The sequence below is a fragment of the Thalassorhabdomicrobium marinisediminis genome, from assembly GCF_003072065.1.
Classification (GTDB): domain Bacteria; phylum Pseudomonadota; class Alphaproteobacteria; order Rhodobacterales; family Rhodobacteraceae; genus Octadecabacter; species Octadecabacter marinisediminis.
On the sequence record NZ_QCYG01000002.1, the window covers coordinates 1 to 443,970 of the forward strand.

The window sequence follows — 443,970 nt, forward strand, 5'->3', positions numbered from 1 at the left end:
AGATCGTCGCATAGTTTATCTCCGACAATCGCATCTGTTGCTGCAACCGCCTCTGACAACCTTTCGAAAGCTGTCAAAGCTTGGAAGATTGCTGCCTGCAACGGGTCTTGAGGTGTAAGTTCACTCATACCTGACCCTCCTCAAAACGCATGCCACTTAAAGCGACCGACTGTGCCGCGTCGTCGAGCGCATCGCGAAGCAAATCTGTCAGCAGACAGATCTCCTCCACGTAGGGATCCTCAGGATCCAACATAGCGAAACAGGCCGCTTCGATGCTGTTCAACTTGTCGACATGATCGAGCTCGAGAAGCGAGAGCAATGCTTTGGCCTCTCGTGCGATGCGCCGCGTTAGGGGGTGCGGATTGCACAGGTCGGTGAGCAACCTTTGGGCTCGTGCGAGCCAATGGCGACCTCCGAGCAGCAAGGCTGCATTCTGAATGGCTTGATTGTGGGTTTCGGCAAAGTGGTGCAGCGCAGTGGCTGGCTGTGGAATATCGAACATAGTGTTCTCCATTCGGTGCCCTCGGCGGGATGCCTCGGGTGACAAAACGATCTATTCTCCTTTCTCCCAGACCGTGAATTGTGAAGTCATTGACTTCGGGGTTGAGTTCTTTGAGGCCGGCCGATCTTCCCGCTGCTCTCACCAAAAGGGCAGCGGGAAGATTGGTGGGCCTCGGGCCTCAACTTTGAGATTGCAGCCTTTACGTCTCACCCCTGCCTGCCTGATACCCATTGGCGGAACGCCTCGAAGGCGCCAGAGCCGTTTACAGGCCGATTGACTTGTCTTGCCTTGTCCAGTCGCGGGTCGCCTGTTCTGCTCGCTGCTTGGATTTCTCTCTGTCCGCGGTGTTTGGCGTTTGTGGGCGTTGGTGTAGCGTTGTTCTACCTCTGTCCTGCGCCGTGGTGCAGGGCTTCGCCCCAGTAGCGGACACGGAGTTGTTCGCGATGCATCGACGACAGTGTCAGGTAGCTTTCCCCCCTTCTTCAGTTCGTAATATTTCGTTCTGCCGATGCCCATGGCTTGCCAGGGCTTCGTTCGGGAAGCGGTGTTGGCCGCGAGGTATTCATCGCGGCTGACAGCGCCCTTTGCCGCACGCCGCTGCTTCTCGGCTTCAGCCTTTCGGCGCTTCTTTTCTGAAGCCGGCACAACTTGCTTGAGGTCGAGCGAGCGCGCCAACTCAGGGGTGATATCCAGCTGCTCTGCGATCGTCGCGCCCTTGTAATAATATCGCCCCTCACAGGGCGCTGATCCCATCGCCGGAAGCCGCGCCTTTTCCACAGCCTGCCTCACTATCGCGGTGACCTCACTCCTCGGCAGACCAGGCGTGGCCGTTGCAGCAATGGCGTCAATCTCTGCTTCTAAGTCAGGGACATCCCTCATGTGCGTCATGCACGTGGCATAGAGATGCAGCCACGTGTTCCGATAGCCTTCCGGAACGACACCCCCATGGGCGTCACTGATCGTTAGCAGATCTTCGAGGATGAGCTTGAAGCGCATTGATTGCGACAGACCGCGCGGCATTGCTCGACAGGGCGTTCTGGCTGGCTTCCCTTGTTTCTTTCGAGCCTCCAGCTCAGCGCGATCGGGACGGCCAGTCGCTTTGTAAATCTGATCCGCTAGGCCATCGAAGCCATAGCGCTTAGCCGTTCCACCGGACACACGAACGGCAGTCTTCGACTTCTCGTTGATGGTTTCAGGAATACGGAAAATGCGGGAGACGTCCCGACAACTCCTATCCACACCAAAGGGCCTTAGAAACTCGACCAGCGCGTTCATGGCGCCTTTCCACCGGGGTTGTGCCTTCTTGGGCATCGGCTTGATGAGCCAAATTGCCGCAAGGCCGCGACCGGTCTGAACAATCACCGACGGATGGGGCACGTTGTGAGCCGACAGCGTCGACGTAAGAGCCGCCTGAACGGTGCCGGCATCCTTGCCACGCCATTGTAGGGAATTGAAGTAGTCGAGATCGACATAAAGCGCGTTCAACGCCGCCAGCTTCTGCGCCTTTCTTCCGCCCCAGAACCGATTCAGTGTGAGATAGCTGGTGCGGTCGAGAAACGTCGGCATCTGCGTAAGAAGCGTCTCATCGTCAAGCGTGTAGTTCTCTACCCCTCCGCTATGCTTGCAGAGCACGACAGCTTTTCCACGAGCCGCTTGCGGGTGGAGAAGGCGGTAATAATCCTCGCCCCTCAGGTCGACAATCTGGTCGAGCGGGGCGAGTTTTTGATGAGATACATGCTGCATCTCGAGGAGATACGTCCGCGCTCGAGATCACGGAAAAATCAGGGCTGAAATTACGGGCGCACATAGTGTGTCATTGACGACTTGAGTTTCTTTAGCTCTACAGAGCGCTAATCTGGGCGGACCTATGCATGAAACGCCGTGCTTGTCGGAGTGTGGCATCTTCCTTTTTGTGCTTAGAGTGTCTTCATTTCCGCGGCTCCGAACAACAAGGGAGAGGATTGTAGCAACATGTTTAGATGAGCACTCGCGGCTCAGACTTGCCGTTCATGGACCTTAAAGCGAATGGCCACTGCCAGCCGAAGCTTCCGGTCGTGCTGGGCATGCGAACTCGCATTTTGTGCCTATACGATAAACAAACGGCGCATTCACTGAGGACTTTGGCTGCTCGCTTCTCTTCGTTTGAAATGTTTTTGTCACGGTCCAGACTTATCGTGCTGAAACTGTGGGTTGCACTTCCGCTCAGTGTTGGTTGATAGCTATTCTCACGATAGAATCGTTCTGGGGTGGACGTCGCCTCTCTTCGATTATGAGAACTTAAAGGCTGTTTCCAAAATGAGTGACTTTTCGAATTCCGGAGGCTGGCTGGTTGGATCGCAAACTGGCTTGGTAAACTGTGTCGACGAACTGAATTCCACTGCGTTTATCGGCATTGACTTTGGGACATCAACGACAGTTGCAAGCCTTGTTTTCAGAGACGAAACGGGTCGAGGGATCGAAGTTCGTCCCCTCACCCTTTCACAACCAAGCCAACATGGTGGCGTCGTTCGTGACGAGATCGTCAACACCGTGCTGGCGTTTCGTAACGAAACTCTTCTGTTCGGTAGAGATGCCTACAACCTCCGTTCGCGATTGACAGAAGGTCGGAACTCGTTTTCGTCTTTCAAAATGGGGCTCGGTCTGGACTTGGGCCCTGAATTTGCCGCAACAGTCCTTCCCGCCGGACGGGTGCCAAACATAACCATTGAACGTCCTGCTGATGCGGCACGCGAATTCTTCAAGATGCTCACGAAGGCCATAAATGAAGAGCTGGCTCGTCTTGGGTTCAAAGGAGACGCACGATTTGCTTTTTCCGTTCCCGCAGCATTTCAGGCCAATCAGCGACGCGACCTTATGGCCGCCATTCGCGGCTGTGGTATCGAAGTAAACGAAAATTGCTTGATCGACGAACCTAATGCTGCGTTCTTGAGTTACATACACGAGGTGGCCCGAGCACCTGACGGCGCAGAACTTCTCGCCCTTGCGCGCGAAAATAAGATCAGTGTTTTGGTCTATGATCTGGGTGCGGGCACCTGCGATGTCTCGCTACTGGATTTCTCAATCTCCGGCGAGCGGGTGACATCACGAAATCGGGCAATTTCCAAGTTCACCGCTCTTGGTGGCGACGACATCGACCGAGAGATCGCAAGAAGGGTCCTGGTCGGACAGCTCCGGCAGGACGATGGCTCCGAGGTTGAGTTGAATTCGCTCGATATCGAGGAAAAGATCCTGCCGAAACTCGCGCCCGCCGCCGAGAAGCTGAAAGTCACGATATCCAAGATGCTGGCTGACAAGGACGTGGGACATCTTGATAGGGCAAGAAAGCTGCCTGACATGGTCGTCGAAACGCAGACAGTAGCTCCCTTCAAGATGCGTGGCAACGTGATCAGTATCAGCGTGCCGTCGCTTTCGTTGCATCAGTTCCTGGACATTCTCGAACCGTTCTGCGGAGAGCGCAGCGGTGCGGATGACAAGCTGCACTTGGTTGGGCCTGTTCACGATGTGCTGGACAAAGTGTCCATGGACCCCGACGAAGTCGACGCAGTGCTCTTCATCGGCGGCAGTGCACAGAACCCGCTGATCCGGGCAGCCGTGATGGACGCCTTTCCGCCGGTAGTCCGGGAAGTCGTGCCTCGCAATCTGCGGGCCCTTGTTTCGCAGGGAGCGGCCATTCACAGCCTCGGGTTGAACGGTTTTGGCTTCGACTTCATTGCTCCTATCACCTCAGAAGCCATTTCTGTCCTGACTAAAGGCGGCGCCATCGAGACGCTGATACCTGCTTCGACGCCAGTGCCTTCGGAAGCCCCGTTTGTCATTCAGCTGTCCATTCCCGAAGGCGAGCAGAGACAATTGGATGTTCCGATTTGCTCGGGCGCGCGTGATCGGCTGGTTGGCATTGTTACAGTGAAACCCATTGGACACTCCGGATTCAAGGGGGGAGATGCTGTCACGGTCACGGGACATTTGAGCAAGGAGAAACTTCTCGAAGTGACCGTTGAGGTAGCAGGGCAGACGGCCCGTGCGGAGATTATGAACCCGCTTTCAAATGCGGCAGCGTCGCCCAGCGAGCTGGCAATGCTGAAGGAACGGCAGAAGTTCAACGAGTCAATGCTGCGCAATAACGGTCGACCTTCACCTGATGTCGTCAAGGCCTATAGCAAAGCTGCTGCGAATGCCGGTGAACACGAACTGGCGGCAGACCTCCTCGTTTCTTTGGAACGGATCACTCTCGGAAGTGATCATGCTACAAGCATCTGCTACCACTACTCGATGGCGGGGCGTGACAAGGCAAGCCATGAATGGGCAGGTATCGCTTACAGGCGTCGCCCCACTGCTGTGAATGCCCATAATCTGGCTTGTGGGGAGCGCGATAGAGGGATCCGGGAAAAATATCTGAGGCAAGCCCTTGAGCACGATCCTGAATTTACGAGTTCGGCAGCAATGCTTGCGAGTATGATCGAAGATCGCGATCCTGATGAAGCGCAGAAGCTGCGACAAATGATCATCACGGTATTGGAAGCGGGAACGCGCTCCTCGGACACCAGCATGCAAGAATTGCGTCGTCTGCGCGAGGCAGCTCGGCAGCTCGGCAAAAGCTCCGTCGCAGAAAGAGCCAAGTCGGAGATCAAGCGCCGGGAACACGCTTTGGCAGAGCGAGATACCGTGTTCCGCGAGGAAAACTTAGCAGAGGGGCGCGGAAAAATGATCGGTCGGGAGCGGCTATTTTGACTTGGTTTAGGAAAGCCGGAGAAATCAGCCCGCTACAAGTCCGAACAATCGAAATGGTTGTGGACAGGATAGGCGCAACTCCAGAGGGGAGCGCGTTCTGGGTGCAAGGCGCCGCCGGGACTGGAAAGACGATCGTGCTTTGTCACATAGCGCGACAGTTAGAGGCCCAGCAGCACAATCTGCGCATCATGTTCCTCACCTACACCCATGCCTTGAAGGGAATGATTGAGCAGGCCGTGAAGGAGGCGGGTTCCGATGCCGCGGTTTCCACATACAAGCGTTTCCTTTACTCAGACGAAAGCAAGTATGACATTCTTCTTCTGGACGAGGTCCAGGACGTCGACCGTCAAGAGCTTGTCGACCTCAGGAGCCGGTGCCGTCACCTCGTAATTGCGGGAGATTGCGAACAGCGCATCTACGAGCCAGACAATACTGAAGAAGCGATCATAGAAACAATACCTTGTGAAAAGAGACGCCTTCTGGAGCTCTTTAGGGTAACGAAATTCATTGTGAAGGCCGTCAAGTCCATCTTACCGAACACAATTCTGGCCGAAGGTGATGTGCAAAAGATCCGCGACGCAAGCGCGAGTGTAATACGCTTTACGACCCCCCGACGAGAAGCACGATGGGCTTTCGAAGAAGCCAAGGCTATGGCTCGGCCCAAGTATCCTGCGGTTATCTTACTTCCGCATCATGGCGCAATCCTGGAGTTCTGTCGAGAACTTGCAATCGACATGGATATTGCTGATAGCGGCCCGAAGATCTCGGTTAAGAATGGCAAAATCGAAGATTACAATTCCCTTAACAAGCATTTCGAATACCACAAAGTGGCTGTCAGGTTTTTTGGAAACGGGATCGGAAAGCTTTCTGACGCGGACGGTCGGCCACTTGTATTCATAATGACCTATCACAGCTCCAAGGGGTTAGACTTTGACGTGGTCCATATGCCGTTTCTCAACAACGACACGCAAATCGTTCGCTATAATCCAACACTTGATCGACAAGAGCTTGAGAGGAATCTGTTTTTCGTCGCCATGACCCGCTCGCGCGAGCGTCTGGTTATGAGTCACTCAGGGCAGAAGCCCCACCCTTTGGTAGATTTATTGCCGCGTGATGCCGTGGTATTCAAGGACTACCAAGAACCTGTGTCCGAAGAAGAGGAAGACCTGTTTTGACACGTCAAGAAGCTGTCGTGCTGAGCTATCTTGAATGGGTTCGGCTGATCAACACCGGAGGTATTCGCTTGGACGACCGTCGGATCACCCGCTGGTCGCCAGAGAAAACCGTAGAGCAAGATGCCGTCGCCGAACTGATGCTGGGCGCGCCCGATCTCGGAACCTCGGCCAACAGCTTCGTTTTGGCGATACTCGAACCGGATGTGCTGGACCGGATTGGTGCGAACGGCATGAAACTTGGAAAGCGACTTTCCATCGAGATGGTCCGGTCATTCCATTCCTTCACGGAAACGGCCTGTATCGTCCATGGCCACGATGCAAAGGCTACGGACTCGAGGATTACGCTCAGTTCCATGTCGAATGGCTGGCTTCGCTGGGTAGACGCCGTCGAGAAGGCCGAGAGGGAGGCCAAGGGTGAAACCCTGACGCAACTGTTCTCGCTCAAGCCGGATGACTGGTCGGCAGAATGGGTTCGGTCCCAGGAGAGCCGGATCGACCGCGAAAAAATCGCGAAATCGCGGGACACGATGTTTTACGGCTGGGCTTGCCTGCTAAATTCGGTCAACGCGCGTCCGCATGTCACCATCGAACTTCCCGCCGGTGTCAGTGAAGAAATCCGCTGCCTCCAGAAGGACTTCAATGTCGAGCAGTCATTCTTGGCGGCGGCGCCGTTGTTGTGCGAATTCGTCGGGGGCTTACATGATCCACAAGAGACACCGTCAGATCTTCTGGCCTTTGCGGCTCTGAAACAACATGAACGATACGTCATCAAGCGTGACGGCGCGGCCCTTGATGTCGACGCGCTTACTGCTGATGTGAAATTCTTAAAAGAGCGCGATTCCGGATCCGCGACTATGCTGGTCCAGATTCTGGGTGAACGCCTCCCCAGCGAGATCATACAGGCCCTCAAGAAAAGCCTGACGGGCCGGAGTGGTCCGGAACCATTTTCAGGAAACTCAGTGGATTACGGCTCGTTCCAGGGTCCTGATGAAGACGTGCAAACGAGGCGAACGCCCCCTCAAGCCGGCAACGAAGAGCTAACCGTTGCCGACGGCGGTGCGCAGGCAGCGTGCGGCGCAGCCGAGGTCTCAGAGCAGGCCACTGCTCAAGCCAGGAGAGAAACAGAAACTACCGATACCCCGCAGATCCCCGTCTGCTCGGCGGCAAGCACAGCCACGAACGACAGCGGCTTTTTGCCCACCACGGCCCCGATTACCGCCGGGCAACGTCAGGATAAGAACCAGGAAGGTCAGCAATCGCTATTTCCTCCTTCAGTAGCTGCCGATGCGCCGGATGCGGAGCCTAAAGATGAGGATCACGCTTCGGCAACCCACGAACAATCTGGGCAAAGATCACCAGGGCATGATGGTGTCGTCACAGGGATGTATGCGCCACTTTACGAACATCTTCTGTCTATCGAGCCATCGACGCGATCCAAGAAGCTCGAGTTTGTTGAAATCGATAACATGCTAATTGGAAATAAAAAATTGCCTGAGGCATCGCGCAAGCCCAGCTCGTTTTGGTCGAACGACGCGAAGGGGCAACAAGTGAAAGCTTGGACCAATGCGGGGTTTTCCGTATCCGAGGTCAGCCTTGAAGAGGCCTGGGTGCGATTTGAAAGGGCTACTGTTGGGTTGTAACATCTCGGAGAAGCACACTTTTGGTTTGAATGCGATCCAGGAACGAGCGGAGCACTGGCCGTTCTGGAACCGCGCTTCCCACCCATTGATCCTTCACGTAGCGAAAAAAGCAATACAGCGATTGGGCGCACCGACTGGATCACGGCCTGCAAAACCACAAGGCTTGCCGTCCGCCCGGCGCGGAACCCTCGCCAGTATCTCGCTTGTAGCTCCCAACCGAAAGCTAACATCCAACCAGAGAGATCTCTGAACCGCAGACCAGACGTCAGCTCGAAAGTGTGGGGACGGCGCACCGCATACGACAATTTCGAGGCCTTCATTGAACCGAAAGTGCGAATACTGACCGAAAGAGATGTTTTCACTCAGTTCCGGTAATCCCACGGCATCTGAAAATTGCTGCCCCAGATACCTATTTGACCTTCGCGGGCTTCGTTCTCAAGCGCAACATAGTCCAGTGAATATTCCCGGTAAGCGACCGCAAATCCCTGCGTTACCATCCAGGCGTTGATGTCGATGTTTCCGAGCTTGCAGACAGAGACAAGGCGCCGGTAGCGATCGACGTCCTGGGTCCAGCATTCCACAGAACTTCTGCCGATCAATGTGTCGAGTTCGTTGGCGGCAAGCTGCCCGCAGCGATACACATTACTTTCGGCGCCTCGACAGGGCTGGTTGGATTCAGGTGCATCGATACCATGAAGCCGGATACGCTGCCCATGAATTTCGATTGTGTCTCCATCAACCACGGATGCGGTGCCGATGACGTCCGCCTGCCCGCGGGTGCGATGATCGTCAATAGTGCTTGTCTCGAGCGCCTCCTCAGGGACGTCATCGAGCGGATTCCTAGCGCCGGCTTCACTCGACAATCTTTCTTGGATTGTGTCGGTGACTTCGGGAGACCCATTGGGTTCGATGTCCGCGCTGTTTGGCGATGGCGCCGTCTCCCTTTCGATCTCATCGAGAACCCTCTCCCGGTCGAGGGCGACTGAGAAGATCACGCGACGAGAATGCTCGGCATCTTCGAGCCCGTCCTCTGTGAGCACCGGCTTGCCGGAGGAATAGCCGATAGCAACCAGGTGCGCCTGTGCCCAACGTTGCGTGTCTTCGCTATCTACGAAATCGAGGCAAGAATTGAGCACGTTCTGCGAACGGCGCTGCGAGAGATCGAGATTGTTGCGGTAAGCCTCGTCCGGCGTGCTGGTGAGGCTCCATTCGCTCGAGGCATGGCCTTCGATCTGAACGGAGGCGATCTCGAGACCGGAACTCTTCAAGACTTCGAGCCAAGGTGCGCAGGCGGCCGACAGGAAGGTTCTGAGCTTTGGTGTGATCTGATCCTTGCCCCGCTCGAAAACGACGCCCTCAGGTAGCACGATCGAGCCATCGGGCTCGATATGGCCACCGATCTCGTCTACGAGATATCCCAGCTCATCGCGGATCGCTCTTGTCAGTGCCCGCTGCTCATGCTCTGCCCGAACCAGAACCTCGGAGATGTCCGCGAGACGTTGATCGGCACCTCCTTCCTCAAATTCGCTCTCGGCTGCAGCCAGGGCGCGTATGATCATGTCGTTTTCGCCAATCTCGACAAGCTTTGACAGTTCGACCAGTGTTTCCTCGTCGAGCTTGGCAGCGCCGGCCAGAATACGTTGAAGCTGCTCTTCTTGAATAAAGCGGGTGAACTCCTCTGGCTCGATGGTCTTCATTGCCTCGCGAATGTCGACCCCAGCCCCCTCGATGGTAACCAGAGCTTCCATGCGCCCATCGTTGAAGGCTGCCAACAGCTCTGCTTGTTGATCAGGCGACAGATTTCCGTAAGAGGCGATGATTTCCTCCTTTTCCTGACGCAGAATCTCTTTTTCTTCCTCCGCCCTGGCCTGCCAATAGGTAAATAGCAGCAATAGGCAGAAGGCGAGCAGGATAAATGCTTCTGCGATCGTGAGCCCCATGATGGCTCCACGGCGATAATTGCGATCTGCGGTTGCCATGCTTTCGCGGTCGGAAATGGCCATTTGGACGCCTACTCGTCAATTATCAATGTCGGGATCACCCGTCACCCGGTGTGCGACGGCCGGAAAACGACCGCTGGGTGGAAGAGCTGTCGGCTCGTAAAGTGGGGTGGGAAGAACTTTCGCCAGTCTCCGCTGCTCCAGGGGGACTCACGCTTAGGATTGGCCGCCCCCCTTGAGGTGCTTCGCCACCTGCTTTCGGATCTGCTGCGATGGCGTGAGATACCGATTGATCGGATTGGGTGGCTATCCGAGTGGCATTCTCATGCGGGCTGACGTTCTCATCGAGCCTGGCGGCGTCGTGACGATTGCGTTTGGCGGCTTTCCTAAGATCTGCTTCCACGTTTTCGGACACCTCGCTGATGCGTTCGGTCAAACGTGCGAGATCATTTGTGCTTCGTGTGAGCTTACCCTTGAATGATGCCATGCTCTTGGTGATCGGCACATCGCGCAGATCGTCATCGAGCGTGCGAAGGCTTTTAGAAAGAGAGGACAGGCTATCTTCAATCGCTGCAAGGCTTTCTTGGGTCTTAGCAGCGTTGTCGCGCTGTTCTTCGAGGGCTCCGATATGTGCCTCGCTCAGGCTTTTTGCGCTCTCACCGATCTTGGTGAGACCAACCTGCATTTCCTCGACGGCCGTCTTCGTGCTGTCGCCGACAGCTTTCGAAATATCTTCGAAGATCGTTTGCGACTGGCGCTCGACGGTATACTTAAGTGTGTCAGTTATTATGCCGCTGCTTTCTGCGATCCGCCCTTCGGCGCGCTTGACTGCGACATTGATGCTTTCAGCGATTTTGGCCTCCCTCTCGACGGCCATCTGAATAGATTCCGTCGAGAATGTCCGGATGTCTTGCACACTTTCCGATAGCGCCACACGGAAGTCGCGCACCTGGTCCTGTAGTTCCCGCCGAGTTTCGCGATCGCGCACCATGATATCGGGTCTGATTTGCATTAGGAGCACACGCAGGAAAACACCGACGATTGTTGACGAGAGCGCAACGCCGAAGCCAGAGATGACTTCCGGAAGGAGGTCGGTCTGCGCTGTTGCCTGTCCCGGCGCTGCAACCTGGTAGAGCGTATAGCCCAGCGAGGCGAGAGTGAAGAGAAAGCCCAGATAGTAGCAATTGTCGCCCAGAACCTCGGGCTCCAGCATCAATTTACCTGAGAACCAGGAGGTGAGCGCGTATCCGCACAGGATTATGGCGGCAAAGACAGCCACTCCAAAAGGATGGATATTCAGCATTTTCAGAGTGATCGAGCCCACTGTGCCAGCTGCAAAGGCCAAGATAAAGGCGACGCGATCGAGACTGTCGCGCGGGCTTACGGCATGCATGCGTGTTCTGCGCGATAAAGCCATCAGAGATCCCCGAGATTTCGGACATCGAACCGTGCCGACGTTCCTTGACTGTCGAAATACCGTGCCCAGAATGTATCGACCTTTAGAGGGTCACCAATATTGGCGGAGGTGCGCGGAATACGCAGAAGCGTCACCCCGACCTCGTCGAGATTGCCAGCGAGGCGCTCGTGCGCACGGGTTTCGGTAAAATGCTCCCACCCCTCTGAGCGATAGAATGACAGCACGCTGCTATTCTGAAGCATGTCGGAGACGATCACAAGGCGCCTTAGGCGCGTGGTCGTGAAGTTCGGGGTTCCAGAGACGAGCGCCTGCAGGCTTTCCATGATCGGAGAGGTGTTCTGGGTTTCGCTTTGCATCATCTTTTCGAGGGTTTCATGAAGCGGCAGCAAGAATTCATCATTGTAAGTCTCGCCCAAAATAGATGGATTCTGTATGAGGGGGTTTCCGTCCTCTGCTGTCTGAGGCTTGCACTTGGCAAAGCGCGCTCCCCAATCGGAAGGATCTTCAGAGACAACTCCCACCGAGAGTAACGTTCCCCGGGGTGAGGACGCAATTTCGTCACCAAGCCAAGTTTGAAGCTGGTTGGCTTGTGACCGCGTCAGCGGGTCGGTCAAGTCAAGAAGGACCACCATCGCACCAGTGGGCCCTTCTACGGGGCAGAGCGTCACCGCATCGGTTGCATTTGCCTTTCTTTGGCGGTCAGCCAACCAGAATCCGCCTATAACAAGGGCTACGACTACGACAATTACCACTCCCCAGCCAATTGTGCTCAAGACGCTGGCGGACGAGCTCCGGCGTCGCGATGACGATCTGCGGGCGGAGCGACGCTTGCGAGGCCGTGCCATCATTGGCCTCCCTTGCGTTGGGCAACAACGTCCGCATCACCTTCCAGAGTCTCGGAAGTGACTTGTTCTTCGGGGTTTTTCGCAGGCTGAACTTGACGGGGCCGAGGTATGTAATTGCCTTGGATGTCTTCGATAGAGCGGTATTCGTCAATCGAGTGATTGACCTCATCGAAAATCTTTTTGATCGTCTCATCGACGGACTCTGTGATCGCCGCACGCTCTTTTTCCGCATCCTGGCGACGAGGTCCTTCGGCGTCGGTCTTGTGGAAAGGCTCGAAGCGAAATTCCTCGTTAAAGGTTTTGGGCGCGGGTTCCGTGCGGGCCGCAAGATTGGCGTCATGATAAATCGCGAGCAATGTCTGGGCCTTTACATCGCATTGCTCTAGGAATGCATTCAGATGCGAACCCAGCGTGCTCTGGCCAAAGAGCGCATCAACACTCTCGTTGATTCCGCGGCGCACCAGCGTGTCAGCTTCACGCAATTCTTCGATCGCATCGTCACGCTTCTGCGTAAGATCCGCAATCGCCTCGTCGAGTTCTTCCGCGTATTCGTCGCGAGCCCGAGTAACGTCTCGCTCGACGGCTCCATATCCTGGATAGACGTCAAGCGTTGCCAGACCCTTCAGGAAGGCGAAGAGCGAGATCAGGCAACCCACTACGATCAGAAGCCAGCTTTCGACGCTTTCGATCCCAAGCGGATTGGAGGTCAGGTTCTCGAGACCCGCTCTGGTCGCCTCCCTCCAATCGCCGATCATCTCGACGGAGTCTCGGAAATGCGCGACTCCAAGATTGAAACCGAGAGCGTAGGCAAACCAAAAAAGGAAAACTGCAAGTCCGAAGATCTTGGCGGCGAAGTTGCGGTGGATAGCCCATCGGCTTCCGAGGCCAGATACAAAAGATGCGCCTACGTTGGCAATCGAAACGAGTGTCGCAGCCATTATGCCACCCAACATACCGAGCTCATTCCGCTGAGCGAATAGATATCCATTGAGGATGACCTCTATCACGAGCAGTAGCATCAGGACCGCGATAGTTTTCATCCAGCCTGCAAAGTGCTTGGCCTCACGATCAGGGATACCGTGGATATCACGAAAGGTGTCGCGGTATTTATGGGCCCTGCTGACTCTTTCCTTGGGCGTAGTCAGGCGCGCGGTCCAAATGCGAACCTCTGCCCGGAAATCTGAGGTTGCCTTACCAGCGGCAATCTCAACCTCCTTACGAGCCTCGGATGCCCGGTTTAGGCGTTCTCGATAGACGCGCAGGTGTTCTTCGAAGTTCTGCAGCCCCTTTCGGCGCAGCTCCTCGACCCGCTCGATGATCTTCATCTCGACGTTGTCTCGGTTAAGTGTGTCCGCAGGCGGCTGATTCTGCTTGCCTCGTTTGCGGCCCTGCTCTTCCAGCCGTAGCGAGTTGGCGATGGCACTGGAATCAATCGTAGGGAAAACAGACGAACCGGGCGCAAAAGCATCTGTCGCGAATAAATTCTTCAAATTCTCAAGCAAACAAAAGACCTCTCAAAACACGAAACACAGCCTTTTCTTGGCTGCCCCCGACATAGTATCGTCAGTCAGCGCCTCGGAGTTTCGGGGAAGATGCCGGTAAGATCAATAGATTAACCTCCGGCCGACGCTTAATTTCCCAGTTTCTCGAGCTGATCAGTTGTTCAAGTAGCCCCTAGTGGTTGCACCATCGCCACGCTCGCTGGTTTGTCCATCCACCACAGTGTCATTATTTCCGAACCCACCATTCGCCCATCTCCATTTGGAAGCCGCACCTGTGCAAAAACGAGCTGCTACCAACTTAACTTCTTTATCGGGCCTTAATCTTCCACTGGAGCGCTGCACTGCAGTGTCGGGAATGCGGACATCAATCGGAAGTTGCACTTCTCAACGATTAGAAGCAAAGTCAGACTGACACAGTCTTCAGGACAAGCCAACGTCAAAGCCATCTTTGGAGAAATGCATCTCATCAATTCGCGCAAGCCCTCGGCGGATCGCACTCATCCACGAGGTCCTATTGCTGCCTTGGATTAAGTAAGTGGCGCCTTCTAACCGCCAACTGAGAAAGCGCCCCCGAGCAGATGAGCCATCCGGAACAGTTCGTAGTGCACGGCGGTCGGGCTGGCTCCGGTTCAGTTGGTTGTGTCTCGAATCTGGTGGAAATTCTCCGGCGGCGTTCTCCGAGCATGTGGATTTGGGCCTGATCAGGCCGCGAGGTCAAGGCTGATCGGAGCGATGGGCTGAGCCAGGGTTTCCCAACCATCCACTTTGCGCATCTGGATCTGGCCCGATGCCATCAGCGCCCAGAGAAGCATCGGCACGGTTTCAGCGCAGGGCAGGACGGTCTGGGTCTTGATGCGGCGGCGGAACTCCTCGTTCAGGCGCTCGATGGCGTTTGTCGTCCGCGCCGACTTCCACTGTGATGGGTCCAGCCGCGTAAAGGCAAACAGACGGTCCCCGGCCTCTTCGAGGCTGTCCGCAACCGCGCGGCATTTCAACCGCCATTTGCGTAGGAAGGCCTTGCGACGGCTTTCGACTTCGGCTGCAGTGTTGGCATAGATCATGTCGCGGTAATCCTCGGTGAGTTCGTCCTGCATCCGTTTCGGGGCGTGGCCGAGAAGATTACGGTGCTTGTGAACCGTGCAGCGCTGGATCGGTAGCTCCTCGCCCCAGAGCGCGACGAGTGCCGCCTCCAACCCGGGGGCGCCATCAACAATGACAAATTCCGGTCGCTTCAAGCCTCTCGCATCAAGATCGCCGAGAAACTGACCCCAGGCTGCTTTGCTCTCGCCGCCCATATTCTTGATGGAAAGCAGCACTTTCTGTCCGTCCCGGCGCACGCCTATGGCAGCCAGCACCGATATGTTCGTGGCGCGTCTGTCGATGCGTGTTTTGATCACCGTGCCGTCGAGGATCAGCCGCACGATGTCTTCATCGGCCAGGTTGCGCGTGACCCAAGCGTCCCAGTCGACTTTCACCTTGCGCCAAGCGCGGCTGACCACATCCTTGCTCACCGCCCCTTCAAACAGCCCATACAGCGCCCGTTTCACACGCCGCGTGTTGGTCCCGGCCAGATAGACCGAAGCAATCAGGGCCGCAGCCTTTTTGGTGAGCCGCTGATAGCGCGGCAGCGCCTTCGAGCGCCATTCGGTAATTTTGCCGGTCTCATCGATGGCGCGGGCGCGTGGCACGCTCACCGTTTCCGCGCCGAAGGTGCCGACAAGCTGACGCTCGCGATGACCGTGTCGGTAGCCCGTAGGTTTATTGGAGCCCCGATCATAACGGCAGCGCCCCAGAAACGCGTCCAGCTCCTCTTCGAAGACCGCTTCGATCGTGGCACGGATATTCTCTCGTAGCCGATCCTCGATCGGATCGTAACCCGCTTCATTGGCCAGTAGCGAAAGCGCGGCAATATCGGTATTGTTCTTCATGATGTGATCTCCCTGGCGGTTGCTGCCGCCGGTTGGGTGCGTTCAAGTTCACCCGGAGATTACGCCCCCTTCAAATTTCCACCACCTTCGCGACACGACCGTTCAGTTAGCATTGAAGCTCACGGCATCAGTGTCGCGTCGCCCTTCCAACAGTCTAAACGACTTACAAACCTACTGACTTTCCAACTTACCGACCTACAAACTTACCAACATACAGACTTAAAAACCTTGCGACTGCGACGTGCGGAGAAAGTTTAGAAAGTTTGTTTCCGTGATCCCACGAGCAGACCCACATCACTCCTGAGATGAAAAACACAGGAGAAGAACGATGCGAAAACCAATATACACCGATGCCGAAATCATCGAAGCCGGGGAGAACCTGCTGGTGCGCCGTGGCGGCGAGGTCTCAGCGACTGACATACACAAGGAGCTTGGCGGCAAAGGCAAGTATGCGAGGGTGCGGGATCTTTGGGAAACCCACTGCATCACTCGGGACGAAGAACAGTCCAATGATGACCCACTACCAGATGAGGTTCAGGAACAGATCGACCGAGCTATCGCCGGCCTAGAACAATCAATGCAAAATCTCGTCCAGGCACAGATCGCTCGGATGACCGAGCAGAGTATCCGGCAATTCGCTATTCGCGATCGTGATTTCGTAGTGCTTGAGAGGTCACATGCCAAGAAAGTGCAGACCTTGGAGGCTGAGATCGCATATTTGACTGAACGCCTCGACGGATTTTCTGCCGCAGAAGAGGAAGAACACGTTAGCGAGAACGCGGACCGCGCACACGAACGATCTGCATCTGCAAAACCGGCTCCGGCGCCGGTGGCCCCGGAGGCGGCTCGAAAGACTCCAGATCGACCTCTTCCGAAAACTCATCGTCCTGCTCAGAAGGCGGCGCGTCAGTCTTCCGTGAGGCCCAGGAAATCGCCTCAGCAAGAACGGACCCGGTCTTAATGCTGTCAAACTGGCTTGCTTGTGCAAGAACCGCTTCTGCCTCCTCGCCCGTTTGAACATCTTGAAGCCGGCGCCGTTGCGCGTCGGCTTCTTTTTTGCGCGCGACTTCCCGCTCGCGTGCCACGACCTTTGCGGCGTCACGAGACTTCTCCCGCTCCAAGGCCCGCAGTTGAAGCCAAGACTCCCAGATCATCCCATTCCGCATCTTGTTGGCCTTTCTGCACAGCCCAGCGGCACTGTCATCGCCCCCCTGCTCTTCGAGCCGCCGAGATCGAGCAGCGCGGCGGGGCCCAAGATGATCCTGGGCGATCAGCCCCTCTGGCGCATCCCCTGCGGCAGCCATGTCCTTATAGGATCGCAGATCGACCCGAGCAGCTGATCCTATGCGCTCTAATGATGCATTGGTTCGTTTCTCCCACTCTTGTCGCATCCGAAGGAATTCATTCGGACCTGTCTTCACGTCATCAAGCACTCGTGTCTTAACGCCGAACGAACCAGTGTCCGAGCATACCTTTCGGGTCGTCATCAGGATGTGAGCGTGGAAATTGCGATTGCTCTGCTCGGCATCGAAAAGGCATTCGATGTAGGCTTCAGAAGACATCTCAAGCTTTCCCGCCTGATGAAGCTGCTCACGTTTCAGATCGTGAAACCTTGGCGCATGAAGGTCGGCTTGCACAACAACGCCATACGTATCTCGGAGCCAAAGGCTAAACCCACGAACGAGCCTCACCTGTTCGTCGAGCGGTAGCTCGGCAGGCAGGCTGGGGCGAAGCTCTCTGATGACCCGCGCGTTGCTGCGGGTTTCAGCCTTCTCGGCACGGTTCCAAAGCGTGGCCGCGTCGCCGTCCCAATTGATCAATTCATGGGATAGGAGCCCGCCTCTCTTGCCCGCTCGAAATCGCTTGCCCAGCCGCTCGTCCCGGTAGGACGCGCGGGCGCAGTAAGCGGCGGATTTGACGGCGCTTCGACCATCGGCTCGGGAATGAACGACGACCTCAAGTCGACTTGCTGGATGTATCATACAAGGGATATCGGGCCCGAACCTCACATCCGCTCCTTCAGCCCCGCCGGCCAGGCGCGCAGGCAAACTTCAGTTTGCGTAACTGCGCGCTTGCCTACGGCAGACGAGGCTGGCAGCCGACGTGGTATTTTTTAGGAGCGGACCCCGATCGACGCACCCACTTCCTGTTCGAATCAACGAAAGGAATGCCCGATGAAAAATTTGGATACTCGTATTCAACAGACCCAAGCCAAGCTGAATGACCTGAGAGCGATGGCTCGCAAGCAGGAGCGACGCAATGAAACACGACGGAAGATAATTTACGGTGCAGCGGCCTTAAAAATCATATCGCAGTGGCGAAAAACCGCAGGTAAATCCGAGCAACAACAAGCCGAGGAATCTGGCAAAGCCGATCGCATGATGGCGGCGCTGCATCACCAAGTCAGTCGGGACAGCGATCGAGAATTTTTGGGCCTGGCCCTTGATGCGACTTCGTCAGAGGAAGGTGCATGAAATGCACACACTAACGTCTTGAACCGCTTCCGAGAAGGGAAACGCGACCACCGATGCCGCGAATTCGACTTCCTCCTCGGGGCTGTCAACACCAGATTGTCCTTTCAAACAGGAGACAGCCACGACGACAGCTGGGCTACCTTCAACCCTTGCCGCCGTGTGGCGCCAGCAACGGTCGCAACTGGGCGCGATGCCTTTGCCAAAATCCGCGCATTAACCACGTCATGCCGTTTACGTTTCAGTCGAGCGGCTCGCCGTCGAGTGAAAACCCCGAGTATACCGCCCATGGAGAAACCCCCTCCACAACATCTTCCACTGATTAAATCACAGGCTACCGAAGTGCCGCGACAGGTGGGGGAAAAACACCGGTTACAGTTTATTCCCCCTGAATGTTCTTTGTTCGTCGCCACTTTCGAATAGTCCGCATTACAAGGGGTCCAACTACTACCGCTCCTGTGAGCAAAATGAGAACGACGCTAGCAGTGTTTGTCCAGAGGATGGACCAATCTCCCCGTCCAATGCGCAGCGCAAGACGCAAGTTCTGCTCGGCGAAAGCGCCCAGAATCACGCCGAGAACGACTGGCGGAAGCGGGTAGTCGAGCTTATCCATAGCGAAGCCGACCAGACCAAAGCCCAACATCAGGTAAACGTCGAACATTCGTCCGTGGATCGAATAAACGCCGATCAGCATAAGCGCGATGATGATCGATCCGAGGAGTGGTCGGGGTAGCAACAAGACCCTTGCAAAGTTGTTAGTCGCCAACGAACCTCCGAGAAAAATCAGGAGCATTGCTCCGAATAGGAATTGCCACATGAAGCCGAAAACGATGTCCGGGTTCTCACGGAACAGCATTGGACCAGGTTGCAACCCATGGACCAATAACCCGCCCAACATAATAGCAGCTACAGCGGTGCCAGGGATTCCCAAAGTGAGCGCCGGAATTAATGCTGACGCAGTATCAGCATTATTTGCGGTCTCGGCTGCAGCGACACCCTCTGGCTCCCCCTTGCCCCAATCTTTAGGGTTCGTGGAGTCGCGCCGTGCCTCGTTATAGCTGAGGAACGCAGCCATAGAGCCGCCCGCCCCCGGTAGGATGCCAACAAGGATTCCAATAACAGAGCTTCGCGCCCAAGTTTTGGCGAACCTGCGCATCCCTGGTAGGTTAGCCCAAAAACTACCAGCGTTCAGTTCACTAGCTTTAGAAGCATCGGGGCTACTTGACTTCTGTAGCAAGTCAATCACTGGAGGCAACGCATAGAGACCGACAAGTAGCACTACAATATTAATACCATCTAGTAGCTCCAAGTGACCGAACGTGAACCTATCATAGCCTGTTATGATATCCGAGCCACACAATGATACGACGATGCCAAACGCTGCTGAAATTAAACCTTTAATCGGATTTCCACCTAGTAGAAACACGACGCTCGTCATCGCGAAGACGGCGATCCAAAAGATTTCGGACGGGCCGAAAAGAAGTGTGAGCCGTGCAAGCGGAGGGGCGAGTAGCATCAACGCTAAGGCGCTGGCTATCCCACCAATGGAGGACGAAACCACAGCTACTTGTAGGGCATATCCACCACGCCCCTGCTGTGCCATTGGATAGCCGTCAAAACTCGTTGCAACCGCAGCGGGCGTGCCTGGAATGCGAAGCAGAACTGCAGGAATAGCCCCTCCATACATAGCCCCGTTGTAAATCCCAGCCATGAGCCCCAGAGCGACCAGCGGCTCAAAGGCGAATGTGAACGGTATCAATACGGAAATTGCCATAGTTGCACTCAATCCTGGAAGTGCACCAACAATGATCCCTGAAAGCACACCAAAGACAACCGCTGCAAAATTACTAAAGGTCAGGACGTTCGGCAGAGCGTCTATAAGATTGCCATACATACGGTTTACCCCCAGCTCATTAAGAGTTCTTCGGGAAACCGCTGCCCCATGAATATCGAGAAGATTAAGTAAATCCCGCCTATAAAAATCGCGGTTGCGAGTGCCAAACCTCGCAAGCTTCGGTAGCCGAAGGACCAAGCGACGATAGGGATCATCATAATCGTTGACGTATAGAAACCGATATACTGCACTGCTAGAACGTAGAGCATAAGCGCAGCAAATGCGCCCAAGACTCTCCATGGTTGACCGATTTCCAGATCTTCTGGCAGGCTTTCACGACGCAGGTATTGAGTAGCGATAAGAGTCGCCGCTAAGATGATGAGACATACCAGCATTGTAACTGGCAGCAACGCCGACATGGTCGGTAAGCTTATTGCGTTCCCCAAGAGTGCAAGGCTGCCTGCAATGATAGACACTGCAAACCCGATTTCAAACCAGAGCCTGCTGCTCCATCCCTTGTTTCCCATGTTTCTTCCCTTGATGTAGCAGGTAACTCTTCAGTTACTGATGCGGTCGAGGCCGGCCCGCCACGACGTGGCAGCGGGCCAATCGTTTATTTCCAGGGAGACGTTTCCCAAACACGCTTCGCAAACTCGAGTTGTGCGTTATTCAGCATGCGGAAGTCCTCACCCAAGGACAGCCTAGTTGGGTTTGAAGTATCGCGCATCGCCTGTTGAAACTCCGGATCATCAAAAGTTTGACGGAATGCATCCATCAGCTTTTGCTCCACTTCCTCTGAAAGACCTTCTGGCGCCACAAAGCCGCGCAGAGAACCATTCACAACGTCAATGCCTTCGGATTTAAGGGTTGGCACGTCTGGTGCGTATTCAGAGCTTTCCTCCGAGGCGATCGCGAGCACGCGAATGGACTCCTCAAACCCAGCGATCTCGGACACGTTTAGAATTCCGGCCGCCACATGCCCACCCATGATAGCCGTGCGAGTTGGAGCAGAGCTACCAAACGGGACGAGCGTAAAGTCGGTGGCGGTAGCGTCTTCTAGCGCGATGAACATGAAATGATCATCGCCCCCCAAGCCTGAGATGCCCATAGTGATCGCGCCCGGATCGGCCTCAGCCTCTTCGATCAGCTGCGCCATGCTTGTGATCGAGCTCGATTGCGGAGTGACGATAACATTTGGGTCATTTACCACGTTGGCGAGGTAGGTGAAGCTATCCGCAGTATAGTCTGCTTCACGGTCGAGCGTGCGAGCCATCACGCCCGGCAGGTTGTAAGTGCCGATTGTGTATCCGTCTGGCTCCGCCTCCGCGACCTGAGTCACGGCGATCTGGCCGCTTGCGCCAGGGATGTTTTTAATTACTACGTTGGCTCCGTCACCAATATATTTCTCTAGAAACGGCTCCAACGTGCGCGCCATCACGTCAGTTCCACCACCGGCAGAGAACCCTACTAGCAACTCGATGTCGCGTTCTGGATACTCGGCCAGAGCAGCCGAAGCTACTAAAGCCGCCGCACTAGCGAACATAGCTGTTCTGAAAATATTCATAACTTCTCCTCCTATTTGCCCATCGACCATAACCGAAGCTGCGCTAATCAACAGAGCAAATTTGTAGATATTAAGAAAAGCAACCCTTAACCTAAACGGAGCACTTCCGTCTGTAGCCGCAATCCAGATCCGAACATGACAAGCGCCGCTACGGAGAACAGAACCTCCTGCGCCACAGCCCCTGCGAACACGCCAAAACTAACGGCACCAAGGGCGGGAGCGCCACGAAGTGTCATCGTATAAAATGCAAGAGCTCTGCCTTGAACCTCACGCGGTAAGTTGGTCTGAAGCATGATCTGAGTTGAGATACCATTGGTTAATATTGCGCCAGACAATACGGCTAGCGCCCCAATCGCGATGGTGACCGTGCCGAAAAGGAATGCAAATACGGCCAACGTAGCCGCAAGACCAGCCGTGCTAGAAACCTGACGACGGGGGGCTATTCTTATTAGAAACGATGTCATCAAGACCCCAAGCATTGCGCCAAATCCCTGGGCAGAGGTCAGAGAGGAGTAGACATGCGTCTCTGTTACAGCGTTTGATGCGAACCTGCTGGCAAAGGACGGTAAGAGCTCAAAGATGGGGCGAACACAAATCCCCAAGAAAAGGAAATAGGTAAATAACCACCGGTCGATTGGTGGTATACTCTGGAATACAGACGCCCAACCTCTCAACCCTTGATCGCTCGCTCTGGAGAATGACGCTTCATGGCTACCCGCAATTCGCAACTGCCCTAAAATAAGTGAGAACAAGAAAAATGATGCCGCGTTCAAGCTGAGAATAAGGACGAACCAACCCATTGAGATCATCAGACCTCCGATGGCAGGCCCAATCATCCGGCCTATGTTGAAAGCAAGTGAGTTGAGAGTGATTGCACTGGAAAGTTTGCTCCGGTCAGCAACGCTACCGACGAGTAGCAATCTCAGCGGGTGGTCGAATCCGCTTAGCAGTCCCGTGAAAGCGGTTACGGCCAGAAGAAGTGGAACGGTCACCTGATCGGCGAGTGTAAACCCCGCTAGAATGATAGGTGGCAAAGCTGAGAAGACTTGTATAATAATTATTAACGAGCCTAACGGGCGGCGATCAGCTAATACACCAGCGACAGGCGAAGCAATTAGCGCAGGAGCAAGATCAAGGGCGGCAAGAACCCCTAGAATAGTCGTCGAAGCTGTTAGATCCCACGCTATCCAGAAGACCGCAACTCGCTGCGCCCAAGTGCCCGTGATAGACAGCAGGTTTCCCGCCAGATAAAGACACAGGTTCTTGTCTCGCAGTGCCGTAAGCATAAATGTTAACTATCGGGAAACTCGCAGCCGCTTTCTCGCAGGGCGGCATCAACCCAGCTACGATCTATGGTTCCATTCAAGATCGCAGCCATCTGCTTTTCTTCGCGAGCCTTTTTCTCTCGTGCTGCCTCGAGCACGCTATCCATCTCGTTATATGGAACAGAAAGCACACCATCATTGTCCCCAAGGACCAGATCGCCTGGCGAAACTACCATACCGCCGACCGAGATAGTTACATTAATCTCGCCGGGTCCGTTTTTATAAGGCCCGCGGTGAGTCACTCCGGCTGCATAGACTGGTAGATTCTCGTTATAAATTTCATCTATATCTCGGATCGAGCCATTCAAAACAAAACCCGCTATGCCACGCCTTATCGCATGCGCGAGCATTAATTCCCCCATCAATGAATTGGTAAGATCTCCGCCAGCATCCACGACGATTACGTCTCCTGGTTCTGCCATATCGATGGCTTTGTGCAAGAAGAGGTTATCCCCCGGCCTGCTTCGCACGGTCAGCGCCGACCCCGCTAAGGTGCCACTTCTGTGCATCGGTCGGAGCTCTGGCCCAGCTGCAAAAACACGCGCCATGCAGTCGCTAACGTTTGCGACCGGCAAAGCTCTAAACGCTTCAATCATGTCCTGGCTGGCCCTGTGTTGGGCGAGCAGGATACGGTTTCCAATAGTCATGGCCTAAATTCCTTTTTCGACGCTTTTGTTAAACGTGTTGGTCGATTTTGTTCACAATTCGATCCGCTGCAATCGCACGTTCTTCAACGAGGTCGATAATCCCTTGCACAGCGTCTTTGCCTACGCGCTCCATGGCTTCAGCTGTCGAGGCACCGATATGGGGCGTCACGATCAGTTCACTAGCAGCGAATAATGGATGGTCGTTTTCAAGTGGTTCGGTTTCGAACACATCCAGCCCCGCCCCTGCGATCTGACCATCGTCGATTGCTTTCAGGAGCGCCAATTCATCGACAAGTCCGCCACGTGCAGTATTTATGATGTAACTCCCTCTCGGCAGCATTGCGATGGTTCGATCGTTCAAGAGATTTCTGGTATCAGGCGTCAACGGGCAATGAAGACTAATGATGTCCGACTTCTGCAACATAGACTCTAAATCAGCAAATTTGTCCATTTTTGATGCCTTAAATACGGACGCATCAGCGAAGGGATCATAGGCAGCAACTGAAAGCCCCAAACCGCGGAATAGCTGCGCCGCCGACTGCGCAATTGCACCAGCACCGACAAGGCCGACACGCATACCAGCGAGCTCGCGCCCGACAAAGCCCATCTTTTCCCACTTCCCCTGACGGAGCGTGATATCTAGCGACCGCAGGCGCTTAACAGCAACCATGGCCAACGTTACAGCGTGTTCAGCGACAGATACCGCATTGGACCCTGTTGCACGAATTACTTGCACTCCGCTTCTCGTCGCAGCCTGGACGTCAATGTTGTCTACTCCTGCGCCGTGCTTAGAGATAACCTGCAGTGAGCGCCCAGCCGCTATAGGCAATGCGCCCAGCGTGCCAGCGCGTGAAACGATTCCAACCGGATCATGCCTGCGCACCAACTCTACCAACGTAGCGGCATCCGCGTAAGCCGGCGTATAGATGAGCTCATAGCCAGCCTCTTCAGCAAGATGCACGGCGCTCGTTGCGATGTCGGGGCCGCTTACGAGAATCTTTCGCACATTGGACATCACACCACTCCCCTCTCATGTCATGGCAGCCACTATGGCCGCACCCCATGGATAATGTGTAGACTTGTTTCATAAAAGCGAATATAATTCGTCATCATGTTAAGCTATTCTGGAGTAAGGGATGGATAGTCGGCAACTTAAAACTTTGGTGGCTATTGCTGAGCATGGCACTTTCGCCCGTGCAGCAGAAGTTGTGCACATCACTCCCTCTGCTGTCAGCCAACAAATACTGGCATTAGAAACGGAAGTGGGTGTTCCGTTATTTAACCGCGACAAGCGTCCACCGACTTTAAACCTCCAAGGGCAGCAGCTGGTAACTTCTGCGAAAAAAATTCTGCGGCTCTTGCAGGACACGCAGAGCGCGATCGAGGGCAAACATCCTACCGGAACCCTGACGATTGGGTCGGTTCGAACCAGCGCAATTGGGATGCTGCCGGCTGCTATTGTATCACTACGCAATACTTATCCTGAGTTGCTGGTAAGGCTGCGAGTTGGCATGTCCAACACGTTGATTAGTGACGTCTTGGCTGGTAAGTTGGATATCGCAGTTGTGGCCGAGCATGTCGGAATTCCCAAGTCTCTGAGGTGGACGCCCTTTATCCGAGAGCCACTGGTTGTGATTGCCCCGCCTGGCACGCCAGCCATGCCCGCCCGTAAGTTGCTCGAGTCGATGCCCTTCATCCGGTTTCATGCGAACGTGCCACTCGCTATTATGATCGATACCGAACTGTCGCGCCTCGGAATTACCACTCAGGACACTGCTGAAATCGATACAGTCGCAACTATCGTCGAATGTGTCAGCGCGGGGCTGGGTGTCGGGATTGTGCCCCAAGTTGCCCTTCGGAGCACCCCGGCGATGCTGACAACTGCGCAATTCGGTGATCCTCAATTATTCCGGCATGTTGGTATAGTTCGCCCTGCATCTTCCCCCAAAGATCAGTTTTTTAATGAAGTGCATATGCGATTAGCGGGAATGGCAGATGAATATGGCGTTCTACCACCTGAACTAAAGTCATCATAGGGTTCATCATTAAATAAATTTTACTTTGACGAAGATGATAGATGCCCGTGGGCTGGCCGATGCCTCCAATAGAGGGCGGCTATGCCGTATGTCATACTTAGATCGTGCTGCATCGATCCCCGGATTTAACCCTATCATTACGTCCCTGCTCTGAGGGTATTCATTTAAGACTGCACACCATTTAATCTGCGAAAAATGACCTCATGGCTGACACCACAGATTGACTTACAGCGCCTAGCTTCTCGGCAGGAGTTCATTTAGCCAGATGATTTTCCCCCGATAGCGGCGGTCGAGCAGATCGCCGAGAGAACCATGTGGGTATAGTTTGCTCACCTTCACCGTGTCGCCTATTGATGCCATCGCCAGTGAGTTCCAATGGCATGCCCAATAGTGAACCTGTGACACACGCTGATAGATCAAACCAGTTTTGAAATTTCTATGGTTGCACTCATGTCCTTATATCCCTAAGTTATTGATATTATGACAAAGAATCCTACCATCCCAGCCAGCTCTTCCACACCCCGACACTTTACCTACCCGTCGCGCAGGTCCGTCAGGACGTCGGCGGCGATCTTGAATGAGCGGATGCGCGCGGCGCTGTCGTGGATCATACCTGTGACCATCAGCTCGTCCGGCCGATAGGTCTCGATCAGCTCCGCCAACCGGCCCCTGATCGTCTCGGCCGATCCGGTGGCCGAACAGGACAGGGCGTGCTGGATCGCGGCCTGAACCGGCGCGGGGATTTGCGCGGTAAGGTCACGGGTCGGATGCGGCAGCTTGCCCGGCTTCCCCGTGCGCAGGTTGGCAAAGGCCAGCATTTGCGACGTGCGCAGATACGCGGCTTCGGCATCCGTTTCGGCGGCACAGACACCGGCGGCCATCATGGCATAGGGCTGTGCCAGATGCTCGGACGGCTGGAAGGACGAGCGGTAAATCGACAGTGCCTCACCCAGCAGATCCGGCGCGAAATGCGACGCGAAGGCGTAGGGCAACCCGAGATAGGCCGCAAGCTGCGCGCCGTAAAGGCTCGACCCCAGTATCCAGACCGGCACATGGGTCCCGGCCCCCGGAATGGCACGGACCGCGGCCCCCTCGGGCGCGTCCCCGAGATAGCCGATCAGTTCCTGCACGTCCTGCGGAAAACTGTCCTCGGGGGCCATGTGACGGCGCAGCGCGCGGGCCGTGGCCATGTCGGTCCCCGGCGCACGGCCCAACCCAAGGTCGATCCGGTCGGGATAAAGCGTCGCCAGCGTGCCGAACTGTTCCGCGACGATCAGCGGCGCGTGGTTGGGCAGCATGATCCCGCCCGCCCCGATCCGCATCGTCCGAGTCGCCTGTGCCACATGGCCGATCACCACCGCCGTCGCCGCACTGGCGATGCCGGGCATGTTGTGATGTTCGGCGAGCCAGAACCGGTGATACCCGGTGGCCTCTGCCGCACGGGCCAGCGCCACCGTGTTGTCCAGCGCATCCGCTGCGGTCTTGCCCTCGGGCACGGGCGACAGGTCGAGAAGTGAGAATTTTTTCATGAAGACAGCTCCTTGACGCTTCACCTAGTCAGCCCGGGTGCCCAATCCAAGGCCCGGTGCCGTCGGGTGATGAAAGCCGTCCAGAAGCGCCCTGCCAATCCCGCCGCGTCAGCCGCGTTTGTCCAGCGCTTCGAGCAGCTTGTCCTTCTCGTCAGACCGCATCGACACCGTGTGACCAGAGGCGGGATAGGCGCCGCTGTCGACGGCCTGTTTGAAGCCCTGCACGGCGCGGCGCCGTTCCTGGTCGAGCTGGCGCAGGATCGCCGCCCCGTCACCCCAGGATTGCGCGTGGCGCGGCGGGTTCTCGGTCTCGCCGCAGATATCCTCAAGAAACAGGAAGATCACATCGCCCGCAGGGCCCGCCCCGATGGAGCTGGTGATCAGCGATGTGTGCTGGCTGATCGCGGCCAGCGCGTCCTCGGCCACGCATTCCACCTCGCACCCGAAAGCGCCTGCATCTTCCAGCCGGCGCATATCGTCCAACACCGCGAGCGCCTCATCGGCGGTCTTGCCCACGGTGCGCATCCCGCCCAGTTGGATCGACTTGGACGGCACCATGCCCACATGGCCCTGCACCGCGATCCCCTGATTGGCGATCATTTCCACCACGTCCAAGCTGCGCGGCGTGAGCACGCAATCGGCCCCCTGCATCGCCGCTTCGATGGCTCCGGCGAGTATCTCTTCGTTGGTGACGTAGCGCCCGGCGAACAGAGCGGCGGTGATAAACGTGGTCGGCGCGCCCTTGCGCACCTCGGGATACCAGTCGCTGCCGGTGATGATCATGTCGATGCCCTGATCGGCGATGATCCCGGCCTCGGCGGCGGTCTGCGCCGTCACTTGCGTCATCTTGCGACCGGCGGCCTTGTTGGCGCGCATGTCGGCAATGGTCAGCGCCCGCTCTTCCAGCGCATGGCCGTAGGTGTAAATCCGTTTCATGGCGGGCCTCAGGTTTGCGACGACGGGACGTTGATCACCAGACCATCCATCTCGGGCGTCACGGCGATCTGGCAGCTCAGGCGGCTGCTCGGGGTGGGGTCGATGACGAAATCCAGCATGTCGGTCTCGTCGTCCTCGGGCGGGGTCAACTTATCAACCCATTCGTCGGCGACGTAGCAATGGCAGGTGCCGCAGGCGCAGGCACCGCCGCATTCTGCCGCAATGGCGGCGATGCCGGCGTTCACCGCGACCTGCATGACGCTCATGCCCGGCTCGGCCTTGGCTTCGACGGTGGTGCCGTCGGCTTCGATAAAGGTGATCTTGGTCATGTCTCAGGGCCTCCGGACGGCAATTTCAAGGGCGATCGGGCCGCGCACGGACAGCCCCGGTTTGTAGGTCGGCTCCTGCACCAGCTCGATGCGGGGGAAGCGTTGGTTCAACGTGGTGAAAATCACATCCATGTCGAGGCGCGCCAGATGGTTGCCCAGACAGAAATGGGTGCCGCCACCGAAGGCCAGATGCCGGTTCGGGCTGCGGGTGACGTCGAACTGGTCGGCCTTCTCGAAGCGCGCAGGATCGCGGTTCGCCGCACCATAGAGCAACCCGAACCGTGTGCCGGCCTCGAACATGCGCCCGGCCACCTCGGTGTCCTCGGTGGCGAAGCGGTGGAAATAGGGCAAGGGCGATTCGAAGCGGAACATCTCCTGCACCGCCAGATTGATCAGCGTCGGATCGTCGCGCAGCTTCTGGTGCTGGTCGGGGAAGCGCAGCAACGCATGCATGCCCGAGCCCAGCACGTCGATGGTCGAGCCATGGCCCGCCATCAGGATCAGCATCGTTGTGGCGACCAGCTCATCCTCGGACATGCGTCCGGCGTCGCAGTGCTCGACCATGCGCGACATCAGATCCTCTCGCGGGGCCTTGCGGCGGGCGGCCACCAGCGTCAGCAGGTATTCATAGAATTCCTTCGTCGCCTGTTCGGCAAGCTGCTTGTCCGCCTCGCCCCGGCCGACATCGAAGAACCGCACGACCTGCTCGGACCAGACGCGCAGTTGCGGGCAATCGACGTCGGGCACGCCGATCACGCGGCCGATGATGTGGCCGGGCACGTGGGCCGCGAAATCCTCCACGAAATCAAAAGTGTCGCGGTCCGCCAAGCCGTCGAGCAGGTGATCGACAAAGGCCTGAATCGTGTCCCGTTGCCGCGCGATCATCGCGGCGGTGAATTCGCGGAACACCAGCTTGCGCAACCGGGCGTGGGTCTCGCCCTCGCTTTCCAGCAGGTTGGTCTGCACGAAGCGCTCATGATGGGGCATGTCGTGCCAGTTCAACTTGCGCTGCTCGGCCTTGCGCTCTGCCTCGGACAACAGGTGGTCGCGGTTGCGCACCATGGTCTTGTTCAGCGCGACCGCTTCGACCTCGGCCGCCTTGGTCAACATCCAGGTGTCAACGTCTTCGTAATAATAGGGCGCGTCCAGCGCGCGCAGCTCGGCATAGACCGCGTGGGGGTCTTGGGCGAAACGCGCGGACAAAGGGTCGAAATCGGGGCGGGTCATGGCAGGTCCAAATTCTGTGGCAGGTCGCCCCTTCCTAGAAAGCCCGCGGCGGGGATGGAATGGACAAATCCCTCAATTTGTATATTCCTATCGGACAAAATCACCGGTGCGCCGATCCCCCATGCCCAACACGATTGCCTACAACTCCCCCCTGTCGCGGGATATGCCCTTTCCCTACGGTGTGCTCGCCGCCGGGCAAAGCCGGTTCACGCCGCAAGATCCGGCGGTCACGGCGCGCTTCAAGGAACACACTGTCATCCTCACGCTCGATGGCGTTGGAGAGGTCACGGTGGGCGATCAGGTCAACCGGCCCGGACCGCTCACGCTGTCGTGGGTGAACACCTCGGCCGAGTATCGCCACGCCTGCGCCCCTGACAGCGACGCGTGGACATATCTCTGGTTTTCGTTCGCCGGTCACGCCTTGGGCCAGCTTTACGACAAGCTGGCGCGACGGGGTCAGCTTCACGCCGCGGTCGGGCCGGATACCATCGACACCTTCAAGGCGGTTCTGCGCGGCGTCTCGTCAAGCCATCCCGGGCGGCACAGCCAGCTCAGCGCCCTTGTCGCGCAGGTCATCGCCCGGTTTGAAAACAGCCCCAGCCAGCGGGCCAGCCAAAGCACCTTGCATCACCTCGCCATTGCCATCTCGGAAAATCTGGCCGAGCCCTGGGACACGCAAACGATGGCCGCGCAAGCGGGGCTCAGCCTGTCGCGATTTCATGCGGTCTTTCGTGAGGCCTTCGATCTGCCGCCGGCCACATGGCTGCGCGAACAGCGGATCAACGCCGCCAAACGGATGCTGACCGAAACCGCCCTGCCCGTGACGCGGATCGGAGAGCTTTGCGGCTATCCCGACCCGCACCATTTCAGCCGCGAGTTCGCCAAGAACGCCCTGCTGCCCCCCTCACGCTTTCGCGCGCAAATGCGCTCACGCGTGGCTCGCTAGGCGCGGCGGCGGCGGGCGTCAGAACCGCAGTGACAGGCAGGACATGCCGCCATCGAGTTTCGCGCAATCGGTGTTGTCGATCTCGACCACCTCGAACCCCTCCCGGTCCAGAAGCTCGGCGGTGCGCGGAAAGCCCGCCGCCATCAGCACCAGCCCGTTGAAGCGGATCGCATTGGCCGCCGCCTCTTCCCCCTCGGGCACGTGCAGCACGCGGTAACCCTCAAAACAGCCCGACGCATCCAGCCGCCGCGTCGCCAGAATGGTCTCGGCGTCCATCAGCGAGCAATCGGTCTTGAAGTGCAAGACCCCCTCGGGCGTGAACACCTCACGCAGGGTGTAGCCCCAGTCCGAGGTGATCTTTTCCAGCTCTTCCACGCCCGCCCCGTCGGTGCGGTCCGAGCGGCCCACGAGGATCTCGCGCCCCGTCACAAGGATGTCGCCCCCCTCGATATGGCCCGGTCCGGTGATCTCGTGCACCGTGTCGTAGCAGGCCCGCAGGGTCGGCGCCATTTCCGCCACCTCGCCCATGCGCGACGGCGCGCCGGGGCGCATCAGGATCGCGCCTTTCGGCAGGCACAGCGCCGTATCCTCAACGAATTGCGCGTCGGGAAAGGCGGGCAGCGGGGCCAGTTCGATGACCTCGGCCCCGGTGCTTTTCAACGCCGCGACATAGGCCTTATGGGCGGCCAGCATGGTGTCGAGGTTCGGATTGCCGGTGTCCTCGGCGCGCAACCCTTCGGCAATCGTCGCGGCGGGGCGGCGCGTGATGGCGCGGGTGAACTCATAGCTTGGCTCGGTCATGGGCTGTCTTTCCTGAAGTTGGCTTATGCGACGACGCGCGTCTTGGCATTGGCATGGGTCACGATCCGCGACACGGCGGTGGCGAAGGCGGCGTCGTCGACGGTCAGCGCCACCCGCACCCAATCCTTGAGCGCCGCGCCGAAGGCCGATCCCGGCATCACCGCGACCCCGGCCTGCAACAGGTCCCAGGCGTAGGCGTCTCCGTCGAGCCCGGTCGCGGCCACGTTGATCATTGCGAACATGCCCGCTTCGGGCCGGTGCACGGTCAGGTCCGTTTCCGCGTCCAGACGCTCCGCCAGCAGCGCCGCCCGCGCCGCGAACCGCGCCGCCATGCCGGGGGCCACGTCGGAGCCGTCGCGCACGGCCTGTTCGGTCATGTCGGCGATGAAGGGCTGGTTGCCGAACAGCATCGTCTCGGAATAGGGCAGAAGCGCCGCGCAGAAGGCCGCAGGCCCCGCGCACCAGCCGCTGCGGAACCCCGGCGCCGCGTGGGATTTCGAGATCGAGGAGACCGCGATCACCCGATCCGCCAGTTCCGGATCGGCCAGCGGTGAGGTAAAGACCCCGCCCTCGAACACCAGTTCTTCATAGACTTCATCGGAAATGATCCAGAGATCATGGGCCTTGGCCACCCGGCCGATCGCGGCCACATCCTCGGGCGTGAGCATGGCGCCGGTGGGGTTGTGTGGCGTGGTGAGCAGGATCGCCCGGCTGCGTGGCGTGACGCGGGCGGCGATGTCCTCGGCCTGCATGCGGAACCCGTGCTCGGCCCGCAGCGGAACCGGCACCATGTCGGCGCCCGTGGCCCGCACGACCCCCTCATAGGTGGCATACATCGGATCGCCCACCAGAACTTCGTCGCCCGCCTGCGCCACACCGGCCATCACCGCGAAAAGCGCCGTCTGGGTGCCGGGAAAGCACAGGAAATTCTCCGGGCCGAAGGGCCGCCCGCGCGACGCCGTATAGCGCGCGGCAAGCGCGTCGAGCAGGCCCGCTTCTCCGCGCCCGTTGGAATAGCCCGTGCGCCCCGCACGCATCGACGCCACGGCGGCTTCGACCAGCGCGTCCGGGGTGGGCACGTCCGGCTCACCGATGGTCATCTCAAGAATGTCCGCACCCGCCTCGATCAGCTCGCGCGCCTTGAGGTGCACCTGCCACTTGTCCCCGCCCAGACCGGCAAGATGCCCGGTTACATCCGTCATCCGCATGGCTGCTCTCCTTTATTGGTCAATTCCAGTCCGATAATGGCGCTGACCGAGGTCAGGCCGATCTGTGCAAGCTGCCCCTCGCCAAAGGCATCGGGCAGTGCGCCGCCCTCCAGCCAAAGCCCGTCGATCAGCGCGTTACAGGCAATGGCCAGCCTCTGCCCTTCGCCGTCATCGACGGGCTGGCCGACCTCGTGCAGGGCCGCGACGATCAGCGTTTCCAGATGATCGCGGAAATAGGCATAGGTCCGTCGGTGCACATGCTGCATCTTGGGATCGTGCTGCACCTTGTTGAGGAACCCGGCCCAGAGCGCGACCGCGCCCGGGTCCACGATTGGCGGCCGCAACGAGGCTTCGACAAAATTGCGCAGCCGCGACACCGCGCTGCCGTCCCCCGCAAACGCCGCCGTCTGGTCGGTCAGCCGGTTCATGTGATGTTCGTAGGCCGCCTGAATCAGCTCGTCCTTGGAGGAAAAGTAGTGCCGGATCAGGCCCTGCGTCACCCCCGCCCGTGCCGCGATCTCGCGCACGGTGGCGCCGCTGATGCCCAGCTCGGCGATCAACTCAAGCGTGCCCTGCACCAGCGCCTCGCGCCGGGATTGCGCGGACTCGCGTTTGAATTTCCGGCTTTGGTCCAGCACGTCGCGCGGCACCCCCAAGTGGCAAAAGAAGAAATTATACGGTTGCATAATTACGCGCGCCATTGCTTACTGCAAGCCGAAATCGGAAGAACACGGATCATGGAAACAGCACAAGCAGTTCCGCCGGCCCAGCCCCCGGCCCCGGGCGAGGTGGCGATCGAAGTCGAGGATTTGCACAAGTCCTTTGGCCCGCTCGAAGTCCTCAAGGGCGTCTCGCTGACTGCGCGCAAGGGCGATGTGGTCGCCATCATCGGTGGTTCCGGGTCCGGCAAATCCACCATGCTGCGCTGCATCAATTTTCTCGAAACGCCCAGCGCGGGCAAGATCGCCATCGGCGGCGAACAGGTCCGCATGCGCCCCGATGGCAGCCCCGCGGACCGGCGCCAGATCGAACGCATCCGCACGCGGCTGGCCATGGTGTTCCAACAATTCAACCTCTGGACACACCGCACGCTTCTGGACAACGTGACCGAGGTGCCGGTGCATGTGCTCAAGGTGCCGCGCGCGCAGGCCCGCGAACAGGCGCACGAACTGCTCAAACGGGTGGGTCTGGGTGATCGCGCCGACACCTATCCGGCCTATCTGTCGGGCGGCCAGCAACAACGCGCCGCCATCGCCCGCGCCCTTGCCGTGGACCCCGCCGCAATGCTCTTCGATGAGCCGACCTCGGCGCTCGACCCCGAGCTTGTGGGCGAGGTTCTGACCGTGATCCGCGATCTGGCCGCCGAGGGGCGCACCATGCTGCTTGTCACCCACGAAATGAAGTTCGCGCGCGAAGTCGCCGACCACGTGATCTACCTGCATCAGGGCCGGATCGAGGAACAGGGCCCACCGTCCGAGGTGTTCGGCAACACGCAGTCGCCACGCCTGCAGCAGTTCCTCAAATCCGTCGCATAACCACCGAAGAAGAAACCGAAACCAAAGGGAGAGACCACATGACGATCAAGAAACTGATGCTATCCGGCATTGCAGCCGCCATCCTGTCCGCCGGTGCCGCCAGCGCCGAAGAGGTCAAGATCGGCATTGCCGCAGAACCTTATCCGCCCTTTTCCGAGCTCGACAGCTCGGGCAACTGGTCGGGTTGGGAAATCGACATCATCAACGCCGTGTGCGATGCGGCCGAGCTGGACTGCGTGATCACGCCCGTCGCATGGGACGGCATCATCCCGTCGCTCACCGGTCAGCAGATCGACGCGATCATGAACTCCATGTCGATCACCGAAGAACGTCTGCAAACCATCGACTTCAGCGACGCCTATTACAACACGCCCGCGGTCATCGTCGCGGACAAGTCCATGGACATCGAAGCCACGCCCGAGTCCCTCGCGGGCAAGATCCTCGGGATTCAGGCCTCGACCATCCATCAGGCCTATGCGCAGGAATATTTCCCCGACACCGAGCTGCGCGTCTATCAGACGCAGGACGAAGCCAATCAGGACCTCTTCGCCGGACGCATCGACGCCACGCAGGCCGACAGCATCGCCATGGCCGAATTCGTGAACTCGGACGCCGGTGCCTGCTGCGAGATCAAGGGCGCGGTGGCTGATGATCCGACCATTCTGGGCCGCGGCGTCGGCGCGGGTGTGCGCAAGGGCGACGACGAACTGCGCGAGGCGCTGAACCGGGGCATTGCCGCCATCCTCGAAGACGGCACCCATGAGGAGATCACGTCGAAGTATTTCGACGCCAGCATCTACTGAGCCCGCCGCAGGTGACCGAACTTCTCGAAGCATTGGGATTGGCGAAGAGCGCCGAGCTTTTGTCGCTCTCGCCGCCCGGATGGGGCCGCAACCTTTTGCGCGGCCTCGCCCATTCGTTGCAGATCGCGCTGGGGGCCTATGCCCTTGGGCTGGTGATCGGGCTGTTCGGGGCCTATGGCAAACTCTACGGCGGGAAGGTCACGCGCGACCTTCTCGCCATCTATACGACGGTGATCCGCGCGGTGCCTGAACTGGTGCTGATCCTGATCCTTTATTACGTGGGCACCGACCTGATCAACAAGGCGTCTAGCGCCATGGGCGGTGGCCGGGTCGAGATCAGCGGCGTTGGCGCGGGCATCTGGGTGCTGGGCATCGTGCAGGGCGCCTATGCGACCGAGATCCTGCGCGGTGCCATTCAGGCCGTGCCGCCGGGCCAGATCGAAGCCGCGAAGGCTTATGGCATGCCTGCGGTGATGACCATGCGGCGGGTGACCATCCCCGCGATGATGAGCTTTGCCGTGCCCGGTCTGGCAAACCTGTGGCTGATCGCCACCAAGGACACCGCGCTTCTGGCCGTGGTGGGGTTCAACGAATTGACGCTGGAAACCCGGCAAGCCGCCAGCAGCACGCGCTCCTATTTCACCTTCTTCCTCGCTGCCGGGGCGCTTTATCTGATGGTGACGCTGCTCTCGGGCCGCATTTTCGGCTGGATTGAAACATGGGCCCGGCGCGGCCAACCCTCGCTCAAGGGGGGGCGGATGTGATCGACCTGAAAGCCCTGTTCCAACCCCATCGCATCGTGATGATGCTCGTGTTCGCAGGGGTCGCGCTGTGGTGCGCCCTGTCCCTGCGGTGGGACTGGATTCCCGAATACCTGCCGCTGGCGCTGCAAGGGATCTGGACCACCCTTTGGCTGATGGTGGCCTCACTTGTGCTGGGCTTCCTGCTTGCGGTGCCGCTGGGCTTGGCGCAGGCGGTCGGGCCGTGGTATCTGGCCGCCCCCGCGCGGGCCTTCTGCACCGTCATCCGCGGCACCCCGCTTCTGCTGCAACTCTGGCTGCTCTACTACGGACTGGGCTCGCTCTTTCCGCAGTTCCCGTGGATCCGCTCGTCCGAGCTCTGGCCCTATCTGCGGCAGGCCTGGCCCTATGCGCTGCTCGCGCTCACCCTGTCCTATGCGGGCTATGAGGGTGAGGTTATGCGCGGCGCGTTCAAGGGGGTCGCCAAGGGCCAGCTTGAGGCGGCGAAAGCCTACGGGATGCCGCGCCTGACCCTGTTCCGCCGGATCTGGCTGCCGCAGGCGATCCGCAACGTGCTGCCCACGCTGGGGGGCGAAACCGTGCTGCAACTCAAGGCGACGCCGCTGGTGGCCACGATCACCGTGGTCGACATCTACGCGGTCTCTTCGCGGGTGCGCTCGGACACGTTCATCGTATATGAGCCGCTGATCCTGCTGGCGGTGTTCTACATCCTTGTGGCCGGGATCATCGCGCTGGCGTTCCACTGGCTCGAGGTGCGGGTGCTGGGATCGGGCCAACCCGTTCGGATCACCGCCAACACCCGCTAGGACGCGATGCGCGGCGCGGTATCGCCCGTCGCGGGCGTCTCCATCGCTTGCCGCAGGGCCTGCGCCATCGGCGCGGGGCGGCCGAAGTAGAAGCCCTGCACCGTTTTCACCCCGAAAGACGTCAGAACCGCGACCTGATCGGCGGTCTCGACCCCTTCGACCACCACGTCGAGCTCCATCGTCCGGGCGATATCCAGCACCGAGGCAAAGAGCATCCGCGCCTGTCCCGGCGCGTCGATCTGCGTCACCAGAGAGCGGTCGATCTTCAACTCGTCGGCCATGATCGCGCGCAGGTAGGCGAGCGAGGAATAGCCCGTGCCGAAATCGTCGATCGAGATCCGCACGCCCAGCGCGCGCAACTGCGCAAGGATCTGTCCGGTCAGCTTCCAGTCGCGCAGCTGCACGGTCTCGGTGATCTCAAGCGTGAGGAGGTCAGCCCGCAGGCCCGAGACCTCAAGCGCCTCGCGCACCCAATCGACCAGCCGGCTGGAGGTGAAATGCAACCCCGAGAGGTTGACGCTCACCGCATAGGCGGTCTCGTGCAGCATGTTCCATTGCGCCACGGCGCGGGTCGCCTCGTCCAGAACGTAGCGGTCGATGCGCTGGATCATCCCGGTCTCTTCGGCCACCTGCACGAACTCGTCCGGCGGGGTCAGCCGCCCGGCGCGCTGCCAGCGGACCAGCGCCTCGAACCCGGTGGGGGTGGCGGTCGCAAGATCGACCTTGGGCTGCAGATAAACGCTCAGCTCGCGATTGCTCACCGCGTTGGGCAGATCCTCAACCATGGCGCGCCGCTCAAGGAAGCGGACCTCAAGCGCGCTGTCATAGACGGCGAAGCGGTTGCGCCCGGCGGACTTGGCTTCATACAGGGCGAAATCGGCGATCCGGCTGAGCAGATCTATCGTCGCGCCGTCCGTGTCGCGCGCAAGCTCGGTCGTGGCCAGCCCGATGCTGATCCCCACGCCGACCGCCTCACCGTCAATGTCCACGGGTTTCGCGGTTGAGCGCAGGATCCCCTCACACAAGTGAATCAACCCGGCCAGATCGGTCGTCGGCACCACAAGGGCAAACTCATCGCCACCCAACCGCGCCGCAAAGCCGGAGTGACGCCGGGCAAAGGCCGCCAGTTTCTGCGCCACGAACCGCAGCACCGCATCGCCGGTGCCATGGCCGAACGTGTCGTTGATGCTCTTGAACTCATCCAGATCGGCCAGCAGCAGCGCGACGTCCTGTCCCTCCGCCAGCGACCGCTCAAGCCGTTCCTTGTATTGCGTCCGGTTGGGCAGGCCGGTCAGCGCGTCGTTGTAGGCCAGAAAGGCCACCTTACGCTCGGCCACGTCGCGCGCCTGACGGCCCAGAACCTCACGCCGGAGCAGCATCAGCGTGAGCCAGCTCAGAAGCGTGAGCCCGGCCAGCGTGATCAGCACATTGCGCTGCTGCTGGCGCAGCGCGGTTGACTGCATCGCCAAAACGTCGTCGGACTGGCGGCGCATCTCGTCCAGAAACAGCACCAGCTTGCTGCGGGTGTCTTCGGCGGCGACCAGCAGGTCCGAGGCGAGGCCCGGCAGGTCCGCAAACCCGTCAGCCGTCGCCCTGTCGGCAATATCCAGCACCTCGCGCAGCGCCGCGACAGAAAGCGCGCCCAGCGTCTGGTTGCTGCCCTCTTGCACAAGGCCGCTGAAGTGATCCACCCGGACAAAGATGATATCCGCCGCGCCGATGAAGTCCTGTTGGTCCGCCTCGGTCATCTCACCCCGATTGCGGGCACTTTGGGCGATGGTCACCAGCCGCTGCACGTCGCTCATGGCGACATAGCCGTTGCGCAACTGCGCGTCGCGGAACACTGCATGGGTCTGTTCCAGCTTTTCGACCATCGAATGCCCATACATCGCGGCACCGGCGTATGTTATCAGCAGCACGCCCAACACCGAGGCCATCCCCCTGCGCGAGGCGATGACATCGAGAAACCGCTCAAGCCGGCCCCGCGTCGCCGGGGTGGAACACCAGGACAAGACCCGGCCCTAGCCTTCGGGCTCGATGCGGGCCACCATCCAGACGAAGTTCGCCTCATCGGTCAGGTCAGATGTCTCGAACACCTCTTGATCGATGACGAACTGGATCGGGCCGCGCGCGCGCCGCGTATGGGCGCGCCCGTCCACCCGGGTCGCCACCAGAATATCCACCGTCTCGATCAACTCGGCGCTCAGCACGGTGGTATAATCGTTCTCGGCAGTGACCGCGATGCTCTGCCCCTCCAACCCGTTGGCGGCCAGCACATCGCGCAGGCGGACACCCTCAAAGGTGGCGGGCACCTCGCGCCAAGGCGTGGCGGTGGTCAGGCTGTAGGTCGGCAGTCGTTCCAGATCGGCCTGGGCATAGACAGTCTCGCCCCCGTCAGGGCCGATCACCTGCAATTGCGCGTCCGGATGGGTCAGCGGCGCAAGCGCCACCGGCTCAAGCCCCCCGGCAAGGGCGGGGGCGGAAAAGACGGCCCCGACAAGGGCAAGGGCGGGCAGGATACGGGGCATGGCGACCTCGGGGCTGGTTTGCGTTGCCCCCACTTCTAGGACAGAGGACTTACCAAGGCGTTAACAAGCCCCCGCCCGGGGGCCGCGCCGCCCCGTTGCAGAATGCCGCCCATACCCCCTGCGCCCCTTGACGTTCCCACCGCATCGCACCAGCGTAGCGCCAGATTACGAAAGGCCGTCCCATGTCGAAACTGCACAAGAAAATCGTCCTCACCGGAGCCTGCGGCAACCTCGGGATGGAGATTCGCGCAACCCTCGCCGCGCTCGCCGATGAACTTGTCTCGGTGGACATCGCCGACGCCCCCGCCGACCTGCTCGAGAACGAGCGTTTCGTGCAGGCCGATTGCGCCAATTTCGATGAGGTTTTGCCCCTGATGGAGGGCGCGGACATGGCGGTGCATTTCGCCTCCATCGCCGATGAGCGCCCCTTCGAGGTGCTCTTGGGGCCGAACTACCTGTCCTCCTACAACGTCTGGGAAGCGGGCCACCGGCAGGGCGTCAAACGGGTGATCTATGCCTCTTCGGTCCATGCGGTCGGAATGCGTGAGAACGCCGAAGGCATCGACGTGGACGCCGAGCACGCCCCCGACACCTTCTACGGGCTCGCCAAATGTTTCACCGAGGATCTGGGCAAGCTTTACTGGGCGAAGCGCGGCATGGAATCCGTGCATTTGCGGATTTTCTCCTGCACGAAAGAGCCGCAGAACGTCCGCGCACTGCGCACATGGCTGTCATTCGACGACCTGCGCCATCTGGTGGAGCGCGCGGTCACGGCGACGACCACGGGCTTTGCGGTGATCTACGGCATTTCCAACAACGACCGCGCGCCGGTGAACAATACGAAGGCCGGATTTCTGGGCTACAAACCCAAGGACAACGCCGAGGACTGGGCTGACAAGCTGCTGGCCGAAGCGCCCCCCGCGGACCCGTCGGACCCTGCGCAAATGTGCTTGGGCGGCCCCTTCGCCACCGTGCCCTTGGGGGAAAGCGGCGTTGCGGGGATCAAAGCGATGTCGGGGGAGAATGAGTCGGGTGCGACCGCCCCTGAGACCGCCGCGAAAACTGCGACCGATGCGAAAAAGCTGCCGTCGTTCCTGACGAAAAAGGGCATGAACCCTTAGGTTTTTAGCCCCTCATCAAGGGCAACGCCGGCCCGCCGGGGTGGCGGTAACGCCACCCCGAGGGGGGCGGGACGGCGTTGCCCGGCGTGCCGCCGGGCATGGCAAAAGCGGCCGCCCCGTACCGAATTAAAGCGCCCCTTCGGCCGCGTCGCGAATGGCGCGGATGTTCTCGCCGTAGACCTCGGGCGCGTCCACCGACCCGCCCCGGAACACCGCAGAGCCCGCGACCAGCACGTCGGCCCCCGCCTTGGCCACCAGCGGCGCTGTCGTGGGATCAATCCCGCCGTCCACCTGAATGTGGATCGGCCGATCCCCCACCAAGGCCCGGCACCGCGCCACCTTGTCGACCATCGCCGAGGTGAACTTCTGCCCGCCGAAGCCCGGATTGATCGTCATGATCAGGATCATGTCGATGTCGTCCAGAATGTCGGCCACGTGATCCAGCGGCGTCGTCATGTTCAGCGCCACCCCCGCCTTGGCCCCGGCCCCGCGCACCGACTGGAGCGAGCGGTGCAGATGCGGCCCGGCCTCGGCGTGAACCGTGATCATGTCGCTGCCCGCCTTGGCAAAATCGCCGATATAGGGATCGGTGGGCGAGATCATCAGATGCACGTCCATGAAGGTCTTCACATGGGGGCGGATCGCCGCCACGACATTGGGCCCGATCGTCAGGTTTGGCACGAAATGCCCGTCCATCGGGTCAACGTGGATCCAGTCCGCGCCCTGCGCCTCGACCGCGCGGATCTCGGCGCCGAGGTTGGCGAAATCCGCCGACAGGATGGACGGAGCAATCTTGATGGAGCGGTCGAAGGACATGGGGCACCTTTTGCGTTTGCGTCGCCCGTTCCCTAGCGCGCGCGCCCGCCTTTGTCACGCGCCCGACGCGCAGGGCCGTGGCGAACTGCGACGGTGCATTCGCCGCAATCCTGTGGTAATTTGACGTCATGCTGACCACACCCGCCGTCACCCTAACCGCCGCCGACACCTTCGCCCCGGATGAGGCGTTCCTCCTTTCCCGGGGCGAACTCGACACCCGCCGCCCGCCAGCGCTGCACGGGCAGGATTTTCACGAACTGCTCTGGGTGCAGAACGGCAGCGTGCGGCTGCATACGCCCACGGGCAAACAGGACCTCACCGAAGGCGATCTGCTGTTCCTCTCCCCGCACCAGTTGCACGGGTTGCAAGGGCGGGGCACGACCCCCATCGTTGTTTCGCTGATGATCCGGCCCGGCGTGATCCGCGCCATCGGCAAGCGCCACGACGAACTGGGGGGCATCGCCTTCTGGACCGGCTGTGACCAGCCCCACGTCACCCACCGTGACATGCACCAGCTTGCCGCCCTCAATCAGGCGGCCTTGCGGCTGGAACGCGCGCCGCGCCGCAAGCTTTACCTCGAAGCCTTCCTGCTGCCGCTGCTTACGGCGCTTGACCGCAGGCCGGACGGAATGACACAGGACGCGCCCGACTGGCTTGTCGCCGCCTGCGCCGCCGCCCGCGCGCCCGAGGTGTTCCGCCACGGGGCCGCCGGGTTCGTCGCCGCCTGCGGCCGCGCGCACCCCCATGTGTCGCGCACCATGCGGCGGCACATGGGCATCACACCCTCGGACTATGTCAACGGGCTGCGCATGGACCACGCGGCCCGCCTGCTCACGGGCACCTCCGACCCGCTGGCCGAGATCGCCGCCGCCTGCGGGCTGCCGAACCTGTCACACTTCCACAAGCTGTTTCTGGCCCATCACGGCGAAACCCCGCAGCGCTACCGCCGGTTGCGGCAACGCCACCTGATCCAGCCGCGCCCCTGACGCCGGGGCCGTTTTCACCCACCGTCATCTGTCGCATAGCTTGCGCAGACCGGCCCCGCGTGTCAGGTTCGATGTTCACAACCCGGACGCAGAACATGCAGACCAAAGACAAGACCGAAACCCACCTGCCGCAGGTGCAGGAACAGCGCAACGACGGCCTCCCGCTCGACCTGTCCTGGGTCAAGGCGGTGCAGGCCAACACCTCCGCCATCGAACGCCGCGCGGCCACCCTACCGGGCCGCCGCTCGATCAAGAAGGACTATCAGGCCGCATGGCTGCTGAAAGCGATCAGCCTGATGGACCTCACGACCCTCGCCGGGGACGACACCGAAGGCCGCGTGCGCCGCCTGTGCACCAAGGCCCGCCAGCCCGTGCGCCCCGATCTTCTGGCCGCCCTCGATATGGAGGGGCTGACCACCGGCGCCGTCTGCGTCTATCACGACATGGTGCCCACCGCCGTCGACGCCCTGCGCGGATCGGGCATCCCCGTCGCTGCGGTCTCCACCGGCTTTCCCGCGGGCCTGTCGCCGTTCCACCTGCGCATCGCCGAGATCGGCGAAAGCGTTGCCGCCGGGGCCGAGGAGATCGACATCGTCATCACCCGTCGCCACGTCCTGCAAGGCAACTGGCAGGCCCTTTACGACGAGATGGCCGAGATGCGCGCCGCCTGCGGCACCGCCCATGTGAAAGCCATCCTCGCCACCGGAGAGCTCGGCTCGCTCAGGAATGTCGCCCGCGCCAGCCTTGTCTGCATGATGGCCGGCGCCGACTTCATCAAAACCTCAACCGGTAAAGAAGGCGTTAACGCCACGCTGCCGGTGACCCTGACCATGATCCGCGCAATCCGCGACTATCACCAACGCACCGGCCTGCGGGTGGGCTACAAGCCCGCCGGTGGCATCAGCAAGGCCAAGGACGCGCTGGTCTATCTGGCGATGATCAAGGACGAATTGGGCGACCGCTGGCTTCAGCCCGACCTGTTCCGCTTCGGCGCAAGCTCGCTTCTGGGCGACATCGAACGGCAACTCGAACACCACGTCACCGGCGGCTATTCGGCCGGCTGGCGCCACGCGATCGGATGACCGGCGCGCCTGACCATCCCTTCCGCCCGGCCGCAGGCCGGGCTGCCCCCGACCGCCCCCTCGGGCGGGGGCTTCACCCCCACCCGCGGCCGGGAGCCGCCCTTGGTAAACGGGCAGCAATGCTATGACAGTAAAAGAGATTTTTGACACCATGGATTATGGCCCCGCCCCCGAAAGCGCGCAAGAAGCGCTTGACTGGCTGAAGGATCGTGGCGGCCTCGCGGGCCACTATATCAACGGCCAGTGGGGCCCGCTGCGCGATGACTTCGCCTCCAATAACCCTGCCACCGGCGAAAAGCTGGCCGGTGTCACCAAAGGCACCGCGAAAGAGGTCGACAAGGCCGTCGCCGCCGCGCGCAAAGCCCAGCCGAAATGGGCAAAAGACGGCGCCGCCCGCGCCCGGGTGCTCTATGCCATTGCCCGCCTGATGCAGAAGAACGCGCGCCTGCTGGCGGTCATGGAATCCCTCGACAACGGCAAGCCGATCCGCGAAAGCCGCGACATCGACGTGCCGCTGGCAATCCGCCACTTCTACCACCACGCAGGCTTTGCCCAGCTGATGGAAGATGAGATGCCAAACGCCGAACCGCTGGGCGTCTGCGGCCAGATCATCCCGTGGAACTTCCCGCTGCTGATGCTGGCGTGGAAAATCGCGCCCGCGCTGGCCATGGGCAACACGGTGGTGCTGAAACCTGCCGAATACACCTCGCTTTCGGCCATGGTCTTCTGCGAGATCTGCACCGCCGCGGGCGTGCCCCCCGGTGTCGTCAACATCGTCACCGGCGATGGAGAGACCGGCGCCGCGCTGGTGAACTCCGACGTCGACAAGATCGCCTTCACCGGCTCCACCGCCGTGGGCCGGATCATCCGCGAACAGACCGCAGGCTCGGGCAAGGCGCTGTCGCTCGAACTGGGCGGCAAGTCCCCCTATATCGTGTTCGACGACGCCGACATCGATTCCGCCGTTGAAGGCCTCGTTGATGCGATCTGGTTCAATCAGGGTCAGGTCTGCTGTGCGGGCTCGCGCCTGCTGGTGCAGGAAGGCATCGCCGAGCGGTTCTACACCAAGCTGAAGGCCCGCATGGACGGTCTGCGCATCGGCGATCCGCTGGACAAGAGCATCGACATCGGCGCCATCGTCGACCCGATCCAACTGGCGCAGATCACCCAGATGGTTGAGGCGAACACCGCCGGTGAGACCTACCAGTGCGGCCAGCCCGAGGGCTGTTTCTACCCGCCCACTTTGATCACGGGCCTCGCCCCCGCCGACACGCTCATGCAGGAAGAAATCTTCGGGCCGGTGCTGGTCTCTTGCACCTTCCGCACCCCGGCCGAGGCGGTCGAGATCGCCAACAACACCCGTTACGGGCTGGCGGCGAGCGTGTGGACCGAGAACATCAACCTCGCCCTCGACATCGCGCCCAAACTTGTCAGCGGCATCGTCTGGGTGAACTCCACCAACCTGATGGACGCGGCCGCAGGCTTTGGTGGCGTCCGCGAAAGCGGCTTCGGGCGCGAAGGCGGCTGGGAAGGCCTGCTGGGCTACACCAAGCCGCGCGGCAAGTCCGAGAAGATCAAGGCGCCAGTGGCGTTCACCAGCGAAGACGGCACCCCCGCCGACCCGCTCGACCGGACGGCGAAACTCTACATCGGCGGCAAGCAGGCGCGGCCCGATGGCGGCTATTCCAAACCGGTTTTCAACAAGTCCGGCAAGCTGCTCGGCCATGCCTCGCTGGCCAACCGCAAGGACGTGCGCAACGCGGTCGAGGCCAACGCCGCCGCCAAAGGCTGGTCAAAATCCACCGGCCACCTGCGCGCGCAGATCCTCTACTACATGGGCGAAAACCTCTCCGCCCGCGCCGAAGAGTTCACCCGCCGCATCGACACGATGACCAACGGCAAGACCGGCACGGCGGAAGTCGAGGACGCAATCCAGTGGCTGTTCACCTGGGCCGCCTGGGCCGACAAACACGACGGCGCGGCCAAAGGCGTGCCAATCCGTGGTGTGGCGCTGGCAATGAACGAACCCGTCGGTAACATCGGCATCCTGACCGACGACACGCGCCCCCTGATGAGCCTGATCGAACCGCTGGCCCCCGCACTGGCCATGGGCAACCGCGTCACCGCAGTCGCCTCCGAGGTCTTCCCGCTGGCGGCGACGGATTTCTATCAGGTGCTGGAAACCTCCGACGTGCCTGCAGGGGTGGCCAATATCCTCACCGGGTCCCACGCCGAGCTTGCCCCGCACATGGCCGCGCACAACAACCTCGATGCGGTCTGGTCCTTCTCGACCACCGACCTCGCGCACGAGATCGAGGCAAAATCCACCGGCAACCTCAAGCGCACCTGGGTCAACAACGGCCAGTCCCGCGCCTGGCCCTCGGCGATCTGGCGCGCCCAGTCGACCGAGATCAAGACCATCTGGATTCCCTACGGCGAATAAATACCCACGCAGGGGGGCACCCTCCCCTGCCTTTTCTGGTTCCTAAATACCTAAGTCCGCCCGCGCCTCAGACGCATTCAGCCGCCGGTCTGGCGCAGTTAGCTCAGCGATACCCTTCTGAACGCTGAACCACGCCGCATAGGGTGTCCGCCACCTGCCCCGCGCGGCGGCACACAGGGCAACGCCAACCCGCCCCCTTCGGGGCGGAGTTGCCCTCAATCACCTACCCAAGCCCTCACTTCTTGCTGCGCCAGCTGTCCATCCAGCGTGACCAGCGGCTCCGCCGTTCGGCCAGATCCGCGCTCACGTGGTCCATCTGGTCCCCGGCGCGATCTGCCAGCGGATCGAGCGTGCGTTCGCGGAACTGCTGCCAGACCGCGCGCAGGAACAGAAAGGCCAGTATCAGAACGACAAAGAACCCGATGTTGAACCACGGGATGATCGTCACATCCGGCCCCGTCACCGGACGGATCGCAATCGCGTTGGGAAAGGCTGACAGGTATTCGTTGCGCCAGCCGTAGTGGGTCATCACCGCCCATTTGGGGGTTTCGCTGGTCGAGACGAGATCATCCGCCTCGGTCTGCAGGTTCGCCGTGTCGAACTTGAAATAGAACGGCCAGGACCAGCCGGTGTCCTCGTTGCGGTACACCATCACCTCGGTCGCATCGCGCGGGATGAAGCCCAGCAACCACGTCTTGCGCTTCACCGTCTGGATGAACTGCACGTCTCGGTTGATCAACTCCGCCGACTGGTCATCCGGCCGTGCCCAGAACACCCGCGTCCAGTCGTTGAGGTCCTGCCGCTCCTGATAGGTGTTCACCACCCGCACCACATCGTGCTGCGGCAAGGCATAGTGCAGCACCAGCCCGAACACGACGAACAGGACAATTCGGAAAACGCGGCGGATGTTACGCATGATGGCAGCTTTCAGTTGATGAGATAGATGATCGCGCCGGCCACAAGCGGTGGAATGACGAAGATCAACAGGATCAGTTTCTTGCGCAGCCCCTTGTCGTAGGCGGCCATGCCCTCTTCGATATAGGCCTCTCGCGTCTTGCCCTCAACCGGCTCTTCCTCCCACCAGTCTTCCAGCTTTTCGCGCCGGACCGACCGCGAATAGACCGAGACGACGGCATAAAGCACGATCAACCCCAGAAAGCCGAAAAACATCAACCGGATGAACATCGCCTCACCTCCTCACCGCGCCCCAGGGTCCAACGCGCGGCCCCACGCGCGTGGTCGGATCCTCCGCCCCCGGCTCCTCCATCGGGGCTTCGTGGCCGTACAGCGCCGCCCGGGCGCCGGCCTTGTCCACTTGATACTCGTTCGCCAGAAATTCCGCCACATAGTCCTTCTTGGCCTCGGGCCAGCCCGCATAGGCGCGGTAAAAGGCGGCCTTGTGGCAGATGAACAACTGCCGCACGTCGCGCGGCGTCAACTCGGCCAGCAGCATGTTCACCAGATCAGCGTCCTGGTGATCCTTCGCGCGCAGGGTATGGAAATAGGCCGGATGCTCACTGTCGATGCGCGGCCAGGGCCCGCCCTCCTCGGCCCAGCGCAGCAGCGCCGCCAGCCCGTGCCAGGCGTCGGGCAGCTTGTCGTGGTACTGCCGGGCCAGACGCCGCAGGTCGCGCCGGGTGGCTTGCGACAGATCGGCCCCAAGGCCCGCCGCCAGATCCGCCACGATGAAATCCATCTTCTGGCGCAGGATCGCGGCGCTGTCGATGCCCCGCGCCTCGACGATGGGCTCTACCAGATCGTTGGCGCTCAGAAACCGCGCGATGGCCGACCGATCCTGCGCGCCCAACACAGCCTCGACCGGCAGCTCGCCCAGCGCCGCCTTGTCGCCCATGGTGATCACCGCCGGATGCGGCACATCGCGGAACAGATACAGCCCCCCCAGATGGGCAGTCCAGAAATTGCGCTGCTCGAACCGCATCAGCTCCAGCGTCAGCGGATGCCGCGTGATGTCGCCGGTCTCCTTTGCCAGCGTGATCATGTCCGCGATCAGCACATCATCATGCCAGCCGTCACCCTCGTGCAGGAACCGGTCGATCTTCCCGGCCAGCTTGCCCGCCAGCGCCACCGCGCCGTCGGTCGTATCCGCCTCGACGGTGACCTGCCCCAGATCGAAGAGACGGGCGGGCGTGTCCAGCGCATAGACCGAGTTGACCAGCTCCCCGGCCACCGCATCCCGCGCGGTGAGCGCAAAAAGCTGCGGCTCGTTGGCTTCAATGAAACGCCGCAGAATGCTGCGACTGGTCGAGAACTGCGCCTCCAGCAGCGGCGCGGTCTTCTGCTCGGTCGTCAACAGGATGAACTTGCCGGTTCACCCCGTGATGGTTGAGATACAGCGGATCGCCCAGATCCTCCGCCACCTCGGGGGAAAAGCCCGAGATGTCGATGTGAAAATCCGTCAGTGCCGTGGATTGCCCGGTCAGCCGCAACAGCGCGCGGTTGTAGCGCTCCACCAACACCGGGCTGACCACGGGGATCAGGTTGCCGAACATCAATCCACGCGCGATCAGGCGTTTCATGCCAATCCCCCGATGCCGCGCGGCACAGCCACACCGGGGTCTGCGCAGAGCCCTTCAACGGAACGCCCCATCACCACACCTCCCGCACCCAGTTCTTCGGCACGCCCGCCAGACTGAGCACCATCAACGGCCCCCAAAGCAGCGCCGAAATCAGGCTAAGCCGCGCGAAGTGCAGCAGCACCGACAGCCCACCCGTGGCCCAAAGGTCGTCCAGCCGCACGCCGTTGAGCGCATAGATCACCGCGAAGAAGCCCGCCCCCGCCAATGCCATCACCAGCGTCGAGACCAGCGCCAGCCCCATCAGCCAGCGCACCCCTTCGGGCCACCACAGCGCCAGCACCCGTGGCACCGCCCAGCCCAGCGCGGCCAGACAGATCGCGGGCAACAGCAGGCCAGTGAAATTCGACGTGTCGCCCATCAGCTTTTGCTCTCCAGATAGCGCCGCTTGGCCGCCTCTTGCCGCTCATACTCGCGCACCATGGCCTCGATCGCCACCTCGTCCGACTTGTCGGCATAGCGGAATTCGCTGTCGGCGTAGCGGTTGATTTCCTGTATCACCATCTCCACCGTGATCGGCTGGCGCAGCTCCGCGATCATCGCCTTCTTGGTGTCGTAGTCCTTTTGCAAGAACAGCTCTGGCTGTTCCATCCAGTCGTCCGGCAGCTCAAAATCCATCGCCCGGACCTTCACCGCGTCGGTGATGTTCTTGATCGCGCGGCCCGTGAACCGCGGGTCTGCCTCCTGAATGCCTTTGAGGTAGGTGCCCAGCTTGGCAATCGTGTCCAACTCCCCGAGCCGGTCCGACACGCGGTCAAACACGTCTCGCAACCCCGCCTCATGCGGTCTGCCGTGGCTCTCGAAACTCGCCGCCACCGCGGCCTTGATCTCCTGCGCGGCGAAAACCTCGTGATCGCCCACCGGAATGTCGTGGTTCTTGCCCATCAACAGATAAAGGATGTCGACGTAGTCCTCGCGCGTTTGCGGCCCATCCACCAGAAACCGCGCCCCCGCCCGTTGGCGTAAAGCGTCGTCCACGTTCTCGGGGTAGTTCGAGAACATGCCAAACGTGCAATTGCCGCGCACCACAGTGTTGGCCCCCGCGAAACTCTCCATCAGCACGGCGGTGATTTCCAACTGCCCCGCGCTGGATTGCCGGTCCCCGCGTTTGCCCGCCAACTGGTCGATGTCGTCAATCGTGCCGAAGCCGATCACATTTGGGTCGATCACGTTGTTGATGAAGGCTTTCGCGTTCTGCCCCGACTTGCCCTGATAGCTGTCGATGTTGTCGGTGCTCAGGTTCTGATAGCGGAACGGATAGCCCGCGACCTTGCAATACTCCGAGATCAGCCCCGCCATCATCTGGATCAGCGTTGTCTTCCCCGTCCCCGGCGCGCCGTCGCCCATGAAGGTGAAGATGAACCCGCCAAGCTCCGCGAAGGGGTTCAGCTTGCGTTCGAAATCATAGGCCATGAGCATCTTGGCCAGCTTCATCGCCTGATATTTGGCGATGTGGTTGCCCACGACCTCATTGGGTTTCTTGAAGGTCATCGTCAGCGCGGTCGATTTGGCCGCCCGCGCCGGGGTAAAGCCGCGCAGGGTCAGCCCATCCGCCTTAACCCTCCAGCTTGCCCCCGTGAACGGCGCGAGCCGTCCGGCCGTGCTCGCCCGTGCCGCGACCTTCCCCATCAACTGCTCGGCGTAGGCCATGACCGTGGCGACCAGCTTTGCCTCACTGTCGGCGAAAAGCCCGAGGTCCTGATCCAGCTCCCACAGCGCCCCGTGCAGCGCCAACAGGCCGTTGTCAGTGAGGACCTCTTCGACCTCGCCCACTTCCACAACCTCCTCCCCCGCATGGGGTGCCAGCAGATACGCCGTGGCATTGCCGAAGACATGCAGCGAGACCAGCGCCTCCGCGGTGAGCCACTCGGAAAACTCCGCCCTTTTCCCCGCCGGTAGCGTGCCTTGCAGATTGGCGCGTTTCAGATCGTCCAGCCCGGTGCGCTCGGCGAATTGCTCGGCCACCGCCAGCGCAATCGCCAGCGCCCGGCGCAGGGCGTGGAACACCGTCGCCTGCGTGGGCGAGGTCAGGGCCTCACCGTCGTCCGCCCCTTCGATCCGCGCCCGCAACTGCACGCCCTCGGCGCGTACCGTGGACCGCGTGACCAGCCCCGGCGTTGTCGTGCGGAACCGCCGCCGGGTGCCGATCCCCGCCGACCGCTCGGGCACGGGCGCATCCTGCACCTTGGCGATCCGCGGCGTGTGATCGAAGCCGATCACCATGGCCGTCGCCGCGTCGTAATGCTTGGTGATATCCTCTTCGCGCAGCTCCATCGTGTCGCTGGATCGGCTCATGGGCGGCCCCCCTTCATCTGACCAGATAAACTCAAAATCCCGCCCTCACCGATAGCTCAACACCCGCCCGCGGGGTGAAACGACGAATTTGCGCACGTCGGAAAACCCCGCTGGACGCCGCTCTTCCAGCGCCTGATAGGGCCGCTGCGGCAGGATGATGCTGCGCTCGACCCGGCTGGCCCCGGTCTCGGCCCCGCGCCCGGCAAAGGGGTCCAGTGCGAAACGTTCGCGCTCGACCGTACCAAACCAGCCCGACCGTTCGCGCCGCGTGTCCTCCGACAGCAGTTCCTCCTCGGTCCACACCAGCGCCCAATCCTCGCCCACCGGCGCGCGGGCCAGATCCAGCACCTCGCGCAACGGCCCCGCCTGCCGGGTGAAGGCGTGGGAATACATCGGACCCACGTGAAAGCGGCGCAGGCGCTTGGGGTGCAGATCGTCGAAATCCTCGTCAAAGCCCTTGGCGATGGTCAGCAGCTTCAGTCCGGCCACGGATTGCGCCATCAGGTGCGCCTGCGCCTCGGGCCAGCGGCGGTCGTCTTTCGGCAGGCCGATGCGGCCCGTGTCCTCAAGCTCCAGCATGTAGATCGTGGGCAGGTTGATCTGGCTGTCATAGACCGCCCAATGCACCAGAAACCGCCGCCGTTTCTCGTCAACATTGCCCAGCCAGATCGCCTGCGGATCATTGCGCGCCCAGAACAGATCGCCCTTGGCCAACTCCTCGTAGTACAGCCGTTGCGACAGGGCGTATTGCAGCTTCGTTGGCACCTCATGCTCGTTCAGGATCACCCGCAGCATGTCCTGTTTGAGCGTCTCGGCGCTGCGCATCCCCGCCAGATGCCGCCCCGCCTGGGCTGCGTCATTGGCCATGGTCAACAGCTCGGAATAGACCGGAAAGCCGCTGTCCACCCGGTCGAAGGTCAGCTTGCCCGCATGGGCGAAGCGCCCGCTGAAATGATACTTATGGGCGAGCGCCCGGAAGGTGTAATTGAGCCCGACGATATAGCGGGTCATCACCTCGACATCGCGCTTGCTCAGCCGCCCCTCGACCTCAAGCGTGGCGGCAACCCGGCCCAGATGGCCGATGATGGTCTCGAACTTGCCGAAATAGCGCCGCGTGACGCGGGTGTCTTCAAGTTGGAAGTGGTCAAGCGCGGGGTCGGTCATGGTCTTCGCCCACCGAAATGCAGGCGCAACCTGTCCCTAGCTCCCGCCCGTGTCGCTTGCGGCGCGGGCAGCCCCCGACCGCCCCCTCGGGCGGGGGCTGCACCCCCACCCGCGGCCGGGGGGTGCCCTATGTTTCGTCTAGATTTCATAGCTTAGGGCTCCGCCCCTTTCGCGCTGAAACGCTCCACCGGAGCGTTTCCAAGACGCGCTCAAGCCCCATACTGGTTGCTGTCATGCTTCTCGACGATCTTGGCAAACCGGCGCATGAACCGCTCATCCGCCTTGGCCTTCTGCTCCAGCACCTCGCGGGCGAAGACCATGTGATCCTCATGCGCTTCCAGCATATCCGCCATCCGCGCATTGGTGGCCGAGCCGATCGCCGCCATGGCCGTCTGGGCTTCCTGATCCGTTTTCACGCCGATCTCGTTGATCCGGTGCGCCACGTCCTGCTGTTGCGCGGTCTTGAGCGATTTGGTCAAAGCGTCATACAAAACAACCCGCTGCTTGGTGTCCGTCTGCAGCTTGTTGATCAGCACCATCTGCGTCGCCGCCTGATTTTGCAGGCTGTCGATCCAGGTCTTGCCCTTCTCGATATACCGCTCAAGCGTCTGGCTCTTGGCCAGTTTCACTTGCTCTTGCTGCACCGCTTCATTGTAGCCCGCGTTCATCTGCGCCAGTTCGGTCTCGAGCTTGGTGCGCGCGGCGGCGTCCTGTTCTACGGCGATCTTGTTCTCCAGCGCGATGATCTTCGGGTCCATCGCCAGAATCTCCGCGCGGATCGCCTCAAGCTCGCCGACGACAGCCTCCCGCTCTTCCAGCGTCTCGGCGAGGTTGCTTTCGACCTTGCTTTTCTGCTCTTCAAGGATGGCGAACTGGTTGTCGAGGAGCGCGGTGATCGTGTCAGACTTGGAAATCAGGTCCTGCAGCTTGTCATCGACGCTTGCCGTGCGCATCCGCTCTTGCCGCATGGACTCCGACTTGCCCTTCGAGAAGAACCCGACAAAGGTTTCCCAGCCGGTCTTGTTGCGCATCTCGTCGAAGTCCTGCTGGAAGCCAGCGGTCACGTCGTCCAGCCCCATGATGAGTTCGGCGATATTGGCGTTCATCGCTTCGGTGTGGGCGTGGACATCTTCAAGCGTCGCGTTTTCGATATCGACCGAGATGTCGGTGCCCTCGGCCATTTTCTGGCGCGCGACCTCAATCCGGCTGGTCAGTTCGGAAATCTTCGATTGCGCCTCGGCAACTTCGGATTGGGATTTGCGGATCTGCGCGTCAAAATCGGCCATTCGGGTCCTCGCCTTAATCAATCTCTCGAAGGTATTAAGGCGAGGTTAGCGTCATTTTCGTGGCGCGAGTAGAAATTTTCGCACCCCGCAGCCGCAAGGGCGCGGTCAGCTGCCCGAGATCGTGCCCGACCCCAGCGGATCACGGGTCGCGACGACCTCTTCTTCTTCTTCGGCAGGCGCCGGTGCCGGTGCCGCATCCTCGCGCCCCGCCCGCTCTGCGCCATAGATCACGTCGGGATCAACGATATTGGGCGGCAGGACCACACCCCGGTTGGCCAGCTCCTCCCCCTCAAGCCGCACCGACTCCTCGTAAGAGCGGATGACGACGCGGGTGCCCATGGGAACCCGGGGATAAAGGTCGATGATGTCGTGGTTGAACAGCCGGATGCAGCCGGCCGAGCCGGAATTGCCGATCGAGGGCAGGTCATTGGTGCCATGGATGCGGAAGTGCGTGTCGCGTCCGTTCTGGAACAGATACAGCGCACGGGCCCCCAGCGGGCTGGCCAGCCCGCCTTCGACCCCGCGCCGGAACGGGCCGTAAACCTCGGGCTGGGTGCGCAGCATGTTCTGCGTCGGCGTCCAGCCGGGCCATTCGCGCTTCATCCGCACCACCGACGGCTGCCGCATCGACAGCCCCTGCCGCCCGACCGCGATGGGATAGCGCCGCGCCATGCCATCCTCTTCCACCAGATACAGCAGCTTGGCGTGAATATCGACGACGATGGTGCCCTCGGCCTCTGGCCCGTTGTAGGGCACAAAGGCGCGCCGGTTGACCCCTTGCAGGTATTCCGCCGGGATCGGCGGCAGAGTGTATTCGCCATCCTGAATCAGCCCATACCCCTCAACGATCTGGTCTGCGGGCACGCCGCCGATCAATTCGACCTCTTCCACCGGGGCCGCGCCACAGGCGACGAGCAGTCCAAGACCGAGCAGTGCCGCCCCGCCGCGCAGGAGTTTTGGGAATGAAACTGTCATGAAGGCCCTCTGAAATTCCGGATTCGCGCCGATTTAACAGCCTGAACGCCGACAAGACCAGCCCAGGGGACGTCTTTGCGCCCCGGCAATGGCATCGCGGTCACAATCCTCTGGCACTCGCGCGGCGTCGCGGCCATGCTGCGGCGCATGAGACTTGCAGGAAAAACCGCCATCGTCACCGGCGCGGGCTCCGGCTTCGGCGCGGGCATCGCCACGACATTCACCGCCGAAGGGGCCTCGGTTCTGGTGGCCGACATCAACGAAAGCGCCGCCCGCGACGTGGCGCAAAGGATCGGGGCCACGCCGTGGCAGGTCGATGTGGCCGATGCCGCCAGCATCCGGCGCATGGCCGACCAGATGCCCTACCCCGACATCATCGTGAACAACGCCGGCGTCACCCACCTGCCGCAACCGATGGAAGAGGTCGACGACGCCGACTTCGAGCGGATCTATCAGGTGAATATGAAATCGGTCTATCTGATCGCGCGGACCATTGTGCCGCAGATGAAGGCGCGCGGCTCGGGCGCGATCCTCAACATCGCCTCCACCGCCGGGGTCAGCCCGCGCCCGAATCTCAGCTGGTACAACGCTTCCAAGGGCTGGCTGATCACGGCGACCAAGGCGATGGCGGTGGAGCTCGCCCCCCACGGCATCCGCGTCAACGCACTCAACCCCGTTGCCGGGGAAACGCCGCTGCTAAAGTCGTTCATGGGGGAGGATACGCCGGAGGTGCGTGCCAAATTCCTCTCGACCATCCCCATCGGGCGCTTCTCCACCCCGGAAGACATGGGCCAGGCCGCGGCCTTCCTGTGCTCGGACGCGGCGAGCATGATCACCGGTGTCGCCATGGAAGTGGACGGCGGCCGCTGCATCTGACCCCCACGGTCAGGCCAGCAGCGTCTGCATCAAGGCGCTGTCGGGCCGCTCCAACCCTTCGATCACGTCGAAATGGTGGCGCGCCGGTTCCACCACATGCCCGCAGCCCCAAGCCTTGGCCAGCGCTTGTGCCTGCTGCAAGAACGCAGGCCGCTCCGCGCCGCCCACCCAGACCGTCACCGGCACCTCTTGCGGGACGTGATGCACCGGGCTTTCCGCCCGCGCCTCCTCCGCGTCGATCCCCAAGGTGTCGTTCATCGAGGTCGCGCGCAGCGGCTCAAGATCGGACAGGGGCGAGATCGGGACGATCCGCGCCAGCCGCACCGACCACTCCGCCATCATGTCCACACAGGCCATCCGCGCAGCCAGATGCCCGCCCGCCGAATGCCCCGCAAGGTAGATCGGCCCCGCCGTGCAGCGCACAATCGCCTCCAGCGCCATCGCAACCTCGTGCACGATGTCCCCGATCCGCGCCCCGGGCGCCAGCGTATAGCCGGGCATGGCGCAAGCATAGCCCGCCCCCAGCGCCCCCGTGGCAAGGTGCGAGAACATCCCCGGCGCGCCCGCCATCCAGTAGCCCCCATGCAGAAAGACCACCGTGCCCTTGGCCAGCCGCTCGGGGTGGAAGATGTCATAGGTCTGCCGCGCGTCGGGCCCGTAAGGCACGTTCAGCTCTTTCAGGCGGTGATGGTCGCGGAACACCTGCGCGGTCGCCTCCCACCGGGCAAGGTAAGTCTCACCGTTCGGGATGTGCTTGCTGTTGGCATAGGCGTCGTCGGCCTGCTCTCTGGTCATGCGTCCCCCATGGACAATTGCGTGCTTCGGAATAATTGTGGCGGGACCACACATTCCCTTTCGGAGGCCACAATGCTCGATTCCACGACCGACCTCAAATCCATGCTCACCCGTGCGGATCTGCTCTGCGAACAGGCCTTCCTTGGCGGCGCTTGGGTCGATGCCAAATCCGGCAAGACCTTCGACGTGGTCAACCCCGCCCGCGGCGACGTGATCGCCAAGGTCGCCGACCTGAGCCGCGAAGAAATCGCCGACGCCATCGACGCCGCCGAACAGGCCCGCCACGACTGGGCCTCCCGCACCGGCAAGGACCGCGCGGGCGTCCTGCGCAAGTGGTTCGACCTGATGATGGAGAATCAGGAAGACCTCGCCATGATCATGACCGCCGAACAGGGCAAGCCGATGACGGAATCGCGCGGCGAAGTGGCTTACGGCGCGTCCTTCGTGGAATGGTTCGCGGAAGAGGCCAAGCGCATCTACGGTGAGACGATCCCCGGCCACCAGCCGAACCTGCGCCTGACCGTGATCAAGCAGCCCATCGGCGTCGCCGCCGGCATCACGCCGTGGAATTTCCCCAACGCGATGATCGCCCGCAAGGTCGCCCCCGCGCTGGCGGCGGGCTGTTCTTTCGTGATCCGCCCCCCCTCGCTCACCCCGCTGTCGGCGCTTGCGATGGCGAAACTCGCCGAAGAAGCGGGCGTGCCGGCGGGGCTGTTCTCGGTCGTCACCACCACGTCCAGCTCGGAAGCGGGCAAGGAATTCTGCGAAAACCCCCTTGTGCGCAAACTGACCTTCACAGGCTCCACCGAAGTCGGCCGCATTCTGCTCAAGCAAGCCGCCGATCAGGTGATGAAATGCTCCATGGAGCTGGGCGGCAACGCGCCCTTCATCGTCTTCGACGACGCCGATCTGGACGAGGCCGTGAAAGGCGCCATCGCCTGCAAATTCCGCAACAACGGCCAGACCTGCGTCTGCGCCAACCGCATCTATGTGCAAGCCGGCGTCTATGACGCATTTGCCGAGAAGCTGAAAAAGGCGGTTGAGGATCTGCACGTCGGTGACGGCCTGAAAGACGGTACGGACCTTGGCCCGCTGATCGAGCCCAGCGCCATCGACAAGGTGAAAGAGCACCTGAAAGACGCGGTCGACAAGGGCGCCACCGTCCTCACCGGAGGGGAGGAGCACCCCCTCAAAGGCCAGTTCTTCAAACCCACCATTGTCACCGGCGCCACGCAAGAGATGCAGGTCGCCACGGATGAAACCTTCGGCCCCTTCGCGCCCCTGTTCAAGTTCGAGGATGAGGATGACGTGATCGCCATGGCCAACGACACGATCTTCGGCCTTGCCTCCTACTTCTACGCCAAGGACCTCTCGCGCGTGGTCAAGGTGCAAGAGGCACTGGAATACGGCATCGTCGGCGTCAACACGGGGATTATCTCCACCGAAGTGGCCCCCTTCGGCGGCGTTAAGCAGTCCGGTCTGGGCCGTGAGGGTAGCCGTCACGGGATCGAGGACTACATGGAGCTGAAATACATCTGCACCGCAGTCTAGAAACGGCGTTTCATGTTCACAGATTTCCTGCCCCTCGATCTTGTGTTGCGGGGGCTTCTTTTGTCCCTCGTGGCGCTCATCTGGGTGATCACCGTGGTCCGCATCGTCGGGCTGCGGGCCTTCTCCAAGATGACCCCGTTCGACTTCATCTCGACCGTGGCCTGCGGCTCGATGCTTGCCGCGGCGGTGCAATCCACCACATGGACCAGCTACGTGCAGGCGATCTTCGGCATCGCCGGTCTGCTCGCCGCGCAGGTCGCCTTTGCGGTGCTGCGCCAGCACTCCGATGCTGCCACCGACGTGATGCACAACACGCCGGTGATCCTGATGCGCAACGGTGTGATCAACGAAAAGGCGCTCCGCCTCACCCGCACCGCGCGCACCGACCTGATCGCCAAACTGCGAGAGGCGAACGCGCTGGAGATCGACCGCGTGCAGGCCGTGGTGCTGGAAACCACCGGCGACATTGCGGTGCTGCACGGCGACCATTTCGACGAACGCCTGCTTGAGGGCGTCAAGACCATCGACTAGCCGTTGCGCGCCCACCGCGCGGCCCGTTCAGCCCATAGCAACCGCTCCGCTTTAGTGTCGCACATGGTTAACCCGCGCGGGGCCTTTCCACCCCCGTGCGCCATGGACATCTGTGGCAACCGGCCTCTCAGACCACCCCCGCGCGCTCGCGCAGATCGGGTGCAGAGGCAGGTCGCAGCGCATCAGACCTTGGGGGCCCTGCGCCCCCACGGCCCGCCCTTCACCCAAGATACCTTGCACAAACCCCGACAAGACTGCCCGCCCGTCAGCGCCCACCGCTGCCTCGGGCCACAATCGCGTCGCTTGCATTGAACCAAAGCCCGCTTTCGCGCGTTGACCCGCCACATTCCCCGCAAAGAGGTCCCGATGTCACGCACCAGCCGCTCAGAAACCGTCCGCGTCCATGTCGAGGAACAGGACGGACTGATCCGCCTGCTCGCCTGGGCCAGCATCCTCGGCTGCGTGATCTTCGCCGCCGCCGTGATCCTTGCCGACATCCTCGTGCCGAACAATTCGATGATCGCCGACACGATCAGCGATCTGGGCGCGGGCAAATACGAATATATCGTGGACACCGGCCTTTACATGTTCTCCGCCGGCCTGCTGTCGATGGCCGTCCTTGCGGCCCATGTGCATCTGGGCGACTGGAAATGGAGCAGTGCCATCGTCGCGCTCATCGTCTTCGGCCTGCTGGTCTTCCTCATCGGCGCGCGCAACGAATACGGCGATGCGGACAGCGACGGCTGGGTGATCCACCGTTACCTCGTCTATGGGCTTGGCATCTGCATGCCCGTGGTCTGTTTCGGCATGGCCGAGGGCGCGGGGCGCGCCGGGGCGGGCTACAGGCTCAGCCTGCGGATCACCGGCACGCTGTGGCTCCTCGCCGCGCCGATCTTCTTCTTCCTGCCCACGGATGTGGACGGCCTTTACGAGCGTGGCTTGGGCCTGCTGTCCTTCGCGATGATCCTCACCCTCGCCCGGCTGTTCCTCAAACGCGTCCACCACCGCCGCACCTGACCGCACAGCGCCTTGCGCCCCCCAGCGGGATCGGCCACAAGACCCCATGGCATGGGTCAAGATCATACACCTTCTGTGCGTCATGGGCTGGATGACATCGATCTTCGCCGTCCCCCGCGCGCTGATCTACTGGAAGCGCGACCACGCGGCGACCGGCACCTTCGGCCCCATCGGCGATCTGACCTTCCGCCTCTACCGCTTCTCGGCAGGCCTCATGGTGATCGCCCTGCTCACCGGCCTCTGGCTCGCCGCAAGCTGGAGCTTTCCGCCTTGGGTCTGGGTGAAACTCGCCCTCGTCGCTCTGCTCGCCGGGCACTACATGCTCACCGGCGCCATGGTCCGGCGTGCCAAACGGGGCGAATTTCGCGAAAGCGACACCTACCTGCGCATTTTCAATGAAGTGAGCGTGATCGGCGTCATCGCCATCCTCTGGGTCGTCGTCGTCAAACCCTTCTAGTCAAGCGCCAACGCCCCCTGCTTCTCTGGTTCAAAAATACCTGAAACCCCAAAGCCCGCCGCAAGCGCCCCGCGCCCCGCATCGCCTCACCGGATCCAATCCAGCCCGTCCTCGGTCCGCACCGCGGGCCGGTATTCCCCGCTCACCCAGCCTCGATACCCCTCCGCATCCAGCCGCGCGAAAAACGCCGGATAATCGAAATCGCCGCCCGCAGGCTCGTGCCGGTCCGGCACCCCGCCCACCTGCACATGCGCCACCCGGTGCTTTACCCGCTCCCAGGTGCCTGTCACATCGCCGGTGATCTGCGCCGCGTGATAGGCGTCGAACTGCAACAACAGGTTCGGCGCATCCACCGCGTCGAGCACCTCCAGCGCCAGATCGAAATCGTTAAGAAAATACCCTGGCATATCGCCCGCGTTGATCGGCTCAATCGTCAGCTTTTGCTTCGGCGCCTGCGCGGCCGCCCAGCGCAGATTGTCGATGAAACACGCTTGCGCTGCCGCCCCTTCAGCCACGCCCGCCATGATGTGTACGAACTCCGCCCCCAGCGCGCCCGCGTAACGCAAGCTGCGCCGGAACGCCTGCTGGAACCGCGCCGCCTCCCCCGGCACGGCGGCAAACCCCCGCGGCCCGTCGGGGTCCGCGTAATTCGGCGGCGGGCAGTTGATCAGCGCCAAAGGCAGCTTCGCCCGCGCCAGTGCCGTGCCCAACGCCGCGGCATTCTCGTCATAGGGAAACAGGATCTCCACCGCGTCGAACCCGGCCTCTGCGGCGGCGCGGGGCCGCTCGAGCAACGGATATTCGGTGAACAGCATCGACAGGTTGGCGCAGAACCGTGGCACTAGGTCGGAAGCTCCGCCGCCGGAATGATCGGGAAGAACTCGCCCAGTGAGCGGAGCCCGAACCAGTCTTCGCCTGCGTGCTCCGCCGTCTCGCCGATCTCGACCAGCCGGTAGAACGACTTGCGGTCGATCAGCGCCTCGAGGTTGCGGCGGATCAGAACATAGGGCGACGGCTCTCCGGTGTCCGGATCCCGCTCCACGCGGATCGGATGATCGGGGCCCGCCACAGCCTCGTCCCCGACATTGGTGACAAACCGCAAACCGTCTCCGTCGCGCTCGAAATCCACAGCCACAAAGGGCGCGTCATCCACGGTGATCCCGACCTTTTCGACCGGCGTCACCAGAAAATAATCGTCCCCCTCCCGCTTGAGGATCGTCGAGAACAGCCGCACCAGCTCGGGCCGCCCAATGGGCGTGCCCAGATAGAACCACGTCCCGTCCCGCGCGATCCGCATGTCCAGATCACCGCAGAACTCGGGGTTCCATTTGTCCACCGGCGGCAATCCGCGCCCGCGGCTGGCCGCCTTGGCCGCCGATGCGAGGCTTTCCGCCGAGACGCCGCCGCCGTCCTCACTTTGGTTTGTTTTTGCCATTGGGCTTCCCCGGGATATCTGTTCTTCTGTTGCAGGTATATATGACCCTAAAGGATCGGATTTCCATGACCAGCCCTGATCAGACCCCGCGCCCCTCCGACGATCACCTCGTGGCCGAGATCGAAGCTCTGGGCGGCAAACTGGCACAGGCGCGCGCGTCGATTGCCCGTCGGTTCATCGGGCAGGACGACGTGGTGGACCTGACGCTGGCGGCGCTGCTCTGCGGCGGTCACGCGCTGCTGATCGGCCTGCCCGGTCTGGGCAAGACGCGGCTGGTCGACACGCTCTCCACGGTCATGGGGCTGGACGGCAACCGCATCCAGTTCACGCCCGACCTGATGCCCGCCGACATTCTCGGCTCCGAGGTGCTGGAAACCGCCGCCGACGGCACGCGCGATTTCCGCTTCATCGAAGGGCCGGTGTTCTGTCAGCTTCTGATGGCGGACGAGATCAACCGCGCCAGCCCGCGCACCCAGTCCGCCCTGCTGCAAGCCATGCAGGAAAAAGAGGTGACCATCGCCGGCGCGCACCGCCCCCTCGGCGTGCCGTTCCACGTGCTGGCCACCCAGAACCCCATCGAACAGGAAGGCACCTACCCCCTGCCCGAAGCCCAGCTTGACCGGTTCCTCGTGCAGATTGACGTGCCCTACCCTGACCGCGACACCGAGCGTGACATCCTCATCGCGACCACCGGCGTGGCCGAGGATGAGGCCGGGGCGATCTTCACCGCGCAAGAGCTTCTGGCCGCGCAGACGCTGCTGCGCCGCATGCCCGTGGGCGACGCCATCGTCGAGATGATCCTCGATCTTGTGCGCGCCTGCCGTCCGGACGATGACACAGCCCCCGAGGCGGTGCGCGATGCGGTCAGCTGGGGCCCCGGCCCGCGCGCGGCGCAGGCCCTGATGCTTACGGTGCGGGCCGAAGCGCTGCTGCGCGGCCGCCTCGTGCCCTCGGCCGAAGACGTGCGCCGCATGGCCGCGCCGGTGCTGTCGCACCGCATGGCGCTCAGCTTCGCCGCCCGCGCCCGGGGCGTCCGCCTCGCGGATGTCATCGATACGGTCGCCACCCGGATCACCTCGGTGACCGCCGCGGCATGACCGACACGCCCCTGTCCCTCAGGTCCGGCGCCGAAACCCTCGCGGCGCCCTTCCCGCCGCTTCTGGCCGAGGCGGAACACCTTGCCGCGACGGTGCTGGTGGGCGACCACGGGCGGCGCCGCGCCGGGGTTGGCGACACCTTCTGGCAATACCGCCCGGCGCAGAACCACGACGGCCTGCGCGCCATCGACTGGCGCCGCTCGGCGCGGTCGGATGCGCAGTTCATTCAGGAAAAGGAATGGCAGATCGCGCAAAGCGTGCAGCTTTGGGTCGATGGTGCGGCATCCATGTCCTTTGCGTCCACCAAAGATATTCCCACCAAGGCCGAGCGGGCGCGCAGGCTGGCGCTGGCCGCGGCGATCCTGCTGCTGCGCGGTGGCGAACGGGTCGGGCTGGCGGGCGATACGCTGCCGCCGCGCCGGGGCGAGGCTCAGCTCACACAGCTCGCCACGCTGCTTTCGCAAGACACCGACAGCGATTTCGGCACGCCCGAGGCCTCGGGACTGCTGCGCCACTCCCGCGCGCTGTTCATCTCCGACTTTCTGGGCGACATAGAGACCACCGAAGCCGCCTTGACCCGCGCCGCCGACCGCGACGTGCGCGGCGCGCTGGTGCAGGTGCTTGACCCCGCGGAAGAGGCGTTCCCCTACGACGGACGCACCATCTTCGAGAGCATGTCGGGCAGCGTCACCCATGAGACGTTGAAGGCCCGCGACCTGCGCGACCGCTATCTTGAGCGCCTCGCCGAGCGCAAGGACCGCCTTGCCACCCTAGCCCGCGCCACCGGATGGCAGGTCCACACCCATCACACCGATGCGCCGGCCTCCGCCGCCCTGCTCTGGATCTATGCGGCCCTGGAGCGCCGCCCATGACCCGCCCCCGCCCGCATCATCTTTGCTTTACAAATATCCCGGGGGAGTCGCGCCCGCGCGACGGGGGCTGGCCCCCCTTTGGCGGCATCGATGGTCAAAGCCTCGCTTTCAAGCCGGGCGATCAGGGCAGCGCCGGCACGCCGGGGGGGCGGCAACGCCGCCCCGGAGGGGCGGGACGGCGTTGCCCGGCGTGCCGCCGGGCAGACCGACATGACCGCATCCCCCACCCGAGGCGCCCATGCTGACGCTCGGCCCCCTGGGTTTCACCGCCCCCTGGCTGCTGCTCGGCCTTCTGGTGCTGCCGATCCTCTGGCTGCTGCTGCGCGCCGTGCCGCCCGCGCCCACCCGCCGCCGTTTCCCCGGCGTCGCGCTGCTGCTGGGGCTGACCGACAGCGACAGCCAGACTGACCGCACGCCGTGGTGGCTGCTGCTGTTGCGCCTGCTGGCCGTGGCCGCGATCATCACCGCCTTCGCCGGCCCCGTTCTGAACCCGCAAAAACAGACCGCCGGCACCGGTCCGCTGCTGATTCTGGCCGATGGCACCTGGGCCGACGCGGGCGACTGGGCGCGGCGCATCGACCGGATGGACGCGGCGCTGGCCGATGCGGCCCGCGACGGGCGCACGGCTGCGCTCGTCACGCTCACCGATCTGCCGCCCGAGCCGCCGGTGTTTCAGGATGCGCAGGCGGTGCGGCAACGCCTCGCCTCGCTCACGCCTGCGCCCTACGCGCCCGACGCCGAAGCCCTTGCCGCTTGGGCTGCGCAGCTGGACGGCGACTTCGACACCTTCTGGCTGTCCGACGGGCTGGCCCGCGACAGCCGGGCGGACCTACTCGCAGCTCTTGAAAGGCACGGCACCGTCACCGCCTTCGAAAGCCCGCAACCGGTGCGCGCCCTGCGGCCCGCCACCTTTGAGGACGGCGCAGTCTCTGTCACCGTGCTGCGCTCGGCCCCCGGCCGCGCCACGCAGACCGCCGTCACCGCCATCGGCCTTGACCCTGCGGGGGTGGAACGCCGCCTTGCCAGCGCCCCCGCCGCCTTCGACGCCGAGGCCACAAGCGCCACCGCGACTTTCGATCTGCCGCCCGAGTTGCGCAACCGCGTCACCCGGTTCGAGATCGCGGGCCTGCGGTCGGCGGGGGCGGTCAGCCTCACCGACGACGGGCTGAAACGGCGCGAGGTGGCGCTGCTGGCCGGTGCGACCCCGCGCGAAGCGCTCGATCTGCTCTCGCCGCTGCACTACCTGCGGCAAGCGCTGTCCCCCACGGCGGACCTGATCGACGGCCCGCTTGCGGACGTGCTGCTGGCCAACCCCGACGTAATCATTCTTTCCGATGTGGCAACGCTGACCGACATCGAGGCCGAGGCCATGCTCGACTGGGTCGAGGCGGGCGGCCTGCTGGTGCGCTTCGCCGGACCGCGGCTTGCGGCCTCGGACGTCAGCCGCAGCGACGAAGACCCGCTGATGCCCGTGCGTCTGCGCGTGGGTGGGCGCTCCATCGGCGGGGCCATGTCCTGGGGCGAACCCAAGGCGCTGGCCCCCTTCGCCGACACCTCGCCCTTTGCAGGCCTGCCAATCCCCGAGGACGTGACCGTCTCGGCGCAGGTCATGGCGCAGCCGGACCCGACGCTGGCGTCGCGGGTGATCGCGCAACTGGCCGACGGCACGCCGCTGGTGACGCGCAAAAGCGCGGGCGACGGGGCGGTCGTGCTGTTCCACGTCACCGCCAACGCCGAATGGTCCACCCTGCCGCTGTCGGGCCTGTTCGTGCAGATGCTCGAACGGCTCGCAGTCTCGACCCGGCCCAGCGCGCCCGACGCGGACGAGCTTACCGGCACCACATGGCAGATCGAAGAGGTGCTGGACGCCTTCGGCACGCTGGACCGCGCCGACACGCTGCCCGGTGTGGCGGGCGAGGACCTCGCCTCTGCCCGCCCCTCGGCCACTCTGCCGCCGGGGCTTTATGCTGGTGAGGATCGCCGAATTGCTCTGAACGTCACCGACCGCGACACCGAGCTTGCCGCCGCCGTCTGGCCCGCGCGGATCACCGTCGAAGGGCTCGATGTGCAGCGCGAGACGCTGTTGAAAGGCTGGCTGCTGGCGGCAGCGCTGGTGCTGCTGACGCTCGACATCCTCGCCTCGCTGGCGCTTTCGGGCCGGTTGCGCGGGCCGCGGGCGGGGTCCGGGGCGGCGGCGGGCGTCCTCCTCACCCTCGCGCTGGGGATGACGCCGGGGGATGCGCAGGCGCAGGACGACACCTTCGCCATCACCGCCACCTCGGACGTCGTGCTGGCCTATGTCATCACCGGCGACACCCGCGTGGACGAGATATCGGACGCGGGGCTTTACGGGCTGTCCAACATCCTGTTCCAACGTACCTCGATCGAGCCATCCTTCCCCGTGGGGATCGACATCGAAACCGACGATCTGGCGCTGTTTCCCTTCCTCTATTGGCCGATCACCGCCGACCAGCAGCTTCCCACGCGGGAAGCCTACGGCAAGCTGAACCGCTATCTGCGCACCGGCGGCATGATCCTGTTCGACACCCGCGACGCGGACCTTGCGCGCTTCGGCTCGGCCAGCCCCGAGGGGCGCAAGCTGCAGGCCATCGCCCGCGGGCTGGACATTCCACCGCTTGAGCCGATCCCGGAAGATCACGTGCTCACCCGCACCTTCTATCTGTTGCAGGATTTCCCCGGCCGTCACCCGGGCCGCGATGTCTGGGTCGAGGCTGCACCCGCCGGGGCCGAGCGGGCCGAGGGCATGCCGTTCCGCGACCTCAACGACGGGGTGACGCCAGTGGTGATCGGCGGCAACGATTGGGCGGCGGCCTGGGCCACGGACCAGTTGGGCAACCCGCTGGTGCCCGTGGGCCGCGGTCAGGCCGGACAGCGCCAGCGCGAGATCGCGTTGCGGTTCGGGGTGAACCTGATCATGCATGTGCTGACCGGAAATTATAAATCCGATCAAGTGCATGTGCCCGCATTGCTGGACCGTTTGGGGCAATGAATATGGGGGATCGACTTGACGCAATGTGCGCCTCCGGCGGGAGTTTTCCCGGTCAGATGAAACAGGGGCGGTGGCGATGATCGGACAGGTTATTCTTGATCCGCTGGTGCCGTGGATGGTGCTTTACGGACTGGCGGCGCTGGCCTTGGTCGGGCTGGTCGTGGCGGTCTGGCGGCGGTTGTCGGGCTGGGCGCTGCGGGCGCTGGCGGCGCTGGTGATCCTCGGCGCCATGGCCAACCCGTCGCTGCAGCGGGATGAGCGCGACCGGTTGTCGGATATCGTGATCGCCGTGGTCGATGAAAGCGCCAGCCAGCGTCTGTCGGATCGTGGCGCGCAATCGGCGGCGGCGCTGGAGCATCTGCGGGCCGAGGTCGCCGCGCGCCCGGATACGGAGCTGCGCGAGGTGATGTTGGGCGACGGTGCGGACAACGCCGGAACCGAACTGATGACCGCCCTGTCGGGGGCGCTGGCCGAAGAGCCGCAGGCGCGGATCGCGGGTATGGTGCTGATCACCGACGGGCGCGTCCATGACATGAGCGCCGCCCCCGCCCGCCTGCCCGCGCCGCTGCACGTCCTGCTCAGCGGCCGCGACGGCGATTGGGACCGCCGGCTGGTGGTCAAGAACGCCCCCGCTTTCGCCATTCTGGGTGAGCCGGTGTCCCTGACCCTGCGGATCGAGGATCAGGGCGCCGCCCCCGAGACGCGCTTCGTCGATCTGGGCATCGCCATCGACGGCGGCCCGCCGCTGGCGTTCCAGATGCCGGTGAACCGGGATGTGGAGCTGCCCATCGACCTGCCCCACGGCGGGCTGAACGTGTTGCAGTTCAGCACGCCTGCGCAAGTAGGCGAATTGACCGACCGCAACAACGACGCGGTGATCCAGATCAACGGGGTGCGCGACCGGCTGCGGGTGCTTCTGGTCAGCGGCGAACCCCACGCAGGTGAGCGCACATGGCGCAATCTGCTCAAGTCCGACCGGGCGGTGGACCTGGTCCACTTCACAATCCTGCGCCCGCCGGAAAAGCAGGACGGGGTGCCGGTGAACGAATTGTCGCTCATCGCTTTCCCCACGCGCGAGCTGTTTTTGGAGAAGGTGGACGAGTTCGATTTGATCATCTTCGACCGCTACAAACGGCGCGGCATTCTGCCGTCGCTCTATCTTGAAAGCGTGGCGGATTATGTGCGCGCGGGCGGGGCTGTGCTGGTCTCGGCCGGGCCGGATTATGCCAGCGCCGACAGTCTCTATCGCTCGCCCCTCGGGGCGGTCCTGCCCGGCGCGCCCACCGCGCGGGTCTATGAGGAAGGGTTCACGCCGCAGATCACCGAGCTGGGCCAGCGGCATCCGGTGACCGAAGGGTTGGACCAGGTCAGCGGACGCACTGTGGACGAGGACGGCGAAGGCCCCGGCTGGGGCCGCTGGTTGCGCCAGATCGACGTGGAGCCCTCGGCTGGCTCCGATGTCGTCATGTCCGGGATCGACGCCCAGCCACTGCTGATGCTCGAGAGGGTGGACGAGGGGCGCGTGGCGCTGCTGGCCTCGGACCATGCCTGGCTTTGGGATCGCGGGTTCGAGGGGGGCGGCCCGCAGCTCGAACTGCTGCGCCGGCTGGCCCACTGGATGATGAAAGAACCGGAGCTTGAGGAAGAGACGCTGACGGTCGAGCCCACTGGCCTGACCATGCGCATCCTGCGTCGCACCTTGCAAGACAGCGTCGGCGCGGTGACGATCACCCACCCGGACGGGACCGAAAGCAGCGTCACGCTGGACGAGGTGGCACCGGGGCGGCACGCCTTGACCTGGGAGGCACCGGAGGTCGGCCTCTACCGGTTGCGCGAAGGCGAGGTCGAGACGGTGATCGCCCTTGGCCCCGCCGCCCCGCGCGAGTTCGAGCAGACCATTGCCACCGGCGAGACTTTGGACGCTGTGGTGGCGCAAACCAATGGCGCCGTGGTGCGGATCGAAGAGGGTCTGCCAAGTCTGCGCGCGGTGCGGGCGGGCCGCCCCGCCGCCGGGCGCGGCTGGATCGGCCTCACCCCGCGCGACGCCTATCGCACGGTGGACGTGCGCGTTCTGCCACTGCTGCCCGAATGGCTCGCGCTGCTGCTGGCGGGTGCGCTGGTGATCGGGGCGTGGTTGTTCGAGGGCCGCCGCTCCCCCCGCTTGCGCGATGCGGGCGCGACCCGGGGTCGATAGACTTCGCGCGGCAGAGGTTCTATTGCTGTCGCAAGCTGAGGGAGGCGCAACATGGAGATGCCGGAACCGGATACCACGGTGCTGTCGCGCAAGGCGCAGATCGTGGCCCGTCTGCAGTCGGTGCTGCCCACGGGCGCGGTGATCCATACGCCCGCCGAGGTGCGCGCCTATGAGTGTGACGCGCTCACCGCTTACCGGTGCCCGCCGCTCTGTGCGGTGCTTCCGGCCTCCACCGATGAGGTCGCGGCGGTGCTGAAAATCTGTCACGAGTTGGGCGTGCCGGTGGTGCCGCGCGGAGCGGGCACCTCGCTTGCGGGCGGGTCGCTGCCCACGGCGGATTGCGTGATCTTGGGCACCGCGCGGCTGACGGCGGTGATCGAAACAAACTACGCCGACCGCTACATTCGCGTCGGCGCCGGGCGCACCAACCTGAGCGTCACCGGCGCGGTTGAGGCGGCGGGGTATTTCTACGCCCCCGATCCGTCGAGCCAGCTGGCCTGTGCCATCGCGGGCAACATCGCGATGAACTCCGGCGGGGCGCATTGCCTGAAATACGGGGTGACGACGAACAACCTTCTGGGCGTCACGATGGTGCTGATGGATGGCACCGTGACCGAGATCGGCGGCGCGCATCTGGACGCGGGCGGGCTGGACCTTCTGGGGGTGATCTGTGGCTCCGAAGGGCAGTTGGGCGTGGTGACCGAAGCCACCCTGCGCATCCTGCACAAGCCCGAAGGCGCGCGCCCGGTGCTCATGGGGTTCAACGACAACGCCGTGGCCGGGGCCTGCGTGGCTGACATCATCAAGGCGGGGGTTCTGCCCGTGGCGATCGAGTTCATGGACCGGCTGTGCATCGAGACGACGGACCGGTTTTCCGGCGCGGGCTATCCCGATTGCGAGGCTTTGCTCATCGTCGAGGTCGAAGGCTCACCAGCCGAGATCGACGCGCAGCTTGCGCTGATCCTCGATATTGCCCGGCGGCACGATCCGGTCGAGCTGCGCGAGGCCCGGACCGAGGCAGAGGCCGCGCGCATCTGGCTGGGGCGCAAGTCCGCCTTCGGGGCTTTGGGGCAAATTGCCGATTACATGTGTCTGGACGGCACGATCCCCGTATCGTCGCTGCCGATGGTGCTGCGCCGGATCGGCGAGCTGTCCGAGCACTACGGGTTGCAGGTGGGCAACGTCTTCCACGCGGGCGACGGCAACATGCACCCGCTGATCTGCTACGACGCGAACAAACCCGGCGATCTGGACCGGTGCGAGGCGATGGGCGCGGACATCCTCAAGCTCTGCGTCGATGCGGGGGGCTGCCTGACCGGAGAACATGGGGTCGGCGTCGAGAAGCGCGATCTGATGCTGCATCAATATGCGCCTGAAGATCTGGAGGCACAGATGGCGGTGAAGGACGTTTTCGACCCGGCCTGGCTGCTGAACCCGGCGAAAGTGTTTCCGCTGGCCTGCAGCGCCGGGCGCCGGATGGCGGCAGAGTGAGGCGGGCGGCGCATGGTCGCAAGCGCCGCAGGGGGCCAGCCCCCGTCGCGCAGGCGCGACTCCCCCGGGATATTTATGAAGCAAAGATGAGCGGATGAGACCCGAGAGCGAAACAGATCTGGCCGAGGTTATCCGGGCCGCGCCGGGGCCGTTGCGGATCACCGGCGGCGGCACCCGTCCGATCGGCGCGCCGGTCGAGGGGGCTGTGCTGGAGACGGGCGGCCTCAGCGGCATCACGCTTTATGAACCCGCCGCCCTGACGCTGGTGGTGCGCGCGGGCACGCCGCTGGCCGAGATCGAGGCCGCCTTGGCCGAGCAAAATCAACGACTGGCGTTCGAGCCGATGGATCATCGCAAGCTGTTGGGCACCCGCGGCGCGCCCACCATCGGCGGCGTTGTCGCGGGCAATGTCAGCGGGCCACGGCGCATCTGGGTCGGGGCCTGCCGGGATCACATGCTGGGGGTGCGTTTCGTGGACGGCAACGGCACGATCCTCAAGAACGGCGGGCGGGTGATGAAGAACGTTACCGGCTACGATCTGGTGAAACTGATGACCGGTGCCTACGGGACGTTGGGGGTGCTGACCGAGGTTTCGTTCAAGGTTTTGCCGCGCCCGGAGACCTGCGCGACGCTGGTGCTGCGCGGGCTGGACCCGACGCGTGCGGTGGCGGCAATGGCGGCAGCACTCGGCTCGCCCTACGAGGTGACGGGCGCGGCAACGCAGGTCAGCGGCGCGGTCTGCCTGCGCCTTGAAGGGTTCGCAGACTCGGTCGCCTACCGTGTGGATGCTTTGCAGCGCGTGCTGGCGGACTTCGGCGCTGCGGAGGTTTTGGATGCGGCGGCTTCGGCGGCGCTCTGGACCGAGCTGCAGGATGTGGTGGCGCTGGCGTCGCACGACACTGTCCTGCGGGTCTCGGTGAAACCTTCGGACGGACCGGGGGTGCAGGCGGTCGTGGAGGCCGCACGCACGGACGGTGCGGCGGTGCAGACCGACTGGGGCGGCGGCTTGCTCTGGATCGGCACGTCGGCCCCGGACAGGGATTGCGTTGGGCTGATTGATGATCTGCGCGCCCATTGCGCCAGCGTCGGTGGCCATGTGACGGTGATCAAAGCGTCCGCTCATCTGCGCCGCGCGGTGCCGGTGTTCCAGCCCGAACCGGCCACGCTGGCGACGCTTTCGTCGGGTCTGCGCGCACGCTTCGATCCGCGCGGTATCCTGAACCCCGGCCTGATGGGGGCCTGACATGCAGACAGATTTTACCGACGCCCAATTGCAAGATCCCGCCACCGCCCGCGCGAACGAAATCCTGCGCGCCTGCGTCCATTGTGGCTTTTGCACCGCCACCTGCCCGACCTATCAGGTGCTGGGCGACGAATTGGACAGCCCGCGGGGGCGGATTTACCTGATCAAGGACATGCTCGAGAACGAGCGCGTGCCCGACGCCAAGACCGTGCAGCACATCGACCGCTGCCTGTCCTGCCTTGCTTGCATGACGACCTGCCCTTCGGGCGTGCATTACATGCATCTGGTCGACCACGCCCGCGCCTATATTGAAGCGACCTACACACGCCCCGCAGGGGAGCGTGCGCTGCGGTGGATGTTGGCGAAGATTCTGCCCTATCCGATGCGGTTCCGTGTGGCGCTGCTGGCGGCAAAGATCGGGCGGCCCTTTGCGCCGCTGATCCCCGACGCACGACTGCGGGCAATGCTGCGGATGGCGCCAAAACGCATCCCGCCGGTGTCGCGCAACGATGATCCGCAGGTATTCACGGCGCGCAACAGAAAGCTGCGGGTGGCGCTGATGACCGGCTGCGCGCAGAAAGCGCTCAACACCGATATCAACGATGCGACGATCCGGCTGCTGACTCGGCTGGGGGCCGAGGTGGTGGTGGCCGACGGTGCGGGCTGCTGCGGGGCGCTGACCCATCACATGGGCAAGACCGAGGAAAGCCACGCCGCCGCTGCCCGAAACATCCGCGCCTGGACGCGCGAGATTGCGGGCGGCGGGCTGGACGCCATCGTCATCAACACCAGCGGCTGCGGCACGACGGTGAAGGACTATGGCCACATATTCCGCGACACCGATCTGGCCGAGGAGGCCGCGCAGGTCGCAGCGCGGGCCAAGGACGTGAGCGAAGTGCTCCTTGAGCTGCTGCCCGAGGGCGCTGCGGCCTTCACCGCCAACACGGCCCGCTCCGATCTGGCAGGCACCGATGCGGTGGCCATTCCGCCCACGGGCACCGGCCCGCTCACCGTGGCCTATCACGCGGCCTGTTCGCTGCAGCACGGTCAACAGATCAAGGCCGCCCCGAAAGAGCTGCTGACCCGCGCCGGGTTCCGGGTGGTGGAGCCCGCCGACAGCCACCTGTGCTGCGGCTCGGCCGGAACCTACAACCTGTTGCAGCCTGAGATTTCCGCGCAGTTGCAGGACCGCAAGGTGCAGACCCTTGAAGCGGTCCGGCCAGACGTGATCGCGGCAGGCAACATCGGCTGCATGATGCAGATCGGCCAGGCGACGCAGGTTCCCATTGTCCACACGGTCGAACTGCTGGACTGGGCCACCGGCGGCCCGCGCCCGCCTGCGTTGGACGCACCGCCGGGGGTGCCGAATTTACGCGCGCGTGCCACAATTGCGCCCGATGCCGCTGGTAGCCTGCGCGAAACAAGCCGGTAAACCATGCGCAAATTTCTTGCCTTTCTCATCGTCTGGGCCGCATCGACCCTCTCTGCCCAGACCACGGACCTGCAAACGCTGGCCACGGGCCATGACGCCCGCGGGTGGGAGGGCGTGGGCCGGCTCGACATCGACGGCAAAGGCTTTTGCACCGGCGCGCTGATCGCCCCCGATCTGGTGCTGACGGCGGCCCATTGCATGTATGACCGGATGGGCGGCGACGCGGTCGATCCCGCGCGCATCGCCTTTCTGGCGGGCCTGCGCGATGGCCGGGCCGAGGCGACGCGGCGCGTGCGCGCGGCGGTGGTGCATCCCTCCTATGGCAACACAGGCGCCGCGACCGCCGATCAGGTGCGCTTTGACGTGGCGCTGCTGCAACTGGACCATCCGATCCGCACCGGCCGCGTACGCCCTTTCGAGGTCTCGAGCGCTTTGCGGCGCGGTTCGGAAATCTCGGTCGTGTCCTACGCCAAGGACCGCGAAAGCGCGCCGTCCCTGCAAGAGGTCTGCAACGTGATCGGTGAGCAGCAGGGCGTGCTCATCATGGATTGCGACGTGGATTTCGGCGCCTCCGGCTCTCCGGTGTTCCGCGACGAGGCCGGCGTGCCACGACTTGTGTCCGTGATCTCGGCCATGGCCGATATCGACGGCGAACCGATGGCGCTGGGGATGAACCTTGCCGCGCCCATCGCGACCCTGCGGCTGGCGCTGGAACAGGGGCGCGGGTTTTTCGCCACCCCCCCCGCCACCGCGCGCATCATCCGTCAGGGCGAGCGCGCCGACACCGGAGCCCGCTTCGTCCGCCCCTGACCGACTCCCGTTCCTCTTTGCTTCACAAATATCCAGGGGGAGTCGCGCCAGCGACGGGGGCAGCGCCCCCATTCCCCCCTTGAAACCACAAAACCCGCACCCCAGATATCTGTCATCGGGATGCCTGACTGGGGCCCGATGACACCCGCCTTGCCCGTTCGGGAAGGCTTAACATACGTATGATCGCTCAATGGAGGATACCCATGCGAACCTTTGATCTTGCACCCTTGCATCGTGCAACCGTTGGCTTTGACCAGTTGACCGACCTGATGGACCGCATCATGGCGAACGACACCAACACGCAAAGCTACCCGCCTTACAACATCGAAAAGACCGATGACGACAGCTGGCGCATTTCCATCGCCGTTGCCGGATTCTCGCCCGAGGATCTTCAGGTCGAAGTGCGGGAACATGCGCTGTTCGTCAGCGCCAACAAAGCCGAAACCGATGATGGTGAGCGCACCTATCTGCACCGTGGCATCGCCACCCGCGCGTTCAATCGCCGGTTCCATCTGGCCGACCACGTGAAGGTGACGGGCGCGGCCCACGAAAACGGCATGTTGCACATTGACCTTGTCCGCGAGGTGCCCGAGGCGCTCAAGCCCCGCACCATCGAAATCGCGACCGCTCCGAAGATCGAGCAGGACGTGATCGAGGCCGAGAAGGTCAACTAACGGACCCCGGGTCCGAACGACGCATGGGCGCCCGGTTGGGCGCCCTTTTTTGTTTGCACGTAGGGTTGTAAGGGCGGCGCGCGCGTCAGGCGCTGCGCCACCATGCGTTCGCTAGAACGTGATCTTGCCCTGCCAGCCGACGTTGTCGGGCGTGTCGCCGGTAATCTTGGCCTTGGCGATCTTGTAGAAGAACTCCAACGCGTTGTCGTCGCTGATCGTGGCTTCGGCCTCGCTGGGGGTGAAGGACATCAGGCGCACGTCGTCGTCGCGCTTGCCATCCTCGAACCACGCGCCGGTCATCGCGCTCCAAACGTCGTCGACGACGTCCTGACTGGTGATCTGTGCCAGCGTGCCCTTGATGTCGGCCCACAGCCCTTCGCCTCGGTCCGAGACGACCAGCCGCGCGGCTTTCGGCCCGGCGGCGACGGCTTTTTGCAGGTCGGTGCCCTCGGCGGTGATGAACCAGATGGTGCCGTCCTTCACATCGTCGCGCACCTTCGGCGTCATCGGGATGAGGAATTCGCCCTCAAGCCCGAGCATCCCTTCCGAGATGTCTTCCATGGCGTCCCAGAATTCTGATTTAGCGTCTTTCACGGCTGTTTTCCTTTCCTCATTGGTCAGCAAGCCAACGTGTGAGGACAGGGGCAGGTTCCGTGCACAGCGCCGATCAGTGGGCCTCGGCCCAGGTGTCGCCGATGCCCGCGTCCACCACCAGCGGCACGTCAAAGCGCACCGCCGGATGGGCGGCCCCCTCCATCACCTCACGCGCGACGCCGATCAGGTCGTCGGCCGCGGCCTTGTCGACCTCGAACACCAGTTCATCGTGCACCTGCAACAGCATCCGCGCGGGAAGATCGCGGATCGCGTCGTCCATGCGGATCATCGCCCGGCGGATCACATCCGCCGCGGTGCCCTGGATCGGCGCGTTGATCGCCGCGCGCTTGGCAAATCCCGCACCCGGCCCCTTGGCGTTGATCTCGGGCGTGTTGATGCGCCGCCCGAACAGGGTTTCGACGCGGCCGTGTTCCTTGGCGAAGGCGATGGTCTCGTCCATGTATTTGCGAATGCCGGGGAAGCGCTCGAAATAGCGGTCGATGAAGCCTTGCGCCTCGTCCCGCGGGATCCGCAGGTTGCGGGCGAGCCCGAAGCCGGAAATGCCGTAGATCACCCCGAAGTTGATCGCCTTGGCCTGCCGGCGCACCTCGGGCGTCATCTCGTCCAGCGGCACGTTGAACATCTCGGACGCGGTCATCGCGTGAATGTCCAGCCCGTCGCGGAAGGCCTGTTTCAGCGCGTCGATCTGCGCGATATGCGCCAGAATGCGCAGCTCGATCTGGGAATAATCCAGCGCGACCAACACCTTGCCCTCTTCGGCGATGAACGCCTCGCGGATGCGGCGGCCCTCTTCGGTGCGGATCGGGATGTTTTGCAGGTTCGGCTCGGTCGAGGACAGGCGGCCCGTGTTCGCGCCGGTGATCGAATAGCAGGTGTGCACGCGGCCCGTCTCTGCGTTGATGTGGGTCTGTAGCGCGTCGGTATAGGTCGATTTCAGCTTGCTGAGCTGCCGCCAGTCCAGCACGCGACCGGGGAAGTCGTGCAGGGTGGCAAGGTCTTCGAGGATATCCGCGCCGGTGGAATACTTCCCCGTCTTGCCCTTCTTGCCGCCTTCAAGCCCCATCTTGTCGAACAGGATCTCACCCACCTGCGCGGGCGAGCCCACGTTGAATTTGCCGCCCGCAAGTTCGTAGAGTTCATCTTCCAACGCCGCCATCTTCTGGCTGAAGGCGTTCGACATGCGCGAGAGCGTATCCCGGTCGACCTTGATGCCCGACATTTCCATTTTCGCCAGCACCGGCACCAAGGGCCGTTCCAGCGTTTCATAGACCGTCGTCACCCGCTTGCGATGCAGTTGCGGCTTGAAGGTCTGCCAGAGCCGTAGGGTGATGTCCGCATCCTCAGAGGCATATTTCACCGCATCCTCAACGGGCACGCGGTCAAAGGTCTTGGCGCTTTTGCCCGTGCCCAAGAGGGATTTGATCTCGATCGGGTTGTGACCCAGATAGCGCTCGGACAGCTGGTCCATCCCGTGATTGTGCAGGCCCGCGTTCATCGCGTAGCTCATCAACATGGTGTCGTCGATCGGGGCCAGCGCGATGCCGTTGCGGGCGAATATCTTGGCGTCGTATTTCATGTTCTGCCCGATCTTGAGGATGCTGGGATCCTCGAGCATGGGCCTGAGCAGATCGAGCGCGGCGTTCAGCGGCATCTGCCCCTCGGCCAGACTGTCGTCGCCGAACAGATCATCCGCCGCGCCCCCCTTGTGGGTCAGTGGAATGTAGCAGGCTTGCCCCGGTTCGACACAAAGCGACACGCCCACCAGATCGGCGCGCATTTCGTTAAGGCCCGTGGTTTCCGTGTCCACGGCCACGTAGCCGCGCTCGTAGATCCGGTCGAGCCAGACCTGCAACGCGGCGGCGTCCTTGACCCATTCGTATCGCTCCGCATCGAAGGGCGGCATCTCGGGCGCAGGGTCGGCTGCGGCCGGCGCGGCCGCCTCGATCGCCGGCGGCTCGACGCCCAGCTTGTCGGAGATGCGCTTGACGATGGTGCGGAATTCCATCTCCGTCAGAAAGGCGAGCAATTCCTCCGGATCGGGGTCCTTCGCCTCAAGATCGTCCAGCGTGAAGGGCAGCTCCATGTTCTCGTCCAGCGTCACGAGCTTTTTGGACAGCTCGATCTGTTCGCGATGCTCGATCAACGTCTGGCGGCGCCTGGGCTGCTTGATCTCCTCGGCGCGGTCCAGAAGCTCTTCCAGCGTGCCGTATTCATTGATCAGCAACGCCGCTGTCTTGATCCCGATGCCGGGCGCGCCGGGCACGTTGTCCACCGAGTCGCCCGCCAGCGCCTGCACATCGACCACCTGTTTCGGGCCGACGCCGAATTTCTCTTCCACGCCCTCGCTGTCGATGACGCGGTTGCCCTTCATGGCGTCCATCATCACCACACCGTCGCCCACGAGCTGCATCAGGTCCTTGTCCGAAGAGATGATCGTGCAAGCGCCGCCCGCCTCCCGCGCCTGGCGCGCAAGGGTGGCGATGATGTCGTCGGCCTCGAAACCCTCGATCTCTTCACAAGCGATGTTGAAGGCGCGGGTCGCCTCCCGCGTGAGGGGGATCTGCGGGCGCAGATCCTCGGGCATGGCGTCGCGGTTGGCCTTGTATTGATCGTAAAGCTCGTTGCGGAAGGTGTGGCTGCCCTTGTCGAAGATCACCGCCACATGGGTCACGTCGCTGCCGACGTTGCCTTCGACATAGCGTTGCAGCATGTTGCAGAACCCCGAAACCGCGCCGATGGGCAAGCCATCCGACTTGCGCGTCAGCGGCGGCAGTGCGTGATAGGCGCGAAAGATGAACGCCGATCCGTCGATCAGGTGAAGGTGACAACCTTTGCCGAATGCCATGTGGATACCCCGCTTACAGACCCGTCAGATGTGCCACGATTGGCGGCGATAGAAAAGGTGCAGGCAGGTCAATTGGCCGTGCGGCGGCACAGCTACGTCACGGCAAGGCGCGCTAGACCTCGTCCTCGGCCACCGCTTCGGGCAGGCCGGTGTCGAGCACATAGCGCGCGTCGCAGTAGGAGCATTCGACCCAGCCCTGTTCCAGCGGGATCTGAAGCCAGACGCGGGGATGACCCAACGCGCCCTCGCCCCCGTCGCAGGCCACGCGAAGCTGGCGGACGGTCTTGGTTTCTGGCGCCGGAAGGGTCATAAATTTGCCTCTGCTCTGGGGACACGCTAGGTGCCTGTTACGGGGTCGCATTCTAGCGATTGCCGCCAGACGAACAAGACGGGAAACACAGCGCGTGACACAAACGGACCAAGCCAACGCCCTTGAGATCACGGGCCTGCGCAAAACCTATGCGGCCAGCAAACGCAGCCCCGCGAAAGAGGCGCTGAAAGGCGTCGATCTGGCGGTGCCCCGCGGATCGATCTTCGGGCTTCTGGGGCCGAACGGCGCGGGCAAATCGACTCTGATCAACATCCTTGCGGGTCTGGTGAACAAATCCGCCGGACAGGTGCGCATCTGGGGCTTCGATCAGGACGAGAACCCGCGCCAGTCCCGCGCGGCCATCGGCATCATGCCGCAAGAGCCCAACCTTGATCCCTTCTTCACGCCGCGCGGGTCGCTCGACGTGCAGGCGGGGCTGTACGGGGTGCCGAAATCCCAGCGCCGCACCGAAGAGCTGTTGGAGCTTACAGGGCTCAGCGACAAGGCCGAAGCCTATGCCCGCTCGCTCTCGGGCGGGATGCGGCGGCGGCTGCTGCTGGGCAAGGCGCTGGTCCACAGCCCGCAGATTCTGGTGCTGGACGAGCCCACCGCCGGCGTTGACATCGAGTTGCGCAACCAGCTTTGGGACAACGTGCGCCGCCTCAACGAAGAGGGGATGACCATTATCCTCACGACCCACTACCTCGAAGAGGCCGAGCAGATGTGCGACCAGATCGCCATCATCAACCACGGCACGGTGATCGCCAATGACACCACCGCCAACCTGCTGGGCCAGCTTGAGACCAAGACCATGGTGATCACCCCCGACGGAGGCGCCGCCCTGCCCGCCCTGCCCGCAGGCATCGACGGGGTGCAACGGCCCGACGGCACGCTGGCCTTCACCTACAAGACCTCGCAGACCCGCGCGGACGAAGTGCTCAACCTCGTCTCGGCGGCGGGGCTGACGATCAAGGACGTGCGCACGGAAGAACCCGATCTTGAGGACGTCTTCCTCGACCTCACCCGCGCCTGACGCAGCCCACGATCAAGCGCACCGCCCCCCTTATCTTTGCTTCAGAAATATCCCGGGGGGCGGCCGCAGGCCGGGGGGCAGCGCCCCCCTTCCTAAGGCCGGTTCACGCTCGCCCTTCGCCCTCAGGTCGCCGGTTCGAGCATCCGCCCCATGTTGCGCCCGCCCAGAATGTGCAGGTGGAAATGCGGCACCTCTTGCACGCCATCGGCGCGGGCGTTGGCGATGGCGCGGAAGCCGGTGTCGACCTGTTCGATCCGGCAGACTTCGGCCACCGCATCGAAGAACGCGATCTGCTCGGCGGCGGTGGCGTCGCGGGCGAAGTGGTCCAGGCTCACATAGGGGCCCTTGGGGATCACCAGCACATGCACGGGCGCCTGTTCGTTGATGTCGCGGAACGCCAGGGCGTGATCGTTCTCGAACACGGTCTGGTTGGGGATCTCCCCCCGCAGGATCTTGGCGAAGATATTCTGGTCGTCGTAGTCGAACTGCACGGGCGGCTCCTTAGTCTGCGAACAAATAGGGGGTCTGGGCGATGCTGCGGGCCACATCTTCGGTCACGCTGAGGAATTGCGCAATAGGCGGCGTGTTCTCATCGGGGCTGTTGCTTTCGTGCAGCCGCCCGTGATGGGCGAAGCCCGCGTCGCGGATGCGGTCGGATTCGTAGATCACGTCATAGCGGATCGTGGGCAAGAGCTGCTGCATCGTCTCGTCGCCCGTTTGTTCCCCGGCAAGACCCACCCGCTTGGCGTGGCCGATCAGGTAGTCGTCGGAAAATTCACACTCCAGCTCAAGCAGGCGCGTCGTGGATCGGTCCGAGAAGAAATCCTGCATCAGGTCGAAGTTCGCCGTGTCCAGACAGATGATCAGCCGGTCGGTGTCGTAGTAGTCGAACAGCATCCGCATCAGCGCGCGCCGGTGGCGGGTGCGTTTTTCAAGCGTGGTCTGGATGCCGCCCAGATCGGGCAGGTCGGTGTCCTCTTCGTTGAACAGATAGTCGATCGCCGGAATGTTCGTGTGGTGCTTGATCGAACCGACCAGCCGCTTGGCCACGTGCCATTTCTTGCAAGCGACGATCAGCAGCTCACGCTCGCGCCCCAGCGTGGCCTCGGATTCCCAGAAGCGGGGGGCGAAGCGGCGGCCGATCCGGCCCCGCCCGGTAAGAAAGGTGAACAACCGGCGGCCTTCGTTCGAGATCTTGAAATCCGAACGGCCCGAAGCCCAGAGCTGGCCCAGACGCTCTTTCAGGCTCGACGCCTCGGGGGAGATCTTGCGCGCGAAGAGGAAATCCTGACTGAGCAGCAGATCGTAGTGATCGTTGTAGAAGGTCACCGGCATGCCGTAGTCGGTGAACATCAGGAAGGTCAGCGTGCGGGTGCGGATTTCCTCCTCTGGCACAAGATGGCGCACCAGCGTCTGGAAGAACGTCTCGTCCGGGATCCAGGTGGTGCGGAAGAACCGCATCACGTCTTTGCGGCTGCGCGTCATGTCGAGGATCCATTCGATGGTGCGCCGCCGCAGACACCACCATTGCGACCCGATCATGATCTGCAGATCGGCCGGGATCTTGCGTTCGAGCTTGAGCTTCCGCTGCAGCCACCACGCATTGTAGAACAACGTCTTCTGCGTCCGTTCATTGAAGAAATGGCGGTAGATCAGCCGCTCTTCCTTCATGCCGGTCTTGATCCAGTCGGACTCGAAGAAATCGAAGCTTTCGATGTAGTCGCAATCGTCGCTGTCGAGCAGGGTCTTGGCATACTCCGCCGACTTGATCGCCATGCAATCGCCCGAGACCATGTAGAAATGCGTGGCGCGGGGGAAGGCGTCCACCGCAGCCTCAACCGCGTGCAACGTCGCCTGCACTAGCGACCATTCCCCCCAGCCGCATTTGATGCGCTTCTTGGCGAAGGTGACGTTGGGGTTGTCGTCCAGATGCTCACGAATATGGGCGAAGGCCGCTTGCGGGGCGCGGGCGTCGAAGTGGATGGCGATATAGTCGCCCATCGCCGTCAACTGCTGCGCTTGCTGGACGATCGCTTCGGGGTCTTTGTGACACAGCAGGATAAAGGCGATTTTTGCCATACCGGAAACAGTCTTCCCCCAGGGACGCGATTGTCATCATTTGGTTTTTCCTGTGTAAACGTGAAGACACATTGAATAAACACGAATTCTTTGCTTTTTTAGCGAAAAGCCGTGTCGCAACCTGTGGCCAGCGCACCAAGAGGACGAGCATATGGGGTTTCCCGGCACCTGGATGACCGAGAGTGAGAGCGTAGTCTATCGCGTGGTGCCGAAGTGCGCCTGCTCGACCATCGGTCAGATCATGTATTATTCCGATCACGGCGAATTTTTCGACGGTGACATCCATGACGCGCAAGGCGGGATGCACAAATGGGCGATGGAAGACAGCCAGCCGCTGATCAGCGCCAATGTGAAGGGCCATCAGAGCTTTGCCTTCACCTGTGTGCGCAACCCCTACACCCGCATCCTGAGTTCGTTCTTCGACAAGATCTGCGGCATCCAGCGCAACGGCAAACGCTACCGCGGCAACCTTGTGCCGCTGCTGATCCAGAAATACGGGATCGAGGTGGGCGACCCCGAGACGGGGTTCGAGTTCGACCAGATCAAATCCTTCCGCCGCTTCCTGCTGTTCGCCCGCGACACCATCAAGTTCCGTCGCCCCATGGACCCCGACATCCATTGGTCGGCCCAGTCCGGCCACATCAGCACCTTCATCGTCAACGGCGGGCGCTACGACAAGATTTTCTGGACCGAAGCGTTCAACGACGGGATGCAGCAGGTGCTTGACGGGATCGAGACGCCGCACAAGGTCGATCTGGCCAAAATCCCGCGCTTTAACGAAAGCGAGGGCCACGGCCCGAAACGCGCCCACCCGGTCGAGGATTACTTCGACGATCTGTCGAAACATCTGGTCTATGAAATCTACAAGAAGGATTTCGTGCTGTTCAAATACGACTTCGAGAATCCGGGCAACAAGATGCCCGTGGGCGAGATTGATCTGGATGAGGTTCATGCGAAACTGGGCGCATAGCTTAATTCTGACGCTGGGGCTGCTGGCTGCCCCTGCCGTTGCCACGCCGCCGCAGGTGGTCTGGATCACCGACGCGCTGTTTGCCCAAAATGACGAGGTGGTGCTGGTGCTGCGCACCATCGGCGACAACCACGGCTCTCACTTCACGACGCAGACGGACACATTCCTTCTGACCGTGGACCGCGCCGACGGAGGCCTGCGCGCGGTGGCGCCGGTTGAGCGCGTGGTCGATCACCATCTGGGCGAGCCGGAGATCGACAAGACGACCTTCACCCCGATCGACGGCGCGGTGAACCCCTATGCGGTGCGGGCCGAGCTGAACGCCGCGCCGCTCGCTGATCCGGTGGTGACCGACTGGCAATTAGCCCGCATCGCCCCAGACAGCCTGCAGGTGGTCGAGGGCGAAGAGGTGACCCATCGCATCGGGTTTGACGCCCTGCGCGCCCAGCTTGCTGCTTCGGTCCGGCAAACCCGCGACCTGTTGCCGGTGCTGCACGGCCCGATTCCGGGGGCGGAGCCGGACCCGGAAAGCATCGACTTCGCCCGCGAATGCGCGACCGACGCCGTTTATGCCCGCTTCGAAATGGACCAGACCCCGCCCGCCATGGCGCGCATGATCTGTGAGGATCGCGAGGCCGGCGGCGTCTCCACCTACTGGGTCACGGTGCCGGCGGTGGGCGGCTAGACCAGACCGGCTTCCTTGAAGGCGCGCAGCATGTTCGCTTCGGGGCGCGGGCCGATGTGGCCGATCACCTCGGCCGCGCACATCACGCCCATCTGCGCCGCCACGTCGAGCGCCGCGCCGGTCTGGATGCCGTACAGGAACCCCGCCGCGAACTGGTCGCCCGCGCCTGTGGCGTCCACGGGGGTCACGGTTTGCACCTCCGCCGTGAACCGCTGCGATCCGTTCTGGATCCAGACGGAGTCGCCCGAACGGGTGCAGGCGACAACCTCGCAGACTTCGGCGGCCTTGCGCACGGCGGCGTCGAGATCGTCGGTCTCGTACAGGGTGAGCCACTCTTCCGCGTTGCCGATGGCGATGTCCATGTCGTTGTCGATCAAGCGCTTGAAATCCGCGCGGTGCCGTTCGGCGCAAAACGGGTCCGAGATCGTGATGACCGAGCGCCCGCCCGCCGCCTTCATCTTGCTGGCGGCTTCGGAAAAGGCGGTTTTGCCCTCGTCCTTGTCGAACAGATACCCCTCAAGCAACAGCAAGCCGGGGCCGAAGACGTCGGGCACATCGGCCGAGGAAATATCGGCGCCCGCGCCCAGATAGGTGTTCATCGAGCGTTCGCCGTCGGGGCTGACGAAGATCATCGAGCGCGAGGTGGGCAGGTCCACGTCCTGCGGCGGAAAGGGAAAGGCGGTGCCGGCCTTTTCCAGTGCATCGGCATAGAACTGCCCCAGCGCGTCGTCCTTCACCTTGCCGATGAAGGCGGTCTGCAGGCCCAGCTCTCCGATGCCGGCGATGGTGTTGCCGACCGAGCCGCCCGGTGCCTCGGTCCGGTCGGACATGGCGGCATAGAGCAGCTCGGCGCGGTCGCGCTCGATCAGTTGCATGATGCCCTTGGTGATACCCATCTGGTCGAGAAACGTGTCACTCCCGTGCGAGATCACGTCCACCACCGCGTTGCCGATGCCGATTACGTCGTAGGTCATTCTGTCTTGTCCTCGTACAGACACAGGTCGCGGATCTGGCAGGCCTGACATTTGGGTTTGCGCGCGACGCAGATATACCGCCCGTGCAGGATCATCCAGTGGTGCGCGTGCAGTTGGAAATCGGCGGGGACGTTGTCTTCGATCGCGCGTTCGACGGCGTCCACGTCGCGGCCCGGCGCGATGCCGCTGCGGTTGCCCAGCCGGAAGATATGGGTGTCCACCGCCTGCGCGGGCTGACCCCACCACATGTTGAGCACGACATTCGCCGTCTTGCGCCCCACGCCGGGCAGGGACTGGAGCGCGGCGCGGGAATTGGGCACCTCACCGCCGTAGTCGTCCACAAGGATCTGCGCCATCTTGATGACGTTCTTGGCCTTGTTGCGATACAGCCCGATGGTCTTGATGTGCTCGATCAGACCCTCTTCCCCCAGCTCAAGCATCAGCTGCGGCGTATAGGCGATTTTGAACAGCTCGGCCGTGGCCTTGTTCACGCCCTTGTCCGTGGCCTGCGCCGAGAGCGCGACCGCCACGACCAGCGTATAGGCGTTGACGTGGTCCAACTCCCCCAAGGGTTCGGGATCGGTGGCGTGGAAGCGGGTGAACACTTCACGCATGGCGTGATAATCCAACTGTCGGGTGAGTTTGGCCATGGCGCCCTTTTGCCCCGCACGGGGCCGCCCGGCAAGGGGATGCGCAACATTCGGGTCGCGCCGTGGCTGACGCGCCGCTAGGTTTACCCCATGGAGCCGTCAGACCGATATCATTACCACGTCATCCGCCGCGCGCTGGACCACATCGACGCAGCACCTGCGCCGCTTTCGCTTGAGGCATTGGCCCGCGAGATGGAGATGTCGCCCGCGCATTTCCAGCGGGTGTTTTCGCGCTGGGTGGGCGTGTCGCCGAAGCGGTATCAGCAATATCTGCGCCTCGAACATGCGCGCGCCCTGTTGGCGGACCGGTTCACGACGCTGGCGACAGCGGATGCGGTGGGCCTGTCGGGATCGGGGCGGCTGCACGATCTGTTCCTCACGTGGGAGGCGATGTCGCCCGGCACCTATGCCAAGGGCGGCGCGGGGCTGGAGATCTTCTGGGGCTGGTTCGACAGCCCCTTTGGTGAGGCTTTGGTTATGGGGACCGCGCGCGGCATTTGCGGGCTGGCTTTCGCCGCTGAGACCGGACGGGCGGCGGCGATGGAGGATCTGGTGCGGCGCTGGCCCAAGGCCACGTTCAAGGAGGCGCCCGAGCGGCTGCGGAGCTGGGTCGAGACCGCCTTTGGCGCGCGCCAGACCGGAGAGAAAGCGCCGCTCTACCTCATCGGAGCGCCGCTACAGCTCAAGGTGTGGGAGGCCTTGCTGGCGATCCCGTCGGGCCATGTCACCACCTATAGCGAGATTGCGCAGGCCATCGGCAACCCCAAGGCGGTGCGGGCCGTGGGGACCGCCGTGGGCCGCAACCCTGTGTCGTGGCTGATTCCCTGCCATCGGGCATTGCGCAAATCCGGCGCGCTGGGGGGCTATCACTGGGGGCTTCCGGTGAAACGCGCCATGCTCGCTTGGGAAAGCGCGCGGGAAGATGCGGGCTAGCTTTCGAAAATTAAACCAATAAAATCAGCGCAGGTCGGCGGAACCAAGCCGAATGCGCCTGCGTTATTGGATAGCAGGGCGGTATGTTCGATATAAGCCGCACCAAGTGCACCTGTGACGGGTGCCCAACAATGGAATGAGAATTATGAACCTGTCCAAACTTTCCCTCGCTGGCGCAATGTCCGGTGTCCTCGTCCTTTCGGCCTGTGCCGACATGCAAGACCCCAACAACCCCAACCGTAACACGCAGACCGGCGCCGCCATCGGCGCTGCCGCCGGTGCCGTGCTGGGTGCGGCCACCAACAACGACAACGTGCGCGACCGCAACCGCGGTGCCGTCGTCGGTGCCCTGCTGGGTGCGACCGGTGGTGGCCTGATCGGTGCACAGCTTGACCGTCAGGAAGCGGAACTGCGCGCGCAGCTCGGCTCGAACGCACAGATCGTCAACACCGGCAGCCAGCTGATCGTGACGCTGCCGCAGGACATCCTGTTCGCCACCGACAGCGCGAACCTCACCGGTGCGCTGCGCAACGACCTGACCGCGCTGGCCCGCTCGATCAACAACTATCCGAACACCACAGTGAACGTGATCGGCCACGCCGACAGCACCGGTTCTGCCGCCTATAACCAGGACCTGTCCACACGCCGTGCGCAGGCCGTGTCTTCGGTGCTGATCCAGTCCGGCGTCTCCTCTGCCCGTGTTCGTGCCATCGGCCGTGGCGAATCCGCGCCGATCGCATCGAACCTGACCGCCGAGGGCCGCGCCCAGAACCGTCGGGTCGAGATCACGATCACGCCGAACGGCTAAGCCCGCAGCGGAATAGCATACAGCGGAAAGGCCGCGCTCACGGTGAGCGCGGCCTTTTTTGTGGGTAGGGGGAGAGCGCTTTGGGCCCCGCAATGAAAAAGACCCGACGCAGGTGCATCGGGCCTTTGGTCATTCGGTAATGGCGCGACGCGTCAGTGCAGCTTGGCACCGACTTCGGCGATCGACTCGTCGATCATCCGGTCCGCGTCTTCCGCCGTGGTCTGCTTGGCGATCACGTCGCGGGCAGCGGCCACAGCCACAGCCACGGCCTGATTGCGCACGTCACGGATCGCAGCGGCCTTGGCGCTTTCGATCTGGTCGGTGGCCGAGGCCAGACGACGCTCAACCGATGTGGCGATGTCTTCTTTTGCCTGCTCGGCCGAGCGGGCGGCTTCGGCCTTGGCGTCATCCACGATGCGCTTGGCCTGTTCCTGCACGTCGCGCTGCTTGCGCTCATAAGAGGCGAGCAGTGTCTGCGCCTCTTCGCGCAGCGCCTTGGCTTCGTCGAGGTCCGAGCGGATGCCCGTGGCGCGGTTGTCCAGCAGGCCCATCAACATGGACGGTACCTTGAAGTAGAGCAACACGCCGACGAAGATCAGGAACGAGACGAGCACGATCATGTCGGTGTTGTCGAGGTGCCAGAAATCGCCCGAGAACGGGTTCTTGCTGGCGGCCAGCGCGGGCGACGCCGCGAGGGTCAGAAGGGTGGCAACGGTATATTTCATGGCTTACCCTTTCATCCGCGCGTTGACGGCTGCGGTCACGGAGCGCGCATCGGCCTTGCCACCCAGAGCGGCGACGATTTCCTTGGCGGTGTCTTTGGCGACCGCTTTGATCGCTTCGGAGGCACCGGCCTCGATCTCGGCGATGGCGGCCTGACTCTCGGCGGTTTGCGCGGCGATTTCGGCTTCGGCCTTCTGCATCTGCGCATCAAGCTCGGCCTGCATTTCGGCCTTGGCCTCATCGACGATCTTGCCGGCTTCGGCGCGGGCGTCGACCAGCGCCTTGTCGTAGGCGGCCTCGGCCTCTTTCGCGCGGGCCTTGAGTTCTTCGGCGGCGGCGATGTCGTTGGTGATGGTCCCCTGACGTTCGGCCAGAACCGCGCCAATGCGGGGCAGCGCCACGCGGGACAGAATGAGATAGATCACGACCAGCGTGACCACGAGCCAGAAAATCTGGTTCGGGAAGGTCGAGAGATCCAGCTGCGGCATGCCCGCGCCGCTGGCCTCGGCTCCTGTTTCGACTGCTGTGTCAGCCATGGGTCGCATCCCTCTTAGATGTTCTGTGAGGACGGGCCGGAACGGGCCGCGTCGAAGGTTTGGGCTTGGCCCTACTCAGGTGGAACGCCGCGCGGGCGCCCCACCTTTCGTAAGGAATGTCCGTCGTGTCTTAGACTGCGAACATCAGCAGCAGAGCGACGAGGAACGAGAAGATCCCCAGTGCTTCTGCGAACGCGATGCCGATGAACAGGGTCGCGGTCTGACCGGCCGCAGCCGATGGGTTGCGCAGGGCCCCTGCGAGGAAGTTGCCAGCAACGTTGCCGACACCCAGTGCCGCGATGCCGGTGCCCAGGCCTGCAATGCCTGCGCCGATGTGTGCGAGTTCGCCTTCCATGATGTATCTCCTTACGATTGGAAGTTTGTGCTTTGGCGGAGAAGTCCGCGTTTGCCTGTGGGGGCGGACCGTGGCCCGCCGTGTGGGTTGGGCTGCGGCGTCAGTGCGACGGATGCAGCGCGTCCTTGAGGTAGACGCATGTGAGGATGGTGAAGACGTAGGCCTGAATGGCCGCGACCAGCACTTCGAGGGCGTAGATCGCGATGACGCCGAAGATCGCGAAAGGCGCGATCAGCAGACCGACCTGCGCGAAGCCCGCGAACACCTTGAGAACCGCGTGACCCGCCATGACGTTGCCGGCCAGACGAATGGAGTGGCTGACGGGGCGCACGAAATAGGAAATGCCTTCGATGACGGCGAGGATCGGGCGCAGCGCCAGTGGCGCGGAGGAAACCCAGAACAGGCCCAGGAAGGATACGCCATTCTTGACGAAGCCGATCACCGTCACGGCGATGAAAACCGCCAGCGCCAGAACCGCCGTCACCGCGATGTGCGACGTGGTGGTGAAGGCCATCGGCAGCAGGCCGAGGAAGTTGGACATCAGGATGAAGATGAACAGCGTGAAAATATAGGGGAAATACTTGACCCCGTCCTTGCCGGTCACATCCTCGACCATGGTGTAGATGAAGCCGTAGAGCGTCTCGGCGATCGACTGGGTGCGATTGGGCACCACGGCGCGCTTGCGGGTGCCCATGACCAGCAGCAGCACGATGCACAGCACGGCGATTGCCATCCACAGGGTCACGTTGGTGATCGTGTACCAGTGGACCGGACCCTCACCAAACAGACGGTAAACCTCGAACTGGTCGAGGGGGTGGAACGAAAGGCCGCCTTCTGCGCTTTGCGTCGTCTCTGCCACGTCAGTCTTCCTTTTGTTCGTCAGCCTCTTTGGCCAACCGTTCGTTTTGCATCTCAGCCGCGGACCGCATCATGGTTTTCACACCGGCCGCGAGCCCGAAGAATATAAACAGCACCATAAAGATGGGCACGGTGCCGAACAGAAGGTCCAACCCATACCCGATGCCGAAACCGATCCCCAGACCGGCCACAAGTTCGATCACCATCCGCCAGGCCATCTGCGCCTGTGAATAATGCTCCTCGGAGCGGGGCTTGCGATCTTCGCCCTTGGCCTTGGCGATCCGCTCTTCCAGCGCCTTGAGGCGGGCGGCGTGATCGTCTTGGGTTTCGGGATCGGACATGCAGGCGCCCCTTCCTTGGTTGCCGAGGGTCTAAGGTTGCGCGGGGCCGGAGTCAACTGCGACGAGGGCGCGGCCAGTCTGTTGTTATGATTGAGTTTATTTGGTCAGATGAAGGGGGAACGGGGGTGCCGGACCGGTGGCGGTGCGCATTTCGATATTCAACCGAACGGTTGACGTTTGACGCGGTGCAGGCTCAATAGCCGCTATGGTTGCGCGTGACACACCCTCTTTGGATACCGTCTTTGCGGCGCTCGGCGACCCGACCCGCCGAGCGATCCTGGCCATGTTGCTTGAGGATGACATGGCGGTGACCGATGTGGCCGAGCCGTTCGAGATGTCGCTGGCGGCGATTTCCAAACATCTGCAGGTGCTCACGGCGGCGGGGCTGATCTCGCAAGAGAAACGCGGGCGGGTGAAGTGGTGCAAGCTGGAGCCCGATGCCTTGCGCGAGGCCTCGGTCTGGATGCAGGGGTTCGGCCAGTTCGAGCCGGTGAACCTTGACGCTTTCGAGCGGTTTTTGGCGGCGGAGTTGCCGGAAACGCCGCCCGAGGGCGCGGGCTAGACGCGCAGGGTCAGGCGTTCCAGCCCTCGGCCTCTTTCTTGAGGAAGGTCAGGAAACTTTGCACCTTGGTCGAGCGGTGCAGGTCCACATGGGTCACCAGCCAGAGCGGCACCGACCATTCGGGCAGGCTTGGCATGACTTCGACCAGATCGGGGTTTTCCTGCAGGGCGTGGCGGGCGACGAAGCCGATGCCCGCGCCTGCGCGCACGGCGCCCAGCGTGGCGCGGTTGTCGGTGGTGCGGAAGTTGATGCGGTCGGCGGGCACATGATCGACCAGCCACAGATTGAACGGCGCGCGGTTGCTGCCGTCGTGACCCACGAACCAGTGGTTGCGGAAATCGTCCATGTCCTTCGGCAGCCCGTGTTTTTCCACATAGGCCGGCGCGGCGACAAGGTGCATGGTATATTGTACGAAGGATTGCACCACGTTGTCGGGCTGGTCCGGCGCCTCACCGGCGCGGATCGCAACGTGGGCTTCGCCGTATTCCAGCCGGAACAGACGCTCACCCGTCAGGAAGCGCACCGTCAGGTCGGGGTTCTCGGTCTGGAAACGGGTCAGCGTCGGGATCAGCAGGGGCGCGATCATGATCAGCGAGGTGACGACGAGCTCACCGCTGACACCATCGCCGCTGCCCCTGATCCGGCCTGCAAGCTGGGTGAACTGGTCTTCGGTGGCACCGGCCACCTGCATCAGGTCCTGCCCCGCCTCGGTCGGGGTGTAGCCGCGGGCGTGGCGCTGGAACAGTTTCGCGCCCAGCCGCTGTTCAAGCGCGTCGATGTGGCGGATGACCGTGGCGTGATGCACACCCAGCGCGGCCGCCGCACCACTGACCGTGCCGATCTTGGCCACCTGATAGGCGGTGCGCACCTCATCCCAGTTTTCCATGACGCCCCTGTGCAAAATCGAACATATCCGGCAACAGTTCGTCTATAACGCGCTTTTTTGTCGCGACAAACCGGAATATGCGCTTTAGAATATGGTGCATGGCCAGTGCGGCCCCCTGTTCTCGGGTGCATTCTTGAAAATCGTCAGCCAAACGCCGGACCTGCTTATCCTCGAAAACCAGCCCTGGCTGATCGCGGTGATCCTCGGGGGGATGAGCCTTGGCTTCGTGGCGCTCGGGGTTGGTTTGATGGCCTCCGGCGAGGTGGTGGCGGGGCTGGTCGTGATCCTTATCGTTGGGGCGTTCTTCGGGCTGTTCCTGTGGGCCTTTGTGCGCCGCAACCAGTTGATCCTGGACCGGACCGCCGGCACGCTGACCCATCGGCGGCGGACGCTGCGCGGTTATCGCGAGACGGTGCACGCGCTGGCCCATCTGCAAGAGGCTGTGATCCAGTCGTCTTCGGGGAGCGGCAGCAACACCCACCGCATGGCCTATGTGCTCAGCGGCGGGATGGACGTGGGCACCCACCCGTTCACCGAAGTCTATACCAGCGGACGTGGCGCGCAGACGGCGGTGCAAGCGGTAAACGGCTGGCTGGCGGCGGCCCCCTCGTCCAGCGGCGGTGCAAGATCGCTTGACTCAGACGCCATAGCCCCCTAAACGCAGCCGGAAATCCGGAGTGTCAAACCTCCGGTCCTTGCTGTCGCAAGGATCGCCCCCTGTCAGCGCGTTGCGCCCACAGGGGTCAAACTGCTTTAAATCGTTCCCGTTTTTTCGGGGGCTGCCTGTGACGACGTAAAGGAAGTGCTGCATGTTCGAATCCCTGTCAGATCGCCTTGGCGGTGTCTTTGACCGCCTGACCAAACAGGGCGCGCTGTCCGAGGATGACGTCAAGACCGCCCTGCGCGAGGTGCGGGTCGCCCTGCTTGAGGCGGACGTGTCGCTGCCCGTGGCGCGGGATTTCATCAAGGCGGTGCAGGACAAGGCAAGCGGTCAGTCGGTGACGAAATCGGTCACGCCGGGCCAACAGGTTGTGAAGATCGTCCATGACGAGCTGGTGCACGTGCTGGCCGGTGACGGCGGCGACGGCAAGCTCAAGATCGACAACCCGCCCGCGCCGATCCTGATGGTCGGCCTGCAGGGCTCGGGTAAGACGACGACGACCGCGAAGCTGGCCAAGCGGATGAAAGAGCGTGAGGGCAAGAAGGTCCTCATGGCGTCGCTTGACGTGAACCGCCCGGCGGCGATGGAGCAGTTGCAGATCCTCGGGGTGCAGATCGGCGTCGATACGCTCCCCATCGTCAAGGGCGAAGACCCCGTGCAGATCGCCAAGCGCGCGAAGACGCAGGCGAGCATGGGCGGCTACGACGTCTATATGCTCGACACCGCGGGCCGTCTGTCGATCGACGAAGAGTTGATGCAGCAGGTCGAAGCGGTGCGCGATGTCGCCAACCCGCGTGAGACGCTGTTGGTGGTCGACGGGCTCACCGGTCAGGACGCGGTGCACACGGCGGAGAACTTCGACGAGCGGATCGGCATTTCCGGCGTCGTGTTGACGCGGATGGACGGGGACGGGCGCGGCGGTGCGGCGCTGTCGATGCGGGCGGTGACGGGCAAGCCGATCCGCTTCGTCGGTCTGGGCGAGAAGATGGACGCCATCGAGGAGTTCCACGCCGAGCGCGTCGCCGGCCGCATCCTTGGCATGGGCGATATCGTATCGCTGGTCGAGAAGGCGCAGGAAACCATCGAGGCCGAGCAGGCCGAACGCATGATGAAACGGTTCCAGAAGGGCCGGTTCAACATGAACGACATGAAGATGCAGCTGGAGCAGATGCTCAAGATGGGTGGCATGGAAGGCATGATGGGCATGATGCCCGGCATGAAGAAGATGTCGAAGCAGGTCGAAGAGGCGGGTTTCGATGACAGCGTGCTGAAACGTCAGATCGCGCTGATCCAGTCGATGACCAAGAAGGAACGCGCCAATCCGCAGATCCTGCAAGCGAGCCGCAAGAAGCGCATCGCCGCCGGTGCGGGGCTTGAGGTGCGTGAGCTGAACCAGCTGATCAAAATGCACCGCCAGATGGCGGACATGATGAAGAAGATGGGCAAGATGGGCAAAGGCGGCGCGCTGAAACAGGCGATGAAGGGGATGTTCGGCAAGGGCGGGATGCCCGACATGAACGACCCCGCCGCGATGGAAGAAGCCGCGAAGAAACTGGGCGCCGGGATGCCCGGCGGCATGGGCGGCATGCCCGGTCTGGGCGGCGGCGCGGCCCTGCCCCCCGGCCTCAGCGGCTTCGGGAAGAAGAAGTGATGATGGCAACACCGCAACTTGTGCGCCTTGCTGCGCCCGGCCCGCACGGGAAGAGCGCGAAGCGGCCGCCCCGTGGGGGGGCGGGACGGGCGCTGCCTGATGCTGTGCATCAGGCGGGGGGACGCGCATGAGCGTGACCACCACGATCCCCGTGCTTGAAACCGAACGGTTGATCCTGCGCGCGCCAAAGGTGTCGGACGCCGATGTCTTCATGGCGTTCCTCACCTCCGAGCGGGCGCAATTCGTCGGCGGCCCGGTCAGCCGGTCGCACGCAGCGCGCAGCTTCAGCAGTTTCGCGGGCCAATGGGTGCTGCGCGGCTACGGCCTTTTCATCGGTGCGCTGAAGTCGGACCCCGATACCCCGCTGGGCGGGTTCGGCGTATTCCACCCGGTCATTCACGAAGAGCCCGAATTCGGCTGGACGCTGTATGACGCGTCGCACGAGGGCAAGGGCTACGTCACCGAAGCCATGCGCCGGATCATTCCGTGGGCCTGGGACGTCATGGGCGTCGATACCGCGCAAAGCCACATCGACGAGGGCAATGAGGCGTCGGTCGCCGTCGCCCGCGCGCTGGGGGCCACGTTCGACGCCAAACAGACCGAGATCGCCAACGCACCGGGCGGTGAATTCCACGACGACGCCGAGGGCGGCCCACGGGTCAACATCTGGCGCCACCACAAGGGAGCCCTGAGATGAGCGATCAACGCCGCGCGGCCGAGCTTTTGCAAGACCACCGGATGAGCATCGACCGGCTTGATGCGATCCTCGTCTATACCTTGGGCGAGCGGTTCAAACACACGCAGGCTGTGGGGAAACTCAAAGCCGAGCACGACCTTCCCCCGTCCGATCCGGCCCGCGAAGCGGAACAGATCGCACGGCTCGAAGATTTGGCGGACAAGGCCCAACTGGACCCCGAGTTCGCCAAGAAGTTCCTTAACTTCATCATCGCTGAAGTCATTCAGCATCATCAGCACCACAAAGACAAATCTTAAAGGATCACTATCATGGCTATGAAACTTCGCCTTGCCCGCGGTGGCTCGAAAAAGCGCCCCTTCTACCGGATCGTTGCAGCCGACAGCCGCATGCCCCGCGACGGCCGCTATGTCGAAAAGCTCGGCACCTACAACCCGCTGCTGGCGAAAGACGACGAAAACCGCGTCCGCATGGACATGGACCGCGTGAACTACTGGCTGGGCGAAGGCGCGCAGCCGTCTGACCGCGTGTCCCGTTTCCTCGAAGCCGCTGGCGTGCTCGAGAAGAAAGAGCGCAAGAACCTCAAGAAGGGTGAGCCGGGCAAGGCTGCCAAGGACCGCGCCGAGGAGAAAGAGGCCAAGAAGGCCGCTGCCGCCGAAGCTGCTGCAGAAGCGGATGCCGCCCCGGCAGACGAGTCCGCAGAATAATCAAGACCCGTGGCGGGGCGGTTTGCGGACCGCCCTGCCCGCCCCCCGAAAGGAATGCCCATGTCGGATGATACGATCGTTGTCGGTGTCTTGTCAGGGTCCTTCGGGGTCCAGGGCGACGTGCGGCTGAAATCCTTTTGCGCCGAGCCGGAGGCGATTGCCGACTACACCCCGCTGACCCGTGCCGATGGCCGCGAGATTGCGACGATCGTGATCAAGGGGCAGACCAAGGGCTCGCTGATTGCGCGGGTCGACGGGATCGCCACCAAGGAAGAGGCCGACGCCCTGCGCGGGATGGAGGTGTTCGCCCGCCGCGACCAGTTGCCGTCGCTTCCTGACGACGAATTCTATCATGCCGATCTGGTCGGCTGCATGACCTATGACACCGGCGGCGCCGAACTGGGCCGTGTTAAAGCCGTGCAAAGCAACGGGGCCGACGACCTTCTTGAGGTTGTCAGCCCACGCCACAGCGACACCGTGCTGGTGCCCTTTACCAAGGCCATCGTGCCGACGGTCGATCTGGCCTCGGGCCGGATCGTGATCGACCCGCCGCAGGGCCTGTTCGACGACTGATCTGCGCGGCGCCGCAACCTTTGAATTGGCGCGCGGACGACCTTGCGTTATGTGCGTGCCATGAGCAACACACCCAAGACGCCGCCCAAACCCGATCCGGAGACCCCGACGAAACCCGCCCCTAGCCGCTCGGCCGGGCGCAAGTCCGTTCAGGTCAGCGCCAAGCCGCAAGAGCTTATGACGGACGAGGTGTCGCTGGCGCGCGCGTGGACCGCGCAGGTGATTACCCTGTTCCCGGACGCGTTCCCCGGCTTGTTGGGCACCAGCCTGACCGGCAAGGCGCTGAAGGACGGGATCTGGCAGTTGCAGACGACGGACCTGCGCCGCTTCGGAGAGGGGCGCCACCGCAACGTGGACGACACGCCCGCAGGCGGCGGCGCGGGCATGGTGTTGCGCGCCGACGTGGTGGGCAACGCGATTGCGGCGACGCGGCGGCGGGCCAAGGGCCGGATGCCGCTGATCTACCTCAGCCCGCGGGGGCTGCCCTTCACGCAGGCCATGGCGCAGCAATTCGCGGCGCAGGACGGGGTGACGCTGCTGTGCGGCCGGTTCGAGGGCGTGGACGAACGGGTGCTGGAACACTTCGAGGTGATCGAGGTCTCGATGGGGGATTACGTGCTGACCGGAGGTGAGCTGCCCGCGATGACGCTGATCGACGCCTGCGTGCGGCTGCTGCCCGGGGTGCTGGGTAACGCCGACAGCGCGGTTGAGGAAAGCCATTCCAACGGTCTGCTGGAGCATCCGCAATACACCCGCCCTGCCGAATGGGAAGGGCGCAGCATTCCGGCGGTGCTGACCTCGGGCGATCACAAGAAGGTGGCAGAGTGGCGGCGCGAACAGTCCGAGAAGCTGACGCAGGACCGGCGGCCGGACCTGTGGCAGAAGCACGAAGACAGCTAGGCCCGGCCGGGCGCGCCGCCTGCCGAAGGGTCGAGACAGGACCGCCATAGATCCGGGACATTTCGGACAGGATCGCAATGGATTGTCGGGTCCGAAGCGACAATCTTTGCGCTTCGGGCAAAACTGTGTCCTTCATACCTCAGGTGTCATTAACACTTTCGCGGTGATATACCTGTCCCCGTTTCGCCCGTAGAAGAGAGTGTCGAATACTCCGCAACACCTGCCCGCCGGCACGGCAGGTTTCAGCGACGGGATAGAGTTGAAGTGATCTCAACCAGACGGGCGCAAATCATAGTTTTCCTGATCGGAGCGCTCGCTTCGATCGTGACCGTTTGGATGATCCATCGGGCCGAGCAGGCCCAGAGCCATGCGCGGTTCGAACAGCTGGCCGATGACAATCTTGAGGTGTTGCAGGACCGGCTTGAGGGGTTCGACCGTGTGTTGGACGCGGGCGCGGGCCTGTTCGTGGCCTCGGACTTCGTGACGGCGGCGGATTTCCGCAACTTCACGCAAACGCTGAACCTGCAGGCGGAGCTGCCGGGTATTTTGGGGTTCGGCCATGTGGGCGTCGTCCGTCTGGGCGAGCTTGACGTGCTGGAAGAGCGGACCCAGCGACGCGGGTTGCCGCTTCCGCCGATCCATCCGCCGAGCGGGCGGGCGGAACGTTTCGTCATTGAGATGATCGAACCGCGCGCGGGCAACGAAACCGCGCTGGGGCTGGACGTCGGGTTCGAGGCCGGACGCCGTGCGGCACTGTTCGAGAGCCGGCGGAGCAATACGACGCGGATGACACCGCCCATCGTGCTGGTGCAGGACGAGGACGAGCGGGTCAGCTATGTGCTGTTCCGTCCGATCTTTGCCGAAGGCACGGACCTGAGCACCCGCCGCGGCCGCACCGCGGGTTTTCGCGGCTGGGTCCACATGCCATTTGTCGGAGAGATGCTGTTCAACACGTTGTCGCGGACGGACACGGAATACGCCATGTTGACCGCGCTGGATGCGGACGCCACCGGCGAGGCGGTGACGGTCTATAGCGACGCAGCGGTAACGCAGCCCGAACGCTCGGCGTTTGCCACCAGCCGCGCGGCCGAGATCTTCGGGCGAAACTGGACGCTGAACTGGCACAGCACACCGGCCTTTGAAGCGGCCTATGGCAGCTGGACCAAATGGCTGATCGGGGCGCTGGGGCTGGCGCTGTCGGTGATGATCGCTCGCCTGCTGGGGATCGTCGCCCAGCGCGAGCGGCGCATCGAGAGCGAAGTGAAACGCAAAACGCGCGAGTTGCAGGCGAAGACGGATGAGACGCAGTCGGTGTTGCAAAACGCCGTGGTCGCCATTTTTGTGCTGGACCAGAACCAGCGCATCCTGTCGGCCAACCAGACCGCGCATGAACTGTTCCGGCTGGAGCATATCGCGGTGGGCACGCCGCTGCGGGATCTGCTGAACCTCGACCCCTGCGACGGCACCTCGGACGAAGAGGCCACGTCCGCACGCTCGCCCCTGCGGCCATCGCTGCGTCTGCTGGTGCAAAAGAACCTGTGGGAAACCGCCCGCGGTGAGCCGCGGGCCACGGTTCTGGTGCAGGATGTCGGCGAACGCGAGGCCGCCGCCCGCCGCATCAAGGCCAATGAAGCGCGCTGGAATCTGGCGCTTGAGGGGGCGCAGATCGGCGTGTTCGACGTGGATCTGATGACCAACACCTCGGTCGTTTCGGACACCTGGCGCGAGCTGATGCGGATTTCGCCCGATGAAGAGGACCCGCAAGCGGTCTTCTTCTCGCGCATCCACCCCGAAGATATCGAGATCGTGCGTCAGGCGGACAGAGCTTGTCGGGACGGGCTGACGCGGCGGTCGCGGGCGGAATATCGGGTGATCGACGAAGACGGGTCGGTGCGCTGGATGAAGGCGGACGCGGTGGTTGTGTCCCGCGACGCGGCGGGCACCGCGCTGCGGCTGATCGGGGCGCAGATGGACATCACCGACCTGCGCGCCACGCAGGACGCCTTGCAGGCCAGCCGCGAACGATTCGAACTGGTGCTCAAACATGCGCCGGTCGGCACCGCCTTGCTGTCCAGCGACGGGCGGCTGATCAACATGAACGAGGCTCTGTGCAGCCTGACCGGCTATTCGGAAGAGACGTTGCGCAAGCGGATGACCTTTGCTGACCTGATCACCGAGGAGGACCTGCAAACGATGCTGGAGGCGATTGCCGACCTGCGGGCGCAGGGGCAGTCGTCCTATGAGGGCGAACACCAGATCCTGCCGCGCGTCGGTGCGCCGATCTGGGGGCTGCTGTCGGTCGCCTGGGCGTTCGACCCGATCGAGCAGGGCGAGATCTATATCGTCCAGATCAACGACATCACCGAAAAGAAGATGGTCGATACGCTCAAGTCCGAGTTCGTCGCCACCGTGAGCCACGAACTGCGCACGCCGCTGACCTCGGTCAAGGGGGCGTTGGGGCTGCTGCGGGGGCCGATGCTGCCGGCGATGCCTGACGGCTCTGACCGGCTGCTGGAAATCGCGGCGAGCAATACCGACCGGCTGACGGCGCTGGTGAACGACATCCTCGATCTTGAGAAGATCAGCTCGGGCCAGAGCCAGTTCCAGATCGAGCCGACGGACATGGCCCCTGTGCTCTCGGCCAGTGTCGAGCAGATGCTGCCCTTTGCCGTGCAGCATCATGTCACCGTTGAGCTGGACGTGCCCAACGATCCCGTCTTTGCGCTGGTGGACGCGCCGCGCACGCAGCAATTGATCGCCAACCTTGTGTCGAATGCGTGCAAATATTCCGACAACGACACGGTCGTGCATGTGCGGCTTGAGGCGGTGGACGGCAAGGCGCTGGTCTGCGTCCTCAACACCGGGCCTGCGATCACCAACGAGTTCAAGACCCGCATTTTCGAACCCTTCTCGCAAGAGGATGCCTCGGACACGCGGGCGAAGGGGGGCACCGGGTTGGGTCTCAACATCTCGCGCCAGATTGTCGAACGGATGGGCGGCGAGATCGGCTTTTCCAGCGTCGAGGGGCAGCCGACCGCCTTCTGGTTCACCGTGCCGCTGACCGATGAGGACACGAGCCAACCGGTGCCTGCCAACACAGACAAGGCGGACGGGCCGCATTTCAAGGTGTTGCATCTTGAGGATGACCGCGACTTTGCCGAGATCGTCCGAAAGGGGCTGGGCGATCGGGCGCAGATGACCTCGGTCATGACGATTGCGGCCGCGCGGATCGCGATGCAGGCGGACACTTTCGATCTGGTGGTGATCGACTGGGACCTGCCCGACGGGCACGGGGGCGAACTTCTGGACGATGTGGGGCGGCTGCAACCGCAGGCGCGGATCATCTCTCTCTCGGCCACGGAATCGAGCGTGCGCGACCTGCGGGTGGATCAGGAGATCATCAAGTCCCGCGCCAATCTGGACGACATTGTTAGTCGCATGGTCAGATATGCCCGGACCGGTTAACCAAAATGGCCTATTCCTTCCCGAATAAGAACACATTTGGCTTCTAGCTTTCATAGCACGGCCCATATCGGGGCCGCTTGGACCGACAGGTTTTTTCCTGTTCCGAGTGAATTGTTTTTGAGGTGTTACATTGGCAAACGAGGCAGAAAACGCATTACCGCTGCCAATGCAGGAGGCCTGGACGATCCTGGATCGGCAGCCCGACCCTGTGTTGGTGTTCGATGGACAGACCCACGCCGTAAGGTTTCAGAATCGGGCCGCCGCGCGGCTGGCCGGACAGTCGGCCGCAGCAGGCGTGCCGCTCGCGGACTTGTGCGGCTGGTTGAGGATGTCCGCCGCGAAAGTGGCAACGTTGCTTGAGACGATGGACGCCGAGTCGGCGCCGAAACACCTTGAGGTCAGCCATTGTGACGCGCATTTCGACGTCACCGTGCAACTGCCCGGGCTTTCGGGCTTTCCCGACCAGATTGTTGCCGCCTTCCATGACATCACCGAACGGCGCAACGCCGAACGCCAGAAACAAGAGCTGGTCTCAACCGTGAGCCATGAGCTGCGCTCCCCTCTGACGGCGATCAAGGGGGCCATGGGGCTGGTGCTGGCGGGCTCTGCCGGGGCCCTGCCCGAACGGGCACGGGATATGGTGCAGATCGCCCATCGCAACGCCAACCGGCTGATCCTGATCATCAACGACATCCTGGATCTGGACAAGATCGCCGACGGCGCGATGGTTTTCGACAATGCCCACACCCCGCTGGTGGAGGTGATCGACGCCGCGGTTGAAGCCGTGGCGGGCTATCGCCAGCGCTTCGACGTGAAGGCAGATCTGGTGATCGAGGCCCGCGACGCCGTGGCCTTCATCGACCCCAACCGGCTGGTGCAGGTGCTTGTGAACCTGCTGTCCAACGCCATCAAATTCTCCCCCGCCGGGGCTGCCGTGACCGTGCGCCTGCAAGACAACGGCGCGTTCAACCGGATCAGTGTCACCGACCGGGGCGAAGGCATTCCCGCCTCCGAGCAGCGTTTCTTGTTCGACCGCTTCGTGCAGATCGGAACCCGCAACCGCGCGGCCACCGGCGGCACCGGTCTGGGTCTGAGCATCGTTCAAGCGATTCTTGACAAGCAGAACGGTCATATCACCTTCACCAGTCAGGTGGGGGTCGGCACGACATTCCACGTTGACCTTCCCAAACCAGACGCTGTCCCCGACAGCGATATTCCCAAAGCAGGATAGGCCCCATGAAGATTTTTCACGTCGAAGATGATGCAGACATCCGCGAAATTGCCCGCATGTCCCTTGAGATGGTCGGCGGGTTCCACGTCGATCAATACGAACACGCGGATGCCGCCCTTGCGGTGGCGGCAGAGGCCCGGCCGGATGTGCTTTTGCTTGACGTGATGATGCCCGGCATGACCGGGCCACAGCTTCTGGCCGAGCTGCGCAAGATGGATCACATGGCCCACGTGCCCGCGATCTATATGACCGCGCGGGTCCAGCCGCAAGAGATCGAGGCGTTCAAGAAGACCGGCGCCGTGGGCGTTATCCTCAAGCCGTTCGATCCGGTGACGCTGGGGCAGGAGATCACCGAGATGCTGCAAAGCAAGGCCGCCTGAGGCCGCCGCGCAGCGACAGACCGATTGGACAGGGGCCCCTTGCGGGGCCCTTTTGGTGTGTGGAGGGGGTGGGCGTGAGGGTTCGGTCCGCAACGATTTGCGTGGCGCGCCAAGGCTAGCGGTGCAGCAAAGGGGTGAGAGCCGTGCCGCCGAGGTCGCGGAAGGGCTGGAACACGTCCACGGGGCTGAAGGGAGGTTGTCCGGGGGACGGCAAACACGAAAACACCGCTGCCGGGGGGGCAGCGGTGCTGTCTGTCTGATGTGACCTGGCTCAGGTGGCGGGGTCGAGGATGTCCAGCGCGGCTTCCAGCACGTCGATGATCAGCATGTAAACCGGCGTAGCGGGGCCGCTGGGGGCGTCGAGCAAGTCGGCAATGGCGTATTCGGCGCGGCGCGCGCGGTCGCCAAGGTCGGCAAAGCCCAGCGTGCCCGAGGTGCCGGCGATCTTGTGCAGATCGGCCATGATCCGCTCGAGCGCGGGGCCGGCGCGTTCGGGGTGGGCAAAGACGAATTCCAGATCGGCGTGGATCGCGGTCTGGCGCGCGTCCAGCAAGTCGAGAAACCGGCTGCGGATCGGGGCGAGACCGTCAGAGATGGCGAGCGCGCTCATGCGACGCTGTGCGAGACGGTCCAGATGCTGCCCATGTCACGGGTCAGACGATCTGCGGCCTCTTCCGCGCTGATATGAGCCTGATGCAGGGCGTCGATGGCACTGTCGCCCTTGCGCCAGATCAGGCGCGCCGGACGACCGGCACAGACGCGGATGTTCAGCGCCGTGCCATCGCTGGCAGAAAGCTCCATCGCGTTGATGTAAAGGTTGATGTGGTCGACCAACCGCTCCATGTCGATCTGCGCCGCCCCTTCGACGACACAGACAAAGGTGCCGTTGCCCGCGTATGAGACGAGACGATGCGTCGGCAGCAGGCAGTCGGCGATGGCTTCGCTGACATCGGTGACGACGCAGGTGAAATCATAGGGCGACAGGCAGGCATGCAGGTCGGCGATGTGGCGGATGGTGAAGGCCATCACGACCGAGCCGCACAGCGACTTGCGCGACAGTTGGGTGACGTAGTTCTCCATCGCGGAGTTCTCGATCACGCCCTCGACGTCGTAGATCGGCAGCGGCTGGTGCAGGTCGATCGTCATCTCGTCAGCGAGATCGTCCGGCGACATGCCCAGAAGCGCCTGCGTGGCGTAGGTCTGGCTGGTTGGTTCGCGCTGCTCGCGGGCGATCTGTTCGACGAGGCTCAGACGGCCCTTGAGGCTGTTGAGCTCGAACGGCTTGGTGATGTAATCGCTGGCCCCGGCGGCGAAGGCGCTGTCGATGTGGCCCTTGTCGGCCATCGCCGTGAGCATCAGGATCGGCGTCGTGCGGTAGCGGTCGGTGCCGCGCAGGATCTTGCACAATTCGATGCCGTCGGTGCCGGGCATGACGATGTCGAGCAGGAAACAGTCGAAGGGCTGTTCGGGCTTGACCATCAGCCCCAGCGCATCGGTGACCGAGAGGGCCGTAGTCACGGTATGCTCGGGCATGTCCTCGATGAAATGGGTCAACAGATCCAGAATGATCGGGTCGTCGTCTACCGCCAGAATATGCATTTTCGCCGTCCTTGAAACGTTACGCTCACATCGCAATCCGCCCGCACCGTGGGGAACTACAGGTTGCAATCTCTAGGTGAATCAAGACGGAAATGAGGCGCGTTAACGCACTTTTAACGACGTTTCGCAGGTGCTTTCGGGGCCGCTGGCATGGAGCAAAGGCCAGAACAGGCGAAGGGGCCTTAAAAGGCAGGCTCTCGCGCAGGTTGTGCGGTGTAAGGAGCGGGGTCAGCCCCCCTGCCCGCCGGACACAAGGCTTCGGCTGACGATCAGGCGCATGATCTCGTTGGTGCCTTCAAGGATCTCGTGCACGCGCAGATCGCGCAGCCGTTTTTCGATGCCGTAGTCCGCCAGATAGCCATAGCCGCCATGCAGTTGCAGGCAATCGTTGACGATGGTCGAGCCCGCTTCGGTGACAAAGGCCTTGGCCATGGCGCAGAACGTCGTGGCATCGGGCGCGCCGGTGTCGAGCTTCCACGCCGCCTGCCGCAGCATCACCCGCGCGGCCTGCAACCGGATTTCCATATCCGCAAGGCGGAATTGCAGCGCCTGAAACCGGTCGAGCGATTGGCCGAAGGCCTGCCGCTCGGCCATGTAGGCCAGCGTCTGGGTCAAGGCGGCCTGTGCGGCCCCCAGCGAGCAGGCGGAGATGTTCAGCCGCCCGCCGTCCAGCCCGGCCATGGCGTAGGAAAAGCCCTGCCCCTCGTCCCCGATCAGGTTGTCCAATGGCACCTTGCACGCGTCCATCTGCACCTGCCGCGTCGGCTGCGAGCGCCAGCCCATCTTGTCTTCCAGCGCGCCGAAGGACAGCCCCTCGGCCCCCGCTTCCACAAGGATCGAACTGATGCCCTTCGGCCCGTCGCCGCCCGTGCGGCACATGACGATATAGGCATCGGCATAGCCCCCGCCCGAGATGAACGCCTTGGTGCCGGTGATCTCATACCCCCCACCCGTGCGCCGCGCGCGGGTTTTCAGCGCCGCCGCGTCCGAGCCGGAGCCCGGTTCGGTCAGGCAATAGGCCACGAACCGCTGCATCGTCACCATCTGCGGCAGCAGGCGGGCTTTCAGGGCGTCGCTGGCGAAACGGTCGACCAGCCCGCCGCACATGTTGTGGATCGACAGCAGCGCCGCAACCGAGGGGCAGGCCATGCTGAGCGCCTCGAACACCAGCGTGCCGTCAAGGCGGGACAATGCGGTGCCGCCGTGCGCTTCCGAGACGAACAGCCCGCCGAAGCCGAGCTCTGCCAGCTTCGGCCAAAGGCTTTTTGGGATCTCGCCTGCGGCGTCCCAGTCGCGCGCGTGGGGGGCGATGTGATCCTCGCCAAAGGCGCGGGCCATGTCGAAAATAGCCTGCTGTTCAACGGTGAGTGCGAAGTCCATGATCCCCCCTTCAGACAACCCTGCGGGGACAGTGTGGCGGATTTTGCGCGATTGCCAAGGTGGCAAAGGTCGGAACCGCACCGGATGGCGGGCGTTGAGGTCGGGCGAGCAACATCGCAAGGGACATTTGCCATGGCATTCACGATCGGCGGCGCGGTTCTTCTTGTAGTGGTCATGCTCGACATCCTTCTGACCATGGTCGGCGCGAACCAGAGCAGCCCGATTGCCATGCGCGTGGGCAAGGCGGCCTTTGATCTGTTCAAGTTGCTGCCGCTGGGCGCGTTCAAGCACCGGCTGATGGGGCCGGCGGTGATGACGGTCGTGGCGTCCTATTGGGTGGCGGCGCTCGCGCTGGCGTGGAGCCTGATCTTTTTCGGCTCGGACGCGGCGATCGACTTCCAGATGGAAGAGCGCGGGTCGGGGCCGCTGGATATTCTCGCCCATGTGGGCCACTTGCTTTCCACCGTGGGCGGCGGCGTTTCCCGCCCCGAATCCACCTCGGCCGCATTGATGGGCGTGTTGATCGGGGTCAACGGTATGGTGGTGCTGACCCTGTCGGTCAGTTTCGTTTTGGGCACGACGAACACGGTGGTGACGGGGCGGCAGTTGTTCGTCAGCCTTGATATCGCCGACGACGCGAACCGGATCGGGGATCGCGCCTTTCTCGATAAGCTCATCGGGTTTCTGGTGGCGCTCAATGCGTCGCCCATGGCGCTGTATTTCAGCCACGAGGATGAGGAGTTCCGCATTCCCAAGCGGTTGGCCACGCTGTTGCAGATGATCGCGGAGGACTCGCCGGAAACGGCCCGAACCCTTGCCGGATTGTTGCCCGGATTGAAAGCGGGACCCGCGGCGAGCCTTCGTGCGCGGCTGGACGATTGGGCGCGACGGTATGCCCCCGCCCCCGGCCTGTTGCGCGGGGCCGCGTCGCCTGAGCGTGACGGGGGGTGAGGTCGGCGTTCAGCCCCGCAACGCTTCCAGGGCCATCCGGGGCAATTTGCGCCAGCTCGGGCTGTGCTGGAACCGGGTCAGCAATCGACCCAGAACGTGCTGTCTCCGGTGCGTCACGAACCACGGCGGGCGGGCCAGCAGGGTCGGCTTGCCCGTGGTGAGGCTGCGGGGGAAGGGACGCCACGGCGCATGCACCACCACGCGCTGGGGGCGGTCGAACATGAAGGTGTTGTGCGTGACACCGATCCCGCTGCCCACATCGTCGAGGGTGTGCCCGGGAAAGGCACCCCAAGGGCAGGCCGCGGTGAGGAAGGCCACGCCGGTCCAGGCGTTGATCGCAATGGCGCCGTAGCGCAGGGTCGCGACAATCTCTTCAAAACGGGCGGCGCCGATCTGGTCGATGGTGCCGGGGTGGATCAGGATGTTCGCCCCGAGGGTGCCGTGAAGGGCGTCGTTCGCATAGCGGATCGCGGCGATCAGATAGGCCTCGGAGTCGGTGCCGCCGATCTCATGGGTGGAGAGCGCGGGCGCAAAGACTTCGGTCTGCGTGAAATAGGCCGGGTCGTCTTCGGCCGGGGCGACCACCAGCGCAGGGGCATTGCCGCGTGAGAGGCGGCGCGCGTCGGGGGTGTGGCGTTCGAAAGACGCCAACCGGTCCGACGCGCCGGGGTAGTAGGCGGGTCGCGGGTCGAGCTTCTGCACCACCTTTCCGACGCGGGCGAGCAGATCGGCTTTTTGCGGCCAGTCGGCGGGCAATATCAGCATCTGGCAGGCGATGCAGTTGAAGCCGGAATTGTGCAGCTTCTGCGTGGCGATATGTTCGGCCTGAAATTGCAGATCGGCTTGGGACCACGGGCCGGGGACGACAATTGTGGGGCAGACCGCGCCCAGCTCGGAGGTGATCGGCGTGTCCAGTTTGGGCGTGCCTGCGGCCTTGTTGCGCGCGCCTTCGTCCCCTGTGCCCCAGACGATGGCATCGTGCGACGCGGCGGCGCCGGTGATGTGGATGTCGTCAACCAGCGCGTGGCCGCACAGATAGCCGCCCACATCGGCGCCGCCCTTGACGATGCGCAAGGCGTCGCGGTCGATCAGCGGCTGCAACGCGGCCTGAAGATAAGGCGTGAGGTAGTCGTTCACCGGGTTCATTTTGAGCAGGACGACGCGGTGCTGCGAGAACAGCCGCTCGAACACGTCCAGCGGCGCAATCGAGGCGATGTTGCCCGCGCCCAGCACCAGCGAGACGCCGCCGCTCCGCGCCTGCGGCGGGATGTCGTAGGCGGTGGCTGTATGGTCGGCGAGGGTGTCGGCGGTGACGTCCGGCTCCATCCAGACCTCGGCCCTCACCCCCGAGAGCAGAATAGGGTCCCAGCGGGTATGGGGCAGCACCTGCACGGCAAGTTGGCCGTTGGCGGTGGTGCGGGCGGGAAGTCCGTCAAGAAAGGTCTTCCCCTCCATCCCGCGCAGGGTCTCGGTCAGGGCGTTGCAGGCTGACATGACGGCGTAGGGGCCGGAGAGCCATTCTTCGCCCACCAGCGGTGAGTCGGGCGGGATCTGCTTGTGGCGGGCGGCGGTGGTGGCCCAGTCTTCGGCCACCTCGAGCAGACGGTCCTTGATTTCGGCCAGCAGGGCGATGCGGTCGGCGGTGGGGGTGCGGGCCCATGCGGTCTTGGCGGCGGTGAGCGCCCCGAGGTCCGCATCAAGGGCGGTGCGGTCCATGGTTATTTCCCTGCTCACCTTGTTCATTGCGTCCCCCAACCTTGGCCCTTGCGTCTTGCGGACTGAACAGGGACCGCGCGAAGCTGTCCAGAGCAATCGCTGCGTGATCCTGCGGCACTTTCGCGATTATTTCGCCGCGCGGGGCTGACTTTTCGGGGGCCTGTCCGCCTATGGTGTGGGGATGCGCCACGCGATATGGCGCAAGAACGGGGCGCGCCCTGCCCCGCGCCGCCTGTCTGGAAAGGTCTGTGAGATGTCGTCAAACCCCACCTGCCCCACCGATGAAAGCGCCCGCGCGATCCGGACCTTCACCGCCTCGGCCCGGCCCGTCGATCTGGCGTTCTGGCTGGACCGGCTCGAGACTGAGAAGGCCGGCGCGGAGTTCGCGAAGCTGGACCGGGCGCGGCAGGCCGAGGTGTTCGGCTGCCTGCCCCTTGATCTGCAGGCGGAGCTGGCGCGGCGTGTGCCGCACCAAGATCTGGTGCGCATCGTTGCCGGGTTGAACGCGGATGACCGTGTGGATCTGTTCAACCGTCTGACCCCCGAGGCGCAGGTCCGGCTGGCGCAGGATCTGGAACCGAAGGCGCAGGCGGATATCCGACGTCTTGCGGGCTATGCCGAGGAAAGCGCCGGCGCGATCATGACATCGGACTACGCGGTGCTGGACGCGGATATGACCGCGCGGGCCGCGCTGGACGCCCTGCGGCAACAGGCGACCGGGTCCGAGACGATCTATCGTTCATACGTGGTGGATGCCGATCACCGGCTGATCGGGTCGGTGCGGCTGCATGCCTTGGTTCTGGCGGCCGAGGAGACACCGTTGACCGAGATCATGGAAACCGAGCCGGTGTCCGTCACCTCGGACACCGATCAGGAGATCGTGGGCCAGATGGTGGCGCGCTACGACCTGTTGGCGATTCCGGTGGTGGATGGCGGCGGGCGATTGGTCGGGATCGTGACCCATGACGACGCGACTGACGTGATGGAGGCCGAGGCCACGGAAGACTTCCAGAAGATGTCCCACGTGTTGCCCTTCAAGCAGACCATGCGCCGCGCGGCGATCGGCACGCTGTATTCCCGGCGGATCGTCTGGCTGGCGCTGCTGGTGTTCGGCAACCTCTTTTCCGGCGCGGGGATCGCCTATTTCGAGGACATGATCCTTGCCTATGTGTCGCTGGTCTTCTTCCTGCCCCTGTTGATCGACAGCAGTGGCAACGCGGGGGCGCAGTCGGCCACGTTGATGGTGCGGGCGTTGGCGACGGGCGATGTGGAAATGAAGGACTGGCGCGACCTGATCCTGCGCGAAGTGGCCGTCGCGGCGGCGTTGGGCGCGACGATGGCGGCGGTGGTCTTTCCGCTGGGCGCATGGCGGGGCGGGGTCGATGTGGCGATCACGGTAGGGCTGACGATGTTCGTCGTGGTGCTGATCGGCAGTCTGGTGGGCATGTCGCTGCCGTTCCTGCTCAGCCGGTTGCGGCTGGACCCGGCGACGGCCAGCGGGCCGCTGGTGACGACGATTTCCGACGCGATGGGCGTGCTGATCTATTTCTCCATCGCGACGCTGGTGCTGAGTTTGTGAGCGCCATCCCGCCCGATGAAACCGGTGGCGCACTCACGCAAAAGCCCCGGTCAAGACCGGGGCTGGCGCAAGAGGCTAGGTCCGCGTCAGGCTGCGAGGCCGCCTGTGGTCCCGTGCGGGGCTGTGCTGCGCTGTTCGTCCGCACGGGGCAGACCCAGATCGCGGTCGGTGAAACCGCTCACCGCCTGCCGGATCTGCGAGCGTTCGATGCCGATGTCGCGCAACTGGTCATCGTCCATCGCGCGAAGCTGGGCTATGGCGCGGCGACGCTGCACTTGCCGCACAACCATCCGCGCCAGTCGACGGGTGAGGGTCGCGACCGACTCGCCCCTTGCTGCGCTGGCGGCATCGCGGATCATTTCACGGGTGATATAGACAGACATTTCATCCTCCAGTTCAAAGCTGACAAATCCCGACGCAGCGAAGGCCCGAGACCCGGCCAAAGGCTGCGTCGTCCTGTTCGAGTGATCCTGACGGGATCGGCCACCCCGAGGCGTGGACAGGCAATGCGCCCGCCCGCCCGGGGGCTACCGGCGGTTCAGAAGACTTCCTGCGGCGTGCAGGAACCTCTTGTGAAAGCTGAACGTCATCATGCCTGTGATATGGCCATCACGACGGGGGCATTCAAGCCTGCGCGCCGGGGCTGCGACCTTTCGCGCATCGCCTTGGCAAAGCCCGGTCGTCGGTCGCGCAAATGAGCCGCGAAAGGGCGTGCGGGGCGGCGGTTCGATATTCTCAGGCCGTGCTTTTCTGCTATGTCGGAGCCCATGGACATCATTCTGATCACCACCATCATCGCGTCGCTGTTTTTGCTCATCGCCGCGGCGGAACCGCTGGCGAGCTATCTGCGGCTGCCCTTTGCGGTGATCATCGCCTGTCTGGGCATCCTGATCGGCCTCGGGGCCGCGTTTTTCCTGTACACCGACCTGACCGATGCGCTGAACCCGGTGGCGGCGGCGATCCTCGCGCTGCCGATCCGGTCGAACGTGTTTTTGTATGTGTTCCTGCCGACGCTGGTGTTTCAGGTCACGCTGGGGCTGAACCTGCGGCGCATGGCGGACGACTGGGTGCCGATCCTTGTGCTGGCGGTCGTGGCGGTCTTCGTGGCGACCTTCGTGGTGGGCTATTCGCTGGCGCTTGTCAGCTCACTGTCGCTGGCGGCGGCGCTGCTGGTGGGGGCCATCGTCTCGACCACCGACCCGTCGGCGGTGGTGAGCATCTTCCGCTCGATCTCGGCCCCGCGGCGGCTGGCACGGATCATCGAGGGCGAGAGCCTGCTGAACGACGCCGCCGCGATCGCGCTGGCGGCGCTGTTTCTCGATTACGTCAAGGCGGGCGTGCCGGACCCGTCCGTGCAAAGCGCGCTGGCGCGGCTACCGGTGCTGCTGCTGGGCGGGGCCGTCACCGGCTGGGTCGCGGCGCGGATCGCGATCTGGATCATGGCGCTGTTCGCGCGCTACGAATTGGCGGTGATCTCGGTCTCTATCGCCCTGCCCTATCTGGCCTATATCACCGCCGAGCAAAGCATCGGCGCTTCGGGCGTGATCGCGGTGGTGGTCGCGGCGATGACGCTGCAACTGACCGGCCCGCGCAGGCTGCCGCCCACCACATGGGCCAACCTGCGTGACGTCTGGGACCTGCTGGCCCATTGGGCCGGGGCGCTGATCTTCGTGCTGGCCGCGCTGCTGATCCCACGCATGCTGGAAACCGTGGGTCTGTCCGATCTGGCGCTGATTTTCGTGGTGGTGGCGGCGGCCATCGCGGCGCGGGCGGTGATCCTGTATTTGCTGTTGCCGCTGCTGACCCGGATGGGCCTGTCGCCGGTGGTCGAACGCCCCTACCGGGTGGCGATCCTGTGGGGGGGCCTGCGCGGCGCGGTCACGCTGTCGCTGGCGCTGGCGGTGACCGAAAGCGCGCTGGTGCCGGCCGAGATCAAGCGGCAGGTGGCGATCCTTGCGACCGGCTTCACGCTGTTCACGCTGCTGGTGCAGGGCACGACCCTGCGTTCGGTGATCGGCTGGCTGGGGCTCGACAGGCTCTCCCCGCTGGACAACGCGCTGTATCGGCAGGTGATCGCAGTGGCGCTGCAGACCGTGCGTGCGGACATCGCGCGGGTGACCGAGAACTACGACCTGTCGCAAGAGACGGTCCGCTCGGAGGCGAAGCGCTTCGGCGAGCGGTTGGACATCGTGGTGAAGGCGGCGGATGAGGCGACGGACATTCCCGACCGCGACCGGATCACGCTGGGTCTGATCGCGCTGGCCAGCGCCGAGCGCGACCTGATCGTGGACCGCTTCCGCGACCGGACGATTTCGTCGGCGCTGTCGGAACAGCTTTTGGCCAATGCGGACGCGCTGATCGAAGCGTCGCGCTTCAACGGGCGCAGCGGATACAAGGCCGCCGCGCGGCGCAGTCTGGGCTTCGACCGCTGGCTGCGCGGCGCGGTGTTCCTGCACAACCGGCTGCGGATTTCCAAGCCGCTGGCGCATCTGATGGCGACCCGCTTCGGCATCCTGCTGTCGCAACGGCTGATCCTGCGCGATCTGCACGGCTTCATCGACGGGCGCATCCGGCGGATCCACGGCCGGCGCGTGGCCGAACTGCTGCACACGATGCTGGACCGGCGGATCGAGATGGTGGAACAGGCGCTGGAGGGGCTGCAATTGCAGTTTCCGGGCTACGCCGAAGAAATGGAGCGCCGGATCATCCGTCGCACCGCCCTGCGGCTGGAGGAACGCGAATACGACACATTGCTTGAGGACGGGCTGATCGGGGAGGAGGTGCACAGCGCCCTGACCCAAGACATCGGCGCGCGACGCGACCGGGCGGAACGGGCCCCGCGGCTGGATCTGGCGTTGCAAAAGGTCGAACTGGTGCGCCGCTTCCCGCTGTTCACCGATATGGATGACGCCGTGCTGACGCGCCTGTCGCGCACGCTCAAGACGCGATACGTCAACCCCGGTGAGGTGATCCTGACCCGCGAGAGCGTGATCAAACGGGTCTATTTCGTGGCCTCGGGCGCGGTCGAACTGGCGGCGGCGGGTCAGACTTGGCGTTTGGGCCGCGGCGAGATGTTCGGGCAGGTGGGGCTTTTGATGCGCCGGCCGCAACGGATCGAGGTGCGGGCCATTGCGCCGACGACGCTGCTGGTGCTGGAGGAGGAGCGGTTCCTGCGGCTGATGAAGCGCAGCGAGGTGATCCAGAACGCCGTGCGCGCAGGCGCCGAGAAACGCGGGATCACGCTGCAGTAGGCCCAAGGCGCACAGGCGGGGCCGATGCAAGTGCACCGGCCCCTCCGGTCAGTTCGTCGTGTCGGAGACCGGTCTGCGTTTTGACACACGCCATAATTGCGGTTCTGATTCGAAAAAGTCGAAAAAGTGATTGGCGAAACTTTGTTAACGCAATTGGCGGCAATTAGGCGATGTCGGAGACATTGCTTCCGGAAGCGCAAACAAGGGGCGGGGAATGGGGCAAAGGTGGGGCGCTTGCGGTCAGGGTGCAGAGACCCCCTTGGCCTTCGCGGTCTGTGCGGCTTGACCGGCGGGGCGGTAGAACAGCAGCCGGAGGGCGTTCATCGTGACCAGCACCGTGGCGCCGGTGTCCGCAAGGATTGCGATCCAGAGGCCGGTGATCCCCAGCAGGGTCGTGACCAGAAAGACCGCCTTCAACCCCAGCGCGATGGCGATGTTCTGGCGGATGTTCGACATTGCGGCGCGGGCCAGCCGGATGGTGCCCGCAACGTCGACAACACGGTTGCGCAGGATCGCGGCGTCGGCGGTCTCGAGCGCCACATCGGTGCCCGAGCCCATGGCAACGCCCACATGGGCGGCGGCCAGCGCGGGCGCGTCGTTGATGCCGTCGCCGATCATCATCACCAGCGCGTCGCCGGTCAGGTCGCGGATCGCGGTGACCTTGTCTTCGGGCATGAGTTCGGCCCGTTGGTCGATCCCCAGCCCGGTGGCGATGGCGCGGGCGGTGCGGGCGTTGTCGCCGGTCAACATCAGCGGCGTAATGCCCAGCCCGCGCAGTTGCGCCACCGCAGCGGGCGCGTCGGCGCGCGGTTCATCACGCAGCGCGATCAGGCCTTGGGGGCGGTTGGCACGCAGGATTAGCACGACGGTCTTGCCTTGGGCCTCGAGCGTTTGCACCCGGGTCTGAAGATCGGGCGACAGTGCGCCACGCTCTGCTGCCAAGCGCGGCGAGCCGACGCAGATCATGGCCCCGCTGATCTGCGCCTCCGCCCCTTTTCCGGGCAGCGCGCGCCCCTCGGTGGCAACGGCGGCGTTGATGCCCTGCTGCTCGGCCAAAGCGCAGATCGCTTGCCCGAGGGGGTGGCTGGTGCCGCTTTCGACCCCGGCGGCAAGGGCCAGAAGCTCGGCTTCGGTGCCGGTCAACGGGGTCACATCGGTCACGCGGGGGCGCCCATGGGTGAGCGTGCCGGTCTTGTCGAAGGCCACGTGGGTGGTGCGGGCCGCGGCCTCGATCACCGCGCCGCCCTTCATCAGCAACCCGTTGCGGGCGCCCGTGGACAGGGCCGAGGTGATGGACGCCGGGACCGAGATGACAAGCGCGCAGGGACAGCCGATCAGCAGCAGGGCAAGCGCGCGGTAGATCCAGTCGCCCCACGCCAGACCGAAGGCCAGCGGCGGGACCAGTGCGACCAGCAGCGCCGCCCCGACCACGGCGGGCATATAGACCCGGCTGAAGCGGTCAATGAACCGCTCGGTGGGGGCGCGGGCGCTTTCGGCCTCTTCCACGAGGCGCACGATGCGGGCGATGGTGTTGTCTGCGGCGGCCTTGGTGACCCACACCCGCAGCACCGCTTCGGCGTTGATCGAGCCCGCGAAAACCTGCGCGCCCGGCTCCTTGAGGATCGGCACGCTTTCACCGGTCACCGGGCTTTCGTCCACGCCCGAGGTGCCGCTGAGCACCTCGCCGTCGCAGGGCACCCGGTCGCCGGGGCGCACCTGCACCACCTGCCCCACCTGCAACCGGTCGGCCGCAACCTCGCGCGGGCCGGCGTCCGTTTCCAGCCGCGCGGTCTTCGGCACGAGCTTCGACAGGGCGCGGATGCTGTCACGCGCCTTGCCCGCCGAGACTCCTTCAAGCAGCTCACCCACGGCAAAGAGGAAGACGACCAGCGCGGCCTCTTCCGCCTCACCGATCACCAGTGCGCCGGTGGCGGCAATGGTCATCAACATCTCGATCGTGAAGGGCATGCCCGCGCGCGTCATGGCAACGGCCCGCCGCGCCACAGGGAGCAGACCGATCAGGGTGGCCAGCGCAAAAACCCAATGGGAAAGGTCCGCCGGCACCACAAGGCGCGAAGCCCAGGCGAGGGCGAGCAAGGCACCGTTGCCGATCACCAACCGGCCCTTGGCGGTTGCGAACCACGACGGGCCGGGCGCTTCGGGGGGCGCGGCGGGACTGTCTTGAGCCTCTTCGACCGGGGACGCATCCGCAGCCGGAAACGCGCCGTCGGGCAGGATGAAACTGCCCTTGGGTTTCTCGGGCGCTGCCCCCTTGGGCGCGATGCCGAAGCCGACCCCGCGCACCGCCTTTTCGACCTTCGCCGCGGTGGTGCGGCTTTCGTCCAAGGTCAGGCGCAGCCGTTCGGCCATGAGCGCAACATCGACATCGGCGACGCCGGGCAGGCGCTGGACGGCCCCGCGCACCTTCGACGCGCAGGCCCCGCAGTCCATGCCTGTCACCCGCCATTCGCGCTGTGCTGCTTCGCCGTTTGCCATGCTGAGTCTCCGCCTGTGGGTCGTGTTCAGCACTGGATATAGGACCTCGAGCCGCTAGAGGTTCAAGGGCTTTGTTAAGAGTTTTCACCGCCCGTGGGGGCAGCGGCTTGTGCCGCGACGATGGTAAACCTATGAAGACTAGAGGTAAGGGGATGCCCTATGTTTTCCATCGGCACTTTGGCAAAGCGGACCGGCACCAAGGTGCCGACGATCCGCTATTACGAGCAGATCGGCCTGATGCCCGAACCGGGACGAACCGAAGGGGGGCAGCGCCGCTATGACGCGGCAGCGCTCGACCGGCTGGCGTTCATCCGGCATTCCCGACAGCTCGGCTTTTCGCTCGACGCGATCCGCGAACTTCTGGATCTCTCTGACAGCCCCGACCGGTCCTGCGCGCAGATTGACGCGGTGGCGCAGAGACAACTCTCAGACGTTGAGGCGCGCATCGCCCGGCTTGAGGCGCTGCGGGGTGAGCTGCGGCGGATGATCCGCGACTGCAACGCCGACCGCGTGAGCGAGTGCCGCGTTCTGGAAGTGCTGCGCGACCACGACGAATGCCTTGCCAGCCACGACGAACCGGGCGGCTGAGATCGGGCAATGGGCGCCACGCAGACGGTGGTCGGGTTGCGCAGTTTTTCGCGGCGCAAAATTTCCGCGCTGCGAAAGACTATGCGCGATCCTACACCCGTTCAGAAATCCAAATTTTCCACCGACAGGGCGTTTTGCTGGATGAATTCGCGGCGGGGTTCGACGACGTCGCCCATGAGTTTGGTGAAAATGTCGTCCGCCTCGGTCACGTCTTCGATCCGGACCTGCAACAGGGTGCGTGCGTCGGGGTCGAGGGTGGTTTCCCAGAGTTGCTCGGGGTTCATCTCGCCCAGGCCCTTGTAGCGCTGCAACGACAGGCCGCGCTCGCCCTCTTCCAGGATCGCCTGCAGCAGATCGAGGGGGCCATAAATCGTTTGCACCCGATCCTTGCGGACCAGCGTGGCGGGGGTGGCGTAAACCTCTTGCAGGTGCTCGGTGAAAGAGCCGGTCTTGCGCGCCTCACCGGAGCGGAGCATGGGGCCGTCCAGCGTGCGCACCTCTTCCACGCCGCGCAGGATGCGGGTCAGGCGCACGCCCTTGTCCTGCGTGATCCGGCCCTGCCAGCCGCGTTCCCATTCGTTGGCAATCAGGTCGAGCCGCTGGGCCACCTTGTCGGCCACGCCTTGCAAGTCGCTCTCCACCGCGCCGGGCACGAAAGCCCCGGCGATGGCGGCCTGTTCGAGGATGTGGCGGGGATAATGGGTCGGGAAAGCGTCGAGCAGCCGCTTCAGGCGCCCGGCTTCATCCACAACGCGGCGCAGGTCGGCGCCGGTGATCTCCTCACCGCTGCCCAGCCGCAGCATCGCGCCCTCGACCCCCTGTTCGGTGAGGTAGTTGTCCATCGCCGCCTGATCCTTGAGGTAAACCTCGGACTTGCCGCGCGACACTTTGTAAAGCGGCGGCTGCGCGATGTAGAGGTGCCCGCGTTCGATCAGTTCCGGCATCTGGCGGAAGAAGAACGTCAGCAGCAGGGTGCGGATGTGGGCCCCGTCCACGTCGGCGTCGGTCATGATGACGATCTTGTGGTAGCGCAGCTTGTCGATGTTGAATTCGTCGCGCCCGATTCCGGTGCCAAGCGCCATGACGAGGTTGCCAATTTCCTGACTGCCGAGCATCCGGTCGAACCGCGCGCGTTCCACGTTGAGGATTTTCCCCTTGAGCGGCAGGATCGCCTGCGTCTGACGGTCCCGGCCGGTCTGGGCGGAGCCACCGGCAGAGTCCCCCTCGACGATGAAGACTTCGGTCTTCGACGGGTCCTTTTCGGAACAGTCTTTCAGCTTCCCGGCAAGGAAGTTGACGTCCATCGCGGTCTTGCGGCGGGTCAGCTCACGCGCCTTGCGCGCGGCTTCGCGGGCCAGCGCGGCCTCAACGATCTTGCCGACGACGATCTTGGCGATGTTGGGATTTTCCTCGAACCATTCGGCCAGCTTTTCGTTCATCAGGCTTTCGACGGCGGGGCGCACTTCGGAGCTGACGAGCTTGTCCTTGGTCTGGGACGAGAACTTCGGGTCGGGCACCTTGACCGAGAGCACGCAGGTCAGGCCTTCGCGCGCGTCATCACCGGTGAAGCTGACCTTTTCCTTTTTCGCGATCCCCGAGGAGAGCGCATAGGCGTTGATCGTGCGGGTCAGCGCGGCGCGGAAACCGGCCATGTGGGTGCCGCCGTCGCGCTGGGGGATGTTGTTGGTGAAGGGCAGCACCATTTCATTGTAGCTGTCGTTCCACCACATCGCGACCTCGACCCCGATGTCGTCCTTCTCGCCGACGACATAGATCGGCTCTTCCATGACCGGGGTTTTCGACCGGTCGATGTATTTAACGAATTCCTTGACGCCGCCTTCGTAATAAAGCTCGGTCCGCAGGGGCTCGGCCGGACGCTCATCGGTGAGGATGATGCGCACGCCGGAGTTCAGGAAGGCCAGTTCACGCAGGCGCTTTTCCAGCGTCTCGAAGGAATAGTCGCGGTTGCTGAAGGTTTCGGTGCTGGCAAGGAAACGGACTTCGGTTCCGGTGTGGCCGTTTGAATCGCCCACGACCTCGAGGTGCTTGGTGGTAAAGCCGCCCTCGAACCGCGCGACATGCTCTTTCCCGTCGCGCCAGATGCGCAACTCAAGCCAGTCGGACAGCGCGTTGACGACCGAAACGCCGACCCCGTGCAGACCGCCGGAGACCTTGTAGGAGTTGCTGTCGAATTTGCCGCCCGCGTGCAGCTGGGTCATGATGACCTCGGCCGCGGAAACGCCTTCTTCCTCGTGGATGTCCACGGGAATGCCGCGGCCGTTGTCGCTCACCGAGACGGAGCCATCGGCGTGGATTTTGACGTTCACCGCGTCCGCATGACCGGCCAAAGCCTCATCAATGCCGTTGTCCACGACCTCATACACCATATGGTGCAGGCCCGAGCCGTCGTCCGTGTCCCCGATATACATGCCGGGGCGCTTGCGGACCGCCTCTAACCCTTTGAGAACCTTGATGGAACTGGCGCCGTATTCGTCCGGCTGCTGCTGCGCGTCGGTCATTGTGGACCCTTTGTTATTTACCTGCCGAAACATACCGATTTCGCGGGGGGATGTCACGCGATGCGGGCATATTTTATTGGGCTTTGAACGGGGCGGGGCGGGGGCTGCGCGGGGCTTGCGTCAGCCCACCGTCCGCACGTCCGACTGCTGGTCGGTTTCGGTGACTTCGACGTATTGCGCGCGGGCGCCCAGCGCGTCGAACAGATCGCGTTCGGTGCCCGTCATGAAGGCCTGCGCCCCCAGCGCCGAAATCTCGTCATAAAGCGCGGCGCGGCGGGCGGCGTCGAGATGGGCGGCCACCTCATCGAGCAGAAGCACCGGCGGCGCGCCGAAGTCGGCCGCAAGGGCGCGGGCGTTGGCGAGGATCAGCGAGATCAGCAGCGCCTTCTGCTCTCCGGTGGAGCAGTCTTTCGCCGCGACGTCTTTGGCCGCATAGATCGCCCCCAGATCGGCCCGGTGCGGCCCCACGAGCGTGCGCCCCGCCGCCATGTCGCGCGGTCGGCTGGCGGCGAGGGCTTCAGCCAGCGCGCCAGCCTCCTGCGGTGTCTCACAGGCAGGCTCGGCGTGGGTCAACGACAGGCTGGCCACGGGAAAGGCGGTCTCGGCCTCGGCCTGCGCCTGCTCCAGCAGCGACAGCGCCCGGGTGCGGTTGCGGTGGATCTGCGCGCCGGCGTCCGCCATCTGCTTCTCGAGCGCGCCGTACCAATGGGCATCGCGCACCATGTCTTTCAGCAGCCGGTTGCGTTCGCGCATGGCCTTTTCATAGGTCAGCACAGTGTCCCCGTGGCTTGGTTCGAATGACAGGGTAGCGCGGTCCAGAAACCGCCGCCGCCCTTCGGCCCCCTCGATCCACAGCCGGTCCATTGAGGGGATCAGCCAGAGCACGCGGGCGATCCGGCCCAGCGCGGCCTGCGCTGCAGCCTTGCCGTCGATCCGGGTCTGGCGCGCGGCACCGCCTTGGGACCAGGTCTCGATCTCGTGCGCCCGCCCCAGCGAGGTCACATCCGCGCGCACTTTCCAGCCCACCGCCTCGGGCCGCCGCGTCATCTCTTCCGAGCTGGCCCGCCGCAAGCCGCGCCCGGGCGACAGGATCGACACGGCCTCAAGCACGTTGGTCTTGCCCGCCCCATTGGGTCCGAAAATCGCCACCGGCCGCCCGTCCAGCTCAAGCGCCGCACGCCGGTGCGAGCGGAAATGCGACAGGGTCAGCGAAGATAGAAAAAGGGCCGACATTATGCGCGGCCCTCCTTCTTCATCTGACTGAATAAACTCAAATCCGACAGCGGATCACACCCGCATCGGCATGACGACGTAAACCGCGCTGGTGTCATTGCCTTCGCGCATCAACGTGGGATCGCCGGAAGAATTGAACATGAACACGGCATTCTCGCGGTCCACCTGACTTGCGATTTCCAGCAGGTATTTCGCGTTGAAGCCGATCTCGAGCCGCTCATCGCCATAGGCCACGGCGAGTTCTTCTTCCGCCGCACCGGTGTCTGGCGCGTTGACCGACAGGATCAGGCGATCTTCGTCCAACTGCAGCTTCACCGCGCGGGACCGGTCCGAGGCGACGGTGGCCACGCGGTCCACGGCCTTGGCGAATTCGGCGGCGTCCACTTCCATCTTGCGGGTGTTGCCTTGGGGAATCACGCGGGTGTAGTCAGGGAAGGTGCCGTCGATCACCTTGGACGTCAGGGTGATGTCGGGGGTGGCGAACCGGATCTTGGTCTCGGACACCGAAACCGCGATCTGCATCTCGTCATCATCGAGCAGCTTGCGCAGCTCGCCCACGGTCTTGCGCGGCACGATGACGCCCGCCATGGCTTCTGCCCCTTCGGGCAGATCGGCATCGACGCGGGCCAGCCGGTGCCCGTCAGTCGCCACGCAGCGCAGCACCTTGCCGCCATCGGCGTCGGCCACATGCATGTAAACGCCGTTGAGGTAATAGCGCGTCTCTTCGGTCGAGATGGCGAACTTGGATTTGTCGAACAGGCGGCGCAGCACCGGTGCGGGGGCCGAGAAGTTGGCCGCGTAATCAGACGTCGCCATCACCGGAAAATCTTCTTTCGGAAGGGTGGCGAGCGAAAAGTTCGAGCGCCCCGCCTCGATCGTCAGCCGGCCCGACGCGCCGTCCTCGGTCAGGGACACCAGCGCGCCGTCGGGCAGCTTGCGGACAATTTCGTTCAGGGTGACGGCGGAAACGGTGGTGGCTCCCGCCCGTTCCACCTGCGCCGGGGCGGTGTCGACCACTTCGATATCAAGGTCGGTGGCGCGGAAGGTGGCGGTCGACCCCTCGGCCTCGATCAACACGTTGGCGAGGATCGGGATGGTGTTGCGCCGCTCCACAACCGACTGGGCTTGCGCCACGGCCTTGAGCAGTGTTGCGCGTTCGATGCTGAGTTTCATGGCCGTGATCTCCGATTGTCTTGCCCGCAGTGTGTCGGGAAGGCGAAACTACCCGTTTCGCCCGCGTTCACAAGCATTTTGTGGAGGGTTGCGGCCCCCGTGGCAAGGGGCCGGGCATCCGGGCCGCCGCTTTAGTCTTCCAGCGCGCGGCGCAGCAGTTCCAGATCGTCGGCAATCTGGCTGTCGGACTGGCGCAATTCGTCGATCTTGCGCACCCCGTGCATGATGGTCGTGTGATCGCGCTTGCCAAATTTGCGGCCGATCTCGGGCAGGCTGCGGGTGGTCATCTGCTTGCACAGCCACATGGCCACTTGCCGCGGCCGGGCCAGCGTGCGCGTGCGCTTGGGGCCCAGCATATCGGACAGGCGGATGTCGTAGTGCTCGGACACCTTGCGCTGGATTTCTTCGATGGTGAGCTTGCGATCCGAGGCGCGCAGGATGTCGCTGAGGCAATCCTGCGCCATCTCGACCGTGACCGTGCGCCCGACGAGAGAGGCGAGCGCATAGAGGCGGTTCAACGCCCCTTCCAGCACGCGCACGTTGCTTGAGATGCGGTGCGCAAGGAATTCCAGCACGCCGGGGGCGATGTCCACGCCGGGATAGACGTTCAGATAGGTTTCCTGCTTGGCGTGCAACACGCCAAGGCGCAGTTCGTAATCGGTGGGGTGCAGATCGACGACAAGGCCGCACTGCAGGCGCGACTTGATCCGCTCGCTCAGATCGCGGATTTCACCGGGCGCACGGTCGGCCGAGATGATGAGCTGTTTGTTCTGGTCCACAAGCGCGTTGAACGTGTGGAAGAATTCCTCTTGCGTGGATTCCTTGCCTTCAAGGAACTGGATGTCATCGACCATCAGGATGTCGACCGACCGGAAGTGCTGCTTGAAGTCCATCATCTTGCGGTCGCGCAGGGCCGAAATGAAGCGATAGATGAACTGGTCAGCCGAGATGTAGAGCACGTTGAGGTCCGGGCGACGCTGGCCCAGCTCATGGGCGATGGCGTGCATCAGGTGCGTCTTGCCCAAGCCGACGCCGCCGTACAGGAACAGCGGGTTGAAGGTGACGGGGCCGCCTTCGGCCACGCGCTTGGCGGCGGCGTGGGCCAGCTCGTTCGGTTTGCCGACGACGAAATTGTCGAAGGTGAACCGCTGGTCGGGGCGGGCATCGGCGGCGGGGGTCACGGCCTTGGGGGCGGCGGGCTTCTCAGGGGTGTTCGCGGCGCTTTCAACCTTGAAAGCCAGCCGCTGCACCGACAGCCCGTGCCGGTTGAGGTGATAGATGATCTGGTCGCCATAGGTCTTGCTGACGTAATCACCGACAAAGGGGTTGGGCGCGGCCAGATGGGCGACGCCTTCATCGGTGGTGACAAGCGACAAAGGCTCGATCCAGCTTTTGAAATTGCCAGCGCCAATGGCGGACCGCATATCCGTTTTGACCTGTTCCCACTGCATCTTGCTCATCCTTGACCCCGATTGTCCCAGTCTGTGTTGTTCCAAACGGCGGAGTGATCCGCCCCTCGCACGAAACATCCGGTTCCACAGGACAGCAGGAGGCCACGCCGCAAAAGACATTGCGACCGCACCACACACACTACTGTTTGCGCCAGCCGATAATCGGGTGAGGCCAAGGCCCACTCGAGGATCGGATACCGCAGATCCGTAGGATCACTTACGATCGACAGGTCCCACCCCGTCGATGTGTCATAAGCCTGACGCAGCTTTGCAGCCCTTGCCCAACGGTCTGGATTTCCCCAAGAAATCCTGTGTCGGGCCCGTTCGTCAGGTTCCCACGTCCCCCCAGGAACGAAATGAATCGATGGCTGAAACTAGCCCTGTGTCGCGCCTCTTTTCAACATCATTGGCACCCTTGACAGGACGGAAGATGAAACGAATCTGACGCCGCATTGAATCTCAACGAAAAGTCTTTTGCGGGCCTCGGAAAATGAGACCGGCACGAAAAAAGGCGCCGCCGAAGCGCCGCCTTTTTACCACAGAGTCGCGGGAATCGGTGAAGTCCGGCTCAGCCGATCGCTTTGACGCGGGCCACCAGCCGCGACATTTTGCGCGCAGCGGTGTTCTTGTGGAAAACGCCTTTGGTCACGCCGCGCATCAGTTCGGGCTGGAGGGCGCGAACGGCTGCGGTTGCGGCGTCCTTGTCGCCGGATGCGATGGCTTCTTCGGCGCGACGGATGAAGGTCCGGATGCGCGAACGGCGGGCTTTGTTGACCTGGAAGCGGGCTTCGTTCTGGCGCGCGCGCTTTTTGGCCTGTCGTGTGTTTGCCATGATATCAGTCTCTTTCGGTTGTCGTGTTCAAATAGGGCAACGCACGCAAACCGCCGGGTTCACTGAACCGGTTTGATTCGAGCCTGAGCGGGCATCACGCGCATTTCAGCGCCGCGTATAGAGCCCGAGGGCCGCATTTGCAAACATCCTTTTGCATTCCGTGGGGCTGCGCGGCAGGGTGGCCGAAACGGAGGGTTTGCGATGACGTTGGAACGGCGGAGCTGGGTTGCGGCCCGGTGCGAGGATCGGGTGCAAGAGATCGCGCAGGACACGCGTGCGCAAGGGGCGGAGGCCATCGCCGCGCGGCTTGAGGCATTGGTCGAAGAGAATCGCGAGATTCATGAGCGCGCGTGCTTCAACCTCAACCCCGCGACCAATGTGATGAACCCGCGCGCCGAAGCGATGCTGGCCAGCGGTCTGGGATCGCGGCCCTCGCTCGGGTATCCGGGCGACAAGTACGAGATGGGGCTTGAGGCCATCGAAGAGATCGAGGTGATCGCGGCGGAGTTGTGCGCCGAAGTCTTCAGCGCGCGCTTTGCCGAAATCCGCGTGCCCTCGGGCGCCATTGCCAACCTTTACGGCTTCATGGCGACCTGCCAGCCGGGCGACACCATCATCGCCCCACCCGCCTCGGTCGGCGGGCACGTCACGCACCAACTTGCCGGCTGCGCGGGGCTTTACGGGTTGCGCACGATTGAGGCGCCGGTTCGGGCGGATGGCTATACGATTGACGCCGAGGCGTTGATGGCGGTGGCCAAGGCCGAGCGGCCCAAGCTGATCACCGTGGGGGCCAGCCTGAACCTGTTCGAGCATCCCGTCTCGGAAGTGCGCGCGGTGGCCGATGCGGTGGGGGCCAAGGTGATGTTCGACGCGGCGCACCAGTGCGGCATCATCGCAGGCAAGGCCTGGCGCGATCCGCTGGCCGAGGGCGCGCATTTCATGACCATGAGCACCTATAAAAGCCTTGGCGGGCCTGCGGGCGGCTTGATCGTGACCAACGAGGCCGATCTGGCAGAGCGCTTCGACGCCATCGCCTTCCCCGGCATGACCGCGAACTTCGACGCGGCAAAATCGGCCGCGCTTGCGGTGACGATGCTGGATTGGAAAGCGCACGGGCAGGCCTATGCGGCCAAGATGATCGAGGTGGCGCAGGCATTGGCGGATGCCCTGAAGGCCCGCGGCGTGCCCGTGTTCGAGACGGCCAAGGGCGCCACTGCCAGCCACCAGTTCGCCATCAGAGCGGCGCGCTACGGTGGCGGGCAGGCCGCGTCGAAACACCTGCGCCAAGCGGGGTTTCTGGCCTGTGGCATCGGGCTGCCGATTGATCCGGTCGAGGGTGACATGAACGGGCTGCGCATCGGCACGCCGGAGTTGGTGCGCTGGGGCGTGGATGTGGCGCACGTGGACCGCATGGCGCAGCTGATCACGCAGGCGCTGGACAGCACCGAGCCCGCGCAGATGGCCCCACAGGTGCGCGACTGGCGGCAGACGTTCGACCGGCTGCACTATCTGCGGTGATCACTTGTCGCGGAACTGCGGTTCGCGTTTGTCGATGTAAGAGGCCATGCCCTCGGCCTGATCCTCGGTCGCGAAGAGTGACTGGAACATGCGGCGTTCGTAATTGATGCCCTCGGCCAGCGTCGTCTCATAGGCGCGGTTGACGGTGTCCTTGACGGCCATGGTGGCCAGCAACGATTTCTCGGCAATCTTGCCCGCCGCGCTCATGGCTTCGTCGCGCAGCTTCTTGGCGGGGACGACGCGGCTGACCAGACCGCAGCTTTCGGCTTCTTCGGCGTTCATGAAGCGGCCGGTCAGGTGCATGTCCATGGATTTGGACTTGCCAACAAAGCGCGTCATGCGTTGAGTGCCACCGATGCCCGCGATGACGCCAAGGTTGATTTCCGGTTGGCCGAATTTGGCGGTGTCGGCGGCGATGATGAAATCGCACATCATCGCCAATTCGCACCCGCCGCCCAGCGCGTAGCCTGCGACGGCCGCGATGATCGGCTTGCGCACCCGCAGGAAGCGGTCGGATTCAGCCCCGAAAAAGTTGCTGCGATACATCTCGACGAAGGATTTGTCGGCCATCTCCTTGATATCGGCGCCCGCCGCAAAGGCCTTTTCGCTGCCGGTGAGGACGATGCAGCGGATCTTGTCGGAGCGGTCCGCCTCTTCCACCGCGTCGGCGAGTTCGCCCAGCAGTTGCGAGTTCAGGGCGTTGAGCGCATCGGGCCGGTTCAGCGTGATAAGGGCGATGCCGTCGCTGTTCTCGACGATGATGGTTTCATAGGCCATTTGGAGGTGCTCCTGCTGGTGTCCGAGAAGGAAGGGTTATCAAAGCTGCACCGGCAATCAAGCTATCTTTGGCACTTGGGGCAGTAGAAGGTCGACCGGCCCGACTGGGGGATGCGGGCGATGGTGCCGGTGCAGCCCTCGGTCCGGCAGGGCGCGCCTTCGCGGTCGTAGACCTGAAAGCCGTGCTGGAAATAGCCCAGCTCGCCATCGGCCTGCCGGTAGTCCCGCAAGGACGAGCCGCCCGCCGCGATGGCCTCGGACAGCACCTCGCGCACGATGGGCACGAGAGAGGCGACGCGCGCTTTGGAAAGGCTCCGCGCCTTGCGTTTGGGGTTGATGCGCGCGCGGTAGAGCGCTTCGCAAACGTAGATATTCCCCAGACCCGCGACGATGCGCTGATCCAGAAGCGCGGCCTTGATCGGCGTGTTGCGGGTGGCGAGAGCGCCGACGAGATAATCTTCGTTGAACGCATTGCCCAAGGGCTCCGGTCCGATGGGTTTGATCAGCCAATGGGCGTCAAGCTGGTCCGTGGGGGCCAGATCCATCGCGCCGAACCGCCGCGCATCGTTGAAGGTGACGCGGGCGCCGTTCTCCATGTGCAGGACAACGTGGTCGTGTTTGGCGGGTGCCGGATGGTCGTGGTGGAACTGTCCCAGAGGATCGCCCGAAACGGTCATCCGGCCGGACATGCCCAGATGGATGATCAACGTCTCACCGGTGGACAGATCCGCCAGCAGGTATTTCGACCGCCGCCGCAGGGCCAGGACCCGCGCGCAGGTCAGCCGGTCCGCCATCCGCTCGGGGAACGGCCAGCGCAGGTCGGGGCGGTTGACCTCGGCGCGGGCGATGACCTGCCCCTCCAGCGAGGGGGCAAGGCCACGGCGGACGGTTTCAACCTCGGGCAATTCGGGCATTGGCAGCCTCCGCGCGCTTTTGGCCATTTGTATCTGAGCATTGGACGCTATATCTGCCCCATAGGCGACGCAAGGTGCGGAATATGACGGACGACCAAACGACTCACTTCGGGTTTGAAACAGTGCCCGAGACGGAAAAGGCGGGCCGTGTGCGCGGCGTGTTTTCCAGCGTGGCCAGCAAGTATGACGTGATGAACGACGCCATGAGCCTTGGCATCCACCGGCTGTGGAAAGACGCGATGATGGATTGGCTGGCGCCGCGTCCGGGGCAGCGGTTGCTGGATGTGGCCGGCGGCACGGGCGACATTTCGTTCCGGTTCCTGAAACGGGCCGGCGCGGGGCAGGCGACGGTGCTGGACCTGACCGAGCCGATGCTGGTCGAGGGGCGCAAACGGGCCGAGGCCGCGCGACTTGAGGACCAGCTTGATTGGGTGATGGGGGACGCCATGGCGCTGCCCTTCGAGGACAACACCTTCGACGTCTATACAATCAGCTTCGGCATCCGCAACGTGACCCGCCCGCAAGCGGCATTGAACGAGGCGTATCGCGTCCTCAAACCCGGGGGGCGGCTGATGGTGCTGGAATTCAGCCAGATCCCCAACGACATGATGCAGCGGCTGTATGATTTCTATTCCTTCAACGCGATTCCGGTGATGGGCAAAGTGATCACCGGCGACCGCGACAGCTATCAATATCTCGTCGAATCGATCCGCAAGTTCCCCGATCAAGAGACGTTCCTCGAGATGGTGAAAACCGCCGGGTTCGAGAACGCGAAGTATCGCAACCTGAGCCTTGGCATCGCCTGTCTGCACTCCGGCTGGAAGGTCTAGGATGCGCGGACCACACAACATCTGGCGTCTGATCCGGACGGGCGCCACGCTGGAACGCACGGGTGCGATGCCGGTCCTGCTGGACGCGGTCGAGGCGCCACGCTTGACGCGTATGGCGATACGGGGGCTGGTCTGGCCGTTCCAATGGCTCGGGCTGAAAGGGGACGAAACGCTCCCCCCCGTGCCGCGCGCGCTGCAGGCGATGGGTCCGGCCTACATCAAGTTCGGGCAGGTGCTGTCCACCCGCCCCGATGTGGTGGGCTCCGGCCTTGCGGTTGAGTTGCGCGTTCTGCAGGACAAGCTGCCCCCTTTCCCGGTCGAGGTCGCCAAGGCCGAGGTCGAGAAAGAGCTGGGCCGCCCCGTCGATGCGCTGTTTTCCATGTTCTCCGAACCCGTGGCGGCGGCGTCGATCGCGCAGGTCCATCAGGCGCAACTGCGCGAGAGCGGTGATTTCGTCGCCGTGAAGGTCCTGCGTCCGGGGATCGAACGGGCGTTTCAGCGCGACATTGACACCTTCTACCTGATCGCTTCGTTCCTCGATGCGGTCTCGCCCTCGTCCCGGCGTCTGAAGCCGCTGGACGTGATCGAACATTTCGAAGGGGTCGTGCTGGGCGAGCTGGACCTTCGGCTGGAAAGCGCGTCGGCGTCGGAATTCGCGGCCAACACGGAGACGGATAAGGGCTTCACCCTGCCCCGCGTGCGCTGGGCGTTGTCGGCGCGCCGGGTGATGACGCTGGACTGGGCCGAGGGGATCAACGCCGCCGAGGTCGAGGCGATCGCCGCCGCCGGGCACGACATGACGCAACTGGCGCAACGGGTGCTGCAACTGTTCCTGAAGCACGCCCTGCGCGACGGGTTCTTTCATGCGGATATGCACCACGGGAACCTCAAGATCGCGCCGAACGGGGATATCATCGCCCTTGATTTCGGCATCATGGGGCATCTGGATGAATACACCCGTCGGGTCTATGCGGAGATCCTGTTCGGCTTCATCCAGCGCGACTACATGCGCGTGGCGGAAGTGCATTTCGAAGCAGGCTATGTGCCCGCTGACCGGGATGTGAACGCATTCGCCCGCGCCCTGCGCGCCGTGGGGGAGCCGATTTTCGGCATGAACGCGGAACAGATTTCCATGGCGCGGTTGCTGTCCTATCTGTTCGAGGTCACCGAACGTTTCGGGATGGAAACCCGCACCGAGCTGATCCTGTTGCAGCGGACTATGGTTGTGGTTGAGGGCGTGGCGCGGACCTTTGATCCGCGGATGAACATCTGGGACGCCGCCAAACCCGTGGTCGAGACCTATATCGCCGACAGCATCGGGCCACGTGCGATGATTGCGGACCTTCAGCGGACGGCGCGGGTGCTCGGGCGGTTCGGGCCACGTTTGCCGGCCTTGGCCGAATCGGCCCTGATCCGGCTGAGCGAAGAGCGTGACCCCGCCCCCCGCGCCCGCCCCTGGCCCGCAGTCGGCTGGATGGCGGTGGGGGCCGGATTGGCAACCGCCGTCGCTGCCGTGATCGCAGGGATCGCCTGATCAGCCTTCGCGCAGGGCGCTGACGTCCGAGGCCAGCACCGCGACGCCGCCTTCCAGCAACAGGACCGACGCGCCGTTCTCGCTGCGGACCTCCTGCACGCGGGCATAGACGTCCGCCACCTCATCCAGCACCACGTTGCCGCCGGAGTGGCTCTCGACGCGGAAGGTATAAACGCCGGTGGGCAGCGGATTGCCGGCGCTGTCCACGCCGGCCCAGTCCACAGGCTCGGCCGATTTGGCGATTTCCATGCGCTGCACCTCGATGCCGTCCGCGTCCAGCACCACCAGTTCGACCTTGTCGGCGATGGCGGCGGGATTGGGCGCGATGGTGATCGGGCTGCCGTCGAAATACGCGGGGGCGGCGGCGCGGGCCTCTTTCCCGACCCAATCGGCCATCTGCGCCATGCCGGTCGTGTTCATCTGCACCATGAGCGAGGACAGAAGGTCATTGGTCAGCACCTGCTGCTCGACGCCGGAAAACGTCGCCAGTTGCTGGGCATAGTCCGAGGCATCGGTCGGGTTCAGGGGGTCCTGATTCTCCATCTGCACGGTGAGCATTTTCAGGAAGGTCTCGAAGTCCGAACTGATCACCGCCTCCGACGTTTCGGTGGTCGGCACGAACGAGGCGGCGGATGGGGTGCTTGCGATTTCCATGGGAAAGCTCCGGTCAGAGTTTGAGGTCCAGACCGCCCGTCGGGGCCGTCCGTGAAGGTGTGTTCGCGGGCATGTCGTCTGCGGCGGCAAGAGCGGGCGTGTTGCGGGTGGGCCGCTCATCCCCGTTCGGGGTGTCGCCCCCGGCCGAGGTGTCGCCGAAGGAGAAGGTCAGGGACGCGTGCCCCATGTCGCGGAACTCCTGAATGAGCTGGTCAAGATTGCGGCGCATCAGATCGGCGGTCTCCGGGCGCTCGGCCATGATCGTCATGGTGAGCCCCTGTTCGCCGGTGGTGAGGGTCATCCGGACGCGGCCCAACTCTTCGGGGTTGAGCGCGATCTCGGTGGTGCCGCCCGCCGCCGGCGGCATCGCCGAGGCAAGCTGCGTCGCGACCTTCGGAACGATCGCGCGGTCCATCATCGGGGCGCTGGCATGGGCAGAGGTCGAGGCAGTCTGCGCGGTTGGCGTGAGCACAAGTCCGTCGGAGTCCAGTTGTCCGGGGGCGCTGTCGAAGGCGCCCAGTTCCAGGGGCGATAGGGACGGACCGAAACCGGTCGTCTCGAAACCCGTCGGCGTAGCAAGGTTCAGCGGCGCGGTTGAAGATACGGCTGTTGAAGACACGGTCGTGCGCACAGTGGGCGCGGTTTGCGGCAGGCCCAGCCGGGCCGGAACAGGTTGATCGACGCGCGGCTTCGGTATCAAATTCGACGTAGCTTGCGGGGTGATTGGCTGCTCGTTTGGCAAAAAACCATTCTGCGTGATGTCCGGAGAAGCGGCTGGCGTCGGAGCGTCCGACTGGGTGAGGTGCGGTGCCTGTGGTCGCTGCCGGGTCTCGGGCAACGGGGTGACGGAACGGCGAGTCGCGCCGTCGGCCATCGTCGCCGGAGCGGGAGTCGCGTCTCTGTTTCGGGACGTGGGCCCCTGCCCTTCAACGCGGAAAGCGGTCATGGCCCGCGCGCCCTGTGATTGCCCCAGCGACCGCCCGTCCGGAAGGGATGGAAGCCGGCTCACAGGGGGCTGCGATTCGGGCGTGGGCGTCGGGGCTTTCGGGGTGGGCGCGGGTGCAGCCGGGCTTGTGAGCTGCGACGTATCGGAGCGCGGCAGTGCGGCGCTAAAGGCCGCCGACCTGTGCGCATCGCGGGGCTGGGTGGGGCGATCGCGCAGACTGACACTGTCAGCGACTTTGCTGCCGATGGCCTGCTCGGCAAGACTGGGGCGGGGTCTGGCACTCTGCGGGTGCACGTCCGACGGCGACGCAGTCCGCCCGGCTGCGCGCGTCGATGCGGCAACGGGCGATTCGACCTGCGGACTGCTTAAAGGTGCGGTTGCGGGCGATGGTGGTGCAGGCACCGCCTTCGCTGTTTGCGATGGAATCGTCACGGAATTTGCCTCCTTCCGCGCGGGGAGGGTTGCGTTTGCCCCCGGCTGCGAGCGGACGGGGGTAGTCTCCTGAAACTGCCCCTGCGGCGGGGCCGGTTCGGCGGCGCGCGACAGGGTCTGCGGCCCCTGGTCCACCGGAATCGGTTGGATTTGCGCCCTCTGATCCACCGGAGTCGGTTGGATCTGCGGGGCTGCTGCGGTCTGGTGTTGCGTCAGCGGCGCAAGCTCAGCCTTGGCCGGTTGCGGGAGCACGGGGGCCGCTGGGTCGGTGGACATACGCGGCATAAAGGCTGGCCCGTGCGGGGGCCGCGCCGGGGCGTCAGTGTCCGGGGCTTCATGGGCGGAGGCGGGACGGCTGTCGAGGCGCGTCTCGGCCGTTGGAACCGGCGCGCGCGCGGCCTCGGGCAAAGGGTCGGTGGCGTCGCCTTCGGCCTTGGGGGTCGGCGTCGGCACCTCACCCTCGGGGAGGGTCGGCAGCGCGGGAGCGGCGGGTGTTTCGGCGGCGATCTGGTCGCTCAGCACCTGCAGAAAGGGGATCTGATCCCCGGTCTCGGACGGTGCCGCCCGCCCTTGGGATGTGCCGGATTTCAGGCCTCCGGACAACAGGGACAAACCCGGGTCGGTATTTTCAAAAGGGAACATCGTCGGCTTCTCCGAGTCGCAAGGTTGCCTTTCTCTAGCGCCCAGATGCTTACCCAATCTTTACCGACACCGGCTAAAGATCGTGAAAATTGTCACGATCGGAGCATACGCTATGAACATCGACTCGACACCATCGCTTAGCCCCTCCCCCCGGACGGGGGGAGACGACCCGGACCTTCGCGCCGCGCAGCTGATGAAGGTCGCACAGACCCTGGAAGCGCAATTCCTGTCGGAAATGTTGAAATCCGCAGGCGTCGGGCAGACGCCGGGCACCTTCGGCGGCGGCGCGGGAGAGGACCAGTTCGCGTCCTTCCTGCGCGATGAACAGGCCAAACAGATGACCGAGGCCGGCGGCATCGGTCTGGCGCAGGCGCTGTTCGAATCAATGATGGCGAAATCCGATGGGTAGCCGCCGGATTGACGGGTTCCTTGCCCTGCTCGAGGAAGAACGCAGCCTGTTGCTGCGCGGTGATCTGCAAGCGCTTGGGGATCTGGCATCGCAGAAAGAGGCGCTGACGGAAACGCTGGAACAGGTGTCGAGCGCGGACCTCGGGCGGCTGTCGCGCGCGCTGGATCGCAACAAGTCCTTGCTGGCGGCGGCGCAAAGCGGGGTGGCCACGGTGCTTGAGACGTTACGCGCCCAGAAACAGGCGCGCCGGTCGCTGTCCACCTACGACCGCGCTGGGCGGCCCGCGACCATCGCCCGCACCAGCGGCGGCACCGAACGGCGGTTCTAGAAAATTGGACTCAAAGGCCATGGATATCGGATGCAGGCATTAAACCCCTGTTAGGGCTGTCGGGTCATGTTGGCCGGGCACCCAGCAACGGGTGGCGCCGACCGCAAAACCGGATCGGCATTCGTCAGAAGGACGCCTCATCCAGCCTGTGCAGGGCTGGTTCATGAAATCCCGGCGCAAAAGCGCCCTTATCTATAGGACCCGAATTATGGCCACTTTCCATGCGCCACCGTGATGGCCGCCGCCTGCGACGACCTTCTTGCGTTTGATGATGACCGGCGCGTTTGATCGATCCGACATGAGCGTCCCCCGTTACTGACGTGGAACATCCCTAGGAGGCAGCGCAGCCGGCGCTGTGATGGAAATGTGGTGCGGCTAGGGCAAACGCTTAAAATACATCTCATCCGGGCCGCAGAACTCGACCAGATCGTAGCCCTTCTGGTCCATGAGTTGCTTGATCTCGGGCGTGCCCCTGTTGTTCTCGATCGCCCAGATTTTCACGTCATGACGCTCGAACGGGAAGCTTTGCAGGCAGGCCATCTCACCGCCTTCGATATCGAGAGAGATGAAATCCGGGTTCGGGATGTCCACGTGGTCCAACAGCGCCGACAGCGTCATCGTCTTGACCGTGATCAGGTTTTCCTTGTGGCGCTTGTCGCTGCGGACCCGTTGCAGCAAGGTCTTGTCGTAGCTGTCCACCAGACCGCTCATCTGGGTGTAGCCTTCGGTGATCTCGACGAACTCGGCTTCCCCCTCATCCAGGGCGATGGCGACCTCAAAACAGGGGCAGCGCCGGACGGTGCGGGCTTTCTCGATCTGCGTGCTGACCGGTTCGACCAGCGCGCCGGTCCAGCCGCGGTGGGTTTCCAGATAGAACGTGTTGGAGCCGGTGACCCCGTCATAGCCACCCACATCGACGAAGGTGCCCCCGCGCATAGCCTTTGTCATCGTGTCGACAACGCGATCCTGCCCCGCCTGCGAGGTATAGGCATACAGCGGCGAGAGCATCTGCTGGATCTCGTGCAGTTGCCGCACGATGGGCGCCCGCGCGCGTGAGCGGTTGTCCTCAAGCTGGCGGGCCAGTTTTTTGGCTTCCTTGCGCAACAGGCGCTGCGCTTCTTTGACGTTCTCGCTCATGTCTCTACCCCGTGGTCTTTGTAGGATTTTTCTTCGATCAGGGCGGACCCCAACAGCAGGTTGATTTTCTTCTTCACCTCGGCGCGGCGGTCGTTGGTGACATAGACCGCGCGGGCAAGACGGATGAAGGTTTCTCCGAAATCCTTGGCCCGTTCGCAATCCCGAATGTCATCCTCGATCACCCAAAGGGCGGCGTTGATCTGATAGAGCTCCTCCCACAGGCCCTGCAACTTCTCACTGTCGGGGATCTGCGCCTGCGCTGTTTGCATCAGCGCCGCTTTTTCCACCTGCACGTTGGCGCGTTTGTCGGGATCGGTGATCCGTTCTTCTTTGAGGCGCAGGATCGTCAGCTTGTCGATCAACTCCCCCGGGGAGGTGGGCACGAGAATGTGGTCAGCCATGGGCTTTCGCTTCCCTTTCCAAAGCGGCATGGGCGGCGTCGAACACCGAAGCCCAGTCCTGCGGCGCGGCCTGCCGGCACAGCCGCATGGAGGGATACCATTTCGTGCCCCGCCCCGCATGGCGATAGACCCAGAAGGCATCCCAGTGCAGCAGGACCCATGTCGGCAGGCCAAGCGATCCGGCGATATGCGCGGTCGCCGTGTCGGATGTGATGATCAGGTCCATTTCGCGCATGGTGGCCGCCGCATCGGCAAAGTCGCGGTCGGTGCTGGCGGTGTCGATGATCAAGGCCGCGCTGCCGTCCTTTTCGTAGGCCTCAAGGAACGGGCCCTTGTAGAGCGAGAAGAGCTGCACGTTGGGAATCCGCGCCATGGGCAGAAAGTCCCGATGGGTGAAAGAGCGGAAGGAGTTGCCCTTGTAGGTGGCCGAGCCGGACCACACGACGCCCACTTTGAACATATCCTGATGGTGCGCGGTGAAGCCTTGCGCCCGTGCGACGGAATCGGGCGGCACGGTAAGGGTCGTGGGGGGCGGGATTTCGCCCCGGTCTTTGGGGCCGATCACCAGTTTCGGCAGGTCCATCAAGGTGATCCAGAGGTCGATCGGGTCGTCGCGATGGGCGGCGGGGCCGATCCAGTCGAGCCCTTCGATCCCGGACAAAAGGCGCGTCAGTGGCGGTTTGGCCACCAGCCGCACCCGCGCGCCGCGGGCGGCCAGAAGGGGAATGAACCGCACCAGCAACACCATGTCGCCGAACCCCTGTTCGGGCAGGATCAGGATCGTCTTGCCGGCGACCTCGTCCCCATCGCGCCAGCGCGGGAAAGGCACGTTGAGCGGTTCAAGCTCGCCGGTCCTCCAGCGGGCGTCGTAGTTGCGAAACGCCGCGCCATACTGCCCGGCCCCCAGTTGCGCGAAGGCCAGTTGCAGCTGGATCTCGGGCTCTTGCGGGTAGGTTTCGACCAGCGGAGTAAGGTAATCGATGGCCTTCTGGTATTCTCCCATCCCGCGATAGCAGCGCCCGATCATCGCGTGATGCATCAGGTGGTTCGGGTTGAGCGCGAGGGATTTCTTGCGCAGCTTGATCGAGCGTTCATAGCCGCCCAGATCCGACAGGATATTCGCGTAATTGTTCAGCACGCCTTCCTGATCGGGGGCGAGGGCATAGGCCCGCTCTTGGGCGATGAGGGCCATATCGTGCTGTTCGCGGGTGCGGTAAAGCGCGCCTAGGTTGGTCCAAATGCCTGCATCGTCCGGATACCGCGCAAGGTAGCGGGCATAGGCCTGCAACGCGGCGTCAAGCTGGCCGGCCTTGTGCCTGTCGACCGCGATCCTGCGGGCGGTGGCCCGATCCGGCGTGGTCATGGGTCAGGACCTGTCGCGCTTGCGGGCGATGGGTTTCAGCAACGTCTCGGGGCGGCGTTCCTCGGCGGCCTCGAACAGGCTGAATGTCTGGTTGACGTAGTTCACGGCCCCGGAAATCAGGTCCATATAGTCCTGAAGCTCGGGCGTCAGCTCGGTCTCGGTGACGGTGATCGGGCGTTCGGGGGACTGTGTCTCGAACCCCATGTAGAACAGCGGATCGCCGCGTTTGATCTTGATCGGCTTGTCGGGCTCGTGCCACTCAAACGCCCACATCAGCGGGCGCGGCCAGACGTTGATCGGGAACCGGCCGCCAAAGATCGTACCGGGCAGCGGATCGCGATTGTAGTGCATGAAGGGGCTGACCTGACTGGCATAGACCGGCTCATCCGAGACGAAGACGTAAGGCAGCGAAAGCTGGATCGTCGGCACGCCCTTTGTGCGCCATTCGACTTCGTTGGTCAGGTGCAGCTTCTCGCCCAGTTTGTTGGCCCGGATCGCGGATTGGGTGCCCGCAAGGTTGCGCAGCATCGGCTTGCCCTGATCATCGCGGACAAAACCGATATGAATGTCGAACGGGCATTTCACCATGAAATAGCGACTTTCCATGTTGATCACCGCCGGACAGCGTGAAGCCGATTTCGCATGTTCGCGGTTCATCTCGACCGAGCGGACCCGTTCGGGCGCGTCGTAGATCACGCCGCCCTTGGATTCGTTCAGGAACCAGCCGACCTGTACGGGGCCACGCCCGGCGTCGGTGTCACGGGTGTTTTCAAATGCCACTGAAAGCCGCATGGCCTTCTCCATCAAATTGTTTGCGGCGATAGAACCGTAAGCCCGCCGGCAAGTCAAAGCCACCGTGAGCGTTTTGCGTGGCGGTCTCATTGCCGTAGCGGGGCAGGACGGGGGCAGCCCGCCGGGCGACGCCGGTGGTTGCGTGACCTAGGATGCTCCGGATGTGCTCTCAGGTTGGTGAGGTTGCTGTCATAAACTGGTAAAACACCGTTCCGGCCCCATATTGTGACCCGTAATAATGAATTGGGGGACTGACCTATGGCGAAGTATGAAAGATCACCGGATGTCATTGCGTCTTTGACGCCCGAACAATTCCACGTAACGCAGGAAAACGGCACTGAGCGGCCCTGGACGGGGCCCTACCTCGACACGAAAGAACCCGGCATCTATGTCGATATCGTATCTGGCGAGCCGCTTTTTGCCTCGTCCGACAAGTTTGACGCAGGTTGCGGCTGGCCGAGCTTCACCAAACCCATCGAACCGGCCCATGTCACGGAAGTGACGGACACGTCGCTGGGCATGGTCCGGACCGAGGTGCGCTCAAAACATGGCGACAGCCATCTAGGCCACGTCTTTCCTGACGGGCCGCAGGACAAGGGCGGCCTGCGTTATTGCATCAACGGCGCGTCCTTGCGGTTCATTCCGAAAGCCGACATGGAAGCCGAAGGATACGGCGATTATATCAATCAGGTGGAGGATATCTGATGACCGAACGTGCAGTGCTGGCCGGAGGGTGCTTCTGGGGCATGGAAGAACTGATCCGCAAGCTTCCCGGGGTTGAGCAGACCCGCGTTGGCTACTCCGGTGGCGACGTGCCCAATGCGACCTATCGCAACCACGGCACCCATGCGGAAGCGATCGAGATCCTGTTTGATCCGTCGCAGATCACCTATCGCCGTCTGCTTGAATTCTTCTTCCAGATCCACGACCCGACGACCGAAAACCGGCAGGGCAATGACCGCGGCATGTCCTATCGCTCGGCGATCTACTACGTGAACGACGAGCAGAAGGCGGTGGCCGAGGATACGATCAAGGACGTCGATGCGTCCGGCCTCTGGCCCGGCAAGGTTGTCACCGAAGTGGAGCCGGTCGGCGATTTCTGGGAGGCCGAGCCCGAGCATCAGGATTATCTGCAGCGCGTGCCCAACGGCTACACCTGTCATTTCATCCGGCCCGATTGGGTGCTGCCGCGGCGCGACGCGGCGGAATAGTCCCTTATTTTGTCAAACGCGGACGGCCCAGCGCGGTCACGCGCAGGCTGGCTTCGATGAAAATCGACTTCGTCTCGATCTGCGATTCCCGCAGATCGAGGCTTTCGCGAAACCGGATGACTTCGACGCCTGCCGCGCGGGCGCGGGCTCCGGCATCTTCGGTGAGCGCAGCGCGCAGGGCGTTCATGGCCTCATCGCGGCTTTCAAACTGTTGCGGGCCGCCGGGCAGATGGGCCGCGAATAGACCTTCGCCCGCGCTGGTGATGCTTCCGTCAGCATGCAGTGCGACCTGACCCACCACAGCCCCGATCGCGTTCGCCACGCCACCGGCGTCCGGCAGGATCGCATCACACCCGAGTGTCTCGCCCACCGCGCCGTAATAGCATTGCGCCGACGCCCCCAAGCCCACCACTGGCACCGCCAGCCCTGTGTTGAGGGTGATGAGGTTTCGGTGCCCGCGCAACCCCGCCACCGTCAGCGAATGCCGCGCCATGCGTGCGGCATCTTCCCAGCCTTCGTCGGCAAAAGCCGTCTCTAACACGGCGAAACTGGTCTGTTTGGTCAAGGCATCGACAATCTGATCCGCCAGCGCTTCGGCGGAGAGGGCGACGCGACCGCCGTTTGCGGTGCGTCTGCGGGCAAAGACGGTCAAAGCGTCCTTGGCAATTTCTGCGTTACCGGCATCGACGCGACCCTGCAGGCGGCTCGCGTCCGTCGGCGTGATGTCGGAAAGGGCCACGAGGCCGCGACGCACAAGACGGCGCAGGGCCGAAAGCTCCACTCTCCTTTGGATCGCGTCGGCCCAAGGCAGGGGGCCAGACGCCAAGCGCTGCGCGACCGCGTCCTCGCGACGGTCCAGACCGCTTGGCAGCTCCGACCATTGGGGCACCACGAACCGTGTGGCGTGTTCCGGTGGCGTTTCGAATTGCAGCGCATGATCGAGTGTGCGGCGCACCAGCGCGGGATACGTGTCCGCAAAGCGCGAAACCGGGATCACCCGTCGCGGGCCCAGCATGACGCCGCCTTCGAGACCGGATGAGAGGGAGACTTCGCTGTCCCCGCCCAACCCGAAGGTGCGCATGGCCACGGCTTCGACCATGGTGCGATAGGGGCCGACCTTTGCCCCTTGGGGGTCCAGCTTGGGGTGCCCACCTTGCAGCACGCAGATATCCGTCGTTGTTCCGCCGATGTCACTGACCAAAGCCTCACGCGCGCCGGTCAGCCATTGCGCGCCGGCAACGCTGGCGGCCGGGCCGCTCAGGATGGTTTCCACCGGGCGATCCCGCGCCAGTTGCGCCGACACAAGCGCGCCGTCCCCGCGCACGACCATCAACCGCGCGTCGATGCCGCGGGACGCCATATGCGCTTCGGTCGCGGCGATAAGCGCGTCGATCATCCCGACCAGCCGCGCGTTCAGAACGGCGGTGAGCGCGCGTTTCGGCCCGCCAAGCGCCTTGCTAAGGTCGTGGGAACAGGTCACCGGGCGCGCCAGCTTGCCCCGGATCAGATCGCGCGCAGCCTGTTCGTGTTCGGGGTTGCGGGTGGCGAAGCGAGAAGCGACGGCGAAGGCGGTGACGCCGTCAGAAACAGTCTCTAACCCGGCAAGAAGCGCTGCTTCATCGAACGGCGCGATGGGGTCGCCTTGATGGTCGTGTCCCCCTGTGACGTGGAGCACGGGATCCCCGGCCAGCGCGTCGAGAAGCTCGCTGTCGGCAAGGGTCTCTTCTTCGAATCCGATAAGCACCAATGCCACCGCGCCGCCCTGCCCTTCGATCAGCGCGTTGGTGGCCAACGTTGTGGACAGCGACACCATCGCCACCTCGGAGCCCTGCATCTGCGCCTGGGACAACACCCCGTCCATCGCGGCGCCGATGCCATGGGACAGGTCGGGCCGGGTGGTCAGGCTTTTGGCCGAGGCGATAACCTCGTTCCGCTGATCATCCAGCAGGACCGCGTCCGTATAGGTTCCGCCGGTGTCGATCCCCATGAGAACTGCCATGATCCGCCTCCTGTTCACTGCGACCTTATCGCCCGTCCCCCCTCGTGCCAGTCCGGGACCGACATGCCAAGGCGGCGGGGGCGACGTTCAACCGCCCGAAAGGCTGCGCAATTCGATGACGGGGCCTTTTGCGGCGGCGGCATCCTCCGCGTCATGGGTGACCATGAGCACCGGCAGGCCCCGGTCCTGCGCTGTCTGAAAGATGAGCGTTCGCACCTGTGCCCTCAGCGCCACGTCAAGGCGCGAAAAGGCTTCGTCGAGCAGCAACGCTTTCGGTTGCGACAGCATCATGCGGACCAGCGCAACCCGCGCCCTTTGCCCGCCGGACAGGGTCGCGGGGTCGCGGTTGGCATAGCCCTCAAGCCCGACATCGCGAAGCGCCTCCGCGATCAGCCGCTGCCGCACCGCCCGCCGCCCGCCGGGGGGCATGCCGAAAGCCAGATTTGCGCCGACGCTCATATGGGGGAACAGCAAGTCGTCCTGAAACAGGATGCCGATTTGCCGCAGATGCGGCGGGGTCGTGGTGATATCGCGACCGTCCAGCGCGATCTCGCCCATGCCGGTGAAGTCCGGCCCCAGCGTTCCGGTGATATAGGCCAGCAGCGTGGATTTACCGACGCCAGACGGCCCCATAACGGTGAGGATCTCACCAGGGGGGATGTGGTGATCGACCTCGATCAAAGGCTTTGCGTCCTTCAGAATGCAGATTTTACGCAGCGTTAGACCCTTATCCATGCAAACCTCTTCGATTGCGCCAGAGCAGCGTCGGGAGCAGCAGGGCCAGCGCGAACGGGATCAGCGCGGCGAGGGTCTGCATCAGCCCGTAGACCCCGATGGCCCGCCGGTCGCCCCCTGAAGCGAGTGCCACGGCCTCGGTCGTCAGGGTGGACACCCGCCCGCCCCCGATCAGCAGGGTCGGCAGATATTGCCCCACCGACACGGCCAGCCCCACCGCGGTTGCTGTCAGGATCGGGCGCAAAAGGGTCGGCAGACGCACCTGGCAGAACACCCGCCACGGGGTCGCGCCCAGCGCGTGGGCCACGGTGGCATAGCGCCTGTCCCAAGCCCGCCACGGATCGCCGAGGGACAGGAAGACATAGGGCAGCACAAAGACCAGATGTGCGAAAATCACCGGCGCCCGCCCGGTGTCGGCACCGATGGACAGAAGCAGCGTCTGCAAGCCGGGCAGAAAGGCCGTTTGCGGCACGAGGAGCGGCAGATAGAGCAGCCAGAGCCCGCGATGGGTCAACCGACGGCCGCTGCGGTGCTCGGATTCCAGACAGCCGAGAACCAGCAAAAGCGCCAGGGCCATCGCCGCGCCCGCGACGACGAATGTCTCACCCATGGTTTGCAACGCAGGGGGACCGTGGCGCGCCCAGGTGCGGGCGGACCAGCCCTGCGGAAAGATGTCGGGAAAGCTCCAGAACCCCGCCACCGACCAGACGGCGAGGCTTATGAGGCCAACGAGCACCGACAAAGCCGAGACCGCGCCAAGAACAAGGGCAGCCCCACGCAGCGCCCCCTCGCCCCGGCCACGGCTTCCGGCGGCAATCCATGCGCGACCCGCGCGGGCGACCAACCGCTCGCCCAGCCACCAGAGGCCGAGCGCCAGGAGCACCAGCGCGAATTGCCAAAGGGCCGCCGCTGCGCCGGTCAGACGCATGGCAAGGTCCGGATCGCCCATCCAGTTGACGATCTGCACCGACAACGTCGGCGGCGTGGTCGGCCCCAGGATCAACGCCACGTCGACGACGCTCATGGAATAGGCGAGCACCACGAAGACGGGCAAACGAATCTGCCGATAGATCCGCGGAAACACGGTCTTCAGCCAGCCGGTCGAACGGCGGTATCCAAGACTTTGCGCCACCAACAGAGACTGTTTCGGCTGCGCCTGACCAAGGGCAACCAGAGACATCAACAGCAGGAACGGAACCTCTTTCACGACCAGCCCGGCGATCAGGGCCAGGCCGCCCGGGTCCTGCAAAATTAACAGATCGGGCGGGCGGTCCCATCCGGTCAAGCCCGGCGAGGCAAGCCGCGCGATCCAGCCTGAGGGCGCGATCAGGAACGCAAGGCCGAAGGCGGCGGCGGCATGGGGCACCGACAGCACCGGAGAGAGCAGACGTTCGAACAGCCGGAATGTGCGTGTGCCGGACCAGCCGGCCATGAACACGGCAACGATGCCCAGCGACAGGATTGTCGCGCCGAGGCCGGTCACCACCGACAGGCGGGACGCCTCGGTGACACCGGGCCAGTGCAGCAAAGCGCGAAACGGATCGAGCGTTGGCCCCAACAAACCCGCCGCGGGCAGGTGGCCGAACGCGGGCAGCACCGTGCCCCAGAGCCCCGCGATCACCGGCCCCAGCATGGCCAGCACGGTAAGCAGGGGCAGCAGCTTCAACATCGGGCCCGCAAGGCGCGGTTACGGCCCGCTGCCGTAACGATCGACCCAATCGTTGGTGATCCGCGTCATCCAGCTTGGGTGCGGTTCGGCCTGAACCGCGCCGAGGTCTTCGGGCGACAAGGTGGCCACGCCGAGGTCAAGCGCATCGAAGGTGGCGCGGTCTTCCGCGGTGAGCGCGTCCATATCCAGCACGGTGCCGTAGCCCAGAACCTCGGGGTCTTGCGCCCGCGCCTGCGCTTCCGGCGACATCAGGAAGTTGGCAACGACCATCGCCCCCGCCTTGGAGCCGGAGTTGTAGGGGATCGCCACGAATGACGCATTGCCAATCGTCCCCTTCTCAAGCACGAACGTGCGCACCGTTTCGGGAAGCTGAAAATTCGCAATGGCCGCCGTGGCTTCTCCGGGGCTGAACGAAATCGCCAAATCGATCTCGTCATCGGCCATCAGTTGCAACTGCGCCGGGCCGGACGCCGGATAGGCGCGCCCTTCGCGCCACAAAAGCGGCGTCAATTCGTCGAGGAAGGCCCAGAGCGGGCCGGTCACGCCGGAATAGGTCTCTTCCGACACCGGGTCCTGCAAGACACTCGGGTCTTCCAGAAGGTCAACCAAAGCCTGTTTGAGGAACGTCGCCCCGAGGAAGTCCGGCGGTTGCGGATAGGTGAAGCGACCGGGGTTCGCGCGCGCCCAGTCCAGAAGGGCTGGCATGGAGGTGAGCGACTCGGGCACGTCGGCGGTGTCATACATAAAGACCACCTGCGCCATCGCCCACGGCGCTTCATAGCCTTCGACCGGAACGGTGAAGTCGGTCTGGACAGTCTTGCCGTCCGTGTCGACCAAGGCCCAATTCGGCAAGTGCTCGGCGAACGGGCCGAACAGCAGGTCCGCTTCTTTCATGGCAGCGAAATTCGCGCCGTTGATCCAGATCAGGTCAATCGCGCCGTCTTCGTTCTCGCCCGCCTGCCGTTCACTCAGCACACGGGTCACTGCGTCGGCGGTGTCCGTCAGCTTCACGTGCTCCAGCGTGACGCCATAGTCTTGGGCGACGCGCTCTCCGACCCATGCGATGAAGTCGTTCGTCGTGGTTGAGCCGCCCCAGGCGTTCCAGAACACCGTCTGCCCGTCGGCCTCAGTCAACACAGCGTCCCAGTCGGCGGGATCAGGGTTGGCGAGGGCGGGACCGGGCAGCGCGAGCGCCGCGAGCAGGGCGAGATATTTCATGGGGAGTCCTTTGAAGCAAAGATGGTTCGGGCCGCGAGGATCCGAAGCGTGGCCGTGGCAAAACAGAGCGTGCCGAAGATGAAGGCGAGAAGGGGGAACATCGCCGGCAACAAGCACAAAAGCACGAAAAACACAATGGTTTCCGTGCCTTCCAGCAGTCCGTTGGAATAGTAGAGGGACTTGGCGCCCTGTGCCGATGTCGCAATCCCGCGTTTCTCGGCCAGAATCGCGTAACCCAGAAAGCTGGTGCCGTTGAAATAGAAGCTGGTCAGCAGAAACGCTCCGGCAACCGCGTTTTGTGCAGGGTCCAGAAGGACAAAAGCGAACGGGACGGCGCCGTAGAACAGAAAATCGCTAGTGATATCGAGGTAGCCGCCGAAGTCTGAGGGCCGCGTCGCCCGCGCGATGGCGCCGTCCAGCCCGTCGGCGAGGCGAGAGGCCAGAAGCGGCAGCAAGGCCCACGCGGGAAACCCGAAAGCGATGAAGAGCGCGGACGTCAAGCCCAACACCAGCCCGATCAAGGTCACCGCATCCGCTGAAAGCCCGCGCGCTGCGAGCGCTACGCCCATGGCGTTCAGGGGTGGGTCGATCAACTTTCGGGCGGCAGCGTCGAGCATCGGACCTCTCGTTCTGGATGGATAATTACTGACCGATGATGTCCCTTCGCGCAATCTGGCTTACGCGAATGTGACAGCCGCGCGAGGCGTCGAACGAAAAAGGCCGCGCAAAAGCGCGGCCTTCCTATCGGTTTGCCATGGATCAATCGGTTTCGGTCTCCGACTCGGCCTCATCGCCGTCGTCCATGTCATCCATATCGTCGCCGTCTTCCATTTCGACCGGGTCGAAGGTCGCGAGGAAGGCATACAGGTCCAGCGCGTCTTCTTCGCTGCGGACGCGGTAGGCCATCTTGCCGCGCGCGCGGTTGTTGTCGAGCTCTTCACGAAGCCAGCCGGTGGGGTCCTGAACGTAGGCGACGAATGCCTCTTCGGTCCAGACTCGGTCTTCTTCGCCCAGCTCGATGAGCGCGTCACTGTAGCGGAAATCCTCGAGCGAGGCGATTTGGCGTCCGGCCAGACCATGAAGGTTCGGCCCGGTCCGCGCGTTGCGCCCGGCCAGCACTTCGCCGTCGTCATCGCGGACAACGTGGCAGGCGACGCACTGGCGACCGAACTGCTCTTCGCCGGCTTCGGCATCTCCGGTCGGCGCATGGCCGTCGGCAAGAACGGGGGCGGCCAATAACGCGGCCGCTGCGATTGTCATTGATCTGATCATGTAACTCTCCTGAACGTTTACGTTTCGGCACTGCTTTCTCGCCCTAGAGATAGCGTGTCCGGCTGCAACGTCCAGCACCAAAGCTGCGACGCCGTAAAAGTCGGCGCGGGGGCCGGTCGCCCGAGGTTCACTTGTGCGCGCCCGCACTTTATGAGGGCGGGGAACGAAGGAGCTTCAGGATCACGCCATGACGCAAATTCCCGCATGGGTGGACGGCACCTTGACCCCCGTCGATAAGCTTGAGGTCCACCAGCGGGGCCTGCGGCACAAGGCGGTGTCGATCTTTGTGATGGACGGAACGCGAGTGCTGATCCAGCAACGGGCTTTGAACAAGTACCACACGCCGGGCCTATGGGCGAACACCTGCTGCACCCATCCCCACTGGGGCGAGACGCCGCAGACCTGCGCGATCCGGCGGCTGTCTGACGAATTGGGGATCGCCGGGGTGCCGGTGACTTATCGCGATCAACTCGAATATCGCGCGGACGTAGGTGGCGGGCTGGTGGAACATGAGGTCGTCGACCTGTTCACGGCGCAGGTTGACGCGGAAACGCTGATGATGTCGCCAAACCCCGAGGAGGTTATGGCCACCCGTTGGGTTGATATACACGAACTGGCGGATGAGGTTGCGCGCACGTCTGATCTTTATACGCCATGGTTGCGCATCTATCTGGCGGACCACCTGGCGGCGGTGCTTGACGGCACCTGACGGCGCTGCGAGCGGATGGCAGAAAATGGTGCCGCTGGAGGGACTCGAACCCCCTACCCCATCATTACGAATGATGTGCTCTACCAGATGAGCTACAGCGGCCTCGGCGCGGGGTTTAGCACCGGATTTCGGCTTGGGAAAGCTTTAATTGCGGCGCTCGACCACGGTTTCTGCTTCACCGTCCTCGACGACTTCCGCGTCGGTGACGCCATCGGTCGCCGCAGGCGGTGCGGGTTCAACACCCGAGGAGGGTGAGGCAACCGGCGCAGGCGTGGGCGGTTCGATCTGTCCAACGATCAGGGGCAGCATTTCGGTGCCCGTCGGCATTGCCGCATCACTCTCGGGCGGCTCGCGCCAGGACAGGGTATCGAAGCTGTGGCAGTTGCTGCAGACCGGCTCCCACGTCGCATGGATGTGCTGGCAATTGTCGCAGATCCATTGCGGGCCGCGCGGTGCGGTCAGGGCCTTTGCCAGCCAGCCGCGCACCACCGCATCCGCGGAGCCTTCGCCCCGTTCGATGGCGGCCATGATCGTCATGTTGCGCGCATTCGGGTGGTTGGCCACAAGGTCGCTGATCGTGCGGCGGGCTTCGGGGAAATCCTCGGCCGCGATGTGGAGTTCGGCCAGCAGCATTTTGGTTTCTGCGTCATCCGGGTGCAGGCGCGTGAGGGTCGAGAACCGCTTCAACCGCGCCTGTGGTGTTTCGTCCGGCTCGATCGCGGCGAAGGCGGCGGCAAGATCGGGATGGGGCTGAACCTCCCACGCTTTTTTCACGACCCGCGTCGCCGCGCGCTTGTTGCCCTTTTCAACGTAGGCCTGCGCCGCCATGAGCGCCGCGGGGACGAGATCCGGCGACATGCGGTTGGCTTCGATGGCGGCTTCATGGGCTTGCAGGGTGTGCCCCGTCTCGAAAATGTCCTTGGCCTCGCACAGGGCAAGGATCGCATCGCGGCGGCGGTGGACGTTGCGGGGCAGTTGCCCGGTCTTGAGCTTGGTCGTCAGGGTCTCACGCGCGCCCTTCCAGTCCGCTTGCTCGGCTTGCAGTCGCAGCAGCGTGTCCTGCGTCTCAACGTGCTTGGGCTTGATCGCGAAAGCCTTCTTGGCAAGGATCATCGCAGTCTCGGTGTCGCCCTGTTCCAGCTTCTGCTTCATCAGCCCGCGCACGCCGACGAAGCGCGTCTTCTCGTCCTCAAGCAGCTTGCGATAGGTCTGCTCGGCGGTCTCACGGTCCCCGGCCAGTTCCGCCGCCTGCGCGGTCAGAAGGTTGGTCAACTCGGGCCGGTGCAGGTACTTCTCGGCGCGGTTCGCCTTGGCCATGGCCAGCCGCCCTTCGCCCGAGGCAAGCGCCATCATCCCCTCTGACAGCGCCTCATATCCTTTGCGCTCGCGGTTGCGCGACAGATAGCGCGAGATGGCGGTTTCATCGCCGTTCAGAAAGCGGAAGGTCGCGATCAGAAGCCCGATCAGTTTGAAGGCCAACCAGACGAGCGCCACCAGAACGATCAGGCCGATCACCATCTCGATGACCGAGAAGGACGCGGCGACGCCGCCGATGTCGATCGTCGCACTGCCCTGCATGTCCAAGAGCAGCGTCGCGCTGTATGTGGCGAGCATCACGAAGGCGACGAACGCCAAAATCTTAATCAGGGACCATAGCATCAGGGGACAGCCTTCGGGTTCAGTTGTAGGTTTCAGACAGGGCGGCGATGGCGTCGAGAACGTCGGCCCGTTCGGTGGCGCGGGCGGTCCAGTCGGTCATTTCGGCGCGTGCAACCTCGGGCAGGGCCTCAAGCTCGGCCAGTGCATCGTCGATCCGGCCTTCTTTTACAGCCGCTTCGGCGCGAGACAGCACTGCATCAGGACCGGTGCCGTCGCGGGGCGCGGTCGAGCGGACGTCGAACTGGCTGCGCAGGAAGCCACCAAGACCGGCGGCGTCGTCCGATTGCCCCTCGGCGCGGGCAGTGGCCAGCGCATCACGGGCGGCTTGCGGGAAGGCGGCAATCAATTCAGCCTGAGTGGCCACACCGCTTGGGGCCGCATCGGAAAGCACCGGCGCAACATCTGCCTCTTTCAGATCGTTCAAGGCATCCTCGAAGGGCGCGCCGGTCTCGACCGCGGCGGCGATCCGGTTCAGCGCCGCGCGTGCGGCTGCAGCCTCGGCCGCGGCGACCGCTTCCTGCTCCAGCGCTTCCGCCTCGGCGCGGGCGGCGGCAAGATCCGCTTCGGCCTGCGCGGCGGCGGTCAGAACGGTCTCCTGCTGGGCCTCCATCTCGGCGCGCAGATCTTCCAGCTCACGCTGATAGGCCTCGAGCGCTGCGTCGGACAGGGTGCCGTCGGCGTTGGGCTGTTTTTCCAAAGCGGTCAGACGGTCTTCAAAGGTCGTAGTCTGCTGCGACAGTTGCTCTTGCACCTCGGTTACCTGCGCGGCGGTCTGGTCGGCCAGTTCGGTCAACCGACCCTCAAGATCGGAAAGGTCCGGCGGAGGCAGATTGCCGATGCGATCGTCGAGCGCGGCAATCCGGTCGCTTTGGGCGGCAACTTCCTGCCGCAGGGCGTCTGCGTCGGTATTGCCAGTCAGGGGATAGTAACTGCCCACGGCATATCCGATCCCGCCGGCGATCACGCCGCCCAACAACATCGGAAAGAAGCCGGACGATTTTCGCGGCTGTGCAGGCGGTCTCACGGGCGCGGGAACGGCGGCGTCGGTTGAACGGGGGCGATCCGATGGTTGAGGGCGGTCGGATTCGGGCGTGTCAGTTTCGGCGCCAAGGTCTTCATCCTGCGCGTCATCCGTGCTGTCGGGACTGCTGCCAACGGGGGCGAAGGGCGATGTCGGAGCCGGTTCACTGTCCGAAACGGTCTCATCATCAAACTGTGAGGGCTCCGTTTCGTCCGCCGATTTCTCATCTTCGGAAGGTGTTTCACCCGCTTCGGCCAGCGTATCACCCGCGCTGTTCTGCGAGCTGTCGCGTGTCACCGGATTACGGTCGTCCTTGCCGGATGGCGCATCGGCCGGATCCTTCACCGGTTCTGGAGTATCGGCCCCGTCCACGTCGGGCGTCTGCGTCTCGGAAACCTCAACAGCGTCCGTAACGTCTGGATCGATCTTGGATTTCTTTGTCTTTGGTCTCGAAGACTTCGCCACGCGCCTCACCTACTCAAATTTTTTTCGGAGCCCTGTTAATGCCTGCATCCTATCGTGGCGCCTGTGGACCCTCAAGCAATCAAACGAGCGACGGCGCGGATGGTTCCCTCTTGCGTCATGCTGTCGGACACGGCGATCCCTGCCGGCGACAGCTGCGCGGCAGCGTCCGCCACTGTTTCACTGATCGCGACCGCGTGGCACCGCTGGAACGAGCAGGGCCATTCGGCGAGGATCGAGACTGTTTCAGCAGAGAACAGCGGCAGGATGAGGGCCTCTTCGTCTTGCAGGGCGACAAGCGCCGCGGCGTCTGGTGCACATGGTTCTTTGCGGTAGGCTATGACCTCGAATGCGGGCAATCCGGCCTCCGTCAGGATTCTTGCTGCTTCGGCGGCCGCAGTCTCACCCCGCACGTGCAACAGACGTCCGTTCGGAGCCTGATCCAGAATCAGCGGAATCAGGTCGACGGCGCTGCCCGATGCGCTGATGGCGCGATACCCCCGCGCCTCGGCGGCCTGCGCAGTGGCATCGCCGACGCAGAAGGCTTGCCGCCCCGCCCCCTCAGGCGCCATGGCGACGCCCGCGCGTGAGGTGAAAATGGCAACGTCGAACGGCGGGATCGGCGCACCGGTTGACGCGCATTCGAACGCGGGCGCGATGAGGCCACGGAACGCACCGGCTTCGCCCTGCAAAGCGATCAGAAACGCTTCGGAGAAGGCGCGCGGCCGGGTGGCCAGGACGATAGGGTTTTCAAAACGGGACACGGCGACCTGACCATTGAAGGAACTGCCCGCAAATGTTACCTGCGGGAACCTTAGACGCAAGCAGGTCCCGCCATGTCCGCCCCCCTCACCATTCTTGGTATCGAAAGCAGTTGCGACGACACGGCCGCCGCAGTCGTGCGCGGCGTGGCAGGGTCCGCCGAGGTGCTGACGAACATCGTTTACGACCAGACCACGGCCCATGCGGCGTTCGGTGGCGTCGTGCCGGAAATTGCCGCACGTGCCCACGCGGAAAAAGTCGATGTTGCAGTGCAACAGGCTCTGATTTCGTCCGATGTGGCTTTGCGGGACATCGATGCGATCGCCGTTACAGCGGGGCCGGGGCTGATCGGTGGCGTGCTGTCGGGTGTGATGTGTGCGAAGGGGCTGTCGGCTGCGACGGGCCTGCCCCTGATCGGGGTAAACCACCTTGCGGGGCACGCCCTTACCCCGCAGCTGACCGATGGCATCGCCTTTCCCTATCTCATGCTTCTTGTCTCCGGCGGGCATTGCCAGTTTCTGCTGGTCCACGACGCCGAGACCTATACCCGGCTTGGGGGCACCATCGACGACGCCCCGGGCGAGGCGTTCGACAAGACTGCGCGCATTCTCGGACTGCCGCAGCCCGGCGGCCCAGCGGTCGAGGCTGCCGCAGCGCAGGGTGATCCCACGGCCTTCCCCTTGCCGCGGCCGCTAATGAACCGCGACGATTGCAACATGTCTTTCTCCGGCCTGAAAACCGCGGTGCTGCGCGCACGGGATGCGGTGATGGCCGAGCATGGCGGTCTGCCGGAAGCGATCCGCTCCGATCTTTGCGCCAGCTTCCAAGGCGCGATTTGCGATGTGCTGACAGCGAAATCCCGGCGTGCGCTCAAGGCGGCGCGGGCGCTTGCCCCGGATCTTTCGACCTTCGCAGTGGCGGGCGGCGTTGCCGCGAACACGCAGATCCGGACGGCGCTTTCAGGTCTTTGCGCCGAGTTAGAGACGGATTTCCTCGCGCCGCCACTGAAATTGTGCACCGACAACGCTGCGATGATTGCCTATGCCGGCCTGCTCCGCTTTACTGCGGGCATGACCGACGATCTGACCCTGTCTGCCCGCCCGCGATGGCCGCTGGATCAATCCAGCCCCGCCATGCTTGGCAGCGGCAAGAAAGGGGCGAAAGCATGAAGGTCGCGGTTGCCGGCGCCGGGGCCTTCGGAACCGCCCTTGCAATCAGCCTTGCGGCGAAGGGGCCGGTGACGCTTTGGGCGCGGGATGCGGACGCGGCCAACGACATGCAAACGCGGCGAGAGAATACGCGCCGGCTTGCGGGGCACCGCTTCCCCGATACGATCACCGCCACGGGGGATCTGTCGCAACTGTTCGAGGCCGATACCCTTCTGCTCTCTATTCCGGCACAAAAGCTGGGACCATGGCTGGAGCACCACGCAACGAAGCTGCGCGGCAAGCACCTTGTGGCCTGTTGCAAGGGCATCGACCAGACCACCTTGCGCGGTCCCGTTGCGCTGATCGAGAGCGCCGTGCCCGACGCGGTGCCAGCCATGCTGACGGGGCCGAGTTTCGCAGCCGACATTGCCCAGAACCTGCCCACGGCGCTGACCCTTGCCTGCGCGTCGCCCGATGCCGGTGCCGTGTTGCAAGAGGCGCTGTCGACGCCGACATTGCGGCTCTATCTCAGCGGTGATGTCATCGGTGCGGAGCTGGGCGGCGCGTTGAAGAACGTCATTGCCATCGCCTGCGGGGTCAGCATTGGCGCGGGCTTCGGCGAAAGCGCCCGCGCGGCGGTCATGACCCGTGGCTTTGCCGAAATGCGACGGATCGGGGCCACGCTCGGCGCGGAGCCCGAGACGCTCACCGGCTTGTCGGGCTTCGGTGATCTGGCGCTGACTTGCACCTCGGACGGGTCGCGGAATTACCGCTTCGGGCTCTCCATCGGCGCAGGAGAGGCTTTCGACCCGAACACCACCGTCGAAGGGGCAGCGACCGCTGTTTCCTTGACGAAACTTGCGGAAAAGCACGATCTTGACCTGCCGATTTGTCGCGTCGTATCGGATCTTTCGGCGGGGCGCATGGATGCAGAAGCTGCGATGACCGCCCTGCTGTCCCGCCCCTTGCGAAAGGAATAGACATGGCACCCGCGCGATATTGGCTGTTCAAATCCGAACCCTCAACCTGGAGCTGGGACGACCAAGTTGCCAAGGGCGACGCCGGAGAGGAATGGGACGGCGTGCGCAACTATCAGGCCCGCAATTTCATGCGTGAGATGCAGGTGGGCGACCGGGGGTTCTTTTATCACTCGCAGAAAGAGAAAGCCGTAGTCGGCATCGTCGAAGTCTGCGCCGCGGCCCACCCGGATTCCACCACCGACGACGATCGGTGGGACTGTGTCGACGTGAAAGCCGTCCGACCGTTCACGACGCCGGTCACTCTGGACCAGATCAAGGCGGACGGGCGGTTGGACGAGATGGTTCTGGTGAAGAACTCACGCCTGTCGGTGCAACCGGTCTCGGACGAGGAATGGCGCATCGTCTGCGCGCTTGGCGACACAAAACCCTAGGTGTTTGCGCCCGTAGCGCGCATTCTGGTTCCGTCACAGCAAATAAGGGGACAGCACATGGGGTTTATAGCAGTGGTCGTTGCGGCAATCACCGGGTTCGCCTTCGGGGCGGTCTGGTATATGGCGCTGGCCAAGCCGTGGATGGCGGCGGCGAACATAAAGACAGACGCGAACGGACGGCCCGAGGGGGACACCGCGCTGCCCTACATCATGGCCGCCGTGGCGATGCTGATCGTGGCGGGCATGATGCGGCATTCCTTTGCCCTGTCGGGCATCGATACCGTGGGCAAGGGTCTGATTTCGGGACTGGGGATCGGTCTATTCTTCATCTCGCCGTGGATCATGATCAACAACGGCTACACCGGACGGCCCTTTAAACTCACGCTGATTGACGGGGGCTATGCGACCTTCGGATGTGCGGTGATCGGGGCGGTGTTGACGCTGTTCTAGAGACGACGCAGGGCAGAAAAAAATAAAAGGGTCCAGGCACCCCGCCCGGACCCTCTCTCACCCACGTGCACTCCGCAAAGCCACCACACGTGTATCTGAAACTGGAACCGGGCCATCCTGGCCGCCTGTGTGTCTTAAACCGGCGCGGGCCACGAAAGCAAAGGAATTGCCCGGACAATTCGCGTCAAATGCGAGACGCCCGCGGGGTGCGCGGGCGTCTGGTCGGGCAAATTATAAGGCAAATCAGCCGTAAACGGACTCTTTGCCGAAATGCTTGGTCAGCATGTAATAGACGACCGCGCGATACTTGTCGCGCTCTGAGCGGCCATAAGTCTCAACCACGGAGTCGATCGCTTCCATCAGCTCAGGACCATCAGACAAGCCAAGTTTCTTGATCAGAAAATTGTTCTTTACCGTCTCGAGCTCACCGGGCTGCGAACTTGCCACCGTCGCGGAATCCGCGTTGTAGATTGACGGACCGCAGCCGATCGTCACCTTGCGCAGAAGGTCCATGTCGGGCTCCATCCCGCATTTCTGGCGCAGGTCGTCCGCGTATTTCCCGATCAGTTCGTCACGCTTGCTCATTATCGTCTCCCGTATTCGAATGGGCCGTTTTCACGGCGCTGACGCAAGGTTAGCGACTGATCCCACGCAGGCAAGGAAAAAGGCCCGCTTGCGTCAGTAGCGGTAGTGCTCGGGTTTGAAGGGGCCGTCGGGCGACACGCCGATATAGGCCGCCTGCTCGGGGTTGAGCTTCGACAGCTTCACGCCGATGCGGTCCAGATGCAGACGCGCGACCTTCTCGTCCAGATGCTTGGGCAGGATATAGACGCCGGGCTGATAGTCCGCGTGTTTGGTGAACAGTTCGATCTGCGCCAGAACCTGATTGGTGAAAGAGGCCGACATCACAAAGGAGGGGTGCCCAGTCGCGTTGCCGAGGTTCAGCAAGCGCCCTTCGGACAGCAGGATCAACCGATTGCCGTTCGGCATCTCGATCATGTCCACCTGTTCCTTGATGTTCGTCCACTTGTGGTTCTTCAACGCGGCGACCTGAATTTCGTTGTCGAAGTGGCCAATGTTGCCGACGATGGCCATATCTTTCATCCGGCGCATATGCTCGATGCGGATCACGTCACGGTTGCCCGTGGTGGTGACGAAAATATCAGCCGTTTCGACGACCTCGTCGATTGTCGTCACCTGAAACCCGTCCATCGCGGCCTGCAGGGCGCAGATCGGGTCAACCTCAGTCACGATCACGCGGGCACCAGCGCCACGCAGCGAGGCGGCAGAGCCTTTGCCCACGTCGCCGTAGCCCATAACCACCGCGACCTTGCCCGCCATCATCGTGTCTGTTGCGCGGCGAATCCCGTCGACAAGGCTTTCCTTGCAGCCGTATTTGTTGTCGAACTTCGACTTGGTCACGCTGTCGTTGACGTTGATCGCCGGGAACGGAAGCTGGCCGTTCTTGTGCAGGTCATAAAGGCGGTGCACGCCGGTCGTCGTCTCTTCCGAGACGCCAAGGATGGCGGCCTTGGTCTTGGCGAACCAGCCGGGGCTTTCCTTCATGCGTTTCTGGATTTGCGCCTTGATCACCTCTTCCTCTTCCGAGGTGGGGACCGACAGCACGTCTTCGCCCGCTTCCATCCGCGCGCCCAGCAGGATGTAGAGCGTCGCATCGCCGCCGTCGTCAAGGATCATGTTCGCGCCCTCGGGGAACATGAAGGACCGGTCGAGATAGTCCCAATGCTCTTCCAGGCTTTGCCCCTTGATCGCAAAGACGGGCACGCCGGACTCGGCGATGGCCGCTGCCGCGTGGTCCTGCGTGGAGAAGATGTTGCACGAGGCCCAGCGCACGTCCGCCCCAAGCGCGGTGAGCGTCTCGATCAGCACCGCCGTTTGCACTGTCATGTGCAGCGATCCGACGATCCGCGCCCCGGTAAGCGGCTTGCTCTCGCCATACTCCGCGCGACAGGCCATCAGCCCGGGCATCTCGGTTTCCGCGATATCGAGCTCCTTGCGCCCGAACGGAGCAAGTGCGATGTCTTTGACGATGTAATCCTTGGCCATGGGGCGCCCCTTTCGGAATTTTGCTGCCTGCGCAATAGCAGGGCTGCGGGGCCTCGACAATCCAGCAGGAGGGGCCATAGCTGTCCGGGGTTTTGAGGGGTGCTTTTGATGAAACAACCACGCGCATGGCAACGGATGCTGTCCGGGCGCAGGCTTGATCTGCTCGACCCCACGCCGATGGATATCGAGATCGAGGACATCGCCCACGGGCTGGCCTTCGTCGCGCGCTGGAACGGCCAGACGAAGGGGGATTACCCTTATTCCGTGGCGGAACATTCGCTGTTGGTCGAGCAGATTTTCCGAGTGATCCAACCGAAAGCGCCGGTGAAATGGCATCTTGCAGCGCTTTTGCATGACGGGCCGGAATATGTGATCGGCGACATGATCTCTCCGGTCAAGAATGCGGTCGGGCCGGGCTATCGCACATTAGACGACCGGCTTCTTGCGGCGATTCACATCCGCTTCGGCCTGCCCACGCAGGTGCCTGTGGTGGTGAAAAAGCAGATCAAAAAGGCCGACAAGATCAGCGCATGGCTGGAGGCGGTGCAAATCGCGGGGTTCACCCGGACCGAGGCGAACAAGCTGTTCGGTGCGCCCAATCCGGCCGTGATCGACGGGATCACGTTGCGCCTGCGCCCGCCGGTCGAGGTGCGGCAGGACTTCACCAAGCGCCACGCCGAACTGATGGCCGAGCTTTAACGCGGGCTGCGCTTGGCAAGGATCCGCTGTAGGGTCCGACGGTGCATGTTCAGCCGGCGCGCGGTCTCGGACACGTTGCGGTCGCACAACTCATAGACCCGCTGGATATGCTCCCACCGCACCCGATCCGCCGACATCGGATTTTCCGGCGGCGGGGGCAGCTCGTCACTGTCGGTCAGCAGCGCATTCATCACGTCCTGCGCATCGGCGGGCTTTGACAGGTAGTCCGTGGCCCCGATCTTCACCGCCGCCACCGCCGTGGCAATCGCGCCATAACCGGTAAGCACGACGATCCGGCTTTCGGGCCGCCGCTCGCGCAGGGTTTCGACCACGTCCAAGCCCGTGCCGTCGGCCAGCCGCAGATCCACCACCGCATAGGCGGGGGGCCGCGCTGTCGCGATGGCTATGCCTGCGGCGACACTGTCGGCGGTCTCGACCGAGAAGCCGCGTTTTTCCATGGCCTTGGCCAACCGCCTCAGGAACGGCTCGTCGTCGTCCACAAGCAAAAGCGTGTTGTCTTCGCCAATCGGGTTCAATTGCATCTGCTGTTCCTCTCGCGTGCGCCTTCTATCGGTATCGCCCGCGGCGGGTCCGGTCAAACCTGATCCCTCAGCTGGCGTCCTCATAAGCCTCTACGAAGCAGGCCAGACTTTCGGCCATTTTCTCCGGCGTTACGTCCCGGCGGTAGAATTCCTGAAACCCGTGCTCGGGGAACATCAGATAGGACATGGTCGAATGATCCATGAGATAGAATTCGTCCTCGGCGTCCTGTTTCGCGTAATAGGTGCGATAGGCTTGCGAGGCGGCGCGGACCTGTTCGGGGGTGCCGGTCAGGCCGATCATCCGCTCGTGGAAGTTGTCGGTATAGTCGCGCACCGCCTCAACCGTGTCGCGCTCGGGGTCGATTGAGATGAACACCGGCGTGACGTCGATGCCCTCTTCCTCAAGGATCGACACGGCCTGCGCGTTGCGCATGACGTCGAGGGGGCAGACGTCGGGGCAGAAGGTATAGCCGAAATAAATGAGCGTCGGGCCGGTGATCACGTCCTTGTCCGTGACCGTGGCGCCGGTGTCGTCCACCAGTTCGAACGGCCCCCCGATGGCGCCGCCCCCGGTCTGGCTGGCGCGACAAACGGCGAAAGCGTCATCGCTGGCGCGCATCTGGGTCACGGCATAGGTGCCGCCCAGCATGACGAGAACGGCAACCCCGGCCGCGATTGCAAAAGGTTTCGACATGGGATCCCCCGGAATATGGTCGCAGTTGGCCCCTAATTATGCGCAAGATCGCAGGGGTAAAGTCGGAAAATTTGAACGGGTCACTATGGCGCAGGTCGAACTGGACGTATTTCAAAGCCGCGAACGCAGCAATTGGGTCAGGCTGCGCACGCTGGTCTGGCTGCGCTGGTTCGCCATCGCGGGGCAGATCGTCGCGGTTCTGGTGGCCCGCTACGTCTATCATCTGACCCTTGAGGTTGGCTTGATCACCGTCGTCATTGGCCTGCCGATCCTGGTCAACGTGGTGTCGATGTTTCTCTATCCCGAAACCCGGCGCTTGTCCGAGGGCGAAGCCGACCTGATGATCGGCTTCGATCTGCTGCAACTGGGGGCGCTGCTGTATCTCGCCGGGGGGCTGAGCAATCCTTTCGCGCTTTTGATCCTTGCGCCGGTCACGGTGGCCTCGACCATTCTGCCGTTGCGCAGCACGCTTGTTCTGGGCGGCGTCACGCTGGCCATCATCACCCTGTTGCGCTTTGACAGCCTGCCGATCCTGACCGCCGACGGGGCGCCGCTGACCCTGCCGGAGCTGTTCGTCTTCGGCTTCTGGGTCGCGCTGATCATCGGCGTGGTCTTCGTTGGCGTTTACGCGCGGCAGGTCACGCAGGAAACGCTTTCGATGGGGGAAGCACTGGCCGCAACGCAGATGGCGCTGGCCCGGGAACAGAAACTGACCGACCTTGGCGGCGTGGTGGCGGCGGCCGCGCACGAGCTTGGCACCCCGCTCGCCACGATCAAACTGGTCAGCCGCGAGTTGATGGACGAGTTGGACGGCAACGCCGACCTGCAAGAGGATGCCCGCTTGATCAACGAACAGGCCGACCGCTGCCGCGATATCCTGCGCTCCATGGGGCGGGCGGGCAAAGAGGATCAGTTGCTGCGGCAGGCCCCGCTTGAAACCGTCGTGCGTGAAGCCAGCGAACCCCATATGGATCGCGGCAAAACCGTCAGCATCACGCTCAGTCCGCCCGTGGGCACGGAGGCGCGTCAGCCCCATATCCTGCGTCGGTCCGAGATCATCCACGGCCTGCGCAATCTGGTGCAGAACGCCGTCGATTTCGCGGCCTCCGAGGTCCGGGTCGAGATCACCTGGACGGAAGAGACGATCACCGTGCGGATCAACGACGACGGGCCCGGGTTCCCCGCCTCAGTGATCGGCCGGATCGGTGACCCTTTCGTGCGGCGCAGGTGGTCCGACAGCGGCACCAAACGCCGCCCGGGCTATGAAGGCATGGGCCTTGGCCTGTTCATCGCCAAAACGCTTCTTGAGCGATCCGGGGCGGTGCTGACCTTCCTCAACGGGTCTGAAAAGCAGCAGTCCGGTCTGCGCAGCGGGGCGATTGTCACGGTCGAATGGCCCCGCGCAAGCATCGAAGGCTCACTGGATGCCACGGGTGCCTTGGGGGACAACACGCTGATTACGTGAAGAAAATGGATGCCTTAACGGCGAATTAACCAATTTGGCACACCCTGACGGCGGCTGAGTCGGAGGGCGAGATGCAACAATACGGTGTGATAGGCACGGTCGCGGCGCTGTTTCTGGGCATCGCCGTGGCCGTTGTTCTCCTGATCTACTGGATCCGCGCGAACAGCAGCTCGGCCATCATCTCGCGCACGTTGATGCACGAAGCCGAAGAGTCCATCGCCTTTCTGTTCGACGATCAGGAACTCGTGGATCTGACGCCTCGGGCAAAGGGCCTGATGACGCAAGCCGACAAGCAACGGACCGATTGGGAAAATCTCGTCACGCTCCTCTCCGCGCGCTTCCCGCATCTGCGGTCGCAATGCGCCGATCTGGCCAGCGTCGGGAAAAAGACCATCCTGCCCGAGGATGGCGGCACCGGCTGGATCGAGGCGGAGTTCTGGAACGGGCTGGCGCGGATCACACTCGTGCAGGACGACGACCCGCCCGACAAAACGCTCGATGCGCTTACCGCGTCGGCGATGGAACATGAGCTCAACACTCTGCGCTGCATCGGAGAGGATTCGCCGCAGCTGATCTGGAAACGCGACGCCGAAGGCGTGTTGATCTGGGCCAACCGCGCCTATATCGAGATGTCGGAAACGCTCAATCCCGTGGGCGCGGACGAAATCCGGCCCTGGCCCCCCCATGACGTCTTTCAAGAGGCGCCGCCCCCCCAAGGCACCGCGCCGCTGATCGATATGCACCGCGTCGACCTGCCCGGAGCGGAGGCTCCAATCTGGTATGAGGTGACAAGCCTGCGGCGCGGCACGGACACGATCTACTTCGCGATCGACGCCACCCCAGTGGTCGCCGCGCGCGATGCCCAGCGGACCTTCGTGCAGACCCTGACCAAGACCTTCGCGCACCTTTCGGTCGGACTGGCGATTTTCGATGAGGATCGAAGGCTTGTCCTGTTCAACCCCGCGCTGGTGGATCTGACCACCCTGCCCGCCGACTTCCTCATCGGCCGCCCCACGCTGTTCGCGGTTCTGGACCGCCTGCGCAATCTGCAGATGATTCCCGAACCGAAGAACTACAACACGTGGCGCGATGAGGTGGTCGCACTGGAAACCGCCGCCGCCGCCGGCAGCTATCATGAGACATGGACCCTGCCCAACGGGCAGACCTTCCGCGTGACCGGAAAGCCGCACCCCAACGGGGCCATTGCGATGTTGATCGAGGATATCAGCGACGATGTCTCGCTCACGCGGAAATTCCGCTCTCAGATCGACACGACGCGGGCGGTCATCGACAATGTGCCCGGCTCGATCGCCGTCTTTTCGGCCTCTGGCGCGCTGATCCTTGCCAACGAAGCCTATCGGCAGCTTTGGGGCGCCCAACACGACGGCTCTTTCGCCGATCAGGATTTTCTCGATGAGCTCGCCACTTGGCAGGCGCTTTCCGCGCCTTCGCCGGTCTGGATGAAGCTGAAGAAAACGCTGACGCAGGGCGGCAGCAACGGACGGTGGAGCGGGCAGATATGGCTCGATAATCAGGTTGAAGTCACTTGCCACTACGCGCCTTTGCCCGAGGGCAATCACCAGATCACTTTCCTTCCTGTCGCGGGCGAATCCCGCACGGGCGGGCGGGTCGAACCTCTGGCACCTGACATGCGCGAGATGGCCCAGGGCTGATTGCCCTTGCAGCGCCGCGCAGGCGGCATAGTGTTGCGCCATGACCCGCCGCACCCTAAAACTCGACCTTCCTTCGGAAGAGGAAACCGCTCAACTTGGCCGCACCCTCGCACGGCTGGCCATCAAGGGCGATGTCATCTTGTTGCGGGGCCAGATCGGCGCGGGGAAATCCGCGCTTGCCCGAGCATTCATCCGGGCGCGACTCGGGGCCGAGGTCGAGGTCCCCTCTCCGACGTTCACGCTGGTGCAGACCTACGACGCGGGGCCGGTGGAAATCTGGCATGCGGACCTCTACCGTCTTGGCGACCCACAAGAGGCTGTGGAGCTTGGCCTGCTCGATGCCTTCGAAACCGCGATCTGCCTTGTGGAATGGCCCGATCTGTTGGCGGACCTGATCCCGCAAGACGCCCTCGACATCCGGCTTGAGGTGGCCCGGGACAGCCACGTTGCCACCCTGACCTTTAACGACACTTGGCACGAAAAACTGGACACGCTGCATGTCGGCGCGTGAGGCTCTTGTGCAGGACTGGCTGGCCGGCAGCCCTTGGGCCGCGTGGCAGCACAGCCCGATCACCGGCGATGCCTCGGCCCGGCGATATCTGCGGCTGACCGATCCCACCGGCGGGACCGTGATCCTGATGGACGCGCCTCCTGATCTTTGCGGCAGCCAAAATCGTTTCGCGCAAATGGCGGACCACCTGCGCGGGCTGGGACTCGCGGCGCCAGAGGTTCTGGCCTTCGATGACACACTGGGCGTGATGGTTCTCGAAGACCTCGGCCCCACCGATTTCGCGCGCCATCTGCGCCACACACCGCAAGACGAACGGCCGCTTTATGAAGCCGGGGTGGATGTGCTCAAGGCAATTGGCGCGGCCCCGCCCCCTTCGGGTCTTGACGTGATGACACCGCAGGTCGGCGGCGCGATGATCGACCTCGCGTTCGACTGGGCCGCGCAAGACGACAGCGCAAGCCTGCGACAAGACATCACCGCGATCCTCACCCGGCTCTTGCAATCGGTCAGCCCCGCCCCGGCGACCCTGTCGCTTCGGGATTTCCACGCCGAAAACCTGATCTGGCGGCCAGAGCAAGCCGGAGGGCTGCGCATTGGCCTGCTGGATTTTCAGGACGCCTTCGTCACGCATCCCGCCTACGACCTCGCCTCGCTCCTGCGGGATGCCCGCCGCGACGTCGACCCCTCGCTCGTCGCGCCGTTACTGGCCCGGCTGGGCCCCGATCATACGGCGGCGTTCCACATCATGGCGGTGCAGCGCAACCTGCGAATCCTTGGCATCTTTAACCGACTGGCCCGGCGCGACGCTAAACCGGGCTATCTTGCGCTTGTGCCTCGTGTTCGCGCCCATCTGGCGACTGACCTGCGCACACCGTATCTTGCGCCATTGGCGCCGCTGGTTGACCACGCGTTTGGGTTGAATATAGGGGCGGCATGACCCACACACCGAACGCTGTCCTTCTCTTCGCCGCAGGGCTTGGCACCCGCATGGCGCCACTGACCGATACGCGGCCGAAACCGCTGGTCCAAGTCGCCGGCCGGCCGTTGCTGGATCATGCTTTGGCGCTCTGCGACGGGCTAAAGACAGTGGTCAACTGTCACTACCTTGCGGGCCAGATCAAGGCGCATTTGGCTGGAACAGAGACGCAAGTTTCCGACGAGAGCGACCTTTTGCGGGAGACCGGCGGCGGGCTGAAGCATGCGCTTCCGCTGCTGGGGCCCGCCCCGGTCTTCACCCTGAACACCGATGCCGTCTGGCACGGCCCGAACCCGGTGGAGGCTTTGCGCACCACTTGGCGGCCCGAGATGGAAGCGCTGCTTCTGATGATCCCGCGCGAGGCCGCTGTCGGTCACGGGGGCGGCGGCGATTTCGACATCAACGCAACCGGACGGCTGCACCGGGGCTCGGAGTATGTCTATTCGGGCCTGCAGATCATCCGCACCAACCGTCTCGCCGCTGTCCCTGAAGACGTGTTTTCCATGTGGAGGCTTTGGTCAGGCATGCTGGAACGTGGCACCATGTATGGCACCGCTTACGGGGGGCGCTGGTGCGATGTGGGGCGGCCGGACAGCATCCCACTCGCCGAAGCCATGTTGAACGGAACCGCCGATGTTTGAGAGATCCGCCACCCCCCGCGTCTTCGCCGTCCCGCTGGGCGCGGATTTTTCCACCAGCCTTTACGACGGGTTGCGTGCGCGGTTTCGCGCCATGCCCCCCGAGGCGGTCGCGCAGGTCGAGGTTTTCGTCAATACCCGCCGCATGCAGCGCCGCCTGACCGAGCTGTTCCATCGCGACGACGCGCTGCTTTTGCCACGCATCAGGCTGGTCACCGATCTGGGCACCGACGTAGCCTTGCAAGACATTCCGCCCGCCGTTGCGCCGCTGCGCCGCAGGCTTGAGGTGGCGCAGCTGGTGAAGGGGCTGCTGGAAGTCGATCCCACGCTCGCCGCGCAGACGGCCGCCTTTGATCTGGCGGATTCGCTGGTCGATCTGATGGGGGAGATGCAGGGCGAAGACGTTCCTCCCGATGCAATCGCCGGTCTCAACCTGACCGATCAATCAGGGCATTGGGAACGCGCACTGGCGTTCATCAATCTCGTGCAGCGCTATTTCGCCGAGGATGCGCAACCGGACGTCGAAGGGCGTCAGCGGCGCGTGGTCGAAGCGCAGATCGCCCGGTGGGCGGACAGCCCCCCGCAACATCCGATCATCGTCGCAGGGTCCACCGGATCACGGGGCACCACGTTGAAATTCATGCAAGCCGTGGCACAACTTCCGCAGGGGGCGGTGATTCTGCCCGGCGTGGACATGGATATGCCCGGCGCGGTTTGGGACCGACTTTCCCCCGCCGAGGACGGGGCCTACGGCGCTGAGGATCATCCGCAATACCGGTTCAAGATCATCTGCGACGGGCTGGGCCTTGATCCGACCGACCTGCCGCCCTGGCCCTCGGACGCGCCCCGTGGAACCGCACGCACGGCCCTGATTTCGTTGTCCATGCGCCCGGCACCGGTCACGGACCAATGGATCACGGATGGGCCCGCGCTGGGCAATCTTGAGGCCGCCACGGCGCGGCTTTCGATGATCGAGGCCCCGACACCGCGCGCCGAGGCCGATGCCATCGCCCTGCGCCTGCGCCTTGCCGTGGAAGAGGGCCAGACCGCCGCGCTGATTTCCCCCGACCGGATGCTGACCCGACAGGTGACGGCAGCGCTGGACCGGTGGCGTATTGTGCCCGACGACAGTGCCGGTCTGCCGCTGCAACTCACCGCGCCGGGGCGGTTCTTGCGTCATGTGGCCGACGCGCTGTGCGAGCCGGTGGACGCGGAACGTCTGCTGGTGATCCTGCGACATCCGCTGTGCAATTCCGATCAGTCAGACCGCGGGCCGCACACCCTGCTCACCAACGCGCTCGAGCTGCACCTGCGCCGCCACGGGCCGCCCTATCCCACCCGAGAGAGCATGATGGCCTGGGCTGAGGAGAGTACCGAAGGCCGCGCGGAGCGTGTTGCTTGGGCGGACTGGATCTCGCGCACCTTGCTGACTGCGCAGGATCCGTCTGAACGGGCCCTCGACACCTTCGTCAGGAACCATTTGCAGCTGGCGCAGTCCCTTGCCGCAGGCCCCGCAGGGACCGACACCGGTGAGCTTTGGCGCAAGGCCGCGGGACGCGAGGCGTTGCGCGTGATGGGCGACGTGCAGACCCACGCCGAGGCCGGAGGTGCGATGACCCCGCGAGAGTATCGCGACCTGATCGGCAGCATCCTTGCCACCGGTGAGGTGCGCGACCGCGACGCGGGGCACCCGCAGGTCCTGATCTGGGGCACGCTTGAGGCGCGGGTGCAATCCGCCGACCTTGTCATCCTTGGCGGCCTCAACGAAGGCACTTGGCCCGAAGCGCCGGCCCCCGATCCTTGGCTGAACCGCCCCTTGCGCAAACAGGCCGGACTGTTGTTGCCCGAGCGTCGCATCGGGCTGAGCGCGCACGATTACCAACAGGCTGTTTGCGCCGATGAGGTGGTGCTGAGCCGCGCCGTGAGGTCGGATGAGGCGGAAACCGTGCCAAGCCGCTGGATCAACCGGTTGACGAACCTGCTGGGCGGGTTGGGCGCGCAGAACGGACCGGCCTGTCTGACGGCGATGAAGGCGCGCGGGCAGGTCTGGTTGGACATGGCCGAACGCATCGCGACCCCTGATCATCAGATTGACCCAGCCCCGCGCCCCTCACCCGCTCCGCCCACGGACGCGCGGCCGACGCAATTGTCCGTCACGCAGATCGGCACGCTGATCCGCGATCCCTATGCGATTTACGGGCGGAAGGTGCTGAAGCTGAACGCGCTGGACCCGCTGGCGAAAACCGCTGATGCGCCCTTGCGGGGGGTGATCGTTCATGCGGTGCTCGAGCAGTTCATCACGCGCCGGATCGACCCGCATGATCCCGGCGCGCTGAGGCAGATGCTGCAAATCACTGACGAGGTTCTGGCCGACCGGTGCCCCTGGCCCGCCGTGCGCGTGCAATGGCGCGCCCGCATCGCCCGGTTCCTGCCCCACTTCCTGCGAGAGGAGCAGGAGCGACAGTTGGACACCACAAACATTGGTGTTGAACTCTGGGGCGAAATGAAGCTCAACCGCACGGACTTCAAGCTTGTCGCCAAGGCGGATCGCATCGACAAGACCGATGCGGGCGAGGCGCTGATCTACGACTACAAGACCGGCACCCCGCCCAGCGCCAAGCAGCAAAAACAGTTCGACCTGCAACTGTTGCTTGAGGCGGTGATGGTCGAGAAAGGCGGGTTTAAGGATGTCGGCGCGCTGCGCACACAGAACGCGGTTTACATCGGGCTGGGCAGCAAACTGGCCAACCAGCCCGCACCGCTTGACGAAGAGCCGACCCATGAGACAGAGCGCCGTTTCGAGGAGCTGATCCGCAAATGGATGGACCCCGCCAAGGGCTACACATCGCGTCGGGCCAATGAATCCATCAAGTTCGAAGGCGATTATGACCATCTGGCCCGCTATGGCGAATGGGGCGAGACCGACGATCCGGTGATAGAGGACCTGTCATGACCCACGACGACGCAACCCTTCGCCAGATCGAGGCCGCCGATCCGGTGCGCTCGACATGGCTTTCGGCGAACGCGGGATCGGGCAAGACGCGGGTGCTGACGGACCGTGTGGCGCGGCTGTTGCTCAATGGAACGCGGCCCGAGAACGTGTTGTGTCTGACCTATACCAAGGCCGCCGCCTCGGAGATGCAGAACCGCCTGTTCAAGCGGCTGGGCGAATGGGCGATGATGCCGGACAGCGCCCTGCGCCAGCAGTTGCGCGATCTGGGCGCGGAACAGGCGACGAGCGGCGAAGACCTGCGCCATGCCCGGACGCTTTTTGCGGCGGCACTGGAAACCCCCGGCGGGTTGAAGATCCAGACCATCCATTCCTTCTGCGCCGGCGTGCTGCGGCGCTTCCCGCTTGAGGCCGAAGTCAGCCCCCAGTTCCGTGAGATGGAGGACCGCACCGCACAGCTTCTGCGCGAAGAGGTTCTGGACGAGATGGCGCTGGGCGAACACGCCGGGGCGCTCGCCGGGTTGGCGCAGCACTACAGCGGCGGGGACCTCTACAAGATCCTGTCCGAGATTTCCGGCCGCAAAGAGGCTTTCGCAAATCCGCCGTCGCAGGCGGAACTCTCCGATTGGTTCGACCTGCCACCGGATGCCTCGCCCGAGGATGCGGTGAACATCGCCTTTTGCGGAGGAGAGGACGGGCTTGCGGATGATCTTGCTGACGCTTGCAAGGCGCTGTCGAAAACCTACGCGACCTTCGCGACCAACCTGCAGTCGCTGAACCTCAAGACGCCGGATATGGAGACGCTCACGGGCGTTTTTTCGCTGCTGCTTTATGCGGACAAGACCTCGAAATCGCGGAATTGGCCGCAATCGAACCACAAGGCGGCGGTCGCTGGGCTGGAACACCTGACCGACGACGTGCACGCCTGGATGGACCGCACGGCCGAGGCCTACGATTACCTGCGCCGCCTCAAGGCGCTCGACAAGACCCGCGCGCTCTTCGCCTTTGCTGCCCCCTTTATCCGGCGTTACGAAACCAAAAAGCTGCACCGCGCGGCGCTGGATTTCGACGATCTGATCAACAAGGCCCGGGCCCTGCTGCAAGACCCCGCAGTGGCGCAATGGGTCTTGTTCCGCCTTGATGGCGGGGTCGATCACGTGCTGGTGGATGAGGCGCAGGACACCTCGCCCGCGCAGTGGGAGGTCGTGCGCCTCCTCACGCAGGAGTTCTCGACCGGCGAGGGGGCGCACCCCGATCGCGAACGGACCGTCTTCGTAGTCGGCGACAAGAAACAGTCGATCTATTCTTTTCAGGGCGCGGACCCGGAAGGCTTCGACCGGATGCGCGACCATTTCAGCGGTGAGCTGGAGAAGGTGCAAAAGGAACTACAGGACAAGGAACTTCTGTATTCCTTCCGCTCGTCCGAGGCGATCCTTTCGCTGGTGGATCAGACCTTCGTGGGTGAGATGAAAGAGGGGTTGGGCGATCACATCCACCACAAGCCCTTCAAGTCCGACATGCCCGGTCGGGTCGACCTTTGGCCGGTGATCGAAAAGGACAAATCCTCTGAAGGCCGCGAATGGGACGATCCGGTCGATCTTGAGGGGCGCACAAACCACAATGTCATTCTGGCGCACAACATCGCGACCGAGATCAAGCGGATGCTGGCCGAGGAAACCCTGCCCGACACGCGGCAGGCCGATGGCGTCTGGTCACGCCGCCGGATCACGCCGGGGGATATTTTGATCCTTGTTCAGGGGCGGACGACTGGCGTGTTTCAGCATATCATTTCCGTCTGCAAAGCCGCCGGACTGGACGTCGCCGGGGCCGACCAGTTGAAGCTGGGCGGAGAATTAGCGGTCAAGGACATCTCGGCCGTGCTGCAATTTCTGGCCCTGCAGGACGACGATCTTTCACTCGCAGCTGCGTTGAAATCGCCGCTCTTCGGATGGACGGAAAAGCAGCTTTATGACCTTGCCCAGCCGCGCCGGGGCAAACAAACCCTGTGGGAGGCGTTACGCCGGTCCGGTCAGCATGAGGACACGCTGGCCATTCTCTATGACCTGCGCAACCAAGCGGATTTTCTGCGCCCCTACGACCTCATCAACCGGTTGTTGATCCGGCACGGCGGGCGGCACAACCTGCTCGCCCGGCTGGGGCACGAGGCCGAGGACGGGATCGATGCGTTGCTGTCGCAAGCGCTTGGTTACGAGCAATCCGCCGTGCCCAGCCTGACCGGGTTCCTGTCGTGGTTGCAGACCGAGGACGTGACTGTGAAGCGGCAGATGGACACCGCCGGGGATCGCATCCGGGTGATGACGGTGCATGGCTCGAAGGGTCTTGAAGCGCCCATCGTTATTCTGCCGGACACGGCGAAACGCAGCCGCGACCTGAAATCCGAGCTTATGACCTCGGGCGGGCAGGTGTTCTGGAAACCCGCCGCCGACGACCTGCCCAACCTGTTGGCCGAGGTGAAAGAGGAGATGCTCACCGCGCAGGATCGCGAACGGCGGCGGTTGCTCTATGTGGCGATGACGCGGGCCGAGAACTGGCTGATCGTCGCAGGCGCGGGCGATATGGGCAAGGATGACAGCCCGTGGCACCGAACCATCAGCAACGCGATGGATCACCTTGACGCCGTTGAGCACAGCAACAGCGTCGGCCAGATCAAACGGTTCAGCCGCCACGACTGGGACGCCGGGCCGCTAGTAGAGCGTTCGCAGGTGGACGCACCGCAGCCCCCGACGCCGACCTTCGGAGACACCTTGCCCGCGTTCGAGGCGCCGCGCCCCACCCGCGCACCGTCTGATCTCGGGGGGGCCAAGATCCTCCCCGATGAGACACACACCGAGGAGTCCGAGCCGGCCCTGGCCTGGGGGCGGATCATCCACCTTCTGCTTGAGGTTTTGCCGCCGCTGCCAGCGCATGATCGCGCCGACACGGGGCTGTCACTGACCCGCAATCATCCGGACGCGGGCCTGATCCCGGATCACGCCGAGCTCGTGCAAGAGGCGCTGGACCTGATCGAAGCGCCCGACCTCTCGTGGGTGTTCAGTCAAGGGCTGGCCGAAGTTCCCATCTCGGCCAACCTTGCGTCCCTCGGCGGCGACCGGCTTTACGGCTTGATCGACCGTCTGATCGTGTCGGAGGATGAGGTGATCGCCGTGGACTACAAATCCAACCGCTCCGTGCCCGACACGCCGGACAAAACGCCGGTCGGGCTGGTCCGGCAGATGGCCGCCTATCGTGATGCGCTGCGCGTGATCTATCCGGATCGCCGGGTACGTGTGGTGCTGCTCTGGACGCGCAACGGCACGGTGAGCGAGCTGGACGATGCGGCGCTGGATCACGCTCTCGCAGGTGTGAGCCTCCCTTGACGGCACGGGGCCCCAACCATACGTTCCGCCCTGAACGCATTTTCCCGTAAAGGAGCAGCCAGATGGCGACCGTAGCAGTAACTGATCAGACTTTTGACGCCGAGGTGCGCCAGTCCGACATCCCCGTTGTGGTGGATTTCTGGGCCGAATGGTGTGGCCCTTGCAAGCAGATCGGCCCCGCTCTGGAAGAACTTTCCGCAGAGCTGGACGGCAAGGTCAAGATCGTCAAGGTGAACGTGGACGAGAACCCCAACTCTCCGTCGCAGATGGGCGTGCGCGGCATTCCGGCGCTGTTCCTGTTCAAGAACGGCGAAGTCGTCTCGAACAAGACCGGCGCAGCTCCCAAGGCGGCACTTCAGGGCTGGATCGAAGAAAGCCTCTGATCGCACAGCACTTTACTCAAAGGGCGCCCCCGCGGGCGCCCTTTTTGTTGGCGACCTTGTGCCGGTGCAACGGCACCGCCATATAAACGCCGACACGGACAGGAGGACCAGACACATGGCAGACGACACATTCCCCGGCTGGCACGGCACGACGATCATCGGGGTCCGCAAGGGCGGCGAAGTGGTGATTGCGGGCGACGGGCAGGTCTCGGTCGGGCAGACCGTCATGAAAGGCACCGCGAAGAAGGTGCGTCGGTTGTCGCCTGGCGGCAACGATGTGATCGCGGGGTTTGCCGGTTCGACCGCCGATGCCTTCACGCTGCTGGAACGGCTGGAAAAGAAGCTTGAAGCCACGCCGGGGCAGCTGGCCCGCGCGAGTGTTGAGTTGGCCAAGGACTGGCGCACCGACAAATACCTGCAGAAGCTCGAAGCGATGCTGATCGTCAGCGACGGAAAGGATCTGTTCGTCATCACCGGGGCCGGCGACGTGCTTGAGCCTGAGTTCGACGTGACCGCCATCGGCTCGGGCGGGAACTACGCCCTCGCCGCAGGACGCGCGCTGATGGATCAGGACCTGAGCGCCGAAGAGATCGCCCGCCGCGCCATGGCCATCGCCTCGGACATCTGCGTGTACACCAACGGAAACCTGACCGTGGAGACCATTCAACAATGACCGACCTCACCCCCCGCGAAATCGTATCGGAACTGGACCGGTTCATCATCGGCCAGAAGGACGCCAAGCGCGCCGTCGCCGTGGCCCTGCGCAACCGCTGGCGGCGCAAGCAGCTGGGCGACGATCTGCGCGACGAAGTCTACCCCAAGAACATCCTGATGATCGGCCCCACCGGCGTCGGCAAGACCGAAATCTCGCGCCGTTTGGCGAAGCTTGCGCGCGCGCCCTTCATCAAGGTCGAGGCGACCAAGTTCACCGAAGTCGGCTACGTCGGACGCGACGTGGAGCAGATCATCCGCGATCTCGTCGAAGGGGCCATCGTCGAGACCCGCGCCTATATGCGCGAGGACGTCAAACAGCGGGCCCGCGAAGCGGCCGAGGAGCGGGTGATCACCGCCATCGCCGGGGACGATGCCCGCAGCGGCACACGCGACATGTTCCGCAAGAAGCTGAAATCCGGCGAGCTGGACGACACTGTGATCGAGCTTGAGCTGACCGACACGTCAAGCCCGCTGGGCGCGATGGAGATTCCCGGCCAGCCCGGCGCGATGCCCCCCGGCATGGATTTGGGCGCCATCTTCGGCAAGGCGTTCGGCGGCCGCACGGTGAAAAAGAAAGTCACCGTCGCCGACAGCTACGACCTGTTGATCGCGGATGAGGCGGACAAGCTGCTTGATGACGAAACAGTGACCAAAAAGGCGCTTGAGGCGGTAGAGCAGAACGGCATCGTTTTTCTGGACGAGATCGATAAGGTCTGCCGCAACGCCGATGCGCGTGGGGCGGATGTGTCCCGCGAAGGCGTGCAGCGGGATCTTCTGCCTTTGATCGAAGGCACCACCGTCAGCACCAAGCACGGGCCGGTGAAGACCGATCATATCCTGTTCATCGCCTCGGGTGCGTTCCACATCGCCAAGCCGTCGGACCTCTTGCCTGAATTGCAGGGGCGTCTGCCGATCCGCGTTGAGCTGCGCGCCCTCACCGAAGAGGATTTCGTCCGCATCCTGACCGAGACAGACAACGCCCTGACCCGCCAATACACCGCGCTTATGGGCACCGAAGAGGTTACGGTGTCGTTCACCGACGACGGCATCTCGGCGCTGGCGCGGATTGCGGCCGAGGTCAACGAAAGCGTCGAGAACATCGGCGCGCGCAGGCTCTACACCGTGGTGGAGCGGGTCTTCGAGGACCTGTCCTTCAATGCGCCGGAACGCGGCGGTGAGACGGTCGAGGTCAACGCCGCCTTCGTCGAGGATCACTTGGGTGAGCTCATGCGCTCGACCGACCTGAGCCGCTACGTGCTTTAGGGCTGGCCCCTTGCTGGCATTCGTCCAATAAGGACCCATGCAGAGCAAAACGGGCTATTTTTCATTCATCCGCGACAACGCGCCGTTTCTTGCAACCGGCGCGTTGTTGTCGTTTCTGTCCAGTTTCGGGCAGACTTTCTTCATCTCCGTTTTTGGCGGTGAGATCCGTGCGGACTACGGGCTGAGCAACGGCGATTGGGGCTTGATCTACATGATCGGTACCGGCGCATCAGCTGTGGTGATGGTCTTCGCGGGCGGTCTGGCAGACCGGCTCAGAGTCCGGCAGTTGGGGATCACCGTGGTACTGCTTCTGGGGCTGTCCTGCATCCTCATGGCGGTCAATCCATGGGCGGCGGCGCTTCCCGTCATCGTATTCCTTTTGCGGTTCTTCGGACAGGGCATGACCAGTCACGTGGCGACCGTCGCCATGGCACGGTGGTTCATCGCGGCACGCGGGCGGGCGCTCGCGGTGGCCGCGATGGGGTTCATGTTGGGTGAAGCTGCCTTGCCGTTGATCATGGTCTGGATCAAGACGCGGATCGACTGGCACCTGATCTGGGTGGGCTGTGCGCTGTTCTGTCTGGCCATGGCACCGGTGCTGCTTTGGCTGCTTCGGTTGGAGCGCACGCCGCAATCGGTCGCGGCAACCGAGCAATCGACCGGACTATGGGGCCGCCACTGGACCCGGTCCGAGGCGTTGCGCACACCGCTGTTCTGGGCCATGGCCCCGGCGGTGATGTCCTTTTCGGGCTTTGGCACGGCCTTCTGGTTCCATCAGGTTCACTTCGCTGAAATCAAAGGCTGGTCGCACCTGGCCCTCGTCTCGGTCTTTCCACTGGGCACCGCCACATTGCTGGCCTCAACGATCTTTTTTGGCTGGGCGGTGGACCGGTTGGGCGCGGTGCGGCTGTTGCCGGTTTACCTCTTGCCCCTCGTGCTTGCCTTCATCCTGCACTGGTATGCGCCCAGTCTGATCTGGACCGCAATCGCCGTGATCCTGATGGGGATGGCCGGGGGCGGACAGGCGACGTTGCTCAATGCCTGCTGGGCGGAATTCTTCGGGACGCGGCATCTGGGCGCGATCAAGGCATCGGCTGCGGCGCTCATGGTTCTGGGATCGGCCATCGGCCCGGGGTTGAGCGGTTTCCTCATTGATCAGGGGATCGGCTTCGAGGTGCAGATGCTGGGCTATGCGGCAAGTTTCGCGATTGCCGCGCTGCTCCTGCTCTACCCGGTTGCCGTCATGCGACGCTCAGCGGCTGCGGCGTAGATAGACGTAGTAAGCACCCTGCCCGCCGTGGCGGATATGGGATTCGGTTACCTGAAGCACGAGACTGTTCAACGGCGCCATCTTCAGCCATTGCGGCACCTGATGGCGCAGCACGCCGAATTTCGTCGGGATCGGCCCGCCGTCGTCGCGGTTCTTGCCCTTGCCGGTGATCACAAGAACCAGACGATGGCCCGCGCTGACCGAGCGCATGATAAACCCGATCAACGCCGGATGGGCCTGTGCCAAGGTCATGCCGTGCAGATCGATCCGCGCGTCCGGCTTCAGCTTGCCCCGCCGCATCCGGCCATAGGCTTTCTTGTCCATCTCGACCGGCGCCGCTTTCATCTGCTGCCCGAGCGACGGCAAGAGGTCATGGTCTTTGCGGTGGGTCGCCCCTTGCCCGACCTTGAACTGCGGAAGCGGCGCGGGGCGCGGGGCCTCAACCTTGGGCGGGGTCGGCTTGGGCGCGGCGTGGGCGCGTTTCGCCTTGGGCTTCTCGAGTGGTTCCGCACGTCGCGCGACGCTGTCCCACAGGGCCCGTTCCTCGGCCGAGATATGACGCGGGCGTTTCATTCGATGATATCGGGCAGCATCGCATAGGCGGCCTGAATCGGCATCAGCACGACCATGCGCCCGCCATCCTTGATCTTGCCCGCCTCGCGCCCCGCCAGATCACCGGTGCCAAAGAAGATATCCGCCCGTTGTGCGCCACGAATGGCCGACCCGGTGTCTTGCGCGATCATCAGACGATCCAGCGGGTCCGCGCCGTCCTTCTCGATCCAGACCGGCGCGCCATAGGGGACGTAAGCGGGGTCGATGGCGACGGTGCGCATGGGTGTCACCGAACGGTTCATCGCGCCAAGCGGGCCCTTATCCGGTGGCACCTCGTTCACCTCACGGAAGAAAACGTAGCTGTCGTTGATCCACAAAAGCTCGCGCCCTGCGTCCCCGTTGTCGCGGACCCAGTCGCGGATCACATCGGCAGAGACCTGATGGGCCTGAAACTCGCCCCGGTTGACCAGCTCAAGCCCAACGGACGAATACTCGCGCCCGTTGGCCCCCGCATAGCCCACGCGGATCATCCCGCCCGTGTTCAGCCGCACCCGACCGGAGCCCTGCACCTGCAAAAAGAAGACGTCGACCGGATCGTCGATCCAGACGATTTCCAACCCCTGCCCGCCCAGTGCGTCGGTCTCTTCGATCTCGCGCCGGGTAAGCCACGGCGCGGAGAGATCGCTGGGCATACGGTAAAGGGGATATTGATAACGCCCGCCCCGCGTGCGGGAGCCGCGCAGCTCAGGCTCGAAATAGCCGGTGAACAGCGCGTCTTTGCCATCGTCGATCAGAACCGGAGTAAAGAACCGTTCGAAGAACTCTTTGGGGTCGGGGCCGGATTTGGCAAATTGGCACAGCGACGCCCAGATCGGATCGTCCATATCACCACAGGTGGAGACATAGACATCCAGCGCAGCTTGGTGATCGTCCACGTCCCAGCCGCGCAACGTTTCGAATTGCAAGAGCTGATAGGTCGGATTGGCCATCGCTGCCTCGGTCCAGAAAAGGGATGCCAGGCCGATCGACAGTCGCGCGACCGCCGATGCCAGCGTCATCCGCCAGTGGCGACAAGGAACCAGTTCGGGTCGCCGGTGCCCATGGTCCGGCCAAAGGTCCAAACGTCGCGCTGCTTCTTGATCTCGGTGGGGGACCCTTCGATGAGGTCGCCGCCACGGTCATAAACGGCGGAGGTGCTCTCACTCAGGAAGCGCACCGAAATCTCGGCCTCTTTCGTGGCGGGATCATAGGTCGCGTCCATCAGCTTGGTCTCGGAGATGCCGACAAACTTGAAATCGACGCTCAGGCCGTTCTTTTCGCGTTCTTCGACGACGGTGGCGAACGCCTCATAGACATCTTCGGACAGGAAGGGCTTGATCCCGGACAGCTCACCGGTCTCGAACCCGGTCAGGATCATCTCATAGGCGCCGCGCGCGCCGCGGACAAATTCCTGCACGTTAAAGCTGCGGTCGTCGGCCTTCATCTTGGCCAAAGCCTCGGCCGAGGGGGTGTCGGCATCCACATAATCGGTGATGTCAGGATCGGGGCCACCTTCGATCACCTCGAACTCGGGCCCGGTGCGCTTTTGCGCGGGCTGTGCGGTCACCTGCGGCTTCTCGAAGCCTTCGCGCGTGCCAAGGACGCTGCGCAATCGCAGGATCAGAAAGATCGCGATACCGGCAAGAACCAGAAGCTGAAGAACAGGCGAATTCATGTGTGTTTCTTTCCGATCAGGGATGGACACGTGGTAAAAGTCACTCACCCGCCTTATGTAAGTCTGGCAGTGGGGCAAGTCCACCTTGCCGCAGATTTTTAACGACGCAACCGGGGGCATCATGCTGCTGTCTATACTCTTCATCGGCATTCCGCTGCTGGAAATCACCTTGTTCATCCAGATCGGCGGGGTGATCGGGCTGGGCTGGACGCTTGCCATTGTGATCCTGACAGCGCTGCTGGGCGCCTGGATGGTGCGCAGTCAGGGGGCGCAGGCGATGTTGAACCTGCGGCAGTCTTTCTCATCCTTGCAAGATCCGACGGAACATCTGGCTCACGGGGCGATGATCCTGTTTTCCGGCGCGCTGCTGCTTACCCCCGGATTTTTCACCGACTTTGTAGGCTTTGCCTTGCTCGTGCCTGCGGTGCGGTCCGCAGCCTATCGCGCGCTGCGGGACCGGGTCGAGGTGCAGAGCTTCCAGATGGGCCCGGGCGGCGACCCGCGACGCGGACCACCGCCACGCCGGCATCCCGACGACCGCGTGATCGACGGCGAGTTCGAAGAGGTTGATCCCCCCGACCGCACATCGCGCGGCCCGTCAGGCTGGACAAGAGATTGAGGCCCCGCCCCGGCCCTGTTACACAAACGTGAACGTATCAGAGCCGGAGAGCCACATGGCCGAAGAAGACACCCAACAGACAAACGGGGCCGCTGAGGCCCGACCCCAGATCAAACAGCGCATCCTTGCCCAGTTCGTGCGTGACCTGTCGTTCGAGAACGTCATGGCGCAAAAGGGCGTGGATGGTGAGGTGAAGCCGGAAATCAAGGTCGAAGTGAACCTTGACGCCCGCAAACGCGGCACGGCGAACCAGTTCGAGGTTGTCACCAAGCTGAAGGTAACCTCGCTCAATCAGGGCAGCGAGAAGACGCTTTTCCTGCTTGAGCTGGAATATTCCGGCGTGTTCGAGATCGAAGGCGTGCCAGAGCAGCAGATGCACCCCTATCTGATGATCGAATGCCCGCGCATGACCTTCCCGTTCATCCGGCGCATCGTGTCGGACGTCACCCGCGACGGGGGCTTCCCACCGCTGAACCTCGAACAGATCGACTTTGTTGCGATCTATCGCCAACAACTTGCGCTGCGGGCCCAGCAACAGGCCGAGCAAAAGCCCGCGGACGCCTAGACCCTGTTCCACAGGGCGTTGTCGCCCAATGTTTCGACGAAAGCGGCGTGGGCTTCGGCCTCCGCCGCTTTTATTTTTGGCGCCAGCGGTGTCGGGCGGGGATAGGGCCGCCAATCGGTATCCGCTGCCGACTTGGCCTTCGAGCGGTCCTGTCCCGCCAGAACCAGATCGGGCTGCCGCCCGCCGATCAGCTCAAGATAGACCTCCGCCAGGATTTCACTGTCAAGCAACGCGCCGTGCAACGTGCGATTGGAGTTGTCGATGCCAAAACGGCGACACAAAGCATCAAGCGACGCCGGAGAGCCGGGGAATTTCTTGCGCGCGATGGCCAGCGTATCAAGGGCCTGAGCCATGGGTAGAAGCGGACGATTGAGCCAGCCAAGTTCCGCATTGAGAAATTTCATGTCGAACGCGGCATTGTGGATCACCAGCCGCGCATCCCCGATGAAGTCGACAAACGCCTGTGCCACATCCGCGAACACGGGCTTGTCCCGCAGGGTCACCTGCCCCGGTTTGGGGTCTTGCGGCGGCGTCAGAAGGTCCGGTCCGATGCCGTGAATCTCGAACGCGCCCGACGGCATGTCCCGTTTGGGGTTGATGTACTGATGATAAGTCCGCCCGGTGGGCATGTGGTTCATCAGTTCGATCGCGCCGATTTCCACGATGCGGTCGCCTTCGCTGGGCTCGAAACCGGTGGTCTCTGTATCAAGGACAATCTCACGCATCGGCCTGTTCCTGTTCGATTTCGGCGATGATCTCTCTCACGGATTGGCGGGCGGCGTCCAGTGTCAGCGTCTCGATCACCCAGCGGGCTTTTGCGCGTTTCTCTGCGTCGGGCATCTGCCGCGCCTTGATCAGCTCGAAGTCCGCCTCTGACATTTCGCCCCGGGCCAGCACGCGTTGACGTTGCACGTCTTCGGGAACCGAGACGACAGCGACCCCGTCACACTGCGCGTCGCCGCCCCCCTCATACAAGAGCGGGATGTCCAGCAGCACGATGGGCGCAGGGGTCTGTTTGAGAAACGCCTGCCGGTCCTGCGCCACCAGCGGATGCACAAGGGTTTGAATGTGATCAAGGACTTCGGGGCTTGCGGCGATGAGGGTGCGGAGTTTCTGGCGCGAGACGGCCCCCTCTTCGATCACCTCAGGATAGGCCGCACCAATTGCAGCCGCCCCTTGCCCGCCCTTGGCGTAAAGACGACGCACGGCGGCATCGGCGTCCCAGACCGGGATGCCTTCGTCGGCAAACATCGCGGCAGTGGTGGATTTCCCCATGCCGATCGACCCCGTCAGGCCTAGAACGAAGGTCATGACAAGACCGCAGCCCGCGTGTCGGCGCCCACCTCGGGCCGCACGCCGAACCAGCGTTCAAAGCCGGGCACTGCCTGATGCAACAGCATGCCCAGACCGTCCACGGTGATGCAGCCGGCAGCCTCTGCTGTGGCGAGGAATGGGGTTTTCAACGGCGTATAGACAAGATCGGTCACCACCGTGCCGCGCCGCAGACCGTCCAACGGCACCCGCAAAGCGGGCTGCCCCTCCATACCGAGCGAGGTTGTGTTCACGACCGTTGCCGCGTCCTCAAGCATATTTCCGGCCTGCACCCAATCGACCACCTGCACTTTGGTCCCGAAGGCGGATTGCAGGGCTTCGGCTTTGGGGCGGGTACGATTGCTGAGATAGATCTGCGTGACGCCAACGTCGATCAGCGAGGCGATGACGGCCCGCGCGGCACCACCGGCCCCCAGCACCGCAGCGGGTCCAAGGGACGGCGCCCACCCGGGCGCGCCCTGCCGAAGATTGGCAATAAAGCCGTAACCGTCTGTGTTATCAGCGTGAATCTTGCCGTCTTTGCGGAAAATCAGCGTGTTCGCAGCGCCGATCAAGGTCGCGCGATCCGTGGCCAGATCTGCGATGGACAGCACATCGACCTTGTGGGGGATCGTCACATTGCACCCGACGAACCCCATTTTGGGCAGGGTACGGATCACCTGCTCAAGGTCGCTTTCGCCCACGTGGAGCGGCACATAATGTCCGACGCGGTTGTGCTTTTTCAACCAGTGGCGGAACAGGCGCGGTGAACGGGAATGCGCGACGGGCTGGCCGATCACGCCGGCAAGGGGAATGGGTTGATCGCTCATTTGGGCAATGTCCCGCGAAGTGTGAGATAAGACAAGAGTTCAAGCAGCGGCAGGCCTTGAATGGTAAAGGTATCGCCCTGCACCGTGCGGAACAGGCGGATCCCCTCCTCCTCGATCTTGTAGCCGCCGACAGACCATCGGATGCTCTCCCAGTTGCGTTCGAGATAGGCATCGAGATAGCTGTCCGAGAAGTCGCGCATGGTCAACCGCGCCACGCCCACATGGCGCCAGATGGGCGCGTGGTCCTCGTAGATCACGGCGGCGGACAATAGCTGATGGGACTCGCCACGCAGTCGGAGGAGTTGCGCACGCGCCGCGGCGGGGGTCTCGGGCTTCGACAGAACCTCACCCTTGAAAGACAGAACCTGATCGCATCCGAGCACCAGCCCCTCTGCCCCGCGCTCCGCGACCTTGCGTGCCTTCATCTCCGCCAGGGTATCGGCCATGTCCCGCGGCGACGCACCTTCGGCCTGAAGGGACAGTTTAACCGAATCTTCATCGATTCGCGCTGGAGTTACTGTCACCGATAGGCCGGCATTCTCGAGCAGTCGGGCCCGGATGGACGAGGAAGAGGCGAGAGTAAGCCGATCTTTCATGTGGATAATCCCGTGGACGAAACCATGCACACCTCATGGGACGGATTGAGGTCAATCGCAAGCCTGTCCCGCCCGGGGGAAAGTTATGCGAGTGGTCCCGTACCACGCCTGAGTTATCCCGTGAGGATATGAAAGAATCGACGCTGTGGATAAACTGCGGTCGGACTCATACAAGACGCGCGGGCAAGATGGGTCTGTATGATAATTTCGTTTCGTCACAGAAGGTTAGCAGTCATCGGGGTTGTTTGAAAGTCCTGCTCTTGGCAAACACCATGTGGATATATATGTGTGCAAGCGAGTTTTGGGAGGTTATCCCCAGCGCTAACACTACTTCCACCTAGAATCCTTTTTTCTTTGGAAAGAATACAGATCATCGCTCCGCCGATCCTGGTTCCCTCCGATTGACAGAACCCAGCTAAGCGCTTAGGCAGGGTTAACCTTCGTCCGAAGGCTGTTTTCCAGATCAGACAGAGAAATGACCGGTCATCCGGTTGGAGTTCCACCATGCCCGAAGATATCACGCAGAACGACGCGGTCACAGATCGTTTGAACCTCGCCGACCTGAAGGCGCAAAGCCCCAAGGATCTGCTCGCGCTGGCTGAAGAGCTCGAGATTGAGAATGCGTCGACCATGCGCAAAGGCGACATGATGTTCTCGATTCTCAAGGAGCGGGCAGAAGACGATTGGGTCATCGGTGGGGACGGTGTTCTGGAAGTGGTTCAGGACGGCTTCGGGTTCCTACGCTCGCCTGAGGCAAACTATCTTCCCGGTCCGGATGACATCTACGTCTCCCCCGATATGATCCGCCTGCACGCGTTGCGCACCGGCGATACCGTTGAAGGTGTGATCCAGGAACCGTCTGATACTGAACGGTATTTTGCGCTGACGAAGGTCGAGAAGATTAACTTCGAAGAGCCGTCGCGCGCGCGCCACAAGGTGGCGTTCGAGAACCTAACTCCGCTTTATCCCGATGAACGCCTGAAGATGGAGACGTCGGACCCCACGACGAAGGATCGCTCTGCCCGGATCATCGATCTGGTCGCTCCGATCGGGAAAGGGCAACGGTCTTTGATCGTGGCGCCTCCGCGGACCGGTAAGACGGTGCTGTTGCAGAACATCGCCCATTCCATCGCGGCCAATCACCCCGAGTGCTATCTGATCGTGCTGCTCATCGACGAGCGGCCGGAAGAGGTCACAGACATGCAGCGTTCGGTGAAGGGTGAAGTCGTATCCTCGACCTTTGACGAACCCGCGTCCCGTCACGTTGCCGTCTCTGAAATGGTGATTGAGAAGGCGAAACGTCTGGTCGAGCACAAACGGGACGTGGTGATTTTGCTTGATTCGATCACCCGATTGGGCCGCGCCTTCAACACAACGGTTCCGTCATCGGGTAAAGTTCTGACCGGGGGCGTCGATGCTAACGCGCTGCAACGGCCCAAGCGGTTCTTCGGTGCGGCGCGGAACATCGAAGAAGGCGGCTCTCTGACCATTATCGCCACGGCACTCATCGATACCGGAAGCCGGATGGACGAGGTGATCTTCGAAGAGTTCAAAGGCACCGGCAACTCCGAGATCGTGCTGGATCGCAAAATCGCGGACAAACGGGTGTTCCCGGCAATGGATATTCTCAAATCCGGGACCCGGAAAGAGGATCTTCTGGTCGATAAAGTCGATCTCCAGAAGACTTATGTGCTGCGTCGGATTCTTAATCCGATGGGAACCACTGATGCGATTGAATTCCTGATCTCGAAGTTGAAACAGACCAAGACGAATTCGGATTTCTTCGACTCCATGAATACGTAAATCCGTTTTAAACCAAAAGGTTAATAGTGATGGATACGATTTTCGCCCTGGCGTCTGCGCCGGGGAAAGCAGGTGTGTCGATCATTCGGATTTCCGGGCCGGACGCCAGATCTGTCGTAGCGAAGATGGGCGCCCGTCTTGAGCCGCATGATCGCAAACTGGTCACACTCCTCGACCGGGACGGTGTCTTGATCGATCAGGCCTTTGCGCTCAGTTTCTCGGAGGGACGCAGTTTCACCGGGGAGGAGGTGGTCGAGCTGCACACGCACGGCTCCCCTTCGATTGTTGCCGCCGTCCAAGACCATTTGAGTGAGCTTGGTCTTCGGCTGGCGGATCCTGGCGAGTTTACACGCCGCGCCATGGAGAACGGACGCCTCGACCTCGCCCAGGTCGAAGGACTGGCCGACCTGATTGATGCCGAAACCGAAAGCCAAAGGCGGCAGGCAGTTCGGGTCTTTTCCGGTGAACTGGGAACTCTCGCCGAAAAATGGCGCAAGGACCTGATCCGCGCGGTCGCGCTACTGGAGGCGACCATTGATTTTGCCGATGAAGAGGTGCCGGAGGATGTATACCCCGAGGTCAATGCGCTCATTACCTCCGTTTCTGCAGAGGTGGAGTCAGAGGCAAAAGGCGTTGCCGTACGCGAAAGGATCCGAGATGGGTTCGAGATTGCCTTGGTTGGTCCGCCCAACAGCGGAAAGTCGACGTTGCTCAATCGGTTGGCCGGGCGCGAAGCCGCAATTACTTCCGATATCGCCGGCACCACCCGGGATGTTATCGAAGTAAGGATGGATGTTGCCGGATTTCCTGTGACATTTCTCGATACGGCCGGAATTCGTGAATCGGACGATCAGCTAGAGGCTTTGGGGATCGAGCATGGTAGGCGACGTGCGAGCCGCGCTGATATGAGGATTCATTTGGTAGAACCGGATGAAATGCCGGATCAAATCTCCGATAGTGATCTAAACGTCATAAGCAAATCTGACCTTCGTCCTACCAAAGATCGGTTGTCCGTTTCTGGGATAGACGGGACCGGTATTGATGCACTGCTGAACCGGATTTCAAACTTCCTGGCTGACCAGGTTGCAGATGCCGGTGTTGCGACCCGACTTCGACATGAGAAAGCGCTGGTCGCTGCGCGGGTCCATCTCAGCGAAGTCCAAGCGATGTTGCAGAGTTCCGCCGACGAGGTTGATATCCTCGCGGAGGAGCTTCATACTGCGATCCGGTGTCTTGACAGCTTGATTGGCCGCGTCGATGTAGAGAATGTCTTGGATGAGATATTCTTAAGCTTCTGTATCGGTAAATAGGATTGTTTCACGTGAAACACGCGAATTTCGATGTCTTGGTTATTGGTGGCGGTCATGCTGGTGTAGAAGCTGCGCATGCAGCCGCGCGATGCGGTGCGCGTACAGGACTGGTCACACTCCGTCGGAGTGATATTGGAGTGATGTCATGCAATCCTGCAATTGGGGGTCTCGGGAAGGGGCATCTTGTTAGAGAGATCGACGCCCTGGATGGAGTTATGGGCGTCGCAGCTGACCGTGCTGGCATTCAGTTTAGGCTGTTGAACCGAAAGAAAGGGCCAGCGGTACAGGGGCCACGGACCCAGGCTGATAGACAGCTTTATCAAGCCGCAATGATCGAACTTACCCGACAGCGGTCAAATCTTGAACTTATCGAGGGAGAGGTCATCGACCTGATGGTCGAGAACCATAAGGTCATCGGGCTAGTGTTGAAAGACCGCTCGCAAATCTTAGCGAGGTCTGTAGTCTTGACGTCAGGCACTTTCCTCCGTGGTGTCATGCATATCGGTCAGGAACGTAGTGAAGGTGGTCGCATGGGTGCCGCACCGTCCATCGCACTGGCCGAACGGCTAGAGAGCTACGGACTACGTATGGGGCGTTTAAAAACGGGAACCCCACCTAGGTTGGATGGTCGGACCATACATTGGGACGAACTTGAGCTGCAAGAAGCTGATGCCGATCCCGAGCTGTTCTCATTCCTTCATAGGAAACCGTTTGCCAGCCAGATTTCATGCGGCATCTCGCATACCAATGAGCACACTCACGAGATCATTCGCAATAATTTGGACAAATCAGCGATGTATGGGGGTACAATCGACGGCGTGGGGCCGCGATACTGTCCCTCCATCGAGGATAAAGTTGTTCGGTTCGCTGACAAGACGTCTCATCAGATCTTTCTGGAACCCGAAGGGCTGAATGACGATACCGTATATCCCAATGGTATTTCCACTTCTCTGCCAGCCGATGTTCAGCTTGACTATGTGCGTTCGATTAACGGATTGCAGCGGGCGGTAATTACGCAACCAGGGTATGCCATCGAGTACGATTACGTCGATCCTCGTGAGTTAAATATTCAATTAGGCCTGAAAAAGATTCCTGGTCTGTATCTGGCTGGCCAGATTAATGGGACGACAGGATATGAAGAAGCTGCGGCTCAAGGATTGGTAGCGGGATTGAACGCAGCCGCATCATCTCGAGGAGGTGCTCCCGTCAACTTCGACCGGTCGACATCTTATATAGGGGTGATGGTCGACGACCTGACCGTACGCGGCGTGACTGAGCCGTATCGAATGTTCACGTCGAGAGCTGAATTCCGCCTTTCTTTGCGGGCTGACAACGCAGATCAGCGTCTGACCGCATTTGGTCGCGACGTAGGCTGCGTGAGCGATGAAAGGTGGCGCGTTTTCACCCAAAAGATAGAGAAAATTGATTTTTGGACCAGAACCCTTCGGGAAAAGAGGGCCTCCGCGCGTGCCCTTTCGGAAGCCGGGGTGAAAATCAATAGCAATGGCGCGAGCCGGACGCTTTACGATGCCCTAACGGTTGCTGGTACCAAGACAGAACAAATCGCCGATCTTGCTGAGGGAATGGAAGAAATCCCATCGGATATCGCCTCTCAAATCGAACGCGATGCGCTCTATTCCCATTATGTGCAACGCCAGAAGGCAGAAGTCGCCTTAATGGCCAGGGATCATGCACGGATAATTCCTTCACAACTTGATTACGATGCCATTTCTGGTCTCTCGAATGAAATTAGATCGAAGCTAAAGGCGGCCATGCCTGATACGCTAGCTCAAGCCGGACGGTTGGAGGGGATCACGCCAGCCGCACTTGTATTGCTCCTGGGTGAAATCAATCGTATCGGCGCTGGTGGTCGGGCGACAGGGTCATGACGTTTAAACACAATCTCAAACATGTTTCACGTGAAACAAACGAGAAGCTGGTTCATTTTTCTACCCTCCTGAGCCGTTGGACCAAAACCATAAATCTCGTCTCAAACTCCTCGGCTAGCGATATCTGGTCTCGGCATATTGAAGACAGCGCCCAATTGTTTCATCTCGCACCGCAGAATTGGCGACGTTGGACTGACATAGGCAGCGGCGGCGGCTTGCCTGGTGTTGTGATCGCGATCCTGGATGAACGAAGGCGACCGCTGACGCTTCTTGAAAGCGATAAGCGGAAATGCCAGTTCCTTCGCACTGCAAAACGGGAACTTGGATTGAACTATCAAGTGGTGAACGACCGGATCGAAATGTCAGAGATTGTCAAAGCTGACGTGGTTAGTGCACGCGCACTGGCTCCTCTTCCGAAGCTTTTAAATCTTGCGAAACCGCTTTTGGAAGAAGGTGGGATATCACTCTTTCCGAAGGGAAAAACCTTTCAAAGCGAGATCGACGCCGCTAAGAACGACTGGAGCTTCGACAATAAGCTTCATCCCAGCATAACGAGCAGCGAAGCTAAAATATTGGAAATAGCTAGGATCCACCGTCGTGAACCTTAGTCGGGCTACGCAACCGAAGATAATTGCGGTCGCCAACCAAAAGGGCGGTGTCGGGAAGACGACAACTGCTATCAATTTGGGCGCAGCACTGGCCAAGGCAGGTCGCCGGGTGCTGCTGATTGATCTCGATCCTCAAGGTAATGCCTCGACCGGTCTGGGCATCGAAGCGGATCAGCGCAGATTGACGACTTACGATTTTCTCATCGGGGAAGCTCTCCCGGCGGAATGTGCCAATCAAACGACGATTGACGGACTCAAAATTATTCCGGCTACAACAGATTTAAGTTCTGCAGATATCAGCTTGATGGCAAACGAAAAGCGGAGCTTTCTACTGCATGATGCCCTCCACCAGCCAGCGATAGATGAGCTCGGCTTAGACTATATCTTGATCGATTGTCCTCCGTCGCTCAACATATTGACGGTAAACGCTATGGTCGCGGCAAATACGGTCGTCGTGCCGCTTCAAAGCGAGTTCTTCGCCCTCGAAGGGCTGTCACAATTGATGCTAACCGTTCGCGAAGTCAGACAATCTGCCAATCCGGATCTCCGGATCGAAGGGATTGTCTTGACGATGTATGACCAGCGCAACAATCTTAGCCAACAGGTGGAGGCTGACGCGCGCGACAACCTGGGCGATCTCGTTTTCAACACAGTCATTCCCCGCAATGTGCGGCTGAGCGAAGCCCCTTCGTTCGCAATGTCGGTTTTCGACTATGATCCGACATCCAAAGGGGCAGCTGCGTATCTCGCATTGGCTTCTGAAATCATGGCGAAAGAGCCTCAATCCCTGCAGCGGAGTTCTTAGATGAGCAAAACACCCACAAGAGGGCTGGGCCGCGGCCTGTCGTCGTTGATGTCCGATGTAAGCGCTTCGGCGCCCGATCAGAACCGCCCTTCCACGGAACGCTTCATTCCGATCGACCAGATCTATCCTAATCCACACCAGCCCCGCCGGACCTTCGATGAAAGCGCACTGGCTGATCTCACGGCGTCTATCTCGGAGAAGGGGATCATTCAGCCACTTATTCTGCGCCGTAAACCTTCGGCGTCCGGTCAATACGAGATCGTTGCAGGCGAACGGCGCTGGCGTGCATCGCAGCGGGCCAAACTGCACGAAGTCCCTGCCATCATTCGGGAATTTACCGACGTTGAGGTTCTCGAGGTTGCGATTATCGAGAACATCCAGCGCAGTGATCTGAACCCCATCGACGAGGCGGCAGGCTATAAACAACTGATGGAGAAGTTCGGGCGCACCCAGGAGGAAATGGGGACCGCTCTTGGCAAAAGCAGAAGCCATATCGCGAACTCCGTGCGCTTGCTGACCCTACCCGAAACCGTGCAGGACCTGCTGTCGAAGGGCGATCTAACCCCTGGTCATGCACGCACGTTGGTAGGACATCCGAAAGCGGGCGCACTCGCGGCCGAAATCGTCAAAAAGGGGCTTTCCGTTCGGGCTGCCGAGAAACTTGCCAAAACTGCCAAGGAGCCCAAGCCCGCAGCACCGAGAAAGTCCAAGACCAAAGACGCGGACACACTCCAAATCGAAAATGATCTCGCAGCCCACCTCGGGATGAAGGTAAAAATCGACCACGCGGACGGGAAGGAGAACGGTCAGATCGTTCTGCATTACCGCAGTTTGGAACAGTTGGATGACGTTTTGCGCCTGCTGTCAGGGTCTTAATCCGTAAGAAGTTTTGCGATCACAGCGTTCAGCAGCGGTCGGCCGTTCGGGGTCACGGTGAGGCGGTCTTGCGCTACATCCAGCAGCCCGAGATTTGTTAACTCGTTGATTTGACTAAGTTTACTCTCGACCCAAGATGCCGGCATGCCGATTCCCTCGGAAAGCCGCAGTCCCATGAGGATACGCTCTTCCAACATAGCAGCCGGCGACATCTCCACGCTTGAAACGTCGCCCCCCTGCCCTTCAGCGACCTGCGCCAGCCAAGCGCCGGGCATACGTTCAGCTACGGTTTCAAAGCGCTGCCCGTCCAACGTCAAGCGTCCATGGGCCCCGGGCCCAATGCCTGCCCAATCGGCGGACGTCCAATACAGGATGTTGTGTCTGCTTTCTTGATCCGGTTTGGCGAAGTTGGACACCTCATAGGCTCGCAGCCCAGCGGCATGGGTTAGACTTTGCGTCACCTCCCATAAGTCAGCGCCAAGATCCTCGTCTGGGAGGCCCTTCAATCCACCCCGTTTCAAGCGCTCGCCGAACGCGGTGCCGTCTTCCACAGTCAGCTGATACAACGAAAGGTGGTCGGGATCGAGCGCTAGCGCCTGTTCCAGTTCCATCGCCCATGCGTCGACGGATTGATTCTGACGCGCATAGATTAGATCAAAGCTCACGCGGTCGAAGGTTGATCGGGCGATCTCGATTGCGCCAAGAGCCTCCTTCGCCGAATGGAGGCGTCCAAGTGCCTTGAGGTCGGGATCGTTCAGTGCTTGCACACCCACCGACACACGATTGACCCCGGCTGCATAATAACCCGCAAAACGATCCGCTTCGATCGAGGTGGGATTAGCTTCCAAGGTCACTTCCAGATCATTGGACAAGCGCCACCGCTTGCGGATCCGCTCCATGATTCTCTCGACGGTCTTGACTTCCATGAGGCTGGGCGTGCCGCCCCCGAAGAAAACCGACGACAGGATGCGATCTGGAGTCAGGGCAGCGACGCGGTCGATTTCGCGTTCGAACGCCTCAGCCCAGCGGGATTGGTCAACCCGTGCGACCACATGCGAGTTGAAGTCGCAATAGGGACACTTTGCCTGACAGAACGGCCAGTGGACGTAGAGCCCGAAACCGTGCGTCATGCCGGAAGCGTCACGCAAAACAACCCTCGATCAGCCTGCGAAATGCGTCGGCACGGTGGCTGATCCGGTTCTTTTCCCATCGATCCATCTCTCCGAAGGTCACGTCATAACCGTCCGGCTGGAAGATCGGATCGTAGCCGTGGCCCTGATCCCCCCGCATGGGCCAGACGATCTGTCCGGGCATGACGCCTTCGAACACCTCATCATGGCCGTCCGGCCAAGCGAGGACCAAACAACAGCGGAACTGCGCGCGGCGCGGCGTAGCTGCGTCCCTCGCTTCCAATTCCTCCCAAGTGCGGGTCATCGCCTTCACGAAGTCGCGCCCGTCGCCCGTTTCGGCCCAATCCGCCGTATAGACGCCGGGCGCACCATCAAGTCCGTCAACTGTGAGCCCGCTGTCATCGGCCAAAGCTGGCAAACCGGTCGCCTTCACCGCCGCATGAGCCTTGATCCGCGCGTTGCCGACGAAGGTGGTTTCGGTCTCGTCAGGTTCGGGCAATCCATGATCGGCGTTTGAGGTGACCTCGACACCATAGGGCGCCAATAAGGCCTCGATCTCTTCCAGTTTCCCGCGATTGTGCGTCGCGATTAGCAGTTTCTTTCCTTCAAACCGTCGCATCAGGACACGGCGTCCAACTGGGCAGCGGATAGGGTAGCAACCCCGCGTTCGGCCAGGTCCATCATGGCGTTCATCTGCTCCCGGCTAAAGGTCGAGCCTTCGGCGGACATCTGTACTTCGATCAACTTGCTGCCCGCCATGACAAAGTTTCCATCGACCCCGGCTTCGGAATCTTCCGGGTAATCCAGATCCAGCACCGACTGCCCCGCATAGACCCCGCATGACACGGCTGCCACAGGAACCGTAAGCGGGTCAGACGTGACAAACCCGGCTTTCATAAGCTTGTTGACTGCCAATTTCAGCGCGACCCAACCGCCGGTGATCGATGCACACCGTGTGCCACCGTCAGCTTGAATCACGTCGCAATCGACCACGATCTGCCGCTCGCCCAAAGCCACGCGATCGACGCCAGCTCGCAGGGACCGACCGATCAGACGCTGGATCTCCTGTGTGCGGCCGCTCTGCCCGTTCTTCGCCTCACGCCGCATGCGCGTGTTCGTCGCACGGGGCAACATGCCGTATTCCGCCGTGACCCAGCCCAATCCGGCGTTCTTCAAAAACGGAGGCACCCGTTCATCGATCGAAGCGGTGCAGAGCACGTGGGTGTCACCGCATTTGATCAGACACGACCCTTCCGCATGTCGGGTGACCCCGGTCTCGATCGTTATGGGCCGCATTTCGTCAGTTTTCCGTCCAGAGGGGCGCATGGCATGTCCTTTCCAAGGTTTGCCACCGGATACGCGCCCTGCCCTGCAATTCCAACCCCGATTGACCTTTCGGACTGCGTGCCCATATTGGCAAAGGGCCACCCGTCACAGGCCGGAGACCCTGAAACGATGACCGACCAGACCACCTCTTTGGACGAACTGAACGCCCGCTCGCGCGAGGTTTTTCGCCGCGTTGTGGAAGGATACCTCGAGTCCGGCCTGCCGGTGGGGTCGCGCACGCTGACCCGCACCCTGTCGGAGAAGGTCAGCGCGGCCACCATCCGCAACGTGATGCAGGATCTTGAGCATCTGGGTCTTTTGGACAGCCCTCATATCAGCGCCGGCCGAATCCCCACACAACAAGGTCTGCGCATGTTCGTGGATGGTCTGCTGGAAGTGGGCGATCTGGATGGTCAGGATCGCGCCCGCATCGACCAAACCCTTGGCAGCAACGACGACGATGTCGGCACCCTGCTCGACCGCGTGGGCTCGGCTCTCTCCGGTGTGACACACGGGGCGAGCCTGGTGTTGACTCCGAAACACGAAGCGCCGATCCGGCATGTGGAGTTTGTCAGCCTCGCCGCGGACCGCGCGCTTGTGGTGCTGGTCTTCGCCGACGGGCACGTGGAGAACCGCGTGTTCACGCCGCCGCCGGGGCAAACGCCGTCGTCAATGCGCGAGGCGACGAACTTCATCAATGCGGTGGCCGAGGGCCGCACCCTCTCCGAACTCGGCGCCGCCATCGCGCGTGAGGTGAAGGCCCGCCGCCAAGAGATCGACGCCCTCGCGCAAGAGCTCATCGACAGCGGCGCTGCCCTGTGGGAAAATAAGGGGGAATCGACCGAACGGCTGATCGTGCGCGGGCGCGGCAACCTGATCACGGATGAGGATGAAGCCGACCTCGACCGCATCCGCAGCCTGTTCGACGACCTTGAACGCAAGCGGGATATCGCCAACTTTCTCGAACTGACCGAGACCGGCGAAGGGGTGCGGATCTTTATCGGGTCCGAGAACAAACTTTTCTCACTTTCGGGTTCCTCTTTGGTGGTTTCTCCTTATATGAACGCTGATCGAAAGATCATCGGCGCGGTTGGTGTCATCGGACCCACGCGCCTTAACTACGGGCGCATTGTGCCCATCGTGGATTACACCGCGCAACTGGTCGGGAAACTGATCTCGGACCGCGGATAGGAAGGCTGGATAATGGCTGATACAGACAAGAACGATCAATTCCTCGATGACATCATGGCCGAGACCGACCTCGGCCCCGAGGATGAAATGACCCTTGAACAGATGGCGGATGAGGACGACTCGATCGTGGCCCTCAAGACTGAGATTCAAGAGTTGAAAGACGGCTACATGCGCGCGCTTGCCGATGCGGAGAACACCCGCAAACGGGCGGAGCGTGATCGACGTGAGGCCGAAAACTATGGCGGGTCACGTCTCGCGCGGGATCTCCTGCCCGTGTACGACAACCTGCACCGTGCGCTGCAGATGGCCAAGGAAGACGGCAAGGATGGCGACAAAGCGCTTCTGGAAGGCGTTGAGTTGACCATGCGCGCACTGATCGACGTATTCAAAAAGCACGGGATCGAGCCTGTTCAACCGGAAGTCGGTGACAAATTCGATCCGCAGTTCCACGAAGCGATGTTCGAAGCCCCCCTGCCCGGCACCAACGCGGGCGAGATTATTCAGGTCTCGGCCACCGGCTTCCTGTTGCACGACCGCCTTTTGCGGCCGGCGCAGGTCGGGGTCTCCTCTACTCCGAAGTCCTGACCAGACCCCGCAGCTCGTATATCAGATCGAGCGCCGCTTTCGGCGACAGCTCGTCGGGCAAAATCTCTTTCAACCGCGCCTCCACCTCGGACGGCGCGGTTTTTTGCGGCGCCGGGGCAGGTGTGGCACTGAACAGTGGCAAATCGTCGATAATCGCCTTCTGTTTGCCTTCCCGTTCCCCCTGCTCCAACGCCTCCAGAACCACCTTCGCACGGTCGACGACTGTCGCGGGCAGGCCAGCCAGCCGCGCAACCTGCACTCCGTAGGATCGATCCGCGGTGCCGCGCTTCACTTCGTGCAGGAAGATCACGTCGCCGTCCCATTCCTTCACGCTCACAGTGGCGTTTGCCACGGCTTCGAGCTTGTCGGACAGATGCGTCATCTCGTGATAATGGGTCGCGAAAAGCGCACGACAACGGTTTACTTCGTGCAGGTGTTCCAGCGTCGCCCAGGCGATGGACAGCCCGTCATAGGTCGCCGTGCCGCGGCCGATCTCGTCCAGAATGACCAGCGCGCGATCGTCGGCCTGGTTGAGGATCGCCGCCGTCTCGACCATTTCCACCATGAACGTGGATTGCCCCTTGCTCAGATCGTCCGACGCGCCGACGCGGCTGAAAATCTGGCTGACGATGCCGATGGTCGCCTCACGCGCGGGCACAAAGGCACCCATTTGCGCCAGAACCGCGATCAAGGCATTCTGCCGCAGATAGGTCGATTTACCGGCCATGTTCGGCCCGGTCAGAAGCCAGATCGACTCGTCACTTAGGTCGCAGTCATTGGCGACGAACGGCGTGCCCGACGGGGCGAGTGCCGCTTCGACCACCGGATGGCGGCCCTCGGTGATCACGAACTCGCGCCCTTTCGTCAACTTTGGCCGCACCCAATTTTCTTCCCGCGCCAATCGCGCCAGCCCTGCGGTCAGATCGATCTCGGCCAAGCCCCGCGCCAGATTGAACAGCGCCGCAGCTTGTTCGAGAATAGCGTCTTTCAGGCTGGAATAGAGACGCTTTTCGATTTCCAAACACCGCCCGCCCGCGTTCAATATGCGGGTTTCAAGGTCGGAAAGCTCAACAGTCGTGAAACGCACCTGATTGGCTGTGGTCTGTCGATGGATGAAGGTCTCGGATAGCGGCGCGGCGAGCATCTTCTCGGAATGGGTCGCCGTGACCTCGACGAAATAGCCAAGAACATTGTTGTGTTTGATCTTGAGCGCGGCAATGCCCGTCTGTTCCGCATATCGGCTTTGCAGCCCGGCAATCACTGTTCGCCCCTCATCCCGAAGTGAGCGGAACTCATCCAGTTCGGCGTCATACCCGGAGGCCACGAAGCCGCCGTCTCGCGCCAGCATGGGCGGATCAGCGACCAATGCGGCATCCAGAAGGTCCAACAGCGGCCCCTGTCCGGTCAAATCTTGCGCGGTTTCTGCTAGAACGTGTGGCAGCTCGTCCGGCAAGGTTTCGGAAATGGTTTCGGCCTGAGCGAGCGTGTTACGCACCGAAGCGAGGTCACGCGGGCCACCCCGGTCCAGCGACAGACGCGATAAGGCGCGATCCAGATCGGGCACTTCGCGCAGGCGGTCCTCAACCGTGGCGGCGATATCGCCATGCTCAAGACTCCAGGCCACGGCCTCCTGCCGGGCGGTGATCTGGTCCAGATCCCGGGATGGGGCCGACAGCCGACGTTCCAGTAGGCGCGCCCCCCCCGCCGTCAACGTGCGATCGATCACCGACAACAGGGACCCAGCCCGCCCCCCGTTCACGCCGCGCACCAATTCAAGCGATCTGCGCGTCGAGGCATCGATCTGCATCGCCGACGTGCGGGTTTCGCGCATGGGGGGCCGCAGCAGGGGCAACTTCCCCTTCTGCGTAATCTCAATGTATTCAACGATCGCTGCCATCGCCGCGATTTCTGCGCGCGAAAAGGTGCCGAACCCCTCAAGTGACCCCACAGAATAGACCCGAGACAGGCGCTTTTCGCCGTTCGTGCTGTCGAAGGCCGCGTTGCCCAGCACGGTGATCGCGGCTCCGGCGTCTTCCACGATATGGCGCAGTTCCGCCTCTCCGGCCTCGGTCAAAAGCACCTCTTTCGGGTCCAACCGCGCCAATTCGGGCCCGAGGCCCGCCGCATCGCAGCTCAGAACCGAAAACGCCCCGGTCGAGATGTCGACCCAGGCCAACGCGCCCTCGTCCCGGACCGTGGCATAGGCCGCGAGGAAGTTGTTCCGCCGCGCATCCAGCAAGGTATCCTCGGTCAGGGTGCCCGGCGTCACGACCCGTGTGACCCCCCGCTTCACCACTGCCTTGTAGCCACGTTTCTTTGCCTCGGCAGGGCTTTCGAGCTGCTCGCAAACAGCGACCCGATGCCCCTTGCGGATCAGCGTCAGGAAATAGCCTTCGGCGGAGTGATGGGGCACACCACACATGGCGATATCCTCGCCCAGGTGTTTGCCGCGCTTGGTCAGGGCGATGTCCAAAGCCTCAGCCGCCGCAATGGCGTCATCGAAGAACAGTTCATAGAAATCGCCCATCCGGTAGAACAGCAAAGCGTCCGGATGCTCGGCCTTGATTTCAAGATACTGCGCCATCATCGGCGTCACATTGCTGCTCATGTCATGTCCTGTGGGTGGGTTCATCGCAACCTAATCGCAGCTTTATCGCGGCGAAAGCGCAAATGCTTCAAAGCCGGACCCCATTGCAGGTGACCGAGCGGCCCCCTATCAAGGGCGCGTCAATTGGAGGATATCATGGTCAAAAATCGGGTCACCCGCGAAGATGCACTGGCGTTCCATCTGGAACCGGCCCCCGGCAAGTGGGAGATCAACGCAACCGTCCCGATGACCACACAGCGGGACCTGTCGCTGGCCTATTCCCCCGGCGTCGCGGTCCCGTGCGAGGAGATCGCGGCGAAGCCCGAACTGGCCTATGATTACACCAACAAGGGCAACCTTGTGGCCGTCATCTCGAACGGGACTGCGGTGCTCGGGTTGGGCAACCTTGGCGCGTTGGGGTCGAAACCGGTGATGGAAGGCAAGTCTGTTCTGTTCAAGCGGTTCGCCGACGTGAACTCCATCGACATCGAGCTCGACACCGAGGACCCGGACGCCTTCTGCGAAGCGGTGCGCCTTATGGGGCCGACCTTTGGCGGCATCAACCTTGAGGACATCAAGGCGCCGGAATGTTTCATCATCGAACAGCGGCTCAAGGAAGAGATGGACATTCCGGTCTTCCACGACGACCAGCACGGCACCGCCGTGATCTGCGCCGCGGGGCTGATCAACGCGCTATATATCTCGGACAAGAAGATCGAGGACGTGAAAATCGTCCTGAACGGCGCGGGGGCAGCCGGGATTGCCTGTATCGAACTGCTCAAAGCCATGGGCGCGAAACACGAAAACTGCATTGTGTGTGACACCAAGGGCGTCATTTATCAGGGCCGGACCGAGGGCATGAACCAGTGGAAGTCGGCCCACGCCATCACCACGGAGCTGCGCACGCTGGAAGAGGCGATGGAGGGTGCGGACGTGTTCCTTGGTGTGTCCGCCAAGGGGGCTGTGACGCCGGAGATGGTCAAGAACATGGCCGACAACCCGGTGATTTTCGCCATGGCGAACCCCGATCCGGAAATCACCCCCGAAGAGGCCCACGCCGTCCGCGTCGACGCCATCGTCGCCACCGGGCGTAGCGATTATCCCAATCAGGTCAACAACGTCTTGGGCTTCCCCTATCTGTTCCGTGGCGCGCTGGACATCCATGCCCGCGCCATCAATGACGAGATGAAGATCGCCTGCGCCCATGCCCTCGCCCATCTCGCGCGTCAGGACGTGCCTGACGAGGTGGCGGTCGCATATGGCACCAAGCTGACCTTCGGACGGGATTACATCATCCCCACGCCATTCGATCCGCGTCTGATCCATGTTGTCCCCCCTGCCGTTGCGCGGGCGGGCATGGACACCGGCGTGGCCCGGCGTCCTATCGTCGACATGGAAGGGTACGAGGAGGCGCTGAAGCTGCGGATGGACCCGACGGCGTCGATCCTGCGGGGCATCAACGCCCGCGCCCGCGCCAACCAGCACACGATTGTTTTCGCCGAAGGGGACGACCCCCGCGTGCTGCGTGCTGCGGTGCAATACCAGCGAGCAGGGTTCGGGCGCGCGCTGGTCGTCGGTCGCCCGGACGACGTGAAAGCCAAGCTCACCGCCGAAGGCCTTGCCGATGCGGTGCGCGAGCTGCGAGTGGTTAATGCGGCCAACACCGAGCACCTCGCCAGCTACAAGGAATTTCTCTACAACCGCTTGCAGCGCAAAGGTCACGACCGCAGCGATATCCACCGGATGGCCACCCGCGACCGCCACGTTTTCGCGTCCCTGATGTTGGCCCACGGGCACGCGGATGGCATGGTGACGGGGGCCACGCGCAAATCGGCCCATGTGCTCGAACTTATCAACCATGTGTTCGACGCGGGGCCGCACGACGGTGCAGTGGGTGTTACGGCGGTCCTCAACCGGGGGCGGATCGTACTGATCGCGGACACGTTGGTCCATGAATGGCCCGATGAGACCGATCTGGCGGATATTGCCGAACGCGGCGTGGATGTGGCCCGGGCGCTGGGACTTGAGCCGCGCGTCGCCTTCCTTTCGTTCTCCACCTTCGGCTATCCCGTCTCTGAGCGGGCCGAAAAGATGCACAAGGCGCCCGAGGTTCTGGACCAGCGCCGAGTTGATTTCGAATATGAAGGGGAAATGACGGTCGATGTGGCCCTGAACGCCCAAGCGCAAGAAGCTTATCCCTTCTCGCGCCTGACAGGCCCCGCCAACGTCCTTGTCATGCCGGCCCGGCATTCGGCCTCGATCTCGGTCAAGCTTATGCAGGAAATGGCCGGGGCGACGGTTATCGGGCCGATCCTTGCGGGAATAGATCGCCCGATTCAAATTTGTTCCACCGTGAGCACGGTGAACGACATCCTCAACATGGCAGTTCTCGCCTCAAGCACGGCACGCGACAAATGACCCTTTGGAACCTTGGCAGCATCAACGCGGACAATATCTATACTGTCCGCCACATTCCCGCCCCGGGCGAAACCTTGGACGCACTCGGTTTGCGTGTCTTTATCGGCGGAAAAGGCGCGAACATGTCCGTGGCCGCCGCCCGCGCCGGCGCAACTGTCCGGCACATCGGCGCGGTGGGCAGCGATGGCGGCTGGATGGTGGAGCGGCTGATGGAATGGGGTGTCGTGACGACGGACATCGCGACGCTTGAAACGCCCACCGGTCACGCGATCATTTATGTCGATGAAAGCGGCGAGAACAACATCGTGATCTTCCCCGGCGCCAATCGCGAAATTTCGGCGGATGCGGTGAAACAGTCTCTGACACAGGCGAAAACCGGCGATTGGTTTATCACCCAGAACGAAGTGAATGGCCAGCTTGAGGCGGCAAGGCTTGCGCGGGATATGGGCCTCAACGTGGCCTATGCCGCCGCACCCTTTGATGCCAACCAGACGCAAGAGATGCTTCCGTTTCTGGATTTCTTGATCCTCAACAAGGTCGAAGCGGACCAGCTGCGCGCGGCCACCGGTCAGGGACCCGGGGATTTTCCCGTGCGCGACGTGATCGTCACCCTGGGTGGCGACGGTGCGGTCTGGTTCGGACCGGACGATCCGGTTGAGGTTCCCGCCCTGCCCGTGACACCCGTCGACACCACCGGCGCGGGCGATACCTTTACCGGTTACGTTCTGGCCGGTCTGGACCGGGGACAGCCTGTGCTGCAGGCCATGGAGACCGCGGGCCGCGCCGGCGCGCTTATGGTGACGCGGAACGGTACGGCCGATGTGATCCCGGACCTTGCCGAGGTGCGCGCCTTCAGCGTTTGACGAAGGGCGCGTCGTTGCCCCAAAGGTCGGCCACCCGCGCATCACGACCGCAAGCCTCGCGGTAGAAATCATAGGCTTCGGCCATGGTCTTGAACCCGCGACGGGTGAAAACGCGCTCCTGCCCTTTGTAGTAATCTTGATGGTAGTCTTCCGCCTCGTAGAACGTTTGCGCGGGCAGGATCGGCGTCACGATCTCGCGGCCCAACTCCGCTTGCGCAACGGCTTTCGCGGCTTCTGCAGCCTGCCGTTCCGCTGGATCAGAGACAAAAATCGCCGTGCGGTAACTATCACCGCGATCGCAGAACTGACCCCCGGCATCCGTGGGGTCCACCGAGCGGAAGAACAGGTCGTAAATTTGGCGGGCTGAAATCTGCTCGGCGTCGTAGGCAATCTCGACCGCTTCGTAATGGCCGGTATCGCCGCCGGTTACCTGCCGGTAGGTCGGGTTCACCGTGGTGCCGCCGGTATAGCCCGAGGTCACCTCGGCTACGCCCTGCACCTTCTCGAAATCGGCCTCAACGCACCAGAAACACCCTCCGGCGACGGTGATTACCTGCATATCGGCCGCATCGGCCTTGGCCGCCTGCATCAGGCTTCCCAGCGCAATCGCGGCGGCTAGAGTCGCGGTCTTCAGGGTTCGGGTTGAACGGGTCATGAACATCCTCCTTTTCGAAGGACAATTCTGAAAGTCGGGGTCACAGGCAATTCACGGACGCGTGCATTGCAGGATTGTCACGTCCTGTTGATCGCCAGTCAGCGCCTCAATCGCCTTCCTGCCCGTTTTCGTTCAGCGCTTCAACAGATCGGACAACTTCATGGCCACAGCCGGATTGCCGGAGATCCGGATCTTGCCCATGGCCAGCGCGGTCATCGGGTTCAGCTTGCCCTTCAGCAGCTTCACCAGATTGTCCGGGGACATTTTCAGCGTGCAGTCGGTCGCCTGATCCGTCGCGGTCGCGGTGCCGTCGGCAAGAACGATGACACCGCTGTCGCCGCAATCGAACTTGAGCGAGCCGTCGAACGACTTGGTTTTCAGAGCATCCTGCAACCTAGGCAGAATGTCCGCCAGCACAGGTGACGTCGGGGCTGCGTCCATCATTTGAGCTTCCGGTTGCGCGCGGCCAGAAGCTTCAGGCGCAGCGCGTTCAACTGGATAAACCCGGCGGCGTCCTTCTGGTCGTAGGCGCCTGCATCGTCCTCAAAGGTCACATGCGCTTCGGAGTAGAGCGAGTGATCGGACCAGCGGCCCACGGTCTGCGCCGACCCCTTGTAAAGCTTCAGCCGCACGGTTCCGGTCACGTGCTCTTGCGATTTGTCGATCGCGGCCTGCAGCATTTCGCGCTCGGGGGAATACCAGAACCCGTTGTAGATCAGCTCCGCATAGCGCGGCATCAGCTCGTCCTTCAGGTGGGCTGCGCCACGATCAAGGGTGATCGACTCGATCCCGCGGTGGGCTTCCAGCAGCAGCGTGCCGCCCGGTGTTTCATAGATGCCCCGCGATTTCATGCCAACGAACCGCCCTTCGACGAGATCCAGACGTCCGCAGCCGTGCTTGCCGCCGAGCTCGTTGAGTTTGGTCAGTAATTCCGCAGGCGAGAGCGCCTCACCGTTGATCGAGACGGCATCGCCGCGCTCGAAACCGATTTCGACATATTCCGGCGTGTCCGGCGCGTCCTCGGGGTTCACGGTGCGCTGATAAACATAGTCCGGCGCCATCTCGGCGGGGTCTTCCAGCACCTTGCCCTCGGACGAGGTGTGCAGCAGGTTCGCATCGACCGAGAACGGCGCCTCACCGCGCTTGTCCTTCGCGACGGGAATCTGGTGCTGCTCGGCGAATTCGAGCAGTTTCGTCCGGCTGGTCAGGTCCCACTCACGCCATGGCGCGATCACCTTGATGTCGGGGTTCAGAGCATAGGCCGCCAGTTCGAACCGCACCTGATCGTTGCCCTTACCCGTCGCGCCGTGGGCGACCGCATCCGCGCCCGTGGCTTCGGCAATCTCGACCAGCCGCTTGGAAATCAGCGGCCGCGCGATGGAGGTGCCCAGCAGGTACAGCCCTTCATAGACCGCATTGGCGCGGAACATGGGAAAGACGAAATCGCGCACGAACTCTTCGCGCACGTCTTCGATGAAGATGTTTTCTTCCTTGATACCAAGCGTCACCGCCTTCGCGCGGGCGGGCTCAAGCTCTTCGCCCTGCCCCAGATCGGCGGTAAAGGTCACAACCTCACACCCGTATTCCGCCTGCAACCATTTCAGGATGATCGAGGTGTCCAGACCGCCGGAATAGGCGAGGACGACTTTTTTTGGTGCGGACATGGGAAACTCCTCAGGCTGAATTGAACGCCGATTACTCTGATTTGAGGGTTAGAGCAAGCTGGCGACGAAGGCCGCGTCGCCACTGTTCGTCAAAACCGAAGGGGCGTCGCGCAGGGGCACCCAGATAGCCGTATGCCCCGCTTCGGTCGGCGGGCCCAGACGCAGGGTCGGGCGGGCCATGTAGATCGTGCAGATTTTCTCGGCCCAAAGGTCATATTCGGTCATGAAAGCAAAGCGTTTATAGACGCCAAGGCGGCGGGGCCTGCTCATCCGCCAGCCGGTTTCCTCCATCACTTCTCGGTGCAGCGCGGGGATCGCATGCTCATCGGGGTCGATCCCGCCGCCGGGCAATTGCATCTCGGGGGTGTCGCCATCCTGCCTTGTGAGCAGAAGCTGCCCCCCGCGAAGCAGGATCACATAAGCCCCCGGCCGCAGCCGATATCGCCTGTATGGGTCGCTGCTCTTGCCGTAACGCCTCATCGCGCCCTTTTTCCCCGCCTTGCCGCACCTATATGGACGCGGTATGCCAAGCCCCGACCTGTTAGGAAAGCCCATGACCAACGCCACCACGACCGCATCGAACATCGCCTGGGACGACACCGTCCTTCCTTTTCAGCTTGATCGCTCAGACATTCGTGGCCGGGTGGCGCGTCTTGACGGGGTGCTCGATCAGGTGCTGTCACAGCACGACTATCCCCCGGCGGTTGAGGCCCTGGTGGCCGAGATGGCCCTGCTCACCGCGCTGATCGGCCAGACCGTCAAGCTGCGCTGGAAGCTGTCGTTGCAGGTGCGCGGCGATGGTCCGGCGCGTTTGATCGCCACCGATTATTACGGGCCCACCGACGACGGAGAGCCTGCGCGCATCCGGGCCTATGCCAGCTACGACAAAGAGCGGATCGATCCCACGGGGGATCCGTTCCAGCAGATCGGCAAGGGCTATTTCGCGATCCTGATCGACCAGGGTCAGGGCACGACCCCTTATCAGGGGATCACCCCCATCGCCGGCGGGTCGCTTGCGGCCTGTGCCGAAGCCTATTTTGCCCAGTCCGAGCAATTGCCCACCGCGTTCCAGCTCACCTTCGGCAAGGCCTCTGTGCCCGGGGGCGCCGAGACCTGGCGCGCCGGGGGCATCATGATGCAGGCGATGCCCAAAGCCTCGCCCTCGGTGTCCGGCAACGATGAGGCTGCCGACGACGGTTTGACCAACGCCGCCAACCTGCTGGACGATGACGAAAGCGAGAACTGGACCCGCGCAACCATGTTGATGCAAACCGCGGAAGAGATGGAGCTGATCGGCCCCTCGGTGCAGCCGACGGACCTGTTGGTGCGCCTGTTCCACGAGGAAGAGCCTCGGGTCTTCGATCCGCAGCCGGTCACCTTCGGCTGTTCCTGCTCACCCGAGAAGGTGCGCCAGTCGCTGTCGATCTATTCGGCCAAGGACATCGAACACATGACCACGGATGAAGGCATCGTCACGGCGGATTGCCAGTTCTGCGGCGCGCATTACGAGTTCCAGCCCAACACGCTGGGATTCGAGGCAACCGAAGGCCCCGATGTCAAAACTTGACGATCTTGAGCGCGTGCTGCGCCGGGCGATCACCCGCGCGCGGCATGCGACCTCGGACTTTGACTTGACGCCCGACGTGGCCCTGCCCCCGCAGCGCCGGTTGCGGCCCGCCGCCGTGCTGGTGGCGGTGTCGCAGGATGGGCGCGTAGTGCTGACCAAACGCGCGACGCACCTGAAGCATCATCCCGGCCAGATCGCTTTCGCCGGTGGCCGGAAAGAGGATTGGGACGCCGATCTTGTGGACACCGCCCTGCGCGAGGCGCAGGAAGAGATCGGGTTGGACCCCGCAGCCGCGCGGGTGTTGGGGACCTTGCCCACCCATGAAACCGTCACCAACTTCAGCGTCACCCCCGTCGTCGCACTTTTGCCGCCGGGCCTGACCTTCCGGCCCGAGCCGGGCGAAGTGGCGGAAATCTTCGAGGTGCCGCTATCCCATGTTCTGCAACCCGCGAACTTCCGGGTCGAAGGGCGCTATTGGAACGGCCATCGCCGGCAGTATTACACCTTGCCCTACGGGCCGTTCTACATCTGGGGGGCCACCGCGCGGATGCTGCGGAATCTGGCAGAGGGGGCGGCGTGAGCGGCGACCTGACATGGGCCCCGGACGGCAGTCTGGCACATATCGGCGCGCCTGATTGGCTTGTCGATCCAGACCTGCAAGCGCTCATGGCGGCGTTTGAGGATGCGGGCCAACAGATCCACGCCGTGGGCGGCTGCGTGCGCGACACCGCGCTTGGTCGACCGGTTCACGATGTCGATTTGAGCACCGACGCCTTGCCCCGGGTGTCCGAGCAGATCGTAGCGGGTTTGGGTCAAGGTTGGAAAGCCGTCCCCACCGGCATTGATCACGGGACCATCACTGCGGTGTCACCCACGGGTCGCCCGTACGAGATCACGACGTTCCGCACCGATGTCGAGACCGACGGGCGCCACGCGACCGTGGCCTTTTCCACGCAGCTTTCGGACGACGCCATGCGGCGCGATTTCACCATCAACGCCTTCTATGCCGACCGGACCGGTCGCGTGCAGGACCCGGTCGGCGGTTCTGCCGACCTCCAAGCCCGCCGCATCCGGTTTATCGGCACGCCCGAGGCCCGCATCAAAGAAGATTACCTGCGTATCTTGCGGTTTTTCCGGTTCACGGCCTCGCACGGGGCGCCGGGCGCGGGACCTGACGTCGAAGGACTGGCCGCCTGTGCCGCGTTGGCCGAAGGGCTTGAGCGGATTTCGCGGGAACGGATCGGGGCCGAGATGACGCGCCTGCTTGCCGTGACAGACCCCGCGCCGGTGGTCGGCACGATGGAGCAGTCCGGCGTGCTGTGGCGCATCCTGCCGGGGGCGGGGGTGCGCACGCTCTCGGTGCTGGTGCATCTTGAGGGGACGGTGCAGGCGCAGGTGCCCGTGGCGGATCTTGCCACGCGGCTGGCCTCTTTGGGCTGTGACGAGGTGGCAGAGCGGCTTCGCCTCTCCAAGGCGCTTGCCCGCAAGATCGAACGGGTGACCGACGCCGCCGGGTCTACCATGCCGCCGCACGAGTTGGGCTACCGCTACGGCGCGGCCGACGCGCTTCATTGCCTGCTGTTGCGCTGGGCGACGCTCACCGCGCCGGTTGACCAAGACGCCATTGACGACGCGACGCGGGGCGCGGGGCAGAACTTTCCGGTCGCTGCCGCGGACCTCATGCCGCAATATCAGGGCAGGGCGCTCGGGGACCGTTTACAGCGGCTTGAACAGCTCTGGATCGACTCCCGTTTCACGCTCACCAAGGTCGAATTGGTGTCGCATCCATGATGGCCCTTATAAGTTTCGTATTTCTCGGCCTGTTTTCCCCCGGTCCGAACGTCATCCTGCTGGCCACGTCCGGCGCACGGTTCGGGTTTCGGGCCACTCTGCCGCACCTGATCGGGGTGGCGCTGGGCTGCGGGGTGATCGCCTTTGTTACGGGGCTTGGGTTGGGCGTGTTGCTCACGGCTTATCCGTCGCTCCGGCTGGCGCTGACCGTGATCGCGGCCTTCTGGATTCTTTGGCTCGCCTGGAAACTCTGGAACGCGACCCCGACGGCTGCGCGCAAGGCGGATCGGCCCTTCACCTTTGTTGAGGCGGTCTTGTTCCAGTGGGTCAATCCCAAGGTCTGGGCCGTGGCGCTGGCGGCGTCGGCCTTTGTGGCTGAGCTGCCCCCGGTGACGCAGGGGGCGACGCTGGCGCTGACGTTCTCGTCGCTCAACCTCTTCGTGTGCCTGTTCTGGACCTACGCCGGAAGCCTGCTGAAATCATTGCTGAGCGACCCGCTGAAGCACCGGATTTTCATGCGCCTCATGGCGGTGGCGCTTGCGCTCTTCTCGGCGCTGGTTTTCCTCTGATCGGTTCCAGTCTATGTCTGTGCGGAAAGGAGCCCCCCGCACATGTTCCGGTTCTTTGAAAACCTTGTCGATCCCTATGCGCCCTACGCCCAAGCGGACATCCCGCCCAAGCGGCTCTGGCCGTTCCTGAAAGCCTATGCCCGCCCGTTCCGGCGGGTGTTCTGGGCGGCGGGGGTGATGTCGGTCATCGTCGCCACGGTCGAAATCGCGCTGATCGCCTATATGGGGCGGGTGGTGGACCTGATCGCACCGGGGAGTGAGGCGACGTTCTGGCAGGACTACGGGTGGGAGTTCATCGCCGTCGGCGTGTTTCTCTTACTGCTGCGGCCGCTGTTTCAGGTCATCGATGTGTCGCTGCTCAACCAGACGATCATTCCCAACTTCGGCACGCTGGTCCGCTGGCGCGCGCATCGTCACGTGTTGCGCCAGTCCATCGGCTGGTTCGAGAATGATTTCGCCGGACGCATTGCCAACCGTATCATGCAGACCCCGCCCGCCGCCGGAGAGGTCGCGTTTCAGGTGTTCGACGCGGTGACCTTCGCGCTGGCTTATATCGTCGGGGCGGGCGTGCTGTTGCTGGGGGCCGATCCGCGCTTGCTGTTGCCGATGGTGATCTGGTTCGTGCTCTACGTGCTGCTCATGCGCTGGACGATCCGGCGGGTGGGGCCGGCGGCCAAGGCCTCCTCCGATGCCCGCTCCGAGGTGACGGGCCGCGTCGTTGACAGTTACACCAACATCCATTCGGTCAAGATGTTCGCGCACCACGACCGCGAGATCGACTACGCCCGCGAGGCGATCGAGAAGACGCGGGTCGCGCTGCAACGGGAAATGCGGCTCTATACCATCATGGATGTGGCGTTGGTCCTATTGAACGGCTTGCTGATTGTCACCGTTGTCGGCTGGGCGCTGTGGCTTTGGTCTGGCGGTTTGGCGACGGCGGGGATCGTGGCGGCGGCGGCCGCGTTGACGCTGCGGCTCAATTCGATGACCGGTTGGATCATGTGGGCGGTGACGGACCTGTTCCAGAACCTCGGGATCATTTCCGAAGGGATGGAGACGATTGCGCAGCCGATCACGCTGGTCGATGATCCGAAAACGCCAGAGCTGGAGGTCACGCAGGGGGCCATCATGCTTGAAGGGCTGACGCACCATTACGGTCGCACCTCGGGCGGGCTTGAGGGGCTCACGCTGTCGATCCCTGCCGGGCAGAAGGTCGGCTTGATCGGGAAATCCGGTGCCGGAAAATCGACGCTCGTGAAGCTTCTGCTTCGTTTCTACGATGCGGAACAGGGGCACATTCTCATCGACGGTCAGGACATCGCCAAAGTGTCGCAAGACAGCTTGCGTCGCGCCATCGGCATGGTGCAGCAGGACAGCGCGCTGCTGCATCGCTCGGTCCGGGACAACATCCTTTACGGCAATCCCGAGGCGACCGAGGCGCAGATGATCGCCGCGGCCAAACAGGCCGAAGCACATGATTTCATTCTTGATCTGCAGGACGCCGAAGGCCGCACCGGATATGACGCGCAAGTGGGCGAGCGTGGCGTGAAACTGTCCGGCGGTCAGCGGCAACGGATCACGCTGGCGCGGGTCATGCTCAAGGACGCGCCGATCCTGCTGCTGGACGAGGCGACCAGCGCGCTCGACAGTGAGGTTGAGGCCGCGATCCAATCCACGCTTTACCGGATGATGGAGGGCAAGACTGTGATCGCGATTGCTCACAGGCTTTCGACCATCGCCCATATGGACCGGATTCTGGTGCTTGAGGACGGACGCATCGTCGAGGATGGCACCCACGACGCGCTTCTGGCGCAGGGCGGGGCTTATGCGGGCTTCTGGCAGCGCCAATCGGGCGGGTTTATCGGAACGGACGGGGCAGCGATATGATCACGCGGTTATACGAATCACTGGTGCGCCGTCTGGCCGGTTTGATTGACAGTCGGATGGAGGCCGACGGCCCGCCGCCCGTGACCCTTGCCCGCTTTTTCCGCTGGGCCCTGTCCGGCGCGTGGCGGGTGATCGCGCTGGCCGCGATAGTGTCGGCCCTGGCGGGCGGGACCGAGGTTCTAGCGATGTATCTGTTGGGGCGGGTGGTCGATATCGCGGCCTCACCCGCGCCGATCGGGGACAGCGCGGGGCTCCTCGTCGCGGCGGTGCTGCTGCTTTTGTTCTTACGCCCAGCGCTGTTCGGCCTGTCTTCGGCGTTTCAGTCCGTCGTCGTTGCGCCGAACCTATTCACCCTTGTCGTCGGGCGGTTGCATCGCTGGACTTTGGGGCAGGCGGTCACGTTCTTCGACAACGACTTCGCCGGGCGGATCGCGCAAAAGCAGATGCAGGTGGCCCGGTCCCTCACGGAAACGATCATCGAGACGGTCAACACCGTGTTCTTCGCCCTCGCCACGGTTGCGGGGACAGCGGTGCTCATCATCGGCATCGACGCGCGGCTTTTGGTGATCCTTGCGCTGTGGTTCGCAAGCTACGTGATCTTCCTGCGCAGCTTCCTGCCGCGCATCCGGGGCCGCTCAAAGGCGCGGGCCGGGGCGCAGGCGATGCTGACGGGGCAGGTGGTCGACACGATCACCAACATCAAGACCGTGAAGCTGTTCGCCGGAACCCGGCATGAGACGGACACCGCGCAACTGGCGATGCAGGATCTGCGCATCCGCGCGATTGATTATGGTGAGGTTGCGGTGCTGTTCCGGTTCGGGCTTATCACGCTGGCGGGGATTCTTCCGCTGGCGATGGTCGGCTTCGGGCTGACGATGCGCGACGCGGGCGTGACGCCGGGCGATCTGGCCGCCGTCGGCGCGATGTCGATCCGCCTGAGCCAGATGACCGGCTGGGTCAGCTTCGTTCTCATGGCGATCTTTTCGCACGTGGGGGAGGTTGAGGACGGAATGAAGACCCTGACCCCGCGCCACAAGCTGATCGACGACCCCAACGCGGCCCCGCTGCAGGTTCAGGACGCCCGGATCGAATTCCGCAATGTGTCGTTCCAGTATGGCGGTGAAAGCGGCGGCGTGGGCGGCATCAACCTGACGATCCAACCGGGCGAGAAGCTGGGCATCGTCGGCGCCTCGGGCGCGGGGAAATCGACCCTCGTGGCGCTGTTGCTGCGGCTCTACGATCCCGAGGAGGGCAGCGTGCTGATCGACGGCCAGCCGATTGATACGGTCACACAGGACAGTTTGCGCGCCAGCATCGGCATGGTCACGCAGGAAACCGCGATGTTCAACCGCTCCGCGCGCGAGAATATCACCTATGGCCGGCCCTATGCGACCGACGAAGAAATGATCGCCGCCGCAAAGAAGGCCGAGGCCCATGCGTTCATTCAGGACTTGCGGGACGACACCGGCCGCTCGGGCTATGATGCCCATCTGGGCGAACGCGGGGTGAAGCTTTCCGGTGGGCAGCGCCAGCGGATCGCCCTTGCGCGGGCGATGCTGAAAGACGCGCCAATCCTTGTGCTGGACGAAGCGACCTCGGCCCTCGACAGTGAGGTGGAAGCCGCCATTCAGCAGGCACTTGACCGGGCGATGACCGGCAAGACAGTTGTGGCCATCGCGCACCGGTTGTCGACGATTGCGGGGATGGACCGGATCATCGTGCTGGAACAGGGCCGCATTGTCGAAGAAGGACGGCACGAAGACCTGCTGGCCAAGAACGGCACTTATGCAAATTACTGGAACCGCCAGTCCGGCGGCTTCCGGTCAGATCGGGATGCGGCGGAATAGATGACACAGACGATTGAGCGGCTGACATTGACGGGGCAGGGGCAATTGCCCGACGGCACCCTTCTGGATCGCGTCCTCCCCGGGGAAGAGGTTGAAGTGCAACCGGATGGAAGTGCGCGGATCATCACGCCGGTGGTCGACCGCGTAAAGCCGCCGTGCCGCCATTTCAAAAGCTGCGGCGGCTGCGCGCTGCAACATGCCAGCGACGGTTTCGTGGGTGAGTGGAAGAAGACGGTGGTCGAACGCGCCTTGGCCGCGCGGGGCTTGCCGTTTCCGTTTCGCAGCCTGCACACGTCGCCTCCGCAAAGCCGACGTCGTGCGAGACTCTCGGGGCGCCGCACGAAAAAGGGCGCGATGGTCGGGTTTCACGCCAAAGCCTCGGACGCGTTGATCGAGATCCCCGATTGCCAGCTTCTGATGCCGTCGATCATGGCGGGCTTTCCGGCGTTCGAGGCGCTGACCGTGATCGCCGCCTCGCGCAAGTCTGAGGTGAACCTCACGGTGACCGACACGCTTGGGGGGCTGGACGTTCTGGTTGAGACCGAGCGCGAGCTGACCGGACCGTTGCGGATCGAGCTTGCGGCGCTGGCCGAGGTCCATGACCTTGCGCGGTTGGCGTGGAACGACGATGTCGTCGTGACCCGCAAGGACCCGCAGCAACAGTTTGGCACGACCCGCGTGGCCCCCCCGTCGGGCGCGTTCCTGCAGGCCACCCGCGAAGGAGAGGCCGCCATGGTGCACTCCGTGCTCGGCGCGGTGACCGGTGCGGGGCGTATCGTCGATTTGTTCTCGGGGGCGGGCACCTTCACCCTGCCGCTGGCGCAAGGGGCCTCGGTGCATGCGGTCGAAGGCGATTCAGAGCTGTTGCAAGCGCTGGACCGCGGGTGGCGGCATGGCCAGCACCTCCGGCCAGTGACGACCGAGGTCCGCGACCTGTTCCGGCGACCGCTTGAGCCGGACGAATTGAACCGCTTCGACCTCGCCCTTCTGGACCCCCCGCGCGCAGGCGCCGAAGCGCAGGTCAGGGCCATTGCCGCATCGGACTTGCGGCGGGTGGTGATGGTATCGTGCAACCCGGTCACCTTTGCCCGGGACGTGCAGACACTTACCGAGGCGGGGTTCGTGCTGGACCAACTGGACGTGATCGACCAGTTCCGCTGGTCCCCGCATATCGAGGTTGTCGGCGAATTGTCACGCCCGTAACCCCCTGCTGCACAGCGCTGTAGAAATGTGGCCGCAGTTGCGGTATGCGAAAAGAAAAGCAGTGAAGCAGGACCCAGACCGATGATGAACCGCCGGACCTTTACCAGTGCCGCCGCCCTGTTTGCGCTGACCGCATGTTCGAACAAATTCCGCGTCTATACCGGCCCGCCGGTGACCAGCATCGTCGTGCAAAAGGCGCGCCGGAAGATGTATCTGCTCAACAACGACACCGTTCTGGAAGAGTATGATTTCGAGCTTGGCTTCGCACCGACGGGTCATAAAGAGGTCGAAGGCGACGGCCGCACGCCCGAAGGCACTTATTTCATCGACCGCAAGAACCCCAACAGCCGGTTCTACCTGTCGATCGGTATATCCTATCCGGACCAGACCGACCGGGCCAAAGCCCATGCGATGGGCCGATCTCCGGGTGGGGACATTTTCATCCACGGCACGCCGAAGCAATATCGGGGAACGCCGGATTGGACGTGGGGCTGCCTTGCGGTGAAGAACCGCGAGATGGAGGACATCTACGCGATGGTAAACGTCGGCACGCCGATCTTCATCTCCGCCTGAGGTCTACTGTAGCGGAACCGGATTTTCCTGCGCGATGATCGCGCGCTCTTCCGAGTTGGCGAGGATAAGGGTCCACCAGATCTTGCCGTTGGTCTCCTGAAACCATGAAAATCCCAGCTCGTTGGCTTTTGGGTCGAGCAACACATCGCGCGTCGCCGGATTTTGCATCCAAGCGGCCAGTGTCTCAAGCTCGGTTTCATAGGTTTCCGAGATATTCTCGCCCCGAAGCTGGCCGCCATAGCCCACGCGCCGCAGCCGGTCGATGGGCGAGGACCCGTCAGAGCCGAAATGCCACGGGCGATTCTGCACCGACATGTCCCGGGAATGGGTCGCAGCGGCGGCGTTCAACTGGGCATTCAGCCGGACCGGCCGCGCGCCGGCCGCTTCGCGCAGGGCGTTCAGGCCGTCCAACATGCGGAACTGCACACTGTCAGAATCCTGCTCGCTGATTCGATAGACCTGACGCACCGGCAATCCATCCGGCCCAACCGGCGCCTGCGGGGCACCACATGCGGTAAGGCCCATGGCCATCAGACCCAAAATGAAGGAACGGCGCAGCATATCAGCCCTCAAACTTGTTTCGTTCGCCATACCCTGACCCGCACGGCAATTCAAACCCACAAGCGCGTGACATGGCCAAAGCCCGCTTGCCGCGCAAAATGGGGTGTTGCTCAATTGACGACATTTCGTCGAACTTCTGGCGCGACCCGGACAAAGGCCTTTGCATAAAGGGTAATTTCGTGTTTGCCATGACGAGAGGGAAGTCTTGGGTGCCTATGGCTTACACCTCACTTAAGTGCCATGGGCAAAAACTTGGAGAACTAAAATGAAAAAATTCGCACTTGCCGCTGCTTTCGCCGGCGCTGCTTCGACCGCTTTCGCTGGCAACATGGCTGAGCCCGTTGTCGAGATGGCACCTGTCGTCGTGATGGAAGAAACCGCTGGTTCCTCTTCCTCTGCCGGTCTGATCATCCCGCTGATCCTGATCGCTCTCGTTGCGGCAGCAATGAACGACTAAGCCTGCATCTGCAGACTGTATCGAAAGGCCGTCCTTCGGGGCGGCCTTTTGCGTTTGGCTGGCAAGTCACGAAACAGAAAACCCGCCCCATCGGCAAGAATTTGCTTTTCTTTCGGTTCCATGGTTCTAATTTCCTTAAGGTGCCTTGGGGCACTGACCATAAAAACGATGAAACCCACGCTGCTGTGGGACAGAACCTGGAGACATGAGATGAAGAAATTCGCACTTGCTGCCGCATTCGCCGGCACCGCATCCACAGCTTTCGCCGGCGGCATGGTTGAGCCTGTCGTCGAAATGGCACCCGTCGTGGTGATGGAAGAAACCGCGGGCTCCTCGTCGTCTGCTGGTCTGATCATCCCGCTGATCCTGATCGCCCTCGTCGCTGCGGCGATGAACGACTAAGCACCGCGTTCGGTGATCGACAGTTGCGAAAGGCCGCCCCCTCGGGGTGGCCTTTTTGCATGGTGCGGTGCGGTCAGTCCAGCCAGCCGCGCAGGTTGCGTTGCACGATGGCTGCCAACGCATCCATATGCGCCGGATCGTCGTTCAGGCAGGGAATATAGGTAAAGTCCTTGCCGCCCGCCTCTTCGAAGCTTTCCTTGATCTCTTCGTTGATCTCTTCCAGCGTCTCGATGCAATCGGCCGAAAAGGCGGGCGCGCAGACCGCAATGTTGGTCTTGCCCGCTTTGGCAAGCCGGGCGACCTCTTCTACCGTGTAAGGCTGCAACCAGACCTCGCTGCCGAACTGGCTTTGGAAGGTCGTGACGATCTCGCTGTCGTCCCAGCCCAGCCGTTCCTTCAGCAGGCGCGTCGTTTTCTGGCATTGGCAATGATAGGGATCGCCTTCCATCAAATACCGCTGCGGCAGCCCGTGGTAGGAACAGACAAGCACATCGGGCCGCTTTTCAACCTTGTCATAGGCGGCTTCAATCGATTGGGCGAGCGCTTCGATATAGGCCGCGTCCTCGAAATAGGGTTCAACCACGCGGGCAATCGGTTGCCATTTTTCCTTCATCAGCGCTCGAAAGAACTGGTCGTTCGCAGTGGCCGAAGTTGCCCCTGAATATTGCGGATAAAGCGGGAAGAAGAGGATTTTCTGGCACCCTGCCTCAACCATCTCGCGCACTTTCGATTGGGTGGACGGGTTGCCGTAGCGCATGCAGAAATCGACGACCACATCCTCACCATAGAGCGCTTTCAACCGGTCGCGCATGGCGGCGGTCTGTTGCTTGGTGATCGTCAGCAGGGGGCTTTCGTCGGCCTCGGTGTTCCAGATGCTGCGATAGGCCGCCCCGCTGGTGAAGGGGCGCTTTGACAGGATCACGAGCTGCAAGAGCGGCTGCCACTTCCACGCGGCATAATCGACCACCCGCTTGTCGCTGAGAAACTCGCTGAGATAGCGGCGCATGGACCAATAGTCCGTCGCGTCGGGCGTCCCGAGGTTCGCGAGCAGAACGCCGACCTTGGCGGGTTTGATGGCGGGGTGATCCTTTGGAACTTGCATCTGTTCAGCCTTCACGGGGTTGGTGACACTCTCGAATATAGGTTCTACGAGGTGGGTCAATCTTTGGACCTGTCCAAAGGCGTCTCTTTCGTGCCCAGCGCGTCCGCAAGACGATGTGTCGCAGATCCCGGGCGCAGGGGCTTTGGCTGGCTGTCCGCCGGAGCCCAGCCGGTCAGGGTCGCAATCTCGAACGTGGCGGGCACGCGGCCGTCTTCCAGCGCAAAGGATTCGGTATAGCGGGCCATCATCTGGGCGAAGATCGTCCGGCGCGTCAGGCTCTTTTGGCGCTGCGCCATGGCGTTGCCTTCGCCCATCGCGCGCAGATCCCGCAGCAGGTGGATCGGGCTGTCGTATGACACCGTGAGCGGCGTGATGTCCGCCACCGGCAGCGCAAAGCCCGCCCGTTGCAACAGGCCGCCCAGATCGCGCACCTCACCCATGGGCAGGATGCGCGGCGACAGGCCGCCGGTCTGCGCGACTTCCGCCTCGGCCAGAACCGCGCGCAATTCATGCAACGTCTGTCCGGCGAAGAGCGTGGCGACGAACATCCCGTCGGGCCTGAGCGCATGGCGGCACTGAACAAGCTGCCCGATCGGATCGTCGGACCAATGCAGGGACAGGGCGTGGATCACCAGATCATGGGCCCCCGGTTCCAGCGCGAGCGTTTCGGCGTCCTCCACGACGGTCGCGCTGGGCATCCATTCGCGCCAGACTTCGGGGAATCCGGTGACCACGGCGGGGGCCGTAAAGGTTCTGTTAACCTCTTCCAGTCTTTCCTGAACATCATCAGCGGCGGCAGCCTGCAGAAACATGGCGTCGGCGCGGGCGCGGTTGCGGGTCAGGGCGGTTCGGTCGGTCAGGCGGGGCGGCGTTGTCATGCCTGCCATGTAGGAGAACACGACAGCAATGCAAAGCCTCATCAAGCTGCTCTATCCGCCGCAATGCGTCCTGTGCGATGCCCGAACAGATGTGGATTTCGCCCTGTGCGGCGCTTGCTGGGCCGAGACGCCGTTTATCGAAGGCCTGTGTTGCGACACCTGTGGCGCGCCCCTGCCCGGGGTGGGCGCACCGGACGAAGGGGTGATCTGCGACGATTGTATGAAGATCGCGCGGCCATGGTCCAAAGGTCGCGCGGTCATGCGCTACGGCGATCTGGGACGCCGGTTCATGCTGGGGCTGAAACATGCGGACCGGACCGAGCTGGCCCGCTCGGCGGGGCCGTGGCTCGCGCGGGCCGCGCGCGCCGTGATCGCGGAAGATACGCTGTTCGTACCGATCCCCCTGCACCGGATGCGTCTGCTCAAACGGCGCTACAATCAGGCGGCGCTCCTGGCGCAGGCGACGGCGCAGGCAGCGGCGCGGGATTGCAGCCCGAATGCCTTGATCCGCCCCAGACCGACCCTGCCGCTGGACGGGCACAGCCTTGAGCAACGGTTCGCGACGCTCAGCGGTGCCATCGTCCCGCACCCCCGTCACGGCGCGGACCTTGCGGGGCGCAGGGTGCTTCTGGTGGACGATGTCATGACCTCCGGCGCGACCTTTGCCGCCGCGACCGAGGCGTGTTTTGCCGCCGGTGCGGCGGATGTCTGCGTGCTCGCACTGGCCCGGGTGGGGAAGGAGACCTAGATAAGGGGAAACAGCACAGGAGATATCCATGGCCACCGTCGAACTTTACACCACACCGATCTGCGGCTTCTGTCAGGCAACCAAGCGGTTGCTCGACTCCAAAGGCGTCAGCTACTCCGACGTCGACGTCATGGCGGATCCGTCCCGCCGCGCGGAAATGACCCAGCGGGCCAACGGCGGGCGCACGGTGCCGCAGATTTTCATCGACGGAAAGCACATCGGTGGCAATGCCGAATTGCAGGCGCTTGAGCGTGACGGCAAGCTGGACGCCCTGTTGAACGGCTAGGGCGGCCCGTGGGGCGGAACGCGCGTTGATCTTGACCGCCCGAACGTGGCACTGTCGCGCCGACGCACCCCTGCGCGGACCCGACAGAGAATTAGACAGCCCGACGTGAACGCCAAACAAACTGACAGCCTTGCGGTCGCCCTGTTCAGTGAAATCCTGACCGTAGATCAACTGGCCCGCAATCTGGTGGCCAAAGCGCTGCCGCGCGGCATGGAGCTTTCGCATTTTTCCGTGCTCAATCACCTTGCGCGCACTGCGGAAGAGAAGACGCCTGCGCAGCTCGCGCAGACCTTTCATCTGACGCGTGGGGCGATGACGAACACGCTCCGGAAGCTGGAGATTTCGGGCTATATCCATGTGCGCCCTGATTGGGATGACGCGCGGCGCAAGCTCGTGACCATCAGCCCCACCGGGAAATCCGCCCGCGACGCCGCCATGGCCGCGATCTCTCCGATCATCGCGACGGCGGTGGACAAGGCCGGTGCGGACCGGGTGCGCACCATCCTGCCGGTGCTGCGCGAGATGCGGATCAATCTGGGCGAGGCGGACTGATGCTGCGCAGCCTTGCCATGCGCAGTGAGCTGTTGACCTTGTCGGGGATTTCCCACCTGACGCAGCAGGACGGCTATCTTGTGCAAGCCACCCCGAGCGAGCCGGACTTCTGGATGGGCAACCAGATCATCCTGTCCGATACCGACCGCAACGGGGCCGAGGCAATCGCCCTGTTCGAACGGCATTTTCCGCAGGCGTCCCATCGGGCGATCGTCTGGGATATTCCCGGCCTTGATCCGACCTCGCTGCGCGGGCGCGACGCTTTGGGTGCGCCGCTGGAAGGCTTCGACACGATGACCCTGCAAGGCCCCCTGCGCGACGCGCCAGTGCCAAAGGGCATCACCCTGCGCCCGGTCGTGAGCGAGGAGGACTGGCGCAAAGCCGAGGCGTTACAGGCCGAGATCGGGCAGGAAGAGGGGCGCGATCCGGTGAGCCACGCCCCCTATCTTGCGCGGCGGAACGCCGGGCGGCGCGACCAGATCGCCAAAGGGCTGGGCGCGTGGTTTGGCGCCCTTGACGGTGACCGGATTGTCGCGCAGATGGGCATGTTCCACGACGCCGGAATTGCGCGCTATCAAGCGGTCGAAACCCGGGCGAGCCATCGCAGACGGGGCATTTGCAGCGCGCTGTTGCGTCATGCCGCCCTCTGGGCCCTGCAACGTGCGCCCGATGCCACGGTCGTCATCGTGGCCGAGGCGGACAGTGACGCAGGGCGGCTCTATCGACGCATGGGGTTTGACCATGCGGAAACGATCTACGGCGTGGTCCGCGACGGATACTAGGACGGCTTCACGGACGTTGTGACGTAGTTCACCGACAGATCATTGTCCGAGATCGACCAGCTCCATCCCAGAAAATCGAACTTGAAGCCCTTGCGGTCCACCGGGGTCAGGCCCGCGCGTTCCAGCAGTGCGAAAAGCTCGTCCGGGGTGATGAACTTGTCCCATTCATGGGTGCCCTTGGGAAGCCAGCGCATCACATATTCCGCCCCGACAATCGCCATGGCGAAGCTCTTCGGGTTGCGGTTGATGGTGGAGCAGATGTGCAGGCCGCCGGGCCTCAGAAGCGTGCGGCACGCGGTGAGGTAGGACAAAGGATCGGCGACATGCTCCACCACCTCCATGTTCAGCACCACGTCGAACTGCTCGCCATCTGCAGCCATGGCTTCCGCCGTGGTGTGGCGATAATCGATTTGCAGGCCGGATTGCTCGGCGTGAATCTGTGCCACCGGAATATTCCCCGCCGCCGCATCCGCACCCACGACATCGGCACCCAGACGGGCCATGGGTTCACACAGCAGGCCCCCGCCGCACCCGATGTCGAGGATGCGCAAATCGGCAAAGGGCGCGTCGGCGGACAAGTCCCTGTCAAACTCCGCTGCGATTTGGCCGGTGATATAGTCCAGCCGCGTGGGGTTCAGCATGTGCAACGGTTTGAATTCTCCCTCAAGGTCCCACCATTCCGCGGCCATCGCCTCGAACTTGGCGATTTCTGCGGGGTCGACGGTGCTGGCGGTCGTGGGCATAATCTCTCCTACGGGGGTTCTGGGCATCCTTTGCCCTGCGCTATATAGGACGATCATGGACAAGGTCTCAGGACAAAAAAGCGCGGGCACGTATCTCTACCCCCCGATCGAACCCTTTGACCAGCGTATGCTGGACGTGGGCGACGGTCATATCCTTTATGTCGAGCAAAGCGGCAACCCCGATGGCTTGCCCGTCGTCGTGTTCCATGGCGGCCCGGGCGGCGGGTGCAGCCCGATGATGCGGCGGTATTTCGACCCCGCGCGCTATCGCATCATCCTGTTCGATCAACGCGGCTGCGGCCGTTCGCGCCCCCATGCCCGGGTCGAGGACAACACGACATGGCATCTGGTGGCGGATATCGAGCGTATCCGCGAGACGTTGGGGCTGGACCGCTGGCTGGTGTTCGGCGGAAGTTGGGGGGCGACGCTGGCGCTGATCTATGCGCAGGCGCACCCCGATCACGTCGCCTATCTGATCCTGCGCGGCGTGTTCCTGAGCACCAAACGTGAGCTGGACTGGTTCTATCAGGGCGGGGCGGGCGTGTTCTGGCCGGAAAACTGGAAACAGTTCGAAGACCTGATCCCCGTGGACGAACGGCACGACATGATCGCCGCCTATCATCGCCGCCTGTTCTCGGGCGATCTGGCAGAGGAAGCGCGCTATGCCCGCGCCTGGACGGCTTGGGAAAACGGCCTTGCCTCGATCGAGACGAACGGCATCGGCGGGTCCGGCCCGTCGGACTATGCCCGCGCCTTTGCCCGGCTCGAGAACCACTATTTCAGCAACGGCTGTTTTCTGGACGAGGATCAGCAGATCCTGTCGAACATGGATCGAATCGGCCATATTCCCGGCGTTATCGTGCAGGGGCGCTTCGATATGATTTGCCCGCCCCTGTCCGCCTATACGCTGGCACAGAGCTGGCCGGCGGCGCGAATTTCCTTCGTCGCCAAGGCGGGCCATGCCCTGTCCGAGCCGGGCATCACGGCGGAACTTGTCCGCACGATGGACGGTATCGCAGCGCAAAAATCCGCCCAAAACTAACTGCTTGCCAGATGCGACGCATTCGTTACCCTAAGCGAAATCACCCGGGAGACGTTTAACTTGTCATCTATCCTGAAGATTATTCTTCAACGTTTGGGGCTTGGCCTCATCACTTTGTTCATCGTCTCGATTGTTATCTTTGTTGCAGTGAACCTGCTGCCCGGTGACTTTGCCGAGGCTATTCTGGGTCAAGGGGCGACCCCGGAATCCGTGGCGCAGATCCGCCGCGACCTCGGGCTTGATCAGCCGCTGGTGGCCCGCTATCTCGACTGGCTGCGCGGCATGCTGACGCTGGATCTGGGGACGAGTTTCGCACAATTGAACTTCGCCAAGGCCATGGGCGGCGCGGGGTCTGTGACGGTGGCCGAACAGATCGCGCCGCGCCTGTCCAACACCCTGTTTCTGGCGGCCGTGACCGCCTGTATCGCGGTGCCTGTGGCGGTGTTTCTGGGTGTTCTGGCCGCGCTTTACCGCAACACCGCCTTCGACAAGGCCGCGAACCTGTTCACGCTCAGCTCGATCTCCAGCCCTGAATTCTTCATGGCCTATGTGCTGATCCTGTTCCTTGCGGTCCTCAACCCCGTCTTCCCGAGCTTGTCGAACATCTATGAAGGCATGGCCTTTTCCGAGCGGTTGCAGAAATCCATGTTGCCGGCGCTGACGTTGACGCTTGTGGTGACGGCGCACATGATGCGGATGACGCGGGCGGCGATCATCAATCTGCTGGCCTCTCCCTATATCGAGATGGCGCGCCTCAAGGGGCTGTCGCCGATGCGAGTAATCGTGAAACACGCGCTGCCCAACGCGCTGGCGCCGATCATCAACGTAATTGCCCTCAACCTCGCCTATCTCATCACCGGGGTCGTCGTGGTTGAAGTGGTCTTCGTCTATCCCGGCATCGGTCAGCTTTTCGTCGACTCGGTCAAGATCCGCGACATCCCAGTGGTGCAGGCCTGCTGCCTGATCTTCGCCGCGGCCTATATCCTGCTCAACCTCACGGCCGACATCCTCTCGATCATCTCCAACCCCCGACTGAGGCACCCGAAATGAGCGGTCTTTTTGAGTTCAACGCCCTGTCGTGGTTGGCGATCATTCTTGTTTTGCTGTTCGGTGCGGCCTTCGTGTTTCGAAGGGTCGGGCAAACCGTGACCGGCAATGCGCCGAAGTTCCGCGATATGCCGTACGGGGCCGCGTTCGGCTATGTTCTGGCGGCGGCGCTGCTGATCTTCGCCGTCTGGTATTATCTTCAACCGACGGTGACCGACGTTGGCGTGCCGAATGCGGGCGTGATGTTCTTTCGCTGGGCGATCCACGGCTTTCTGATCGCCGCGATTGCCGCGTTTCTTTTCCGGCTTCTGGGGCGCAGCATCGGCACCGCGGGCAGCAAGAAGCTCTTCCGCACCATGCCACTGACGGCCAGTTTTGGTATCCTTGTCATCCTCATCTACGCCTTTGTCGCCATCTTCGCGGGCGCCATCGCCCCGCACGGCCAGGCCGAGGTGTTCGGGACGGCGAACATCATGGCGGGCGGTGATCCGGCGCTGGGCGGCGATCCCGCCTTTCCGCTGGGGACCGACCAAATCGGGCGCGACATTCTCAGCCGTCTGATCTACGGCGCGCAGAACACGGTGGGCATCGCCTTCATCACCACCTGTCTGGCCTTTGTCATCGGCGGGTCGCTGGGGTTTCTCGCCGCGACCATTCAGGGTTGGCTGGATGAGCTGTTGTCGCGGGGCGTCGACGTGCTGATGGCGATCCCGTCGCTGATCTTCGCGCTGTTGTTGATGACCATCGCCAGTGTCTGGGCCGCGCGCCTCGGGGTGCCTTTGACCGTCTTCATGGTTCTGATCATCGCGCTGATCGACAGCACACGGGTGTTCCGTCTGGCCCGCGCGGTGGGGCTTAATATCGTGGTGATGGATTATATCGAAGCCGCGAAGCTGCGCGGTGAGGGGTTGGGTTATCTGGTGTTCAAGGAAATCCTGCCCAACGCCATGGCGCCCTTGCTGGCCGAATTCGGTTTGCGGTTCTGCTTCGTGTTCCTGACCATCTCGTCGCTATCGTTCCTTGGTGTGGGCATCCAGCCTCCGCTGGCGGATTGGGGCACGATGGTGCGCGACCTTGCGCCCTTCATCAACTTCGCAGCCTTCGCGCCGACCGCCGCGATCACGCCGCTGTTGGCGGCCGGTGCGATTGCCTTGCTCACAGTGGCGGTGAACTTCGTGGTCGACTGGATGCTGCACAAATCATCGGGGTTGAAGGAATGAGCGATCTTCTCAAAATCCGGGATCTGAGGATCGAAGGCCGCTCGGACGAGACCTGGACGCCGATCATCAACGGTGTCGATCTGGACCTCAAACGCGGTGAGGTGCTGGGCCTGATCGGGGAGTCCGGCGCCGGGAAATCGACCATCGGGCTGGCCGCCATGGGCTATACCCGCGACGGCGTGCGCATTTCCGGCGGATCGGTTGAATTCGACGGCATCGACCTTGTCACCGCCTCCGCCCGCGTCAAACGGGACCTGCTGGGCAAGCGCATCGCCTATGTCGCGCAATCGGCTGCGGCGTCCTTCAACCCCGCGCACAAGATCATCGACCAGCATACCGAAGCTCCGGTGCAGCACGGTGTGGCCAAACGCAGCACCAGCGTTGAGGACGGGATCGAACTGTATCGCAAGCTGCGGCTGCCAAACCCTGACGAGATCGGTTTTCGCTATCCGCATCAGGTGTCCGGCGGTCAGTTGCAGCGGGCCATGACGGCGATGGCCATGTCCTGCCGCCCCGATCTGATCATCTTCGACGAACCCACGACCGCGTTGGACGTAACAACGCAGATCGAGGTGCTCGCCTCGATCCGCAACATCGTCGACGAATTCGACACCGCCGCGATCTACATCACCCACGATCTGGCCGTGGTGGCGCAGATGGCCGATCGCATCAAGGTGCTGCTGCGCGGGGATGAGGTGGAGGAAGCCGAGACCCGCGAGATGCTGTCGCACCCGAAAGAGGATTACACCAAATCGCTGTGGGCCGTGCGCGAATTCCAACGCCCCGAGAAACCGCCTGCGCCGGCGGATGCGGTGCCGGTCGTCTCCGTGCGCAACGTCACCGCCGCCTATGGGTCAACCGATGTCCTGCACAACGTGAGCTTCGACATCCACGCGGGCCGCACGGTCGCGGTGGTGGGGGAATCCGGTTCGGGCAAGTCCACGACCGCGCGCTGCATCACCGGCTTGCTGCCCCCGCGACAGGGCGAGATCCTGTTCGACGGAGAGGTTCTGCCCGCCGACTACCGTAAGCGCACGAAGGACCAGCTGCGGCAGGCGCAGATGATCTACCAGATGGCGGACACCGCGCTGAACCCGCGCAAGACGATCGGCGAGATTATCGGGCGGCCCGTGCGGTTCTACGGCGGCCTGCGTGGCGCGAAACGACGCGAACGGGTGCATGAACTTCTCGACCAGATCGAGTTGGAGCCCGCGCAATATTACCACCGCTACCCGTCCGAGCTCTCCGGCGGCCAGAAACAACGCGTCGGGATCGCAAGGGCGCTCGCCGCTGATCCGAAGTTCATTATCTGTGACGAGGTGACGTCGGCCCTTGATCAACTGGTGGCCGAAGGCATCCTGCGGCTGCTTGCGGATTTGCAGGACAAGCTGGGGCTGTCCTATATGTTCATCACGCACGATCTCGCCACCGTGAAATCAATTGCGGATGAAGTCGTGGTCATGAAGGACGGGCGCGTGGTAGAGCATGGGCCGAAAACGGACATGTTCACGCCGCCCCACCACCCCTACACCGACCTGCTGCTCAGCTCGGTGCCGGAAATGGACCCCGATTGGCTGACGGACCTGCTGGCCGAGCGGGGCGTGGACAACCTTGGCGACGCGGCCGTTGACAAGATGTAGCGCGCCGTCCGGAATACGATAAAAACAACCAAACCTAGGGAGATGACACTATGTATGGAATCAGCAGACGAGGGTTGCTGCAAACCGGGATGGCCGCAGGTGTGCTTGCGGCGACAGGTTTGCCGCTTCGGGCGCAAACGCGCGGCGGCAAATTCACCGCGGGCCTGTCGGGCGCGAACACATCCGACAGTTGGGACAGCCGGACACACTCCGATATCTTCATGATCTCCTCCGCGCAGGGCGCGGTGTTCGACAGCCTGACCGAGATTGCCGCCGATGGCAGCCTCAAGGGCGAGCTGGCCGAAAGCTGGGAAGCCACGCCGGACGCCAAGACCTGGACGTTCAACCTGCGCAAGGGCGTGACCTTCCACAACGGCAAATCCTTCGGCGCCGATGACGTGATTGCGTCGCTGCAGATGCACCTGGGCGAAGAGTCCAAGTCGGCCGCCAAGCCGATTGTCGAGAATATCGTCGAGATGAACAAGCTGGGTGAGCATCAGGTCGAGCTTGTCCTTGCCGCCGGGAACGCGGATCTGCCCTATCTCATGGCGGATTATCACATCCTGATGTTCCCCGCCGGCCAGATTGAGGAGGCGATTTCCCAAGGCATCGGCACGGGCCTGTATCAGGTCACCTCGTTCGATCCGGGCGTGCGCATGACCGCGACCCGCTATGCCGATCACTACAAGGGCGACAGCGCCGGGTTCTTTGACGAGATCGAGTATATCGCGATCAACGACAACACGGCGCGGATGAACGCGCTGCTGACCGGGCAGGTTGACGCCATCAACCGCGTCGACTTCAAGACCGAGAACCTGTTGAAGGCCAATCCGAACGTCCGCATTCAGGAAGTGACCGGCAACGAGCACTACACCTTCCCGATCCTGACCGACGTGCCGCCCTACAATGACGTGAACCTGCGTCGGGCGCTGAAATACGGTCTGAACCGGCAGGAGATGGTCGACAAAATCCTGCTGGGTCACGGTCGCGTCGGCAACGATTCCCCCATCGGGCCTGCAAACCAGTATTTCAACGCCGAGATGGAGCAGCTCGAATACGATCCGGACAAGGCGAAGTTCTACCTCAAGGAAGCCGGTTACGACAGCATCGAGCTGGACCTGAGCGCGTCGGACGCCGCCTTCGAAGGCGCAGTCGATGCAGCCCAACTCTTCCAGGCGTCGGCCTCGGCGGCGGGCATCAAGCTCAACGTCATTCAGGAACCGGCGGACGGGTATTGGTCCAACGTCTGGCTTAGCAAGCCGCTCAGTGCGGCCTATTGGTCCGGCCGTCCGACCGAAGACTGGATGTTCTCGATCGCCTACGAAGAAGGTGTGCCGTGGAACGACAGCCAGTGGGGCAGCGAGGATTCGGCCCGCTTCCAGGAGCTTCTGGTCTCGGCCCGCACCGAGTTGGACACCGACAAGCGGCGTGAGCAATATTACGAGATGCAGCAGATCCTGCGCGACGATGGCGGCATTCTTCTGCCGATGTTCTCGAACTTCGTGCAGGCGGTCAACAACCGGATCCAGACGCCCGACACCATCGGCAACGGCTGGCAGATGGACAACGCCCGTATGGCCGAACGCTGGTCGGTGGCGTAAGCCGCCCTACCGTTCAGAAAACCGAAAGCCCCGTCATCACGACGGGGCTTTTTGGTTTCATACGAGCGTCTTACTCCGCATCCGTTGCGCGTTTTTCTAGGGTGCGCTTGACCACGATATACATCGCTGCCACGCCGCATAGGAATGCGACTGCTCCGATTGCAAATGTCATAATGTCCTCCGATCCTGTTTTGCAGTCACTTGAATGCGAAGCAGGGGCAGCCTGCAATTACGGCCATTCTGTGCCGCCAATCGGCAAGGGCATGCCAAGACCGGCAGCGCCTGGGCAAACCAACCCTTGCAGACTCACCCATTCATCCGTATATCGTGCTCAACAGCGGCGCTTCGGCCTCCACAACCGAAGCCCACCGGAAATTTCAACGGGCCGCGCGCCCGTTTTTTTGTGCCCGCTTCAGAGCGAGAAGAAAGTTGCTATGTCTGACCTGATTGCCCGCGCGGCCATGGATCGCCGCATCGCCGAGATCATCACCCCCACCGTTGAGGATATGGGTTTCGAAGTCGTGCGCGTCCGCCTGATGACCGGCAAGGAATCCATCCTGCAGATCATGGCGCAGAAGCCCGACGGCACGATCGAGATCGACGAATGCGGCGAGCTGAGCACAGCCCTGTCGGCGCTTCTGGATGTGGAAGACCCCATCGTCGACAACTACACGCTTGAGGTGTCGTCCCCCGGGATCGACCGGCCCCTGACGCGGTTGAAGGATTTTGACCAGTGGGACGGCTATGAAGCCAAACTCGAAACCGAAGAGCTGATCGACGGCCGCCGCCGGTTCAAGGGGATCTTGCAGGGCACCGAAGGCAGCGAAGTGCTGATCGAGATCGAGGAAAAGGGCGCGCCCGTGACCATCGGCTTGCAGTTCGACTGGCTGACCGACGCGAAACTTGTCCTCACCGATGAGCTGATCCGCGACGTTCTGCGCGACCGCAAGGATGCGGGCGAGATCGACGAGAAACAATTTGACGTAGTTGAGACCGTGTTGGACGGCTCAAATGAGGAGAAGAACTGATGGCGATTACCTCTGCCAACCAGCTTGAACTGTTGCAAACCGCCGAGGCTGTCGCCCGCGAGAAGATGATCGACCCCGGTCTGGTCATCGAAGCGATGGAAGAAAGTCTCGCCCGGGCGGCAAAGTCGCGCTACGGCTCCGAGATGGACATCCGCGTCCACATCGACCGCAAGACCGGCCGCGCGACCTTCACCCGCGTGCGCACCGTGGTGGAAGAGGAAGAGCTCGAGAACTATCAGGCCGAATTCACCGCCGATCAGGCCGAGGACTACTTCGAGCAGCCGAAACCGGGTTCGGTCTGGATGCGTGACGGCGAAGAGGTGACCGAGTTCGCCGGCAAGCCGCAAGTGGGCGATACCTTCGAAGAGATCGTGCCCCCCGTCGAGATGGGCCGCATCGCAGCCCAGTCGGCCAAGCAAGTGATCCTGCAAAAGGTCCGCGAGGCCGAGCGCGACAAGCAATACGAAGATTTCAAGGACCGCGCCGGCACCATCATCAACGCGCAGGTCAAGCGCGAGGAATACGGCAACGTCATCGTCGACGTGGGCACCGGCGAAGCGATCCTGCGTCGCAACGAAAAGATCGGCCGCGAAAGCTATCGCCCCAACGACCGCATCCGCTGCTACATCAAGGACGTGCGCCGCGAACAGCGCGGCCCGCAGATTTTCCTCAGCCGCACGGACCCGCAGTTCATGGCCGAGCTGTTCAAGATGGAAGTGCCCGAGATTTACGAAGGCATCATCGAGATCAAGGCCGTGGCCCGCGACCCCGGATCGCGCGCGAAAATCGCTGTTATCTCTTACGACAACTCCATTGACCCCGTCGGCGCCTGTGTCGGTATGCGCGGCAGCCGCGTGCAGGCCGTCGTGAACGAGCTTCAGGGCGAGAAGATCGACATCATCCCCTGGAACGAGGACATGCCGACGTTCCTTGTGAACGCCCTGCAGCCTGCGGAAGTCTCCAAGGTTGTCTTTGACGAGGATGCGGAGCGCATCGAGGTGGTCGTGCCCGAAGAGCAGCTGTCGCTTGCCATCGGTCGCCGCGGTCAGAACGTGCGTTTGGCGTCGCAACTGACCGGCCTTGATATCGACATCCTGACCGAGGAAGAGGAATCCAAGCGCCGTCAGGCCGAGTTCGAAGTGCGCACAAAGCTGTTCATGGAAACGCTAGATCTCGACGAATTCTTCGCCCAGCTTCTGGTGTCCGAAGGCTTCACCACGCTGGAAGAAGTCGCCTACGTCGAAGTGGATGAGCTTCTGGTCATCGACGGTGTGGACGAAGCCACCGCGGGTGAGCTTCAGGCCCGTGCCCGTGATGTGATCGACGCGCAGAACGCCAAGGCCCTTGAGAACGCCCGCGAACTGGGTGTTGAGGACAGCCTTCTTGCATTCGAGGGTCTGACACCCCAAATGATTGAGGCACTGGCGAAGGATGGCGTGAAGACGCTGGAAGATTTCGCAACTTGTGCGGATTGGGAACTCGCAGGCGGCTGGACGGTCGTTGACGGGGAACGGTCCAAAGATGATGGCTCGCTCGAGCCGTTCGACATAACCCTTGAGGAGGCGCAGGACATGATCATGACAGCGCGCGTCATGCTGGGTTGGGTCGACCCCGATGAACTCTTGTCGTCCGATGAAGACGACGATGCAGACGTCGAAGAGGAGCAGGAGGCCTGATCGCAGGCCTCCGGGTTCGCAGCATGGGACGGGGTGGCCGTACCAAAGACCGTGATGTCTCAGAACGCCGGTGCATCGTCACCGGTGAGGTCGCACCGAAAGCGGGGCTGATCCGGTTCGTCGTCGGCCCCGACAACAGCGTCGTCCCGGACGTGCTGGAAAAGCTGCCCGGGCGCGGCATGTGGGTCACGGCGGATCGCGCGGTGCTGGAAAAGGCCACGCGGGGCCAGTTTTCCAAGTCCGCGAAGGCCCCGGTGACGGTGCCCGAGGGTCTGGCACACGAGGTTGAGCGCCAGATGGCGCGCCGCGTCGTCGATCTGATTGCCTTAGCTCGAAAGGCCGGGCTGGCCGTGGCCGGCTTCGAAAAGGTCAAGGGTTGGCTTGGGGGCGGCGAACGTGTGCGGGCCCTGCTGCAGGCCTCCGACGGGTCGGAGCGCGGCAAAACCAAGCTGTGGACGCCCGAAGGGGCGCGTTATTTTGGATGCCTCACGGCCCAGGAATTGGGTTTGGCATTCGGGCGGCAAACTGTGATACATGGGGCGCTGGCCTCTGGTGGTCTCAGTGACCGTGTTGTAGAGGAAGCGACAAAGCTGAAAGGCTTGCGCGAGATAGGCGGCGGTGAAGGCACCGCCCGAGAGGATAAAGAAGCTACATGAGCGATTCAGACGGCAAGAAACCACTTGGCATTTCCCGACCCGGAAGCGTGAAGCAGAGCTTTAGCCACGGGCGGACGAAAAACGTGGTCGTTGAGACGAAGCGCAAACGCGTTGTCGTGCCCAAACCGGGTGCGGCGAAACCTGCGGCCTCGGGCAAGTCGACGCCTGTGGGCGGGGATCCGTCCAAGCGTCCGGCCGGGATTTCCGATGCGGAGATGGCCCGCCGGATGAAGGCGCTGAAAGCTGCGAAAGCACGCGAAGCGGAAGACGCCGCCAAGCGTGCCGCCGAAGAGAAGGCCCGCGCCGAAGAGCGTGAGCGTCGTCGCGCGGAGCTCGAAGCGAAAGAGCGTGAAGAGAAGGCGCGGGAAGAAGCCGTCAAAGCCAAGCAGGACGAGGAAGAGCGCAAGAAGCGCGAAGCCGAAGCGGCCGCTCAGGCTGCGGCTGCCCCTGCGGCGGTGGACCCCGAGCTCGCCCCGGCCCAGCGGCGCACACCGCCTGCCGGCGGTGCTCCGGCTGCGACCCCGCGCAAGAAAGACGACCGCGACCAGCGCAACACCCGCGGCAAGGGTGGCGACACCCGCCGATCCGGCAAGCTGACGCTGAACCAGGCGCTGCGCGGCGGCGAAGGCGGGCGGCAACGGTCCATGGCTCAGATGAAGCGCCAGCAGGACCGCGCCCGCAAGAAGGCCATGGGCCAGACGGTGGAACGCGAAAAGGTGATCCGCGACGTGCAACTGCCCGAAGCGATCATGGTCTCGGAGCTGGCGAACCGCATGTCCGAAAAAGTGTCTGACGTGGTCAAGGCGCTGATGACCAACGGCATCATGGCGACGCAGAACCAGACGATCGACGCCGATACCGCGGAACTCATCATTGATGAGTTCGGCCACAACGTCGTGCGCGTCTCGGACGCCGACGTCGAAGATGTCATCAAGGTTGAAGAGGACAAGCCCCAAGACCTCAAGCCGCGCCCTCCGGTCATTACGATCATGGGGCACGTCGACCACGGGAAAACCTCGCTGCTGGACGCAATCCGCAGCGCCAAGGTGACCGAGGGCGAAGCCGGCGGGATCACCCAGCACATCGGGGCCTATCAGGTGGCGACCGAAGGCGGCGCAGTCCTGACCTTCCTCGACACGCCCGGTCACGCGGCCTTTACCTCAATGCGGTCTCGCGGGGCGCAGGTGACGGACATCGTGGTTCTGGTGGTGGCGGCGGATGACGCCGTGATGCCGCAGACCGTGGAAGCGATCAATCACGCGAAAGCCGCAGGCGTTCCGATGATCGTCGCGATCAACAAGATCGACAAGCCGGCGGCCAACCCCGACAAGGTGCGCACCGATCTGTTGCAGCATGAAGTCATCGTCGAGAAGATGTCCGGTGACGTGCAGGACGTTGAAGTGTCCGCAGTGTCCGGTCAGGGTCTCGACAACCTTCTGGAAGCCATCGCGTTGCAGGCGGAAATCCTCGAACTCAAGGCCAATCCCGACCGCGCCGCTCAGGGTGCTGTGATCGAAGCACAGCTGGATGTGGGCCGCGGCCCCGTCGCGACCGTTCTGGTCGAGAACGGCACACTGAAGCAGGGCAACATCTTCGTTGTCGGCGAACAGTGGGGTAAAGTCCGCGCTTTGATCAACAGCAAGGGCGAACGCGTGAAAGAGGCCGGTCCGTCGGTCCCGGTCGAGGTGCTTGGCCTGAACGGCACGCCCGAAGCGGGTGACGTCCTCAACGTGACGGAAACCGAAGCGCAGGCCCGTGAAATCGCAGAATACCGTGCCAATGCCGCCAAGGAGAAACGCGCAGCGGCGGGTGCTGCTGTCACGCTTGATCAGCTGATGGCAAACGCCAAGGCCAGCGAAAGCGTCTCCGAGTTGCCGATCGTCGTGAAGGCGGACGTGCAGGGCTCGGCCGAAGCGATCGTTCAGGCGATGGAGAAGATCGGCAACGATGAAGTGCGCGTGCGCGTGCTGCACTCGGGCGTCGGTGCCATTACCGAAAGCGACATCGGTCTTGCCGAAGCCTCGGGCGCGCCCGTGATCGGGTTTAACGTCCGCGCCAATGCGTCAGCGCGCGCCAGTGCGAACCAGAAAGGCGTCGAGATCCGCTATTATTCAATCATCTACGACCTCGTGGATGACGTAAAAGCGGCGGCATCGGGTCTGTTGTCCGCCGAAGTGCGCGAGAAGTTCATCGGCTACGCCAAGATTCTCGAGGTCTTCAAGGTGTCCAATGTCGGCAAGATCGCCGGTTGTCTGGTCACCGAAGGTGTTGCCCGTCGTTCTGCCGGCGTCCGCCTGCTGCGCGACGATGTGGTGATCCACGAAGGCACGCTGAAGACACTGAAGCGCTTCAAGGACGAAGTGGCCGAGGTGCAGTCGGGTCAGGAATGCGGCATGGCCTTCGAGAACTACGAAGACATTCGCGCTGACGATGTCATTGAGATTTTCGAACGCGAAGAGGTTGAGCGCACGCTCTGACGACCTCGCAGCAAGATTAACGAAAGGGGCGCTTCGATAGCGCCCCTTTTCCGTTCAGCTCGGCCGCGAAACGGGCGTGCCTTGATATTCCCGCGTGCCGACCGCGACGACAATTTTGCCGTTCGCCAACGTCCGGACAAACAGCCCCTGTATCAGAATGGTGGTACCGACGGAGATCGTTCTAAGCATCAAGTGACCCTCACTTTCGTCCATAACACCGAATGTATTAGGCCAGATGGTGTTAAGTCACGCAAAATGTAGTAGGCGAAGCCCGAGCCAGCCCTAAATGCCAACTGTACCTGCTCGCAGGGCTATGCTTTAGAGCCAATCGCGCAAAATAGGGATTAACGGCACGTCCGCAGGCGGCATCGGATAGTCGCGCAACTGGTTCGCGCGCACCCATTTGAGGGTCTGGCCTTCCTGCGGGGTTGGCGTTCCGTTCCATTTTCGACAAGCGAAGAGCGGCATCAGCAGATGGAAGCTGTCGTAGGAATGGCTCGCGAAGGTGAGGGGCGCAAGGCAGGATTGCCAGGTGTCGATGGCCAGTTCTTCATGCAATTCACGAATCAGCGCAGCTTCGGGCGTCTCACCCGCTTCGACCTTGCCGCCGGGAAACTCCCACAAACCGGCCATGGGCTTGCCTTCGGGACGTTGCGCAAGCAGTACCCGCCCGTCCACGTCGATCAACGCAACCGCCGAAACAAGGACCGTCTTCACGACCGGTAGTCCGCGTTGATCGTGATGTAGCCGTGGGTGAGGTCACAGGTCCAGACCGAAGCCATGCCGCCCCCCAGCCCGAGGTCCACCGCAATCAGCAGTTCTTGCTGCGTCATGTAGGCGGCACCAGCCTCTTCCGAATAGCTCTCTGCGACCCAGCCGTTCTCGGCCACGGTGATATCGCCGAACCGGATCGTGAGCCGGTCGCGGTCCGCCTGCGCGCCGGATTTCCCGACCGCCATGACGATCCGCCCCCAGTTGGGATCCTCGCCTGCGATGGCGGTCTTGACCAGCGGCGAATTGGCGATGGACAGGCCGACCGTGCGGGCCTCTTCATCGCTTGCGGCACCGCTTACGCGCACTTCGACGAATTTCGTGGCCCCTTCGCCGTCGCGCACCACCTGATGGGCGAGGTCGAGCATCACGCCGTGCAGCGCTTTCGTGAAGCCTGCGCTATCAGTGACATCGACCCCCGAGGTGCCCGTAGCGGCGATCATCACGCTGTCCGAGGTCGACGTGTCGCTGTCCACCGTGATGCAGTTGAAAGTCTGATCCGTCAGCGTCGCCAACAGCGCCTGCAACGCGGGTTGGGACATCTTCGCGTCGGTGAAAAGATAGACCAGCATCGTCGCCATATCCGGCGCGATCATGCCTGAGCCTTTGGCGATCCCGGCGATCTTCACCGGCGTGCCATCGATTTCGACCGTGGCGCAAGCGCCCTTGGGGAAGGTGTCCGTGGTCATGATCGCGCGGGCCGCGTCCTCAAGCCCGGCGTCGGTCAGGTTTTGCGACAGATCGGCCAGCTTGCCTACGATCCGGTCATGGGGCAGACGCTCGCCGATCACGCCGGTCGAGGCGGTGAACACACGCCCGGGGTCAAGGGACAGCGCATCGGCTGTGGCATCGCAGATCGCAGCGACCGATTGGTCGCCGGCCGCGCCGGTAAAGGCGTTGGAATTGCCCGAGTTGACCAGAATGGCGGCCCGCCCCTCCGGGGCATCGTTGCCAAGCTTGCGCTGGCAATCGCGCACGGCCGCCGAGCGGGTCGAAGACTTCGTGAACACTCCGGCGACGGTCGTGCCCTGCGCGAGTTCGACGAGCATCACATCCGTGCGGTCCGCGTATTTGATCCCCGCCGCACCAGCGGCGAACCGGACCCCTTCGATGACGGGCAGGTCGGGAAACGCCGCCGGCGCAAGCGGAGATCGTGTCATCTTCAGTCCTCGAGAAGGTCGATGTTCTGGATTACGGACGCATCGAACTCACCCTCTTCGGGCAGCGTGATCTCGGCCGTGTTCGCCAGCTCTTCCAGACGGGCGTTGAGCGCAAGCTGGTGGATTTCGTTGGTCAGCTCATCGCGCAGGGACTCCAGCGTCGGCAGCTCGGACTCACGCGTTTCGTTCAGCTTGATCACGTGCCAGCCGAACTGGCTTTCCACCGGGCCGGCAATCTCACCGGGTTCCATCGTCTTGACCGCTTCCTCGAAGGGGGCGACCATCATGCCGGGGCCGAACCAGCCCAGCTCACCGCCCGAGGGGCCGGATGGGCCAGTGGAGCGTTCCGCAGCGGTTTCCGAGAAATCCGCGCCGCCGTCGATCAATTCCTTGATCTCGGTGGCTTCTTCCTCGGTCTCGACAAGGATGTGCGCCGCGTTGAACTCAGTTTCCGGCTCAATACCGTCGAAGCGCGCGTCATAGGCCATCTGCAGATCGGCATCGCTCACCGGTGTTTCGGTCAGCGTGGCGACCACTTCCCCCGCCCGGAGCGAGCGACGCTCGTTCGTCAGCGCGATTTCGACCCGTTTGGGTTCGTCCTGCAGGGTATCGGCCAGAAGTTGCTGGTTCACCAGCTGCTCAACCAGACCGTCGAACACGACCTCGTCGGGCAATTGCTGATACTGTGGCGGAAGCTGCGCGCGCAGCATGATCAGTTGACCCAACGTGATGTCGGACCCATTGACCGAGGCGACAACCGTTTCTGCGGTCATCTCGTCGTGGCTTTCAGCAGTGGCGGCCCCCGCTGCAAGGGCAAAGACGGCGGCCGAGGCCAGAAATTTGGTGCGTTTCAGCATGTAATCAGTTCCTTGATTGGCTGCGATGGGGCGCAGCGTTGACACCTTTAGGGCGGCCCCTTACATCCCCATAAGGTCCAGAGGGGGCCGGATTTGGCCTATATCTATTGGGCGCGCCGGACAGGCACAACCAACCTCCTCACACATTGATGTCAGAGACGCCGAAAATGGCGCGCGGAGAGAATATGCTCGGTCTTGGAACGCTTACGAAGAAGATCTTTGGGACGCCGAATGATCGCAAGATCAAGGCGACGTGGCCCTTGGTCGACAAGATCAACGCGCTAGAGCCCGAGTTCGAAAAGCTGACCGACGACCAGATCAAGGACAAGACCGAGGAATTGGCGAAACGGGCGCTGGGCGGTGAGAGCCTTGACGCGCTTCTGCCTGAGGCTTTCGCTAACTGCCGCGAAGCCGCCCGCCGCGCACTGGGCCTGCGCGCGTTCGATGTGCAACTCATGGGCGGCATCTTCCTGCATCAGGGTAATATCTCGGAAATGAAAACCGGTGAGGGCAAGACCCTTGTGGCGACCTTTCCGGCCTATCTGAACGCGCTGACCGGCAAAGGCGTGCACGTGGTGACGGTGAACGACTACCTTGCCAAACGGGATGCGGAATGGATGTCGCAGGTTTACGGTGCGCTGGGCCTGACCACCGGCGTGATCTACCCGCAGCAGCCCGACGCCGAGAAACACGCGGCCTATCGCTGCGATATTACCTATGCGACCAACAATGAGCTGGGTTTCGATTACCTGCGTGACAACATGAAGTCCGAGCTGTCGCAGATGAGCCAGCGCGGCCATAACTTCGCCATCGTCGATGAGGTGGACTCGATCCTCGTGGATGAGGCGCGCACGCCGCTCATCATCTCCGGCCCTGCACAGGATCGCACGGAACTCTATCAGGCCATCGACCGGCTGATCCCCGAGATTCAGGACGAGCACTTCACGCTCGACGAAAAGACCCGCAACGTGAATTACACCGATGAGGGGAACGAGTTTCTTGAAACACGGCTGGTCACCGCCGGTATCTTGCCCGAAGATCAATCGCTCTATGATCCCGAAAGCACGACTATCGTGCACCACGTCAATCAGGGGCTGCGCGCGCACAAGCTGTTCACCAAGGACAAGGACTACATCGTTCGCGACGGCGAAGTGGTGTTGATCGACGAATTCACCGGCCGCATGATGGCAGGGCGTCGCCTTTCCGACGGGCTGCATCAGGCGATTGAGGCGAAAGAAGGCTGCAAGATCCAGCCGGAGAACGTCACCCTCGCCTCCGTCACCTTCCAGAACTACTTCCGGCTCTATGACAAGCTGGGCGGCATGACCGGCACCGCCCTGACCGAAGCCGAAGAATTCGCCGAGATCTACGGTCTTGGCGTGGTCGAAGTGCCCACCAACCGCCCCATCGCGCGCGAGGACGATCATGATCAAGTCTATCGCACCGCGAAAGAGAAATTCGACGGGGTGGTGAAAGCCATCAAAGAAGCCCATGCCAAGGGGCAGCCGACACTGGTCGGCACGACCTCGATCGAGAAATCCGAATTTCTCAGCCAGCTTCTGACCGCCGAGGGCATTCCGCACAACGTCCTGAACGCGCGCCAGCACGAGCAGGAGGCGCAGATCGTCGCCGATGCGGGCAAACTGGGCGCGGTGACCATTGCGACGAACATGGCCGGTCGCGGGACCGACATCAAACTTGGCGGCAACGTCGAATTCAAGGTGATGGAGGCGATTGCCGCCAACCCCGACGCGGATCAGGAAACCGTCCGCGCCGAGATCGAAGCGGCCCACGAAGCGGACGAACAGGCTGTCAAAGACGCAGGCGGTTTGTTCGTGCTGGCCACCGAACGCCACGAAAGCCGCCGGATCGACAACCAGCTGCGGGGCCGCTCGGGTCGGCAGGGGGATCCGGGGCGCTCGGCTTTCTTCCTGTCGCTTGAAGACGACCTGATGCGTATCTTCGGCTCGGAACGGCTCGACAAGGTGCTGTCGACGCTCGGGATGCAGGAAGGCGAAGCGATCGTTCACCCATGGGTGAACAAGTCGCTGGAACGGGCGCAGGCGAAGGTCGAAGGGCGCAACTTCGACATCCGCAAACAGTTGCTGAAGTTCGACGACGTGATGAACGACCAGCGTAAGGTGATCTTTGCCCAGCGGCGCGAGATCATGGAAGCCGAGGATCTGTCCGAAATCGTCGCGGACATGCGCTCTCAGGTGATTGACGATCTGGTCGACGCGCACATCCCGGCCAAAAGCTATGCGGATCAGTGGGACGTCGAAGGCCTTTACGCGCAGGCTATCGCGCAGCTCGGGATCGACGTTCCGGTGATCGAATGGGCCAATGAAGAAGGCGTCGATGACGAAATCATCCGCGAACGCCTTGAAGAGGCTGCCACGGCCCACATGGAGGAAAAGGCCAAGGCTTTCGGCCCCGAGGTCATGCGCAACATTGAAAAGCAGATCCTGCTGCAGACGATCGATGGCAAATGGCGCGAACATCTGCTGACCCTCGAACATCTTCGTTCGGTGGTCGGGTTCCGCGGCTACGCCCAACGCGATCCGCTGAACGAATACAAGACCGAAGCCTTTCAGCTTTTTGAGGGCCTGTTGGACAGTCTGCGCGCCGAGGTGACGCAGAAGCTCGCCCAGATTCGCCCGATGACGGAAGAAGAGCAAAAGGCGATGATCGCGCAAGCCGCCGAACAGCAGCGGGCCATGCAGGCCGGTGCAACGCCGTCGAACGGGACCGCCGGCGGAGCAGGTGCTGCGGCCGGTGCGACTGCCACAACCGCAGCTGCAAAGCCCGGTTTTGACGAAGCCGATCCCGAGACCTGGGGCAATCCGGGGCGCAACGATCCTTGCCCTTGCGGGTCCGGCAAGAAATTCAAGCACTGCCACGGCGTTTTGGAGTAACTCGCCCGCCGCCGCGTTTCTGCCGCATTGGCGGCCAAAAGACTCCACGCTGGCGCCGTGCTCACGCCATTGCCATGAAGCAAAGTGACGCCTGACCCACCACGGGGAAGGAGTGACACATGGCGACTGTAAAGCAATTGAGCATGGGGGCGGCAACGTTCAGCCTCGCGCTGGCGACCGGATTCGTGATGCAGAACAGCGATGCGCTGGCCAGCCGGTTCGGCGGCGACACACAGGCGGAGGCCCCGCAGCGATTCGCCCAAGCGACGCAGGCCCCGACCGAGGCAATGCCAGCCCTTATAGCCCCCGCGACGGCGTCGAACGTCGCTGTCATCCTGCCGGCCTCGCTTGAAAGTCCGACCCCGGCGGACGCGCCGACGCAGCTTGCGACACTCGATCCCGGCCTCGCGCCGGACCCTCGCCCCGCGCCTCTTTTGGGTGCGGACTGTGGCCCGCGGATAAGCGCAACCTCAGTTCCCCCATCGGCACTCGACGTGTCGGTTGAAGCGCCGTGCCACAAGTCGACCCCGTTCACAGTGCATCATCAGGGCATGATGTTCACGGCCCTGACCGACGACGCGGGACGCGCGGCGTTCACCATGCCCGCATTGGCCGAGGTCGCCGTTATTATCGCTGCTTTTGACGACGGAGAGGGGAACGTGGCCACCACGACGATCCCTGATTTCGCGGCCTATGATCGCGCCGTGCTGCAATGGCAAGGCGACGCCGCCGTTATGCTGAGCGCCTATGAAAAGGGTGCGGGCTTCGGCGACAGCGGCCACATCTTCGCCGGCAACCCCGGCGCGCCCGAGCGTGTCGACACTGACGGTGGCTTCCTTATGCGTCTGGGCGAAAACGCCGGAGAGCACCCCCTCTTCGCCGAGGTTTACACCGTCCCGACAACCGCCATTGGCGAAAGCACGGATGTGTTGCTGAGCGCCGAAGCCGAGATCACCAGTGACAACTGCGGACGTGAGATCGCCGCGCAAAGCATCCAGATCGCCCCATCCGGGCAGACATCGGCGCTCGACCTCACTATGGTGATGCCGGAATGCGACGCGGTGGGTGATTTTCTGATCTTGCAAAACATGTTTCAGGACCTGACACTCGCCGCGCGATGACTTCAGGACAACCCGCGATCATTCGTGTTTTGACGGCATATGCGGCGACCCTCGCCGCATATTTCTTTTGCGCGACGATGACTCTTGCCGAAACGGTCACCTATCAGAACGCTGAGGGCAGTTTCGCCGTGACGGGCCGGTTCATCGGGTTCGACGGGGACAACATCTCGCTGCTGACCGATGGCGGTCTGGTCACGCTGGCGGCAGCGGATTTGACCTGCGTCGGGGCGCCCTGTCCCGATCTGCAAAACCATGTGCCCGTGCTCCGGATGATCGGGGCAGAGCGCATGACCGGGATGCTCATGCCTGCCCTGCTCGAGGGCTATGCCCGCGACCAGGGGCTGACGATCAGCGAAGATGACGGCCGGTGGCTGCTGGTGTCGGACCCGGATGGCCCGGTGATTTCCGTCGCGCTCACCGCCGCTGCCCCCACCGTCGCTTTCGACGCCTTCGTCGATCACCGGGCCGATGCGTTGCTGTCCTTGCGCGAATTGCGCCCGGCCGAGGTTCAGGCCGCCCATGCGGCGGGCCTGGGTCGCGTAACGGTCGCGCGGCAGGCCCGAATCCTTGCGCTGGATGCGCTGGTTCCGGTCACCACCCCGGGCTCCGCGCAGCGGTTCACCTCGCTCGCCGATGTGACCGCCGTCCTGGCCGGCACATCGGATGTCTTCGACCCATACTTGCCCGCGGACCTGTCCGGTTTGCTGGAAGGGTTCGAAGACCGCTTCATGACGCCCTTCGGCTTGGCGCTGGCGCGACCGGACACCGGTTACAGCGACATCGACGCGTTGCGATTGGCGATTGAGGGTGCCGAGAATGGCCTGACGCTGCTGCCCTTCGGGGAGGTCGGCAATACCCAACCCTTAAAGCTCTCGGGCCCCTGCGGCGTCGTCTCGCAAGCGGAACTCTTGTCGCTCAAGACCGAGGATTATCCGCTGACCTTTCCAGTGCTGCTCTACCTCCCCCAACGTAGGTTGCACCCGAGGATCGACGATTTCCTCGATTGGCTCCGATCGCCAAGCGCGCACCTTGTCATTCGCCGGGTGGGGCTGGCCGATCTTGCGGCGGTCCCGATCCCGTTGGCAGAGCAGGGGGAGCGGCTGGCCCATGCCATCACCAACGCCGGACGCGAGGTGCCCTTGAGCGAGCTGCAAAGACTTGTGCGGCTGTTGGAGCCACGGGTCCGCATGTCGAACACTTTCCGGTTCGAGCCCGGATCGACTCGTCTGGACGGGCAGTCGCGGTCGAACGTCATGCAGATGGCCCAATCGATTCGCGATGGCCGGTTCGCAGGGCAGGAGCTTTTGTTCGTGGGGTTCAGCGATGGGGTTGGCCCCGCGGCTGCCAACCGCGATCTGTCCTCCGCCCGCGCGGAAACCGTCCGCAGGGCAGTGACGCGGGCCTTGGGAGGGCGCATCCCGGAGACCGTGTTGATCGAAACTGACGCCTTCGGAGAGGCGCTGCCTATGGCTTGCGACGATGCCATCTGGGGGCAGCAGACCAACCGCCGGGTGGAGCTTTGGGTCGGGCCGCAGGCTAGATCAAACCCTGAGCCTTGAAGCTGAGTTCGCGCGACCGGCCGATGATCAGGTGATCGTGCAGGGTGATGTTCAAAGCCTGCGCCGCTTCGGAAATCTGTTGCGTCATGGCGATGTCTTCCGGTGACGGCGTAGGGTCGCCCGAGGGGTGGTTGTGCACAAGGATCAACGCCGAGGCGTTCAGTTCAAGCGCACGTTTGACAACCTCACGCGGGTAGACAGGCACGTGGTCGACCGTGCCGGAGCCCTGTTCTTCATCCTCAATCAGGACGTTCTTGCGGTCGAGATACAGAACGCGGAATTGCTCGGTATCGCGATGCGCCATGACCGTGTGACAATAATCCAGCACCGCGTCCCACGAGCTGATGACGGGCCGTTTCATCACTTTGGCGCGGGCCATGCGGTGGGTCACGGTCTCCATGATCTTGAGTTCCAGCGCGACCGCCGGTCCGACCCCTTCGACCCGCTGTAGCCGGGCTATCGGGGCGGACAGAACCCCGTTCAGATCGCCGAAGGTGTCGATCAACAATCGCGCAAGCGGCTTGACGTCCTGCCGGGGGATGATCCGGAACAACGTCAGTTCCAGAATCTCGTAATCCGGCATCGCTGCCGCCCCGCCGGTCAGGAAACGGTGGCGCAGCCGTTTGCGGTGGTCCGCCAGATAAGAGGGAACCTTGCCCTTTTTCCCGTGCGATGTGGCGGAAACCTGTTCAACCTCATCACGGTCGAGGGTTAGACCCTCAGGCTGTTGGACCGGGGCATCAAGCGGCAGGAACGGGGCTTCAGAAAAGGCAGAGGCTGCGTGTTTCATGACACACAGCCTCGGCTGATTCCGTTACTGAAAGGTTAAGATGCGGCGCGCGGAGGCGCCGTTCACCCCTTCATCGATTCCCAGAACGACTTGACCGAGTTGAAAAAGCTCGAACTCTGGGGGTTGTTGTCGCTTGCTGCATCTTCGAACTCGCGCAGGAGCTCTTTTTGCCGCGCGGTCAGGTTGACCGGCGTCTCAACAGCCATTTCGATGAACATGTCACCGTTGCCGCCGCCGCGCAGGGCAGGCATGCCCTTGCCCTTGAGGCGCATCTGGCGACCGGATTGTGAACCGGCAGGGATCTTCACCCGCGACCGTCCGCCATCGATGGTCGGCACTTCGATATCTCCGCCCAAAGCGGCCTTGGTCATCGACACGGGCACGCGGCAGAACAGATGGTTGTTCTCGCGCTCGAACAGCGCATGCTCGCGCACCTCGATGAAGATATAGAGATCGCCCGCAGGCCCGCCGCGCATGCCGGCTTCACCTTCGCCGGCCAGACGGATCCGGGTTCCGGTCTCGACCCCCGCGGGGATGTTGACCGAAAGCGATTTCTCTTTCTCGACGCGGCCTGCACCGTGACAGTTGTGACAGGGGTTCTTGATCGTCTGCCCCATGCCGTTACAGGTCGGACAGGTGCGCTCGACGGTGAAAAAGCCCTGTTGCGCGCGCACTTTGCCCATGCCCGAACAGGTCGGACAGGTCTGAGGCTCAGAGCCGCCTTCGGCGCCGGTGCCGTTGCAGACGTCACAGGCCACGGCGGTGGGAACGGTGATCGTCTTTTGCAGACCGGAAAAAGCCTCTTCCAGAGTCACACGCAGGTTGTAGCGGAGGTCGTTGCCGCGCTGCACCTGCGAACGGCCGCCCCGCTGTCCGCCCATGTTGCCGAACAGGTCGTCGAAAATATCCGAGAAGGCCGATCCGAAATCGCCCTGACCGCCCATGCCGCCCATACCACCGGGTCGGCCACCGCCGCCCATGCCGCCTTCAAAGGCCGCATGGCCATAGCGGTCGTAGGCCGCCTTCTTGTCCGCATCTTTCAGGACGTCATAGGCCTCACCAACCTCCTTGAACTGCGCTTCGGCGTTCGGGTTGTCGGAATTGCGGTCGGGGTGAAGCTCTTTGACCTTGGTGCGGTAGGCTTTCTTGATCTCGTCCGTCGAGGCGCCTTTGGACACGCCGAGGACGTCGTAATAATCGCGTTTAGACATGTATGATTTCCCCTTTTGGGAAGTGATGGGACGGCCCGTTCAAGGCCGCCCCATAGCGTAGCGTTACACGATCAATCGCGCTTTTCGTCGTCCAGGTCTTCGAAGTCGGCATCGACGATATCATCGTCGCTGCTGCCACCCTGGTCGGCGCCGGGCATGTCGGGCTCGGCTTCGCCGGCCTCTTCCTGCGCCGCCTTGTAGATGGCTTCACCCAGCTTCATGGCCGACTCGGTCACGTTCTGGATGCCGGCCTTGATCTTGCCCGCATCGTCGCCGTCCAGATCGTCCTTGAGCGCGGCGATGGCCAGCTCAATAGCTTCGATCGTGGTCGGGTCGACCTTGTCCGAATGCTCTTCCATCGACTTCTCGGTCGAGTGGATAAGGCTTTCGGCCTGGTTCTTGGCTTCGACGAGCTCTTTGCGGCCCTTGTCAGCTTCCGCGTTCTCTTCGGCGTCGCGCACCATGGCATCGATATCCTCATCCGAGAGGCCACCGGAGGCCTGGATGGTGATCTTCTGCTCTTTGCCGGTGCCCTTGTCCGTGGCCTGAACCGACACGATGCCGTTGGCGTCGATGTCGAAGGTCACTTCGATCTGCGGCATGCCACGGGGGGCTGGCGGGATGTTCTCAAGGTTGAACTGGCCGAGCATCTTGTTGTCGGCGGCCATCTCACGCTCACCCTGGAACACGCGGATCGTCACGGCATTCTGGTTGTCTTCCGCGGTCGAGAAGATCTGCGACTTCTTGGTCGGGATCGTCGTGTTGCGGTCGATCAGACGGGTGAAGACACCGCCCAGAGTTTCAATGCCGAGTGACAAAGGTGTCACGTCGAGCAGGACAACGTCCTTGACGTCACCTTGCAGAACACCGGCCTGAATGGCGGCACCCATGGCGACAACCTCATCAGGGTTCACACCCTTGTGCGGCTCCTTGCCGAAGAAGTTGGTCACTTCCTCGATGACCTTCGGCATCCGGGTCATACCACCCACCAGCACGACTTCGTCGATGTCGTTCGTGGTCAGGCCCGCGTCCTTCAATGCAGCCTGACAAGGCTTCATGGAGGACTTGATCAGGTCACCGACAAGGCTTTCCAGCTTCGCACGGGTCAGTTTCATAACCATGTGCAGCGGCGAGCCGTCCTTGCCCATCGAAATGAACGGCTGGTTGATCTCGGTCGAAGAGGCCGAGGACAGTTCGATCTTGGCTTTCTCGGCGGCTTCTTTCAGACGCTGCAGGGCCATCTTGTCCTTGGTCAGGTCAACGCCGTTTTCCTTTTTGAACTCATCCGCAAGGTAGTTGACGATGCGCATGTCGAAGTCTTCACCACCCAGGAAGGTGTCCCCGTTGGTGGATTTCACTTCGAACAGACCGTCGTCGATCTCGAGAATGGTGACGTCGAACGTGCCGCCGCCAAGGTCATAGACCGCGATCGTCTGCGAGTTTTTCTTGTCGAGGCCGTAAGCCAGAGCAGCGGCCGTCGGCTCGTTGATGATGCGCAGCACTTCAAGGCCGGCGATCTTGCCGGCATCCTTGGTGGCCTGACGCTGGGCGTCGTTGAAGTAGGCAGGAACCGTAATGACGGCCTGTTCGACTTCTTCACCAAGATAGGACTCGGCGGTTTCTTTCATTTTCTGCAGGATAACGGCAGAGATCTGCGAAGGGGAATACTTCTCACCCTTGGCTTCGATCCATGCGTCACCGTTGCCGCCGTCGATCAGCGTGAACGGCAGGTTCTTCTTGTCTTTCGCAAGGTGCTTGTCGTCGAACCGGCGACCGATCAGGCGCTTGACGCCGAAGATCGTGTTGTCGGGGTTGGTGACGGCCTGACGTTTCGCAGGCTGGCCGACAAGACGCTCGTCATCCGTGAAGGCCACGATCGAAGGCGTCGTGCGCGTGCCTTCGGCGTTCTCGATAACGCGAGGCTGCGAGCCGTCCATGATCGCGACACAGGAGTTCGTGGTCCCGAGGTCGATACCAATTACTTTTGCCATGTTTCAAATCCCTTTCAGGCGATTGGAGTGGCACGGACCCATTCCGGCATCCGGCCTATGGTTTGTGTTGAGGAATGGGGCAGGCCCCCATCCGGATCGGAGTGTATATAGGTGTGGCAAATCGTGCCTGCAACCTATGTGAAGGGGGGGAATGGCGCAAAAATGGATGCAAAATGGTAAACACCGGACCGACTTTGAAAATAAGGGGTGTTCGCGTCTGGCAGGGGCGTCTGGACCGTGCCGCGCAAAAAGCGATGCTGGACGACATCCGCGATGTGGTAGCCGCCGCGCCGCTGTTTTCCCCGATGACGCCCTACGGCAAGCCGATGTCGGTGCGCATGACCAGCGCGGGGCGCTTCGGCTGGGTGTCGGACCGATCCGGCTATCGGTACTCCCCGACCCATCCCAACGGTCAGCCATGGCCCAAGATCCCCGCATCGGTGCTGGATGTCTGGCAGGCAGTATCCGGATCGGACCGTGAGCCGGAGTGTTGCCTGGTCAATTTTTATCGCGACGGAGCCAGAATGGGGATGCATCAGGACCGCGATGAGGCGGACTTCGGTGAGCCTGTCGTGTCGATCTCGCTGGGGGATGACGGGATGTTCCGGATCGGCAATCTGACGCGTGGCGGCAAGACAGAATCCATCTGGCTGCAGTCGGGCGATGTCGTCGTGATGGGGGGTGAGGCCCGCAAAATCTATCACGGGATCGACAAGACGCGGCCGGGCTCGTCGTCTCTGCTGGAGGGGGGCGGGCGCCTCAACCTGACGCTGCGGGTGGTGACCTGAGCGGGCCCGTGCCCCAACCTGCTGATCTCCACCGTCAAAATCGTTGAAATTGTCGCTCTGCCGCATAGGGTGGTGGCCATTCAAAAGAGTTTTGACGGAGTTATTTATGAAGCTGTTTTGCAAAACCATTCAGGGGGTTTCCTGTGCAGCGCTGATCGCGCTGCTCGCCGCGCCGCCCGCGATGGCGCTGACCGGGGGCGAGGAATGCGCCGACGCCTGGCGCGACTATTCCGAGCAATACAACGCGGCCGCGCAACGGGTGAACCAAGGTTGGGCGCGCGTGCTGAACACGCCCGAAGCCGCCTATGATGATTTCAACTGGGCAAGCTCACGCGCCGAACGGTTCCGCAACTTCGGAGCATGCACGCGGTCGACCTCGCTGACAGACGCAATCATCGACGAGATGGAGCGGGACCGTCGCACACTGGTGCAGATCGCCGACTGCGGGCTGCGGGTCGCGGTCATGGAGGTGAAGTCCATCGAACTGGACGAGGCGATCAGCCGCTACAATATAGACCAGGCCGGCTCTGACACGGTGCGGATGCTGTCGGGCGTCGTTGAGCAACGGGCCGACGCGGTGCTGGCGGCTCATGAGTGCTCGAACGACGGCTGGTCCCTTGATCTTGCGCGGGATCGCAAGGATTGGTCCAACCGGGTCTGGGACGTCGTACGTTAGGGGCCCGGAGTCAGGCGCGGGTCGGTTCAGACCACCTCAATGGTCGAATGGTCGATCCTGAATCTGTCGCGCAGGATGGCCTTGGCGGCGTCTTTCACCTGCACGGGGTCGGCCGAGGGGGCCACGGTGAGTTCCATGGTGACCATCGGCCGTTCTTGCGTGACGGACCAGGCATGGATGTGGGCAACATCGGTAATGCCGGAGACCTCGGACTTGAGCACCTTTGCCACCTCGCGGCGGTCGAAGCCGCGCGGCGCCCCTTCCAGAAGGATGTGACCGCTTTCGCGCACCACGGCCCAGGCTGAGCGCAGGATGATCAGCACGACCAGCACCGACAGGATCGGGTCGATCGGGGTCCAGCCGGTGTAGATGATGACCACCGAGGCCACGATTGCGGCGATGGAGCCGAACAGATCGCCGGCCACATGCAACGCCGCGGCCCGCACGTTGAGGTTTTCGCTCTCTCCCCGTGTCAGGATCCAGAAGGCGATAATGTTGACGAGCAAGCCGCCAATCGCCACCCAAAGCATCAGGCCACCCAAGACCTCATGGGGGTCGCGCAACCGCTGGATGGCTTCAAAGGTGATCCAGATCGCGATGGCGAACAGGGACAGCCCGTTTACGAGGGCCGCGAGCACCGAGAAGCGGTCGAACCCGTAGGTGCGCTTCCAGTCTGCCGGTTTGCGCACGAGGCGGATTGCGAACCACGCCAGCACGAGCGACGCAAAGTCGGTCAGCATGTGACCGGCATCCGCGATCAGGGCAAGCGAGCCGGAAATCACCCCGCCCACCACCTCGGCCAGCATGAAGCCGCCGGTCAGAACGGCGGCAATGGCGATCTTGCGTTCGTTCTTGGGAACGTGGCTGTGGTCATGATCATGCCCGTGATCGCCGGGTCCATAGCTGTGGTCGGTCATGGCGTGAAGCCTCGTCCAGTTGCGGTCCTTGCCAGGGGTAACGCGGCACCGGCGTCAGTTGTTCACCTGCATCGTGCAACACCCGGTCCAGACCTCGGACCCGTCCGGCGCATCGGTGAACATGGTGATCGCCATGGCAAAGTCCCGGTCGCTCATCCCGTCGTTGCAGGGGCGGGCGTTGATGATCATCGTGCGGGTCAAGGCAGGGCCTTCTTCCGCCTCGACCAGATAGCCGGTCCGGGCGGTGCGCTCGCGCAGGATCGTCAGCTGGCGGCGCCCCTCTCCGGGGGCGTTGTATTCCGTTCCGCGCGGGTGGAAGGACACGCTCCAGAACGGCTCGGTGCCTGAACAGATCATCGGGCGCGGAACCTCAGGGGGCGGGACAGGGTTCGGGGTCAGAAACCGCATCGAGACCCAGCCGGAGCGCTCCCCCGCGCCGGTGTATCCCCAACCGTCCTGCTCGCGCATGACCTCGATATTCAGATCGAAAGGGCCGAACTCTCCGACGATCTCGGATCCGGCATTCGGCTCCGCCCGGATGTTAAGGGTGTCATCCTTGGCCACGCCCTGGACCATGTAGCGATCCGGCAGGGACTGCGCCGCAAGGGGCGTGGCCGAGAGCGTATCGAGCAGGGCAAGGGCCGCGCGGATCATCTGGTGGCCTCCCAACTGGCGGAGGCATGTTTGCGGGTGTAGAATTCAAGCATCAGCCCGATCATGATCAAAACAAAGCTGACTTTGATCGGATAGGAAATGCTGCTGTAGTGGGGATTGTAGTTGATGAAGGTGAACCCCCGCGCCTGATCGATGGCATGAAACAGCGGGTTCCAGTCGAACATGGCCAGCATGAAGCCGGGCATCGTGTTGGCGACGAACATCTTGCCCGAGGCGATCATGTTGGCGCGGGCATAGATCGATGACGCGATTGAGGTGAAGCCCGGGAACCACGGTTTGATCGACAAAAAGACGATGCCCACCGCCATCCCCGAGAACCACGCCAGCAGCACCATTCCCATCGCGCCCGCCGGGTCATGGATCGTGATCGGGCCGAAAATGACGTGGTAGAGGTAGAGCACCACGCTCATCGACAGGATCTGGATGTAAAGCGATGCGATGGCCGACGAGGTGATCGAGACGATGGTGTTCATCGGCGCATGTTTCATCATCGCCGAGGCTGGCCCTTCTGCCTTGAGCACCGCACCCATCGCCTTGGTATGGGTCAGGAACAAGAAGATCCCCGACATGATATACAAAAGGAAATCGCCCCGGATCGCGTTGCCCTTGAGGCCGAGGATCGAGAACATGAAATAGAAGGCTGTCACGAAGACGATGGTCTGCATCATGTTCATGATCAGGCCAACCACGGCGTGCCGGTGATCCTTGCGCACCTCGCGCACGATGGAATGGTAGATCAGCCCCAACATCCCGAAGGCGGTGCGAGAGCGTGATACATGCCGTCTTGCTTCGAACATCTTGCCTGCCTTGCGTTGCCCGGGGCGGCCCGCGCCCCCAGGGCACGTATTTCTTGCCGATCCGTTATTGCAGAAGCATAAGGGGGCAAACGTCACGGATCAATTAAAACACCCGTGACGTATGATTAAGCGGGAGCGTGTGATGGATTTCGACAAACTGACCAAGGTGATGCGACAACTGGCGCTCGAAGCCGGCGATATCATCATGGATATCTACAATTCCGATGAGTTCGAGGTGAAGTCCAAAACCGACGACAGCCCAGTCACTGCCGCGGACGAGGCTGCGGACGCGCATATCTCGGCCGGGCTGCGGGCTGCGTTCCCCGACGTGGCGCTGATCACCGAGGAGCAGGCCGACAGCCACCGCGTTGAGGCGTCGACCTTCCTGATTGTCGATCCGCTGGACGGAACCAAGGAATTCGTCCACCGTCGCGGCGATTTCACGGTGAACATCGCCTATGTGGAAAACGGCGCGCCGCTGCGCGGTGTCGTCTATGCGCCCGCCAAGGGGCGGTTGTTCTACACCCAGCCAGACGGCACCTCGGTCGAGGAGGTCGGCGCGCTCGAGAAGGCCACCGTCGGCACCATGGTGCCGATCAAGGTGAGCACTCCGGACAATTCGGCGCTTATGGTCGTCGCCTCCAAATCGCACCGCGATCAGGCCACGGACGATTACATCAACAAATATGCCGTGAACGACATGAAAAGCGCAGGCTCGTCGCTGAAGTTCTGTCTGGTGGCCACCGGTGAGGCGGACCTCTACCCCCGTGTGGGCCGCACGATGGAATGGGACACCGCCGCCGGACACGCCGTGCTGACGGGGGCGGGCGGTCATGTGGTCCGCTTCGACACCCACGCGCCGCTGACCTACGGCAAGGACGGCTTCGCCAATCCGTTCTTCATCGCCCATGCGCCGGGCGTTGAGCTGAAGTCCGCCTGATGGCCGTGCTCGTCGTCATCCCCGCGCGGTTCGCCTCGACCCGCTATCCCGGAAAGCCGTTGGTCGAGCTGCAAGGCGCGACCGGTGTCCGCAAGACCCTGATTGAGCGGTCCTGGGCGGCTGCGAAGGAGGTTCGCGGGGTCGACCGCGTGGTTGTGGCGACCGACGATAGCCGGATCAAGGACGCGTCCGAGGCTTTCGGCGCAGAGGTCGTCATGACCTCATCGGCTTGCCGGAACGGGACCGAACGTTGCGCCGAAACACTCGACGCGCTGGGCGGGGGCTATGATATCGTGGTGAACCTGCAAGGGGATGCCCCGCTCACGCCTGCGTGGTTCATCGAAGACCTTGTGGCCGCCCTGTCGGACCATCCCGTGGCCGAAGTGGCGACCCCCGTGCTGCGCTGCACCGGAGCCACGCTGAACGGCTTGCTGCAGGACCGCCGCGAAGGGCGCGTGGGCGGCACGACCGCGGTCTTCGGGGCGGATCACAACGCGCTTTATTTCTCGAAGGAAGTGATCCCCTTCACTGCGAAAACCTACGCCGCCGAGGAAGAGACGCCGGTGTTCCACCACGTGGGCGTCTATGCCTATCGGCCCTCGGCCCTTGCCGCCTATCCACGGTGGGACAGTGGCCCGCTGGAACAGCTCGAAGGGCTTGAGCAATTGCGGTTCCTCGAACGGGGCGCGCATATGCTTTGCGTGGAAGTCGAAGCGAAGGGCCGCCAATTCTGGGAGCTGAACAACCCCGAGGACGTGCCGAAGATCGAACAGATGTTGTCGGAGATGGGCGCGCCGTGATGCCCGTTCCGTCGGCGTGCCCGGGGCAAACGAGCGTCAGTCATTTGCCTGTGTTCCCATAAGTGCTATCATCTACAAAAAGGGCTTCGGGCCCGCGAAAAAATCTATCGTCAGGTGCATTATGAAGAAACGAGTTACCAAAGCTATTTTCCCTGTCGCCGGTTTGGGAACGCGATTCCTGCCAGCGACGAAGTCCATTCCGAAAGAAATCATGACGCTCGTGGATCGCCCGCTGATCCAATACGCAATCGATGAGGCGCGGGCCGCGGGTATCAAGGAATTCATCTTTGTCACCTCGCGCGGCAAGGGCGCCTTGGAAGACTACTTCGACGATGCTCCCCATCTTGAAAGCACATTGCGCAAAAAGAACAAGAAAGACCTGCTGGAGACCCTTAAGAACACCAGCATGGACAGCGGCGCGATTGCCTATATCCGGCAGCATCGCGCGCTGGGTCTTGGGCATGCGGTCTGGTGCGCGCGGCGTCTGGTGGGGAACGAACCCTTTGCCGTGATCCTGCCTGATGACGTGATCGCCGCCGAGAAACCCTGTCTGCAGCAGATGGTCGAAGCGCATGGGGAGACTGGCGGCTGCATGGTGGCCGCGATGGAAGTCCCGACCGAGAAATCGTCCTCTTACGGGATGATCGACATCAAGGAAGATCACGGCTCCATGGTTTCGGTCAACGGACTGGTCGAAAAGCCCTCCCCCGAGGAAGCGCCGTCGAACCTCGCGGTGATCGGGCGCTACATCCTGACGCCGAAAATCATGCAGAACCTCAATAAGATCAAATCCGGTTCCGGCGGTGAAATCCAGTTGACCGACGCGATCGATGCCGAGTTGCAAAGCGGTCGTGACGTTTATGGCTACCGCTTCCGGGGCCAGCGCTTCGACTGTGGCTCGAAAGCCGGGTTCCTGCAGGCGACCGTCGCCTTTGGTCTGGCGCGGCCCGACCTGCGTGACGAATTCGACGGCTATCTGCGTGAACTGATGGCCATGCAGCAAGCCGCGCAATAACCGGACCCCTGTGTTCCCGTTCGACACCGCAGGGGAGCGGGACCAAAGGTCGTTTCTTGCGCGCGCGCGCCATGCCTATCGGTTGCGATGGAAACGACGGCGGCTTCTTGCGCGGGCGTTGCGGCGGCGGCGTGAGCTTTCGCGACGTGTTCTGCGGCCGATTCCGGCGCAGGGTGTGTTGGTTTTCGCAACCCTACGGAACGAGATGTCGCGCCTGCCTCACTGGCTCGCCCATTATCGCACGCTCGGCGTGGCGCATTTCCTGATCGTCGACAACGGCAGCGACGATGGCTCGACCGGGTATCTGGCCGAACAGCCGGACGTGTCCCTCTGGACCACCGGTGCGAGTTACAAGGCCGCGCGCTTCGGCGTCGATTGGCTGACCTGTCTGCAGTTTCGCTACGGGGTCGGGCGCTGGTGTCTGACTGTGGATGCGGATGAGTTGCTGGTCTATCCGGGCAGCGATGAACGGCCCCTGAGCGCGCTGACCGCCCATCTCGACCGCACAGGTCGTGCGTCCTTTGGCGCGCTGATGCTTGATCTTTATCCGCGCGGTCCTGTCAACGCAGTCGACTTCGCATCGGGGCAGGATCCGCTTGAGGTGCTGCACTGGTTCGATGGGGACAATTATCGCGCCAAACGGCATCCGGTGTTCGGCAACCTGTGGATTCAGGGCGGTGTGCGCGACCGGATGTTCTTTGGTAGCCAGCCGGAACGGTCGCCGACCCTGAATAAGACGCCGCTGGTGAAATGGCGCCGCCGCTATGCCTACGTCACGTCGACCCACCAAATCCTGCCGCCTAATCTGAACGAGGTGTTCGACACCGGAGAGGGTGACCGGGTGAGCGGGGTTCTGTTGCACACGAAGTTTCTCCCGAACATCACCGAGAAATCCGCCGAAGAGCTTGTGCGCAAGCAGCATTTTGAGAACAGTGACCTCTACCAACCCTACTATCAGGCCCTGATCGAGGGGCCGGACCTGTGGGCCCCCACGTCGATCCGCTACGCGGGGTCGGAGCAGCTGGAGCGTCTGGGGCTGATGACGCGGGGTGATTGGGCGTGAAACCTTGCCTATTGCCAAGCTTTGTTTATTTATTGGAAACAATGGACAATGTTGAACCGCCCTTCTTGAACGGTGTGTTAAGCTTGATCTGATAGCGGGGTTGCAACACCCCGTGGGGCAGTGCGGGAAGGACAAGACTTGGGCGCCTGGACCTCATACCGGCTTCGCCTTCAGCGAAAGCGCTGGCACCTGCGTGCCCGCCGCAAAAGTCGTGAGCTCAGGGCCGTTCAGGATCGCACCGACAAGATCACGCCCGGTGGTGTTCTTGTCTTTTCGACGTTTCGCAACGAAGACATTCGTCTGCCCTATTTCCTCAAGTATTATCGCGACCTTGGGGTCGATCACTTCATCATGGTCGACAACGAAAGTGACGATGGCGGCGCGGAATATCTGGCGCGCCAGCCCGATGTGTCCCTGTGGCGGGCCGAAGGCAGCTATCGCAGGTCCCGCTTCGGTGTCGATTGGCTGAACTATCTGCAAAGCAAATATGCCGATGGCCATTGGACGCTGGTCGTCGATCCGGATGAATTCTTCGTCTATCCCTTCTGCGACACTCGCCCGGTCAAAGCGCTCACCGATTGGCTCGATGCCTCGGACATCCGCAGCTTTGGCGCCATGCTTCTGGACATGTATCCCAAGGGCCGGCTGGACAGCGTGCCTTACCGCCGCGGTCAGGACCCGATGGAGATCGCGTCATGGTTCGACAGTGGCAATTACACCATCTCGAAGAACCACCTATACTATAATCTCTGGATTCAGGGCGGTCCCCGCGCGCGCATGTTCTTTCAGGATGAGCCCTGGCGCGCGCCGGCGTTGAACAAGACGCCGCTGATCAAGTGGAGCAAGCGCTACGCCTATGTCAGCTCAACCCATATGGTTCTGCCCCGTGGCCTGAACCTCGTTTATGACGAATGGGGGGGTGAGAAGGCGTCGGGCGTGCTGCTGCATGCCAAGTTTCTCGATACCTTCACGACCAAAGCGGCGGAAGAGCTGGCGCGGGGGCAGCATTACGCCGACTCGCAGGAATACAAGGCCTATGCGGAAGGGATCGCCCGGCATCCGGACCTGTGGTGCAAATGGTCCGAGAAATACATCAACTGGCGTCAGTTGGAAATTCTGGGCCTTATGTCCAAGGGAAACTGGGCATGACGGTCGGCGTGGTCATGTTGGTGCACACGGCCCTGCACCGCGCCGAACAGGTGATCCGCCACTGGTCCGCCGCGGGGTGTCCGGTGGTGATTCACGTCGACAAGAACGTGGACCGCGCCACCTACGACGATTTCGTGCAGCAGGTGGCCGATATCCCCGACGTGAAGTTCTCGAAGCGCCACCGCTGCGAGTGGGGGACCTGGGGGATCGTCGCCGCGACGCAGTCGGCCTCGCGCATGATGCTGGATCATTTTCCCGACGTGCGCCACGTGTACCTTGCTTCGGGCTCCTGCCTGCCGCTGCGACCGGTGAAGGACCTCATGGACTACCTCAAGAAGCGGCCGCGCACCGATTTCATCGAAAGCGCGACCACGGCAGATGTGCCATGGACGCAGGGCGGTCTTGATTTTGAACGGTTCACCCTGCGGTTTCCGTTCTCGTGGCGCAAACACCGGTTCCTGTTCGACCGCTACGTCGAATTCCAGCGGCGCATGAAGATGTATCGCCGGGTGCCCGACGGGATCGTGCCGCACATGGGGTCGCAATGGTGGTGCCTGACGCGGCAGACTCTCTCGGCCATCCTAGAAGACCCGGACCGCCCGACCTATGACGTCTATTTCAAGCGGGTCTGGATTCCGGACGAAAGCTACTTCCAGACCCTTGTGCGGCTTTATTCACAGCACATCGAAAGCCGGTCCTTGACGCTGTCGAAGTTCGACTATCAGGGCAAGCCGCATATTTTCTACGACGATCACCTGCAGCTTCTGCGACGGTCCGACTGCTTTGTCGCGCGCAAGATCTGGCCCGATGCAAACCGGCTCTACGACAACTTCCTGAACGAGAAGAACCCCCTCAAAGGGGCCGAACCCAACCCCGGCAAGATCGACCGCATTTTCTCCAAGGCGGTGGAGCGGCGTACGCGCGGGCGGGCCGGATTGTTCATGCAGAGCCGCCTGCCACGCCCGGGGCACGAGAACGGCTTCACCTCTGCGCCCTATTCGGTGTTCGAAGGCTTCTCGGACCTGTTTGAGGACTTCGAGCCATGGCTGGCGCGGATGACAGGCACCCGTGTGCATGGCCACCTTTACGCGAAAGACCGTGTCGAGTTTGAAGGGCGGCAGAAGACGTTCAGCGGGGCGCTGTGTGACAATCCCAAGCTGCGCGATCACCATGCGCAGCTCTTCTTGGTCAATCTGATTTGGAACACGCGGGGCGAACGCCAGTGTTTCCAGTTCGGCCCCACCGACAGCCAGTTCATCAGCTGGGACATCGCCAAGGACGCCAATGCGCAAATCAGCGTCATCACCGGCGCCTGGGCCATTCCGCTGTTTCAGTCCAATCGCAATTTTTCGGACATCCGCGCCGACGCGGCCGAGTTGCAGCGGATCGAGAGCGAACACCTCAACGCGCTTCGCTCGCCTTGGGCCAAGGCCAAGGTGCGCATTTGGACCCTTGCTGATTTTATCGAAACCCCGATGGAGGCCTTGCAGACCGTGCTGGACGAGATGGCCGCCAAGAACCTGCGCCGCGTGACCGAGGCTCCGAAGATGGCGGACCTGACCGGCTTCGGGCAATTCTTGCAGAACCTGAAAAATCAGGGCATGCATCCCTATCTCATGGGCGATTTCCCCGCCGACAACGCGCCGGTGGCGCAACGCCCGACACGGCGCAAACCCTATCTGGTGCGGTAACCTATGGCCCGGTTCGAGTCCTTCGTGGTGTTCGCGGAAATGCGCACCGGTTCAAATTTCCTTGAAGCCAATATCAATGCGCTCGACGGTGTCACCTGCCATGGGGAGGCATTCAACCCGAATTTCGCTGGCTATCCGAACAAGGATGCGGTGCTTGGCATGACACGGGATGCGCGTGATGCCGATCCTCACGCGCTTCTTGATCTGGTCCGGTCCGCGCCGGGATTGAACGGGTTTCGGTATTTCAACAGCCATGACGGACGGGTGTTCGACGCGATCATGGACGACCCCGCATGCGCCAAGATCATCCTGAGCCGCAACCCGATCGAAAGCTACGCAAGCTGGAAAATCGCCAAGGCGACGGGGCAATGGAAACTGACCGATGTGAAGCGCTTGCGCGAGGATACGGTGACCTTCGACAGCGCCGAATTCGAACGGCATTTGGAGAAGATCCAGAAGTTCCAACTGCGCCTGCTGGGGCGGTTGCAGCGGTCGGGGCAGACGGCGTTCTACCTCGACTATGAAGACCTGCAGGACGTCGATGTGATGAACGGTTTGGCGCGGTTTCTGGGGGTTGACGCACGGCTGGAAGAGCTTGACCGCTCGCTCAAGAAGCAGAACCCCAAGACCATGGCGGAGAAGATCGAGAACTTCGACGAGATGGAGGCGACACTTGCGCGGATCGACCGTTTCAACCTCAACCGGACCCCGAATTTCGAGCCGCGGCGCGGCCCTTCGGTCCCCAGCTTTTGCGCCGCCCCTGAGACCGGCCTGTTGTATCTACCGCTGCGGGCCGGACCGGAACGGGCGGTGCGCACCTGGCTTGCTGCGCTGGACGACGCCCCGCCCGACGCGCTGCGCTCGGGCTTCAGCCAGACATCTTTGCGCGACTGGAAACGCAGCCATCCCGGCCATCGCAGCTTCACCGTCCTGCGCCACCCGGTCGCCCGCGCCCATGCAGCGTTCTGCGACAAGATCCTGGCCACGGGGGCGGGCAGCTACGTGGGGATTCGCAAGCTGCTTGTGCAGACTTTCAAGGTTGCGCTGCCCCCGACCTACCCCGACGACGCTTACGACGCAGCCGCCCACAGGGCCGCGTTTCTGGGATATCTGAAGTTCGTGAAAGCCAATCTGGGCGGGCAGACCGGGGTCCGTGTCGATTCTCACTGGGCGACCCAGGCAAACGCGGTGCAGGGGTTCGCAGAGTTCGCGGTCCCCGATCTGGTGTTGCGTGAAGCCACGCTTGAGGACGACCTTGCCATCCTCGCCGCGCAAATCGGGAAAGAGATGATGCCCCAAGTGGGGGAGACCGACCCCCATCGGGCCTTGCTGCGCAGCATCTACGATCAAGATGTCGAAGCCGCCGTGCGCGAGGTTTATCAACGCGACTACGACGCCTTCGGCTTTGGCGACTACGTCTAGGCGGCCTGCGCCGAGGTTGCTTCGGTCAGGATCGTGTAGATCGTTGACGGATCTTCGTTCGAGCGCAGCTTGTTGCACACCCCTTCATCGCGCAGAGTGCGCGAGACCAGCGCCAGCGCTTTCAGGTGTTCGACCCCGGCATCCTCGGGCGCGAACAGCGCAAAGGCCAGGTCGACGGGCTGACGATCGACAGAGTCGAAATCCAGCGGCTTCCTGACCCGCACGAAGACACCGCAGACCCGTTTGAGGTTCGGCAGACGGGCGTGGGGCAGCGCGACGCCCTGCCCCACGCCGGTGGGGCCAAGGCTTTCGCGTTCAAGCAGGGCCTCCACGACGTCCGACTGGTCCAGCCCGAAACACGCCTGTGCCATGTCGCCGATATCGTGAAGCAACCGTTTCTTGCTGCTGGCCGCAGCAATGACTTTGATCCCCGTCGGGGGCAGAATGTCGTGAATGGTCATGTGTTCTATAAATCGGGCCAGCCCGACTATCCTGAATTACGCGGATCGATCCAACCGATATTGCCGTCCTCGCGGCGATAGACGACGTTGATCCCGCTATGTCCCTCGTTCCGAAAAACAAGAACCGGCGCGTTCGCAATCTCCATCTGCATGACCGCCTCTCCGACGGAAAGGGATGGAATCTTGGCTTCCATCTCGGCCACAATCATGGAGTTTACGCCATCCGGCTCGTTCTCTTCCGACTCACTATTCGAGGCGAGGATATAGGACCCCGCATCCGAAAGTTCAACGGGTTGTGAACGTTCCTTGTGATGGTCCTTCAGACGGCGTTTGTAGCGCCGCAGCTGCTTGTCCATCTTTTCGGTCGCACTGTCAAAAGCTGAATAGATTTCAGTGGCATGGCCCCGCGCCTGCGCGGTCAGGCCGGTGGAAAGATGGACTTCAGCTTCGCAGACGTATTCATGCCCGCTCTTGGAAAAGACGACATTCGCATCGGTCGGACGGCCGGCGTATTTTCCGATCACGGCCCCCAACTCGTTCTGCACATGGGTCTGCAGGGCTTCACCAACGTCGATTTGCTTTCCTGTGATCTGATAGCGCATCTCAACTCCTTCTCTTGCATGATGAACAATTCGGGCACGCGACCCTTGCGGACCGCGAAAACTAAACCGGAATTGTCGGGGGCGAGGACGGGTCTTTTCGTGAATGCGACCGGCGCCCATAAAGCGTGATCCGAACTGCACTGGAAACAGACACTGTCATCCTCCTCAGTTGGCGACAATCAGAGCGACCTGTCAATGGGCTGTGTCACCCGATCACGGAACCCGAAAGGTGTTCCCCAGATAGACACGGCGCACATTCTCGTCCTGCACAACCTCATCCGTGGTGCCGGACATCAGGATCTTGCCGTCATGAAGGATATAAGCACGATCCACGATTTGCAAAGTCTCCTGCACGTTGTGATCGGTGATCAGAACCCCGATCCCGCGGGTCTTGAGGTCGGCGGTCAGGTGCCGGATCTCCCCCACAGCGATGGGATCGACGCCGGCGAAAGGCTCATCCAGAAGCACGTATTTCGGGTCTGCCGCCAGACAGCGGGCGATTTCCGCGCGGCGGCGTTCCCCGCCGGACAGCGCCATGGCGGGCGCGCGGCGCAGATGTACGATCGAGAACTCCGACAGCAATTCCTCAAGCCGTTCGCGGCGGCGGGTGCGGTCGGGTTCGGAAATTTCCAGGATTGACAGGATGTTGTCTTCGACGTTCAGCCCGCGAAAGATCGACATTTCCTGCGGCAGATAGCCGATCCCCATCTTCGCGCGCCGGTACATGGGCAGCGCGGTCACATCGCGCCCGTCCACGATCACCTGTCCACCTTCCGGCGTCACCAATCCGGCGATCGAATAGAAACAGGTGGTCTTGCCCGAGCCGTTCGGCCCCAGAAGCGCCACGACCTCACCCCGGCCGAGCTCCATGCTCACGTCCCGAATGACGAGCCGCTTGCGGTAGCTCTTGCGGAGGTTGGTAACCCGCAGGCCCGCGTCCCCCTTAGTGACGGTGAGGGTGGCCATCAGTTGCCGCCTTGGGCAAACACCGTGCGCACGCGGCCTTCCATCCGGGCGGCTCCGGTTTCAAGGTCGATGCGCATACTGTCCGAGGAGATCGCGCTCGCCCCCTGCGTGAGCAATACCTCTCCGGTCATCACAAGGGTGCCGTTGTCCAGATCATACTCGGCCTCACGCGCTTCGGCGGCCTCGGTTCCGGTCACGAAGGTGACGCCGCCCGACGCGCTCAGGCGGCTGATGTCGCCGCTGGCGTCATTGTAGACCACCTGAACCCGCCCGGCGGACAACCGTAGATCGCCCTGACCCAGAACCACGTTGCCCTCAAAAATGGCGGTGCCGCTGGATTGTTCGATGCTCAGGCTGTCGGCAGTGATCTCCACCGGCGCGGTCGGGTCGGCGTTGACCGCGCCAAGGTTGATGTCGGTCTGGGACAGGGCAGGCGCGGCAAACGACAGCGTCGCGCACAGGATGGCCGTCTTGTAAAATTTCACGTTCATGATCCCTATTGTTTCGGGGTATATACCAGCCGAACACCCTTTTGGAAAAGCATCACCTGCCCATCGGCGTCTTGTGGCGTATCTATGACCAGTTCCCCTGCGGTGAGCGAGCCGAACGGGGCCTTCACCTCAAGCGCGCCGTCCGAGGTGATGCGGCCCGTGGCGAGGTCGGCGGTGAACCCGGAGGTCTCCATCTCGTAGCCGTTCGAGGTTTGCAGGTGGGCCAGCCCGGTCAGACGTGCGGTGCGGGCGGCGCTGTCGATCTCGCCCCGTCCGGCACGGATATCGATGCGGGTGCCGTCAGCGGTGTCGATCCCCGCGGCTAGTGCCTCGGCCTCGATCAGATCGCCGGTGGGACGGGTCGTGCGGGCGGTGAGTTCGATGACAGAACCATCCTCGGCCACGCCCGAGACATGGGCCCCGGACAGGCGCGGCTCCTGCGCCATACGGTCAAGCTCGGCGTAGGGGATCTGGTTGTCACCCGATGGCGGCCGCGCCAGCAGGAACACCGTCGACATCAGGGTCAGCGCAGCAAGGGGCAGCAGGATTTTCAGGAAGCTGACGAACTGCGAATAAAGGTTCGTGTCGCGGGTCATCTAGACGATGCCAGCGCGCAAGCAGTCGTGGATGTGAAGGATGCCCGCGACTTTGTTCGACCCTTCGGGATCGACCACGAACAGACAAGTGATCTGGCTTTCGTTCATCACGTTCACAGCCTCTTCCGCCAAAGCCGCCGGTCCGATGGTGCGCGGGGCCCGCGTCATCACTTCGCCCGCTGTCAGGTCCAGCAGCCCGGCCATGTTCCGACGTAGATCGCCGTCGGTCACGATACCGCTCAGATGGGCATCCGCGTCCAGAACGCCAACCACGCCGAAGCCTTTCTGGCTGATGGTGAGCAGCGCATCGCTCATCGGGGTGGCCTCAGCAGCAAGGGGCACAGCCTCACCTGTGTGCATCAGATCGCCCACGCGGCGCAGTTGCGCGCCAAGCTTGCCGCCGGGGTGGAAGTCGCGGAAATTCTCGGCCGAGAAGGCGCGATGTTCCATCAATGCCACGGCCAGAGCATCCCCCAGCGCCAGTGTCATCGTGGTCGAGGTGGTGGGCACGACACCGGTGCCGCAGGCCTCGTCCAGGCGCGGCATGAGAAGGGTGATGTCGGCCTGCTGCGCCAGCGTGCTATCGGGCCGGCTGGTGATCGCCAGCAGCGGGATGCCGAACCGCTGGGTATAGGCCAACAGGTTGGCCAGCTCCGGCGCCTCGCCCGAGTTCGAGATCGCCAGCACCACGTCGCCCCGCGTCACCATGCCGAGGTCCCCGTGCGACGCTTCTGCCGGATGCACGAAATGCGCCGGCGTGCCGGTGCTGGCCAGCGTCGCGGCGATCTTGCGCGCGATGTGGCCGGACTTGCCGATGCCCGAGATGATGATACGGCCCGTGGCGTTCAGGATCAGATCGACCGCGTCTGACAGGCTGTCGTCCAGCCCCTCGGCCAAGGTGCTGAGCGCCTCGGCCTCGCACCGGATGACCCGGCGGGCGGTGTCTATGAACCGGGCGTTCGCCATCAGTGCGCGAAGATGTCCTGTTCCGGCCAGCCGGCCAGATCAAGCTGCGCGCGCATGGGCAGGAAATCGAAACAGGCGCGGGCCATCTCGGTCCGGTTCTCGCGCCGCAGCCGCACATTGAGCGCGTCGCGCAGCTGGTGAAGATAGAGCACATCAGACGCCGCATAGTCGAGTTGCGCCTCGGTCAGTGTCTCGGCCCCCCAATCGCTTTGCTGTTGGAATTTCGAAATATCGACGCCCAGCAATTCCTGCAGCAGGTTCTTCAGCCCGTGCCGGTCGGTGTAGGTGCGTACCAGTTTGCTGGCGATCTTGGTGCAATAGACGGGCGCGGTGACGACGCCGAAGGCCTTGAGCATCGCAGCAATGTCGAACCGCCCGAAGTGAAACAGCTTCAACACGTTGGGATCGGCCAGAAGTTTGCACAGGTTCGGCGCCTGGGTCTGGCCTTGTGCCACCTGGATCAGGTGGCAATCGCCATCGCCGCTGCTCATCTGGATCAGGCACAGACGGTCCCGGTGCGGGTTAAGACCCATGGTTTCGCAATCGATCGCAACGACGGAGCCAAGGTCGAGTCCGTCGGGCAAATCGTTTTGATACAGGTAGTTGGTCATGTTCATCCTTCTTGCATGCCGAAGCCATGGGGAAGGATGGTGCCCAGAAGAGGACTCGAACCTCCACGTCCATACGGACACCAGCACCTGAAGCTGGCGCGTCTACCAATTCCGCCATCTGGGCACAGATCACGTGAGGGGGGCTTTAAGGGGATGCACAGGGGGTGTCAACGGGAATCGGCGCACTTTCTGGCAGATCGGGCAAAATGAGTTTATTTGGTCAGATGAAGGGGGACCCGCCGCGCCAAGATGTCCCCTGTTATAACTTGTTTATCGCGGGGCGGGGCGATAGATCGAAGGAACCATAGCGTCAGGGGTTTTCAGAATGTCGAAACTTGTCACCATCTACGGCGGATCCGGTTTTCTGGGACGGTACATTGCCCGGCGTCTGGCCAAGGCCGGCTGGCGGATTCGGGTGGCCACGCGCAACCCCAATGAGGCGATGTTCGTGCGCACCTATGGTGTGGTCGGTCAGGTCGAACCTGTGTTCTGCAACATCCGCGACGACGATTCGGTGCGCGCGGTCATGGGGGACGCGGATGCGGTGGTGAACTGTGTGGGTGTGCTCGATAGCATCGGTGCGAATACCTTCGACGCCGTGCAGGCCGAGGGGCCCGAGCGGATTGCCCGGATTGCCGCCGAGGAGGGTGTTCGCCGGATGGTGCACATCTCGGCCATCGGCGCGGATGAAGAGAGCGACAGCGATTACAGCCGCACCAAGGCCGAAGGCGAGGCAGGCGTGCTCCGGCATATGCCTGACGCGATGATCCTGCGCCCCTCGATCATGTTCGGCCCCGAGGATGAATTTTTTAACCGGTTCGCGAGCCTGTCCCGCTTCGGGCCGGTTCTGCCGGTGGTGGGTGGCAACACGCGGTTCCAGCCGGTCTATGTGGACGATGTTGCGGCTGCGGCCGAACTGGGTGTTGCAGGCGACGTGCGCGGCGTGTTCGAGCTTGGCGGCCCCGATGTAGGCACCTTCCGTCAGTTGATGGAGCAGATGTTGCAGGTGATCCGCCGCCGCCGCGTCGTGCTCAACATTCCGTTCTGGATGGCGCGTATCATGGCCTTTGGTTTCAGCGTCGTCCGGTTTCTGAGCTTCGGTCTGGTGCGGGGTCCGATCACTGCCGATCAGATCATTAACCTGCGGCGCGACAACGTGGTGGCTGGGGATGCCAAGGGCTTTGCGGCGCTGGGCATCTCTCCGACCGCGATGGAAGCGGTGATGGAAGATTACCTCTGGCGGTTCCGCCCTTCCGGTCAGTATGACGCGATCAAGGAAAGCGCGCGGAACCTCAAGGTCTAGGAATAGGCGAGGGCGAGCAGTGCGACGCCCAGAATGATCCGATAGATCACGTAGGGCGTGAAGCTGACCGATCGCAGCAGCCGCATCATCAGCGTGAGGGCCAGAAGCGCCGCGACGAAGGCGAGCGCTGCGGCAATGGCGCCGTCGCGGGCTGCTTGTCCGTTCGCGGTGGCCGCGACCTCGATTCCGGCGAGGGTGCCTGCCGCGATGATCGTAGGGATCGACATAAGCATCGACAGTTTGGCGCCATCCTGCCGGGTGTAGCCCAGTCGGCGCGCCGCGGTGATCGTGATGCCCGACCGGGATGTGCCGGGAATCAGTGAAATCGCCTGCCACACCCCCATGGTGAGCGCGTGGCGCAGGCCCCAATCCCGCGTCTTGAGCTTTGTCGGCCCGGTCTGGTCGGCCCAATAGAGCACGATCCCGAAGATCAGCATTGTCCAGCCGATCACCGTCATCGAACGCAGGGCGTCGTCCCATCCCGTCAGCTTCAGGATCAGGCCGAAGATCACCACGGGAATGGTCGCAACGATCAGGCCGAGTGCGAGGCGTGCGCCTTCGGTGTCTGTTTTGCCACGCAAGGCGCGGGGCAGGCCGCCGAGCGCAAGGCGCACATCAGCCCAGAAGTACAGGATGACTGCGAACAGCGTACCCACATGCACCGCGACGTCGATCACCTGCCCCTGATCCTCAAGCCCCGTCAGCGCGGGGAGCAGAATAAGGTGACCGGAGGACGAGACGGGCAGAAACTCGGTGATCCCCTGAATGAGAGCGGCGAGAACGAGGGTGAGAAGGGGCATGGCAACACCGGTCCAGTGATTCGATACGGCCTTTGTAGTGAACCTGCCGTCCGGGGGAAGGCGGTATATAGGTCCGCTTCGGATCGAGTTTTCGATTTTTTGTTGACACAGGGGCGCCCGTGGTCACAAATAAAAGCCTATTAGGTAAACACTGCTGACTTTTATTGCGTGGTCGCGCAGCATAAAAGGGGTGGTCGTTCAAAGGGAGATAGGTGTTTGGCAGGTCAGAAGATGCTCAAATTCGTGGATGTGGCGCGGGACATGCCGGAAAAACGGCCCCCCGATCTGCGGCGCGACGATTTCCACGAGATTTATGCCGAGTATGCCGACGACAAGGCCAAGGAGCAGTCAAGCCGATGCAGCCAATGCGGCGTGCCCTATTGCCAGTCCCATTGTCCTTTGCACAACAACATCCCCGACTGGCTGCGGATGACCGCCGAGGGGCGGTTGCAGGAAGCCTATGAGTTGTCCCAAGCGACGAACACCTTCCCTGAAATCTGTGGCCGCATCTGCCCGCAAGACCGGCTGTGCGAAGGCAATTGCGTGATCGAGCAATCCGGTCACGGCACGGTGACCATCGGATCGGTGGAAAAATACATCACCGACACCGCGTTTGAGGAAGGCTGGGTCAAGCCGATCCGCCCCCACACCGAGCGCAGCGAGAGCGTTGGCATCGTCGGGGCCGGTCCGGCGGGATTGGCCGCGGCGGACATGTTGCGCCGTGCCGGGCTGCAGGTGACCGTCTATGACCGGTATGATCGCGGCGGAGGCTTGCTCACCTACGGCATCCCCGGCTTCAAGCTCGAGAAAGACGTGGTGATGCGGCGCATGGCGCAGCTTGAGGAGGGCGGCGTTGAATTTGTCCTGAACTGCGACGTGGGCGACGACATCTCGTTCGACGCCATTCGCGGAAAGCATGAAGCCGTGCTGATCGCCACGGGCGTCTACAAAACACGCGCGCTTGAGGCGCCGGGCGTCGGCTCGGACGGGATCGTGCGGGCGATTGACTACCTCACTGCCAGCAACCGCAAAAGCTTCGGCGATGATGTCGAGGAGTTCGACAGCGGTGAGCTGAACGCAGCCGGCAAGTCGGTCGTGGTCATCGGCGGCGGCGACACGGCCATGGACTGCGTGCGCACGGCGGTCCGGCAGGGCGCGCGGTCGGTCAAATGCCTGTATCGCCGGGATGAGGCGAACATGCCCGGCTCGCTGCGGGAGGTGCAGAACGCCAAGGAAGAAGGCGTCGAGTTCGTCTGGCTGTCCGCCCCGAAGGGCTTCACGACCCGCTCTGACATGGCCGGCACGGCGGTCGAGGTGGTCGGCGGTGTGATGGTGCAGAAGATGCGTCTTGGCGCGCCCGATGCGACCGGTCGCCAGATGCCCGAGCTGGTTGAGGACAGCGACTATGTGGAAGAGGCGGATCTGGTGGTGCAGGCGCTGGGCTTCGAGCCGGAAGATATTCCCACGCTTTGGGGCGCGCCTGAGCTTGAGGTGACGCGCTGGGGCACGATCAAGGCCGAATTCACCACCGGCCAGACCAGCCTTGACGGCGTTTTCGCCGCCGGTGACATCGTCCGCGGTGCCAGCCTTGTGGTCTGGGCGATCCGCGACGGGCGCGATGCGGCGGCTGCGATTCTGGACTACGTGGATCAGGGCGCGTCAGTCGTTGCGGCGGAATAAGTGCGCGACCGTCCCGGCCCGACTGAAAAGGAGACACGACGGATGATGAAGACTGGCCTTGCGCTCGCCATTCTGGCCGCCGCCCCCGCCCACGCGCAGGAGTTTTCCCTGCCCGCTGGTTGTGACGCCTATCTGACGATCCAGTCGAAAAGCTGTTCCATCTCCCACTATTTCCGCTGTGCAGATGACGCGAACGGTGAGCAGCGTCGCGCGACGCTGGACGAAGAGGGCCTCACCTACGTCGGACGGATCAACCAAGAGGCCGAATGGCTCGAGAGCTTTCATCTGCGGTCCGCGCATACGGAACGGTTGAAAAGCAGCGTCGATCCGATGAGCCTGAGCGAGCTGATCGCGAAGTCCGTCGACACCTGGGACTTCACCACCGGCAGCGCCGAAATCGGCGACAGTCGCTACGTCGGCATGGACCGTCTGACCGGCGAGCAGGTCGAGATTGACGGCGTGACCCTGTTGCGCACGGAATACGCGCTCACCGCCTATGACGCTGCGGGTAACGTTGCATGGCGCAGCGAGGGGCGGGAGTTCATCAGCCCCGAGTGGCGCATGTTTATCGGCGGCGAGAGCAGCTACATCACCAGCGACGACCAATTCGACAGCGACGACACGCCGGTCGAGTTCATCTTCCCCGGAGAGCCGGGCTTCCTATCCGTAAATCCCAAACACGGCTGCGGCTTGCAGCTTTCGTCGTACGAGGTCGACTGATGGGTGAGGTTATCAAGGGTCACTGTCTGTGCGGCGCGGTCACGGTCGAGGTGACCGGACCACTGGGTGAGATTTCGGCCTGCCATTGCGAAATGTGCACCCGTTGGAGCGGGTCGGTCCAGATGGGCATCGAAGTCCCGCAAGAACGGGTCACGCTTGACGGGCCAGTAAAGACACACCGGTCTTCGTCCATCGGGGAACGGGCTTGGTGCGACACCTGCGGGACGGCCGTCTGGTTCCGGTATCCGGACGGACCGGACGCAGGATACTTCGAACTTGCCCCTGGTTTGTTCGACAATGCCGGCGATGCGCGGTTGGGCCGCGTGGTCTATGCGGACCGACACCCTGACGCCTTCAGCATTGCCGCACCGGACGCCGTCCGCGTCAGCAAGCAAGACTATGAAAAGACCCATCCGCACCTGAGCGAAGGAACAAACACATGACCACATATGATGCAGCATGGGCCAAGGCCGAGCAGGACAAGCGCGAGTGGATGGCCGAGAACGGTCTGTACGACCATGGCGACGAGAAGGCCAATTGCGGCGTTGGGCTCGTGGTTTCGATCGACGGCAAGAAATCACGGCAAGTGGTCGAGAACGGGATCGCCGCGCTCAAGGCGATCTGGCACCGCGGAGCGGTCGATGCGGACGGGCGCACCGGCGATGGCGCGGGCATCCATGTGCAGATTCCGGTGCCGTTCTTCTACGATCAGGTGGCCCGGACGGGGCATAAGCCGCGCGAAGGCGAGATGCTGGCCGTGGGGCAAGTGTTTCTGCCGCGCACGGATTTCGGCGCGCAGGAAACCTGTCGCACCATCGTAGAGACCGAAGTGCTGCGGATGGGCTACTACATCTACGGCTGGCGGCACGTGCCGGTGGACATTTCCGTGCTGGGCGAGAAGGCCAACGCGACCCGCCCCGAGATTGAGCAGATCCTCATTTCCAACGCCAAGGGCGTGGATGAGGAGACCTTCGAGCGCGAGCTCTACGTGATCCGCCGCCGCATCGAAAAGGCCGCGGCCGCCGCCGGCGTGCGTGAGCTCTACCTCGCCTCGCTGTCCTGCCGGTCGATCATCTACAAAGGGATGATGCTGGCGCAGGACGTGGCCGAGTTCTATCCCGACCTTCAGGATGAGCGGTTCGAAAGCGCCTTTGCCATTTATCACCAGCGCTATTCGACCAACACCTTTCCGCAGTGGTGGCTGGCGCAGCCGTTCCGGATGCTCGCGCATAATGGCGAGATCAACACCCTCAAGGGCAACCTGAACTGGATGAAAAGCCACGAGATCCGCATGGCGTCCGGTGCTTTCGGAGAGCTTGCCGAGGATGTGAAGCCGGTGGTGGCCAGCGGATCGTCGGATTCGGCGGCTTTGGATGCGGTGTTCGAGGTTCTGGTCCGTTCCGGCCGGTCGGCGCCCATGGCCAAGACCCTGTTGGTGCCGGAAAGCTGGTCGAAACAGGCGACCGCCCTGCCGCAGGCGTGGCGCGACATGTATTCCTATTGCAACAGCGTCATTGAGCCTTGGGACGGCCCCGCCGCGCTGGCGATGACCGATGGGCGTTGGGTCTGCGCCGGGCTGGACCGCAACGGCCTGCGCCCCATGCGCTACGTGGTGACCGGCGACCGGCTGCTGATCGCGGGGTCCGAGGCGGGCATGGTGCCGATTGACGAGGCGACGGTGATCGAGAAAGGCGCGTTGGGCCCGGGCCAGATGATCGGGGTGCACATGGGCCGTGGCGAGCTGTTCCACGATGAGGACCTGAAGAACAAGATGTCGGCCGCGCTGCCCTTCGGCGAGTGGGTCGCGAAGATCAACGAGCTCGACGATGATCTGGCGCAAGTGACCGAGACGCCGCTTTATGAGGGGGCCGAGCTGCGCAAGCGCCAGATCGCAGCGGGCTACACCATTGAAGAGCTTGAGAACATCCTTGCCCCCATGGCCGAGGACGCGAAAGAAGCGCTGGTGTCCATGGGCGACGACACGCCCAGCGCGGTGCTCTCCGAGAAATACCGCCCGCTGAGCCATTTCTTCCGGCAGAACTTCAGTCAGGTCACAAACCCGCCCATCGACAGCCTGCGCGAATTCCGGGTGATGAGCCTGAAGACGCGGTTCGGGAACCTCAAGAACGTGCTGGACGAGGACAGCAGCCAGACCGAGATTCTGGTGCTCGATTCCCCCTTCGTGGGCAATGCGCAGTGGGACGCCTTGCAATCAGCCTTCATCGCCAAATGCGTCGAGATTGATTGCACCTTCCCCGCAGGCGGCGAGGCGGGCGCGCTAAGCGCCGCATTGGACCGCATCCGGGCCGAGGCTGAGGACGCCGTGCGCTCGGGCGCGGGGCATCTGACCTTGACCGACCAGCATCAGGGCGAGGGCCGCGTGCCGATGCCGATGATCCTTGCCACAAGCGCGGTCCATTCATGGTTGACGCGCAAGGGGCTGCGCACCTTCACCTCGCTCAACGTGCGCTCTGCGGAATGTATCGACCCGCATTACTTCGCCGTGCTGATCGGCTGCGGTGCGACGGTGGTGAACGCCTATCTGTCCGAGGATAGTCTGGACGACCGGATCGAGCGCGGCTTACTCGATTGCTCGCTCACCGAAGCGGTGGCGCGGTATCGCACGGCGATTGATCAGGGCCTTCTCAAGATCATGGCGAAGATGGGGATTTCGGTGCTGTCGTCCTATCGCGGGGGGCTGAACTTCGAAGCCGTGGGCCTGTCCCGCGCGATGGTCGCGGAATATTTCCCCGGCATGCACAGCCGGATTTCCGGCATCGGCGTCACGGGCATCCAGCGCAAGGTGGAAGCGGTGCATCGGGCCGGTTGGCTGGGCGGGCAGGACGTGCTGCCGATTGGCGGCTTCTACAAGGCGCGCCGCTCGGGCGAGAAGCACGCTTGGGAAGCGCAGACCATGCATCTGATGCAGCAGGCCTGCAACCGGTCGAGCTATGAGCTGTGGAAGCAGTATTCCAGCGCCATGCAGGGCAATCCGCCTATCCATCTGAGGGATCTTCTCGCCGTCAAGCCGCTGGGCAAACCGGTTCCCATCGAAGAGGTTGAAAGCATCACCAGCATCCGCAAGCGGTTCGTGACGCCGGGCATGTCGCTGGGCGCGCTGTCGCCCGAGGCGCACAAGACGTTGAACGTCGCCATGAACCGCATCGGGGCCAAGTCCGACAGCGGCGAGGGTGGCGAGGACCCGGCGCATTTCGTGCCGGAGGCCAACGGCGACAACCCCTCCGCCAAGATCAAACAGGTTGCGTCGGGGCGGTTTGGCGTTACGGCGGAATATCTCAACCAGTGTGAAGAGCTTGAAATCAAGGTCGCTCAGGGCGCAAAACCCGGAGAGGGCGGCCAGTTGCCCGGCATGAAGGTCACCGACCTGATCGCGCGGCTGCGGCATTCCACCAAGGGCGTGACGCTGATCTCGCCCCCGCCGCACCACGATATCTACTCGATCGAAGACCTCGCGCAGCTGATCTATGACCTCAAGCAGATCAACCCACGCTGCAAGGTGACGGTGAAGCTCGTTGCATCCTCGGGCGTGGGGACGATTGCCGCCGGGGTCGCAAAGGCCAAGGCCGACGTGATCCTCATCTCGGGCCACAACGGCGGCACGGGGGCTAGCCCGGCAACCTCGATCAAATATGCCGGATTGCCGTGGGAAATGGGCCTGACCGAGGCGCATCAGGTCTTGTCGATGAACAAGCTGCGCGACCGCGTGACCCTGCGCACAGACGGGGGGCTGCGCACCGGGCGCGACATCGTCATGGCGGCGATGCTGGGGGCCGAGGAATACGGCATCGGCACCGCCGCGCTGATCGCCATGGGCTGCATCATGGTGCGTCAGTGCCAGTCCAACACCTGCCCCGTCGGCGTCTGCACGCAGGATGAAGCGCTGCGCGACAAGTTCACCGGTAATGCGGACAAGGTGGTGAATCTAATCACCTTCTACGCCACCGAGGTGCGGGAAATTCTGGCCGAGATCGGCGCGAAATCCATGGACGACATCATCGGCCGCGCGGACCTGTTGGCGCAGGTGAGCCGCGGGTCGGCGCATCTCGATGATCTCGATCTGAACCCGTTGCTGATCACCGTCGATGGGGCGAAAGACATCGTCTATGACCGCACCAAGCCGCGCAATGCGGTGCCCGACACGCTGGATGCACAGATCGTCAAGGATGCCGCGCGGTTCCTTAACGACGGCGAGAAGATGCAACTGGAATATGCCATCCAGAACACCGATCGCACCGTCGGCACCCGCACCAGCAGCCACATCGTGCAGAACTTCGGGATGCGGAACTCGTTGCAGCCGGACCATCTCACGGTGATGTTGCGCGGCTCAGCCGGACAGTCGCTGGGTGCCTTCGCAGCCCCCGGCCTGAAGCTGCGGGTCTGCGGTGACGCCAATGACTACGTGGGCAAGGGGCTGTCGGGGGGCATGATCGTGGTGCATCCGCCCAAAGCCTCGCCTTTGGTGGCCTCGGACAACACGATCATCGGCAACACGGTGCTGTATGGCGCAACCGCCGGGACGTTGTTCGCCGCAGGCCGCGCCGGAGAGCGCTTCGCGGTGCGCAATTCCGGCGCCACCGTGGTGGTCGAGGGCTGCGGCTCGAACGGGTGCGAATACATGACCGGCGGGGTCGCTGTGATCCTGGGCGAGATCGGCGCGAACTTCGGCGCGGGCATGACCGGTGGCATGGCCTACCTCTACGATCCGGACCGACAGGCAGCGCCCCTGATCAACATGGAAACGCTGGTGACGTGCGATGTGACCGTGCCCCATTGGGAGGACCAGGTGCGCAGCCTGATCGAACGGCATCTGGCAGAGACCGGAAGCCGCAAGGCCGCCGACATCCTGCAACACTGGGAGCAGGAGCGCGCACATTTCGTGCAGATCTGCCCGCAAGAAATGCTGGCCCATCTGCCCGCGCCGCTGACTCTTGAACAGGCGGCGGTTCCGGCCGAGTAACCCCCACAGGTCGCCGCGCATTGGTGCGGCGACCTGTGACCGGATTGCTATCGTATAACATAGAGATTGATGCTTTGGCTTGACGCTATCGGCGGGCCTGCGATGAAGGACGTATGGCGCGCAAAACCGGCACAACCCGTTCCACAACCAAGGCAAGGGCACAGTCTGCCAAGCCGAAACAGGCGCGGCTGCGGGACAAGCCGGTGGCGTTTTATCGTCGTGTTGTCAGATTTGTGTTCCGAGGTGTCTTGATTATGATCGTTCTGGCTTTGGCCGTAACCGCGGCCCTGACGGCCGTGAACCCGCCGACCACGCCCTATATGTTTTCCGAAAGCCGCCGTCTGGCCGGCGTCAATCAAACCTGGGTCCCGATGGAGGACATCGCCCCGGTCATGGCGCGCTCTGCCGTCGCGGCGGAGGATGCGAATTTCTGCCTGCACTGGGGGCTCGACGTGAACGCAATTCAAGCCGCACTCGAGCAGGGCGGCGCGCGGGGGGCTTCGACCATTTCCCAACAGGTGGTGAAGAACGTCTTCCTGTGGCATGGCCGCTCGTGGTTGCGCAAATCGCTTGAGGCGCTGATGACCCCCATGGTCGAAGCGGTCTGGTCCAAGGAGCGGATCCTTGAGGTCTATTTGAACGTGGCCGAGTTCGACCGCGGCGTCTTCGGGGTCGAAGCGGCGGCGGTGCATTACTTCGGCGTAACCGCGCAGGACCTTTCGGCCACACAGGCGGCACGGCTGGCGGCGATCCTGCCAGACCCGAAAGGGCGCTCGGCCTCGGAGCCGTCGTCCTTCGTGCGGCGGCGCGCGGCGTCGATTGCGGACGGGGCCGCAACGATCCAAGCGGATGGTCGCGCGGCCTGTTTTCAGTAGGGCGGCGGGATTGTAACGGCCTGCCCGATCAGGCATTGAAGGGCCAGTTCCCCCAGTTCGAGGCCTGTTTGCATGAATCGTCTGTACCACTATCCGCTGTCGCCATTTTCCCGCAAAGTGCGCCTGTCATTGGCCGAAAAGCGCATCGAGGTTGAGCTGGTTGAGGAGCGGTATTGGGAGCAGGACGCGGACTTTCTGCGTCGCAATCCCGCTGGCAAGGTGCCCGTGCTGCGGATGGGCGGGCGCACGATGGCCGACAGCACGGCGATCTGCGAATATCTGGAAGAGACGCAGCCAAGCCCCGCTTTGCTGCCCCGCGATGCCGATGCCCGCTATGAGGTGCGGCGGCTGGTGGCCTGGTTCGACGACAAGTTCTACGCCGAGGTGACCCAGAAGCTTATGGGGGAACGGGTGTTCCGCAAGGTGATGGGGACGGGCTATCCCGACAGCGCCAACGTGAAGGCCGGGGCGAAGGCGATCAAATACCACCTTGATTACATGCATTGGCTGCTGGATCAGCGGCGCTGGCTGGCGGGGGACGAGATGAGCCTTGCGGATTTCGCGGCTGCCGCGCATCTGTCCTGCCTTGATTACGTGTCGGATGTGGATTGGAACCGGTCCGAGATCGTCAAGGACTGGTATGCGAAGATCAAATCGCGGCCGGCGTTCCGGTCGATTCTGGCAGACCAGATCCCGGGCTTTCCGCAGCCCGCGCACTACAGCGATCTGGATTTCTAGGACCGGGGCGCTGCCCCGGACCCCGGGATATTTTTGAAGCAAAGAGGAGGGGGGCGGCGTGACCGATCTGAAAGCGCAACTGAAAGCGAAGGCGCTGGAAGAGGGGTTCGCCGGCTTCGGGGTCTGCAGGCCCGACGCGGTGCCGGCCCTGCCGCCGCGTCTGCAACACTACGTGGACGAAGGGCGGCACGGGCAGATGGCCTGGATGGCCGAGCGGATGACCTGGCGCAGCAATCCGGCGGCGCTCTGGCCCGAGGCGCGCTCGGTCGTGATGCTGGCCGAGCCCTATACCCCGGAGCATGATCCCCTTGAGGTGCTGCACCAGCGCGACCGTGCGGCGATCAGCGTCTATGCGCAGAACCGCGATTACCATGATATCGTGAAGAAGCGGCTGAAGCGGGTCGGGCGCTGGCTGGTGGACACCGCAGGGTGCGAGATCAAGGTCTTCGTCGATACCGCACCGGTGATGGAGAAACCGCTCGCCGCCGCCGCGGGTCTGGGCTGGCAGGGCAAGCACACAAATCTGCTGAGCCGCGATCTGGGGAACTGGTTCTTTCTGGGCGCTATTTTCACCACCGCCGCGCTGGAGCCCGATCCGCCCGAGGCCGAGAAATGCGGAAGCTGCACGGCCTGTCTGGATATCTGCCCCACGGATGCCTTCCCGGCGCCGTTCCAGCTGGATGCGCGGCGGTGCATTTCCTATCTGACGATCGAACACAAAGGCCCGGTGCCCGAAGAGTTGCGCGCCCGCATGGGCAACCGGATCTACGGCTGCGACGATTGTCTTGCGGTCTGCCCCTGGAACAAGTTCGCCGTTGCAGCGCGCGAGATGCGCTATGCCGCGCGGCCGGAGCTCGTAGCACCCGAGCTGGCGGAGCTGGGGCGGCTGGATGACCCTGCGTTCCGTGCGCTGTTCAGCGGCAGCCCGATCAAGCGGATCGGGCGGGACCGCTTCGTGCGCAACGTGCTTTATGCGATTGGCAATTCGGGCGACGTCGCCTTGGCCGATGCAGCGCGGGCGTTGTGTGACGATCCGGCCGAGGAGGTCGCCGATGCCGCACGCTGGGCGGTCGAGCGGCTGACAGGAACGTGACGGAGCCTTTGGCCGCGCCCGCGCGTTGAGGTCCTGAGTCATTTGATTTCAGGAGATATGTGATGCGCTTTTTGATGACCTCTACTTTTGCCCTGTTGGGGCTGCCCTTGGCGGGTTTGGCACAAGTCGAGCAGGGCCCGGCGAATGCGGATTTCCAACCGGCGTTCGAGACCCAGACGCGCGCGCCTGCCCTTGAGGCGACCGAGGTGCAATCGGACCGCTTTATCTGGGGCCTCAACCGTCCCTGGGGAATCGCGGTGCTTCCGGACGGCGATTTTCTGGTCACGGAGCGGCCCGGCACCTTGCGTGTGGTGACACCTGACGCCCTGGGTGAGCCAATCGGCGGCCTGCCCGAGGTCGACCCGCGTGAGCAGGGTGGCATGCTGGACGTTGCGGTGCGCGAGGACTTCGCAGAGACGCGACGGGTCTGGTGGACCTATGCAAAGCCCGTTGACGGCGGCGTGGCCACCGCAGCCGCAACCGGCGTGCTGAGCGCGGACGGCACGCAGATGAGCGAGGTTCAGGACATCTTCGTGCAAAGCCCCCCGTCGCAGAACCCCATGCACTACGGCAGCCGGATCGTCTTTGGCGACGACGGCATGGCCTATATCACCACCGGTGAGCATTTCTCATTCGCGGACCGCGAATTGGCACAGGATCTGGACACGACCTACGGCAAGGTGGTGCGGGTGTCGCCCATGGGTAAGGTGCCGCAGGACAATCCCTTCGTCGGTCAGGATGGTATGGATGAAATATGGTCCTACGGGCACCGCAACGTGCAAGGCGCTGCTGTGGCCGAGGACGGCACGCTTTGGACCATCGAACACGGACCGAAAGGCGGGGACGAGTTGAACCGGCCTGTGCCGGGCGCGAACTTCGGCTGGCCGGTGATCTCTTACGGGGTGACCTATCAGGATCAGCCCATCGGCTCGGGCGATGCAGTTCGGGACGGGATGGAGCAGCCGGTGTATTACTGGGATCCGGTGATTGCGCCTGCGGGCATGGCGTTTCACAATGGCGCGGGGGGCTTTGACTGGGCAGGGGATCTGTTGATCGGGTCACTCTATCCCGGCGGTCTGGTGCGGCTGACCCTTGAGGGCGGTGTCGTCACTGGTGAAGAACGTCTGCTGCCTGATGCCGGTCGGGTCCGCGATGTAGAGGTTCTGGAGGACGGATCAGTCCTGTTGCTGATCGACGACCCGGAGGGCGGCATCCTGCGGGTCACGGCGCCCGATTGAGCGCAGTGCAAGCCGCTGGCCTTGTGCCATGCTTGCGGATAGGCAGGGGGCATGACTGCTCTGCCCCGCACCGATGTGTCCCGCGGTATCGCCTTGATGCTTGCTTCGATCACCGTCTTCACGGTGATGTCGGCCTTCATCAAAGCGGCGGACCGCGTACCTGCGGGCGAGGCGATGTTTTTCCGCTCGGTCATGGCGATGCCGATCATTCTGGTCTGGCTTATGTCCCACGGCGGCATCGCGCGGGGGATCGCAACCACCTCGATCCGCAATCACGCGGTGCGGGGGATCGTCGGGTCCTGCGCGATGGGTCTGGGGTTCGCCGGGTTGAAATACCTGCCCCTGCCCGAAGTCACCGCCATCCGCTTCGTGACACCCATCGTCATGGTGGTTCTGGCGGCCCTGATTCTGGGCGAGAGTTTCCGCTTCATCCGCATCGCGGCCGTGGCGTTGGGATTTGTCGGCGTGGTGATCATCATCGCCCCAAGGCTCAGTGTCGGGCTCGAGTCGACGCTGGCGCTGGGGGTGGGGTTGACGCTGGGCTCGGCCTGTCTGGCCGCGCTTGCGCAAGTGTTTGTGAAGGGCATGGCGAACGTCGAGAGCACGACGGCGATCGTCTTCTGGTTCTCGGCCACCTCGACGGTTTTGTCGCTTGCAACACTGCCGTTCGGCTGGGTCTGGCCGACGAGTTATGAGTTCGCGCTGCTGATCGGTGCGGGGCTGGTTGGCGGGTTGGGGCAAATCCTTCTGACGTCCAGCTACCGCTTTGCCGATGCGGGCGTGCTGGCGCCGTTCACCTATGTCTCGATGCTCTGGTCCGTGGTGATCGGCTACATCTGGTTCGACGAGGTGCCGACCCTTGGCATGTTGGTCGGGGCCTGTTTCGTGATCGCGGCGGGGGTGATCATCGTGCTGCGGGAACGGCAACTGGGACTGGACGCGACGGCAAGGCGCAAGGTCAAGGCCAAGGGGCTGCAATAACACCCGGTGATTTCGACCCCCGATTGTGGTAGGTTCAGGCGTCAAACCTTGGGAGGACTGCCATGACTCGCCATATCATCGACAAACCCCGTCCGGGCAACGGTGCGCTGCGCACCCGCGCCTACTTGCGAATCGCGCGGCAGGGGATGCCGCGGAGTGCCAGCCGCATCTTGCAGGAACGCCCGAACCTTGCAGGGTCCGGGCGCTTGCGCAGATTCTTGCGTATTGATCGCGGGATCCGGGTTTAGGACCGCACGAGCTTTTCGTAATCGGCCGCGATGTCCCGACACAGGGTGCCGACCTCGAAATTGTAGTCGCCGATTTGGCCCACGGGGGTCACTTCGGCGGCGGTGCCGGTGAGCCAGCACTGCTCGAAGCCTTCGAGCTCTTCGGGCAGGATCACACGTTCGTGGACCTGGATCTGCTTGTCTTTCAAGCGCTCGATGACGGTCTGACGGGTGATTCCGTTCAGGAAAACGTCCGCTTTCGGCGTGTGAACCTCGCCATCCTTGACGAAGAAGATATTGGCGCCGGTGCATTCCGCGACATAGCCGCGATAATCCATGAACAGCGCGTCCGAGCATCCCTTGGCTTCCGCCGCGTGTTTGGACGTAGTGCAGATCATGTAGAGACCGGCGGCCTTGGCGTGGACGGGGATCGTCTCGGGGGAGGGGCGCTTCCACTTCGCGATGTCGATTTTCGCGCCCTTCATCTTGGCATCACCGTAGTAGTTGCCCCATTCCCACGCCGCAATGGCAAGGTGCACCGGGTTCCGGGCCGAGGCGACGCCCATATCCTCACCCGCACCACGCCAGGCCACGGCGCGCACGTAGGCGTCGGTCAGACCGTTGGCCTGCAAGACAGCTGTCTTGGCGGCTTCGATCTCGTCCACGGTATAAGGGATCTGGAAGTCGAGCTCGCCCGCCGAAAAGTGCAGCCGTTCGGAATGTTCGCGGGATTTGAAGATTTTGCCGTTGTAGCAACGCTCGCCCTCGAACACCGAAGAGGCATAGTGCATGGCGTGTGACAGGACATGGACATTCGCCGCGCGCCAGTCGACCAACTGCCCATCCATCCAGATTTTTCCGTCGCGATCTGCATATGAACCCGCCATCCGAGCCTCCGATTCTGTGGTATTTGTTTCGCAAAAGGCCCCGGTCCGGACATATAATTGCGTTTGACTGCGGAATCGATAGCGAGACGTGCTTGGAATGTCAATAAAGCTGACGTATTGTGACCGCAACGATCAAAAGGGGGCCTCTATGGAAGGCAGCGGTCACGACGGCGGCAACGCCTTGCTGTTTCTGACAGACGAGCAGCTGCGCAAGGGCATTGAAGCGATGTTCTTTGCCTATCAGGGCTTTACCGCCGATCCCGATCGTATTCTGGCCGATCTCGCCTACGGGCGGGCGCATCACCGGGCGATCCATTTCATCAACCGCAGTCCGGGAACGACCGTGAACAACCTGCTGTCGATCCTAGGCGTCACCAAACAGTCGCTGAACCGTGTGTTGCGTGCCCTTGTCGAGGATGGTTTGGTGCGCAGCGAGGTGGGCACGCGCGACAAACGTGAGCGGCACCTTTATCTGACAGACGCGGGTGCTGCGCTTGAGCGGCAGCTGTCCGATGCCCAGCGCGACCGGATGCGCGCGGCCTATCGTGCAGCGGGGCCCGAAGCGGTGGCCGGTTTCCGCACCGTTCTGGAAGGGATGATGGATGACGACATGCGCAAACGCTATGAGGCGCTGAAAGACCTGAAGGGATAGCCCATGCACAGTGACCAGCCCCATCTTCTGATCGTCGACGACGACGAACGGATCCGCGTGCTGCTGCAGAAATTTCTGGTGCGCAACGGGTTTCTCGTCACGGCCGCGCGGGATGCGGCACATGCACGGCGCATCCTCTCGGGGTTGGATTTCGATATGATCGTGCTTGACGTGATGATGCCGGGCGAGGACGGCGTGTCGCTCTGCGCTGCCCTGCGCAAGGACCGCGATACTCCGATCCTTCTGCTGACGGCCAAGGCCGAGATCGACGATCGCATCACCGGGCTCGAAGCCGGGGCGGATGATTACCTTGCCAAACCCTTCGAGCCGAAAGAACTGCTGTTGCGGATCAATTCGATCCTGCGACGTGTGCCCCCGTCCGAGGCCGAGGCGGCGGTGCCCAAAGTGCTGCACCTCGGGGCGCTGCGCTATGATATGGAGCGTGGCGAGATGTGGCAGGGCGACGATTTGGTGCGGCTGACCGCGACCGAAGCGCAGCTGATGCGGATCTTCTCGGCCTCTCCGGCGGAAGCGATCAGCCGGGCGGACCTTGTGGATCGCCTTGGCCGGTCCGGCGGGCAAGCGCAGGAACGGGCGGTGGATGTGCAGATCACCCGGTTGCGGCGCAAGCTGGAAGAGGACCCCAAACAGCCGCGCTATCTGCAGACCGTGCGCGGCGCGGGATATATGCTGGCACCGGACTAGATCCGGAGAGAGGCCAGAGAACACGAAACCCGCAAGCGGGATCGCGGGGGGGTGGATGTGCGCCTCCGGCGGGGATATTTGCAAAGTAAAGATGGGGAGGGGGCTGCATGGCCACAGCACTGATCACACACCGGGCCTGCTACGACCACGTGACACCGCCGGGGCATCCCGAACAGGTGGCGCGGCTGGATTCGGTTCTGGGTGCTTTGACCGGCATGGACCTTGTGACCATCGATGCCCCCATGGCGGCTGAGGATGACCTGTTGCGGGCGCATCCAAAGGCCCATGTGGACGCCATTCGCGCCGCCGCCCCGGAAGACGGCTGGCGGTCGCTGGATGCGGATACACATATGTCCGTAGGCACGCTCGAGGCGGCCTATCGCGCCGCGGGCGCGGTCGTGAAGGGCGTCGATCTGGTGCTCTCGGGCAAGGTGGACAACGCATTTGCCGCGGTCCGCCCGCCGGGTCACCACGCCGAGCGTGAGACGGCGATGGGCTTTTGTTTCTTCGGATCGGTCGCGGTGGCAGCCTATCACGCGTTGGAGTTCCACGGCCTTGAGCGGGTCGCGATTCTGGACTTCGATGTACATCACGGGAACGGCACGCAGGATCTGGTGGAGGAAGATGCGCGCATTCTGTTTTGCTCATCCCACCAGATGCCGCTCTACCCCGGAACCGGTGCTGCCCACGAGACGGGCGTTGGCAATGTGCTGAATGTGCCCTTGGCCGAGGGCGCAGGGTCCGAGCCGTTTCGTGCGGTCTGGGACATTGACATCCTGCCGCGGGTGCGCCGTTTCGCGCCGGAGTTGATCCTGATTTCCGCGGGCTTCGATGCCCATGCGGATGATCCGCTGGCCGGGTTGGAGCTGAGGGATGAGGATTTTGCCTGGATCACGCAGCGGATCTGCGATTTGGCGGATGAAGTTTGCGCGGGCCGTGTGGTATCTGCGCTTGAGGGCGGATATGATCTTGAGGCTTTGGGCCGGTCGGCGCGGGCGCATGTTGAGGTATTGAAGGAGCGCGGCGAATGAGTGCCGATGTCAATGAGATGAGCTTTGAAGAGGCTCTGCGCGAATTGGAACAGGTGGTCGGCAAGCTGGAGCGCGGCGAGGTCCCGTTGGACGAGTCGATTGCCCTTTATGAGCGCGGTGCGGCGTTGAAAAAACGGTGTGAGGCAAAATTGAAAGACGCCGAGGAAAAGGTCGCCAAGCTGACCTTCGATGGTGAGGGCGCTCCGACTGGAACGGCCCCGTTGGATGGCTGACGCATTCCGGCAGGCATTGTCAGATGCGCAGGGCATGGTGCGCCGGTGGTCCGAAAAGTCGGGGTTGGCGCAGTCGCCTGACGCCTCGACGCTGAGCATGGCCATGGGGTCGGCTTTGGCTGGCGGCAAGGCGTTCCGCGCGTTTCTAGTGCTGGAATCGAGCCGTTTGTATGACGTCGACGAAGAGCCGCGCGAACGTGCGGCTTTCGCCATCGAATGTCTGCATGCCTATTCGTTGGTGCACGACGATTTGCCCTGCATGGACGACGACGACATGCGGCGCGGGCGGCCGACTGTGCATCGCGAATGGGACGAGGCGACAGCGGTGCTCACCGGAGATGCCCTGCAAACGCTGGCGTTTCAGTTGGTATCGAACCCGCGGGTCGGGCCTCATGCAGCCTCGCTGACCGAGAGTCTGGCGCGTGCCTCGATGGCGATGGTGCGCGGCCAGATGGCGGATATCGCAGCGGAACGGGTAGAAACGCCGCTGACGTTGCAGGAGATTACGCAATTGCAGTCGGAAAAGACCGGAGCCCTGATCACCTGGGCCTCGACAGCGGGGCCGCAGCTTGTCGGTGCGCATTCCGAAGGCCTGAGCCGCTATGCCAAAGCCATCGGTCTGGCGTTCCAGATTGCCGACGATGTGCTGGACGAAACCGGCGATGCGGCCGCCGTGGGCAAGGCCGTGGGCAAGGACAGCGCGGCGGGCAAGGCGACCTTTGTGTCCCATCTGGGGCTGGACGGGGCGCGGGCGCGGGCCCGTGAGCTGGTTGAAGAGGCCTGCGATGCGCTAGATACCTATGGTGACGCCGCCGACACGTTGAAACAGGCGGCGCAGTTTGTCGTCGACCGAACGCACTGAAGGACCAGAACCCATGTCTGACAAGCCGCTGACGCCGACTTTGGACCGGATCGACCTGCCGAGCGACCTGAACGGGTTGAGCGATGGACAGCTGCGCGCGCTGGCCGATGAATTGCGGGCCGAGACGATCTCAGCCGTGTCCGAGACCGGCGGGCATCTGGGCGCGGGGCTGGGCGTTGTCGAGTTGACCGTGGCGCTGCATGCGGTGTTCGATGCGCCCAAGGACAAGATCATCTGGGATGTGTCGCACCAATGCTATCCGCACAAGATCCTGACCGGGCGGCGCGACCGGATCCGCACCTTGCGCCAGAAGGACGGGTTGAGCGGGTTCACCAAACGCAGCGAAAGCGCCTATGACCCGTTTGGCGCTGCGCATTCGAGCACGTCGATCTCGGCCGCGCTGGGCTTCGCCGTGGCGCGGGACCTCGGCGGTGAGGGGGGCGACGCGATTGCGGTGATCGGCGATGGGGCGATGTCGGCCGGCATGGCCTATGAAGCGCTGAACAACGCGGGCCACCTGAAGAAACGTCTGATCGTGATCCTCAACGACAACGAGATGTCGATCGCGCCGCCGGTGGGGGCGATGTCGTCCTATCTCAGCCGCCTTTACGCCGGTGCCCCGTTCCAGGAATTGAAAGCCGCGGCCAAAGGTGCGGTGTCCTTCCTGCCCGAACCTTTGCAAGAAGGCGCCAAACGCGCCCGCGATGTGCTTAAGCATATGACCGTGGGCGGGACGCTGTTCGAAGAGCTGGGTTTCTCCTATCTCGGGCCGATTGACGGGCACGATATGGAGCAATTGCTCACCGTGTTGCGGACGGTCAAGACGCGCGCAACGGGGCCGATCCTGATCCATGCGATCACCAAGAAGGGCAAAGGCTACGCCGAGAACCGCCCGGATCGCGGCCATGCCACCGGCAAGTTCAACGTCGTCACCGGAGAGCAGGCGAAAGCGGTCAGCAATGCGCCGTCCTACACCTCGGTTTTTGCCGAAAGCCTGATCAAACACGCAGCACAGGACGACAAGATCGTCGCCGTCACCGCCGCCATGCCCGATGGCACGGGGCTTGACCGGTTCATGCAGCGGTTCGCTTCGCGCTGTTTCGACGTGGGCATTGCCGAGCAACATGCGGTGACTTTCTGCGCCGGCATGGCTGCGGGCGGCCTGAAGCCGTTCTGCGCGCTCTATTCGACATTCCTGCAACGGGGCTACGATCAGGTCGTGCACGATGTGGCGATCCAGCGGTTGCCTGTGCGCTTCGCCATTGACCGCGCCGGATTGGTGGGTGCCGATGGCGCGACCCATGCCGGCGCTTTCGACGTGGCGTTCCTTGCCAATCTGCCGGGGTTCGTTGTCATGGCCGCCGCCGATGAGGCGGAGTTGACGCGCATGGTGGCCACGGCGGTGGCCCATGACGAGGGGCCGATTGCGTTCCGCTTCCCCCGGGGCGAGGGTGTGGGCGTGGAGCGTCCCGAAGCGGCCGAGCCGCTCGAGATCGGCAAGGGCCGGATGATCCGCGACGGGTCCAAAGTCGCGATCCTGTCCTTCGGCACCCGCCTGCAAGAGGTTGAGGCCGCATGTGAGGCTTTGGCCGCCAAGGGCATCACGCCCACGGTCGCCGACGCCCGTTTCGCCAAGCCGCTTGATCGTGAGTTGATTCTGAAGCTTGCACGCGATCATGAAGCCCTGATCACCATTGAGGAGGGGGCCATCGGCGGCTTCGGATCGCACGTGGCGCAGCTTTTGGCCGAAGAAGGCGTTTTCGATCAGGGGCTGAAATACCGCTCGATGGTCCTGCCGGACACCTTTATCGATCAGGCCAGCCCGAAGGACATGTATGCCACAGCCGGTATGAATGCCGAGCAGATCGAGGCGAAGGTGCTGGAGACTTTGGGCGTCGATCTGGTCGGAAAGCGGGCCTAATCCCGCCGGGAAAGCTGTTTTTCGATCGCTTCGAGCCGGACAAGAACCTCATCGCGGTAGACATCCGTCGCTGCGTTCGTCTCCTCATGGTGGGCGTCCTGCATCGAGTTCACGATCAGACCGACCAGCAGGTTGACCACCGCAAAGGTGGTTACAAGGATGAACGGCACGAAAAAGGCCCAGGCGTAGGGATAGACCTCCATCACCGGGCGCACGATCCCCATGGACCAGCTTTCCAGCGTCATGATCTGGAACAGGCTGTAGGCCGATGCGCCAAGGTCGCCGAACCATTGCGGAAAGGCCGCGCCGAACAGTTTCGTGGCCATGACCGAGCCGATGTAGAAGATCAGCGACATCAGCATGAAGACGCTGCCCATGCCCGGAAGCGCGCTCAGAAACCCTTCAACCACGCGGCGCAGGCTAGGCGTGGCCGAGATGACGCGCAGCACCCGCAGGATGCGCAGCGCCCGCAGGACGGACAGGCTCTGCGCCGCCGGAACCAGCGCCACGCCGACGATGATGAAATCGAACAGGTTCCAGCCCGAGCGGAAGAACGAGAGCCGGTAGGCAAAGAGCTTGGCGGCAATCTCGACGATGAAGATCGCCAGACAGATGGTATCAAGCGCGTAGATCACCGGCCCGGCAACCGCCATGACGGCATCCGAGGTTTCTAGCCCGAGGATGATCGCGTTGAACAGGATCACGCCGATGATCCCGTAACGGATCAGCGGTGTTTCCAGCAGATGGGCCGTGCGGGCCCGAAGGGACAGGGACGGTTGTTTTTGCATGGGCCGGATATGACGTGGGCCGCGCCCTGGAACAAGAGGTCGCGGCATTTTTCGCGGGGCGACCGGCACTTCGAAGCGTCTGCACCGGACCCCTTAAGAAAGCCTCACCGCGCCGGACCGCAGGCGCGTAAACCCTTAACGCAACGGCCCTAGGGTGCGTGGCAACTCACAAAGGGGCCAGTCCACATGTCGCAAACGTCTTCCCGGTTTCACCTGCCGTACATCCAACCCGCACAGGCGCAAAAGCACGTCACCCATAATGAGGCGCTGCGCGTGCTGGATGCGGTCATGCAATTGGTCGTCGAGACCTTCGACGCGACGACGCCACCCCCCGGTCCCGCGATTGGCGAAAGCTATGGGCTTGGCGCGGGTGCGACGGCGGATTGGGCAGGAAAAGACACTCATATCGCGGTGTGGAACGGCGCAAGCTGGGATTTCGTCGCGCCGCAGGAAGGGTGGGTCGGCTGGAGTAAACAGCAGGCGGGTCAGTGGCGCTATGATGGCACGGCTTGGGTCGAGATGAGCGCGGGGCCGGTGGACCAGTTCGGCATCAACACCAGCGCCGATGCGGTCAACCGCTTGGCGGTGGCGTCGCAGGCCACGCTGTTGACCCACGACGGCGCCGGGCACCAACTCAAAATCAACAAATCCGCTGAAACAGAGACTGTTTCAGTGCTGTTTCAGTCCGACTACACCGGCCACGCGGAGATGGGTCTGACGGGCGTAACGGATTTCGACATCAAGGTCAGCCCGGACGGGGCGGGGTGGAATACGGTTCTGTCGGCTGCCGCAAACGGGTCCGACGTGACGCTGGCCGCGACCCGCATCACGCTCAACGGCACGGCGGAGGGCACCGCGGTTCAGGCGCATTCCGCCGATGGCACGGCCGGACGCATCCTGCTGGGCGGGACCACGGCGCTGGCCGCAGGCCCCGCGACCCTGACCGACATGGCAACGCTCGACGGCACACGGATCGGCGGCTTCAACAACAGCGACAGCGGCCCCCACGATCTGACCGGTCAGGGCGGCGACCGCTACGGCATGATGCTTCAGGTGCAACGTGCGAGCGGGCGGCGGCACCGGGTCTATCAGACCTTGTCGGGGCAGATGTTCCACCAGCATGAGAGCGATCTGGGGATGCAACCCGCACGCCGGGTGTTTGATGACCGGAACCTGCTTGCGGACGTCGGGTTCAACGGCGGCATTCCCACCGGCGGCGTCATCGAGAGCGGCAGCACGGTGGACGGGTCCTACACCCGATTTGCCGATGGCACCCAGATCTGCTGGAGCCTACCGCAGGCCATCGATGCGACAACGGCCTCGGGCGCGCTTTTTGCGGGGCAGGGCGCCGTCGCACCGTTTGCCAAGCCTTTCGTCGCGGCACCGGTGGTCTCGGCCAGCCTCGTCGCGGGGGCCGCCGCCGCATGGGCCTCGGTCCGCGATGTCACGGCGACTGGCTTCACGCCATTGGCCTTGAGCAGCACGTCCACCAGTGGGCTTGAGGTGGTGGCCGTGGCAATCGGGCGGTGGCATTGAGCCGAAGGGTCAGCCGTCCGCCAGCGACAGCAGATAGGCGCCGTAGTCGTTCTTGGTGAAAAGCTTCGCACGGTCGCGCAGCGCGCTTTTGTCGATCCAGCCGTGGCTAAAGGCGATTTCGTCGGGGCTTCCGGTTTGCAGTCCTTGCCGGACCTGCAACGTGCGAACGAAATTGGCCGCGTCCAGCAAGCTGCCGTGGGTGCCGGTGTCCAGCCAGGCATAGCCGCGCCCCATCCGCTTCACGCGTAGCGCGCCGTCCTCAAGATACCCCTCAGGCAAGGTCGTAATCTCAAGCTCGCCCCGGGCCGAGGGCTGGATCCCCCGGGCGCAGCCCGGCGCCTCTCCGTCGATAAAATACAACCCGGTGACCGCATAGTTGGACGGCGGAACCGCGGGTTTCTCGACGATGGCGCGGGCGCGCTCGTTCGCGTCGAAATCGATCACGCCGTAGCGTTCCGGATCGGCCACGTGATAGCCGAAGACCGTGCTGCCCGAAGGCTCCGCCCCGGCTTCGGCCAGAAGATAGGCTTGCGCCAGCCCCGCCACGGCGCGGTGCCACTGCCGTCGAAGACATAGTCGGTCGACAGATGCACCAGCGGCAGGTCGGCCCGTGCGCAGACCGGTGCGTTGCAATCACCCGGTCCAGCGCCGGGCGGTCGCAGATGTTGACGTGCTCGAAGGCGTAAAGCGGGCTCTCCGCGACCTCGGCCACATTCGCAAGACAGGCCGCATAGGTCAGCGCGTCGACGTTGACCACCTCCTAGAGCCGCGCCGCATCACACTCGGGCGCGCAATAGTAGGAACATTTGTAAACGATTCCGTGTCGGGCGCGCGCGTCCCGTCGTGCCGGCTCACCCGGCAGGTTGCAGCCGTCAAGTTGACGTTACGTCATGATACCCCTTTCAAGCGGTTGCCCCATGTGGTCTAGTGGTCGTGATTGGCTCGATCGGAGGGTGGCGCAGCCAGTAAGAAGGGCAGATTACGGCCTTTTGCACCGCAATCCATCTGACCAAAAACGGGGGCTTTCGGATGATCCTGTCTGCCGGCGCGGGGCGTCGCCAGGGTCATACTGCGGGTTTAAGCGTGGTTCGAACAGCCCCCCATAACAAAACCGGAGGTTTATAGTATGACAACCATGACACGCCGAAATCTGCTGACCATGATCGGCACAGCCGCGGGCAGCAGCGCGATGTATTATGCGATGACCACGATGGGGCACGCGATGCCGTCGGATTATTCCGGCCCCATCAAGCTTGAGGGTGACCCCAAGGGTAAGAAGATCCTTGTTCTGGGGGCCGGGCTGGCCGGGATGACGGCGGCGCTGGAAATGCGCAACGCCGGCTATGAGGTCGAAGTGCTGGAGTTCCGCGAAAAGGCCGGGGGCCGCTGTTGGACCCTGCGCTCGGGCGACACCTATACCGAGCTTGACGGCACCACCCAGACCGTCGACTTCGAGGAAGGCAACTACATCAACCCGGGGCCCTGGCGGATCCCGCACAACCACTATGCGGTCGTCGATTACTGCCGCCGCCTCGGGGTTGAGCTCGAGCCCTTCATTCAGACCAACTACAACGCCTATGTGCATCGCAGCGACGCCTATGGCGGCAAGCCGATGCGCATGAAAGAGGTGCTGACCGACTACCGCGGCCATATCTCCGAGCTTCTGGCAAAGGCGATCAATCAGGACAAGCTGGACGATGTCGTCACCGAAGAAGACAAGGAGCTTCTGCTTGAGAGCCTGCGCAGCTTCGGCGTGCTTAATGACGAGAATGAATACGTTCAAAGCCTGCAGACCAGCGCCTATCGCGGCTACGAAAAGCAGCCCGGTGGGGGTGAGGGGGCGGCCCCGATCCCGTCCGACCTGCTTGACCCGTCCGAGGTGATCCAGTCCCGTCTGTGGACCTATCTTGCCACGCACGAGACGATGAACCACCACTCACCTATGTTCCAGCCCGTAGGCGGGATGGACGGCGTGGCCCGCGGATTTGAGCGCGAGGTCGGTGACCTGATCACCTACAACGCCAAGGTCACCTCGCTCCAGCAGGACGAAAATGGTGTGACTGTGGCATGGGAAGACCTCGCCGGCGGGGGCACGAATACCAGCACCGCCGACTATTGCGTCTGCACCATTCCGTTCTCGATCCTCGGGCAGATCGATCACAACCTGTCGGGCGATCTTGCGGCGATCGTCGGCTCGATGCCCTACAACGGATCGGTGAAGGTCGGACTCGAGTTCAAGCGCCGCTTCTGGGAACAGGACGAGGATATCTACGGCGGGATCACCTATACCGATCAGGCGATCACCCAGATCAGCTATCCCTCGACCGGCTACCTGTCGGACGGTCCTGCGGTATTGCTGGGCGCCTATACCTGGCGCGGTCCCAACACCTTCAAGCTCAACGCGATGAAGCCCGAAGAACGGGTCGAGCTTGCGCTTGAGATGGGGTCGAAGATCCACCCGCAATACCGCGAAGAGTTCAAGACCGGGGTCAGCGTATCGTGGCACAAGGTGCCGTGGGTGCTGGGCTGTTCCGGCATCTGGGAGGATCGCGAGCGCGATTACGACACCGCGATCCAGATCGACAACCGCGTGGTCTGCGCGGGGGAACACCTGTCCTACCTCTCCGCCTGGATGGAAGGCGCGATCCTGTCCTCGCTCGACGCGGTTTCGCGTCTCCACGCAAAAATCATCAACGAGGGAGAATGAAATGAAAACTCCATTCCTCACCGCTTTGACCCTGGGTCTGTTCACCGCCGTAACCGCCCAGGCGCAGACTTCCACCTTCGCTGCCGAAGACTTCACCGCCGGCGCCTATACCGCGACCGACGGAGAGGCTCTGTATCAGTCGTTCTGCGCGGGCTGTCACATGCCCGACGGATCGGGGGCCGAAGGGGCCGGCGAATATCCGGCGCTGGCGAACAACCAGAATCTGGAATTCTCCGCCTATGCGGCCCACGTCATCATCAATGGACAGGGCGCCATGCCGGCGCTTGGCTCGTTCCTTGACGATGAACAGATGGTGTCCCTGCTGACCTATCTGCAGACCAATCTGGGCAACGACTATGAGCCCGACGCTACGCTGGAGCTGGTGGCCGACACGCGGCCCTTCGATCCCGAGGAAGAGCTCGCAGAGCACGAGATCCAGGAGCAGCGGCGGATGGATGCCACCGGGGTGCCCGCCGACATCGTCGTGCGTCACGCGGTTCCCGGGTCCGACTTCCCGATCCTGAGCGCGGTCGAGGTTCCGCGCGATGCCACGCTGGTCTATCTCAGCGGGACGGTGCCGCAGGTGGTGGATGAGGACGCCGACCGGGGGTCTGCCGACCGCTACGGTGACACCAAAGCCCAGACGATCAGCACGCTGGCCTCGATCGAGGAGAAGCTGACCTCGCTTGATCTGTCGATGGGCGACGTGATCAAGATGCAGGTCTATCTGGTGGCGCCCGACGGCAGCGAGACCATGGACTTCAGCGGCTTCATGGAAGGCTACGTCCAGTATTTCGGCACCGACGAGCAGCCCAACCTGCCCACGCGCTCGGTGTTCGAAGTGGCGGGTCTGGCCAATCCCGCATGGCTGGTTGAGATTGAAGTTGTCGCCGTCCGCGGCGAATAAGCCCACCGACATCAAACAACAACGCCCCGGTCCCGCGACCGGGGCGTTTTTTTGCAGACCTTGTATCGGTTTCGATGCAACCGCGCCGAGACACAGGCCATTTTCATCCTCCGCCACTCTGATCGCGCCCGGTGATCTATCCGATGTCACGGAAGGCCCGGCCACCAAGTTCACCAGCATCCTGTCGGCGCTGGGCGCGGTGTTGCGGCTCAGATAACGTCCGATGTGTGCCCCGCTGCCTTGGGGGCTGCGCGAGCTGTCGCGCCCCTCGCCCTCTGACAGTCCGACAAAGTCGCGGATGACGTCCACCGCGCCATCTCGGTCGTCCCGTTCAATGGCGCGCCACATCCGCAAACTCCAATCAACTTTCGCCAAGCGCGGTTTCCCGCCCTGTCGTGACTGATAGCAGGTGGCCGCCCGCATGACGTCGGACGCTGTTGTGGCGCAGAAGTGTTTCGATTCGGTTGCACACGGGGCTTCCCTTTCTGCATCGGGCGATCCCCACTTGCGCTGGGAACGGATCTTTTTAGAAACGCCGCAGGTATTGAAGGACGACATTATGAAGATTGCAGTTATCGGAACCGGCTATGTCGGGCTCGTCTCGGGCGTGTGTTTTTCGGATTTCGGACACGAGGTGACCTGCGTCGACAAGGACCCCGCCAAGATCGAGATGCTCGAAGCGGGCAAGGTGCCGATCTTCGAACCCGGTCTTGATGCCTTGCTCGAGCGCAACGTCGAAGCCGGACGCCTGTCGTTCACCGGCGATCTTGCAAAGGCCATCGAGGGCGCCGAAGCGATCTTCATAGCCGTCGGCACGCCAACGCGGCGCGGGGACGGTCATGCGGATCTGACTTATGTGATGGCCGCCGCGGAAGAGATTGCGAAACTGGCGCGCGATTATGTGGTGATCGTCACGAAATCCACCGTGCCTGTAGGGACCAACCGTCAGGTGGAACAGGTGGTGCGCAAGGCGAATCCGGATCTGGATTTCGACGTGGCCAGCAACCCCGAGTTCCTGCGCGAGGGGGCGGCGATCGACGATTTCATGAAGCCCGACCGCGTGGTGGTCGGCGTTCAGTCCGACCGCGCGGCCGAGGTCATGGAAGAAATTTACCGCCCGCTCTATCTTCGGGATTTTCCTATCGTGACAACCGATCTGGAAAGCGCGGAGATGATCAAATACGCCGCCAATGCCTTCCTCGCGACAAAGATCACCTTCATCAATGAAATCGCCAAGCTGTGCGAACGCACCGGCGCGGACATCAAACAAGTGTCCAAGGGCATGGGGCTTGACGGTCGGATCGGGAACAAGTTCCTGCACGCGGGACCGGGCTATGGCGGTTCCTGTTTCCCAAAGGATACCAAAGCCCTGGCCCGCATGGGGCAAGATGCCGCCGTGCCGATGCAGATCACCGAGGCGGTGATTTCCGTCAACGACGGCGTCAAGCGCCGGATGATCGAAAAGATCGAGGACCTTTGCGACGGGGTGCTGGCCGGTAAGACAATCGCGGTGCTGGGGGTGACGTTCAAACCCAACACCGACGACATGCGCGATGCGCCCTCGCTCACCATCGTGCCGGCATTGATCGGGGCTGGCGCCAAGGTGCGTGTCGCGGACCCGCAGGGACGCCATGAAGGAGAGGCCCTTTTGCCCGGCGTGGTCTGGACCGAGGATGCCTATGACGCCGCGCAGAACGCCGATCTTCTGGTGATCCTGACCGAGTGGAACGAGTTCCGCGCGCTTGATCTGAAACGTCTCTCCGGTGCCATGCAGACCCCGCACATGGCCGATCTGCGCAATATCTATTCGGTCGAGGACGCAAAGCAGGGGGGCTTCACCGCCTATGACAGCGTCGGGCGCAGGGGCTGGGTGGCGGCGACCGAGACATGACTCGCGCCGTGCCATACAGGCCCGAGTGAGCATGCCGACGGTCCATATATTGATGGGAACCCACAACGGTGCCCCGCATCTTGGGGCGCAGTTACAGTCCTTTGTCGACCAGACCCACGACGCCTGGACCCTTTGGGTGAGCGATGACGGATCGGCGGACGCCACCCGTGACCAGATCAACCGCTTCGGGGCGGCCCATCCCGGGCGCTTGGGCGCGCTGCAGGACGGGCCGGGACAGGGCATCGCGGGGAACTTCCTGTCGTTACTGATGCGCGAGGAGCTGGCCGGCTGCTGGGTCGCTTTTTCGGATCAGGATGATGTCTGGCTGCCCCACAAACTCGCCCGCGCCGTAGAGCGTCTTTCGGCCCTGCCGGACCAGCGCGGCATCTATGCAAGCCGGACGATCCACACGGATGAGAGCCTGACCCCGCTGGGGGAATCGAAGGTCCACCAAAGGCCTTTCGGGTTCGGCAACGCGCTGGTGCAGAACGTGCTGGCGGGCAACACCATCGTGATGCCCCCCGAAACCACAGACCTTGTGCGCCGCTCCGCCTCGGCGGCGTTGTCTGCTGGGGTGCCGTTTCAAGACTGGTGGGTCTATCTGGTCTGCGCCGGGGCGGATGTGCCGGTCATCTATGACCGCGAACCCTCAATGTATTATCGCCAACACCGCACCAACGCGCTGGGCGCTGCGTCCGCGCGGCGGCTAGACCGTTTTGCGAAGCTCCGCTCGCGGGTTTATGCGCGGTGGTTCAGCATCAATCTGGCCGCGTTGGACCAGTCGCGGGCGCTGCTCACCCCTGCGGCCGAAGGGCTTCTGGACCGGGTGACTGAGTGGCGCAGCCGCCCGCGGTTGTGGCGTCGCTCGCCCAGTCAGCTAGGATTGTATCGGCAGACCGCAGGCGGGGACGAGGTGCTGCGCTAATAAGGTCAGGACCCTTTGATTTTCCGCTGATAGCAGGATTCACGGCTCGGAAAACGAGCGGTGAACATGACTGATCTTTTCTGGTTGAGTGACGGGCAGATGGCGCGTCTTGAGCCCTATTTTCCCAAGTCCCGCGGTAAGCCGCGCGACAATGATCAGCGCGTGCTGAGTGGCATTATTTCTATTCATTGCAATGGGTTGCGTTGATCGGTCGCACCCGAGGCGGTCTGAACACCAAACTGCCCGCCATCTGCGACAGCCAAGGTCGCCATCACAACCTGTTTATAACGTCCAGTCAGACCAGCGATTACATCGGTGCACGGGCTTTGTTGAGCAGCATGCCGAACGTCGACTGGCTACTTGGCGACAGGGGTATGCCGCCGATTGGTTCCGAGACGCGTTGAAAGACAAAGGGATACGCGCTGTTCGGGGCGGATTTGATCCCCGGGACCAAATCTGATGGCCCCTCACCCCGGGTCGAAAACAGCGCAAGATGCCTGTAAAATACGACAAGCGGCGCTACAAACGACGCGACCGCATCGAAATCATGTTCGGCAGACTCAAGGACTGGCGGCACGTGACAACCCGATCCGACAGGTGCCCAAAGGTCTTCCTGTCAGCAATTGCCGTTGCCGCAATCGTCATTTACTGGCTTTGAAACTCAGTGGGGCCAGAACCTATCCATCGGTGACCTTTGTCGACGCCATGGTCGCGCGCTTCGTCGTCAATATGATGACGCAGATCTCCGTCGCCTATATCGTGTTTTTCGGTATCCTGCTCATGTTCGACACGCGCACCTCGCCGGACCTTCCGACCATCATGCTGGCTTTCGTGATGACCGGCACGTTCGCCTTCGGGATCGGAGCCTTCAATTGCTTCATGTTTTCGATCCTGCCGATCTGGCAACAGGTCTGGAGCATCTTCACCCGCCCGCTGTTCATCCTGTCCGGCGTTCTGTTCATTTACGACAAAGTGCCCGAACCCTATGCGTGGTATCTGTGGTTCAATCCGTTGGTGCATGTTGTGGGCACCATGCGGTCCGGCTTCTATTTCAACTACGACGCGGCCTATATCTCGCACGCCTATGTCTTTGGCGTGGCGCTTTCGTTCATGCTGGTCGGGCTGGTGTTCTTGCGGCGCTACCACAAGCATCTGCTGAACCGCTGAGGGCTGTGAGGCCGTCTAGCGTTCGCTGTCGAGCAGCGCCTTGAGGCCCGCGCGATAGGTCGGGTGGATCAGCGTGATGCCCAGATCCGACTTGATGCGGTCGTTCCGCACCTTCTTGCTCTCGGCGTAGAAGCTGCGCGCCATGGGGGACATCTCGGCACTCGCGAAATCTTGCGCCGGGGGGATCGGCATGCCAAGCAGTTCTGCCGCATAGGCGATGACATCCTGCGGCGGGGCGGGATCGTCGTCGCACAGGTTGTAGATCGCGCCGGGGTCGGGGTGCGCGATGGAGGCGGCGAGCACTTGGGCGATGTCGTCCACATGGATGCGGCTGAACACCTGCCCGTCCTTGATGATGCGCCGCGCGGTCTGATTGCGCACTTTGGCAAAGGGACCACGGCCGGGGCCGTAAATCCCCGCAAGGCGGAAAATGTGCAGCGGCAGGTCCATTGCTTGCCACGCAGCTTCGGCTTCAACCCGCAACTGGCCGCGCCGGGTAGAGGGGGCAAGCGGTGTGTCTTCGTCGACCCAGCCGCCTTGATGGTCGCCGTAAACGCCAGTGGTGGACAGATACCCGACCCATGTGAATTGCTCCCGCCGTGCGGCGATTTCGTCTTTAAGCTGGGCCAGAACGGGATCGCCGTCCTCGGACGGGCCAGCAGAGATCAACAAATGGGTCGCCGCGTCCAGCGCTGGTGTCAGGTTCGCGCCGGGCCAGATGCGCGGCTCGGTGCCTTCGGCAAGCAGGGCGGCGGCCTTGTCCTCGCTGCGGGTGGTGCCGATGATGCGCCAATCCTCGTCAAGGCGGCGGGCGAGCGCACGGGCGGAATAGCCGTGTCCGAAAGAAAGCAGGGTCCGGGTCATGGCTGTTCGTCGCCCATTGCCGCTTGCTGCGCAAGGCTTGCTTTGTTCGCGCGCAATCGCTTAGGTCGCAGCATGAAACAGATCCTGCTTTTGAACGGGCCGAACCTGAACCTCCTCGGCCAGCGGCAACCGGAAATCTACGGCCATGCCACGCTGGCGGACGTGGAGCGCGACGCAGTGGCGCTGGGGAACGAGCTGGGCGTTGCGGTCACTTGCAAACAGTCGAACCACGAAGGCGTTCTGGTGGACTGGATCCAAGAGGCGCGCAGCACCGCCGCCGGGATCGTGATCAATCCGGCGGCCTATTCGCACACGTCGGTTGCGATCCTCGACGCGCTCAACATGTTCGACGGGCCGGTGATCGAGGTGCACATCTCGGACATTCACCAGCGCGAAGCCTTTCGCCACCACTCCTTCGTCACCCACCGCGCCGATGAGACGATCATCGGTGAGGGGGTGGCCGGTTATGCGCGGGCGTTGCGGCTGCTTGTGGCACGCCTTTGATCACTTTCCTTTCCAGACCGGATCGCGTTTCTCGGCAAAAGCGCGCGCGCCTTCAAGCTGATCCTCGCTAGAATAGAGACGATCCACGCTTTCCAACTGCCGCCGCGTGATCCGGTTCATGGTGTCCTGAAACTTGGAATCCTCGGCATCGCGCACGACTTCTTTGATGGCGGCATAGACCAGCGGCGGGCCGGATTCGAGCAGGCGGGCCGTGTCCCAGGCTTTGGCCAGAAGCTCCTGCGCCGGGTGGACGTGGTTGATCAGACCCCAGCCGAGCGCCTCATCGGTGTCAAACCAGCGCCCGGTGAGAAGCAGTTCCATCGCGATGTGATAGGGGATGCGTTTGGGCAGTTTGATGCTGGCCGCGTCCGCCACGGTGCCCGAGCGGATTTCCGGCAGGGCGAAGGTGGCGTGTTCGGCGGCAAGGATAATGTCGGCGGACAGTGCAAGTTCAAGCCCGCCGCCGCAGCAAATGCCGTTCACGGCGGCGATCACCGGCTTGTTCATGCCGCGCAGCTCTTGCAGGCCGCCGAACCCGCCGACGCCGTAATCGCCGTCGACGGCATCTCCGTCGGCGGCCGCCTTCAGATCCCATCCTGGGCAGAAGAACTTGTCCCCGGCGCCGGTGATGATCGCCACCCGCAGGTCCGGATCATCGCGGAAGTCGGCGAATACCTCGCCCATGATCTTGCTGGTCTTGAGGTCGATGGCGTTCGCTTTGGGGCGGTCCAGCGTCACTTCGAGGATAGCGCCTTCGGTGCGGGTCTTGATCGGATCAGTCATGGGATTTCCTTATCAGTGCGTCCGCCGCCACCACCCGGTCCGGGGTGACAATCAGCGGGTTGATTTCGATTTCCTCAACCGTGGAGAGGTTGGCGAGGACGTAAGCCTGTATCGCCTCAATCGCCGCAAGAATGCAGTCGATATTTGCGCCGGGCCGGCCCCGGTATCCGCGCAACACCGGCGCGATATTAAGCTGGTTCAGTGTCTGTTCCAGCCGGGTCCGGTCCGCCGGAAACAGGCAGGATGCGCGGTCTTGCAGAAGTTCTGTCAGAACCCCGCCCGCCGCAAGCGTGATCACAAACCCATGGGCGGGGTCCTTGACCACGCCGACAAGAAGCTCGGCCACGGCCCCCTCGATCATGTCCTCAAGGATGAACCGGTCGCACGGCATGTCTTGCGCGGCATCGCGGATATCCTGCGCCGTCCGGAGAGACAGCGCTACGCCACCGGAGTCGCTCTTGTGCGCAAGCCCGGTGGCTTTCAGAACGAACGGCCCCGGCCGGTCTTTCGCCGCGTTCACCAGATCGTCCAGTGAACCGCTGATCAACCACGGCACCTCAAGCCCGCAGGCGGCCATCGCGCTTTTTGCCTCAGCCTCCGGGATCACATCGGCGTCCCGCGCAGGCTGTGGCACGCAAAGGTCGGCCTGCGCCCCGCTGCGGCGCTGGGCCGCCACCACCGCCGCGAGCGCCTCGCGCAATCCGGCGAGCGGGATGATGCCCCCGGCCATCAGACGCTGCGCGACATCCTCGGGCATGAGCTCCGGCAAGGTCGCCACCATGGCGAAGGTGCCGCCCGTCGCCTCTTTCGCGCCAATTGCCGCGTTGATGGCGCAGTCCCAGTCCGACAGGTCGCATCGGTCGCCACGCGGGAAGTCGACGATCAGCAGCGTCAGCGCAAGATCAGGCTCTATCATGGCGGAAAATGCCTGCGTCATCGCCGCATCGTCGCGCCAGATATAGGTGTGATAATCCAACGGATTGGCGAGGGTCACCTTCGGCCCAAGGACCGCCGCCAGTCGGTCGGTCTGCCCCGGGGTCAGGCGCGGGAAGCTCAGCGGCGTGTCTTCCGCAAGGTCGGCAATCAGGCTCGCCTCGCCCCCCGAACAGCTGATCGAGGCGATCTGCAGGCCATCCAGCGGGCCCGCCACATGCAGGATCTTCAACGTCTCCAACAGGGTCGGAAGATCGTCCACCTGCGCGATGCCCAAATGCTCCAGCAGCGCCGTGGCCCCCGCGGCACTGCCAGCGATAGAGGCCGTGTGCGAGACCGTCGCAAGCTGCGCCGCGGACGATTTCCCCGCCTTGAGCGCGACAAGAGGCACGCCTTTGTCCCGCGCCTTCCGCGCAAGGGTTTGCCATTCGGACAGGTCCGAGAAGCCCTCGATGTGCATCCCGATGGCCGTCACGCGCGGGTCATCCAGCAGCGAGGTCGCGATTGCCGCTTCGGACATTTGCGCCTGATTTCCGCAGGTTACGACATAGGCCAGCGGCAGGCCGCGGGTCTGCATCGTCAGGTTGATCGCGATGTTCGAACTTTGCGTGAGGATCGCCACGCCGCTGTCGACCGGAACGCAGCCATGCTGGTCCGGCCAAAGCATCGCCCCGTCCAGCGCGTTGATCATGCCGTAGCAATTCGGCCCCAGAATCGGCATATCGCCAGCGGCTTCAAGCAACTGTTGGTTCAGCGACTGGCCCTCGGCAACCTCTCCGAACCCGCTGGCGAAACAGACCGCCCCACCGGCGCCACGGGCGGAAAGCTGTGCCACCACGTCAACGGTCGCCTGACTGTTGATGCCCACGAATGTAGCGTCGGGCGCGCGGGGCAGATCGTCCACCCGCGCGTGAACCGCGAAGCCGCCCAGCCTCTCCTTGCTGGGGTGGACCGGCCAGATATCGCCCTGAAATCCTGCCTTCACAAGCTGGTCGATGACCGAGGCGCACCACGCTCCGCCCCCTATGACTGCAACGCTTTTGGGGCGGAACAGTCTCGAAAGATCGGCCGTCATGCCCCCAGCGCCCGCAACAGGTCGCGGCTGATGATGTGGCGCTGGATTTCTGACGTGCCGTCCCAGATCCGCTCCACCCGCGCATCGCGCCAGAACCGCTCAAGCGGGTAATCATCCATCAAGCCCATGCCGCCATGGATCTGGATCGTCGCATCGGTCACCCGTGCCAGCATCTCGGACGCGTAGAGTTTGGCACTGGCGATTTCGCGGTTGGCCGGCAGGCCGCGGTCCAGTCGGTCTGCGGCGGCAAGGGTCAGGAGGTCGGCGGCGTCGATCTCGGTGATCATGTCGGCGATCTGAAAGCTCACCCCCTGAAACCTGCCGATCTTCTGGCCGAACTGTTCGCGCTCGGCGGCGTAGCTGAGCGCATAGTCGAAGACCCGTCGCGCCCGGCCCACGGACATGGTCGCGACCGTGATACGGGTGGCGTAGAGCCATTCGTTCATGACCGCAAAGCCGCCGTCGACCTCTCCGAGCACCTGCGCGTCGGGCAAGCGGCAATCGTCAAATTCGAGGATCATGTTCTTGTAGCCGCGGTGGCTGACCGATTTATAACCGTCGCGGATGGTGAAGCCCGGCGTGCCGCGATCGACCAGAAAGGTGGTGATGCGCTTTTTCGGCCCGCGCGGGGTGTCATCCTCGCCTGTGGCCACGAACACGATGACAAAATCAGCGTGATCGGCACCGGAGATAAAATGTTTGGTGCCGTTGAGCACCCAGTCGCCGCCGTCGCGCACCGCGCTGCAGCTCATGCTGCGCACGTCCGATCCGGCCCCCGGTTCGGTCATCGCCAAGGCATCCATACGCTCGCCGCGGATGGCGGGGTCGCGGTAGCGCTCGATCTGTTCCCCCTCGCACGCCATGAGGATGTTCTGCGGGCGTCCGAAGAAGTGGTTCAGGGCCATGGAGCCGCGCCCGAGCTCGCGTTCGACAATGGCAAATTCGAGATGGTTGAGCCCCGCGCCGCCCGCGCTTTCGGGGAAGTTGCAGGCGTAGAAGCCAAGCTCGAGCGTCTTGCGTTTGATCTCGTCGGCGATCTCTTGCGGGACCTCGCCGGTCCGTTCAACAAGCTCTTCGTGGGGATAGATTTCTTTTTCGACGAAGCTGCGGACGGTGTCCGCGATCATCTGGTGTTCGTCCGTCAGGCCATAGGTCAGCATATCAGCACCGGTGTTGTGGGAAAATTACAGGGTTAGAGCCTGTTTTCCCACGCCAGCCGCCGGGTGCTGGTCCAGCGTTTCGGATCATATGCAAAAGGTCGATCAAGATCCGATATGGCGTTTCGATCCATCAAATGGCCCCCCTTCCTGCGCGCAGGCTGGCAGGGGAAAAGACGCCGTGCAAGCCTCAAAACGGCGTGGCGATGTCGTTAAGAGGACAAAAGTTGCAGCAACGTGGTCTCGGCCCGGCGCAACATGGGCGTGTCGTCTGCGCGCTCCGACAGGGCCAGCCGCTCTTCAAGCGGGGTGTCGGCCAGGGCGATCACATCGGGATGGATATAGCTCTTGCGGGAGATTGTCGGCGTGTTGGCGAGCCGTTCGCTTGCCGCCTCCGACATCGCTTTGATGGTCAGATCCCGGGCCTTGAGCGCAACCTCCATTGCCGCGGCGGAGCCGGCCCAGGTGCGGAAGGTCTTGGCGGTGATCGTCTCTTCGCCCGTGATGTCGAACAGGGTCGCGTTGATCGCATCGGCGGTGACGGACCGCGGGGTTCCGTCGTCGTCCAGCCATGTGACAAGCTCCGCGCCTTCAAGATCCTGCATCTTGTTGAGCACCTTGTTCAGAGTCCGGTCGCGCAGCCGCTTTTCGATCTTCTTGCCGCCCTTTCCGGTGTAAGAGAGCCTGATTTCCCCGTCGTTCAGCTTCACATGCTGGCTGCTTAGCGTGGTCGCGCCGTAGGTGCCGTTCTCGACGGCGTAATCTGCGCTGCCGATGCGCATGGCCGTGCGGTCGAGCAAGGCTAGAACGGCGGCGAGGGCGTAGCGACGCTCGCCCGGTTCGGTTTTCAGGTCCGACAGGATGCGGCGGCGGATCGACGGCAGGCAGGCGCCGAACCCCGCAAGCGCGTCGAACTTCGTGGCCGCGCGGAACGCGGTCCAGTCCACGTGATAGCGATACTGCTTGCGATTGCGCGCATCGCGGCCCGTGGCCTGCAGATGGCCATTGGGTTTGGGGCTGATCCAGACGTCGCTATAAGCCGGCGGCACCGCAAGTGCGCTGATCCGCTTGCGTTCGGCCTTGTCGTCGATGCAGGTCCCGTCGGGGGCGAGATAGCTGAAGCCGCGCCCGCACTTTCGCCGCCGGATCCCCGGGCGGTCGTCGTTGTAATAGACCAGAGTGGGCGCGATACTCATGCACAGATAACGCAGGCTCGGGGCTGCGCGTTCCTATGGCTGTCGCACAGGGCTTGCGCTGCGCGTGGCTCCGATGGCATGAAGGCGCATGAAAATAACGTGTGATCTTGGGCCGCAGCCGCAGGGACCCCTGCGGCGTTTCTTTAACCAGCGCCCGCCAGCGGGAGGAGGCAGACCATGAAGAAGTTCCAGGCCCATCTTCCCGTGGTGTCCCCCGAGGTGCCCGAGCCGCAGGCGTTCCGCGATGCCAAAGCGGCGGTGGCCCGGCTGCGCGAGCTTTATGACACTTCGGTCGAGTTTCTGTGCCGGACCTTTGCCGAGAATGTCGCCGGGGCGCGGCCCGACACCCGCTTCCGTGCGTTCTACCCCGAGATTCGCATCCGCACAACGACCTATGCGCAGACGGATTCCCGGCTCAGCTTCGGCCACGTGGCCGGGCCCGGCTTCTATTCGACCACTGTCACCCGGCCGGACCTGTTCGAAGGCTATCTTGAGCAGCAGATCGGCCTGTTGATCGAGAACCACGACGAGCCGGTGGTGATCGGGATTTCGCGCACGCCGATGCCGGTGCATTTCGCCGTCACCGGAGAGATTGCGGTGCCGCAGGAAGGTGCGCTGGAATACACCCTGCGCGATGTCTTCGACGTGCCCGATCTGGCCACCACGAACGACGACATTGTCAATGGGATGGAGTTCCGCCATCCGGACGGGTCCAGCCCGCTCTCGCTGTTCACCGCCCAGCGGATCGACTATTCTCTGGCACGCTTGCAGCACTACACGGCGACCAAGGCGGAGCATTTCCAGAACCACGTCCTTTTCACCAACTACCAGTTCTACGTCGAAGAGTTCGAGGCCTATGCGCGGCAGGCGCTGGCCGATCCTGACAGCGGCTATACCGCGTTTGTCTCCACCGGAAATCAGGTCATCACCGAGCCGGACGCCCCGCTGATGGTGCCCGAAAAGATGCCGCAGATGCCGACCTATCACCTGTGCCGCCCGGATGGGTCGGGTATCTCGCTGGTGAATATCGGCGTCGGCCCCTCGAACGCGAAGACGGCGACGGATCACATTGCGGTGCTGCGGCCCCATGCCTGGCTGATGGTGGGGCATTGCGCGGGGCTGCGCAATTCCCAGCGGCTGGGGGATTTCGTGCTGGCCCACGGCTACCTGCGCGAAGATCACGTGCTGGATGATGACTTGCCGGTCTGGATGCCCATTCCGGCGCTGGCCGAGATCCAGATCGCGCTTGAGGATGCGGTGGCCGAGGTGACCGAACTCAAGGGGTTTGAGCTTAAGCGGGTGATGCGCACGGGCACCGTCGCCACCATCGACAACCGCAACTGGGAGCTGCGCGATCAATCCGGCCCGGTGCAACGGCTCAGCCAGTCGCGGGCCATCGGGCTGGACATGGAAAGCGCGACAATTGCCGCCAACGGGTTTCGCTTCCGCGTGCCCTATGGCACCCTGCTGTGCGTGTCCGACAAACCCCTGCACGGTGAGTTGAAGCTGCCCGGCATGGCGTCGGACTTCTACAAGACGCAAGTCGCCCGCCACCTGATGATCGGCATCCGCGCCATGGAACATCTGCGCAAAATGCCGCTGGAGCGCATCCACAGCCGCAAATTGCGCTCGTTTGAGGAAACCGCCTTTTTGTAACCGGCAAAAAAGACTCAAAAACCCCACAATATGCGGTTTTTCACTTGTAAAGTGCCACAAAGCATTGTGGAACATAGGCACATACAGTTTATTGACTGCCAAATAAGCCCACATCCAGCTGGGCAAACCGAGGAGAAATACAATGGCGACGAAACCAATGACCAAGACACAGCTGGTCGCTGCACTGGCTGAGCGGATGGACACCGACAAGAAATCCGCCTCTGCGGCGCTTGATGCGATCACCGGTCTGATCACCGACGAAGTGTCCGGCGGCGGTGCCGTGACCCTGCCCGGCGTCGGCAAGATCTACTGCCGTGAGCGCCCCGAGCGTATGGTGCGCAACCCTGCCACCGGTGAGCAGATCAAGAAGGACGCCGACAAGGTGGTCAAGATGACCATTGCCAAGGCCCTGAAGGACAGCGTCAACGGCTGATCCCATTCCGCATCGCGGACATCTTTTGGATGGAGGGTCGCCAGCACTGGCGGCCCTTTTTCTTTGGAGGCGGTATGAAAAACACGGTGGACTGGCGTGCAATCGCCATGGGGGTGGCGTTTGGCATTATCTGGGCGTCGGCCTTTGCTTCGGCACGGGTGATCGTGCTGAACGCGCCTCCGCTTTATGCGCTGTCGATCCGGTTCCTTGTCTCCGGTCTGATCGGCGTCGGTCTGGCCTTCGCCATGGGGCAAAGTTGGCGGCTGACCCGCCCCCAGTGGATCGCCACGCTGGTCTTCGGGATCAGCCAGAACGCACTCTACCTCGGGCTTAATTTCGTAGCGATGCAAACGGTGGAAGCCTCGCTCGCGGCGATCGTGGCCTCGACCATGCCGCTGTTGGTCGCCTTCGCGAGCTGGGCCTTCTTCGGTGAGCGGTTGCGCCCGCTGGCGGTGCTGGGGCTGTTTGCCGGGGTGGCGGGGGTCGCGGTGATCATGGGCGCGCGCTTGCAGGGCGATGTGGACCTCTTCGGTCTGGCACTTTGCGTGATTGGCGTCTTGTCCCTTGCGGTGGCGACGATGTCGGTGCGGGGGGCGTCAACGGGTGGCAATTTCCTGATGATCGTCGGGCTGCAGATGCTCGTGGGCGCGGCCGTGCTCTCGGTTCCCGCCGTGGCGTTCGAGACCTTCACCGTCACCTGGAACTGGCCGCTGGTGATCGCCTTCCTTTACACGGTGATCATGCCCGGGCTGGTCGCAACGCTGATCTGGTTCTATCTGGTGGACCGGATCGGGGCGACGCGGGCTGCGGTGTTCCACTTCCTTACGCCATTCTTCGGGGTGGCGACCGCGGCGCTTTTGCTGGGGGAAGAACTGGGCTCCGGCGATATTCTCGGCGTGTTGATCATCACCGCAGGCATCCTCGCCGTGCAGCTGTCGCGCCAGAAACCGCCGGCTGCGCCGCGCTAGGCCTCGGGGCCGATCTGCCCGCGCACGCCGCCGGTCTGGCCGCGATCCAGCAACAGATGATCAAGGATCACCGCCGCCATCATCGCCTCGCCGACAGGCACGGCGCGGATGCCGACGCAAGGATCGTGACGCCCCTTGGTGACCACTTCCGTCGGGCTGCCGTCCATCCGGATTGAGGCGCGGGGGCTGAGGATTGACGACGTCGGTTTGACCGCAAATCGCACGACGATGTCCTGCCCGGTGCTGATCCCGCCCAGGATGCCGCCCGCGTGGTTGCTGGAGTATTCCGGCCCCTCTGGCCCCATGAAAATCTCGTCCGCGTTGGCCCGTCCGGTCAGGCCGGCCGCGGCCAGACCTTCCCCGATCTCGACCCCTTTGACAGCGTTGATCGACATCATCGCGGCGGCAAGGTCCGTGTCCAGCTTGCCATAGACCGGTGCGCCGATCCCGGCGGGCACGCCACGTGCCACGACCTCGATCATCGCGCCGACCGAGTTGTGATCGTCCTTGCGCAACCAGTTGAGGTAGTCGGTCCACTCGTCTACCGCACCCGCGTCCGGGCACCAGAAATCGTTGCCGTCGATGGTGTCCCAGTCGAACCTTGCGCGGTCGATGTGCTTTTCGCCCATCTGCACCATGTAGCCCTTGATCTCGACGTTGGGCGCAAGGGTCTTGATCGCCTCACGCGCGACACCGCCAGCGGCTACGCGTGCCGCGGTCTCCCGCGCCGAGGACCGACCGCCGCCGCGATAATCCCGGATCCCGTATTTCTGGTGATAGGTGATGTCGGCGTGACCGGGGCGGAAGGTGTTGGCGATGTCGCCGTAGTCTTTCGACCGCTGGTCGGTGTTGCGGATCATCAGCTGGATCGGGGTGCCCGTGGTCGTATCCTCGAACACGCCGGAGAGGATCTCCACCGCGTCGGGCTCGTTCCGCTGAGTGGTCATCTTGTTCTGGCCGGGGCGGCGTTTGTCGAGCCAGTGCTGCAGCATCGGCGCGGTCAGGGTGACACCGGGGGGGCAGCCGTCAACGGTCGCGCCCAAGGCGGGGCCGTGGCTTTCGCCCCAGGTGGTGACGCGGAACAGGTGACCGTAACTGTTAAGGCTCATGGGGCGGGCTCCTTCTTCAGCGGGAATAGCGGGCGGGGGCCACCGGCTCAAGCCCTAGCTGCCGGGGCGGGTCAGCACGAAGGCCGCCGCGCCGGTCAGACACAGGGCCTGAATGGTCAGCACCAGGGCCGATGCGCCCAGCACGAGGCTCAGCACGAAGACCACCGCCATCATCGTGCAGGCGATCACTTTGATCCGGGGCGCAATCGCGCCGTTCTCGCGCCAGTCGCTGATGAGGGGGCCGAAGGTGCGGCTTGTCAGCAGCCAGCGTTCCACCCGCGTCGAGCTTTTCCCGAAGGCAAAGGCCGCAAGAATGACCAGCGGCGTCGTCGGCAGAAGCGGCAGCACGACGCCGACGGCCCCGACAACAAGGGCCGCAATTCCAACAAGAAACCAGAAAGCACGGGTCATCGAACGTCCTTTGCGCGTCGCACCCTAGCTAAGGCGAATCGCGGGGGATTGCACCCGCCTCTTGCAACTTTGGCCCCATAGGATAGGTCTGGTGCTACCTCGGGGGGCTTCACCAGAAGCTGAGATGCCATGACTGGCGGACCCGTTGAACCTGAACCGGTTAAGACCGGCGGAGGGAAGGTCACGGGTTGCCCCCATCCTTTCTCCGTCCGGCACAATGAGAGGATGAAAGATGAAAACGACCCTGCTCACTGCTGTTGGACTTGTCATGGCGACCGCCGCTGCTGCGGATACGGACGTTCTGACGGTCTATGCGCCTGACTATTTCGGCTCGGAATGGGGGCCGGGCCCCGCCATCGAAGCGGCGTTCGAAGCGCAATGCGGCTGCGATCTGCAATACCAGACCGGCGACGTGTTGCCGCGCCTTCTGCTTGAGGGCGAGCGCACCGAGGCGGATGTGGTAATCGGCCTGAACACGGACGTGACCAAACGCGCGCGCGAAAGCGGCTTGCTGGGGACCCACGGCGTCGATCTGTCACCGCTGACGCTGCCGATTGACTGGACCGATGACACCTTCGTGCCGTTCAACTACAGCCACGTGGCCTTTGTCTATGACAACACCAAGCTCGACGGGTTCGACAGTTTCGAAGACCTGCTGAACGCGCCGGACGATCTGCGCGTGGTCATTCAGGATCCGCGGTCCTCGATCTCCGGTCTGGCGCTGGCGCTGTGGATGAAAGCGGTCTACGGCGACGAGACGGAAGAGGCGTGGGCCCGTCTTGCCCCGAAGATCGTCACCGTCACGCAGGGCTGGTCGGAATCCTATGGGCTGTTCACCGACGGGGAAGCCGATGTCGTGCTGTCCTACACCTCGTCGCCGGCCTATCACATCATCGCCGAGGAAGATCTGAGCAAATCGGCGGCCATTTTCGACGAAGGCCACTATTTCTTTGTTGAGCTTGCCGCGAAGATCGCGGGAACCGATCAGCCGGAGCTGGCCGAGGACTTCCTTGCCTTCATCCTGACCGAAGAGTTTCAGACCCTGATCCCGACCACCAACTGGTCGTTCCCGGTGGCCCTGCCCGCAGACCAATGGCCCGAGGGCTTCCAGTCCCTGCCGCAGCCCGACAAGGCGCTGTTCTACAGTGAGGATGAGGCCGCCGCGTTGAAGGATGAGGCGATCGAAGCGTGGCGCGCGGCGCTCTCCCGCTGATTGCGGCATTCGTCGTCGCGGGGCTGGTGATCGGCCCCGTGGCGGCGGTGCTGTGGCGGGGCGGTGGTTTCACCGCCCTGTCCCCGGCCGATCTTGATGCGCTGCGCTTCACCGTCTGGCAAGCGATCTGGTCGGCGGCGATCAGCGTCGCACTTGCGGTGCCGGTGGCGCGGGCGCTGGCCCGCCGCAGTTTTCCGGGGCGCTCGGCACTGATTTCGGTCATGGGCGCGCCCTTCATCCTGCCGGTGATCGTGGCGGTGCTGGGCCTGCTCGCCGTCTTCGGCGGCAACGGGGTCCTGAACTTGTTGCTGGCACCTTTGGGCGTGCCGAAACTGGACATCTACGGCGCCCACGGGGTGATTTTGGCCCATGTGTTTTTCAACCTGCCCTTAGCCGTGCGCCTGATCCTGCAAGGCTGGCTGGCGATCCCGTCCGAGCGGTTCCGCGTGGCGGCGAGCTTGGGCGCGCCGGTGTTCCGCCTGTTGGAATGGCCGATGCTGCGACGGATCGTGCCGGGGGCCTTCGCCGTGATCTTTGTAATCTGCCTTGGGTCTTTCGCAGTCGCCCTGACGTTGGGCGGCGGGCCACGGGCGACGACGGTTGAGCTTGCCATCTATCAGGCGTTCAAGTTCGATTTCGACCTCGGGAAAGCGGCCTCACTCGCCGTGGTGCAACTGGTTTTGGGCCTTGGCGCGGGGGCTGTGGCGCTGTTGCTGGCGCGGGGGGACATGCTGGGCGCGGGTCTGGATCGTGTGGTGCAACGCTGGGACGGGTCTCGCCTGCTGGATGCGCTCTGGATCGGCGCGGCGGCGCTGTTCCTCCTCGCGCCGCTCAGCGCGATCCTTCTTGCGGGTCTGCCCGGTCTGGACGACCTCCCGGCGAGCATCTGGCCCGCTGCGCTCCGCTCGCTCGCGATCTCGCTGGGGGCCGTCGTGTTGACCACCGCGCTGGCATTGCCGCTGGCCACCCGCGCCGGTGAGGCGGCGTCGCTTCTGGGGATTTCCGTATCCGGTCTGGTGTTGGGCACCGGGCTTTTCGTGATCGCGCAACCCTTCGTGCGCCCGTCCAGCATTGCGCTGCCGGTGACGTTGCTGGTGAACGTGCTGATGGCGCTGCCCTTCGTTCTTCGCATCCTGCGACCGGGGGTCGAGGCGGTGCAAACCGATTTCGCTCGGCTGAGTGCATCTCTGGGCCTGTCAGGCTGGGCCCTGTGGCGGATCGTCTATCTGCCGCGCCTGCGCCGCCCCATGGGCTTTGCCGCCGGGCTGACCGGGGCGCTGGCCATGGGCGACCTTGGGGTGATCACCCTGTTTTCCCGCCCCGGCGAGGGGACGTTGCCGCTTGCCATGTATCGCCTCATGGGCGCCTATCAGATGCAGGCGGCCTACGGCGCGGCGTTGTTGCTGGTGACGCTGTCGCTGGCGGTGTTCTGGGTGTTTGACCGAGGGGGGCGTGTGGATGCTGACGCTGGATAAGGTGACCTTCATGAACGGCGGCTTCCCGTTGTCGGCAGACTTCACGATTGACGCGCACTCCGTCGTGGCGGTGATCGGCCCCTCCGGCGCGGGCAAATCGACCCTGCTGGGCGGAATCGCAGGGTTTCACGAACAGGTTGCGGGACGGCTGACTTGGCGAGGGGCGGCGATCGGCGCGGTGCCTCCGGCACAACGGCCCGTCGCGATGCTGTTTCAGGACAACAACCTCTTTCCCCACCTGACGGTCTTCCAGAACGTCGCACTGGCGCTGGGTCCGTCCCTCAGGCCGGACGCGGGGGCGCGGGCGCGGATCATGGACATGCTCGCGCAGGTGGGGCTCGAGGGGCTCGCAGAGCGCAAGCCCGCCGCCCTGTCGGGTGGTCAGCAGAGCCGCGCGGCGCTCGCCCGTGCGCTGCTGCAGGACCGCGACCTGATGCTCATGGATGAGCCGTTCAGCGCGCTGGGGCCCGCGCTCAAGGACCGGATGCTGGATCTTTCGGTAGAGCTGGCGAAAGCGGCGGGGCGCACGGTGGTCATGGTGACCCACGACCCCGACGATGCGGTGCGGGTGGCCGATACCATCGTCGGCGTGGCGGCAGGGCGCGCGTTCGCCCCGCAGCCCGCGCAGGACTTCCTGCGCAATCCGCCCGAAGCCTTCATCGACTATCTGTCGTAATGCAAAAGGCCCGCCGGTGAGGGCGGGCCTTTCGTATTGGATGCATTCAAGGATCAGTCCTTGCGGTGCGCGCCGCCCTTGTGGGGCGCCCACAGACGCTTGTTGGTCAGGTAGAGCAGGACCGACAACACCACGAGGAAGATCACGCCGGTCAGGCCAGCCTGCTTGCGGGCGTTCAGCTTGGGTTCGGCCGTCCACATCAGGAAGGCCGCCACATCTGCCGACATGCTTTCAACGTCGTTGGCGTGGCCGTCGGCGAATTCTGCCGCACCGTCATAGAGCGGCGGCGCCATGGCGATCCAGCTGCCCGGATAGGTGTGCTTGCCGTTCGCGTCGAGGCAGTCTTCCGGATAGCCACCTGCGGTAAAGACGGTGTTGTAATAGCCGTCAAAATCGTCGGGCGCACAGGCCGGAGGCTCGGCATAGCCATTGAGCAGCGAGGCGATGTATTCCGCGCCGCCCATGCCTTTGAGGAACTGGTTGATCCCGGTGCCATAGGGGCCGTGGAAGCCTGCCCGCGCCTTCGCCATCAGGCTCAGGTCAGGTGCGCTCGCCAGATTGCTTTCGGGGAACCGGTCGGCGGGGGTAGCGGGGCGGAAATCGCCCTCACCGTCGAACAGAGTCTCGTCGAAAACCTCGTAGAACTCCGCATAGGCGCGCATCTGATCCTCGGGCAGCGCGGGACCGCCTTCGTCATGCAGGTTGCGGAACGACACGTATTTCAGCCCGTGGCAACCGGCGCAGATCTCGGTGTAGATCTGCAGACCGCGCTGCAACTGGTTGGTGTCGTATGAGCCGAACGGACCCTCGAAGGAGAAGTCGAAATCCTCGACATGGGCTTCGGAGCCTGCGGCATAGGCAGCACCAGAGGCGAGGCCAAGGACCGCAGCGGTCGAGAGGATGAGTTTACGGAACATCAGTCTTGGGTCCTTTCTCACTCGGCCGGATCAACGATGGTATGGGTGCCACCGACGTTCGGCGCATAGTGCGCGTTGAAGTCATCCTCGATCGTCGCGGGCGGGGTCATCGGCTTTTCGATAACGCCCAGCAGCGGCAGGATCACGAGGAAATAGGCAAACCAGTAAGTCGCACCGATGAGGGCGATGATCGGATAGATCCCCTCGGCCGGCATGGCCCCGGCCCACATCAGGACGATGAAGTCCACGACGAGAAGCGCAAACCACCATTTGAACATCGGACGGTAACGACCCGAGCGCACCGACGACGTGTCGAGCCATGGCACCAGTGCCATCACCGCGATCGCGCCGAACATGGCCAGAACGCCGAAGAACTTGGCGTCGATCAGGCCGAAGCTGATCCAGTCGGCCAGCATCACCACCCAGACGTCTGGCGTGAAGGCGCGCAGGATCGCGTAGAACGGCAGGAAGTACCATTCGGGCACGATGTGCGACGGGGTGACCAGGGCATTCGCCTCAACGTAGTTGTCGGGGTGGCCGAGGTAGTTGGGCATAAAGCCCACGACGGCCACGAAGACAGCGAGGATCACAGCCAGCGCGAACAGGTCTTTGATCACGAAGTAGGGCCAGAAGGGCAGGGTGTCTTTCTCGGCTTCGGCCTTCGAGGTGCGGCGCACTTCGACCCCGGTGGGGTTGTTGTTCCCGGTCGAGTGGAAGGCCCAGATGTGCACGATTACGAGCCCGGCGATCAGGAAGGGCAGCAGATAGTGCAGCGAGAAGAAGCGGTTCAGCGCAGGCTGACCCACGGCCGAGGCGCCCAAGAGCCAGGTCTGGATGCTTTCCCCCACCAGCGGGATCGCGCCGAACAGGCCGGTGATCACCGCGGTGCCGTGGAACGACATCTGACCCCATGGCAGAACGTAGCCCATGAAGGCGGTGCCCATCATCAGCAGGAAGATCAACATGCCGATGATCCAGGTGATTTCACGCGGGGCCTTGTACGATCCGTAGTAAAGACCACGGAACATGTGCGCATAGACCGCAACGAAGAACAGCGACGCGCCGTTCATGTGGAAATAGCGGATCATGTGGCCGCCGTTCACGTCGCGCATAATGTGCTCGACCGAAGAGAAGGCCAGATCGATGTGCGGCGTGTAGTGCATGACAAGCACGATGCCGGTGACGATCTGCAAGGCCAGTGTGAACGCCAGAACGATGCCCCAGATCCACATCCAGTTGAGGTTCTTGGGCGTCGGAATCATCAGCGTGCCATGCAGCAGGCTGAGGATCGGCAACCGGCTCTCGACCCAGTGTTCGGCCTTGGAGTTCGGTTCGTAGTGGTCGTGTGGGATACCGCTCATGTATCGCTCTCCTTAACCGAGTTGAAGGGTGGTGTCGTCCACGAAGGACGCGGTGGGCACCGGCAGGTTGCGTGGGGCAGGACCTTTGCGGATCCGGCCAGCGGTGTCGTAGTGAGAGCCGTGACAGGGGCAGAACCAGCCGCCGAAGTCACCGGCACCGTCGCCCAGTGGCACACAGCCAAGGTGCGTGCAGACGCCCATCTGCACCATCCATTCACCGGCTTCGTCCAGCGTGCGGTTTTCGTCCGTTGCAGGTTCGGCACCGGTCAGGTTGTCATTGTTGGCCAGCGGATCGGGCAGCGCGGCGACGTCGACTTCGCGTGCGGCCGTGATCTCGGCCTCGGTGCGGCGGCGGATGAACACCGGCTTGCCCTGCCACAGCACGGTCAGCTGCGTGCCGGGGGCCACATCCGCCACATCGACGCGAATCGACGCCAACGCAAGCACATCAGCCGACGGGTTCATTTGATTGACAAGCGGCCAGACGGCGGCGCCTGTGATGACGGCACCGGCGCCGGCGGTGGCGTAGTAGATAAAATCGCGGCGCGTTCCGTGATGGTCTTCTGCGTTAGACACGTGTCTGTCTCCGAATTTTTTGGGGCCAAAAGCCCGTCAAATACGATGAGAGTCCCTAAAAGAGACCTCATTCCGCCTGTTTACTAGCGATCAAGAGGCTTGGGGTCCAGCGTGTTTCACGTTGTTTTGGCGCAGTGCGGCGATTGGACCGCCCCTTTGCAACACTAGGGTTTGGTGGCCTGCATGGCGTCGCGCGCCTCGAACGTGGCCTGCCAGGCGGCAAGGGCGTCGTTGCCATCGCGCCAGTCGCGGTCGCCGTGGCGCAGGTCCACATAGGCCAGCGCACAGGACACGGCGATCTGCGCCATGTTCAGCGGCCCGTGCAGGTGGCTCATCCAGCGGGCGTCGATCGCGGCGATGGCGCGGGCGGCCTTGGCCCATTGCGCGTCTATCCAGTCGTCGGATTGCTGCGCTTCGGGGCGGAGGCGCACCTCATAGGTCATGGCTACGGTGGCCTCCATGATCGCATCCGCCGTCGCCTCGAGCGTCAGCACCTCGTAAAGGCTGCTGTCGGGATAGAGTTTCGCGCCCGCCAGATCATTGAGGTATCGGGTGATCACGCGGCTGTCGTAGAGCGCCGGACCATCGTCACGCAGCAAGGCGGGGATCTTGCCCAAAGGGTTTGCCGCCAGCGCGTCGGGCGCGGAGGCCAGCGGCGAGGTCGAGACCTGCTGTTCCGCGACCCGGTCGAGCAAATCAACCTCGCGCAGCAGGACGCGCACCTTGCGCGCGAAAGGGGAGGGTGGGGACATGAGAAGTTTCACGGGCGCGGCTCCTTTGACTCGGGGTGATCCGGATAGATCAGGGAAACAGGACCACGGCGTCGCCCTCTTTCCAAGGGGTGTATTTCGTCATCACCGCGCGGAACCGGTCGGACTCCTTGAACGCCGCAAGCCAGGCCTGGGCATAGGCGAAGGGCTGCGCGGTCCACCAGTCCAGATCGGTGTGGGCAAACTGGCGCACGAAAGGCAGGATCGCCAGATCGGCAAGGCTGGGGCGCTCTCCGAAAAGCCAGGGTTTGCCGTCGAGCTGAGCATCCAGCTTGGCCACGAAAGCCGCTGCAGCGGCGCGGCTTTCTGCGGGGTCGAGGTCGGGGTAGCGCACGGCGTATTTGGTGCGATCCAGCGCCGTCTTGAACGGCCCGTCGGACTCGGCGATCAGGGCTGCGGCGGCGTCCGGGCGGACCTGCAGCAACCCCTCGGGATCGGACTGGCGCAGCGCCCAATGCATGATGTCGAGGGATTCGTCGACCACGGTTTCGGCCACCAGAACCGGGACTGTGCCCTTAGGCGATGCGTCGAGCATGGCTTGCGGCTTGTCGCGCAACACGACCTCGCGCAGGTGCACCGTCACCCCCGAGGAGGCGATGGCAAGCCGTGCGCGCATGGCATAGGGGCAGCGGCGAAAACTGTAGAGGATGGGAGTTGGCATTGAGCGGCCCTCCGGGGGGAGTTTTTCAGTCAGATGAAGACAAGAGTTGCGTGTCGGTCTGCCCGGTGATTCTGGCGCCGACGATCTGCGATTCGGGCTGGTCGGTGTCGAACAGCACTTCGGTGAATTGTTCGGTGCGCCCCATGCGGGGATTTTCCATCAACACGCGGTGGGTTTGGCCCTGCTGCGCGGCAAGGTGGCGGGCCACGGCAGCATCGCCCTTGGCACGCAACCGGGCGGCGCGGGCCTTGATGTCGGGGCCATTTACCGCAGGCATCCGCGCCGCCGGGGTGCCCTGACGCGGCGAATAGGGGAAGACGTGCAACCATGTGAGCGCGCAGTCGTCGACCAGCTTCAGCGAGTTCTCGAAATGGGCGTCCGTTTCGGTCGGGAAACCGGCGATGATGTCGGCGCCGAAGGTCATCTCGGGGCGCAACTTGCGGGCTTCTTCGGAAAAGCGGATCGCGTCGTCGCGCAGGTGGCGCCGTTTCATGCGCTTGAGGATCAGGTCGTCGCCGTGTTGCAGGCTCAGGTGCAGGTGCGGCATCAGGCGCGGCTCGGTGGCAATCGCCTGCATCAGGTTCTCGTCCACCTCGATGCTGTCGATGGAGCTGATGCGCAGGCGCGGCAGGTCGGGCACCAGCTTCAGGATACGCATGACCAGATCGCCCAACTTCGGCTGCGCCGGCAGGTCCGCGCCCCAGGACGTGAGATCGACGCCGGTGAGCACGACCTCGTTGTAGCCCTTGTCCACCAGCCGCTTGATCTGTTCCACGACCACCCCTGCCGGGACCGAACGGGAATTGCCGCGGCCATAGGGGATGATGCAAAACGTGCAGCGGTGATCGCAGCCGTTTTGCACCTGCACATAGGCGCGGCTGCGGGTGCCGAAGCCGTCGATCAGGTGGCCCGCGGTCTCGGTCACCGACATGATGTCGTCCACCTGCACCGGTTCCGTGCTGCCGATCAGATCGGGCGCCATGCCGGCCCAGGTCTCGGCCTGCATCTTCTCGGTGTTGCCAATGACCTTCGAGACCTCGGGCATGGCGGTGAAGGTTTCCGGCTCGGTCTGCGCGGCGCAGCCGGTGACGATCAACGTCGCATCCGGGTTGTCGCGGCGCAGCTTGCGGATTTCCTTTTTGGCCTTGCGCACGGCTTCCGCGGTCACCGCACAGGTGTTCACCACCACGGCATTCTCGACCCCGGCGGCGCCTGCGAGCTCTTTCATCGCCTCGGTCTCATAGGCGTTCAGACGACAGCCCAGCGTGGTGAACTTGGGCGCGTTCATAGGTGCCACTCTCCGTCGAAGACATGGCCGGTCGGGCCTGTCATCCAGACCCCGTCCTCGCGCCAGTCGATGTGGATTGTGCCGCCATCCAGATCGATCCGCACCGCGCGGCCGGTCAGACCCCGACGATGGGCCGCGACCGCCGTGGCGCAGGACGACGAGCCGGACGCCAGCGTCACGCCGACGCCGCGTTCCCAGACCCGCATCCGCAGATGGTCCGGCCCCAGCACCTGCGCGAATTGCACGTTGGTCCGCTCGGGAAACAGCGGATGGTGTTCGATCTCGGCCCCCCGCGCCTCAAGCGCCACGTCGGCGACGTCATCTACGAAGAAGGTGCAATGGGGATTGCCCATTCCGGTGGCCACAGGCGTCCCGTCGATGGGCAGCGCGTCGAGGTCGACATCCCGGGCAAGGGGCACTGCCTCCCACGTGAGTTGCGGCTGGCCCATGTTGACCGAGGTCAGCCCGTCGCCGGCATCCCGCGCCTGAAGCGTACCGCGATCAGTGGTGAGCGACAGCGCTGCCGCTCCGCTCTCGTCCATCAGAAACCGGGCGATACAGCGGGTGGCGTTGCCGCAGGCAGCCGAGGTACTGCCGTCGGCGTTATGGAACGTCAGATGCACATCGGCGGCGTCACTGTCCGACAGGACCGCAAGCTGGTCGAATCCCACCCCACGATGCCGGTCCGCCATCGCTCGCACGATCCCTTCGGTCAGGCGCGACGGCGTGCCGCGTTCATCGATCACGACGAAATCGTTGCCCAAGCCGTGCATCTTCATGAACGGCAAAATATCTGTGGAATGGCTCATGGGGGCGCATATAGGGGAGTGCCGGAAATGAATCCAGCCTCGGGCGCGATTTAGGGGTTGACCCTGTGCCCGATGATTTCTAAACGCTGCCCTCGTGGGCCGTTAGCTCAGTTGGTAGAGCAACTGACTTTTAATCAGTAGGTCGATGGTTCGAACCCATCACGGCTCACCACTCTTTCTTTCCCCCGGATATGCTGTAAGTTTTGCGCCGTCAGGCGTCGATGACCCGTTCGACTGTGGCACTGGTGGTCCGGCGAACGGCGGCCTGTGCCGTCCGCGCAAGCAGGAAGGTGCCCTTTACCCCCGGGTTCATTGGAAAATGCCAACGCCCGGCGATTCGCGTGGCCGTTGGATTAACGTGGCCCACGTAGAGCGGTGGCTCTCCGTTGTCGAAATCCGTGTAGGTTTTCAGAAACTGCACCCGCGATCCCTGCCGCGTGCCGATCAAGACCGCCAGCAGCGTGTCGGCGCAATCGTCGCGGAAGGAGTTCGGCTCGACAACCTCGCCGCGCAGGGTGGCGCCGGTCTCGGTCAGCACCGCGTCGAAGGTCACCGGCGTGCCGTAGGCCACATTGTCGTAGTCGTATCGGCCGGTCCAACTGCCGCTCAGGCTGTCCGATGCGGCCACCGTTCAGGCGTCCCGCAGGGTATCGCCGCGTGACAGCGTCGGCGAGAGCTCCACCGTCTGCCCCTCCTCGGACGCCCCGTCGGAATTGCGCGCGGCGATGATCCGCGCGGCGGTCTGACCGATCTCTTTGCGGCAGGCATCCATGGTGGCGAGCTTTCTGGGCAAGCCGTCAAGCAGTTCCACACCGTTGAAGCCCGCAAGCCCGATCGATCCGGGAATATCCGCGCCCTGTTCCTGCAAATACAACAGCCCGCCCGCACCGATCATGTCATTGGAATAATACAGGAAATCCAGATCGGGGGAGCGGGCCAACATGGCGTGCGTCATCTCACGCCCCTTGGCGAGCGCGGAGCCCCCCGAATAGAACTCCTGATCCGCAATCTCGACCCCCGCCTTGGCAAGCGTCTGGGTGAACCCCTCAAACCGTTTGCGCGCCCGGTGGTCGAGGGGCATTTTTGTGCCCATGAAGCCGATCCGGCTGTATCCCGCGTCAAGGATCGCTTCGGCCATCAGCCGCCCCGCCCGGCGATGAGAGATGCCGACAGCGGTGTCGATGGGGTCGCCATCGGTGTCCATGACCTCGACCACGGGGATACCCGCCTGCAGCAGCATTGCGCGCGAGGCTTCGGAATGCTCCAGCCCGGCGATGATCACGCCCGAGGGCCGCCATGAGAGCATCTCGAACAGGACCTTTTCCTCTTTCTCGGGCTTGTAGTCCGTCACGCCGACAACGGGCTGTAGATCGGTGCCCTCCAGCTCTTCGCTGATGCCTGACAGGACTTCGGGAAACACCATGTTGCCCAGCGACGGGATGATGACCGCAACAAGGTTCACCCGCTGCGACGCCAGTGCGCCGGCGATCTTGTTGGGGACATAGCCGAGCCGCCGCGCCGCCGCCTGGACCTTTTCCCGGGTGGTCGCGCTGACGTCACCCTTGTTGCGCAGCACCCGGCTGACGGTCATCTCGCTCACGCCGGAGGCTTCGGAAACATCGCGGAGTGTCAGCGGGCGTTTGGGTCTGGGCTGCAAGATACTGTCCTGTCTCTGGGGCTTGATCGAAGAGTATCGCCGCACCGCCCGGATGTCCAAGCCCTTGCAGCGGCGGCGACAAACGGGCATTCAATCAGCGTGGTCCCGTGGCTCAACTGGATAGAGCAGCCCCCTCCTAAGGGGCAGGTTGCAGGTTCGAATCCTGCCGGGGTCGCCAAAACTGCCTGAAAAATATGGCTTATTTTCAGCCTGTTGTGCAGAAGCGTGCAGAAACGCCCGTTTCGTTTTCCGCCGAATTCCCCGAAAACGACCGAAATCTCGTACAAAACCTGTACAAAATTCGCACGTCCGTGCGGCTTTTGAGGCCATCCGATGAGCTGGCGGGTGGCGAATGCGTGTGCGGAGCGGAAGTTCGGGAGTGCGACGCGCAAGCAGATCATCATGTTTCTAGCGGACAAAGCGTCAGATGATGGATCAGGCATCTGGTGTTCGAAGGGGACGATCCAGCGGCACACGGAACTGGGGGAGACCACGGTCAAGCGCACGATCCGGGACTTCCTGAAGGAAGGTATCTTGGTCGAGACCGGGGCGCGGGGGTGCAAGAACGGATTCACCGTCGTTTACCGGATCGATCTCGCCCGGATCGAGGTGCTGGAACTGACCGCAGAACCCGAGATTGATACGGGGGCCACAGTGGACCCCGTCCAGACTGGACCCGGAACGGTGGCCACAGTGGCCGGGGCACCGGGGCCACCACGGCCCCCAAACCATCCTAAAACCATCCATAAACCTCCTACGCGCGAGCGCGTGGCGGTGGAGGACGAAGAGGCTGAGAAGGTTCTGGCTGCCTATCCGTCGGACCGTCTACGTGGGAAGTCGGACTGTCTCAGACTGATCAGAGCGGCGCTGGACGAAGGCGTCAGCGCCAAGGACCTGACTGAAGCTGTGAAGGCCTACGCTCTCGAGAGCGCAGGCTTCACCCGGTCGAAGGTCTGTTTCTCCGATAACTGGTTCAAGTCGGGTCGCTGGCGGACCTGCGTCGAGGGCATCGCCCAAGGCCGAGAAACAACAAAGGCGAAGGAAGCCGAGATGCTGGCAGGCTTGGCGAATTGGGTGACTGAAAAGCACCCTCTTTGCCGCCACATTACGCCCGGGCAGGTCGATGCACTGCTAGCCGCAGCGCTAGTGACGCAGGCGCAAATTCAAGCGGCACGCCTCAGATCATGAGCATCACCAATCCCACCAAAGAGCAAACAGCAAGGCGACCCATGTCATACGCTGGCGCTGCTGACACGGGACCTTGCGAGGGGCGGCAAGCCTCCCCTTCGAACCCCACCGGCGCGGGCAAAGCCCTTACCAAAGAGCCGCTGAGCGAGACCTTCGTCTTCCGCTGCACCGCGTCCGAGAAGGCCCAACTACGCGCCAAGGCCGAGGCTGCTTGCCTGCCCGCCGCAACGCTTCTGCGCGAGGCTCTTGGCCTCACTGAAGCCCGCCGTCGCAAGCCCATTCCCCGCGTCGATCCCGCGCTCGTGCTGGCGGTTGGACGCATCGGCGGCAACCTCAACCAGATCGCCCGCTGGCTGAACCATGCCATGAAGGTCGGGCGCACCGACCTCGACACGCTGACCGTCGCGCGCCGCCTTGTGGTGATCGAACGCCAGCTTGCCGCGCTCCTCGATGAGGCGCGGCGGTGCTGATCAAGTTCTTCCCCAACGGCAAAGGCGCAGGTGCGGGGCCGGTCGGGTATCTCGTGGCGGAGCGCGTGCTGGCCTATGACGGCAACCGCGACTTGATCCGCGATGCTAACGGCCAGCCCAAGACCGTCACTCGCGACCCGCTGCCTGAGGTCCTGAGCGGCAACCCCGAGCGCACCGAGGCCGTGATCGATGCCAGCCGTCACCAGTGGACCTACCGTGCGGGGGTGATCAGCTTTGCCGATACCGACGACCCGACCGCGGACCAGCAGGCCGAGGTCATGGACCAGTTTGAGCGGCTGGCCTTCGCGGGGCTGGACCCTGAGCAGTATGAGGTGCTCTGGGTCCGGCACGCCCATGAAGGCCGGGTCGAGCTTCACTTTCTGCACACCGCGTCTGGAGCTGACGACGGGCAAGAGCCTCAACATCGCGCCGCCCGGCTACCAAGACGCCTACGACAGCCTGCGGGATGTGATGAACCAGCGCCACGGCTGGGCCGATCCGATGGATGTCGAGCGCGCGCAGGAGGTGCGGGACACCATCGAGGCCCCAACCCGCGCCCAGGGTCGCGACGAGCTGCATGCCTGGATACAGGACCAAATCGACCTCGGGATGATCAATGACCGCGCGAGCATGGTCGAGGCGCTCACTGACGCGGGCTTCGAACTACCGCGCACCGGCAAGGCCTACATCACCGCCCGCGATCCCGACACGGGTGAGCGCTGGCGGCTGAAAGGAGAGATTTTCCATGAAGACTGGCAAGCCGACCCGACTGAGCGAGAAGTTGAACGCGGAGCTCGACGGGATCAGGCAGGAACACGTCGCCTCGATCTCGTCCCAGCTCAAGAGCTTCAGGATCGATTTGAAGAATATTGTGGGCGCCGCGCAGCATACCATCGCGAGCGATACGCGCCGCTTTCAGACCGAGACGACGAGCATCTTCGAGACGCAGCTGAGCTCGATCCGCCTCTGGCTGACGATCTCGCCTTGGCTGATCACGGGGACGTTCTTGCTGGGGATCGTCTCGATGATGGCCGCGAGCTTGCTCTGGACGGTGCATCTGACACGCTCGGAACTGACAGAGATGGGCCTGACACGGATCGAACGGCCCGAAGGGACCTGGCTGATCCTGGACCCGACGAAGACACGCCTGCGCACCTGCATGATGGGCGGGCAACACGTCACCTGCATTCGGATCGAGGAGGATTAGATGACCCAACTGACAGCCTTGGAACGCGACTTGCTCGCCTGCGTCGAGCGGTTGGTGACGGCCTCAGAGGCCTCCGCGAAGGGTTTGACCGCCTTGGAGACACGCTCGACCGGCAGGATCGAGAAGGAACTGGCTGGCTTGAAAGACTGCGTGACCTTGCTCATTCGTTCACAAGCCGCATCCATGAAGGCCTTGAGCGGATTGTTGAACGACGAGGTGAGCTACAAGACGCTGGACGAGAGCTTGCAGCAGAGCTTGACCTTAGCGAAGGCCGCCGCCGAGAGGTTGAGGGACAGCTAGACAGTCAGGAGGCGCATGCGGAACGGGGGGTTACGCACTAATAGGTCCTAAAGCTCAGTATCGACTCAAAACAATGCGGACGAATTCATCACCAACCCATCATGGAGTGCTGCATCTAGAACTTTCTTCCTAAGCTTAGCTCTAAGTTTTTTTCTGCCAGGCGTTTCGGCGGGTGGTACCTCTGTGCAAGCAATTTCAGCGTGTGATGGATTTTCCGATAGACCAGTATCATAGACTGCTATTGCACGTTCATTGTCGTGATCAATGCGGCGGATGCTCTGGACGGACAATTCAATTGAACCGTAGTTCGCCTTCTTTGGGTTATCTTCGACTAGTTTTTCCGCTCGCAGGTCGTAGTCCGCAAGTGTCGTGTGACTCTTCCGGTCTGTCGATATGCCATTGCTCATTCGGCTTTCGAAAAGTGTTGGTTCGACCCGACCATCATGTGCCACAAAGCCTTTGCTGGTCACGACTGTGACTAAGGTCTCACAATCCAACACCGGTCCTGGTGAGTCCGAGCTTACCGATACAGCCTCGCATTCGCAGCGGGGATGTGCTTTCCCAAGTTCGCTCCAAAACTCCTTTCCGATCTCGCTCCTACGCCCAAAGAACGTCCTGCAATCAGTTTCCTTGCTGTTGGCGGTGGTGCTGCCCCAGAAATTCGGAAAGAACCTTCCAAATACCACTCGTACTAGGTTCAGCAACGTTCTCAATTCCCTCTTCAATCAGTTCGATTTCATCTGACTCATCGCCCCAGCACATTGTTGTCCGTCCAGAGCCGTCGAAGTTAAGCTCCGCGTAGCCTGACGGACCGTGCCAGTACATTGCAATTTCTCCATCTGGGCTGGGTGCAGCACTTCGAGGTTCGCTACCAGAAAACCGGCGTCTAAACTCATCTAGGAAGTTTAGTGAGGCATAAATCGCAGGAAGTGGAATCTCCTTTGCCCCGTCGCCATCCCAATCGTCGCTATATGAAAGAAATTCTCTGACGCGGGACTCCAGCCTTGAGGCTTGGTCTTCTGTATAATGATTTGACCATAACCGCGTTGCTGGAGCAGCTGTTGCGTTGGGCTCCACTCGACCCAACTCGCGCAGGCGAGCCCGGTTTACTGCATGCTCATATTCGGCAATTGCAATATGCCCAGCAGGCTGTGGTTCGTACCACGCATCAGCAGACTGTTCGATCTTGCTTACCCAGTTTTTTTCCTTGTATTTGTCAGTATGGAGATCGGAGACTTTTTCAAGCACGTCTGTTGCGGATACTGACCGCCAAAACTGAAGCTCGCTGCTACTATCTGACATCATTGAGTCCAATGCTATTTGACATTTGATCGTTCAAAATTTCTCGAAGTACGTCTTTGTCAATCTGATGTAAGCTATGAAAATTATCCAAGCCACGGTCTAGGATTTCCCTACCTAGACCAGTCTCGCCATTCCAAGGTTCGCGATGTGAGGATATCTGGTGGAACAGCACCAAAGAAAAGTCTCGGGTCCTTTCTTCGTCATTGTCGCGGAGATCGGCGTTGATACGCGTAAGTACCCTGTGTCGAGAAGGGTCGTCCCGAGTCTCAAAAAAACCTGTATGAAAGTGGAAATTTTCAGCTCTTTCGAAAACATGGGAAGGTATGAAACGACTGCCCGTTCTAAGGATTCCGTTCGCGTCGAACTCATCGTATTCTCCGGTCGCTCTGAATAAGTCCGTATATTCGGAAGCAAACGAGATTACTGGATTGTCTTTTGGAACAAGGTCTATGGCCGCTCCAAGAAATTTTTGCGCTTGAGGCCAGACTTCAGCCCATCGCGTATACCGGCCTGCAAGGAAAAGAACTCGGCTTTCGTCGAACCTCAGGCCGAACTCAACCGCTCCATCCTTCAACAATGCCTCATACGAGAGCCCAACGATACGCTCGTCGTCAAACGCGACACGGTTAGAACCTGGTTGTAGCAGCACAGCATTAGAAACCGAGCGCCTCGGAAGTGCTTCGCGCCACTTCTTGGAACTTTTATCGAACCGCTCAAAGTCCTGTTCCGAGAAATCCTGCCGAAATCCTATATGGAATCCTCTTCTTCGACCGGCGCAAGCAGTATCACCATCGACCTGTCCGACGGCACCGACGTGAACGTTGCCGCAAACGAAGCGCGCGAGATCGTGTCGGGCACGCTGCGGCGGCTTCCCGATGATCTGGACAGCGAGCCGACGGTCTCGAAACGCGACAGCAATGCGGATGCCATCATTCGCCTGGCGCTGTTGGGCGACGCCAGTCAGGATGAATTGACCGCGCTTGCCGAGGGTCCGATCTATGACCGTCTGTCGACCATCGACGGGATCGCCGAGGTGTCGGTGCGTGGCAATCAGGCGAACGAGTTTCGGGTGACGTTGGACATGCCCGCGCTGCTGGGACGGGGCTTGACGATTTTCGATGTCTCGAACGCCTTGGCGGCCCTGCGCGACGACACGCCGCTTGGCACGCTGGAATCGGCCACGCAAACCCTCGCCCTGCGCGTGGGGACGGCGGATGTGACAGTGGATACGGTCGGGCAAGTTCCGATCGACGCCAACACGCGGATTTCGGACGTGGCCTTTGTGCAGCTGGTGCCCGAAGACAGCGCCGTGCTGACGCGGGTCAACGGCCAGATGGCGGTCGGGCTTGATATCACCCGCCAATCGGTCGGCAACACGTTGTCCATCTCGAAAGAGGTCGGCGCCGCGGTTGAGGACCTGCGCATGAGCTTGCCCGAAGGCGTGCAGCTGATCGTTACGTCGGACGACGGCACTTTCATCGAAGGGTCAATCGACGAGGTGGTCAAATCCATCGGGCTGGCGACCGTGATTGTCATCGCGGTGGTCTTCGCCTTCCTGCGCTCGCCCCGGGCAACGATCATTCCTGCCGTCACGATCCCCATCGCACTGGTCGGCACCCTCGCTGCGATCTGGCTGACCGGCTTCTCTGTCAACACCATCAGCCTGTTGGCGCTGGTGCTGGCGACGGGCATGGTCGTCGATGACGCCATCGTCGTGATCGAAAACATCGTGCGCAAGCGAAAGCAGGGGATGGGCGCCTTCGCGGCCGCCGTTGCGGGCACGAACGAAGTCTTCTTTGCCGTGATCTCTACCACAGCAACGCTGGCGGCTGTGTTCATCCCGATCTCGTTCCTGCCGGGGCAGGCGGGGGGCGTGTTCAGCGAATTCGGCTTCGTGCTGGCCTTCGCGGTAACTTTATCGTCAATCACCGCCTTGACGCTGGCCCCGGTGCTGGCCGCGTTTCTTGACCCCGGCAAAACGGGTCCGAAGCCCGCTGCGACGGGCGGCCCCGGTCGGGCGGCGCGTCTGTTCGACAGGATCAGCGATCACGCGATCCGGGCGCCTTTGATCGTGCTCGCCATCGCCGGACTGGGACGCGCGCGACTGGTCGCAATCCGATCTTATCGCCCAGATCAGTGGCGAGCTTGCGTCGGTGCCCGGTGTGCAGGTCAGCGCGCGGTCGACCAACAGCCTGAACATTCGCGGCGCCGGGGGTGGCTGCAATTCGCCGTCACCGGCAAGGATGTCGAGGCGATGACCGAGGCCGCCGAAGATCTGGTGGCGCTGATGGCGCAGGATGAAACGTTTCTCAATCCGCAGTTGTCAGGCGACTCTGTGCAGGCGCAGTTCGAGGTGCGGGTCGATCCCGACATGGCCAGCGTCTTCGGTCTCACCGAGGCCGAAATCACGCGCACCGTCAGCGCAATGGTGCAGGGCAACATTGCGGTCACCGTGTTCGACAACGACTCCGAGATCGACGTCAAAGTGGTGCCCGGTGGCCCGCCCATCGATGATCCGTCAGACCTTGAATCCATCTCCCTGCGGTTGCCCGGCGGCAGCTATGTGCCCCTGTCGGCGGCGGCAACGTTAGAGCCGGCCGTCAGCCGATCCTCGATTGCGCGGCAGGGCGGCTCTCTGGCCGTCTCGGCGCAGGCCAACCTCGGCGAGGGGGTCGATCTTGGCACGGCGATGGCGCGTCTCTCGGCGATTGCCGCCGATGCGCTGCCGGACGGCATGGGACTTATCTTCACCGGTGAAGCGGCCAGTCTGAGCGATAGCCAGTCGAGCATGTATATCGTATTTGACGTGGCGTTAATCGTTGTGTTTCTGGTCCTCGCGGCACAGTTCGAAAGCATCGCCAGCGCCGTCGTGATCATACTGACCGTGCCCTTCGGGCTGGCCGCTGCCGTGATGGCGATCTCGCTGACCGGTGGGTCGCTGAATTATTATAGCCAGATCGGACTGGTCATGCTGATCGGCGTCATGGCCAAGAACGGCATCCTGATCGTCGATCTTGCCAACCAGTTGCGCGAGGCACGCCAAGACATCGACAGCGCCATCCGCGACGCGATGCGGCTGCGGATCAGGCCGGTCATGATGACGATGGTCTCGACGGTGTTCGGCGGTCTTCCTTTGGTCCTGACGTCCGGAGCGGGTGCGGAAGCCCGGATCGCGGTCGGCTCGGTGATCGTTGGCGGCCTTGGCTTCGCCACTGTCTTCACGTTGTTTTTAACGCCTGTCTTCTATCGCTGGATCACCGTTTGGGGCGCACAACCGGGCATGGCGGCCCGGCGTTTGGAGCGCGAAACGGCGCAGTCGGAGGCAGGCGCGAAGGCCTAACCTGCCTGATCTATGCTCCGCGCCGCTTAGCCCTTTTGGAAATTCGGTTTCGGCTGCGATTTTACGCGTTAAGGCCGCTCGAACATTTGATCCCACAGCGCCCGCGGGACGATTGCGCCGGGATGTTTGACCACGGCCGTCGCGAAGTCGTGACCCTGCGCCATGGCATCGGCAACGAAGCCATGCTGCAGGTAGGCGCCGAGGAAGCCACCGGAAAAGCTATCTCCGGCGGCGGTCGTGTCGACGACGCCCTCGGCGGCGGGGAAATTCGCGGCGGGGTCGCCGTCGTCGTTGATTGCTACGGGGCCATTCTGTCCGCGTTTCAGCGCGCCCCTGCAGTCCGTATGGGCGTGAAACCGCGCCAGAACATCGGCTTCCCCGCCGCCAAACAGCGCGATCTCGTCGTCCACCGACGGCAAGGCAATGTCGCACAACGCCCATGCCCGCGCGACGGTGTGGCGGGCGGTTTCAAGGTCTTCCCACAATGTGGGGCGGTAATTGGAATCAAACGCGAACCGGACGCCGTCCTGTCGGCGCTGCGCAATCCACTCCAGCAGCGACGCCCGCACCGGTGCGGGCAAGATCGCCAGAGAAATTGCGGACATGTAAATCACGTCGAAACCATCCAGCGCGCTGAAATCGCAGGTCGCGCCGGTCTGAAACATGCGCCGGGCCGCGGAATTCTCGCGCCAATAGCCAAAGCTGCGCTCGCCCGAGGGGTCGTTGGAAATGGAGTATAGGCCGGGGCGCAGACCCTCGCGGCGTTCAATCTCGCCGGTCTCGACCCCCTCGGCCTGCATGAAGTCGATCATCTGGTCGGACATGCGGTCTGTCCCCAGCGCGGTCACGAAATGCACCCGATGGGGCTCGGGCAGGGCACGGCGCAAGTAGATCGCCGCGTTCAGCGTGTCGCCGGCGACGTTGAGCCTCGCCTCCCCCGGCAGGGACGGGGCGATGAGTTCGATCAGGGCCTCGCCCACACAGGCAATCCGAAGTGGCGAGGTCATCAGGCGGCGCCGTCGAGCTTGAGTTGCACTTTCACCGCTTTTTCGCGGTTGGCGGCGGTCTTGAACGCCGCGACCGCGTCTTCAAGGGGATAGGTCTGTGTCACGATCGGGGTGACGTCGATCACGCCGCGATCGATCAGGTCCACTGCCTGCGCGAATTCCGGGTGGAACCGGTGCGTGCCCTTGAAGGTGATTTCCTTGCCGACGATGGCGTTGATCGGCAGGTTCAGGTTTCCGGTGACGCCCACCTGCACGATTGTCCCGCGCGGACGCACCGCGGCGATGGCAGAGAGGATGGCCGGTTCCGCCGCCGAGCATTCGAACACCACATCGAAGGGGCCATGATCGGCCACGTGGCGGGTCACGCCCTCGGGGTCCGCGCCGATATTGAGGGTCGTCGTCGCGCCCATTTGCTCGGACACGCCCAGCGTGAAATCAAACAGGTCGGTCACGACGATGCTGCGCGCGCCCTGCATTTTGGCCACCGCAACGCAGAGCGCGCCGATGGGGCCCGCGCCGGTGACCAGCACGGACTTGCCCGCCAGCGGTCCGGCCTGCGCTGCGGCGTGCAGGCAGACGGCAAGGGGCTCGCTGCAGGCGGCATTGGCCAGCGGGGTATCCTTGCCAACTTTGAAGCACTGCCCCTGCTCGGTTACCAAGTGCGATCGGAAGCCCCCCTGCACATGGGGCACCGTGCGTGCGGAGCCCATGAAGCGCATGTTGGCGCAATGCTGGAAGTCTTCGCTTGCGCAATAGTCGCAGTCGAAACAGGGCCGGCTGGGGCTGACGGCCACACGGTCGCCGATTTGAAGATCACGCACCTGTGCGCCCACAGCCTCGATCACGCCGGAAACCTCGTGCCCCAGAATGATCGGCTCAACGACGCGAACGGGGCCGAAGCCGCCGTGCTGATAGTAATGCATGTCCGACCCGCAGATCCCGCCATGGGACATGGCAACGCGGACATCTCCGGGGCCAAGGTCGGGCAGGGCGACCTCATCAATGCGCAGATCGTTTTGTTTGTGAAGAACACAGGCTTTGACGGTCATGGTATTTCCTAGGGCATAAGGACAGAGGGCAGCCATGTGGAGATGGCGGGCACGTAAGACACCAGCAACAACACAAGGATGTTGGTGAGCAAAAACGGCAGGATCGCGATGACCACAGGCGTCAGCGGCAGGCGGGCGATGCCGGCGCAGACGAACAGGCAGACGCCCAGCGGCGGCGTGGTTAGGCCGATCATCAGGTTCAGCACGGCGAATGTGGCGAAATGCAACGGTTCGATATCCACCGCAACCGCCAGCGCCAGCAGCGGCACGAACAGGATGATCAATGCGGCGATTGTCTCCATGAACATGCCCACCAGCAAAAGCAGGATGTTGATGATCAGGATCACGAGGAATTTGTTGTCCGTCATCGACAGGACCGCCGAGGCAATGGCCTGCGGGATCTGTTCCGACACCAGAATCCAGCCAAAGACGTTCGCGAAGCCCACCAGCAAGAGGATGCCGGTCGCAGACACGGCGCTGTCCACGACGATCTTGGGAATCTCCCGCAGGGACAGTTCGCGGTAGATGAGCAAGCCGATGACCATCGCATAGACCGACGCGACGATGGCGGTTTCGGTCGGCGTGGCGATGCCGCTGAGCAGGCCGTAAAGGATGATGCCGGTCATCGCCAGCGCCCAGAACGCCCCACCGAAGGACCGGCCGATTTCACCAAGTCCCTGCCAGTCCTGTCTGGGGAAATCCTTTTTGCGGGCAATCAGATAGGTCGTCACCATCATGGCCAGCCCCATCAGGATGCCCGGAATGGCCCCGGCCAGAAACATCTTGCCCACGGAAATGCCCGAGAGCGCGCCGACGATGATCATCGGGACGCTGGGCGGAATGATCGGCCCCACGGTTGAAGAGGCCGCCGTGACCGCCGCCGAGAAATCGGCCGGATACCCGGCCTTTTTCATCCCCGGAATCATCACCCCTCCAATAGAGGCCGCGTCCGCCACAGCAGTTCCGGTGATCCCGCCAAACAGCATCGACGCGCCCACGTTGGTCAGACCAAGCCCGCCCCTGATCCATCCCACGAGCGAGTTGGCAAACCGGATGATCCGTTCGGTGATCCCGCCGCGGTTCATCAGGTTCCCGGCAAGGATAAAGCCCGGAATGCTGAGAAGCACGAAGACATCCATGCCCGCATACATCTTCTGCGGCATCACCACCGGCGGGATCCCCGTCACCAGAAGATAGCTAAGGGAGCTCACGCCCAGCGTTACGGCCACGGGCAGGCCGATCACCAGCCCGCCAACGAATACCAGGATCAAGATTGTAAGGCCCATCAGTCAAGATCCTCGCGCGGGTCTGCTTTGCCATCACGACCGGCGAACAGCATGCCGGCGACCCTGAAGGCTGAGAAAACAAATAGGGTGAGCAGCAGCCCGAAGACTGCGAAATGAACGAAATCCATGCGCAGCGTCATGGCGGGCGAGGTCTGCATCGCACCGATTGAGACATATTTCCACGCATGCGGAAGAAGATAGGCGCAAAGCACCGCCGTCACCGCAGCGGCGACCAGCCGCAGCCGCCGGGGCCAGCGCCCGCCCAGATTCTCACAGACCACATCGACGTTCACCAGATCGCCCGAGCGCAACGACAGCCCCGCGCCAAAGGCCACCATGTAGAGCATGGAGAAGCGGGTCAGCTCTTCGGTCCAGATCGGTGACGACCCGAAGGTGCGACCAAACACCTGTGTCAGGACCGTGACGATCAACACGAAAAAAGAGACACCGACGCCAATGCGGCAGACGGTGTAGAGGATGCTTTCAATTCTGGCCATGGGACTGCTTCCGGCTAGGGGCGGGTTCCGGGGAACGTCGCGGGATTGCCGACCAATGTGCCGGCAATCCCCTTTGTCAGGCTCGCGTGCTTAGTTGGCGAACAGGTCCTCGACGATCGGTTTGATCTCGTCGCTGACATTGGCAAGCACCGCATCCCGTGCCGCCGCCTGGAAGGCCGCGCCATCGACTTCGACGAAGGTCATGCCGTTTTCCTCAAGATAGGCCTTGTCGGCGGCCAGACTGTCGAGCAGCAGGCTGCGCTCGTATTCCTGCGCAGCGGCAGCCGCTTCCATAACGGCGGCCTGATCTTCTTCGGACAGTTTGGCCCAGGTGGATTCAGCGAGCGTCAGGTAGATCCAGGACCGCACGTGCTCGGTCTGGTTCACGTAGTCCTGCACCTCGTTGAAGTTTGCGGACCGGATCAGTGCGAGGGGGTTTTCCTGCCCTTCGATCACGCCGTTCTGGAGCGAGGTGAAAACCTCGGAGAAGGCCATCGGCGTGGGCGAGGCCCCGAGCGCGGACCAGACGTCAACGAAAAGCGGCACGTTGGGCACCCGCATCTTCATGCCGTTCAGATCGGCCGGCGTCTCGATCGGCCGCTGGGACGTCAGGTTGCGCGGGCCGCGTGCGAAATAGGCGATCGGACGCACCTGGGCGTTGGCGATGATCTGCTCTTCGATCTGGTCGCCGATCTCGCCGCTTGCCACTTCGTCCATATGCTCGAGCGAGCGATAGGCGTAGGGCACGGCCAGCAGGGCGGCCATCGGCGCCCAGTTCTGCAGGCTCTCGCCGGTGATCGTCATGTCCACGGTGCCCAGCTGCATGCCGTTGATCAGGTCGATCTCCTTGCCCAGCGATTCGTTGGGGAACACCTCAACGGCAATGCGACCGTCGGTCAGCGCGCTGAGTTCCTCAGCGAAGCGGACCGAGGCCAGATGCCAAGAGTTGTCCTCATTCGCGAGGTGCCCGAGCTTCAGCGTCAGGTCCTGGCTGAACGCGGCTGTGCCGGTGGCGATCGCCATGCAGCTTGCGGCTGCCAGCGTCGTCAGTTTTGAAATCAGTTTCATGGTCTCTCCTCCTGGTGTTGTGACTTTTTCTCGCCGGACAGGCCGTGCGAATTTTCGAAGTAGTCCGGGTAAAGGTCCTGAACGCGCGGCAAGCTGTTGAGAATCTCGCGCAGATGGGCGCGCATGGCGTCCTCTGCTCCGCTCACGGCTTTCTGCTCTATAAAATCGACGATGCGTTCGTGCTGATCGATCAGCTTGGCGATGGGGAATTCTTCGAAGGTGATGAACCGCACCCGATCCATTTGCGATTTGATGCCTTCAAGGAAGCCCCAGGATTTCGCGACCCCGGCGCCTTGGGCAAGCGTCATGTGGAACCGTTCGTCCAGCTCCATGAATCTTTCCGGCGAATCCTTGGAAACATCCCGTTGCAAGGTCAGCTGGGCGCGCAGGTCGCGGATCAGATGGTCGTGGCCTTCGGACGCAAGTTTGCGCGCGATGTCCGCCTCAACCGCTTCGCGCACGAAACGGGCGTTCAACACGGCGTTATAATCGATCTTGCAGACATAGGTGCCGCGCTGGGGGCGGACCTCGACCAGACCTTCGTTCATCAGGGTGATGAAGGCTTCACGCACCGGCTGGCGGCTGACGCCGTATTCTTTCGCGATTTCCGGTTCGGACAGGCGCGACATGGGGCGCAGGTCATTGCGGATGATGCGGCTGCGCAAGATGGCGCGCAGTTGCGGGCTCACCGCTCTGCGCTGATCCAGCGTCCACCCCTCAACTTCGACCAAGTCCACAGCGAAATCCTCCCGCTATTTCTATACTTGCCTACTTCCATACAAGTCAACAGAATGTTATGATCCAACTTAGGCCGGACTGGGGCCGACATCTTTTCAACGCGTTATGCGCGGCGGCGGAGGGCGACATGCAACAATCTTGGCGTTGGTTTGGACCACAGGACACGGTTTCGGTTGCCGATATGCGGCAGGCGGGCGTGGAGGGCGTCGTCAGCGCCCTGCATCACATCCCCAACGGGACGGTCTGGTCGCAGGCGGAGATCCAACAGCGGCAACAGCAGATTGCGCAAACCCCGGACGGGGTACCCACGGGTCTGGTGTGGAACGTGGTCGAAAGCCTGCCGGTGTCCGAGGAGATCAAGCAGCAGCGCGGCGACTGGCGGGCGCATATCGAAAACTACAAGCAAAGCATCCGCAATCTGGCGCAGGCCGGGGTGTCGGTCATTTGCTACAACTTCATGCCGGTTCTGGACTGGACGCGCACCGAGTTGGGGCACGAGCTGCCCAACGGTGCGCGGTGCATGCGGTTCGACGTCATCGATTTCGCCATTTTCGATCTCTTCGTGCTGGCCCGTGACGGTGCGCGCGATGACTTCCCCGCCGACGTCGTGCAGCAGGCGCAGGCCCGACGCGACGCCATGACCGATGCGGATCTTGACCGGCTGATGCAAAACGTCATCTGCGGGCTGCCGGGCGCTGAAGAAGGCTATTCCCTCGCCGATCTCCGGGCCCATCTTCGCGCCTATGACGGGATTGACGCGGACCGTCTGCGCCAACACCAGATCGATTTCCTGACCGAAGTGGTGCCCGTGGCTGAAGAGGTCGGCGCGCGCCTGTGTTGCCATCCCGACGATCCGCCCTTTGCGCTTTTGGGCCTGCCGCGCATCATGTCCACCGAAGAGGATTATGCCCGCCTCATGGCGGCTGTGGATTCGCCTGCGAACGGCATCACCCTGTGCAGCGGCTCGTTGGGCGTGCGCGCGGACAACGATCTGCTGGGCATGATGCGCCGTTTGGGATCGCGGGTGCATTTCGTGCATCTGCGCAACGTCCGGCGCGAGACTGAAGCCCTCCCGAATTCGTTTCATGAAGCCGCCCATCTCGAAGGCGTGACCGATATGGTCGATCTGATCGCGGCCATTCTGGATGAGGAACAGCGCCGCAAGGCCGAAGGCCGCAGCGATTGTGACATTCCGTTCCGCCCCGATCACGGGCAGGACATTCTGAGTGATCTGGGCCAGAACAGCCAGCCGGGCTATCCGGCGGTCGGGCGACTGAAAGGGCTGGCGGAATTGCGCGGCATCATCGCGGCGCTGTCGCATCCGGGCTCCGCCGCATGACCCGGCTGTCCGCGCAAACCCTCGCCGCGGTAGCAGAGACCGCTGCCCCCCCGCAGTATGACCGCGCAGCCCGGCGCGTCGGCATCGTGCATCTTGGTCTTGGCGCGTTCCACAAGGCGCATCAGGCGTTCTACACCGATGCGGCCATGGCCGCGCAGGGGGGCGACTGGAAAATCATCGGCGTAAGCATGCGCAACGAAGAGGTCGCGGCAGATTTCAACGAGCAGGACGGGCTGTTCACGATGCTTGAGAAAGGGGCGGAGGGGACGCGGGCGCAGATTATCGGCAGCATCGACCACGCCCTGTGCGCCCGCACCCAGCCCGATCAGGTGCTGCAGGCCTTGTGTGATGAAAACGTCCGCGTTGTCACCACCACGGTGACCGAAAAGGGCTACGGCATCGATCGCGCGACCGGTGGCGTCGATCCCTCAAACCCGGTCATCGCACACGATCTTGCCCGCGACAGCGCGCCGGTGGGTGCCATCGGGTTGATCGTGACGGCGCTGGAGCGTCGGCGTGACCGCGGCATCGCGCCTTTCACGGTCCTGTGTTGCGACAATCTGCCAGACAATGGCGCGTTCCTGCGCGCCGGCCTGATCGATTTCGCCCGTCGGCATGATCCGGCCCTTGGCCAATGGATCGCCGACACTGTGCCCTGTCCGTCATCGATGGTGGACCGCATCACCCCCGCGCAAACGGGCGAGACCCGCGCCCTTGCGCGTGCGTTGACCGGCACCGATGACGCGCTGGCAGTCGAGACCGAGCCTTTCCACCAATGGGTGATCGAAGACACTTTCCCGACCGGCCGGCCGGCATGGGAGGCTGCGGGCGCGATCTTCACCGAGGACGTCGCCGCCTACGAGAGCATGAAGTTGCGCTTGCTCAACGGCAGCCATTCGCTGATCGCGTATATGGGGCAGCTTCTGGGCAAGACCTATGTCCGCGATGTCATGGCCGACCCCTGCCTTGAGGTGATCGTGCGCCGGCATCTGCAGCAGGCTGCCGCGACCCTGCCTGCCCTCCCCGGGATCGATGTGCCACAGTATTGCGAGGCCCTGATCGCGCGCTTTCGCAACCCCAGCATCGCCCATGAGACGTTGCAGATCGCAAGCGACGGGTCCGAAAAGCTCCCCCAACGGATCTTTGCCCCCGCATCCGACGCCCTTGCCACGGATGGCCCCATTGACAGCTTCGCCTTCGTGGCCGGGCTCTGGATGTGGTATTGCAGGGGCGAGCTGCCTTCGGGCGCGGCGCTGAACGATCCGCGCGCGGACGGCCTCAGAGACGCAGCGGATGCCGGCACGCCCGAGGCCATTTTAGCAGGGTTCGAAGCCATAGAGGGGCTGATCCCGAGCGACGTGTCGGCCTCGCCCCGATGGCGCGGCGCCATTCTGGGCCTTCTGCAAGAGCTTTCAGACAAGCCCCTTGCGCGGATTATAGAAGCCACCTGCGAACAAGCAGACTGACGGCCGCGCATCGAACCGCGCCGGTCAGTCGTTGACGCAACCTTCGTCAAAGCCTCCGTCGCAATGGGCCATCAGGCGGGCGGTGTCGGCGTCGGTCCAGTTGGCCGGATCGGTGACGGCCACCCAGGGGCCGACGTAGTCGCGCCCGTAGTAGGCGTGTCCGTGCCCGTCAGGCGCGGTGTTCGCCAGCGCCATGTCCACGGCCAGCTGGAACTGCGTCACCACCGGTATGTATCGCATGAAGGGCGACACGTCCGGCCCCGGCGGCTCGGCCATCCAGACCGGCTTGCGATAGAGCGACAGCGTCTCGAAGAAGACGATCGGATCGCTGGAATACTGCAGGAACACGATCCGCATATTGCCCCAGCCCTCGGGCCCGCCGGCGTGCGTGTAGTGATTGGCGAACCGCACAAGCTGCCCTTCGCCCAGCTCCGGCGTGATATAGGGGCTGCCCGGGTTGCGCGAGGCCACGACCCTTTGCCACGTGACCGAGGGAAAGGGCGGGCCGGCCCAGACCGCGCCATTGATCGGATCGTCCAGCAAAGCGAACAGGTCCGTGCCGTGCATGGACGACCACGCGCCAAGGCTCAGCCCGTGGATATAAAGGCGGGGACGGGCGTCCTTTGGCAGGTCGCGCCAATAGGAATGCACCGCGCCGATCAGCGCTTCGGCCTGATCCAACCCCGCGCGGGTCTCGAGGATCAGGGCCAGCGGCGACTGGAAATAGGAATACTGCACGGCCACGGTCGCGATGTCCCCGTTGTGCATGTATTCGACCGTATCCACCGCGCCCGGGTCCATCCAGCCGGTGCCGGTGGGCATGGCCACGATCAACACCTCGCGGTCGAAGCCGCCCTGACGGATCAGTTCGGCCAGCGCCACGTCTGCCCTCTCTTGCGGGGTTTCGGCCTGCGCGCGTCCGACATAGACGCGGATCGGGTCCTGCGCCGCGCGTCCGGTGAAGGCCGAGATCGCGGCGGCGTCCGGTCCGGTCGTGACATAGTTCCGCCCGGGCTGGCCCAGCGTGTCCCAGTCGATCAGCGAGCCGGGCCCGGCGGGCCGGACCCCCTCGGGACGCGGCGGGGCCGTGTCGAACAGGTTCTGCGCCACGGTCACCGAGCTGTCCAATCCGGCGATCACCCGGTCGAGCACGCCGTCGCGCGTCACCACCACCACCACGATCACGGTCAGCAGGAACCCCGCCACGTTCGCCGTGCGTTCGGGCAGGTAGCGATAGAGCCATGTGCGGAAGCGGTCGAACAGCCAATGAAGCGCATAGCCCAGCAGGACCAGCGTCAGAAACACCGCAAGGGCGAGCGCGATGATACGGACGGTGTAGATACTGTCGACCAGCTCCAGCCCCATGCGCTCGCGGATGCTGTTCTGCCAATCGCGTGCGCGGAACAGACACCCGGCCAACACCGGAAGTACCGGAAGGCCAAGGATCACCTGTGCGATACGAACAGCGCGCCCGGTCGGCTCGGGAAGCTCCATCAGCCGCCAAAGCGATACCCCGATCCGCCCGATCAGATAGCCCACGCCCATCACCAGACCGCCCAGAATGCCCTGCACCAGCCAACTGCGCGGGATCAGGGTGGGCGTCAGAGAGGCTGCGAAGAACAGCAGCCCGAGGAACAAAGGCAGGACATACAGGCCGGTTCGGTCGAAATAGCGCATGCGCGGCCCTTCGGTGTTATGGCTGGCCCGCCTTGCGCAAGCGGAACGCCAATACCACGAAAAGGATGCCGAACACCACGGCCCAGAACCCGATCAGCCACGCGATCGACACCAATCCAGCATAGGGCAGGGCGATCACAGCGATGCCGAACAGGATCGACAAGACGCCGCTGAGGATCAAAAGCCACTCGCCTTCGATCTTCTTGCGCAACTGGACCGCCGCCACGATCCGCAGCACGCCGCCCAAGATCGACCAGACGGCGATCAGGATCACAAGAAAGAAGGCGGTAACCGCGGGCATGAAGAGCATGAGCAACCCGACCACGATGCCCAGCACCCCCTCGAACAGCCAGAACAGCCAGTTGTCCATCTGGTCGCGGTAGCGGATCGCGTCCACCGTGCCGACGATGCCGTCGAACAGGATATAGGCGCCAAAAAGCATCACCAGAAGTGACAGCGTCAGCCCCGGCCAGACGAAGGCGGCCACGCCAAAGGCAATCGCCGCAAGGCCGCGCAGCAGCAAAAGCCACCAATTGCGCTGCAAGAACTCCAGTGCCTCTTTCATCTCGGGGTGCCTGTCCACGATACGATCCTTTCCTGACCGGCCCTCGCCGCCGGTGTTTCTATCAGCGCCGCCGCGCCCCCCGTCCGGCTTTCGCCGTCCTGAGGCTTGGGCAGACCCTTCAAGAGTTGGCGCCTCACGGTGCGGAGTCAATATCTGCGCCAAGCGCCCGCCCTGCGGCACGAGGTCCCCTAAGGATAAATCCTGCCGAATGGGGTCTTGCCTCATGCCTGCAGGAATGACATCGGCGGAGCGAAAGGCGCGCCGCCAGCCGCTGCATTTTTTGCACTCGGCAAAGGCCGGTCTGCGCCCGTTTCGCACTGGCAAGAAAGGTAAAGAACATGGCCGAAGTTTTGGAACACGTCTGGATCACCCTGTCGGACGGGTGCCGACTGGGTGCGCGGATCTGGTTGCCCGAGGGCGCGCGCGATACGCCGGTTCCGGCCGTGCTGGAGTATATCCCCTATCGCAAGCGCGACGGCACCCGCACCCGGGATGAGCCGATGCACGGCTATTTCGCCGAGAACGGTTATGCTTCGGTGAGGGTCGACATGCGCGGCACGGGGGAATCCGACGGGCACATGGCCGATGAATATCTGGCGCAGGAACAGGACGACGCGCTTGAGGTGCTGTCGTGGATTGCCGCGCAGGACTGGTGCACCGGCAATATCGGCATGATGGGCAAGAGCTGGGGCGGCTTCAACTGCCTGCAGATCGCCGCCCGCCGCCCGCCCGAGCTCAAGGCCGTGATCCCGGTTTATTTCACCGACGACCGGTTCCGCGACGACATCCACTTCATGGGCGGCTGCCTTCTCAACGACAACATGTGGTGGGGCTCGATCATGCTGGCCTATCAGGCGCGGCCGCTCGACCCCGCGATCGTCGGCGACAGCTGGCGCGAAGACTGGCTCAAGCGCATCGACGATCTGCCGTTCTTCCCCGGCCTGTGGGCCGCACATCAGCGCTATGACGACTATTGGAAGCACGGCTCGGTGCAGGACGATTATTCCGACATCACCTGCCCCGTGCTGGCCTTTGGCGGTTGGGCGGACAGCTACACGAACTCGGTCCCGCGCATGTTGGAGAACCTCTCGGTGCCCAACCGCGGCGTCATCGGCCCCTGGGGGCACGTCTATCCCCACGACGGGGTGCCCGGTCCGGCCATCGGTTGGCTGCAAGAGGCCGTGCGCTGGTGGGACCAGTGGCTCAAGGGTGAAGAGACCGGCGTCATGGATGAACCGCAGCTTCGGGCCTATATCAACGACGCGGTCAAGCCCGAGGGCACGCGCACCTACCAGCCCGGCCGCTGGGTGAGTGAGGCTGAGTGGCCCTCGCCCGAGGTGGAGGGGCACCCCTTCTGGCTGACCCGTTCCGGTCTGTCTGACACGCCGGATCAGGGTGAGATGTCGATCCGGTCGCCGCAAAGCCACGGCAAGGCGTCGGGCGAATGGATGTCCGCCGGCGTCCCCGGTGAGATGCCGACCGACCAGCGGCTTGACGATGGCGGCTCGCTCAACTTCGACACCGACGTGCTGGCGGAAGACGTCGAGATTCTCGGGCGGCCCTATCTGGATCTGACCGTGACCTCCGACAGCCCGGTGGCGCAGATCGCCGTGCGGCTGAGCGATGTTCTGCCCTCGGGTGAGGTTCTGCGGGTGAGCTATCAGGTCCTGAACCTGACGCACCGCGACAGTCACGCAGCGCCCGCGCCGCTGGAACCGGGTAAGCCCACGAAGGTGCGCGTGCCGCTGCACATGTGCGGCCACCGCTTCGCTGCCGGGCACAAGATCCGTGTCTCTGTTGGCACCGCCTATTGGCCGATCGTCTGGCCCGCGCCCTATGCGGCCACGCTCTCGTTCGACCTGGCCGATGCCTGCCTGACGCTGCCGCGCCGGGCTGGCGCGGACACCCACGATCTGACGTTCCCCGAACCCGCGCACGGGCCGTTCACCCCGATCACGCAGGTCGATCCCGGGTCTGTCGCGCGCAGCTCGACGCAGGATCACCTGACCGGTGAGACGGTCTATGTGACCGATGGGGTTGGCGGGGTCTTCGGTGAAGGCGTGTTGCGCTTTGACGAGATCGGCACCCAGATCGCCCATTCCCTGCGCCGTGAGCTGCGTATCCGCGACGACGACCCGCTGTCCGCCCGCGCAGTAATCGAGCAAAGCTACGACACGGTGCGTGAGGATGCCGTCCTGCGGACGGAAACCCGGCTCGAGATGTCCTCGACCGAGACGGAGTTCCACATCCAGGGCGTGTTGCGGGTGTTCGAAGATGGGCAGGAGTTGCGCCAGCGCGAATGGAATGAGGTCATTCCCCGCAACCTGATCTGACTGAAAACGGAAACCGGGGGTCAGCCCCCGGTTTCCGGCTGCAACTGACGCAGCAGAAAATCGATCTCGCGCCGCAGCACATAGGGGCTGCGCGAGAACGTGTAGTGATCGTCATTCGGGGTGATCAACATCTCGAAGGTCTTCCCGGCCTTGATCAGCGCCGCCGCAAGCCGCTGGGTCTGGGCGGGATGCACGTTGTCATCAATATCCCCATGCCCCAGCAGCAAGGCCCCGCGCAGGTGTTCGGCGCGGCTGGAATTGTCCGCCGCATCGTAGTTCGTGCTGCCGTCGGCGTGGCGCACCAGCCGCCCTTGCCATTTCTCAGGCCAGCAATGGTTGTAAAGCTGCGGATCGTGGCTTCCGGCGGTGGCGATGGCGGCGCTGTAGGTGTCGGGATGATCGAACAGAGCACGCGCTGCCGCATGACCGCCCGCCGAATGCCCCATGATCGCGATGCGCGCGGGGTCGATCTGCGGATAGGCAGCGCAGAGATCGGCAATCGCCTTGGCGTGATCGTTCAGATGTCCGGGGTTGTGAAGCTGGCCGTGACACAGGTCATGCAGCGCCTTTTCCCGGAACGGGGTCCCGCGTGCATCGATGATGACGACGCCGATCCCCAGCCGCACGAGTGCGTTGGCCAGCGCCGCCTTGGCGAACTCGCCAGCGTCCGCAGGGAAGGGGGACAGGGTTTGCTCGATGCATTGCGGGCCGGGGTAGATCAGTTCGACCATGGGGACCGAGGCCGGAGCGGTCTTGTCCTTTGGCAGCCAGACCTGCGCGAAGATTTCGGTCGCATTGTCCGCGGCCAGCGTGCTGAACGTCGCGGGCCAGACCAGATCGTTCGCGGTGCTCTGCGCGGTCTCGAGCTCGGCGATGACCGAGCCGTCACGCCGACACAGGCGGGCGCTGGGCAGGCGGTCCGGGGGCGCATGGCTATAGACGAAATAGGCGCAATCCGGTGAGATCGAGTGCGATCGCGCACCGAGCATCCCCGCGCGTTGAACCATATCCTCCCACCCGACGACATGCAGCGGCACGTCGCAATCGCCGGCCTCGGGTGTCAGCACCGTGACCTCTCCGGTATCAAGGTCGGCGCTGCACAGGCTGCGTTGATAGGGCGTCTGGTTCTTGCCGATGCCCCCCGCGAGAAAAAAGACTGTGCGCGCCTCTTCATCCAGTGCCAGGATGTCGCGCACCACCCAAGCGCCCTTGGTGATCTGCTGTTTTGTCGCACCGCTGGACAGATCGACCAGATACAGATGCGCCCAGCCGTCGCGCTGCGAGAACCAGATCGCCTCATCGCTCTTGTCGAGGATCATGATGTTCGGCCGCCGCGCGTATTCCATATTCACGTCGACGAAATAGTCCGAGGTTTCGCGAATGATCTCGCGCCGGGCACCTGTTGTCCGGTCCACCTCGATCAGCGCGATCCATTGCTCATAGCGGTCGTGATCCACGAAGTAGAACCGGCTGCTGTCATGGCTCCACCATGTTTCCGCCCGCTCGATCAGGCTCGTTTCGGTCACATGGACCGGCCCGCCCTGTTGCCAGACAATCTCGCCCGTAAGGGTGTCGATCACCGCCTGATGCGCCATCGGCAAGTCTACATCGCCGGTGAAGGCGATGCGCAGGTCGTGCAGCACCGGGCGGCGGCTGCCGTCGTCGGGGACGTTCTGCACCATGGGGAAGGACCGGACGTTGCGTTCATCAAGCCGAAAGGTCAGCACGTGCCGCCCGTCCGGGGCCCATTGGGCAATGGGCGGCAAGCGGATGCCTTCGCGAAGGATGCGCATGGATTCGAGGTTCTGGTCAGGCGATTTCGCCCATTCGAAATGCGGCTCCGCGCTCTGCGTCAGGCGGGTTTCGGTGCCGCTGGCCACGTCGCGCAGCCACAGGTCCCCGTCCTTGCGCAACAGCGCACGGGTGCCGTCGGGCGAGGTCAGGGCATCAGACGACACGCGCGGCATTGCCTGCAGGGTCAGGGTTTCGCCATCAAAGCTGTAGGACCGCCCGTCCAACCCGATCAACCCGTCGCGGTCCAGCAGTTCGACACGCTCAAGCGCCGCTTCCGGTTCCGTCGTCACCGCCGCCAAAGCCCGTGACAAAGCATCGGTGGCAAACGCCAGCCGCTGATCGCCGCTTTCGGCGTCGACGATAACGAATTCGACCCCCTCGGCGGTCTGGCGGCGATACCAGAAGCCACGGGAATCGGGAAACCAGTGTGGGTCAACGCGCAGCGTTGTGAACGTTTTGCGCAGGTTCCACGGCATAAGCGGGGCGATCTGCGCCCACAGCTCATCGGTCAGACCGGTCATGACGACCTCCTTATTCGGTGGGGGTGCCGTCCGGGCCCAGCGGGAAATGGCAGGTGAACCGGCGGCCGTCGGGCGCGGTGCGCACTTCGGGCGGATCATAGGTGCACCGCTCGCGCGCGAAGGGGCAGCGGCCGTGGAACTCACAGCCCGGGGGGCGCGCCAGAAGGCTCGGCACCTCCCCCTCAAGCCGGATGCGCCCGTCGGCGACGTCCACTTCGGTGGTGGGGTTGGCCGACAAAAGCGCCGCCGTATAGGGATGCTTGGGATGGTCGAAGATGTCCTGCGTCTCGCCGATCTCGACGATGCGGCCCAGATACATGATCGCCATGTGATCCGCCACGTGCCGCACGATGTTCAGGTTGTGGGTGATGACCAGCAACGCCAGATTGAGCTTTTCGCGCAGATCGTTGAGCAGGTTCAGAACCTCGCCCTGAACCGAGACGTCAAGCCCGGCGGTGGGCTCATCCGCGATCACCAGTTTTGGCCCGAGCGCCAATGCACGGGCCACGCCCACGCGCCGCGCCTGCCCGCCTGACAACTCATGCGGGCGGCGGTCGGCCATGGTGGCGGGCAGGCCCACCAGCGTCAGCATCCGCGTCACTTCCGCGTCGGGATCGTCGGGCATCATGCCGTGGATCTGGAACGGCTCGAGCAGCAGGGCGCGTACGGTGTAGCGCGGCGAGAGGGAGCTGACGGCATCCTGAAAGATGAACGCCACATCCCGGCGCAGCGCCTTCTGGTCGGACTTCGGCAGCGCGAGCACGTTTTGCCCGTTGAACAGCACTTCGCCGCTGGCATCCTCGCCCATACCGGCGATGGCGCGGGCCAGCGTCGTCTTGCCGGACCCGGATTCCCCAACAATCGCCAGCGTCTGCCCCTCTTTGAGGTCCAGCGACACGCCGGCGACGGCCTTGATGTAGGTCTTGGGCGAGAACAGGCTTTTCAGCCCGCCGCCCACTTTAAACCGCGATTCCAGATCGCGGACGGTCAACAGGTCGTTCATTGCGGCACCTCCGGATCGCGCAGATGGCATTTCACCATGTCAGAGCCGCCCGATTGCACCCGGCGCGGGTGGATCTCGGCGCAGGGGCCGAACGCCTTGGGGCAGCGTCCTTCGAAGACGCATCCGGGGGGAAGGTTGATCAGGCTGGGCAGCTCGCCCCCGATGGTCGGCAGGTGCCGCGTGCGTTCGGGGATCTGCGCCGGATCGCAGTTGAACAGCAGCTCGGTATAGGGATGCTGGGGCGCGTCGAACACCGCGCGGGTCGGGCCGCTTTCGACCATTTCGCCCGCATACATGATGTTGACCGATTGGCAGAGCTCGGCCACGACGCCCAGATGGTGGGTGATGAAGATGATCGCGCAGCCGATGTCCTGCTGCAAGTCGCGCAGCAGGTCGATGGTCGTCAGCTCCAGCGTGGCGTCAAGGGCGGTGGTCGGCTCATCCGCGACCAGCACATCGGGCTCGGCCATCAGCGCCATGGCGATGGCAATGCGCTGCCGCATGCCGCCAGAGAACTCGAAGGCATATTGATCAAGCCGCGATTCCGGATCGGGAATCCGCACCTTTTGCAGCATTTCCACGGCGCGGTCGCGCTTCTCGCGCTGGCTGATGTTGTGGCGGAACTGGATGTCGGTCATCTGCCGCCCGATGGTCAGCACCGGATTGAGCGATTTCATCGGGTCCTGAAACACCGCCGAGATCCGGTCGCCCAGCAGGTTGCGCATCTGCTTGGGGCGCAGCGTCAGCAAGTCGGTGTCGCCCAGCATGATCTGGCCGGACTCGGTCACGGCGGCCGAGCTTTGCAGCCCCAGAATTGTCTGCATCAACGTGGTCTTGCCGCAGCCGGATTCGCCGACCAGACCGACAATCTCACCACGTGGGACGTTCAGGTTGATGTCGCGCAGGGCGCGCAGCTTGCCGCCCGGCACCTTGTAGCTGATGTTGAGGTCGCGCACTTCCAGCGCGTTCTGAACGCTCATTTCTGACCTCCGAGTTTCGGGTCAAAGGTGTCGCGCAGCGCCTCGCCCAGGAAGGTGAAGCCAAGCGTCGTGATGACAATCGGCAGACCGCCGGCGATCACCGGCCAGGCGCTGTCCCGGATGTAGGAGAAACCGTCGAACAGGATGCTCCCCCATGACGGGGTGGGCGGGCGCACGCCAAGCCCCAGAAAGCTCAGCCCGGCTTCGATGCCGACGACCACGGGAATGTCCATCGCGCCGACGATCAGAATGGGACCGATGATGTTGGGCAGCACGTGGCGCAGCATGATCCGCGCTTGCGATGCGCCAAGGGCATGTTCGGCGTCGATGAACTCCGCGCGGCGGATGGCCAGCGTCTGGGTCCGCGCCATACGCGCATAGGCGGGCGCGTTGACCAGAACCACCACCAGCAGCACCGCATAGACGCTGGGCCCGGTCACGGTCACCAGCAGCAGCGCAAGCATCACTGTGGGGATCGATTTCATCGCGTCGAACAGCAGCAGCATCACGTTGTCGAGCCAGCGCGGCCCGTAGCCCGCAATCAGCCCGGCGGCAACGCCTGTGATCATGGCAATCGCCGTCGCCCCGATGGAGACGGTCAGCGCAATCCGCGCGCCATAAAGCACACGGGTGAACAGGTCCCGGCCAAGGTTGTCGGTGCCAAGCCAGTTGTCCGTGCTGGGCGGCAGGAACCGGTTGATCGGATTCAGGGCGACCGGATCATGGGGCGACAGGCCGGCCAAGAGCGCACCCGCGACGGTAAGCGCGATCAGGAACAGCCCCAGCGCGCCCAGCGGGTCCGAGACGAGCCGCGCGAAGGAGCCCTTGCGCCGCGCCACCGGCGCGGCCGTCGCGGGTTCGGGCGCGGGTTCGGGCGTCGGGATATCAGCGGGAGAGGTCATGTCGCACCTTCGGGTTGAGCCACGCCACCAGAAGATCGGCGGCGAGATTTACGATGACGAAGAAGATCGTGGTGACCAGAACCGCGCCCGTCACGATGGGATAGTTGCGCGAAATGATCGCGTCGAACACAAGTTTGCCGATGCCGGGGCGGCCGAAGACCACCTCGGCGAAGACCGCGCTCGACAGCATCTGGCCGATGCCGATGCCCAGAACCGTGATCATCGGCAGGATCGCGATCCGCAGGACGTAGTCGAACATGATCTTGTTCTCCGAGAGGCCAAAGGCGCGCGCCGTGCGCACGTGACCTTCGTTCATTTCTTCCAGAATCGAGGCCCGCAGGATCCGCGCGATATAGCCGATCCACGCCAACCCCAAAGCCAGAGAGGGCAGAACGAGCCGGTGCAGACGGTCCCAGAAGCCGGTGCCTGCGCCGATGGCCGGGAACCAGCCGAGCTGGATCGAAAAAACCAATAGCAGGTAGATCGCGATCACGAAGGCGGGCACCGACATGACCGACACCGACAGGACCGAGCTGATGCGGTCGATGATGCCGCCGCGATACCGCGCCGAGAGGATGCCCAGCAGCACGCCGGGGATCAGCGCCACGATGACCGAGCCGAGCACGAGGTAAAGCGTGTCGGGTAGCTGCGACAGGACCGTGTTCAGGACCGGTTCGCCGCTGACGGCGTCGCGCCCCAGATCCCCGCGCAACAGGGATGTGAAGAAGTTGTAAAGCTGGACCAACAAAGGCTGGTCCAGCCCCATCCGTTGCCGGAATTCCGCAACCAGTTCCGCATTCGCCCGTGGCCCCAAGGCGACCCGGGCAGGGTCGCCCGGGATCGCGTAGGTCAGCAGGAAAAGCGCCACGATGACGATCACGACAACGAGTACGGAAAGCAGCAATCGCTTGATGAAATAAAGCGCCATGCGCCCTCGCTTCTCTTAGGTTACAGGCCTCAGGATGGTTCGAATTCGTAGAACACCGGCACACCGTCCGGACGCAGGGCCGGATTGACCGTGTCCCGCACGAGTGAGCCGACAGGAACGAAGTTGAGGAACACGAAGTCGCCGGATTCCTCCATCAGGTCCTGCATCCGCTTGTACATCTCGTCACGCTTTTCGGTGTCGAGTTCGATCTGCGCGGCCTCCTGCAGCTCGGCGAATTCGGCATTGTCGAAGCCCTGCCAGTTCCAGACTCCGATCTGCTGCGGGGTGAACCACATGGTCGCCCAGCTTGGATCGGGCTGCATCGAGAAGCGCATCAGGAACAGCTGGATGTCGAGGTATTGGTCGCCTTCATCCTTGCTGCCAAGGCTCCAGTAGGTGCCGCTCTCATACTGGTTGATCGTCACCTGAATGCCGACCTCGGCCAGGTTGGCCTGAATGACCTGCGCCGCTGCGAGGTTTTCCGCCGTCTGCTGGATCGAGATCGTCAGGTTGAGGCTGTTGGCAACGCCGGCTTCCTCCAGCAGGCGCTTGGATTCTTCCACGTCACGGTCATAAAGGTTCGCCTCGCGGCTGCCGATCAGCGCGGGCGCGATGATCCCGGCGGCGGGTTCCGCGCCACCCAGCGAAGAGGCATCGACAACGGTCTTGCGGTCCACGGCAAGCTGGATCGCCCGGCGCACGTTCTTGTCTTTGAGCTGGTCGTTCAACTCGTTGATGCCCATCCAGTAATAGGCCAGCCCGTCAAAACGCTCGAACGTGGAGCCTGCGGGCGGGTTGGACATGTAGCGCGGGATCGAAGAGACGCTGATCTCGGCAAAGTCCAGATCGCCGGCTTCAAAGCCCAGCTCGGCGGTCTTGGGGTCTTCGATGGGGATCAGGTGGATCTCGTCATAGGCGACGTCGGTCAGCGTCCAGTCGGGGTTCCGCTCAAGGATAAGGCGGGTCTTGGGCTGCCAGTCCTTGATCCGGTAGGGGCCAGAATAGACCGGAGGCTCAACCGAGAATTGCCCGCCCGCAGCTTCGATGGCGGCCTGCGGCAGGATCACCCCGCTCACGCCCGGAAGCGTGGTGGTGAACAGTGGCGCGAAAGGCTCGGTCAGAACGATGACGCCGGTGTATTTGCCGGTGACTTCCACGTGATCCAGCGTCGCCCAGTCTTCCTTGTAGGGGGAGTTCAACTCAGGGTCGGCGATCCGCTCGAACGAATATTTCGCGTCTTCGGCGGTCATCTCACCGTAGTCGCCGGAATACATGATGCCTTGGTTCAGCTCGAACCCGATGTGGGTTTCGTCGATAATCTCATAGGATTTCATGGCGACGGGCTTGGTCTCGAAGGCATCGACGCCGGTTTCGTAGCCCATCGAATGGGCGAACAGGCAGCGGATGACCAGCGAATCGACCTCGGACGTCCAGAACGCGGGGTCGAGGTTGGAGATGTCCGCATAGACGCGGGCGGTCAGGATGCCGCCTTCGACATGGCTCTCGGCGATGGCCGACGATGCGAATGGCAGCGCGCCAAGACCGGCAGCCGCCCCCAGCGTCGCACCGGTGCCGATGAAGCCGCGGCGTGTCAGAGTGTTCTTGTTGTTCCGTTCCATCACAAACCTCTTGAAGTGTTCAGACGCAGGGATTGCGCCGTTTCGGGGCTTACTTTCATTGATATGCTTGGGATTCAACTGGGTTTCCCAGGGTCAAGCTAGCACAGTCCCGCCAGAATACATGGCAATTCGCGCCATCGCGGCGGGGCCGGTCCGGCTTGCAGTTCGCGGCAAATTGGCGAAGCTATGGGCATGGCCAACAGACAGGAGGCTGAGTTGAAAATCGCCGTTTGGCAGACCGAACCCGTCCACGATCCCCGAGAGGCGTTGCAGGCGCTGGACGCCGCCGCCGCGCGCGCGAGAACGGTAGGGGCCGAGGTTCTGGTGACGCCCGAGATGTTTCTGGGCGGCTACAACATCGGACCCGCGCGCTGCGATGCGCTCGCGGGCATGTCGGGCGAATTGATCGACGGGCTGGCGTCAATTGCACGGGCACATGGGCTAGCGCTTGTCGCGGGGCTTGCCTTGCCATCCGAAGATCGCCCCTGGAACGGGGTCGTCGTCCTGTCCGCCCAAGGAGAGGAGCTTCACCGCTACCACAAGACCCACCTTTACGGCGATGTGGACCAGACGCAATTCTGCGCCGGTGAGAGCCTGTCCGGCGTCTTCGAGCTCAACGGATGGGCCGTGGGCGTCGCGATCTGCTATGACATTGAATTCCCTGAACTCGCCCGCACACTGGCCTTGCGCGGGGCCGATATTCTGCTGGTGCCCACGGCCAACATGAAACCCTTCGACAGCGTCGCCACGCGCCTTGTCCCCGCCCGCGCGGAAGAGAATGCGATCTTTGTGGCCTATGCGAATTACGTCGGGGTTGAGGGCGCGTTTCACTATGGCGGGCTGTCGTGCATCTGCGCGCCCGATGGCTCCGACCTTGCCCGCGCATCGGATGCTGGCCCCGATCTGTTGGTCGCGGAGGTCCGCCGCGACGATCTTGCGCGCAGTCGCACGTTGCAAACCCATCAAAACGACCGCAGAACGGACCTTTACTGACCCCCAATCCGCAAGGGTGCCCCATGAATAAAGTTTCCGTTTTCGGTCCGGATTTCCCGTTCGCCTATGATGACTGGATCAGCCACCCCGCTGGTCTGGGGCACCTGCCCGACACCGCGCACGGCGCCAAGGTCGCCATCGTCGGATCGGGGGCGTCGGGTGTGATCGCGGGCTACGAGTTGATGAAGCTTGGCGTGCGCCCTGTGGTGTTCGAATCGGGCCAGTTCGGCGGGCGTCTGCGCTCACAGGCGTTTGAAGGGGCAGACGGGGTGATCGCCGAGCTTGGCGGCATGCGGTTCCCGGTCTCATCCACCGGGTTTTATCACTACGTCGATATGCTGGGCATCGAAAGCATGCCCTTTCCCAATCCGTTGACCCCGGCCGCCGGCTCGACCGTCGTCGACCTTCTGGGGGAAACCCACTACGCGGAATCGCTGGATGATCTGCCGCCCCTGTTTCACGAGGTGGCCCAGGCCTATGACCGCGCGCTGGAAGAGGGCGCGAATTTCACCGCACTGAAGCAGGCGATCCGCGACCGCGACAGCGCCCGCATCAAGGAAATCTGGAACCCCATCGTCGAGCAATGGGACGAACGGACGTTCTATGATTTCGTCGCCTCCTCCGACGCGTTTCAGGCGCTGTCCTTCCACCACCGCGAGGTGTTCGGTCAGGTCGGCTTCGGCACCGGCGGCTGGGATTCGGATTTCCCCAACTCGATGCTTGAAATCCTGCGGGTCAATGTCACCGAATGCGACGACCATCAGCGCTATATGGTCGGGGGCGTGGGGCAGGTGCCGCACAAACTGTGGGACCATGCGCCGATCTCGATCACCCATTGGCCGGCGGGCACGACGCTGTCCAAACTCAACGGCGGGGCGACCCGCTCCGGCGTGACGCGCATCCGCCGGGTGGGCGAGAAGTTCGAGGTCACCGACCAGTGGAAACGGGTCGAGGTTTTCGACGCGGTGCTGGTCACCTGTCAAAGCCACATGTTGTCCACCGTGATCGACACCGAGGAATCACTGTTCGCGCAAGACCTCTGGATGGCGCTGGACCGGACCCGCTACATGCAATCGGCCAAGACCTTCGTGATGGTCGACCGGCCCTTCTGGAAGGACAAGGACCCTGACACCGGTCGTGATGTCATGTCGATGACCTTGACCGACCGGATGACGCGGGGCACCTATCTGTTCGACAACGGCCCCGACAAGCCCTCAGTGATCTGTCTGAGCTATTCGTGGATGACCGACGCGCTCAAGGTGCTGCCTTTGCCAGTCGAGCGGCGCGTGGATCTGGCGCTCACCTCGCTGGCGAACATTTACCCCGATGTGGACATCCGGTCGCATATTTTGGGCGATCCGATCACGGTGAGCTGGGAAAACGATCCGAACTTTCTGGGCGCGTTCAAGGGCGCCCTGCCGGGGCATTACCGCTACAATCACCGCATGTTCGGTCATTTCATGCAGGACGATCTGCCGCCGCACGAACGCGGGATCTTCATGGCCGGCGACGGGGTCAGCTGGACGCCGGCCTGGGTCGAAGGGGCGGTGCAAACCTCGCTCAACGCCGTCGCGGGGATCATTCGGCATCTGGGGGGCGGCTTTTACCCCGAGAATCCGTCGCCTTGCGATAAATACGCCGAATGGGGGCCGGTGAAGCTGCCGGACTGACGCGGCCCGTCAGCGCGTCCGCTGACCGATCGAGGATCGGCCCGCGGCGTAGCGCGTCTGCTCGGACAGGGTCACCAGACCGGTCTCGGCGTTCTCGTCCACCGCAGCGTGAAGCTGGTCGATCATGTCGTGGGCATCGGCGTTGCAGGTCTGCCGCAGAGCATCGAGCGCGCGGTGAATGCCAAGCAACAGGTCCACGAACTTCGCCCCGTCGCGGGAAATATCGCGAAAGGCGGTGTCGATCAGCACGCTGTCCGGCGTCGTCGCCACATAGACGTTGTTGAACCGGTGTTCGTTGTCGTCGGTCTCGATCTTGAAGGCATCCCACAGCAAACGCTCAAGCCGTGACACGACCTCGACCGCGGTGCCGGGGTCGTTGATCCCGGGCGACAGCGCCTTGGTCGCGGTTTCGCGCAGCGCGGCGATGGCATAGCGCGCGTCCTGATCGTAGGAGCGGTTCTTGCCGATCCAGAAGCAAGCGGCCACGTCGTCGGCGTCCACCTCCTTGGTGGACCGGGCCAGCGGTTGCCCCTCCAGCAACAAATCCCCGGGCAGGTGGACGGCATAGATCTCGGCCTGCACCTTGTTCGCGATGTCGCTTAGCTCCTGCACGTCGATCCAGCGCAGAAATCCCGATTGCGGCACTTTGATCGTGTAGCTGGCCGAAACGGGAATGCCGTCCTCGGGCATCGGCATGCCGCCCAGATGGGGGCGGCGCTGGATGCCGTCGAGCGTCTCACGCGCGGTGCGTTCGGCCCGCTCCAGCGCATAATCCACGCTGCCGATCCGCGACAGTTGGCGAATCCAGCGGATCAGCGAGACGATGATCAACGCCACGATGGCCACGGTGGCGGCGAAGACGATCACGGTCGCGCCCTCGCTATAATAATGCGCTCCGAACAGGATGATCGACAGCAGGGCAAAGGCGAAAGCGCCGATGAAACTGGCCAGCATGGACTGGGTCGAGGTGTCTTCCATCAGCAAGCGGTGGATGCGGGGCGTGGTCTGGTCGGCCAAGGACCGGTGGGACGACACCATCACCCCCAGCGAGAACGTGGCCACCGTCAACATGCTGCTGGCCAGAATGGTCAGGATCGGCATGAGCGCGTCTTCCGTGAACCGTTCCTTGAGGTTTTGCGGAATCCATGTGTCCAGCAACGGAGCAGACAGGGCGGCGATCAGCGACAGCGCAATGATCAGCGCCACGCGCACCCAAAGGATGCGGCTGACCCGCCGCAGAGAGGCAAACCAGCCGAAGACATCGGGACGGGGAAAATTCAAGTGTCGGCTCCTCATCCGAACTGCGGGATGAGCAACAACCTAAGGCAAAAGTCGCCGAATGCCACGGGCTGACCGCGCCGCCGGTCACACCATGCGGATCACGGCCTTGTCGATGGCCAGCATATAGCCGCGCCGGGCGATGTTGCGAATCAACAGCTCTGAAATCATCTGGTTGCCCAGCGTGTCACGAAGCCGCTTGATCCGCGTGGCACCCGCAGCCTCTTCGCAATCGGAAGAGGGGCGGCCGGAAATCACGCCTTCGATCTCGGCGCCGGACAAAACCTCATCATCCATGCGCGCTTCGGCCAGCACGGCCAAGGTCTCGATCGCCGCATCGGTGAGTTTGAATTCGAAGTTGTTCAGGTAAACCATGTTCTGGTCGCGCGAAATCAGGAGTGAGTTGACCTCGATCCCCTTGCGTTCGATCTGCCCCATGCGGCGGTTCATGGCAATCAGCATCACCAGAAACGCCACCGCTGCCACCAGCAAAGCGGTCGAGAACACCAGCAACACGAAAATCACGAACCGGTAGCTGTCCAGCGTCTCGGAAAAGGCCGTTCCGGATTGCGCCAGAATCTCGAGAAGCTTGATCTCTGCCTGTCCGGTAAGGGTCGCATTCTCGACGAACAATTGCTCGACCCGCGCGTTGAACGCGTTCGCGTCGGGCAGGTTCAAGAACAGCAAGACCGCAGCACTGGCCAGAATGACGACGATGGCCGCGATTCCGCCGATGACGATCCGGTTGCCGGTCTGGCGCGCTTCAATAGCGGAGGTAGAACTCTCCTGCACTCTCTTCCCTCTCTTCAAGTCCGGTTTCATCGAAGACCCCTTCGATGCTCAGCAATTGCCAGTCGTCCTTCGCAAGACGGGGCTCAAGCTCGGCCGCGGCGGCCTGTTCCGAACACACGTCAAGGATTTCCGCGACACCGTAGTGCAGGCGAAGCGGATCGTCACGCTTGGCTTTGTAGTCGGCATAACAGTCAGCCTGCGCCGTGCTGGCCACCGCGCTGAGTGCAAGGATCAGGGGAAGGATGTGTTTCATAGCGCGAACATGGCGGGTGGGGGGCGGTTATTCAATAACTTCCGCTGCGACCCTTCGCGCAAACCCATAGCCGCAAGGCGATATTGGGCGGCGCGGCGGGGCGCGGCACGCTTGGTCCATACCCCGTGCCTGTCTGTTGCGGGACACATATGAAAGGACCGATACGATGCTGAAATCCACACTGACCGCCGGTGTCCTTGCCATCTCACTCGCGTTGACAAGTCTGACGCCCAGCTCCGCCACCGCCGCCATCTCGGAAGAGGACGCGCTGAAAGGCTTCCTGACCTTATTGGCCATCGGGGCGGTGATCCACTCGATGAACGATGACGACGATGACCGTGAGGCGCGGCCCGATCGAAACAATCGCTGGAAGACCTTGCCGGCCCAGTGCCAACGGCAGGTAACGCGGCGCAACGGGAACCGGATCAATTTCTTCCCGCAACGCTGTCTGAACCGCAATTACGCCCATGTCGAACGTCTGCCCCAACGCTGCCACGTGCGCTTCCGGACCGAGGCCGGCCAGCGGCGACAGGGCTACCGCACGCGCTGCCTGCGCGACGAAGGATTCCGCACAAACCGGCGCTAAGGCCGGGGCGGAACGGGGCGGCGGCACCGATCGCCGCCCGGAGAGGCAGGGGGGAGGACATGGCCCCCTGCCTCTTTTATTGTCTGCCCTGTGATGTTGCAGGTTCGGGGCCGGAAGCCGCTTGCGTCGGCGCGGCCTGTCTGCTTCATCCTGTGCCATGACCTGCCGCCCCGACTATACCTATGAACAGCAGCTTTTCGGTCGCGGGGCGCTGCGCGTCGCGGGCGTGGATGAGGTCGGGCGCGGCCCGCTGGCCGGTCCGGTCACGGCGGCGGCAGTGGTGTTCCACCACGATCGGATCCCCGAGGGGCTGAACGACAGCAAGGCGCTAACCAAGAAACGCCGCGAAGCGCTCGAGCCGTTGATCTTTGCCGCCGCCGAGGTCTCCATCGCCCATGCCACGGTCGAGGAAATCGACGAAATCAACATCCTGCGCGCCAGTCACCTGGCGATGGAGCGCGCGATTGCCGGGCTCGGCCGGGTCGATCACGCGCTGATCGACGGCAATATGATCCCCCAAAATCTCGCCACACCGGCGACCGCCCTGATCAAGGGCGACGCCCTGAGTGCGAGCATCGCGGCGGCCTCAATTGTGGCGAAAATATGTCGCGACCGGATCATGGTGGAGTTGGCGCAACACTATCCGGGATATGGCTGGGAGACGAACGCAGGTTACGGGTGCAAAAGCCACATGTTGGCGCTGCAAAATTTGGGCGTGACCCCACACCATAGACGGTCCTTCAAACCCGTCCACAAGATGTTGTGACAAGCCGAAAACGTAACCTCTTGATTCAATAAAGTTTTTGACTGCGAATCCCCTTTGACTCACATTGGGATCAACCAAAGAGCGGATAACCGCCGTGGTCTTGAGGACGGACAGAGGCAGACAATGACAAAGAAAAAGACTGGGAAAAGTGCGCCCGCACTGCCCCTTAACAGTATCCTTGACGGTGACTGCATTGAGGTCATGAACAGCTTGCCCGAGGGCAGCGTTGACCTGATTTTTGCGGACCCCCCCTATAACCTGCAATTGCGCGGTGACCTGCACCGGCCGGACAATTCCAAGGTCGATGCGGTCGACAACGACTGGGACCAGTTCGACAGCTTCCGCGTCTATGACGAGTTCACCCGCGCCTGGCTGGCCGCCGCGCGGCGCATCCTGAAGCCGGACGGCGCAATCTGGGTGATCGGCAGCTATCACAACGTGTTCCGCATGGGGGCCGAGCTCCAGAATCAGGGGTTCTGGATCCTCAACGACGTGGTCTGGCGCAAGTCGAACCCGATGCCCAATTTCCGCGGCAAACGTCTGACCAACGCCCATGAGACGCTGATCTGGGCCGGCAAGTCCGAGAAATCGAAATACACTTTTAACTACGAGGCCCTAAAGTCGCTGAACGAAGGCACACAGATGCGCAGCGACTGGGTGCTTCCGATCTGCACAGGACATGAACGCTTGAAGAACGACGCCGGCGACAAGGCCCACCCGACCCAGAAGCCCGAAAGTCTGTTGCACCGGGTGTTGCTGGCCACCACAAACCCCGGCGATGTCGTGCTTGACCCGTTCTTCGGCACCGGCACCACCGGCGCGGTCGCCAAGATGCTGGGCCGCGATTACATCGGGATCGAGCGTGAGGCCGAGTATCGCGCCGTCGCCGCGAAACGTCTGGCCCGCGTGCGCAAGCTGGACAACGAAGCGCTGGAAGTGACGCAATCCAAGCGCGCCGAACCCCGCGTGCCCTTCGGTCAGGTGGTCGAGCGCGGCATGTTGCGCCCCGGCGAAGAGCTGTGGTCGATCAACGGGCGTCACAAAGCCAAGGTGCGGGCCGACGGCTCGTTGATCGGGGCCGATGTCAAAGGCTCGATCCATCAGGTCGGTGCGGCGTGCGAGAAGGCCCCGAGCTGCAATGGCTGGACCTATTGGCACTTCCGCCGCGACGGCAAGAAAGTTCCCATCGACCTTCTGCGCCAGCAGATCCGGTCCGAGATGCGGGCAAACTGACCCCTACACAAAAAACACAGACTACCGCCTGTGCCAGCGGCCCCTTCGGGCCGTGGCACACCTTGACCCTGTCGGCCTTTCGGGCCTGACAGGGTTTTTTTTGCCCGCGATCTTCGCCCGTGACGTCGCGCAAGCGCTGGGCCATAAGGGGGCAATTTGACGGGGGACCCATGGCGAAAATACTGCTGACCGGCGGGGCCGGCTACATCGGATCGCATACCTATCTGGCGCTGCTCGAAGCCGGGTTCGAGGTTGTCGTGTTCGACAATTTCTCGAACGCGAAGCCGGATGTGCCCGACCGTTTGCAGCAGATCGCCGGACAGGCGGTGCATCTGGTGCGGGGCGATGTTCTGGACCGCGCCGCGCTGGATGCGGTCTTTGCGGACCACCAAATCGACGGGGTGGTGCATTTCGCCGCCAAGAAGGCCGTGGGCGAAAGCGTGGCGCAGCCCATCGACTACATGCACACCAACATCGGCGGGCTGCTCACGCTTCTGGCGGCGATGGAGGAGGCCGGCGTGCGGCGGCTGGTTTTCTCCTCTTCGGCCACGGTTTACGGCGACACCGAGGTGCAGCCCATCCCCGAGGATCACCCCCGCACCTATACCTCGCCCTATGCCTATACCAAGATCGCGGGCGAACAGATCCTCGAGCAACTGCCCGCGCCGTGGGCCATCGGCATCCTGCGCTATTTCAACCCAGTCGGGGCCCATCGCTCGGCTTTGATCGGCGAAGACCCTGCGGATATCCCCAACAATCTGGTGCCCTATATCGCCAAAGTCGCCACCGGTGAGCTGTCCGAGCTGGGCGTGTTCGGCGACGATTACAACACCCCCGACGGCACCGGCGTGCGCGACTACATACATGTTGAGGATCTCGCCCGGGGTCATGTGCTGTCGTTGCAGGCGTTGCTGGACAGCGGCAAGGGGCACACGGTCAATCTGGGCACCGGAGAGGGCTCGTCCGTGCTAGAGGTCGTGGCCGCCTATTCCGACGCCTGCGGCCGCGCGCTGCCTTACCGCATCCAGCCGCGGCGCGACGGGGATGTGGCGGTGCTCACGGCGCGGCCCGAGAAGGCGCGGGAGCTGTTGGGGTTCGAGGCCACGCGCAGCCTGTCCGATATGTGCCGGTCAAGCTGGGCCTGGGTCTCGGGGCAGATCCGCAACGCCCGCGACTAGCGCGGCATCGGGTTGGTGCCGCGTTTGTAGGGGCCCCAATCCTCGATCTCCGGGTAATACCGCGCCCGCCAGGCATCGACGCGGGGGTTCATCATCCGGCGCCACAGGCGCGGCACCACGGCCACCATCGTCATGACCGGATAGCCATAGGGCAGTTGCGGGGCGTCGTGCTCATCATAGGTCTGCAGCAGCGGAAAGCGGCGGTTCGGCTTGTAGTGGTGGTCCGAGTGGCGTTGCAGGTTGATCAGCAGCCAGTTCGACGCCCGATGCGCCGCATTCCACGAATGGCGCGGCAGGACGTGTTCGTATTTGCCGCCGCCCAGATGCTTGCGGGTCAGGCCGTAGTGTTCGACGTAGTTCACCAACTCAAGCTGGGTGATCGCCACCAGCGCCTGATAGGCAAAGAGCACCAGCCCCCACCAGCCTGCCAGCAGAACCGCCGCCAGCAAGAACGCGGCTTGCAGCGTCCAATAGCGAAAGAACGGGTTGGACAGGTCCGTCCACGGCCGTCCCTTGCGCGCCAGCATCGCCCGCTCGGCCTTGAAGGCGGACACATAGCACGCGGGCAGCACGCGCCGGAAAAACCGCCAGAATTGCTCGTTGTAGCGCGCCGTGACCGGATCGCGGGGCGTGCCGACATAGCGGTGATGCACCAGCAGATGTTCGCTGCGGAAATGTGAATACAGGACCGAGGCCAGAAGGATATCCGCAAGCCAGCGTTCGCTCTTCGGCTTTTGGTGCATCAGCTCATGCGCGTAGTTGATCCCCACGGTGCCACTGACGATTCCGAAGCCCCCCATGAGCAAGACCTCTTCCCACCAGGCGAGGTGATCGGTGCGCGCCAGATACCACAGAAGCGCAAACAGCGTGCCGATCTGCAAAGGGGCCCAGATCAGGGTGATCGCGCGATACCAGAACAGGTCGGCTTCGGCGGTTTCGGGGTCGGCGTTGTCAAGGTTCAGGCCGGTGAAATAGTCCAGCACCGAAAACAGATACCAGGTCGTCATCGGCAAAAGAACCAGCGTCCAGCCGCCATAAACGGCGGTGATCCACGTGATCGGGAGCAGCGCCAGCGAAAGCCAGAAGGGCAGCGCGCTGCTCAGGCGGCGGAATTTGGGCGCGGGGATGGTGGTCATCGTGCTCTCCGGTCTGGTTCCAGTCTATCCGCGCGCGGTGCCACGCTCATAGGGGGCGCAGCGTCGCAGTCGCCAGAGTGTAGGCCTTTTGCATCACGGTGGGCAGGGCGGACGGGCTGAAAGCCTCGGCTGTGATGAAGTGCCCACGGGACGGGCGGGCATCTTGCGCAAGCCATGCGGTGCGCACCTGAAGGATCAGGTGGAAATGCGTGAACGTGTGCCGCGCGGCGTCGTTCAGCGTCTGCCACTGGGCGGGCGCGGGCTCGGCCGGGGCGGGGTCGTCGCCCCATTCGGTGGTCGGCCAGCCCAGCATGCCCCCCAATAGCCCGGTGTCGGGCCGGGTCTCAAGCAGCCAGGCACCGTCCGCGCGGCGGGCGACATAGGCGATGCCGTGGCGCGTGGGTTTGGGCTTCTTGGGTGTCTTCTTGGGCAGATCCGCCTGCGTGCCTGCGGCGTGAGCGGCACAACAGGGGCGCAGGGGGCAGATGCCGCAGGCGGGCGATTTCGGCGTGCAGATCGTGGCCCCCAGATCCATCACCGCTTGCGCGTAATCCCCGGGCCGGCTGTGCGAGGTATGGCGGCGGGCGTAGTCCATGAACACAGGTTTCGCCGCCGGCAGCGGCGTGTGGTCGTCATGCAGCCGCGCCATCACCCGCTCGACATTGCCGTCCAGCACGGTCGAGGGCGCGTCAAATGCAATCGCCGAGACCGCCGCCGCCGTATAGGGGCCGATCCCCGGCAGCTTGAGCAGCGCGTCATGGTCCTGCGGAAAGCGGCCCCCGTGGTCGGCCACCACCGCGCGGGCGCATTTGAGCAGGTTACGCGCGCGCGCGTAGTAGCCCAGCCCGGCCCATGCGGCCATGACCTCGGCATCCTCAGCCGCTGCTAGATCGCTGACCGTGGGCCAAAGCGCCATGAACTTGCTGTGATAGGCGCGCACGGCGGCGACGGTGGTCTGCTGCAGCATCACCTCGGACAGCCAGACCGCATAGGGATCGGGCCGCACCCCGGCCTTGCGGTCGGCGGGCATCACCCGCCACGGCATGCTGCGGGCATGGATGTCATACCAATCCAGCAGGGCTTCGCTGACGTCACACAATGTTTATTAACTTTCCTTGTCCGGCGGGCTGGTGCTGAGGTAGCAGGGGGCTAGAATAGCGGTCGAGTTATGAAACAGCCACGCCCCAAAAGCACGACGCGCGGATTTTCACGTGCGGTCACGTTGATGCAGAAGCGCATACGCGACGCGACCGAGTCGCGCGGCTTCGCGCAGGCGCGTCTGCTGACCCATTGGGCCGAGATCGTGGGTGAGGCGACAGCGAAGATCGCCCATCCGGTCGATGTCAGCTATGCCCGCGGCGGCATGGGCGCGACGCTGACGATCCTGACCTCGGGGGCACAGGCGCCGATGCTCGAAATGCAGAAGGAAAAGCTGCGCGAACGGGTGAACGCCTGTTACGGCTACAACGCGATCTCGCGGATCCGGATCACCCAGACCGCGGCGACCGGCTTTGCCGAGGGGCAGATGGCCTTCGATCACGGCCCCGCCGCCCCCCGCGGCCCCAAACCCGAAGCCAAGGCCGCCGCGCGCGACCTTGCCGCTCCGGTGAAGAACGACGCCCTGCGCCTTGCGCTTGAAGCGCTGGGTGCGAATGTAATGACAAAATGTCCTGAAACGGGAAAGAAATACTGATGAAGACATCCATTCTGGCCTCGGTGTCCGTGGTCGCCGTCGTCGCCGCGGGCGGCATCTGGTACATGACGCAATCTGCGGAGGCGCCACAGGTGGCCGCGGCCACCGACATGGCCGAGGCCGAACAGTTCGACGTGACCGAGATGGTGCAGGGCGACCCCGATGCGGCGGTTCAGGTCATCGAATATGCCTCCTACACCTGCCCGCACTGCGCGACGTTCCACGCCAACCAGTATCCGCAGCTCAAGGAAAACTACATCGACACCGGCAAGATCGGCTTCACCTACCGAGAGGTGTATTTCGACCGCCCCGGCCTCTGGGCCTCGATGGTGGCGCGCTGCGGCGGTGAGATGCGGTTCTTCGGGCTGACCAGCCTGATGTTCGAAAAGCAGCAGGACTGGGCCCGCCGCGAGAGTGGTGATGAGATCGTCGCCGCACTGCGCAGCATCGGCAAGGTCGCGGGCCTGACGGATGAGGATCTGGACACCTGCCTTGCCGACGCCGATCAGGCGCAGGAGCTTATGGCATGGTATCAGTCCAACGCCGCCGCCGATGAGGTCACCGGCACGCCCAGCTTCATCATCAACGGTGAAAAATACTCCAACATGAGCTATGCCGATTTCGCGGACGTCCTTGACGAAAAGCTGGCCGAGACGAACGGATGACACCGCTGTCCGGCCTCAGGGTTGTCGAACTGGCGCGGATCCTGGCGGGCCCCTGGGCCGGCCAGTTGCTGGCCGATCTGGGGGCCGAGGTGATCAAGGTGGAATCGCCGCAGGGCGATGACACCCGCACCTGGGGGCCGCCCTTCATCGACCATGACGGCGAGTCCGCCGCCGCCTATTTCCACAGCTGCAACCGCGGCAAGAAATCCGTGGTGATCGACTTCCGCACACCCGAAGGCAAGGCGCAGCTTTTGCGGCTGCTGGACGATGCGGACATCGTGATCGAGAATTTCAAGGTCGGCGGGCTGGCGAAATACGGGCTGGATTACGACAGCCTGAAAGAAAGCCATCCGCGGTTGATCTATTGTTCGATCACCGGTTTCGGGCAGACCGGCCCCTATGCCACCCGCGCGGGTTATGACTTTATTATTCAAGGCATGTCGGGGCTGATGTCCGTCACCGGCGAACCCGATGGCCAACCACAGAAGGTGGGTGTCGCGGTGACCGATATTTTCACCGGGCTCTACGCCAGCAACGCCATTCTCGCCGCCGTTCACCAGCGCCACACGACCGGACGCGGCCAGCAGATCGACCTTGCACTGCTCGACACCGCGGTGGCGACCACGGCCAATCAGGCGATGAACTACCTTGCCACCGGCACCTCTCCGACGCGGCTTGGCAATGCCCATCCCAACATCGTGCCCTATCAGGTGTTTGACTGCGCCGACGGCCATGTGATCATCGCCGTGGGCAATGACGGCCAGTTCCGCAAATTCTGCGCCTTGCTGGACGTCGACGCGCTTGCGACCGATCCGCGCTTTGCCACCAATCCCGGCCGGTTGGAGCATCGCGACGTTCTTGTGCCACTGCTGGGCGAGGAGACCTGCCGCTGGAGCATGGCCGATCTTCTGGCGGCCTGCGAAGCCAACGGCGTGCCCGCCGGTCCGATCAACACCTTCGAGGATGTCTTCGCCGATCCGCAGGTCGTGGCCCGGGGCCTGAAGCTCGAGGCTGAGGGCGTGCCCGGCGTGCGGCCGCCAATGCGCTTTTCCGAGGCAGAGCTCGCCCTCGACCGGCCCGCGCCAAAGCTGGGCCAGCATCAGGACCTTACGAAGGGCTAAGCCCCAGCGCGCGCAGCTTGCGGTCCAAGGGCGTCCAATCGGAGATCGTCAACCGCACGGGCAGGACCGTCACCCGGTGACGGAAGCTGTCGGGCAGGCGCGTGGCGTCCTTTTCCGTGGTCACAAGGATCAGACCCTGCGCTTTCGCGTCACTGTCCAACCGTTTGAGGATGGCGTCGGTCAGAGGTTGGTGATCGTCCAGCGGTTCCGCCCGCACCACATCCGCACCAAGGCTGCGCAGCGTGGCAAAGAACTTTTCCGGGTGGCCGATGCCGGCAAAGGCCAGCACCCGCAGATGGCCCCAAGGCATGCCCGTGGGCAGCGGGTCAAGCTGTCCGTCCAACCGCACACAGTCCTCGGGCAGGGCGGGGGCAAAGGCGGCGCGGGCCTTTTCGGGGCCGATCACCAGCAGCGCATCGGCGCGGGACAAACCCGCCGCCGCCGGTTCGCGCAACGGGCCTGCGGGGATCGCGCGGCCGTTCCCGAAGCCCTTCACCGCATCGACGACCACCAGCGACAGGTCCTTGTGCACCGCCGGATTCTGAAAGCCATCGTCCAGCAGGATCACCGACGCACCGGCCGCCTCGGCCGCATGCACCCCCGCCGCGCGATCCTTTGCCACCCAGACGGCGGCAAAAGCGGACAGCATCAAGGGCTCGTCGCCCACATCGTCTGCGCGGTGGGTCGCAGGGTCCACCCGGACGGGACCGGCCAAGGCCCCGCCATGGCCACGGCTGACGATATGAACCGATGCGCCCCACTCGGTCAGCCGCTGCGCCAGGGCAATCGCCGTGGGCGTCTTGCCCGTGCCGCCTGCGTTGATGTTGCCGATGCAGATCACCGGAACGCCCGCCCGGTGGCGCGGTGCCTGCCGAACGCGCTGTGCCGTAGCGGCTGCGTAAAGCCATCCCAGCGGTGCCAGCAAGGCCGCCTGCCAACTGCGCGGGCGATACCAGAAGCCCGGCGCCCTCATGCCGCGTCCTCGATCGCGTGCAGCGCGTCCCGCACCAGAGTGTTCAAGGTCTCGGCGTTGCGCGTCAGCTCTTCCCAGCCCGCAAGCGCCAGTCGCGCGGTCTGTTCCGGCGCGATCAACGCGCCCACGGCCACCCCCAGTTCCGAGGCCGAGCGCACCTCGCGGCTGGCTTCGGCCTGCGCGAGACGGGCGAAGCGCGCGTCATGCGGGGCCTTGCGCGTGCCATGCACGACGGCAGAGCCCAGAACCGCCGCATCAAAGGGGGAGGTCGCGCCGCCCCCGCTCAGGGTGCCGCCGATGAAGGTGAGGGGCGCGATGCGATACCAAAGGCCGATTTCGCCCTCCAGATCCGCCACATAAACCTGTTGCTCTTCCGTCGGATCGTCCCCCTCGGAGCGCACGCCCACGATCAACCCGGCCTCGCGCAGGGTCTCGGCGACCTGCGGGCCGGTGGTGCAGTCCCGTGGGGTGACGATCAGCAGCAGCCGGTGATTGCGGCGGCTCGCCACCAGATGCGCGGCGATCATGTGCATGACTTCTTGACTTACGATATCGGCGGCAAACCACATGGGCCGGTTGTCGAGCGCTTCGGCCATCACCGTCAGTTCATTGGCGTCATGGCGCAGGGGCAGGGCCTCTTCCAACAGCGGACCGGTGACCTGCACCCGGTCTGCGGGAACGCCGCTGCGCATCAGCCGCGTGGCCGTCGCACCGTCCGCGGTCAGGATCCGGTCGAAAGCGGCGACCGCCGTGCGCCCCGCACGGGGCAGCCAACGGGACCCTTTGCCGTGCAGCCCTGCGGTGCGCGCATTGACCAGAACCGCCGGAAGGTGCAGCTTTTCGATCCACCGCAACAGCACCGGGCGCAGGGTGCCGCCCACCCAGATCAGGTAGCGCGGTGCCCGGTCTTCCCAGAACGCGCGGACCTTGGAGGCGGTGTCCGCTGGCACCGGCGCCAGTTCAACGCCCCTCGGCAGGCGCCCTATCATCTCCAGCACCTCGGGCTCGGCGGTCAGCAAGACCCCCGCCACATCGCTCGCCTCGGCCAGACGCGAGGCGAGCGACAGGCAGAACGGCACCTCGTCCCCGCTTCCGCAATGCACCCAGATCACGGCGCAACGCTCCGGTCGGCTCTACCCGAGCTCTTCCGTGGGCGAGGCTTCGGTCTCTTCATCGCGCAGCCGGTGAATATGGGCGATGAAATAGCGCATATGCGCGTTGTCGACGGTCTTCTGCGCCTCGGCCTTCCACGCGTTGAACGCGGTCTCATAGTTGGGGAACATGCCGACGATATGGATGTCATCGACATCCTTGAACGCGTTCCGTGTGGGATCGACGAGTTCTCCGCCAAAGACGAGGTGAAGACGTTGGGACATAGGGCACCTATTGGTTCGTTTGCATTTCGCGACACTAGGCTGTGCCGGGGGTGTGGTAAAGAAGGTCAGGCGAGCGCCTCGATCAGGTCCTTGTGGATGCCGCCCGCGGCGACCATGCCGTTGACCTGCGGGTGCCGGTTGTTGAACCGCGCGGGCTGTCCGCGCTGGTCCGTGGCGTGGCCCCCTGCTTCGGCCACCAGCAGCGCCCCGGCGGCAACGTCCCATTCCCAAGTCGGGCGCAGGGTCAACATGCCATCAAAGCGTCCTTCGGCGACCAGCGCCATGCGATAGGCGAGCGATGAGCGGAAGGTGCGCTTGAACGGCGGGCAGACGTTGGTCCAGTATTCCGGCTTTACGTTGAGCTTCGAGGACAGCACCGTGGCGCGCTCCATCTGCCGGTTCGACGCGGCATGGATCGGTGCGCCGTTCAGCGACGCCCCCGCGCCCTTGGCCGCCGCATAAAGCGCGTCGCGTTCGGGCAGATAGACGACGGCGGCAATGACCTCACCGTGTTCGGCAATCGCAAGGGAATGGGCCCAGTCCTTGTTGCCCTCGATAAAGGCGCGGGTGCCGTCGATGGGGTCGATGATGAACTGGCGCTCGGTGGCCTGACGGCTCTCCCCGTCCTCGGTCTCTTCCGAGAGCCAGCCATAATCGGGCCGCGCCGCCTGCAGATCGGCGGAAAGTTGACGGTTCACGTGCAGATCCGCCTCGGTCACCGGGCCCTGTCCGTCGGATTTTTCCCAGACCTCGGGGGCGGCCCTGAAGTAGCCTGTGGCGATCTCACCGGCCGTGCGGGCGGCGTCGATCAGCAGGGACAGGTCCGCGTTCCTAGGCACCGGCAAGCGTCATCCCGTCGATCAACAGGCTGGGCACCACGCGGCTGATATGGGCGCGTGCATCGTTCGACGGCACGATCCGCGCCAGCATGTCGTTCAGGTTGCCCGCGATGGTGCATTCATTGACCGGATAGGCAATCGCACCGTTCTCGATCCAGAAGCCGGACGCCCCGCGCGAATAATCTCCGGTGTTGGGATTGATGGTCGAGCCGATCATCGAGGTCACGAGAAGCCCGGTCCCCATGTCGCGCATCAACTCCTCGGGGCTTTGTGCGCCGGGCGTGAGCTTAACATGGGACACCGAAGGCGAGGGCGGGCCAGAGGTCCCGCGCGAGGCATTGCCGGTGCTTTCCAGCCCCAGCTTGCGCGCCGTCGCAAGATCGAGCGTCCAGCCGGTCAACACGCCATCCTCAACGATCTTGCGCTCGGACGTGGGCAGCCCTTCGCCGTCGAACAGGCGCGACCCGGCGATGCGGGGGCGGTGCGGGGTTTCGATCAGGTCGACGCCCCGGGTCAGGACTTGTTCGCCGTCGCGCCCCAGCAGCCAGGATGAGCCGCGCGCGATCATCGTACCGTTGCTGGCCGACAGCAGGTGCCCGATGAGCGAGGCGGAAATGCGTTCGTCGAACAGCACCGGATAGGTGCCGGTCTTGGGGCGGCGCGCACCCTGTCGGGCCACCGCCCGTTCACCGGCAAGATGGCCGATTTTGCGCGCGCTGTGCATGTCGGACAGGTGAATGCGGCTGTCGAAGTCGTAATCCCGCTCCATCTCGGCCCCGACCCCGGCAATGGCCACGGCGCTGAGCGAGTGACCGGTGCTTTCATAGCCGCCGGAAAATCCGTTGCTGGCGCTCATGTGGACCTGACGGCGGCCATAGCCAGCCGAGGCGCTTTGCACCTGCGTGACGCCGGCCACCTCTTGCGCGGCGGCCTCGGCGATGCGGGCCTGTTCTTCCAGCCAGGCCGGGTCCGGTTCGGGGCCGTTGTCCACCAGATCAAGGCGGCTGTGGTCCAGATCGGTCGCCAGCTGCGCCTGCGTGGCAAGGCCCGCGTGGGGGTCTTCGGGGGCTTCGCGCGCCATGGCGACGGCCCGTTCGGCCATCTCGCCCACGGTGCGGTCCGAAGTGTCAGAGGCTGAGACGTTGGCCGACCGCAGGCCCACGAACACCCGCAGGCCGATGTCGGTGGATTCCGCGCGCTGCGCCTCCTCCAGTTCGGCGTTGCGCACATCGATCGAGATCGACGTGCCCGAGACAGCCACCGCATCCGCTGCGTCGGCGCCCGCGGCCTGCGCCGCCGCGATAAGGTGGTGGGTCAGATCAGCAAGCGTTTGGGTCATGGGGTATCCTTTACATGCGGTTGAGGTAATCGGTCAGCCCCCGTGCCGCAAGTGCGTGCCATAGGAATAGCAAAGACCGCGCCGGTGCGCGCAGCCCGGTCGCGAGCGAAGTCTAGCGATTCATGGTTAACAAAGTCCTGCGTTCGGGCCCCGAGCCCCCGGACGCGAAAACGGCGCGCAACCGAAGCTGCGCGCCGTGAGGATCGTCGGTCAGGCGTCGCCTAGCGCAGACGTTGTCCGTTGGCGAGGACATGACCCTGTTCGTTCACCTCGATGGTCGAGGTCAGCTTGTCGTCGCCCACGGGGGTGGTGAACATGCCCATCATCATCCGCGGCATCATCGCCTCTTCCTCGGGGATCAGGCCCATCTGCACGAGCTTGTCGATCAGGCTGTTGATACCGTTGATCTCGAACGACATCTTGCCTTCGGGACGCGGTACGCCGTTGAAGGTTGTCAGGTCTTCGTTGTCAAAGGTAAAGGCCCCGTCGCCGGTGATCTCGGCCCCGGCGGCCTTGATTTCAAGTTCGGTCACCTGCACGCCGTTCAACTCACCGGGCACTTCGGCCATGACGGCGGCCTGCTGCTGTTCGGGGTCGAGGAAATCGAAGAACGGCGTGACCTGCGCATCCACGGCCAAGGCAATCGACACCGGCTCGCGTGGCAGCACCTGCTGCGGATCGCCAAGGTTCCAGAGGATCTCACTCACCTGCAGGTCGGTCAGATTGAACGCCAGACGGGCATCGCGCGGCTCGCCATCGCCCTGGCTCAGCGGCATCTGAAGATCGAACCCATAGGCCGCCAGTGACGCTTCGAACGGGAAGGGCACCTGGCTTGGCATTTCGACCGAGACTTCGACGTTCTGCGCCTCTCCGGTGTAGCTCAGCCCGTCCTTGTCCATGGCGAAGGCCAGCGTGCCACCGTCCACGGTCGCCGCGCCCGATCCAGCCTCGCCGTCGGCTCGGAACGAAAAGTCGTAGCGGGCGTCGCCGAAGGTATAGCCCCCGTCGATGGCCAGACCGTCGTTGAACGGCGGTTGCTCGGCCTCAAGGTCCATGTCCTGCGGGAGCACGAGGTTGGCGAAGGTGGACAGGTCCGCCAGATCGCCGTTCACGCTAAACGCGCCGTCCTCGCCCGTCTCGGTGAAGGCAAAGTCCAGATCCAGCGCACCGGCGCTGAGCTCATAGGCGATGTGGGTCAGCTCTTCTTCGCGGACCGAATACTTCCCGGCCAGATCGCGCAGGGCGAACATCGCCTCGCCCAGCTCCGCCTGTTCGGCCACCCGTCCGCCCAGACTGTCGATGCTCAACGCATAGACCTCGGCCGAGATGTCGTAGATCATCGCCTCCGGATCGCCCGAGACCGTGATGTCCATGTTCGTCTGGCTCATGGTCATGTTGATGGTCGATGGGTCGTCGTTTGGCGGGGTCACGGTGACCGTGATCGGGTAGCTGTCTTCGGTGCTGACCGACACGGTGCCGTCGCCGTTTTCCGTCAGCTCGATATCGCCCAGTTCGGCCAGCACGGCAGCGTCGTTGTCCTGCATCTCGATGGTCACGTCAGAGACAACCAGCGTGTCCCCTTCCATCGCTTCGCCAGAGGTGGTGAACCCCTGACCATAGACCTCCATCTGCCCTTTCCAGTTGTCCCAGACCTGCTGGGCGGTCACATCGGCGGCGGCGGCCGTTCCGGCAAGGATGGCCGTGGTGGTGGTGAGCGTGCGAAAAACTGTCATCGAAATTATCTCCCTGAGAAATATGTCCGAACCAGCTTTTCAACCTTATCATCTGCGGTCAAGCTCCGGCTGACGAACTCAGGAGGATGTGAAATGGACATGACGGGTAAAGTGGTGATCGTGACAGGCGCAAGTCGCGGGATCGGAGCGGCAGCGGCGCGGGCCTTTGCCGAGGCTGGGGCCAAGGTGGCGCTGATGGCGCGCTCTTCGGGCGAGATCGACGCGCTGGCCGGCGAGATCGGAGAGGCCGCGCTGTCGATTGCCTGCGACGTGTCGGATTATACCGCCCTCGCCGCCGCCGTGGCCGCGACCGAGGATGCCTTTGGCGGGATCGATGTCATGGTGAACAACGCGGGACTTATCGACCCGATCAGCCCGCTGGCCGAGGCCGACCCGGAGGCTTGGGGCACGACGATCGACGTGAACCTCAAAGGAGTATTCAACGGGATGCGGGCGGTTCTGCCCGGTATGATCGAACGCGGCGGCGGCACGATCCTGACCATTTCCTCCGGCGCGGCCCACGGCCCGGTTGAGGCGTGGTCAGCTTATTGCGCCTCAAAGGCGGGGGCCTACATGCTCACCCGTGCGGCCGATCACGAAAATCGCGCCAAGGGCCTACGGATCATGGGGCTTTCGCCGGGCACCGTCGCCACCGACATGCAGCGCGAAATCAAGGCCTCGGGCGTCAATCCGGTCAGCCAGCTTGACTGGTCCGACCATGTCCCCCCCGAATGGCCCGCCCGCGCACTGGTCTGGATGTGCTCGCCCGAGGCGGACGCGCATCTCGGCACCGACGTGTCCCTGCGTGACGAAGGCATCCGCAAACAGGTGGGCCTCACGTGATCGCCCATGACGTGTCCGACGGCTGTCTGACGTTGACACTCAACCGGCCCGACAAGGCGAACGCCCTGAGCGAAGCGATGCTGGCCGAGCTGGCCGACGCGGTCGAGGGGGCCACGCACCCGGTGCTGGTCCTGACCGGCGCGGGGTCGGTGTTCAGCGCGGGCGCCGATCTTGAAGAGGTGCGCCGCGCCGCCCTTGCCACCTCGCCCCAGTGGGAACGGCTGTCTACCGCCGTCGCCGGGTTCGAGGGGTTGAGCGTCGCGGCGCTCAACGGCGCTTGCGCGGGCGGGGCGTTGGGCATGGTGCTGGCCTGCGATCTGCGCATCGCCGTGGCCGGAGCGCGGTTCTTCTATCCGGTGGTGAAGATGGGCGTGTTGCCGCAACCGTCCGACCCCGCGCGGCTGGTCGCTCTGGCCGGTCCCGCGACCGCGAAGCGCATCCTGCTCTGCGGCGCCAAGCTAAGCGCCGAGGAGGCTTTGGCAACCGGCCTGATCGACCACATCTGCACTGGCGCGCTGGACGCAGCGGTGACCGAGATGACCGAGACGGCGCGCGCGGCGGATCCGGCCCATCTGCGCGCGATCAAGCGGATGATCCCCCAACCCCTGTAAGCGCTGGCTCGCGTGGTGTAGAGAAACCCGATGAACCACCGACCGACCTTTATTCCCGATATTCCCGACGATACGGCCTCGCCCACGTCCCGCGCTGCGGTGCGCCCATGACCGAAGCGCTGGTCATCGGGGGTGGCCCGGCGGGGCTGATGGCGGCGGATGTGCTTTCGGCGGCGGGGCATTCAGTCGTGCTGGCCGAGGTGATGCCCACCGTGGGCCGCAAGTTCCTGATGGCGGGCAAATCCGGGCTGAACCTCACCAAAGCCGAACCCATGGCGGATTTCCACGCCGCCTTCGGGTCAGACGCGCCGCATCTGGCCGACGCGCTGGCGCAGTTCGGCCCGCAAGAGGTCTCGGACTGGGCCGAGGCGCTGGGCCAGCCGGTGTTCACAGGCTCCACCGGGCGGGTGTTTCCGACCGTGATGAAAGCCTCGCCCCTGTTGCGGGCCTGGGGGCGCAAGCTGGCGGCGCAAGGGGTCGAAGTGCGCACCCGCTGGCGTTGGACTGGCTGGGACGGCGACGCCCGGCACTTCGAGACGCCTGAGGGCGGGGCCACGCTCACCCCCTGCGTCACCGTGCTCGCCTGCGGCGGGGCAAGCTGGGCGCGGCTGGGGTCCGATGGCCGCTGGGCGGGTCTTCTGCTGGATCAGGTCGCGCCGTTCCAGCCGGTGAACATGGGGTTTGCCGTGCCGTGGTCGCCACACATGACGCCGCATTTCGGCGCGGCGGTCAAAGGCTGCAGGCTCACGGCCGGGGCGGCGGCCTCGCAAGGGGAATTTGTCGTCTCGCACCGGGGGATCGAAGGCGGCGGCATCTACATGATCTCGGCTGCCCTGCGCGACGGGGCGCCGCTGGTTCTGGACCTTTTGCCCGACCTGACCGAAGCGCAGGTCGAGGCAAAGCTGGCCGCTGCGAGCCCCAAGCAAAGCCTGTCCAACCGGTTGCGCAAGGCCCTGCGGCTTGATCCGGTCAAACGCGCATTGGTGAATGAGCTGGGCCGGGGCTCGGACCTGCCGCTGGCACGTCTGATCAAGGCGCTGCCCTTCCCGCCGCTCACCCCGCGCCCCATGGATGAGGCGATTTCGACCTCGGGCGGGGTGCGGTTCGCGGCGCTGACCGACGATCTGATGCTGCGCGCGCGCCCCGGTGTGTTCTGCGCGGGGGAGATGCTGAACTGGGACGCACCGACGGGCGGCTATCTGATCACCGGCTGTCTGGCCACGGGGCGCGTTGCAGGCGAAGGCGCGCTGCGGCAACTGCAGGCTCAGACGTCGTAGTAATCCCGATACCAATCAACAAAGGCCTTCACGCCGGTCTCCACATCGGTGGTCGGCGCATATCCGGTCAGCGTCCGGAGCAAGGTCCCATCCGCCCAAGTGGCGGGCACATCGCCGGGCTGCATCGGCATGAAATTCTTCGTTGCCGGCTGCCCCAGCGCCTTTTCGATGGCGTCGATGAACGCCATGAGCTGCACCGGCTCCCCGTTGCCGATATTGACGATCCGGTGCGGCGCGACGGGGGACAGGCTGTCGCCCTCGGGCACCGTGTCCAGCCGCTCCGGCACCGCGTCGAGCAGCAGGTGAATGCCGCGCACGAGGTCCTCGACATAGGTGAAATCGCGTTTCATATCGCCGTGGTTATAGACGTCGATGGGCTCACCGTTCAGCACCGCCTTGGTGAACTTGAACAGCGCCATGTCGGGGCGACCCCAGGGGCCGTAAACGGTGAAGAACCGGAACAGCGTCGTGGGAATGTCGTAGAGGTGGGCATAGGAATGGGCCATCACCTCGTTCGCCTTCTTGGTGGCCGCATAGAACGACATCTGCGTGTCGGCCTTGTCGGTCTCGGCGTAGGGCATCTGCGTGTTCGCGCCATAGGCCGACGAGGTCGAGGCGAGCAGCAGGTGTTTCACCGGCGTCGCCCGCACCGCATCGAGAAGGTTGAACGTGCCGATGATGTTGGCGTCGACGTAGGAACGGGGTTCGTCGATAGAATAGCGCACCCCCGCCTGCCCGGCGAGGTGGATGACGTAATCGGGCCGCTCCTGCGCGACCAGATCCATCAGCACGCCGTCCGCCTCAAGCCGGTCGTTCACCGCCCGGAATTTGGCCGATTGCAGCAGGTTCGCCTGCCGCCGCTCTTTCAGTCGCACGTCGTAATAATCGGTCATCGCGTCGAAGCCCGTGACCTCGAACCCCTCATCAAGCAGCAGCTTGCTCAGATGGTATCCGATGAAGCCGGCGGATCCGGTGACAAGGGCCTTGGGCATGGGCTGTCCTTTATTGGTGACGCTGGTGTTCGTGTCTCACTTGCCGGCCACCTTCGCAAGCGTCTGCCACAGGATGCGGATGTCGAAACAGACCGAGGCATGGCGTTGATAGATCAGGTCCAGCGCGGCCTTGCGCGGCACGCAGCGACGCACATAGATGGCTTCGGTTTCCTGCGGCGTGGTGGCGCTGGCGATCAGGCGTTCTTCGTGGCGATGGTAGTGCAGGGTGGCCAGTCCGGTCACGCCGGGACGGGACCGCAGAACGCGACCATAGAGCTCGGGAAAGGCTTCGGTGTATTGTCGCAAAGGCGGGCGGGGTCCGACAAAGCTCATGTCGCCGCGCAAGACGTTGATCAGCTGCGGCAGCTCATCCAGCCGGAAGCGTCGCAGCGTGCGGCCGATGGGTGTGATGCGGTTCGCCTTGTCCCCGCCCGTCACCCCGGCGTTCGCATCCTCAGGCGTGTTCGACATGGTGCGGAACTTGATGAGGTTGAACGGCTGCTCCGGTGTCTTCATCCGTTCCGCGACATAGAACACCGGCGCCCCGTCCCGCCGCAGGATGGCCAGCGCGATGACAAGGATTACCGGCCATGTCAGCAACAAAAGCAGCACGGCCAGCGTGATGTCGAACAGTCGTTTCATCAAATCTCCACCTCGGCCACCTGCCGCGCGAGCGCGTCTGCCGGTGCGGCGCGTTCCGGCAACGTAATGTACTGTGCGAGCCGTTGGGTGGACAGGATCACCTCGGGTGGGATGCCCGCCGGGGCGGGCGCATCCTCCCACTGCAGATCGGGGATTAGGTGGGTGCGGTAGGCCCGCAGCAGCGCATCAAGGGACACAGGCTGCGGATGGGTGACGTTGACGACCCGGAAGCCCTGTGCCGGACGCGTCACAAGGGCCTTGATGCAGGCGAAGAAATCGCGCGGCCCGATGTAAGAACGCCGGGGGTAGCGTGCGGCCGCGCCGTCGCCGAACCGGTGCAGCGCCATCCTGCGCCCCGCCTGCCCATGGGTCCGCGCGGCCGCAAGAAGCGCATCCGCCCCCGCGACGTTGCCGATCCGTGCGACCGTGACTGCGGGGCCGGAGGCGCCCATGCAGAACCGCGCCGCCACCCGTTCCATCGCCGCCTTACTTTCTGCGTAGGGCGTTTCCGGGTGCATGGCGTCGGTCTCTTCAAAGGGGCGCGCGCTGCCTGCGCCATAGACCGCAGCGGAAGAGGCCAGCAGGACATGGGCGACCCCGGCACGGGCAGCCCGCTCAAGCAGGGTTTCCACAAAGGCGACATTGCAGGCCATAAGCGCGTGCTGATCCGACCCTGTGTCGCCGATCATGTTGATCAGCGTCGCCCCGCCGCGGAATACCTCGTCCGCCCCGGCGTGGTCGATGTGGCCCGACCAAAGGATATCCGCCCCCGGCGCGCGCGCCTGCGTTTGCCAGCCCGCGTTGTCGCTGTGCGCACAGCGCGCCAATACAGCGCCCAGCCGCCCGGTGGATCCCAGTATGATCGTCGTCACATCCGCCCTTTCCGCAAAAGGTGTATGGCGATTCGCACACCCTTTGGCCGATTGTCCACAGGTGGCCAGAATAGGGTTGCAGCGCCGCGGGTTACAATGTCAGACAGTTTCCATGATCAGGATTGATATGTTTTCCGGAATGGCGGCGCTGCTGGCCGCGGGGGTCTGGGCTGCACCGGGCGCGGCCGACCAAGGCTGGCCGGCCACCTATTCGTTGTTCGGAACCCCGGGGATCGTGGATATGCCCGCGGCCGTCGCCCCCGCCGATGCCGAGATTGCGGCGACCGTTTCGGGCTTTGGCAAGACGCGGCGCGGCACGCTGAGCTTTCAGGTTCTGCCGCGCCTTTCGGGAAGCTTCCGCTATTCGCTGATCGACACTTACGATCGCAGCTTTGATCTGCAATACCAGATCACCGATGAGGGGCGCTATATGCCCGCCGTCGCCGTCGGTCTGCGCGACTTTATCGGCACCGGCCGGTACAGCAGCGAATATTTTGTCGCCACCAAGACCGTCAGCCCCAATGTGCGCGTCACCGGCGGGATCGGTTGGGGGCGGCTCGGATCGGTGAACGGCTTTGCCAACCCCTTCGGGCTCGACACCCGGCCCGACGACAGCGTGGACACCGGCGGCACGGTCCTTGCCGGGCAGTTCTTCCACGGCGATGCGGCCCTGTTCGGCGGCGTGGAATGGCGGGTGAATGACGAATGGACCCTGTTGGCGGAATATTCCTCGGACGCTTATGAGCGGGAAAGCCGCCTGATCGGGTTCGACCGGAAATCCCCGGTAAACGTCGGCGTGACCTGGCGGCCAAGCGACAGCTACCAGCTTGGCGCCTATTACCTGCACGGCTCCGAGGTCGGCATCTCGGCCAGCGTCGTCACCAATCCGCGCACCCGCGACATGCCCAGCGGGCTGGGCCGCGCGCCGGTGCCGGTGGCCGTGCGCGGCGAAAGCGTCGTCGCCGCCGCGACCTGGACCAATCCGCAGGTGAAAGCGGCCAGCATGGATGCGCTGGGCACGATCATGGCCACCGACGGCTTCCGCCTGCTGGGGGCCGAGGTCACCGGCAACACCCTGCGCGTGCGCTATGAAAACGCCCGCTTCCGCTCGGAAGCCCAGGGCGCGGGCCGGGTGGCGCGGATCCTGACGCAGGTCGCGCCGCAGAACGTTGATCGCTTCGTGCTCGAGCCGACCCAGCAGGGCATCGCGCTGTCCTCCATCACCCTTTTGCGCAGCGACATGGAGCGGTTGGAGAATCAGCCCAACGCCGCTGCCCTGTCCTATGACCGGGCCCGGATCGGCGATGCGTCGGGTCCTGCTCCGGCGCTGGACTGGAACGACCCGACGCCGGCCTTTCAATGGGGTCTGAGCCCTTATTTCGAACTGACGCTGTTTGACGGCAAGAACCCCGCCCGCGGCGATACCGGGCTTGAGGCGTCGTTCCGCTACGAGGTCAAGCCGAACATCATGCTCTCCGGTGCATTCCGCCAGCGACTGCTGGGCAACCGCGATGAAGTCGGCTCAATCGCACCCTCGAGCTTGCCGCCCGTGCGCCGCGACAGCCTGCGTTACGGCGCGCAAAGTGGCAACGGGATCGAGGATCTGACCCTGGCCTGGTATGGGCGTCCGGGCCGCAACGTCTATTCCCGGATCACCGCCGGGTATCTTGAGCGCATGTTCGGCGGCGTCTCGGCCGAGGTGCTGTGGAAACCGGTGGCAAGCCGTCTCGCCCTCGGGGCTGAGGTGAACTACGCCGCCAAGCGCGACTACGATCTTGGCTTCGGCTTTCAGGATTACGACATCGTTACCGGTCACGTCTCGGCCTACTACGAATTCGCAAACGGGTTCGAGGCGCAGGTCGACGTGGGCCGCTATCTGGCGGGCGACTACGGGGCGACCTTCGGTCTGGACCGCACCTTTGCGAATGGCTGGAAGGTCGGCGCCTATTTCACCCTGACCGACGTGCCGTTCGACGATTTCGGCGAAGGCTCTTTCGACAAGGGCATCCGCGTCGAGATCCCCACCGACTGGCTGGCCGGCACCCCGAACCGCAACACCGCGGGCACCACCCTGTCCTCACTGTCGCGGGATGGCGGCGCACGTCTGAACGTCGAGGGGCGCCTTTATGACGTGGTCGAGGACGGGCACCAGATGCAACTGGACGAGACATGGGGGCGGTTCTGGCGATGACACGGATCTTGCGCATTTGCGCGGCAGGCGCATTGGCCCTGCTGACGGCTTGCGGCCCGCTGCAAGGCACGAACCCGACCGCGAACATGCTGCGCGGCATGTATGACGTCTTGCGCCCCGGCGCGGTGCCTGACGCGGGCGGATCGGCCGGACCTCTGACCCGCGCCTTCATCGAGGCCCAGCCGACCGAACTGCTCCGCGTCAGCATCATCTCACGCGAAACGACCGGCCTTGTGCCGTTTGCCGCCCGCAACGCAGACACGGTCACCTGGGTGACGCCCGAGGGGTTCGGGCTGATTTTCCGCAACGGACTTCTGGCGGGCACCCGTGGCTTCGGGGATGATCTGATGGGTGCCGATCTGGGCGGCGCGCTGGCCTCGCTCAACGGGGGCGGGCAGCATCGCCGCACGCTGGATTTCATGACCGGCCTTGATCAGATCACCCGCCGCGACTTCTCCTGTACGACGGTGAAAACCGGTGAAGACCAGATCACCATCTTCGAGAGGACCTACGACACCGATGTATTCGAAGAAACCTGCACCAGCCCGTCTGGCGGGTTCAAGAATAGCTATTGGCGGGATCGAGACGGTGTTATCTGGCAATCACGACAGTGGATTTCCGACGGAACGGGCTATCTTGGTTACCAACGGCTCTGATCACGAAACTTCATTGTCTTGGGCTGCTGCTAAACCTATGGTTGCAACTTCACTACGATCCTTATTCATGAACCGGAGAATGACATGACCTTCAAGACACTCATCGCTGCCGCTGCGCTGGCCACGGCTTCCACCGTTGCCGCCGCTGAAAACGTGACAACCGCCACCGGCGACGTTGTCATGATCGAAAAGAACCAGGTGATCGGTTCCGGCGTGGCGCAACTGCTGCCCTTCGGTTTCGGCCTGATCCTTGTCGCCGCAGCCACGGCTGGCGGCACGGACTAAGCGACGGCACCCGACACAGGCACATGTGTTGGCGAAAAGGTGGGTTTCGGTCCGCCTTTTTACATGGCCACTTTGACGGTTCCTCAGAACCGGTGCCAATCCAATTATTCGACTTTGTTTCACGCCGCATTTGTGCCAAGATTGCGTCGAGCTGAAATTTTAACTGGTATTAACGGAGAAGTGCCATGAAACTTAAATCCCTCATTGCTGCTGCCGCCCTCGCAACCATGTCTACGGCTGCTGCTGCTGACAACGTGACCACCGCCTCCGGTGACGTCGTGATGGTCGAGAAAAACCAAAGCGCCATGCTGGGTTTTGGTCAGATTGCGCCCTTTGCTCTGGGTCTCATCATCATTGCTGCTGCAAGTGCGGGCGGTTCTGACTGACGCCACCGCACAGACGATAGAGAAAGGCAGGCTTCGGCCTGCCTTTTTCTTTTTTGCGGGTCGCAGAATGTAACAAGCTGCGGATCAGAACCAACGGTTTGAATGGATACGGGCGGCGGGTGTGCCCCGCCCTCAGGGCCGGCGGCGTCCCAGCATAGCAAGACGGATGAACATCCGCTCGACCAAAGCGCGTTCGGGCGCGGTGTTGGCGGAGCGCAGCATCAGGTCGGTTTCCGTGATCGTGGCCAACGCCTCTTCCAGATTGATTCGGCCCCAGTTGCTCGCCTGACGCACCATGCGATCCCGGCGCGGGCCGAAAACCGGCGGCTTCACGCGCCCGATGCCCGCCGCCGGACCGCCGGGGTCCGAGGCCACGGTGTGCAACTGCCGGAAATGGCGCATGGCGGCGATGCACAGGGCCACCGGCTGGGTGCCCTGCGCATAAAGCCGGCTGAGGATCGCCCCGATCTCGTTCGCTTTCAGATCGGCCACCACGTTCAACACATCGTCGAGCGCGGCCTCATTCGATTGCGGCGCGCAAGCCTCAACATCCGCCACGCTGACGGCGGCGTCCGCCCCAAGCATATAGAGGCCCAGCTTCTCGATCGTCTGCCGCAAGTCCCCCGGCGCCATCTCGCGGCTGTAGGCGGTGATCAGGTTCATCGCTTCGGGGTCAATGTCTGTCAAACCGGCGTCGCGCAGGGTGCCTTCGATCTCGTCCCGGCTGGGCGGATCGTCGTAGATGCCGATGGCATAGGCCGAGGGGTGCGCCTCGAAGAGCTTGCGCAGGGCCGAGCGGGCATTGAGCTGCCCGGCGGTCACCACCACCTGCGCGTCCCCTTCTGCCCAATCCGCCAGCGCGGGGATGATCGCTTTGGCCACCGCCTCGGTCGCATCCTCGACAAAGGCCACCCGGGGGCCGGGAAAGAACCCCTGCGCCTTGATCGCGTCGCCAAGGATGGCCGGATCCTTACGTAGGTCCGCACCGGCAATCCGCGTCAAGCGCATCTCATCCTCGCCATTCGGGCCGACCAGTGCCTTGATCACATCCTGCCGCCGCAGGGCCACCCGCATCGCATCGCCGCCATAGATCAACACGCCCGCGCCCTTGGGATCGGGCTTGCGGAAATAGGCGGCGGCGTCGCGGGCGGACAGCTTCATCGCCTAGCCTTCGGTCGCAAGAATGATGTCGGTGACGATCAGGTCCGCCAACGCGATGGCGAGTCGGTCGCGGGCATCGGCCTGTGCCTCTTGCGTGGCGACCGTGGTGCCGAAGGCGGAATAGGCGGTGAAGGTCTCGGCCACGCCCGAGGCGAGCGGTTCAGCCGCGCCCGGTTCCGTCAAGACCCAAGCGGCCTTGCCCGGCAAGTTGAACCGGTTGGTGTCTTGCGCCGAGGAGATGACAACCGCCACTTCCGCGATGTCGAGCGTCACGGTCAGCAGGTAGTCGCCCTGTTCCACGCGACCCAAGCGATCCTCAAGCCGGGCGCGCAGGCGGAACCCCTCGGGCGTATCGGGCGCGCGGTAGGCGATCCGCCCCCGCAAGCTGCGCATCGAGCCGCTCGCGCCATAGACCGGCGCAAAGCCGCAGCCCGCCACCGGAAGGGTGGCCAGCAGCGACAAGAGGCTGCGGCGGTTAAATGACGACATTGACGATCCGCCCGGGCACGACGATCAGCTTCTTCGGTGCCCCCCCGTCCAGCGCCTTGATCACCGCCTCATCGGCAAGCGCCAGCTTCTCGACCTCGTCCTTGGGCATGTCCTTCGGCACGGCGATTTCTGAGCGGCGTTTGCCGTTGATCTGGATCGGCAGGGTGACGGTGTCCTCGACCAGCATTGCGTCATCCGCCTTGGGCCAGGGCGCATTGGCGATCAGGCCCTCGCCGCCGAGCATCGCCCAGATGTCTTCGGCCAGATGCGGGGTCATGGGCGACATGAGCTGCGCCAAGGTCTTCATCGCCTCGCGCTTGGCGCTGCTGCCGGCCTTCGACTTGGCCAACGTCGCGGTGAAGCCGTAGAGCTTGGCAATCGCGGCGTTGAAGCCGAAGCTTTCCACGCCGTTCGTCACATCGACGATGGCCTTGTGCATGTCGCGCAGCAGGGCTTCGTCTGCGTCATTGGCGGCCACGTCGCCGGCTGCAATGTCGCTGGCGATACGGTGGACACGGGCAAGGTGCTTGTAGGCCGCTTCCGCGCCCGAAGCCGTCCATTCCACGTCCCGTTCGGGCGGGCTGTCGGACAGCACGAACCAGCGGGCCGTATCCGCGCCGTATTGCTCGATGATGGCGACCGGATCGACCACGTTGTTCTTGGATTTCGACATCTTGGCCGAAGGCACAATGTCCACCTGCGTGCCGTCCTTCAGGAAGCCGCCGCCGTCGCGCAACTCCACCGCTTCAGGATAGTGGTAGACGGGGCGGCCATCCGTGCCGGTGGTCTTGTAGATCGCGTGGGTCACCATGCCTTGGGTGAACAGCGCGTCGAAGGGTTCGATGGCGCTGGCGGGCAGGTGGCCGGTCTTGTGCATCGCGCGGGCGAAGAAGCGCGAATAGAGCAGGTGCAGAATCGCGTGTTCGATGCCGCCGATATACTGATCGACATTCATCCAATAGGCCGCGTCTTCGGGGTCGGTCGGCGTGTCCGCATGGGGCGAGGTGAAGCGCGCGAAATACCATGAAGAATCCACGAAGGTGTCCATCGTATCCGTCTCACGCAGCGCGCCCTTGCCGCAAGCCGGACAGGGCGTATTGCGCCACGTGGGGTGGCGGTCCAGCGGGTTGCCGGGGATGTCGAAGCTCACGTCGTAGGGCAGCTCGACGGGCAGGTTTTCTTTCTTTTCGGGCACCACGCCGCAATCATCGCAATGGACGACCGGAATCGGCGCGCCCCAGTAGCGCTGGCGGCTCAGCCCCCAGTCGCGCAGGCGATACTTGGTGACACCCTGACCGACGCCGTTCGCCTCGCAAAAGTCGATGGCCGCATCGATGGCCGCCGCGCCGGTCTGCTCGGTCTCTCCGGCGAAGCCGCGCACGTAGATCACGGTTTCCGTCTTCGGCGGCACATAGGCCGCGCCGCCGTCCTCGGGCATGGCGGTGCCGTCATCGGTGGCGGGCGCATAGGTCGAGATCACCGGCAGGTCGTATTTCCGCGCGAAATCGAGGTCGCGCTGGTCGTGGGCGGGCACGCCGAAGATCGCGCCAGTGCCGTAGTCCATCAGGATGAAGTTGGCGACATAGACCGGTAGTTCCCAAGACGTGTCAAAGGGATGGCGCACGCGCAACCCGGTGTCGAAGCCCTTCTTCTCGGCCTTCTCCAGCGCCTCTTCGGTGGTGCCGCCCTTGCGGCATTCAGCGTTGAAGGCGGCAAGCTCGGGGTTGTCCTGCTCAAGCGCGCGGGCCAGGGGGTGATCGGGCGAGATGCCGACAAAGGACGCGCCCAGAAGCGTGTCGGGGCGGGTGGTATAGACCTCGATCCGGTCGTGAGAGCCCACACCTTCGACCAGTGAAAACGCGAATTGCAGCCCGCGGGATTTGCCGATCCAGTTCTCCTGCATCAGCTTCACCTTGGCGGGCCAGTCGTCCAGCCCGTCCAGCGCCTCGAGCAGCTCGTCGGCGTAGTCGGAGATCTTGAAGAACCACTGCGTCAGGTCTTTGCGCTCAACCTCGGCGCCCGACCGCCAGCCCTTGCCGTCGATCACCTGTTCGTTGGCCAGAACCGTCATGTCCACCGGATCCCAATTCACAGTGGCGTTCTTGCGGTCGATCAGGCCCGCGTCCAGCATGTCGATGAACAGCGCCTGCTGCTGGCCGTAGTATTCCGGATCACAGGTGGCGAACATGCGCGACCAGTCGATGCCCAGCCCCAGCGGCTTCATCTGCGCGACCATGTCGTCGATGTTGTTGTAGGTCCAGTCCTTGGGGTGCCCGCCCGAGGCCATCGCCGCGTTCTCGGCCGGCATCCCGAAGGCATCAAAGCCCATGGGGTGCAGCACGTTGTGGCCGGTGCTCAGCTTATAGCGCGCGATCACGTCGCCCATGGTGTAGTTGCGCACGTGGCCGATGTGGATGCGGCCCGAGGGGTAGGGGAACATCTCGAGCACGTAATATTTGGGCTTTGAGGTGTCGCGCACGGCCTTGAACGTGCCGGCCTTGTCCCAGGCGGCTTGCCATTTGGCTTCGATCTCGGAGGGGGTGTAGGGCATGGTCTATCCTGAAAACGGGAACGCCGGGTGCGGGACCCGGCGTTGGACTATCTTGGGTCTGGCGCGTTCTACCGCGCCGCGGCGGCAATGCGCAACTGGCGGGTGCGCGAAAGGATGGCATCTTCGACGGCGCGGGTGGTCTGTGCGGAGGCGGGGCCGTTGCGCGTGAAAAGCGCAAGGTTCAGGGACCGCGCGTCAAGGATCGGGCTGTCGATCACCACCGTGGCGCGATAGGCACGCGCGCCGCCGGGTGGGGTGCCATAGCCGGTGACGATGCGCCCGGTGGCCGGGTCCGCCGATTGCACGGGCAGGACGCCCAGCACGTCCAGCGCGGCCTTGTAGAGGAACGGGTTCGCCAGACGGGCGGCAGTCTGCGGCTCGGCGGCGTTGCGACTGCCAAGGCTGCCCAGCGACCCGAAGGGGCTGCTGGACCCGCCACATGCGCCAAGCGCCAGCGCAAGGCCGGCGGCGATCCCGGCACGAAGAAGTCTGCTGCGGTTGGTCACGGGCGCGTCCCTTCCGAAATTACTTGCCCAAAGGTGTAGCGGAGCCCCGCGCCTGTCACAAGGGCCGCGCGCCCCACTCAAAGCCCCAAAAGGAAAGGGCGGCCCCGAAGGAGCCGCCCCACCAAAGTCTCGCTTCAGGTTCGATTAGAACTCGAAGGTCACCTGAACGGTCGTGCCGCGCTGGTATTCGTTGGCGCCGATCTCGTCTTCGTCGACGTTGCTGTCGTCGTCAGCATAGGAGACGAGCAGCTCAGCACCGGAGCCGAGGTCGTAGGTGCCTGCGACGTAGTAACGGTCGTCGGTGCTGTCCTGGGTCAGGTAGCCAGCGTAGACGGTCAGGCCGTTGCCAACGTCATAGGAGCCTTCGAGGCCGGTCTTGTTGACGCCCTGGTCGTTGTCGTAGTCCAGCTCAACAGCGATTGGGCCGTTGACGTAAGCAAGGGTCACACCGTAGTTGGCGTCGCCGTTGGACTCGTCAACATAGTACACGGTGCCGGTGACGGGACCGAAGGGGTAGGTGACGCTGACACCGGTCGAGTTCTCGTCGGTGGTCTGGTTGGTGACGTAAGCAAGGCGAACGTCAGCACCGGCGAAGGCTGTGCCGACAGACAGACCGAAGATTTCGCTCTGGTTGAAGTCGCCGTTGTCGCCCTGTGGCGCCACACCACCGGAATAGAAGCCAGCAGCTTCGTCGGACTCTTCCTGATAGGCAGCAACCACGTTGAAGTTGCCGAAGTCAGCGGAGACGCCCAGCGACAGCTGATCCAGATCGTCCGTGACGCGCGTGCCTTCGTTGTTGGTCAGAGCGTAGGACATCTGTGCTTCGACCATGCCGTAGGTCAGCTCGCCGCGCAGAACTTCTTCGCCGTCGGCTTCGGAGAAGCTGTCCTGCTCCATGTCGCCTGCAGCAACCCACATACGCTCAGCAGCGAACTGCGTGTCGCCGAAGTAGAGACCGGAGGTTTCGGAGGTCAGCGACAGTTCGTATTCTGCGTCACCGAAGCCGGTGCCGTCTGCCAGGTCTTCGAAATCGATGGAGGCAGCAGCCGTCAGGCCGTTGTCCAGCTCAGCAGCCAGACCGATGGTGATTTCCAGGTCGGAGTAGAAGCCTTCGTTGTCGTCGCCAACAAAGCCCGGGTTGTCGTCGGTGTTGTAGCCCAGCTCGGCGGTGCCGGAGAAGGTCACGCCCATGTGGGACTCTGCAGCAGCCGCGCCAGCGAAGGCGACGATCGCAGCAGAAGAGAGAAGGATGTTTTTCATGTTTGAATTCCTCGTGTTTGCATTCTCGAGAATGCCAGTTGAAGTGGCATTGGCAACGTCTTTGGCCCCAAACCCCTGCACACTCAAGGTATTTGCCGCGGTTTGAAAAAGCCCCGTGGGGAATGATGCAGACGTGCCACACACCGGCGCGGGCGGCACGCGGGATGACAGCGGGGCCGGAACGTTCTATGAGGGACGCACGGGGGAAACCCGCAACGCTGTCAGGAGGTTAGGATGTCCCTGCAAGAGATACAGGATCGGATCGAAGCGGCCGAGCGCAAGGCGGGACGGACGGTCGGGGAAACCCGGTTGATCGCCGTCTCCAAGGTGCAACCCAACGCACGCGTGCAGGCGATTCTCGATCAGGGGCACCGGATTTTTGGCGAGAACCGGGTGCAGGAAGCGGCCGGAAAATGGCCCGCTTTTCGTGAGCGCTATGACAACATCGCGCTGCATCTCATCGGCCCGCTGCAGACCAACAAGGCGCGGCAGGCGATGGAGCTCGCTGAGGCGATCCATACGCTCGACCGGCCGAAACTGGCCAAGACCATCGCCCGGCTCGCGCAAGAGATGGGCACCTGCCCCGAGCTGTTCATTCAAGTGAACACGGGCGAAGAGCCGCAAAAGGCCGGCGTGCTGCCCGCCGACGCGGACGGTTTCATCAAAGAGGCGCAGGCGATGGACCTGCCCGTGCGCGGCCTGATGTGCATCCCGCCGGTTGAGGAGGAGCCTTCGTTGCATTTCGCGCTTCTGGCGAAGATCGCTGCGCGCAACGGTCTGTCGGGTCTGTCCATGGGCATGTCCGGCGATTTCGAGCGTGCCGTGGCGCTGGGGGCCACCCATGTGCGCGTGGGATCGGCCATCTTTGGCGCGCGCGCCCCGCAGACGGGTTAACGCACGATCAGGCGCGACGCCGGGGTGACCCGCTCGGCGATCCAGCGCAGATCGGCGGGGCGCAGCCCGATGCAGCCTTCGGTCGGGTGGCCGGGCTTGCGCCAGCGGTGAATGAAAATCGCCGAGCCTTTGCCCGCTTCGGCGTCGGGCCAATTCCAGTCCGTGACCAGCACCAGATCGTAGAGCGGGTCCGCCCGGCGCAGCTTTTCGTGACTGTAGGGATAGGGCGCGCGGACGTGGTGGTTGTAGTCCGCCTGACCGGAGGCATCGGACCACAGGTCGCGCGGGCCGATGGGCACCGCCCAAGGCGCGGGGGGCGTGATGCGGTCGGGGCGATAGAACATGCCGACGATCCGGTGGGTGCCGCGCGGCGTCGCGCCGTCGCCCTCGACCTTGTGGTCGGTGATCCCGCCCTTGCCGACAGACCGCGGAACGCGACGGTGCATGAATTGCAGATGCGTGGGAAAGACGGTCAGATCACTCATGAGGCTGGTCTAGACCGAATAGGCGGAACCTGCCAGCGCTGCCGCGGGTTGACCCCGAAACACAGGAGCCGCCCATGTCCGACAAATCCCGCGAAGAAATCTGGTGCGAATGGCGCGACCTTGTGAACATGGCGCCCAAGGAGATCGAGGACTGGCTTGCAACGGACGAGAGCAAGTCGGTCGGGGACACCGGAGATGCCGACAGCACCGGGCGCAAGTCCGGCAAGCGGATCATCGAGATCAAGCGCACCAACAAGGACGACCTGACCGACGACGACTGGGACCACATGGCGACGGTCGTGGGCTACATCAAGCGCCACGGCGCTCAGGTGCCCGACGCGCCCGAGGGGTCCGACTGGGCCTACTCGATGAAAAACTGGGGGCACGATCCCTTCAAGGAGGGTGGCAAGGCCTGAGGCACTGCCCCATTCGGGGCTGTTGTCGTCCGCGCTTTCCGCCTAACGTCCGCCCATGTCCACGGTCGTCATCCTCACCACCCTGCTTGCGGCGCTGCTTCATGCGTCGTGGAACGCTATGGCCAAGGGGGCTGCGGACAAACACCTGAGCATGGCCGGGGTGATCATCGGCCATCTGCCCTACGCGGCGCTTGGCCTGTTCCTCGCACCCGCGCCCGATCCGGCGGCCTATCCCTATCTGCTGGGCTCGCTGGTGTTTCACTTCGGCTACCAGATTTTCCTGATCAACGCCTACCGGCTCGGCGACCTCACGCAGGTCTATCCCGTGGCGCGGGGCATCGCGCCGCTGATCGTTGCCGTGGTTTCAGTCACGCTCTTAAACGTGGTTCTGGGCTGGCCAGAGGTCTTGGCGGTGGTGCTGATCGGCACCGGGCTGTTGTCGCTGGGGCTGGTGCGCGGTTCGGGCGGGGCGCGCAATCCCAAGGCGGCGCTGGTTGCGGCGATCACCGGCTGTTTCATCGCCGGCTATTCGCTGGTCGACGGTTTGGGTGCGCGCGCGGCGGGCACGGCGGTGGGCTTCTACAGCTGGGCGGCCATCGGCAATGCGGTGGTCTTCGCGGTCTTCCTGCGTCTGCGCAAACCCGGCACCCTGCGGCGCCTGTTCACCCCCGAGGGGCGCTTTGTGCTGACCGTCGGCGGGCTGGCCTCCTACATCGCCTATGTGCTGGTGGTCTGGGGCTTCACGCAGGCGCCCATCGCTCTGGTCACCGCCTTGCGCGAAACCTCGATTGTCTTCGCGCTCTTCATCGGGGTGGTCTTTATGAAAGAACGCCTCGACGTCTTCAAGCTGGGCTCGACCTTCCTCACGCTGATCGGCGCGATCCTGTTGCGGTTCGCGCGCTAGAGCAGGTGGCCCGACTTTGCGGCCTTTGTCGCAAGGTAGCCCGCGTTGTGGCGATTCTCGCCCACCTTCAGGGGCACCCGTTCCGTGACCGTCAGCCCGCAGCTTTCTAGCTTGGCGACCTTCGCGGGGTTGTTGGTCAGCAGCCGCACCTGCGAGAATCCGAGTTTGCGCAAAAGCTCCGCCCCGATGCGAAAATCCCGCTCATCGTCCGCAAAGCCCAGCCGGTGATTGGCCTCGACCGTGTCAAACCCCTGATCCTGCAGGGAATAGGCGCGCATCTTGTTGGCCAGCCCGATGCCGCGCCCTTCTTGATTGAGGTAGAGCAATACGCCCGCGCCTTCGGCCCCCATCTGCGCCAGTGCGCCGCGCAATTGCGGTCCGCAATCGCATTTCAGGCTGCCCAGAAGATCGCCGGTGAAACACGCTGAATGCAAACGGGCAAGGACGGGCTGCGCGCGATCCGGGGTGCCAATCTCGACCGCGTAATGCTCTTCGGCGCCGTCGTCCGGGCGGAAGATATGCAGCCGCCCCGCGTCCGAGACGTCCAGCGGCAGCCGGGCCGAAATCACCGGGTCCAGCGGCGAAAGCGTCGTCGCCAGCGCGCTCTCGGCCGTGAGCAATGTCAGATCGTGACGCCGGGCCGTGGCGATCCCGTCAGCGACCGGAACGACGATGCAGGCGGGCAGAAGCCGCGCCGCTTTGGTCAGGGCTATGCCCGCGCGGTGGGGCAGGGGGGTGCCGGTGCGCTGGGCGGTGAAAGGGCCCTTCATCGGGCGGCGCAGGTCGTCGGCCGGATCGGCCATCGCCTGCACCCAGGCCAGATCGGCGTCCTGCGGCAGGGTCAGGCGCACCAAGTCACCGTCATAGGCGGCCACTTTCAGCGTCGCCGCGCGTTGTTCGGTCAGCGCGATCACGGCGTCCGTGCCGCGCAGTTCGTCCAGCCGCGCGGGCGTCAACGTCTCGGCGGCAAAGACCAGCGCCGCCGCCCCGCCGCCGGTGATGACAACGGGCACGCCCATGCGCAAATCGGCGCGGGCGCGGGCAATGCGTTCGGTGGTGTTTGGGGCGAATGTCATAAAAGGCCTCGGATTACCTGTTCCCGATACCCCTATCTGTCAGAAATTGAAACATTTCCCCGACACCCCACACGACGGCGTGAAAGTTTCCCCCCGCATCTTGCCGGATCACATCTGCCGACACATCTGTGATCCACAGGAGGATAGGCTCACATGGCACAGCTCAAGAAGATTCTTTTGGTCGACGATGACGAGGACCTGCGCGAGGCGCTGGGCGAACAATTGTTGATGACCGAGGATTTCGACGTTTTCGAAGCCGGGAACGGGGCCGAGGCGATGACCAAGGCGAAAGAGGGTCTTTACGATCTGGTGATCCTCGACGTGGGCCTGCCCGACACCGATGGACGCGAATTGTGCCGCCTGATGCGCAAGCAGGGCGTGAAATGTCCCATAGTGATGCTGACCGGCCATGACGGCGACAGCGACACGATCCTCGGGCTGGATGCGGGGGCGAACGACTACGTCACCAAGCCGTTCAAGTTCCCCGTGTTGCTGGCGCGCATCCGCGCCCAGTTGCGCACCCATGAGCAATCCGAAGACGCGGTCTTCACGCTTGGCCCCTATACGTTCCAGCCCGCCCAGAAGCTGCTGGTGACCGAGGATGACAAGAAGATCCGTCTGACCGAGAAGGAAACCAACATCCTCAAATACCTCTACCGCGCGACCGATGGCGTCGTGCCGCGCGACGTCTTGCTGCACGAGGTCTGGGGCTACAACGCCGGTGTGACCACCCACACGCTCGAGACCCATATCTACCGCTTGCGACAAAAAATTGAACCCGATCCGTCCAACGCGCGTTTGCTTGTTACAGAAAGCGGCGGTTACCGGTTGGTCGCGTGACCTGACGGAATTATCGATCCCTTGGTGATGGGGTTTCATCACCACCTCCCTGTTGGACTTGCCCCGGCTTCGGCCGGGGTTTTTTTGTGCTGTGAGGTGTTGCGCGGCGTGTGGGACGGGCGAAGCTTGGGGGCGTTGCCCCCCGTCCTGCGGACGTCCCCCGGGATATTTGCAAAGCAAAGAGGAACGGGGCGGAATCCGGTTTGCAAATGCCCCCGATCCTCTGACAGAAGGGGTGGATTGCGGAGCGAAGACACAAGAGGTGCAAGCATGTCCTTTACCCTGGCGACCTGGAATATCAACTCGGTGCGCCTGCGCGAAGGGCTGGTGGCGCGGCTGATGCGCGAAGAGGCTCCGGACGTGCTGTGCCTGCAGGAATGCAAAAGCCCGGTGGAGAAGATCCCGCTCGAGCAGTTTCGCGCCTTGGGCTATCACCACATGGTCGCGCGCGGGCAGAAGGGCTACAACGGCGTGGCGATCCTGTCCAAGCTGCCCATCGAAGAGGCCGGGGCCGAGGATTTCGCCATGCTGGGCCACGCCCGCCACATCGCCGGACGGCTCGAGAACGGGGTGACGATCCACAACTTCTATGTGCCCGCCGGCGGCGATAAGCCCAACCGCGAGATCAACGAGAAGTTCGGCCAGAAGCTCGATTATCTGGCCGAGATGCGCGACCATTTCCACGCCAATGCCCCTGAAAAGGCGATCCTTGTGGGGGATCTGAACATCGCCCCGCGTGAGGATGACGTCTGGGATCACAAGAAACTGCTGCGCGTCGTCAGTCATACGCCGATCGAAGTCGAGGCGCTGGCCCAGACCCAGGACAGCGGCAAATGGGTCGACGTGACCCGCGCCCATATTCCCGACGGCAATCTGTACAGTTGGTGGAGCTACCGCTCGCCCGATTGGGACGGGGCCGACAAGGGGCGGCGGCTGGATCATGTCTGGGCCACGCCCGACATCGTCAACGCCGCCCATTCCAGCCGCATCCTGCGCCCTGTGCGCGGATGGGAACAGCCCAGCGACCACGCGCCGGTGCTTGCCACCTTCGATCTTTAACGCGGAAGCCGCCGGCGGGGCCTTGGCGTCGCCCGATCGCGGCCCCATATAGACCCACAACACAGCCGACAACCGGAGACGACGATGCTTGAACTTGGTGGACAACAACCAGCCGCAGCCGATGACCTGATCAAGGACACGACCGAAGCGACCTTCATGCAGGATGTGATCGAAGCCTCGCAATCGGTGCCGGTGATCGTCGATTTCTGGGCGCCGTGGTGCGGGCCTTGCAAGACATTGGGGCCAGCGCTGGAAGAGGCGGTGAAAAAGGCCGGGGGCCGGGTGAAGATGGTCAAGGTCGATGTGGACCAGAACCAGGCGATTGCGGGCCAGTTGCAGATCCAGTCGATCCCCACGGTCTATGCCTTCCACAACGGCCAGCCGGTTGACGGCTTTCAGGGCGCGCTGCCGCCCAGCGAAGTTGATGCCTTCGTGACCAAGATCGCGGACCTTGCCGGCGCGCCCGACAACGGTCTGGCCGATGCGGTGGCCGCAGCCGAGGAAATGCTGGCCGAAGGTGCTGCCGCCGACGCGGCCGAAACCTTCGCCGCCATTCTGGGCGAGGATGGCACCAATGCCACCGCCTATGGCGGGCTGGTGCGCAGCTATCTGAGCCTTGATCAGGTCGAGGAGGCGGAAGCCGTGCTCAACGGTGCGCCCGCCGAGATTGCCGATGCGCCCGAGCTGGAAGCTGCCCGCGCTGCGGTCGAGCTGGCCAAGCAAGCCGCCGGGGCCGGGCCCGTGGCCGAGTTGCAGGCCAAGGTCGAGGCGGACGAAAATGACCATCAGGCGCGGTTCGACTATGCGGTGGCGCTCCATGCGTCCGGCGACAGCGCCGGTGCGGTCGATCAACTGCTTGAGCTGTTCCGCCGTGATCGCGACTGGAATGACGGCGCGGCCAAGGCTCAGCTTTTCACGATCTTCGACGCGCTTAAGCCCAACGATCCGGTGGTACTGGACGGGCGGCGGAAGTTGTCGTCATTGATATTTGCTTAAACCGCTTCGCGTACTACTTATCCGGTGATGGCAAAGCACCGTGACCTTCCTGACGTAATCCCGATCTTCCCGCTGTCTGGCGCGTTGCTGTTGCCGCGCGCGCATTTGCCCCTGCATTTGTTCGAGCCCCGCTACCTCGCGATGGTTGAGGATGTGCTGAAAACTGACACGCGGTTGATCGGCATGGTGCAACCCAACGGGGAAGATCGCCTGCATACCATTGGTTGCGCCGGGCGTGTCACGGCCATGTCCGAGACCGAGGATGGCCGCTACATGATCACCCTCACCGGCGTGTCGCGGTTCCGGATCGTCGAGGAGGTTGAGGGTTTTGTGCCGTACCGCCGGTGCCGCGTCGATTGGTCGACCTTCGTGGCGGACCTTGGCGAGGATGAGACCGATCCGGCGCTGGACCGCGGGCGGCTGATGGCCCTGCTCGAGCGGTTCTTCGAGGATCGCGGGCTCAGCACCGATTGGGACAGCCTGAGAGAGGCCGAGCCGGAGCTTTTGATCAATTCGCTGTCGATGCTTTGCCCGTTCGAGCCGGAAGAGCGGCAGGCGCTGCTCGAATCCCCCTCGCTGGAAGAGCGGCGCGAAACGCTGGTGACCTTGATCGAATATGCGTTGCACGGCGGCGGCGATGATGCGCAAATGCTGCAATGAACACCGTTAAGAAATTTGACCCGAAAATGCTGGAAGCTCTGGTCTGTCCGCAGACCCAAAGCCGGTTGAGCTACGACGCCGAAAAAGACGAGTTGGTCAGCAGCGCCGCGCGCCTTGCCTTTCCGATCCGCTCGGGCATTCCGGTCCTGCTGATCGACGAAGCCCGCGTGCTGGGCGACGACTAGCCTTTCATCAGACTGGGCAGGTCCCCGGTTAGGCCCGCGGCCTCACGGATGAAGGACCGGCGCAGGGCAGGGGCGGCGTTGACCAGTCCCATGCCCACATCCCGCACCGCGCGCAGCAGCGGATTGTCGTTCGAGAACAACTTGTTGAAGGTGTCCGTGGCGATGGCCAGCGTTGTCGTGTCGAAGCGGCGCCATTGCTCGTAACGGGCCAGCACCGCCGGGCTTCCGATATCCTCGCCCCGTTGTCTGGCGTCGCGCAGCACATCGAACAGGGCCGCCACGTCGCGCAGGCCCGCGTTCAGCCCCTGTCCCGCGATGGGGTGGACCCCATGCGCCGCATCCCCCACCAGCGCCACGCGTTCGGCGATGAAGCGGTCGGCGATGGTCAGCGTCAGCGGGTAGCTGAAGCGCTTTCCGGTGACGCTGATTTCCCCCAGAAAGCTGCCGAAGGCGGGGCGCAACGCGTCAAGGAACTCGGCATCGTCCAGCGCCATGATTTGTGCCGCGCGGGCGTCGGTCTCGGCCCAGACGATGGAGGAGCGGTTGCCGGTGATCGGCAGGATCGCCAAGGGGCCGGCGGGCATGAAGAACTGATGCGCGATGCCGTTGTGAGGCAGGGCATGTTCGACCGCGCAGACGATGGCGGTTTGGCCGTAGCCCCATCCGGTGCGGGTGATGCCCGCGCGTTGGGCGGTGCCGCTCTGGCGTCCGTCCGCGCCGACCACAAGCGCCGCGCTGATCGTATCGCCCGAGGCCAGCGTGACGCTTCCTGCGCTCTGCGCCTCGACCCTTTCGCCCGACCGCTGGGTAATCCACGCTTCGGCGTCCATCGCGGCCATCAGAGCCCGGCGCAGGTGGCGATCCTCGACCATGTAACCCATCGGCCCTTCTTCGATCTCGGCGTGATCGAAGTGCAGCATCCACGGCGCCGCGCCTTCGCCCGCGCGCCCGTCCGTCACCTTGATCTCGAGCATCGGCTGGGCGTGTTCGGCCACCGCGTCCCACACCCCGATGCCGCGCAGCAGCCGCACCGAGGCAAGCGCCAGCGCATAAGACCGTCCGTCGAAATCCGACAGGGCGCGGGTGGGCGCGGGAAGCGCGTCGATCACCGTCACCCGCAGGCCGATTCGGGCAAGGGCGAGGGCCAGAGCAGGGCCATTCAGCCCGCCACCAACGATGGCAATATCTGTATCATGGGTCATGCTGCGCAATATGGGCTGCCGCGCGGGATTGTCCATGCGCCCCGTGGTCGCTACCGTCCCCGCAAAAGGAGAGGGCGATGCAAGACTGGCTTTGGCAAACGGCGGCGGATCTGGGGCGGGGAATCGCGGCGGGCAGGATCGATCCCGTGGACCTGTGCGAGGTTTATCTGAACGCCATCGACTCCCATGAGCTCACGCCGCGCATCTATGCCCGCGTGACCCATGACCGCGCCCGCGCGGAAGCCTGCGCTGCCAGCGCCCGCGCCAAGGCGGGGCAACGACGCTCGCCCCTCGATGGGGTGCCGGTCTCGTGGAAAGACCTGTTCGATACCGCGGGCGTGGGCGCCGAGGCGGGCACGGCGCTGCTCGCGGGCCGCGTGCCAGAGCGTGACGCAGAGGTGTTGCGGGTGGCGACCGCCATGGGGCTGGTCTGTCTGGGCAAAACCCACATGAGCGAGATTGCCTTCAGCGGGTTGGGCTACAACCCGACCACCGCGACCCCGCCCTGCGTGAACGACGCGCAAGCGGTGGCGGGCGGGTCGTCGTCGGGGGCGGCGGCCTCGGTCGCTTTCGGGCTGGCGGCCGCGGCGGTGGGGTCCGACACCGGCGGCTCGGTGCGCGTGCCCTCGGTCTGGAACGACCTCGTGGGGCTGAAAACCACACATGGGCGGCTGCCGCTGGAGGGGTCAGTGCCGCTCTGCACGGCGTTTGACACGGTCGGGCCGCTGTGCCGCTCGGTCGAGGATGCGGCGCTGATGCTCGCGGCGCTTGAAGGCGGGACTGCACCAGATTTGCAGGGGGCGTCGCTGCAAGGGATGCAGTTCGCCGCCCTGCAAACCATCGTGCTCGACGATCTGGACGCGACGGTGCGCGATGGCTACGCGACGGCGCTCGACAAAATCGCAAACGCGGGGGCAAAGATCGTGCCCTTGGAGGTGCCCGAACTCACCCGCGCCTTCGAGATGTCGCTGCCGCTCTATACCGCCGACGCCTATGCCAACTGGCGCGATCTGGTTGAGGCCGCGCCGGAGAAGATGTTCCGCCAGATCCTGACCCGGGTGCGCGGCGGCAAGGACGTGCCGGCGCATGAATACCTGTCGCACCGGGCCGAGCTGCAACAGATTCGCGCGGCCTACGGCCGGGCCACCGCGGGCTTCGATGCGGTGCTGTGCCCGGGTGCGGCGCATCTGCCCCCCAAGGTGCAGCGCCTGATCGACGACGACACATATTACGTGCAGGAAAACCTTCTCAGCCTGCGCAACACGCGGGTGGGGAACCTGATGGATCTGGCCTCGCTCGCGGTGCCGACGGGCGTGCCTTCGGTCGGGGTGCTGGTCAACACGCCGCCGCAAACCGAGGAACGCGCCTTGCGGATCGGCGCGGCGGTTGAACAGGTCCTGCGCTGACCGTCGGGCGTTTCGGTTCACGGAAAAAACCGCCGAAAATCCGTCCCTTGCCGAAAAGCCACACAGGTGGCGGGCATCGTGTCCTTTTTCTGGACAGCCCAGACCCCGTCGGGCTATTTTGAATGAAAGCGACCCGGCAATGAGGTCGCAACCTTGAGGCAGTGATGACGTACCCCGAGCGGTTTTCGAACCTACCGGCCTATGCGTGGCCGCGCTTGCGCGCCCTACTCGACGTCCATGAACCGGGCGCCGAACCGATCAACATGACAATCGGTGAGCCGCGCCACCCGTTTCCCGCCTTCGTCGGCGAGGTTCTGGCAGGTGCCGTCGACGAATTCGCCAGATACCCCACCAACGAAGGCTCGCCCGAGCTTCTGGCCGCGATCTGCGGCTGGATTTCGCGCCGCTATGCCGTTGATGTGACGCCGGATCGGATCATGGCGCTGAACGGCACCCGCGAAGGGCTTTACAACGCGGCCATGGCGCTGTCGCCCGAGACCAAGTACGGCCAAAAGCCGGTGGTCCTGCTGCCCAACCCCTTCTATCAGGTCTATGCGATCGCCGCCCTGTCGGTGAATGCCGAACCGGTGCTGGTGCCCGCCACCGCCGCCACGGGCCATCTGCCCGACTACGCCAGCCTGCCCGAGGACGTGCTCAAGCGAACCACCATCGCCTATATCTGCAGCCCCGCGAACCCGCAGGGGTCTGTCGCGGACCGCACCTATTGGGCCGATCTGATCGCGCTGGCCGAAAAATACGATTTCAAGATCTTCGCGGATGAATGCTATTCCGAGATCTACCGCGACACGCCGCCCATGGGCGTGCTTGAAGCCGTGGCCGACACCGGATGCGACCCCGAGCGGGTCGTGGCTTTCCATTCCCTGTCGAAACGCTCGAACCTGCCGGGGCTGCGGGCGGGCTTTGTCGCCAGTGGGCCGAAAAACGTGGCCGAGATGCGCCAGTTGCGCGCCTATTCCGGTGCACCCCTTCCGATGCCCCTGCAACGGGTGGCCGAACGGGTCTGGTCGGATGAGGCGCATGTGGTCGAGAATCGCGCCCTCTATCGTGCGAAGTTCGACCTTGCGGACGAGATTTTCGCCGGCGTCGAGGGCTACAGCTCGCCCGACGCGGGCTTTTTCCTGTGGCTTCCGGTGGCGGACGGCGAACAGGCCGCCCTGCGGCTGTGGCAGGACACCGGCGTGCGGGTGCTGCCCGGTGCGTATCTCAGCCGGCCGGACCCCGCAGGCGACCCCGGCGCAGGCTATATCCGGGTGGCACTGGTCGCCCCAAAAGAAGAAACGCAGCGCGGTCTGACCCTGATCCGCGACTGTTTGTACACGTGAGGAACAGGCACATGGCATCATATCAATCCCGTCAGCGCGATCCGCTTCTGGACAGCACCACGCAGGCCGCCATCGAAAAGCGCGGTCGCGAACTGGTGGGAATCGCACTGGTTCTGGCGGGTCTTATGGTCGCGATGATGCTGTGGTCCTATGCGCCCGATGATCCGAACTTCATGTCGGCCACCGACGCGCCGGTGCAGAACTGGCTGGGCCGCCCCGGGGCGTCGTTCGCGGCGGCGCTGTTCATGATCGTCGGCTACGCCTCATGGATGGCGCCGCTGGTGCTGGTGGGCTGGGGTCTTCGGTTCACCTTCCACCGGGGTCAGGAACGCGCGTTGGGCCGGGTGATCTTCGCCCCCATCGCCATTGCCGCCACCGCGATCTATGCCGCCACCCTGTCGCCCGGCGCTGGCTGGGACGAAAGCTTCGGGCTGGGCGGGCATTTCGGCGACATGGTGCTGAGCATCCTTTTGACCGTTCTGCCCTTCGGCACGACCTTCAGCGTCAAGCTGATGTCCCTGTTCATGGGCGTCGGCGTTCTGGCCTTCATGGGCTTCACGCTGGGCTTCACCATGTATGAGGTGCGCAAGCTTTGGCGGTTCCTGCTGGTGGGGCTGATCGTGGCCTATGCGGGCGTGCTCAAGGTGCTGGGGATGACGGCCTCGACCTCTTACAAAGCGGCGCAGTCGCTGGGGGCCCGGGTTCAGGAACGGCGCGAAATCTCCCGGCAGGAGCGCGCCGCCTATGCGGGCGAGCGTGACGCCGAACGCGCCGCCGCCCGTGCGGTGCCCGCACCGACCCCCGCAGATGAACAAGCCCGTGTGGCCGCCGTGGTCCGCGCCAACCCCGCGATGCCCACGCGGTATGAGGATTTCGACCCGATCGATGGCGACGACCCCTACGAGCCGCCGATGGCCGCACCTGCGGCTCCGACCCACATGGCATCCGCCCCACTCACCGCGCCCGCGCGCCCAGCGGAGCCCGAGGCCAAGCCCGGACTCTTCGCCTCGCTCCTCAAGCGGTCCGAAGCGATGCCCGCGCCCGAGCTGGTGGACGAAGCCCCGCTTGAGCATGAGGTGCCCGAGGCCGACAGTGACCGCATCAGCGCGCGGATCGCCTCGGTGGTGCGCAGCCGCTCCGGCCAGCCGCCCGAGGTGCAGGTCGCCCCGAAACCCGGCGTGAACCCCGCCGTCTCCGCCGCCATCGCCAGCCGGAGAGAGGCGCAGATGGGCCGCGTGGAGCCCCCTGTCGTCAAACCGACCGGCCCGCGCCCGCTGGTGCTGAACGCCGAACAGAAAGCCGCGCTCGACAACGTCGGAGAGCCGCTGGCCGAGGCCGCAGAACGCGCCGCCGCGCCCAGGCCCGAGCCCGCCGCCCCGGTCGAGGCCCCCGCACCGGCCGCGACCTACATGCCAAGCGCCAGCCCCGTGCCCGAGGCGAAGTCCGTCGTGCAGCACCCGCCCCGCCGCGTGGTGCAGCCCTCCAAACAGGCGCAGGCCGAGGCCCAGCCGCCGCTCAAGTTCGACGACAGCCAGCAGTCCGACTACGAGATGCCGCCGCTGAACCTGCTGACCTCGCCCGACAGCGTGACGCGCCATGTGCTCAGCGATGAAGCGCTGGAAGAGAACGCGCGCATGCTGGAAAACGTGCTCGATGATTACGGCGTCAAGGGCGACATCGTCAGCGTCCGCCCCGGCCCCGTTGTCACCATGTATGAGCTTGAGCCCGCCCCCGGTCTCAAGGCCAGCCGCGTGATCGGCTTGGCCGATGACATCGCGCGTTCGATGTCGGCGCTGTCCGCCCGTGTTTCGACGGTCCCGGGCCGCAGCGTGATCGGGATTGAGCTGCCCAACGAGAATCGCGAAATGGTGGTGCTGCGCGAAATGCTTAGCGCGCGCGACTTCGGCGACAGCAGCATGAAGCTGCCACTGGCGCTGGGCAAGGACATCGGCGGTGAGCCGATCATCGCCAACCTTGCCAAGATGCCCCACCTGCTGATCGCCGGGACCACCGGCTCGGGTAAGTCGGTGGCGATCAACACGATGATCCTCAGCCTGCTGTACAAGCTGACGCCCGACGAATGCCGGATGATCATGATCGACCCGAAGATGCTGGAACTCAGCGTTTATGACGGCATCCCGCACCTGTTGTCGCCCGTTGTGACCGACCCGAAAAAGGCGGTCGTGGCGCTGAAGTGGGTCGTGGGCGAGATGGAAGAGCGTTATCGCAAGATGTCCAAGATGGGCGTGCGCAACATCGACGGCTACAATGGCCGCGTGGCGGATGCCTTGGCCAAAGGTGAGATGTTCAGCCGCACGGTGCAGACTGGCTTTGACGACGACACCGGCGAGCCGGTGTTCGAGACCGAAGAGATGCAGCCCGAGAAAATGCCCTATATCGTCGTCATTGTTGACGAGATGGCTGACCTGATGATGGTCGCAGGCAAAGAGATCGAGGCCTGCATCCAGCGTTTGGCGCAGATGGCGCGGGCGTCGGGTATCCACCTGATCATGGCGACGCAGCGCCCCTCGGTCGATGTCATCACCGGCACGATCAAGGCCAACTTCCCGACGCGGATTTCCTTCCAGGTCACCTCGAAGATCGACAGCCGAACGATCCTGGGCGAGATGGGCGCAGAGCAGCTTTTGGGCATGGGCGACATGCTCTACATGGCCGGCGGTTCGCGCATCACCCGCGTCCACGGGCCGTTCTGTTCCGATGAGGAGGTTGAGGAAATCGTCAACTACCTCAAGGCATTCGGCCCGCCGGAGTATATGTCCGGGGTGATCGACGGCCCCTCGGAGGAGAAGGAAAGCAACATCGACGCCGTGCTGGGTCTGGGCGGCAACACCGACGGAGAGGACGCGCTCTACGACACCGCCGTCGCCATCGTCGCCAAGGACCGCAAGTGTTCCACCAGCTACATCCAGCGCAAGTTGGCGATCGGCTACAACAAAGCCGCGCGTCTGGTCGAGCAGATGGAGGACGAAGGCGTCGTGTCAGCCGCGAACCACGTGGGCAAGCGCGAAATCCTCATCCCCGAGGCAAACTAGATCAGCCACATCAGCCCGCTGATCACCGCCACGCCGGCGGTGATCAGGGCGATCAGCATCACCAGCCCGTCCCGCACGGTCAGCGCGATGCCGATCAGCGCAATCGCCGCCATCGGCAGGGCGGCGGCGAAGGGCACCACCTCAAGAAAGGGCACCGTCAGCGCCATCAGGATCACCACCACCGCGGCGGCCCGTTGCGCGGGTTTGCTGATCAGTTTTTGCAGTCGCCGTTTGAGGATGTGATCCAGTTTTTCTGCAACAGGGTGCATCTTTTCCACAGCCGTCTCGACGCGGTCCGCCTCAACCGAGCGGTTGCCCAGAAACCCCGGCACCCAAAGCCCGTCACCGCCCCAAAGCATCTGAGCGGCGATCAGGATGATGATCACGGCCACGATGGTCGGCAAGGTCGGGATGCCCCCAAGGGGCGAGAGCACCAGCAGCGCGGCGATGAAGAACAGCGGCCCGTGGCCACGGTTGCCGATCCGGTCGATGATCTCCTCGACCCGCACCGTCTCCTGCCCTTGCGCGAGGGTTTGCAGATCGTCCAGAAGGTCATCGGTGCCGGGCATAGTGCTCTCCTTGCGGGTGTGAACAGGAAACACGCGGCGCCGTGCGAAGTTCCCCGGTGCGGGGCGCAGTGTCGCCCTTTCCTGAGAAGCGGTTTGACAGGAAATCCCGTGCGGCACCAACCCGAGGTGCCATCGAGAAGGCGTAAATTGACGTTCAATATCAAAGTGATAGAGAATAGCCGTGCGCGTGATATCGCCTAGCGGCCCCGCCCGCCCCATATAAAACCCATGCAAGGGTGCAAAGCGCCCGGACCCAAACTAGGTATGAGATATGAACAAGATCACACGCAGGCTTTGCCTTATGGCTGTCCCCCTCGCGCTGGCGGGGGCTGCAGCGTCGCCATCCTTTGCACAGCAGTTGTCGCTGGGCGAGGTCTCGAATTACCTCAACTCGTTCACCAGCGCCGAAGGTGAGTTCACGCAGGTCAACCCCGACGGCACAATCTCGACCGGGACGGTCTATATCAAGCGGCCCAACCGCGTGCGGTTCGAATACAACCCGCCGGAACAATCCCTTGTCGTCGCCGGTGGCGGGCAGGTGGCGATCTTCGATCCACGTTCGAACACCGGGCCGGACCGCTATCCCCTGAACCAGACGCCCTTGTCGATCATCCTGCAAAGCAACATCGATCTGACCCGCGCGAACATGGTCACCGGCCACACCAGCGACGGCACCACGACAACCGTGACCGCGCAGGACCCGCAGCGCCCGCAATATGGGAATATCCAGATGGTTTTCACCAGCAGCCCCGCCGAGCTGCGCCAGTGGATCGTCACCGATGAGACAGGCCAGAAAACCACAGTGATTCTGGGGGATCTGACGAAAGACGGAAACGTGCCGGACATCCTGTTCAATATCCAACGCGAGATGCGGAACTGGGGCAACTAGTCCCCCGCCCACCGTGCCGTCACAAACAAAGCGCGCCCCTGTTCAGGGCGCGCTTTTTTTTGGCGGCTCACCTATTCAGCGAAACGCGCGGCAGGTGCGCAGCTGCGCGTCATACAGCACCGCCCGATCACGCACTTCGCCCGCGATCCGCACCAGCCACGGCTTCGCGCGATAGGTGCCCCGCCGCCAGCCCGTGCGCCCGTCGTGATAGGCGAGATACTGGTTATAGGTGTCGTTCATCGGAATGCCGTTTTCACGCACCGTTGCGGTCATATACCAGCCCATGAAATCGGTGGCATCGTCGATGTCCGTGCGATCGGCCCGCCGTCCGCCGCGCTGTTCGACATATTCCGCCCAGGTGCCGTCAAGCGCCTGACTGTAGCCCAGCGCAGACGACTGCCGCCCCGTGGGAATCACCCCCAGCGCATAGACGTGGGGGGGGCGGTTGTCGGATATGAATTTGCTCTCCTGATAGATCATCGCCATCAGCACATGGGTCTGCACGCCCCACGTCCGTTCGGCTTTCTTGAACGCGCGGGCGTAGTGTGGCCGCTCGGTCAGGATCTCGCAGGCGTTGTCCAGATTGCGCGGCGCCGTTCCCTCACGGGCGCTACAGCTCCCGAGGATCAAAAGAACAATGCCCACGCGAAAGATGTTTTTCATCTGCCCCTCGCTCGATTTATTGGTTTTATTGCGGTCAGTTTAGCGACAAACGCCGGTTCTGGAAACCGATCTTCGCAAGCCCACCGCCGTCCGCGTGCGTCGAAGGCAATAAAACGCTGATCGCCGCGTGGCGGGGCAAACCCGCTTGCGATCCGGTGCCACGTGCTGCATGGGCACCTCTTGGGCGAAGCGGCGCCGTTGCACAGTCTGTTTCCGTAAAATGTGCCCCCGTCGCATGGACTCGGGCCTTCGCAAATGTTTAGTAGGGAACCCGAGGGCTGAAAAACTATGTTGAAAACACGCGCGAAATATCATCTGGGTCAAGTGGTCCGCCACCGGAAGCATCCCTTCCGCGGCGTGGTCTTCGACGTGGACGCCATGTTCGCCAATACCGAAGAATGGTATGAGGCGATCCCGGAAGAGGCGCGGCCCCAGAAGGACCAGCCGTTCTATCACCTTCTGGCCGAGAACGACCAATCCTACTACGTGGCCTATGTGTCCGAGCAGAACCTTGTGGCCGATTACTCGGGCGAGCCTGTCGATCACCCCGATCTGGACGATCTGTTCGGCCCGTTCGAGGATGGCCAGTATCCGCTGCACTTCCAGCTGAACTGACGCCTCGGACCGCGCTGTCTTAGGCCCTGCGCCCCCACAGAAACACCATACCGCCGAAGCTGAGCAGCGCCCCGTAAAGCGCCACGTGCAACGTCGCGTCCGGCCTGCCGTTTAACGCATCAAGCACCGCCTGCCCGCACAGGATGGCGCCCGCGAACATGCAGGCCAGCCCGCCGGTGCGGGCAAGGCGTTTGAGTATGGCGCGATGCTCCATCCCTAATACCCCAGCGCGATGCCGTCCTTGCGCGGGTCGGACGCCCCTTCCAGCGTGCCATCCGCGCGCAGACGGATCGCCTGCGCCCCGCCGATGGGGGCCTCGGCGCGGGTGACCTTGTGGCCCATGTCCGCCAGCTCCTGCACGACCGCGTCTGCATATCCGCTTTCGATGTCGAACGTTGCGCCCTCGGCAAAGCTGCGCGGCGCGTCGATGGCGCTTTGCGGGTCCATGCCGAAACACTCCATATTGGTCAGCACCCGCGCATGGCCGCAGGGTTGATAGGCCCCGCCCATCACGCCGAAGGGCATCTCGACCTTGCCGTCACGTTTCACCATCCCCGGAATGATCGTGTGCATCGACCGCTTGCCGCCGCCGGCTTCGTTCGGGTGCCCCTCTTCCAGCGTGAATCCCGCGCCCCGGTTCTGGAACAGGATGCCGAACTTGTCCGACGCTAGGCCCGACCCGAAGGAATGGAAGATCGAATAGATCAGCGACACGCACATGCGGTCGCGGTCGACCACGGTGATATAGACCGTGTCCTTGTGGACGGCCTCGGCCCCCGGCAGTGTCGGGTCCAGCGCCTTGGCCGGATCGATCAGCCCGGCCAGCTTTTCCGCCGTCTGCGCGCTGAGCATGTGGTCCAGCCGGGCGCAATGATCGGGGTCCGACAACAGGCGGTTGCGCGTGTCATAGGCCAGCTTCGCGGCCTCGGCCTCAAGGTGCGCACGTTTGGCGCCCAGGGGGTCGAGCCCGGCAATATCGAAATGTTTCAGGATGTTGAGCATCAGGATCGCCGTGGCGCCCTGTCCGTTCGGCGGATGCTCGACCAGTTCGATTCCCTTGTAGGTGCCCGAGATCGGCGTGGTGTAATCAGCGCGCACGGCGGCGAAATCGTCCAGCGTATGCGTGCCGCCCGCCGCCTGCAGCGCGGCCAGCATATCCTCGGCGACCTCCCCTTCATAGAAGCCCGCGCGCCCCTCAGTCGCCACGCGGCGCAGCACCTCGGCCTGACCCGGCGCGCGGAATTTCTGCCCGACAATCAGCGGCTTGCCCTGCGCGAGGTAATGTTTGCGCCCGGCGCCCTGCAACGTGCCGTGGGACTGCGCATAATCGAAGGCCACGCGCGGCGCGACGGGCACGCCTGCTTCGGCGTAATAGATCGACGGGGCCAGCAGCGCCTTCATCCCCAGCTTGCCGTGATCCTTTGACAGCTGCAAAAAGCCGTCCATCGCCCCCGGCATCGTGATCGCATGGGGTGAGGCCAGCGGCACCGCGTTCAGGCCCTCCCCCCGCAGCCGCGCGGCATCCAGCCCGGCAGGTGCGCGCCCCGAGGCATTCAGCGCCAACACCTCGTCCGAGCCGGGCAGGTTGAACAGGCAGAAGGCATCGCCGCCGATGCCGGTGGACTGCGGCTCGCAGATCCCCAACAGGATCGCGCCAGCGATTGCCGCATCCATGGCGTTGCCACCGGCTTCGAGCATCTGCACCGCGACCTTGGCGGCCAAGGGGTGCGACGTGGCGCAGATGCCATTGTCGGCAAACACGGCCGAACGGCCGGGGGATTGAAAATCACGCATGGAACCTCCGAGTGTTTCAGCGAACCCTAACATTCTTCTCGGGGGGTTAAAGGTGGCGCGGCCACCGTCCCCGACGTCGCGCACTGGGTGGGGGCTGTTACGCGCAACGCCGGGGTGAGCTTTTGCAGCTACAGCGCGCTTATGCCCTGTGATTGCGCCCCGGGTGCGGAGAATTTGCGGCACGATTGTGAAAAAGCCTCGAATCCCGGCGCGGTTCGGTGCATGGGGCAGGGACCAGCCACCCGGAGGTCGAACAGTGCCCAATTATGATCTTTTGTCCAAAACCATCCGCAGCCTGACCGAAGGCGAAGACGACACCATCGCGCTCATGGCGACGGTCGCCTGCGAGGTGCATCATTCCGACGCGCGTTTCGACTGGACCGGCTTCTACCGTGTCACCGCGCCCGAATTGCTCAAGATCGGCCCCTATCAGGGCGGGCACGGCTGTTTGCAAATCCCGTTCTCGCGCGGGGTTTGCGGGGCGGCGGCGCGCACGGGGCAGGTGCAACTGGTGCCCGATGTGGACGCGTTCGAGGGGCACATCGCCTGCGCCTCTTCCACCCGGTCCGAGCTTGTCCTGCCGGTGTTCGACGCGCGCGGCGAGGTGATCGCCGTCTTCGACATCGACAGCAACCAGCCCGACGCGTTCACGCAAGACGACGCCACGGCCCTGACCGCGATCCTGTCCGAGGTTTTTGCCCGCTGATCTCCGCTGCGCTGCGGCGTGAAATTATGCTTTGTAATTTCACGAGCCTGTGCCACAGATTTCCCGTGAGGGAGGTCGCGACACGTGATTCACAACAATTCACCGGAAACCCGCACGCTGGGGGCCGACATTCGCGCGCTGCGCAAGGCGCGCGGGATGACGCTGGTCGAGCTGGGCGAGGTGCTGGGCCGGTCGGTGGGCTGGCTCAGTCAGGTTGAGCGCGACAAATCCGAACCCTCGATCACCGATCTGCGGCAGATGGCAAAAGCCTTCGACGTGTCTGTGTCGAGCCTGTTCCGCTCGGTCGCGCCGGAGCATGAACAGGGGCTGATCGTGCGCGCCGATGCCCGCCGCCCCATCGGATGCCGCACCGACGGGCTGATCGAGGAACTCCTCTCGCCCGACCTGACCGACGACTTCGAGGTGGTGCATTCCACCTTCGAACCCGGCGCCGCGCTGACCGAAGAGGTCGTCCGCCCCACGCAAGAGCTGGGCTATATCGTTTCGGGTCGCCTGCACCTCTGGATCGCGGGCACCCGCTATGAGCTCACCAAAGGCGACAGTTTTCGCATCCGGGGAGAGGCCTACCGCTGGCACAACCCCCATTCCACACCCTGCGTCGCGATCTGGGTGATCGCGCCCCCCGTCTATTGATGCGCGGCACCGCCCGCGCCAACCGAAAGGACCGTTGATCATGGCAGATTTCCCCACACAGGCCCGCGTGGTCATCATCGGCGGCGGTGTCGTCGGCACCTCGACCCTGTATCACCTTGCCAAGAAGGGTTGGACCGACTGCGTTCTGCTGGAAAAGAACGAACTCACCGCCGGGTCCACATGGCACGCCGCGGGCAACGTGCCGACGTTTTCGACCTCATGGGCGATCATGAACATGCAGCGCTATTCGACCGAGCTTTACGCGCGGCTGGGGGATGAGGTCGATTATCCGATGAACTACCACCAGACCGGCTCGCTCCGGCTGGCGCACAGCCAAGAGCGCGTGCAGGAGTTCGAGCGCGCCTGCGCCATGGGCCGCTATCAGGGCATCGACATGAAGATGATGACGCCCGATGAGGCGAAAGAGATGTATCCGTTTCTTGAGACCCACGACCTCGCCGGGGTGCTCTATGACCCCAGCGACGGTGACATCGACCCCGCGCAGGTCACACAAGCGCTGGCCAAGGGCGCGCGCGAGATGGGCGCGCAAATCTTGCGGTTCTGCCCGGCCACCGGCGTGACCCAGCAAGACGACGACACATGGATCGTCCACACCGACAAGGGCGACATCGCCTGTGACTACGTGGTGAACGCCGCCGGGTATTACGCGCAAAGGGTGGGGGAGTGGTTCAAGCCCTACGGCGGGCGCACCGTGCCGATGATGGTGATGAGCCACCAATACGTCCTGACCGACGAGATTCCCGAGATCGAGGCATGGTCGAAAGAGACCGGCGGCAAGCTGCCCCTGATCCGCGACGTGGACGTGTCCTATTACTTCCGGCAGGAAAAGCACGGCTTCAACATCGGCCCTTACGAGCCGAACTGCAAAGCCGAGTGGGACGAAAGCGGCGACGCCATCCCCGAGGATTTCTCGTTCCAGCTCTGGTCCGACGACCTTGAGCGGATCGAGGACATCGTCGCCGACAGCATGGAGCGCGTGCCCCTCGCCGCCAGCGCGGGCATCAGCCGCATCATCAACGGCCCGATCCCCTACGCGCCCGACGGGTTGCCGCTGATCGGCCCCATGCCCGGCGTGAAGAACGCCTTCGAGAATTGCGTCTTCACCTTCGGCATCGCCCAGGGCGGCGGCGCGGGCAAGGTCATGGCCGAATGGATCGTCGATGGTGGCACCGAGTGGGACATGTGGGCGGTCGATCCGCGCCGCTACACCGATTACACCGACCACGCCTATTGCGTCGCCAAGGGGAAAGAGACCTACGGCCACGAATACGCCATGCACTTCCCGCACCACGAATGGCCCGAGGGGCGCGACAAGAAACACTCGACACTGCATAGCCGCCTCGTCGACGCCGGTGCCCAGTTCGGCGCTTACAACGGCTGGGAACGGGCGAACTGGTTCGCGCGGGAGGGTGAGGATACCTCGGAAGCGGCCACCCAGACATGGGACCGCAACGGCCCGTGGGAGGCCGCGATCGAACGCGAGGTTGAGGCCGTGACGAATGGCTGCGGCATGCTGCCGATCACCGGATTTTCGCGCATCAAGATCGAAGGACCGGGCGCGAAGGATTTCGTCGACAGCCTCACCGCTTCGCGCTTGCCCGCGCCGGGCCGTGTCAGCCTCGCCTATTTCCCCGACAGCCGTGGCCGCATCCTCACCGAAACCTCGGTCATGGTGCATGGCGATGACGAGGTGGGCCTGATCACCGCCGCGACCGCCCAGTGGCACGACCGTGAGATTTTCTCGCGTCAGGTGCCCGAGGGGATCACCGTCACGGACCACACGGATGAAGTGGAGTGTCTGCTCGTCACCGGCCCGAAATCCCGCGACATCCTCGCGCCCTTGGTCGACGGGCATGACCTGAGCCAGCCGTGGCTCTCGGTCAGCCTCAACGGCACCGTCGCAGGGCAAGAGGCCGCACTGATCCGCGTCTCCTTCGCAGGCGAGTTGGGCTGGGAAATTCACGCCGCCCCGGACGCGATGCCCGCGATCTGGGACGCTTTGGCCGATGCCGGAGTCACCCCCTTTGGCATGTATGCCCTCAACTCCATGCGGATCGAAAAGGGCTACCGCGCGTGGAAGGGCGACCTGTCCACCGATTACACCTTGCTCGAAGGCGGGTTGGACCGCTTTGTGAAACTCGACAAGCCGCAGGACTACCCCGGCAAGGCCGCGCTGCAAGCCGAGGCGCAACGGGGGCGCAAAAAGGGCTTCGTGACGCTTGAGATCGAGCCGGGCGAACAGGACGCACCCTATATGGCGCCCATCTGGCACGGGGATGAGATCGTGGGCGAGGTGACGTCTTGCGCCATGGGCTATCGGACCGGCAAATGCATCGCTTTGGGCATGGTCCGGGCCGACCTGCTTGCGCCCGGCACCCAGTTCGAGGTCGATGTCTATGGCAAGCGCCACACCGCCACGGCCCAGCCCGACCAGCCCATGTGGGACCCGAAAAACGATCGGATCAGGGCTTAAACCATGGCACAGATCACGCTTCTTGATGGTGGCATGGGGCAGGAACTGGTGCACCGCGCGGGCGACCGGCCGACGCCGCTCTGGTCCACGCAGGTCATGCTCGACCACCCCGGTCTTGTGACGCAGGTGCACCGCGATTTCACCCGCGCCGGGGCCACCGTGGCCACCACCAACACCTATGCCATCCACCGCGACCGCCTCCCCGGAACCGGGTTGGCGGACCGGTTCGAGGATTTGCACCAGCTGGCCCTCGACGCCGCGCAGGCTTCCGGCGCGCCGCGCATCGCCGGGTCCATCGGCCCGCTCGTCGCCAGCTACCGCACCGACGTGATGCCCGATCACGCAGAAGCGGTGGAAAAGTTCGCCGAGGTGGCGCAGATCCTCGCCCCGCCGGTCGATTTGCTTTTGTGTGAGACGGTCGTCTCGCTGGCCCAGACCCGCGCGATCCTCGAAGGGGCGCGGACCACGGGAAAACCGGTCTGGATCGGCTTTTCCGTCTCGGACCGGGACGGCAGCAAACTGCGCTCGGGTGAACCACTGGCCGAGGCGGTCGCAGCGGCAGAGAGCGCGCAGGCGGTGCTGGTGAATTGCTCTGCCCCCGAGGCGATCCCGGCGGCTCTGGATGTGCTGGCGACCAGCGGCAAGCCCTATGGCGCCTATCCCAACGGGTTCGAGCAGATCACCGAGGATTTCCTCAAGGACCGGCCCACCGTCGACGCCCTGTCGAAACGCCGGGATTTCACGCCCGCGCTGTTCGCCGATCACGCGATGGCATGGGTCGACCACGGGGCGACGATCATCGGCGGCTGCTGCGAGGTCAGCCCCGCCCATATCGCCGAAATCGCCGACCGCCTGCGGGCGGCGGGTCATGCAATCGTCTAGGAGGCCGTCATGGCTGATCTTCCCAAACAGGCCCGCGTGGTCATCATCGGCGGCGGCGTCATCGGCTGCTCGGTCGCCTATCATCTGACCAAACAGGGCTGGCGCGACGTGGTCCTGCTCGAGCGCAAACAGCTCACCAGCGGCACCACATGGCACGCGGCTGGACTGATCGCGCAGCTTCGTGCGACCCAGAACATGACGCGCCTCGCCAAATACAGCCAAGAGCTTTACGGCGGGTTAGAGACCGAAACCGGCGTCGCGACGGGCTTCAAACGCTGCGGTTCGATCACGGTTGCTTTGACCGAGGAACGCCGCGAAGAAATCTACCGCCAAGCCGCCATGGCCCGCGCCTTCGGCGTCGAGGTTGAAGAGATCAGCCCGGCGGAGGTCAAGCAGCGCTACGAACACCTCAACATCGACGGGGTGACCGGCGGCGTCTATCTGCCCCGTGACGGACAAGGCGACCCCGCAAACATCGCGCTGGCGCTGGCCAAGGGCGCGCGGCAACGGGGCGCGGTGATCAAAGAGCGGGTGAAAGCCACCGGCGTGCAGCGCGACGGGCGGCGGATCACCGGCGTCCATTGGCAGGATGCGACTGGCGAACAGGGCACCATCGCCTGCGACCACGTCGTGAACTGCGCGGGCATGTGGGGGCGCGAGGTGGGCCAGATGCTGAGCACCAACGTGCCGCTGCAGGCCTGCGAACACTTCTACATCGTGACGGAAGCCATCCCGGGCCTGACGCAGCAGCCCGTCCTGCGCGTGCCGGATGAGTGCGCCTATTACAAAGAGGACGCGGGCAAGATGCTTCTGGGCGCGTTCGAGCCTGTCTCGAAGCCCTGGGGCCCGATCCCCGAAGACTTCGAATTCGACCAACTGCCCGAGGATTTCGACCATTTCGAGCCGATCCTCGAAAAGGCCGTCGAACGGTTGCCGATGTTGGCGGACGCGGGGATTCACACGTTCTTCAACGGGCCGGAAAGTTTCACCCCCGACGATGCCTATCACCTTGGGCTCTGCCCCGAGATGGACAACGTCTGGGTCGCGGCGGGCTTCAACTCCATCGGCATCCAGTCGGCGGGCGGCGCAGGCATGGCGCTGGCGGAGTGGATGGACACCGGCGAAAAGCCCTTCGATCTGGGCGACGTGGACATCAGCCGGATGCAGCCGTTTCAGGGCAACAAGGCCTATCTGAAGGCCCGCGCTTCTGAAACGCTGGGTCTGCTCTATGCCGATCACTTCCCCTTCCGTCAGAAAGCCACCGCCCGCGGCATCCGCCGCACCCCGTTCCATCGGCATCTGCTGGAGCAGGGCGCCGTGATGGGCGAGCTTGCGGGGTGGGAGCGTGCGAACTGGTTCGCCACCGAAGGCCAGACGCCGGAGTATTCTTATTCGTGGAAGCGGCAGAATTTCTTCGACAACGTCGCCGCCGAGCACAGGGCGGTGCGTGAGGCTGTCGGCCTGTATGACATGTCCTCTTTCGGTAAGATCAGGGTCGAAGGCCGCGACGCGGAAAGGTTCCTGAACTACGTCGGCGGCGGCAACTTCTCGGTGCCCGTGGGCAAGATTGTCTATACCCAGTTTCTGAACGATCGTGGTGGAATAGAGTCTGATGTGACTGTCACCCGCCTGTCGGAACAGGCCTATCTGGTGGTCACCCCCGCCGCCACGCGGCTGGCGGACCAGACATGGATGGAGCGGCATCGCGGCGATTTCGACGTTGTGATCACAGACGTCACCGCCGGTGAGGGCGTGCTCGCCGTTATGGGGCCGAACAGCCGCAACCTGTTGCAGGCCGTCTCGCCGGCGGATTTCAGCAACACCACCAACCCCTTCGGCACCGCGCAAGAGATCGAGATCGGCATGGGCCGCGCCCGTGTCCATCGCGTCACTTATGTGGGCGAACTGGGGTGGGAGGTGTACGTCTCCGCCGATCAGGCCGCCCATGTGTTCGAGACCTTGCACGAGGCGGGGCAGGATCACGGGCTCAAGCTTTGCGGGATGCACATGATGGACACCTGCCGCATCGAAAAGGGCTTTCGGCATTTCGGCCATGACATCACCTGCGAAGATCACGTGCTCGAAGCGGGCCTTGGTTTTGCGGTCAAGAAGGACAAGCCCGACTTCATCGGCCGCGCCGCGGTCCTCGCCAAGCAGGAAGCCGGCCTCGACAGCCGTCTGCTGCAATTCCGGCTCACCGATCCTGAGCCGCTGCTCTATCACAATGAGCCGATCCTGCGCGACGGCGAGATCGTGGGCTACCTGTCCTCGGGCGCCTATGGCCATACGTTGGGCGGCGCTATCGGGCTGGGCTACGTCCCATGTCGGGGCGAGACGGCGGCCGAGGTCCTCGCCTCGACCTACGAGATCGACGTGATGGGCACGCGGGTGCGGGCCGAAGCCTCGCTCAAGCCGATGTATGATCCCAAGTCCGAACGGGTGAAGGTCTGATCATAACGCAAAGTGATCCCCCGCATCGCGTTTTGTCATGACGCAGGCGGGGCTGGCATCTTCCCTTTCCCGCTGCGCCGTGCGCTAGTGGCAGCATGAGAACGCCACCCCCCGCCACCACGAAACCCGTGATCGCCAATGAGGACACCCCCCGCGGGCTGATCTTCGCCCTGTCAGCCTATGTGCTCTGGGGCTTCCTGCCGCTTTACCTCAAGGCGCTGACCCACGTGCCCGTGCTCGAAGTGATCGCCCACCGGGTCATCTGGTCCGTGCCCATTGCCGGGATTGTGCTGATCGCTATGGGGCGCACCGGCGACATCGGCCCCGCCTTGCGCAATCCGCGCATGTTGATCATGGCTTGCGTGACGGCGGTGCTCGTCTCGATCAACTGGGGCGTCTATATTTTCGCCATCGTCACCGACCGCGCGGCGGACGGGGCGCTGGGCTATTACATCAACCCGTTGTTCTCGATGTTCCTTGGCGCCGTGCTGCTGGGCGAACGAATGACGCGACCGCAACTGGTCGCCGTGGGGCTGGCGGCGCTGGCGGTGGTGATCCTGTTCCTCGATGCGTCGCGCCCGCCGTGGATCCCGCTGGGGCTGACAGTGTCCTGGGGCCTTTACGCCTATTTCAAGAAATCCCTGCCCGTGGGCCCCAATCAGGGCTTCCTGCTTGAGGTTCTGATCCTGTCCGTGCCCGCGCTCGCCTTCCTTGGATGGCTGAGCCTGCAGGGGCAAAGCAGCTTCCTTCTGGATGGCACCACCACGCTTTTGCTGATAGGGTGCGGGCTGATCACGGCGGTGCCGCTGCTGTTCTATGCCAATGGCGCGAAGCTGACCAAGCTGAGCACCATCGCAATCCTGCAATACCTCACGCCGACGATGATCCTAGCGCAGGCGGTCTTTGTCTTTGGCGAGGAGCTGGACCGCGCGCGCATGATCGCCTTTCCGCTGATCTGGGCGGCGCTGCTGATCTACACGGTCTCTCTGGTGCGGGGAATGCGGAAGGCGTAAGACGCGGCCTATGTCCGATGTCTATTCGCCCCCGACCGACCCGCTTGACGTGATCCATTCGGACCACGAAATCCTCATCGTGAACAAGCCTTCGGGCCTGCTGTCCGTGCCCGGCAAGGGGCCGCATCTGGCCGATTGCCTGATGGCGCGGGTGCAGGACGCCTTTCCCACCGCGCTGCTGATTCACCGGCTGGATCGCGACACCAGCGGCGTGATGGTCTTCGCGCTGACCCCCCATGCGCAGCGGTACATCGGGCTGCAGTTCGAAAAGCGGCAGACCAAAAAGACCTATGTCGCCCGCGTTTCAGGCAAGCTAGAGCCGAAAACAGGCACCGTTGATCTGCCCCTGATCGTCGATTGGGAAAACCGCCCCCGCCAGAAGGTCTGTCACGAGACGGGCAAGCCCGCGCAGACCGATTGGCGCGTTTTGCGCAGCAACAGTGACGAAAGCCGCGTGCGATTGATGCCCAAGACCGGCCGCAGCCACCAGTTGCGGGTGCATATGCTCAGCCTTGGTCATCCGATTTTGGGCGATCCCTTTTATGCGACGGGGGCGGCGCTGGATCATCCCCGCCTCATGCTGCATTCCGAAGAACTGCGCCTGCGCCATCCCGACGGGGGTGAAGGCGTGCGGTTCCGCGCCAAGGCGCCATTCTAGGGGTTAGATCCCCGCCAGCCGCCGGTCGGTCAGGTTAAGCCGGCCGGCGACGATGGGCGCCACCGTGTCGCGCAATTCGGGCTCGCGTTGCAGCACGATCTCCAACTCGTCGAGGCGGTTCATCGCGATAAGTTCCGCCAGATCGGCGCGGGGCAGGGTGGCCACGGGCTGGATCAACTCGACACGGCTTTCCGGCACCAGCGCGCGCAGGGCCTTGGGGTCCAGATCCGTCTCTGCAAAAGCATAAATGCCGGTGCCCTTGGCGGGCAGGGCAAAGGCGCACAGGATCACGTCGCGCACCCCCTCATGGGCCATGAGTTCGGCGCGAATGGCCGCGCCCTCTTGCGCGATGCGGTTGCCGCTGCCCTCGCTGTCGGACCAGTTGAACAGCCCCCGCGTGACTGCGTTGTAAAGCTTCTTGCCCGTGGCCATCCAGATCCGCGTGGGCAGGGACTTGCGTTGCAACATGCGCCGTTCGGTCGGGGTCAGAAGGTGGCGCGCATAGCGCCCCTTCTGCTTCACCAGATGGCGCAGATCCTCATAGCCCATCAGGCGGAACAGCTTGCCGCGGCGTCGATGCACGCTCGCCAGTTGGAAGTCGATCACCGCCGCGCGCCCGTCCGGGGCCTGCAGCCAGTTCTGCGGCTTGGCCAGATCGTTGTGCGTCACGCCGCGCGCCCGCATCTCGCGCAGGATGCGCTTGGCGTCCTTGTAAAAGGCGGCGTCGTCGGGCTTGGCAAGGTTCAGGGGGATGCCCTCGGACCACGACCGCAGGATGCCTTCCTCGTCCACCCGGATCAGCTCGGGCGTGCCCGTGATCCCCGTCACCACCCGCAGGGACCGCACCTCTTTGCGGGCCAGAAACGCGGCGATGGGCTTGGCCCAGACCGGCACCCCGTCCAGCTTGCGCAGCACCAGCTTGCGCTCGGGCGCGCCCTCGAGATGGCCCGAGACGGTCTCGGAGAACTCGTCGCGTTTGTGCGTGGTGGTGGGGATGAAATCAGGGCGCATGGGACATGAGTATCGGGGATCGGGCATCGGGAAAAGCGAAAGGCGGCAGGGGTCCTGCCGCCCGTGGTCGTCATCCGCGCCGGATCAGGAAGACCAGCCCGAGACGGCCTTGACCTCAAGGAACTCCTCCAGCCCGTAAAGACCGCCCTCGCGCCCGTTGCCCGACTGCTTGTAGCCGCCGAAGGGAGAGCCCTGCGCGAAGTCCTGCCGGTTCGTCTCGACCATGCCCGACCGCAACCGCCGCGCGACATAGCGGCGCTTTTCATCGTCGGGCGTCTGCACGTAGTTCGTCAGCCCGTAGGGCGTGTCGTTGGCGATGGCGATGGCCTCGTCCACCGTGTCGAACTTGAGGATCGACAGCACCGGGCCGAACACCTCTTCCTGCGCGATGGTCATGTCGTTGGTCACATCGGCGATCACCGTCGGTTTGACGAAATAGCCCCGGTTCAGCCCGTCGGGCCGCCCCAGACCGCCCGCGGTCAGGCGCCCTTCGGCCATGCCGGTCTCGATCAGCCCTTGGATCTTGTCGAACTGCACCTCGGACACCACCGGTCCGATGTGCTTGCCCTCCTGCGCGGCGGGGCCCACTTTGGTGTCCTGCGCCACCCGTGTCGCGATTTCGACCGCTTCGTCGTAAAAGGGCGCTTCCACCAACATCCGCGTGGGCGCGTTGCAGGACTGGCCCGAGTTCTGGAAGCAGTGCGTGGCCCCGTCCTTGACCGCTTGCGCACCCGCCTCTTTGAAGATGATGTTGGCCCCCTTGCCGCCCAGCTCCAGCGACACCCGCTTGAGCGTATCCGCCGCCGCCTTGGAGATCAGCTTGCCCGCGCGGGACGAGCCGGTGAAGCTGACCATATCCACGTCCTCGTGCGCCGAAAGCTGAGAGCCAACGCCCGGCCCGTCCCCGTTCACAAGATTGAACACGCCCTTGGGGAAGCCCGCCTCGTCCATGAACTCCGCGAACAGCAGGCCGGACAGGGGCGCGATTTCCGAAGGTTTGAGCACCGTGGTGCAGCCCACGGCCACCGCAGGCACGACCTTGAGCATGATCTGGTTCATCGGCCAGTTCCACGGCGTGATCAGCGCGCAAACGCCGATGGGTTCCAGCAGCGTCTTCTCCGTCGCGGTGAAATCCCGCTCGAATTCCATCTTGTCGAAGGCGTTGATGAACCCCTGCAAGTGCCAGGACCCTGCGCCGACCTGATTGGCGCGCGCGAAAGAGATCGGCGCCCCCATCTCAAGCGACATCGCCTTCGCCATCTCGTCCTGCCGGTCGTTGTAAACCTCAAGCAGGCGCTGCAGCAGGGCCATCTTCTCGGACTTCTCGACAAAGGCCCAATCGTCAAACGCCGCTTTCGCCGCTGCCACGGCCGCGTCGGTATCCGCCTGATCGCCAAGGGAAATCACGGCGCAAACCTCTTCCGTCGAGGGGTCGATCACGTTGAAATCACGGGGCGTGACGGGGGCAACCCAGGCGCCGTTGATGTAGAAGTCGCGTTTCTCGATCATGCCGAACCTTTCTGAAAGGGTGCAGTGGGTGGTAAGGTGTGTCGCCAAGTCATATATGAATGGGGACAACGCACAAGAAGGAGAGCCGACATGGGTTTGCGCATCAACGACACGATCCCTGACATGACCGTCGAGACCGACCACGGTGAGATCAGCCTGCACGACTGGGTGGGCGACAACTGGGCGATCATCTTCAGCCATCCAAAGGATTTCACCCCCGTCTGCACGACCGAGTTCGGCGCCGTCGCACAGCTCGCGGAGGAGTGGGAGAAGCGCGGAACCAAGGTGCTGGGCGTCTCCGTGGACGGGGTCGAGGATCACAAGAAGTGGAAGACCGACATCGAAGCCGTCGGCGGGGCCAAGGCGAATTTCGCCATCGTCGCCGATGACGACCTGAAAATGGCGAAGGCTTTCGACATGCTGCCCGCCGAGGCCTATCTGCCCGATGGTCGCACGCCCAACGATTCCGCGACCGTGCGCTCGGTCTTCATCATCGGGCCGGACAAGCAGCTCAAACTGTCGATGACCTATCCGATGAACGTGGGCCGCAACTTCGCCGAGATCCTGCGCGCGCTCGACGGTTTGCAGACCGCCGCGAAAGAGGGTGTCGCCACGCCCGCAAACTGGGAAGTCGGGCAGGACGTGGTCGTCCCCACCTCCGTCTCGGACGAGGATGCGGTCGCGAAATTCGGTGCCATCGACACCAAGCTGCCCTATCTGCGGATGGCGAAACTGCCGCAGTAAATAGGCCGCGGAAACACAGCTCCAACACGCGAAAGGCCCCACCAATCGGCGGGGCCTTTTTGCATGTCGGGTGGGGGGGCGATCAGGCGTGCAGCACGACGACCGAATTCATCGGCACTCGCTCATAAAGATCGATGGCATCCTCGTTCACCATGCGCACGCAGCCGTTGGACACGCGGCGCCCGATGCCGGTGGGGTCCGGCGTGCCGTGGATCCGCAAGTAGGTGTCGCGCCCGCCGTCATAAAGATACAGCGCCCGCGCGCCCAGCGGGTTGTTCGGACCGCCGGGCATCCCGTCGGCGTAGGGCTCATACTTCTCAGGCTCGCGCCGGATCATCGCCGGGGTCGGCGTCCAGGTGGGCCATTCTTCCTTGCGTTTGATGCGATAGGTCCCCGGCACCCAACGCTCTTGCGGGGCGATCCCCACGGAATAGCGCAGCGCCTCACGGTTGGGCAGCGTCCAATAAAGCGCGAATTCGTCAGGGACCACGTGAAGCTGACCGGCGGGCACCTCGCCCAGCAGCGGCACCCGTTGCGGGCCACCGGTGACAGAAGCCGTGGCAGCGGTTGAGAGGGCAGGGGCGGCAAGGCTGGCCCCCAGGCCAGAGAGCACGGAACGGCGGGTTAAACGTGACATATCATATCCTTTCGACGCAGCAGTCGTATGTGGATACAACAAAGCAAAACGGGGCTAAGTTCCCTTAACCCCGTTCCACGTCGGTCTGAACGGCCTTTCCCTGACCCTTATCCGGGCGGGTGGCGTCAGTGCAGCACTGCGCGCGAGTTCATGGGCACGCGGGTGTAAAGGTCGGTGATATGGCTGTTGAGCAGGCGCACGCAGCCGTTGGACACGGCCGTGCCGATGGTGCGCGGTGCATTGGTGCCGTGGATCCGCAGGAAGGTGTCGCGGTTGCCGCGGAACAGATACAGCGCGCGGGCACCCAGCGGGTTGTTGATGCCGCCTTCCATGCCATCCTCATAGCGCTTGTAGGACCCCGGATCGCGGGCGATCATATCGGGCGTGGGCGTCCAGCTGGGCCATTCCTTCTTGGCCTTGATGCGAAAATCACCGCTTTCATACAGGCCCGCGCGGCCGATCCCGACCGCGTATTCCAGCGCCAGACCGGGGCCGAGCATCCAGTAAAGCTTGAAAGCGTCCGGCTCGACGTGCAGCTCACCGGGGGCATAATCGCGGTTGATCTGCACCACGCGCGGCAGTTGCTGCTCGGGCACGAGGTAGGTTTGCGCCGCAGCAGTCGTGGCGGCGGATGTGGCAGCAAGGCCGGCCGTGGCAGCGGCCGAGCCCAGAAATGTGCGTCGTGTAATCATAAAACTTCCCCAGAATACGTCCTTCGTCATTCTATATGCGCTGCCATCGGCGTTCGGCAAGACGCGCGCGACTCACGATGCGGTCAGTGTGACATTGCCGCGAGGGGCGAAAAACAAAAGGCCCCGGCGTTTCCACCGGGGCCTTTCCTGTCTCTGGATCAAAAATCAAGCGTCCGCTTTTTTCTCGTCCTTGATCTCTTCGCCGGTTTCCTGATCGACGACTTTCATCGACAGGCGCACCTTGCCGCGATCGTCGAAGCCCAGCAGCTTGACCTTCACTTCCTGACCTTCCTTCAGAACGTCAGACGGGTGGTTCAGGCGGCGGTTCTCGATCTGGCTGACGTGCACAAGGCCGTCTTTCTTGCCGAAGAAATTCACGAAAGCGCCGAAGTCGACGATCTTCACGACCGTGCCGGTGTAGATCTGACCTTCTTCAGGCTCGGCCACGATGGACCAGATCATGTCGTGGGCCTTCTTGATGGCGTCACCGTTGGGCGATGCGATCTTGATGACGCCTTCGTCGTTGATGTCGACCTTGGCGCCGGAGACTTCCACGATCTCGCGGATGACCTTGCCGCCCGAGCCGATGACTTCGCGGATTTTGTCCGTCGGAACCTGCATGGTTTCGATCCGTGGCGCATGTTCGGAGAATTCCGACGCGCCCGAGATGGCCTTGTTCATCTCACCCAGGATGTGCATCCGGCCTTCTTTGGCCTGCGCAAGCGCCTTGCGCATGATCTCGGGCGTGATGCCTGCGATCTTGATGTCCATCTGCAAGGACGTGATGCCCTTTTCGGTGCCGGCCACTTTGAAGTCCATGTCGCCAAGGTGGTCTTCGTCACCCAGAATGTCGGACAGAATGGCGTATTCGCCGTTGTCTTCCATGATCAGGCCCATGGCCACACCGGCCACGGCGGACTTGAGCGGAACGCCCGCGTCCATCATCGACAGGGACCCGCCGCAGACCGATGCCATCGACGAAGAGCCGTTGGATTCGGTGATCTCGGACACGACACGGATCGTGTAAGGGAAATCGGTGGCTGCGGGCAGAACCGCCTGCAACGCACGCCAAGCCAGCTTGCCGTGACCGATTTCACGACGTCCGGGGGGGCCGAAACGACCGACTTCACCAACCGAGTAGGGCGGGAAGTTGTAATGCAGCAGGAAGTTCGACTTATACATGCCCTGCAGGCTGTCGATCATCTGCTCGTCGTCGCCGGTGCCCAGCGTGGTGATGACCAGACCCTGCGTTTCGCCACGGGTGAACAGGGCCGAGCCGTGGGTCCGGGGCAGGATGCCCGTTTCCGCCACGATGTCGCGGATTTCGTCGGTCTTGCGCCCGTCGATCCGCTTGCCAGTCTTCACGACGTCGCCGCGCAGGATCGAGGCTTCGAGCTTCTTCATCGCCGAGCCGAGGTTCTCGTCGCCGAGTTGCTCTTCGGTCAGTTGCTCCTTGATCGCTTCGCGGGCATTGGCGACAGCGGTGGTGCGTTCCTGCTTGTCGGAAATCGCAAAGGCCGAACGCATCTGCTCTTCGCCAGCCGCTTTCACAGCCGCATAAAGGTCGGCGTAATCCGGTGCCTGGAAGTCGAAGGGCTCTTTCGCGGCGTCTTCGGCCAGATCGATGATCAGGTCGATGACGGGCTGGATCTGCTCATGGGCGAATTCGACCGCGCCGAGCATTTCCTCTTCCGAGAGCTCATAGGCTTCGGATTCGACCATCATCACGGCGTCCTTGGTGCCGGCGACGACGAGGTCGAGGCGCTGTTCGGGATTCTCGCGCAGCTTGTGCATGTCGTCCATTTCGGGGTTCAGGATGTAATCGCCATCCTCATACCCCACGCGGCAGGCGGCAATCGGGCCCATGAAGGGCGCGCCGGACAGGGTCAGCGCGGCCGACGCGGCGATCATCGCAACCATGTCGGGATCGTTGACAAGGTCGTGGGACAGCACGGTGCAGATCACCAGAACTTCGTTCTTGAAGCCTTCGACGAACAGCGGGCGGATCGGACGGTCAATTAGACGGCTTGTCAGCGTCTCTTTCTCGGTCGGGCGCGCCTCGCGCTTGAAGAAACCGCCGGGCACTTTACCCGCGGCATAGTATTTTTCGTTGTAGTGCACGGTCAGCGGAAAGAAATCCTGCCCCGGCTTTTGCTGCTTGGCGAAAGTCACGTTGGCCATGACCGTGGTTTCGCCATAGGTGGCGATCACGGTGCCGTCGGCCTGACGCGCAACCTTGCCCGTTTCCAGTGTCAGCGTCTCTTCGCCCCACTGAATCGATTTTTTCACTTCTTTGAACATCAAATGTTTTCCTATCAGGGGCGCGCTCGGGCCTATCCCGAGTCCCCCGTGTCATTGGTGGCCCCATTGCCACCGACCCCAATCCTATGTGCGAACGCCGGGGTCTGAAGCGTCACGTCTCAGATAGCGGCGCGTTTACACGGGTTTTTTGCGTTTGGGAAGAGGGCGGGCGCTAGGCCTGCGGCTGCCGAGGTGGGGCTGATCTAGCCCGTGGCGCGGACGGCAGGCCGAAAGCCTTGCGCGCTTCGACCAGCCGCAGATCGTCCGGGTCCATGCCCAGCGACAGGATCGTGTCGCGGTCGAACCTGTCTTTCGCGGTGGCGCGGTCATAGCCGGTGCCGAACAGCCGGTCGATCCAGCCCATGCCGAAGCTGACATGAAAGGTCGCGTCGTGGTCGTTGAAATGGTGACGCAGGTGGCTTTGCGTCACACGGGTGCCGAACCAGCCCTTGGGCACGTTCAGATGCGCCAGCGTGTGACAGTATTCATAGAACGTAAAGGCCGAGACCGAGCCAAGGAACAAAGCCACCGCCCCGAACAGCGCCGCGTCCGCAAGGCCCAGAACCGGCCAGAGCACCAGCGTGTGCAACGCCGCCGCGAACAGGCCGAACTTCAGCGCATACCAATGATCCCCACCGGTGAAGAACTCGGGGTTGGTGGGGAATTCGTGATGCCCGATGTGGCTGCGATACAGATCGTTGAACAGTCCCTGCTGCTGCGGCGGCTCACGATGATACAGAAACCGGTGCATCACGTATTCGACGAAGAATTGCATCACCACGCCATAGATCACAGCGATGCAGACCAGCGGGCCGAAATTCATCACGAAAAGGATCAGCCCCAAAACCCAGACCGGAGCGAGCCGGTGCAGGGTGCCCATGTTCAGCAAGACGCGCAGGGTGGGGATCATGGCGAAGCCTCCTTGTTGCGTAATCCTAGTGCCCGGTCGGGCAAGCACGCAAGGCTGACGCCACGGACGCGGCTAAAGCGGGTCGGTCTGCCAAAGGCGGATCTTGATGCCGCCGTGATTGACCACCGGCCCCGCCGGGCGGAATGGCAATCCTGTTGCCTGCGCCAGCTTGGCATCCGCCGTGACCACCGCCGCCCGCCAGCCGGGAAACGCGGATTTCAGTCGCGCACCGAAGGCCGCATAAAGGCCAAGCAACGGTGTGCTGTCGCCGATGCGCCCGCCGTAGGGCGGGTTGGCAATGACAAGGCCGGGGGTGTCGCAGGGCGGGGTGATCTCGCCCACGGGCTTCACCTCGAAGGCGGTCACATCGGCAAGGCCCGCGCGCTCAGCATTGGCGCGGGACATGGCAATCGCCCCCTGATCGCGGTCGCTGCCATAACAGGAAAACGCCGCCGCGCGTTCGGGGCTGCGCATGGCCTCGAAGGCGTCGGGGTCGAAATTGGGCAGGCTCTGGAAGGCAAAGTCCCGGCCCCGACCGGGATCGAACCTGCGGGCGATCTCTGCGCCCTCCATCGGAAAGGTGCCCGAGCCGCACATGGGGTCGAACAGCGGCTCCTTGCCCTTGAACCCGGCATCGCGCAGGAACAGGGCGGCCATCGTCTCGCGCAGGGGGGCCTTGTTCACGGCCTCCTTGTGTCCGCGACGGTGCAGGCTCTCGCCCGAGGTGTCCAGCGACAGGGTCACGATGTCCCGCTCGATCCGCACCCGCAGGCCGAAGCCCGCCGGGTCGGCGTTGTGGCCATGGGCAGCCAGCGCGCTTGCCACCCGCTCTTGCGCGGCGCCGGCGTGGTAAATCTTCGACTTGTGGCAGACCGCATCGACGGTGACATCCGCGCCGCGGGGCAGAACGGCGGCCCAGTCCACCTCGCGCACGTTCTTTTCCAGTTGCGACAGATACAAAGCCCGGAACGAGGTCAGCCGCGCCAGCACGCGGGTCGCCCCGCGCAGTTGCAGGTTGGCACGCCAGACCGCGGGCCAGTCGCCCCGCAGGGTGACGCCGCCGGGGCTTGTCTGGGTGACCTTGAAGCCCTTCTCGCGCGCCTCGGCGGCCAGCAGGGTTTCAAGACCGGGGGCGGTGATCAGAAAAATGTCCATGCAGTGGAGTAGCCTTTGACGGGACAAAGTAAAACCGCCCGAGCGGGGCTGCGGGCGGTTTGCTGTATCTGGTGTTCGCTTCGGGCGGTCGGCTTAGCGACGAATGCCCAGACGCTTGATCAGGTCCTGATAGCGGGCCTCATCCTTGGTCTTGGTGTAGTCCAGAAGCTTCCGGCGCTGTGCGACCATCTTCAACAGGCCACGGCGACCGTGGTTGTCTTTCTTGTGGGTCTTGAAGTGCTCGGTCAGGGTCTTGATACGCGAGGTCAGGATCGCGACCTGAACTTCCGGCGAACCGGTGTCGCCGTCCTTGGTTGCGAATTCCTTGATCAGGCGTTCTTTTTCTTCAACAGTAATCGACATCGGGATCTCCTTGTCTCGAAGGGTTTCGGGCGCAAGCCGGGATGTCGTCCAGCAAGGTCCATGAGTCGTCCGGCCCCGGAACGGGCCAGATGCGCGCATATAGGGGGATTCCGTCGCGAAGGCAAAGGGTTTGTCGCGGACCGTCAGCCGGCGACGAACTGCACGCTGGTGACGTCGAAGCTCGACAGGCCATAAAGCGCGGCGACCGGCTCTCCGTCCGCCAGAAGCGTGACGCCTTGCGCGGTGGTCTGGGTGGTCAGGACCGGGGGCGTGCCCTGATGGTTGAGGACCAGAACATCTTCGGCGGTGTAATCCATGATCGACACCAGCCCGCTGTGCACCTCGAAGGTGTCGGCATCCGCACCGCCGGACATCACGTCGCCGTCATTGCCGATCAGATGGTCGTCGCCCTCGCTCCCGTTGAGGTAGTCGCGCTGGGCCACATCCTCACCGGTGGCCCCGTCAAGGCGGTCGTTGCCGTCGCTGCCTTGCAGGTTGTCCTCACCGGCGCCGCCGATCAGGGTGTCGTCGCCATAGCCGCCGGCCAGCACATCGGCCCCGTCGCCGCCGGTCAACACGTCGTCGCCGCTGCCGCCCGACAGGGAATCGTCCCCCGCGCCGCCATCCAGCCGGTCGTCGCCCAGATCGCCAGTCATCAAGTCGTCGCCACGGCCACCGGACAGCACGTCGTCGCCGGAGTGCCCGTGCATCTGGTCGTCGCCATCCCCGCCCGTCGCGCTGTCGTTCCCGTCGCCGCCGCCGATGTAATCATCGCCTTCTGTGCCGGTGAGCGTGTCCGCGCTGTCTGTGCCCGTGATCACCTCGCCCGCGATCACCTCGTCCACGGGCTCTGCGGGCGCGGGGCCGGGGGCCCCCGGCGCGGTCATCTGCGCGAGCAGGTCTTGCGTCTCTTCCAGATCAACGGTGTCGTCGGTGTCCGTCGGCGGCGCGTCCGCCCCCTCGTCCGAGGGCATCACGCCGACAAACGCGGTTCCCGCAACGGCCAGTCCGACCAATCCCAGAAGTGCAAGCATGGCAAAGCCTTTCGCAGCGCCCCGCGCCCGGACGATCCGGCCCCGGGGGAATCATATGAGGCACAACCATAGGGCAAGACGCCGAAAACCGGCGGAAATTCGCGCGCAATGGTTAACCGGTCCAAAGCTCCGGCTGTTGGCTGTAGGCGATATAAAGCGGGTGTTTGGGATGGCCGGCCTTGCTCAGACCAAGGTGGTAGAGCGCACGTCCGGTGCCGCGCAAGAGCGCCTCAATCTGCGGGCCGCGATGCAGGTGCGCGCCATGGGTGCCCCAGGCACAGACGGTCTGGTCGGCCCAGAGCGTCGCGTCCAGTATCGCCGCGTCATTGCCCGGCCCGACGGGGTCTGCCGCCGCCCGCATCTTGCGCGGATCGGTGTCGCGCCAGGCGAAGATATTGGTGACGCGAAAGGCCCCGTGCCCCAGCGCCCGCGCGCGGCGCTCGCACCGCTCAACAGTGGGGTCGTTCTGCACCTCGGTCGCGGTCGAAGGGTTGAGCATGACGAAATGCACCTTCGAGCCCGCCGCGTCCCAGGTCCGGGTGAGCGCATAGCGGTAGCGTTCGCAATCGGAATAGATCGCGGTCGAAGGGGCGTCGTCTTTCACGTGGGTGCGGGTGATCATGGCCGCCTTATGCCGCCGTTGCGGGCGATGTGCTAGGGTGCAGCATTGATGAAAGGACAGGATATGAAACTCGGCGCTTTTTCCATCTCGCTCTCGGTCAAGGATCTGGAGCGATCCATCGCCTTCTACCGCGACCTCGGGTTCGAGCACTTCGGCGGCACACTCGAGCACAACTATGCCATCATGAAGAACGGCGACGCGCTGGTCGGGCTGTTTCAGGGCATGTTCGAGGGCAACATGCTCACCTTCAATCCCGGTTGGGACCAGTCCGCAGGCGAGGTCGACCCCTTCGACGACGTGCGAGAGATCAGGGCCCGTGTAGAGGCTGCGGGGCACGAGGTCTTGCAAGAGGCGGGCGGGGACCGCGGACCGGGGTCTTTCGTGGTCATCGACCCCGACGGCAACCCGGTCCTGATCGACCAGCACCGCTGAGCCTGCGGCTATCCGGCCCTTCGGGGAGAGTTTATCGGGTCAGATGAAGCGGGTCAGCGCACGAAGACGCGGGTGGGGTGCAGCTCGCCGGATTTGAAAATGCCCACGGCCACGGCCTCTCCGCCATGGTCGGCCCAGCATTCGTCGCCGTAGTCCACATCGCCCATGACCAGCGCGGGGTTGCCGTTGCGCAGTTTGGTCAGGCTGGACTCGGGGCAATGGACGCGGGGCAGATCGTCAAGGCCCGCTTCCAGTGGCAGGATCAGATGGTCAAGGCCGTCGGTCTTGGCGTGGTCGTCCAGCGTCTCGAGGCTCACGCCATCCTCGGCGTTGAAGGGGCCGGACCAGATGCGGCGCAATTCGCGGACGTGGCCGTGACAGCCCAAAGCCTCACCCAGATCGCGGGCGATGGCGCGCACGTAGCCGCCCTTGCCGCAGGTCATCTCGAGGGTGACGTGGTCGGCGTCGGGGCGATCGATCAGCAACAACTCCTCAACCCAGAGGGGGCGGGCGGCGATCTCGAAATCCTCACCGTCGCGGGCGCGTTTGTAGGCGCGTTCACCGTCGATCTTCACGGCCGAGAAGGCAGGCGGGGTTTGCATGATGTCGCCGACGAACTGGCCCAGCTGCGCCTTGATCTCCTCATCCGTGGGGCGGCTGTCGCTTTCCGCGATCACCTCGCCTTCGGCGTCGTCGGTGTTGGTCTTCTGGCCCAGCCGCACGGTGAAAGTATAGGCCTTCAGCGCATCGGTGATATAGGGCACGGTTTTCGTCGCCTCGCCCAGCGCCACGGCGAGAACGCCGGTGGCGTCCGGGTCCAGCGTGCCCGCGTGGCCCGCCTTTTTCGCGTCCAGCGCCCAGCGCACCTTGTTGACAACCGAGGTCGAGGTGATGCCCGCGGGTTTGTCCACCACAAGCCACCCGTGCAGGTCGCGTCCTTTGCGTTTGCGTGCCATGTCGCCTCCGGATGTCAGATCAAGCGGGCGGGGTAGCCGAGCGGCGGTGAGCCGTCAAGCGGCCTACTCCAGCACGCCGACAATGGGGCCGAGTTGCCAGCCGAAATCCGAGCGGTTCAATTGCGGCGCGTGCAGGCGGCTGATCTTGCCGTCGAAGAACAGCGCGTCGGGCAGGGCGAGGCGGTCGCGGAACAGGGTGGCGAAATCGTGAAAGTTCACCGCCTCGTTCGAGATCGCGAAAACGGCGCGTGTGCCGTCGGCACTGGTGCCCACGCCGTTGCGGATGAACCGGCTGTCGCTGTCCTTGATGAAGCGCGGATGCAGAGCGCCGTCGATTACCAGCATCGGGCCGGACTGCGTGGCATGGGTGCAGGTGGGTGCCTTGGCCTGATAGTCGCGCGTCTCATAGACCCGCAGGTGGTCGCCGATGCAGAACACGCCATTGGGCAGCAGGCCGAAATTGCCCGGCCCGGCAGTGGCGATGACGCGCATCTCTACTTCGCTGTCTTCGATGTAGTGGCCCACGGGCGCGCGGTCGTCGTGATACATGCCCGCGTTCATCGCGAAGGCCAGATCGCGACCGGTGTCCGCCTCAACCGCCGAGAAACTGCCGAGAATCGCGCCCGCGTCGTCGCGCAGGAAAAGCTGCAGATCCTCGTCCGCCGTCACTTCGCACACGGTATAGGACGCGCCGAGGTGGTCGAGATCTTCGCAGGTGACCGCCGCCGCAGGCGTGGCCAGCAGGCACAGCAGCCAAAGCCCGCGCATCACTCCTCGTCCCCGGGCTCCGCCGCGATGTCCCGGGCCACGCGGTCGTCGGCAAACATCGCGCGCGTCTGGTCCAGCCGATCATACATATCGTCGATGCGGAACCGCAGATCCGGCGTCGCCTTGAGCTTCATGCCCTTCGAGATCAGATGCTGAAGCTCTCCCTTGTTGCGGGCCAGTGCCTCAATCGCGAGGTCCGCATCCTTGCCGCCCAGGGGCAGCACGAAGCAGGTCGCGATGCTCAGGTCCGGCGTCATGCGCACTTCGCCCACGGTGATGGACATGGATTGCAGGTCGGGGTCATGCACCTCGCCGCGCTGCAAAATCTCGGACAGGCTGCGACGGATCACTTCGCCCACGCGAAGCTGTCGCGTGTTCGGGCCGTCCTTGCCTTGAAATCTGTTCTTTGCCATGCAGCCCATGTAGGACAGACAGGTGCACTTGCCAAGCGGTCGGGTGTGGATCGGGCGAAAGGATACGGGATGACGGACAAGCCGGGAATTGTGATCACGGGCGGATCGGGCCGGATGGGGCAGATGCTGATCGACACCGTGCTGGCGTCCGACGCTTGTGAGCTGGTCGGCGTGCTCGAGCGTGAGGGCCACGACTGGATCGGGCAGGACGTGGGCACTGCCATGGGCCGCGCGCCCGTGGGGGTGACTGTCAGCGACGACGCAGTGGGCACCTTTGCCCGTGCACAGGCGGTGATCGATTTCACCGCGCCCGAGGCGACGGTCGCCTTCTCGGAACTCGCCGCACAGGCCCGCGCGGTGCATGTGATCGGCACCACGGGACTGACCGAGGACGACATCGCCCACCTTGACGCCGCCGCCCGCCATGCGGTGATCGTGCGGGCGGGAAACATGTCGCTGGGGGTGAACTTGTTGACGCAACTGACGAAACGCGTCGCTGCCGCTTTGGATGAGGACTTCGACATCGAGATCATCGAGGCGCACCATCACCACAAGGTCGATGCGCCTTCGGGCACGGCCTTGATGCTGGGGGAGGCTGCGGCGCAGGGGCGCGGCGTCGATCTGCAGGACGTCAGGGACAGCGGGCGCGACGGGATCACCGGTGCGCGGCAGCGCGGCGATATCGGGTTCAGCGCCATTCGCGGCGGCGATATTGTCGGCGAGCACGACGTGCTTTTCGCCGCCGCAGGGGAGCGGATCAAGCTCAGCCACATCGCCACGGATCGGGCGATCTTCGCGCGCGGCGCGCTCAGGGCTGCGCTTTGGGGGCAGGACCAGAAGCCCGGTGCCTATGACATGGTCGATGTGCTGGGGTTGGCCGATCTGTAGATCCGGTCACTGATCCGGCTTCTCGTAGGGTGATAAATGCGCCGTCGCGGTTGGGTCCGGCTTTGGAAACCAGCCCTAGAACCAGCCCTAGAAATCGACCGCGATGCCTTTCTTTTCCCAGTCGCCATAGCGCACGGGCTCGGGCCCGTCGCGGCCGCCCAGTTCCTGCGGCAGGTCCAGCGCCTTGGTGGTCCGGCGGCGCTCTTCCGCTTCGGCAAGGGCGCGCTGGGCGGCGGGGGGCAGGTCTTTGGGGTCCGTCATGGTCGCTCCTTGCGCGGGGGATATGCCTGATATACCCCCGAACAATCAAATTCCAAGAGGTTCCCGATGTCGCAGCAACAGGGGTTGGCCCCGCGCAAAGCCGCACTCTTCCTTCTCGACAAGGTCACGACCGAGGGCAAGCTGCTCTCGGAGCTGATCGGTGAGGGGGCGTTGCAGCACCTCACGCCCGAGGATCGCGCCCGCGCCCAGCGGCTCGCGATTGCGACCCTGCGCGGGCTGGCGCGGGCCGACCGGATGCTGGCGCGGTTCCTCAACAAGACGCCGCCGACGCCGGTGCGCAACGTGCTGCGCCTATGCACGGTTGAGCTTGCCGGCGGTGAGGCTGCGCATGGTGTGGTCAACGCAGGGGTCGAGCTGGTCGCGCGCAACAAGCGCACGCAATCCATGAAGGGTCTGGTCAACGCGGTGCTGCGCAAGGTCGCCGACGAAGGCCCCGACGGCTGGGCGCGGCTGGCCGTGCCGCGCATGCCGGGTTGGCTGCGCAAACCGCTGAAGGACGCCTATGGCCCACAGGTGATCGCCGCGATCGAAGCCGTGCAGTTCGCCGGTGCGCCGCTGGACCTGACCGTGAAGGGCGACGTGACGGCGGCGCAGGCCGCGCTGGGGGGCGAGGTTCTGCCGACCGGTTCGCTCCGCCTGCACGACGCGGGGCAGGTCTCCTCTCTGCCCGGATTCGAGGCGGGCGACTGGTGGGTGCAGGACGCCGCCGCCGCCCTGCCGGTGCAGATCATGGCCCCGAAAACCGGTGAGAAAATCCTCGACCTTTGTGCCGCGCCGGGGGGCAAGACCATGCAGATCGCCGCCGCCGGGGCCGAGGTCACCGCCGTGGATGCCTCGGCCGGGCGCATGGCGCGGGTGCGCGAAAATCTGGATCGGACGGGGCTGCAAGCCAAACTTGTCACCGCCGATGCGTTCGAGGTCACGACCGACGGTTTCGACGCGGTCCTGCTGGACGCGCCCTGTTCCGCCACCGGCACGATTCGCCGGCATCCCGATCTGCCCTATGCCAAGGACGGCTCGGAGTTCGGCGCGTTAATCGACCAGCAGGCGGCGATGATCGACCACGCGCTGACGCTTCTGAACCCCGGCGGGCGGCTGCTGTATTGCACCTGTTCGCTGCTGCCCGACGAAGGCGAGGTGCAGATCGACGACGCTTTGGCCCGCCACCCCGGCCTGACGGTGGAGCGCGACGCTCTTGACGTGCCCGGCGTCGATCCCGCGTGGCGGACCGAGGAAGGTGGCCTGCGTCTGCGGCCCGATTATTGGGCCGAGCGTGGCGGCATGGACGGCTTCTATATCGCGCAACTGCGAAAGCCTGCGTGACTCAAAAGAAACCCGCGCCTATAGTTTGCCCACGCAAAGATGCTGAACAGCACGGGCGAGAGGCAGCAAAACGTGGTCGATACAACCGGCACCTATTCCGGGCGCGCGCGCCTGTTGAACCGACTGCATGCGCGTCTGGCCGCGCGGCGGCGGGCGGCGACGGCCTTTGTCTCTCAGCCCGAACCGAAGATGATCGGCCATTTTGCCCGGGGGCGGCAGCTTCTGGCGGGGAACTTCCTGTTCCGGGGCCATCTGATCGAGGCCCCCGGCGCCAGCATCTGGGATGCGGCGGAACGGGTGGACACCGCGACCGCGGCCAGCCACGGGTTCACATGGCTGGATGATCTGGCGGCGGTGGGCGACGTGCGCGCGCGCAGCACTGCGCAGGCGTGGACGCAGGACTGGATCGCCCGCTACGGCGACGGGCGCGGCGCGGGCTGGACGCCGGACATCACCGGCCGTCGCCTGATCCGCTGGATCGCGCACGGGTTCTTTCTTTTGCGCGGCGCGGAGCAGACCGCCTCTGATGCCTATTTCCGCTCTGCCGCGCAGCAGACCGTCTTTCTGTCGCACCGATGGAAGGCCGCGCGGCCCGGTCTGCACCGGTTCGAGGCGCTGGCCGGGATGATCTATGCGGGCCTGTCCCTCGAGGGGATGGAGGGCCGCGTGGACGGCGCGATTGCCATGCTGACCCGCGACTGCAAGGGGCAGATCGGCCCCGATGGCGGCATCCCGTCGCGCAACCCTGAGGAATTGCTCGAAATCCTCACGTTGTTGACATGGGTCGAAGCCGCCCTGCGCGGCGCGGACCGCCCCGTGCCCGAGGCGCTGACCGCCGCCATGCACCGGATCGCGCCCACCTTGCGGGCCTTGCGCCACGCCGACGGCGGGCTGGCGCGGTTCCACGGCGGCGGGCGTGGGCTGGACGGCTGGCTGGATCAGGCGCTGACAGCGGTGGGCACGCTGACCCAGCCCGACGAAGGCCTGCATATGGGCTATGGGCGGCTGTCGGCGGGGCGCACCACCGTGGTCGTGGACGCTGACGTGCCCCCCGTGGGGCCGGCTGCGGTGGATGCCCATGCCTCGACCCTCGCGCTTGAGATCACCAGCGGCCGCCGCCCGTTGATCGTCAACTGCGGACCGGGGGCGAGCTTCGGGCCGGAATGGCGCCGTGCGGGCCGCGCCACGCCCAGCCATTCGACGCTGATGATCGACGGGCTGTCCTCCTCGCGCATCCGGCAGGGCGGCGACGGGGTGGAAATCCTTGTGGATCACCCCCGCGACGTGCCCTCCGAGCTGACGCCCCTCACCGACGGCCAGCGACTGGCCGCCGCCCACGACGGCTATCGCGGCAGCCACGGGTTGACCCATGTGCGCACCGTCGATGTGACCTCGGACGGGCGCGCGGTGGTGGGCGAGGATCTTCTCACCATCCTCGCCCCCAAGGACGAACCCGTCTTCGACCGCGCGCTGGGGGCCGGCGCCCAGCAAGGCATCCCGTGGTCCCTCCGGTTCCACCTGCACCCCGAGGTCGAAGCGGTCGTCGATCTGGGCGGGGCGGCGATCTCTCTCACGCAGAAGTCCGGCGAAATCTGGGTGTTCCGGCAGGAGGGGGCCGGAAAAATGACGCTTGAGCCCTCGGTATATCTGGAAAACGGGCGTTTGCGCCCGCGCGCGACGCAACAGGTGGTTTTATCCGGTCGCAGTTTGTCCTATGCGACGCGCATCCGTTGGTCCCTGACCAAGGCGCAGGACACCCCGACCGCCCTGCGTGACCTGCATGAGGATTGACGGATCGCCCGTGACCCTGACCAAGGATTTCGCCCCATGACCGACCTTCACCCCATCCGCCGCGCGCTGCTGTCCGTCTCCGACAAGACCGGCTTGATCGATCTGGGCCGCGCCCTGTCCGAACGGGGGGTCGAATTGCTCTCCACCGGGGGGTCGGCCAAGGCGCTGCGCGACGCCGGGCTGGACGTGCGCGACGTGGCCGATGTGACGGGCTTTCCCGAAATGATGGACGGCCGGGTCAAGACGCTGCACCCGGCGGTGCATGGCGGGCTGCTGGCCCTGCGCGACAACGCTGAGCATCAGGCCGCGATGGAGGCGCACGGCATCGGGGCCATCGACCTGCTGGTCGTCAATCTCTACCCCTTCGAAGCGACGGTCGCTGCGGGCGCGGGTTATAACGACTGCATCGAGAATATCGACATCGGCGGCCCCGCCATGATCCGTGCTGCCGCCAAGAACCATGCCTTCGTCAACGTCGTCGTGGATGTTGAGGATTACGAGCCGCTGCTGGGCGAGCTGCGCGACAACGACGGGGCGACGACGCTGGCCTTCCGCCAGACGCTGGCCCAGACCGCCTATGCCCGCACCGCCGCCTATGACGCCGCTGTGAGCACGTGGATGGCCAGCGCCATCGACGCCCCCGCACCGCGCCGCCGCGCTGTGGCCGGAACCCTCGCCCAGACCCTGCGCTATGGCGAGAATCCGCACCAGAGCGCCGCCTTCTACACCGACGGCTCGGACCGGCCCGGCGTGGCGACCGCGCTGCAACTGCAGGGCAAGGCGCTGAGCTACAACAACATCAACGACACCGACGCCGCCTTTGAGCTGGTCAGCGAGTTCGACCCAAAGGATGGCCCCGCCGTGGCCATCATCAAACACGCCAACCCCTGCGGCGTGGCGCGCGGCGCGACCATGGCCGAGGCCTACACCCGCGCCTTCGCCTGCGACCAGACGAGCGCCTTCGGCGGCATCATCGCCCTGAACGGCGAACTCGACGCCGAGACCGCCGAAGCCATCACCGGCATCTTCACCGAAGTCGTCATCGCCCCTTCGGCCACCGAAGACGCCAAAGCGCTGTTTTCCGCCAAGAAGAACCTGCGCCTGCTGACCACCGGCGGGCTGGCCGACCCGACCGCCCGCGCCCAGACGATCCGGCAGGTGGCGGGGGGCTACCTCATGCAGGACAAGGACAACGGCCGCATCGGGCTGGACGACCTTCAGGTCGTGACCAAGCTGGCCCCCACGGACGAGCAACTGCAGGACCTTCTGTTTGCCTGGACCGTGGCCAAACACGTCAAGTCCAACGCCATCGTCTATGCCCGCGACGGGCAGACCGTGGGCGTCGGGGCGGGGCAGATGAGCCGCCTTGATTCCGCGCTGATCGCCGCCACCAAGGCGCAGCGCATGGCCGATGCGCTGGGGCTGGACGGATCGCTGGCCAAGGGCGCCGCTGTCGCTTCGGATGCCTTCTTCCCCTTCGCCGATGGCCTGCTGGAAGCGGCGGCGGCGGGGGCGTCCTGCGTGATCCAGCCCGGCGGCTCGATGCGCGATGATGAGGTGATCGCCGCCGCCGACGAGGCGGGCCTTGCCATGGTCTTCACCGGCATGCGCCATTTCCGCCACTAACCCCCGCCTGAAAGGAACGCCCATGCGCCTGACTTACTGGACCGGTTTCTGGGTCTTCCTGCTCGATCAGCTGAGCAAATATATCGTGCTCTACCGGATCGACCTGCCCACGCAGCCCAACGGCACCTATGACGTGTTCCCCCCCTTTCTGGTGTTCCGCATGGCGTGGAACCGGGGGGTGAACTTCGGCCTGTTCGCCAATTTCGACATGCGCTGGGCGCTGGTCGCGGTGGCGCTGGCGATCTCGGCCTTCGTGCTGTGGTGGATCCGCAAACAGCCCGCGAACCGCTGGGCCTATGTCTCGGCCGGGCTGCTGGTGGGCGGCGCGCTGGGCAACGTGGTTGACCGCGTGCTGCACGGGGCGGTGGCGGATTTCATCAACATGTCGTGCTGCGGGATCACCAACCCCTATGCCTTCAACATCGCCGACATTTCGATCTTTCTTGGCGCCGTGGGGCTGGTGTTCTTCACCGATGGCGATAAGTCTGATAAGACCGCGTGACGCATGGCGCGGTTTGGGCTAGAACCCGGAAGGACGGAAATTGGGGCGTGGAATGGTGAAACCGGTTTTGAGTGTCGCAGCAATGGTTGCGCTGGCGGCCTGTTCGGGCGGCGGCAGCGGCGCGCGCGATCTGCGCAATGACGGCTCTGGCCCGAACGAGTTTCTGGTCGAGACCTACAAGCCGCTGGTGATGCCCGGCACCCTGACGACCCTGCCGGTGCCCACGCCCGGCGGCGCGAACCGCGCCGATCCGACGCCCGTGGCCAACGCCGTGGCCGCCATGGGCGGCAATCCGAACGCCACCGCCAACTGACGCCCCCCTCACATCCGCGTTTGCCCCCTTGCAGACCGCCCCGTGTGACGTAGGTTCTGCACAAGTCAGTAGCGGAGTTCCCCATGCGTCTTCTTGCAGCGGTTTTTGCCTGTTTCGCCGTCGCGGCGACGGCAGAAGAAGTCACCACCTATCAATTGGACAACGGCATGGACGTCGTGGTGATCGAGGATCACCGCGCCCCCGTCGTGGTCCATATGCTCTGGTATCGGGCGGGCTCCGCCGATGAGCCTGTGGGCTCGTCGGGGGTGGCGCATTTTCTTGAACACCTGCTGTTCAAGGGCACCGACACCGTCGAAAGCGGTGAGTTCCAGCGCGTCGTGGCCGAAAACGGCGGCTCGGACAATGCCTTTACCAGCTTCGACTATACCGGCTATTTCCAACGGATCGCCGCGGACCGCCTGCCGCTGATGATGCAGTATGAGGCCGACCGGATGACCAATCTGGTGCTCACCGAAGAAGACATCGTCACCGAACGCGGCGTGATTCTTGAAGAACGCAACCAGCGGACCGAGAATTCCCCGGGTGCTCTGGCTCGTGAACAGATGCGCGCGGCGCAATATCTCAATCACCGCTACGGCGTGCCGATCATCGGTTGGAAGCACGAGATGGAGGAGTTGGACATGGAGGACGCGCTGTCCTTCTATGACCTCTATTATTCGCCGAACAACGCCATTCTGGTCGTCGCGGGCGATGTGGAGCCTGCCGAGGTGCTCGCACTGGCCGAGGAACACTACGGCCCGATTCCGGCCGAGCCGAATTTGCCCGAACGCATCCGCAGTCAGGAACCGCCGCAAATCGCCGAACGCCGCCTGATCTTCGAGGATTCGCGCGTGGCGCAGCCCTATCTCACCCGCAGCTATCTTGCCCCCGAACGCGACCCCGGCGCGCAGGAAGAGGCCGCCGCGCTGACCTATCTGGCCGAGCTTCTGGGCGGCTCGCCGTTCACCTCGGCCCTTGGCATCGCGCTGCAGTTCGACAGCACAACCGCCGTCTATTCCAGCGCCTATTACGATGGGCTGAACCTTGACGACGGCACCTTCGGCCTCACCGTCGTGCCCGCCGAGGGCGTGACCCTGCAAGAGGCCGAGGACAAGATGGACACGGCGATCACCGCGTTTCTGGACGCAGGCATCGATCCTGAGCGGATGGAGGCCCTGCGCACCCAGCTCAAGGCCAGCGAAATCTACGCCCGCGATGATGTGGGCGGGCTGGCGCGGCGATACGGCGCGGCGCTCACCTCGGGGCTGACGGTCGAGGATGTGCAGGCCTGGCCCGAGATCCTGCAAGCGGTCACCGCCGAGGATGTCCTTGCTGTGGCCGAACGTGTGCTGGACCGGGACCGCTCGGTCACCGGCTGGGTCGTTCCAAATCGGGAGGTTCTCCAATGATACGTTACATCGCCGCGCTCTGGCTCACGCTGCTGGCCGCCACCGCGCAGGCCGAAATCGACATTCAGGAAGTGACTTCGCCGGGCGGGATCGACGCATGGCTGGTGCAGGAAGAGTCTATCCCCTTCGTTGCCATCGAAATCCTGATCGACGGGGGCGCTTCGCTGGATCTGCCCGGCAAACGCGGCGCGACCAACCTGATGATGGCGCTGCTTGAGGAAGGCTCCGGCGATCTCGGCGCGCGTGCGTTTCAGGAAGCCCGCGAAGCGCTGGCGGCCTCCTACGGGTTCGACGCCTATGACGATTCGGTTTCGATCTCCGCCGTGTTCCTGTCCGAGAACCGAGACGAGGCCGTGGCCCTGCTGCGGCAGGCGCTGACCGAGCCGCGCTTCGACCAGTCCGCTTTGGACCGCGTGCGGGGGCAGGTGCTCTCGATCATCCGGGGCGAGGCGCAGGACCCCAACGACATCGCCGGCACCGCCTTCGATAAGGCCGCTTTCGGCGATCACCCCTACGGCACCTCGATCAACGGCACCGCCGAAAGCGTCACCGCCCTGACCCGCGATGACATGATCGCCGCCCACCGCAACGCGCTGGTGAAGTCCCGCGTCCACGTCGGTGCTGCGGGTGACATTTCCGCCGAAGAGCTGGGCGCGCTGATCGACACCTTGCTGGGCGATCTGCCCGAGGATGGCCCGCCGCGCCCCGACTCTGTGGACGTGGCGCTGGACGGCTCGACCACCGTGATTCCCTTCGATACGCCGCAATCGGTGGCGCTGTTCGGGCACGAGGGGATCGACCGCGATGACGAGGATTTCTTCGCCGCCTATCTGCTCAACGAGATTCTCGGCGGGCGCGGTGTCGAAAGCCGCCTGATGCGTGAAGTGCGCGAGAAGCGCGGTCTGACCTATGGCATCTACACCCACCTCGTGCCCAAAGACCTCGCCGCGCTCTATCTGGGGCAAGTCGCCTCGGCCAACAGCACCATCGCACAGGCGATCGAGGTTGTGCGCGACGAATGGGCGAAGCTCGCCGAAAACGGCGTAACGGCGGAAGAGTTGCAGCAGGCCAAGACCTACCTCACCGGTGCTTACCCGCTGCGGTTCGACGGCAACGCCGAGATCGCGGGCATTCTGGTCGGCATGCAGCGGCAGGGGCTGCCAGCGGATTACGTGGTCAACCGCAACGCCATGGTCGAGGCCGTGACGCTGGAAGAGGTGAACCGCGTGGCCTCGGAATTGCTTGACCCTGAGGGGCTGCATTTCGTGGTTGTGGGCCAGCCCGAAGGGTTGGAAAACACCGACCAGTAGCCCCGAATTGCCCCGAATAGCCCTGTCAGAATCGGCGCGGTTCATGCTATCCCTAGCGGCATGACAGCCCTAGACCCCAAGATAGGCGATTCCCGCGCCCCTGACGCCCCCGCGCCCTGCATCCGTCAACTGGATGAGGCGGCGATCAACCGCATCGCCGCAGGTGAGGTGGTCGAACGCCCCGCCTCGGCGGTTAAGGAACTGGTCGAGAACGCGTTGGACGCCAAGGCGACCCGCATCGAAATTGCCGTCGCCGATGGCGGCAAGACCCTGATCCGCGTCACCGACAACGGCGTGGGCATGACCGCCGACGATCTGCCGCTGGCGCTGTCGCGCCATGCGACGTCGAAGATTGACGGCTCGGACCTGCTCAACATTCACAGCTTCGGCTTCCGGGGTGAGGCGCTGCCCTCGCTCGGGGCCGTGGGTCGTTTGACCATTCGCAGCCGGACCAAGACGGGCGCGGGGGCCGAGGTCACGGTCGCGGGCGGCCAGCATGACGCCGTGCGCCCCGCCGCGCTGTCCTCGGGCACGGTCGTCGAATTGCGCGACCTGTTCTACGCCACGCCCGCGCGGCTGAAATTCCTGCGCACGGACCGGGCAGAGATGCAGGCGATCGGCGATGTGATCAAACGTCTCGCCATGGCCGAACCCTTCGTGACCTTCATCCTCACCGATGTCTCTGGCGGCAAGTCCCGCACCACCTTCCGCGCCGATGCGGAAAGCGGCGACATGTTCGACGGGTTGCACGCCCGCCTGCGCTGCGTGTTGGGCCGGGATTTTGCAGACAACGCACTGGCCATCGACGCCCAACGCGAGGGCGTGCACCTGACCGGCTATGCCGCGCTGCCCACCTATTCGCGCGGCTCTTCGGTGCAGCAATTCCTTTTCGTCAATGGCCGTCCGGTGCGCGACAAGCTGCTGCACGGGGCCTTGCGCGGGGCCTATATGGACACGCTGAGCCGCGACCGGCACCCCGCCGCCTGCCTGTTCATCGACCTCGACCCCACCCGCGTGGACGTCAACGTGCACCCCGCCAAATCCGAAGTGCGCTTCCGCGACCCCGGCGGCGTGCGCGGCCTGATCGTGAGCGGTTTGCGCCACGCACTCGCCGAAGCGGGGCACCGGGCCTCAACCACCGTGGCGCAGGCGACGCTGGGCGCGATGCAACCCGAACAGCCCGCCGATACGGCGACGGGCGCGCCGCGCGTTTATCAGATGGACCGGCCCACCGGCGGCGGCACCGGCCCCGCCTACCGCCCCGACCCCGCGCCGGGGTTTGCCGAGATGGCGCCGGACATGACCGGCCGCGTGGAAGAGCCCCCGCAAGAGGACCGGGGCGAGGATCACCCCCTCGGGGCCGCCCGCGCGCAGGTGCATGAAAACTACATCATCGCCCAGACCGAAACCGGCATCGTCATCGTCGACGGCCACGCCGCGCACGAACGGCTGGTTTATGAAAAACTCAAGACGCAGATGGCGCAGAACGGGGTCGCGGCGCAGGCGCTGCTGATCCCCGAGATCATCGAGATGTCCGACAGCGATGCCGCGCAACTGCTGGCCCATGCCGAAGACCTGTCCCGGCTGGGGCTGACCATCGAACCCTTCGGCGGCGGTGCCATCGCCGTGCGCGAAACGCCCGCCCTGCTGGGTGAGGTCAACGCCGAAGCCCTGCTGCGCGACGTGCTGGACGAGCTTGACGATCAGGGGACCAGCACGCTGGTGCAGGAAAAGCTCGAAGCGATCCTGTCCCGCGTGGCCTGTCACGGCTCGATCCGAACGGGTCGCCGGATGCGCGGGGAAGAGATGAACGCCCTCTTGCGCGAGATGGAGCGCACACCGCGCTCGGGTCAGTGCAACCACGGGCGCCCCACCTATGTGGAACTCAAACTCTCGGACATCGAACGACTTTTTGGCCGCACATGAACGCTGCGGCCGACAAACCTATTGAGGTGCGCCAAACCGGACGGTAGCGTGGCCGAAAAGAAGGGAATTGGTATGCGGTTATCGGTGTTTCTGGTCGGACTTGCGGGGCTTGCCGCCTGTGGCACGGCGGAGTTCAACGATCCGGTCGACCTCGACGCCACCGCCGAACAGCTGCGCACCCTTGACCTTCTGGCCGAAACCCGGCGCGAGGTTGACGTCGCCTATCGCGACCTGCCGTTCGACTCCGGCCCGGTCTATGTCGTTGCCCCCGAACACGGCGATCTGCACACCTACAGCTTGACGCCCTGCCGGAATGGCACACGTATCTGCGGCGGAGCGGGGGGCGTCGGGCATCTGACGCGCACCCCGGATTATTTCAAAGTGACCGGCGCCTATGCCGGTCGAACATTTTATTTGTCCCCGGGCGGGGACGGGATTCTGGAATGGCAGGGAGTGGAGCGTGAACTTGCTTGGAACTAAAAGATTGAAACAGGGGGCCGCGCTGGCCCTTCTGGGCGCCGTCGCGGCCTGCACGGCCCCGCTTCCCGGCGGTGAGACCGGCCCCTTCGCACCGGGCAACACGCTGACCTATTATTACCAGAACGTGCTGACGGGCATGCCCGAGCAGGCACAGATCATCGACTGCGGTGACCAGATGTTCCGCAAGACCTGCGTGCAACTGTCCAACGGCGCCACCTTCGAGCTTGAGCCGACCGAGAACGGCGTGAGCTACGGCAACGACGCGCAGCGGGTGGTGTTGCAGCCGGACCCCGGCGGCGTGCCGTCGGGTGTCGGGCAGATGACTGACCTGACCAAGGATGAGGTGATCGGCCTGCGCTGGGTTTCCTTGCCGTCCGCAGGGGCCGTCGCAGCGAGTCCGGCGACAGGCGGGTGATAAGCCCATGCGGGGGCGATCTTAGCCGAACGCCCCCGTCAGATCCCCAGAAACGGTTGCGCGATCCGTGGCAGCAGCCCGTGGAAGCGCAGCGGCGCGTCGGTTGCCGCAAGGCAGATGCAATCTTCGCCCAGGTCGGCCACGGGCTGGTGATCCAGCTCCTCGGTGGCGATCTCGATATCGCCGGTGCCGAAGTGATCCACCTCATCGCGGAACGCGCCCTGTAGCACCAGCGTCAACTCGGTGCCCCGGTGGCCATGGTCCGGCACGGCCGTTCCCGCCGGGATGTGCAGCAGCCGCACCCTGCTTGAGCGATCGACCCGCAGCACCGCCTGCCGCACGCCGCCGCCCACGCGCCGCCATCTCACCGCTTCCAGATCGCCGCCGACATAGGCTTGCAGCGGCGTGGGAAACACGCCGGACCGGGCGGTGGTAGGCTCTGGCGCGGTCTCGGCCCCGGCGTCGGCCCCGACAGCGTCAATCCGGGCCAGCGTTTCGGCAAAGCTGCCCTCGGACAAGGCCACGGGGGACAGGTCGTCGACAACGGCCCCACCCACGGCATCGAAGGCCAACATTCGCGCCCGGCATTCGTCGCACAGCGAGATATGCGTGGCCACGACAAGGCTGAACCCTTCCGGCAGAGCCCCCGCGGAATAGGCCATCAGCAGATCGTCGGTCAGGTGATGTTTGATTTCGGTCATATCGGTCACTTCATCTGGTGGCGCAGACGGTCCAGCGCCAAACGTAGTCTTGATTTGATCGTGCCCAGCGGCAGGCCGGTCGCCTCGGAAATCTCGCGGTGGGTGAGCTCCCCGAAATACGCCCGCAGGACGAGGTCTTTTTGCTTTTCCGGCAGCTCCGCCATCGCGGACCTGAGCTGTTCGCTTTCCTGTTGAAGGGCCAGCGCGTCGGCCTGATCGGGGGCGGCTTCGGGGCCCCAGGGCAGCTCTTCCGGCTCGGGGCGGCGTTGTTTGCGCAGGATGTCGATGCGGCGGTTGCGGGCGATGGTGAAGATCCACGTCGATACGCTTGCCTTGCGGGGATCAAACAGATGCGCCTTGCGCCAGACGGTTGCCATCACGTCCTGGCTGACATCCTCGGCCACGTCCGCCGACGCGCCGGACTTCATCAGGAAGGATTTCACCCGCGGTGCGAAATAGGCGAAAAGCGCGGCGAAGGCCTTTCGGTCCTGCGCTTCACGGATCGCGGTGATCTCGGTGACCCAGGCCATGCGGTCCGGTTTCGGGGGTGTCGACGTCAAGCAAGGTCCCTTCGTGCGGCCACGCGGGCCGGTCTTCGCTCTGGACCGCGCAAGCATGACGTAGCCCGCGCGCGTCGCGGGTCCCGCCGATTGTGCCGATTGGGTTTCCAAGGTCAACATGCAAGGGATACGCGCGCCCCGCCGCGCTGGATCACCCGCCCCGAGATTTTCGCAAAAAACAAAACCGATCCCGCGCAGGCCCCGTAACAGGGTGGAACAAGGGCACACGGCGCCGTGCGGTCCGACCACGACAACAGCCAGATCGGATTGCCATGCCCCTTGATCAGACCCATCAACCCCGCAAGCGGATCGCCGTGATCGGCGCAGGCATTTCCGGCATGGCCGCCGCCTATGAGTTGGCCCGCGACCATGCGGTGGTGCTGTTCGAGGCCGAAAAGCGTCTTGGTGGCCACGCCCGGACCCGCATGGGCGGCAAGCTGGGGGATCAACCGGTCGATACGGGCTTCATCGTGTTCAACTACGAAAATTATCCCCATCTCACGGCGCTGTTCGACACGCTCGACGTGCCGGTGGTGCCGTCGAACATGTCCTTCGGCGCGTCGATCCGGGGCGGGGCCTTCGAATACGGGCTCGCCTCGCTCGGGGCGATGTTCGCGCAGGGGCGCAATGCGGCGAACCCGAAGTTTCTGCGCATGATCCGCGACATTCTGAACTTCAACAAGAACGGGCTGCGCCTGTCGAACGAACCGGGGCTGACCGTGCGCGGGCTGATCGAGAAGCTTGGCGCGGGGCCGTATTTCCGCGATTATTACCTGCTGCCGCTGTCCGGCGCGATCTGGTCCACCCCGACCGAACAGGTGATGGACTTCCCCGCCCACGCGATGATGACCTTCTTCGACAATCACGCGCTGTTGGGGATTTTCGGGCAACATCAATGGTATACGGTCAAGGGCGGCTCGCAGGAATATGTGTCGCGGCTCGGGCTCGCCATGGCCGACCGGGGCGTGGTGATGCGCTTGGGCACCCCCGTGGATGGCGTGCGCCGGGACGCAGGCGGCGTGCAGATCAAGGCGCAGGGCGGCGAGTGGGAGGCGTTCGACGAGGTGATCTTCGCCACCCATTCCGACGACAGCCTGCATCTGCTGAGCGACCCCACACCCGAGGAACGCGCGGTGCTGGGCGCGATCAGGTATCAGCCCAATCGGATCGTGCTGCATTCGGATGAGGGCATCATGCCCAAGCGCAAGGCGGTCTGGTCGTCGTGGATCTACTCCGAGGATGCGACCAAGACATCCGAGCGGATCGACCTGACCTACTGGATGAACAAGCTGCAGCCGTGGCTGCGCGAGGAATCGCTGTTCGTCACGCTCAACACCACGCGCGAGATCAAGGCGCATCTGATCTGGGATGAGGTCACCCTGCGCCATCCGGTCTATGACCTTGGCGCGCTGGCGGCACAGAAGGCGGCGGTGGGTCTGAACGGGGCCAACAACACGTGGTATTGCGGCGCGTGGATGAAGAACGGCTTTCACGAAGACGGGATCGCCTCGGCGATGGATGTGGTTGAGGGCTTGCGGGGCCGCGCGGCGGTGGGCGTGGCGGCGCAGTGAGCGCGGGCATCGACCATATCGCGGGCCAGACCTATCACGGGCGGCGGGGGGCGGTGAAGAACGCCTTCCGCTACTCCATCGACTACGTGTTGCTCGATGCCGAGGCCGAGGTGCAAGGCCCGTCCCTGTTCGCGCGCAACGGTGCGGGCCTTATGTCGCTGCACGACAGCAACCACGGCGGCGCGCCGAAACAGGGGCAGGGTGCGGCTTGGGTGCGGGACGTGCTCGCGGCCCATGCTCTCGACGTGCCGGGCCGGATCGACCTTCTGACCCAACCGCGCGTGCTGGGCCATGTGTTCAATCCGGTGTCGTTCTGGCTGTGTCACGACAACGCGGACGTGCTGCGGGTGGTCATTGCCGAAGTCTCGAACACCTTCGGGGATCGCCATTCTTACCTGTGTCACGCCGATAATCTGGCCCCCCTGACCAAAGAGGTGACGGTGAAGGCCCGAAAGATTTTCCACGTCTCGCCGTTTCAGGACGTGGCGGGGGGCTATGCGTTCCGCTTCGACATACGCCCGGACCGGATCGGCGTCTGGATCGACTACACCCACGGCCACGGCGGGCTGATCGCCACGCTCACCGGGTCGCGCCGCCCGCTTTCCAACGGCTCGATCCTGCGCGCGCTGTTGCGCCGTCCCTTCGGGTCCCGCAGGGTGCTGACGTTGATCCACTACCAGGCGCTGAAACTCTGGCTGAAGGGCGCCGGATACCGCCCCCGTCCCGCGCCGCCACCGGATGACGTCAGCCGGTGAACGCCCGGCACCACCGCTCTCCCGACGGCAGGGCACCGCCCCGGCATGGACAATCCGCCCGCCGCGCTAGGTCTTTTGACAGTGCTTTACGCGCTCGCCTGAAGATCGGGGCGTTCGGCCGTTTGGCGCTGACAAAACTGGATGAGTGACGGAGTAGGATGATGCGGGACTGGCAAGGCAAACGGTATTGGCTCGTCGGCGCGAGCGAGGGGCTCGGCAAGGCGCTGGCGTTGAAATTGAACCGCGCCGGGGTTGAGGTGATCCTCTCCGCCCGGTCCGAGGATACCTTGCAGCAAGCCGTCGCCGAGATGCCCGGCAAGGCGTCCTATCAGGTTGTCGACACCAGCGACGACGACAGCGTAAAGGCCGCCGCCCGCGCCGTTGGCCGGATCGACGGTGTGGTGCTTCTGGCCGGGGTCTATTGGCCCTTCGGCGCGCAGGAGTGGGACGCTGATCAGGCGGTGGCCATGGCCGATATCAACTTCACCGGCTTCATGCGGGTGCTGGGGCAGGTGGTGCCTGATATGGTGGCGCGGGACGACGGGCATATCGTCATCACCTCGTCGCTCACGGCGTTTCGCGGCCTGCCCGGCTCGATCGGCTATACCGCATCCAAGGCGGCGACCCTGTCGCTTGCGGAATCCATGCACGCCGATCTGCGCAAAACGGGGGTCGAGGTGCAGGTGGCGCTGCCGGGGTTCATCAAGACCCAGCTCACCGACAAGAACGACTTCAAGATGCCCTTCCTGATGCAACCGGACGAGGCCGCGCAGCACATGTTCGAACACATGGGCTCGGAGAGGTTCAAATCCGCCTTCCCGACGCTGTTTTCATGGGTCTTCCGTCTGTCCCAGTTCCTGCCGGACTGGGCATATTACCGGATTTTCGGAAAATAGATACCTTGTCCCAAATCAAGGCGCGGTCTCTACTGGCGGGGCAATCTGGCCCAACACAGGAGGTTTCCGATCATGCTGAAAATCAATACCGACAAAGTGGCCGAAATCATCATCCTTGCCCGCGACATGTCGCGCGGCGAGCGTGAGTTCGACGCCTTCGTCTCAGGACTGAGCGAAGAAGAGCAGGCCAGCCTTGTGGCGCTCATGTGGATCGGCCGCGACAGTTTCGACGCCGCCGAATATCAAGAGGCTTACGAGACCGCCCTGAGCGAGGCGACGACCCCGACCGAGCAATACCTCAAGGGCTCACCGCATCTGGCGGACCATCTGGAAAACGGGCTGGACGCGCTGGGCATCTCGGCCGCCGCGGAAGAGGATGATCTCTACTAGACCTGCGCGCGGAACGTCGCTTCCGCCCGCTTCCACACCCTCGCGTCCGGCGAGTCAAGTGCGAGCAGGTGCGGCAGCAATTGTGCGGCGAAATCCTCGGTGCTTTCGCGCGGCAAGAGCGACGGCAGGTTGTCGATGGCCATGACGTCCAGCGGCGGGCCGTCGTGAACCCGCAGCACCGGTTCGGCCCATGTCGTCGCGCGGTCATAGACCTTGATCGGGGAATAATCGCTGTCCGGATCGCAGGCGATGTCGCCGATCACCGAAAGCGCGCGATCCGCCCCGCCCGCGTCCGCTTCGACGAAGACCGGCGCGCCCGCGTGGGCCAGAATGCAGTTGAGAAGGATGTCATGGCGCAGCACTGCTGGAAAGGGGCCGCCTGCGGCGGTTTCGGCCATGTCCCAGCCGGTGGGTTCGATCCCGACCTTGCGGCACAACTCGGCCGCGCCAGTGCCGACCCGCCCCAGCGCCCCGATGATCAGCGCCGACGGGGTTCGCCCGTCCAGCGCCGCGCCCGCCGCCTCGACCATCGCGTCGGCCGAGGCGAAGACCCCGACCGTGCCAAGCCGCGCACCCGTCTGTTGCCGCCCCCACGCCATGACCGAAAGGGCCGCGCCCGCGAAGCCGGCCCAATAGCCAAAGGCCACCACGCGGCGGTCCATCTCATCCACCAGATACTCCAGATCAAGCAACGTGCCGCCCCCCGCCTTGAACCGGTCCAGCAGGATGCGCCCCGAATGCTGGGCCTTGAACGCATGGCCGAACATGATGTGCCGGTGCCGCAATGGCGTGCCGTCGGCGGGCAGCTCTTTCAGGCCAAGGATGATCGCGTCGTTTGGCGCGGCGGGCCAACTCTCCGGGGGCACCATCTCGCATCCTGCGTCGGCATAGGCGTCGTCGGGGATGCAGCGCTGCGGCGACCGTTCCACCACGACCCGCCAGCCCTGCGCCTGCAACTGGCGCACGCCCTCGGGCGTCAGCGGCGCGCGGGCCTCATTCTCGCGGCTTTCGTGTCGCATCCAGATCAGCATCGCATGGTATCCTTGGCTAGGGGCGCAGCTTTACCGTAGCGCCTGACGGGCACGGAGCAACCCGCTTCGGGGCCTGCAGGCGGAGGAACCTTGCCACCGGGTCGCACGTTGGGGTCCGTGCTATTGAATAGCGGCGCCCGAAACCCGAAACTCGGGCCGACTGACAAGAAAGGACGCCCCATGCGCCGATTGCTCCTCACCACGACCCTGCTTCTGACCGGCCTTGCGCCTTTGCCCGCGTTGGCGGATGACGTCGCCCTGCTGCTGGGGGCGGAACGCTATGACCGGCTGGACCGGGTGCGCCGCGCGGACAACCTGTTGCAGGCGTCGGAGCGGCTGGAACGCCTCGGGTTCGAGGTGCTCGGCCGCGCCAACCCCAAAGCTGGCGCCGCGACCGATCTGGCGCGCGCCTTTCAGGATCAGGCGGCAGAGGCCGAACGCCTTGTGGTCGCGATGTCGGGGCATTTCGTGACCGACGGCACCCGCACGTGGTTGCTGACCGCCGAGGCGCGCACGCCGGACCTGTTCTCGGTGCAGGGCCAAGCGCTGTCGCTGGACAGCGTGCTACAGGTTCTGGCCACGCGGCCCGGGCAAGCGGTGCTGCTGCTGGGCGAGGGGGACCGCCGCAGCCTTGATCTGGGCGGTTCCGCGCTGCGCCCCGGCGTTGGCGCGCTTGAGATCCCCCAAGGGGTCACCGTGATTCGCGCCACCCCGTCGAACGCCGCGGCCCTGCTTGCGGGCGTGCTCACCGAACCGGCGGCTGAACTGGGCAGCGGGCTGCGCGACCGCGAGGGTGTCACCGTCGAAGGGTTCCTGCCCGCCGATTGGGTGCTGATGCCCGCCGAAGAGGACGCCAATGAGGCCCCGCAAGGCGGGCTTTTCTCGCCCCGGCCCCCCTCGGGGCCCAGTGACGAAGACCTGAACATCGAAGCCGACCTGTGGGACCGCGCCACTCAGGCCGACACGATCGAAGCCTATCGCACCTATATCAACCGCTATCCCAACGGGCGTTTCGCAGCCGAGGCGCGCAGCCAGATCGAAGAGATCCAGTCCGATCCGAACCGCAACGCCCGCCGCGCGGAAGAGGCTTTGTCGCTGGACCGCGCCGCCCGCCGGTCGATCCAGAACAATCTGACGCTGCTGGACTACAACACCCGCGGCGTGGACGGGATCTTCGGCTCGGGCACCCGCCGCGCCATCACCAACTGGCAACAGTCGAACGGCTTCCCGCAGACCTCATACCTTACGCGGGACCAGATCAGCCTGCTTGATGCGCAGGCCGCCCGAAGGCAGGCCGAGATCGAGGCCGAGGAAGAGCGGGAACGCGCCCGCGCCGAAGCGCGCGACCGCAACTACTGGTCCGAGACCGGCGCGCGCGGCGATGCGCCGGGGCTTCGCGCCTATTTGGATCGCTACCCTGACGGGCTGTTCTCCGACATCGCCAAATCGCGACTGGCGACCATCGAAGACCTGCGGCGCGAACAGGCGGAAGCCGAGGATCGGGCTGCTTGGGCCGAAGCGCGCGAGGATGACGTGATCGCCTCTTATCAGGAATATCTGGCGTCCTATCCGTCGGGCGTCTTTGCCGAACAGGCCCGCGCCCGGATCGAGGAATTGTCCGCCCCCCGGGTGACGCAGGCACAGATCCGGCAGGCCCGCGACGAGGAGGATGCGCTGCGCCTCTCGGGGATCCGCGCGCAACTGCTTGAGCTGCGCCTGCGCGATCTTGGCCACAATCCCGGACGGCTGGACGGACGGGTGGACGGGGACACCCGCGACGCGATCCGCGCCTATCAGCAAAGCGAGGGGCTGACGCCCACGGGATATGTGGACCGGGCGACGGCGGTGAAGCTCTTGACCGGCTCCATCGGGTTCGACTTCAGCGACTAGACGTGAAACGCCCCGCCAGCTCAGGCTGACGGGGCGTTGCGTTTCGCCAGTGCGCGCGAGGATCAGGGCTGCGCGGGAACGTAGCGTTCGAACAGCAGCCGGATCGGGCCGCTCGCCGCGCTGTCGACCTGTTTCACGGCCACAAGATAGGTTCCCGCCTGCACCCGCACCGTCAGCTGCGAATCAAGCGAGTTCATCGAATCGTCGTTGTAGCCCACCTGACGGCCCAGATCGTCATACATCGTCAAAAGCGGATCGCCGTAGCCCTGTGCGATGGCTTCGACCAGCACCAGACCGGGCTGTGTCACCTCGAAGGCATACCACGCGGCGGTGCCGGTTGCGGTCAGGTCTTCGCGCTGACGGGTCTGCAACTCGCCCAGATCGGTGACGGGGTAAGCGCCGTCGAGCGGCGGGCTCGCTTCGCCTCGGTCATAAAGGTTGCGTTGCACTTCCAGCGGGTCATAGGCCTTGGCGGTCACGGTGATCGCTGCGGTCTCGTCCCCGTAGGTGCTGATGGCGATGCAATAGTCCCCTGCGGCCAGCGGCTCGACCATGTCGATCCGGCTGTTGAGCCCGTCGAAATCGTCGTTCTCGGCCAGCCAGCCGCCGTTGCTATCATAAAGCGTCAGGATCGGATCGGCGCTTTCGTTCTCGGCGGTGAAGGTGACCGAAGTGGGCGCGTCGAGGCTGAGGCGATAGTAGCGCTGATCGCGCCACGGGTTCTGTGCGGGTTCGCCCAGCGCCAACGCCTGCGCGTTCGCCATGTCGCAACCGCCCGTGTCGTCCGGCGTGCCCATCTCGAACCCCGGGGTCAGCGCCTCATGCTCGCTTCGGCCCGCGCGCAGGAACCCGGTCAGCGGCGTGCCGTCGAAGCTGCGCAACGCGGCGCAATAGGTGCCGGCGGCCAGGTCGGTTTCGATGCGGCTGGCGGCATCGCCGCCGCTGTCGTCGTCCGAGGCGACGAGCTCTCCGGCGGCGTTGCGCAGATCAAGGACCGTGTCGCCCCCGCCGCGGCCCTGCGCCTCGATCCGGTAGGCCCCGGCCTCGGACACGGTGAACAGGCCGACATATTCGTTCTGCATCAGCACCAGCGCCATCTGCTCAAGATAATCGGGGGCGGTCGCAAGGTCCGACGCGCCCTCCTCTCCGCCCAGCCATTGGCCGGCGGCACCGATGCCCCCGCAAAGCGAATCGTCCTGCGCGGCGGCGGGCAGGGCGGCAAGGGCAAACAGGCCCGTGATCAGGGCGGTGGAAAGTGAACGCGGCATAAAATGACCTTTCTGCTGGAAATTCATGCCGCAGCGTAAGCGGGGCGCTGCGCCTTGGCTAGATGCACTGCACAGCGTCTGTCAAAGAAAGCGGGCAAAGAAAAAGCCGCGTCCGATGGCTCGGCGCGGCTTTCAAAACTTGGCTGGTGTCACCCTTAGCCCTGGCGGGCCTTGAACCGGCGCTGGGTCTTGTTGATGACGTAAACGCGGCCCTTGCGGCGCACAACGCGGCAATCGCGGTGGCGGTTTTTCAGCGACCGGAGGGAGTTACGAACTTTCATCGTTCTGTCCTGTGTCTCGCGGCGCGTGAAAAGCGCCTTTGTTTCGTTCATGCGCTGCGGCCAGCGCGGTTAAATTCATGGTGGGCGATACTGGGATCGAACCAGTGACCCCTTCGATGTCAACGAAGTGCTCTACCGCTGAGCTAATCACCCATCCCGCCTTGCAAGTGCCGCCCCTAAACGAAAAGGGACGCGCAAGTGCGCGTCGGTTGCGGGGTCTATATAAAGAGTCGGCGCGGGGATCAAGGACTTTTGGCAAACGAATGAAATGCGCTACAACATGAGTGTGAAAGGACGGCCCAACGCGTATGAAAACGGATATTTCCTTCAAGCTGCAGCGCCCGGCTGAGCGCTCGACCTCGGTCGTCTTTGCCTCGCCCCATTCGGGCCGGATGTATCCGGTGGCCTTTCTGAATAGGTCGGTTCTGGATGAACATCAGGTACGCTCGTCCGAGGATGCCTTTGTCGATGACCTGTTCGCGCCGGTCGTCGAACATGGCGCGCCCTTCCTGATGGCGCAGGCGCCGCGCGCCTATCTGGACCTCAACCGCGCCCCGGAAGAGCTGGACCCGTCGGTGATCGAAGGCGTGCGCCGCCATGCCCACAACCCGCGCATCGCCAGCGGGCTGGGGGTGATTCCCCGCGTCGTGTCCAACGGGCGGGCGATCTACAGCGGCAAGCTGCCGCTGGCCGAGGCGCACAGCCGAATCGCCACCGTCTGGCGGCCCTATCACGACACGTTGCAGATGCTCATGGATGAGGCGCAAAGCCAGTTCGGTGAGGCAATCCTCATCGATTGTCATTCCATGCCCCACGAAGCCCTTGAAAGCGTGGGGCCGCCCGGCGGGGCGCGGCCCGATGTGGTGCTGGGCGACCGGTTCGGCGCGGCGGCAGCCTCATCGGTGGTGGACCAGATCGAACAGGCCTTTGCGGCGGCCGGGTTCAAGGTGGCGCGCAACATGCCCTTTGCCGGCGCCTATATCTGCCAGACCTACGGCCGCCCGTCGCGCCGCAGCCACGCGGTGCAGGTCGAGATCGACCGCTCGCTTTACATGGACGAGGCGACGATCACCCCGAACGAGAATTACGAGCCTGTCAAAGCGGTGCTGCGCGACGTGATCGGCGAATTGGCAAAGATCGGCCGCCCGGAAAACGCCCGCGTCGCGGCGGAATAGCCCCTAGCGCAGGGCGCGGCCCTTCACGATGGCGTCCGCCCCGAAGCGTTCGCGAATCGCATCCGCTGCGCGTTCCGCTTCCGCCCGTTTGCCCGCATCGGGGTCGAGCAGATCGCCTTCGCGATCGGCGTCCGAAGCGTCCACCAGATCGGAAATCCCCACCCCCAAGAGCCGGTAGGGCCCCTGATCGCCCACCTGATCGAACAGGCCGCGTGCCGTGCGGTAGATCGTGTCGGCCAGTTGCGTCGGCTGATGCAGGCTCAGGCGTTTGCTCAGCAGCTTGTGATTCGCGCGCTTCAGTTTGAGCGTGACGACGCGGCCCGCCTTGGCCTTGGCCTTGGCGCGCCCCGAGACCTTTTCGGCCATCCGCCAGATATGCCCGTCAAGGATGTCGGGGTCGTTGGTGTCCTCGTGAAACGTCGTCTCGTTACTAAGCCCCTTCACCGGCGTGTGCGCGCTGATGCGGCGGCCATCCTCTCCGCGGGCAAGGGCGTAGAGCCGCTCCCCCATGCTGCCGAAGCGGTCGTGCAGGTCGCGGCGATCCCAGCGCAGAAGGTCGTCGAAGGTGCGGATGCCCGCCGCCGCCAGCGACTGCTGCGCCACCGGGCCGATGCCCCAGATCAGCTTGACCGGCTTGGGGCGCAGAAACGCGGTCGTTTCTTCTTTGCCGATCACGGAAAACCCGCGCGGCTTGTCGAGGTCAGAGGCCACTTTCGCCAGAAACTTGTTGTGACTCAAACCGATAGAGCCGGTGATGCCGATCTCCTCCTGCATCCGTTTGGTCAACCGCGCGAGCATTACCGCAGGCGGCGCGCCATGCAGTTTGGCGGTGCCGGACAGGTCCATGAACGCCTCATCCAGCGACAAAGGCTCCACCGTGGGGGTGAGTTCATCCATCAAGGCGCGCACCTGCCGCGACACTTCGACGTAGCGCTCCATCCGGCCTTTGACGAAGACCGCCTCGGGGCAGAGTTTGAGCGCCTGAAACGACGGCATGGCCGAACGCACGCCCTTGATCCGCGCGATATAGCAGCAGGTCGAGACCACCCCGCGCTTGCCGCCGCCGATGATCACCGGCTTGCCTTCGAGTTCGGGATTGTCGCGTTTTTCCACGCTGGCATAGAAAGCGTCGCAATCCATGTGCGCGATGGTCAGGTTGAACAATTCGGGATGTGAGGTCACGCGCGGAGAGCGGCACTCGGGGCAGCGAGTGCCGTCATCGAAGGTGTGCAGACAGGCGCGGCAAAGGGCGGGCATGGACCCTATTACCGACAGCGGGGGAGGTGTGGCAAGCCGGCCCTTCGGGGAGAGTTTAGCAGGGTCAGATGAAGCAGGGGGCGGGCGCATCGCCCCTGCGTTGCGACAGCAGGGCCGCCGCGCTAGACTGGCCTGCGCAACGGGGGCCTTGCGGGCAATTACGCCCAACCCGTTCACCTCAGAGGGTTACATGGATTTCGAACAAGCACTGACGGACCTGATCGGCGGCAACCTTGTGTTGCTCTTGCTGGCCGCCTTCATCATCATTTCCATTTTCACCGGCGTGCGCATCGTGCCGCAGTCGGAGAAGTTCGTGATCGAACGGTTCGGGCGGCTGCGGGCGGTGCTGGGGCCGGGGATCAATTTCATCATCCCGTTTCTGGACCGGGTGGCGCACAAGATTTCGATACTCGAGCGCCAGTTGCCCACCATGGCGCAGGACGCGATCACCAGCGACAACGTGTTGGTGCAGGTCGAGACAAGCGTGTTCTACCGCATCACAGAGCCGGAAAAGACCGTCTATCGGATCCGCGATGTGGATGGGGCGATCTCGACCACGGTGGCAGGGATCGTGCGTTCGGAGATCGGCAAGATGGAGCTGGATCAGGTGCAGGCGAACCGCACCGGGCTGATCCTTGCAATTCAGGACCAGTTGGCCGCGCAGGTCGATGACTGGGGGATCGAGGTGACGCGGGCCGAAATTTTGGACGTGAACCTTGATGAGGCCACCCGTGCGGCGATGTTGCAGCAGCTCAACGCCGAGCGCGCGCGGCGGGCTCAGGTGACCGAGGCCGAGGGTTTGAAGCGGGCGGTCGAGCTGCAGGCCGATGCGGAGCTTTACGCGGCTGAGCAGGCGGCCAAGGCCCGGCGGGTCTCGGCGGATGCCGAAGCCTATGCCACGCAGGTCGTCGCCGTGGCCATCGCCGAGAACGGGCTGGAGGCGGCGCAGTATCAGGTGGCGCTGAAACAGGTCGAGGCGGTGAATGCGCTCAGCAGCGCGTCGGGCAGCAACACGGTCGTCCTGCCGGCCAATCTGGTCGAGAGCTTCGGCGACGCTTTCAGGATGTTGAAAGGACGGGGGTAGCATGAACTGGTTCAATGAATGGTGGGTCTGGATCGTGCTGGCGCTGGTGCTGGCGATCGTCGAGGTTGTGTTGCCGGGCTGGATCTTCTTCGGCTTCGCGGTCGGTGCCTTCTTCATGGGCGCGATGATCTGGATGGGCGTGGGCACCGGCATGTCGCTGGCCTGGTCGCTGGTGTTCTTCGCGGTGCTGTCGCTGGTGGCTTATATCATCATGCGGCAGTTGTTCGGCGTGCGGCGCGGGCAGTCGAAGATCTGGGACCGCGACATCAACGATTAAACAAGACCGGCAGAAAAAAGGCCCCGCGCGCGATGCGGCGGGGCCAGTTTGGTCTGTACACGAGGAAGATTTGTCCGAGGGACAGATCGGACAGAGGCAGTGACAGACGTCCGTGTGGCTCAGCGGATGGCGAAAAGGCCCCCTTCGCGGCCCGCCATGGTGAGCGCTTGTTGGGTCAGGCCGCGGCGCACATCGGCATCGACCATGTCCAGCGGGCCGGGCACGGCGCAAGGATAGCGGAAGGTGCGGCCCTGTTTGGCGATGTCGACGCGGGCTTCATAGGTGCCGGCGGCGAGATTGTAGCGGATGTTTCCAAGCGAAATATCTGGCATGGGATCGGGTCCTTCTCAGGCTGTGCGGATGCGCTGGCGGCGGGCATGGCCCAGCAGCGCGCTTTTGACATGGATGGGGTCGAGGGAGGCCGGGCCGTCCACGCGGCAGCGGTAGGTCAGCGGCCCGTCGTGGCTGGGCAGGACGACCGCGCCTTCAAACCGGCGATTGGTGTAGCGAATGTCGGACAGCGTGATCATATGCTCTTCCCCAATAATAAGCGCCTTGTGTCGGCGTCTGATACCAGCACAACACACAGGCTTGCTTTTGGTTCCAAAAGGGGGTTGCAAAATCGAAAACGCCGGTCCCACAGAATCGTGAGTCCGGCGTGAGAGTCGCACCAGGGGGCCGGTTTGCCCCAATCTATCATAGAGAGAATCGGGGCCGTTAACCGGTACGGAACTCCGCCGAGATGGCCTGTGCGGCGGCCCGGGGGTCGTCGCTTTTCCAGATCGGGCGGCCAACCACCACGTGGTCCGCCCCGTTCGAGATGGCCTCGGCCGGTGTGGTCACGCGCTTCTGGTCGCCCAGATCGGCCCCGGCGGGGCGCACGCCCGGTGTGACGATCAGCTTGCCGCGCGCCTCCGGCAGGGCGCGGATCAGGGCGGCTTCCTGCGGTGAGGCGATCACCCCGTCAGCCCCGTTGGACAGCGCAACCCCGGCGCGTTCCTGCACCAGATCGGTCAGGCTGCCCGCCTTCATGCAAGAGGCATCGAGGTCGTCACGGTCCAGCGAGGTGAGGATCGTCACCGCAAGGATCTTCATGTCGGTGCCGCCCTTGCCCTCGGCCGCGGCGCGCACCACGTGGGGGTCGCCGTGGACCGTCAGGAAATCGTGTCCGAACCGCGCCAGGCCGCGCACGGCTGCTTCGACCGTGGCCCCGATGTCGAACAGCTTCATGTCGAGGAAAATGCGTTTGCCGTGCTCGTCCGCCAACTCGTTGGCGAGCGCCAGCCCGCCGCCGGTGAGCATGCCCAGCCCGATCTTGTAGAACGACACCGCGTCGCCCAGCCGCTCGGCCATGGCGAGCCCCTGCAGCGCGTCGGCCATATCAAGGGCCACGATGAGGCGGTCGTCGGAGGGGCGGGCGTCGGTGGGTGTCATGGGCGGGCTCCTTGGGTTGCGGCCTTCTACGGTGCCAGCCATCGCAGGGCAAGTTTGGAACCTGCGCGCCGATGGACGGGTTAGCTTGGTATAGACCACAATGAATAGGACGTTTCCCATGGCCCAGCATCGCACCGACCGTTCGCAACTCAGCACCCCCATGATGATTCTGATCACCGCCGTTGGCGCCGTGTTGATCATCGCGCTGCTGATCATGTTCACCGAGCGCGAGGATGCGCCGACCACGCAAGAAGTGGCCGATGAGGGGGCTGTGATCCTTGAGGGGGACACCGAAGAGGATGTGACTGAGGTGGTCGAGGAGGACCCCGATGCGCTGGCCGAGGACGAGGATGTCGCGGAGGAGGCTGCCGCAGATGAGGCGGGCGCACCCGACGAAGTCATCGTCGTGGATGACGCCGAGGATGGCACCGATGCCTTCGAGAACACCGACGACAACAGCGCCGTGGTGACCGAAGAGCCGTCTGAGGGTGTGCAGGACACTGGCGACGCCGCGCCAGCAGAGGAAACCCCTGCCGACACCGCGCCTGCGGAGGAGGAAACCACCGACGCCACGCCAGGGGATGAGGCACCTGCGGATGACCCGGCTCCGGCCACAGATCCGGCGGATGACGCCGCGACCGAGACCGGCGACAGCGACACCACCCGGATCGTCGTGCCACTGACCGATCCAGACGCGCCAGCAGACGACACCGAGACGCCGCAAAGCCAGTAACACCGGCACAAGATCCTGCCTTTTTGGGCCGCGTTCCATCTTGAACGCGGCCCTTTGCGTGCCCATCTGGGGTGCAAGGCCCCACCCAGCCTGTGCCGCATGAGCGGGCAGCACATAACCGGGGCGCTTATATAAGGAGAGACCACATGAACTTAGAAAAGTTCACCGAGCGGTCGCGCGGTTTCATTCAGGCCGCACAGACCATCGCAATGCGCGAAAGCCACCAGCGGCTCGCGCCTGAACATCTGCTCAAGGCATTGCTTGACGACGATCAGGGGCTTGCGTCCAATCTGATCAATGCAGCGGGCGGGGATGCGTCCCGCGTGTTGCAGAACGTCGATATTGCCTTGTCGAAGATCCCCAGCGTGACCGGCGAGGGCGCGCAGACCTACATGGACGGCACCACCGGCAAGGTTCTGGCCGAGGCCGAGAAGCTGGCTCAGAAAGCGGGCGACAGCTTCGTGCCCGTCGAGCGCATGTTGATGGCGCTGGCGATGGTGAAGTCGAAGGCGAAAGAAGCTTTGGACGCCGGTAAGGTGACGCCGCAGGGGCTGAACGCCGCGATCAACGACATCCGCAAGGGTCGCACCGCCGACAGCGCCTCGGCCGAGGATGGCTATGACGCACTGAAGAAATATGCGCTCGACCTCACGGCGCGGGCACGGGAAGGCAAGATCGATCCGATCATCGGCCGCGATGAAGAGATTCGCCGCGCCATGCAGGTCCTGTCGCGCCGCACCAAGAACAACCCCGTGTTGATCGGGGAGCCGGGTGTGGGTAAGACCGCGATCGCCGAAGGCTTGGCCCTGCGCATCATCGACGGCGACGTGCCTGAAAGCCTGCGCAACAAGAGCCTGCTGTCGCTCGACATGGGCGCGCTGATCGCCGGTGCGAAATATCGCGGTGAGTTCGAGGAACGCCTCAAGGCGGTTCTGGCCGAAGTGACCGAGGCCGCGGGCGAAGTGATCCTGTTCATTGACGAGATGCACACGCTGGTTGGTGCTGGCAAGGGCGACGGCGCGATGGATGCCGCCAACCTGATCAAGCCGGCGCTGGCCCGGGGTGAGCTGCACTGTATCGGTGCCACGACGCTGGACGAATACCGCAAGTACGTGGAAAAGGACGCGGCTCTGGCCCGCCGGTTCCAGCCCCTTGTGGTGCAGGAACCCACGGTCGAGGACACGATCAGCATCCTGCGCGGCATCAAGGAGAAGTATGAACTTCACCACGGTGTCCGGATCAGCGACTCGGCGCTGGTGAGTGCTGCGACCCTGTCGCACCGCTACATCACCGACCGGTTCCTGCCCGACAAGGCGATCGACCTCGTGGACGAGGCCGCGTCGCGGTTGCGCATGGAAGTGGACAGCAAACCCGAAGAGCTTGACGCACTGGACCGGCAGATCATGCAGTTGCAGATCGAAGCGGAAGCCCTGCGGCTTGAGGATGATCAGGCGTCGAAAGACCGGCTTGAGAAGCTCGAAGGCGAGTTGTCGGAGTTGCAGGAGCAATCCGCCAGCATGACCGCCAAGTGGCAGGCCGAACGCGACAAGCTGGAAGGTGCGCGTGAGCTGAAAGAGAAGCTGGACCGCGCGCGGGCCGAGTTGGACATCGCCAAGCGCGAAGGCAACCTGCAAAAGGCCGGTGAGCTGTCCTACGGCGTGATCCCCGAGCTGGAACGCCAGCTGGGAGAGGCCGAAGCACAAGAGGCCGAAGGCCCGCTTGTGGAGGAAGCCGTGCGGCCTGAGCAGATCGCAAGCGTCGTGGAACGCTGGACCGGTGTGCCGGTGGCGAAGATGCTGGAAGGCGAGCGCGAGAAGCTGCTGCGCATGGAAGAGGGCCTGCACAAGCGGGTGATCGGCCAGAACGCGGCGGTGAAAGCTGTGGCCAACGCCGTGCGCCGCGCGCGGGCGGGTCTGAACGACGAAGGGCGGCCCCTGGGCTCGTTCTTGTTCCTCGGGCCAACGGGGGTCGGTAAGACCGAGTTGACCAAGGCCGTGGCCGAGTTCCTGTTCGACGACGAGCACGCCATGGTGCGGATCGACATGTCCGAGTTCATGGAGAAGCACGCGGTGGCGCGGCTGATCGGTGCGCCTCCGGGTTATGTCGGTTACGACGAAGGCGGCGTGCTGACCGAAGCCGTGCGCCGGCGTCCCTATCAGGTGATCCTGTTCGACGAGGTCGAGAAGGCGCACCCGGACGTGTTCAATGTGCTGTTGCAGGTTCTCGATGACGGCGTGCTGACCGATGGTCAGGGCCGCACCGTGGACTTCAAGCAGACGCTGATCGTGCTGACCTCGAACCTCGGGTCTCAGGCGCTGAGCCAATTGCCCGAAGGGGCGGACGCAGCGGACGCGAAACGCGACGTGATGGATGCGGTGCGGGCCCACTTCCGGCCCGAGTTCCTGAACCGTCTGGACGAAACAGTGATCTTCGACCGCCTCGCCCGTGACGATATGGACGGCATCGTGGACATCCAGCTGGCGCGGCTGCTCAAGCGGCTGGCGGGGCGCAAGATCGAGCTCGACCTCGACGAAGGCGCGCGCAAGTGGTTGGCCGATGAAGGCTATGATCCGGTGTTCGGGGCGCGTCCGCTCAAGCGGGTGATCCAGCGCGCCCTGCAGGATCCGCTGGCCGAGATGTTGCTGGCCGGTGACGTAGCCGACGGGGACACGGTCACCGTCTCTGCGGGCGCTGATGGTCTGCTGGTCGGCGACCGGATCAGCGCGTCGAACCGGCCCACGCCGGAAGACGCGGTCGTTCACTAACGACCAGCACAACCGCACGACAAAGGGGCCCTTCGGCAGATGCCGGGGGGCCTTTTTCGTGGGTATATAGAGAGTGGCAAGGCTGGCGGCCGCCGATGCGGACATATCCCGAAGGTGCGCAGGCGTCACCCTGCGCGGTCGCTGAGATGGGATGGGGCCTGCGCCCCGTCCTGTTTGCCATGCATCGCGCGGGGTGTCAGGCCGCACGGGATCCACCAAGCAGACTAGGGCAGCGGAGTTAACCGGGTCTGAGCGCACCGCGCGGCGGGTGTTGCGGCAAGCGGCGCAGCAAGGCAGCGCCTAAGGCAGCAGCCGCATCCCGTCGATGCCGATATGCAGCTCTCCGTCGTAATGTATGCGCACCGCGTCCACCCAATCCTGCTGGGTGAACGCCGGGTCGCCATCGGGAACCATATGGGTCAGCGCAAGCTGTTTGACCTGCGCGTCCCGGGCGATGCGGCCCACGTCTTCGGCGCTGGTGTGGCTGCGCAGGATGTGCGCGCGCAGGCGGTGGTCGCCGTTGGTCATCTTGGCCACCAAGGCCTCGACCCCGGCGGGCAACATCGCTTCATGCACCAGTATATCCGCGCCCGCCGCGAAGGCGGCCATCGTGTTCATATAGGCCGTGTCGCCCGAGATCACGATGCGGGTGCCGTCGTGGTCGAACCGCAGGGCAAAACTGTCGGTGATCGGCGGATGGATGTTGCGCAAGGGCTGCACGTCGATCGCGCCGATCCGGAAGGCGGCGTCGGTCAGCTCTTCGATCTGCGCCAATGACGCCAGCGGGCAGCGCCCCTCATCCTCTTGCCTCAGGTCGATGTCGAAGGACATGGAGGCAAGAAAGCCGTCCCAATAGGCCTGCAACCCTTTCGGCCCGACAACCCGGATCGGCCGCGTCAGCCCGGCGGTCCATGCGGTGTGAAAGAAGGGGCCAAGTTCCAGATAGTGATCGGAATGCAGATGGGTGATCACGATGCAATCGACGCCGGTGAGCGGTATCCCCGCCTTGCAGATGCCCTGCGTGCAGCCAAGCCCCGCATCGATCAAGACGGTCTGGCCGCCCATCTGCAACAGGTTCGACGTGGGCATATGCGACCCCGGCCGGATCGCGGGCCCGCCCTTGACGCCCATGAGCGTCAACACATCCGGCCCGCCACTCATCGCGCCGCGCTCCAATTTCCGGCACCTGCCGTCATCCGCAAACCTCCCTGTCGAGTGCCGCAAGTCTGCGACCCCCAGGCGATCCCGTAAACCAAAAACCGCCCCCCGCCTTCTTTGGTTCAAAAATACCTCGGGGGGGCCGCAGGCCGGGGGCAGCGCCCCCTCCACCCCAACCAACTGGCCCCCCCGAAACCGTTACACTCCCCCCCGCAGATGTGAGCGGTCGTGACGTGACCGGCCCCCGCGCCGGCCTATATAAACCCCATCATCAAGACCGGAGGTTTCATGGCCCATCGCTGGACGAACACGCTCACCCGAAACGACATCACGCCGAAGGCGCTCTGGCTGAACCGCCGCGCGGTGCTGGGGGGCATGGCGGCGGGTGGCCTTGCCGGGGGCATCGCGGCCCCGGCGGCGGCGCAATCGGCCCCGCTTGAGCCGAACACGCTCGAGGAGATCCGCAGCTACAACAATTTCTACGAATTCGGCACCGGCAAGGGCGATCCGGCCGAGAACGCGGGCGCCATGCAGACCGACCCGTGGCAGGTCACCGTGGACGGGCTGGTGGACAATCCGGGCACCTATGCGCTGGACGATCTGATCGGTGACATGACCATCGAAGACCGCATTTACCGTTTCCGCTGCGTTGAGGCCTGGTCGATGGTGGTGCCGTGGAACGGGTTCGAGCTCGGCGACTTGCTGCAAAAACTCGGACCGCAAGAGGGGGCGAAGTTCATAGCCTTCGAGACCGCCGTGATCCCCGAGGTCATGCCCGGCGTGCGCCGCCGCGTGCTCGATTTTCCTTACGTTGAGGGTCTGCGTCTGGATGAGGCGATGCACCCGCTGACGCTGATGGCGACGGGTCTTTATGGCGAGCCTCTGGCCAACCAGAACGGCGCGCCCCTGCGGCTGGTGGTGCCGTGGAAATACGGCTTCAAGTCGATCAAGTCGATCGTGCGGATCACCCTGACGGACGAGATGCCGCCCACCACCTGGAACCGGCTCAACGCGCGCGAATATGGCTTTTACAGCAACGTGAACCCGAACGTGGATCATCCGCGCTGGTCGCAGGCCTCCGAACGGGTGATCGGCGGCGGGCTGTTTTCGTCGCGGCAGGACACGCTGATGTTCAACGGCTACCCCGAAGTGGCGCCGCTTTATGAGGGCATGGATCTGTCGGTGGCGTATTGATGATCGACGCGCTCAACCGTGCTGCGCGCAAGGTCCCGACATGGGCGGTCTTCGTGCTGGGCCTGCTGCCGATCCCCTATCTGTTCTATCGCGCCGCGACCGGCGGGCTGGGGGTTGAGCCGATCACCGCCCTTGAGCGCGAGATGGGCCTGTGGACCCTGCAACTCATCATTGCGGGGCTGTGCATCACGCCCCTGCGGCGGTTCGCCGGGGTGAACCTGATCAAGTTCCGCCGCACGCTGGGGGTGCTGTCCTTTGTCTACGTCGTCGTGCATCTGGGCATCTGGGTCGGGCTCGACATGTCCCTGCGTTGGGGCCAGATGTGGGCGGACATCCTTAAGCGGCCCTATATCACCATCGGCATGGTGGCCTTCGTGCTGATGATCCCGCTCGCCGTGACCTCCAACAACCTGAGCATCCGCAAGATGGGCGGTGCCGCTTGGCGCAAGATGCACAAGGCGGTCTATGCCATCGCCCTGCTGGGGGCCGCGCATTTCATCATGGTGCAGAAGGTATGGGAGGCGGAGCCGCTGATCTACCTTGCCGTGATCCTCGGCCTGTTGGCGCTGCGCGCGCGGCCCTTGCAAAAAACCTCTGGTGTTCGCGCGGGCGGTTGATAGCGTCCGCCCATGGACACTTTAAGCACCCGACGCGCGACGCTTTTTATCATGGCCCTCTTCTTCTTGCAGCCGACGGTGTTCGGCGCATGGCTGGCCATGATCCCCCACGTGAAAACCACCCTTGAGCTGAGCAAATCGCAGCTGGCCCTTGCGTTGCTGGGGATGCCACTGGCGCTGATCCCCACCTTGCAGGTTGCAAGCCGCATCGTGGCGCGGCTCGGCCCGCGGCGGGCCTTCTTCTATATGTTGCCGGTGCAAGCAGCGGTGATGCTGCTGCCGCTCTTCGCGCCCAACCTTCCGGCGCTTTTTGCGAGCCTTGCGGTGATCGGCGTCGTGGTCGCCTTTCTACAAGTGTCGCTGAACACCTATGCCGGCCGGCTCGAGAAGGCCGCCGACGTGATGGTCATGTCGCGGTGCCACGGGTTCTGGGCGCTGGGGGTGAGCGTCGGGTCTTTTCTGGCGACGCTGCTGTTTGGCGCGGGGCCGGTTCTGGCGGTGCTCACCGTGGGCGCAATCTCGGCGCTGGCGGGGATGTTTGCCGCGCCGCGCCTGCCGCGTCTGCTGGGACAGGACGAAGGCCCCGCGCCGCGCCCGCAACGCCTGTCGCAGATGCCACGCGCGCTGTTCGTCATCTCGATCTTCGTGCTCGCCGTGTCCTTGGTCGAAGGGGCGATGTCGGACTGGGCCGCGATCTATCTGGCGGACCGCTGGGGCAGCGGCGCGGATGAGGCCGGGATCGCGGTGACGATCTTTTCCGGCTTCCTCGCGGCGGGGCGGTTTATGGGCGACGGGCTGAAACGGCGCATGGGCGCGCGGGGGGCCGCGCGGCTCACCGTGGGGTTGGCGTTGCTCGGGCTTTTGTCCCTGACGGGGCCGATGGCGCTGCCGTTCGTCTTCGCGGGCTTCGCGCTGATCGGGCTGGGCGCGTCGATCGCCTTTCCGCTGGGCGTGTCGGCGGCGGCCGCGCTGGACGACGCTCACGAGGCGCAGAACATCGCCACCATGTCGATGATCGCGATTTCCGGCCTGTTGATCGGGCCGCCGCTGATCGGGTTCCTGTCGGAAGCGGTCGGATTGCGCTTCGCCCTCATGGCGCTGGCACCGGGCCTGTTCTTGTCACTGGTGTTGACCGGCGTGTTTCCGACGCGCAAGCCCCGCGGCACCGGCGGCGCGGCGGCTCCGGTGAGCGAAGCGCCGCTTTGACTGGACGGGTCCCGCGCTTGGGGCGGGAATCGAAGAACGAGTCGGGGCAGGGGCGATGCGACTCGCCGGTGAAACGGCGAAGCGCCGGGGTGAATCGGGGTGACTCGCTGCAAATCACCCTCGAACTGCCCCCTCAGAGGCCCCGAAAGCCGGCCGCGCGGGCGGCGAGTCTGTGGATAAGTTCATCCAACCGACAAAAGACTCCAATGCATGCGCAACAAAGTTCCAAATGACCCAAGGTCCAACGCAGCTTTCAGTCTATAAACCCCTGAAAACACGGAAATTTCGGGAAAAACCAAAGAAAGTCGATTTTCGTGAAAAAAGGGGTTGCGGGCATCGGTGAGTAACCTTAGAACCCCCTTCATCAGCAACGCAGACACGCAGCGCTGGACGCGGAACGGACCGGATGGAAGCGGAGACGCAGACAAGGGTTTGGGAAGCGGGACGAAAATTTGAGGTAGTTGAGGCGGGGCGCGCCGGTAAGT

At 63.4% G+C, this 443,970-nt stretch carries 419 protein-coding genes, 5 tRNA genes, 5 pseudogenes and 1 riboswitch; of the genes and pseudogenes, 222 read left to right on the forward strand and 207 right to left on the reverse strand.

Annotated elements, in window-relative coordinates:
- Positions 1 to 124: 124 nt before the first annotated feature.
- Positions 125 to 502 carry a hypothetical protein gene (locus DC363_RS02410; RefSeq protein WP_108639547.1) on the reverse strand — a complete coding sequence of 126 codons (378 nt, stop codon included), beginning with the start codon at positions 500 to 502 and terminating at the stop codon, positions 125 to 127.
- A 138-nt stretch (positions 503 to 640) separates the two neighbouring features.
- Positions 641 to 2,245, reverse strand: a complete 1,605-nt coding sequence (locus DC363_RS02415; protein ID WP_108639548.1) for a hypothetical protein — start codon at positions 2,243 to 2,245, stop codon at positions 641 to 643.
- A 552-nt stretch (positions 2,246 to 2,797) separates the two neighbouring features.
- Here DC363_RS02415 and DC363_RS02420 point away from each other — a divergent pair.
- From DC363_RS02420 to DC363_RS02430, 3 genes are read left to right on the forward strand one after another with little or no spacing between them, the layout of a single operon-like run.
- Complete coding sequence (locus tag DC363_RS02420) at positions 2,798 to 5,230, forward strand: Hsp70 family protein (protein WP_108639549.1); 2,433 nt, start codon at positions 2,798 to 2,800, stop codon at positions 5,228 to 5,230.
- On the forward strand, positions 5,227 to 6,405 hold the full coding sequence (locus DC363_RS02425; RefSeq protein ID WP_146180732.1) for a 3'-5' exonuclease: 1,179 nt from the start codon (positions 5,227 to 5,229) through the stop codon (positions 6,403 to 6,405). Before DC363_RS02420 ends, DC363_RS02425 begins: the two co-directional genes overlap by 4 nt.
- A gap of 17 nt (positions 6,406 to 6,422) precedes the next feature.
- Positions 6,423 to 8,045, forward strand: a complete 1,623-nt coding sequence (locus DC363_RS02430; protein ID WP_108639551.1) for a DUF7662 domain-containing protein — start codon at positions 6,423 to 6,425, stop codon at positions 8,043 to 8,045.
- Positions 8,046 to 8,407: 362 nt separating this feature from the next.
- On the opposite strand, the gene DC363_RS02435 is transcribed toward DC363_RS02430, so the two are convergent.
- The 6 genes from DC363_RS02435 to DC363_RS02465 form a co-directional block, all read right to left on the reverse strand.
- Positions 8,408 to 10,048 carry a thermonuclease family protein gene (locus DC363_RS02435; protein WP_108639552.1) on the reverse strand — a complete coding sequence of 547 codons (1,641 nt, stop codon included), beginning with the start codon at positions 10,046 to 10,048 and terminating at the stop codon, positions 8,408 to 8,410.
- A 34-nt stretch (positions 10,049 to 10,082) separates the two neighbouring features.
- Positions 10,083 to 11,402, reverse strand: a complete 1,320-nt coding sequence (locus tag DC363_RS02440; protein ID WP_146180734.1) for a hypothetical protein — start codon at positions 11,400 to 11,402, stop codon at positions 10,083 to 10,085.
- Positions 11,402 to 12,109 (reverse strand): hypothetical protein, encoded by a 708-nt coding sequence (locus DC363_RS02445; protein ID WP_146180735.1) that lies wholly within the window; start codon positions 12,107 to 12,109, stop codon positions 11,402 to 11,404. Before DC363_RS02445 ends, DC363_RS02440 begins: the two co-directional genes overlap by 1 nt.
- Positions 12,110 to 12,246: 137 nt before the next feature.
- Positions 12,247 to 13,749 carry a hypothetical protein gene (locus DC363_RS02450; protein WP_108639555.1) on the reverse strand — a complete coding sequence of 501 codons (1,503 nt, stop codon included), beginning with the start codon at positions 13,747 to 13,749 and terminating at the stop codon, positions 12,247 to 12,249.
- A 701-nt stretch (positions 13,750 to 14,450) separates the two neighbouring features.
- Positions 14,451 to 15,677: an IS256 family transposase gene (locus DC363_RS02455; protein ID WP_108639556.1), complete on the reverse strand. Its 1,227-nt coding sequence runs from the start codon at positions 15,675 to 15,677 to the stop codon at positions 14,451 to 14,453.
- 767 nt (positions 15,678 to 16,444) lie between these two features.
- A complete protein-coding gene (locus DC363_RS02465; protein WP_241962901.1) occupies positions 16,445 to 17,686 on the reverse strand; it encodes a MobA/MobL family protein in 1,242 nt (413 codons plus the stop codon).
- A 165-nt stretch (positions 17,687 to 17,851) separates the two neighbouring features.
- Here DC363_RS02465 and DC363_RS02470 point away from each other — a divergent pair, with 165 nt between their 5' ends.
- The gene (locus DC363_RS02470; RefSeq protein WP_108639559.1) at positions 17,852 to 18,151 is read left to right on the forward strand and encodes a hypothetical protein; all 300 of its coding nucleotides are present in this window, start codon (positions 17,852 to 17,854) and stop codon (positions 18,149 to 18,151) included.
- Positions 18,152 to 18,527: 376 nt separating this feature from the next.
- Here DC363_RS02470 and DC363_RS02475 read toward each other — a convergent pair whose 3' ends face one another.
- The 6 genes from DC363_RS02475 to DC363_RS02500 all read right to left on the reverse strand — a co-directional run bounded on the left by DC363_RS02475 (position 18,528) and on the right by DC363_RS02500 (position 24,533).
- Positions 18,528 to 20,042, reverse strand: a complete 1,515-nt coding sequence (locus DC363_RS02475; RefSeq protein ID WP_108639560.1) for a tripartite tricarboxylate transporter permease — start codon at positions 20,040 to 20,042, stop codon at positions 18,528 to 18,530.
- A gap of 5 nt (positions 20,043 to 20,047) precedes the next feature.
- Positions 20,048 to 20,509 (reverse strand): tripartite tricarboxylate transporter TctB family protein, encoded by a 462-nt coding sequence (locus tag DC363_RS02480; RefSeq protein WP_108639561.1) that lies wholly within the window; start codon positions 20,507 to 20,509, stop codon positions 20,048 to 20,050.
- 86 nt (positions 20,510 to 20,595) lie between these two features.
- Entirely contained in the window at positions 20,596 to 21,546 is a 951-nt protein-coding gene (locus DC363_RS02485; protein WP_108639562.1) for a tripartite tricarboxylate transporter substrate binding protein, read from the reverse strand.
- 86 nt (positions 21,547 to 21,632) lie between these two features.
- Positions 21,633 to 22,832: an MFS transporter gene (locus tag DC363_RS02490; protein ID WP_108639563.1), complete on the reverse strand. Its 1,200-nt coding sequence runs from the start codon at positions 22,830 to 22,832 to the stop codon at positions 21,633 to 21,635.
- Between the two features lie 5 nt (positions 22,833 to 22,837).
- Positions 22,838 to 23,518, reverse strand: coding sequence for an RraA family protein (locus tag DC363_RS02495; RefSeq protein WP_108639564.1), 681 nt, complete (start codon positions 23,516 to 23,518; stop codon positions 22,838 to 22,840).
- A gap of 28 nt (positions 23,519 to 23,546) precedes the next feature.
- Positions 23,547 to 24,533, reverse strand: a complete 987-nt coding sequence (locus DC363_RS02500) for a hydroxyacid dehydrogenase (RefSeq protein WP_108639565.1) — start codon at positions 24,531 to 24,533, stop codon at positions 23,547 to 23,549.
- A 121-nt stretch (positions 24,534 to 24,654) separates the two neighbouring features.
- Here DC363_RS02500 and DC363_RS02505 point away from each other — a divergent pair, with 121 nt between their 5' ends.
- Positions 24,655 to 25,554 (forward strand): LysR family transcriptional regulator, encoded by a 900-nt coding sequence (locus DC363_RS02505; RefSeq protein ID WP_108639566.1) that lies wholly within the window; start codon positions 24,655 to 24,657, stop codon positions 25,552 to 25,554.
- Between the two features lie 533 nt (positions 25,555 to 26,087).
- Here the strand turns inward: DC363_RS02505 and DC363_RS02510 are convergent.
- From DC363_RS02510 to DC363_RS02525, 4 genes are all read right to left on the reverse strand, one after another.
- Positions 26,088 to 27,083 (reverse strand): LLM class flavin-dependent oxidoreductase, encoded by a 996-nt coding sequence (locus DC363_RS02510; protein ID WP_108639567.1) that lies wholly within the window; start codon positions 27,081 to 27,083, stop codon positions 26,088 to 26,090.
- A 108-nt stretch (positions 27,084 to 27,191) separates the two neighbouring features.
- Positions 27,192 to 28,019 (reverse strand): 3-methyl-2-oxobutanoate hydroxymethyltransferase, encoded by an 828-nt coding sequence (locus DC363_RS02515; protein ID WP_108639568.1) that lies wholly within the window; start codon positions 28,017 to 28,019, stop codon positions 27,192 to 27,194.
- An 8-nt stretch (positions 28,020 to 28,027) separates the two neighbouring features.
- Positions 28,028 to 28,348 carry a 2Fe-2S iron-sulfur cluster-binding protein gene (locus DC363_RS02520; protein WP_108639569.1) on the reverse strand — a complete coding sequence of 107 codons (321 nt, stop codon included), beginning with the start codon at positions 28,346 to 28,348 and terminating at the stop codon, positions 28,028 to 28,030.
- Between the two features lie 3 nt (positions 28,349 to 28,351).
- Positions 28,352 to 29,575, reverse strand: a complete 1,224-nt coding sequence (locus DC363_RS02525) for a cytochrome P450 (protein ID WP_108639570.1) — start codon at positions 29,573 to 29,575, stop codon at positions 28,352 to 28,354.
- 121 nt (positions 29,576 to 29,696) lie between these two features.
- Here DC363_RS02525 and DC363_RS02530 point away from each other — a divergent pair, with 121 nt between their 5' ends.
- On the forward strand, positions 29,697 to 30,521 hold the full coding sequence (locus tag DC363_RS02530) for a helix-turn-helix domain-containing protein (protein WP_158270824.1): 825 nt from the start codon (positions 29,697 to 29,699) through the stop codon (positions 30,519 to 30,521).
- Between the two features lie 18 nt (positions 30,522 to 30,539).
- Here DC363_RS02530 and DC363_RS02535 read toward each other — a convergent pair whose 3' ends face one another.
- The 3 genes from DC363_RS02535 to DC363_RS02545 are packed head-to-tail and all read right to left on the reverse strand — an operon-like array spanning position 30,540 to position 33,216.
- Positions 30,540 to 31,322, reverse strand: coding sequence for a dimethylarginine dimethylaminohydrolase family protein (locus tag DC363_RS02535; RefSeq protein ID WP_108639572.1), 783 nt, complete (start codon positions 31,320 to 31,322; stop codon positions 30,540 to 30,542).
- 23 nt (positions 31,323 to 31,345) lie between these two features.
- On the reverse strand, positions 31,346 to 32,530 hold the full coding sequence (locus DC363_RS02540) for a pyridoxal phosphate-dependent aminotransferase (protein WP_108639573.1): 1,185 nt from the start codon (positions 32,528 to 32,530) through the stop codon (positions 31,346 to 31,348).
- A complete protein-coding gene (locus tag DC363_RS02545; RefSeq protein WP_108639574.1) occupies positions 32,521 to 33,216 on the reverse strand; it encodes a TetR/AcrR family transcriptional regulator in 696 nt (231 codons plus the stop codon). The genes DC363_RS02540 and DC363_RS02545 overlap by 10 nt, the downstream gene beginning before the upstream one ends.
- Before the next feature lie 51 nt (positions 33,217 to 33,267).
- On the opposite strand from DC363_RS02545, the gene DC363_RS02550 reads away from it, so the two are divergent.
- The 4 genes from DC363_RS02550 to DC363_RS02565 are packed head-to-tail and all read left to right on the forward strand — an operon-like array spanning position 33,268 to position 36,435.
- On the forward strand, positions 33,268 to 34,065 hold the full coding sequence (locus DC363_RS02550; protein WP_108639575.1) for an ABC transporter ATP-binding protein: 798 nt from the start codon (positions 33,268 to 33,270) through the stop codon (positions 34,063 to 34,065).
- Between the two features lie 38 nt (positions 34,066 to 34,103).
- The gene (locus DC363_RS02555) at positions 34,104 to 34,868 is read left to right on the forward strand and encodes a transporter substrate-binding domain-containing protein (protein WP_108639576.1); all 765 of its coding nucleotides are present in this window, start codon (positions 34,104 to 34,106) and stop codon (positions 34,866 to 34,868) included.
- Positions 34,869 to 34,879: 11 nt separating this feature from the next.
- Entirely contained in the window at positions 34,880 to 35,632 is a 753-nt protein-coding gene (locus DC363_RS02560) for an ABC transporter permease (protein ID WP_108639577.1), read from the forward strand.
- The gene (locus DC363_RS02565) at positions 35,629 to 36,435 is read left to right on the forward strand and encodes an ABC transporter permease (RefSeq protein WP_108639578.1); all 807 of its coding nucleotides are present in this window, start codon (positions 35,629 to 35,631) and stop codon (positions 36,433 to 36,435) included. The genes DC363_RS02560 and DC363_RS02565 overlap by 4 nt, the downstream gene beginning before the upstream one ends.
- Here DC363_RS02565 and DC363_RS02570 read toward each other — a convergent pair.
- Both DC363_RS02570 and DC363_RS02575 read right to left on the reverse strand, forming a co-directional pair.
- Positions 36,432 to 38,447: a putative bifunctional diguanylate cyclase/phosphodiesterase gene (locus tag DC363_RS02570; RefSeq protein WP_146180736.1), complete on the reverse strand. Its 2,016-nt coding sequence runs from the start codon at positions 38,445 to 38,447 to the stop codon at positions 36,432 to 36,434. The two genes, DC363_RS02565 and DC363_RS02570, sit on opposite strands and share 4 nt — an antisense overlap.
- Before the next feature lie 9 nt (positions 38,448 to 38,456).
- A complete protein-coding gene (locus DC363_RS02575) occupies positions 38,457 to 38,963 on the reverse strand; it encodes a putative pterin-binding protein (RefSeq protein WP_108639580.1) in 507 nt (168 codons plus the stop codon).
- 182 nt (positions 38,964 to 39,145) lie between these two features.
- On the opposite strand from DC363_RS02575, the gene DC363_RS02580 reads away from it, so the two are divergent.
- Positions 39,146 to 40,084 (forward strand): NAD-dependent epimerase/dehydratase family protein, encoded by a 939-nt coding sequence (locus tag DC363_RS02580; protein ID WP_108639581.1) that lies wholly within the window; start codon positions 39,146 to 39,148, stop codon positions 40,082 to 40,084.
- A gap of 126 nt (positions 40,085 to 40,210) precedes the next feature.
- On the opposite strand, the gene rpe is transcribed toward DC363_RS02580, so the two are convergent.
- On the reverse strand, positions 40,211 to 40,900 hold the full coding sequence (gene rpe / locus DC363_RS02585; protein WP_108639582.1) for a ribulose-phosphate 3-epimerase: 690 nt from the start codon (positions 40,898 to 40,900) through the stop codon (positions 40,211 to 40,213).
- A 128-nt stretch (positions 40,901 to 41,028) separates the two neighbouring features.
- Between rpe and DC363_RS02590 the strand changes: the two genes are divergently transcribed.
- The 3 genes from DC363_RS02590 to DC363_RS02600 all read left to right on the forward strand — a co-directional run bounded on the left by DC363_RS02590 (position 41,029) and on the right by DC363_RS02600 (position 45,411).
- Positions 41,029 to 41,886 carry an AraC family transcriptional regulator gene (locus DC363_RS02590; protein ID WP_108639583.1) on the forward strand — a complete coding sequence of 286 codons (858 nt, stop codon included), beginning with the start codon at positions 41,029 to 41,031 and terminating at the stop codon, positions 41,884 to 41,886.
- 95 nt (positions 41,887 to 41,981) lie between these two features.
- A complete protein-coding gene (gene deoC / locus DC363_RS02595; RefSeq protein WP_108639584.1) occupies positions 41,982 to 42,968 on the forward strand; it encodes a deoxyribose-phosphate aldolase in 987 nt (328 codons plus the stop codon).
- Positions 42,969 to 43,092: 124 nt separating this feature from the next.
- Complete coding sequence (locus DC363_RS02600; protein ID WP_108639585.1) at positions 43,093 to 45,411, forward strand: aldehyde dehydrogenase family protein; 2,319 nt, start codon at positions 43,093 to 43,095, stop codon at positions 45,409 to 45,411.
- A gap of 235 nt (positions 45,412 to 45,646) precedes the next feature.
- On the opposite strand, the gene DC363_RS02605 is transcribed toward DC363_RS02600, so the two are convergent.
- From DC363_RS02605 to DC363_RS02640, 8 genes and pseudogenes are all read right to left on the reverse strand, one after another.
- Positions 45,647 to 46,327, reverse strand: a complete 681-nt coding sequence (locus tag DC363_RS02605) for a DUF1523 family protein (RefSeq protein ID WP_108639586.1) — start codon at positions 46,325 to 46,327, stop codon at positions 45,647 to 45,649.
- Positions 46,328 to 46,338: 11 nt separating this feature from the next.
- On the reverse strand, positions 46,339 to 46,596 hold the full coding sequence (locus DC363_RS02610) for a hypothetical protein (RefSeq protein ID WP_108639587.1): 258 nt from the start codon (positions 46,594 to 46,596) through the stop codon (positions 46,339 to 46,341).
- A gap of 4 nt (positions 46,597 to 46,600) precedes the next feature.
- Positions 46,601 to 47,948, reverse strand: a pseudogene (locus tag DC363_RS02615) (DUF6638 family protein).
- A gap of 70 nt (positions 47,949 to 48,018) precedes the next feature.
- On the reverse strand, positions 48,019 to 48,366 hold the full coding sequence (locus tag DC363_RS02620) for a hypothetical protein (RefSeq protein ID WP_108639588.1): 348 nt from the start codon (positions 48,364 to 48,366) through the stop codon (positions 48,019 to 48,021).
- Positions 48,366 to 50,300 (reverse strand): AAA family ATPase, encoded by a 1,935-nt coding sequence (locus tag DC363_RS02625; protein ID WP_108639589.1) that lies wholly within the window; start codon positions 50,298 to 50,300, stop codon positions 48,366 to 48,368. The genes DC363_RS02620 and DC363_RS02625 overlap by 1 nt, the downstream gene beginning before the upstream one ends.
- A 45-nt stretch (positions 50,301 to 50,345) precedes the next feature.
- Positions 50,346 to 51,464 carry a hypothetical protein gene (locus DC363_RS02630; protein WP_108639590.1) on the reverse strand — a complete coding sequence of 373 codons (1,119 nt, stop codon included), beginning with the start codon at positions 51,462 to 51,464 and terminating at the stop codon, positions 50,346 to 50,348.
- 209 nt (positions 51,465 to 51,673) lie between these two features.
- Positions 51,674 to 52,750: a coiled-coil domain-containing protein gene (locus DC363_RS02635; RefSeq protein ID WP_108639591.1), complete on the reverse strand. Its 1,077-nt coding sequence runs from the start codon at positions 52,748 to 52,750 to the stop codon at positions 51,674 to 51,676.
- A 105-nt stretch (positions 52,751 to 52,855) separates the two neighbouring features.
- Positions 52,856 to 53,725, reverse strand: coding sequence for a L,D-transpeptidase (locus DC363_RS02640; protein WP_108639592.1), 870 nt, complete (start codon positions 53,723 to 53,725; stop codon positions 52,856 to 52,858).
- A gap of 147 nt (positions 53,726 to 53,872) precedes the next feature.
- Here DC363_RS02640 and DC363_RS02645 point away from each other — a divergent pair, with 147 nt between their 5' ends.
- Positions 53,873 to 54,601 (forward strand): glucose 1-dehydrogenase, encoded by a 729-nt coding sequence (locus tag DC363_RS02645; RefSeq protein WP_108639933.1) that lies wholly within the window; start codon positions 53,873 to 53,875, stop codon positions 54,599 to 54,601.
- A 9-nt stretch (positions 54,602 to 54,610) separates the two neighbouring features.
- Here the strand turns inward: DC363_RS02645 and DC363_RS02650 are convergent, their stop codons facing one another.
- A complete protein-coding gene (locus DC363_RS02650) occupies positions 54,611 to 55,396 on the reverse strand; it encodes an alpha/beta hydrolase (RefSeq protein WP_108639593.1) in 786 nt (261 codons plus the stop codon).
- A gap of 72 nt (positions 55,397 to 55,468) precedes the next feature.
- Here DC363_RS02650 and DC363_RS02655 point away from each other — a divergent pair, with 72 nt between their 5' ends.
- The 4 genes from DC363_RS02655 (at position 55,469) to DC363_RS02670 (ending at position 58,952) form a co-directional block, all read left to right on the forward strand.
- A complete protein-coding gene (locus DC363_RS02655; protein WP_108639594.1) occupies positions 55,469 to 56,947 on the forward strand; it encodes an NAD-dependent succinate-semialdehyde dehydrogenase in 1,479 nt (492 codons plus the stop codon).
- A 12-nt stretch (positions 56,948 to 56,959) separates the two neighbouring features.
- Positions 56,960 to 57,478 (forward strand): DUF421 domain-containing protein, encoded by a 519-nt coding sequence (locus tag DC363_RS02660; RefSeq protein ID WP_108639595.1) that lies wholly within the window; start codon positions 56,960 to 56,962, stop codon positions 57,476 to 57,478.
- A gap of 366 nt (positions 57,479 to 57,844) precedes the next feature.
- Entirely contained in the window at positions 57,845 to 58,495 is a 651-nt protein-coding gene (locus DC363_RS02665; RefSeq protein ID WP_108639596.1) for a DUF998 domain-containing protein, read from the forward strand.
- Positions 58,496 to 58,541: 46 nt separating this feature from the next.
- The gene (locus tag DC363_RS02670) at positions 58,542 to 58,952 is read left to right on the forward strand and encodes a CopD family protein (RefSeq protein ID WP_108639597.1); all 411 of its coding nucleotides are present in this window, start codon (positions 58,542 to 58,544) and stop codon (positions 58,950 to 58,952) included.
- Positions 58,953 to 59,038: 86 nt separating this feature from the next.
- On the opposite strand, the gene DC363_RS02675 is transcribed toward DC363_RS02670, so the two are convergent.
- Together DC363_RS02675 and DC363_RS02680 are read right to left on the reverse strand one after the other, a co-directional pair.
- Positions 59,039 to 59,794 (reverse strand): hydroxypyruvate isomerase family protein, encoded by a 756-nt coding sequence (locus tag DC363_RS02675; protein ID WP_108639598.1) that lies wholly within the window; start codon positions 59,792 to 59,794, stop codon positions 59,039 to 59,041.
- Positions 59,794 to 60,387, reverse strand: coding sequence for a DUF1285 domain-containing protein (locus tag DC363_RS02680; protein ID WP_108639599.1), 594 nt, complete (start codon positions 60,385 to 60,387; stop codon positions 59,794 to 59,796). The genes DC363_RS02675 and DC363_RS02680 overlap by 1 nt, the downstream gene beginning before the upstream one ends.
- A 65-nt stretch (positions 60,388 to 60,452) precedes the next feature.
- On the opposite strand from DC363_RS02680, the gene DC363_RS02685 reads away from it, so the two are divergent.
- The 9 genes from DC363_RS02685 (at position 60,453) to DC363_RS02725 (ending at position 73,210) form a co-directional block, all read left to right on the forward strand.
- The gene (locus tag DC363_RS02685) at positions 60,453 to 61,484 is read left to right on the forward strand and encodes an AAA family ATPase (protein ID WP_108639600.1); all 1,032 of its coding nucleotides are present in this window, start codon (positions 60,453 to 60,455) and stop codon (positions 61,482 to 61,484) included.
- A complete protein-coding gene (locus DC363_RS02690; RefSeq protein WP_108639601.1) occupies positions 61,481 to 62,356 on the forward strand; it encodes a DUF58 domain-containing protein in 876 nt (291 codons plus the stop codon). Before DC363_RS02685 ends, DC363_RS02690 begins: the two co-directional genes overlap by 4 nt.
- A gap of 238 nt (positions 62,357 to 62,594) precedes the next feature.
- Entirely contained in the window at positions 62,595 to 65,366 is a 2,772-nt protein-coding gene (locus DC363_RS02695; protein WP_108639602.1) for a DUF4159 domain-containing protein, read from the forward strand.
- Between the two features lie 76 nt (positions 65,367 to 65,442).
- Positions 65,443 to 67,560 (forward strand): hypothetical protein, encoded by a 2,118-nt coding sequence (locus DC363_RS02700; RefSeq protein ID WP_108639603.1) that lies wholly within the window; start codon positions 65,443 to 65,445, stop codon positions 67,558 to 67,560.
- A 51-nt stretch (positions 67,561 to 67,611) separates the two neighbouring features.
- Positions 67,612 to 69,051, forward strand: a complete 1,440-nt coding sequence (locus tag DC363_RS02705; RefSeq protein WP_108639604.1) for an FAD-linked oxidase C-terminal domain-containing protein — start codon at positions 67,612 to 67,614, stop codon at positions 69,049 to 69,051.
- Positions 69,052 to 69,145: 94 nt separating this feature from the next.
- The gene (locus tag DC363_RS02710; protein WP_108639605.1) at positions 69,146 to 70,294 is read left to right on the forward strand and encodes an FAD-binding protein; all 1,149 of its coding nucleotides are present in this window, start codon (positions 69,146 to 69,148) and stop codon (positions 70,292 to 70,294) included.
- Between the two features lies 1 nt (position 70,295).
- Positions 70,296 to 71,726 (forward strand): glycolate oxidase subunit GlcF, encoded by a 1,431-nt coding sequence (glcF, locus tag DC363_RS02715; RefSeq protein ID WP_108639606.1) that lies wholly within the window; start codon positions 70,296 to 70,298, stop codon positions 71,724 to 71,726.
- 3 nt (positions 71,727 to 71,729) lie between these two features.
- Entirely contained in the window at positions 71,730 to 72,536 is an 807-nt protein-coding gene (locus tag DC363_RS02720; RefSeq protein WP_108639607.1) for a trypsin-like serine peptidase, read from the forward strand.
- A 203-nt stretch (positions 72,537 to 72,739) separates the two neighbouring features.
- Positions 72,740 to 73,210, forward strand: coding sequence for an Hsp20 family protein (locus DC363_RS02725; RefSeq protein WP_108639608.1), 471 nt, complete (start codon positions 72,740 to 72,742; stop codon positions 73,208 to 73,210).
- Between the two features lie 111 nt (positions 73,211 to 73,321).
- On the opposite strand, the gene DC363_RS02730 is transcribed toward DC363_RS02725, so the two are convergent.
- The 3 genes from DC363_RS02730 to DC363_RS02740 form a co-directional block, all read right to left on the reverse strand.
- On the reverse strand, positions 73,322 to 73,804 hold the full coding sequence (locus tag DC363_RS02730; protein WP_241962902.1) for a pyridoxamine 5'-phosphate oxidase family protein: 483 nt from the start codon (positions 73,802 to 73,804) through the stop codon (positions 73,322 to 73,324).
- Between the two features lie 73 nt (positions 73,805 to 73,877).
- Positions 73,878 to 76,670 carry a DNA polymerase I gene (polA, locus tag DC363_RS02735; RefSeq protein WP_108639609.1) on the reverse strand — a complete coding sequence of 931 codons (2,793 nt, stop codon included), beginning with the start codon at positions 76,668 to 76,670 and terminating at the stop codon, positions 73,878 to 73,880.
- A gap of 112 nt (positions 76,671 to 76,782) precedes the next feature.
- Positions 76,783 to 76,980: a zinc-finger domain-containing protein gene (locus tag DC363_RS02740; protein ID WP_108639610.1), complete on the reverse strand. Its 198-nt coding sequence runs from the start codon at positions 76,978 to 76,980 to the stop codon at positions 76,783 to 76,785.
- 94 nt (positions 76,981 to 77,074) lie between these two features.
- Here DC363_RS02740 and DC363_RS02745 point away from each other — a divergent pair, with 94 nt between their 5' ends.
- On the forward strand, positions 77,075 to 78,013 hold the full coding sequence (locus DC363_RS02745; protein WP_108639611.1) for an ABC transporter ATP-binding protein: 939 nt from the start codon (positions 77,075 to 77,077) through the stop codon (positions 78,011 to 78,013).
- 122 nt (positions 78,014 to 78,135) lie between these two features.
- On the opposite strand, the gene DC363_RS02750 is transcribed toward DC363_RS02745, so the two are convergent.
- Both DC363_RS02750 and DC363_RS02755 read right to left on the reverse strand, forming a co-directional pair.
- Positions 78,136 to 78,504: an HIT domain-containing protein gene (locus DC363_RS02750; RefSeq protein ID WP_108639612.1), complete on the reverse strand. Its 369-nt coding sequence runs from the start codon at positions 78,502 to 78,504 to the stop codon at positions 78,136 to 78,138.
- Between the two features lie 10 nt (positions 78,505 to 78,514).
- The gene (locus DC363_RS02755) at positions 78,515 to 80,092 is read right to left on the reverse strand and encodes a DUF5928 domain-containing protein (protein WP_108639613.1); all 1,578 of its coding nucleotides are present in this window, start codon (positions 80,090 to 80,092) and stop codon (positions 78,515 to 78,517) included.
- A 151-nt stretch (positions 80,093 to 80,243) separates the two neighbouring features.
- Here DC363_RS02755 and DC363_RS02760 point away from each other — a divergent pair, with 151 nt between their 5' ends.
- Positions 80,244 to 81,062 carry a sulfotransferase family protein gene (locus tag DC363_RS02760; RefSeq protein ID WP_108639614.1) on the forward strand — a complete coding sequence of 273 codons (819 nt, stop codon included), beginning with the start codon at positions 80,244 to 80,246 and terminating at the stop codon, positions 81,060 to 81,062.
- Complete coding sequence (locus tag DC363_RS02765; RefSeq protein ID WP_108639615.1) at positions 81,043 to 81,747, forward strand: hypothetical protein; 705 nt, start codon at positions 81,043 to 81,045, stop codon at positions 81,745 to 81,747. The genes DC363_RS02760 and DC363_RS02765 overlap by 20 nt, the downstream gene beginning before the upstream one ends.
- Here the strand turns inward: DC363_RS02765 and DC363_RS02770 are convergent.
- Complete coding sequence (locus DC363_RS02770; protein WP_108639616.1) at positions 81,744 to 82,721, reverse strand: adenosine kinase; 978 nt, start codon at positions 82,719 to 82,721, stop codon at positions 81,744 to 81,746. The two genes, DC363_RS02765 and DC363_RS02770, sit on opposite strands and share 4 nt — an antisense overlap.
- Positions 82,718 to 83,371 carry an endonuclease III gene (gene nth, locus DC363_RS02775; RefSeq protein ID WP_108639617.1) on the reverse strand — a complete coding sequence of 218 codons (654 nt, stop codon included), beginning with the start codon at positions 83,369 to 83,371 and terminating at the stop codon, positions 82,718 to 82,720. The genes DC363_RS02770 and nth overlap by 4 nt, the downstream gene beginning before the upstream one ends.
- A 90-nt stretch (positions 83,372 to 83,461) precedes the next feature.
- Between nth and DC363_RS02780 the strand changes: the two genes are divergently transcribed.
- Positions 83,462 to 84,304, forward strand: a complete 843-nt coding sequence (locus DC363_RS02780) for a methylated-DNA--[protein]-cysteine S-methyltransferase (RefSeq protein ID WP_108639618.1) — start codon at positions 83,462 to 83,464, stop codon at positions 84,302 to 84,304.
- 145 nt (positions 84,305 to 84,449) lie between these two features.
- Entirely contained in the window at positions 84,450 to 85,112 is a 663-nt protein-coding gene (locus DC363_RS02785; protein ID WP_108639619.1) for a YiaD family glycine zipper/OmpA-like lipoprotein, read from the forward strand.
- 152 nt (positions 85,113 to 85,264) lie between these two features.
- On the opposite strand, the gene DC363_RS02790 is transcribed toward DC363_RS02785, so the two are convergent.
- From DC363_RS02790 to DC363_RS02810, 5 genes are all read right to left on the reverse strand, one after another.
- Positions 85,265 to 85,837: a F0F1 ATP synthase subunit B gene (locus tag DC363_RS02790; protein ID WP_108639620.1), complete on the reverse strand. Its 573-nt coding sequence runs from the start codon at positions 85,835 to 85,837 to the stop codon at positions 85,265 to 85,267.
- Positions 85,838 to 85,840: 3 nt separating this feature from the next.
- Positions 85,841 to 86,371: a F0F1 ATP synthase subunit B' gene (locus tag DC363_RS02795; protein ID WP_108639621.1), complete on the reverse strand. Its 531-nt coding sequence runs from the start codon at positions 86,369 to 86,371 to the stop codon at positions 85,841 to 85,843.
- A 130-nt stretch (positions 86,372 to 86,501) separates the two neighbouring features.
- Positions 86,502 to 86,726 carry a F0F1 ATP synthase subunit C gene (locus DC363_RS02800; RefSeq protein ID WP_108639622.1) on the reverse strand — a complete coding sequence of 75 codons (225 nt, stop codon included), beginning with the start codon at positions 86,724 to 86,726 and terminating at the stop codon, positions 86,502 to 86,504.
- A 100-nt stretch (positions 86,727 to 86,826) separates the two neighbouring features.
- The gene (locus DC363_RS02805) at positions 86,827 to 87,585 is read right to left on the reverse strand and encodes a F0F1 ATP synthase subunit A (protein WP_108639623.1); all 759 of its coding nucleotides are present in this window, start codon (positions 87,583 to 87,585) and stop codon (positions 86,827 to 86,829) included.
- 1 nt (position 87,586) lies between these two features.
- A complete protein-coding gene (locus tag DC363_RS02810; RefSeq protein WP_108639624.1) occupies positions 87,587 to 87,925 on the reverse strand; it encodes an AtpZ/AtpI family protein in 339 nt (112 codons plus the stop codon).
- 205 nt (positions 87,926 to 88,130) lie between these two features.
- On the opposite strand from DC363_RS02810, the gene DC363_RS02815 reads away from it, so the two are divergent.
- Complete coding sequence (locus tag DC363_RS02815; RefSeq protein ID WP_108639625.1) at positions 88,131 to 88,487, forward strand: ArsR/SmtB family transcription factor; 357 nt, start codon at positions 88,131 to 88,133, stop codon at positions 88,485 to 88,487.
- Positions 88,488 to 88,497: 10 nt separating this feature from the next.
- Here the strand turns inward: DC363_RS02815 and DC363_RS02820 are convergent, their stop codons facing one another.
- Positions 88,498 to 89,373, reverse strand: a complete 876-nt coding sequence (locus DC363_RS02820) for a LysR family transcriptional regulator (RefSeq protein WP_108639626.1) — start codon at positions 89,371 to 89,373, stop codon at positions 88,498 to 88,500.
- Positions 89,374 to 89,506: 133 nt separating this feature from the next.
- Here DC363_RS02820 and DC363_RS02825 point away from each other — a divergent pair, with 133 nt between their 5' ends.
- The 10 genes from DC363_RS02825 (at position 89,507) to DC363_RS02870 (ending at position 99,635) form a co-directional block, all read left to right on the forward strand.
- Positions 89,507 to 90,031, forward strand: a complete 525-nt coding sequence (locus tag DC363_RS02825) for a hypothetical protein (protein WP_146180737.1) — start codon at positions 89,507 to 89,509, stop codon at positions 90,029 to 90,031.
- A 151-nt stretch (positions 90,032 to 90,182) separates the two neighbouring features.
- On the forward strand, positions 90,183 to 91,685 hold the full coding sequence (gene ffh, locus DC363_RS02830) for a signal recognition particle protein (RefSeq protein WP_108639628.1): 1,503 nt from the start codon (positions 90,183 to 90,185) through the stop codon (positions 91,683 to 91,685).
- A gap of 127 nt (positions 91,686 to 91,812) precedes the next feature.
- On the forward strand, positions 91,813 to 92,382 hold the full coding sequence (locus tag DC363_RS02835) for a GNAT family N-acetyltransferase (protein ID WP_108639629.1): 570 nt from the start codon (positions 91,813 to 91,815) through the stop codon (positions 92,380 to 92,382).
- Positions 92,379 to 92,678, forward strand: coding sequence for a chorismate mutase (locus tag DC363_RS02840; RefSeq protein WP_108639630.1), 300 nt, complete (start codon positions 92,379 to 92,381; stop codon positions 92,676 to 92,678). The genes DC363_RS02835 and DC363_RS02840 overlap by 4 nt, the downstream gene beginning before the upstream one ends.
- A gap of 12 nt (positions 92,679 to 92,690) precedes the next feature.
- Complete coding sequence (rpsP, locus tag DC363_RS02845) at positions 92,691 to 93,086, forward strand: 30S ribosomal protein S16 (protein ID WP_108639631.1); 396 nt, start codon at positions 92,691 to 92,693, stop codon at positions 93,084 to 93,086.
- A 60-nt stretch (positions 93,087 to 93,146) separates the two neighbouring features.
- Positions 93,147 to 93,659, forward strand: a complete 513-nt coding sequence (rimM, locus tag DC363_RS02850; protein WP_108639632.1) for a ribosome maturation factor RimM — start codon at positions 93,147 to 93,149, stop codon at positions 93,657 to 93,659.
- 60 nt (positions 93,660 to 93,719) lie between these two features.
- Positions 93,720 to 94,559 carry a tRNA (guanosine(37)-N1)-methyltransferase TrmD gene (gene trmD, locus DC363_RS02855; RefSeq protein WP_108639633.1) on the forward strand — a complete coding sequence of 280 codons (840 nt, stop codon included), beginning with the start codon at positions 93,720 to 93,722 and terminating at the stop codon, positions 94,557 to 94,559.
- A 336-nt stretch (positions 94,560 to 94,895) separates the two neighbouring features.
- Positions 94,896 to 98,024, forward strand: coding sequence for a CHASE domain-containing protein (locus tag DC363_RS02860; protein ID WP_158270825.1), 3,129 nt, complete (start codon positions 94,896 to 94,898; stop codon positions 98,022 to 98,024).
- Between the two features lie 130 nt (positions 98,025 to 98,154).
- The gene (locus DC363_RS02865; RefSeq protein ID WP_146180739.1) at positions 98,155 to 99,255 is read left to right on the forward strand and encodes an ATP-binding protein; all 1,101 of its coding nucleotides are present in this window, start codon (positions 98,155 to 98,157) and stop codon (positions 99,253 to 99,255) included.
- 5 nt (positions 99,256 to 99,260) lie between these two features.
- Positions 99,261 to 99,635 (forward strand): response regulator, encoded by a 375-nt coding sequence (locus DC363_RS02870; protein ID WP_108639636.1) that lies wholly within the window; start codon positions 99,261 to 99,263, stop codon positions 99,633 to 99,635.
- A gap of 271 nt (positions 99,636 to 99,906) precedes the next feature.
- Here DC363_RS02870 and DC363_RS02875 read toward each other — a convergent pair whose 3' ends face one another.
- The 3 genes from DC363_RS02875 to DC363_RS02885 all read right to left on the reverse strand — a co-directional run bounded on the left by DC363_RS02875 (position 99,907) and on the right by DC363_RS02885 (position 102,614).
- Positions 99,907 to 100,245, reverse strand: coding sequence for an Hpt domain-containing protein (locus DC363_RS02875; protein WP_108639637.1), 339 nt, complete (start codon positions 100,243 to 100,245; stop codon positions 99,907 to 99,909).
- Positions 100,242 to 101,234, reverse strand: coding sequence for a response regulator (locus DC363_RS02880; RefSeq protein WP_108639638.1), 993 nt, complete (start codon positions 101,232 to 101,234; stop codon positions 100,242 to 100,244). The genes DC363_RS02875 and DC363_RS02880 overlap by 4 nt, the downstream gene beginning before the upstream one ends.
- 228 nt (positions 101,235 to 101,462) lie before the next feature.
- Entirely contained in the window at positions 101,463 to 102,614 is a 1,152-nt protein-coding gene (locus DC363_RS02885) for an acyl-CoA dehydrogenase family protein (RefSeq protein WP_108639639.1), read from the reverse strand.
- A gap of 132 nt (positions 102,615 to 102,746) precedes the next feature.
- On the opposite strand from DC363_RS02885, the gene DC363_RS02890 reads away from it, so the two are divergent.
- Positions 102,747 to 103,565 carry a hypothetical protein gene (locus tag DC363_RS02890; protein WP_108639640.1) on the forward strand — a complete coding sequence of 273 codons (819 nt, stop codon included), beginning with the start codon at positions 102,747 to 102,749 and terminating at the stop codon, positions 103,563 to 103,565.
- Between the two features lie 9 nt (positions 103,566 to 103,574).
- Here the strand turns inward: DC363_RS02890 and DC363_RS02895 are convergent, their stop codons facing one another.
- Positions 103,575 to 105,281: an aldehyde dehydrogenase family protein gene (locus DC363_RS02895; protein ID WP_108639641.1), complete on the reverse strand. Its 1,707-nt coding sequence runs from the start codon at positions 105,279 to 105,281 to the stop codon at positions 103,575 to 103,577.
- A gap of 253 nt (positions 105,282 to 105,534) precedes the next feature.
- Here DC363_RS02895 and mgtE point away from each other — a divergent pair, with 253 nt between their 5' ends.
- The gene (gene mgtE, locus DC363_RS02900) at positions 105,535 to 106,860 is read left to right on the forward strand and encodes a magnesium transporter (RefSeq protein WP_108639642.1); all 1,326 of its coding nucleotides are present in this window, start codon (positions 105,535 to 105,537) and stop codon (positions 106,858 to 106,860) included.
- Between the two features lie 86 nt (positions 106,861 to 106,946).
- Here the strand turns inward: mgtE and DC363_RS02905 are convergent, their stop codons facing one another.
- Entirely contained in the window at positions 106,947 to 107,243 is a 297-nt protein-coding gene (locus DC363_RS02905; protein WP_196778366.1) for a DUF1127 domain-containing protein, read from the reverse strand.
- 384 nt (positions 107,244 to 107,627) lie between these two features.
- On the opposite strand from DC363_RS02905, the gene DC363_RS02910 reads away from it, so the two are divergent.
- Positions 107,628 to 110,111 (forward strand): cation:proton antiporter, encoded by a 2,484-nt coding sequence (locus DC363_RS02910; protein ID WP_108639936.1) that lies wholly within the window; start codon positions 107,628 to 107,630, stop codon positions 110,109 to 110,111.
- 240 nt (positions 110,112 to 110,351) lie between these two features.
- On the opposite strand, the gene DC363_RS02915 is transcribed toward DC363_RS02910, so the two are convergent.
- Complete coding sequence (locus tag DC363_RS02915) at positions 110,352 to 112,607, reverse strand: heavy metal translocating P-type ATPase (protein ID WP_108639643.1); 2,256 nt, start codon at positions 112,605 to 112,607, stop codon at positions 110,352 to 110,354.
- 159 nt (positions 112,608 to 112,766) lie between these two features.
- Here DC363_RS02915 and DC363_RS02920 point away from each other — a divergent pair, with 159 nt between their 5' ends.
- Positions 112,767 to 113,195, forward strand: coding sequence for a MerR family transcriptional regulator (locus tag DC363_RS02920; protein ID WP_108639644.1), 429 nt, complete (start codon positions 112,767 to 112,769; stop codon positions 113,193 to 113,195).
- A 101-nt stretch (positions 113,196 to 113,296) separates the two neighbouring features.
- Here DC363_RS02920 and gyrB read toward each other — a convergent pair whose 3' ends face one another.
- From gyrB to rpsT, 5 genes are all read right to left on the reverse strand, one after another.
- Complete coding sequence (gene gyrB, locus DC363_RS02925) at positions 113,297 to 115,714, reverse strand: DNA topoisomerase (ATP-hydrolyzing) subunit B (protein ID WP_108639645.1); 2,418 nt, start codon at positions 115,712 to 115,714, stop codon at positions 113,297 to 113,299.
- A 120-nt stretch (positions 115,715 to 115,834) separates the two neighbouring features.
- The gene (recF, locus tag DC363_RS02930) at positions 115,835 to 116,947 is read right to left on the reverse strand and encodes a DNA replication/repair protein RecF (RefSeq protein ID WP_108639646.1); all 1,113 of its coding nucleotides are present in this window, start codon (positions 116,945 to 116,947) and stop codon (positions 115,835 to 115,837) included.
- A 54-nt stretch (positions 116,948 to 117,001) separates the two neighbouring features.
- Entirely contained in the window at positions 117,002 to 118,120 is a 1,119-nt protein-coding gene (gene dnaN, locus DC363_RS02935) for a DNA polymerase III subunit beta (protein WP_108639647.1), read from the reverse strand.
- A gap of 131 nt (positions 118,121 to 118,251) precedes the next feature.
- The gene (gene dnaA / locus DC363_RS02940; protein WP_241962903.1) at positions 118,252 to 119,580 is read right to left on the reverse strand and encodes a chromosomal replication initiator protein DnaA; all 1,329 of its coding nucleotides are present in this window, start codon (positions 119,578 to 119,580) and stop codon (positions 118,252 to 118,254) included.
- Between the two features lie 559 nt (positions 119,581 to 120,139).
- Positions 120,140 to 120,403, reverse strand: a complete 264-nt coding sequence (gene rpsT / locus DC363_RS02945; RefSeq protein ID WP_108639649.1) for a 30S ribosomal protein S20 — start codon at positions 120,401 to 120,403, stop codon at positions 120,140 to 120,142.
- A 201-nt stretch (positions 120,404 to 120,604) separates the two neighbouring features.
- On the opposite strand from rpsT, the gene DC363_RS02950 reads away from it, so the two are divergent.
- Positions 120,605 to 121,921 carry a serine hydroxymethyltransferase gene (locus DC363_RS02950; RefSeq protein WP_108639650.1) on the forward strand — a complete coding sequence of 439 codons (1,317 nt, stop codon included), beginning with the start codon at positions 120,605 to 120,607 and terminating at the stop codon, positions 121,919 to 121,921.
- Here DC363_RS02950 and DC363_RS02955 read toward each other — a convergent pair whose 3' ends face one another.
- Both DC363_RS02955 and mutM read right to left on the reverse strand, forming a co-directional pair.
- Positions 121,922 to 122,698: an enoyl-CoA hydratase gene (locus tag DC363_RS02955; RefSeq protein WP_108639651.1), complete on the reverse strand. Its 777-nt coding sequence runs from the start codon at positions 122,696 to 122,698 to the stop codon at positions 121,922 to 121,924.
- A gap of 62 nt (positions 122,699 to 122,760) precedes the next feature.
- A complete protein-coding gene (gene mutM / locus DC363_RS02960; RefSeq protein ID WP_108639652.1) occupies positions 122,761 to 123,612 on the reverse strand; it encodes a bifunctional DNA-formamidopyrimidine glycosylase/DNA-(apurinic or apyrimidinic site) lyase in 852 nt (283 codons plus the stop codon).
- A gap of 83 nt (positions 123,613 to 123,695) precedes the next feature.
- Between mutM and ubiE the strand changes: the two genes are divergently transcribed.
- Positions 123,696 to 124,442, forward strand: coding sequence for a bifunctional demethylmenaquinone methyltransferase/2-methoxy-6-polyprenyl-1,4-benzoquinol methylase UbiE (gene ubiE / locus DC363_RS02965; RefSeq protein ID WP_108639653.1), 747 nt, complete (start codon positions 123,696 to 123,698; stop codon positions 124,440 to 124,442).
- Position 124,443: 1 nt separating this feature from the next.
- Entirely contained in the window at positions 124,444 to 125,976 is a 1,533-nt protein-coding gene (ubiB, locus tag DC363_RS02970) for a 2-polyprenylphenol 6-hydroxylase (protein ID WP_108639654.1), read from the forward strand.
- Here the strand turns inward: ubiB and DC363_RS02975 are convergent, their stop codons facing one another.
- Both DC363_RS02975 and DC363_RS02980 read right to left on the reverse strand, forming a co-directional pair.
- Positions 125,977 to 126,630 carry a flagellar hook capping FlgD N-terminal domain-containing protein gene (locus DC363_RS02975; protein ID WP_108639655.1) on the reverse strand — a complete coding sequence of 218 codons (654 nt, stop codon included), beginning with the start codon at positions 126,628 to 126,630 and terminating at the stop codon, positions 125,977 to 125,979. It lies immediately after the preceding gene.
- 13 nt (positions 126,631 to 126,643) lie between these two features.
- Positions 126,644 to 128,650: a flagellar hook-length control protein FliK gene (locus DC363_RS02980; RefSeq protein WP_108639656.1), complete on the reverse strand. Its 2,007-nt coding sequence runs from the start codon at positions 128,648 to 128,650 to the stop codon at positions 126,644 to 126,646.
- 112 nt (positions 128,651 to 128,762) lie between these two features.
- On the opposite strand from DC363_RS02980, the gene DC363_RS02985 reads away from it, so the two are divergent.
- Together DC363_RS02985 and DC363_RS02990 are read left to right on the forward strand one after the other, a co-directional pair.
- The gene (locus DC363_RS02985; protein ID WP_108639657.1) at positions 128,763 to 129,059 is read left to right on the forward strand and encodes a rod-binding protein; all 297 of its coding nucleotides are present in this window, start codon (positions 128,763 to 128,765) and stop codon (positions 129,057 to 129,059) included.
- Positions 129,052 to 129,387, forward strand: coding sequence for a hypothetical protein (locus tag DC363_RS02990; protein ID WP_108639658.1), 336 nt, complete (start codon positions 129,052 to 129,054; stop codon positions 129,385 to 129,387). Before DC363_RS02985 ends, DC363_RS02990 begins: the two co-directional genes overlap by 8 nt.
- A gap of 210 nt (positions 129,388 to 129,597) precedes the next feature.
- Here the strand turns inward: DC363_RS02990 and DC363_RS17080 are convergent.
- The 5 genes and pseudogenes from DC363_RS17080 to DC363_RS03015 form a co-directional block, all read right to left on the reverse strand.
- Positions 129,598 to 129,687 (reverse strand): annotated as a pseudogene (locus tag DC363_RS17080) (chemotaxis protein MotB); the annotation flags it as partial.
- Positions 129,688 to 129,762: 75 nt separating this feature from the next.
- Positions 129,763 to 130,524, reverse strand: a complete 762-nt coding sequence (locus DC363_RS03000; protein ID WP_108639659.1) for an FkbM family methyltransferase — start codon at positions 130,522 to 130,524, stop codon at positions 129,763 to 129,765.
- Positions 130,521 to 130,925, reverse strand: coding sequence for a DUF6165 family protein (locus DC363_RS03005; protein ID WP_108639660.1), 405 nt, complete (start codon positions 130,923 to 130,925; stop codon positions 130,521 to 130,523). The genes DC363_RS03000 and DC363_RS03005 overlap by 4 nt, the downstream gene beginning before the upstream one ends.
- Positions 130,918 to 132,288, reverse strand: a complete 1,371-nt coding sequence (locus DC363_RS03010; protein WP_108639661.1) for a tetratricopeptide repeat protein — start codon at positions 132,286 to 132,288, stop codon at positions 130,918 to 130,920. The genes DC363_RS03005 and DC363_RS03010 overlap by 8 nt, the downstream gene beginning before the upstream one ends.
- A gap of 3 nt (positions 132,289 to 132,291) precedes the next feature.
- Positions 132,292 to 133,080 (reverse strand): hypothetical protein, encoded by a 789-nt coding sequence (locus DC363_RS03015; protein ID WP_108639937.1) that lies wholly within the window; start codon positions 133,078 to 133,080, stop codon positions 132,292 to 132,294.
- A gap of 258 nt (positions 133,081 to 133,338) precedes the next feature.
- Here DC363_RS03015 and msrB point away from each other — a divergent pair, with 258 nt between their 5' ends.
- Both msrB and msrA (DC363_RS03025) read left to right on the forward strand, forming a co-directional pair.
- Positions 133,339 to 133,785 carry a peptide-methionine (R)-S-oxide reductase MsrB gene (gene msrB / locus DC363_RS03020; protein ID WP_108639662.1) on the forward strand — a complete coding sequence of 149 codons (447 nt, stop codon included), beginning with the start codon at positions 133,339 to 133,341 and terminating at the stop codon, positions 133,783 to 133,785.
- Complete coding sequence (gene msrA, locus DC363_RS03025; protein WP_108639663.1) at positions 133,785 to 134,291, forward strand: peptide-methionine (S)-S-oxide reductase MsrA; 507 nt, start codon at positions 133,785 to 133,787, stop codon at positions 134,289 to 134,291. Before msrB ends, msrA (DC363_RS03025) begins: the two co-directional genes overlap by 1 nt.
- A 4-nt stretch (positions 134,292 to 134,295) precedes the next feature.
- Here the strand turns inward: msrA (DC363_RS03025) and DC363_RS03030 are convergent, their stop codons facing one another.
- From DC363_RS03030 to DC363_RS03055, 6 genes are all read right to left on the reverse strand, one after another.
- A complete protein-coding gene (locus tag DC363_RS03030; RefSeq protein ID WP_108639664.1) occupies positions 134,296 to 136,290 on the reverse strand; it encodes a hydantoinase/oxoprolinase N-terminal domain-containing protein in 1,995 nt (664 codons plus the stop codon).
- A gap of 87 nt (positions 136,291 to 136,377) precedes the next feature.
- Positions 136,378 to 137,025, reverse strand: coding sequence for an ATP-binding cassette domain-containing protein (locus DC363_RS03035; protein ID WP_108639665.1), 648 nt, complete (start codon positions 137,023 to 137,025; stop codon positions 136,378 to 136,380).
- Positions 137,018 to 138,694, reverse strand: coding sequence for an ABC transporter permease (locus DC363_RS03040; RefSeq protein WP_108639666.1), 1,677 nt, complete (start codon positions 138,692 to 138,694; stop codon positions 137,018 to 137,020). Before DC363_RS03040 ends, DC363_RS03035 begins: the two co-directional genes overlap by 8 nt.
- Before the next feature lie 18 nt (positions 138,695 to 138,712).
- Positions 138,713 to 139,912, reverse strand: coding sequence for an ABC transporter substrate-binding protein (locus DC363_RS03045; protein WP_108639667.1), 1,200 nt, complete (start codon positions 139,910 to 139,912; stop codon positions 138,713 to 138,715).
- Positions 139,909 to 140,529: a CDP-alcohol phosphatidyltransferase family protein gene (locus DC363_RS03050; RefSeq protein WP_108639668.1), complete on the reverse strand. Its 621-nt coding sequence runs from the start codon at positions 140,527 to 140,529 to the stop codon at positions 139,909 to 139,911. The genes DC363_RS03045 and DC363_RS03050 overlap by 4 nt, the downstream gene beginning before the upstream one ends.
- Positions 140,530 to 140,671: 142 nt before the next feature.
- Positions 140,672 to 141,181, reverse strand: a complete 510-nt coding sequence (locus tag DC363_RS03055; protein WP_422396398.1) for a c-type cytochrome — start codon at positions 141,179 to 141,181, stop codon at positions 140,672 to 140,674.
- A gap of 190 nt (positions 141,182 to 141,371) precedes the next feature.
- Here DC363_RS03055 and idi point away from each other — a divergent pair, with 190 nt between their 5' ends.
- The gene (idi, locus tag DC363_RS03060; protein ID WP_108639669.1) at positions 141,372 to 141,893 is read left to right on the forward strand and encodes an isopentenyl-diphosphate Delta-isomerase; all 522 of its coding nucleotides are present in this window, start codon (positions 141,372 to 141,374) and stop codon (positions 141,891 to 141,893) included.
- 26 nt (positions 141,894 to 141,919) lie between these two features.
- Here idi and DC363_RS03065 read toward each other — a convergent pair.
- From DC363_RS03065 to DC363_RS03080, 4 genes are all read right to left on the reverse strand, one after another.
- Positions 141,920 to 141,995, reverse strand: a tRNA-Thr gene (locus DC363_RS03065).
- A 42-nt stretch (positions 141,996 to 142,037) separates the two neighbouring features.
- The gene (locus DC363_RS03070) at positions 142,038 to 143,552 is read right to left on the reverse strand and encodes a heme biosynthesis protein HemY (RefSeq protein WP_108639670.1); all 1,515 of its coding nucleotides are present in this window, start codon (positions 143,550 to 143,552) and stop codon (positions 142,038 to 142,040) included.
- Positions 143,553 to 143,571: 19 nt separating this feature from the next.
- Complete coding sequence (locus DC363_RS03075; RefSeq protein ID WP_146180740.1) at positions 143,572 to 145,038, reverse strand: hypothetical protein; 1,467 nt, start codon at positions 145,036 to 145,038, stop codon at positions 143,572 to 143,574.
- Between the two features lie 71 nt (positions 145,039 to 145,109).
- Positions 145,110 to 145,799, reverse strand: coding sequence for a uroporphyrinogen-III synthase (locus DC363_RS03080; protein WP_108639672.1), 690 nt, complete (start codon positions 145,797 to 145,799; stop codon positions 145,110 to 145,112).
- Between the two features lie 72 nt (positions 145,800 to 145,871).
- Here DC363_RS03080 and tsaD point away from each other — a divergent pair, with 72 nt between their 5' ends.
- The 4 genes from tsaD to DC363_RS03100 are packed head-to-tail and all read left to right on the forward strand — an operon-like array spanning position 145,872 to position 148,806.
- A complete protein-coding gene (tsaD, locus tag DC363_RS03085) occupies positions 145,872 to 146,966 on the forward strand; it encodes a tRNA (adenosine(37)-N6)-threonylcarbamoyltransferase complex transferase subunit TsaD (RefSeq protein WP_108639673.1) in 1,095 nt (364 codons plus the stop codon).
- Positions 146,963 to 147,925, forward strand: a complete 963-nt coding sequence (locus tag DC363_RS03090) for an NAD(P)H-dependent glycerol-3-phosphate dehydrogenase (RefSeq protein WP_108639674.1) — start codon at positions 146,963 to 146,965, stop codon at positions 147,923 to 147,925. The genes tsaD and DC363_RS03090 overlap by 4 nt, the downstream gene beginning before the upstream one ends.
- 2 nt (positions 147,926 to 147,927) lie before the next feature.
- A complete protein-coding gene (locus tag DC363_RS03095) occupies positions 147,928 to 148,356 on the forward strand; it encodes an EVE domain-containing protein (RefSeq protein ID WP_108639675.1) in 429 nt (142 codons plus the stop codon).
- Between the two features lie 57 nt (positions 148,357 to 148,413).
- Positions 148,414 to 148,806: a DUF1761 domain-containing protein gene (locus DC363_RS03100; protein WP_108639676.1), complete on the forward strand. Its 393-nt coding sequence runs from the start codon at positions 148,414 to 148,416 to the stop codon at positions 148,804 to 148,806.
- Between the two features lie 243 nt (positions 148,807 to 149,049).
- On the opposite strand, the gene DC363_RS03105 is transcribed toward DC363_RS03100, so the two are convergent.
- Both DC363_RS03105 and ahcY read right to left on the reverse strand, forming a co-directional pair.
- Entirely contained in the window at positions 149,050 to 149,391 is a 342-nt protein-coding gene (locus tag DC363_RS03105; RefSeq protein WP_108639677.1) for a DUF2853 family protein, read from the reverse strand.
- Between the two features lie 93 nt (positions 149,392 to 149,484).
- Entirely contained in the window at positions 149,485 to 150,873 is a 1,389-nt protein-coding gene (ahcY, locus tag DC363_RS03110) for an adenosylhomocysteinase (protein ID WP_108639678.1), read from the reverse strand.
- A 108-nt stretch (positions 150,874 to 150,981) separates the two neighbouring features.
- On the opposite strand from ahcY, the gene DC363_RS03115 reads away from it, so the two are divergent.
- On the forward strand, positions 150,982 to 151,572 hold the full coding sequence (locus DC363_RS03115; RefSeq protein ID WP_108639938.1) for an HD domain-containing protein: 591 nt from the start codon (positions 150,982 to 150,984) through the stop codon (positions 151,570 to 151,572).
- Here the strand turns inward: DC363_RS03115 and DC363_RS03120 are convergent.
- Together DC363_RS03120 and DC363_RS03125 are read right to left on the reverse strand one after the other, a co-directional pair.
- Positions 151,569 to 152,114, reverse strand: a complete 546-nt coding sequence (locus DC363_RS03120; RefSeq protein ID WP_108639679.1) for an ActR/PrrA/RegA family redox response regulator transcription factor — start codon at positions 152,112 to 152,114, stop codon at positions 151,569 to 151,571. The genes DC363_RS03115 and DC363_RS03120 overlap by 4 nt on opposite strands.
- A 67-nt stretch (positions 152,115 to 152,181) precedes the next feature.
- Positions 152,182 to 152,808, reverse strand: coding sequence for an SCO family protein (locus DC363_RS03125; RefSeq protein WP_108639680.1), 627 nt, complete (start codon positions 152,806 to 152,808; stop codon positions 152,182 to 152,184).
- Between the two features lie 85 nt (positions 152,809 to 152,893).
- On the opposite strand from DC363_RS03125, the gene regB reads away from it, so the two are divergent.
- The 11 genes from regB to DC363_RS03180 all read left to right on the forward strand — a co-directional run bounded on the left by regB (position 152,894) and on the right by DC363_RS03180 (position 168,028).
- Entirely contained in the window at positions 152,894 to 154,273 is a 1,380-nt protein-coding gene (regB, locus tag DC363_RS03130) for a sensor histidine kinase RegB (protein ID WP_108639681.1), read from the forward strand.
- A 71-nt stretch (positions 154,274 to 154,344) separates the two neighbouring features.
- Positions 154,345 to 155,946 (forward strand): PAS-domain containing protein, encoded by a 1,602-nt coding sequence (locus DC363_RS03135; RefSeq protein WP_108639682.1) that lies wholly within the window; start codon positions 154,345 to 154,347, stop codon positions 155,944 to 155,946.
- A 40-nt stretch (positions 155,947 to 155,986) separates the two neighbouring features.
- The gene (gene tsaE / locus DC363_RS03140; protein ID WP_108639683.1) at positions 155,987 to 156,457 is read left to right on the forward strand and encodes a tRNA (adenosine(37)-N6)-threonylcarbamoyltransferase complex ATPase subunit type 1 TsaE; all 471 of its coding nucleotides are present in this window, start codon (positions 155,987 to 155,989) and stop codon (positions 156,455 to 156,457) included.
- Positions 156,444 to 157,394 carry an aminoglycoside phosphotransferase family protein gene (locus tag DC363_RS03145; protein ID WP_108639684.1) on the forward strand — a complete coding sequence of 317 codons (951 nt, stop codon included), beginning with the start codon at positions 156,444 to 156,446 and terminating at the stop codon, positions 157,392 to 157,394. The genes tsaE and DC363_RS03145 overlap by 14 nt, the downstream gene beginning before the upstream one ends.
- The gene (locus DC363_RS03150; protein ID WP_108639685.1) at positions 157,391 to 158,074 is read left to right on the forward strand and encodes a nucleotidyltransferase family protein; all 684 of its coding nucleotides are present in this window, start codon (positions 157,391 to 157,393) and stop codon (positions 158,072 to 158,074) included. The genes DC363_RS03145 and DC363_RS03150 overlap by 4 nt, the downstream gene beginning before the upstream one ends.
- Positions 158,067 to 161,024: a double-strand break repair protein AddB gene (addB, locus tag DC363_RS03155; protein ID WP_108639686.1), complete on the forward strand. Its 2,958-nt coding sequence runs from the start codon at positions 158,067 to 158,069 to the stop codon at positions 161,022 to 161,024. The genes DC363_RS03150 and addB overlap by 8 nt, the downstream gene beginning before the upstream one ends.
- Positions 161,021 to 164,398: a double-strand break repair helicase AddA gene (gene addA, locus DC363_RS03160; RefSeq protein ID WP_108639687.1), complete on the forward strand. Its 3,378-nt coding sequence runs from the start codon at positions 161,021 to 161,023 to the stop codon at positions 164,396 to 164,398. The genes addB and addA overlap by 4 nt, the downstream gene beginning before the upstream one ends.
- 62 nt (positions 164,399 to 164,460) lie before the next feature.
- Complete coding sequence (gene trxA / locus DC363_RS03165) at positions 164,461 to 164,781, forward strand: thioredoxin (protein WP_108639688.1); 321 nt, start codon at positions 164,461 to 164,463, stop codon at positions 164,779 to 164,781.
- Between the two features lie 115 nt (positions 164,782 to 164,896).
- Entirely contained in the window at positions 164,897 to 165,454 is a 558-nt protein-coding gene (hslV, locus tag DC363_RS03170; RefSeq protein ID WP_108639689.1) for an ATP-dependent protease subunit HslV, read from the forward strand.
- Positions 165,451 to 166,758 (forward strand): ATP-dependent protease ATPase subunit HslU, encoded by a 1,308-nt coding sequence (hslU, locus tag DC363_RS03175; RefSeq protein ID WP_108639690.1) that lies wholly within the window; start codon positions 165,451 to 165,453, stop codon positions 166,756 to 166,758. Before hslV ends, hslU begins: the two co-directional genes overlap by 4 nt.
- 37 nt (positions 166,759 to 166,795) lie before the next feature.
- Positions 166,796 to 168,028 carry an MFS transporter gene (locus tag DC363_RS03180; RefSeq protein WP_108639691.1) on the forward strand — a complete coding sequence of 411 codons (1,233 nt, stop codon included), beginning with the start codon at positions 166,796 to 166,798 and terminating at the stop codon, positions 168,026 to 168,028.
- Here the strand turns inward: DC363_RS03180 and DC363_RS03185 are convergent.
- The 3 genes from DC363_RS03185 to DC363_RS03195 form a co-directional block, all read right to left on the reverse strand.
- Positions 168,011 to 168,601 carry a Smr/MutS family protein gene (locus DC363_RS03185; RefSeq protein WP_108639692.1) on the reverse strand — a complete coding sequence of 197 codons (591 nt, stop codon included), beginning with the start codon at positions 168,599 to 168,601 and terminating at the stop codon, positions 168,011 to 168,013. The genes DC363_RS03180 and DC363_RS03185 overlap by 18 nt on opposite strands.
- Positions 168,598 to 169,569: a murein transglycosylase A gene (mltA, locus tag DC363_RS03190; RefSeq protein WP_108639939.1), complete on the reverse strand. Its 972-nt coding sequence runs from the start codon at positions 169,567 to 169,569 to the stop codon at positions 168,598 to 168,600. Before mltA ends, DC363_RS03185 begins: the two co-directional genes overlap by 4 nt.
- 65 nt (positions 169,570 to 169,634) lie before the next feature.
- Positions 169,635 to 170,294 carry a Tim44/TimA family putative adaptor protein gene (locus DC363_RS03195; protein WP_108639693.1) on the reverse strand — a complete coding sequence of 220 codons (660 nt, stop codon included), beginning with the start codon at positions 170,292 to 170,294 and terminating at the stop codon, positions 169,635 to 169,637.
- Positions 170,295 to 170,415: 121 nt separating this feature from the next.
- Here DC363_RS03195 and DC363_RS03200 point away from each other — a divergent pair, with 121 nt between their 5' ends.
- Together DC363_RS03200 and secB are read left to right on the forward strand one after the other, a co-directional pair.
- On the forward strand, positions 170,416 to 170,913 hold the full coding sequence (locus DC363_RS03200) for an FxsA family protein (RefSeq protein ID WP_108639694.1): 498 nt from the start codon (positions 170,416 to 170,418) through the stop codon (positions 170,911 to 170,913).
- A 55-nt stretch (positions 170,914 to 170,968) separates the two neighbouring features.
- A complete protein-coding gene (gene secB, locus DC363_RS03205) occupies positions 170,969 to 171,478 on the forward strand; it encodes a protein-export chaperone SecB (RefSeq protein WP_108639695.1) in 510 nt (169 codons plus the stop codon).
- Here secB and dnaQ read toward each other — a convergent pair.
- The 4 genes from dnaQ to DC363_RS03225 are packed head-to-tail and all read right to left on the reverse strand — an operon-like array spanning position 171,475 to position 174,215.
- Entirely contained in the window at positions 171,475 to 172,203 is a 729-nt protein-coding gene (dnaQ, locus tag DC363_RS03210; RefSeq protein ID WP_108639696.1) for a DNA polymerase III subunit epsilon, read from the reverse strand. The two genes, secB and dnaQ, sit on opposite strands and share 4 nt — an antisense overlap.
- The gene (gene coaE, locus DC363_RS03215; RefSeq protein WP_108639697.1) at positions 172,196 to 172,789 is read right to left on the reverse strand and encodes a dephospho-CoA kinase; all 594 of its coding nucleotides are present in this window, start codon (positions 172,787 to 172,789) and stop codon (positions 172,196 to 172,198) included. Before coaE ends, dnaQ begins: the two co-directional genes overlap by 8 nt.
- On the reverse strand, positions 172,786 to 173,619 hold the full coding sequence (locus DC363_RS03220; RefSeq protein WP_108639698.1) for a shikimate dehydrogenase: 834 nt from the start codon (positions 173,617 to 173,619) through the stop codon (positions 172,786 to 172,788). The genes coaE and DC363_RS03220 overlap by 4 nt, the downstream gene beginning before the upstream one ends.
- Positions 173,616 to 174,215 (reverse strand): Maf family protein, encoded by a 600-nt coding sequence (locus DC363_RS03225; RefSeq protein ID WP_108639699.1) that lies wholly within the window; start codon positions 174,213 to 174,215, stop codon positions 173,616 to 173,618. The genes DC363_RS03220 and DC363_RS03225 overlap by 4 nt, the downstream gene beginning before the upstream one ends.
- A 504-nt stretch (positions 174,216 to 174,719) precedes the next feature.
- Between DC363_RS03225 and rho the strand changes: the two genes are divergently transcribed.
- Genes rho through DC363_RS03255 form a run of 6 tightly spaced genes read left to right on the forward strand, consistent with a single transcriptional unit; the run spans position 174,720 to position 181,506 of the window.
- Positions 174,720 to 176,018 carry a transcription termination factor Rho gene (rho, locus tag DC363_RS03230; RefSeq protein ID WP_108639700.1) on the forward strand — a complete coding sequence of 433 codons (1,299 nt, stop codon included), beginning with the start codon at positions 174,720 to 174,722 and terminating at the stop codon, positions 176,016 to 176,018.
- A 29-nt stretch (positions 176,019 to 176,047) separates the two neighbouring features.
- Complete coding sequence (mnmE, locus tag DC363_RS03235; RefSeq protein ID WP_108639701.1) at positions 176,048 to 177,328, forward strand: tRNA uridine-5-carboxymethylaminomethyl(34) synthesis GTPase MnmE; 1,281 nt, start codon at positions 176,048 to 176,050, stop codon at positions 177,326 to 177,328.
- A gap of 2 nt (positions 177,329 to 177,330) precedes the next feature.
- A complete protein-coding gene (mnmG, locus tag DC363_RS03240; protein WP_108639702.1) occupies positions 177,331 to 179,217 on the forward strand; it encodes a tRNA uridine-5-carboxymethylaminomethyl(34) synthesis enzyme MnmG in 1,887 nt (628 codons plus the stop codon).
- Positions 179,214 to 179,825 carry a 16S rRNA (guanine(527)-N(7))-methyltransferase RsmG gene (gene rsmG, locus DC363_RS03245; protein ID WP_108639703.1) on the forward strand — a complete coding sequence of 204 codons (612 nt, stop codon included), beginning with the start codon at positions 179,214 to 179,216 and terminating at the stop codon, positions 179,823 to 179,825. Before mnmG ends, rsmG begins: the two co-directional genes overlap by 4 nt.
- Entirely contained in the window at positions 179,815 to 180,630 is an 816-nt protein-coding gene (locus tag DC363_RS03250) for a ParA family protein (RefSeq protein ID WP_108639704.1), read from the forward strand. Before rsmG ends, DC363_RS03250 begins: the two co-directional genes overlap by 11 nt.
- A complete protein-coding gene (locus tag DC363_RS03255) occupies positions 180,631 to 181,506 on the forward strand; it encodes a ParB/RepB/Spo0J family partition protein (protein ID WP_108639705.1) in 876 nt (291 codons plus the stop codon).
- Here DC363_RS03255 and hemW read toward each other — a convergent pair.
- The 3 genes from hemW to rph are packed head-to-tail and all read right to left on the reverse strand — an operon-like array spanning position 181,503 to position 183,962.
- Positions 181,503 to 182,636 (reverse strand): radical SAM family heme chaperone HemW, encoded by a 1,134-nt coding sequence (gene hemW / locus DC363_RS03260; RefSeq protein WP_108639706.1) that lies wholly within the window; start codon positions 182,634 to 182,636, stop codon positions 181,503 to 181,505. The two genes, DC363_RS03255 and hemW, sit on opposite strands and share 4 nt — an antisense overlap.
- A gap of 10 nt (positions 182,637 to 182,646) precedes the next feature.
- The gene (gene rdgB, locus DC363_RS03265; RefSeq protein WP_196778367.1) at positions 182,647 to 183,255 is read right to left on the reverse strand and encodes an RdgB/HAM1 family non-canonical purine NTP pyrophosphatase; all 609 of its coding nucleotides are present in this window, start codon (positions 183,253 to 183,255) and stop codon (positions 182,647 to 182,649) included.
- Entirely contained in the window at positions 183,255 to 183,962 is a 708-nt protein-coding gene (rph, locus tag DC363_RS03270) for a ribonuclease PH (protein WP_108639708.1), read from the reverse strand. Before rph ends, rdgB begins: the two co-directional genes overlap by 1 nt.
- Positions 183,963 to 184,091: 129 nt before the next feature.
- Here rph and hrcA point away from each other — a divergent pair, with 129 nt between their 5' ends.
- Positions 184,092 to 185,153: a heat-inducible transcriptional repressor HrcA gene (hrcA, locus tag DC363_RS03275; protein WP_108639709.1), complete on the forward strand. Its 1,062-nt coding sequence runs from the start codon at positions 184,092 to 184,094 to the stop codon at positions 185,151 to 185,153.
- A gap of 12 nt (positions 185,154 to 185,165) precedes the next feature.
- Entirely contained in the window at positions 185,166 to 185,738 is a 573-nt protein-coding gene (locus tag DC363_RS03280; RefSeq protein ID WP_108639710.1) for a nucleotide exchange factor GrpE, read from the forward strand.
- On the opposite strand, the gene mutS is transcribed toward DC363_RS03280, so the two are convergent.
- Complete coding sequence (gene mutS, locus DC363_RS03285; RefSeq protein ID WP_108639711.1) at positions 185,722 to 188,346, reverse strand: DNA mismatch repair protein MutS; 2,625 nt, start codon at positions 188,344 to 188,346, stop codon at positions 185,722 to 185,724. The two genes, DC363_RS03280 and mutS, sit on opposite strands and share 17 nt — an antisense overlap.
- A gap of 135 nt (positions 188,347 to 188,481) precedes the next feature.
- Between mutS and DC363_RS03290 the strand changes: the two genes are divergently transcribed.
- A complete protein-coding gene (locus tag DC363_RS03290; protein ID WP_108639940.1) occupies positions 188,482 to 190,743 on the forward strand; it encodes an NADP-dependent malic enzyme in 2,262 nt (753 codons plus the stop codon).
- Entirely contained in the window at positions 190,740 to 191,606 is an 867-nt protein-coding gene (locus DC363_RS03295; RefSeq protein WP_108639712.1) for a ribokinase, read from the forward strand. Before DC363_RS03290 ends, DC363_RS03295 begins: the two co-directional genes overlap by 4 nt.
- On the opposite strand, the gene msrA (DC363_RS03300) is transcribed toward DC363_RS03295, so the two are convergent.
- From msrA (DC363_RS03300) to DC363_RS03315, 4 genes are all read right to left on the reverse strand, one after another.
- On the reverse strand, positions 191,596 to 192,261 hold the full coding sequence (gene msrA / locus DC363_RS03300) for a peptide-methionine (S)-S-oxide reductase MsrA (RefSeq protein ID WP_108639941.1): 666 nt from the start codon (positions 192,259 to 192,261) through the stop codon (positions 191,596 to 191,598). The two genes, DC363_RS03295 and msrA (DC363_RS03300), sit on opposite strands and share 11 nt — an antisense overlap.
- A gap of 132 nt (positions 192,262 to 192,393) precedes the next feature.
- Positions 192,394 to 192,705 carry an SCP2 sterol-binding domain-containing protein gene (locus tag DC363_RS03305; protein WP_241962905.1) on the reverse strand — a complete coding sequence of 104 codons (312 nt, stop codon included), beginning with the start codon at positions 192,703 to 192,705 and terminating at the stop codon, positions 192,394 to 192,396.
- Positions 192,702 to 193,925 carry an argininosuccinate synthase gene (locus DC363_RS03310; protein WP_108639713.1) on the reverse strand — a complete coding sequence of 408 codons (1,224 nt, stop codon included), beginning with the start codon at positions 193,923 to 193,925 and terminating at the stop codon, positions 192,702 to 192,704. Before DC363_RS03310 ends, DC363_RS03305 begins: the two co-directional genes overlap by 4 nt.
- 48 nt (positions 193,926 to 193,973) lie before the next feature.
- Positions 193,974 to 194,405: an NUDIX domain-containing protein gene (locus DC363_RS03315; RefSeq protein WP_108639714.1), complete on the reverse strand. Its 432-nt coding sequence runs from the start codon at positions 194,403 to 194,405 to the stop codon at positions 193,974 to 193,976.
- 73 nt (positions 194,406 to 194,478) lie between these two features.
- On the opposite strand from DC363_RS03315, the gene hslO reads away from it, so the two are divergent.
- The 8 genes from hslO (at position 194,479) to DC363_RS03355 (ending at position 203,362) form a co-directional block, all read left to right on the forward strand.
- Positions 194,479 to 195,492, forward strand: coding sequence for an Hsp33 family molecular chaperone HslO (gene hslO / locus DC363_RS03320; protein WP_108639715.1), 1,014 nt, complete (start codon positions 194,479 to 194,481; stop codon positions 195,490 to 195,492).
- A complete protein-coding gene (locus tag DC363_RS03325; RefSeq protein WP_108639716.1) occupies positions 195,479 to 196,072 on the forward strand; it encodes a CoA pyrophosphatase in 594 nt (197 codons plus the stop codon). Before hslO ends, DC363_RS03325 begins: the two co-directional genes overlap by 14 nt.
- Positions 196,073 to 196,158: 86 nt before the next feature.
- Positions 196,159 to 197,283, forward strand: a complete 1,125-nt coding sequence (locus DC363_RS03330) for a CCA tRNA nucleotidyltransferase (protein ID WP_108639943.1) — start codon at positions 196,159 to 196,161, stop codon at positions 197,281 to 197,283.
- Positions 197,280 to 197,852 carry a LysE family translocator gene (locus tag DC363_RS03335; protein ID WP_108639717.1) on the forward strand — a complete coding sequence of 191 codons (573 nt, stop codon included), beginning with the start codon at positions 197,280 to 197,282 and terminating at the stop codon, positions 197,850 to 197,852. Before DC363_RS03330 ends, DC363_RS03335 begins: the two co-directional genes overlap by 4 nt.
- Before the next feature lie 42 nt (positions 197,853 to 197,894).
- Positions 197,895 to 199,739, forward strand: a complete 1,845-nt coding sequence (locus DC363_RS03340) for an ABC transporter ATP-binding protein (RefSeq protein ID WP_108639718.1) — start codon at positions 197,895 to 197,897, stop codon at positions 199,737 to 199,739.
- A complete protein-coding gene (locus DC363_RS03345) occupies positions 199,736 to 201,586 on the forward strand; it encodes an ABC transporter ATP-binding protein (protein ID WP_108639719.1) in 1,851 nt (616 codons plus the stop codon). Before DC363_RS03340 ends, DC363_RS03345 begins: the two co-directional genes overlap by 4 nt.
- Positions 201,587 to 202,789, forward strand: a complete 1,203-nt coding sequence (locus tag DC363_RS03350; RefSeq protein WP_108639720.1) for a class I SAM-dependent RNA methyltransferase — start codon at positions 201,587 to 201,589, stop codon at positions 202,787 to 202,789.
- An 81-nt stretch (positions 202,790 to 202,870) separates the two neighbouring features.
- Positions 202,871 to 203,362: a L,D-transpeptidase family protein gene (locus DC363_RS03355; protein ID WP_196778368.1), complete on the forward strand. Its 492-nt coding sequence runs from the start codon at positions 202,871 to 202,873 to the stop codon at positions 203,360 to 203,362.
- 3 nt (positions 203,363 to 203,365) lie between these two features.
- On the opposite strand, the gene dalA is transcribed toward DC363_RS03355, so the two are convergent.
- Entirely contained in the window at positions 203,366 to 203,923 is a 558-nt protein-coding gene (dalA, locus tag DC363_RS03360; RefSeq protein WP_108639721.1) for a divisome-associated lipoprotein DalA, read from the reverse strand.
- Between the two features lie 265 nt (positions 203,924 to 204,188).
- Here dalA and DC363_RS03365 point away from each other — a divergent pair, with 265 nt between their 5' ends.
- Both DC363_RS03365 and DC363_RS03370 read left to right on the forward strand, forming a co-directional pair.
- Positions 204,189 to 204,380, forward strand: a complete 192-nt coding sequence (locus DC363_RS03365; RefSeq protein ID WP_108639722.1) for a hypothetical protein — start codon at positions 204,189 to 204,191, stop codon at positions 204,378 to 204,380.
- Positions 204,381 to 204,590: 210 nt separating this feature from the next.
- A complete protein-coding gene (locus DC363_RS03370) occupies positions 204,591 to 204,782 on the forward strand; it encodes a hypothetical protein (protein ID WP_108639723.1) in 192 nt (63 codons plus the stop codon).
- Positions 204,783 to 204,855: 73 nt separating this feature from the next.
- Here DC363_RS03370 and hemH read toward each other — a convergent pair whose 3' ends face one another.
- Together hemH and DC363_RS03380 are read right to left on the reverse strand one after the other, a co-directional pair.
- Positions 204,856 to 205,884, reverse strand: a complete 1,029-nt coding sequence (gene hemH, locus DC363_RS03375; RefSeq protein WP_108639724.1) for a ferrochelatase — start codon at positions 205,882 to 205,884, stop codon at positions 204,856 to 204,858.
- Positions 205,885 to 205,940: 56 nt separating this feature from the next.
- Positions 205,941 to 206,771, reverse strand: a complete 831-nt coding sequence (locus tag DC363_RS03380) for a methyltransferase domain-containing protein (RefSeq protein WP_108639945.1) — start codon at positions 206,769 to 206,771, stop codon at positions 205,941 to 205,943.
- Positions 206,772 to 206,790: 19 nt separating this feature from the next.
- Between DC363_RS03380 and DC363_RS03385 the strand changes: the two genes are divergently transcribed.
- The 4 genes from DC363_RS03385 to DC363_RS03400 all read left to right on the forward strand — a co-directional run bounded on the left by DC363_RS03385 (position 206,791) and on the right by DC363_RS03400 (position 209,130).
- Entirely contained in the window at positions 206,791 to 207,510 is a 720-nt protein-coding gene (locus tag DC363_RS03385) for a double zinc ribbon domain-containing protein (RefSeq protein ID WP_108639725.1), read from the forward strand.
- A 28-nt stretch (positions 207,511 to 207,538) separates the two neighbouring features.
- Positions 207,539 to 207,796, forward strand: coding sequence for a glutaredoxin 3 (grxC, locus tag DC363_RS03390; RefSeq protein WP_108639726.1), 258 nt, complete (start codon positions 207,539 to 207,541; stop codon positions 207,794 to 207,796).
- Between the two features lie 105 nt (positions 207,797 to 207,901).
- On the forward strand, positions 207,902 to 208,348 hold the full coding sequence (locus DC363_RS03395; RefSeq protein ID WP_108639727.1) for a MarR family winged helix-turn-helix transcriptional regulator: 447 nt from the start codon (positions 207,902 to 207,904) through the stop codon (positions 208,346 to 208,348).
- Entirely contained in the window at positions 208,348 to 209,130 is a 783-nt protein-coding gene (locus DC363_RS03400) for a GNAT family N-acetyltransferase (protein WP_108639728.1), read from the forward strand. The genes DC363_RS03395 and DC363_RS03400 overlap by 1 nt, the downstream gene beginning before the upstream one ends.
- Here the strand turns inward: DC363_RS03400 and ubiG are convergent.
- A complete protein-coding gene (ubiG, locus tag DC363_RS03405) occupies positions 209,127 to 209,873 on the reverse strand; it encodes a bifunctional 2-polyprenyl-6-hydroxyphenol methylase/3-demethylubiquinol 3-O-methyltransferase UbiG (protein ID WP_108639729.1) in 747 nt (248 codons plus the stop codon). The two genes, DC363_RS03400 and ubiG, sit on opposite strands and share 4 nt — an antisense overlap.
- Positions 209,874 to 209,928: 55 nt before the next feature.
- Here ubiG and pip point away from each other — a divergent pair, with 55 nt between their 5' ends.
- The 9 genes from pip to infB all read left to right on the forward strand — a co-directional run bounded on the left by pip (position 209,929) and on the right by infB (position 222,260).
- A complete protein-coding gene (gene pip, locus DC363_RS03410; RefSeq protein ID WP_108639730.1) occupies positions 209,929 to 210,915 on the forward strand; it encodes a prolyl aminopeptidase in 987 nt (328 codons plus the stop codon).
- A gap of 60 nt (positions 210,916 to 210,975) precedes the next feature.
- A complete protein-coding gene (locus DC363_RS03415) occupies positions 210,976 to 211,965 on the forward strand; it encodes an ABC transporter permease (protein ID WP_108639731.1) in 990 nt (329 codons plus the stop codon).
- The gene (locus DC363_RS03420) at positions 211,962 to 213,182 is read left to right on the forward strand and encodes an ABC transporter permease (protein ID WP_108639732.1); all 1,221 of its coding nucleotides are present in this window, start codon (positions 211,962 to 211,964) and stop codon (positions 213,180 to 213,182) included. The genes DC363_RS03415 and DC363_RS03420 overlap by 4 nt, the downstream gene beginning before the upstream one ends.
- The gene (locus DC363_RS03425; protein ID WP_108639733.1) at positions 213,179 to 214,822 is read left to right on the forward strand and encodes an ABC transporter ATP-binding protein; all 1,644 of its coding nucleotides are present in this window, start codon (positions 213,179 to 213,181) and stop codon (positions 214,820 to 214,822) included. Before DC363_RS03420 ends, DC363_RS03425 begins: the two co-directional genes overlap by 4 nt.
- A gap of 50 nt (positions 214,823 to 214,872) precedes the next feature.
- Positions 214,873 to 216,423: an ABC transporter substrate-binding protein gene (locus DC363_RS03430; RefSeq protein ID WP_108639734.1), complete on the forward strand. Its 1,551-nt coding sequence runs from the start codon at positions 214,873 to 214,875 to the stop codon at positions 216,421 to 216,423.
- A gap of 434 nt (positions 216,424 to 216,857) precedes the next feature.
- On the forward strand, positions 216,858 to 217,451 hold the full coding sequence (gene rimP, locus DC363_RS03435; RefSeq protein WP_108639735.1) for a ribosome maturation factor RimP: 594 nt from the start codon (positions 216,858 to 216,860) through the stop codon (positions 217,449 to 217,451).
- On the forward strand, positions 217,451 to 219,127 hold the full coding sequence (gene nusA / locus DC363_RS03440; protein WP_108639736.1) for a transcription termination factor NusA: 1,677 nt from the start codon (positions 217,451 to 217,453) through the stop codon (positions 219,125 to 219,127). Before rimP ends, nusA begins: the two co-directional genes overlap by 1 nt.
- A gap of 23 nt (positions 219,128 to 219,150) precedes the next feature.
- Positions 219,151 to 219,783: an RNA-binding protein gene (locus DC363_RS03445; RefSeq protein ID WP_108639737.1), complete on the forward strand. Its 633-nt coding sequence runs from the start codon at positions 219,151 to 219,153 to the stop codon at positions 219,781 to 219,783.
- Positions 219,780 to 222,260: a translation initiation factor IF-2 gene (gene infB, locus DC363_RS03450; protein WP_108639738.1), complete on the forward strand. Its 2,481-nt coding sequence runs from the start codon at positions 219,780 to 219,782 to the stop codon at positions 222,258 to 222,260. The genes DC363_RS03445 and infB overlap by 4 nt, the downstream gene beginning before the upstream one ends.
- A 318-nt stretch (positions 222,261 to 222,578) precedes the next feature.
- Here the strand turns inward: infB and DC363_RS03455 are convergent, their stop codons facing one another.
- From DC363_RS03455 to DC363_RS03465, 3 genes are read right to left on the reverse strand one after another with little or no spacing between them, the layout of a single operon-like run.
- Positions 222,579 to 222,977 (reverse strand): (deoxy)nucleoside triphosphate pyrophosphohydrolase, encoded by a 399-nt coding sequence (locus tag DC363_RS03455; RefSeq protein ID WP_108639739.1) that lies wholly within the window; start codon positions 222,975 to 222,977, stop codon positions 222,579 to 222,581.
- Positions 222,974 to 224,191: a bifunctional glutamate N-acetyltransferase/amino-acid acetyltransferase ArgJ gene (argJ, locus tag DC363_RS03460; RefSeq protein ID WP_108639740.1), complete on the reverse strand. Its 1,218-nt coding sequence runs from the start codon at positions 224,189 to 224,191 to the stop codon at positions 222,974 to 222,976. The genes DC363_RS03455 and argJ overlap by 4 nt, the downstream gene beginning before the upstream one ends.
- Before the next feature lie 2 nt (positions 224,192 to 224,193).
- A complete protein-coding gene (locus tag DC363_RS03465; protein WP_108639741.1) occupies positions 224,194 to 225,048 on the reverse strand; it encodes a peptidylprolyl isomerase in 855 nt (284 codons plus the stop codon).
- A 185-nt stretch (positions 225,049 to 225,233) separates the two neighbouring features.
- Here DC363_RS03465 and secA point away from each other — a divergent pair, with 185 nt between their 5' ends.
- From secA to DC363_RS03480, 3 genes are all read left to right on the forward strand, one after another.
- On the forward strand, positions 225,234 to 227,963 hold the full coding sequence (gene secA, locus DC363_RS03470; protein ID WP_108639742.1) for a preprotein translocase subunit SecA: 2,730 nt from the start codon (positions 225,234 to 225,236) through the stop codon (positions 227,961 to 227,963).
- Positions 227,964 to 228,082: 119 nt separating this feature from the next.
- Entirely contained in the window at positions 228,083 to 229,084 is a 1,002-nt protein-coding gene (locus tag DC363_RS03475; protein ID WP_146180741.1) for a hypothetical protein, read from the forward strand.
- 77 nt (positions 229,085 to 229,161) lie between these two features.
- Positions 229,162 to 230,643, forward strand: coding sequence for an OmpA family protein (locus DC363_RS03480; RefSeq protein WP_158270826.1), 1,482 nt, complete (start codon positions 229,162 to 229,164; stop codon positions 230,641 to 230,643).
- On the opposite strand, the gene radC is transcribed toward DC363_RS03480, so the two are convergent.
- From radC to dnaK, 3 genes are all read right to left on the reverse strand, one after another.
- Positions 230,621 to 231,433 carry a RadC family protein gene (gene radC / locus DC363_RS03485; RefSeq protein WP_108639745.1) on the reverse strand — a complete coding sequence of 271 codons (813 nt, stop codon included), beginning with the start codon at positions 231,431 to 231,433 and terminating at the stop codon, positions 230,621 to 230,623. The two genes, DC363_RS03480 and radC, sit on opposite strands and share 23 nt — an antisense overlap.
- A gap of 62 nt (positions 231,434 to 231,495) precedes the next feature.
- A complete protein-coding gene (gene dnaJ / locus DC363_RS03490) occupies positions 231,496 to 232,644 on the reverse strand; it encodes a molecular chaperone DnaJ (RefSeq protein WP_108639746.1) in 1,149 nt (382 codons plus the stop codon).
- Positions 232,645 to 232,715: 71 nt separating this feature from the next.
- Complete coding sequence (gene dnaK, locus DC363_RS03495; RefSeq protein ID WP_108639747.1) at positions 232,716 to 234,635, reverse strand: molecular chaperone DnaK; 1,920 nt, start codon at positions 234,633 to 234,635, stop codon at positions 232,716 to 232,718.
- A gap of 173 nt (positions 234,636 to 234,808) precedes the next feature.
- Between dnaK and DC363_RS03500 the strand changes: the two genes are divergently transcribed.
- On the forward strand, positions 234,809 to 235,423 hold the full coding sequence (locus DC363_RS03500; protein ID WP_108639748.1) for an alpha-ketoglutarate-dependent dioxygenase AlkB family protein: 615 nt from the start codon (positions 234,809 to 234,811) through the stop codon (positions 235,421 to 235,423).
- A gap of 106 nt (positions 235,424 to 235,529) precedes the next feature.
- On the forward strand, positions 235,530 to 236,099 hold the full coding sequence (locus DC363_RS03505) for a hypothetical protein (RefSeq protein ID WP_108639749.1): 570 nt from the start codon (positions 235,530 to 235,532) through the stop codon (positions 236,097 to 236,099).
- A gap of 26 nt (positions 236,100 to 236,125) precedes the next feature.
- Here the strand turns inward: DC363_RS03505 and DC363_RS03510 are convergent, their stop codons facing one another.
- Genes DC363_RS03510 through DC363_RS03520 form a run of 3 tightly spaced genes read right to left on the reverse strand, consistent with a single transcriptional unit; the run spans position 236,126 to position 238,488 of the window.
- A complete protein-coding gene (locus DC363_RS03510) occupies positions 236,126 to 237,016 on the reverse strand; it encodes a cation diffusion facilitator family transporter (RefSeq protein WP_108639750.1) in 891 nt (296 codons plus the stop codon).
- Positions 237,017 to 237,070: 54 nt separating this feature from the next.
- Complete coding sequence (locus DC363_RS03515) at positions 237,071 to 237,670, reverse strand: hypothetical protein (RefSeq protein WP_108639751.1); 600 nt, start codon at positions 237,668 to 237,670, stop codon at positions 237,071 to 237,073.
- The gene (locus DC363_RS03520) at positions 237,667 to 238,488 is read right to left on the reverse strand and encodes an ABC transporter permease (protein WP_108639752.1); all 822 of its coding nucleotides are present in this window, start codon (positions 238,486 to 238,488) and stop codon (positions 237,667 to 237,669) included. The genes DC363_RS03515 and DC363_RS03520 overlap by 4 nt, the downstream gene beginning before the upstream one ends.
- A gap of 142 nt (positions 238,489 to 238,630) precedes the next feature.
- Between DC363_RS03520 and cysQ the strand changes: the two genes are divergently transcribed.
- The 7 genes from cysQ to DC363_RS03555 all read left to right on the forward strand — a co-directional run bounded on the left by cysQ (position 238,631) and on the right by DC363_RS03555 (position 246,568).
- Entirely contained in the window at positions 238,631 to 239,428 is a 798-nt protein-coding gene (gene cysQ, locus DC363_RS03525) for a 3'(2'),5'-bisphosphate nucleotidase CysQ (RefSeq protein ID WP_108639753.1), read from the forward strand.
- Positions 239,428 to 240,228 carry a 3-deoxy-manno-octulosonate cytidylyltransferase gene (locus DC363_RS03530; RefSeq protein ID WP_108639754.1) on the forward strand — a complete coding sequence of 267 codons (801 nt, stop codon included), beginning with the start codon at positions 239,428 to 239,430 and terminating at the stop codon, positions 240,226 to 240,228. The genes cysQ and DC363_RS03530 overlap by 1 nt, the downstream gene beginning before the upstream one ends.
- Positions 240,229 to 240,349: 121 nt before the next feature.
- A complete protein-coding gene (galU, locus tag DC363_RS03535) occupies positions 240,350 to 241,243 on the forward strand; it encodes a UTP--glucose-1-phosphate uridylyltransferase GalU (protein ID WP_108639755.1) in 894 nt (297 codons plus the stop codon).
- Positions 241,244 to 241,253: 10 nt separating this feature from the next.
- A complete protein-coding gene (locus DC363_RS03540) occupies positions 241,254 to 242,306 on the forward strand; it encodes a glycosyltransferase family 2 protein (RefSeq protein WP_108639756.1) in 1,053 nt (350 codons plus the stop codon).
- A gap of 138 nt (positions 242,307 to 242,444) precedes the next feature.
- Positions 242,445 to 243,455, forward strand: coding sequence for a glycosyltransferase family 2 protein (locus tag DC363_RS03545; protein WP_108639757.1), 1,011 nt, complete (start codon positions 242,445 to 242,447; stop codon positions 243,453 to 243,455).
- Entirely contained in the window at positions 243,452 to 245,146 is a 1,695-nt protein-coding gene (locus DC363_RS03550) for a DUF5927 domain-containing protein (protein ID WP_108639758.1), read from the forward strand. Before DC363_RS03545 ends, DC363_RS03550 begins: the two co-directional genes overlap by 4 nt.
- A 3-nt stretch (positions 245,147 to 245,149) precedes the next feature.
- Positions 245,150 to 246,568 (forward strand): sulfotransferase family 2 domain-containing protein, encoded by a 1,419-nt coding sequence (locus DC363_RS03555; protein ID WP_108639759.1) that lies wholly within the window; start codon positions 245,150 to 245,152, stop codon positions 246,566 to 246,568.
- Here the strand turns inward: DC363_RS03555 and DC363_RS03560 are convergent.
- From DC363_RS03560 to DC363_RS03595, 8 genes are all read right to left on the reverse strand, one after another.
- Entirely contained in the window at positions 246,565 to 247,029 is a 465-nt protein-coding gene (locus tag DC363_RS03560) for a PTS sugar transporter subunit IIA (protein ID WP_108639760.1), read from the reverse strand. The genes DC363_RS03555 and DC363_RS03560 overlap by 4 nt on opposite strands.
- 26 nt (positions 247,030 to 247,055) lie before the next feature.
- On the reverse strand, positions 247,056 to 247,631 hold the full coding sequence (hpf, locus tag DC363_RS03565; protein ID WP_108639761.1) for a ribosome hibernation-promoting factor, HPF/YfiA family: 576 nt from the start codon (positions 247,629 to 247,631) through the stop codon (positions 247,056 to 247,058).
- 213 nt (positions 247,632 to 247,844) lie between these two features.
- Positions 247,845 to 248,597 carry an LPS export ABC transporter ATP-binding protein gene (gene lptB / locus DC363_RS03570; protein WP_108639762.1) on the reverse strand — a complete coding sequence of 251 codons (753 nt, stop codon included), beginning with the start codon at positions 248,595 to 248,597 and terminating at the stop codon, positions 247,845 to 247,847.
- A complete protein-coding gene (lptA, locus tag DC363_RS03575) occupies positions 248,597 to 249,082 on the reverse strand; it encodes a lipopolysaccharide transport periplasmic protein LptA (RefSeq protein WP_108639946.1) in 486 nt (161 codons plus the stop codon). The genes lptB and lptA overlap by 1 nt, the downstream gene beginning before the upstream one ends.
- Positions 249,083 to 249,093: 11 nt before the next feature.
- Entirely contained in the window at positions 249,094 to 249,684 is a 591-nt protein-coding gene (locus DC363_RS03580; RefSeq protein ID WP_108639763.1) for a hypothetical protein, read from the reverse strand.
- The gene (locus tag DC363_RS03585) at positions 249,685 to 250,650 is read right to left on the reverse strand and encodes a KpsF/GutQ family sugar-phosphate isomerase (protein WP_196778370.1); all 966 of its coding nucleotides are present in this window, start codon (positions 250,648 to 250,650) and stop codon (positions 249,685 to 249,687) included.
- Entirely contained in the window at positions 250,650 to 251,261 is a 612-nt protein-coding gene (locus DC363_RS03590; protein WP_108639765.1) for a ribonuclease D, read from the reverse strand. The genes DC363_RS03585 and DC363_RS03590 overlap by 1 nt, the downstream gene beginning before the upstream one ends.
- Before the next feature lie 37 nt (positions 251,262 to 251,298).
- Positions 251,299 to 251,385 (reverse strand) — tRNA-Leu (locus tag DC363_RS03595).
- A gap of 201 nt (positions 251,386 to 251,586) precedes the next feature.
- Between DC363_RS03595 and DC363_RS03600 the strand changes: the two genes are divergently transcribed.
- On the forward strand, positions 251,587 to 252,564 hold the full coding sequence (locus tag DC363_RS03600) for a complex I NDUFA9 subunit family protein (protein ID WP_108639766.1): 978 nt from the start codon (positions 251,587 to 251,589) through the stop codon (positions 252,562 to 252,564).
- Here DC363_RS03600 and DC363_RS03605 read toward each other — a convergent pair.
- Positions 252,561 to 253,364 carry an undecaprenyl-diphosphate phosphatase gene (locus DC363_RS03605; protein ID WP_108639767.1) on the reverse strand — a complete coding sequence of 268 codons (804 nt, stop codon included), beginning with the start codon at positions 253,362 to 253,364 and terminating at the stop codon, positions 252,561 to 252,563. The genes DC363_RS03600 and DC363_RS03605 overlap by 4 nt on opposite strands.
- A gap of 216 nt (positions 253,365 to 253,580) precedes the next feature.
- Here DC363_RS03605 and DC363_RS03610 point away from each other — a divergent pair, with 216 nt between their 5' ends.
- The 9 genes from DC363_RS03610 (at position 253,581) to DC363_RS03650 (ending at position 265,667) form a co-directional block, all read left to right on the forward strand.
- Positions 253,581 to 255,044: an NAD(P)-dependent oxidoreductase gene (locus DC363_RS03610; protein WP_108639768.1), complete on the forward strand. Its 1,464-nt coding sequence runs from the start codon at positions 253,581 to 253,583 to the stop codon at positions 255,042 to 255,044.
- A gap of 42 nt (positions 255,045 to 255,086) precedes the next feature.
- Positions 255,087 to 255,764, forward strand: a complete 678-nt coding sequence (locus tag DC363_RS03615; protein ID WP_241962908.1) for a hypothetical protein — start codon at positions 255,087 to 255,089, stop codon at positions 255,762 to 255,764.
- Positions 255,764 to 256,207: a GFA family protein gene (locus tag DC363_RS03620; protein ID WP_108639769.1), complete on the forward strand. Its 444-nt coding sequence runs from the start codon at positions 255,764 to 255,766 to the stop codon at positions 256,205 to 256,207. Before DC363_RS03615 ends, DC363_RS03620 begins: the two co-directional genes overlap by 1 nt.
- Positions 256,204 to 260,742, forward strand: coding sequence for a glutamate synthase large subunit (gltB, locus tag DC363_RS03625; protein ID WP_108639770.1), 4,539 nt, complete (start codon positions 256,204 to 256,206; stop codon positions 260,740 to 260,742). Before DC363_RS03620 ends, gltB begins: the two co-directional genes overlap by 4 nt.
- A 113-nt stretch (positions 260,743 to 260,855) precedes the next feature.
- Positions 260,856 to 261,617, forward strand: a complete 762-nt coding sequence (mtgA, locus tag DC363_RS03630) for a monofunctional biosynthetic peptidoglycan transglycosylase (protein ID WP_108639771.1) — start codon at positions 260,856 to 260,858, stop codon at positions 261,615 to 261,617.
- 72 nt (positions 261,618 to 261,689) lie between these two features.
- Positions 261,690 to 262,355: an FtsZ-binding protein FzlA gene (gene fzlA, locus DC363_RS03635; protein ID WP_108639772.1), complete on the forward strand. Its 666-nt coding sequence runs from the start codon at positions 261,690 to 261,692 to the stop codon at positions 262,353 to 262,355.
- A gap of 58 nt (positions 262,356 to 262,413) precedes the next feature.
- Entirely contained in the window at positions 262,414 to 263,448 is a 1,035-nt protein-coding gene (gene queG / locus DC363_RS03640; RefSeq protein ID WP_108639773.1) for a tRNA epoxyqueuosine(34) reductase QueG, read from the forward strand.
- A 62-nt stretch (positions 263,449 to 263,510) separates the two neighbouring features.
- Positions 263,511 to 264,686, forward strand: coding sequence for a PQQ-dependent sugar dehydrogenase (locus tag DC363_RS03645; RefSeq protein ID WP_108639774.1), 1,176 nt, complete (start codon positions 263,511 to 263,513; stop codon positions 264,684 to 264,686).
- Positions 264,687 to 264,737: 51 nt separating this feature from the next.
- Positions 264,738 to 265,667 (forward strand): DMT family transporter, encoded by a 930-nt coding sequence (locus DC363_RS03650; RefSeq protein ID WP_108639775.1) that lies wholly within the window; start codon positions 264,738 to 264,740, stop codon positions 265,665 to 265,667.
- Positions 265,668 to 265,911: 244 nt separating this feature from the next.
- Here DC363_RS03650 and DC363_RS03655 read toward each other — a convergent pair whose 3' ends face one another.
- The gene (locus DC363_RS03655; RefSeq protein WP_108639776.1) at positions 265,912 to 266,781 is read right to left on the reverse strand and encodes a branched-chain amino acid aminotransferase; all 870 of its coding nucleotides are present in this window, start codon (positions 266,779 to 266,781) and stop codon (positions 265,912 to 265,914) included.
- A 148-nt stretch (positions 266,782 to 266,929) separates the two neighbouring features.
- On the opposite strand from DC363_RS03655, the gene DC363_RS03660 reads away from it, so the two are divergent.
- The 6 genes from DC363_RS03660 to dxs all read left to right on the forward strand — a co-directional run bounded on the left by DC363_RS03660 (position 266,930) and on the right by dxs (position 272,185).
- Positions 266,930 to 267,433, forward strand: a complete 504-nt coding sequence (locus DC363_RS03660) for a MarR family winged helix-turn-helix transcriptional regulator (protein ID WP_108639777.1) — start codon at positions 266,930 to 266,932, stop codon at positions 267,431 to 267,433.
- 3 nt (positions 267,434 to 267,436) lie between these two features.
- A complete protein-coding gene (locus DC363_RS03665; RefSeq protein ID WP_108639778.1) occupies positions 267,437 to 268,138 on the forward strand; it encodes a response regulator in 702 nt (233 codons plus the stop codon).
- Between the two features lie 107 nt (positions 268,139 to 268,245).
- Positions 268,246 to 269,169, forward strand: a complete 924-nt coding sequence (locus DC363_RS03670) for a histone deacetylase family protein (protein ID WP_108639779.1) — start codon at positions 268,246 to 268,248, stop codon at positions 269,167 to 269,169.
- Positions 269,166 to 269,402, forward strand: a complete 237-nt coding sequence (locus DC363_RS03675; protein WP_108639780.1) for an exodeoxyribonuclease VII small subunit — start codon at positions 269,166 to 269,168, stop codon at positions 269,400 to 269,402. The genes DC363_RS03670 and DC363_RS03675 overlap by 4 nt, the downstream gene beginning before the upstream one ends.
- Positions 269,395 to 270,264, forward strand: coding sequence for a polyprenyl synthetase family protein (locus DC363_RS03680; RefSeq protein WP_108639781.1), 870 nt, complete (start codon positions 269,395 to 269,397; stop codon positions 270,262 to 270,264). Before DC363_RS03675 ends, DC363_RS03680 begins: the two co-directional genes overlap by 8 nt.
- Positions 270,265 to 270,277: 13 nt before the next feature.
- Positions 270,278 to 272,185, forward strand: coding sequence for a 1-deoxy-D-xylulose-5-phosphate synthase (gene dxs / locus DC363_RS03685; protein WP_108639782.1), 1,908 nt, complete (start codon positions 270,278 to 270,280; stop codon positions 272,183 to 272,185).
- Here the strand turns inward: dxs and DC363_RS03690 are convergent.
- The gene (locus DC363_RS03690) at positions 272,182 to 272,973 is read right to left on the reverse strand and encodes an ion transporter (RefSeq protein WP_108639783.1); all 792 of its coding nucleotides are present in this window, start codon (positions 272,971 to 272,973) and stop codon (positions 272,182 to 272,184) included. The genes dxs and DC363_RS03690 overlap by 4 nt on opposite strands.
- Before the next feature lie 186 nt (positions 272,974 to 273,159).
- Between DC363_RS03690 and DC363_RS03695 the strand changes: the two genes are divergently transcribed.
- A complete protein-coding gene (locus tag DC363_RS03695) occupies positions 273,160 to 274,509 on the forward strand; it encodes a DUF2793 domain-containing protein (protein WP_108639784.1) in 1,350 nt (449 codons plus the stop codon).
- Positions 274,510 to 274,518: 9 nt separating this feature from the next.
- On the opposite strand, the pseudogene DC363_RS03700 reads toward DC363_RS03695, so the two are convergent.
- Positions 274,519 to 275,031 (reverse strand): annotated as a pseudogene (locus DC363_RS03700) (sugar nucleotidyltransferase); the annotation flags it as partial.
- A gap of 97 nt (positions 275,032 to 275,128) precedes the next feature.
- Positions 275,129 to 275,269: pseudogene (locus DC363_RS17090) on the reverse strand (dTDP-glucose 4,6-dehydratase); the annotation flags it as partial.
- A 366-nt stretch (positions 275,270 to 275,635) separates the two neighbouring features.
- Between DC363_RS17090 and DC363_RS03710 the strand changes: the two are divergent.
- From DC363_RS03710 to DC363_RS03735, 6 genes and pseudogenes are all read left to right on the forward strand, one after another.
- Positions 275,636 to 277,216 (forward strand): flavin monoamine oxidase family protein, encoded by a 1,581-nt coding sequence (locus DC363_RS03710; protein WP_108639786.1) that lies wholly within the window; start codon positions 275,636 to 275,638, stop codon positions 277,214 to 277,216.
- A gap of 1 nt (position 277,217) precedes the next feature.
- The gene (locus DC363_RS03715; RefSeq protein WP_108639787.1) at positions 277,218 to 278,123 is read left to right on the forward strand and encodes a Rid family hydrolase; all 906 of its coding nucleotides are present in this window, start codon (positions 277,218 to 277,220) and stop codon (positions 278,121 to 278,123) included.
- 559 nt (positions 278,124 to 278,682) lie between these two features.
- Positions 278,683 to 280,014: a UDP-glucose dehydrogenase family protein gene (locus tag DC363_RS03720; RefSeq protein WP_108639788.1), complete on the forward strand. Its 1,332-nt coding sequence runs from the start codon at positions 278,683 to 278,685 to the stop codon at positions 280,012 to 280,014.
- A 52-nt stretch (positions 280,015 to 280,066) separates the two neighbouring features.
- Positions 280,067 to 280,939: a glycosyltransferase gene (locus DC363_RS03725; protein ID WP_241962909.1), complete on the forward strand. Its 873-nt coding sequence runs from the start codon at positions 280,067 to 280,069 to the stop codon at positions 280,937 to 280,939.
- Positions 280,940 to 281,005: 66 nt separating this feature from the next.
- Positions 281,006 to 281,597: pseudogene (locus DC363_RS03730) on the forward strand (transposase).
- Entirely contained in the window at positions 281,537 to 282,106 is a 570-nt protein-coding gene (locus DC363_RS03735) for an ABC transporter permease (protein WP_277871160.1), read from the forward strand. The pseudogene DC363_RS03730 and the gene DC363_RS03735 overlap by 61 nt, the downstream one beginning before the upstream one ends.
- 15 nt (positions 282,107 to 282,121) lie before the next feature.
- On the opposite strand, the gene DC363_RS03740 is transcribed toward DC363_RS03735, so the two are convergent.
- Positions 282,122 to 282,970, reverse strand: a complete 849-nt coding sequence (locus DC363_RS03740; protein ID WP_108639791.1) for an SDR family oxidoreductase — start codon at positions 282,968 to 282,970, stop codon at positions 282,122 to 282,124.
- A 72-nt stretch (positions 282,971 to 283,042) separates the two neighbouring features.
- Here DC363_RS03740 and aroQ point away from each other — a divergent pair, with 72 nt between their 5' ends.
- On the forward strand, positions 283,043 to 283,474 hold the full coding sequence (aroQ, locus tag DC363_RS03745; RefSeq protein WP_108639792.1) for a type II 3-dehydroquinate dehydratase: 432 nt from the start codon (positions 283,043 to 283,045) through the stop codon (positions 283,472 to 283,474).
- On the opposite strand, the gene DC363_RS03750 is transcribed toward aroQ, so the two are convergent.
- The 4 genes from DC363_RS03750 to DC363_RS03765 all read right to left on the reverse strand — a co-directional run bounded on the left by DC363_RS03750 (position 283,475) and on the right by DC363_RS03765 (position 288,618).
- Positions 283,475 to 284,257: a carnitinyl-CoA dehydratase gene (locus DC363_RS03750; protein ID WP_108639793.1), complete on the reverse strand. Its 783-nt coding sequence runs from the start codon at positions 284,255 to 284,257 to the stop codon at positions 283,475 to 283,477.
- A complete protein-coding gene (locus DC363_RS03755) occupies positions 284,250 to 286,265 on the reverse strand; it encodes an acetate--CoA ligase family protein (protein WP_108639794.1) in 2,016 nt (671 codons plus the stop codon). The genes DC363_RS03750 and DC363_RS03755 overlap by 8 nt, the downstream gene beginning before the upstream one ends.
- A complete protein-coding gene (locus DC363_RS03760; protein ID WP_108639948.1) occupies positions 286,262 to 287,422 on the reverse strand; it encodes an acyl-CoA dehydrogenase family protein in 1,161 nt (386 codons plus the stop codon). Before DC363_RS03760 ends, DC363_RS03755 begins: the two co-directional genes overlap by 4 nt.
- Positions 287,423 to 287,634: 212 nt before the next feature.
- A complete protein-coding gene (locus DC363_RS03765) occupies positions 287,635 to 288,618 on the reverse strand; it encodes a DNA topoisomerase IB (protein ID WP_108639795.1) in 984 nt (327 codons plus the stop codon).
- Positions 288,619 to 288,795: 177 nt separating this feature from the next.
- On the opposite strand from DC363_RS03765, the gene DC363_RS03770 reads away from it, so the two are divergent.
- The 3 genes from DC363_RS03770 (at position 288,796) to DC363_RS03780 (ending at position 291,675) form a co-directional block, all read left to right on the forward strand.
- Positions 288,796 to 290,274, forward strand: a complete 1,479-nt coding sequence (locus tag DC363_RS03770) for an AMP nucleosidase (protein WP_108639796.1) — start codon at positions 288,796 to 288,798, stop codon at positions 290,272 to 290,274.
- Between the two features lie 142 nt (positions 290,275 to 290,416).
- Positions 290,417 to 290,707: an HU family DNA-binding protein gene (locus DC363_RS03775; protein ID WP_108639797.1), complete on the forward strand. Its 291-nt coding sequence runs from the start codon at positions 290,417 to 290,419 to the stop codon at positions 290,705 to 290,707.
- A gap of 74 nt (positions 290,708 to 290,781) precedes the next feature.
- Positions 290,782 to 291,675, forward strand: coding sequence for a DMT family transporter (locus DC363_RS03780; protein WP_422396396.1), 894 nt, complete (start codon positions 290,782 to 290,784; stop codon positions 291,673 to 291,675).
- Here the strand turns inward: DC363_RS03780 and aroC are convergent.
- Together aroC and DC363_RS03790 are read right to left on the reverse strand one after the other, a co-directional pair.
- Entirely contained in the window at positions 291,672 to 292,784 is a 1,113-nt protein-coding gene (gene aroC / locus DC363_RS03785) for a chorismate synthase (RefSeq protein ID WP_108639798.1), read from the reverse strand. The two genes, DC363_RS03780 and aroC, sit on opposite strands and share 4 nt — an antisense overlap.
- A gap of 54 nt (positions 292,785 to 292,838) precedes the next feature.
- Positions 292,839 to 293,195, reverse strand: coding sequence for a YbaN family protein (locus DC363_RS03790; protein WP_108639799.1), 357 nt, complete (start codon positions 293,193 to 293,195; stop codon positions 292,839 to 292,841).
- A gap of 90 nt (positions 293,196 to 293,285) precedes the next feature.
- Positions 293,286 to 293,390: riboswitch (TPP riboswitch) on the forward strand.
- 37 nt (positions 293,391 to 293,427) lie between these two features.
- On the opposite strand from DC363_RS03790, the gene DC363_RS03795 reads away from it, so the two are divergent.
- Genes DC363_RS03795 through DC363_RS03805 form a run of 3 tightly spaced genes read left to right on the forward strand, consistent with a single transcriptional unit; the run spans position 293,428 to position 296,559 of the window.
- Positions 293,428 to 294,408 carry a thiamine ABC transporter substrate-binding protein gene (locus tag DC363_RS03795; RefSeq protein WP_108639800.1) on the forward strand — a complete coding sequence of 327 codons (981 nt, stop codon included), beginning with the start codon at positions 293,428 to 293,430 and terminating at the stop codon, positions 294,406 to 294,408.
- Entirely contained in the window at positions 294,384 to 295,883 is a 1,500-nt protein-coding gene (locus tag DC363_RS03800) for a thiamine/thiamine pyrophosphate ABC transporter permease ThiP (protein WP_108639801.1), read from the forward strand. The genes DC363_RS03795 and DC363_RS03800 overlap by 25 nt, the downstream gene beginning before the upstream one ends.
- Complete coding sequence (locus tag DC363_RS03805; protein WP_108639802.1) at positions 295,867 to 296,559, forward strand: thiamine ABC transporter ATP-binding protein; 693 nt, start codon at positions 295,867 to 295,869, stop codon at positions 296,557 to 296,559. Before DC363_RS03800 ends, DC363_RS03805 begins: the two co-directional genes overlap by 17 nt.
- 53 nt (positions 296,560 to 296,612) lie before the next feature.
- On the opposite strand, the gene DC363_RS03810 is transcribed toward DC363_RS03805, so the two are convergent.
- From DC363_RS03810 to dapF, 7 genes are all read right to left on the reverse strand, one after another.
- On the reverse strand, positions 296,613 to 297,476 hold the full coding sequence (locus tag DC363_RS03810) for a cytochrome c1 (protein WP_108639803.1): 864 nt from the start codon (positions 297,474 to 297,476) through the stop codon (positions 296,613 to 296,615).
- A 17-nt stretch (positions 297,477 to 297,493) separates the two neighbouring features.
- Positions 297,494 to 298,837 (reverse strand): cytochrome b, encoded by a 1,344-nt coding sequence (locus DC363_RS03815; RefSeq protein WP_108639804.1) that lies wholly within the window; start codon positions 298,835 to 298,837, stop codon positions 297,494 to 297,496.
- 12 nt (positions 298,838 to 298,849) lie between these two features.
- On the reverse strand, positions 298,850 to 299,413 hold the full coding sequence (gene petA / locus DC363_RS03820) for a ubiquinol-cytochrome c reductase iron-sulfur subunit (RefSeq protein WP_108639805.1): 564 nt from the start codon (positions 299,411 to 299,413) through the stop codon (positions 298,850 to 298,852).
- A 164-nt stretch (positions 299,414 to 299,577) separates the two neighbouring features.
- Complete coding sequence (locus DC363_RS03825) at positions 299,578 to 300,177, reverse strand: glutathione S-transferase (protein WP_108639806.1); 600 nt, start codon at positions 300,175 to 300,177, stop codon at positions 299,578 to 299,580.
- 37 nt (positions 300,178 to 300,214) lie between these two features.
- The gene (locus DC363_RS03830) at positions 300,215 to 300,844 is read right to left on the reverse strand and encodes a glutathione S-transferase (RefSeq protein ID WP_108639807.1); all 630 of its coding nucleotides are present in this window, start codon (positions 300,842 to 300,844) and stop codon (positions 300,215 to 300,217) included.
- 25 nt (positions 300,845 to 300,869) lie between these two features.
- Complete coding sequence (gene mtaB / locus DC363_RS03835; protein ID WP_108639808.1) at positions 300,870 to 302,132, reverse strand: tRNA (N(6)-L-threonylcarbamoyladenosine(37)-C(2))-methylthiotransferase MtaB; 1,263 nt, start codon at positions 302,130 to 302,132, stop codon at positions 300,870 to 300,872.
- On the reverse strand, positions 302,129 to 302,941 hold the full coding sequence (gene dapF, locus DC363_RS03840; RefSeq protein WP_108639809.1) for a diaminopimelate epimerase: 813 nt from the start codon (positions 302,939 to 302,941) through the stop codon (positions 302,129 to 302,131). The genes mtaB and dapF overlap by 4 nt, the downstream gene beginning before the upstream one ends.
- A 96-nt stretch (positions 302,942 to 303,037) precedes the next feature.
- On the opposite strand from dapF, the gene DC363_RS03845 reads away from it, so the two are divergent.
- Positions 303,038 to 303,113 (forward strand) — tRNA-Lys (locus DC363_RS03845).
- Between the two features lie 39 nt (positions 303,114 to 303,152).
- Here the strand turns inward: DC363_RS03845 and DC363_RS03850 are convergent.
- Positions 303,153 to 303,569 (reverse strand): hypothetical protein, encoded by a 417-nt coding sequence (locus tag DC363_RS03850; protein WP_108639810.1) that lies wholly within the window; start codon positions 303,567 to 303,569, stop codon positions 303,153 to 303,155.
- Positions 303,570 to 303,572: 3 nt separating this feature from the next.
- On the reverse strand, positions 303,573 to 304,598 hold the full coding sequence (locus DC363_RS03855) for a LacI family DNA-binding transcriptional regulator (protein WP_241962910.1): 1,026 nt from the start codon (positions 304,596 to 304,598) through the stop codon (positions 303,573 to 303,575).
- A 101-nt stretch (positions 304,599 to 304,699) separates the two neighbouring features.
- Here DC363_RS03855 and DC363_RS03860 point away from each other — a divergent pair.
- The 6 genes from DC363_RS03860 (at position 304,700) to DC363_RS17105 (ending at position 307,763) form a co-directional block, all read left to right on the forward strand.
- Positions 304,700 to 304,776: transfer RNA gene (locus tag DC363_RS03860), tRNA-Arg, on the forward strand.
- Positions 304,777 to 304,931: 155 nt separating this feature from the next.
- On the forward strand, positions 304,932 to 305,786 hold the full coding sequence (locus DC363_RS03865; RefSeq protein WP_108639812.1) for a hypothetical protein: 855 nt from the start codon (positions 304,932 to 304,934) through the stop codon (positions 305,784 to 305,786).
- A gap of 41 nt (positions 305,787 to 305,827) precedes the next feature.
- Complete coding sequence (locus tag DC363_RS03870) at positions 305,828 to 306,256, forward strand: plasmid mobilization protein (protein WP_108639813.1); 429 nt, start codon at positions 305,828 to 305,830, stop codon at positions 306,254 to 306,256.
- On the forward strand, positions 306,250 to 306,876 hold the full coding sequence (locus DC363_RS17095; protein ID WP_241962911.1) for a relaxase/mobilization nuclease domain-containing protein: 627 nt from the start codon (positions 306,250 to 306,252) through the stop codon (positions 306,874 to 306,876). The genes DC363_RS03870 and DC363_RS17095 overlap by 7 nt, the downstream gene beginning before the upstream one ends.
- Positions 306,877 to 307,001: 125 nt before the next feature.
- Complete coding sequence (locus DC363_RS17100; protein WP_241962912.1) at positions 307,002 to 307,463, forward strand: hypothetical protein; 462 nt, start codon at positions 307,002 to 307,004, stop codon at positions 307,461 to 307,463.
- Positions 307,464 to 307,763, forward strand: a complete 300-nt coding sequence (locus DC363_RS17105) for a hypothetical protein (RefSeq protein ID WP_241962913.1) — start codon at positions 307,464 to 307,466, stop codon at positions 307,761 to 307,763. It begins immediately after the preceding gene.
- 65 nt (positions 307,764 to 307,828) lie between these two features.
- On the opposite strand, the gene DC363_RS16645 is transcribed toward DC363_RS17105, so the two are convergent.
- Entirely contained in the window at positions 307,829 to 308,260 is a 432-nt protein-coding gene (locus tag DC363_RS16645; protein ID WP_146180742.1) for a hypothetical protein, read from the reverse strand.
- A 124-nt stretch (positions 308,261 to 308,384) separates the two neighbouring features.
- Complete coding sequence (locus DC363_RS16650; protein ID WP_146180743.1) at positions 308,385 to 309,065, reverse strand: hypothetical protein; 681 nt, start codon at positions 309,063 to 309,065, stop codon at positions 308,385 to 308,387.
- Positions 309,066 to 309,816: 751 nt separating this feature from the next.
- On the opposite strand from DC363_RS16650, the gene DC363_RS03880 reads away from it, so the two are divergent.
- Positions 309,817 to 312,405, forward strand: a complete 2,589-nt coding sequence (locus DC363_RS03880; protein WP_241962914.1) for an efflux RND transporter permease subunit — start codon at positions 309,817 to 309,819, stop codon at positions 312,403 to 312,405.
- Positions 312,406 to 312,473: 68 nt separating this feature from the next.
- Here DC363_RS03880 and DC363_RS03885 read toward each other — a convergent pair whose 3' ends face one another.
- From DC363_RS03885 to DC363_RS03910, 6 genes are all read right to left on the reverse strand, one after another.
- A complete protein-coding gene (locus DC363_RS03885) occupies positions 312,474 to 313,412 on the reverse strand; it encodes a sugar kinase (protein ID WP_108639814.1) in 939 nt (312 codons plus the stop codon).
- The gene (locus DC363_RS03890) at positions 313,412 to 314,461 is read right to left on the reverse strand and encodes an L-idonate 5-dehydrogenase (RefSeq protein ID WP_108639815.1); all 1,050 of its coding nucleotides are present in this window, start codon (positions 314,459 to 314,461) and stop codon (positions 313,412 to 313,414) included. The genes DC363_RS03885 and DC363_RS03890 overlap by 1 nt, the downstream gene beginning before the upstream one ends.
- A gap of 8 nt (positions 314,462 to 314,469) precedes the next feature.
- Positions 314,470 to 315,747: a TRAP transporter large permease gene (locus tag DC363_RS03895; RefSeq protein ID WP_108639816.1), complete on the reverse strand. Its 1,278-nt coding sequence runs from the start codon at positions 315,745 to 315,747 to the stop codon at positions 314,470 to 314,472.
- Entirely contained in the window at positions 315,747 to 316,244 is a 498-nt protein-coding gene (locus DC363_RS03900) for a TRAP transporter small permease (protein ID WP_108639817.1), read from the reverse strand. Before DC363_RS03900 ends, DC363_RS03895 begins: the two co-directional genes overlap by 1 nt.
- A 90-nt stretch (positions 316,245 to 316,334) precedes the next feature.
- On the reverse strand, positions 316,335 to 317,312 hold the full coding sequence (locus DC363_RS03905) for a TRAP transporter substrate-binding protein (RefSeq protein WP_108639818.1): 978 nt from the start codon (positions 317,310 to 317,312) through the stop codon (positions 316,335 to 316,337).
- A complete protein-coding gene (locus DC363_RS03910; protein ID WP_241962915.1) occupies positions 317,309 to 318,049 on the reverse strand; it encodes a GntR family transcriptional regulator in 741 nt (246 codons plus the stop codon). Before DC363_RS03910 ends, DC363_RS03905 begins: the two co-directional genes overlap by 4 nt.
- Positions 318,050 to 318,177: 128 nt before the next feature.
- Here DC363_RS03910 and uxuA point away from each other — a divergent pair, with 128 nt between their 5' ends.
- Positions 318,178 to 319,389: a mannonate dehydratase gene (gene uxuA, locus DC363_RS03915; protein WP_108639950.1), complete on the forward strand. Its 1,212-nt coding sequence runs from the start codon at positions 318,178 to 318,180 to the stop codon at positions 319,387 to 319,389.
- Positions 319,386 to 320,855, forward strand: a complete 1,470-nt coding sequence (locus DC363_RS03920) for a mannitol dehydrogenase family protein (RefSeq protein WP_108639819.1) — start codon at positions 319,386 to 319,388, stop codon at positions 320,853 to 320,855. Before uxuA ends, DC363_RS03920 begins: the two co-directional genes overlap by 4 nt.
- A 24-nt stretch (positions 320,856 to 320,879) precedes the next feature.
- Here DC363_RS03920 and DC363_RS03925 read toward each other — a convergent pair whose 3' ends face one another.
- A complete protein-coding gene (locus DC363_RS03925) occupies positions 320,880 to 322,532 on the reverse strand; it encodes an alpha/beta hydrolase (protein WP_108639820.1) in 1,653 nt (550 codons plus the stop codon).
- Positions 322,533 to 322,548: 16 nt separating this feature from the next.
- Entirely contained in the window at positions 322,549 to 323,115 is a 567-nt protein-coding gene (locus DC363_RS03930) for an HdeD family acid-resistance protein (protein WP_241962916.1), read from the reverse strand.
- Positions 323,116 to 323,435: 320 nt separating this feature from the next.
- Between DC363_RS03930 and DC363_RS03935 the strand changes: the two genes are divergently transcribed.
- Positions 323,436 to 325,430 (forward strand): CocE/NonD family hydrolase, encoded by a 1,995-nt coding sequence (locus DC363_RS03935; protein WP_108639822.1) that lies wholly within the window; start codon positions 323,436 to 323,438, stop codon positions 325,428 to 325,430.
- Positions 325,431 to 325,450: 20 nt separating this feature from the next.
- On the opposite strand, the gene DC363_RS03940 is transcribed toward DC363_RS03935, so the two are convergent.
- From DC363_RS03940 to DC363_RS03965, 6 genes are read right to left on the reverse strand one after another with little or no spacing between them, the layout of a single operon-like run.
- Complete coding sequence (locus DC363_RS03940; protein ID WP_158270827.1) at positions 325,451 to 327,745, reverse strand: S9 family peptidase; 2,295 nt, start codon at positions 327,743 to 327,745, stop codon at positions 325,451 to 325,453.
- 10 nt (positions 327,746 to 327,755) lie between these two features.
- Positions 327,756 to 328,748, reverse strand: a complete 993-nt coding sequence (locus DC363_RS03945; protein ID WP_108639824.1) for an ABC transporter ATP-binding protein — start codon at positions 328,746 to 328,748, stop codon at positions 327,756 to 327,758.
- Positions 328,745 to 329,728, reverse strand: a complete 984-nt coding sequence (locus DC363_RS03950) for an ABC transporter ATP-binding protein (RefSeq protein WP_108639825.1) — start codon at positions 329,726 to 329,728, stop codon at positions 328,745 to 328,747. Before DC363_RS03950 ends, DC363_RS03945 begins: the two co-directional genes overlap by 4 nt.
- On the reverse strand, positions 329,725 to 330,630 hold the full coding sequence (locus DC363_RS03955) for an ABC transporter permease (protein ID WP_108639826.1): 906 nt from the start codon (positions 330,628 to 330,630) through the stop codon (positions 329,725 to 329,727). Before DC363_RS03955 ends, DC363_RS03950 begins: the two co-directional genes overlap by 4 nt.
- The gene (locus tag DC363_RS03960; protein ID WP_108639827.1) at positions 330,614 to 331,558 is read right to left on the reverse strand and encodes an ABC transporter permease; all 945 of its coding nucleotides are present in this window, start codon (positions 331,556 to 331,558) and stop codon (positions 330,614 to 330,616) included. Before DC363_RS03960 ends, DC363_RS03955 begins: the two co-directional genes overlap by 17 nt.
- Positions 331,559 to 331,587: 29 nt before the next feature.
- Positions 331,588 to 333,177, reverse strand: coding sequence for an ABC transporter substrate-binding protein (locus DC363_RS03965; protein ID WP_108639828.1), 1,590 nt, complete (start codon positions 333,175 to 333,177; stop codon positions 331,588 to 331,590).
- 192 nt (positions 333,178 to 333,369) lie between these two features.
- Between DC363_RS03965 and DC363_RS03970 the strand changes: the two genes are divergently transcribed.
- The gene (locus tag DC363_RS03970; protein WP_241962917.1) at positions 333,370 to 334,170 is read left to right on the forward strand and encodes a carbon-nitrogen hydrolase family protein; all 801 of its coding nucleotides are present in this window, start codon (positions 333,370 to 333,372) and stop codon (positions 334,168 to 334,170) included.
- Between the two features lie 23 nt (positions 334,171 to 334,193).
- Positions 334,194 to 335,840 carry a flavin monoamine oxidase family protein gene (locus DC363_RS03975; protein WP_108639830.1) on the forward strand — a complete coding sequence of 549 codons (1,647 nt, stop codon included), beginning with the start codon at positions 334,194 to 334,196 and terminating at the stop codon, positions 335,838 to 335,840.
- Positions 335,841 to 335,849: 9 nt separating this feature from the next.
- On the opposite strand, the gene DC363_RS03980 is transcribed toward DC363_RS03975, so the two are convergent.
- The 3 genes from DC363_RS03980 to DC363_RS03990 all read right to left on the reverse strand — a co-directional run bounded on the left by DC363_RS03980 (position 335,850) and on the right by DC363_RS03990 (position 338,163).
- Positions 335,850 to 337,121 carry a DUF2254 domain-containing protein gene (locus DC363_RS03980; RefSeq protein WP_158270828.1) on the reverse strand — a complete coding sequence of 424 codons (1,272 nt, stop codon included), beginning with the start codon at positions 337,119 to 337,121 and terminating at the stop codon, positions 335,850 to 335,852.
- Between the two features lie 84 nt (positions 337,122 to 337,205).
- Positions 337,206 to 337,910, reverse strand: a complete 705-nt coding sequence (locus DC363_RS03985) for a winged helix-turn-helix domain-containing protein (protein ID WP_108639832.1) — start codon at positions 337,908 to 337,910, stop codon at positions 337,206 to 337,208.
- Positions 337,882 to 338,163 (reverse strand): hypothetical protein, encoded by a 282-nt coding sequence (locus DC363_RS03990; RefSeq protein ID WP_108639833.1) that lies wholly within the window; start codon positions 338,161 to 338,163, stop codon positions 337,882 to 337,884. The genes DC363_RS03985 and DC363_RS03990 overlap by 29 nt, the downstream gene beginning before the upstream one ends.
- A 166-nt stretch (positions 338,164 to 338,329) precedes the next feature.
- Between DC363_RS03990 and DC363_RS03995 the strand changes: the two genes are divergently transcribed.
- The 4 genes from DC363_RS03995 (at position 338,330) to galE (ending at position 341,926) form a co-directional block, all read left to right on the forward strand.
- Positions 338,330 to 338,749 (forward strand): hypothetical protein, encoded by a 420-nt coding sequence (locus DC363_RS03995; RefSeq protein ID WP_108639834.1) that lies wholly within the window; start codon positions 338,330 to 338,332, stop codon positions 338,747 to 338,749.
- A 157-nt stretch (positions 338,750 to 338,906) separates the two neighbouring features.
- Positions 338,907 to 339,515 carry a ribonuclease HII gene (locus DC363_RS04000; protein ID WP_108639835.1) on the forward strand — a complete coding sequence of 203 codons (609 nt, stop codon included), beginning with the start codon at positions 338,907 to 338,909 and terminating at the stop codon, positions 339,513 to 339,515.
- Between the two features lie 123 nt (positions 339,516 to 339,638).
- Positions 339,639 to 340,748: a site-specific DNA-methyltransferase gene (locus DC363_RS04005; RefSeq protein WP_108639836.1), complete on the forward strand. Its 1,110-nt coding sequence runs from the start codon at positions 339,639 to 339,641 to the stop codon at positions 340,746 to 340,748.
- A gap of 170 nt (positions 340,749 to 340,918) precedes the next feature.
- Entirely contained in the window at positions 340,919 to 341,926 is a 1,008-nt protein-coding gene (gene galE, locus DC363_RS04010; RefSeq protein WP_108639837.1) for a UDP-glucose 4-epimerase GalE, read from the forward strand.
- Here the strand turns inward: galE and DC363_RS04015 are convergent.
- Both DC363_RS04015 and mutY read right to left on the reverse strand, forming a co-directional pair.
- On the reverse strand, positions 341,923 to 343,062 hold the full coding sequence (locus DC363_RS04015) for an alkane 1-monooxygenase (protein ID WP_108639838.1): 1,140 nt from the start codon (positions 343,060 to 343,062) through the stop codon (positions 341,923 to 341,925). The two genes, galE and DC363_RS04015, sit on opposite strands and share 4 nt — an antisense overlap.
- Positions 343,063 to 343,108: 46 nt before the next feature.
- Entirely contained in the window at positions 343,109 to 344,161 is a 1,053-nt protein-coding gene (mutY, locus tag DC363_RS04020) for an A/G-specific adenine glycosylase (RefSeq protein ID WP_108639839.1), read from the reverse strand.
- A gap of 69 nt (positions 344,162 to 344,230) precedes the next feature.
- Between mutY and DC363_RS04025 the strand changes: the two genes are divergently transcribed.
- From DC363_RS04025 to DC363_RS04035, 3 genes are read left to right on the forward strand one after another with little or no spacing between them, the layout of a single operon-like run.
- Positions 344,231 to 344,755 (forward strand): DUF721 domain-containing protein, encoded by a 525-nt coding sequence (locus tag DC363_RS04025; protein WP_108639840.1) that lies wholly within the window; start codon positions 344,231 to 344,233, stop codon positions 344,753 to 344,755.
- Positions 344,755 to 345,420 carry a DsbA family protein gene (locus DC363_RS04030; RefSeq protein WP_108639841.1) on the forward strand — a complete coding sequence of 222 codons (666 nt, stop codon included), beginning with the start codon at positions 344,755 to 344,757 and terminating at the stop codon, positions 345,418 to 345,420. The genes DC363_RS04025 and DC363_RS04030 overlap by 1 nt, the downstream gene beginning before the upstream one ends.
- Positions 345,417 to 346,541 carry a CaiB/BaiF CoA transferase family protein gene (locus tag DC363_RS04035; protein ID WP_108639842.1) on the forward strand — a complete coding sequence of 375 codons (1,125 nt, stop codon included), beginning with the start codon at positions 345,417 to 345,419 and terminating at the stop codon, positions 346,539 to 346,541. Before DC363_RS04030 ends, DC363_RS04035 begins: the two co-directional genes overlap by 4 nt.
- On the opposite strand, the gene lpxK is transcribed toward DC363_RS04035, so the two are convergent.
- The 6 genes from lpxK to DC363_RS04065 all read right to left on the reverse strand — a co-directional run bounded on the left by lpxK (position 346,528) and on the right by DC363_RS04065 (position 352,801).
- Positions 346,528 to 347,514 carry a tetraacyldisaccharide 4'-kinase gene (gene lpxK, locus DC363_RS04040; RefSeq protein ID WP_108639843.1) on the reverse strand — a complete coding sequence of 329 codons (987 nt, stop codon included), beginning with the start codon at positions 347,512 to 347,514 and terminating at the stop codon, positions 346,528 to 346,530. The two genes, DC363_RS04035 and lpxK, sit on opposite strands and share 14 nt — an antisense overlap.
- The gene (locus DC363_RS04045) at positions 347,511 to 348,626 is read right to left on the reverse strand and encodes a 3-deoxy-D-manno-octulosonic acid transferase (protein WP_108639844.1); all 1,116 of its coding nucleotides are present in this window, start codon (positions 348,624 to 348,626) and stop codon (positions 347,511 to 347,513) included. The genes lpxK and DC363_RS04045 overlap by 4 nt, the downstream gene beginning before the upstream one ends.
- A 21-nt stretch (positions 348,627 to 348,647) precedes the next feature.
- Positions 348,648 to 348,890, reverse strand: coding sequence for a DUF4170 domain-containing protein (locus DC363_RS04050; protein ID WP_108639845.1), 243 nt, complete (start codon positions 348,888 to 348,890; stop codon positions 348,648 to 348,650).
- A gap of 65 nt (positions 348,891 to 348,955) precedes the next feature.
- The gene (locus DC363_RS04055) at positions 348,956 to 349,729 is read right to left on the reverse strand and encodes an inositol monophosphatase family protein (RefSeq protein WP_422396397.1); all 774 of its coding nucleotides are present in this window, start codon (positions 349,727 to 349,729) and stop codon (positions 348,956 to 348,958) included.
- Entirely contained in the window at positions 349,722 to 351,068 is a 1,347-nt protein-coding gene (locus tag DC363_RS04060) for a TldD/PmbA family protein (RefSeq protein WP_108639847.1), read from the reverse strand. Before DC363_RS04060 ends, DC363_RS04055 begins: the two co-directional genes overlap by 8 nt.
- Before the next feature lie 221 nt (positions 351,069 to 351,289).
- Positions 351,290 to 352,801, reverse strand: coding sequence for a DUF2125 domain-containing protein (locus DC363_RS04065; RefSeq protein WP_108639848.1), 1,512 nt, complete (start codon positions 352,799 to 352,801; stop codon positions 351,290 to 351,292).
- 93 nt (positions 352,802 to 352,894) lie between these two features.
- On the opposite strand from DC363_RS04065, the gene DC363_RS04070 reads away from it, so the two are divergent.
- The 3 genes from DC363_RS04070 to DC363_RS04080 all read left to right on the forward strand — a co-directional run bounded on the left by DC363_RS04070 (position 352,895) and on the right by DC363_RS04080 (position 355,532).
- Complete coding sequence (locus DC363_RS04070; RefSeq protein ID WP_108639849.1) at positions 352,895 to 353,644, forward strand: SDR family oxidoreductase; 750 nt, start codon at positions 352,895 to 352,897, stop codon at positions 353,642 to 353,644.
- Positions 353,641 to 354,255: an enoyl-CoA hydratase/isomerase family protein gene (locus DC363_RS04075; RefSeq protein WP_108639850.1), complete on the forward strand. Its 615-nt coding sequence runs from the start codon at positions 353,641 to 353,643 to the stop codon at positions 354,253 to 354,255. The genes DC363_RS04070 and DC363_RS04075 overlap by 4 nt, the downstream gene beginning before the upstream one ends.
- 107 nt (positions 354,256 to 354,362) lie before the next feature.
- Positions 354,363 to 355,532: a TIGR03862 family flavoprotein gene (locus DC363_RS04080; protein WP_108639851.1), complete on the forward strand. Its 1,170-nt coding sequence runs from the start codon at positions 354,363 to 354,365 to the stop codon at positions 355,530 to 355,532.
- On the opposite strand, the gene DC363_RS04085 is transcribed toward DC363_RS04080, so the two are convergent.
- From DC363_RS04085 to DC363_RS04095, 3 genes are read right to left on the reverse strand one after another with little or no spacing between them, the layout of a single operon-like run.
- Positions 355,520 to 356,524: an NAD-dependent epimerase/dehydratase family protein gene (locus DC363_RS04085; protein ID WP_108639852.1), complete on the reverse strand. Its 1,005-nt coding sequence runs from the start codon at positions 356,522 to 356,524 to the stop codon at positions 355,520 to 355,522. The genes DC363_RS04080 and DC363_RS04085 overlap by 13 nt on opposite strands.
- Positions 356,525 to 356,560: 36 nt before the next feature.
- A complete protein-coding gene (locus DC363_RS04090; RefSeq protein WP_108639853.1) occupies positions 356,561 to 357,166 on the reverse strand; it encodes a sugar transferase in 606 nt (201 codons plus the stop codon).
- Positions 357,166 to 358,038 carry an NAD-dependent epimerase/dehydratase family protein gene (locus tag DC363_RS04095; protein ID WP_241962918.1) on the reverse strand — a complete coding sequence of 291 codons (873 nt, stop codon included), beginning with the start codon at positions 358,036 to 358,038 and terminating at the stop codon, positions 357,166 to 357,168. The genes DC363_RS04090 and DC363_RS04095 overlap by 1 nt, the downstream gene beginning before the upstream one ends.
- A 112-nt stretch (positions 358,039 to 358,150) precedes the next feature.
- Here DC363_RS04095 and DC363_RS04100 point away from each other — a divergent pair, with 112 nt between their 5' ends.
- The 4 genes from DC363_RS04100 to DC363_RS04115 all read left to right on the forward strand — a co-directional run bounded on the left by DC363_RS04100 (position 358,151) and on the right by DC363_RS04115 (position 361,556).
- Positions 358,151 to 360,229, forward strand: coding sequence for a YjbH domain-containing protein (locus tag DC363_RS04100; protein WP_241962919.1), 2,079 nt, complete (start codon positions 358,151 to 358,153; stop codon positions 360,227 to 360,229).
- Entirely contained in the window at positions 360,226 to 360,885 is a 660-nt protein-coding gene (locus tag DC363_RS04105; protein ID WP_158270829.1) for a YjbF family lipoprotein, read from the forward strand. Before DC363_RS04100 ends, DC363_RS04105 begins: the two co-directional genes overlap by 4 nt.
- Before the next feature lie 84 nt (positions 360,886 to 360,969).
- Positions 360,970 to 361,170, forward strand: coding sequence for a hypothetical protein (locus DC363_RS04110; RefSeq protein ID WP_108639856.1), 201 nt, complete (start codon positions 360,970 to 360,972; stop codon positions 361,168 to 361,170).
- 185 nt (positions 361,171 to 361,355) lie between these two features.
- The gene (locus DC363_RS04115; RefSeq protein ID WP_108639857.1) at positions 361,356 to 361,556 is read left to right on the forward strand and encodes a hypothetical protein; all 201 of its coding nucleotides are present in this window, start codon (positions 361,356 to 361,358) and stop codon (positions 361,554 to 361,556) included.
- Between the two features lie 132 nt (positions 361,557 to 361,688).
- Here the strand turns inward: DC363_RS04115 and holA are convergent, their stop codons facing one another.
- From holA to DC363_RS04140, 5 genes are all read right to left on the reverse strand, one after another.
- Positions 361,689 to 362,717 (reverse strand): DNA polymerase III subunit delta, encoded by a 1,029-nt coding sequence (holA, locus tag DC363_RS04120; RefSeq protein WP_108639858.1) that lies wholly within the window; start codon positions 362,715 to 362,717, stop codon positions 361,689 to 361,691.
- Between the two features lie 3 nt (positions 362,718 to 362,720).
- Complete coding sequence (gene lptE, locus DC363_RS04125; protein ID WP_108639859.1) at positions 362,721 to 363,206, reverse strand: LPS assembly lipoprotein LptE; 486 nt, start codon at positions 363,204 to 363,206, stop codon at positions 362,721 to 362,723.
- Complete coding sequence (gene leuS, locus DC363_RS04130) at positions 363,193 to 365,757, reverse strand: leucine--tRNA ligase (RefSeq protein ID WP_108639860.1); 2,565 nt, start codon at positions 365,755 to 365,757, stop codon at positions 363,193 to 363,195. The genes lptE and leuS overlap by 14 nt, the downstream gene beginning before the upstream one ends.
- Positions 365,758 to 365,825: 68 nt before the next feature.
- Positions 365,826 to 366,263 carry a DUF3576 domain-containing protein gene (locus DC363_RS04135; protein ID WP_108639861.1) on the reverse strand — a complete coding sequence of 146 codons (438 nt, stop codon included), beginning with the start codon at positions 366,261 to 366,263 and terminating at the stop codon, positions 365,826 to 365,828.
- 144 nt (positions 366,264 to 366,407) lie between these two features.
- Positions 366,408 to 367,523, reverse strand: a complete 1,116-nt coding sequence (locus DC363_RS04140) for a porin (protein WP_108639862.1) — start codon at positions 367,521 to 367,523, stop codon at positions 366,408 to 366,410.
- 234 nt (positions 367,524 to 367,757) lie between these two features.
- On the opposite strand from DC363_RS04140, the gene DC363_RS04145 reads away from it, so the two are divergent.
- Positions 367,758 to 368,417, forward strand: coding sequence for a YggS family pyridoxal phosphate-dependent enzyme (locus DC363_RS04145; protein ID WP_108639863.1), 660 nt, complete (start codon positions 367,758 to 367,760; stop codon positions 368,415 to 368,417).
- On the opposite strand, the gene DC363_RS04150 is transcribed toward DC363_RS04145, so the two are convergent.
- Positions 368,414 to 368,902, reverse strand: coding sequence for a L,D-transpeptidase family protein (locus tag DC363_RS04150; protein ID WP_108639864.1), 489 nt, complete (start codon positions 368,900 to 368,902; stop codon positions 368,414 to 368,416). The genes DC363_RS04145 and DC363_RS04150 overlap by 4 nt on opposite strands.
- 74 nt (positions 368,903 to 368,976) lie before the next feature.
- On the opposite strand from DC363_RS04150, the gene DC363_RS04155 reads away from it, so the two are divergent.
- A complete protein-coding gene (locus tag DC363_RS04155; RefSeq protein ID WP_108639865.1) occupies positions 368,977 to 369,318 on the forward strand; it encodes a DUF3140 domain-containing protein in 342 nt (113 codons plus the stop codon).
- Positions 369,319 to 369,373: 55 nt separating this feature from the next.
- Positions 369,374 to 370,222, forward strand: a complete 849-nt coding sequence (locus tag DC363_RS04160) for a DMT family transporter (protein WP_108639866.1) — start codon at positions 369,374 to 369,376, stop codon at positions 370,220 to 370,222.
- Here DC363_RS04160 and ribA read toward each other — a convergent pair.
- Entirely contained in the window at positions 370,219 to 371,298 is a 1,080-nt protein-coding gene (gene ribA / locus DC363_RS04165; protein ID WP_108639867.1) for a GTP cyclohydrolase II, read from the reverse strand. The genes DC363_RS04160 and ribA overlap by 4 nt on opposite strands.
- 153 nt (positions 371,299 to 371,451) lie before the next feature.
- Between ribA and DC363_RS04170 the strand changes: the two genes are divergently transcribed.
- The 5 genes from DC363_RS04170 to DC363_RS04190 all read left to right on the forward strand — a co-directional run bounded on the left by DC363_RS04170 (position 371,452) and on the right by DC363_RS04190 (position 375,038).
- The gene (locus DC363_RS04170) at positions 371,452 to 372,138 is read left to right on the forward strand and encodes a response regulator transcription factor (protein WP_108639868.1); all 687 of its coding nucleotides are present in this window, start codon (positions 371,452 to 371,454) and stop codon (positions 372,136 to 372,138) included.
- A gap of 270 nt (positions 372,139 to 372,408) precedes the next feature.
- Complete coding sequence (locus DC363_RS04175; RefSeq protein ID WP_108639869.1) at positions 372,409 to 373,197, forward strand: exodeoxyribonuclease III; 789 nt, start codon at positions 372,409 to 372,411, stop codon at positions 373,195 to 373,197.
- An 84-nt stretch (positions 373,198 to 373,281) separates the two neighbouring features.
- The gene (gene trxA / locus DC363_RS04180) at positions 373,282 to 374,193 is read left to right on the forward strand and encodes a thioredoxin (protein ID WP_108639870.1); all 912 of its coding nucleotides are present in this window, start codon (positions 373,282 to 373,284) and stop codon (positions 374,191 to 374,193) included.
- A 27-nt stretch (positions 374,194 to 374,220) separates the two neighbouring features.
- Positions 374,221 to 374,853: an LON peptidase substrate-binding domain-containing protein gene (locus tag DC363_RS04185; protein WP_108639871.1), complete on the forward strand. Its 633-nt coding sequence runs from the start codon at positions 374,221 to 374,223 to the stop codon at positions 374,851 to 374,853.
- Positions 374,850 to 375,038, forward strand: a complete 189-nt coding sequence (locus DC363_RS04190; protein ID WP_108639872.1) for a Trm112 family protein — start codon at positions 374,850 to 374,852, stop codon at positions 375,036 to 375,038. Before DC363_RS04185 ends, DC363_RS04190 begins: the two co-directional genes overlap by 4 nt.
- Here DC363_RS04190 and DC363_RS04195 read toward each other — a convergent pair.
- Positions 375,035 to 376,276, reverse strand: a complete 1,242-nt coding sequence (locus tag DC363_RS04195) for a UbiH/UbiF/VisC/COQ6 family ubiquinone biosynthesis hydroxylase (protein ID WP_108639873.1) — start codon at positions 376,274 to 376,276, stop codon at positions 375,035 to 375,037. The two genes, DC363_RS04190 and DC363_RS04195, sit on opposite strands and share 4 nt — an antisense overlap.
- A 41-nt stretch (positions 376,277 to 376,317) precedes the next feature.
- Between DC363_RS04195 and DC363_RS04200 the strand changes: the two genes are divergently transcribed.
- From DC363_RS04200 to DC363_RS04210, 3 genes are all read left to right on the forward strand, one after another.
- Complete coding sequence (locus DC363_RS04200; RefSeq protein WP_108639874.1) at positions 376,318 to 377,646, forward strand: amidase; 1,329 nt, start codon at positions 376,318 to 376,320, stop codon at positions 377,644 to 377,646.
- 164 nt (positions 377,647 to 377,810) lie between these two features.
- Positions 377,811 to 378,989 (forward strand): aminotransferase class I/II-fold pyridoxal phosphate-dependent enzyme, encoded by a 1,179-nt coding sequence (locus DC363_RS04205; protein WP_108639875.1) that lies wholly within the window; start codon positions 377,811 to 377,813, stop codon positions 378,987 to 378,989.
- A gap of 11 nt (positions 378,990 to 379,000) precedes the next feature.
- Complete coding sequence (locus DC363_RS04210; RefSeq protein WP_108639876.1) at positions 379,001 to 382,042, forward strand: DNA translocase FtsK; 3,042 nt, start codon at positions 379,001 to 379,003, stop codon at positions 382,040 to 382,042.
- Here DC363_RS04210 and DC363_RS04215 read toward each other — a convergent pair.
- On the reverse strand, positions 382,039 to 382,611 hold the full coding sequence (locus DC363_RS04215; protein WP_158270830.1) for an exopolysaccharide biosynthesis protein: 573 nt from the start codon (positions 382,609 to 382,611) through the stop codon (positions 382,039 to 382,041). The genes DC363_RS04210 and DC363_RS04215 overlap by 4 nt on opposite strands.
- A gap of 301 nt (positions 382,612 to 382,912) precedes the next feature.
- Here DC363_RS04215 and DC363_RS04220 point away from each other — a divergent pair, with 301 nt between their 5' ends.
- Positions 382,913 to 383,500 carry a LolA family protein gene (locus tag DC363_RS04220; protein ID WP_241962920.1) on the forward strand — a complete coding sequence of 196 codons (588 nt, stop codon included), beginning with the start codon at positions 382,913 to 382,915 and terminating at the stop codon, positions 383,498 to 383,500.
- Between the two features lie 75 nt (positions 383,501 to 383,575).
- Here the strand turns inward: DC363_RS04220 and DC363_RS04225 are convergent, their stop codons facing one another.
- A complete protein-coding gene (locus DC363_RS04225; protein ID WP_108639879.1) occupies positions 383,576 to 384,163 on the reverse strand; it encodes a transglycosylase SLT domain-containing protein in 588 nt (195 codons plus the stop codon).
- A gap of 288 nt (positions 384,164 to 384,451) precedes the next feature.
- On the opposite strand from DC363_RS04225, the gene hspQ reads away from it, so the two are divergent.
- A complete protein-coding gene (gene hspQ, locus DC363_RS04230; RefSeq protein WP_108639880.1) occupies positions 384,452 to 384,778 on the forward strand; it encodes a heat shock protein HspQ in 327 nt (108 codons plus the stop codon).
- A 19-nt stretch (positions 384,779 to 384,797) separates the two neighbouring features.
- Here the strand turns inward: hspQ and DC363_RS04235 are convergent, their stop codons facing one another.
- Together DC363_RS04235 and DC363_RS04240 are read right to left on the reverse strand one after the other, a co-directional pair.
- A complete protein-coding gene (locus DC363_RS04235) occupies positions 384,798 to 384,992 on the reverse strand; it encodes a hypothetical protein (RefSeq protein WP_108639881.1) in 195 nt (64 codons plus the stop codon).
- Between the two features lie 2 nt (positions 384,993 to 384,994).
- Positions 384,995 to 386,572 carry a gamma-glutamyltransferase family protein gene (locus DC363_RS04240; protein WP_108639882.1) on the reverse strand — a complete coding sequence of 526 codons (1,578 nt, stop codon included), beginning with the start codon at positions 386,570 to 386,572 and terminating at the stop codon, positions 384,995 to 384,997.
- 256 nt (positions 386,573 to 386,828) lie between these two features.
- Here DC363_RS04240 and DC363_RS04245 point away from each other — a divergent pair, with 256 nt between their 5' ends.
- From DC363_RS04245 to DC363_RS04275, 7 genes are all read left to right on the forward strand, one after another.
- Entirely contained in the window at positions 386,829 to 387,278 is a 450-nt protein-coding gene (locus DC363_RS04245; protein WP_108639883.1) for a GAF domain-containing protein, read from the forward strand.
- 87 nt (positions 387,279 to 387,365) lie between these two features.
- A complete protein-coding gene (locus DC363_RS04250) occupies positions 387,366 to 387,932 on the forward strand; it encodes a helix-turn-helix domain-containing protein (protein WP_108639952.1) in 567 nt (188 codons plus the stop codon).
- A 40-nt stretch (positions 387,933 to 387,972) separates the two neighbouring features.
- Positions 387,973 to 390,426 (forward strand): GcvT family protein, encoded by a 2,454-nt coding sequence (locus DC363_RS04255; protein WP_108639884.1) that lies wholly within the window; start codon positions 387,973 to 387,975, stop codon positions 390,424 to 390,426.
- A 3-nt stretch (positions 390,427 to 390,429) separates the two neighbouring features.
- Complete coding sequence (locus DC363_RS04260; protein WP_108639885.1) at positions 390,430 to 391,308, forward strand: homocysteine S-methyltransferase family protein; 879 nt, start codon at positions 390,430 to 390,432, stop codon at positions 391,306 to 391,308.
- A gap of 9 nt (positions 391,309 to 391,317) precedes the next feature.
- On the forward strand, positions 391,318 to 393,759 hold the full coding sequence (locus DC363_RS04265) for a GcvT family protein (RefSeq protein ID WP_108639886.1): 2,442 nt from the start codon (positions 391,318 to 391,320) through the stop codon (positions 393,757 to 393,759).
- Between the two features lie 95 nt (positions 393,760 to 393,854).
- Positions 393,855 to 394,772 (forward strand): EamA family transporter RarD, encoded by a 918-nt coding sequence (gene rarD / locus DC363_RS04270; RefSeq protein ID WP_108639887.1) that lies wholly within the window; start codon positions 393,855 to 393,857, stop codon positions 394,770 to 394,772.
- 10 nt (positions 394,773 to 394,782) lie between these two features.
- Positions 394,783 to 395,430: an RluA family pseudouridine synthase gene (locus DC363_RS04275; RefSeq protein WP_108639888.1), complete on the forward strand. Its 648-nt coding sequence runs from the start codon at positions 394,783 to 394,785 to the stop codon at positions 395,428 to 395,430.
- A gap of 3 nt (positions 395,431 to 395,433) precedes the next feature.
- Here DC363_RS04275 and DC363_RS04280 read toward each other — a convergent pair whose 3' ends face one another.
- Both DC363_RS04280 and DC363_RS04285 read right to left on the reverse strand, forming a co-directional pair.
- Positions 395,434 to 396,441: a serine/threonine protein kinase gene (locus tag DC363_RS04280; protein WP_196778371.1), complete on the reverse strand. Its 1,008-nt coding sequence runs from the start codon at positions 396,439 to 396,441 to the stop codon at positions 395,434 to 395,436.
- 84 nt (positions 396,442 to 396,525) lie between these two features.
- Complete coding sequence (locus tag DC363_RS04285; protein WP_108639890.1) at positions 396,526 to 397,950, reverse strand: aldehyde dehydrogenase family protein; 1,425 nt, start codon at positions 397,948 to 397,950, stop codon at positions 396,526 to 396,528.
- 90 nt (positions 397,951 to 398,040) lie between these two features.
- On the opposite strand from DC363_RS04285, the gene DC363_RS04290 reads away from it, so the two are divergent.
- Entirely contained in the window at positions 398,041 to 398,694 is a 654-nt protein-coding gene (locus DC363_RS04290) for a peroxiredoxin (RefSeq protein WP_108639891.1), read from the forward strand.
- An 82-nt stretch (positions 398,695 to 398,776) separates the two neighbouring features.
- On the opposite strand, the gene DC363_RS04295 is transcribed toward DC363_RS04290, so the two are convergent.
- The 8 genes from DC363_RS04295 to DC363_RS04330 all read right to left on the reverse strand — a co-directional run bounded on the left by DC363_RS04295 (position 398,777) and on the right by DC363_RS04330 (position 406,408).
- Positions 398,777 to 399,331, reverse strand: a complete 555-nt coding sequence (locus DC363_RS04295) for a L,D-transpeptidase (protein WP_108639892.1) — start codon at positions 399,329 to 399,331, stop codon at positions 398,777 to 398,779.
- A gap of 125 nt (positions 399,332 to 399,456) precedes the next feature.
- Positions 399,457 to 400,023, reverse strand: a complete 567-nt coding sequence (locus DC363_RS04300) for a L,D-transpeptidase (RefSeq protein WP_108639893.1) — start codon at positions 400,021 to 400,023, stop codon at positions 399,457 to 399,459.
- A gap of 165 nt (positions 400,024 to 400,188) precedes the next feature.
- Entirely contained in the window at positions 400,189 to 402,324 is a 2,136-nt protein-coding gene (pnp, locus tag DC363_RS04305) for a polyribonucleotide nucleotidyltransferase (protein WP_108639894.1), read from the reverse strand.
- 172 nt (positions 402,325 to 402,496) lie between these two features.
- A complete protein-coding gene (locus DC363_RS04310) occupies positions 402,497 to 403,234 on the reverse strand; it encodes a sterol desaturase family protein (protein WP_108639895.1) in 738 nt (245 codons plus the stop codon).
- A 72-nt stretch (positions 403,235 to 403,306) separates the two neighbouring features.
- Entirely contained in the window at positions 403,307 to 404,389 is a 1,083-nt protein-coding gene (locus DC363_RS04315) for a THUMP domain-containing class I SAM-dependent RNA methyltransferase (protein WP_108639896.1), read from the reverse strand.
- A gap of 93 nt (positions 404,390 to 404,482) precedes the next feature.
- Entirely contained in the window at positions 404,483 to 404,752 is a 270-nt protein-coding gene (gene rpsO / locus DC363_RS04320) for a 30S ribosomal protein S15 (protein ID WP_108639897.1), read from the reverse strand.
- A 143-nt stretch (positions 404,753 to 404,895) separates the two neighbouring features.
- Positions 404,896 to 405,786, reverse strand: a complete 891-nt coding sequence (locus tag DC363_RS04325; protein ID WP_108639898.1) for a calcium-binding protein — start codon at positions 405,784 to 405,786, stop codon at positions 404,896 to 404,898.
- A 112-nt stretch (positions 405,787 to 405,898) separates the two neighbouring features.
- Entirely contained in the window at positions 405,899 to 406,408 is a 510-nt protein-coding gene (locus DC363_RS04330) for a DUF1643 domain-containing protein (RefSeq protein WP_108639899.1), read from the reverse strand.
- 63 nt (positions 406,409 to 406,471) lie between these two features.
- On the opposite strand from DC363_RS04330, the gene DC363_RS04335 reads away from it, so the two are divergent.
- Positions 406,472 to 406,840, forward strand: coding sequence for a VOC family protein (locus DC363_RS04335; RefSeq protein WP_108639900.1), 369 nt, complete (start codon positions 406,472 to 406,474; stop codon positions 406,838 to 406,840).
- 53 nt (positions 406,841 to 406,893) lie between these two features.
- Here DC363_RS04335 and truB read toward each other — a convergent pair whose 3' ends face one another.
- The 3 genes from truB to rbfA form a co-directional block, all read right to left on the reverse strand.
- Positions 406,894 to 407,796 carry a tRNA pseudouridine(55) synthase TruB gene (truB, locus tag DC363_RS04340; RefSeq protein WP_108639901.1) on the reverse strand — a complete coding sequence of 301 codons (903 nt, stop codon included), beginning with the start codon at positions 407,794 to 407,796 and terminating at the stop codon, positions 406,894 to 406,896.
- 63 nt (positions 407,797 to 407,859) lie between these two features.
- Positions 407,860 to 408,564: a phosphodiester glycosidase family protein gene (locus DC363_RS04345; RefSeq protein ID WP_108639902.1), complete on the reverse strand. Its 705-nt coding sequence runs from the start codon at positions 408,562 to 408,564 to the stop codon at positions 407,860 to 407,862.
- The gene (rbfA, locus tag DC363_RS04350) at positions 408,564 to 408,977 is read right to left on the reverse strand and encodes a 30S ribosome-binding factor RbfA (protein ID WP_108639903.1); all 414 of its coding nucleotides are present in this window, start codon (positions 408,975 to 408,977) and stop codon (positions 408,564 to 408,566) included. Before rbfA ends, DC363_RS04345 begins: the two co-directional genes overlap by 1 nt.
- Positions 408,978 to 409,046: 69 nt before the next feature.
- Here rbfA and dapB point away from each other — a divergent pair, with 69 nt between their 5' ends.
- The gene (dapB, locus tag DC363_RS04355) at positions 409,047 to 409,865 is read left to right on the forward strand and encodes a 4-hydroxy-tetrahydrodipicolinate reductase (protein ID WP_108639904.1); all 819 of its coding nucleotides are present in this window, start codon (positions 409,047 to 409,049) and stop codon (positions 409,863 to 409,865) included.
- Between the two features lie 87 nt (positions 409,866 to 409,952).
- On the opposite strand, the gene DC363_RS04360 is transcribed toward dapB, so the two are convergent.
- Entirely contained in the window at positions 409,953 to 410,126 is a 174-nt protein-coding gene (locus tag DC363_RS04360) for a DUF1674 domain-containing protein (protein WP_108639905.1), read from the reverse strand.
- A 66-nt stretch (positions 410,127 to 410,192) separates the two neighbouring features.
- On the opposite strand from DC363_RS04360, the gene DC363_RS04365 reads away from it, so the two are divergent.
- The 10 genes from DC363_RS04365 (at position 410,193) to DC363_RS04410 (ending at position 421,242) form a co-directional block, all read left to right on the forward strand.
- Positions 410,193 to 411,470 (forward strand): RsmB/NOP family class I SAM-dependent RNA methyltransferase, encoded by a 1,278-nt coding sequence (locus DC363_RS04365; RefSeq protein ID WP_108639906.1) that lies wholly within the window; start codon positions 410,193 to 410,195, stop codon positions 411,468 to 411,470.
- A gap of 39 nt (positions 411,471 to 411,509) precedes the next feature.
- Positions 411,510 to 413,261, forward strand: coding sequence for a heparinase II/III family protein (locus DC363_RS04370; RefSeq protein WP_108639907.1), 1,752 nt, complete (start codon positions 411,510 to 411,512; stop codon positions 413,259 to 413,261).
- 36 nt (positions 413,262 to 413,297) lie between these two features.
- A complete protein-coding gene (purH, locus tag DC363_RS04375) occupies positions 413,298 to 414,887 on the forward strand; it encodes a bifunctional phosphoribosylaminoimidazolecarboxamide formyltransferase/IMP cyclohydrolase (protein WP_108639908.1) in 1,590 nt (529 codons plus the stop codon).
- 22 nt (positions 414,888 to 414,909) lie between these two features.
- Entirely contained in the window at positions 414,910 to 415,389 is a 480-nt protein-coding gene (gene lspA / locus DC363_RS04380; protein WP_108639909.1) for a signal peptidase II, read from the forward strand.
- A gap of 52 nt (positions 415,390 to 415,441) precedes the next feature.
- Positions 415,442 to 415,702: a DUF3035 domain-containing protein gene (locus DC363_RS04385; protein WP_196778372.1), complete on the forward strand. Its 261-nt coding sequence runs from the start codon at positions 415,442 to 415,444 to the stop codon at positions 415,700 to 415,702.
- 83 nt (positions 415,703 to 415,785) lie between these two features.
- Complete coding sequence (locus DC363_RS04390) at positions 415,786 to 417,111, forward strand: M16 family metallopeptidase (RefSeq protein WP_108639910.1); 1,326 nt, start codon at positions 415,786 to 415,788, stop codon at positions 417,109 to 417,111.
- Positions 417,108 to 418,421 (forward strand): M16 family metallopeptidase, encoded by a 1,314-nt coding sequence (locus tag DC363_RS04395; protein WP_108639911.1) that lies wholly within the window; start codon positions 417,108 to 417,110, stop codon positions 418,419 to 418,421. The genes DC363_RS04390 and DC363_RS04395 overlap by 4 nt, the downstream gene beginning before the upstream one ends.
- A gap of 60 nt (positions 418,422 to 418,481) precedes the next feature.
- Positions 418,482 to 420,347, forward strand: a complete 1,866-nt coding sequence (gene mutL / locus DC363_RS04400; protein WP_108639912.1) for a DNA mismatch repair endonuclease MutL — start codon at positions 418,482 to 418,484, stop codon at positions 420,345 to 420,347.
- Positions 420,348 to 420,419: 72 nt separating this feature from the next.
- Positions 420,420 to 420,827 carry a hypothetical protein gene (locus tag DC363_RS04405; RefSeq protein ID WP_241962921.1) on the forward strand — a complete coding sequence of 136 codons (408 nt, stop codon included), beginning with the start codon at positions 420,420 to 420,422 and terminating at the stop codon, positions 420,825 to 420,827.
- A complete protein-coding gene (locus DC363_RS04410) occupies positions 420,808 to 421,242 on the forward strand; it encodes a hypothetical protein (protein ID WP_241962922.1) in 435 nt (144 codons plus the stop codon). Before DC363_RS04405 ends, DC363_RS04410 begins: the two co-directional genes overlap by 20 nt.
- A 38-nt stretch (positions 421,243 to 421,280) precedes the next feature.
- Here DC363_RS04410 and DC363_RS04415 read toward each other — a convergent pair whose 3' ends face one another.
- Positions 421,281 to 421,943, reverse strand: a complete 663-nt coding sequence (locus tag DC363_RS04415) for a ChrR family anti-sigma-E factor (protein ID WP_108639913.1) — start codon at positions 421,941 to 421,943, stop codon at positions 421,281 to 421,283.
- A 5-nt stretch (positions 421,944 to 421,948) separates the two neighbouring features.
- Positions 421,949 to 422,473 (reverse strand): sigma-70 family RNA polymerase sigma factor, encoded by a 525-nt coding sequence (locus DC363_RS04420; protein WP_241962926.1) that lies wholly within the window; start codon positions 422,471 to 422,473, stop codon positions 421,949 to 421,951.
- A 302-nt stretch (positions 422,474 to 422,775) separates the two neighbouring features.
- On the opposite strand from DC363_RS04420, the gene DC363_RS04425 reads away from it, so the two are divergent.
- The 4 genes from DC363_RS04425 (at position 422,776) to DC363_RS04440 (ending at position 426,115) form a co-directional block, all read left to right on the forward strand.
- Positions 422,776 to 424,074, forward strand: a complete 1,299-nt coding sequence (locus DC363_RS04425; protein WP_108639914.1) for an NAD(P)/FAD-dependent oxidoreductase — start codon at positions 422,776 to 422,778, stop codon at positions 424,072 to 424,074.
- Positions 424,071 to 424,829, forward strand: a complete 759-nt coding sequence (locus DC363_RS04430) for a DUF1365 domain-containing protein (protein WP_108639915.1) — start codon at positions 424,071 to 424,073, stop codon at positions 424,827 to 424,829. The genes DC363_RS04425 and DC363_RS04430 overlap by 4 nt, the downstream gene beginning before the upstream one ends.
- A 161-nt stretch (positions 424,830 to 424,990) precedes the next feature.
- Positions 424,991 to 425,725: an SDR family NAD(P)-dependent oxidoreductase gene (locus DC363_RS04435; RefSeq protein WP_108639916.1), complete on the forward strand. Its 735-nt coding sequence runs from the start codon at positions 424,991 to 424,993 to the stop codon at positions 425,723 to 425,725.
- Between the two features lie 72 nt (positions 425,726 to 425,797).
- Positions 425,798 to 426,115 carry a DUF3775 domain-containing protein gene (locus tag DC363_RS04440; RefSeq protein ID WP_108639917.1) on the forward strand — a complete coding sequence of 106 codons (318 nt, stop codon included), beginning with the start codon at positions 425,798 to 425,800 and terminating at the stop codon, positions 426,113 to 426,115.
- On the opposite strand, the gene DC363_RS04445 is transcribed toward DC363_RS04440, so the two are convergent.
- Positions 426,112 to 427,146 carry a saccharopine dehydrogenase gene (locus DC363_RS04445; protein ID WP_108639918.1) on the reverse strand — a complete coding sequence of 345 codons (1,035 nt, stop codon included), beginning with the start codon at positions 427,144 to 427,146 and terminating at the stop codon, positions 426,112 to 426,114. The two genes, DC363_RS04440 and DC363_RS04445, sit on opposite strands and share 4 nt — an antisense overlap.
- A 180-nt stretch (positions 427,147 to 427,326) precedes the next feature.
- Here DC363_RS04445 and DC363_RS04450 point away from each other — a divergent pair, with 180 nt between their 5' ends.
- A complete protein-coding gene (locus DC363_RS04450; RefSeq protein WP_108639919.1) occupies positions 427,327 to 429,036 on the forward strand; it encodes a peptidoglycan-binding domain-containing protein in 1,710 nt (569 codons plus the stop codon).
- Positions 429,037 to 429,098: 62 nt separating this feature from the next.
- Here the strand turns inward: DC363_RS04450 and DC363_RS04455 are convergent, their stop codons facing one another.
- From DC363_RS04455 to DC363_RS04465, 3 genes are all read right to left on the reverse strand, one after another.
- Positions 429,099 to 430,304: a DVUA0089 family protein gene (locus DC363_RS04455; RefSeq protein WP_108639920.1), complete on the reverse strand. Its 1,206-nt coding sequence runs from the start codon at positions 430,302 to 430,304 to the stop codon at positions 429,099 to 429,101.
- 155 nt (positions 430,305 to 430,459) lie between these two features.
- On the reverse strand, positions 430,460 to 430,585 hold the full coding sequence (gene ykgO, locus DC363_RS04460; RefSeq protein WP_005850168.1) for a type B 50S ribosomal protein L36: 126 nt from the start codon (positions 430,583 to 430,585) through the stop codon (positions 430,460 to 430,462).
- Between the two features lie 78 nt (positions 430,586 to 430,663).
- Positions 430,664 to 430,738, reverse strand: a tRNA-Val gene (locus tag DC363_RS04465).
- 155 nt (positions 430,739 to 430,893) lie between these two features.
- Here DC363_RS04465 and DC363_RS04470 point away from each other — a divergent pair.
- The gene (locus DC363_RS04470; RefSeq protein ID WP_108639921.1) at positions 430,894 to 431,760 is read left to right on the forward strand and encodes an N-formylglutamate amidohydrolase; all 867 of its coding nucleotides are present in this window, start codon (positions 430,894 to 430,896) and stop codon (positions 431,758 to 431,760) included.
- Between the two features lie 3 nt (positions 431,761 to 431,763).
- Here DC363_RS04470 and DC363_RS04475 read toward each other — a convergent pair whose 3' ends face one another.
- The gene (locus DC363_RS04475) at positions 431,764 to 433,017 is read right to left on the reverse strand and encodes a DNA polymerase IV (RefSeq protein ID WP_108639922.1); all 1,254 of its coding nucleotides are present in this window, start codon (positions 433,015 to 433,017) and stop codon (positions 431,764 to 431,766) included.
- A gap of 190 nt (positions 433,018 to 433,207) precedes the next feature.
- On the opposite strand from DC363_RS04475, the gene DC363_RS04480 reads away from it, so the two are divergent.
- Positions 433,208 to 434,101, forward strand: coding sequence for an SPFH domain-containing protein (locus tag DC363_RS04480; RefSeq protein ID WP_108639923.1), 894 nt, complete (start codon positions 433,208 to 433,210; stop codon positions 434,099 to 434,101).
- A 1-nt stretch (position 434,102) separates the two neighbouring features.
- Entirely contained in the window at positions 434,103 to 434,378 is a 276-nt protein-coding gene (locus DC363_RS04485) for an NfeD family protein (protein ID WP_108639924.1), read from the forward strand.
- Positions 434,379 to 434,497: 119 nt separating this feature from the next.
- Here the strand turns inward: DC363_RS04485 and DC363_RS04490 are convergent, their stop codons facing one another.
- The 3 genes from DC363_RS04490 to pyrF all read right to left on the reverse strand — a co-directional run bounded on the left by DC363_RS04490 (position 434,498) and on the right by pyrF (position 435,812).
- On the reverse strand, positions 434,498 to 434,710 hold the full coding sequence (locus DC363_RS04490; protein ID WP_108639925.1) for an orotidine 5'-phosphate decarboxylase: 213 nt from the start codon (positions 434,708 to 434,710) through the stop codon (positions 434,498 to 434,500).
- A gap of 15 nt (positions 434,711 to 434,725) precedes the next feature.
- Positions 434,726 to 434,908, reverse strand: a complete 183-nt coding sequence (locus DC363_RS04495; RefSeq protein ID WP_108639926.1) for a hypothetical protein — start codon at positions 434,906 to 434,908, stop codon at positions 434,726 to 434,728.
- A 187-nt stretch (positions 434,909 to 435,095) separates the two neighbouring features.
- Positions 435,096 to 435,812: an orotidine-5'-phosphate decarboxylase gene (gene pyrF, locus DC363_RS04500; RefSeq protein WP_108639927.1), complete on the reverse strand. Its 717-nt coding sequence runs from the start codon at positions 435,810 to 435,812 to the stop codon at positions 435,096 to 435,098.
- Positions 435,813 to 435,930: 118 nt separating this feature from the next.
- Here pyrF and DC363_RS04505 point away from each other — a divergent pair, with 118 nt between their 5' ends.
- A complete protein-coding gene (locus DC363_RS04505; RefSeq protein ID WP_108639928.1) occupies positions 435,931 to 436,545 on the forward strand; it encodes a hypothetical protein in 615 nt (204 codons plus the stop codon).
- A 146-nt stretch (positions 436,546 to 436,691) separates the two neighbouring features.
- Positions 436,692 to 439,310, forward strand: coding sequence for an ATP-dependent chaperone ClpB (gene clpB / locus DC363_RS04510; RefSeq protein WP_108639929.1), 2,619 nt, complete (start codon positions 436,692 to 436,694; stop codon positions 439,308 to 439,310).
- A 300-nt stretch (positions 439,311 to 439,610) separates the two neighbouring features.
- On the opposite strand, the gene DC363_RS04515 is transcribed toward clpB, so the two are convergent.
- Complete coding sequence (locus DC363_RS04515) at positions 439,611 to 440,471, reverse strand: MBL fold metallo-hydrolase (RefSeq protein WP_108639957.1); 861 nt, start codon at positions 440,469 to 440,471, stop codon at positions 439,611 to 439,613.
- A gap of 285 nt (positions 440,472 to 440,756) precedes the next feature.
- On the opposite strand from DC363_RS04515, the gene msrP reads away from it, so the two are divergent.
- The 3 genes from msrP to DC363_RS04530 are packed head-to-tail and all read left to right on the forward strand — an operon-like array spanning position 440,757 to position 443,485.
- Positions 440,757 to 441,662 carry a protein-methionine-sulfoxide reductase catalytic subunit MsrP gene (msrP, locus tag DC363_RS04520; RefSeq protein WP_108639930.1) on the forward strand — a complete coding sequence of 302 codons (906 nt, stop codon included), beginning with the start codon at positions 440,757 to 440,759 and terminating at the stop codon, positions 441,660 to 441,662.
- Entirely contained in the window at positions 441,662 to 442,279 is a 618-nt protein-coding gene (gene msrQ / locus DC363_RS04525; RefSeq protein WP_108639931.1) for a protein-methionine-sulfoxide reductase heme-binding subunit MsrQ, read from the forward strand. Before msrP ends, msrQ begins: the two co-directional genes overlap by 1 nt.
- A 12-nt stretch (positions 442,280 to 442,291) precedes the next feature.
- Positions 442,292 to 443,485: an MFS transporter gene (locus DC363_RS04530; protein WP_108639932.1), complete on the forward strand. Its 1,194-nt coding sequence runs from the start codon at positions 442,292 to 442,294 to the stop codon at positions 443,483 to 443,485.
- A gap of 182 nt (positions 443,486 to 443,667) precedes the next feature.
- On the opposite strand, the gene DC363_RS17035 is transcribed toward DC363_RS04530, so the two are convergent.
- Positions 443,668 to 443,970 (reverse strand): hypothetical protein (locus tag DC363_RS17035; RefSeq protein ID WP_206749369.1); only part of this gene is annotated, 303 nt, incomplete at its 5' end.

Coding starts and splice junctions, on each gene's coding strand:
- DC363_RS04030 (WP_108639841.1), top strand. CDS start 344,755: ATGAAGACATCCATTCTGGCCTCGGTGTCCGTGGTCGCCGTCGTCGCC.
- DC363_RS03420 (WP_108639732.1), top strand. CDS start 211,962: ATGAGCGGTCTTTTTGAGTTCAACGCCCTGTCGTGGTTGGCGATCATT.
- DC363_RS02415 (WP_108639548.1), bottom strand. CDS start 2,245: ATGCAGCATGTATCTCATCAAAAACTCGCCCCGCTCGACCAGATTGTC.
- DC363_RS02455 (WP_108639556.1), bottom strand. CDS start 15,677: ATGAAGAACAATACCGATATTGCCGCGCTTTCGCTACTGGCCAATGAA.
- DC363_RS03940 (WP_158270827.1), bottom strand. CDS start 327,745: ATGACCGGTCTGACCGATGAGCTGTGGGCGCAGATCGCCCCGCTTATG.
- DC363_RS03500 (WP_108639748.1), top strand. CDS start 234,809: ATGGTAAACACCGGACCGACTTTGAAAATAAGGGGTGTTCGCGTCTGG.
- rpsO (WP_108639897.1), bottom strand. CDS start 404,752: ATGTCGATTACTGTTGAAGAAAAAGAACGCCTGATCAAGGAATTCGCA.
- galU (WP_108639755.1), top strand. CDS start 240,350: ATGAAGAAACGAGTTACCAAAGCTATTTTCCCTGTCGCCGGTTTGGGA.
- dxs (WP_108639782.1), top strand. CDS start 270,278: ATGTCTGACAAGCCGCTGACGCCGACTTTGGACCGGATCGACCTGCCG.
- DC363_RS03305 (WP_241962905.1), bottom strand. CDS start 192,705: ATGATGGACGCAGCCCCGACGTCACCTGTGCTGGCGGACATTCTGCCT.
- DC363_RS04285 (WP_108639890.1), bottom strand. CDS start 397,950: ATGATCGAGAAACGCGACTTCTACATCAACGGCGCCTGGGTTGCCCCC.
- DC363_RS02710 (WP_108639605.1), top strand. CDS start 69,146: ATGAGACCCGAGAGCGAAACAGATCTGGCCGAGGTTATCCGGGCCGCG.
- DC363_RS03505 (WP_108639749.1), top strand. CDS start 235,530: ATGAAGCTGTTTTGCAAAACCATTCAGGGGGTTTCCTGTGCAGCGCTG.
- DC363_RS03995 (WP_108639834.1), top strand. CDS start 338,330: ATGCTGAAATCCACACTGACCGCCGGTGTCCTTGCCATCTCACTCGCG.
- mutS (WP_108639711.1), bottom strand. CDS start 188,346: ATGAGCAGCAATGTGACGCCGATGATGGCGCAGTATCTTGAAATCAAG.
- DC363_RS03990 (WP_108639833.1), bottom strand. CDS start 338,163: ATGAAACACATCCTTCCCCTGATCCTTGCACTCAGCGCGGTGGCCAGC.
- purH (WP_108639908.1), top strand. CDS start 413,298: ATGACCGACCTTCACCCCATCCGCCGCGCGCTGCTGTCCGTCTCCGAC.
- DC363_RS02525 (WP_108639570.1), bottom strand. CDS start 29,575: ATGACCCGCCCCGATTTCGACCCTTTGTCCGCGCGTTTCGCCCAAGAC.
- DC363_RS04240 (WP_108639882.1), bottom strand. CDS start 386,572: ATGCGTGATTTTCAATCCCCCGGCCGTTCGGCCGTGTTTGCCGACAAT.
- DC363_RS03810 (WP_108639803.1), bottom strand. CDS start 297,476: ATGTTCCGTAAACTCATCCTCTCGACCGCTGCGGTCCTTGGCCTCGCC.
- DC363_RS02495 (WP_108639564.1), bottom strand. CDS start 23,518: ATGACTATTGGAAACCGTATCCTGCTCGCCCAACACAGGGCCAGCCAG.
- DC363_RS03750 (WP_108639793.1), bottom strand. CDS start 284,257: ATGACTGATCCGATCAAGACCCGCACCGAAGGCGCTATCCTCGAAGTG.
- DC363_RS04370 (WP_108639907.1), top strand. CDS start 411,510: ATGCTGAACAGCACGGGCGAGAGGCAGCAAAACGTGGTCGATACAACC.
- dnaN (WP_108639647.1), bottom strand. CDS start 118,120: ATGAAACTCAGCATCGAACGCGCAACACTGCTCAAGGCCGTGGCGCAA.
- galE (WP_108639837.1), top strand. CDS start 340,919: ATGGCGAAAATACTGCTGACCGGCGGGGCCGGCTACATCGGATCGCAT.
- DC363_RS03975 (WP_108639830.1), top strand. CDS start 334,194: ATGAATAAAGTTTCCGTTTTCGGTCCGGATTTCCCGTTCGCCTATGAT.
- DC363_RS03560 (WP_108639760.1), bottom strand. CDS start 247,029: ATGACCATTCACGACATTCTGCCCCCGACGGGGATCAAAGTCATTGCT.
- DC363_RS02875 (WP_108639637.1), bottom strand. CDS start 100,245: ATGAGCGCGCTCGCCATCTCTGACGGTCTCGCCCCGATCCGCAGCCGG.
- DC363_RS02635 (WP_108639591.1), bottom strand. CDS start 52,750: ATGGCCGATTTTGACGCGCAGATCCGCAAATCCCAATCCGAAGTTGCC.
- DC363_RS03680 (WP_108639781.1), top strand. CDS start 269,395: ATGGCTGACGCATTCCGGCAGGCATTGTCAGATGCGCAGGGCATGGTG.
- ahcY (WP_108639678.1), bottom strand. CDS start 150,873: ATGGCCAAGGATTACATCGTCAAAGACATCGCACTTGCTCCGTTCGGG.
- DC363_RS02530 (WP_158270824.1), top strand. CDS start 29,697: ATGCCCAACACGATTGCCTACAACTCCCCCCTGTCGCGGGATATGCCC.
- DC363_RS04455 (WP_108639920.1), bottom strand. CDS start 430,304: ATGCCGCGTTCACTTTCCACCGCCCTGATCACGGGCCTGTTTGCCCTT.
- DC363_RS03045 (WP_108639667.1), bottom strand. CDS start 139,912: ATGAAATATCTCGCCCTGCTCGCGGCGCTCGCGCTGCCCGGTCCCGCC.
- msrA (WP_108639663.1), top strand. CDS start 133,785: ATGACCGAACGTGCAGTGCTGGCCGGAGGGTGCTTCTGGGGCATGGAA.
- DC363_RS02600 (WP_108639585.1), top strand. CDS start 43,093: ATGACAGTAAAAGAGATTTTTGACACCATGGATTATGGCCCCGCCCCC.
- hemH (WP_108639724.1), bottom strand. CDS start 205,884: ATGCAAGTTCCAAAGGATCACCCCGCCATCAAACCCGCCAAGGTCGGC.
- DC363_RS04365 (WP_108639906.1), top strand. CDS start 410,193: ATGTCGCAGCAACAGGGGTTGGCCCCGCGCAAAGCCGCACTCTTCCTT.
- DC363_RS03755 (WP_108639794.1), bottom strand. CDS start 286,265: ATGACGGCCGATCTTTCGAGACTGTTCCGCCCCAAAAGCGTTGCAGTC.
- dnaK (WP_108639747.1), bottom strand. CDS start 234,635: ATGGCAAAAGTAATTGGTATCGACCTCGGGACCACGAACTCCTGTGTC.
- DC363_RS04065 (WP_108639848.1), bottom strand. CDS start 352,801: ATGACAGTTTTTCGCACGCTCACCACCACCACGGCCATCCTTGCCGGA.
- DC363_RS03010 (WP_108639661.1), bottom strand. CDS start 132,288: ATGACCACGCCGGATCGGGCCACCGCCCGCAGGATCGCGGTCGACAGG.
- lptB (WP_108639762.1), bottom strand. CDS start 248,597: ATGGCCACCCTCACCGTCACTAAGGGGGACGCGGGCCTGCGGGTTACC.
- DC363_RS03445 (WP_108639737.1), top strand. CDS start 219,151: ATGGGACGGGGTGGCCGTACCAAAGACCGTGATGTCTCAGAACGCCGG.
- DC363_RS03335 (WP_108639717.1), top strand. CDS start 197,280: ATGATGGCCCTTATAAGTTTCGTATTTCTCGGCCTGTTTTCCCCCGGT.
- DC363_RS02630 (WP_108639590.1), bottom strand. CDS start 51,464: ATGACCGACCCCGCGCTTGACCACTTCCAACTTGAAGACACCCGCGTC.
- grxC (WP_108639726.1), top strand. CDS start 207,539: ATGGCCACCGTCGAACTTTACACCACACCGATCTGCGGCTTCTGTCAG.
- DC363_RS03000 (WP_108639659.1), bottom strand. CDS start 130,524: ATGAGCGAGAACGTCAAAGAAGCGCAGCGCCTGTTGCGCAAGGAAGCC.
- DC363_RS04140 (WP_108639862.1), bottom strand. CDS start 367,523: ATGAAAAACATCCTTCTCTCTTCTGCTGCGATCGTCGCCTTCGCTGGC.
- DC363_RS04175 (WP_108639869.1), top strand. CDS start 372,409: ATGTCCTTTACCCTGGCGACCTGGAATATCAACTCGGTGCGCCTGCGC.
- DC363_RS04105 (WP_158270829.1), top strand. CDS start 360,226: ATGACACGGATCTTGCGCATTTGCGCGGCAGGCGCATTGGCCCTGCTG.
- DC363_RS04530 (WP_108639932.1), top strand. CDS start 442,292: ATGGACACTTTAAGCACCCGACGCGCGACGCTTTTTATCATGGCCCTC.
- DC363_RS02470 (WP_108639559.1), top strand. CDS start 17,852: ATGAAAAATTTGGATACTCGTATTCAACAGACCCAAGCCAAGCTGAAT.
- DC363_RS04110 (WP_108639856.1), top strand. CDS start 360,970: ATGACCTTCAAGACACTCATCGCTGCCGCTGCGCTGGCCACGGCTTCC.
- DC363_RS03090 (WP_108639674.1), top strand. CDS start 146,963: ATGAAGGTCGCGGTTGCCGGCGCCGGGGCCTTCGGAACCGCCCTTGCA.
- DC363_RS03015 (WP_108639937.1), bottom strand. CDS start 133,080: ATGCGGCTTTCAGTGGCATTTGAAAACACCCGTGACACCGACGCCGGG.
- DC363_RS03290 (WP_108639940.1), top strand. CDS start 188,482: ATGGTCAAAAATCGGGTCACCCGCGAAGATGCACTGGCGTTCCATCTG.
- DC363_RS04235 (WP_108639881.1), bottom strand. CDS start 384,992: ATGGAGCATCGCGCCATACTCAAACGCCTTGCCCGCACCGGCGGGCTG.
- DC363_RS03920 (WP_108639819.1), top strand. CDS start 319,386: ATGACCCGGCTGTCCGCGCAAACCCTCGCCGCGGTAGCAGAGACCGCT.
- DC363_RS02645 (WP_108639933.1), top strand. CDS start 53,873: ATGAGACTTGCAGGAAAAACCGCCATCGTCACCGGCGCGGGCTCCGGC.
- gltB (WP_108639770.1), top strand. CDS start 256,204: ATGACCACATATGATGCAGCATGGGCCAAGGCCGAGCAGGACAAGCGC.
- DC363_RS02420 (WP_108639549.1), top strand. CDS start 2,798: ATGAGTGACTTTTCGAATTCCGGAGGCTGGCTGGTTGGATCGCAAACT.
- DC363_RS03310 (WP_108639713.1), bottom strand. CDS start 193,925: ATGTCCGCACCAAAAAAAGTCGTCCTCGCCTATTCCGGCGGTCTGGAC.
- DC363_RS04190 (WP_108639872.1), top strand. CDS start 374,850: ATGAACACCGTTAAGAAATTTGACCCGAAAATGCTGGAAGCTCTGGTC.
- DC363_RS03960 (WP_108639827.1), bottom strand. CDS start 331,558: ATGGCGCTTTATTTCATCAAGCGATTGCTGCTTTCCGTACTCGTTGTC.
- DC363_RS02685 (WP_108639600.1), top strand. CDS start 60,453: ATGACCAGCCCTGATCAGACCCCGCGCCCCTCCGACGATCACCTCGTG.
- DC363_RS03355 (WP_196778368.1), top strand. CDS start 202,871: ATGATGAACCGCCGGACCTTTACCAGTGCCGCCGCCCTGTTTGCGCTG.
- DC363_RS02575 (WP_108639580.1), bottom strand. CDS start 38,963: ATGCCCCGTATCCTGCCCGCCCTTGCCCTTGTCGGGGCCGTCTTTTCC.
- DC363_RS02515 (WP_108639568.1), bottom strand. CDS start 28,019: ATGAAACGGATTTACACCTACGGCCATGCGCTGGAAGAGCGGGCGCTG.
- DC363_RS02435 (WP_108639552.1), bottom strand. CDS start 10,048: ATGGCCATTTCCGACCGCGAAAGCATGGCAACCGCAGATCGCAATTAT.
- DC363_RS02985 (WP_108639657.1), top strand. CDS start 128,763: ATGAACATCGACTCGACACCATCGCTTAGCCCCTCCCCCCGGACGGGG.
- DC363_RS02905 (WP_196778366.1), bottom strand. CDS start 107,243: ATGTCTGTCTATATCACCCGTGAAATGATCCGCGATGCCGCCAGCGCA.
- dnaQ (WP_108639696.1), bottom strand. CDS start 172,203: ATGCGTGAGATTGTCCTTGATACAGAGACCACCGGTTTCGAGCCCAGC.
- DC363_RS04050 (WP_108639845.1), bottom strand. CDS start 348,890: ATGTCCCAACGTCTTCACCTCGTCTTTGGCGGAGAACTCGTCGATCCC.
- mtaB (WP_108639808.1), bottom strand. CDS start 302,132: ATGAACGCGCCCAAGTTCACCACGCTGGGCTGTCGTCTGAACGCCTAT.
- DC363_RS03480 (WP_158270826.1), top strand. CDS start 229,162: ATGACTCTTGCCGAAACGGTCACCTATCAGAACGCTGAGGGCAGTTTC.
- ribA (WP_108639867.1), bottom strand. CDS start 371,298: ATGACATTCGCCCCAAACACCACCGAACGCATTGCCCGCGCCCGCGCC.
- DC363_RS04150 (WP_108639864.1), bottom strand. CDS start 368,902: ATGAGTGATCTGACCGTCTTTCCCACGCATCTGCAATTCATGCACCGT.
- deoC (WP_108639584.1), top strand. CDS start 41,982: ATGCAGACCAAAGACAAGACCGAAACCCACCTGCCGCAGGTGCAGGAA.
- DC363_RS02480 (WP_108639561.1), bottom strand. CDS start 20,509: ATGGGAAACAAGGGATGGAGCAGCAGGCTCTGGTTTGAAATCGGGTTT.
- DC363_RS04000 (WP_108639835.1), top strand. CDS start 338,907: ATGACCTGCCGCCCCGACTATACCTATGAACAGCAGCTTTTCGGTCGC.
- DC363_RS04295 (WP_108639892.1), bottom strand. CDS start 399,331: ATGTCACGTTTAACCCGCCGTTCCGTGCTCTCTGGCCTGGGGGCCAGC.
- DC363_RS02795 (WP_108639621.1), bottom strand. CDS start 86,371: ATGGCTGACACAGCAGTCGAAACAGGAGCCGAGGCCAGCGGCGCGGGC.
- DC363_RS03400 (WP_108639728.1), top strand. CDS start 208,348: ATGCTGCGCAGCCTTGCCATGCGCAGTGAGCTGTTGACCTTGTCGGGG.
- DC363_RS02790 (WP_108639620.1), bottom strand. CDS start 85,837: ATGAAATATACCGTTGCCACCCTTCTGACCCTCGCGGCGTCGCCCGCG.
- rimM (WP_108639632.1), top strand. CDS start 93,147: ATGTCGGATGATACGATCGTTGTCGGTGTCTTGTCAGGGTCCTTCGGG.
- DC363_RS03120 (WP_108639679.1), bottom strand. CDS start 152,114: ATGCAATTGAACCCGATTGGCGAAGACAACACGCTTTTGCTTGTGGAC.
- msrA (WP_108639941.1), bottom strand. CDS start 192,261: ATGACCCGTTCAACCCGAACCCTGAAGACCGCGACTCTAGCCGCCGCG.
- lpxK (WP_108639843.1), bottom strand. CDS start 347,514: ATGAGGGCGCCGGGCTTCTGGTATCGCCCGCGCAGTTGGCAGGCGGCC.
- DC363_RS03050 (WP_108639668.1), bottom strand. CDS start 140,529: ATGCTCGACGCTGCCGCCCGAAAGTTGATCGACCCACCCCTGAACGCC.
- infB (WP_108639738.1), top strand. CDS start 219,780: ATGAGCGATTCAGACGGCAAGAAACCACTTGGCATTTCCCGACCCGGA.
- DC363_RS04215 (WP_158270830.1), bottom strand. CDS start 382,611: ATGCCCGGCACCGATGACCTTCTGGACGATCTGCAAACCCTCGCGCAA.
- DC363_RS03585 (WP_196778370.1), bottom strand. CDS start 250,650: ATGGCGAACGCCCGGTTCATAGACACCGCCCGCCGGGTCATCCGGTGC.
- DC363_RS02655 (WP_108639594.1), top strand. CDS start 55,469: ATGCTCGATTCCACGACCGACCTCAAATCCATGCTCACCCGTGCGGAT.
- DC363_RS03590 (WP_108639765.1), bottom strand. CDS start 251,261: ATGACCAACTACCTGTATCAAAACGATTTGCCCGACGGACTCGACCTT.
- DC363_RS03955 (WP_108639826.1), bottom strand. CDS start 330,630: ATGACCTCTCCCGCTGATATCCCGACGCCCGAACCCGCGCCCGAACCC.
- glcF (WP_108639606.1), top strand. CDS start 70,296: ATGCAGACAGATTTTACCGACGCCCAATTGCAAGATCCCGCCACCGCC.
- DC363_RS04085 (WP_108639852.1), bottom strand. CDS start 356,524: ATGCCCAAGGCCCTTGTCACCGGATCCGCCGGCTTCATCGGATACCAT.
- ykgO (WP_005850168.1), bottom strand. CDS start 430,585: ATGAAAGTTCGTAACTCCCTCCGGTCGCTGAAAAACCGCCACCGCGAT.
- DC363_RS03815 (WP_108639804.1), bottom strand. CDS start 298,837: ATGAGCGGTATCCCACACGACCACTACGAACCGAACTCCAAGGCCGAA.
- DC363_RS03740 (WP_108639791.1), bottom strand. CDS start 282,970: ATGACCCGGACCCTGCTTTCTTTCGGACACGGCTATTCCGCCCGTGCG.
- DC363_RS02650 (WP_108639593.1), bottom strand. CDS start 55,396: ATGACCAGAGAGCAGGCCGACGACGCCTATGCCAACAGCAAGCACATC.
- DC363_RS03030 (WP_108639664.1), bottom strand. CDS start 136,290: ATGGCAGTTCTCATGGGGATCGACACCGGCGGAACCTATACGGACGCG.
- hspQ (WP_108639880.1), top strand. CDS start 384,452: ATGTTGAAAACACGCGCGAAATATCATCTGGGTCAAGTGGTCCGCCAC.
- DC363_RS02670 (WP_108639597.1), top strand. CDS start 58,542: ATGGCATGGGTCAAGATCATACACCTTCTGTGCGTCATGGGCTGGATG.
- DC363_RS02700 (WP_108639603.1), top strand. CDS start 65,443: ATGATCGGACAGGTTATTCTTGATCCGCTGGTGCCGTGGATGGTGCTT.
- DC363_RS03430 (WP_108639734.1), top strand. CDS start 214,873: ATGTATGGAATCAGCAGACGAGGGTTGCTGCAAACCGGGATGGCCGCA.
- DC363_RS02545 (WP_108639574.1), bottom strand. CDS start 33,216: ATGCAACCGTATAATTTCTTCTTTTGCCACTTGGGGGTGCCGCGCGAC.
- DC363_RS03195 (WP_108639693.1), bottom strand. CDS start 170,294: ATGAATTCGCCTGTTCTTCAGCTTCTGGTTCTTGCCGGTATCGCGATC.
- DC363_RS16650 (WP_146180743.1), bottom strand. CDS start 309,065: ATGTCAGATAGTAGCAGCGAGCTTCAGTTTTGGCGGTCAGTATCCGCA.
- DC363_RS03125 (WP_108639680.1), bottom strand. CDS start 152,808: ATGTCGAAACCTTTTGCAATCGCGGCCGGGGTTGCCGTTCTCGTCATG.
- DC363_RS02760 (WP_108639614.1), top strand. CDS start 80,244: ATGGGGTTTCCCGGCACCTGGATGACCGAGAGTGAGAGCGTAGTCTAT.
- DC363_RS03070 (WP_108639670.1), bottom strand. CDS start 143,552: ATGCTATGGTCCCTGATTAAGATTTTGGCGTTCGTCGCCTTCGTGATG.
- DC363_RS04475 (WP_108639922.1), bottom strand. CDS start 433,017: ATGCCCGCCCTTTGCCGCGCCTGTCTGCACACCTTCGATGACGGCACT.
- pyrF (WP_108639927.1), bottom strand. CDS start 435,812: ATGACACCCACCGACGCCCGCCCCTCCGACGACCGCCTCATCGTGGCC.
- lspA (WP_108639909.1), top strand. CDS start 414,910: ATGCGCCTGACTTACTGGACCGGTTTCTGGGTCTTCCTGCTCGATCAG.
- DC363_RS02505 (WP_108639566.1), top strand. CDS start 24,655: ATGGATAGTCGGCAACTTAAAACTTTGGTGGCTATTGCTGAGCATGGC.
- DC363_RS04490 (WP_108639925.1), bottom strand. CDS start 434,710: ATGCCAGATATTTCGCTTGGAAACATCCGCTACAATCTCGCCGCCGGC.
- DC363_RS04445 (WP_108639918.1), bottom strand. CDS start 427,146: ATGCTGATCTGGATGCGACACGAAAGCCGCGAGAATGAGGCCCGCGCG.
- pnp (WP_108639894.1), bottom strand. CDS start 402,324: ATGTTCAAAGAAGTGAAAAAATCGATTCAGTGGGGCGAAGAGACGCTG.
- fzlA (WP_108639772.1), top strand. CDS start 261,690: ATGAATCGTCTGTACCACTATCCGCTGTCGCCATTTTCCCGCAAAGTG.
- DC363_RS03900 (WP_108639817.1), bottom strand. CDS start 316,244: ATGGCCAGAATTGAAAGCATCCTCTACACCGTCTGCCGCATTGGCGTC.
- DC363_RS02665 (WP_108639596.1), top strand. CDS start 57,845: ATGTCACGCACCAGCCGCTCAGAAACCGTCCGCGTCCATGTCGAGGAA.
- DC363_RS02815 (WP_108639625.1), top strand. CDS start 88,131: ATGGTTGCGCGTGACACACCCTCTTTGGATACCGTCTTTGCGGCGCTC.
- DC363_RS02705 (WP_108639604.1), top strand. CDS start 67,612: ATGGAGATGCCGGAACCGGATACCACGGTGCTGTCGCGCAAGGCGCAG.
- DC363_RS03350 (WP_108639720.1), top strand. CDS start 201,587: ATGACACAGACGATTGAGCGGCTGACATTGACGGGGCAGGGGCAATTG.
- DC363_RS02910 (WP_108639936.1), top strand. CDS start 107,628: ATGGACATCATTCTGATCACCACCATCATCGCGTCGCTGTTTTTGCTC.
- ubiG (WP_108639729.1), bottom strand. CDS start 209,873: ATGCCCACGACCGCCAGCACCGTCGACCCCGCAGAAATCGCCAAGTTC.
- DC363_RS04335 (WP_108639900.1), top strand. CDS start 406,472: ATGAAACTCGGCGCTTTTTCCATCTCGCTCTCGGTCAAGGATCTGGAG.
- DC363_RS02880 (WP_108639638.1), bottom strand. CDS start 101,234: ATGCATATTCTGGCGGTAGACGACGACCCGATCATTCTGGATCTGTTG.
- msrQ (WP_108639931.1), top strand. CDS start 441,662: ATGATCGACGCGCTCAACCGTGCTGCGCGCAAGGTCCCGACATGGGCG.
- DC363_RS03695 (WP_108639784.1), top strand. CDS start 273,160: ATGTCGCAAACGTCTTCCCGGTTTCACCTGCCGTACATCCAACCCGCA.
- DC363_RS02835 (WP_108639629.1), top strand. CDS start 91,813: ATGAGCGTGACCACCACGATCCCCGTGCTTGAAACCGAACGGTTGATC.
- DC363_RS04220 (WP_241962920.1), top strand. CDS start 382,913: ATGGCTGTCCCCCTCGCGCTGGCGGGGGCTGCAGCGTCGCCATCCTTT.
- DC363_RS04255 (WP_108639884.1), top strand. CDS start 387,973: ATGGCAGATTTCCCCACACAGGCCCGCGTGGTCATCATCGGCGGCGGT.
- DC363_RS02980 (WP_108639656.1), bottom strand. CDS start 128,650: ATGTTCCCTTTTGAAAATACCGACCCGGGTTTGTCCCTGTTGTCCGGA.
- DC363_RS03095 (WP_108639675.1), top strand. CDS start 147,928: ATGGCACCCGCGCGATATTGGCTGTTCAAATCCGAACCCTCAACCTGG.
- DC363_RS03645 (WP_108639774.1), top strand. CDS start 263,511: ATGCGCTTTTTGATGACCTCTACTTTTGCCCTGTTGGGGCTGCCCTTG.
- DC363_RS02540 (WP_108639573.1), bottom strand. CDS start 32,530: ATGCGGATGACGGATGTAACCGGGCATCTTGCCGGTCTGGGCGGGGAC.
- DC363_RS04185 (WP_108639871.1), top strand. CDS start 374,221: ATGGCAAAGCACCGTGACCTTCCTGACGTAATCCCGATCTTCCCGCTG.
- DC363_RS04025 (WP_108639840.1), top strand. CDS start 344,231: ATGAAACAGCCACGCCCCAAAAGCACGACGCGCGGATTTTCACGTGCG.
- DC363_RS04060 (WP_108639847.1), bottom strand. CDS start 351,068: ATGACCCAAACGCTTGCTGATCTGACCCACCACCTTATCGCGGCGGCG.
- DC363_RS02610 (WP_108639587.1), bottom strand. CDS start 46,596: ATGTTCATCCGGTTGATGTTTTTCGGCTTTCTGGGGTTGATCGTGCTT.
- DC363_RS03035 (WP_108639665.1), bottom strand. CDS start 137,025: ATGGATAAGGGTCTAACGCTGCGTAAAATCTGCATTCTGAAGGACGCA.
- radC (WP_108639745.1), bottom strand. CDS start 231,433: ATGAAACACGCAGCCTCTGCCTTTTCTGAAGCCCCGTTCCTGCCGCTT.
- secB (WP_108639695.1), top strand. CDS start 170,969: ATGGCCGAAGAAGACACCCAACAGACAAACGGGGCCGCTGAGGCCCGA.
- DC363_RS02660 (WP_108639595.1), top strand. CDS start 56,960: ATGTTCACAGATTTCCTGCCCCTCGATCTTGTGTTGCGGGGGCTTCTT.
- DC363_RS04450 (WP_108639919.1), top strand. CDS start 427,327: ATGCGCCGATTGCTCCTCACCACGACCCTGCTTCTGACCGGCCTTGCG.
- DC363_RS03885 (WP_108639814.1), bottom strand. CDS start 313,412: ATGACCTCGCCACTTCGGATTGCCTGTGTGGGCGAGGCCCTGATCGAA.
- DC363_RS04385 (WP_196778372.1), top strand. CDS start 415,442: ATGGTGAAACCGGTTTTGAGTGTCGCAGCAATGGTTGCGCTGGCGGCC.
- DC363_RS02840 (WP_108639630.1), top strand. CDS start 92,379: ATGAGCGATCAACGCCGCGCGGCCGAGCTTTTGCAAGACCACCGGATG.
- polA (WP_108639609.1), bottom strand. CDS start 76,670: ATGGCATTCGGCAAAGGTTGTCACCTTCACCTGATCGACGGATCGGCG.
- DC363_RS04405 (WP_241962921.1), top strand. CDS start 420,420: ATGCGGTTATCGGTGTTTCTGGTCGGACTTGCGGGGCTTGCCGCCTGT.
- DC363_RS03530 (WP_108639754.1), top strand. CDS start 239,428: ATGGCCGTGCTCGTCGTCATCCCCGCGCGGTTCGCCTCGACCCGCTAT.
- DC363_RS04325 (WP_108639898.1), bottom strand. CDS start 405,786: ATGCTTGCACTTCTGGGATTGGTCGGACTGGCCGTTGCGGGAACCGCG.
- DC363_RS04195 (WP_108639873.1), bottom strand. CDS start 376,276: ATGGACAATCCCGCGCGGCAGCCCATATTGCGCAGCATGACCCATGAT.
- aroC (WP_108639798.1), bottom strand. CDS start 292,784: ATGAGCCTTAACAGTTACGGTCACCTGTTCCGCGTCACCACCTGGGGC.
- dapB (WP_108639904.1), top strand. CDS start 409,047: ATGACGGACAAGCCGGGAATTGTGATCACGGGCGGATCGGGCCGGATG.
- DC363_RS03670 (WP_108639779.1), top strand. CDS start 268,246: ATGGCCACAGCACTGATCACACACCGGGCCTGCTACGACCACGTGACA.
- DC363_RS04275 (WP_108639888.1), top strand. CDS start 394,783: ATGTCCGATGTCTATTCGCCCCCGACCGACCCGCTTGACGTGATCCAT.
- DC363_RS03880 (WP_241962914.1), top strand. CDS start 309,817: ATGGAATCCTCTTCTTCGACCGGCGCAAGCAGTATCACCATCGACCTG.
- tsaD (WP_108639673.1), top strand. CDS start 145,872: ATGTCCGCCCCCCTCACCATTCTTGGTATCGAAAGCAGTTGCGACGAC.
- DC363_RS03280 (WP_108639710.1), top strand. CDS start 185,166: ATGGCTGATACAGACAAGAACGATCAATTCCTCGATGACATCATGGCC.
- rpe (WP_108639582.1), bottom strand. CDS start 40,900: ATGTCCTTCGACCGCTCCATCAAGATTGCTCCGTCCATCCTGTCGGCG.
- DC363_RS03330 (WP_108639943.1), top strand. CDS start 196,159: ATGGCGGCGTTTGAGGATGCGGGCCAACAGATCCACGCCGTGGGCGGC.
- DC363_RS04005 (WP_108639836.1), top strand. CDS start 339,639: ATGACAAAGAAAAAGACTGGGAAAAGTGCGCCCGCACTGCCCCTTAAC.
- mnmE (WP_108639701.1), top strand. CDS start 176,048: ATGGATACGATTTTCGCCCTGGCGTCTGCGCCGGGGAAAGCAGGTGTG.
- DC363_RS03905 (WP_108639818.1), bottom strand. CDS start 317,312: ATGAAACTGATTTCAAAACTGACGACGCTGGCAGCCGCAAGCTGCATG.
- DC363_RS02800 (WP_108639622.1), bottom strand. CDS start 86,726: ATGGAAGGCGAACTCGCACACATCGGCGCAGGCATTGCAGGCCTGGGC.
- DC363_RS03925 (WP_108639820.1), bottom strand. CDS start 322,532: ATGCGCTATTTCGACCGAACCGGCCTGTATGTCCTGCCTTTGTTCCTC.
- DC363_RS04310 (WP_108639895.1), bottom strand. CDS start 403,234: ATGATCCCCACCCTGCGCGTCTTGCTGAACATGGGCACCCTGCACCGG.
- DC363_RS03325 (WP_108639716.1), top strand. CDS start 195,479: ATGTCAAAACTTGACGATCTTGAGCGCGTGCTGCGCCGGGCGATCACC.
- DC363_RS03690 (WP_108639783.1), bottom strand. CDS start 272,973: ATGCAAAAACAACCGTCCCTGTCCCTTCGGGCCCGCACGGCCCATCTG.
- uxuA (WP_108639950.1), top strand. CDS start 318,178: ATGCAACAATCTTGGCGTTGGTTTGGACCACAGGACACGGTTTCGGTT.
- DC363_RS03550 (WP_108639758.1), top strand. CDS start 243,452: ATGACGGTCGGCGTGGTCATGTTGGTGCACACGGCCCTGCACCGCGCC.
- DC363_RS03105 (WP_108639677.1), bottom strand. CDS start 149,391: ATGAGCAAGCGTGACGAACTGATCGGGAAATACGCGGACGACCTGCGC.
- DC363_RS03150 (WP_108639685.1), top strand. CDS start 157,391: ATGACCCACACACCGAACGCTGTCCTTCTCTTCGCCGCAGGGCTTGGC.
- msrP (WP_108639930.1), top strand. CDS start 440,757: ATGGCCCATCGCTGGACGAACACGCTCACCCGAAACGACATCACGCCG.
- DC363_RS04145 (WP_108639863.1), top strand. CDS start 367,758: ATGTCCCTGCAAGAGATACAGGATCGGATCGAAGCGGCCGAGCGCAAG.
- truB (WP_108639901.1), bottom strand. CDS start 407,796: ATGGCACGCAAACGCAAAGGACGCGACCTGCACGGGTGGCTTGTGGTG.
- gyrB (WP_108639645.1), bottom strand. CDS start 115,714: ATGACCGACGCGCAGCAGCAGCCGGACGAATACGGCGCCAGTTCCATC.
- DC363_RS02485 (WP_108639562.1), bottom strand. CDS start 21,546: ATGAATATTTTCAGAACAGCTATGTTCGCTAGTGCGGCGGCTTTAGTA.
- DC363_RS03765 (WP_108639795.1), bottom strand. CDS start 288,618: ATGAGTATCGCGCCCACTCTGGTCTATTACAACGACGACCGCCCGGGG.
- mltA (WP_108639939.1), bottom strand. CDS start 169,569: ATGGCCAATCCGACCTATCAGCTCTTGCAATTCGAAACGTTGCGCGGC.
- DC363_RS03935 (WP_108639822.1), top strand. CDS start 323,436: ATGGCCGAAGTTTTGGAACACGTCTGGATCACCCTGTCGGACGGGTGC.
- DC363_RS04435 (WP_108639916.1), top strand. CDS start 424,991: ATGCGGGACTGGCAAGGCAAACGGTATTGGCTCGTCGGCGCGAGCGAG.
- pip (WP_108639730.1), top strand. CDS start 209,929: ATGGACAAGGTCTCAGGACAAAAAAGCGCGGGCACGTATCTCTACCCC.
- DC363_RS04090 (WP_108639853.1), bottom strand. CDS start 357,166: ATGAAACGACTGTTCGACATCACGCTGGCCGTGCTGCTTTTGTTGCTG.
- DC363_RS04425 (WP_108639914.1), top strand. CDS start 422,776: ATGCCCCTTGATCAGACCCATCAACCCCGCAAGCGGATCGCCGTGATC.
- DC363_RS04345 (WP_108639902.1), bottom strand. CDS start 408,564: ATGCGCGGGCTTTGGCTGCTGTGCCTGCTGGCCACGCCTGCGGCGGCG.
- DC363_RS03515 (WP_108639751.1), bottom strand. CDS start 237,670: ATGATCCGCGCGGCCCTTGCCCTGCTCGATACGCTCTCGGCCACGCCC.
- DC363_RS03180 (WP_108639691.1), top strand. CDS start 166,796: ATGCAGAGCAAAACGGGCTATTTTTCATTCATCCGCGACAACGCGCCG.
- mgtE (WP_108639642.1), top strand. CDS start 105,535: ATGTCGTCAAACCCCACCTGCCCCACCGATGAAAGCGCCCGCGCGATC.
- DC363_RS02870 (WP_108639636.1), top strand. CDS start 99,261: ATGAAGATTTTTCACGTCGAAGATGATGCAGACATCCGCGAAATTGCC.
- DC363_RS04280 (WP_196778371.1), bottom strand. CDS start 396,441: ATGCGCCCTGATTTCATCCCCACCACCACGCACAAACGCGACGAGTTC.
- DC363_RS02755 (WP_108639613.1), bottom strand. CDS start 80,092: ATGGCAAAAATCGCCTTTATCCTGCTGTGTCACAAAGACCCCGAAGCG.
- DC363_RS03225 (WP_108639699.1), bottom strand. CDS start 174,215: ATGAAAGATCGGCTTACTCTCGCCTCTTCCTCGTCCATCCGGGCCCGA.
- DC363_RS02725 (WP_108639608.1), top strand. CDS start 72,740: ATGCGAACCTTTGATCTTGCACCCTTGCATCGTGCAACCGTTGGCTTT.
- cysQ (WP_108639753.1), top strand. CDS start 238,631: ATGGATTTCGACAAACTGACCAAGGTGATGCGACAACTGGCGCTCGAA.
- DC363_RS03465 (WP_108639741.1), bottom strand. CDS start 225,048: ATGCTGAAACGCACCAAATTTCTGGCCTCGGCCGCCGTCTTTGCCCTT.
- DC363_RS03770 (WP_108639796.1), top strand. CDS start 288,796: ATGAAGAAGTTCCAGGCCCATCTTCCCGTGGTGTCCCCCGAGGTGCCC.
- rsmG (WP_108639703.1), top strand. CDS start 179,214: ATGACGTTTAAACACAATCTCAAACATGTTTCACGTGAAACAAACGAG.
- DC363_RS04515 (WP_108639957.1), bottom strand. CDS start 440,471: ATGAGTGGCGGGCCGGATGTGTTGACGCTCATGGGCGTCAAGGGCGGG.
- DC363_RS04495 (WP_108639926.1), bottom strand. CDS start 434,908: ATGATCACGCTGTCCGACATTCGCTACACCAATCGCCGGTTTGAAGGC.
- DC363_RS04300 (WP_108639893.1), bottom strand. CDS start 400,023: ATGATTACACGACGCACATTTCTGGGCTCGGCCGCTGCCACGGCCGGC.
- DC363_RS03200 (WP_108639694.1), top strand. CDS start 170,416: ATGCTGCTGTCTATACTCTTCATCGGCATTCCGCTGCTGGAAATCACC.
- mtgA (WP_108639771.1), top strand. CDS start 260,856: ATGGCGCGCAAAACCGGCACAACCCGTTCCACAACCAAGGCAAGGGCA.
- DC363_RS02780 (WP_108639618.1), top strand. CDS start 83,462: ATGGAGCCGTCAGACCGATATCATTACCACGTCATCCGCCGCGCGCTG.
- DC363_RS02915 (WP_108639643.1), bottom strand. CDS start 112,607: ATGGCAAACGGCGAAGCAGCACAGCGCGAATGGCGGGTGACAGGCATG.
- hemW (WP_108639706.1), bottom strand. CDS start 182,636: ATGACGCACGGTTTCGGGCTCTACGTCCACTGGCCGTTCTGTCAGGCA.
- DC363_RS17100 (WP_241962912.1), top strand. CDS start 307,002: ATGAAGACTGGCAAGCCGACCCGACTGAGCGAGAAGTTGAACGCGGAG.
- DC363_RS02605 (WP_108639586.1), bottom strand. CDS start 46,327: ATGCGTAACATCCGCCGCGTTTTCCGAATTGTCCTGTTCGTCGTGTTC.
- DC363_RS02520 (WP_108639569.1), bottom strand. CDS start 28,348: ATGACCAAGATCACCTTTATCGAAGCCGACGGCACCACCGTCGAAGCC.
- DC363_RS03950 (WP_108639825.1), bottom strand. CDS start 329,728: ATGAGCGTTCAGAACGCGCTGGAAGTGCGCGACCTCAACATCAGCTAC.
- argJ (WP_108639740.1), bottom strand. CDS start 224,191: ATGACACGATCTCCGCTTGCGCCGGCGGCGTTTCCCGACCTGCCCGTC.
- dnaJ (WP_108639746.1), bottom strand. CDS start 232,644: ATGTCTAAACGCGATTATTACGACGTCCTCGGCGTGTCCAAAGGCGCC.
- DC363_RS02820 (WP_108639626.1), bottom strand. CDS start 89,373: ATGGAAAACTGGGATGAGGTGCGCACCGCCTATCAGGTGGCCAAGATC.
- DC363_RS04170 (WP_108639868.1), top strand. CDS start 371,452: ATGGCACAGCTCAAGAAGATTCTTTTGGTCGACGATGACGAGGACCTG.
- DC363_RS02765 (WP_108639615.1), top strand. CDS start 81,043: ATGCGAAACTGGGCGCATAGCTTAATTCTGACGCTGGGGCTGCTGGCT.
- idi (WP_108639669.1), top strand. CDS start 141,372: ATGACGCAAATTCCCGCATGGGTGGACGGCACCTTGACCCCCGTCGAT.
- DC363_RS02920 (WP_108639644.1), top strand. CDS start 112,767: ATGTTTTCCATCGGCACTTTGGCAAAGCGGACCGGCACCAAGGTGCCG.
- clpB (WP_108639929.1), top strand. CDS start 436,692: ATGAACTTAGAAAAGTTCACCGAGCGGTCGCGCGGTTTCATTCAGGCC.
- coaE (WP_108639697.1), bottom strand. CDS start 172,789: ATGACCTTCGTTCTAGGCCTGACGGGGTCGATCGGCATGGGGAAATCC.
- DC363_RS03600 (WP_108639766.1), top strand. CDS start 251,587: ATGTCGAAACTTGTCACCATCTACGGCGGATCCGGTTTTCTGGGACGG.
- DC363_RS03555 (WP_108639759.1), top strand. CDS start 245,150: ATGGCCCGGTTCGAGTCCTTCGTGGTGTTCGCGGAAATGCGCACCGGT.
- DC363_RS03040 (WP_108639666.1), bottom strand. CDS start 138,694: ATGTTGAAGCTGCTGCCCCTGCTTACCGTGCTGGCCATGCTGGGGCCG.
- DC363_RS02810 (WP_108639624.1), bottom strand. CDS start 87,925: ATGTCCGATCCCGAAACCCAAGACGATCACGCCGCCCGCCTCAAGGCG.
- DC363_RS04505 (WP_108639928.1), top strand. CDS start 435,931: ATGGCCCAGCATCGCACCGACCGTTCGCAACTCAGCACCCCCATGATG.
- DC363_RS04070 (WP_108639849.1), top strand. CDS start 352,895: ATGGACATGACGGGTAAAGTGGTGATCGTGACAGGCGCAAGTCGCGGG.
- DC363_RS04265 (WP_108639886.1), top strand. CDS start 391,318: ATGGCTGATCTTCCCAAACAGGCCCGCGTGGTCATCATCGGCGGCGGC.
- DC363_RS03655 (WP_108639776.1), bottom strand. CDS start 266,781: ATGGCGGGTTCATATGCAGATCGCGACGGAAAAATCTGGATGGATGGG.
- DC363_RS02740 (WP_108639610.1), bottom strand. CDS start 76,980: ATGACCCTTCCGGCGCCAGAAACCAAGACCGTCCGCCAGCTTCGCGTG.
- DC363_RS03895 (WP_108639816.1), bottom strand. CDS start 315,747: ATGGGCCTTACAATCTTGATCCTGGTATTCGTTGGCGGGCTGGTGATC.
- DC363_RS03380 (WP_108639945.1), bottom strand. CDS start 206,771: ATGGCAGGCATGACAACGCCGCCCCGCCTGACCGACCGAACCGCCCTG.
- DC363_RS04155 (WP_108639865.1), top strand. CDS start 368,977: ATGTCCGACAAATCCCGCGAAGAAATCTGGTGCGAATGGCGCGACCTT.
- nusA (WP_108639736.1), top strand. CDS start 217,451: ATGGCGATTACCTCTGCCAACCAGCTTGAACTGTTGCAAACCGCCGAG.
- DC363_RS02680 (WP_108639599.1), bottom strand. CDS start 60,387: ATGGCAAAAACAAACCAAAGTGAGGACGGCGGCGGCGTCTCGGCGGAA.
- DC363_RS04480 (WP_108639923.1), top strand. CDS start 433,208: ATGGATTTCGAACAAGCACTGACGGACCTGATCGGCGGCAACCTTGTG.
- DC363_RS02500 (WP_108639565.1), bottom strand. CDS start 24,533: ATGTCCAATGTGCGAAAGATTCTCGTAAGCGGCCCCGACATCGCAACG.
- DC363_RS03145 (WP_108639684.1), top strand. CDS start 156,444: ATGTCGGCGCGTGAGGCTCTTGTGCAGGACTGGCTGGCCGGCAGCCCT.
- DC363_RS04225 (WP_108639879.1), bottom strand. CDS start 384,163: ATGAAAAACATCTTTCGCGTGGGCATTGTTCTTTTGATCCTCGGGAGC.
- lptE (WP_108639859.1), bottom strand. CDS start 363,206: ATGTCGTCATTTAACCGCCGCAGCCTCTTGTCGCTGCTGGCCACCCTT.
- DC363_RS03255 (WP_108639705.1), top strand. CDS start 180,631: ATGAGCAAAACACCCACAAGAGGGCTGGGCCGCGGCCTGTCGTCGTTG.
- DC363_RS04330 (WP_108639899.1), bottom strand. CDS start 406,408: ATGATCACCCGCACCCACGTGAAAGACGACGCCCCTTCGACCGCGATC.
- DC363_RS17105 (WP_241962913.1), top strand. CDS start 307,464: ATGACCCAACTGACAGCCTTGGAACGCGACTTGCTCGCCTGCGTCGAG.
- DC363_RS03865 (WP_108639812.1), top strand. CDS start 304,932: ATGAGCTGGCGGGTGGCGAATGCGTGTGCGGAGCGGAAGTTCGGGAGT.
- DC363_RS04260 (WP_108639885.1), top strand. CDS start 390,430: ATGGCACAGATCACGCTTCTTGATGGTGGCATGGGGCAGGAACTGGTG.
- DC363_RS02555 (WP_108639576.1), top strand. CDS start 34,104: ATGACGATCAAGAAACTGATGCTATCCGGCATTGCAGCCGCCATCCTG.
- DC363_RS02550 (WP_108639575.1), top strand. CDS start 33,268: ATGGAAACAGCACAAGCAGTTCCGCCGGCCCAGCCCCCGGCCCCGGGC.
- ubiB (WP_108639654.1), top strand. CDS start 124,444: ATGCGCGGACCACACAACATCTGGCGTCTGATCCGGACGGGCGCCACG.
- ffh (WP_108639628.1), top strand. CDS start 90,183: ATGTTCGAATCCCTGTCAGATCGCCTTGGCGGTGTCTTTGACCGCCTG.
- DC363_RS02620 (WP_108639588.1), bottom strand. CDS start 48,366: ATGGGCGACACGTCGAATTTCACTGGCCTGCTGTTGCCCGCGATCTGT.
- DC363_RS03620 (WP_108639769.1), top strand. CDS start 255,764: ATGGGTGAGGTTATCAAGGGTCACTGTCTGTGCGGCGCGGTCACGGTC.
- rarD (WP_108639887.1), top strand. CDS start 393,855: ATGAGAACGCCACCCCCCGCCACCACGAAACCCGTGATCGCCAATGAG.
- DC363_RS02895 (WP_108639641.1), bottom strand. CDS start 105,281: ATGGACCGCACCGCCCTTGATGCGGACCTCGGGGCGCTCACCGCCGCC.
- DC363_RS03795 (WP_108639800.1), top strand. CDS start 293,428: ATGAAAACGACCCTGCTCACTGCTGTTGGACTTGTCATGGCGACCGCC.
- rdgB (WP_196778367.1), bottom strand. CDS start 183,255: ATGCGACGGTTTGAAGGAAAGAAACTGCTAATCGCGACGCACAATCGC.
- DC363_RS03780 (WP_422396396.1), top strand. CDS start 290,782: ATGAAAAACACGGTGGACTGGCGTGCAATCGCCATGGGGGTGGCGTTT.
- DC363_RS03340 (WP_108639718.1), top strand. CDS start 197,895: ATGTTCCGGTTCTTTGAAAACCTTGTCGATCCCTATGCGCCCTACGCC.
- holA (WP_108639858.1), bottom strand. CDS start 362,717: ATGAAGCTGTCCGCCCGCGACGCCGCCGCCTATTTCCGCAAGCCCGAT.
- DC363_RS02955 (WP_108639651.1), bottom strand. CDS start 122,698: ATGGCCTATGAAACCATCATCGTCGAGAACAGCGACGGCATCGCCCTT.
- DC363_RS04395 (WP_108639911.1), top strand. CDS start 417,108: ATGATACGTTACATCGCCGCGCTCTGGCTCACGCTGCTGGCCGCCACC.
- DC363_RS02535 (WP_108639572.1), bottom strand. CDS start 31,322: ATGACCGAGCCAAGCTATGAGTTCACCCGCGCCATCACGCGCCGCCCC.
- DC363_RS03315 (WP_108639714.1), bottom strand. CDS start 194,405: ATGAGGCGTTACGGCAAGAGCAGCGACCCATACAGGCGATATCGGCTG.
- hpf (WP_108639761.1), bottom strand. CDS start 247,631: ATGCGCTATCAGATCACAGGAAAGCAAATCGACGTTGGTGAAGCCCTG.
- DC363_RS02590 (WP_108639583.1), top strand. CDS start 41,029: ATGCTGACCACACCCGCCGTCACCCTAACCGCCGCCGACACCTTCGCC.
- ubiE (WP_108639653.1), top strand. CDS start 123,696: ATGACGGACGACCAAACGACTCACTTCGGGTTTGAAACAGTGCCCGAG.
- DC363_RS03220 (WP_108639698.1), bottom strand. CDS start 173,619: ATGAGCGATCAACCCATTCCCCTTGCCGGCGTGATCGGCCAGCCCGTC.
- DC363_RS04035 (WP_108639842.1), top strand. CDS start 345,417: ATGACACCGCTGTCCGGCCTCAGGGTTGTCGAACTGGCGCGGATCCTG.
- addB (WP_108639686.1), top strand. CDS start 158,067: ATGTTTGAGAGATCCGCCACCCCCCGCGTCTTCGCCGTCCCGCTGGGC.
- DC363_RS02990 (WP_108639658.1), top strand. CDS start 129,052: ATGGGTAGCCGCCGGATTGACGGGTTCCTTGCCCTGCTCGAGGAAGAA.
- DC363_RS04420 (WP_241962926.1), bottom strand. CDS start 422,473: ATGGCCTGGGTCACCGAGATCACCGCGATCCGTGAAGCGCAGGACCGA.
- dnaA (WP_241962903.1), bottom strand. CDS start 119,580: ATGAGCAAGATGCAGTGGGAACAGGTCAAAACGGATATGCGGTCCGCC.
- DC363_RS03650 (WP_108639775.1), top strand. CDS start 264,738: ATGACTGCTCTGCCCCGCACCGATGTGTCCCGCGGTATCGCCTTGATG.
- DC363_RS03135 (WP_108639682.1), top strand. CDS start 154,345: ATGCAACAATACGGTGTGATAGGCACGGTCGCGGCGCTGTTTCTGGGC.
- DC363_RS03615 (WP_241962908.1), top strand. CDS start 255,087: ATGATGAAGACTGGCCTTGCGCTCGCCATTCTGGCCGCCGCCCCCGCC.
- mutL (WP_108639912.1), top strand. CDS start 418,482: ATGACAGCCCTAGACCCCAAGATAGGCGATTCCCGCGCCCCTGACGCC.
- DC363_RS03345 (WP_108639719.1), top strand. CDS start 199,736: ATGATCACGCGGTTATACGAATCACTGGTGCGCCGTCTGGCCGGTTTG.
- DC363_RS03005 (WP_108639660.1), bottom strand. CDS start 130,925: ATGGCTGACCACATTCTCGTGCCCACCTCCCCGGGGGAGTTGATCGAC.
- aroQ (WP_108639792.1), top strand. CDS start 283,043: ATGAAACAGATCCTGCTTTTGAACGGGCCGAACCTGAACCTCCTCGGC.
- DC363_RS02720 (WP_108639607.1), top strand. CDS start 71,730: ATGCGCAAATTTCTTGCCTTTCTCATCGTCTGGGCCGCATCGACCCTC.
- regB (WP_108639681.1), top strand. CDS start 152,894: ATGGCGCAGGTCGAACTGGACGTATTTCAAAGCCGCGAACGCAGCAAT.
- trxA (WP_108639688.1), top strand. CDS start 164,461: ATGGCGACCGTAGCAGTAACTGATCAGACTTTTGACGCCGAGGTGCGC.
- DC363_RS04360 (WP_108639905.1), bottom strand. CDS start 410,126: ATGACGGACCCCAAAGACCTGCCCCCCGCCGCCCAGCGCGCCCTTGCC.
- DC363_RS03945 (WP_108639824.1), bottom strand. CDS start 328,748: ATGAACGACCTGTTGACCGTCCGCGATCTGGAATCGCGGTTTAAAGTG.
- DC363_RS02690 (WP_108639601.1), top strand. CDS start 61,481: ATGACCGACACGCCCCTGTCCCTCAGGTCCGGCGCCGAAACCCTCGCG.
- leuS (WP_108639860.1), bottom strand. CDS start 365,757: ATGCCCTACACCCCCTCCGAGATCGAAGCCAAATGGCAAGCCGCCTGG.
- DC363_RS02510 (WP_108639567.1), bottom strand. CDS start 27,083: ATGAAAAAATTCTCACTTCTCGACCTGTCGCCCGTGCCCGAGGGCAAG.
- DC363_RS02625 (WP_108639589.1), bottom strand. CDS start 50,300: ATGAGCCGATCCAGCGACACGATGGAGCTGCGCGAAGAGGATATCACC.
- DC363_RS03370 (WP_108639723.1), top strand. CDS start 204,591: ATGAAGAAATTCGCACTTGCTGCCGCATTCGCCGGCACCGCATCCACA.
- DC363_RS02785 (WP_108639619.1), top strand. CDS start 84,450: ATGAACCTGTCCAAACTTTCCCTCGCTGGCGCAATGTCCGGTGTCCTC.
- DC363_RS02860 (WP_158270825.1), top strand. CDS start 94,896: ATGATCCATCGGGCCGAGCAGGCCCAGAGCCATGCGCGGTTCGAACAG.
- DC363_RS04160 (WP_108639866.1), top strand. CDS start 369,374: ATGTCCACGGTCGTCATCCTCACCACCCTGCTTGCGGCGCTGCTTCAT.
- rpsT (WP_108639649.1), bottom strand. CDS start 120,403: ATGGCAAACACACGACAGGCCAAAAAGCGCGCGCGCCAGAACGAAGCC.
- DC363_RS04100 (WP_241962919.1), top strand. CDS start 358,151: ATGATCAGGATTGATATGTTTTCCGGAATGGCGGCGCTGCTGGCCGCG.
- DC363_RS04115 (WP_108639857.1), top strand. CDS start 361,356: ATGAAACTTAAATCCCTCATTGCTGCTGCCGCCCTCGCAACCATGTCT.
- DC363_RS03720 (WP_108639788.1), top strand. CDS start 278,683: ATGAAGATTGCAGTTATCGGAACCGGCTATGTCGGGCTCGTCTCGGGC.
- rho (WP_108639700.1), top strand. CDS start 174,720: ATGCCCGAAGATATCACGCAGAACGACGCGGTCACAGATCGTTTGAAC.
- DC363_RS03775 (WP_108639797.1), top strand. CDS start 290,417: ATGGCGACGAAACCAATGACCAAGACACAGCTGGTCGCTGCACTGGCT.
- DC363_RS04015 (WP_108639838.1), bottom strand. CDS start 343,062: ATGACCACCATCCCCGCGCCCAAATTCCGCCGCCTGAGCAGCGCGCTG.
- rimP (WP_108639735.1), top strand. CDS start 216,858: ATGTCTGACCTGATTGCCCGCGCGGCCATGGATCGCCGCATCGCCGAG.
- DC363_RS03870 (WP_108639813.1), top strand. CDS start 305,828: ATGTCATACGCTGGCGCTGCTGACACGGGACCTTGCGAGGGGCGGCAA.
- DC363_RS04440 (WP_108639917.1), top strand. CDS start 425,798: ATGCTGAAAATCAATACCGACAAAGTGGCCGAAATCATCATCCTTGCC.
- rph (WP_108639708.1), bottom strand. CDS start 183,962: ATGCGCCCCTCTGGACGGAAAACTGACGAAATGCGGCCCATAACGATC.
- trxA (WP_108639870.1), top strand. CDS start 373,282: ATGCTTGAACTTGGTGGACAACAACCAGCCGCAGCCGATGACCTGATC.
- DC363_RS04470 (WP_108639921.1), top strand. CDS start 430,894: ATGAAAACGGATATTTCCTTCAAGCTGCAGCGCCCGGCTGAGCGCTCG.
- DC363_RS03805 (WP_108639802.1), top strand. CDS start 295,867: ATGCTGACGCTGGATAAGGTGACCTTCATGAACGGCGGCTTCCCGTTG.
- rpsP (WP_108639631.1), top strand. CDS start 92,691: ATGGCTATGAAACTTCGCCTTGCCCGCGGTGGCTCGAAAAAGCGCCCC.
- DC363_RS03605 (WP_108639767.1), bottom strand. CDS start 253,364: ATGCCCCTTCTCACCCTCGTTCTCGCCGCTCTCATTCAGGGGATCACC.
- DC363_RS02975 (WP_108639655.1), bottom strand. CDS start 126,630: ATGGAAATCGCAAGCACCCCATCCGCCGCCTCGTTCGTGCCGACCACC.
- DC363_RS03660 (WP_108639777.1), top strand. CDS start 266,930: ATGGAAGGCAGCGGTCACGACGGCGGCAACGCCTTGCTGTTTCTGACA.
- hrcA (WP_108639709.1), top strand. CDS start 184,092: ATGACCGACCAGACCACCTCTTTGGACGAACTGAACGCCCGCTCGCGC.
- DC363_RS03425 (WP_108639733.1), top strand. CDS start 213,179: ATGAGCGATCTTCTCAAAATCCGGGATCTGAGGATCGAAGGCCGCTCG.
- rbfA (WP_108639903.1), bottom strand. CDS start 408,977: ATGGCAAAGAACAGATTTCAAGGCAAGGACGGCCCGAACACGCGACAG.
- DC363_RS03520 (WP_108639752.1), bottom strand. CDS start 238,488: ATGTTCGAAGCAAGACGGCATGTATCACGCTCTCGCACCGCCTTCGGG.
- DC363_RS03295 (WP_108639712.1), top strand. CDS start 190,740: ATGACCCTTTGGAACCTTGGCAGCATCAACGCGGACAATATCTATACT.
- DC363_RS03475 (WP_146180741.1), top strand. CDS start 228,083: ATGGCGACTGTAAAGCAATTGAGCATGGGGGCGGCAACGTTCAGCCTC.
- DC363_RS04415 (WP_108639913.1), bottom strand. CDS start 421,943: ATGACCGAAATCAAACATCACCTGACCGACGATCTGCTGATGGCCTAT.
- DC363_RS03965 (WP_108639828.1), bottom strand. CDS start 333,177: ATGGAACGGAACAACAAGAACACTCTGACACGCCGCGGCTTCATCGGC.
- DC363_RS04315 (WP_108639896.1), bottom strand. CDS start 404,389: ATGGACATTTTTCTGATCACCGCCCCCGGTCTTGAAACCCTGCTGGCC.
- DC363_RS03580 (WP_108639763.1), bottom strand. CDS start 249,684: ATGACCCGCGACACGAACCTTTATTCGCAGTTCGTCAGCTTCCTGAAA.
- DC363_RS04390 (WP_108639910.1), top strand. CDS start 415,786: ATGCGTCTTCTTGCAGCGGTTTTTGCCTGTTTCGCCGTCGCGGCGACG.
- mutM (WP_108639652.1), bottom strand. CDS start 123,612: ATGCCCGAATTGCCCGAGGTTGAAACCGTCCGCCGTGGCCTTGCCCCC.
- DC363_RS02770 (WP_108639616.1), bottom strand. CDS start 82,721: ATGACCTACGACGTAATCGGCATCGGCAACGCGGTGGTGGACGTGATC.
- nth (WP_108639617.1), bottom strand. CDS start 83,371: ATGGCCAAACTCACCCGACAGTTGGATTATCACGCCATGCGTGAAGTG.
- DC363_RS02580 (WP_108639581.1), top strand. CDS start 39,146: ATGTCGAAACTGCACAAGAAAATCGTCCTCACCGGAGCCTGCGGCAAC.
- DC363_RS03790 (WP_108639799.1), bottom strand. CDS start 293,195: ATGACCCGTGCTTTCTGGTTTCTTGTTGGAATTGCGGCCCTTGTTGTC.
- DC363_RS03890 (WP_108639815.1), bottom strand. CDS start 314,461: ATGACCGTCAAAGCCTGTGTTCTTCACAAACAAAACGATCTGCGCATT.
- dalA (WP_108639721.1), bottom strand. CDS start 203,923: ATGCTGCGCCGTTCCTTCATTTTGGGTCTGATGGCCATGGGCCTTACC.
- recF (WP_108639646.1), bottom strand. CDS start 116,947: ATGTCGGCCCTTTTTCTATCTTCGCTGACCCTGTCGCATTTCCGCTCG.
- dapF (WP_108639809.1), bottom strand. CDS start 302,941: ATGAGCCATTCCACAGATATTTTGCCGTTCATGAAGATGCACGGCTTG.
- hslO (WP_108639715.1), top strand. CDS start 194,479: ATGACCAACGCCACCACGACCGCATCGAACATCGCCTGGGACGACACC.
- DC363_RS03100 (WP_108639676.1), top strand. CDS start 148,414: ATGGGGTTTATAGCAGTGGTCGTTGCGGCAATCACCGGGTTCGCCTTC.
- DC363_RS03115 (WP_108639938.1), top strand. CDS start 150,982: ATGAAACAACCACGCGCATGGCAACGGATGCTGTCCGGGCGCAGGCTT.
- DC363_RS02950 (WP_108639650.1), top strand. CDS start 120,605: ATGACGTTGGAACGGCGGAGCTGGGTTGCGGCCCGGTGCGAGGATCGG.
- DC363_RS04290 (WP_108639891.1), top strand. CDS start 398,041: ATGGGTTTGCGCATCAACGACACGATCCCTGACATGACCGTCGAGACC.
- DC363_RS02440 (WP_146180734.1), bottom strand. CDS start 11,402: ATGGCTTTATCGCGCAGAACACGCATGCATGCCGTAAGCCCGCGCGAC.
- DC363_RS03510 (WP_108639750.1), bottom strand. CDS start 237,016: ATGACCGACCACAGCTATGGACCCGGCGATCACGGGCATGATCATGAC.
- DC363_RS02885 (WP_108639639.1), bottom strand. CDS start 102,614: ATGGACTTCGCACTCACCGTTGAACAGCAGGCTATTTTCGACATGGCC.
- DC363_RS03385 (WP_108639725.1), top strand. CDS start 206,791: ATGCAAAGCCTCATCAAGCTGCTCTATCCGCCGCAATGCGTCCTGTGC.
- DC363_RS02410 (WP_108639547.1), bottom strand. CDS start 502: ATGTTCGATATTCCACAGCCAGCCACTGCGCTGCACCACTTTGCCGAA.
- DC363_RS04210 (WP_108639876.1), top strand. CDS start 379,001: ATGGCATCATATCAATCCCGTCAGCGCGATCCGCTTCTGGACAGCACC.
- DC363_RS03715 (WP_108639787.1), top strand. CDS start 277,218: ATGAAAACTCCATTCCTCACCGCTTTGACCCTGGGTCTGTTCACCGCC.
- DC363_RS03365 (WP_108639722.1), top strand. CDS start 204,189: ATGAAAAAATTCGCACTTGCCGCTGCTTTCGCCGGCGCTGCTTCGACC.
- DC363_RS03830 (WP_108639807.1), bottom strand. CDS start 300,844: ATGCCAACTCCCATCCTCTACAGTTTTCGCCGCTGCCCCTATGCCATG.
- DC363_RS03185 (WP_108639692.1), bottom strand. CDS start 168,601: ATGAAACGCCCGCGTCATATCTCGGCCGAGGAACGGGCCCTGTGGGAC.
- DC363_RS03710 (WP_108639786.1), top strand. CDS start 275,636: ATGACAACCATGACACGCCGAAATCTGCTGACCATGATCGGCACAGCC.
- hslV (WP_108639689.1), top strand. CDS start 164,897: ATGGCAGACGACACATTCCCCGGCTGGCACGGCACGACGATCATCGGG.
- DC363_RS04485 (WP_108639924.1), top strand. CDS start 434,103: ATGAACTGGTTCAATGAATGGTGGGTCTGGATCGTGCTGGCGCTGGTG.
- tsaE (WP_108639683.1), top strand. CDS start 155,987: ATGACCCGCCGCACCCTAAAACTCGACCTTCCTTCGGAAGAGGAAACC.
- DC363_RS02490 (WP_108639563.1), bottom strand. CDS start 22,832: ATGCTTACGGCACTGCGAGACAAGAACCTGTGTCTTTATCTGGCGGGA.
- msrB (WP_108639662.1), top strand. CDS start 133,339: ATGGCGAAGTATGAAAGATCACCGGATGTCATTGCGTCTTTGACGCCC.
- DC363_RS04200 (WP_108639874.1), top strand. CDS start 376,318: ATGCAAGACTGGCTTTGGCAAACGGCGGCGGATCTGGGGCGGGGAATC.
- DC363_RS04205 (WP_108639875.1), top strand. CDS start 377,811: ATGACGTACCCCGAGCGGTTTTCGAACCTACCGGCCTATGCGTGGCCG.
- DC363_RS03970 (WP_241962917.1), top strand. CDS start 333,370: ATGGCCAACAGACAGGAGGCTGAGTTGAAAATCGCCGTTTGGCAGACC.
- addA (WP_108639687.1), top strand. CDS start 161,021: ATGACCCACGACGACGCAACCCTTCGCCAGATCGAGGCCGCCGATCCG.
- DC363_RS02475 (WP_108639560.1), bottom strand. CDS start 20,042: ATGTATGGCAATCTTATAGACGCTCTGCCGAACGTCCTGACCTTTAGT.
- trmD (WP_108639633.1), top strand. CDS start 93,720: ATGAGCAACACACCCAAGACGCCGCCCAAACCCGATCCGGAGACCCCG.
- DC363_RS03675 (WP_108639780.1), top strand. CDS start 269,166: ATGAGTGCCGATGTCAATGAGATGAGCTTTGAAGAGGCTCTGCGCGAA.
- DC363_RS02890 (WP_108639640.1), top strand. CDS start 102,747: ATGGCATTCACGATCGGCGGCGCGGTTCTTCTTGTAGTGGTCATGCTC.
- DC363_RS04080 (WP_108639851.1), top strand. CDS start 354,363: ATGACCGAAGCGCTGGTCATCGGGGGTGGCCCGGCGGGGCTGATGGCG.
- DC363_RS03725 (WP_241962909.1), top strand. CDS start 280,067: ATGGGAACCCACAACGGTGCCCCGCATCTTGGGGCGCAGTTACAGTCC.
- secA (WP_108639742.1), top strand. CDS start 225,234: ATGCTCGGTCTTGGAACGCTTACGAAGAAGATCTTTGGGACGCCGAAT.
- DC363_RS03665 (WP_108639778.1), top strand. CDS start 267,437: ATGCACAGTGACCAGCCCCATCTTCTGATCGTCGACGACGACGAACGG.
- hslU (WP_108639690.1), top strand. CDS start 165,451: ATGACCGACCTCACCCCCCGCGAAATCGTATCGGAACTGGACCGGTTC.
- DC363_RS02640 (WP_108639592.1), bottom strand. CDS start 53,725: ATGACAGTTTCATTCCCAAAACTCCTGCGCGGCGGGGCGGCACTGCTC.
- DC363_RS02695 (WP_108639602.1), top strand. CDS start 62,595: ATGCTGACGCTCGGCCCCCTGGGTTTCACCGCCCCCTGGCTGCTGCTC.